General features: G+C 61.3%; 389 protein-coding genes, 3 pseudogenes and 2 riboswitches (1 of these 394 only partly in view). Of the genes and pseudogenes, 166 read left to right on the top strand and 226 right to left on the bottom strand.

Annotated features, from left to right (window positions below; all coding sequences use genetic code 11):
• From AC19YY_RS13575 to AC19YY_RS13490, 18 genes are all read left to right on the top strand, one after another.
• On the top strand, positions 1 to 74 hold the final stretch of the coding sequence (locus AC19YY_RS13575) for a bifunctional UDP-sugar hydrolase/5'-nucleotidase (RefSeq protein WP_432754252.1). The gene continues 1579 nt to the left of window position 1, outside the view; only the last 74 of its 1653 coding nucleotides appear in the window; its start codon lies off the left edge, out of view; the stop codon is at positions 72 to 74.
• Positions 47 to 490, top strand: a complete 444-nt coding sequence (locus AC19YY_RS13570) for a pilus assembly protein PilZ (protein ID WP_500604347.1) — start codon at positions 47 to 49, stop codon at positions 488 to 490. Before AC19YY_RS13575 ends, AC19YY_RS13570 begins: the two co-directional genes overlap by 28 nt.
• A 7-nt stretch (positions 491 to 497) precedes the next feature.
• Positions 498 to 2447 (top strand): type II secretion system secretin GspD, encoded by a 1950-nt coding sequence (gene gspD / locus AC19YY_RS13565; RefSeq protein ID WP_407073413.1) that lies wholly within the window; start codon positions 498 to 500, stop codon positions 2445 to 2447.
• A 5-nt stretch (positions 2448 to 2452) separates the two neighbouring features.
• Positions 2453 to 3901: a GspE/PulE family protein gene (locus AC19YY_RS13560; RefSeq protein WP_169953306.1), complete on the top strand. Its 1449-nt coding sequence runs from the start codon at positions 2453 to 2455 to the stop codon at positions 3899 to 3901.
• Positions 3901 to 5103, top strand: coding sequence for a type II secretion system inner membrane protein GspF (gene gspF, locus AC19YY_RS13555; RefSeq protein ID WP_170041235.1), 1203 nt, complete (start codon positions 3901 to 3903; stop codon positions 5101 to 5103). Before AC19YY_RS13560 ends, gspF begins: the two co-directional genes overlap by 1 nt.
• Positions 5104 to 5132: 29 nt before the next feature.
• Positions 5133 to 5591 carry a type II secretion system major pseudopilin GspG gene (gene gspG / locus AC19YY_RS13550; RefSeq protein ID WP_371128903.1) on the top strand — a complete coding sequence of 153 codons (459 nt, stop codon included), beginning with the start codon at positions 5133 to 5135 and terminating at the stop codon, positions 5589 to 5591.
• 2 nt (positions 5592 to 5593) lie between these two features.
• Positions 5594 to 6043 carry a type II secretion system minor pseudopilin GspH gene (gspH, locus tag AC19YY_RS13545; RefSeq protein ID WP_169952998.1) on the top strand — a complete coding sequence of 150 codons (450 nt, stop codon included), beginning with the start codon at positions 5594 to 5596 and terminating at the stop codon, positions 6041 to 6043.
• The gene (locus tag AC19YY_RS13540; protein WP_169953000.1) at positions 6040 to 6405 is read left to right on the top strand and encodes a type II secretion system protein; all 366 of its coding nucleotides are present in this window, start codon (positions 6040 to 6042) and stop codon (positions 6403 to 6405) included. Before gspH ends, AC19YY_RS13540 begins: the two co-directional genes overlap by 4 nt.
• The gene (locus AC19YY_RS13535) at positions 6402 to 6992 is read left to right on the top strand and encodes a prepilin-type N-terminal cleavage/methylation domain-containing protein (protein WP_169953002.1); all 591 of its coding nucleotides are present in this window, start codon (positions 6402 to 6404) and stop codon (positions 6990 to 6992) included. The genes AC19YY_RS13540 and AC19YY_RS13535 overlap by 4 nt, the downstream gene beginning before the upstream one ends.
• Before the next feature lie 14 nt (positions 6993 to 7006).
• Complete coding sequence (locus tag AC19YY_RS13530; protein ID WP_500604346.1) at positions 7007 to 8116, top strand: type II secretion system protein GspL; 1110 nt, start codon at positions 7007 to 7009, stop codon at positions 8114 to 8116.
• Complete coding sequence (gspM, locus tag AC19YY_RS13525) at positions 8113 to 8544, top strand: type II secretion system protein GspM (RefSeq protein WP_169953005.1); 432 nt, start codon at positions 8113 to 8115, stop codon at positions 8542 to 8544. Before AC19YY_RS13530 ends, gspM begins: the two co-directional genes overlap by 4 nt.
• Positions 8541 to 9212 carry a type II secretion system protein N gene (gene gspN, locus AC19YY_RS13520; RefSeq protein ID WP_500604345.1) on the top strand — a complete coding sequence of 224 codons (672 nt, stop codon included), beginning with the start codon at positions 8541 to 8543 and terminating at the stop codon, positions 9210 to 9212. The genes gspM and gspN overlap by 4 nt, the downstream gene beginning before the upstream one ends.
• Before the next feature lie 13 nt (positions 9213 to 9225).
• Positions 9226 to 9477 carry a hypothetical protein gene (locus AC19YY_RS13515; protein ID WP_500604344.1) on the top strand — a complete coding sequence of 84 codons (252 nt, stop codon included), beginning with the start codon at positions 9226 to 9228 and terminating at the stop codon, positions 9475 to 9477.
• Positions 9478 to 9481: 4 nt separating this feature from the next.
• Positions 9482 to 11383 carry an acyl-CoA synthetase gene (locus AC19YY_RS13510; RefSeq protein WP_500604343.1) on the top strand — a complete coding sequence of 634 codons (1902 nt, stop codon included), beginning with the start codon at positions 9482 to 9484 and terminating at the stop codon, positions 11381 to 11383.
• Positions 11384 to 11509: 126 nt separating this feature from the next.
• Positions 11510 to 14074, top strand: coding sequence for a bifunctional diguanylate cyclase/phosphodiesterase (locus tag AC19YY_RS13505; protein ID WP_500604342.1), 2565 nt, complete (start codon positions 11510 to 11512; stop codon positions 14072 to 14074).
• Positions 14075 to 14154: 80 nt separating this feature from the next.
• Positions 14155 to 15096: a transcriptional regulator FeaR gene (gene feaR, locus AC19YY_RS13500; RefSeq protein WP_169953010.1), complete on the top strand. Its 942-nt coding sequence runs from the start codon at positions 14155 to 14157 to the stop codon at positions 15094 to 15096.
• A gap of 113 nt (positions 15097 to 15209) precedes the next feature.
• Complete coding sequence (locus tag AC19YY_RS13495; protein WP_500604341.1) at positions 15210 to 17309, top strand: PQQ-dependent dehydrogenase, methanol/ethanol family; 2100 nt, start codon at positions 15210 to 15212, stop codon at positions 17307 to 17309.
• An 86-nt stretch (positions 17310 to 17395) separates the two neighbouring features.
• Positions 17396 to 18241 (top strand): transporter, encoded by an 846-nt coding sequence (locus tag AC19YY_RS13490; protein WP_169953013.1) that lies wholly within the window; start codon positions 17396 to 17398, stop codon positions 18239 to 18241.
• 10 nt (positions 18242 to 18251) lie between these two features.
• Here AC19YY_RS13490 and AC19YY_RS13485 read toward each other — a convergent pair whose 3' ends face one another.
• Complete coding sequence (locus tag AC19YY_RS13485; protein ID WP_169953015.1) at positions 18252 to 18587, bottom strand: ArsR/SmtB family transcription factor; 336 nt, start codon at positions 18585 to 18587, stop codon at positions 18252 to 18254.
• Positions 18588 to 18644: 57 nt separating this feature from the next.
• Here AC19YY_RS13485 and AC19YY_RS13480 point away from each other — a divergent pair, with 57 nt between their 5' ends.
• Positions 18645 to 19736 (top strand): NADH:flavin oxidoreductase/NADH oxidase, encoded by a 1092-nt coding sequence (locus AC19YY_RS13480; protein WP_170057198.1) that lies wholly within the window; start codon positions 18645 to 18647, stop codon positions 19734 to 19736.
• 105 nt (positions 19737 to 19841) lie between these two features.
• Here AC19YY_RS13480 and AC19YY_RS13475 read toward each other — a convergent pair whose 3' ends face one another.
• Positions 19842 to 20387 carry a hypothetical protein gene (locus tag AC19YY_RS13475; protein WP_500604340.1) on the bottom strand — a complete coding sequence of 182 codons (546 nt, stop codon included), beginning with the start codon at positions 20385 to 20387 and terminating at the stop codon, positions 19842 to 19844.
• Between the two features lie 281 nt (positions 20388 to 20668).
• Between AC19YY_RS13475 and AC19YY_RS13470 the strand changes: the two genes are divergently transcribed.
• Complete coding sequence (locus AC19YY_RS13470; protein ID WP_500604339.1) at positions 20669 to 21838, top strand: p-hydroxyphenylacetate 3-hydroxylase oxygenase component; 1170 nt, start codon at positions 20669 to 20671, stop codon at positions 21836 to 21838.
• Positions 21839 to 21901: 63 nt separating this feature from the next.
• Positions 21902 to 22843: a p-hydroxyphenylacetate 3-hydroxylase reductase component gene (locus tag AC19YY_RS13465; protein WP_492633356.1), complete on the top strand. Its 942-nt coding sequence runs from the start codon at positions 21902 to 21904 to the stop codon at positions 22841 to 22843.
• A 4-nt stretch (positions 22844 to 22847) separates the two neighbouring features.
• Here AC19YY_RS13465 and AC19YY_RS13460 read toward each other — a convergent pair whose 3' ends face one another.
• Positions 22848 to 23741: a LysR family transcriptional regulator gene (locus AC19YY_RS13460; protein ID WP_169953029.1), complete on the bottom strand. Its 894-nt coding sequence runs from the start codon at positions 23739 to 23741 to the stop codon at positions 22848 to 22850.
• 131 nt (positions 23742 to 23872) lie between these two features.
• Here AC19YY_RS13460 and AC19YY_RS13455 point away from each other — a divergent pair, with 131 nt between their 5' ends.
• Entirely contained in the window at positions 23873 to 24298 is a 426-nt protein-coding gene (locus AC19YY_RS13455; protein ID WP_169953031.1) for an ester cyclase, read from the top strand.
• Positions 24299 to 24351: 53 nt separating this feature from the next.
• Here AC19YY_RS13455 and nfsB read toward each other — a convergent pair whose 3' ends face one another.
• The 4 genes from nfsB to AC19YY_RS13435 all read right to left on the bottom strand — a co-directional run bounded on the left by nfsB (position 24352) and on the right by AC19YY_RS13435 (position 27635).
• On the bottom strand, positions 24352 to 25005 hold the full coding sequence (nfsB, locus tag AC19YY_RS13450; RefSeq protein ID WP_169953034.1) for an oxygen-insensitive NAD(P)H nitroreductase: 654 nt from the start codon (positions 25003 to 25005) through the stop codon (positions 24352 to 24354).
• Positions 25006 to 25091: 86 nt separating this feature from the next.
• Positions 25092 to 25403 carry a putative quinol monooxygenase gene (locus AC19YY_RS13445; RefSeq protein WP_169953036.1) on the bottom strand — a complete coding sequence of 104 codons (312 nt, stop codon included), beginning with the start codon at positions 25401 to 25403 and terminating at the stop codon, positions 25092 to 25094.
• 127 nt (positions 25404 to 25530) lie between these two features.
• Complete coding sequence (locus AC19YY_RS13440; protein ID WP_500604338.1) at positions 25531 to 26424, bottom strand: glycine betaine ABC transporter substrate-binding protein; 894 nt, start codon at positions 26422 to 26424, stop codon at positions 25531 to 25533.
• Positions 26425 to 26471: 47 nt separating this feature from the next.
• Positions 26472 to 27635: an L-dopachrome tautomerase-related protein gene (locus AC19YY_RS13435; RefSeq protein ID WP_500604337.1), complete on the bottom strand. Its 1164-nt coding sequence runs from the start codon at positions 27633 to 27635 to the stop codon at positions 26472 to 26474.
• A gap of 316 nt (positions 27636 to 27951) precedes the next feature.
• Between AC19YY_RS13435 and AC19YY_RS13430 the strand changes: the two genes are divergently transcribed.
• Entirely contained in the window at positions 27952 to 28911 is a 960-nt protein-coding gene (locus tag AC19YY_RS13430) for an AMP-binding protein (RefSeq protein WP_500604336.1), read from the top strand.
• Positions 28912 to 29003: 92 nt separating this feature from the next.
• A complete protein-coding gene (locus AC19YY_RS13425) occupies positions 29004 to 30437 on the top strand; it encodes an FAD/NAD(P)-binding protein (RefSeq protein WP_500604335.1) in 1434 nt (477 codons plus the stop codon).
• On the opposite strand, the gene AC19YY_RS13420 is transcribed toward AC19YY_RS13425, so the two are convergent.
• From AC19YY_RS13420 to AC19YY_RS13380, 9 genes are all read right to left on the bottom strand, one after another.
• Entirely contained in the window at positions 30411 to 31343 is a 933-nt protein-coding gene (locus tag AC19YY_RS13420) for an ornithine cyclodeaminase family protein (RefSeq protein WP_500604334.1), read from the bottom strand. The genes AC19YY_RS13425 and AC19YY_RS13420 overlap by 27 nt on opposite strands.
• Positions 31344 to 31350: 7 nt before the next feature.
• A complete protein-coding gene (locus AC19YY_RS13415; RefSeq protein ID WP_172311605.1) occupies positions 31351 to 31887 on the bottom strand; it encodes a MaoC family dehydratase in 537 nt (178 codons plus the stop codon).
• Positions 31884 to 32747 carry an HpcH/HpaI aldolase/citrate lyase family protein gene (locus AC19YY_RS13410; RefSeq protein ID WP_500604333.1) on the bottom strand — a complete coding sequence of 288 codons (864 nt, stop codon included), beginning with the start codon at positions 32745 to 32747 and terminating at the stop codon, positions 31884 to 31886. The genes AC19YY_RS13415 and AC19YY_RS13410 overlap by 4 nt, the downstream gene beginning before the upstream one ends.
• A 1-nt stretch (position 32748) precedes the next feature.
• A complete protein-coding gene (locus AC19YY_RS13405; protein ID WP_500604332.1) occupies positions 32749 to 33915 on the bottom strand; it encodes an MFS transporter in 1167 nt (388 codons plus the stop codon).
• A gap of 43 nt (positions 33916 to 33958) precedes the next feature.
• Positions 33959 to 35143 carry an aminotransferase class I/II-fold pyridoxal phosphate-dependent enzyme gene (locus AC19YY_RS13400; RefSeq protein WP_500604331.1) on the bottom strand — a complete coding sequence of 395 codons (1185 nt, stop codon included), beginning with the start codon at positions 35141 to 35143 and terminating at the stop codon, positions 33959 to 33961.
• Positions 35144 to 35286: 143 nt separating this feature from the next.
• Positions 35287 to 36546 carry an efflux RND transporter periplasmic adaptor subunit gene (locus AC19YY_RS13395; protein WP_500604330.1) on the bottom strand — a complete coding sequence of 420 codons (1260 nt, stop codon included), beginning with the start codon at positions 36544 to 36546 and terminating at the stop codon, positions 35287 to 35289.
• A complete protein-coding gene (locus AC19YY_RS13390; RefSeq protein WP_169953059.1) occupies positions 36536 to 38017 on the bottom strand; it encodes a TolC family protein in 1482 nt (493 codons plus the stop codon). The genes AC19YY_RS13395 and AC19YY_RS13390 overlap by 11 nt, the downstream gene beginning before the upstream one ends.
• Positions 38010 to 39209 carry an ABC transporter permease gene (locus AC19YY_RS13385; RefSeq protein WP_432755763.1) on the bottom strand — a complete coding sequence of 400 codons (1200 nt, stop codon included), beginning with the start codon at positions 39207 to 39209 and terminating at the stop codon, positions 38010 to 38012. Before AC19YY_RS13385 ends, AC19YY_RS13390 begins: the two co-directional genes overlap by 8 nt.
• Positions 39206 to 39913 (bottom strand): ABC transporter ATP-binding protein, encoded by a 708-nt coding sequence (locus tag AC19YY_RS13380; protein WP_500604329.1) that lies wholly within the window; start codon positions 39911 to 39913, stop codon positions 39206 to 39208. Before AC19YY_RS13380 ends, AC19YY_RS13385 begins: the two co-directional genes overlap by 4 nt.
• Positions 39914 to 40267: 354 nt before the next feature.
• Between AC19YY_RS13380 and AC19YY_RS13375 the strand changes: the two genes are divergently transcribed.
• Positions 40268 to 41023, top strand: a complete 756-nt coding sequence (locus AC19YY_RS13375; protein ID WP_057445041.1) for a TetR/AcrR family transcriptional regulator — start codon at positions 40268 to 40270, stop codon at positions 41021 to 41023.
• A 142-nt stretch (positions 41024 to 41165) separates the two neighbouring features.
• On the opposite strand, the gene AC19YY_RS13370 is transcribed toward AC19YY_RS13375, so the two are convergent.
• Together AC19YY_RS13370 and AC19YY_RS13365 are read right to left on the bottom strand one after the other, a co-directional pair.
• The gene (locus tag AC19YY_RS13370; RefSeq protein WP_492633346.1) at positions 41166 to 42230 is read right to left on the bottom strand and encodes an FUSC family protein; all 1065 of its coding nucleotides are present in this window, start codon (positions 42228 to 42230) and stop codon (positions 41166 to 41168) included.
• A gap of 139 nt (positions 42231 to 42369) precedes the next feature.
• On the bottom strand, positions 42370 to 43995 hold the full coding sequence (locus AC19YY_RS13365) for an NADP-dependent glyceraldehyde-3-phosphate dehydrogenase (protein WP_500604328.1): 1626 nt from the start codon (positions 43993 to 43995) through the stop codon (positions 42370 to 42372).
• A 140-nt stretch (positions 43996 to 44135) separates the two neighbouring features.
• Here AC19YY_RS13365 and AC19YY_RS13360 point away from each other — a divergent pair, with 140 nt between their 5' ends.
• A complete protein-coding gene (locus tag AC19YY_RS13360) occupies positions 44136 to 44999 on the top strand; it encodes a Dyp-type peroxidase (protein WP_500604327.1) in 864 nt (287 codons plus the stop codon).
• A gap of 28 nt (positions 45000 to 45027) precedes the next feature.
• On the opposite strand, the gene AC19YY_RS13355 is transcribed toward AC19YY_RS13360, so the two are convergent.
• Entirely contained in the window at positions 45028 to 45549 is a 522-nt protein-coding gene (locus AC19YY_RS13355) for a DUF3087 family protein (protein WP_170041256.1), read from the bottom strand.
• 150 nt (positions 45550 to 45699) lie between these two features.
• Between AC19YY_RS13355 and AC19YY_RS13350 the strand changes: the two genes are divergently transcribed.
• Positions 45700 to 45906 carry a DUF6021 family protein gene (locus AC19YY_RS13350; protein WP_346266872.1) on the top strand — a complete coding sequence of 69 codons (207 nt, stop codon included), beginning with the start codon at positions 45700 to 45702 and terminating at the stop codon, positions 45904 to 45906.
• A 74-nt stretch (positions 45907 to 45980) separates the two neighbouring features.
• Here the strand turns inward: AC19YY_RS13350 and AC19YY_RS13345 are convergent, their stop codons facing one another.
• Positions 45981 to 46223: a DUF6555 family protein gene (locus AC19YY_RS13345; protein ID WP_169953073.1), complete on the bottom strand. Its 243-nt coding sequence runs from the start codon at positions 46221 to 46223 to the stop codon at positions 45981 to 45983.
• Positions 46224 to 46383: 160 nt separating this feature from the next.
• On the opposite strand from AC19YY_RS13345, the gene AC19YY_RS13340 reads away from it, so the two are divergent.
• From AC19YY_RS13340 to AC19YY_RS13320, 5 genes are all read left to right on the top strand, one after another.
• The gene (locus tag AC19YY_RS13340) at positions 46384 to 47217 is read left to right on the top strand and encodes an arylamine N-acetyltransferase family protein (RefSeq protein ID WP_170041258.1); all 834 of its coding nucleotides are present in this window, start codon (positions 46384 to 46386) and stop codon (positions 47215 to 47217) included.
• A 147-nt stretch (positions 47218 to 47364) separates the two neighbouring features.
• Positions 47365 to 48117, top strand: a complete 753-nt coding sequence (locus tag AC19YY_RS13335) for an outer membrane beta-barrel protein (RefSeq protein ID WP_500604326.1) — start codon at positions 47365 to 47367, stop codon at positions 48115 to 48117.
• A 154-nt stretch (positions 48118 to 48271) separates the two neighbouring features.
• Complete coding sequence (locus tag AC19YY_RS13330) at positions 48272 to 48637, top strand: c-type cytochrome (protein WP_169953079.1); 366 nt, start codon at positions 48272 to 48274, stop codon at positions 48635 to 48637.
• Positions 48638 to 48711: 74 nt separating this feature from the next.
• A complete protein-coding gene (locus AC19YY_RS13325; protein ID WP_500604373.1) occupies positions 48712 to 50040 on the top strand; it encodes a D-arabinono-1,4-lactone oxidase in 1329 nt (442 codons plus the stop codon).
• 68 nt (positions 50041 to 50108) lie between these two features.
• Positions 50109 to 51320 carry a DSD1 family PLP-dependent enzyme gene (locus AC19YY_RS13320; protein ID WP_170057425.1) on the top strand — a complete coding sequence of 404 codons (1212 nt, stop codon included), beginning with the start codon at positions 50109 to 50111 and terminating at the stop codon, positions 51318 to 51320.
• A gap of 56 nt (positions 51321 to 51376) precedes the next feature.
• On the opposite strand, the gene AC19YY_RS13315 is transcribed toward AC19YY_RS13320, so the two are convergent.
• Positions 51377 to 52315, bottom strand: a complete 939-nt coding sequence (locus tag AC19YY_RS13315) for a SphA family protein (protein WP_500604325.1) — start codon at positions 52313 to 52315, stop codon at positions 51377 to 51379.
• A 217-nt stretch (positions 52316 to 52532) separates the two neighbouring features.
• On the opposite strand from AC19YY_RS13315, the gene AC19YY_RS13310 reads away from it, so the two are divergent.
• Both AC19YY_RS13310 and AC19YY_RS13305 read left to right on the top strand, forming a co-directional pair.
• Positions 52533 to 53570: an AraC family transcriptional regulator gene (locus AC19YY_RS13310; RefSeq protein ID WP_500604324.1), complete on the top strand. Its 1038-nt coding sequence runs from the start codon at positions 52533 to 52535 to the stop codon at positions 53568 to 53570.
• 57 nt (positions 53571 to 53627) lie between these two features.
• Positions 53628 to 54449: an aldo/keto reductase gene (locus AC19YY_RS13305; RefSeq protein ID WP_169953085.1), complete on the top strand. Its 822-nt coding sequence runs from the start codon at positions 53628 to 53630 to the stop codon at positions 54447 to 54449.
• Between the two features lie 37 nt (positions 54450 to 54486).
• Here the strand turns inward: AC19YY_RS13305 and AC19YY_RS13300 are convergent, their stop codons facing one another.
• A complete protein-coding gene (locus AC19YY_RS13300) occupies positions 54487 to 54825 on the bottom strand; it encodes a DUF6388 family protein (RefSeq protein ID WP_500604323.1) in 339 nt (112 codons plus the stop codon).
• A 32-nt stretch (positions 54826 to 54857) separates the two neighbouring features.
• Entirely contained in the window at positions 54858 to 55070 is a 213-nt protein-coding gene (locus AC19YY_RS13295; RefSeq protein ID WP_346266482.1) for a hypothetical protein, read from the bottom strand.
• Between the two features lie 432 nt (positions 55071 to 55502).
• On the opposite strand from AC19YY_RS13295, the gene AC19YY_RS13290 reads away from it, so the two are divergent.
• The 3 genes from AC19YY_RS13290 to AC19YY_RS13280 all read left to right on the top strand — a co-directional run bounded on the left by AC19YY_RS13290 (position 55503) and on the right by AC19YY_RS13280 (position 60134).
• A complete protein-coding gene (locus tag AC19YY_RS13290; RefSeq protein ID WP_500604322.1) occupies positions 55503 to 57605 on the top strand; it encodes an EAL domain-containing protein in 2103 nt (700 codons plus the stop codon).
• Between the two features lie 478 nt (positions 57606 to 58083).
• Positions 58084 to 58593 (top strand): alkane oxidation protein activator PraB, encoded by a 510-nt coding sequence (praB, locus tag AC19YY_RS13285; protein WP_169953093.1) that lies wholly within the window; start codon positions 58084 to 58086, stop codon positions 58591 to 58593.
• Positions 58594 to 58691: 98 nt separating this feature from the next.
• Positions 58692 to 60134: an outer membrane protein transport protein gene (locus tag AC19YY_RS13280; protein WP_500604321.1), complete on the top strand. Its 1443-nt coding sequence runs from the start codon at positions 58692 to 58694 to the stop codon at positions 60132 to 60134.
• Positions 60135 to 60293: 159 nt separating this feature from the next.
• Here the strand turns inward: AC19YY_RS13280 and AC19YY_RS13275 are convergent, their stop codons facing one another.
• The 11 genes from AC19YY_RS13275 to AC19YY_RS13225 form a co-directional block, all read right to left on the bottom strand.
• Positions 60294 to 61754 carry a cytochrome D1 domain-containing protein gene (locus AC19YY_RS13275; RefSeq protein WP_170057216.1) on the bottom strand — a complete coding sequence of 487 codons (1461 nt, stop codon included), beginning with the start codon at positions 61752 to 61754 and terminating at the stop codon, positions 60294 to 60296.
• Positions 61751 to 62584 (bottom strand): uroporphyrinogen-III C-methyltransferase, encoded by an 834-nt coding sequence (gene cobA, locus AC19YY_RS13270; protein WP_500604320.1) that lies wholly within the window; start codon positions 62582 to 62584, stop codon positions 61751 to 61753. Before cobA ends, AC19YY_RS13275 begins: the two co-directional genes overlap by 4 nt.
• Positions 62585 to 62651: 67 nt before the next feature.
• On the bottom strand, positions 62652 to 63830 hold the full coding sequence (gene nirJ, locus AC19YY_RS13265; protein WP_169953103.1) for a heme d1 biosynthesis radical SAM protein NirJ: 1179 nt from the start codon (positions 63828 to 63830) through the stop codon (positions 62652 to 62654).
• 14 nt (positions 63831 to 63844) lie between these two features.
• Positions 63845 to 64363: a siroheme decarboxylase subunit beta gene (ahbB, locus tag AC19YY_RS13260; protein WP_500604319.1), complete on the bottom strand. Its 519-nt coding sequence runs from the start codon at positions 64361 to 64363 to the stop codon at positions 63845 to 63847.
• Positions 64338 to 64781 carry an Lrp/AsnC family transcriptional regulator gene (locus AC19YY_RS13255; RefSeq protein WP_500604318.1) on the bottom strand — a complete coding sequence of 148 codons (444 nt, stop codon included), beginning with the start codon at positions 64779 to 64781 and terminating at the stop codon, positions 64338 to 64340. Before AC19YY_RS13255 ends, ahbB (AC19YY_RS13260) begins: the two co-directional genes overlap by 26 nt.
• Positions 64774 to 65289: a siroheme decarboxylase subunit beta gene (gene ahbB / locus AC19YY_RS13250; RefSeq protein WP_169953109.1), complete on the bottom strand. Its 516-nt coding sequence runs from the start codon at positions 65287 to 65289 to the stop codon at positions 64774 to 64776. Before ahbB (AC19YY_RS13250) ends, AC19YY_RS13255 begins: the two co-directional genes overlap by 8 nt.
• The gene (locus AC19YY_RS13245) at positions 65286 to 65744 is read right to left on the bottom strand and encodes an Lrp/AsnC family transcriptional regulator (protein ID WP_169864180.1); all 459 of its coding nucleotides are present in this window, start codon (positions 65742 to 65744) and stop codon (positions 65286 to 65288) included. Before AC19YY_RS13245 ends, ahbB (AC19YY_RS13250) begins: the two co-directional genes overlap by 4 nt.
• A gap of 1 nt (position 65745) precedes the next feature.
• Positions 65746 to 66918, bottom strand: a complete 1173-nt coding sequence (locus AC19YY_RS13240; RefSeq protein ID WP_500604317.1) for a cytochrome D1 domain-containing protein — start codon at positions 66916 to 66918, stop codon at positions 65746 to 65748.
• On the bottom strand, positions 66915 to 67241 hold the full coding sequence (locus AC19YY_RS13235; protein WP_500604316.1) for a c-type cytochrome: 327 nt from the start codon (positions 67239 to 67241) through the stop codon (positions 66915 to 66917). Before AC19YY_RS13235 ends, AC19YY_RS13240 begins: the two co-directional genes overlap by 4 nt.
• Positions 67242 to 67257: 16 nt before the next feature.
• The gene (locus AC19YY_RS13230) at positions 67258 to 67572 is read right to left on the bottom strand and encodes a c-type cytochrome (protein ID WP_170041267.1); all 315 of its coding nucleotides are present in this window, start codon (positions 67570 to 67572) and stop codon (positions 67258 to 67260) included.
• A 24-nt stretch (positions 67573 to 67596) separates the two neighbouring features.
• Positions 67597 to 69279 (bottom strand): cytochrome D1 domain-containing protein, encoded by a 1683-nt coding sequence (locus AC19YY_RS13225; RefSeq protein ID WP_169953118.1) that lies wholly within the window; start codon positions 69277 to 69279, stop codon positions 67597 to 67599.
• Positions 69280 to 69467: 188 nt separating this feature from the next.
• Between AC19YY_RS13225 and AC19YY_RS13220 the strand changes: the two genes are divergently transcribed.
• From AC19YY_RS13220 to AC19YY_RS13210, 3 genes are read left to right on the top strand one after another with little or no spacing between them, the layout of a single operon-like run.
• Positions 69468 to 70244, top strand: coding sequence for a CbbQ/NirQ/NorQ/GpvN family protein (locus AC19YY_RS13220; protein WP_169953120.1), 777 nt, complete (start codon positions 69468 to 69470; stop codon positions 70242 to 70244).
• Positions 70228 to 70794, top strand: coding sequence for a cytochrome c oxidase subunit 3 (locus AC19YY_RS13215; protein ID WP_500604315.1), 567 nt, complete (start codon positions 70228 to 70230; stop codon positions 70792 to 70794). Before AC19YY_RS13220 ends, AC19YY_RS13215 begins: the two co-directional genes overlap by 17 nt.
• Entirely contained in the window at positions 70791 to 71012 is a 222-nt protein-coding gene (locus AC19YY_RS13210; RefSeq protein WP_407073414.1) for a cytochrome C oxidase subunit IV family protein, read from the top strand. Before AC19YY_RS13215 ends, AC19YY_RS13210 begins: the two co-directional genes overlap by 4 nt.
• A 597-nt stretch (positions 71013 to 71609) precedes the next feature.
• Here the strand turns inward: AC19YY_RS13210 and AC19YY_RS13205 are convergent.
• The 3 genes from AC19YY_RS13205 to AC19YY_RS13195 all read right to left on the bottom strand — a co-directional run bounded on the left by AC19YY_RS13205 (position 71610) and on the right by AC19YY_RS13195 (position 76572).
• Positions 71610 to 73466, bottom strand: a complete 1857-nt coding sequence (locus AC19YY_RS13205) for an ABC transporter ATP-binding protein (RefSeq protein ID WP_500604314.1) — start codon at positions 73464 to 73466, stop codon at positions 71610 to 71612.
• A complete protein-coding gene (locus AC19YY_RS13200; protein ID WP_500604313.1) occupies positions 73459 to 75225 on the bottom strand; it encodes an ABC transporter ATP-binding protein in 1767 nt (588 codons plus the stop codon). Before AC19YY_RS13200 ends, AC19YY_RS13205 begins: the two co-directional genes overlap by 8 nt.
• A gap of 114 nt (positions 75226 to 75339) precedes the next feature.
• Complete coding sequence (locus tag AC19YY_RS13195; RefSeq protein ID WP_169953132.1) at positions 75340 to 76572, bottom strand: acyl-CoA dehydrogenase family protein; 1233 nt, start codon at positions 76570 to 76572, stop codon at positions 75340 to 75342.
• Between the two features lie 288 nt (positions 76573 to 76860).
• Here AC19YY_RS13195 and AC19YY_RS13190 point away from each other — a divergent pair, with 288 nt between their 5' ends.
• From AC19YY_RS13190 to AC19YY_RS13155, 8 genes are all read left to right on the top strand, one after another.
• Positions 76861 to 77904 carry an ABC transporter substrate-binding protein gene (locus AC19YY_RS13190; protein WP_169953135.1) on the top strand — a complete coding sequence of 348 codons (1044 nt, stop codon included), beginning with the start codon at positions 76861 to 76863 and terminating at the stop codon, positions 77902 to 77904.
• Between the two features lie 15 nt (positions 77905 to 77919).
• Positions 77920 to 78651, top strand: coding sequence for a class II aldolase/adducin family protein (locus AC19YY_RS13185; RefSeq protein ID WP_432754223.1), 732 nt, complete (start codon positions 77920 to 77922; stop codon positions 78649 to 78651).
• A 160-nt stretch (positions 78652 to 78811) separates the two neighbouring features.
• Positions 78812 to 79999 carry an LLM class flavin-dependent oxidoreductase gene (locus tag AC19YY_RS13180; RefSeq protein ID WP_500604312.1) on the top strand — a complete coding sequence of 396 codons (1188 nt, stop codon included), beginning with the start codon at positions 78812 to 78814 and terminating at the stop codon, positions 79997 to 79999.
• 2 nt (positions 80000 to 80001) lie between these two features.
• A complete protein-coding gene (locus AC19YY_RS13175; RefSeq protein WP_500604311.1) occupies positions 80002 to 81558 on the top strand; it encodes an ABC transporter substrate-binding protein in 1557 nt (518 codons plus the stop codon).
• Positions 81551 to 82621, top strand: coding sequence for an ABC transporter permease (locus tag AC19YY_RS13170; protein ID WP_500604310.1), 1071 nt, complete (start codon positions 81551 to 81553; stop codon positions 82619 to 82621). The genes AC19YY_RS13175 and AC19YY_RS13170 overlap by 8 nt, the downstream gene beginning before the upstream one ends.
• A complete protein-coding gene (locus AC19YY_RS13165; RefSeq protein ID WP_500604309.1) occupies positions 82618 to 83454 on the top strand; it encodes an ABC transporter permease in 837 nt (278 codons plus the stop codon). Before AC19YY_RS13170 ends, AC19YY_RS13165 begins: the two co-directional genes overlap by 4 nt.
• A complete protein-coding gene (locus AC19YY_RS13160) occupies positions 83451 to 85229 on the top strand; it encodes a dipeptide ABC transporter ATP-binding protein (RefSeq protein ID WP_170041273.1) in 1779 nt (592 codons plus the stop codon). The genes AC19YY_RS13165 and AC19YY_RS13160 overlap by 4 nt, the downstream gene beginning before the upstream one ends.
• Before the next feature lie 183 nt (positions 85230 to 85412).
• Positions 85413 to 85871 (top strand): REP-associated tyrosine transposase, encoded by a 459-nt coding sequence (locus AC19YY_RS13155; protein ID WP_500604308.1) that lies wholly within the window; start codon positions 85413 to 85415, stop codon positions 85869 to 85871.
• A 32-nt stretch (positions 85872 to 85903) separates the two neighbouring features.
• On the opposite strand, the gene AC19YY_RS13150 is transcribed toward AC19YY_RS13155, so the two are convergent.
• From AC19YY_RS13150 to AC19YY_RS13125, 6 genes are all read right to left on the bottom strand, one after another.
• Positions 85904 to 86992 carry an LLM class flavin-dependent oxidoreductase gene (locus AC19YY_RS13150; RefSeq protein WP_169953152.1) on the bottom strand — a complete coding sequence of 363 codons (1089 nt, stop codon included), beginning with the start codon at positions 86990 to 86992 and terminating at the stop codon, positions 85904 to 85906.
• 12 nt (positions 86993 to 87004) lie between these two features.
• Positions 87005 to 89566: a TonB-dependent receptor plug domain-containing protein gene (locus AC19YY_RS13145; RefSeq protein WP_170041275.1), complete on the bottom strand. Its 2562-nt coding sequence runs from the start codon at positions 89564 to 89566 to the stop codon at positions 87005 to 87007.
• A 129-nt stretch (positions 89567 to 89695) separates the two neighbouring features.
• On the bottom strand, positions 89696 to 91252 hold the full coding sequence (locus AC19YY_RS13140) for an ABC transporter substrate-binding protein (RefSeq protein WP_500604307.1): 1557 nt from the start codon (positions 91250 to 91252) through the stop codon (positions 89696 to 89698).
• A 4-nt stretch (positions 91253 to 91256) separates the two neighbouring features.
• Complete coding sequence (locus tag AC19YY_RS13135) at positions 91257 to 92459, bottom strand: LLM class flavin-dependent oxidoreductase (protein ID WP_169953158.1); 1203 nt, start codon at positions 92457 to 92459, stop codon at positions 91257 to 91259.
• A 13-nt stretch (positions 92460 to 92472) separates the two neighbouring features.
• Positions 92473 to 93696: an alpha/beta hydrolase gene (locus tag AC19YY_RS13130; RefSeq protein ID WP_500604306.1), complete on the bottom strand. Its 1224-nt coding sequence runs from the start codon at positions 93694 to 93696 to the stop codon at positions 92473 to 92475.
• Between the two features lie 14 nt (positions 93697 to 93710).
• On the bottom strand, positions 93711 to 94769 hold the full coding sequence (locus tag AC19YY_RS13125) for an ABC transporter substrate-binding protein (RefSeq protein WP_169953162.1): 1059 nt from the start codon (positions 94767 to 94769) through the stop codon (positions 93711 to 93713).
• A 403-nt stretch (positions 94770 to 95172) separates the two neighbouring features.
• Here AC19YY_RS13125 and AC19YY_RS13120 point away from each other — a divergent pair, with 403 nt between their 5' ends.
• On the top strand, positions 95173 to 96249 hold the full coding sequence (locus AC19YY_RS13120; RefSeq protein WP_169953164.1) for a sigma-54 interaction domain-containing protein: 1077 nt from the start codon (positions 95173 to 95175) through the stop codon (positions 96247 to 96249).
• A gap of 131 nt (positions 96250 to 96380) precedes the next feature.
• Here the strand turns inward: AC19YY_RS13120 and AC19YY_RS13115 are convergent, their stop codons facing one another.
• The 9 genes from AC19YY_RS13115 to AC19YY_RS13075 form a co-directional block, all read right to left on the bottom strand.
• Entirely contained in the window at positions 96381 to 97694 is a 1314-nt protein-coding gene (locus tag AC19YY_RS13115) for a carbohydrate porin (RefSeq protein ID WP_172311561.1), read from the bottom strand.
• Positions 97695 to 97886: 192 nt separating this feature from the next.
• A complete protein-coding gene (gene lra1 / locus AC19YY_RS13110; RefSeq protein WP_169953168.1) occupies positions 97887 to 98657 on the bottom strand; it encodes an L-rhamnose 1-dehydrogenase Lra1 in 771 nt (256 codons plus the stop codon).
• Positions 98658 to 98728: 71 nt separating this feature from the next.
• Complete coding sequence (gene rhaT / locus AC19YY_RS13105; protein ID WP_169953169.1) at positions 98729 to 99787, bottom strand: L-rhamnose/proton symporter RhaT; 1059 nt, start codon at positions 99785 to 99787, stop codon at positions 98729 to 98731.
• A gap of 42 nt (positions 99788 to 99829) precedes the next feature.
• Complete coding sequence (rhaM, locus tag AC19YY_RS13100; RefSeq protein ID WP_500604305.1) at positions 99830 to 100150, bottom strand: L-rhamnose mutarotase; 321 nt, start codon at positions 100148 to 100150, stop codon at positions 99830 to 99832.
• The gene (locus AC19YY_RS13095) at positions 100150 to 101034 is read right to left on the bottom strand and encodes an amidohydrolase family protein (protein WP_500604304.1); all 885 of its coding nucleotides are present in this window, start codon (positions 101032 to 101034) and stop codon (positions 100150 to 100152) included. The genes rhaM and AC19YY_RS13095 overlap by 1 nt, the downstream gene beginning before the upstream one ends.
• Positions 101035 to 101103: 69 nt before the next feature.
• Entirely contained in the window at positions 101104 to 102537 is a 1434-nt protein-coding gene (aldA, locus tag AC19YY_RS13090; protein WP_500604303.1) for an aldehyde dehydrogenase, read from the bottom strand.
• Positions 102538 to 102547: 10 nt separating this feature from the next.
• On the bottom strand, positions 102548 to 103348 hold the full coding sequence (locus tag AC19YY_RS13085; protein WP_500604302.1) for an HpcH/HpaI aldolase family protein: 801 nt from the start codon (positions 103346 to 103348) through the stop codon (positions 102548 to 102550).
• An 11-nt stretch (positions 103349 to 103359) separates the two neighbouring features.
• Positions 103360 to 104544: an L-rhamnonate dehydratase gene (gene rhmD, locus AC19YY_RS13080; RefSeq protein ID WP_169953174.1), complete on the bottom strand. Its 1185-nt coding sequence runs from the start codon at positions 104542 to 104544 to the stop codon at positions 103360 to 103362.
• 16 nt (positions 104545 to 104560) lie between these two features.
• The gene (locus AC19YY_RS13075; RefSeq protein WP_169953175.1) at positions 104561 to 105856 is read right to left on the bottom strand and encodes an MFS transporter; all 1296 of its coding nucleotides are present in this window, start codon (positions 105854 to 105856) and stop codon (positions 104561 to 104563) included.
• A 122-nt stretch (positions 105857 to 105978) separates the two neighbouring features.
• Between AC19YY_RS13075 and AC19YY_RS13070 the strand changes: the two genes are divergently transcribed.
• From AC19YY_RS13070 to AC19YY_RS13050, 5 genes are all read left to right on the top strand, one after another.
• Positions 105979 to 106923: a LysR family transcriptional regulator gene (locus tag AC19YY_RS13070; RefSeq protein WP_169953178.1), complete on the top strand. Its 945-nt coding sequence runs from the start codon at positions 105979 to 105981 to the stop codon at positions 106921 to 106923.
• Between the two features lie 107 nt (positions 106924 to 107030).
• Positions 107031 to 107549: a sigma-70 family RNA polymerase sigma factor gene (locus tag AC19YY_RS13065; RefSeq protein ID WP_169953181.1), complete on the top strand. Its 519-nt coding sequence runs from the start codon at positions 107031 to 107033 to the stop codon at positions 107547 to 107549.
• The gene (locus AC19YY_RS13060) at positions 107546 to 108481 is read left to right on the top strand and encodes a FecR domain-containing protein (protein WP_169953183.1); all 936 of its coding nucleotides are present in this window, start codon (positions 107546 to 107548) and stop codon (positions 108479 to 108481) included. Before AC19YY_RS13065 ends, AC19YY_RS13060 begins: the two co-directional genes overlap by 4 nt.
• A gap of 174 nt (positions 108482 to 108655) precedes the next feature.
• Positions 108656 to 111046, top strand: a complete 2391-nt coding sequence (locus AC19YY_RS13055) for a TonB-dependent siderophore receptor (protein WP_500604301.1) — start codon at positions 108656 to 108658, stop codon at positions 111044 to 111046.
• Positions 111047 to 111266: 220 nt separating this feature from the next.
• A complete protein-coding gene (locus AC19YY_RS13050; RefSeq protein ID WP_003173733.1) occupies positions 111267 to 111482 on the top strand; it encodes a TOBE domain-containing protein in 216 nt (71 codons plus the stop codon).
• A 56-nt stretch (positions 111483 to 111538) separates the two neighbouring features.
• Here the strand turns inward: AC19YY_RS13050 and AC19YY_RS13045 are convergent, their stop codons facing one another.
• The 5 genes and pseudogenes from AC19YY_RS13045 to AC19YY_RS13025 all read right to left on the bottom strand — a co-directional run bounded on the left by AC19YY_RS13045 (position 111539) and on the right by AC19YY_RS13025 (position 116616).
• On the bottom strand, positions 111539 to 112687 hold the full coding sequence (locus AC19YY_RS13045) for a MalY/PatB family protein (RefSeq protein ID WP_172311551.1): 1149 nt from the start codon (positions 112685 to 112687) through the stop codon (positions 111539 to 111541).
• 49 nt (positions 112688 to 112736) lie between these two features.
• Complete coding sequence (locus tag AC19YY_RS13040) at positions 112737 to 113417, bottom strand: Crp/Fnr family transcriptional regulator (RefSeq protein ID WP_169953191.1); 681 nt, start codon at positions 113415 to 113417, stop codon at positions 112737 to 112739.
• 47 nt (positions 113418 to 113464) lie between these two features.
• Positions 113465 to 113716, bottom strand: a pseudogene (locus AC19YY_RS13035) (LysR family transcriptional regulator); the annotation flags it as partial.
• Positions 113717 to 114151: 435 nt separating this feature from the next.
• Entirely contained in the window at positions 114152 to 114799 is a 648-nt protein-coding gene (narL, locus tag AC19YY_RS13030; RefSeq protein WP_169953316.1) for a two-component system response regulator NarL, read from the bottom strand.
• 11 nt (positions 114800 to 114810) lie between these two features.
• The gene (locus AC19YY_RS13025; protein ID WP_170041289.1) at positions 114811 to 116616 is read right to left on the bottom strand and encodes an ATP-binding protein; all 1806 of its coding nucleotides are present in this window, start codon (positions 116614 to 116616) and stop codon (positions 114811 to 114813) included.
• Between the two features lie 310 nt (positions 116617 to 116926).
• Here AC19YY_RS13025 and AC19YY_RS13020 point away from each other — a divergent pair, with 310 nt between their 5' ends.
• From AC19YY_RS13020 to AC19YY_RS12960, 13 genes are all read left to right on the top strand, one after another.
• The gene (locus tag AC19YY_RS13020; protein ID WP_169953196.1) at positions 116927 to 118192 is read left to right on the top strand and encodes an MFS transporter; all 1266 of its coding nucleotides are present in this window, start codon (positions 116927 to 116929) and stop codon (positions 118190 to 118192) included.
• Positions 118189 to 119586 carry a NarK family nitrate/nitrite MFS transporter gene (locus AC19YY_RS13015; RefSeq protein WP_169953198.1) on the top strand — a complete coding sequence of 466 codons (1398 nt, stop codon included), beginning with the start codon at positions 118189 to 118191 and terminating at the stop codon, positions 119584 to 119586. The genes AC19YY_RS13020 and AC19YY_RS13015 overlap by 4 nt, the downstream gene beginning before the upstream one ends.
• A gap of 70 nt (positions 119587 to 119656) precedes the next feature.
• A complete protein-coding gene (locus AC19YY_RS13010; RefSeq protein ID WP_169953201.1) occupies positions 119657 to 123430 on the top strand; it encodes a nitrate reductase subunit alpha in 3774 nt (1257 codons plus the stop codon).
• Position 123431: 1 nt separating this feature from the next.
• The gene (gene narH / locus AC19YY_RS13005) at positions 123432 to 124970 is read left to right on the top strand and encodes a nitrate reductase subunit beta (protein WP_029291316.1); all 1539 of its coding nucleotides are present in this window, start codon (positions 123432 to 123434) and stop codon (positions 124968 to 124970) included.
• Positions 124971 to 124973: 3 nt separating this feature from the next.
• A complete protein-coding gene (narJ, locus tag AC19YY_RS13000) occupies positions 124974 to 125729 on the top strand; it encodes a nitrate reductase molybdenum cofactor assembly chaperone (protein WP_170041292.1) in 756 nt (251 codons plus the stop codon).
• On the top strand, positions 125722 to 126399 hold the full coding sequence (gene narI, locus AC19YY_RS12995; RefSeq protein WP_169953205.1) for a respiratory nitrate reductase subunit gamma: 678 nt from the start codon (positions 125722 to 125724) through the stop codon (positions 126397 to 126399). Before narJ ends, narI begins: the two co-directional genes overlap by 8 nt.
• Positions 126400 to 126409: 10 nt before the next feature.
• Entirely contained in the window at positions 126410 to 127324 is a 915-nt protein-coding gene (locus AC19YY_RS12990; RefSeq protein WP_500604300.1) for a peptidylprolyl isomerase, read from the top strand.
• Position 127325: 1 nt separating this feature from the next.
• Positions 127326 to 128312, top strand: a complete 987-nt coding sequence (moaA, locus tag AC19YY_RS12985) for a GTP 3',8-cyclase MoaA (RefSeq protein WP_169901275.1) — start codon at positions 127326 to 127328, stop codon at positions 128310 to 128312.
• Between the two features lie 133 nt (positions 128313 to 128445).
• On the top strand, positions 128446 to 129498 hold the full coding sequence (locus tag AC19YY_RS12980) for a PDDEXK nuclease domain-containing protein (protein ID WP_172311547.1): 1053 nt from the start codon (positions 128446 to 128448) through the stop codon (positions 129496 to 129498).
• A gap of 96 nt (positions 129499 to 129594) precedes the next feature.
• Positions 129595 to 131595, top strand: a complete 2001-nt coding sequence (locus AC19YY_RS12975; protein WP_170041295.1) for a ribonucleoside triphosphate reductase — start codon at positions 129595 to 129597, stop codon at positions 131593 to 131595.
• A 46-nt stretch (positions 131596 to 131641) separates the two neighbouring features.
• On the top strand, positions 131642 to 131797 hold the full coding sequence (gene nrdD, locus AC19YY_RS12970; RefSeq protein ID WP_029291331.1) for an anaerobic ribonucleoside-triphosphate reductase: 156 nt from the start codon (positions 131642 to 131644) through the stop codon (positions 131795 to 131797).
• Entirely contained in the window at positions 131794 to 132489 is a 696-nt protein-coding gene (locus AC19YY_RS12965) for an anaerobic ribonucleoside-triphosphate reductase activating protein (RefSeq protein ID WP_262380983.1), read from the top strand. Before nrdD ends, AC19YY_RS12965 begins: the two co-directional genes overlap by 4 nt.
• Positions 132490 to 132588: 99 nt before the next feature.
• Positions 132589 to 134208 (top strand): methyl-accepting chemotaxis protein, encoded by a 1620-nt coding sequence (locus AC19YY_RS12960; RefSeq protein WP_500604299.1) that lies wholly within the window; start codon positions 132589 to 132591, stop codon positions 134206 to 134208.
• Between the two features lie 196 nt (positions 134209 to 134404).
• Here AC19YY_RS12960 and AC19YY_RS12955 read toward each other — a convergent pair whose 3' ends face one another.
• Genes AC19YY_RS12955 through AC19YY_RS12940 form a run of 4 tightly spaced genes read right to left on the bottom strand, consistent with a single transcriptional unit; the run spans position 134405 to position 137477 of the window.
• Entirely contained in the window at positions 134405 to 135730 is a 1326-nt protein-coding gene (locus AC19YY_RS12955) for a 4Fe-4S binding protein (protein WP_500604372.1), read from the bottom strand.
• A 32-nt stretch (positions 135731 to 135762) separates the two neighbouring features.
• Positions 135763 to 136605, bottom strand: coding sequence for an FTR1 family iron permease (locus tag AC19YY_RS12950; RefSeq protein WP_169953216.1), 843 nt, complete (start codon positions 136603 to 136605; stop codon positions 135763 to 135765).
• A 17-nt stretch (positions 136606 to 136622) separates the two neighbouring features.
• Complete coding sequence (locus AC19YY_RS12945) at positions 136623 to 136946, bottom strand: cupredoxin domain-containing protein (RefSeq protein WP_169953218.1); 324 nt, start codon at positions 136944 to 136946, stop codon at positions 136623 to 136625.
• The gene (locus AC19YY_RS12940; RefSeq protein WP_169953220.1) at positions 136947 to 137477 is read right to left on the bottom strand and encodes an iron transporter; all 531 of its coding nucleotides are present in this window, start codon (positions 137475 to 137477) and stop codon (positions 136947 to 136949) included.
• Positions 137478 to 137653: 176 nt separating this feature from the next.
• Between AC19YY_RS12940 and AC19YY_RS12935 the strand changes: the two genes are divergently transcribed.
• Complete coding sequence (locus AC19YY_RS12935) at positions 137654 to 137863, top strand: DUF3079 domain-containing protein (protein ID WP_170057243.1); 210 nt, start codon at positions 137654 to 137656, stop codon at positions 137861 to 137863.
• Positions 137864 to 138106: 243 nt separating this feature from the next.
• Here AC19YY_RS12935 and AC19YY_RS12930 read toward each other — a convergent pair whose 3' ends face one another.
• Both AC19YY_RS12930 and AC19YY_RS12925 read right to left on the bottom strand, forming a co-directional pair.
• On the bottom strand, positions 138107 to 138991 hold the full coding sequence (locus tag AC19YY_RS12930) for an alpha/beta hydrolase (RefSeq protein WP_169953225.1): 885 nt from the start codon (positions 138989 to 138991) through the stop codon (positions 138107 to 138109).
• Positions 138992 to 139065: 74 nt separating this feature from the next.
• On the bottom strand, positions 139066 to 140235 hold the full coding sequence (locus tag AC19YY_RS12925; protein WP_500604298.1) for a GGDEF domain-containing protein: 1170 nt from the start codon (positions 140233 to 140235) through the stop codon (positions 139066 to 139068).
• A 186-nt stretch (positions 140236 to 140421) separates the two neighbouring features.
• On the opposite strand from AC19YY_RS12925, the gene AC19YY_RS12920 reads away from it, so the two are divergent.
• Entirely contained in the window at positions 140422 to 141018 is a 597-nt protein-coding gene (locus AC19YY_RS12920; protein ID WP_169953230.1) for an NUDIX hydrolase, read from the top strand.
• 105 nt (positions 141019 to 141123) lie between these two features.
• Complete coding sequence (locus AC19YY_RS12915) at positions 141124 to 141711, top strand: LysE family translocator (RefSeq protein WP_170041299.1); 588 nt, start codon at positions 141124 to 141126, stop codon at positions 141709 to 141711.
• A 1-nt stretch (position 141712) separates the two neighbouring features.
• Here AC19YY_RS12915 and AC19YY_RS12910 read toward each other — a convergent pair whose 3' ends face one another.
• The 11 genes from AC19YY_RS12910 to gloB form a co-directional block, all read right to left on the bottom strand.
• Positions 141713 to 142534 carry an AraC family transcriptional regulator gene (locus AC19YY_RS12910; RefSeq protein ID WP_172311539.1) on the bottom strand — a complete coding sequence of 274 codons (822 nt, stop codon included), beginning with the start codon at positions 142532 to 142534 and terminating at the stop codon, positions 141713 to 141715.
• A 176-nt stretch (positions 142535 to 142710) separates the two neighbouring features.
• Positions 142711 to 145179, bottom strand: coding sequence for a TonB-dependent siderophore receptor (locus AC19YY_RS12905; protein WP_500604297.1), 2469 nt, complete (start codon positions 145177 to 145179; stop codon positions 142711 to 142713).
• Positions 145180 to 145312: 133 nt separating this feature from the next.
• Positions 145313 to 146281: a FecR domain-containing protein gene (locus AC19YY_RS12900; protein ID WP_500604296.1), complete on the bottom strand. Its 969-nt coding sequence runs from the start codon at positions 146279 to 146281 to the stop codon at positions 145313 to 145315.
• Positions 146278 to 146808 (bottom strand): sigma-70 family RNA polymerase sigma factor, encoded by a 531-nt coding sequence (locus AC19YY_RS12895; RefSeq protein WP_169953240.1) that lies wholly within the window; start codon positions 146806 to 146808, stop codon positions 146278 to 146280. Before AC19YY_RS12895 ends, AC19YY_RS12900 begins: the two co-directional genes overlap by 4 nt.
• A gap of 238 nt (positions 146809 to 147046) precedes the next feature.
• Positions 147047 to 148657 carry an ABC transporter ATP-binding protein gene (locus AC19YY_RS12890; protein WP_500604295.1) on the bottom strand — a complete coding sequence of 537 codons (1611 nt, stop codon included), beginning with the start codon at positions 148655 to 148657 and terminating at the stop codon, positions 147047 to 147049.
• 1 nt (position 148658) lies between these two features.
• The gene (locus AC19YY_RS12885; RefSeq protein ID WP_029291368.1) at positions 148659 to 149678 is read right to left on the bottom strand and encodes an ABC transporter permease; all 1020 of its coding nucleotides are present in this window, start codon (positions 149676 to 149678) and stop codon (positions 148659 to 148661) included.
• A 1-nt stretch (position 149679) separates the two neighbouring features.
• On the bottom strand, positions 149680 to 150753 hold the full coding sequence (locus AC19YY_RS12880; RefSeq protein WP_169953246.1) for a microcin C ABC transporter permease YejB: 1074 nt from the start codon (positions 150751 to 150753) through the stop codon (positions 149680 to 149682).
• Between the two features lies 1 nt (position 150754).
• On the bottom strand, positions 150755 to 152593 hold the full coding sequence (locus AC19YY_RS12875; protein WP_172311531.1) for an extracellular solute-binding protein: 1839 nt from the start codon (positions 152591 to 152593) through the stop codon (positions 150755 to 150757).
• Positions 152590 to 154419: an extracellular solute-binding protein gene (locus AC19YY_RS12870; RefSeq protein ID WP_500604294.1), complete on the bottom strand. Its 1830-nt coding sequence runs from the start codon at positions 154417 to 154419 to the stop codon at positions 152590 to 152592. Before AC19YY_RS12870 ends, AC19YY_RS12875 begins: the two co-directional genes overlap by 4 nt.
• 235 nt (positions 154420 to 154654) lie before the next feature.
• The gene (locus AC19YY_RS12865) at positions 154655 to 156067 is read right to left on the bottom strand and encodes a lytic transglycosylase domain-containing protein (RefSeq protein ID WP_169953252.1); all 1413 of its coding nucleotides are present in this window, start codon (positions 156065 to 156067) and stop codon (positions 154655 to 154657) included.
• Between the two features lie 98 nt (positions 156068 to 156165).
• Complete coding sequence (gloB, locus tag AC19YY_RS12860) at positions 156166 to 156933, bottom strand: hydroxyacylglutathione hydrolase (RefSeq protein WP_500604293.1); 768 nt, start codon at positions 156931 to 156933, stop codon at positions 156166 to 156168.
• A 65-nt stretch (positions 156934 to 156998) separates the two neighbouring features.
• Here gloB and AC19YY_RS12855 point away from each other — a divergent pair, with 65 nt between their 5' ends.
• Complete coding sequence (locus AC19YY_RS12855; protein ID WP_500604292.1) at positions 156999 to 157757, top strand: class I SAM-dependent methyltransferase; 759 nt, start codon at positions 156999 to 157001, stop codon at positions 157755 to 157757.
• Positions 157758 to 157842: 85 nt separating this feature from the next.
• Positions 157843 to 158295, top strand: a complete 453-nt coding sequence (gene rnhA / locus AC19YY_RS12850) for a ribonuclease HI (RefSeq protein ID WP_029291380.1) — start codon at positions 157843 to 157845, stop codon at positions 158293 to 158295.
• Between the two features lie 3 nt (positions 158296 to 158298).
• Here the strand turns inward: rnhA and AC19YY_RS12845 are convergent, their stop codons facing one another.
• Entirely contained in the window at positions 158299 to 159240 is a 942-nt protein-coding gene (locus AC19YY_RS12845; RefSeq protein WP_500604291.1) for a glycerophosphodiester phosphodiesterase family protein, read from the bottom strand.
• A 19-nt stretch (positions 159241 to 159259) separates the two neighbouring features.
• Positions 159260 to 159565 carry a DUF2388 domain-containing protein gene (locus tag AC19YY_RS12840; protein WP_500604290.1) on the bottom strand — a complete coding sequence of 102 codons (306 nt, stop codon included), beginning with the start codon at positions 159563 to 159565 and terminating at the stop codon, positions 159260 to 159262.
• A gap of 201 nt (positions 159566 to 159766) precedes the next feature.
• Between AC19YY_RS12840 and dnaQ the strand changes: the two genes are divergently transcribed.
• The 3 genes from dnaQ (at position 159767) to AC19YY_RS12825 (ending at position 163524) form a co-directional block, all read left to right on the top strand.
• Positions 159767 to 160507 carry a DNA polymerase III subunit epsilon gene (dnaQ, locus tag AC19YY_RS12835; RefSeq protein WP_170057428.1) on the top strand — a complete coding sequence of 247 codons (741 nt, stop codon included), beginning with the start codon at positions 159767 to 159769 and terminating at the stop codon, positions 160505 to 160507.
• Positions 160508 to 160696: 189 nt separating this feature from the next.
• Complete coding sequence (locus AC19YY_RS12830; RefSeq protein WP_170041308.1) at positions 160697 to 162952, top strand: Orn/Lys/Arg family decarboxylase; 2256 nt, start codon at positions 160697 to 160699, stop codon at positions 162950 to 162952.
• 20 nt (positions 162953 to 162972) lie between these two features.
• Positions 162973 to 163524 carry a GNAT family N-acetyltransferase gene (locus AC19YY_RS12825; protein WP_169953322.1) on the top strand — a complete coding sequence of 184 codons (552 nt, stop codon included), beginning with the start codon at positions 162973 to 162975 and terminating at the stop codon, positions 163522 to 163524.
• Positions 163525 to 163527: 3 nt separating this feature from the next.
• Here AC19YY_RS12825 and AC19YY_RS12820 read toward each other — a convergent pair whose 3' ends face one another.
• Complete coding sequence (locus AC19YY_RS12820; protein WP_169953263.1) at positions 163528 to 164418, bottom strand: LysR substrate-binding domain-containing protein; 891 nt, start codon at positions 164416 to 164418, stop codon at positions 163528 to 163530.
• Positions 164419 to 164510: 92 nt separating this feature from the next.
• The gene (locus AC19YY_RS12815) at positions 164511 to 164735 is read right to left on the bottom strand and encodes a hypothetical protein (RefSeq protein WP_170041309.1); all 225 of its coding nucleotides are present in this window, start codon (positions 164733 to 164735) and stop codon (positions 164511 to 164513) included.
• Between the two features lie 215 nt (positions 164736 to 164950).
• Here AC19YY_RS12815 and AC19YY_RS12810 point away from each other — a divergent pair, with 215 nt between their 5' ends.
• Positions 164951 to 165508 carry an NADPH-dependent FMN reductase gene (locus AC19YY_RS12810; protein WP_169953267.1) on the top strand — a complete coding sequence of 186 codons (558 nt, stop codon included), beginning with the start codon at positions 164951 to 164953 and terminating at the stop codon, positions 165506 to 165508.
• Positions 165509 to 165630: 122 nt separating this feature from the next.
• On the opposite strand, the gene AC19YY_RS12805 is transcribed toward AC19YY_RS12810, so the two are convergent.
• Both AC19YY_RS12805 and AC19YY_RS12800 read right to left on the bottom strand, forming a co-directional pair.
• Positions 165631 to 166125 carry a DUF934 domain-containing protein gene (locus AC19YY_RS12805; protein ID WP_169953269.1) on the bottom strand — a complete coding sequence of 165 codons (495 nt, stop codon included), beginning with the start codon at positions 166123 to 166125 and terminating at the stop codon, positions 165631 to 165633.
• On the bottom strand, positions 166109 to 167767 hold the full coding sequence (locus AC19YY_RS12800) for a nitrite/sulfite reductase (protein WP_169953271.1): 1659 nt from the start codon (positions 167765 to 167767) through the stop codon (positions 166109 to 166111). The genes AC19YY_RS12805 and AC19YY_RS12800 overlap by 17 nt, the downstream gene beginning before the upstream one ends.
• Before the next feature lie 452 nt (positions 167768 to 168219).
• Here AC19YY_RS12800 and AC19YY_RS12795 point away from each other — a divergent pair, with 452 nt between their 5' ends.
• Positions 168220 to 169299 carry an ABC transporter substrate-binding protein gene (locus AC19YY_RS12795; protein WP_500604289.1) on the top strand — a complete coding sequence of 360 codons (1080 nt, stop codon included), beginning with the start codon at positions 168220 to 168222 and terminating at the stop codon, positions 169297 to 169299.
• 6 nt (positions 169300 to 169305) lie between these two features.
• On the opposite strand, the gene AC19YY_RS12790 is transcribed toward AC19YY_RS12795, so the two are convergent.
• Entirely contained in the window at positions 169306 to 169521 is a 216-nt protein-coding gene (locus tag AC19YY_RS12790) for a DUF2970 domain-containing protein (RefSeq protein ID WP_169953275.1), read from the bottom strand.
• A 114-nt stretch (positions 169522 to 169635) separates the two neighbouring features.
• On the opposite strand from AC19YY_RS12790, the gene AC19YY_RS12785 reads away from it, so the two are divergent.
• On the top strand, positions 169636 to 176706 hold the full coding sequence (locus tag AC19YY_RS12785) for an NEL-type E3 ubiquitin ligase domain-containing protein (RefSeq protein ID WP_500604288.1): 7071 nt from the start codon (positions 169636 to 169638) through the stop codon (positions 176704 to 176706).
• A 98-nt stretch (positions 176707 to 176804) separates the two neighbouring features.
• Here the strand turns inward: AC19YY_RS12785 and metH are convergent, their stop codons facing one another.
• On the bottom strand, positions 176805 to 180515 hold the full coding sequence (gene metH / locus AC19YY_RS12780; RefSeq protein WP_500604287.1) for a methionine synthase: 3711 nt from the start codon (positions 180513 to 180515) through the stop codon (positions 176805 to 176807).
• Between the two features lie 165 nt (positions 180516 to 180680).
• On the opposite strand from metH, the gene AC19YY_RS12775 reads away from it, so the two are divergent.
• Together AC19YY_RS12775 and nfuA are read left to right on the top strand one after the other, a co-directional pair.
• On the top strand, positions 180681 to 182972 hold the full coding sequence (locus tag AC19YY_RS12775; protein WP_500604286.1) for a fatty acid cis/trans isomerase: 2292 nt from the start codon (positions 180681 to 180683) through the stop codon (positions 182970 to 182972).
• A gap of 86 nt (positions 182973 to 183058) precedes the next feature.
• Entirely contained in the window at positions 183059 to 183643 is a 585-nt protein-coding gene (gene nfuA, locus AC19YY_RS12770) for a Fe-S biogenesis protein NfuA (protein ID WP_003190728.1), read from the top strand.
• Positions 183644 to 183846: 203 nt separating this feature from the next.
• On the opposite strand, the gene cobM is transcribed toward nfuA, so the two are convergent.
• The 5 genes from cobM to AC19YY_RS12745 form a co-directional block, all read right to left on the bottom strand.
• Positions 183847 to 184593 carry a precorrin-4 C(11)-methyltransferase gene (gene cobM / locus AC19YY_RS12765; protein WP_500604285.1) on the bottom strand — a complete coding sequence of 249 codons (747 nt, stop codon included), beginning with the start codon at positions 184591 to 184593 and terminating at the stop codon, positions 183847 to 183849.
• Positions 184594 to 184674: 81 nt separating this feature from the next.
• Positions 184675 to 185088, bottom strand: coding sequence for a cobalamin biosynthesis protein (locus AC19YY_RS12760; RefSeq protein WP_169953285.1), 414 nt, complete (start codon positions 185086 to 185088; stop codon positions 184675 to 184677).
• Positions 185085 to 185786, bottom strand: coding sequence for a CbtA family protein (locus AC19YY_RS12755; RefSeq protein ID WP_170057262.1), 702 nt, complete (start codon positions 185784 to 185786; stop codon positions 185085 to 185087). The genes AC19YY_RS12760 and AC19YY_RS12755 overlap by 4 nt, the downstream gene beginning before the upstream one ends.
• An 11-nt stretch (positions 185787 to 185797) precedes the next feature.
• Entirely contained in the window at positions 185798 to 185986 is a 189-nt protein-coding gene (locus tag AC19YY_RS12750) for a CbtB domain-containing protein (RefSeq protein ID WP_131696627.1), read from the bottom strand.
• A gap of 96 nt (positions 185987 to 186082) precedes the next feature.
• Positions 186083 to 186289: riboswitch (cobalamin riboswitch) on the bottom strand.
• A gap of 51 nt (positions 186290 to 186340) precedes the next feature.
• Positions 186341 to 187015: a hypothetical protein gene (locus tag AC19YY_RS12745; RefSeq protein WP_432754193.1), complete on the bottom strand. Its 675-nt coding sequence runs from the start codon at positions 187013 to 187015 to the stop codon at positions 186341 to 186343.
• A 700-nt stretch (positions 187016 to 187715) separates the two neighbouring features.
• A riboswitch (cobalamin riboswitch) is annotated at positions 187716 to 187917 on the top strand.
• 91 nt (positions 187918 to 188008) lie between these two features.
• Here AC19YY_RS12745 and cobW point away from each other — a divergent pair.
• Genes cobW through AC19YY_RS12725 form a run of 4 tightly spaced genes read left to right on the top strand, consistent with a single transcriptional unit; the run spans position 188009 to position 194495 of the window.
• Entirely contained in the window at positions 188009 to 189076 is a 1068-nt protein-coding gene (gene cobW, locus AC19YY_RS12740; protein WP_170057263.1) for a cobalamin biosynthesis protein CobW, read from the top strand.
• Positions 189077 to 189079: 3 nt separating this feature from the next.
• Complete coding sequence (cobN, locus tag AC19YY_RS12735) at positions 189080 to 192841, top strand: cobaltochelatase subunit CobN (RefSeq protein ID WP_500604284.1); 3762 nt, start codon at positions 189080 to 189082, stop codon at positions 192839 to 192841.
• Complete coding sequence (locus tag AC19YY_RS12730; RefSeq protein WP_170057265.1) at positions 192841 to 193839, top strand: magnesium chelatase ATPase subunit I; 999 nt, start codon at positions 192841 to 192843, stop codon at positions 193837 to 193839. The genes cobN and AC19YY_RS12730 overlap by 1 nt, the downstream gene beginning before the upstream one ends.
• 53 nt (positions 193840 to 193892) lie before the next feature.
• Positions 193893 to 194495 (top strand): vWA domain-containing protein, encoded by a 603-nt coding sequence (locus tag AC19YY_RS12725; protein WP_172311857.1) that lies wholly within the window; start codon positions 193893 to 193895, stop codon positions 194493 to 194495.
• Between the two features lie 125 nt (positions 194496 to 194620).
• Here AC19YY_RS12725 and AC19YY_RS12720 read toward each other — a convergent pair whose 3' ends face one another.
• Entirely contained in the window at positions 194621 to 195568 is a 948-nt protein-coding gene (locus AC19YY_RS12720) for a DUF1853 family protein (protein WP_500604283.1), read from the bottom strand.
• Between the two features lie 154 nt (positions 195569 to 195722).
• Here AC19YY_RS12720 and AC19YY_RS12715 point away from each other — a divergent pair, with 154 nt between their 5' ends.
• The 8 genes from AC19YY_RS12715 to AC19YY_RS12680 all read left to right on the top strand — a co-directional run bounded on the left by AC19YY_RS12715 (position 195723) and on the right by AC19YY_RS12680 (position 203984).
• Positions 195723 to 196613: an NAD(+) kinase gene (locus AC19YY_RS12715; RefSeq protein WP_010210870.1), complete on the top strand. Its 891-nt coding sequence runs from the start codon at positions 195723 to 195725 to the stop codon at positions 196611 to 196613.
• The gene (locus AC19YY_RS12710; RefSeq protein WP_170041613.1) at positions 196610 to 197587 is read left to right on the top strand and encodes a metallophosphoesterase; all 978 of its coding nucleotides are present in this window, start codon (positions 196610 to 196612) and stop codon (positions 197585 to 197587) included. Before AC19YY_RS12715 ends, AC19YY_RS12710 begins: the two co-directional genes overlap by 4 nt.
• Complete coding sequence (locus AC19YY_RS12705) at positions 197580 to 198449, top strand: rhomboid family intramembrane serine protease (RefSeq protein WP_169951949.1); 870 nt, start codon at positions 197580 to 197582, stop codon at positions 198447 to 198449. Before AC19YY_RS12710 ends, AC19YY_RS12705 begins: the two co-directional genes overlap by 8 nt.
• A gap of 31 nt (positions 198450 to 198480) precedes the next feature.
• Positions 198481 to 198741: a YeaC family protein gene (locus AC19YY_RS12700; protein ID WP_029291449.1), complete on the top strand. Its 261-nt coding sequence runs from the start codon at positions 198481 to 198483 to the stop codon at positions 198739 to 198741.
• Complete coding sequence (locus AC19YY_RS12695; protein ID WP_178123663.1) at positions 198738 to 199568, top strand: DUF2797 domain-containing protein; 831 nt, start codon at positions 198738 to 198740, stop codon at positions 199566 to 199568. Before AC19YY_RS12700 ends, AC19YY_RS12695 begins: the two co-directional genes overlap by 4 nt.
• 13 nt (positions 199569 to 199581) lie before the next feature.
• Complete coding sequence (gene pepN / locus AC19YY_RS12690; protein ID WP_500604282.1) at positions 199582 to 202239, top strand: aminopeptidase N; 2658 nt, start codon at positions 199582 to 199584, stop codon at positions 202237 to 202239.
• A complete protein-coding gene (gene zapE / locus AC19YY_RS12685) occupies positions 202236 to 203342 on the top strand; it encodes a cell division protein ZapE (protein ID WP_500604281.1) in 1107 nt (368 codons plus the stop codon). Before pepN ends, zapE begins: the two co-directional genes overlap by 4 nt.
• 150 nt (positions 203343 to 203492) lie before the next feature.
• On the top strand, positions 203493 to 203984 hold the full coding sequence (locus tag AC19YY_RS12680; protein WP_169951944.1) for a GNAT family N-acetyltransferase: 492 nt from the start codon (positions 203493 to 203495) through the stop codon (positions 203982 to 203984).
• A gap of 43 nt (positions 203985 to 204027) precedes the next feature.
• On the opposite strand, the gene AC19YY_RS12675 is transcribed toward AC19YY_RS12680, so the two are convergent.
• The 3 genes from AC19YY_RS12675 to AC19YY_RS12665 all read right to left on the bottom strand — a co-directional run bounded on the left by AC19YY_RS12675 (position 204028) and on the right by AC19YY_RS12665 (position 206426).
• Positions 204028 to 204249 carry a hypothetical protein gene (locus AC19YY_RS12675; RefSeq protein WP_169951942.1) on the bottom strand — a complete coding sequence of 74 codons (222 nt, stop codon included), beginning with the start codon at positions 204247 to 204249 and terminating at the stop codon, positions 204028 to 204030.
• A gap of 134 nt (positions 204250 to 204383) precedes the next feature.
• Positions 204384 to 206129 (bottom strand): phosphoethanolamine transferase CptA, encoded by a 1746-nt coding sequence (locus AC19YY_RS12670; RefSeq protein ID WP_169951940.1) that lies wholly within the window; start codon positions 206127 to 206129, stop codon positions 204384 to 204386.
• Between the two features lie 147 nt (positions 206130 to 206276).
• Complete coding sequence (locus AC19YY_RS12665) at positions 206277 to 206426, bottom strand: DUF6026 family protein (RefSeq protein WP_222931746.1); 150 nt, start codon at positions 206424 to 206426, stop codon at positions 206277 to 206279.
• A 281-nt stretch (positions 206427 to 206707) separates the two neighbouring features.
• On the opposite strand from AC19YY_RS12665, the gene gnd reads away from it, so the two are divergent.
• The 3 genes from gnd to AC19YY_RS12650 are packed head-to-tail and all read left to right on the top strand — an operon-like array spanning position 206708 to position 210029.
• Entirely contained in the window at positions 206708 to 207688 is a 981-nt protein-coding gene (gnd, locus tag AC19YY_RS12660) for a phosphogluconate dehydrogenase (NAD(+)-dependent, decarboxylating) (protein WP_500604280.1), read from the top strand.
• Complete coding sequence (gene zwf, locus AC19YY_RS12655) at positions 207685 to 209208, top strand: glucose-6-phosphate dehydrogenase (protein ID WP_500604279.1); 1524 nt, start codon at positions 207685 to 207687, stop codon at positions 209206 to 209208. Before gnd ends, zwf begins: the two co-directional genes overlap by 4 nt.
• Positions 209205 to 210029, top strand: a complete 825-nt coding sequence (locus AC19YY_RS12650) for an HAD family hydrolase (RefSeq protein ID WP_500604278.1) — start codon at positions 209205 to 209207, stop codon at positions 210027 to 210029. The genes zwf and AC19YY_RS12650 overlap by 4 nt, the downstream gene beginning before the upstream one ends.
• Here the strand turns inward: AC19YY_RS12650 and nhaB are convergent.
• On the bottom strand, positions 210017 to 211519 hold the full coding sequence (nhaB, locus tag AC19YY_RS12645; protein ID WP_169951931.1) for a sodium/proton antiporter NhaB: 1503 nt from the start codon (positions 211517 to 211519) through the stop codon (positions 210017 to 210019). The genes AC19YY_RS12650 and nhaB overlap by 13 nt on opposite strands.
• A 216-nt stretch (positions 211520 to 211735) precedes the next feature.
• A complete protein-coding gene (locus AC19YY_RS12640; protein WP_169951918.1) occupies positions 211736 to 212002 on the bottom strand; it encodes a hypothetical protein in 267 nt (88 codons plus the stop codon).
• A gap of 341 nt (positions 212003 to 212343) precedes the next feature.
• On the opposite strand from AC19YY_RS12640, the gene AC19YY_RS12635 reads away from it, so the two are divergent.
• The gene (locus tag AC19YY_RS12635) at positions 212344 to 213669 is read left to right on the top strand and encodes a sigma-54 dependent transcriptional regulator (RefSeq protein WP_500604277.1); all 1326 of its coding nucleotides are present in this window, start codon (positions 212344 to 212346) and stop codon (positions 213667 to 213669) included.
• Positions 213670 to 213752: 83 nt separating this feature from the next.
• Here AC19YY_RS12635 and fapF read toward each other — a convergent pair whose 3' ends face one another.
• From fapF to AC19YY_RS12600, 7 genes are all read right to left on the bottom strand, one after another.
• Complete coding sequence (gene fapF / locus AC19YY_RS12630; RefSeq protein ID WP_169951912.1) at positions 213753 to 215054, bottom strand: fibril amyloid transporter FapF; 1302 nt, start codon at positions 215052 to 215054, stop codon at positions 213753 to 213755.
• A 49-nt stretch (positions 215055 to 215103) separates the two neighbouring features.
• Positions 215104 to 215850: a fibril amyloid subunit FapE gene (fapE, locus tag AC19YY_RS12625; RefSeq protein WP_500604276.1), complete on the bottom strand. Its 747-nt coding sequence runs from the start codon at positions 215848 to 215850 to the stop codon at positions 215104 to 215106.
• Between the two features lie 37 nt (positions 215851 to 215887).
• The gene (gene fapD / locus AC19YY_RS12620) at positions 215888 to 216568 is read right to left on the bottom strand and encodes a fibril amyloid maturation endopeptidase FapD (RefSeq protein WP_170041332.1); all 681 of its coding nucleotides are present in this window, start codon (positions 216566 to 216568) and stop codon (positions 215888 to 215890) included.
• 59 nt (positions 216569 to 216627) lie between these two features.
• Complete coding sequence (fapC, locus tag AC19YY_RS12615; protein WP_169951904.1) at positions 216628 to 217383, bottom strand: amyloid-like fimbrin subunit FapC; 756 nt, start codon at positions 217381 to 217383, stop codon at positions 216628 to 216630.
• Between the two features lie 68 nt (positions 217384 to 217451).
• A complete protein-coding gene (gene fapB, locus AC19YY_RS12610) occupies positions 217452 to 218000 on the bottom strand; it encodes a fibril amyloid subunit FapB (RefSeq protein WP_169951902.1) in 549 nt (182 codons plus the stop codon).
• Positions 217997 to 218455 carry a fibril amyloid chaperone protein FapA gene (fapA, locus tag AC19YY_RS12605; RefSeq protein WP_500604275.1) on the bottom strand — a complete coding sequence of 153 codons (459 nt, stop codon included), beginning with the start codon at positions 218453 to 218455 and terminating at the stop codon, positions 217997 to 217999. Before fapA ends, fapB begins: the two co-directional genes overlap by 4 nt.
• A 328-nt stretch (positions 218456 to 218783) precedes the next feature.
• On the bottom strand, positions 218784 to 219782 hold the full coding sequence (locus AC19YY_RS12600; protein WP_170041334.1) for a FecR family protein: 999 nt from the start codon (positions 219780 to 219782) through the stop codon (positions 218784 to 218786).
• 151 nt (positions 219783 to 219933) lie between these two features.
• Here AC19YY_RS12600 and AC19YY_RS12595 point away from each other — a divergent pair, with 151 nt between their 5' ends.
• Positions 219934 to 220203, top strand: a complete 270-nt coding sequence (locus AC19YY_RS12595) for a PepSY domain-containing protein (RefSeq protein ID WP_169951895.1) — start codon at positions 219934 to 219936, stop codon at positions 220201 to 220203.
• A gap of 11 nt (positions 220204 to 220214) precedes the next feature.
• Here AC19YY_RS12595 and AC19YY_RS12590 read toward each other — a convergent pair whose 3' ends face one another.
• Positions 220215 to 225362: a dermonecrotic toxin domain-containing protein gene (locus tag AC19YY_RS12590; RefSeq protein ID WP_500604274.1), complete on the bottom strand. Its 5148-nt coding sequence runs from the start codon at positions 225360 to 225362 to the stop codon at positions 220215 to 220217.
• Between the two features lie 129 nt (positions 225363 to 225491).
• Between AC19YY_RS12590 and AC19YY_RS12585 the strand changes: the two genes are divergently transcribed.
• Positions 225492 to 226523, top strand: a complete 1032-nt coding sequence (locus tag AC19YY_RS12585; protein WP_169951891.1) for an Ldh family oxidoreductase — start codon at positions 225492 to 225494, stop codon at positions 226521 to 226523.
• 39 nt (positions 226524 to 226562) lie between these two features.
• On the opposite strand, the gene AC19YY_RS12580 is transcribed toward AC19YY_RS12585, so the two are convergent.
• Positions 226563 to 226883, bottom strand: coding sequence for an ElaB/YgaM/YqjD family protein (locus tag AC19YY_RS12580; RefSeq protein WP_169951888.1), 321 nt, complete (start codon positions 226881 to 226883; stop codon positions 226563 to 226565).
• A 164-nt stretch (positions 226884 to 227047) separates the two neighbouring features.
• On the opposite strand from AC19YY_RS12580, the gene AC19YY_RS12575 reads away from it, so the two are divergent.
• Complete coding sequence (locus AC19YY_RS12575; RefSeq protein WP_038441493.1) at positions 227048 to 227299, top strand: hypothetical protein; 252 nt, start codon at positions 227048 to 227050, stop codon at positions 227297 to 227299.
• Between the two features lie 17 nt (positions 227300 to 227316).
• Here the strand turns inward: AC19YY_RS12575 and AC19YY_RS12570 are convergent, their stop codons facing one another.
• From AC19YY_RS12570 to AC19YY_RS12560, 3 genes are read right to left on the bottom strand one after another with little or no spacing between them, the layout of a single operon-like run.
• On the bottom strand, positions 227317 to 227865 hold the full coding sequence (locus AC19YY_RS12570; RefSeq protein ID WP_169951886.1) for a GNAT family N-acetyltransferase: 549 nt from the start codon (positions 227863 to 227865) through the stop codon (positions 227317 to 227319).
• 5 nt (positions 227866 to 227870) lie between these two features.
• Positions 227871 to 228338 (bottom strand): LEA/WHy family protein, encoded by a 468-nt coding sequence (locus tag AC19YY_RS12565; RefSeq protein WP_170041338.1) that lies wholly within the window; start codon positions 228336 to 228338, stop codon positions 227871 to 227873.
• A gap of 8 nt (positions 228339 to 228346) precedes the next feature.
• On the bottom strand, positions 228347 to 229774 hold the full coding sequence (locus AC19YY_RS12560) for a nucleobase:cation symporter-2 family protein (protein WP_169951882.1): 1428 nt from the start codon (positions 229772 to 229774) through the stop codon (positions 228347 to 228349).
• Between the two features lie 234 nt (positions 229775 to 230008).
• Between AC19YY_RS12560 and AC19YY_RS12555 the strand changes: the two genes are divergently transcribed.
• Complete coding sequence (locus AC19YY_RS12555) at positions 230009 to 231634, top strand: methyl-accepting chemotaxis protein (protein WP_170041340.1); 1626 nt, start codon at positions 230009 to 230011, stop codon at positions 231632 to 231634.
• Positions 231635 to 231794: 160 nt separating this feature from the next.
• Here the strand turns inward: AC19YY_RS12555 and AC19YY_RS12550 are convergent, their stop codons facing one another.
• The 5 genes from AC19YY_RS12550 to AC19YY_RS12530 all read right to left on the bottom strand — a co-directional run bounded on the left by AC19YY_RS12550 (position 231795) and on the right by AC19YY_RS12530 (position 236930).
• Complete coding sequence (locus AC19YY_RS12550; protein WP_169951878.1) at positions 231795 to 232772, bottom strand: 2-hydroxyacid dehydrogenase; 978 nt, start codon at positions 232770 to 232772, stop codon at positions 231795 to 231797.
• A complete protein-coding gene (locus tag AC19YY_RS12545) occupies positions 232772 to 234067 on the bottom strand; it encodes an MFS transporter (RefSeq protein ID WP_169951876.1) in 1296 nt (431 codons plus the stop codon). Before AC19YY_RS12545 ends, AC19YY_RS12550 begins: the two co-directional genes overlap by 1 nt.
• A gap of 59 nt (positions 234068 to 234126) precedes the next feature.
• A complete protein-coding gene (locus AC19YY_RS12540; protein ID WP_500604273.1) occupies positions 234127 to 235071 on the bottom strand; it encodes a sugar kinase in 945 nt (314 codons plus the stop codon).
• On the bottom strand, positions 235064 to 235846 hold the full coding sequence (locus AC19YY_RS12535) for a sugar phosphate isomerase/epimerase family protein (protein ID WP_170041343.1): 783 nt from the start codon (positions 235844 to 235846) through the stop codon (positions 235064 to 235066). Before AC19YY_RS12535 ends, AC19YY_RS12540 begins: the two co-directional genes overlap by 8 nt.
• Before the next feature lie 64 nt (positions 235847 to 235910).
• Complete coding sequence (locus AC19YY_RS12530) at positions 235911 to 236930, bottom strand: substrate-binding domain-containing protein (protein ID WP_172311494.1); 1020 nt, start codon at positions 236928 to 236930, stop codon at positions 235911 to 235913.
• A gap of 265 nt (positions 236931 to 237195) precedes the next feature.
• On the opposite strand from AC19YY_RS12530, the gene AC19YY_RS12525 reads away from it, so the two are divergent.
• The 3 genes from AC19YY_RS12525 (at position 237196) to AC19YY_RS12515 (ending at position 243166) form a co-directional block, all read left to right on the top strand.
• Positions 237196 to 238428, top strand: a complete 1233-nt coding sequence (locus AC19YY_RS12525) for a hypothetical protein (protein WP_500604272.1) — start codon at positions 237196 to 237198, stop codon at positions 238426 to 238428.
• 195 nt (positions 238429 to 238623) lie between these two features.
• Positions 238624 to 240642, top strand: coding sequence for a hypothetical protein (locus AC19YY_RS12520; protein WP_500604271.1), 2019 nt, complete (start codon positions 238624 to 238626; stop codon positions 240640 to 240642).
• Between the two features lie 259 nt (positions 240643 to 240901).
• Positions 240902 to 243166 (top strand): autotransporter outer membrane beta-barrel domain-containing protein, encoded by a 2265-nt coding sequence (locus AC19YY_RS12515; RefSeq protein ID WP_500604270.1) that lies wholly within the window; start codon positions 240902 to 240904, stop codon positions 243164 to 243166.
• A 64-nt stretch (positions 243167 to 243230) separates the two neighbouring features.
• On the opposite strand, the gene AC19YY_RS12510 is transcribed toward AC19YY_RS12515, so the two are convergent.
• The 4 genes from AC19YY_RS12510 to AC19YY_RS12495 form a co-directional block, all read right to left on the bottom strand.
• Positions 243231 to 243692 (bottom strand): hypothetical protein, encoded by a 462-nt coding sequence (locus AC19YY_RS12510; protein WP_500604269.1) that lies wholly within the window; start codon positions 243690 to 243692, stop codon positions 243231 to 243233.
• A 183-nt stretch (positions 243693 to 243875) separates the two neighbouring features.
• Positions 243876 to 244517, bottom strand: a complete 642-nt coding sequence (locus AC19YY_RS12505) for a DUF1345 domain-containing protein (RefSeq protein ID WP_492633296.1) — start codon at positions 244515 to 244517, stop codon at positions 243876 to 243878.
• Positions 244518 to 244598: 81 nt separating this feature from the next.
• Positions 244599 to 247691 (bottom strand): multidrug efflux RND transporter permease subunit, encoded by a 3093-nt coding sequence (locus tag AC19YY_RS12500; protein ID WP_169951857.1) that lies wholly within the window; start codon positions 247689 to 247691, stop codon positions 244599 to 244601.
• Between the two features lie 18 nt (positions 247692 to 247709).
• On the bottom strand, positions 247710 to 248867 hold the full coding sequence (locus AC19YY_RS12495; RefSeq protein WP_169951855.1) for an efflux RND transporter periplasmic adaptor subunit: 1158 nt from the start codon (positions 248865 to 248867) through the stop codon (positions 247710 to 247712).
• A gap of 198 nt (positions 248868 to 249065) precedes the next feature.
• Between AC19YY_RS12495 and AC19YY_RS12490 the strand changes: the two genes are divergently transcribed.
• From AC19YY_RS12490 to nudC, 4 genes are all read left to right on the top strand, one after another.
• Positions 249066 to 249767, top strand: coding sequence for a response regulator (locus tag AC19YY_RS12490; protein ID WP_170057286.1), 702 nt, complete (start codon positions 249066 to 249068; stop codon positions 249765 to 249767).
• Between the two features lie 4 nt (positions 249768 to 249771).
• Positions 249772 to 251067 carry an ATP-binding protein gene (locus tag AC19YY_RS12485; RefSeq protein ID WP_169951851.1) on the top strand — a complete coding sequence of 432 codons (1296 nt, stop codon included), beginning with the start codon at positions 249772 to 249774 and terminating at the stop codon, positions 251065 to 251067.
• A 255-nt stretch (positions 251068 to 251322) separates the two neighbouring features.
• On the top strand, positions 251323 to 252135 hold the full coding sequence (locus AC19YY_RS12480) for a crotonase/enoyl-CoA hydratase family protein (RefSeq protein WP_169951849.1): 813 nt from the start codon (positions 251323 to 251325) through the stop codon (positions 252133 to 252135).
• A gap of 6 nt (positions 252136 to 252141) precedes the next feature.
• Complete coding sequence (nudC, locus tag AC19YY_RS12475) at positions 252142 to 252975, top strand: NAD(+) diphosphatase (RefSeq protein WP_500604268.1); 834 nt, start codon at positions 252142 to 252144, stop codon at positions 252973 to 252975.
• Here the strand turns inward: nudC and AC19YY_RS12470 are convergent.
• The gene (locus tag AC19YY_RS12470; RefSeq protein ID WP_029291538.1) at positions 252943 to 253722 is read right to left on the bottom strand and encodes a TSUP family transporter; all 780 of its coding nucleotides are present in this window, start codon (positions 253720 to 253722) and stop codon (positions 252943 to 252945) included. The genes nudC and AC19YY_RS12470 overlap by 33 nt on opposite strands.
• 273 nt (positions 253723 to 253995) lie before the next feature.
• Between AC19YY_RS12470 and sfnG the strand changes: the two genes are divergently transcribed.
• Positions 253996 to 255108, top strand: coding sequence for a dimethylsulfone monooxygenase SfnG (gene sfnG, locus AC19YY_RS12465; RefSeq protein WP_500604267.1), 1113 nt, complete (start codon positions 253996 to 253998; stop codon positions 255106 to 255108).
• Here sfnG and AC19YY_RS12460 read toward each other — a convergent pair.
• Complete coding sequence (locus tag AC19YY_RS12460) at positions 255097 to 256188, bottom strand: GNAT family N-acetyltransferase/peptidase C39 family protein (protein WP_170041354.1); 1092 nt, start codon at positions 256186 to 256188, stop codon at positions 255097 to 255099. The genes sfnG and AC19YY_RS12460 overlap by 12 nt on opposite strands.
• Before the next feature lie 92 nt (positions 256189 to 256280).
• On the opposite strand from AC19YY_RS12460, the gene AC19YY_RS12455 reads away from it, so the two are divergent.
• Together AC19YY_RS12455 and AC19YY_RS12450 are read left to right on the top strand one after the other, a co-directional pair.
• Positions 256281 to 257867: a RimK family ATP-grasp domain-containing protein gene (locus AC19YY_RS12455; RefSeq protein WP_178123665.1), complete on the top strand. Its 1587-nt coding sequence runs from the start codon at positions 256281 to 256283 to the stop codon at positions 257865 to 257867.
• Entirely contained in the window at positions 257861 to 258802 is a 942-nt protein-coding gene (locus AC19YY_RS12450) for a magnesium transporter CorA family protein (RefSeq protein ID WP_500604371.1), read from the top strand. The genes AC19YY_RS12455 and AC19YY_RS12450 overlap by 7 nt, the downstream gene beginning before the upstream one ends.
• Positions 258803 to 258835: 33 nt before the next feature.
• On the opposite strand, the gene map is transcribed toward AC19YY_RS12450, so the two are convergent.
• Together map and AC19YY_RS12440 are read right to left on the bottom strand one after the other, a co-directional pair.
• The gene (map, locus tag AC19YY_RS12445) at positions 258836 to 259591 is read right to left on the bottom strand and encodes a type I methionyl aminopeptidase (protein ID WP_169951841.1); all 756 of its coding nucleotides are present in this window, start codon (positions 259589 to 259591) and stop codon (positions 258836 to 258838) included.
• Positions 259591 to 259791 (bottom strand): ParD-like family protein, encoded by a 201-nt coding sequence (locus tag AC19YY_RS12440; RefSeq protein WP_500604266.1) that lies wholly within the window; start codon positions 259789 to 259791, stop codon positions 259591 to 259593. Before AC19YY_RS12440 ends, map begins: the two co-directional genes overlap by 1 nt.
• A 250-nt stretch (positions 259792 to 260041) precedes the next feature.
• Between AC19YY_RS12440 and ilvA the strand changes: the two genes are divergently transcribed.
• A complete protein-coding gene (gene ilvA, locus AC19YY_RS12435; protein ID WP_169951836.1) occupies positions 260042 to 261088 on the top strand; it encodes a threonine ammonia-lyase, biosynthetic in 1047 nt (348 codons plus the stop codon).
• Between the two features lie 157 nt (positions 261089 to 261245).
• Here the strand turns inward: ilvA and eco are convergent, their stop codons facing one another.
• On the bottom strand, positions 261246 to 261728 hold the full coding sequence (gene eco / locus AC19YY_RS12430; RefSeq protein WP_172311472.1) for a serine protease inhibitor ecotin: 483 nt from the start codon (positions 261726 to 261728) through the stop codon (positions 261246 to 261248).
• Between the two features lie 247 nt (positions 261729 to 261975).
• Here eco and AC19YY_RS12425 point away from each other — a divergent pair, with 247 nt between their 5' ends.
• Entirely contained in the window at positions 261976 to 262233 is a 258-nt protein-coding gene (locus AC19YY_RS12425) for a DUF1652 domain-containing protein (protein ID WP_169951832.1), read from the top strand.
• On the opposite strand, the gene AC19YY_RS12420 is transcribed toward AC19YY_RS12425, so the two are convergent.
• On the bottom strand, positions 262234 to 262614 hold the full coding sequence (locus AC19YY_RS12420) for a hypothetical protein (protein WP_170041357.1): 381 nt from the start codon (positions 262612 to 262614) through the stop codon (positions 262234 to 262236).
• A 134-nt stretch (positions 262615 to 262748) separates the two neighbouring features.
• Between AC19YY_RS12420 and aqpZ the strand changes: the two genes are divergently transcribed.
• Positions 262749 to 263435 (top strand): aquaporin Z, encoded by a 687-nt coding sequence (aqpZ, locus tag AC19YY_RS12415; RefSeq protein ID WP_500604265.1) that lies wholly within the window; start codon positions 262749 to 262751, stop codon positions 263433 to 263435.
• A gap of 4 nt (positions 263436 to 263439) precedes the next feature.
• Here the strand turns inward: aqpZ and AC19YY_RS12410 are convergent, their stop codons facing one another.
• From AC19YY_RS12410 to AC19YY_RS12375, 8 genes are all read right to left on the bottom strand, one after another.
• Positions 263440 to 266094 carry an autotransporter family protein gene (locus tag AC19YY_RS12410; RefSeq protein ID WP_492633289.1) on the bottom strand — a complete coding sequence of 885 codons (2655 nt, stop codon included), beginning with the start codon at positions 266092 to 266094 and terminating at the stop codon, positions 263440 to 263442.
• A 140-nt stretch (positions 266095 to 266234) separates the two neighbouring features.
• The gene (locus AC19YY_RS12405; RefSeq protein WP_169951824.1) at positions 266235 to 267176 is read right to left on the bottom strand and encodes a carbohydrate kinase family protein; all 942 of its coding nucleotides are present in this window, start codon (positions 267174 to 267176) and stop codon (positions 266235 to 266237) included.
• Positions 267177 to 267188: 12 nt separating this feature from the next.
• The gene (xylB, locus tag AC19YY_RS12400) at positions 267189 to 268670 is read right to left on the bottom strand and encodes a xylulokinase (RefSeq protein WP_500604264.1); all 1482 of its coding nucleotides are present in this window, start codon (positions 268668 to 268670) and stop codon (positions 267189 to 267191) included.
• 51 nt (positions 268671 to 268721) lie between these two features.
• Positions 268722 to 270194 carry a mannitol dehydrogenase family protein gene (locus AC19YY_RS12395; RefSeq protein ID WP_170041360.1) on the bottom strand — a complete coding sequence of 491 codons (1473 nt, stop codon included), beginning with the start codon at positions 270192 to 270194 and terminating at the stop codon, positions 268722 to 268724.
• Between the two features lie 17 nt (positions 270195 to 270211).
• A complete protein-coding gene (locus AC19YY_RS12390; protein ID WP_500604263.1) occupies positions 270212 to 271315 on the bottom strand; it encodes an ABC transporter ATP-binding protein in 1104 nt (367 codons plus the stop codon).
• 27 nt (positions 271316 to 271342) lie between these two features.
• Positions 271343 to 272173: a carbohydrate ABC transporter permease gene (locus AC19YY_RS12385; protein WP_170041361.1), complete on the bottom strand. Its 831-nt coding sequence runs from the start codon at positions 272171 to 272173 to the stop codon at positions 271343 to 271345.
• 10 nt (positions 272174 to 272183) lie between these two features.
• Complete coding sequence (locus AC19YY_RS12380; RefSeq protein ID WP_051903031.1) at positions 272184 to 273071, bottom strand: carbohydrate ABC transporter permease; 888 nt, start codon at positions 273069 to 273071, stop codon at positions 272184 to 272186.
• Positions 273072 to 273233: 162 nt separating this feature from the next.
• A complete protein-coding gene (locus AC19YY_RS12375) occupies positions 273234 to 274544 on the bottom strand; it encodes an ABC transporter substrate-binding protein (protein ID WP_169951814.1) in 1311 nt (436 codons plus the stop codon).
• Positions 274545 to 274795: 251 nt separating this feature from the next.
• Here AC19YY_RS12375 and AC19YY_RS12370 point away from each other — a divergent pair, with 251 nt between their 5' ends.
• The gene (locus AC19YY_RS12370; RefSeq protein WP_500604262.1) at positions 274796 to 275068 is read left to right on the top strand and encodes a chitin-binding domain-containing protein; all 273 of its coding nucleotides are present in this window, start codon (positions 274796 to 274798) and stop codon (positions 275066 to 275068) included.
• Between the two features lie 71 nt (positions 275069 to 275139).
• Here the strand turns inward: AC19YY_RS12370 and AC19YY_RS12365 are convergent, their stop codons facing one another.
• From AC19YY_RS12365 to AC19YY_RS12355, 3 genes are all read right to left on the bottom strand, one after another.
• Positions 275140 to 278922 carry a hypothetical protein gene (locus AC19YY_RS12365; protein ID WP_500604261.1) on the bottom strand — a complete coding sequence of 1261 codons (3783 nt, stop codon included), beginning with the start codon at positions 278920 to 278922 and terminating at the stop codon, positions 275140 to 275142.
• A 100-nt stretch (positions 278923 to 279022) separates the two neighbouring features.
• On the bottom strand, positions 279023 to 279928 hold the full coding sequence (locus AC19YY_RS12360; RefSeq protein WP_169951808.1) for an AraC family transcriptional regulator: 906 nt from the start codon (positions 279926 to 279928) through the stop codon (positions 279023 to 279025).
• A 72-nt stretch (positions 279929 to 280000) separates the two neighbouring features.
• Positions 280001 to 281293 carry a glycosyltransferase gene (locus AC19YY_RS12355; RefSeq protein WP_500604260.1) on the bottom strand — a complete coding sequence of 431 codons (1293 nt, stop codon included), beginning with the start codon at positions 281291 to 281293 and terminating at the stop codon, positions 280001 to 280003.
• Positions 281294 to 281459: 166 nt separating this feature from the next.
• On the opposite strand from AC19YY_RS12355, the gene tpx reads away from it, so the two are divergent.
• The 7 genes from tpx to AC19YY_RS12320 all read left to right on the top strand — a co-directional run bounded on the left by tpx (position 281460) and on the right by AC19YY_RS12320 (position 294447).
• Positions 281460 to 281960: a thiol peroxidase gene (gene tpx / locus AC19YY_RS12350; protein ID WP_169951804.1), complete on the top strand. Its 501-nt coding sequence runs from the start codon at positions 281460 to 281462 to the stop codon at positions 281958 to 281960.
• Between the two features lie 233 nt (positions 281961 to 282193).
• Positions 282194 to 283498 carry an MdtA/MuxA family multidrug efflux RND transporter periplasmic adaptor subunit gene (locus tag AC19YY_RS12345; protein WP_500604259.1) on the top strand — a complete coding sequence of 435 codons (1305 nt, stop codon included), beginning with the start codon at positions 282194 to 282196 and terminating at the stop codon, positions 283496 to 283498.
• The gene (locus AC19YY_RS12340; protein ID WP_500604258.1) at positions 283495 to 286596 is read left to right on the top strand and encodes an MdtB/MuxB family multidrug efflux RND transporter permease subunit; all 3102 of its coding nucleotides are present in this window, start codon (positions 283495 to 283497) and stop codon (positions 286594 to 286596) included. Before AC19YY_RS12345 ends, AC19YY_RS12340 begins: the two co-directional genes overlap by 4 nt.
• The gene (locus tag AC19YY_RS12335) at positions 286593 to 289700 is read left to right on the top strand and encodes an efflux RND transporter permease subunit (protein ID WP_500604257.1); all 3108 of its coding nucleotides are present in this window, start codon (positions 286593 to 286595) and stop codon (positions 289698 to 289700) included. Before AC19YY_RS12340 ends, AC19YY_RS12335 begins: the two co-directional genes overlap by 4 nt.
• Positions 289697 to 291166 (top strand): efflux transporter outer membrane subunit, encoded by a 1470-nt coding sequence (locus tag AC19YY_RS12330; RefSeq protein ID WP_500604256.1) that lies wholly within the window; start codon positions 289697 to 289699, stop codon positions 291164 to 291166. Before AC19YY_RS12335 ends, AC19YY_RS12330 begins: the two co-directional genes overlap by 4 nt.
• Before the next feature lie 365 nt (positions 291167 to 291531).
• Positions 291532 to 293613 carry a putative bifunctional diguanylate cyclase/phosphodiesterase gene (locus AC19YY_RS12325; protein WP_500604255.1) on the top strand — a complete coding sequence of 694 codons (2082 nt, stop codon included), beginning with the start codon at positions 291532 to 291534 and terminating at the stop codon, positions 293611 to 293613.
• Between the two features lie 87 nt (positions 293614 to 293700).
• Positions 293701 to 294447, top strand: a complete 747-nt coding sequence (locus AC19YY_RS12320) for an SDR family oxidoreductase (protein ID WP_170041369.1) — start codon at positions 293701 to 293703, stop codon at positions 294445 to 294447.
• Positions 294448 to 294488: 41 nt separating this feature from the next.
• Here the strand turns inward: AC19YY_RS12320 and AC19YY_RS12315 are convergent, their stop codons facing one another.
• From AC19YY_RS12315 to AC19YY_RS12295, 5 genes are all read right to left on the bottom strand, one after another.
• Positions 294489 to 295634 (bottom strand): GGDEF domain-containing protein, encoded by a 1146-nt coding sequence (locus AC19YY_RS12315; RefSeq protein ID WP_492633281.1) that lies wholly within the window; start codon positions 295632 to 295634, stop codon positions 294489 to 294491.
• A gap of 125 nt (positions 295635 to 295759) precedes the next feature.
• A complete protein-coding gene (locus AC19YY_RS12310; RefSeq protein WP_262380990.1) occupies positions 295760 to 296221 on the bottom strand; it encodes a hypothetical protein in 462 nt (153 codons plus the stop codon).
• Between the two features lie 95 nt (positions 296222 to 296316).
• Positions 296317 to 297726, bottom strand: coding sequence for a GntR family transcriptional regulator MpaR (gene mapR, locus AC19YY_RS12305; RefSeq protein ID WP_169951788.1), 1410 nt, complete (start codon positions 297724 to 297726; stop codon positions 296317 to 296319).
• A gap of 133 nt (positions 297727 to 297859) precedes the next feature.
• Entirely contained in the window at positions 297860 to 299275 is a 1416-nt protein-coding gene (gene ccoG, locus AC19YY_RS12300; protein ID WP_432754157.1) for a cytochrome c oxidase accessory protein CcoG, read from the bottom strand.
• A gap of 195 nt (positions 299276 to 299470) precedes the next feature.
• Complete coding sequence (locus AC19YY_RS12295) at positions 299471 to 299710, bottom strand: DUF3203 family protein (protein WP_169951784.1); 240 nt, start codon at positions 299708 to 299710, stop codon at positions 299471 to 299473.
• A 121-nt stretch (positions 299711 to 299831) separates the two neighbouring features.
• Between AC19YY_RS12295 and AC19YY_RS12290 the strand changes: the two genes are divergently transcribed.
• From AC19YY_RS12290 to AC19YY_RS12270, 5 genes are all read left to right on the top strand, one after another.
• Positions 299832 to 300326 (top strand): MgtC/SapB family protein, encoded by a 495-nt coding sequence (locus AC19YY_RS12290; RefSeq protein WP_432754156.1) that lies wholly within the window; start codon positions 299832 to 299834, stop codon positions 300324 to 300326.
• 369 nt (positions 300327 to 300695) lie between these two features.
• Positions 300696 to 302669 (top strand): alpha-1,4-glucan--maltose-1-phosphate maltosyltransferase, encoded by a 1974-nt coding sequence (locus AC19YY_RS12285; RefSeq protein WP_432754155.1) that lies wholly within the window; start codon positions 300696 to 300698, stop codon positions 302667 to 302669.
• Between the two features lie 155 nt (positions 302670 to 302824).
• Positions 302825 to 306139 carry a maltose alpha-D-glucosyltransferase gene (treS, locus tag AC19YY_RS12280; protein WP_500604254.1) on the top strand — a complete coding sequence of 1105 codons (3315 nt, stop codon included), beginning with the start codon at positions 302825 to 302827 and terminating at the stop codon, positions 306137 to 306139.
• A 43-nt stretch (positions 306140 to 306182) separates the two neighbouring features.
• Positions 306183 to 308411: a 1,4-alpha-glucan branching protein GlgB gene (gene glgB, locus AC19YY_RS12275; protein ID WP_500604253.1), complete on the top strand. Its 2229-nt coding sequence runs from the start codon at positions 306183 to 306185 to the stop codon at positions 308409 to 308411.
• Positions 308412 to 308539: 128 nt separating this feature from the next.
• Entirely contained in the window at positions 308540 to 312706 is a 4167-nt protein-coding gene (locus AC19YY_RS12270; protein WP_500604252.1) for a hypothetical protein, read from the top strand.
• Positions 312707 to 312743: 37 nt separating this feature from the next.
• On the opposite strand, the gene AC19YY_RS12265 is transcribed toward AC19YY_RS12270, so the two are convergent.
• From AC19YY_RS12265 to arnC, 28 genes are all read right to left on the bottom strand, one after another.
• Positions 312744 to 313505, bottom strand: coding sequence for a PIG-L family deacetylase (locus AC19YY_RS12265; RefSeq protein ID WP_169951973.1), 762 nt, complete (start codon positions 313503 to 313505; stop codon positions 312744 to 312746).
• 174 nt (positions 313506 to 313679) lie between these two features.
• Positions 313680 to 314339 (bottom strand): glycosyltransferase family 2 protein, encoded by a 660-nt coding sequence (locus AC19YY_RS12260; RefSeq protein WP_169951772.1) that lies wholly within the window; start codon positions 314337 to 314339, stop codon positions 313680 to 313682.
• Positions 314336 to 314935 (bottom strand): SAM-dependent methyltransferase, encoded by a 600-nt coding sequence (locus AC19YY_RS12255; protein ID WP_170057309.1) that lies wholly within the window; start codon positions 314933 to 314935, stop codon positions 314336 to 314338. The genes AC19YY_RS12260 and AC19YY_RS12255 overlap by 4 nt, the downstream gene beginning before the upstream one ends.
• Positions 314932 to 315690, bottom strand: coding sequence for a PIG-L deacetylase family protein (locus AC19YY_RS12250; RefSeq protein WP_169951971.1), 759 nt, complete (start codon positions 315688 to 315690; stop codon positions 314932 to 314934). The genes AC19YY_RS12255 and AC19YY_RS12250 overlap by 4 nt, the downstream gene beginning before the upstream one ends.
• A complete protein-coding gene (locus tag AC19YY_RS12245) occupies positions 315687 to 316688 on the bottom strand; it encodes an acyl-CoA dehydrogenase family protein (protein ID WP_169951768.1) in 1002 nt (333 codons plus the stop codon). The genes AC19YY_RS12250 and AC19YY_RS12245 overlap by 4 nt, the downstream gene beginning before the upstream one ends.
• A 1-nt stretch (position 316689) precedes the next feature.
• Entirely contained in the window at positions 316690 to 318831 is a 2142-nt protein-coding gene (glgX, locus tag AC19YY_RS12240; RefSeq protein WP_169951766.1) for a glycogen debranching protein GlgX, read from the bottom strand.
• Between the two features lie 163 nt (positions 318832 to 318994).
• A complete protein-coding gene (locus AC19YY_RS12235; protein WP_169951764.1) occupies positions 318995 to 319225 on the bottom strand; it encodes a DUF2934 domain-containing protein in 231 nt (76 codons plus the stop codon).
• A gap of 23 nt (positions 319226 to 319248) precedes the next feature.
• Positions 319249 to 322002 (bottom strand): malto-oligosyltrehalose synthase, encoded by a 2754-nt coding sequence (locus AC19YY_RS12230; RefSeq protein WP_500604251.1) that lies wholly within the window; start codon positions 322000 to 322002, stop codon positions 319249 to 319251.
• On the bottom strand, positions 321999 to 324083 hold the full coding sequence (gene malQ / locus AC19YY_RS12225; protein WP_169951760.1) for a 4-alpha-glucanotransferase: 2085 nt from the start codon (positions 324081 to 324083) through the stop codon (positions 321999 to 322001). The genes AC19YY_RS12230 and malQ overlap by 4 nt, the downstream gene beginning before the upstream one ends.
• Positions 324080 to 325837: a malto-oligosyltrehalose trehalohydrolase gene (gene treZ / locus AC19YY_RS12220; protein ID WP_500604250.1), complete on the bottom strand. Its 1758-nt coding sequence runs from the start codon at positions 325835 to 325837 to the stop codon at positions 324080 to 324082. The genes malQ and treZ overlap by 4 nt, the downstream gene beginning before the upstream one ends.
• Positions 325838 to 325851: 14 nt before the next feature.
• Complete coding sequence (gene glgA, locus AC19YY_RS12215) at positions 325852 to 327411, bottom strand: glycogen synthase GlgA (protein WP_500604249.1); 1560 nt, start codon at positions 327409 to 327411, stop codon at positions 325852 to 325854.
• A gap of 553 nt (positions 327412 to 327964) precedes the next feature.
• Positions 327965 to 328918 carry a D-2-hydroxyacid dehydrogenase family protein gene (locus tag AC19YY_RS12210; protein WP_500604248.1) on the bottom strand — a complete coding sequence of 318 codons (954 nt, stop codon included), beginning with the start codon at positions 328916 to 328918 and terminating at the stop codon, positions 327965 to 327967.
• A gap of 24 nt (positions 328919 to 328942) precedes the next feature.
• Positions 328943 to 329956 carry an alpha/beta fold hydrolase gene (locus AC19YY_RS12205; protein WP_500604247.1) on the bottom strand — a complete coding sequence of 338 codons (1014 nt, stop codon included), beginning with the start codon at positions 329954 to 329956 and terminating at the stop codon, positions 328943 to 328945.
• Positions 329957 to 330053: 97 nt separating this feature from the next.
• Positions 330054 to 330485 (bottom strand): YqaA family protein, encoded by a 432-nt coding sequence (locus tag AC19YY_RS12200; RefSeq protein WP_169951748.1) that lies wholly within the window; start codon positions 330483 to 330485, stop codon positions 330054 to 330056.
• A gap of 3 nt (positions 330486 to 330488) precedes the next feature.
• Positions 330489 to 330935, bottom strand: coding sequence for a DUF411 domain-containing protein (locus tag AC19YY_RS12195; RefSeq protein ID WP_170041383.1), 447 nt, complete (start codon positions 330933 to 330935; stop codon positions 330489 to 330491).
• Positions 330936 to 331101: 166 nt separating this feature from the next.
• Positions 331102 to 331551, bottom strand: coding sequence for an SRPBCC family protein (locus AC19YY_RS12190; protein ID WP_169951744.1), 450 nt, complete (start codon positions 331549 to 331551; stop codon positions 331102 to 331104).
• Positions 331552 to 331648: 97 nt separating this feature from the next.
• Positions 331649 to 332800: an acyl-CoA dehydrogenase family protein gene (locus AC19YY_RS12185; RefSeq protein WP_172311432.1), complete on the bottom strand. Its 1152-nt coding sequence runs from the start codon at positions 332798 to 332800 to the stop codon at positions 331649 to 331651.
• Positions 332801 to 332803: 3 nt separating this feature from the next.
• Positions 332804 to 333910, bottom strand: coding sequence for an enoyl-CoA hydratase/isomerase family protein (locus AC19YY_RS12180; RefSeq protein ID WP_170057316.1), 1107 nt, complete (start codon positions 333908 to 333910; stop codon positions 332804 to 332806).
• A gap of 158 nt (positions 333911 to 334068) precedes the next feature.
• A complete protein-coding gene (locus AC19YY_RS12175; RefSeq protein WP_169951738.1) occupies positions 334069 to 334773 on the bottom strand; it encodes an HPP family protein in 705 nt (234 codons plus the stop codon).
• 161 nt (positions 334774 to 334934) lie between these two features.
• Positions 334935 to 335102 (bottom strand): type VI secretion system contractile sheath small subunit, encoded by a 168-nt coding sequence (locus AC19YY_RS12170; protein WP_262376917.1) that lies wholly within the window; start codon positions 335100 to 335102, stop codon positions 334935 to 334937.
• A 205-nt stretch (positions 335103 to 335307) separates the two neighbouring features.
• Complete coding sequence (locus AC19YY_RS12165; protein ID WP_500604246.1) at positions 335308 to 336915, bottom strand: glycosyltransferase family 39 protein; 1608 nt, start codon at positions 336913 to 336915, stop codon at positions 335308 to 335310.
• A gap of 3 nt (positions 336916 to 336918) precedes the next feature.
• A complete protein-coding gene (locus tag AC19YY_RS12160) occupies positions 336919 to 338292 on the bottom strand; it encodes a UDP-glucose dehydrogenase family protein (protein ID WP_169951734.1) in 1374 nt (457 codons plus the stop codon).
• On the bottom strand, positions 338289 to 338702 hold the full coding sequence (gene arnF / locus AC19YY_RS12155) for a 4-amino-4-deoxy-L-arabinose-phosphoundecaprenol flippase subunit ArnF (RefSeq protein ID WP_500604245.1): 414 nt from the start codon (positions 338700 to 338702) through the stop codon (positions 338289 to 338291). The genes AC19YY_RS12160 and arnF overlap by 4 nt, the downstream gene beginning before the upstream one ends.
• Positions 338699 to 339046, bottom strand: a complete 348-nt coding sequence (gene arnE, locus AC19YY_RS12150; protein ID WP_172311428.1) for a 4-amino-4-deoxy-L-arabinose-phosphoundecaprenol flippase subunit ArnE — start codon at positions 339044 to 339046, stop codon at positions 338699 to 338701. Before arnE ends, arnF begins: the two co-directional genes overlap by 4 nt.
• The gene (gene arnT, locus AC19YY_RS12145) at positions 339043 to 340698 is read right to left on the bottom strand and encodes a lipid IV(A) 4-amino-4-deoxy-L-arabinosyltransferase (protein WP_169951729.1); all 1656 of its coding nucleotides are present in this window, start codon (positions 340696 to 340698) and stop codon (positions 339043 to 339045) included. The genes arnE and arnT overlap by 4 nt, the downstream gene beginning before the upstream one ends.
• Positions 340695 to 341582, bottom strand: a complete 888-nt coding sequence (arnD, locus tag AC19YY_RS12140) for a 4-deoxy-4-formamido-L-arabinose-phosphoundecaprenol deformylase (protein WP_500604370.1) — start codon at positions 341580 to 341582, stop codon at positions 340695 to 340697. Before arnD ends, arnT begins: the two co-directional genes overlap by 4 nt.
• Positions 341579 to 343582, bottom strand: a complete 2004-nt coding sequence (arnA, locus tag AC19YY_RS12135) for a bifunctional UDP-4-amino-4-deoxy-L-arabinose formyltransferase/UDP-glucuronic acid oxidase ArnA (protein ID WP_500604244.1) — start codon at positions 343580 to 343582, stop codon at positions 341579 to 341581. Before arnA ends, arnD begins: the two co-directional genes overlap by 4 nt.
• Positions 343579 to 344613, bottom strand: coding sequence for an undecaprenyl-phosphate 4-deoxy-4-formamido-L-arabinose transferase (arnC, locus tag AC19YY_RS12130; protein ID WP_500604243.1), 1035 nt, complete (start codon positions 344611 to 344613; stop codon positions 343579 to 343581). The genes arnA and arnC overlap by 4 nt, the downstream gene beginning before the upstream one ends.
• Before the next feature lie 451 nt (positions 344614 to 345064).
• Here arnC and AC19YY_RS12125 point away from each other — a divergent pair, with 451 nt between their 5' ends.
• The 3 genes from AC19YY_RS12125 (at position 345065) to AC19YY_RS12115 (ending at position 347505) form a co-directional block, all read left to right on the top strand.
• Positions 345065 to 345865, top strand: coding sequence for a M949_RS01915 family surface polysaccharide biosynthesis protein (locus AC19YY_RS12125; RefSeq protein WP_500604242.1), 801 nt, complete (start codon positions 345065 to 345067; stop codon positions 345863 to 345865).
• Positions 345866 to 345973: 108 nt separating this feature from the next.
• Positions 345974 to 346888 carry a site-specific integrase gene (locus tag AC19YY_RS12120; protein ID WP_169951721.1) on the top strand — a complete coding sequence of 305 codons (915 nt, stop codon included), beginning with the start codon at positions 345974 to 345976 and terminating at the stop codon, positions 346886 to 346888.
• Positions 346889 to 346911: 23 nt separating this feature from the next.
• Positions 346912 to 347505, top strand: a complete 594-nt coding sequence (locus AC19YY_RS12115; protein WP_500604241.1) for a hypothetical protein — start codon at positions 346912 to 346914, stop codon at positions 347503 to 347505.
• 89 nt (positions 347506 to 347594) lie between these two features.
• Here the strand turns inward: AC19YY_RS12115 and AC19YY_RS12110 are convergent, their stop codons facing one another.
• The 14 genes from AC19YY_RS12110 to AC19YY_RS12045 all read right to left on the bottom strand — a co-directional run bounded on the left by AC19YY_RS12110 (position 347595) and on the right by AC19YY_RS12045 (position 366788).
• Entirely contained in the window at positions 347595 to 350129 is a 2535-nt protein-coding gene (locus AC19YY_RS12110; RefSeq protein ID WP_500604240.1) for a fimbria/pilus outer membrane usher protein, read from the bottom strand.
• Between the two features lie 79 nt (positions 350130 to 350208).
• Positions 350209 to 350955 (bottom strand): fimbrial biogenesis chaperone, encoded by a 747-nt coding sequence (locus tag AC19YY_RS12105; protein WP_170057324.1) that lies wholly within the window; start codon positions 350953 to 350955, stop codon positions 350209 to 350211.
• A 73-nt stretch (positions 350956 to 351028) separates the two neighbouring features.
• A complete protein-coding gene (locus AC19YY_RS12100; RefSeq protein WP_169951714.1) occupies positions 351029 to 351631 on the bottom strand; it encodes a fimbrial protein in 603 nt (200 codons plus the stop codon).
• A 147-nt stretch (positions 351632 to 351778) separates the two neighbouring features.
• Entirely contained in the window at positions 351779 to 352426 is a 648-nt protein-coding gene (locus tag AC19YY_RS12095; protein ID WP_172311420.1) for a response regulator, read from the bottom strand.
• 73 nt (positions 352427 to 352499) lie between these two features.
• The gene (locus AC19YY_RS12090) at positions 352500 to 355682 is read right to left on the bottom strand and encodes a hybrid sensor histidine kinase/response regulator (protein WP_500604239.1); all 3183 of its coding nucleotides are present in this window, start codon (positions 355680 to 355682) and stop codon (positions 352500 to 352502) included.
• An 82-nt stretch (positions 355683 to 355764) separates the two neighbouring features.
• Positions 355765 to 356958 carry a response regulator cyclic di-GMP phosphodiesterase PvrR gene (pvrR, locus tag AC19YY_RS12085; protein ID WP_169951708.1) on the bottom strand — a complete coding sequence of 398 codons (1194 nt, stop codon included), beginning with the start codon at positions 356956 to 356958 and terminating at the stop codon, positions 355765 to 355767.
• Positions 356945 to 359755, bottom strand: coding sequence for an ATP-binding protein (locus AC19YY_RS12080; protein ID WP_500604238.1), 2811 nt, complete (start codon positions 359753 to 359755; stop codon positions 356945 to 356947). Before AC19YY_RS12080 ends, pvrR begins: the two co-directional genes overlap by 14 nt.
• Positions 359756 to 359819: 64 nt before the next feature.
• Positions 359820 to 360806, bottom strand: coding sequence for a fimbrial protein (locus AC19YY_RS12075; RefSeq protein ID WP_500604237.1), 987 nt, complete (start codon positions 360804 to 360806; stop codon positions 359820 to 359822).
• Between the two features lie 23 nt (positions 360807 to 360829).
• On the bottom strand, positions 360830 to 361555 hold the full coding sequence (locus AC19YY_RS12070; RefSeq protein ID WP_500604236.1) for a fimbrial biogenesis chaperone: 726 nt from the start codon (positions 361553 to 361555) through the stop codon (positions 360830 to 360832).
• A 108-nt stretch (positions 361556 to 361663) separates the two neighbouring features.
• Positions 361664 to 362500, bottom strand: a complete 837-nt coding sequence (gene otnI / locus AC19YY_RS12065; protein WP_492634668.1) for a 2-oxo-tetronate isomerase — start codon at positions 362498 to 362500, stop codon at positions 361664 to 361666.
• Positions 362501 to 362539: 39 nt separating this feature from the next.
• On the bottom strand, positions 362540 to 363178 hold the full coding sequence (gene otnC / locus AC19YY_RS12060) for a 3-oxo-tetronate 4-phosphate decarboxylase (protein WP_170057331.1): 639 nt from the start codon (positions 363176 to 363178) through the stop codon (positions 362540 to 362542).
• The gene (gene otnK / locus AC19YY_RS12055; protein ID WP_500604235.1) at positions 363175 to 364467 is read right to left on the bottom strand and encodes a 3-oxo-tetronate kinase; all 1293 of its coding nucleotides are present in this window, start codon (positions 364465 to 364467) and stop codon (positions 363175 to 363177) included. The genes otnC and otnK overlap by 4 nt, the downstream gene beginning before the upstream one ends.
• Before the next feature lie 20 nt (positions 364468 to 364487).
• A complete protein-coding gene (gene denD / locus AC19YY_RS12050) occupies positions 364488 to 365462 on the bottom strand; it encodes a D-erythronate dehydrogenase (RefSeq protein WP_500604234.1) in 975 nt (324 codons plus the stop codon).
• Between the two features lie 15 nt (positions 365463 to 365477).
• Complete coding sequence (locus AC19YY_RS12045) at positions 365478 to 366788, bottom strand: MFS transporter (protein ID WP_169951690.1); 1311 nt, start codon at positions 366786 to 366788, stop codon at positions 365478 to 365480.
• Positions 366789 to 366953: 165 nt separating this feature from the next.
• Here AC19YY_RS12045 and AC19YY_RS12040 point away from each other — a divergent pair, with 165 nt between their 5' ends.
• Both AC19YY_RS12040 and AC19YY_RS12035 read left to right on the top strand, forming a co-directional pair.
• Positions 366954 to 367733 carry a FadR/GntR family transcriptional regulator gene (locus tag AC19YY_RS12040; protein WP_169951688.1) on the top strand — a complete coding sequence of 260 codons (780 nt, stop codon included), beginning with the start codon at positions 366954 to 366956 and terminating at the stop codon, positions 367731 to 367733.
• A 154-nt stretch (positions 367734 to 367887) separates the two neighbouring features.
• Positions 367888 to 368322 (top strand): hypothetical protein, encoded by a 435-nt coding sequence (locus AC19YY_RS12035; RefSeq protein ID WP_170041405.1) that lies wholly within the window; start codon positions 367888 to 367890, stop codon positions 368320 to 368322.
• 378 nt (positions 368323 to 368700) lie between these two features.
• On the opposite strand, the gene AC19YY_RS12030 is transcribed toward AC19YY_RS12035, so the two are convergent.
• Positions 368701 to 369882 (bottom strand): MFS transporter, encoded by a 1182-nt coding sequence (locus AC19YY_RS12030; RefSeq protein WP_170041416.1) that lies wholly within the window; start codon positions 369880 to 369882, stop codon positions 368701 to 368703.
• A 319-nt stretch (positions 369883 to 370201) separates the two neighbouring features.
• Here AC19YY_RS12030 and AC19YY_RS12025 point away from each other — a divergent pair, with 319 nt between their 5' ends.
• Positions 370202 to 371086: a LysR family transcriptional regulator gene (locus AC19YY_RS12025; RefSeq protein WP_169951618.1), complete on the top strand. Its 885-nt coding sequence runs from the start codon at positions 370202 to 370204 to the stop codon at positions 371084 to 371086.
• A 46-nt stretch (positions 371087 to 371132) separates the two neighbouring features.
• Here the strand turns inward: AC19YY_RS12025 and AC19YY_RS12020 are convergent, their stop codons facing one another.
• The 3 genes from AC19YY_RS12020 to AC19YY_RS12010 form a co-directional block, all read right to left on the bottom strand.
• Entirely contained in the window at positions 371133 to 372230 is a 1098-nt protein-coding gene (locus AC19YY_RS12020) for an alkene reductase (protein WP_432755756.1), read from the bottom strand.
• Positions 372231 to 372454: 224 nt separating this feature from the next.
• Complete coding sequence (locus AC19YY_RS12015) at positions 372455 to 373279, bottom strand: DoxX family protein (RefSeq protein WP_500604233.1); 825 nt, start codon at positions 373277 to 373279, stop codon at positions 372455 to 372457.
• A gap of 276 nt (positions 373280 to 373555) precedes the next feature.
• A complete protein-coding gene (locus tag AC19YY_RS12010) occupies positions 373556 to 374596 on the bottom strand; it encodes a polysaccharide deacetylase family protein (RefSeq protein WP_500604232.1) in 1041 nt (346 codons plus the stop codon).
• 228 nt (positions 374597 to 374824) lie between these two features.
• On the opposite strand from AC19YY_RS12010, the gene AC19YY_RS12005 reads away from it, so the two are divergent.
• The gene (locus AC19YY_RS12005) at positions 374825 to 375745 is read left to right on the top strand and encodes a LysR family transcriptional regulator (RefSeq protein WP_500604231.1); all 921 of its coding nucleotides are present in this window, start codon (positions 374825 to 374827) and stop codon (positions 375743 to 375745) included.
• A 189-nt stretch (positions 375746 to 375934) separates the two neighbouring features.
• Here the strand turns inward: AC19YY_RS12005 and AC19YY_RS12000 are convergent, their stop codons facing one another.
• Genes AC19YY_RS12000 through AC19YY_RS11985 form a run of 4 tightly spaced genes read right to left on the bottom strand, consistent with a single transcriptional unit; the run spans position 375935 to position 378963 of the window.
• The gene (locus AC19YY_RS12000) at positions 375935 to 376726 is read right to left on the bottom strand and encodes an ABC transporter ATP-binding protein (protein ID WP_500604230.1); all 792 of its coding nucleotides are present in this window, start codon (positions 376724 to 376726) and stop codon (positions 375935 to 375937) included.
• A 1-nt stretch (position 376727) separates the two neighbouring features.
• Positions 376728 to 377543: an ABC transporter permease gene (locus AC19YY_RS11995; RefSeq protein WP_500604229.1), complete on the bottom strand. Its 816-nt coding sequence runs from the start codon at positions 377541 to 377543 to the stop codon at positions 376728 to 376730.
• The gene (locus tag AC19YY_RS11990; RefSeq protein ID WP_500604228.1) at positions 377540 to 378526 is read right to left on the bottom strand and encodes an ABC transporter substrate-binding protein; all 987 of its coding nucleotides are present in this window, start codon (positions 378524 to 378526) and stop codon (positions 377540 to 377542) included. Before AC19YY_RS11990 ends, AC19YY_RS11995 begins: the two co-directional genes overlap by 4 nt.
• A 59-nt stretch (positions 378527 to 378585) precedes the next feature.
• Positions 378586 to 378963: a hypothetical protein gene (locus AC19YY_RS11985; RefSeq protein ID WP_500604227.1), complete on the bottom strand. Its 378-nt coding sequence runs from the start codon at positions 378961 to 378963 to the stop codon at positions 378586 to 378588.
• Positions 378964 to 379135: 172 nt separating this feature from the next.
• Between AC19YY_RS11985 and AC19YY_RS11980 the strand changes: the two genes are divergently transcribed.
• Positions 379136 to 380032 (top strand): LysR family transcriptional regulator, encoded by an 897-nt coding sequence (locus AC19YY_RS11980; RefSeq protein WP_500604226.1) that lies wholly within the window; start codon positions 379136 to 379138, stop codon positions 380030 to 380032.
• A gap of 169 nt (positions 380033 to 380201) precedes the next feature.
• On the opposite strand, the gene AC19YY_RS11975 is transcribed toward AC19YY_RS11980, so the two are convergent.
• Positions 380202 to 380834, bottom strand: coding sequence for a dTMP kinase (locus tag AC19YY_RS11975; protein ID WP_500604225.1), 633 nt, complete (start codon positions 380832 to 380834; stop codon positions 380202 to 380204).
• Positions 380831 to 381160 carry a lysozyme inhibitor LprI family protein gene (locus AC19YY_RS11970; RefSeq protein ID WP_169951610.1) on the bottom strand — a complete coding sequence of 110 codons (330 nt, stop codon included), beginning with the start codon at positions 381158 to 381160 and terminating at the stop codon, positions 380831 to 380833. The genes AC19YY_RS11975 and AC19YY_RS11970 overlap by 4 nt, the downstream gene beginning before the upstream one ends.
• Before the next feature lie 230 nt (positions 381161 to 381390).
• Here AC19YY_RS11970 and AC19YY_RS11965 point away from each other — a divergent pair, with 230 nt between their 5' ends.
• Complete coding sequence (locus AC19YY_RS11965) at positions 381391 to 381765, top strand: RidA family protein (RefSeq protein ID WP_169951607.1); 375 nt, start codon at positions 381391 to 381393, stop codon at positions 381763 to 381765.
• A 93-nt stretch (positions 381766 to 381858) separates the two neighbouring features.
• Entirely contained in the window at positions 381859 to 383862 is a 2004-nt protein-coding gene (locus AC19YY_RS11960; RefSeq protein ID WP_169951605.1) for a peptidase U32 family protein, read from the top strand.
• 71 nt (positions 383863 to 383933) lie between these two features.
• On the opposite strand, the gene AC19YY_RS11955 is transcribed toward AC19YY_RS11960, so the two are convergent.
• On the bottom strand, positions 383934 to 384842 hold the full coding sequence (locus AC19YY_RS11955; RefSeq protein ID WP_500604224.1) for a DMT family transporter: 909 nt from the start codon (positions 384840 to 384842) through the stop codon (positions 383934 to 383936).
• Between the two features lie 131 nt (positions 384843 to 384973).
• On the opposite strand from AC19YY_RS11955, the gene AC19YY_RS11950 reads away from it, so the two are divergent.
• Positions 384974 to 385417 carry an Lrp/AsnC family transcriptional regulator gene (locus AC19YY_RS11950; RefSeq protein ID WP_169951600.1) on the top strand — a complete coding sequence of 148 codons (444 nt, stop codon included), beginning with the start codon at positions 384974 to 384976 and terminating at the stop codon, positions 385415 to 385417.
• Positions 385418 to 385430: 13 nt separating this feature from the next.
• On the opposite strand, the gene AC19YY_RS11945 is transcribed toward AC19YY_RS11950, so the two are convergent.
• The 3 genes from AC19YY_RS11945 to AC19YY_RS11935 form a co-directional block, all read right to left on the bottom strand.
• Entirely contained in the window at positions 385431 to 385559 is a 129-nt protein-coding gene (locus tag AC19YY_RS11945) for a hypothetical protein (protein WP_262376885.1), read from the bottom strand.
• A 4-nt stretch (positions 385560 to 385563) separates the two neighbouring features.
• Positions 385564 to 385791 (bottom strand): hypothetical protein, encoded by a 228-nt coding sequence (locus AC19YY_RS11940; protein WP_500604223.1) that lies wholly within the window; start codon positions 385789 to 385791, stop codon positions 385564 to 385566.
• A gap of 85 nt (positions 385792 to 385876) precedes the next feature.
• Positions 385877 to 386422 (bottom strand): hypothetical protein, encoded by a 546-nt coding sequence (locus AC19YY_RS11935; protein WP_500604222.1) that lies wholly within the window; start codon positions 386420 to 386422, stop codon positions 385877 to 385879.
• Positions 386423 to 386797: 375 nt separating this feature from the next.
• Between AC19YY_RS11935 and AC19YY_RS11930 the strand changes: the two genes are divergently transcribed.
• The 3 genes from AC19YY_RS11930 to AC19YY_RS11920 all read left to right on the top strand — a co-directional run bounded on the left by AC19YY_RS11930 (position 386798) and on the right by AC19YY_RS11920 (position 389825).
• A complete protein-coding gene (locus tag AC19YY_RS11930; RefSeq protein ID WP_500604221.1) occupies positions 386798 to 388207 on the top strand; it encodes a circularly permuted type 2 ATP-grasp protein in 1410 nt (469 codons plus the stop codon).
• Between the two features lie 2 nt (positions 388208 to 388209).
• Positions 388210 to 389160, top strand: coding sequence for an alpha-E domain-containing protein (locus AC19YY_RS11925; protein ID WP_169951592.1), 951 nt, complete (start codon positions 388210 to 388212; stop codon positions 389158 to 389160).
• Between the two features lie 233 nt (positions 389161 to 389393).
• Entirely contained in the window at positions 389394 to 389825 is a 432-nt protein-coding gene (locus AC19YY_RS11920) for a nuclear transport factor 2 family protein (protein WP_170041424.1), read from the top strand.
• A 3-nt stretch (positions 389826 to 389828) separates the two neighbouring features.
• Here AC19YY_RS11920 and AC19YY_RS11915 read toward each other — a convergent pair whose 3' ends face one another.
• The 3 genes from AC19YY_RS11915 to AC19YY_RS11905 all read right to left on the bottom strand — a co-directional run bounded on the left by AC19YY_RS11915 (position 389829) and on the right by AC19YY_RS11905 (position 394742).
• A complete protein-coding gene (locus AC19YY_RS11915) occupies positions 389829 to 390764 on the bottom strand; it encodes an alpha/beta fold hydrolase (RefSeq protein WP_500604220.1) in 936 nt (311 codons plus the stop codon).
• 79 nt (positions 390765 to 390843) lie between these two features.
• Positions 390844 to 393096, bottom strand: a complete 2253-nt coding sequence (locus AC19YY_RS11910; RefSeq protein ID WP_500604219.1) for an ATP-dependent DNA helicase — start codon at positions 393094 to 393096, stop codon at positions 390844 to 390846.
• Positions 393093 to 394742, bottom strand: a complete 1650-nt coding sequence (locus tag AC19YY_RS11905; protein WP_500604218.1) for a VRR-NUC domain-containing protein — start codon at positions 394740 to 394742, stop codon at positions 393093 to 393095. The genes AC19YY_RS11910 and AC19YY_RS11905 overlap by 4 nt, the downstream gene beginning before the upstream one ends.
• A gap of 188 nt (positions 394743 to 394930) precedes the next feature.
• On the opposite strand from AC19YY_RS11905, the gene AC19YY_RS11900 reads away from it, so the two are divergent.
• Positions 394931 to 395155 (top strand): YgdI/YgdR family lipoprotein, encoded by a 225-nt coding sequence (locus AC19YY_RS11900; protein WP_076960938.1) that lies wholly within the window; start codon positions 394931 to 394933, stop codon positions 395153 to 395155.
• Between the two features lie 44 nt (positions 395156 to 395199).
• Here AC19YY_RS11900 and AC19YY_RS11895 read toward each other — a convergent pair whose 3' ends face one another.
• The 10 genes from AC19YY_RS11895 to AC19YY_RS11850 all read right to left on the bottom strand — a co-directional run bounded on the left by AC19YY_RS11895 (position 395200) and on the right by AC19YY_RS11850 (position 412746).
• A complete protein-coding gene (locus AC19YY_RS11895) occupies positions 395200 to 397047 on the bottom strand; it encodes a polyurethane esterase (RefSeq protein ID WP_500604217.1) in 1848 nt (615 codons plus the stop codon).
• Between the two features lie 101 nt (positions 397048 to 397148).
• The gene (locus AC19YY_RS11890; protein WP_500604216.1) at positions 397149 to 400280 is read right to left on the bottom strand and encodes an autotransporter outer membrane beta-barrel domain-containing protein; all 3132 of its coding nucleotides are present in this window, start codon (positions 400278 to 400280) and stop codon (positions 397149 to 397151) included.
• A 31-nt stretch (positions 400281 to 400311) separates the two neighbouring features.
• Positions 400312 to 403236: an autotransporter serine peptidase EprS gene (gene eprS / locus AC19YY_RS11885; RefSeq protein ID WP_500604369.1), complete on the bottom strand. Its 2925-nt coding sequence runs from the start codon at positions 403234 to 403236 to the stop codon at positions 400312 to 400314.
• 135 nt (positions 403237 to 403371) lie between these two features.
• Positions 403372 to 404709 carry a TolC family outer membrane protein gene (locus AC19YY_RS11880; RefSeq protein WP_169951577.1) on the bottom strand — a complete coding sequence of 446 codons (1338 nt, stop codon included), beginning with the start codon at positions 404707 to 404709 and terminating at the stop codon, positions 403372 to 403374.
• A 2-nt stretch (positions 404710 to 404711) separates the two neighbouring features.
• A complete protein-coding gene (locus AC19YY_RS11875) occupies positions 404712 to 406034 on the bottom strand; it encodes an HlyD family type I secretion periplasmic adaptor subunit (RefSeq protein ID WP_500604215.1) in 1323 nt (440 codons plus the stop codon).
• On the bottom strand, positions 406031 to 407782 hold the full coding sequence (locus AC19YY_RS11870; RefSeq protein WP_500604214.1) for a type I secretion system permease/ATPase: 1752 nt from the start codon (positions 407780 to 407782) through the stop codon (positions 406031 to 406033). The genes AC19YY_RS11875 and AC19YY_RS11870 overlap by 4 nt, the downstream gene beginning before the upstream one ends.
• Positions 407783 to 407959: 177 nt before the next feature.
• Complete coding sequence (locus AC19YY_RS11865; RefSeq protein ID WP_407073405.1) at positions 407960 to 408328, bottom strand: AprI/Inh family metalloprotease inhibitor; 369 nt, start codon at positions 408326 to 408328, stop codon at positions 407960 to 407962.
• 72 nt (positions 408329 to 408400) lie between these two features.
• On the bottom strand, positions 408401 to 409849 hold the full coding sequence (locus tag AC19YY_RS11860) for a serralysin family metalloprotease (RefSeq protein ID WP_169951568.1): 1449 nt from the start codon (positions 409847 to 409849) through the stop codon (positions 408401 to 408403).
• A 425-nt stretch (positions 409850 to 410274) separates the two neighbouring features.
• Positions 410275 to 411372 carry a DmpA family aminopeptidase gene (locus tag AC19YY_RS11855; protein WP_170041432.1) on the bottom strand — a complete coding sequence of 366 codons (1098 nt, stop codon included), beginning with the start codon at positions 411370 to 411372 and terminating at the stop codon, positions 410275 to 410277.
• Positions 411373 to 411381: 9 nt separating this feature from the next.
• A complete protein-coding gene (locus AC19YY_RS11850) occupies positions 411382 to 412746 on the bottom strand; it encodes an APC family permease (RefSeq protein ID WP_492634651.1) in 1365 nt (454 codons plus the stop codon).
• Between the two features lie 213 nt (positions 412747 to 412959).
• Here AC19YY_RS11850 and AC19YY_RS11845 point away from each other — a divergent pair, with 213 nt between their 5' ends.
• Positions 412960 to 413754 carry a helix-turn-helix transcriptional regulator gene (locus tag AC19YY_RS11845; RefSeq protein WP_169951562.1) on the top strand — a complete coding sequence of 265 codons (795 nt, stop codon included), beginning with the start codon at positions 412960 to 412962 and terminating at the stop codon, positions 413752 to 413754.
• Between the two features lie 286 nt (positions 413755 to 414040).
• On the opposite strand, the gene AC19YY_RS11840 is transcribed toward AC19YY_RS11845, so the two are convergent.
• The 4 genes from AC19YY_RS11840 to AC19YY_RS11825 are packed head-to-tail and all read right to left on the bottom strand — an operon-like array spanning position 414041 to position 417830.
• Positions 414041 to 415120 (bottom strand): polyamine ABC transporter substrate-binding protein, encoded by a 1080-nt coding sequence (locus AC19YY_RS11840; protein WP_169951560.1) that lies wholly within the window; start codon positions 415118 to 415120, stop codon positions 414041 to 414043.
• 60 nt (positions 415121 to 415180) lie between these two features.
• Positions 415181 to 415522, bottom strand: coding sequence for a cupin domain-containing protein (locus tag AC19YY_RS11835; RefSeq protein ID WP_169951558.1), 342 nt, complete (start codon positions 415520 to 415522; stop codon positions 415181 to 415183).
• A gap of 27 nt (positions 415523 to 415549) precedes the next feature.
• The gene (locus AC19YY_RS11830; RefSeq protein WP_170041434.1) at positions 415550 to 416956 is read right to left on the bottom strand and encodes an NAD(P)/FAD-dependent oxidoreductase; all 1407 of its coding nucleotides are present in this window, start codon (positions 416954 to 416956) and stop codon (positions 415550 to 415552) included.
• Between the two features lie 49 nt (positions 416957 to 417005).
• On the bottom strand, positions 417006 to 417830 hold the full coding sequence (locus AC19YY_RS11825) for a helix-turn-helix domain-containing protein (protein ID WP_169951553.1): 825 nt from the start codon (positions 417828 to 417830) through the stop codon (positions 417006 to 417008).
• A gap of 257 nt (positions 417831 to 418087) precedes the next feature.
• On the opposite strand from AC19YY_RS11825, the gene AC19YY_RS11820 reads away from it, so the two are divergent.
• The gene (locus AC19YY_RS11820; protein ID WP_169951551.1) at positions 418088 to 418360 is read left to right on the top strand and encodes a DUF1652 domain-containing protein; all 273 of its coding nucleotides are present in this window, start codon (positions 418088 to 418090) and stop codon (positions 418358 to 418360) included.
• Between the two features lie 46 nt (positions 418361 to 418406).
• Here AC19YY_RS11820 and AC19YY_RS11815 read toward each other — a convergent pair whose 3' ends face one another.
• A complete protein-coding gene (locus AC19YY_RS11815) occupies positions 418407 to 420860 on the bottom strand; it encodes a UvrD-helicase domain-containing protein (protein ID WP_500604213.1) in 2454 nt (817 codons plus the stop codon).
• A gap of 227 nt (positions 420861 to 421087) precedes the next feature.
• Between AC19YY_RS11815 and AC19YY_RS11810 the strand changes: the two genes are divergently transcribed.
• A complete protein-coding gene (locus AC19YY_RS11810) occupies positions 421088 to 421783 on the top strand; it encodes a pirin family protein (RefSeq protein ID WP_500604212.1) in 696 nt (231 codons plus the stop codon).
• Between the two features lie 130 nt (positions 421784 to 421913).
• On the opposite strand, the gene pgm is transcribed toward AC19YY_RS11810, so the two are convergent.
• The 4 genes from pgm to AC19YY_RS11790 form a co-directional block, all read right to left on the bottom strand.
• Entirely contained in the window at positions 421914 to 423560 is a 1647-nt protein-coding gene (gene pgm / locus AC19YY_RS11805) for a phosphoglucomutase (alpha-D-glucose-1,6-bisphosphate-dependent) (protein WP_500604211.1), read from the bottom strand.
• 114 nt (positions 423561 to 423674) lie between these two features.
• Positions 423675 to 425075, bottom strand: coding sequence for an aminotransferase-like domain-containing protein (locus AC19YY_RS11800; protein WP_170041439.1), 1401 nt, complete (start codon positions 425073 to 425075; stop codon positions 423675 to 423677).
• 28 nt (positions 425076 to 425103) lie between these two features.
• Positions 425104 to 426513, bottom strand: a complete 1410-nt coding sequence (locus tag AC19YY_RS11795; RefSeq protein WP_262381361.1) for a hypothetical protein — start codon at positions 426511 to 426513, stop codon at positions 425104 to 425106.
• Between the two features lie 689 nt (positions 426514 to 427202).
• On the bottom strand, positions 427203 to 428225 hold the full coding sequence (locus AC19YY_RS11790) for a zinc-dependent alcohol dehydrogenase family protein (RefSeq protein WP_169951539.1): 1023 nt from the start codon (positions 428223 to 428225) through the stop codon (positions 427203 to 427205).
• Between the two features lie 247 nt (positions 428226 to 428472).
• Between AC19YY_RS11790 and AC19YY_RS11785 the strand changes: the two genes are divergently transcribed.
• Both AC19YY_RS11785 and AC19YY_RS11780 read left to right on the top strand, forming a co-directional pair.
• Complete coding sequence (locus AC19YY_RS11785) at positions 428473 to 429387, top strand: LysR family transcriptional regulator (RefSeq protein WP_262376887.1); 915 nt, start codon at positions 428473 to 428475, stop codon at positions 429385 to 429387.
• Positions 429388 to 429540: 153 nt separating this feature from the next.
• Complete coding sequence (locus tag AC19YY_RS11780) at positions 429541 to 430809, top strand: tyrosine-type recombinase/integrase (protein WP_274129144.1); 1269 nt, start codon at positions 429541 to 429543, stop codon at positions 430807 to 430809.
• A gap of 193 nt (positions 430810 to 431002) precedes the next feature.
• On the opposite strand, the pseudogene AC19YY_RS11775 reads toward AC19YY_RS11780, so the two are convergent.
• The 4 genes and pseudogenes from AC19YY_RS11775 to AC19YY_RS11760 all read right to left on the bottom strand — a co-directional run.
• A pseudogene (locus AC19YY_RS11775) lies at positions 431003 to 431249 on the bottom strand (transposase); the annotation flags it as partial.
• Positions 431250 to 431315: 66 nt separating this feature from the next.
• Positions 431316 to 431609: pseudogene (locus AC19YY_RS11770) on the bottom strand (alcohol dehydrogenase catalytic domain-containing protein); the annotation flags it as partial.
• A gap of 191 nt (positions 431610 to 431800) precedes the next feature.
• Complete coding sequence (namA, locus tag AC19YY_RS11765; protein ID WP_274129142.1) at positions 431801 to 432868, bottom strand: NADPH dehydrogenase NamA; 1068 nt, start codon at positions 432866 to 432868, stop codon at positions 431801 to 431803.
• A 141-nt stretch (positions 432869 to 433009) separates the two neighbouring features.
• Positions 433010 to 433432 (bottom strand): winged helix-turn-helix transcriptional regulator, encoded by a 423-nt coding sequence (locus AC19YY_RS11760; protein WP_153325979.1) that lies wholly within the window; start codon positions 433430 to 433432, stop codon positions 433010 to 433012.
• 235 nt (positions 433433 to 433667) lie between these two features.
• Between AC19YY_RS11760 and AC19YY_RS11755 the strand changes: the two genes are divergently transcribed.
• From AC19YY_RS11755 to AC19YY_RS11705, 11 genes are all read left to right on the top strand, one after another.
• On the top strand, positions 433668 to 434531 hold the full coding sequence (locus tag AC19YY_RS11755) for an NmrA family NAD(P)-binding protein (protein ID WP_274129138.1): 864 nt from the start codon (positions 433668 to 433670) through the stop codon (positions 434529 to 434531).
• A 77-nt stretch (positions 434532 to 434608) separates the two neighbouring features.
• Positions 434609 to 435598 (top strand): zinc-dependent alcohol dehydrogenase family protein, encoded by a 990-nt coding sequence (locus AC19YY_RS11750; RefSeq protein ID WP_102879473.1) that lies wholly within the window; start codon positions 434609 to 434611, stop codon positions 435596 to 435598.
• A gap of 397 nt (positions 435599 to 435995) precedes the next feature.
• Positions 435996 to 437276: an ABC transporter substrate-binding protein gene (locus AC19YY_RS11745; RefSeq protein ID WP_274129135.1), complete on the top strand. Its 1281-nt coding sequence runs from the start codon at positions 435996 to 435998 to the stop codon at positions 437274 to 437276.
• On the top strand, positions 437273 to 438175 hold the full coding sequence (locus AC19YY_RS11740; protein ID WP_274129133.1) for a branched-chain amino acid ABC transporter permease: 903 nt from the start codon (positions 437273 to 437275) through the stop codon (positions 438173 to 438175). The genes AC19YY_RS11745 and AC19YY_RS11740 overlap by 4 nt, the downstream gene beginning before the upstream one ends.
• Positions 438175 to 439116, top strand: coding sequence for a branched-chain amino acid ABC transporter permease (locus AC19YY_RS11735; protein WP_274129131.1), 942 nt, complete (start codon positions 438175 to 438177; stop codon positions 439114 to 439116). The genes AC19YY_RS11740 and AC19YY_RS11735 overlap by 1 nt, the downstream gene beginning before the upstream one ends.
• Positions 439113 to 439853, top strand: a complete 741-nt coding sequence (locus AC19YY_RS11730) for an ABC transporter ATP-binding protein (RefSeq protein ID WP_308935881.1) — start codon at positions 439113 to 439115, stop codon at positions 439851 to 439853. Before AC19YY_RS11735 ends, AC19YY_RS11730 begins: the two co-directional genes overlap by 4 nt.
• A complete protein-coding gene (locus AC19YY_RS11725) occupies positions 439850 to 440584 on the top strand; it encodes an ABC transporter ATP-binding protein (protein ID WP_274129127.1) in 735 nt (244 codons plus the stop codon). The genes AC19YY_RS11730 and AC19YY_RS11725 overlap by 4 nt, the downstream gene beginning before the upstream one ends.
• Entirely contained in the window at positions 440581 to 442014 is a 1434-nt protein-coding gene (locus AC19YY_RS11720) for an aldehyde dehydrogenase family protein (RefSeq protein WP_274129125.1), read from the top strand. The genes AC19YY_RS11725 and AC19YY_RS11720 overlap by 4 nt, the downstream gene beginning before the upstream one ends.
• 44 nt (positions 442015 to 442058) lie before the next feature.
• Positions 442059 to 442811 (top strand): SDR family oxidoreductase, encoded by a 753-nt coding sequence (locus AC19YY_RS11715; RefSeq protein ID WP_102879478.1) that lies wholly within the window; start codon positions 442059 to 442061, stop codon positions 442809 to 442811.
• 267 nt (positions 442812 to 443078) lie between these two features.
• A complete protein-coding gene (locus AC19YY_RS11710; RefSeq protein ID WP_102879479.1) occupies positions 443079 to 444176 on the top strand; it encodes an NAD(P)-dependent alcohol dehydrogenase in 1098 nt (365 codons plus the stop codon).
• A 42-nt stretch (positions 444177 to 444218) separates the two neighbouring features.
• Entirely contained in the window at positions 444219 to 445676 is a 1458-nt protein-coding gene (locus tag AC19YY_RS11705) for an aldehyde dehydrogenase family protein (RefSeq protein ID WP_274129122.1), read from the top strand.
• A gap of 15 nt (positions 445677 to 445691) precedes the next feature.
• Here the strand turns inward: AC19YY_RS11705 and AC19YY_RS11700 are convergent, their stop codons facing one another.
• Positions 445692 to 446663, bottom strand: a complete 972-nt coding sequence (locus AC19YY_RS11700) for a LysR substrate-binding domain-containing protein (RefSeq protein ID WP_274129120.1) — start codon at positions 446661 to 446663, stop codon at positions 445692 to 445694.
• A 71-nt stretch (positions 446664 to 446734) separates the two neighbouring features.
• On the opposite strand from AC19YY_RS11700, the gene AC19YY_RS11695 reads away from it, so the two are divergent.
• The 6 genes from AC19YY_RS11695 (at position 446735) to AC19YY_RS11670 (ending at position 452090) form a co-directional block, all read left to right on the top strand.
• Positions 446735 to 447814, top strand: coding sequence for an alcohol dehydrogenase catalytic domain-containing protein (locus AC19YY_RS11695; RefSeq protein WP_274129118.1), 1080 nt, complete (start codon positions 446735 to 446737; stop codon positions 447812 to 447814).
• A 16-nt stretch (positions 447815 to 447830) separates the two neighbouring features.
• Positions 447831 to 448265 (top strand): tautomerase family protein, encoded by a 435-nt coding sequence (locus AC19YY_RS11690; protein WP_274129117.1) that lies wholly within the window; start codon positions 447831 to 447833, stop codon positions 448263 to 448265.
• A gap of 7 nt (positions 448266 to 448272) precedes the next feature.
• Positions 448273 to 448926 carry an SDR family oxidoreductase gene (locus tag AC19YY_RS11685; protein WP_274129115.1) on the top strand — a complete coding sequence of 218 codons (654 nt, stop codon included), beginning with the start codon at positions 448273 to 448275 and terminating at the stop codon, positions 448924 to 448926.
• Between the two features lie 57 nt (positions 448927 to 448983).
• Positions 448984 to 449658, top strand: a complete 675-nt coding sequence (locus AC19YY_RS11680) for an alcohol dehydrogenase catalytic domain-containing protein (RefSeq protein WP_337994584.1) — start codon at positions 448984 to 448986, stop codon at positions 449656 to 449658.
• A gap of 20 nt (positions 449659 to 449678) precedes the next feature.
• Positions 449679 to 450083, top strand: a complete 405-nt coding sequence (locus tag AC19YY_RS11675; protein WP_337994583.1) for a zinc-binding dehydrogenase — start codon at positions 449679 to 449681, stop codon at positions 450081 to 450083.
• A 75-nt stretch (positions 450084 to 450158) separates the two neighbouring features.
• The gene (locus AC19YY_RS11670; RefSeq protein WP_274129113.1) at positions 450159 to 452090 is read left to right on the top strand and encodes an FUSC family protein; all 1932 of its coding nucleotides are present in this window, start codon (positions 450159 to 450161) and stop codon (positions 452088 to 452090) included.
• A 55-nt stretch (positions 452091 to 452145) separates the two neighbouring features.
• Here AC19YY_RS11670 and AC19YY_RS11665 read toward each other — a convergent pair whose 3' ends face one another.
• From AC19YY_RS11665 to AC19YY_RS11650, 4 genes are all read right to left on the bottom strand, one after another.
• Entirely contained in the window at positions 452146 to 453474 is a 1329-nt protein-coding gene (locus tag AC19YY_RS11665; RefSeq protein ID WP_274129111.1) for an LLM class flavin-dependent oxidoreductase, read from the bottom strand.
• Positions 453471 to 454004, bottom strand: coding sequence for a type 2 periplasmic-binding domain-containing protein (locus tag AC19YY_RS11660; RefSeq protein ID WP_476453963.1), 534 nt, complete (start codon positions 454002 to 454004; stop codon positions 453471 to 453473). Before AC19YY_RS11660 ends, AC19YY_RS11665 begins: the two co-directional genes overlap by 4 nt.
• Before the next feature lie 48 nt (positions 454005 to 454052).
• The gene (locus AC19YY_RS11655; protein ID WP_476453962.1) at positions 454053 to 454442 is read right to left on the bottom strand and encodes an ABC transporter substrate-binding protein; all 390 of its coding nucleotides are present in this window, start codon (positions 454440 to 454442) and stop codon (positions 454053 to 454055) included.
• A gap of 185 nt (positions 454443 to 454627) precedes the next feature.
• On the bottom strand, positions 454628 to 455548 hold the full coding sequence (locus AC19YY_RS11650; RefSeq protein ID WP_169906563.1) for a LysR family transcriptional regulator: 921 nt from the start codon (positions 455546 to 455548) through the stop codon (positions 454628 to 454630).
• A gap of 124 nt (positions 455549 to 455672) precedes the next feature.
• On the opposite strand from AC19YY_RS11650, the gene AC19YY_RS11645 reads away from it, so the two are divergent.
• From AC19YY_RS11645 to AC19YY_RS11635, 3 genes are read left to right on the top strand one after another with little or no spacing between them, the layout of a single operon-like run.
• Positions 455673 to 455939, top strand: a complete 267-nt coding sequence (locus AC19YY_RS11645) for an HTD2 family dehydratase (protein WP_274129108.1) — start codon at positions 455673 to 455675, stop codon at positions 455937 to 455939.
• The gene (locus AC19YY_RS11640; RefSeq protein ID WP_274129106.1) at positions 455932 to 457137 is read left to right on the top strand and encodes a CaiB/BaiF CoA transferase family protein; all 1206 of its coding nucleotides are present in this window, start codon (positions 455932 to 455934) and stop codon (positions 457135 to 457137) included. Before AC19YY_RS11645 ends, AC19YY_RS11640 begins: the two co-directional genes overlap by 8 nt.
• Positions 457134 to 457955, top strand: a complete 822-nt coding sequence (locus tag AC19YY_RS11635; protein ID WP_274129104.1) for an HpcH/HpaI aldolase/citrate lyase family protein — start codon at positions 457134 to 457136, stop codon at positions 457953 to 457955. The genes AC19YY_RS11640 and AC19YY_RS11635 overlap by 4 nt, the downstream gene beginning before the upstream one ends.
• Positions 457956 to 459573: 1618 nt before the next feature.
• On the opposite strand, the gene AC19YY_RS11630 is transcribed toward AC19YY_RS11635, so the two are convergent.
• From AC19YY_RS11630 to AC19YY_RS11620, 3 genes are all read right to left on the bottom strand, one after another.
• Positions 459574 to 460317 carry a histidine phosphatase family protein gene (locus AC19YY_RS11630; protein ID WP_274129102.1) on the bottom strand — a complete coding sequence of 248 codons (744 nt, stop codon included), beginning with the start codon at positions 460315 to 460317 and terminating at the stop codon, positions 459574 to 459576.
• 432 nt (positions 460318 to 460749) lie between these two features.
• Complete coding sequence (locus tag AC19YY_RS11625; protein ID WP_169906573.1) at positions 460750 to 461061, bottom strand: EthD family reductase; 312 nt, start codon at positions 461059 to 461061, stop codon at positions 460750 to 460752.
• A 12-nt stretch (positions 461062 to 461073) separates the two neighbouring features.
• The coding region (locus AC19YY_RS11620; protein WP_500604210.1) for a hypothetical protein at positions 461074 to 461373 on the bottom strand (300 nt) is incomplete at its 5' end.

Raw genomic sequence — 461373 nt, 5'->3', positions numbered from 1 at the left:
CGCCGTTGCAACTGCCGGATGTGCGCTATGTGCAGGGGCATCCGGGATGGCATCCACGGAGCCTGGTCAGTTGAGCCGTGGGGGCAACCTGTTGCTGGCAACACTGCTGGCCTGGCTCGCAGCGCAATGTGTGTTGCAACTGTGGCACGGCATCGCCCAGCCGGTCGTGCCTTACGCGCCAGCGGCGCCGGTTGCCGACTTGTTGAGCAGCCACTGGGCACCGCGCCAGGCACCCAGCGACGACCTGCCGTTGACCACGCTCAAGGTCGATTACCTGGGCAGCCTCAAGGCCACGCCGTTGCGCGCTACGGTCCTGGTGCTGCGCTATCAGCAACAAGAACGCACGCTGACCCTGGGTCAGCGCCTGGCCCCGGGCATCGTCTTGCAGGACATCGATGAACGCGGGCTGATTTTCGACAATCAAGGGCAGCGCGAGCGCTTGCCATGGCCGACTGAGCGACCGGTGATCGGCCTCAAGCGCAAGGAATGAACCGACGATGCACATGATCAATAAATGCCTGGGCCTGAGCGCACTGTGCCTGGCCTTGAGCGTGACCCCGGCCCACGCCGAAGAAGCGCCGGCCTTGTATGAAGTGAACTTCATCGACACCGAACTCACCGACTTCATCGACAGCGTATCGCGCATCACCAACACCACCTTCATCATCGACCCACGGGTCAAGGGCAAGGTCACGGTGCGCAGCCTGGATATGCTCGGCAGCGAGGCCATCTACGACATCTTCCTCGCCCAGTTGCGCGCCCAGGGTTTTGCTGCGGTCAACCTGCCCAATGGCAGCGTGAAGATCGTGCCGGACCAGGCCGCGCGCCTGGAGCCGGTACCGGTGGAGTCTGCGCGCCAGGCCGTGCAAGCCAACGATGGCATGGCTACCCGGGTATTCAGCGTGCGCAACGCCGCCAGTGAACAGATGCTCAATATCCTCAAGCCGCTGATTGACCCTCGGGTGGGAGTGATCAGCCCGTACCCGTCGGCCAACTTGTTGGTGATCACCGACTGGCGCAGCAACCTTGACCGTATCGACGCCCTGTTGCAGCAACTCGACCAGGTCAGCCAGGAACCCCTGGAAGTGCTGCCCCTGGTCAACGCTAGCGCCAACGACACCGCGCAATTGATGACCCGCCTGCTGGCCCGCGAGCAGGGCGCCGATGGCGCGCAGGTGGTTGCCGACCCGCGTAGCAATGCGTTGCTGGTGCGCGGCAGTGCCGACAGCCGCCAACGGGTGCGTGCGCTGCTCAAGCAATTGGATCAGCCGCAGACTGCCTTGCGTCCATCGAACACCGTGGTGATGTACCTGCGTCATGCCAATGCCGCCGAAGTGGTCAAGGTGTTGCGTGGCTTGAGCCAGGACACCCCTGGCGCCGGAGGCGAGGGGGTGCCCACGGAAGGCGCGCCCAAGCAGATGGCGGTCAGCGCCTCGGGGATTCGCATGGAGTCTGAGGAGGGCACCAACGCCGTGGTGATGGTCGGCCCGGACAGCGAAATCGCCGCCTACCGCACCATCGTCGAACAACTGGATATCCGCCGCGCCCAAGTGGTGGTGGAAGCAATCATCGCCGAAGTCTCCGACACCCGCGCCCAGGAGCTGGGCGTGCAATGGCTGTTTTTGGGCGACTCCTTTGGCGGCGGCGCGGTGAACTTCACCAACGGCGGGACGAGCATCGCCGGCCTGGCGGGCGCCGCTGCCAGCGGCGACACCGCAGGCCTGGGCAAGCTGTTGGCCAATGTACCCGGCGCCACCGCAGGCTTTGGCAAGCTCAACGGCGGCGGACTGAACTTCCTCGCACTGCTCAATGCGCTGAAGAGCGAAAGTGGCTTCAACCTGCTCTCGACCCCGACCCTGCTGACTCTGGACAACGCCGAAGCATCGATCCTGGTCGGCCAGGAAGTACCGTTTGTGACGGGCTCGGTAACGCAGAACAACACCAACCCCTACCAGACCATCGAGCGCAAGGAAGTGGGGATCAAGCTGCGGATCAAGCCGCAGATCAATATCGACAACACCGTGCGCCTGGACATTGTGCAAGAGGTCTCGTCGATTGCCGACAGCACCGGTGCCAGCGATGTGATCACCAACAAGCGCGAGATCAAGACCAAGGTCATGGTCGAAGACAACGGCCTGGTGGTGCTCGGCGGGCTGATCGGCGACGAGGCCAAGAACAGTGACCAGCGTGTGCCGTGGCTCGGCGATATCCCTGGGGTCGGGCGGCTGTTTCGCTCCAACGCCAGCCAGCGCACCAAGCAGAACCTGATGGTGTTCATCCGCCCGCGGATCATGCGCGACGGCGAGACCCTGGCCCAATTGAGCAGCGAGAAATACCGCAACCTCAAGGCCAACTCGAACCTGGCATTGCCCGCGATCTCCGATAACAACGCCTTGCTGCGCCTGTTCCCGGCCAGCCGCGAGCGCCTCGACGAGGGCGTGTGGTGAGTACGTTGTTGCCGTATCGACTGGCACGCCAGGCGGGCCTGGCGCGGGCACCGGGTGCGCAGGGCTGGACCCTGTGCCTGCGCGAGGATGTCGACACCGACGCCTTGCAGGAAGTATTGCGCGTGCATGGCCTGCCGACGCTGGTCGAGCACCTCGACCCGGCGCAATACGAACTGCGCCTGGGGGCCTTGTACCAGGCCGGCGAGTCGGCCACGGCGGCGTTGATCGAGGGCATCGGCGAGCAGGTCGATCTCGATAGCCTGATCAACGAACTGCCACGTATTGAAGACCTGTTGGAGAGTGACAACGAAGCGCCGGTGATCCGCCTGATCAACGGCCTGTTCGCCGAAGGCCTGCGCTTGCGCGCCTCGGATATCCATATCGAGACCTTCGAGCAGAGCCTGGTGGTGCGCCTGCGGGTGGACGGCCATCTGCGCGAAATCCTGCGCCCGCCACGGGCCTTGTCGGCCATGTTGGTGTCTCGGATCAAGGTCATGGCGCGCCTGGATATCGCTGAGAAGCGCCAGCCCCAGGACGGGCGCATCACCTTGCGCTCCGGCGGGCGCGAGGTGGATATCCGGGTCTCGACCTTGCCTGGCATCCACGGCGAGCGCGTGGTAATGCGCGTACTGGACAAACAGGCCAACCTGCTGGACCTGAACAACCTGGGCATGCCCGCTGCCGTCGAGCAGGCCCTGCGCGCTTGCCTGTCGCGGCCCAACGGGATCTTGCTGAGCACCGGGCCCACCGGCTCGGGCAAGACCACCACGCTGTATGCCAGCCTCAATGCGCTGAACGACGGCTCGTGCAACATCCTCACCGTCGAAGACCCGGTGGAATACGCGATTACCGGCATCGGCCAGACCGCGATCAACCCGCGCGCCGGCATGACCTTCGCCAGCGGCCTGCGGGCGATCCTGCGCCAGGACCCGGACGTGATCATGCTCGGCGAAATCCGTGACCAGGAGACCGCACAGATCGCCGTGCAGGCCAGCCTTACCGGGCACCTGGTGCTGTCGACGCTGCACACCAACAGCGCGGTGGGCGCCGTCACGCGGTTGCGCGACATGGGCATCGAGCCCTTTTTGATCGCCTCCAGCCTCAAGGGCGTGATGGCCCAGCGTCTGGTGCGGCGGCTGTGCCATTGCGCAACGCCGGCGCCGTTGCAGGCCGCCGAGCGCCAGTTGTGGCCGGAGCTGGCGACGCTGGATCAGAGCTTTCACCCCCAGGGCTGCGACGACTGCCAGGGCAGTGGCTACCACGGGCGGATCGGCCTCTATGAATTCATCACCCTGGATGCCGGCTTGATCAGCCTGCTGTACGACGGTGCCAGCGAAGCGGCCATGCACGAATACCTCGCCGACAAGCGCCAGAGCCTGACCGCCATGGCCACCGAATGCCTGCGCCGTGGCGAAACCAGCCTGGAGCAGGTCCTGCGTGCGGTGCGCGACTGATGCCGACCTACCGCTACCAGGCGCTGGACCTGCGCGGCAATCGCCGCAAAGCCAGCATCCAGGCAGAAAGCGAGCGCCATGCCCGGCAACTGCTGCGTGAGCAGGGCCTGTTTGCCCGTGAGTTGCAGGTGCAGGGCGCAAGCCTGTCGAGCCCGCGCGGGCAACGCTTGAACCATGGACAGCTGTGCGAGTTGACCCGCCAGTTGGCCACGCTGTTGAGCGCTGGTATCCCCTTGGTGGATGCCTTGGCCACCCTGGAACGCCAGTTGGCGGAACCGGCGATTCGCAACCTGCTGGTGGCGGTGCGCGGCGCCCTGGGCGAAGGCTTGAGCCTGGCCCAGAGCCTGCGCCGCCAGGGTGGGCAGTTCAATACGCTGTATTGCGCACTGGTCGAGGCCGGCGAGCGCTCGGGCAAATTGGCGCCGGTGCTGGAGCGGTTGGCCGAGCACCTGGAGCAGGTGCAGAAACAACGGCACAAGGCGCGCACGGCGTTGATCTACCCGGCGGTGTTGATCCTGGTGTCGCTGGCGGTGGTGATCGGCCTGATGACTTTTGTGGTGCCCAAGCTCACCGAGCAGTTCAGCCACACCGGGCAAAGCCTGCCGCTGATTACCCGGGTGCTGATTGGCGCCAGCGAGGGCCTGGTGATGCTCGGCCCGTGGTTGCTGGGGCTGGGCTTGCTGCTGGCGCTGGGCGCGCGGGTGTTGCTGCGCCAGGCGGTATGGCGTTTGCGTCGCGACAGCCTGGCGTTGCGCTTGCCACGCATTGGCGTGCTGCTGTCGGTGCTGGAAAGCGCGCGGGTCTCGCGCAGCCTGGCGATTCTGCTCGGCAGTGGCGTGCCGTTGCTCGAGTCCCTGGAGGTGGCCACCGCTACGGTCGGCAACCGGCAGATCCACCAGTCCCTGGTAGCGGTGCGTGCACAGGTCGAAGGCGGTGTGACCCTGTACCGCGCCCTCAGTGCCAGTGGGCATTTCCCGCCGATGCTACTGAACATGGTCGCCAGCGGCGAGGCCAGCGGCACTTTGCCCGACATGCTGGAGCGCGTCGCCGACAACCAGGAGCGTGGGTTTGCGCGCCAGGTCGACCTGCTGCTGGCGTTATTCGAACCCCTGATGATTCTGCTGATGGGCGCGGTGGTGCTGTTCATCGTGCTGGCGGTGCTGTTGCCGATCATGCAGCTCAATCAGGGCCTGAGCCTTTGAACAGACAACCTGAAAACGGAGAACATGAAATGGAAAAGCACGCCATGCCTGGCAATCGTGCGGTCAAGCGTCGCGAACGCGGCTTCACCCTGATGGAAATCATGGTGGTGATTTTTATCATCGGCCTGCTGATCGCGGTGGTCGCCCCCAGCGTGCTTGGCAGCCAGGACAAAGCCATGCGCCAGAAGGCCCTCGCCGACCTGGCGACCCTGGAGCAGGCACTGGACATGTACCGCCTCGACAACCTGCGGTTCCCCACCTCCGAGCAGGGTTTGCAGGCGCTGGTCAGCAAGCCGAGCCTGGAACCCTTGCCGCGCAGTTGGCGTGCCGACGGCTACATCCGCCGCCTACCTGAGGACCCATGGGGCAATGCCTATGGCTACCGCACGCCTGGGCAGCATGGGCGGGTGGATCTGTTCTCTCTGGGAGCCGACGGCCAGCAAGGCGGCGAAGGCACCGATGCCGATATCGGTAACTGGGACCTCTAGGCATGCAGCGCAGTCGCGGGTTTTCGCTCCTGGAAATGCTGGTGGTGTTGTTGATCGTCGGCTTGTTCAGTGCCCTGGGGGTGGCCTATCTGGATGCCGGCCAGGCGCCGATGCGCCAGGCCCTGGCTCAACTGGCCAGCGAAGCGCGCAGCCAGGCCGCCCAGGCCCGGCATGCCGGGCAGTTACTGGGCTTGCGCTGGAACGGTCGCAGCCCGGAATTCGTGCGCTGGCAGGCCGGGCGCGCAGCGCCTGGGTGGCAGGTCCAAGCGTCGCGCGGCGCACCCTGGCCAGCCGGCTTGCAACCTGACTGGCCGGTGAGCCGCGAGCCCCAGGTGATGTTCACCCCATCGGGGCTGGCCCGCCCGGTATCACTGACCTGGCGCTGGGCCGAGGGCCGCGAGCGCTGGCAATGGCAAGCAGACAACACCTTGCATATCGCGACCCTGCCATGAAGCGCCAGCGTGGTTTTACCTTGCTTGAAGTCATGGTCGCCCTGGGGATTGCCGCGTTGATGGCGGTGATGGTCAGCCAGCTGTTGCGCCAGCGCATCGCTACCCACCAGGCCGTGGCGCAACATCGCCTCGGCAGTTTGTGCGCACGGGAGCTGGAAACGCGGTTTGGCGTGGAGCAGTACTGGCCGCAGATCAATGCAGTGAGCGGCGAGTTGCGCCAGGGGAATGCCACCTGTCATTGGCAACTGACCCTGGGCAATACCGGGGTCAATCGCTTGCGCCGGGGTGAGTTGAGCTTATTTGCCGATCCCCAGCAGCGTCAGCCCCTGGGTCAGTTCAGCCTGTTCCTGGTGCGTCCATGAAGGCGGCGCAGCGCGGCTTGACCCTCATCGAGCTATTGGTGGCGATGGCCCTCACGGCGGTGGTCGGGGTGTTGCTGGCGGCCTTGGTTAATGGCTGGGTCAAAGTGCGTGAGCGTCTGGAGGAGCCGGGCAGCGAACCTCAGGTATTGGAGTTCTGCATGGCCCTGGAGCGCCGCTTCGACGCCTTGGTGTTGCGCCAGTTGTACGAGCAGCGCTTGCCCCTGGACCTGGCCTGGCTGGAGTGGCAGCCGAGCCTTGGGCAACTGCAGTGGGTGGCCCTGGGCGCCTGGCCGCCGGCCGAGGGCGCGTCGCGCGTGCAACGCCAGCGCCTGCTGTTCGATGCGCGCCAGCAGCGCTTGAACCTGCTGGTCTCGGCCGACCTGTACGCCGCCGACAAGCCGCGCTGGGAACTCAAGGCGTCATTGGCGCCGGTCGAGCGCGCCACATTCAGTTTTTACCAGGGCACGCGCTGGCTGGCCTTTCCTTCTACTGTTGCCGCCCAGCCCAATCGCGGCGTGCGGATCGAGTTCGAGCACCATGGAGCCCCTTATGTCTGTACTTTCGCCTTGCCCGATACCCAGCCATGAGCCGGAGCGCAGGCATGTTTGAGCGTCTGCGGGCCAAGCCACGGGAATGGTTGCTGGTGCGCCCGCCGGCCACCGCCGAGGGCCGCTGGCAGTGGTTGCACTACAGCGCGCAACAGGCTTGCGCAAGCGGCACCTGGCCGCCACCGTCCGCGCTGCTGCAACTGCCGGGCGCCTTGATTATTCCAGCGCTCGATTGCAGCCATTTCTGCCTGCCGGCGCCGCCGGGGCTCAAGCGTCACGAATGGCCGCAATTGTTTGAAGAATATGCGCAGCAGCCCGCCGAAGCGTTGCTGGTCAGTTGCCTGTCCCGCGAGGCCGGGCAGTTGGAGTTGTTGGTGATGCATCGCGAGCAGGTCCAGCAATGGCTGGCCGAGTGTGCTGCGCTGGGGCTGCACATCACCCATGGCTGGGCGGATTTGCAGTTGTTGCCGCCAGCAGAGCCAGGGCAGGTAGTGGAGTGGCGGCGCGAATCGGTGCGCTACCTCAAGGCGCATTCCCGGCAATGGTTGGTGTGGCCGCCGGTATTGGGTGAGCGCCTGCCCCAGGCCTGGCGCGACCTGCCTGGCGAGACCCAAGAGGGCGACTGGCCGTCACGCCTGGCGCGCCTGGAGCAGTTGCCCAGTGTGCTGGAAGGGACGCGGGGGCCGCGCACACGGGTGACTCGAACGCCACTGATGAGCGGCGTACAGCGCCGCTTGCTGCTGGCTTGCGTGGCGCTGGCGGCGTGTTGGGGCGCGGTGTATCTGGTGCAGAGCCTGCGCCAGGTCGACGTTTGGAAAGCCCAGGTCCGGGCGCTGGCCGGGCCTGCCAACAACCCGCAACAGGCGCGCGTGGCGCTGGCGCGGGTGCAGGGCGAGGCGAGCGACTGGCAGGTGCGCCAGCAACAGATCGTCGCCCTGGAGCAGGCGCTCTCCGGCTGGCTGCAACAGCAGCCAGGCTGGTCGGTGTCGCGCATCGAGTTTGACGGCAGCCGTTGGCGCCTGGCCTTGCGCGGCACTGGCCCCCGGCCGCTGCCCGGCGAATGGCAGGCCATGGCCCAGGCTGCCGGCGCGCAATGGACTGACGAGGCGCAAAGTGTCGCCGGTCAATTGCACCTGAGTTTTGATCTGGGAGAACAACCATGAAAGCCCGGATGCAGGAGTACCTGGCCCACTTCAACCAACTGCCGCCCAAGCGCCGCTATGGCCTGTTGGCTGGCTGGTCGACCGTCGTGCTGTTGCTGCTGGTGCTGTTGACCCGGCCGCTGCTGGCGGCCTGGCAGGATGCACGCCAGTGGCAGGCGTTGGCGCAACAGGCCGGCGCACTGGTACCGCCGGCGGCGTTTTCCAACGAACAGTGGCAGGCCCTGGCGGTGTCGCGCCAATGGGTGCTGACCCGCGTTGAACAGCAAGGCGATCGCTGGCAATTGCAGGGCGAGCTGCCGGGGCCCCAGGCCCTGCAACTGCTGCTGCGGACGGTGCAGGAGCAGGGTGGGCGACCCGTGCAGTGGAGCCTGGAGCAGGGTGGCGGCCAGGGTTATGCCTTCAGCCTGGAAGTGGCGGCGCGGCCATGAGTCGCGCTGTGATCCTGTGGGCGATTGTGGTGTTCAGCCTGACCGTGCTGCTGGAGCTGCCGGCCGCCTTCGTTGCCCGCCAGCTGCCCTGGCCGGCCGGCTGGCAGCCCAGCGGCGTGGTGGGCAGCGTGTGGACTGGCCGCGCAGCGCGCGTCGGTGCCCTGGCGCCGGTGGACTGGAAGATCCGTCCGTGGGCGGCGCAGGTGAACCTGGGCTTTGCGCAACGCATCTGGGAGCTGTCGATCCATGGCTGGCCGTGGAACTGGCAGGCGCAACTGGCCCTGCGTGCGGTCAGCGCCTTGCCGGCACCGATGTTCGTGCTGGACGGGCGTTGGGACGGGCGATTGCAGGTCAATGGCGCAGGCATGAGTTGCCTTCAGACCGAAGGCGAATTGCTGGGGCACGACCTGGCGCTGTTGAGCCCGTGGCTGGTCAAGCTGGGCAATACCCGGATCGAGTTGCAGTGCAGGGATGGCCTGCGGTTGCTGGCGGACCTGCAACTGGCGGCCGAGCACCATTTCAAGATCCAAGTCGACTCCCAGCGCTTGCAGGTGGACGGGCAGATTGAACCGGGGGCCGCCGTGACCCCGTTGCTGGTGCAGGCGCGCTGGCTGCAACCGGCGGCGCAAAGCTTCAGCAAGGTGCTGGGTAAACCGTTAGTCCAGTAGGCGCCGTTTTGCCGTGACTCAAGCCGACCTTTGGCTACATCGCCACGTGGCCCAGGCGGTAGAGCGCCTGGTGCAGTTGGGCGTGCATGTCGAGGCCGACCCACTGGAGTTGTGCAAAACCGTGGTCTACGCTGGGGCCTTGGATTTGGCAGCGCAACTTTGCAGTGAGCAGAAGGGGTTGCTGGATCCGGGTCTGCTGCGTTTCACCGAGCAGTGCCAGCACACGACCCTGGCGCCCTTTGTAAAAAACACGGAAGAACATTAAACCCATGAACAGTCCTGTTTCCCTTGCCCGGTTGAGCGACATCCAAGCCTTCGAGCAACAATACCCGTTGGCCGAGCGCGACTTGCCTGGCAGTACCTATGAGTTGTTGCAGCGTGCCGCCGAACGCTTTGCCGATCTGCCAGCCTTGTGTTTTCTACCGACGGGCAGCATCGAGGATCAGCCCTGGCGCATCAGCTATGCCGAGCTTTTTGCCAAGGTCACACAAACCGCCAACGCCTTGCATCGTCTGGGCTTGCGCCCGGGCCAGGCGGTATCTTTCCTGCTGCCTAACCTGCCCCAGACGCACTTTGTGATTTGGGGTGCAGAGGCGGCGGGGATCGTCAATGCGATCAACCCGTTGCTTGAGCCTGAGCACATTGCAGAGCTGATCCGTGCTTCCAATACCTCGGTGCTGGTCACACTGGCACCGTTCCCCGGTACCGACCTATGGCAGAAAGTGGCGGCCCTGGCAGACTTTTTGCCACAGATGCCCACGATTGTGACGGTTGACCTCGCCAACCTGTTGCCGGAGCCGCAACGCAGCGCTGTAAGAGCCCAGCGGCCACCGATGCCCGCAGGCGTCCTGGACTTCGATGAACTGCTAGCCGCCGCCCCGGCCGATCACCTGGAAAGCGGGCGGGTTATCCAGCCGGACGACATCGCCTCCTACTTTCACACGGGCGGCACCACTGGCACCCCGAAACTGGCCCCCCACAGCCACTTCAACGAAGTGGCGATGGCCAAGATCATTGGCTTACATGGGCGCTATGTACCGGACGACGTGCTGCTATGCGGGTTACCGCTGTTTCACGTCAACGGGGTGATGGTCACCGGTCTCGCCGCATTCCATTACGGAGCCCAGGTGTTGCTGGCCGGGCCCCAGGGTTACCGTAACCCGGCCTTGATCAAGGACTTCTGGAAGCTGGTGGAGCGCTACCGGGTCAGCAGTTTCAGTGGGGTGCCCACCATTTATGCGGCACTGCTGCAGATCCCAAATGACGGTGTCGATGTTTCCAGCCTGCGCTTTGCGCTCTGCGGTGCAGCGCCAATGCCGGTGGAACTGATCCGCCAGTTCGAAGCCCGCACGGGGCTGCGCATCATCGAAGGTTATGGCTTGACCGAAGGCACCTGCGCCACGGCCTGCAACCCTTATGAGGGCGAGCGCCGGCCCGGTTCCATTGGCCTGCGCCTGCCGTATTGCCAGGTCAAGATCGTGGTGCTCGACAGCGCCGGCAACTATTGGCGTGACGCCGCGACCGATGAGCCGGGGACCCTGTGCCTGCGCGGCCCGACGGTGTTCAAGGGCTATCTGCAAGCGGACAAGAACGCAGGTATCTGGCTGGATGGTGACTGGTTCAATACCGGCGACCTGGGGCGCATCGATGCCGATGGCTATATCTGGCTGACCGGTCGCAGCAAGGATCTGATTATTCGCGGTGGCCATAATATCGACCCGCAGATGATCGAAGAGGCGCTGCATCGCCATCCGTGCGTAGCGCTGGCCGCCGCAGTCGGCAAGCCGGATATCAGGGCCGGGGAACTGCCGGTGGTGTATGTGCAGCTCAAGGCCGGCGAGCACGCTAGCGAGGCCCAGTTGCTGGAGCACGCCACACAGCACATTCATGAACGTGCGGCGGTGCCCAAGAACATCTGGTTGGTGGAGCAGATTCCGCTGACCGCCGTGGGCAAGACCTTCAAGCCCGCTTTGCGCCTGGATGCGATCCGGCGGGTGTTCGAAGATGAGGTGTGGCAGGTCGCGGCGGCAAGTCGGGTGGAAGCCCACAGTGACGAGCGCCACGGGCAGCGCGTGGATATTCATGTGCCAAACCTTAGCGCGATCCAGCGCGAGCAATTGGATCAGCGCCTGGGCGGGTTTGCCGTGCGTTATGTGGTGCATTGCGCATAGGGCGGTTTTCGGGCTGTTCGAAGCGCAAAAGTTGTCTATCGTCTATGGGCAGGCAGTCGCGCACCTGCGTGTGCGTCGTGTGGTTTTCGGTGCGGGTTGTTAGGGCGCCCTGGCGCCTGGAGCGCTATGGAAAAGCTCAACGTTGGCCCCAAGTCGTCGCTGGAAGGCAAGGTTTCCAATCTCTCTACCGCACGGGCTTATCTGCTCGCCTGTTCACTGCTGCTACTGGCCATGTTTTTGTTGGTCGGGGTGCTGCTGGTGTCCATTGCCGATCATCTGAATCAGGATGCCAGCGAGCACAGCCGGATCGATATCGAAAACGCCTTGCTGTCGGTTGAGCGCATCGCCGCCTCTACGGTCAAGGACTACGCGTTTTGGGGGGACGCCTACACACACCTGCATCAGCAGGTGGATGTGGATTGGGCGTTTGGGCGGCAAAACCTGGGTTCGACGCTGTTTGCCGACCTGGGTTTCGAGGGGGTGTTTGTTGTCGATCCCACGGGCCGCACGGTGTATTCGGTGGTTGACGGCCAGTTGCAGACCGTTGCCGTGCAGGATTGGCTGCACATACCCATCGAGCCCCTGCTGGCCCAGGCCCGGCAGGCTGCCGCCAACAGCCAGTCGGTGACCCGGCTGGTACAGGCCGACGGGACACCGGCGGTGTTGGCCGCCGCAGCGCTGACGCCTGGCACCGATCCGAGCGTGAAGGCCGATAGCGGCCCGGCCTCTGTGTTGATCTTCATTGCCAAGCTGGCGCCGCAACGCTTGGCCGCATTGGGCCAGGACTTTGGTGTGCAAGGTCTGCAGGTTGCCCCGGCTGGCAGGGTAGCGGCGGGCGCACCGAGCCTGAGCCTGCGGGACAATGCCGGCGTTGTGCAATGGACCTCGGACGACCCGGGGCACCAGTTGCTGGTGCTGGTCGTGCCGCTGGTCACGTTCGCCGGCCTGATCTTCGCCCTGATGGCCTGGGTTATCCAGCGCCGCAGCACCGCCGCCGCGCGGATCATGGACAGTAACTACGCCACCCTGCAAGCCAGTCGCGCGGCGCTGGTGGTCAGCGAGGAGCGCTTTCGCGATGTGGCCGAAGCGGCTTCCGACTGGATCTGGGAAGTGGATACCCACTTGCGGTTTACCTACCTGTCGGAGCGTTTCGACGTGATCACCGGCCTCAAAGGGGCCAACTGCCTGGGGACGGCGGCGGATGAGCTGCTGGCCTCGGATCAGGGCCTGTTGTCCAGCTGGTTCAAGGACCACGCCCATCGCCCGAATGCCATCGTGCAGTGCAACTACCTGTCGGGTGAAGGCGAGCCGCGTATCTGCCGGTTGTCGGTGCGCGAGATCCCCGGCCAGGGCTATCGGGGCACCGCCAGTGACATCACCGAAGAGGTCGAGGCCCGGCGGCGTATCGAGTACCTGTCGCAACACGATGCCTTGACGGGCCTGGCCAACCGTACGCGCATGCAGGAATTTCTCGAGGGCAAGCTCAAGGCGGTGCCGACCCTGGAAAGGCCGTTGGTGATGCTCAGTATCGACCTTGACCGCTTCAAGCCGGTCAATGACCTGCTGGGCCACGCCGCTGGCGATGAGGTGCTTAACCAGGTGTCCCGGCGCTTGCAGGGCTGCCTGCGCGGTGACGACCTGGTGGCGCGCATTGGGGGCGATGAATTTATGTTGGTGGTGGCGGGCATGAGCTCGCAGTTGGAGGTGGAAGGCCTCTGCCGGCGGCTGATCGACTGTATCGAGCTACCGTTTCATATCACCGAGCATGAAGTGTTTATCAGCGCCAGCATCGGCATTGCCATGGCGCCGGCGGATGCGACCCTGGCCGAAGAGCTGCTGCGCTACGCCGATATCGCGCTCTACGAAGCCAAGGAAAGCGGGCGCAATACCTGGCGTTTTTATGCGGGCGACATGAACGCACGCATTATCGAGCGGCGCCAGCTGGAAGCCGATCTGCGCCATGCGATCAAGAACGGCGAACTGCGCCTGGATTTCCAGCCGCGCTACCGTATCGAAGGCAAGCGCCTGGCCGGCGCCGAGGCCTTGGTGCGCTGGCAGCATCCGCGGCGCGGGCTGCTGGGCCCTGATGTGTTTATTCCTATCGCCGAAGAAACCGGGCTGATCCTGCCGTTGAGCAACTGGGTGCTGCACGCGGCCTGCCAGGCAGCCGCTGGCTGGCCTGACGATGTGATGATCTCGGTCAACCTGTCCTCCACCGAGTTCCAGCGCGGGCACTTGGTGGCGCGGGTCAAGGCGGTGCTGGTGGAGACGGGCTTGAACCCGGCGCGACTGGAGTTGGAGTTGACCGAAAGTGTGATGCTCAACGACGAAAAGGTCGCCTTGAGCACCATGCAAGGCCTCAAGGCCCTGGGTGTGCGCCTGCTGATGGACGACTTTGGCACCGGCTATTCGTCGTTGAGCTATCTGCGTTCATTCCCCTTCGACGGGCTGAAGATCGACCGCAGCTTTGTTGGTGGCCTGACCGCCAGCGGTGGCGATCAATCGATCATCCAGGCGATTGTCGGCCTGGGCCGCGCGCTCTCGCTGACGGTGACCGCCGAAGGCGTGGAAACCATCGACCAGCTCAAGGCACTGAAGGATGTGCAGTGCGATGAGGCGCAGGGTTTTTACCTCAGCGTGCCGGTGAATGCCCAGGCAATCAGTGCGTTGATCACCGGCCGCACTGACTAGCAGCCCCTTGCCCTGCTTGCACTGACCGCATATAGATAATATGTTAACAATATAACTATAAACGGTCTGTGGGAGGGGGTATGCCTGCCTTGTTGAACCCTTGCGTTGAGTTCGCCAACTGGAATCGTGACTTGCGTGCGGTATGCGGCAATTTCAGCACCGCACGTTCAGATCGACACAGTCTGTTCATTGGCAGCGTCCACGGCCAGGACGTGTGTGGCCTGGAGTTGGCACATATCCGCACCAATGCCGGGCTGATCAGCCGCCAGCACACCCACGGCGATGGGGACGATGACCGCCACTGTTTTCTGATCCTGCAGGGCAGCGGCCATCAGCGCATCCGCCAGCAGCACCGGGTCATCGATCTGGGGCCGGACGATATCGCCCTGGTGGACTCGGCCCAGGCCTTCGAGATCGAGCCCCAGGGGCTGGTGCAAAATACCTCGGTGCATCTGTCGCGCGCCGAGGTCGCCCGGCAATTCGGCCAGCAGCGGCTGTTTGGCAAGCTGGCGCGCAATAGCGTCGCCACCCATACGATTCGTGCACTGGTGCGCTCCCTGGAGGACGCGCAACTGAGTGAAGGTTATGGCGGCGAGAACGATGGCTCGGCCGTAGAGCAGGCCTTGATCGGCCTGGCGGCTGCCGGCCTGGACGAGCGCGCCGAGGGCCAGCCGGGCTTTGCCTGCGTGGGCCATAACGATATTTATGGCCTGGCCACGCGCCTGGTGGAAGCCTCCCTGCAAGAGACCGACCTTGGCCCCGAATACCTGGCGCGGCACCTGAATGTCTCGGTGCGCCAGCTTTACCGGTTGTTCGAGCAGCGCCATGAAAGTATTGCGCGCTACATCCAGCAACGCCGCCTGGAGCGGGTGGCACAGGACCTGCGCGCCCGCGATTTGCGGCATGAGTCGATCACCCAGATCGCCTTCAAGTGGGGCTTTGTCGACGCCGCGCATTTCAGTCGGGCGTTCAAGCGGCATTTCCAACATGCGCCCCGGGACTTTCGCCAGCAGCCGGCATAGGCAGCGCCTTGGCAGGGAATGCCAAGGGCTTTGGCAGCCTCAGTCAAGTGGGCGGGCGTGGCAGGCCCTCTAATAGAGTGGCCAGATCCGATTAATGTTGGAGAACAATAACAATGAAAATACGCAGCCTGCGCCTAGGCATGCCTTTGCTGGCGACCGCGTTCGCCACCCTGGCCCTGGCCGGCCCGGCCCAGGTCGATGGGCCGCGCATCATCGCCGCCGACCGTGAGCCTGGTAACTGGATGAGCCACGGCCGCACCTACGATGAGCAACGCTACAGCCCGCTGGACCGCGTGAATGCCGGTAATGTCGGGCAGTTGGGCATGGCCTGGACCACCAAGCTGGATATCGACAGCGGCACCGAGGCCACGCCGCTGGTGGTCGACGGGGTGATGTACACCACTGGGGCCTTCAGCATCGTTTATGCGATCAATGCCGCCACCGGCGAGTTGCTGTGGAAATACGATCCGAAAGTACCCGCCGAAAACCTCAGCCAAGGCTGCTGCGGCCCGGTCAATCGCGGCGTGGCAGTGTGGCAGGGCAAGGTCTATGTGGGCAGTTTCGATGGGCGCCTGATTGCGCTGGATGCGGGCACTGGCCAGCCGGTGTGGAGCGTCGACACCATCATCGATCGCAGCAAAAGCTACTCCATCACCGGCGCGCCGCGCATCGTCAAGGGCAAGGTGTTGATCGGCAACGGCGGCGCCGAATTCGGTGTGCGCGGCTACGTCACCGCCTACGACGCCGATACCGGCAAGCAAGTGTGGCGCTTCTACACTGTGCCGGGCGACCCCAAGCTGCCAGCAGAAAATGCGGCGATGGCCAAGGCCATGAGCACCTGGGATGGCGACGGTTGGGTCAAGTGGGGCGGTGGTGGCACAGTCTGGGACTCGATGGCCTATGACCCGCAACTGGACCTGCTCTACGTGGGGACTGGCAATGGCTCGCCGTGGAACTATCGGTTTCGCAGCAATGGCAAGGGCGACAACCTGTATGTGTCGTCGATCCTGGCGCTGCGCCCGGATACCGGCGAGTACGTCTGGCACTATCAGGTCACCCCGCAGGACCAGTGGGACTTTACCGCGACCCAGCACATGATCCTCGCCGATATCCAGATTGAGGGCAGCGTGCGCAAGGTGATCATGCAGGCGCCGAAAAACGGCTTCTTTTATGTCCTGGATCGCACCAACGGCAAACTGCTGTCGGCGAAGAACTTCGTGCCCGTGAATTGGGCCAGTGGCATCGACCTGCAAACCGGGCGGCCGATCCTTACCGGCGCAGCGGACTATTCCAAGGAGCCGAAGGTGGTGCAGCCGAGTTTCCTCGGCGGGCACAATTGGCACCCCATGTCCTACAGTCCGAAGACCGGCTACGTGTACATTCCGGCGCAGTACACCCTGGCCGAATTGAAGGCGGCCAAGGCCCCGCAGTTCTTGCCGAATAAATCGGTGGTCAACTTTGGCCTGGATGTGCCGGACCTGCCGGAAGACCCGAAAGCCCTCAACCAGATCCGTGATGCCTGGAGCGGTGAGCTGATCGCCTGGGATCCGGTCAAGCAAGAAGCTGCCTGGAAGCAACCCTACGTCAGCGCCGGCAACGGCGGCACCCTCGCCACGGCTGGCAACCTGGTGTTCCAGGGCACGGCCGATGGGCGGGTGGTGGCCTACCGAGCCGATACCGGCGAGCCACTGTGGGAGCACCGGGCCAACTCCGGCGTGATGGCGGGGCCGGTTACCTATACGGTCAACGGCGAGCAGTACGTGGCGTTTTCCGTGGGTTGGGGCGGGATCCTGCCGCTGCTGACCGGCCCGCTGACCAACAAGGGCAAGGTGCGGGCCGAGTCGCGGGTGATTGCCTTCAAACTGGGTGCCACAGGCCAGCTGCCACCGCCCAAGGCCGCGCCAGTACTGCCGACTACCCGCCAGGTACTCACGGCGACACCGGCGCAACTGGCCCAGGCCCGCGACATGTTCAACGGCCTGTGCGCCGGCTGCCATGGCCTGAACGCGATCAGCGGCGGGGTGGTGCCAGACCTGCGCTACCTGGATGACAACAAGCATGCGGCATTTCCAGCCTTTGTCAGCGGCGCGTTGATCAATAAAGGCATGCCGAACTTCTCCGACATTTTGCAGCGCGAAGACATGGAGTTGCTGCGCCAATACCTGGTCAAGCGTACCCAGGATCTGCAGGCCGATCTCAGCGCCGCTCACTGATCCCGTTTATCTCATGTGTGCCAGGCGACGCCTTTGGGCGGCGCCATGGCCGAGTGTTGCCTCCAATAACAATAACGGTACTTGCCATGAAAACACTTAGCATCCTGACCCTGCTCTTGAGCCTGGTTCCCTTGGCCCACGCCGACGTCAAGCCGGACCCCGGCGACTACACGGCCTTGCCCCAAGGCACCGATGTGGTGGTGCTGTACCAGCAGAACCCGCGGGGTGACAAGGTTTACTCCGGCGGCAAGAAAGTCGCCGACAACCTTGACCTGGACATGACCGTGGGCGTGTTGCGCCTGATCCACTTCACCGAGTTCTTCAACACCGGCCTGACCTGGGACCCGCAGATCGTGATTCCCTTCGGCTACCAGAAGATCGGCGCCAGCGACAGCAAGAACTCGGGGTTGGGCGACATCACGTTTGGCGGTACGGTGTGGACCATTGCGGACCTGGCCAATAACGAACACCTGGGTTGGTCGGCGTTTGTCACCGCGCCCACGGGCAGCGACAAGAACCAGGGATTTGCCCTGAGCAGCAACCGTTGGGCCCTGGATTTCCAGGTGGGCTACATCAAGGGGCTGACCGACAAAATCACCTGGGATGTGATTGCCGAGACCGAGTTCTACGGCGAGCAGCGCGCCACCGATGCCAAGAAGGACCCGCTGCTGCAACTGCACAACCACCTGCGCTACAACTTCACCCCCGAGACATATGCGGCTGTGTCCTATCGCCACAATTGGGGCGCACGCGAGACGCTGGACCATCAAACCCTGGCTACCAGCCGCAGCAATGGCACGCTGGGCTTTACCGTGGCCACGATGTTGGGCAAGCAAGTACAGGTATTAGGGCAATTGATGCATGACACATCGGTGCGCGAAGGGGTGAAGATCGATAATTCGCTGCAGTTTCGCCTGGCGTATTTCTACTGACACCGGGGCCTTATTGTTGGGAGAGGATGCTCTCAAGCAACCCTGGAAATCGCTCAGCCAACACATCGGCCCGCAACGAGTTCATATGGGTGGTGCCCACGCTGCGCGTATGCACCAGCCCGGCGTCACGCAAAACCCGGAAGTGGTGAGACATGCTGGACTTCGGCCGCCCGCCGTCCAGCTCGCCGCAACTGGCTTCTTCCACCCCGGCCAGGCAGCGCACGATGTCCAGGCGCACAGGGTCACTCAACGCGTAGAGCAGGCGTTCGAGGGTCAGGTCTTCGGGGGAGGGGTGTTTAAAGGCTCGCATGAAGCGAATGATAACAGGGCTGGCATTGATTACCATAGTTCGATTAAGATCGAACTATCGAATCAAACGTCACCCTCGTTTCAGGAGTTTTTCATGTCTGCATTATTCGAACCCTTCACGCTCAAAGACGTTACGTTGCGCAATCGCATCGCCATTCCGCCGATGTGCCAATACATGGCCGAAGACGGCCTGGTCAACGACTGGCATCACGTCCACCTTGCCGGTTTGGCCCGGGGCGGCGCTGGCCTGGTGGTGGTCGAGGCGACCGCCGTGGCCCCTGAAGGTCGGATCACTCCAGGTTGCGCGGGGATCTGGAGCGATGCCCATGCCCAAGCCTTTGTGCCCATGGTGCAAGCGATCAAGGCGGCAGGCTCGGTGCCCGGTATCCAGATCGCCCACGCCGGGCGCAAGGCCAGCGCCAATCGCCCATGGGAAGGTGACGACCATATCCCCGCAGACGACGCCCGTGGCTGGCAAACCCTGGCACCTTCGGCCATCGCGTTTGGTGCCAACTTGCCGAAAGTCCCCCAGGCCATGACCCTGGAAGACATCGCCCGGGTACAGCAAGACTTCGTCGATGCCGCACGCCGTGCCCGTGACGCTGGCTTTGAGTGGATCGAACTGCATTTCGCCCACGGTTACCTGGGCCAGAGCTTCTTTTCCGAGCACTCCAACCAGCGCACCGATGCCTACGGCGGCAGCCTCGACAACCGCAGCCGCTTCATGCTGGAAACCCTGGCGGCCGTGCGTGCAGTCTGGCCGGAAAACCTACCGTTGACCGCGCGTTTCGGGGTTATCGAATATGACGGGCGCGACGAACAGACCCTGGAAGAATCCATTCAATTGGCCCGTCGTTTCAAAGATGGCGGCCTGGATCTGTTGAGCGTCAGCGTTGGCTTCACCATCCCCGACACCAATATCCCCTGGGGCCCGGCGTTCATGGGCCCAATCGCCGAGCGCGTGCGCCGCGAAGCCGGTCTGCCGGTCACCTCGGCGTGGGGTTTTGGTACGCCGCAGTTGGCCGAAGGAGCGCTACAGGCTGGTCATCTGGACCTGGTCTCCGTGGGCCGTGCACACCTGGCCGACCCACACTGGGCGTACTTTGCCGCCAAGGAACTGGGGGTGGACAAGGCCTCCTGGACCCTGCCGGCGCCGTACGCGCATTGGCTTGAGCGCTATCGCTAAGCTGTAGGAGCTGGCTTGCCGGCGATGGTCGTCAACGATATCACTGGGCACCAGGATGAATGCGGTGCCTGGTTTTTTTCGCCGGCAAGCCAGCTCCTACAATAACTACGGTTTCAAATTTCGCATTGACGCGAAGGATGTCGCTAGCCGGCGGTAAATCAGATCATCGTCCAGATCGATATCTCCATCGCCGTCGGCATCTTTTCGACTTTTGGCGATAATGCTGCGGTAATTCCAATATTGATCTGGATTTGCCGCGGTCACCGTAAAGTCAGGCCGGGTAAGGTCTCGGTTGCCTTTATTAAAGTGCATGATGTTGACATCTTTTACATTGCTGCCATCAAAGGCAATCAAGATACGGTCAAACAGTCGCTTGCCCTCATGGAATGGGCTCAATGTGACCATCTGCGTTACAAAGTTGGCGGCATTTATGTAATAGCTTCTATCCTCGTCGTCATGTTTTCCGTCGCCATCTGCATCATTGGTCCCGCCAACCGCGTCGTACTTCCAGTTGTCATTACTCGAATAGATCACTACGCGGGCATTGGGGGCATCCAAGTTATAATTGCCTTCGTCATAGCGAGACATTACAACTTCAGGGTTGCCAGCGCCGTCCATATCTCTGAATTCATAAAGTTGTTTGTGGTTCATCTCAGCACCCAATCTTTTAAGTAACTGTCGATGCCAAGCTAAGGCTGGTGTGCCTTAAACGTCTACTGTCATATTTCACAGGTGTCTGCTTATCCAGTGACCTTTCATGACGGCCATGAAAAGTACAATCTTCCATCCGGAACGTGCATTTTGCGCTGCGACCAAGCGCCACATACTGGTCGCGTCGTTACGAACGTTCCCGGTTGTTTTAAGCCTCCTGTCCCGTGAGCGGGGTGCAGGCTGGCCAGGAATGGGGATATCCAATAATAAAGAGAGCACCCATGAAAAAGCCAAATCCTCTGCTGGAAGACCTCAAGTCGGTCTTGCCCACCATTGCTGCCAATGCCTTCGCCGCCGAGCATGATCGGAGCGTGCCTGCCGAGAACATCGCGTTGCTCAAGGGGATCGGCATGCATCGCGCGTTTTTGCCAAAAAAATACGGTGGCATGGAAATTTCACTGCCGCAGTTTGCCCAGTGCATCGCCCTGTTGGCCGGCGCTTGCGCGAGCACCGCGTGGGCGATGAGCCTGCTGTGTACTCACAGCCATCAGATGGCAATGTTTGCGGCAAAGTTGCAGGACGAGGTCTGGGGCACAGACCCCGACGCAACCGCCAGCAGCAGTATCGCGCCGTTCGGTCGTACCGAAGAAGTGCAAGGTGGCGTGACTTTCAGCGGCGAGATGGGCTGGAGTTCGGGGTGTGACCATGCCGAGTGGGCGATCATGGGCTTTCGTCGCAAAAATGCCCAAGGCACCCAGGATTATTGCTTCGCCGTGCTGCCGCGCAGTGACTACACGATTCGTGACGACTGGTTTGCCGTGGGCATGCGTGGCAGCGGCAGCAAGACCTTGATCGTCGACCAGGCCTTCGTCCCCGAGCACCGTATCCAGAAGGCCAGGGACATGATGGAAGGCCAGTCGGCCGGCTTTGGCCTGTACCCCGACAGCAGGATTTTCTTCGCCCCGTACCGTCCGTATTTTGCCAGCGGCTTCTCTACCGTCAGCCTGGGGATCGCCGAGCGCATGCTCGAGGTGTTCCGCGAAAAAACCAAAAACCGTGTGCGTGCCTACACGGGTGCGGCGGTCGGCGCAGCGACCCCTGCACTGATGCGCCTGGCCGAGTCTACCCACCAGGTGGCCGCTGCCCGGGCGTTGCTGGAAAAGAGCTGGGAGGAGATCGCCGAGCACAGCGAACGCCACGAGTACCCCAGTCGCGGCACCCTGGCGTTCTGGCGGACCAACCAGGGCTACGCCACCAAAATGTGCATCCAGGCGGTGGACCGGTTGATGGAGGCGGCAGGCGGTGGCGCCTGGTTTGAATCCAACGAGTTGCAACGGCTGTTCCGCGACGCTCATCTCACCGGGGCGCATGCCTATACCGACTACGACGTTTGCGCACAGATCCTGGGGCGTGAACTGATGGGCCTGGAGCCGGACCCGGCAATGGTCTGACCGACCACTCTTTACCTATAAGAACAATCAGGGCAGGGCCATCGGCCTGCCCGGGAGTCTTGCATGTCTATTGAAAATCCAAGCAGCGCATTCGATACCCGCGCGTTTCGCCGCGCCCTGGGCAATTTCGCCACCGGTGTCACGGTGGTTACGGCGGCTGATGCCAGCGGGCGCAAAGTCGGTGTGACCGCCAACAGCTTCAACTCGGTGTCCCTGGACCCGCCGCTGATCCTGTGGAGCATCGATAAACGCTCGACCAGCCACGAAGTGTTCGAGACGGCCAGCCACTTTGCGGTGAACGTGCTGGCCGCCGATCAGATCGACTTGTCCAACAACTTCGCCCGGCCCAAGGAGGATCGCTTTGCCGAAGTCGAGTACCAGGCCGGCGAGGGCGGCGCGCCGATTCTGGCTGACTGCTCGGCACGCTTTGAGTGTGAGAAGTTCCAGCAGGTAGACGGGGGTGACCACTGGATCATGATTGGCAAAGTGGTCGCGTTCGACGACTGTGGTCGCTCGCCCCTGCTGTATCACCAGGGCGCCTATTCCATGGTGCTGCCGCACACCCGCATGACCAAGCGCGAGGAAGGCCAGGCACCGAGCAGTCATTTCCAGGGCCGCCTGAGCCATAACCTTTACTACCTGATGACCCAGGCGCTGCGGGCCTATCAGGCCAGCTACCAACCGCGCCAACTGAGCACCGGCCTGCGCACCAGTGAGGCGCGGATGCTGATGGTGCTGGAGAACGACGCTGGCCTGAGCCTGGCCCAATTGCAGCGCGAAGTGGCAATGCCGGCACGCGAGATCGAAGAGGCGGTGAACAACCTCAAGCGCAAGGCGTTGGTACGCGACGATCAGGAACGGGTCAAACTCACCCCCAAGGGCATCGACGAAACCGAGTCGCTGTGGACCATCGCCCGCGAGCAGCAGGACCAGGTCTTCAGCCAATTCAGCGATGAGCAGTTGGAGACCTTCAAGACGGTGCTCAAGGCGGTGATCCAGCACTGATTGCTCAGTCCAGGTGCTGGAAATGCTTGACGATAAAGTCGATAAACACTCGGGTCTTGGCCGGCAGGTGGCGTCGTGAGGGATAGACCAGGTTGATTTCCAGGCGGGGCAGGTGCCAGTCGCACAAGACCGGCACCAAGCGCCCGGCGACGATATCGTCGTGTATCACGTAGGTAGGCTGCGCGAGGATGCCCAGGCCCTGCAGCGCCAAGGAGCGCAACAGATAACCGTCGTTGGACTCCAGCGCAGGAGTGACGGGTACGGTGATGGTCTGGTCGTTGCGTTGGAAAGTCAGCTCGTAGGGATCGCTGGCATAGGTGTAGAGCAACAGTGGGTGGTCAGCCAGGGCCTGTGGGTGTTCCGGGTGGCCGCAGCGCTCGAGGTAGTCTGGCGCTGCGGCCAGCAGGCGACGGGTGTCGGTCAGGCGGCGGATCACCAGGCTGGAGTCGGGCTCGCTGTCACGGGTGCGCAGGGCGACGTCGATGTTGTCGTCGATGATGTCGTGGTAGCGGTTCTCGGCCACGATATCCAGGCGCACATCCGGATATTGCGCCTTGAACCTGGGGACCAGCGGCAGGATGTGTTGCAGGCACAGGGACAAGGACGCGGTCACGCGCAACACCCCGGCCGGATGGTTTTTGCTTGCGCTGACCGCTTCGGTCGCACCTTGCATCGCCGTGAGGGCCGCCTTGGACTGGGTATAGAACGCCTGGCCGACTTCGGTGACGAACAGGCGCCGGGTACTGCGCTCTATCAGCCGCACGCCCAGGCGATTCTCCAAGGCCGCCAGGTGCCGGCTGGCGGCGGCACTGGACAGGTCCAGGGCGTCGGCGGCCTTGGTCACGCTGCCCAGTTCCACGACCTTTACAAACAACTCATATTCGGTCCAGCGATCCATCAGCATTGCTCCGCTGCGCGCAAGTGTGTTTTCCATCTACAGAGTTTTTCGGGTGTGTGGTGCCGGTTAACCTTTTTTTGCCCCAGGCAGTCTAGCCGTTGGGTGCAGGGAAAAACTTGATCGGAGTCGAAATGAGCAAGAATCTGGACACAGTGAAGAAGTACTTCAAGTATTGCGTCGATGGTAAGGATGTTGAGCGTGTCGCGCAGTTTTTTGCCGATGATGTGGTGGTTCATCGCCCCGATTGCCCGGCGCCTATCATCGGTGTCGAACCTTTCAAACAGGCCTTGCGCCTGAACGTCACCGAGCGCTACGACTCGATCGTGACCACCTTCCAGAAAGAGGTCGTGGCCGGCGATGTGGTGGTGGTAGCGCTGATGCATCACGCCAAGGGCTCGAACACCTGGCATGGCTTTGATGTGAGCGGCAAGGACTTGGCCTGGAGCGCGCTGACCTATTTTCGCTTCAATGCCCAAGGCAAGGTGGTCGAGGAAATCGTCGAGCGCAATGAGCTGTTCATGGCCAGGCAGCTCGGCATTTTTACCAACGGCGCCTAGCACTTTGCGCGGGGCTGCCGGGCCCCGCGCAAGCGCGCTGATTGTCACGGCGATCAGATAAAATCGAACAGAACCTGGGCAGGCAACCGGGACTTTGACAGGCGCGCGTTGAAGTCTTCGTTGCTGCGATAACCCAGGCTCACCACGACTGTGCTGGTAAACCCGCGTTCGCGCAGGCCCAGTTCGGTATCCAGCACCTTGCTGTCGAAACCTTCCATGGGTGTTGCATCAAGGTCCAGTGCCGCAGCCCCCAGTAACAGGGTGCCCAGGGCCAGATACGTTTGTTTTTCCATCCAGTGCTGGACGTCCTTGAGGTCGTAGCGATGCAGGTTGACAAAGTTGCGTCGTCCTCGGTCCTGGCCTGCCTTGGCTTGCGCGTCGTGAAAGCGTCCATCGCTGGCCTCTTGACTGAGCAAGGCCTGCAGGTACTCTTCGGACATCTGGGTACGGGTACACAGCACCAGCACATGGGAGGCGTCGAGGATTTTTGCCTGGTTGAAGCCAAAGGCACCTTCCACACTGTGGGCAATGCGCGCTTTAGCGTGCTCACTTTCGGCGATCACAAAGTGCCAGGGTTGCGAGTTGACCGACGAGGGACTGTTGCGCAGTTGTTCCAGCAAGGGCTCCAGGGTGGTTTTGGGAATCTTGCGTGAAGCATCGAAGAGTTTGGCGGTGTATCGGCGTTTGGAAAGCGTGAGCATGTCCATCATTAGATCCCCTCTGTTAGCTGAACGTTTTGAATTGAGTTGCTGTGGTGTCCACCCCCTTGAAGCGGGGGTGGACCGGGCTGCTTTCAGGCAATGGCCTGGTAGAAATTCACTTGTGCCTCATCCAGGTAGGCGAGGATCTTCGCCGGCAGGCGCTCGGTAGGCTTGGCCGGGCCGAAGGCCTTGTAGAGGGTTTCAAAATGCGCGTGCAGGTCCTCGACGCTTTGCCATTGTTCATTGAGGAAAAACTTGTTGGGGTTCTCTTCGTCCTGGTGCCACTGATAAACCACGGCCTTGTCATGCTGGTGCGTGAGCTTTTGCGAAACGGCGGCTACATCACGGAAAAACTCGGCCTGTTTACCGGCTTTGATGGTGCCGCTGAACACTAGATAGAGCATGGTGGAATCCTCATTGGTAGGGCATTGCAGAAAGCCTGCAACGCCAAGTTATTCCCCGTGGACAAAGGCTTGTAGCCCGCCCGTGGCGAATTCAGAATGCGTGAAGTGCATTGAAAGACGCGCCTGTTCAGGCCAGCGGCGCCAACCAGCCACGCAAGGTTTGAGGGTGCCTTGCCAGCCAGTCGCTCGCGGCTTCGTCAGCCGACTGTTCGCCACGATTGAAGGCATCGTCGAGCTCGGCAACGATGGCGTTCGACAGGCGAATATTGTCCAGCACCTGGATCTCGGCGGTCGTCAGCAGCGCCAGGCGATCCTCGCGCGCCAGCAGCACGGCCCGGTCGACGCTGCCGAGCAAACCCTTGGGGTCCTTGAGGTCGCGGATGTGATAGCGATGATGCAGGAACTGTGGATGCCACAGCGGGACGATGCCCCATCGCCGCTGGCGATACAGGGCCTCAAAGGCGTCAATGCAATCATCCTGGGTGCCTGTACGGAACAGGTACCCGGCGCGGCCCAAGCCGTACTCGTCCATGATTTTCAGCGAGAACCGGGTAATCCCGGCGCCTGGCCCGATGCCCTGGATCAGCGGGTTCATTCGGGCGCGGACTTGAGGTTTGAGCAGGTCCTCGATGGAGGCCACTTCGTGCTCGCTCACGTAGTCAGGCACCCCCCACAATGCATAGGGCTCGTAATGCAGGCCCAGTTCACGGGTAGGCGTCACCGCGTCGATCGTCTGCTTGTAGATCCCGTGGCTGAAAGGAATCCAGGCTGAGGCAATCATGTCGATCGTGCCTTCGCGCAGTCGCTTGAAGTTGTCTTCGTGCAGGGCATATTGGCGCTCCACGGTCAGGCCCATGTGCTGCATGACCTGCGCGACTACCGCTGCAGTAGCGCGGTGGAACGACAGGTCGGTGACGCCCAGCCGTATACGCCGTGAGCCGTTGGCGATGTTGGCCCGGGCGAAGTCTTGATGGGTCACGGGCAGTTTTTTACCCGGACGCCTTGGTGTGGTTTTACCCATGGTTGTGCCTTCACGATGATGAGCGGTGAGGGGGGCTGGTCCGTTGCCTAGTGCGTGGGTGCCGGCGCCGCGTCAATCTTCACCCGCAGCAGGCTGTAGGGTTTCTGGCGCAGATCCTTGCCTGCGTGAAAAATGCCCTGGCGATGCAACTGGTTGGCCATGAAATACAGATAGCCGTCGGGGCCAATCGACAGGGTGTCGGGCCAGAGCACACGCGGGTCGTGGACGATGGTCTGCCACTGCCCATTCGCCAGGCGTTTGCGCACGCTGTTGTGTTCATAGTCGCCGGCATAGAGGGCTCCGGAAGCGTCTGCCTCAAGCCCATCGGAGGCGCCTTTTTCGCCAAGGTCCTGGACTGCCATGTCGAGCCGCGTTTCGCTGACCGAAGGATCACGCAGGAGCGCGGTCGGTACCGAGTACAGATGGCGGCTGGACAGCGGGCAGAAGTACAAGGTCTGGCCGTCAGCCGACAGGGCGATGCCATCGGACGCTACTGCAAAGGGCCGGGTGCTGCCGTCGGCGTTGCGAACCTGCAAGACCTGGCCTTCGACCTTGGGTACGAAGGTCGGATCTACGGAGGTCGACGTGGCGCCACTGAGGCGGCGAATGGCGGTACCGCTGGCAATGTCCATGACGATGATCGCCCCGGGACCGCTGAGCGAGGAGTCGGTGATATAGATCACGCCTTCGTCCCCCACCCGAAAGTCAAAGCGCATGTCGTTGACGTAGGTGCTGGGCAGCATCACGTTTTTCGGGAAGACCAGGGTCTTGACCACTTTATTGCTGGCCAGGTCGACGGCCACCAGCTTGGCGCCGCCTGGTATTGGCGATGCGAAGCCGGGGGCGGCAGTATCCAGGATCCAGATACGCCCGCGACCATCGGCCACCACACTTTGCACGCTGATAAAACCCTTGGCCGGGTCGTTCGGGTTGGCCTGGTTCATCGCCAGGTCAGGATAGGGCACGACCTTGCCATTGCGCAGCTCCGCGACGGTAAACGGCACGGCATCGCCCCATCGTGGAAAATTGACAAAAATCCGCCCGTTTTCGGCAACGCTGACGCCAGTGGGCATGGCGTCGTGGAAAGCGAACACCTGCTCGATGACGCCAACGGTTTGTTCACTGGGCAACGACGAGCGCTGGGCCGCATGGCTGTCGAGGGCAATCGTCAGGGCCAGGGCCGACCAGATAAAGGGGTGCTTGAGGTGCATGAAGAGCTCCAGGATCAGCAGGTAAGGGCGCGTTGTGGCCCATGGTGTGCGTTCCCGGCATGTGGAAAAAGCCACTAATGGCGCTAACAGTTTCATCGCAATCGAGAAAGTGCAGGCGTTGTTCGCCAGCCAACAGTCAATCAACAGTTTGCTGGTTTACGGGGCAGTGGAGTGTTCACGGGGCCATTGCGATGCAGGGATTCAAGGGGTTTTCAATCTTGGCGTGACTCCTGCAACGGCGCTTGCCTGGCTGTTTAACGCAAGACCGCGGAGCACGGACCACCGCACGCGCCTTCCAACGATAGGAGCAGTCCCTATGAGCGTGCATAAACTACGACCAGCGCAGGCTGTGAAATGGCCCGCCGAGTGGGTAGCGGGCCTGCCCGAGGCCCTGGAGCAATTGCAGCGCTGGGCCCAGGTCCGCCCGTTGCACTGCGCGTTGCGCCACAAGCGGCATGGCCGGTGGTATGCCTGGCGCTGGATCGATGCCCTGCGTGATGTGGAGCGCCTGGCCGATGGGCTGCGCCAGCACGGGTTTGGCGAGTATTCGCGGTTGGTGGTGAGCGGGCCCTTCGAGCCCAATCTGTTGCTGCTGGCCTTGGCGGCCCAGGCCATTGGCGGGCAGGTGTTGACGCTGTCTGACACCCTGCAACCCAGTGCGCTACACGGGCAAATCTGGCGGGTGCGCCCCAGCCATGCCTATGTCCCGGACCGTCAGCAGTTGCAGCATTGGCTCATGGTCGTCGGTAGCAGCGCCGCCCCGCAGGTGTTGATCAGCGATCAGCAAGTGCCTGGCAGCGAGGTGGTTGGCTTCGCCCGGCTGCTCGGCCCGGTGGAGGCGCTGCAACGCCTGAATCGTTGGTGGCAGCCCAGCGGCGAAACCACGTTATGGAGCGAGGAGGGCACGCACTGGCAAGGTGGCCTTGCGGTGCTGTTCGAACAATGGCTCAACAGCGGCCAGGGCCTGGCTTTTGCGCAAAGTCCCGGCTCTGCCCGGCGTGACCGCAGCGAGGTGGCGCCCACCGGTTTGCTGTTGTCGCCGGCCAGGTTGCAGCACCTGGCTGACGAGATCCAAGGCAGCCTTGAGCCCCGCAGTACCTGGCGCCGGCGCTTGCACGACTGGGCCCTAGCCCACCCGCAGAGCGGCCTGCACCAGTTGATCAGAAACCAGCTGCGACGGCGCCTGGGTTTGCAGCGGTTGCAGTTTATCTGGCAGGCCTCCAGTGTGCGCCAAGGCCGTCAATGGCTGGATGAACTCAAACGCGATAGTGCATGATCGGGCAATGCGTCACACGGCGGCGTCCCAGGTGTTGGGCGCCAGGCAATTGGCATGATATTTATCCGGGCATACGGTAAGGGCGCATTTACATGAGTGAAACCGAACGCGGACAGGCGACAAAGGCCATCCGCAACGCCGATGTGCTGATCATCGGTGGGGGGCTGAGCGGCACGATGCTGGCCGTGCAGTTGCTGCGTTTGCCTGGCACCCGGCAGATTCTGGTGATCGAGCCGCGCCCGGAGCTTGGGCGCGGTGAAGCCTATAGCGCGGTGGAGCTGGGACACACCCTCAATGGCAACGCGGCGCGCATGAGCGTGGACCCGGACAACGCCGATGACTTGACCCAGTGGTTGACCGAGTACATCGCCGCCGGCGGCTGGCCAGAGTCGGACCAGCAACATGTGCCTGTGAGCGAGCTGTTCCCACCCCGGGGGATTTTTGGCCTGTACGCGCAGCAGCGCCTGGCGCAGGCCCGGGCGGGGTCGGCGTCGACGGTGGAGCATGTTCGCGCCGAGGTCGTCGACGTGCAGGTCGAGCCGGTGGGTGTGCGCCTGACCCTGGATGACGGCCAGCAATTGCGCGGCGCCCAGGCGGTACTGGCCACGGGGATGTTCCCCGCAGCGCGCACGCCACAAACCCAATCCAGCGGCTTGAATGCGGCGGCGGTTGACCCGTGGGATGTGCAGGCGATGACGCAACTGGACCCCCAGTCGACGGTGCTGATCATCGGCTCCGGCCTGACCATGGTCGATGCCGTGGTGTCCCTGGAGCAGGCCTGCCATCGCGGGCCGATCGAGATCTTTTCGCGCCATGGCCTGTTGCCCCATGTGCGCCGACAACCACCGGCCTGGGCGGATTTTCTCGCTGAAGATCACCGCCTGCGCAGCCCGCTGCAATTACTGCGGGCAGTGCGCCGTCAATGCCACAGCGCCCAGGCCCAGGGTATCGACTGGCAAGCGCCACTGGATACCGTGCGTGCCCATATCGGCCGTTTGTGGAGCCAGGCCAGCGAACGCCAGAAACGCCAGTTCGTGCGCCATGTGCGACCCTGGTGGGAGAGCCATCACCATCGCTCGCCACCCCTGAGTGCGGCGTTAGTGGCGCGGTTGCACGAGCAAGGGCGCCTGCGGATCCACGCTGCGTCGTTCCTGGGCCTGGAGCCCACAGTAAACGGCGTGGTGACCCTGCGCCTGCGCCGTCGGGGCGAACAGCACATCACCCACGTCAGTGGCGCGGCGTTGATCAACTCCAGCGGGATCGAATATGACTGGCGCCGCGTGGCCCGGCCTTTGCCCCGGCAACTGCTGGCACGCGGCTTGATCAAACCCGGGCCATTGGCGTTGGGGATTGCAGCGCATGCCTCGGGGGCGGTGCTGGACGCGCAGGGAGTGGCCAGTGAGCGACTCTTCGCCATGGGCCCACCGCTGCGTGGGATGTGGTGGGAGAGCACGGCGGTGACGGATGTGGCAATCCAGGCCAAGGCACTGGCATGTCGTTTAGGAGCCTCCGCTTACCACCTTTAGCTTCTTCAGGATTGCGATGCAGATGCACGCGTCCTGAAAAGCCGTCCCGACCGAAGAAAAAATCGTGGTCTCGCGTTGGTGAACGGCATACTGGCTGTTCAGCATTTGAGCAATGGATATTGAGTTTTGGTGATAATCCCCAGCCTCTTCAATCGCGGCTTTTCGATCCTCCACCATTAAGATCGCCCGGTGCAGAAGCTCCAACGGGAACTCACGCGACACCAGTGTGTGCTTGCCTATCGCGTTTATATGGGCGCCCTTTGCTACGTCGCAGGCAGAGAACAAGGGGGCTGCGCAAGTGGTCGCCGTGCAGATGATGTCGGCGCCTGAGACTGCCTGGCGCACGCTATGGTGGCTGATGTATTCAATCTCACGGACGAACCGGTTTTTTGCGTCAGCTATAAAACGCTCTGTACTTGTCTGGCTTGTAGAGCAGACGGCCACCTGCTTTACCTTTCTGACGCTCAACACAGCCTCAAATACCGCCATTGCCTGAGCACCTGCGCCGATGACGGCAACTTTTTTGGAGTGGGCCATTGCCAGCAAATCAGTCGCCAATCCTGCAGTGGCACCGGTGCGTAGAGCGGTTATGGCTGCTGCATCCATTTGGGCTTTTATCTGCCCTGTAGCGCCATCTTGTATAACAATCACTCCACCTATAGATGGTCGTCCATAGGCTTTGTTGAGCAAGTGATGAGATACAATCTTCACCATAAATAGATTGTGAGCGTGAGAGTAGTAGGGCATTACTCCAAACGTTGCATGTTTTTCCTGGACTCTCACGATAGTTCGCGCAGGGTTGTTGTCGCTTGAACTGCTGTATGACCGATAGTTTTCACGGAGTACGTCAATCGCCTCTTCCATACTGATGGTGTTTTTTATCAAAGACTCATCGAGGATTTTCATAGGCCACTCACCCCAAGGGTACTTGGTCGAGAGCAATCAGAAAGCTGCGCTCGTAGGATAAACATATTTGCCCGTTGGCCTTGAGCCCTTTTGTCCGGACCGTAACTATGCCTTGCCCGGGGCGACTGGCGGAGGGGCGTTTGTGGATGACTTCGCTTTCTGCATACAAGGTATCGCCAACAAAAACCGGGGCTATCAGACGGACATTATCCCAGCCCAAATTGGCAATTGCTTTTGCGCTCGTGCTCGCCAGGCTCATCCCGCCAACAATTGAAAAGGTCACCAGGCTCGATACCAGTATTTGTCCAAATTCGGTGTGCTTTGCATATTCTGCATTGATGTGGGCGGGGTGGTTATTCATACAGATTAACGACATCCAGACGTTATCCGCTTCTGTCACCGTGCGGCCTGGCCGGTGTTCAAATATGTCGCCAATGATAAAGTCTTCGAAGCCAAGCCCATGATCCTCACGATAGCGTCCGGGACCGACTTTGGTTAGTTTACTTAGTGCCTTGCTGCCGGGGAGCGATTGATTGATGTTCATGCTGGCTTCCTATTGGTTCTTGAGAGCGATTCGTTAATTGCCAAAAGCCTGCGGGCCATGATTTCGAAAGGGGGGCCGAGCATTTCCCCATCTAAGGTGGATATTGCTGTTGTTGGTTCGGCTGCTTCGAGGCATTTGATAATGGCTCGTGCTTTTTTCAGTTCGATTGCTGTCGGGGTAAATAATCTATTTATCAGTTCTACCTGAGTTGGGTGAATGGCAATTTTCCCCGAATAGCCAAATTCTTTGGCCAGTTCGATTTCTGCTCTCAGCGCTTTTTCGTTGTTCAGTTTGAAACAGGGCGAGTCAATGACCATTAGCCCCATGCTGAGGGCGGCGATGGCTATATCGCACTTGATTTGGGTAAGTGCGCGCTCTGCAATTTTGAAATTGATCTCTGATGAGAGGTCAGCACTACCTAAAATCAAGCCGCGCAGGCTTGTTCTTTCATTGATAATAGCGTCGATGCAGCGCAATCCTTTTAACGTTTCGATGATTGCAAAGGTTTTTACTCGTTGGCCAGTAGCGCATGTCAATTCATTAAGGACTTTCAGTTCGCCGGCTGACTCTACTTTGGGGATGATTAAATATTCGGGGGTGATGTTGTGGTCCAACAAGAAAACCAGGTCTCTGATGCCTTCGGATTTGGTGAGTGTGTTAACTCTTATCGCTAGATTGCGTCGGTTGCGGATAGAGTGGTCCAATGCCAGCAGTTGCTCGCGTGCAAATTGCTTTTTGCACATGGGGACTGAGTCTTCCAAGTCCAGCAATACGATGTCGGCTTTAGATTCAATGATTTTCCGTTCTATATGCTTTTGGCTCGCGGGCATGCATAGCCAACTTCTAGTCAATGTGTCCATATCAAGCCTCTCTTTTCAGAATGAGAAGTGCTGTGACTACACCAAGTCCACTGAGGCATGCCGTGAGCAGTGCCACAGTTTGAATACCGTAAGGGATAAAAAAAGTCGCAAGAGCGCCAAATGTTAATGCTACCAATTGTTGCAGGAAGCTAAATAGCATCATTGGATTGGCGCCGGGTAACCCGTTTACTGCCATGGCTGCTGTACATGGGTAGAGCGTCGCCTGGGCGTACCAAATAACCAAGTAGCCGCCAATAACCAAGTGGATTGACATATTTTGCCAGGCGGCCAAAAACAACACGCTGCTCGAGGCGACTAATAGGCAGGCGCCAAAAATTGATAATTGGCAAACACTGACAGCACTCAAGGCTCGCCTTACCGTGAATGCACCTAAGTAATAAGCCAGCCCCAGCCACAAGCCGAAGGTGCCATAGTCGGCGCTATTCCAGCGGAAGTTGGAATGAAATACGTACGCTCCGATACCTTGATAGACAATAAAAATCCCATAGCCGCAGCCTCCTAAAATGACAGGTAGATAGAAGCTGGGCTGGGTTGCAATGGCATAGTATTTCGGCGTTAATGCGGATTCTTTTGCTAGTGTGTCCAGTTTGTAAAGGTGGCTGCGTATGTTAAGCGCTAGTGCGCTGATAAGTATCACTGCGATGATCATTAGGCATGGCAGCGCAATCCAGTTAAGGCTAGACACCAGAAAGCCGCCCACTACTTGCCCGCCGATAAGTGCAAGAATAAATGAATAGGATAATACAGACAGGTTTTTCGCAAGGGCCGCCCCTGATGAGATGTCCGTTAACAGTGCCCTGCCGATCAGAGCACCTCCACCAGCACCTAAACCTTGCGTGAATCGGGAGAAAAAGAATGCCTCGGGGCCAAAACTGAATAAAGATAGTGCGCTACCTATGAGTAAGATTGCGCAGCAAACGAGAACTGCAGTGTAGCGCCCGAAACTGCTAATGAGGCGTGACATAAAAGCTATCGGTAGTACAGCGCCACCCAAATAAAATAGTAGGATTTTATAACCCTTTGCTTCTTCTATATTTAGTTGCGGGGCGAGTTGGGTTGTTGCAGGTATATACAGTGTTACACCAAGCTGGGCGATTATGGTCGTGCAACATGCGAGAAGGAGTACCCGCTGGGTGGATGATGACATGTAAATTCCCTTTATTACGACGTCCTAAGGTACGGGGTTGCATCTACAGCATTGAGTTTACCGCTGTGCAAAACTGTTTTAAGTCGTCTGGGGCCAGGTTTGCCCTGAGCATGACGCGCAGGCCTGGAGTTGATCTGGGAACGACAGGGTAAAATAACGGTGAGGTATAAAACCCAAGCTTCATGAGTTTTGTCGCAGTGGTGATTGCATGTTGCTCATCACTCATGGGAATCAACCTGATAGGTAATCCATCTCCTGCCAAGGTGGTCTTGATGTGGGTGTCGAACAGTTGGATATTGGTCGTCAATTTGTTTTGCAGGCGTTGCAGTTCTGTGGATTTATGTATTTTTGCGGACGCGATGATTGCACCCAAGCCAGCTGTGTTGATTCGTTGGGACCAAGAGAGAGGGCCGCCAAATCGCAATAAGGCTGATTTGCTAATCGACGCATCAAAGAAGATCGCCCCGCCAGATGCACCAAAGCCCTTGTTCAATGATGCAATTATCATGGTATTGCTGTTGAGTGCGCCCATTGTATTGAGAACTAATCCGCAGCCATTTACGCCCTGTGCCGACAGGCCATGAGCTTCGTCATACAGAACAAATAAGCCGTACTTGTCTTGCAGGGTCATTAGTTCCGATATATTGGCGCATCCTCCCGTGCTATAGACGCCATCCGCGATGTAAGCAACCCGTTGCTTTTGCTTGCAGCAGTCTTCCAGGAAGTTCAAGTCATTGTGCGGTGCTGTCATGACTTCGGATTCATCTGCACAAACGGCTTTCATCAAGCTCAAGCAGAAGTGTGCGGATTGGTCAAAGACCATTAGCGGCGGGATATTTTGTGTAAATACACCTGCAGCAAGTAAAGGAAGCATTGCTGCGGCGGCTGAAGCGCATGAAACCGTAGTCAGCACCTCGACGCAGAACAGATCTGACAGTGCAAGTTCTGCCTCTTCCAATAGAGGTAAACAAATTCGAACGCGGGAAGTGGAGGAGTTTAAGGTTTGCGACGAGTCTAATGCAGCTATTGCGCCCTTCAAGATTTCGATATTGGAGTCCAGGCCAAGGTAGGAGTAAGAGCACATGTTTATGAATTTGTGGTCATCGACTTGCATGAAACCGTCACTGAGGTTATCGGCGACAATTGCGCTCATTCGGGCTTCTTGTGTTCGACTCCAAAATAAATCACCGCCGGCCAGCATTTTTTTGATGTTTGAATAACGATTCATATTGCGCACCTGTCGCCCAAGGCAAAACGGATGACCATACTTTTCTAAGGAGTATTTTTTTACAATATGTTATGACGTGGTAGTTTTCCTGTATTTGCGTAGGCAAATTCCTCAAATGTTTTTCCGGCACCGTGCACATGGCTTCACAAGCCCGTTTTGATAAACCCAGGCTTGAGCCCGAACACTTCCACCCCTTGGGCTGTCGATTGTCCCGTGGTGATTTTCACCCGCTCTACCGGTTGGTTCATGGCAGCCCGATATTGCACCGAAAGTCCGTCGTCCCCCTGGCTGATCGCCTGGGCCGGCACGATGATCGCCTGGGCATTGTTGTAGGTCACGATGGTCAGGCGTGCGCTCATGCCCAGGCGGACCCTTTGCAGCTGTTTCTCGGTCAGTTTGGGTATGGACAAGGTCACCGGGAATTGCGCGCTGCCCTGGCTGTCATTGGCGATCGCCAGGCCGCTGACCACGCTGACTGAGCCGCTCAGGCGCTCGCCATCAAACCCGTCGCCCATGACTTCCACCGGCTGGCCCTGATGCAGCTGGTTGATATCCAGTTCCGAGACTTTGGCAACGATTTTCAGGCGTTCGATATTGGCCAACCCGAACAGCACCTGGCCCTGGCTCACCTTGCTCCCCGCCTGTACCGGCGCGTTGTTGCTGGCGCCGCCTTGGGGGGTGGAGCTGCCCGGTGGGGGCACGACGATCCCGGAAAACGGCGCCTTGAGCTCCTGGCCGTCGAGCAGTTTGCGCAGGGCTTCGTACTTGACCGTGGCATTGGTCAGCTCCATATCCGCAATCTGGCGGTACTCGCCCTTGCCCTGTTCGAGGGCCGTTTGCAGTTCACTGCGCGCGGCGATCAGATCCAACTGTTGCTGTTGGGCCTGTTGCTTGAGGTCGTCCAGTTCGTTGCGCGGGATGATGCCGCGCTTGAACAGGCTGTCGCTTTCAACCAGTTTGCGCTGGGTGTTGTCGGCACTCATTTGCGAGGTGCGCAGGCTGCGCCGGGCGCGGCTGACGGTGGGGCCGCTGTCCCAGTCCTGCATTTCCTGCACGGTACGCCGGGCCTTGAGCTGCGCGGAGAGCGCTTCGCGCAGTTGTACTTCCAGGGTGGCCGGGTCCATGCGCAACAGGACCTGGCCGGCTTCGACCCGTTGACCCTCTTGCACCAGGTTGGCTTGCACGTTGCCGTCAAAGGGCGCAGTCAGGATGACGGTGGCTTCCGGTTCGATCTTGCCGACCAGGCCGATCTGATGCACCAGGACGTCGCTCTTGACCTCCTGCCATTGCTCGGCCGTAGCGGTCTGGTTGGCGGCGGGCGTTGTGCGACTCAGCAGTACGAATCCGCCCGCGCCCAGCAGTATCAACAGTCCAGCGCCCAGCAGGGCTTTTCTAGTAGTCATTAAGGGCAATTTCCCAACTTTCCAAGGTCATGCCCAGCGTCAGGTCGAGCTGGGTCTGCGCATTGAGGTAAGCAATCAGGGCGTTGAGACGGGCGTTCTCGGCGTTGCGCAAGTCCGCTTCGAAGCTCAGCACCTGGAAGTTGGTGGAGCGCCCGGCGGCGAGTTTGTCGCGCTCGATCTCGATCTTGCGCCGGGACAGGTCCACGGCCCGCTGGGCAATTTCATACTGGCGCCAGCGGGTGCCAAGGTCGCGTACCACGTTATTGACGCTGCGCTCCAGTTCCTGGCGCGCGTCGGTGATCAGGATCGCCTGGTTTTCCACATCGACCCGTGCGCGGACTTCGGCCTGGCGGGTACTGATATCGCCGATGGGGATGCGCACCTGGACCCCGGCGTAACTGTCCCAGCGGCGGTTGCTGGTGCTGCCGGCGTCGTTGTCCGTGTTGGCCCGGATCTGATTGGCGCCGCCCACCAGGTCGACCTGCCAGCGCCCGGAATCCTTGGCCAGTACCAGGTTGAGGTCGGCCTGTTGGCTGCCCAGCAACGCCTGGAGATATTCGGGCTGCTGGTTTTGCGCGAGGTTGAAGGCCTCGCGCTTGTCGATGTCCATGCGTGTGGCTTCCAGGGCTTCGGTGGCACGGATCGGGGTCGCCAGGTCCAGGGCCAGCAGGCGCAGTAACGCCAGGCGGCTCATGTCCAGCTGGTTCTGGGCTTCCTCGACCCCCAGTTGCTGGGAGGCGATGTCGGCCTCGGTCTGCACGATTTCGAACTCGGCCATGCGCCCGGCATTGATCAGTGCCTTGTTTACGTCCAGCAGGGTGTTGGAGCGCTTGAGCGCTTCCTGGGTGATGCTCAGTTGCTCCTGGGCACGCAGCAAGTCGCGGTAGGTGGCGATGATCTGGCTGATGGTCTGTGCGACGTTGGCCTTGAGGTTCAGGCGGTTGGCCTGCTCGGACAGGCGTGACAGGCGCAGCGGGGCGGTGGTGGCGTCCCAGCCGGCGCCGCGCATCAGCGGCTGGATGATGGCCAGGTCCAGGCCATCGCTGCGGTAGCGCCCGGCGCGGTTGGCGTTGTTCAGTTGCTGGGTCCAGCCCATGCTCAGGCGGGTGCCGTACTCGCCGAGCAAGCTGGTGGTAGGTGACAGGTTGGCATTGCGGGCGCGGTCGTCGCTGCCTTGGGTGGTGCGGTAGGTACTGTTGAGCACCAGCTTGGGGTTGAAGGCATCTTCGGCCACCCGCAGGTCGAACTTCTGCGCCACCCGTTGCAGGTACGCGCTGCGAATCGCTGGGTTGTTGCGCAGGCCCAGGTACACCGCGTCGCCCAGGGTCAGGGTAGTGAGCTGGGCATTGAGCGAGACACTGCGCTCATAGCCGCTGCGCGTGGTGGTCGGCGCTGAAGGGCGGATCACGATATCGGCGGCCACGCAGGGCAGGCTCAGCAGGGCCATCAGCCACAACAAGGGCTTATTCATCGCGCAGGGCCTCCACCGGCTGCAAGCGTGACGCCGAAACGGCCGGGTAGATCCCAAAAAACAACCCCACCAGCAACGTACTGCCCACTCCCAGGGGCAGCGCCAACACGGCCAGGGAAAACTGCCAGCCCGACAGCCAGGCGTATAGATAGGCTGCCCCCATGCCCAGTACCGCGCCACACAGTGCGCCGACGGCGGTGAGGGTGACGGCTTCGAGCAGGAACAGGTTGCGGATGTCGCGCTGGCGAGCGCCAAGGGCCATGCGGATGCCGATTTCCCGGCGGCGTTCCGAGACATTCATCAGCATCACATTCATCACGCCGACCCCGCCGCCCACCAGGGAGATGGCGCCCAAGGCCAGCAGCAGATAGGCGAATGTGCGGCTTTGCCGGGTCATGCCGTCGATCATTTGCTGGGGGATCTGGATCTCGACGGTGTGCTCCGTGAGTTGCGCGCCCAAGGCCTTGGTGGCGCCTGCCGCGATGCGCTCCATGTCCTGGCCGGCTGCAGCGCGCAGGACCACGCTGCCGACCTGGGGTGAGGAATAGATGCGCAGCATGCCTGGGGCAGGGATGAACAGTGACTCGTTGGTTTGCACCGGGATCAGCATCGACCGTGGCTGGTTCTGCAGGATGCCGATGATGAGGAACAGATAGTCGTTGACCCGCACCCGGTCGCCCAGGCGCAACGGGTCACCGGGCGCGCTTAACGCCTGGGCGATCTGGTCGCCGATCACCGCGAAGGTTTCGCCGCTGTCGAATTCGGACAGGAAGCGCCCTTCACGCAGCACCAGGCGCATGGCGTCCTTGAGACCTGGGGTGCTACCAACCAAGCCGGCGTTGGTGGTGCGGCCATGAAAGACGACCGGCCCGCTGAACGAGGAAATCGCGCCGATGTGGGCGATGCCCGGCACCGCCTGGCGTACGGCTTGCAGATTGAGGCGGGTGGGCATATGCGCGGTGCTGTTGCCCTTGGGTGGGAACTGCGCCACCAGGGTGTCGGTGCCCATGTCCTTGAAAATCATCGCCGCATCTTCGGCGGCGTTATGCCCGATATTGATCAGCGCGACCACCGATGAACTGCCGATGACGATCCCCAGCAAAGCCAGGATCGAGCGCTTGCCCAGGGTTCGCAGGCTGACAAATGCTTCATGCAACAACTGGCTCAGGCTCTGTTCGACCCGCAGGCTCATACGCATTCAGCCTCATGGACCACGCCGTTGCGCACCAGGATCTGGCGCCTCAGGCGTGCGGCGATATGCGCGTCGTGGGTGACGATGATCAAGGTGACACCCTGCTCGCGGTTCAGGGCCAGCAGCAGGTCCATGATGTCCTGGGCGGTGTGGCTGTCGAGGTTGCCGGTGGGTTCGTCAGCCAGAATCACCGCCGGTGAGCCCACCAGCGCCCGGGCAATGGCCACCCGCTGGCGCTGGCCGCCGGACAGGTCGGCGGGGCGGTGGTGGGCCCGTTCGGCCAGGCCTACCTGCTCAAGCATATGCAGGGCCCGCGCCACCGATTCCTGGCGCGACACGCCGCGATAGGCCAGGGGCAGGGCGACGTTGTCCAGGGCGCTGAGGCGCGGCAGCAGGTTGAAGCTCTGGAACACAAAACCGATCTGTTGGTTGCGGATCGCGGCCAGTTGATCTGGCGTTGCGTGGAAAATGTCATGGTCGGCGAAGCGATAGGCGCCGCAGTCGGGCAGATCCAGCAGGCCGAGGATATTGAGCAGGGTGCTTTTGCCGGAGCCCGAAGCGCCGAGGATGCCGCAGCTGTCTCCACGGGCGATGGACAGGCTGACATCATTGAGAATGGCCAGGTGCTGTCCGGCCAATTGATAGCTTTTACCGATGCCTTGCAGGGAAATAAAGCCTGGGAGCGTTGGGGTATCTGTCATCATGACTACGCCTTGCGCTGCGGCAATCCGACCTGCTCCTGAAAATTTTTGTAACATCTTCAGGGCCTGCGTGGCAGCTGCCAACAGCTGGTTTTTATTCTTGTTTTAAAAATATTGTTTGAATAGTAACCGTGATCCAGCGGCTTCGCCAGCCACAGAGATAGAGCGGTTTTTCTGCTGCTAGAGCCGATACCGGTGGCTTGAAAACGCCCGGGCCAACCCTTGGCAAACCGTTGCGAGGGTAACCATCAGTGCGTTTGGATAGTATGGTGCAGTGTCACTACTTGCTTTCGAGCACCCGCCCCGGTATAAAAAATCAAATTTTTTTTTAAAACATATTTCCCCCGTGGAACTTATATGGTCGCGAAGAAACTCAGCGCTCCAAATGTAACCAAGACTCGACTGCTGGATGCGACAGAGGCTCTCTTCATCAAATACGGCTACGACGCCGTGTTATTGCGGCAAATCACTGAGAAGGCTCAGGTCAACCTCGCCGCTGTAAATTATCATTTCGGGGACAAGGACTCCCTGATGAAAACATTACTCATGCAACGCCTGGAGCCGCTCAACGAGCAGCGCCTGGAATTGCTTGCCCGCTGCGAGGCAGAGTCTGACGGCCCGCTCGATTGCGATACCTTGCTCGGCGTGCTGTTCGCCCCGGCCATGGGCCTGGAGCGCAGTGATCCGGCCAGCGGCGAAGGGCGCTCTTTCATCCGCTTCCTTGGCCGGGTCTATAGCGATACGTCGCCGTTTATCCAGGAATACCTCAAGGTCCACTACCAGCCGGTGTTCCAGCGCTTCTTTGAAGCCTTCGCCCTGGCACTGCCCGACCTGCCGCGCAATGAGCTGGGGGTGCGCCTGCAATTTGCCTTGAAGGCGATTTCCGGGGTGATGGCCGGCACCGAACTGCGCCTGCTGATGAACTCCATGAGCCTGGGGCGCCCGGCTACGGATGCGGAGGTGATGGCCAAGCTGATCACGCTGGTCTCGGCGGCCATTCGTGTACCGCAGCAAAGCCCGGAAGCCGAAACGGCGCTGGCGCGGGTGCTTGACACCCAGCGGGCGATTCGTGGCCAGTCCGCGCTGCCGGCAACGGGCAAAGTCGCGCGCTGATCAAATGGCGCGCAAAAAAAAGCCCGCTGGGGCGGCGGGCTTGATATGCAACGTTTGTAACGGATGAGGCTTCACAGTACGTCTGCGGATGTGAATAAAACGTGAAAAAAATGTGGATCCAATATTAATTCACAACGTTTTTTCAGATCTTCCACGCCTTGGCGCTTTTCGCCAACCGGGCGTGCATCGCGTCGACATTTGCCGCCAGTTGCGCGGTCAATAGCCGATAGCCATCCAACGCGCTGTGCACTGGAACCTCCAGGGGGGCTTGAGGATCAGGCGCAGCAAGGCTGGTTCGTTCCAAGCGTTGCGTGGCTCCCGATTGCAGGGCCCGCGCCATCCCGATCAACTGCACGCGAATCTGCCGATGCTCGGCCTTGAGTGCCAGCTGCAAGCGCGCCATCGCCTGTTCATCCCGTGGATCGGGGCGCGTATTGCCAAGGATTTCCAGGGTGCTGATGCACATCCGCAGGTGGCGTTGGATCGCATCCAGCTCGGTCATGGAAATCCGCACCTCCTTGGACACCGAGGGCATCAGCGAACGCAGTTGCAACATTGCCGCATTCAAACGATTGAGCAGCTTGAGATGCTCATCATCGGTAACCGATTGGCCACTGATGATCCGGCTGTAGATCGCGGCGCAATCGCGCAGGGCGCTGGCCAGGTTGTAGCGCCAGGAATACACCGCATACAGCGGCAGGGCGAAGGAAAACGCCAGGGCCAGGGCAATGCCGATCAAAATGTCGACCGTACGCCACAGGCCATCTGACAGCGGGTTATCCCCGTGGCCGGCGACGATAAATACCGTGATCCCCGATAGCAACGCGGTGTACCCACCCTTGCCGATGGCGTGATAGGAAAAGAAGCCACACACCACCGACATCAACAGGTACGTCAACAATGGCTGGCCGAAGTACGCCTGTTGCGCTACCAGCAACAGGCCCACACTGGCACCGATCAGCGTGCCGTAGGCCCGTTCCACGGCTTTCTTGCCGATATTGCCGTGGTGCTGCAAGCCGCCAATCACCACCAGCATGGTCACCGAGGCCCATTCACCATGGGGCAGGTTGATACCGGTGGTCAGCAGGATGGTCGCAAGCAGGCCGATGGAAACCCGTACGGCGTGGATCAGTTTGGCATGGCGATAGCGGCGATACGGGTCGAGCAGGGGCCGCAACAGGCGGCGGGCGAAGGGCGGCAGATTCATCGGGCTTAAGCAGGCCTCATCTTTAGATGTTATGCGGTCCAATGTGGGAGCTGGCTTGCCTGCGATAGCATCACCCCGGAGCAACTGATACACCGAGGCGCCTGCATCGCGGGCAAGCCCGCTCCGACATGGGAGCAGTTTAGAAAATATAGTCGGTGGTCAAGAAGCTCGACGCCCGGTCGCGAATGATATCGCTGATCAGTGCTTTGTTGTTGTCCTGGAACTTGGTTGCCACCAGGGTGCGAATCGAGAACACCCGCAGGGCGTCATGCACCGACAGCGTGCCCTCGGCCGAGTTCTTGCGGCCATTGAACGGGAACGTGTCGGGGCCGCGCTGGCATTGGGCGTTGATATTGATCCGGCCCACCTGGTTGGCGAAGGTGTCCACCAGGCGCCCGACGTGTGCCGGGTCGGTGCCGAAGATACTCAGCTGTTGGCCGAAATCCGATTCCAGGACGTAGTCGATCACCGTGTCCAGATCGCGGTAGGGCACGATCGGTACCACCGGGCCGAACTGCTCCTCGTGATACACGCGCATCTGCGGGTTCACCGGGTACAGCACCGCCGGGTAGAAGAACGAGCCACGGCTGGCACCGCCGTTGGCGTTCACCACCCTGGCCCCGTGTTGCACGGCATCGGCCACCAGGCCGTTGAGATAATCCACCTTGCCCACTTCCGGCAGCGGCGTCAGTGAGACGCCGTCCTCCCATGGCATGCCCGGCTTGAGGGTGGCGAGTTTCTGGTTGAATTTCTCGATGAAGCGCTCGACCACTGACTCATGCACAAACAGGATTTTCAACGCGGTGCAGCGCTGGCCGTTGAAAGACAGCGAACCGGTGAGCGCTTCGTTGACCGCGTTATCCAGGTCGACCTCTGGCAGCACGATGCCGGGGTTTTTCGCATCCAACCCCAGGGCTGCACGCAGGCGATGGGGGCGCGGGTGCAGCTTCTTCAAATCACTGGCCGCCTTGTTGGTGCCGATAAACGCAAAGATATCCACCTTGCCGCTGGCCATCAGCGCACTGACGGTTTCCCGCCCGCTGCCATAGATCACATTGATGACCCCGGCCGGGAAGCTGTCGCGGAACGCTTCCAGTAACGGGCGGATCAACAGCACGCCGAGCTTGGCCGGCTTGAACACCACGGTGTTGCCCATGATCAGCGCCGGGATCAGCGTGGTGAAGGTTTCATTGAGCGGGTAGTTGTAAGGGCCCATGCACAGCGCCACGCCCATGGGCACGCGGCGGATCTGCCCCAGGGTGTCCTGTTCCAGCTCGAAGCGGCTGGAGCGGCGGTCCAGCTCCTTGAGGGCGTTGATGGTGTCGGTGATGTAGTCACAGGTGCGGTCGAACTCTTTCTGCGAATCCTTGAGGTTCTTGCCGATTTCCCACATCAGCAGTTTCACCACGGCATCGCGCTGTTCGCGCATGCGCCGCAAAAACGCCTCGACATGCTGGATACGCTCGACCACCCGCATCGTAGGCCATTGACCCTGGCCACGATCATAGGCCCGCACTGCTGCGTCGAGGGCGAGCAGGGCGGTTTCGGCGTCCAGCAAGGGCGTGCTGCCGATAATCACTGGCGTGTCGCCTTCAGCGCCTGCCAACTGGACCGGGCTGCGCACCTGGGCCAAGGGACCGTTCCAGATGCGCAACTGGCCGTCGACCAGGTAGTCGCGCTGTTCGATGGGGGCGGCGAGGCGAAATTGCTCGGGAATGTCATTGGCGGTGGGAAACAGATTGGCAAGCAGGTGATTGGTGGTCATGTCGCTACCCCTGGAGTGGTTGCACAGCTTGAGTCAGAGATTCCTCCATCCGAGGGCTCTGTTGCAAGGCTTACACGTATTTCCCTACGCACAGTGGGGCTGTGCCGGGTAAACTACGCGGCTTTCTTGAAGGAGTTCATATGAGTCAGTACCAGCCGGGCATTCTTGCCGCACCGGTGCCGTTGCAGGCACGCCATCTGTTTTTTGCCATCGAGTCCATCGACGCGGTGCCGGCTGCGCTCGACGCGTTGGTACAGTTGGTCGACTCGGCAGTGGTGGTGGGGTTGGGTGAGCCGCTGGTCAATGCACTCGGCGCCCGCATCGAAGGGCTGCGCAGCTTCCCACACGTTTCGGCGCCCGGTGCCAACAACCCGTCCACCCAGCAGGCGCTGTGGTGCTGGCTGCATGGTGAAGACCGTGGTGAATTGCTGTTGCGCAGCCGGGCCTTTGAAAAGGCCCTGGCGCCGGCGTTTCGCCTGGTGCAGATGACTGAAGGTTTCCGCTACAAGACCGGTTTTGACCTGACCGACTACGAAGACGGCACCGAAAACCCCCACGACGACGCGGCAATCGAAGCCGCCGTCGCCGGCAGCGGCGCCAGCTTTGCCGCGATCCAGCAGTGGCAACATGACCTGGACGGGTTCGCCGCCTTACCGGCCGAGGAGCGTGACCACATCATCGGGCGTCGCCATGGCGATAACGAAGAGCTGGACGACGCCCCCGAGTCGGCCCACGTCAAGCGCACCGCCCAGGAGAGCTTCACCCCCGAAGCCTTTGTGGTGCGCCGCTCCATGCCCTGGGCCGAAAACGGCCAGGCGGGGTTGATGTTCCTCGCGTTCGGCCATTCCTTCGATGCCTTTGAAGCCCAGTTGCGCCGCATGAGCGGCCTGGAAGACGGGATTGTCGACGGCCTGTACCGCATCAGCACGCCGTTGACCGGTGGTTACTACTGGTGCCCGCCACTCAAGGACGGGCACCTGGACCTTAGCGCGATCTGCGCCTGACCCGCTTGCCGCCGAGAGCGGCTAGCGATCAGTTGTCTTTCAAGGCCTTCAACCACGCTGGATCCAGGCGTGTTTGCTCGGCCTTGATCCCCAGCGCCTTCATCTGCGCCTTATGTTTCTCGACCTCGGCGACCAGTTGTGCCTGGGCGCTGGTATTGGCATCCAGCTCGTGCATCTGCGTCAGCCCCAGGTGATAGAACCGCAGCAGCTTCATGGCCGTCGGATCGTTGGCCTGTACCCGCTCGGTCACCTTGTGCATCACATTGGTCACCCGCATCAGGCTGCGCTTGAGCTGCCAGCCATAGATCGCCGGCGCGAGCCAAGCCTGTGACCAGAGCGGGCCACGTACCAGGGCGATGGTCAGCACCACACCCGCCACCACACCGCCGACATTGAAGCGAAAGTTGTCGCCGCCAGGCTCGCCAAACAACATCACCGCCAGGCTCGACAACAGCATGGCCAGGGCGATGAAGATCACCGCGACGATCAACGTGCTGCGGCGGGTCTGCTGGCGATAGGTTTGCGGATCGACAGGTTTGATCTCAAACATGCGGGGGGCAGTCTCCATGAGCTAAGTAGGGGTATTGCGCGGCGCGGCATCTTCTCACGGTTTGTTGGCGGGCGTGAGAAAGTTGAACGATGGCGGTCGGGGTTTTCTCTAAGAAATGTGTGCATCGTGAGCAAAGCGAAGGAGATGGCTGTGACTGAACAATCGAAAAAGCCCGCTGGCCCGCATTCCTCGGAACACGCCAGTGACCAGCACGATCTGGGTTTTGATCCAGACTCCCCGGACGTGGCCGACCCGCAGGTTGACCCCGTCGGCCCGGCCATTGCCCCGCTGGACAAGCAGCACAAAGCCGGCAAGCAGCCGGCCTATGACCCCCTGGGCAACCTGAAACCCAAATAGCCCCCACAACTGTAGGCGCCGGCTTGTCGGCGATGAGGCCCTTTGGCTATTGCCCATCGCCGACAAACCATCCCCTACAAATGCTTGGGCGCGAGCCAGGTAACCTCGGTGATGCCGTATTTCTCCGCCCATGGCCGGGTAGTCTTCTTGGTGCGCTCATGGCCAGGACGGCCAATACGCCCGACATGGGCCACTCCCGCATCACAGCTGGCCCAATGCCATGCCTCGGCGTTGTTCATCACCTCCGCCCGCACCACAAAGGACTTGGGTTCGCCGTGCAGCCTGTAGTGGATGGTGTAGATCGTTGCCGTGCCCATATTGCCTCCCTGTTTTGATATGGAGTTGATGCAATTAGGTTCAGAAAGGTTCAGAAAGTTTGTGCCACATCCCTACGACCCATTGCCACAGATCAGTATTGGCAGCGGCAACGGTTACGGGTATTAGTGGAACCTTCGCCCCGCGCCCAAGGATCGCGCCATGTCCCAGGATTCACCGAGCCTGACCCACAGCCGCCTGTACCTGCAACGCCTGGGGTATGACACCCCGCCCGCGCCCACATTGGCGACTCTGGCGCAGTTGCAATTGCGCCATATCAGTACCTTCGCCTTCGAGAACCTCTCGGTCCTGTCACACCTGCCGGTGCCCCTTGACCTGGCCAGCATCGAGCAAAAAGTCCTGTTCGACGGGCGGGGGGGCTATTGCTATGAACTGAACCAGATGTTCCTGGCCTTGTTGCAAGAGCTGGGCTTCGAGGCGCGAGGAATCACCGGTCGGGTGGTGATCGGCGGGCCGCCTGATGCGCATACCGCGCGCACCCATCGCCTGAGCCTGGTGACCCTTGAGGGTGTGCGCTACATCAGCGATGTCGGGTTTGGTGGCATGGTGCCAAGCAGCCCCTTGCAACTGGACAACCTGGCGCCACAGGCCACCGCCCATGAGCCCTATCGCCTGACCTTGAATGCCGGCAGCTACACCCTGTGGGCCCAGGTAGGCGAGGAGTGGCGTGGGCTGTACGTGTTCGACCTGCAGTCGCAGTCGCACTACGACTATGAAGTGGGCAACTGGTATGTCTCCACTCACCCAGACTCGCCATTTCGCAGGCAGTTGAAAGTGGCGTTGATCGCACCGGGGCTGCGCCGCACCTTGAACAATGGCAACTACGCGGTTCATCACCTGGGCCGCGACAGCGAGAAACGCACGATCAGCGATGTCGACGAACTGTTGGCGCTGCTGCAGCAGGCGTTTGGTTTGCGCGTACCCGAACACCCGCAACTACGCCTGCGACTGGCGCAAATATTGGCCCAGACTTGATGCGGATTTGTATAGAGGCTTGATCTAGAGCCTTCGCTGAAGCGTTTTACCTCCGAATCCAAGGCAAATTAAATCGAACCTTTTGCAAAACAGGGGGTTCGAACCGATTCCTGAATAATTTGCCCACCTCAAAGGAGATGTAAAACGATGTCCAGACTATTCGGAAAAATCCTCAAGAATTCTTCGGTCCTGGCCCTGGTTGCCGCGCCGGCCGTGGTTTTTGCTGCACCGTCCACCGACCCGATTTCCACCTTCGGTATCCTGGGCAGCTACAACGACTTCAAGCTCGAAGGCGGTAGCGAAAGCGAAAAGGACCATATGCCGCAAGCCGGGCTGTTCTATAACTTCGGCAACAAGCTGACTGCCGAATCCGGCTTCATCTACCAGGCCGGTGTAGACGCCAAGTTCGGCAAGAAAAGTGACAACAAGCTCAAGGACGGCCAGGCCGATCTCGATCTGGGCTGGCGCGCCGCCCTGGATGCGCGCAACTTCGTCGATGTGCTGGTCGGTGGTGGCTACAGCTGGACCCGTTATGAGCCGGACTCTGGCGACTACGACATGAAACTCACCAGCAAGTCGCCGTTTGCCAAGGCGGCGGTGGGTTACAACCATCAGTTCGACAGCATGACCATGCGCGTCGAACTGGGTGCGCGCCACACCCTCGACGGCCGCGCCAAGCTCAAGGTCGACGGCATCGGCAGCGACACCGTGGACCTCAAGGACCGCACCAATCCCTACGCCGAAGTCAGCCTGCTGATGAACCAGAACGGCGACCTGCCAGTGATGGCAGGCCTGTATTACACCCGCACTGAGTACAAGCTCGATGAGGATTCCGAAGTAGCCGATAACACCAAGCTCAAGCGCGATGAGTACGGCTTCAAGGTCGGCCTGGCGTTCTAAGCCAGTTGTCGCGGGCGCCGGCGGTCTGTGATGGAGCGCCGGTCGCCCGACCCTGTCCGCCCAAGCCCCCCTTTGTGTCCCCCAATACCCTCAACACCGCGCCGCCACTGACTTAGTGTGAACCCTGCTGTTCACACAACAAGAGAGGGTGGCTATGTGGTCTACAACCCCCCGTCGCATGGGGTTGCTGCTGGCCTTGCTGGGCCTGCTGTCAGCCTGTAACGACAAACCGCAACATCCCCCGCCCGCCACGGCGAGCAACGCCGTGCCCACCGACCTGGCGCTGGCCCGGCTCTACGACACCAGTTGCAAACTCTGTCACGCCAACCCTGCATCCGGCGCGCCACTGACCGGCGACAGCCAGGCCTGGGCCCCACGTGTTGCCCAGGGCGCAGACACGCTGCTGGACCATACCCTCAACGGCTACCACGGCATGCCGCCGATGGGTCTGTGCATGCAGTGTTCCGAGGAGCAGTTCCTGGGGCTGATCAGCTTCATGGCCGGTGTTCACATTCAATAATAATGGGGTAGGTGATGGTGCTTTCACGCAGGCAACTGTTGCAGCGTTCGGCCGCAGTCGGCGCGTTCCTGGCAATCAGCAGCAACCCGGCGCTGGCCCAGTTGGCCCGGGCGCCGCGCTTGATCCCGTGGCGCAACTGGTCGGGTGCACAAGCCTGCCTGCCCCTGGAGCGCCTGGCGCCCAAGGACCTGGATGAGTTGGTGCTGGTCATCCGCCACGCCCCGGGCAAGGTCCGCCCGGTGGGTTCGGGCCATTCATTCAGCGCCTTGGTACCGACAGATGGCACGTTACTGTCGCTGAGTTTTTTCAATGGTTTGCTCGATCACGACCCCGGCAGCCTGCAAGCCACCTTTGCCGCCGGTACGCCCATGTCCCGTATGGGGCCTGCGCTCAAGGCGGTCGGCCAGGCGCTGCCGAACATGGCAGATATCGACTACCAGACCCTGGCCGGCGCCATTTCCACCTCGACCCATGGCACCGGGGTCGGTTTTACCTCGTATTCTGCCGGTGTCACCGGCCTGCAACTGGTGACGGCCCAGGGCGAGGTGCTGGAGTGCGACGCTGGGCGTGAGCACGAGGTGTTCAACGTCGCCCGTGTGTCCCTGGGCGCGCTTGGCGTGGCCACCCGCGTGCGCATGCAAAACCGCACGCCTTACCGCCTGCGGGAGCGCCAATGGATCGCCCGCACCGAGGAGCTGTTGGAGGACGTGGCAAACAACACCCGGGAGAACCAGCACTGGGAGATGCTGGTGGTGACCCATTCCGACTACGCGTTGTCCATCGCCCTCAACGAAACCAGCGAAGCCCCGACCCCGCCAATCGACCCGGCAGAGGCGGGCGGCAATGAGTTCGTGTCGATTATCGAAAACCTCGACAAATATGCCAGCGACTTCCCCGCAACCCGCCGCACACTGCTCAACAGCCTGCGCTATTTCGCCAGCTTCCAGGACCGGGTGGCCGAATCGTTCGAGGTCTACGCCAACGTGCGCAATGTGCGTTTCAACGAGATGGAGTATTCGGTGCCCGCCGAACATGGCCCGGCCTGCCTGCGGGAAATCCTCAAGTTGATCCGCGACAAGGACCTGCGTACCTGGTTTCCCATCGAGTACCGCTACGTCAAGGCCGACGATATTCCCCTGAGCATGTTTGAAGGCCGCGACAGTTGTTCGATCTCGGTGCACCAGCACTACACCATGGACCATCACAACTTCTTTGCCGCGGTCGAGCCGATCTTCTGGAAATACGCCGGCCGGCCGCACTGGGGCAAATTGCATAGCCTCAATGCCCGCACCTTGCAGGGCCTGTATCCGCGCTGGAATGAGTTCGCGCGGGTGCGCCAGGCCCTCGATCCCGGCGGCAAGTTCCTCAACGCGCACCTGTCATCCATCCTGGGAGTTGCCTGATGAACCGCAGAAACTTCATGGCCGGCACCCTCGGCGCCGGAGCCTTGCTGGTGGCGGGCGCGGCGCTGCTGCGTCCGGCTGATCGGGGCGCGCCGTACAGCGCGTATTTTCGCCAGTTGAACCACCAGCTCAAGGCCCATGGGCCGATGCGTCCGGTGTTGCTGATTGACCTGGATCGTCTGGATCACAACATCGACATCGTGATGCAATCAGTGCGGCGCGGCGGCAAGCACCTGCGGCTGGTGGAAAAATCCCTGCCTGCGCCGGGGCTGTTGGCCTACATTGCCCAGCGCGCCGGCACACAGCGCCTGATGTCGTTTCACCAACCCTTTCTGAACCATGATGCCCAGGTGTTCCCCGACGCCGATATCCTGCTGGGCAAGCCGTTGCCGGTGCGTTCTGCCGAGCTGTTTTATCAAGGGCACCAGGGGCCTTTCGACCCCGCCCGGCAATTGCAGTGGCTGCTGGATACGCCACAGCGCCTGCAGCAATACCTGGCGCTGGCCCAGGGCCTGGGCACACGGCTGCGGATCAATATCGAGCTGGATGTGGGCCTGCATCGCGGCGGTATCAGCGATAACGCAGTGTTGGGGCAGATGCTCGGACTGATCAGTGCGCATCCCCAGCATCTGGAGTTTGCAGGGTTCATGGGCTATGACCCGTTTGTCGGCATGGGCGTGCCGGGCATCCTGGGCTCGCCCCAGGCGTTGTTCGACAAGGTCATGCAGCGTTACCACGGTTTTGTCGACTTTACCCGCCAGCAGTTTGCCGCGTTGTGGCGTGATGGCCTGACGCTCAATACCGCTGGCAGCCCCAGCTATGGGATGCATGAGCAGGAGCAGTTGAGCAGCGAAGTCTCTGTGGGCACCGCCATGCTCAAACCCACGCATTATGATTTGCCCTCCCTCAGCGAGCACGTCCCGGCGGCCTACATCGCCACGCCGGTGCTCAAAAGCACCGGCGCGGTCAACATCCCGGCGCTGGATGACAAGTCCCGATTGCTGTCTTGGTGGGATCGCAACCAGCGCGCGACGTTCTTTATCTATGGCGGTAACTGGATGGCTGAGTTCGAGTCGCCCCTGGGGCTGCAAAGTAATGGCTTGTATGGCCGCAGCTCCAATCAGGAGATGGTCAATGGTTCGCCGGGGGTTGGCTTGAACATCGACGATCAGGTGTTCTTGCGCCCGACTCAGACTGAGTCGGTGCTGTTGCAGTTTGGCGATCTGCTGGCGGTGCGCGGCGGCAAAATTGTCGACAGCTGGCCGGTCTACACGGGTTGAAACTGCGCATGCCTGTGTAGGAACCGGCCTGTGGCAAAGGCCTTGTTGCAGGGCGGCTACAACGCAAACGGGATCGTTAGCTTGGCCCACAACATGTCGCCTTGCGGCCGGTTCTCTACATCAAATTCCTTGGCCCAGCGGATCTCCCCACTGGCGTACTTGAGAAAGGTGAAGTACACCGCCGGCCCCACCGCAAACACCTGGCCCCGCACCCCATCGTCGACGTCTTCGCCGTAGATAGTGGTGACAGTGCGCCCGTACTGCTTATCGTCAGTCGTCTGCTTGAGATAGTAGCCATTGATGCCCAGGCTGACGTTGTCGCTCACTTTGTAGCTGGCCGAGTAGTCGAAGTGGAAAATCTGCCCGGAGCGGTAGTCGGTGTCGTGGTTTTCCTGGTTGAAGCTGTAGGTGGTCTTGATCGACAGTTCAGTGCGCTCGTTGGGTAGCCATGTCACCGACACCAGCGGCTTGTAGGTGTAGAAGTTGTTGCTGGTGTTGGCCAGGCGCGAGGCATCGTATTCACCGGTAGGCACAGTGATTTCCACGGCGGTGCCCAGGGTCAGGTTTTTGCCCAGGTCCCACAGGATGATCGGCGCGATGGTGGTGTCGCCCATGCTTTCGCGTTGGTCCGACATGCCGAACAGCGCCACTTGTTGCTTGAGGTATGGCTGGGCAATGTAGCCGCCCAGCCGCCCGCCAAACACCCGCAGCGGGCTCAGGTAGTCCAGGCGCGGGATGATCGCGTCCGAGCGGATCTTTACCTGCGCTACTTTGCCCCCCAGGGAGCTGATGTCCAGTTTCGTCGCTTCATAGTGGTTGTAGTAAAGGTTGAAGGCGAACATGTGGTCCGGCAGGTGATCGACATCCAGGGGCAGGATGTAAAAGCCATCGGTACCGGGACCGATATTGTCCACGCCGCCCTCCGTGGCCAGGGTCGGCAGGCTGATAAGGGCCAGGGCAAGGGGCAGGGGGGCAAGCGCGCGGGTTGGGTTCATGGCTGGGCTCATTATTATTGTTGGAAGGTCGGCCCTCACCGGGGCCTAGCCCATACAAATAAGCCCTTGGCGTCCCAGTGGGCAGGGTATTGGCGGCCACATAAGGGGGCTTTGCCGGACACCGTTCATTCAGAGTGCGGCGAGCCTTGCAAGCACCTATGATTGTCAGGATGTTTCTAAAACAATAACCGGGCATAGAGTCGGGAATCGCAGATCCATGCACAGCAAAACCGTTGATCCACACTACGAATTGGCGCTGGTGTCGCCTTTTCTCCTGCAGACCCTGGGGCAGGTCGTGGCGCAGAAGGGCGCCAATGCCGAGCATCTGTGCCGTGGCCTGGGGTTTACCCTGGCCGACCTGGAAGACCCGGCGCTACGCATTTCCTATCGCCAGGCGGTGGCGATGATCCAGCGTGCCCTCAAGATCCTGCCCGGGCAGGGCCTGGGCCTGTGTGTCGGCAATCAGAACGTGCTGGGCACCCTGGGCCTGCTGGGGCATGTCATCTCGTTGTGCAAGACCTTGCGCGATGCCTTTGCCGTGGGCGAGCGCCACCAGCACACCTCCGGCGGTATCGCCACCTCACGCACCCATGAAGGCACGCAGGAGGTCATGGTGGATGTCGAATGCCTGTTGCCTTATGCCGAGGTCCAGGTGTTTGCCGCCGAGGAGTTCTTCGCCAGCCTCATGATCTACGGTCGCACCCTGGTGGGCAGCGAGTTCAAGCCATTGCGCATGGAATTCATGCATGCGCCGCCGGTGTATGCCGGCGAGTACCAGCGTTTGTTCGGTGACGATGTGCGCTTTGGCTGCCTGCATAACCGCATGGTCCTGGAGACCCGGTGGCTTGATGTGCCGTTGCCCAACCACCATGCCCTGGCATTGCGTCAGGCCCTTGGCTTGCTGGAACTGGAAAGTGCCGAACTGCACCGCAAAATGGACCTGATCCAGGCGGTGGAACGCGCCATTTCCCGCGACTTGCAGGGCAGCCAGCTAGAAAAAGTTGCCCGTGACCTGAACATGAGCGGGCGCACCCTGCGCCGGCGCCTGACCGACCATGGGCTGACGTTCGAAGCCTTGCTCGAACAGGTACGTCGCTCCCGCACCATGGGGCTGCTGGGCAACCCCGGGTTGTCCATCGAGCGTATTACCCAAGAGGTCGGCTACAGTGACGTACGCAGTTTTCGCCGGGCGTTCAAGCGCTGGACGGGGCTCAGCCCCAGTGCGTTTCGGGGCATGTCCACGGATTTGCATTGAACCCCGCAGCCCGCTCAGTGCCACATTAGGGCAACGCACACTTATCTGGAGGTTGGCATGCGCACCATCGATCTGGCGGGTACCCCGGTTCCGGTCATCGGCCAAGGCACTTGGCGTATGGGTGAAGACCCTGGACAGCGAACGGCACAAGTCGCTGCGCTGCAACTGGGCATCGACGAAGGCATGACCCTGATCGACACCGCCGAGATGTACGGCGAGGGCGGTGCTGAAGAAGTGGTCGGGCAGGCGATCCAGGGGCGCCGCGAGCAGGTGTTCCTGGTCAGCAAGGTCTACCCCCACAACGCCAGCAAAGCCGGGATTCCCCGCGCCTGCGAAGCCAGCCTCAAGCGCCTGGGTACCGACCACATCGACTTGTACCTCCTGCACTGGCGCGGGCAATACCCCCTTGCAGAAACGGTTGAAGCCTTTGAACGGCTGCGTGACGCCGGCAAAATCGGGCGCTGGGGTGTGTCCAACTTCGACGTCTCGGACCTTCAAGAGTTGGCATCACCTGCTTGCGCCACCAATCAGGTGCTCTACAACATCGAACAACGCGGCATCGAGTTCGACCTGTTGCCCTGGTGGCAACAACACAACCTGCCGTTGATGGCGTACTGCCCAATCGCCCAGGGTGGACAGCTGCTGGCCAGCCCCACCCTCAAGCAGATTGCCCGTCGCCATGGGGTGACACCGGCCCAGGTTGCCCTGGCGTGGGTATTGCGCCAGGACGGCGTTATCGCCATCCCCAAGGCCGTAACCCCCGAGCACGTGCGCCTCAACGCGGCGGCGGCCAGGCTGGTGCTCGACGAGCATGACCTGGACGCCATCGACCGGGTATTCGGTGCGCCGATACGCAAGCATCCGCTGGCAATGGTGTGATGTCGCGACGCGATGCCGTCTTCGCTGCCCGCAAAGGTTACCCGCTACGGTCAGCCAGGCCATGTAACTGACAGTACTCAGCCCACTCCAGGCCTGCCATCTGGGCCACTTCCTTATGCACTTCCAGGCGCTTGGTCTCGAACTCCAGCGGCGACTGGCTGATCAGCTGCAGCGTCAGCTCCCAGGCGAACAGGTTCTGCGCCTCGGCCTCGGCCTCAAAGGCTTCGTGCAGGCGTTCGGCACGGTATTGGGCCATGGTTTCGCGCTTGGCCTGGGCGGCCAAGGGGTTCAGCGTGTCCAGTTCGGCGCGCAGCTGGGGGCGCTGCTCCAGGAAAATATCCAGGGCAAGCCGAAGGTTTTCGCCAGGTTCAGACAAGGGGTTACTCCAGCAGTACAGGTTGCCCGACCTCAGGACGAGGCTTGTTCGTAGCGGCTCTTGCGGCGGGCGCGTTTACGCAGGCGATTGGCCGTCCACTGTTGCAGCGGATCGAGCATAAAGAAAAACAGGTACGCAGCGAGCACCAGGGTCAAGTCGACCCAGGTTTTGCTGATAGGCCCTTCGACGGCTTCGACCGCGGCCTTGATCAAAAACAGTACGGCGACCCCACACAACCAGAGCACTACAGTGAAAACCAGAGGTCGTGCGCGATTTGAAATCCTGCGTTGCATGTTCAATACATCTCCCTGAGATCCCTGGGGCAGTCGGCGTACCGACCCCTTGGGTGTAAAAGTGGTCCGTGGCTCGAGTCGTTCGATACCGGCCTGGGGGTCGACAGACCCACGAAGCTGATGACCTGTGCGGGCTGCAGTTGGTTCCGAAAACCTGCTCCAGACGCGTGGGCGCAAGGCCCGTAAGCGCACTATTGTTTCAAAAAGCGTAGGAAATTACACCCTTGTCTGCACGCCAACTGGCCCCGCAAGACGGCGCATCGCCGCCAGACGCGGCAAAGTCCTTTCATTTTCGCGGCCTGCACGTGTAGCGTTAAGCCATCGTTGAAGACTCTGGTCGAGGGGCTGGCCCCGCTGGGATGGCCCCAGGGCAAGGAGATAATCATGGCGCAAACGCTGTTCAAACTCTTCTTCACCCGGCGCCTGGCGGCTTTGGCGAGCACAGAGTCGCTGCGGGCCATCCGCGAAGGCTTGCTATGGATCTTGCCGTGCCTGCTGGTTTCGGCAGGGTTCCTGCTGTTGTCTGAATGTGCGCGTATCCTCGATTTTCCCCCGCCGCTGGTGGCCTTCCTGGCGGGCCTGCATGCCAAGATCAGTTCAGTGATGCCGCTGCTGGTGGCGGCTTCCATCGGCTATATGCTGGCGATCCAGCACCGCTTGCCACAGTTGCCGGTGGCCTTCCTGTGCCTGGCGCATGTGGTCATTGCGACCTTTGTCCTGCGCGATTATCCACGGGCGTCGGCAACCTTCGTTCTGTTTATTGCTATTGCTTCGCCACTGATCAATGTCCCGGCGATTGCCTGGCTGCATCGGTGGCGCTGGACCCGCCTGGTCAACGAAGACCTGGTGGGGCACAACCTCAAGGGCACCGTCAACATGGTGGTGCCAGGGGCAATCACCGCATTGCTGCTGGTGGTGATCTTGTCGTTGCTGTTGCAGGTACCCCATGTGGTGCAGTTCCAGGGCCCGGTAATGCTTGATGCGTTGCAGTCGCCTTATGGCAGCGGGATGTTTGTCACGGCGATCAACTCGCTGCTGTGGTTTTTTGGCATCCATGGTGTGTACGCGATGCAACCGCTGTTTGACGCACTGGACCAGGCCGTGGTGCTCAACAGCACGGCGCTGGCGGCGGGGGAACCGATCCGGTACCTGTTGAACGGCGGCCTACTGGGCTGCTTTGCCTTTATTGGCGGGGCTGGCGGTTCCCTGTGCCTGTTGCTGGCGATCCTGCTGTTTTCCAAGACCCAATCCATGCGCCTGCTGGCAGTGGCCAGCCTGCCGCTGTCACTGTTCAACGTCAGCGAAGTGTTGCTGTTCGGCTTGCCGATCATCCTCAACCCGCGCCTGTTCATACCCTTTTTAGCCGTGCCGGTGATCAACACGGTATTGGCGTTACTGGTGGTGCAGGCCGGCTGGGTTTCGCCTGCGGTGGCCAGCGTGCCATTTACCGCGCCGGTGCTGCTCAATGCCTACCTGAGCACCCAGGGCGACCTGGCTGCGGTGGCGTTGCAACTGGTGCTGCTGGGCTTGGGCACGCTCGTCTATGCGCCCTACGTGCGCGCGATCCATCGCCAGGCGCAAGAGGGCGGTACGGTTTACCTCAAGTCATTTGACATGACCTTTCACGGGCTCGAAGAAAAAGGCCGCCTACTGGAACTGGACCCGGTGCTGGCGTCGCACAAGGCGCTGGCACGCCAGGCCATTGAGTTGAGCAGGATCCAGCAGATCAGCGACTACGAGTTCTACCTGGAGTACCAACCCCAGGTGTCCTCCCTGACGGGCCTGTGCACTGGCTGCGAAGCACTGATGCGGGCCCGCGACGGTCAAGGCAAGGTGCACTCGCCCTGGGAGTTCCTCCAGTGGCTGGCCCAGGCCCGGTTGATGCCGGACGTAGACTTGTGGGTCGCCTCCCAGGCCGTACGCCAATACCTGAAGTGGCAGAAAATCGGCTTTGCGCTGCCGATCACCATCAATGTCTCCAGTGCCACCCTGACCGCCCCGGCGTATGGCCGGCAACTGGTGCAAATCCTGTCCCAGGCCAACGGCCAGGTGTCGGTGGAGATTACCGAGGATGCGCTGGTGGGCGACATTCAGATGACCCGGCAGATGATCGAAAAACTGCAGGGCATTGGGGCCAAGGTCTATATCGACGACTTTGGCACCGGGTTTTCCGCGCTGAGTTATCTGCACCAGTTCCCGGTGGACTACATCAAGATCGACCGCAGCTTTGTCGTGGCCCAGCAGGACCCCAAGGGCGCCCAGGTATTGATCGGCATGTTGCGCTTTTGCGAAGCGCTGAACCTGGGAGTGGTGGTTGAAGGGGTGGAAACGGCCGAGCAATTGGCCTTCGTGCAGTCGGGCAGGGGCCACGCCGGGGCAGAGCTGATTATCCAGGGCTGGTATTTCAGCAAAGCATTGCCCTGTGACGGGGTACAAGACTTTGTGCGCAAATGTGCGGCCAATGGTAATGCGCAGGCCGGCGTATAAGTCCTTCTACATATAACCCGCGTATTGAAGTGTCCGTTTTAATGGGTATTCCTACTGCATACACAGCTAATTCGTAGGACTAGTCGCAAATGGAAAATGCCCTCTGGTGTGCGGCGTTTTTTCAGGTAGATTATTTAATACGAATTTTGAAAAAGAATTTTAAATTGAAACTTACTTAATGGCTGTGTCCTTGCTCAGTGTCTATGCCTTGGCTTTTAGTGCGGCAGGCATGGCATTTGAGGCGCGCAAGGATTTTAAGTTACACCTGCGCAAAGTTTGGCTTTTAGTGATTTGCCGATTAATCATTACGGCGGACTCAATGCGACTTTGACTCGGGAAGTTGTTGCTTAAACAAGTGTAAGTATATCGTTAGTTGAATTTGAATTTGGCTGGAAAGAGCGTCTTGCGGTTTACCGTGGGCGCTTGATCATGGCCATTATCCCGGCGACTTAGTTCGCTATTTATGTGAGGAAAAATAATGAAAAGCTTGAAGACCCTCGTTTGTATAAGTTCCTTTGCTCTGCTGTTTGGCGCAGCTTCCATGGCCAGCGCTGTGTCGATCACCCCGGAAGGCCCGTTTACCACTGATCCAGGCACCATTGTTGTAACGTCGCCATCTTCCCTGGGAGCTCCCATTTCGTGCGGCATCGTGTTCGGCGGCAATGTCAGCGGTGGTGTCGCCACCGTGACGTCGGCCACATTGACCGGCGGTGGCCTGTGCAATCTGCCGAAGCTGAAAAACATTCCGTCTCCTGGCTGGGTGTTGACCGCCACCAGCTATAACGCGAGCACGGGCACCGGCACTGGCACCGTGTCAAACGTGGGCTGGACCGTGGCATTCCCGGCATCCAACTGCGGCGCGGGTACGTTGAATGGTGAATGGGACCAGGCGACCCGCACCCTGACCGGTAAAAACCAACCGCTGTCCGGCAACTGCGCCGTCCAATCCTTGAGCGTCAGGGTGCCGACGCTCAGCGTAGGGCCGTGAGCAACTCACTCTCTGGTGCAAAGGGCTGATCACCCGTGAAAGGCAGGCGCCTCGATAGAGGCGCCTGTTGTACGGCGGATAACAAAAAGGAGTCGAGCATGAGTGACAAGAAGCAGCAGGCCCGGGTATGCCTCGGCCTGGCAATGTGGGCTGGGCTGATGGCCGGGGGCAGTCAGGTCCAGGCGGGTGCATTCATGACGCCGACGGCCAGTACTGCCGGCTGGGGGCGGGCGTTCGGTGGAGGGGCGATGTTCCAGAACGATCCCTCGGCGGCCTACAACAACCCGGCGGCGATGGCATTCATTGACCAGAGCATCTCGCAGTTCACCCTCAACTACGCCGACATCGACATCAAATACAAAGGCTCGGCACATGACTACATGGGCAATCCGGCGTCCAGCACGGTGTTCGACCCGGACACTGGCCTCACGACGTCCACCCCCCGTACTGGCAACGGTGGCCAAGGCGGCTTCGACGCCTGGGTGCCGAGCGGCTTTGTGGTGATACCGCTCAACGAGCGCTTTGCCTTCGGCCTGAGCCAAGTGGTGCCCATGGGCGCACGCACGACGTGGGACGAAGACTGGAAAGGCCGCGACTTTGCGGTGGACACCAAGATCGAAACCGTGGGCCTGACCGGTTCGTTATCGTTCAAGGTCAATGAGCAGTTTGCCGTGGGCGGCGGTGCGATTGTGCAGCACACCAAAGGCTTCGTGAGCCAGAACGTCGACCTGTATGCCGCCGCCGCGCAGTCGCCGGACCTGGGCAACATTCCCTTTCCGGCGGGCCAGGGCAGCGCCTTGATGCGGGTCAAGGTCGAGAACACCTCCCTGGGCTGGTTTGCCGGCATGGCCTGGAAGCCGACGTTGCAAGACACCTTCGGCCTGAACTACCACGCCAAGATCAGTAACAAGCTGGAGGGTAAATACAATATCCACGCCGATGCACTTTCCAGGGACCTGATGACCACCCCGGTACTCGATGGCAAGACCCTGGTCGAACTGGCCTATCCGGGCCTGCATCTGTATCCCGGTGGTGCCAATGCCTCGGCACAGTTGGACATCCCGGCCAATGCGTCCCTGGACTGGGTCCACCGGTTTTCTGAGCGCTTGACCCTGGGCCTGAGTGCCACCTGGACCCAATGGTCATCGTTCAAGGCGCTGACCTTGAAGTCGGATGGCAGCACCCTGGTATCGATTCCGTACAACTACAAAAACACCTGGACGTACGCCATCGGTGGCGACTACGCCCTCACCGACGACTTCACCCTGCGCAGCGGCGTGGCATTTGACCAGACCCCAACCCCCAACTCCACCCGCGACCCACGGATCCCGGATGGTGATCGGGTATTTGCGTCCCTGGGTTTTGGCTACCACATCCGGGCGATTCCGGGCTTGAGCATCGACGGCGCTTATTCGCGGCAGTTTGTGCAAAGTGTCAAGCTCAAGACCAAGAACATTGACCGTCTTGGCGCCGCGTCGCTAGAAGGAAAAGCCGAGATCAAAGGCGAAGTGCTTAGCCTGGGCGCTACCTACGCCTTCTGAGCGAGATCCCCTGCAAGAACGGGCTAGCCAGCTCCTACAGTGGGTCGGTGGTGTGGCCAAGCAGATCCCCTGTGGGAGCGGGCTTGCCCGCGATAGCTGCAGCCCACTCACCATCCCTCTTGGCGGGTACACCGCTATCGCCAGTCATCCACCCCCACATCAATGTGAAGTCCCCTCAGCAAACTCGATCTTGTTCCCCACGTTGTACTTGCCCGAAGGCTTGTTCATGGGAATCCGCTTGACCTCCTGCAGCGTCTGGCTGTCATACACGATCAACGCACCCTCGCGATCCCAGATGCTCAACAGCAGGTAACGCCCATCCCGGGTGAACTCCACGTGCGCCGCCGTCTTGCCCGGCATGGGCCGCAAGGTGTGGGCGATTTCCAGGGTCTGCTTGTCGATCAAGTGGATCGAATCATTGCCGGGCGCAAAAAACACATCACTCCACACATAGCGCGAATTGCTGTGGCTGCGCATAAAGAACCCCGGCCCGAGCGTGGGGATCTGTTTGATCAGCTTCCAGGTCTTGAGGTCCAGCACCGAAATCTGCCCCTTGCTGATATTCGGCGTGGCAAACACCCACTGCCCGTTGCGCTGCCAGTAAGTCCCCGAGCCCAGGTGCGGCATGCCGGCCAGCGCAATGTCGGTGACCACCTGCCCGGAGTCGAGGTCGATCACTTGCCCGCCGCCGGCCTTGCGCGAGGTGGCGAGCAGTTGGCGATAGTCAGGTGAAAAGGAAAAATCATCGAGTACATCCTGGGCCTGGATGCGCCGGGGTTCGAAGCTCGGGCTGGGCGCCGCATAGGACAACTCCCAAACCTCATTCACATCCTTGAGGGCGACGATAAAGCTGTTGCGCGGAGGAGCGGTGTACACCGCGCTGACCCGCGAGTTTGTCGGTAAGGTCTTGACCAGCGACAGATCGCGCGCATCCAGCACCACCAGGTTGCCCGGCAGGTAATTGCCCACCAGCACCCAGCGCCCGTCCTTGCTCACCGCGAGGTTGCGGGTATTGAGCCCGGCGCGGACCTCGGCGATCAGCTTGAGGTTGTGCAGGTCATACAGGCTGATCCAGCCGTCGCGCGAAGCAAAGTACACAAAACGCCCGTCCGGAGAAAACTTTGGCCCGCCATGTACGGCAAAGTGCGAGGCAAAGCGGTCGAGCACTTCAAAGCGATCACCGTCGAGAATATCGATGTGATGGTCGCCGGACTCCACCACCACAAACAGGTTCAGCGGGTCGGCGTGGTGTTGCGGGGTGCTCGGCAGTTGGCTGAGGTCGGCCAATTGGCGATGGCTGCTACGGATATCCTGTTCGTTCCAGGTCGCGGGGGTGGCCGGCGGCTGTTGCAGAAAACTCACCAGGGCGTCGATCTGTTGCGCCGTCAGCAGCGGCGCGAATGCCGCCATCTGGCTGGCCGGGCGGCCGTGTTCGATCACCTGGCGCATCTCGGCCGGCTTGATTCGCCCCAGGCTCTCGGGCAACAACGCCGGGCCGCTGCTGCCGACCCGGTTGAGGCCATGGCAGCTTTGGCAATGCTGCTGGTAATCGGCGGCGGCATCCGGTGCGCCGTGGGCGGCGCTGGCCCAGAGCAGCGGCACCAGCCACAGGCGTTTCATACCGCCACCCTGGACGCCGCGAAGTGGCCGGGCACAAGGCTGGCGGGGTAGTGCAGGGCGGCGTCGGCAAACAGGTCGACCACCTGCCCGATCACCGTCAAGGTCGGCACGCCGGGCTCGCACATCAGCGCCAGGGCTGGCAGCAGGCGCAGGGTGCCGCGATGCACCTGCTGGTCGGCGCGGGCGCCGTTGCAGATCAGCGCCGCTGGCGTGTCGCCGGGCAGGCCGGCACCGATCAGGCGCTCGGCGATCATCGCCAGGTTCGACAGGCCCATGTAGAACACCAGGGTCTGGCTGCCGTCGGCGAGGCTGTCCCAGGGCAACTTCAATTCGCCGTCGCGCTGCAAATGCCCGGTGACGAAGCGGCACGAGTTGACCAGGTCACGATGGGTCAGCGGGATGCCCGCATAGGCGCTGCAACCGGATGCCGCCGTGATGCCGGGCACCACCTGGCACGACACACCTTGCGCCAGCAGGTACTCCAGCTCTTCGGCACCGCGGCCAAACACGAACGGGTCGCCGCCCTTGAGCCGCACCACCCGCTGCCCCTGCTGGGCCAGTTCGGCCAGCAGTTCGTTGATCTGCGCCTGGGGCAGGCTGTGATAACCGCTGGTCTTGCCCACGTAATGCCGGGCGCAGGTCAGTGGGATCAGGGTCAGCAGATCGGCACTGATCAGGCGATCGAACACCACCGCATCGGCCTGCATCAGCAGGCTCCAGGCGCGCAGGGTGAGCAGGCGCGGGTCACCGGGGCCGGCGCCGACCAGGGCGACTTCGCCGGGGTGGAAGGGGCTGTGCAGCACGGAGGGTAATGCGTGGGATGAGTGCATGAGACTTCCTTGGTTCATCATCAGGTTGGCAGCCCCCGGTTGTGTCACCAGGTGGCCGGCCGGTGGTTCAGCGTGCCGAGCAAGGAATCAAGGTGGGCGGTGTACGGGCGATCTCTGCATCGCTGAGGTAGCAACCGGGGTCCGGGCCCCAGAGGTCGCCGTCGGCCCAGGCGCGGGTGCGCGTGTTGCCGTTGCAAATCCCCAGCCAGCGGCACTCGGTACAACGGCCACCGATCTGGCGTGGGTATTGGCGCAGGCGCAGCAGCAACGGGTCGGGGCGCTCCAGCCAGATCTCGCGGAACGAGGTGTGGCGCACATTGCCCACCGAGTATTGCCACCAGTAAGTGTCCGGGTGCACTTCGCCGGTGTTGTCGATATTGGCAATGCCGCTGCCCGAGGCATTGCCGCCCCAGGCATGCAGCAGGTGTTCAAGTTGCGGGTAGTGTTCCGGCAGGTGCTGGTGCACCCATTGCAGCAGCAACACGGCGTCGGCGTCGTTGTTGCCGCTGACAAAATCACTGGCCACGCCATTCTGGATGTCGTCCCAGGCCTGCTGGAAAATCATCAGCATCGCCTCGCGGCTCATCTGCTGGTGCGCGTCCAGTTGCCGGCTGCGTTTGCCGCGCCCACTGTAGTTGAGGTGCGAGAGGTAAAACTTCTGCACATCGTATTCACGCATCAAGGCCAGCAATTGCGGGAGCTGCGCGTGGTTTTCCTGGGTCAGGGTCGTGCGCAGGCCAACGCGGATACCCGCCTGGCGGCACAGGTTGATGGCGTGCATCGAGCGCTCGAAACTACCTTCGCATTGGCGGAATGCATCGTGGGTGGCCTTCAAGCCATCGATGCTGATGCCCACATAGTCAAAGCGTGCGGCGGCGATCTGCTGGATGTTGCCTTCATCGATCAGCGTGCCATTGCTCGACAGCGCAACAAAAAAGCCCTTGGCACGGGCATAGGCGCTGAGTTGGAACAGGTCCTCGCGCAGCAGGGGTTCGCCGCCCGAGAGGATCAACACCTTGACCCCGGCCTCGTGCAGGTCATCGATCACCTTCAGTGCGGCCTCGGTGTCCAGTTCATCGCGGAACACGCTGTCGGCGCTGGTGGCATAGCAGTGCTTGCAGGTCAGGTTGCAACGGCGCAGCAGGTTCCAGATCACCACCGGCGCGCGCTGGCTGCCCGGTTTGGCGCTGCGCGGTGGTGGGCATTGGCCGGCCAGGGTGCGCAGGTAATGACTGATCCTAAGCATAAGATGTTCCTTCTTCAGCGCGCACGTGCAGGAGCGAGGGGAGAGCTCAGGCGCAAGCCGGTTTTTTTCAGGATGCGACTGCTCACCAGCATCTCGTCCGCCCGGCTGGCATCGCCCAGCAGGAAGCGCAGGTGTTCGCGGTAACTGTCGATTTCTTCACGGCTACGTCCATGCACCATGGCGAACAGGTTGTACGGCCAGTCCGCGCGCCGGGGGCGGCGGTAGCAATGGCTGACAAAGGGCTGGGCGCCGATCAGTTCGCCCAGGCGCGGCATCTGTTCGTCGCACACATCCCACACGGTCATGCCGTTGTGGCGGTAGCCCAGGCGATAGTGGTTCGGCACGGCGGCGATCCGGCGGATGGCGCCTTCCCCTTGCAGGCGCTTGAGCAGGTCCAGGGTCGATTCGACGCTGATGCCCAGTTGCTCGGCGAGCCAAGTCCAGGGGTCTTCCACCAGCGGCAGGCCGGCTTCGGTCAAATGGACCAGGCGCTGGGCCAGGTTCTCGTCAAACCGGGAAATACAGGCCGACATGGTAGGTTTGCTCCTTGGGCAGGTTAAGCACCTCAAGCCCGGTCAGGGTGTGGATATGCGCCAGGGTCTGGTCGAGGTCGTCGCAGGTTGCGCAGGCCAGCACAAACCACATGTTCCAGGGATGCTCGCGCCGGTAGTTGTGGGCCACTTGCGGCAGGTCGTTGAGTTGCGCCGCGACCTCTTCAAAACGTGATTCGGGCACCGCAAGGGCGGCCAGGGTGAACGCGCCCCCCAGGCGCTCGATGTCGAACATCGGCCCGAAGCGCGTCAGCACGCCGTCTTCGAGCAGCAGGTGCAGGCGGTCGAGCAACGCGTCGGGCGTGCTGCGTAGCTCATCAGCCACTGCCTGCCATGGATCACGCAACAGCGGCAGGCCCCGTTGCAGGCGATTGATCAGTTGCCGGTCGAGTTCATCCATGGGCCCATACCTGTGACGGCGGCGGCGCAAAACGCCCGCCGCATTGCTTGAACATGCGCGTGCTGAACAGCAGGTGGTGGGGCAGGTCGCTGAGCAGATGCTGTTGCAGCAGCGCCTCGATCTGCGCCTGTACCGCTGCGCGTTCACGCCCGTGCACCATGCAGAACAGGTTGTAGCGCCAGTGCGGCAAGCGCCGTGGCCGCTGGTAGCACAGGGTGATGCCCGGCGCGCGGCCCAGGCGCTGGCCGACTTCATCGATCAGTGCATCGGGCACATCCAGCACCAGCATCGCATTGGCCACATAGCCCAGGGCGCGGTGGTTGAGCACCAGGCCGACGCGGCGGAACAGACCCTGTTCCTGCCATTGCTGCATCTGCTTGAGCACTTGCAGGTGATGGGCTCCGATCTGCTCGGCGAGGTCTTCATAGGGCCGCGACACGCGCGGCAGCCCGCGCTCCAGGCACTGGCGCAGGTCAAGCAATTGTTCATGGTTCAGCGGCGCGATCACGGGTGGACTCCCAGGGCGAAACCCAGGTCGATGCGGTAGGAGGTAAGCATGGGCAGGTCCAGGGGGATCAGGCCGGTGTCCTTTTCCAGCTCTTCCAGGATCTGTTCCAGATGGCGGCGATTAGGCCCGGTCAGCACAAACCACAGGTTGTAGTGATGTTCGCGGGCGTAGTTGTGATTGACCTCGGGGTAGCGGCTGATGCGCGCCGCCACTTGCTCCAGGCGCTCGGCGGGCACCGCCAGGGCGGCGAGGGTACTGGCGCCGGCACGGCTGTGATCGAACACCGGCCCGACCCGCGACAGCGCGCCCGCCAGTTCCAGGCGTTGCAGGCAGGCCATCAGCTCGCGCTCGCTGCAACCCAGGGTTTGCGCCATTTCCAGGTAAGGCTCGGCACACAGCGGCATGCCGTGTTGATAGCGGTCGATCAGGCGTGCGGTCAGTTCATCCAGTTCCATCTCAGTACCCCATTTTTTGCGCGCGGCTGCTGAAGAAGATGCCGCTGGGGCTGTCGGCCGGCAGGGTCTTGAGCAAGGTCAAACGATAAGGATCCCAGACCTGCACCTGCTGGCCGTCGCGAACCGACAACCACAGCTGCTCACCGCGCCCGGTGAATTCCATGTGCAGCACACCGGGGCCGGGGCGCAGGTCCGCGACCACCTGGTGGGTTTCACTGTCGAGTACCTGCACCCGATCGTTGTCGGGGTAGGCGAAGTTGACCCACAACTGGCGCCCATCGGGCCGTGCGGTGACAAAAATCGGCTGGCCGGCCACGGCGATGGCGGCGGTCTGTTGCCAGGTGCGTGCGTCCATCACCAGCACCTGGTGCCGGCCCACGGCGGGCACGAACGCCTGGTTGTCGGCCACGGCCCAGCCTTCCAGATGCGGCATCTTGTACACCGGCAGTTTTTCCTGGCCGCGACCGTAATCGGCCAGCACGCGCTTGATCCCCAGTTCGGGGTGCCACAGGTCGAGCTGGGCCATGCCGTCCTCGCCAAACAAACCGGCCATGTAGTAACGGCCATCGGCAGTGATCAGCGCGTCATAGGGCTGGCGGCCAATACCGCTGAAGCGGGTGATGGCCGGGGTGTTGCCCTGGCTGAAATCGGCGCTCCAGATCTCGTCGGTATCAAACAGGCTGAACACAAAGCGCTGCCCTGGCGCATCCACCAGGCCCACCACCCGCGAGCGTTTGCCGTCGGCCACGGGCGTGGCCGGGATATCGGCCACCTGTTGCAGGGTCACCGCGTCGAACACCTTGACCCCGCCCGGTTGGTAGTTGGAGACCGCAATCAGGCGCCCATCCTGGCTGATCGCGCCACCGATGCTGTTGCCGCCCTGGATCAGGCGTTGGTCGATGCGCTGGGTCAGCAGGTCAACCTTGGTCAACCCGCCGTCCCGGCCAAAGAGGTAGGCGTAGCGCTGGTCCCGGGAGAACACCGCCGAGGCGTGGGACAAATCCCCCAGCCCCTCGACCCGGGCCAGGCGCGCCTGGTGGCTGCTGTCGATAATCAGCAGGCTGCCGCTGGCACGCTCTACCACCAGGCCCAGGTCGCCGGTGCCGCGTAGCGGTGGCTGGACACAGGCCGTGAGCAACAGGCCGGCAATGCACACAAACAGGGGACGGATCATGGCGCAGGGGTTCCTTGCAGGAGGCGATCCACCAGCCAGGCAATATCGCCGGCATCGAGCAACGGCGCCCAGCCAGGCATCGCCAGGGCAGGGCGGCCATAGGTCACGGTGGCAATCAGGGCATCGCGGGTCTGCCCGGCCAGGGCTTGGGGCGTCAGGGCCGGGCCCAGGCCACCGGTCAGATGCAGGCCGTGACAGGCCCCGCAGTCCTGGGTCAGCAGGTGTTCCAGCTGGACCTGGCGCGCAGGCGCCGGTGCTCCGTGCACCGGCGCGGGAATGAGGAAAAGCAACGCCATGGCCGAACCGATCATCGAGACTTGCATGGCGTGCTCCTTGTGCTTATTTCAGGCTCAACACCCATTGGGCGAGGGTCAGGGCTTCGGCATCGGTGACGGGGTTGGCCGGCATCGGAATCGGTCCCCAGTTACCCTGGGTACCGTTCTTGATGTGGCTGGCCAAGGTTTTGTCAGCGTCCTTGACGCCGGCATTTTTTGCCGCGACTTCCTTGAGCGCCGGCCCCACCATCTTGCTGTCGACGGTGTGGCAGGCAGCGCAGGGTTTGCTCTTGAACAGCGCCGCACCATCCTCGGCAACGGCCGTGGACAGGCTCAACGCCGCGCCCAGGGCCGCGAGTGCAAGCAGGATATTTTTCATTGGGTTGCCTCTTGTTGATGAAGCTCAATAAATGTCGAATTGGGTGTTGTAGACATTGAACTTGCCGGTCGGGGTAATCAGGCGCTTGTCCTTGATCACGTTCTTGAGCTTGAGGGTCTTGTCATCGACCACCACCAGCGCCGACTCCTCTTCCTGGCCGTTCCACACTGAGAACCACACTTCATCGCCCGCCTTGTTGTATTCCGGCTGCACCACGCGCAGGGCGCCTTGCTTGATGCCCGACCATTGGGCAATCGGCAGCACGGTGTAGCCGGCGTCGAGCTTGTCGATGTTGAACACGGCCACCGACTGGCTGAGCTTGGTGTCGGGGTTGAGGGTGGTGTCGACGTACAGGTGCCGCGAGTTGGGGTGGGTCTTGATAAACAGCGAGCCACCGCCCTGGCCATTGAGCGAGGTCACCTGCTTCCAGGCGTACTGCGGATGCTTGACCGGGTCGGTGCCGATCACCGAAACCCCACCGTCACCCAAGTGGCTGGTGGCCCATACCGGACCATATTGCGGGTGCACAAAGTTGGCGCCACGACCGGGGTGCGGGGTCTTGCCTACATCCACCAGGGCGGTGAGCTTGCGCTCCTTGGAGTCGATCACCGCGACCTTGTTGGAGTTGTTCGCGGCCGTCATGAAGTAGCGGTGGGTGCTGTCCCAACCGCCGTCATGCAAGAAAGGCGCGGCGTCGATGGTGGTGATGGTGAGGTTCTTGATGTCCTGGTAGTTGACCAGCATCACCTTGCCGGTTTCCTTGACGTTGACGATGAACTCCGGCCATTCGTGGGAGGCGATGATCGCCGCCACACGCGGTTCCGGGTGGTACTCCTGTTTGTCCACGGTCATGCCACGGGTCGAGACGATCTGCTTGGGCTCCAGGGTCTCGCCGTCCATGATGGTGAACTGCGGCGGCCAGTAGGAACCGGCAATCGCGTACTTGTCTTCATAGCCCTTGAACTTGGAGGTCTCCACCGAGCGGGCCTCGATGCCCACCTTGATCTCGGCGACCTTGGTCGGCTCGGCGGGCCACAGGTCGATCATGTCGATCTTGGCGTCACGGCCGATCACCAGCAGGTAGCGGCCCGAAGCGGAGATCCGCGAGATATGCACGGCGTAGCCGGTGTCGATGAGTTTGACGATTTTTTTGCTGTCGCCGTCGATCAGGGCGATTTTGCCGTCGTCACGCAGGGTGACGGAGAACAGGTTTTCCAGGTTCAGCGTGTTGAGCTGCTTCTTCGGGCGGTCTTGGGGCTTGACCAGTACCTTCCAGGTCTTGAGGGTTTCGGCCATGCCCCATTCCGGCGGCGTCGGCGCGGTGTGCTGGATGAAGGTTGCCATGCTGGTGATCTGCGCCTTGGTCAGCGCATTGGAGGTGCCCCAGTTCGGCATGCCGGCGGGGGAGCCGTAGGTGATCAAGGCTTCCAGATACGCCTGGCCCCGGGCCTGGGTGATGTCCGGGGTCAGCGGCTTGCCGGTGGCGCCCTTGCGCAACACACCGTGGCAGCCGGCGCAGCGCTCGAAGTAGATCTGCTTCGAAGCATCGAACTCGGCTTGGCTTAAGTCGGGTGCGCCGGGGCTCTTGACCATGGCCGTCGCCGGTGCAGGTGCAGCCGCGAAGGCCTGCGTTGAGAGGGCCAGGGCCAGCGCGCAGCTGAGCCTGGCCAGCGTCAGTACGAAGGGTGTTTTGTTGCGAGTCAGCATTCCATCTCTCCTCAGGCAAGACCTTTGCGATCCGGGTAGAACGCAGGTTCTTAGTGCCAGCAGAGACTATGTCGCGGCGGGTGAATGACCGCTTGACGGCGATCAAGTTTGCCTTGAGTACGGCTTGCCAGGTTGTCGCAGGGCCCCGTAGCGTGGCCGTCAAACCCGTTGCCCATGCAAGGTGCACCATGACCGAACCCTTCTACCAAGCCGTCAACAACGAGCATGAGTTGTTCGAACACGCCTGGCGCCACCGCATGCCAGTGTTGATCAAGGGCCCCACCGGCTGCGGCAAGACCCGCTTCGTCCAGCATATGGCCCATCGCCTGCAACTGCCGCTGTACACCGTGGCCTGCCACGACGACCTCAGCGCCGCCGACCTGATCGGCCGTCACCTGATCGGCGCCCAGGGCACCTGGTGGCAGGATGGCCCGCTGACCCGCGCGGTGCGTGAAGGGGGCATCTGCTACCTGGACGAAGTGGTCGAGGCGCGCCAGGACACCGCCGTGGTCCTGCACCCGGTGGCCGATGACCGTCGCGAGCTGTTCCTGGAACGCACGGGCGAAGTCCTCAAGGCGCCGCCGTCGTTCATGCTGGTGGTGTCTTACAACCCCGGTTACCAGAACCTGCTCAAGGGCATGAAACCCAGCACCCGCCAGCGCTTCGTCGCGATGCGTTTTGGCTATCCGTCGCCCCTGGAAGAAGAACGCATCGTCGCCCGCGAAGCCCAGGTAGACAGCGCCCTGGCGGCCCAGGTGGTACGCCTGGGGCAGGCCTTGCGCCGGCTGGACCAGCATGATCTGGAAGAGGTGGCGTCGACGCGCCTGCTGATCTTCACCGCGCGCCTGATCGCCGCGGGCATGCACCCGCGTGAAGCGTGCATGGCGTGCCTGGCTGAAGCGCTGAGCGATGATCCGCAAACCGTTGCGGCCCTGATGGACGTGGTTGATGTTCACTTCAGTTGAACGGCGCCTGCCGGGCGACCTGGCGATGTGGTTCTTCATCCTCGCCGAACTCTCGGTGTTTGCGCTGCTGATCCTCGCCTTTGCGGCGGCCCAGATGCTCCAGCCCCAAGCCTTTGCCGAAGGCCGCGCACAGCTGGATACCTCCACCGGCCTGGCTATGACCCTGAGCCTGCTGACAGCCGGCCTGCTGGCGGCGTTGGCGCAGCAACAACGGCTTGCCGGCCAGCCTCGGCGGGCAAGTGGGTTATTGCTGTTGGGGCTGTCGGTGGCGGTGGTGTATGTGTGGATCAAGCTCGGCGAGTACGGGCACCTGGCCGCTGCCGGACTGGGGCTGGAGCACAGCACGTTCTTTACCCTGTACTGGATTCTGACCGGGTTTCACTTCCTGCATGTCCTGTTGGGGATGGTGATCCTGGCATGGCTGGCGTGGCACTGCTGGCATGGGGCTTATGGACCGGGGCGCCAGTCGGGGTTCGAATCAGGGGTGCTCTATTGGCACATGGTGGATCTGGTATGGGTGGTGTTGTTTCCCCTGGTGTACGTGTTGTGAGGCTGCTGGCCTGCTGGGGCGCGTTGGTGCTGCTGAGCGTAGGCACGGTCATGTCGGGCGCTGCGGGGCTGTGGTGGATAGTGGTGTTGGCAGCAGTGGCCAAGGCCTGGATGATTACCGATGGGTTTATGGAACTGCGGCATGCGCCCCCGGGGTGGCGGGCCGCGATGTTGGCCTGGCCGGTGGTGTTGGTGATGGGGATTGTGGTGATGCATTAAGGGCGCTCATTTATCGAAACTGCCGCGCCGCTTACCTGTGGGCTTGCCCGCGATAGCAATACATCAGCCGAAGAACATACTGCCTGACCCACCGCCATCGCCGGCAAGCCAGCTCCCACATGTGATTTGCAGTGTGGCCAAATTCTCTGCCCAAGCCAGCGTCCCCTGTAGGAGCAGGCTTACCCGCGATAGCGGCACATCAGCCGAAGAACATACTGCCTGACTCACCGCCATCGCCGGCAAGCCAGCTCCCACATGTGATTTGCAGTGTGGCCAAATTCTCTACCCAAGCCAGCGTCCCCTGTAGGAGCGGGCTTGCCCGCGATAGCGGCACATCAGCCGAAGAACATACTGCCTGACCCACCGTCATCGCAGGCAAGCCAGCTCCCACATGTGATTTGCAGTGTGGCCAAATTCTCTGCCCAAGCCAGCGTCCCCTGTAGGAGCGGGCTTGCCCGCGATAGCAATACATCAGCCGAAGAACAGGCTGCCTGACCCACCGCCATCGCCGGCAAGCCAGCTCCCACATGTGATTTGCAGTGTGGCCAAATTCTCTGCCCAAGTGAGAGCCCCCTGTGGGAGCTGGCTTGCCCGCGCCTATATCACCGTTTCCGCCACGGGCACCACCCCTTGCGCGCCTCGCAGATACGACTGGTACAACGCCGCATACGCCCCCCCTTGTTCAATCAGCTGCCGATGCGGCCCAAGCTCCACCACCTGTCCATGCCGTACCACCGCAATGCGATCCGCATCTCGAATCGTCGCCAGGCGGTGGGCGATGATGATTGCCGTGCGCCCCTCGCACAACCGTCGCAAGGCCCGCTGGATGCGCCGCTCGGTATGGATATCCACCGCCGACGTCGCCTCGTCCAGCACCAGCACCGCAGGATCCGCCAGGTACGCGCGTACCAGGCACACCAGTTGCCGCTGGCCGTGACTCAGGTGTGCACCCAGTGGGCCGACTTCGGTGTGATATTGATGGGGCAGTCGCTCCAGCACTTCGTCGGCGCCCAGTTCGCGGGCTGCGGCGATCAGTCGGCTGTCATCGGCGTCCGGTGCCGCCAGGCGCAGGTTGTCGAGGATGCTGCCGCTGAACAACACGTTGTCCTGCAGCACCACCCCGACGTTGCGCCGCAGGGTGTGTTGCGCCAGTTCGCGCACATCGATGCCGTCAAGCAGCACCGCCCCCGTCTGTACCTCGTAGAAGCGCGTCAGCAGTTGCACCAAGGTACTTTTGCCATGCCCGGAAGGGCCGACAATCGCCAGCACTTGGCCGGCGGGGATGTGCAGGTCGAGATTGTTGATCACCGGTGCCTGCGCCCCCGGCGTATAGCTGAACCCCACCCCCTGGAAGTGCACTTCACCCCGCGCCCGCGCCAAGGTGGCAGGCGCGGCGCAGTCGGTGATCTGCGCCCGGGTATCGAGCAGCAGGAAAATCCGCTGGGCACTGGCCGACCCCGTGGCGTAGCGCTCGAACAGGTCGGACAGCTCCTGCAACGGCCCAAGGAACAAGAACACATAAAACAGGCTCTCCGCGACCTGGCCCACGGTCACATCACCCGCCGCCAGGCCATAGGCGCCCACCAGCAACAGCACGGCAATCCCCGCCGAGCTGAGCAGTGCGGTAAACGGCGCAAACCAGCTGGAGCGCAAGCTGCCGCGAATCAAGGCCTGGTTGAAGTCATCCAGCAGGCCACGATAGCGCCGCAGGTTCGGCCCTTGCTGGGCGCACTGTTGCAACAGGCGTGCGCCGCTGACGCTTTCCACCAGGTGTGCGGTAAAGCGGCTGCGGTTTTCCGCGACCCTGGCCCAGTTGCGCTGGGATATCCGCTTGAAGCTCCAGGTCGCCAACACCAGCAGCGGTACCGTCGCCACCAGGCTGAGGAAGAAGCGCGGGTCGATGCGCCACAGCATCACCGAGGCCAGCCCACACCGCAGCAGGGCCCCGAGCAGTTCCGGCGGGCCCTGGATCAGCAGCGGTTCGAGGGCATCCACATCGCGATCGACCCGGGAAATGATGCGCCCGGCCCGGGTCTGGTCGAAGTAGCTGACACTCAAGCCCTGGACATGGGCAAACACCCGCACGCGCAGGGCGTTGAGCACCCCAATCGCCGCGCCCCCGGCGATGAACTGCGACACCCCGGCCAACAGGAAACGCAGCAGCCAACTGGCGGCCAACCCGAGGCCCAGCCATAGCACCAGGCGCTCATCCAGCAACCAGTGCTCGGCTTGTTGTACCAGGCCGCGGTCCAGCAGTTCACGCACAAACCAGGGGCGCAGGAACACGGTGAACACCAGCAGCACTTCAATGCCGATCACTGCCAGGATCTGCCGGCGGATCGGCTGCAGCAACGGCAGCAGGCGCTTGAACATGCTGCGGTCCAGGGCCTTCTTGGCAAGCATTTCTTCGATTTCGATATCGCTCAAGGCTTTGCCGGCGATTGGATTAGCCATGGTCGATCCCTAGCAGGTCGCGGTAGTGCGCGTTGGTGTGTTGCAGCTGGGCATGGGGTCCCTCGGCGGCGATCTTGCCGCCTTCGAGCATCAGCACCCGGTCGGCCAGGAGGATGGTCGAGAGCTTGCTGGAGATCACCAGCACCGTGGTGCCGCGCAGTTGCCGCAGGTTGTGCAGCACCAGGCGCTCGCTGATTGCATCGAGGGCGCTGGTGGCGTCGTCCAGGCACAGAATGTCTGGCGCACCGAGCAGCGCCCGCGCCAGGCACAGGCGTTGACGCTGACCGCCCGACAAGCTGACGCCGCGATCGCCCAGGGGGGTTTCCAGGCCCTGGGGCAAGCGCTGCAAGACGTCATCGGCTGCTGCCATGCGCAGCGCTGCGTGCAGTTGTTCATCGGTGGCGCTGGGTGCGCTCAGGCGCAGGTTGGCCGCCAGGCTGCCGGCAAACAGGAAACTCTCCTGAGGCACCACATGCACGCGGCGACGCAACTGTGCGAGGTTCAGGCTGCGGATATCCTGCCAACCGTCCTGCGCCGAACCCAGCAGCACGCGCCCGGCACTGACGTCGGTCAGGCGCGGCAACAGGCTGGCCAGCAGGCTCTTGCCGGTACCGGTGGCGCCCACCAGGGCGACGATCTCCCCAGGCTGCAAGGTCAGCGAGCAATCCTGCAAAATGTCGCGGCCACCCCCCGGAGCGCTGACGCTGACGTGCTCCAGGCGCAAGCCCAGGGGGCTGGCGGGCAGGCTCGCGCTGCCGTCGCCAATCGCCAGCGGCGCGTCGAGCAACTGCCAGATGCGTTCGGCACTGGCCCGGGCGTCGGCGAAGGTCTGCATCACCCGGCCAATGCCCTCGATACGAAATACCAGGGTGGTGGCGATCAGCAGTGAGGTCACCAGTTCACCGATGTTCAACTGCCCGGCCGCCACCAGATGGGCGCCGTACACCAGGATCCACACATGGCCGAACGCGACCACCGCCTGGGGCAGGGGGATGCGCGAGCTGGAATAGGCCAGGGCCTGGCGTGCGAGGCTGGCAAACACCGCCACCTGGCTGGAGAAGCCGTTGATGCGCTGCTGCTCCAGGGCAAATGACTTGATCACCCGCACCCCACCGATGCCTTCGCTCAGGTCCTGGTTGACCCGGTCGTAGGCCGCGCCCACGGCGCGATCCAGGCTCACCAGGCGCTCGGTCTGGCGCACGAAAATCCACAGGCCGGTGACGGTCAACAGCAACGGCACCAGGCCCAGCAGCGGGTGATACCAGCTCAACAAGCCCACCGTGGCCAGCACCACCAGCGGTGTTTCTACCACCTGGCGCCAAAAGCTGATCAGCGCATCGCGCACCTTGTCGGCATCGCGGGTGGTACGGGTGATCATCTCGCCCATGCCGTGTTGCCAGTGATAGCCCAGGTGCAGGTTCTGCACCTGGTCGAGAATGCGCTCACGCAGGCGCGTCAGCAGCTCCTGGCTGAGCACCAGGGACAGCACGCTGGCCGCGTATTGCAACACCCCGCGCCCCAGCGCCACGGCCAGCATCAACCCCAGCCAGTACCAGCCAAGGCTGGCGTCGAGGCTGCCATCCGCCTGGCGTACCACCGCGTGCCCGGCGCTGACATCGTTGACCGCATGGCCGATCAGCCACTGCTGCCAGACCAGCCCGAGGTTGATCGCCACATACAGCGCGGCCACCAGGCAGAAGCGCCAGGGCATCTCCCGGTAGATCGCCAGGCTGCGTAAAAGAGGATGTTTTTCGCTCATGAAAAGCTCAATCAAAACCCTGTAGGAGCTGGCTTGCCAGCGATCGGGCCCGCAAGCCATGCGCCGGTTTCAAGGGCGCCATCGCCGGCAAGCCGGCTCCTGCCAGGGAGGGGGTTAGCGGGTGGTAGCGCCCTGGGTCTGCTTGGCATTGAGGATCGCGGTGTATTCGCCCGGGTCCACGCCGTTGAGGTAGTAGTTGCCCACGTGGTGCAAGCGCCAGCGGATCGGGTCATGGGTGGTGTGCACCCGGGCATTGCGCCAGAAGCGGTCCAGGTTCCATTTGCTCAGGGACGAGCTGGCGCCCAGCAGCGAGAAAATATCACTGGAGATCTTCAGCGAAGCAGCGTCCGAATGCGCCCGCGCAGTGGCCACCGACAGGATCAACTCGTCTTGCAGCTCTTTGTTTTCCGGGTCCAGTTCATGCTGGTCGAACACCCGCGCGGCGTCGCGCAACAGTGACTCGGCCGCGCGCAAGGCCACGGCGTACTCGCCGACCTGCTTGATGATGTGCGGTTCTTCATTGGCGTGGTCCACGCCGCTTTCCACCCATGGCCGGGCGTTGTGCTTGAGGTAATCGACGGCGGCGCCCAGCGCGCCGGCCGCAATCCCGGTGTCGATGGCGGCGTGGAGGATCTGCGGGAAGGTCAGCCCGGTGCGTTTCATCGGGCCCTTGCGTTGCGAGACGAAGGCTTCGTCCAGTTCGATAGCGTCAAAGCGCACGGTACCACTGACCGAGTTTTTCTGGCCGAAGGCCTCCCAGTCATCGAGCAGGGTCAGGCCCGGGGTATTGCGGTTGAGCAGCACGCTGGCGCCGCCATCGTCACTGGCTGCGGTCAGCGAGATCCACTCGGCGAGGTAGGAACCGGTGGAGTAGAACTTGCTGCCATTGAGCACCAGCTTGCCGTCGGCGCGGCGTTCGACGCGGGTCTTGAGGGCGAACTTGTTTTTCCCGCCCACTTCCGCCAGGGCGTTGCCGAAACGTTTGCCGGCCAGTACATCGGCAATCAGTCGATCGCGCACGGCGTCGCTGTAGCCGCTGAAAATCCCGCGCAGCATCACGTTATGGATTTGCAGCAACTGGCCGACGCCGCCATCGGCCACCGAGACCAGGCGTACGGTTTCGACGATGGTCTGCACCGAGGCACCCAGCCCGCCAAAGGCCTTGGGCACGCCGATGGCGGTCAGGCCGCTTTCGGACAACAGCTGGGCCTGGCGCCAAGGCAGTTGGCCGTTTTGCTGGGGGTCGGCGGCGATCCGGGCGATCTCCAGGGCGATCTCCCGGGCGACGGCGATGGCCTCAGCCTCGCTGTGCAGTTGGCGTGTGGGTGCCTGTTCGAACGTGGTCATTGCTACTCATCCTTATGCTAGATCCCGCTCCTACAGGGGAGTGCGGTGTTGAAGGGGCTTGAGCAAGTTCTGCGCCAACGCCTAAATGCGGGCTTGCGGCGGGCGGGGTGTTGCTGGAGCAGCAGCCGCGTCACGCCGGCTGCTGGGTCAGCAGCAGTGCTGTTGGCAGGCCAGCAGCCCTCTGCCTGACGTTTGCGCCAAGCCCTTGCGTAGCGGGGCTTTGGCCATTTGGCACGGCCTCTGCAATAGCTCCCGGCAACTGCCTTGCCCAATTCAATGGAGCTGCCTATGACCCTTTGCGCTGTCTTGCCCACGCCCACCCTGGAGCAGATCTGGTTCACCCGTTGCCCGGTGCCGACCGCTTCCGGGATCGCCTACAAGCTGGGTTGGTTGAGCGAGGAATTCGCCGCCGACGGCCTGCCGGTCGCCACATTGCAGGAGGCTCGTCAACTGGGCCGTCACCATTACGATCACGACCTGCCGGGGCTGTTTCGCGAAGGCGGCAACGTCCCGGCATTGGCCGCCCGCGCGGGTGGTGCACCAAGCCGGCTGATCGGCCTGACCTGGATTGAAGAGTGGCAAACCATCCTGGTCCGCCCGGACTCCGGCATCAGTCGTCCCGCAGACCTCAAAGGCAAGCGCCTGGCGCTGCCGGCCTGGGGCGACAACCGTCCCGGCAGCATCGCCCGGGCCATGAGCCTGCATGGCTACAAAGGCGCGCTGAGCCTGGCCGGCCTGGGCTTTGACGATGTACAGCTGGTGGAAGTGGCGTTGCAGGACCAACAACAGGCGCCTGACCCGCAGCAGGGTTTGCAGCGCCTGTGGTCCGGCCTGGATTACCTGGTGCGTGGCGAGGTGGATGCGGTGTACGTCAAGGGCGCATCGGCCGCCGATGCCGCGCGCCGCCTGGGGCTGGTGGTGGGCATTGACCTGGACCTGATCGCCGAGCCGCGCTACCGCATCAACAACGGCACGCCACGCCCGATCACGGTCCACCAGGACCTGCTGGACAACCATTTCGACCTGGTGGTGCGCTTCCTCGCGCAAACCCTTGGCGCCGCCGACTGGGCGGCGAATAACCGTGAGGCCCTGAACGCCATCCTCGAAGAAGAAACCCGCGCCGGCAGTGCCGGTGTGGCCGAGGCCTATCGCGGCGACTTCCACACCACATTGGCGCCGGATTTGTCGGCCCAGCGCCTGGAATTTCTCGGTGTCCAGAAAGATTTCCTCTACCTGCACGGCTTCCTGGAGCGCGATTTCGCCATCGCCGACTGGGTCGACCCGCGCCCCCTGCAAGCTGCCCATGAACTGTTGGCCAAGCGCCGCGCCTGAACCTGGAGAAACCCCATGACTGCGATTGTCCTCGCTCAACCCATCAGCCAGCCCCTGCAAGACTTCATCGACAAGGTGCTGCTGGAAGCCGAAGAGGCCTTCACCGTGTTCCGCGAAACCAACACCATCACCGCCAATGGCACGGTCGGCTTTGTCGAGCGCGTGCCCGGCGAAGAGCTGCTGGTGTCCGTCAACTACGGTGGGCCCTGGAACTACCGCAAGCCGCTACAGGCCACGGTCAGCGACTTTGCCGGCAACCTGATCTACGGCAATGGCAAGGGCGGGGCAGGGCGCTACACCAAGCTGTTCGAGCAGCACCCGGACGTGACCACCGTGTCCCACGTGCACTCGCCGTACCTCGGCGCCTGGGCCCAGACCCACCGCACCTTGCCGTTCCACTACGTGCCGGTGCAGCGTTACCAACTGGCCCGCGAGCTGCCGGTGTACATCGACCGACGCCAGCAGGAAGTGGACTTCATCCTCGACAAAATCGCCGAGAACCCTTTCAACCTGGCGATCCTCGAAGCCAACGGCGGCGCCACGGTGTGGGGCAAGCAGGGCCTGCGCGCCACCGCAGAATTCATTGTGTTGCTGGAGGAGGGTGCGCAACTGCAATTGCTCGCCGACGCCCTGGGCGGCTCCCGCGCCTACGGCCCTGGGGTGCTGACCCAGCAATGGAAAATGAGCGGCCTGTATGAGCAAGCCACGGCCCTGGGCCTGGTCCCGGCCATCGACCGCCGCCCCTGACCCTTGTGGGAGCTGGTTTACCGCTATCGCCGGCAAGCCGGCTCCTACAGTGGGCCGGCGTCGCATCACCTTTGTAGGAGCTGGCTTGCCAGCGATGAAGCCGGTATGCCGAACGCCGATTGCCTGGCGTTTTATAGAATGTTTTCAAGGACACTTTGCCATGGCTGTAAAAATCCTCTGGTACCTCACCACCCCCGATGGGCCATACCCTTGGGAGCCCGAAGGCCGCTGGAAAACCGACTTCGAACACCTCAAGCAGTTGGCCATCGCCAGTGACCGCCTGGGCTTCTACGGTTCGCTGCTCGGCTCCAGCCCCAACGAAAGCCTGGTGGTCGCCGCCTCGCTGATCGACGCGACCCAGCGCCTGCGTTTTCTGGTGGCGCAACACCCCGGCGAGCTGTCGCCGGCGGTCCTGGCCAAGTGGGCGTTGACCTTCGACCAGTTCTCCAACGGCCGCCTGCTGTTCAACGTGGTCAACGGCAACGACGCCGGCCTGGCCACCCTCGGCGTGCATTACCCCCACGACGAACGTTATGCCTTCAGCCTCGAATACTGGCGGGCGTTCCAGGGTTTCTACGCCGGCGATACCAGCGGTTTCGACGGCCAGTACGTCAAGCTCGCCCCCCGTGCCCCCGGCGCCGCCAATCATCCTTTGGGTGGCTGGCATCCGCCGCGCCAGAAACCCGGGATCCCTTTGTGGGGCGCCGGTACTTCCGGGCCCGGCGTGGCCCATTCGGTGCAGTTGCTCGACGTCTATCTGAGTTTTGCCAATACCCCGCCCAAGCTGGGCGACAAGTTTCGCAAGGTGGCCGTCGAAGCCGCAAAAATCGGCCGCGAACTGACCTTTGGCACGCGCCTGCAAATCATCGTGCGCGAGACCGAAGAAGAGGCGTGGGCCCACGCCGAGAAACTGCTGCAACGCACCTCGCTGCAAACCGCACGCAACGCCATCGAACGCCAGTTGCCGGCCGGCGTCAGCTTCGATGAGTTCCACAGCGACGATCCACAGACCCAGCGCAACCTCGAGACCATTCGTGCGGGCCGCCTGCCCACCGCCCGCGACCTGGAGATCTACCCCAATGTATGGCTCGGCCCAAGCCTGTTTGGCTTCAATATCCTCGGCCCTGCGGCGGGCACTTACCTGGTGGGCAGCGCCGAGCAGGTTGCCGAGCGTATCCGCGAGTACGAGGCCCAGGGTACCTCGGCCTTTATCCTTTCCGGTTTCCCGCTGATCGACGAAGCGCACCGCGTGGCGGACCTGTTGTTCCCGCTGCTGGAGCTGGACCACGGCTTTGACGTGCCGCGTCTGGGCGTCACCCACAAGCTCGTGCAGCTGGATGAGGCCTGAGTATGGGTGATGGATTTTCCCGCCGAGCCTTCCTCGGCAGCAGCCTGGCGCTGGGCGGCGGTTTGCTGCTCGGTGGCTGCGACGCAGGCCCGGCCAGCCAGGGCGCGGTGCTGCTGTCGAGCAAGCCGGTGAGTGGCGGACGCCTGCGTATCGGCATTATCGAGGGCGACCAGTCCGGCAACCTCGATGCCCACAAGCCGGTGGGCGGCGGGATCATCCGGGGCTGGGCGCTGTACAGCAAGTTCTGGGAATGGAACACCGACGTCAGCACCCGCCTGGCCCTGGCCGAATTCGCCGAGCCGAATGCCGATGCCAGCGCCTGGACCATCCGCATCAAGCCGGGCCTGGAGTTTCATCACGGCAAGACCATTGGCGCCGATGACATGCTGTTCTCGCTGCTGCGCCTGACCGATCCCAAGCTGGCGTCACCGTTTGCCGGGCTGGTGGGGGCGATTGACCGCAATGCCTTGCGCAAGCTCGATGAGCGCACCATCGAAATCCGCTTCAAGCAGGGGCAGAGCTTTTTCCCCCTGGATGAAACCCTGATCAGCTTTGGCGGCATTGTCCCCACCGACTACGACCCGGTGACCAACCCGGTCGGCGCCGGGCCCTACAAGCTCAAGCGTTTTGTTCCTGGCCAGCGCTCGCTCTACAGCCGCTTTGAAAACTACTACAAGCCCGGCCAGCCATACGCCGACGAGCTGGAAATCATTGAATTCAAGGATCAGGTGTCGCGCGTCGCAGCCCTGCGCGCCGGGCAAATTGACGTCGCCAGTGGGGTGCAGGCTGAACACAGCGCCTTGCTCAAGGCCGATGCGCGGTTGAGCCTGTGTGTCTCGCCAAGTACCTCGTTTACCGGTTTGAACCTCAACCTGGCCAAGCCACCGTTTGACGATGTGCGGGTGCGCCAGGCCTTCCGCTTGTTGGCCGATCGCCAGGAACTGGTGGACCGTGGCCTCAACGGCTTTGGGCGAATCGCCAACGACCTGTATTCGCCCCACGACCCGACCTACAACCACACGCTGGCCCAGCGCCCGTATGACCTGGAGCAAGCGCGTTCACTGCTGCGCCAGGCCGGGCAAAGCGATCTGCGCGTGGAACTGACCAGCACCCCGGGGCCCGGCGTCAATGCGGCACTGGTGTTCGCCCAGCAGGCAAAAAAGGCCGGGGTCGAGGTGCGCGTGACCCAGGTTGACGGCGCGGTATTCAACGGCCCGCAGCGGGAACAATGGCAAGTGTCGCCCGGCTCGACCCCGGCCCGGGGTTTCCTGGCGTCGGCGTTGCACAACGACGCGCCCCTGGCGATCTACAACCGCAGCAACTTTCATGACCCCCGTTTCGCCGACCTGTACCGTCAGGCCCTGGCCCAACCCGACCTGGCGCTGCGCAAAGGCCTGGTGCACGAGGCCCAGCAGATCCAGCACGAGCGCGGTGGCCTGCTGATCTGGGGCTTCAACGATGTGCTGGATGCCGCCTCGGTACGGGTTGGCGGGCTGGGCCCGGAACAGACTACCTTTGCCTCCTGGCGCTTTGATGAGTTGTGGTTGAACCATGTCTGAGTCGTCCTGCGTCACCCCACACCGCGCCCCACGTACACCGGCCTGGCTGTCCTGGTTTATCGGGCGCCTGGGCTACGGCCTGCTTACCGCCTGGGTCATCAGCCTGGTGGTGTTTATCGCCACTCAGGCACTGCCATCCGACCCGGCGCGGGTGATCCTCGGCCCGGATGCGCCGCTGGAAAGTATCCTTACCCTGCAACGCCAACTGGGCCTGGACCAGCCGATCCTCTGGCAATACGTGCGCTGGCTGGGCGCCGCCTTGAGCGGTGAACTGGGGGTGTCGCTGGACTCCAACGCGCCGGTGGCCAGCATCCTCTGGGGGCGGTTTGGCTACACCCTGGCGTTGCTTGCCGGGGTGATCGCGCTGGTGGTGCCGGCAGCCCTGGTGCTTGGCGTGTCCCTGGCTTTGCGCCGGGACAGCACCCTGGACCGCTGGAGCCTGTCGCTGTTGATTTTCCTCAAGGCCACGCCGGGGTTTCTCCTGGCCATCGGCCTGGTGCTGCTGTTTTCCATGCCCCATATGGGCTGGCTGCCGGCCGTGTCGATCCTCGATCCGGACCTGTCGCTATGGCGCCAACTTAAGTTCCTGATCCTGCCGGTGTTGGCCCTGAGCCTGTCGGCGCTGCCTTATCTGACGCGCATGGTGCGCGCGGCGCTGATTGACGCGCTGGAATCCGACTACGTGATCGCCGCGCGCCTGCGCGGTATTCCCAGGTGGCGCATTGTCTGGTGCCACACCTTGCCCAATGCCCTGGTGCCGGCGATCCAGGGTGTGGCCCTGACCCTGCGCACGCTGATCGGCGGCGCGGTGCTGGCCGAGGTGATCTTCAGCTACCCCGGCATCGGCACTGCCCTCAATGCGGCGATCCAGATGCGCGACCTGCCGATGATCCAGGCCATTGTGCTGGTGATCACCCTGGCGGTGGTGCTGATCAATCTGCTGGCCGACCTGTTGACGGTGCTGCTGACCCCCAAACTGCGCACGGCCCGCCGTGTGACCATGATCAAGCGCAACCGCCGGGGCATTACCCCGTGGTGGCGGCGCTCCCGAGGTGATGCATGACGACCCCTGGCACTTGGCGCTGGCTGGCTGAACCCCAGGCCCGCAAAGGTTTGGTGATTACCCTGCTGGTGGTGGCCGTGGCCCTGGTCGGCCCCCTGTTGCCACCGCACGGCCCGACGGACATGGTCGGCCCGGTGTACGGTGCGCCGGCCGTCGGGGCCTGGCTGGGCTACGACTTTCTTGGTCACGATGTGCTGTCGCGCTTGCTCAGTGGCGGCCTGTCGGTGTTGTGGATGTCAGTGGCCGCGGCGGTCATCGCCCTGGCCATCGGTACCACCCTGGGCTTGCTCGCGGGCCTGTCGCGGCGGCGCCTGGATCAGTTGATTACCTGGTCGGCAGACGTCTGCCTGGCGTTTCCCGACCTGATCCTGGTGCTGTTGATCGTGTCGATGCTCGGGCGTGCGCCGTGGCTGATTGTGCTCACGGTGTCGATCGCGTTCATCCCTGGGGTGATCCGCCTGGCGCGGGCCAGCGCGGTGGCCGTGGCGGGGCAGGAGTTTGTCGAGGCGGCGCAGATGATGGGCTATTCCCGACGGCGCATTCTGTTCCAGGAGATCCTGCCGAACATCCTCACGCCGTTGTTGGTGCACTTGGGCAACATGCTGACCTGGGGTGTAGGCATGCTCTCGGGCCTGAGCTTCCTCGGCTATGGCGTGGCCCCGCCGACGGCGGACTGGGGCCTGATGATCAACGAAAACCAGGCCGGGCTGCTGGTCCAGCCCTGGGCCGTGCTCGCGCCGGCGCTGCTGATCGGCGTATTTGCCTACGGCACCAATATCCTCGCCGAAGGCATCGGCCGCAGCAGTGCGCGGATGGGAGAAAAACAGCCATGAACGCCATTACCGAAATCGACACCCGGGTGTTGCAGGTCCAGGACTTGCGGGTGGAACTGCCGGGCCAGGTGGATGTGGTGTCCGGGGTGTCCTTCACCCTGCAGGCCGGTGAAATTCTGGGCCTGGTGGGGGAGTCCGGCTCGGGCAAGACCACCCTGGCCACGGCCTTGCTGGCCCATGCCCGGCGCGGCGCACGCATCGTTGGCGGGCAGGTGCAGGTGGCCGGCCAGGCCTTGTTGGAGCTGCACGGCGAAGCCTTGCGCCAGGCCCGTGGCAGCCTGATCGGCTACGTTGCCCAGGACCCTGCCACCGCGCTGAACCCGGCGTTGCGCATTGGCACGTTGTTGGCCGAAACCCTGGCCGCCCATCAACGCCCTCTCGATCGCGCCACACAACAGCAGCGCATTGCCCAGACCCTGGTCGACGTGGGCTTGCCCGGCGACCATGAGTTCCTGCGGCGCTTTCCCCATCAATTGTCCGGTGGTCAGCAACAGCGGGTGATGCTGGCGCTGGCCTTCGTCCTGCGCCCGCGCCTGATTGTGCTGGATGAGCCGACCACGGCCCTGGACGTCAGCACCCAGGCACACATCCTCGCCACGTTGCGCCGGCTGTGCAAAAGCCAGGGCGTGGCGGCGGTGTATGTGTCCCATGACTTGGCGGTGATCAAGGATCTGGTGGACCGGGTGATGGTCATGTATGCCGGGCGTATCGTCGAATCCGCCAGCCGCGCCGCACTGTTCAGCCTGCCGTCCCATCCGTATACCCGAGGCTTGTTGGCGGCGATCCCCGATGTGGCCGGGCGCCGCGAATTACAGGCCATCGCCGGCCACGCCCCAGCGCCTGGGCAACGCCCCCAGGGCTGTGGTTTCGGCCCGCGCTGCGCGCGTTTTGGCCCACGTTGCGCGCTGGCCGAGCCTGCGTTGCAGGCGTTTGCGCAGGGCCACACGGTGGCCTGTTTCGACCCCCATGACCAACCGCCGCAGGTCATTGCCCTGACACCGATTGCCGACAGTCATGGGCAAACCGCTGCGCCGTTGCTGGAGATATCCGGCCTGAACGTCGCCTATGACCGCCAGGTGTTGTTCGAGGTGTCGTTGCAACTGCGCCCGGGCGAATGCCTGGCGCTGGTGGGTGAGTCGGGCTCCGGCAAGACCAGCCTGGCCCGGGCCGTCGCCGGTCTTGGCGAGAACGCCGAGGGCGAGCTGCATTATGCCGGGCGCCCCTTGCCCCTCCAGGCGAGGCAACGGGACGCGGGGCTGCGCCACCAGATCCAATACATCTTCCAGAACCCGTACCGCGCCTTGAACCCCCGGCAAACCGTGTACCAGACCCTCAGCGCACCGCTGCAGCACTTTTTCGCGATCAACGGCCAAGCTGCCCGCGAACGAGTGCATGGCGTACTCAAGCGTGTCTCGCTGGCAGCCTCGGTGGCCGACCTGTATCCCCACAGCCTGTCGGGCGGCGAACGCCAGCGCGTGGCCATTGCCCGGGCCCTGCTGTGTGAGCCGACCCTGCTGATCTGCGATGAAATCACCTCGGCGCTGGATGTCTCGGTACAAGCCTCAATCCTCGACCTGCTGCGCCAACTACAGCGTGACGGCTTGACGTTGCTATTCGTGACCCACGACCTGGGCGTGGTACGGGCGATTGCCGACCGGGTGCTGGTGCTGAAAACGGGGCGGGTAGTGGAGCAGGGCGCGGTGGACCAGGTGCTGGACCAGCCCCAGGCGGCGTATACCCGCACGTTGCTTGAGCATTCGCCGACATTGGGCTGATGGGCACCGCTGCGCGGTGATCGCCGGCAAGCCGGCTCCTACAATGCAAATGCATACTCCTGTAGGAGCCGGCTTGCCGGCGATCGCGCCCTCACGGACACATCCTGCGTCAATGCCACACCTCACTCTTGCATTCCCCGCACTAGCCTTTCCCTTCTGTATTTCCAACAGGAGGACAAAGGATTGTCCACACTTCCTCACGCTAAAAATCTGCGCAATGGCGGCTATTCTCAATCTGGTCAGATCTACCTACTTACCGCCGTCACTCAACATCGCGCACCGGTCTTTGCCGACTGGTGTGTTGGCCGATTGGTTGTGCATGAATTTCGCCACGCACAGATCGAAGGCCTCGCCGACTCCCTGGCCTGGGTGGTGATGCCTGATCATTTTCATTGGCTGATCGAACTCAAGCAAAGCACTCTCCCTGCGCTGATGCTTGCCACCAAATCCCGCAGCGCTCGCGCGGTGAACGCGCGTATGGGCCGGTCAGGTCGGTTCTGGCAGAAGGGTTTCCATGATCGAGCGATTCGCCGTGAGGAGGACCTTGCGACAGTCGCCCGCTACATCGTCGCCAACCCGTTGAGGGCCGGGTTGGTAACGCGGGTGCATGATTATCCGTTGTGGGACGCGATATGGGTTTGAATCTACCGACGCAATCGCCGGCAAGCCGGCTCCTACAATGCATATGCGGCTTGCCGCCGCCGTACTTCTTCACGCACCGCCGGAATGATCCAGCGTCCGTAATCCACTGTGTCGTACAACGGGTCGTATCCCCGGTTGAGAAAGGTCGTCACTCCCAGGTCCACATAGTCGAGCAACGCCTGGGCCACGGTTTCCGGGGTGCCGACCAGGGCGGTGGTGTCGCCGTAGGCACCGACAGCGGTGGCGGTGGGCATCCATAGGGCGCGGTCGTGGCGGTCGCCCTGGGCGGCGGCGGCCAGCAGGCGTTCGGAGCCGGTGCCCTTGATCCGTTTCTGCCACGGGCTGCCTGCGGCAAACTGCGGGTTGGCCTTGATCTGCGCGAGGATCTGCTCGGCCCGTTGCCATGCCAGTTCCTCGGTCGCGCCCAGGATCAGGCGCACCGACAAACTCACCCGTGGCGCCTGCACCCCCGCCGCGCTGGCGGCGGCCTTGAGCTTGCCGATCTGTTCGGCGACGCCGCTCAACGGTTCGCCCCACAGCGCGTAGAGGTCCGCATGCTTGACCGCAATCTGATAGGCAATGTCCGACGAGCCGCCAAACGAGATTGGGATATGGGGCTGCTGCAAGGGCTTGACCGGCGAGAACGCGCCCTTGATGTTGAAGTACTCGCCCTCGAAGTCGAACGGCTCTTCGGCGGTCCAGGTGCGCCGCACAATCTCCAAGTACTCATCGGTGCGTTTGTAGCGCGCGGTCTTGTCCAGCAGGAAGTCACCTTCCTGGGGTTCGGCGGTGATCCCGGTAATCGCGTGCAGGCGGATTCGCCCGCCACCGGTGGTGTGATCCAGGGTGGCGAATGAGCGGGCGGCGACCGTCGGCGGGGTCAGGCCCGGCCGGTGGGCGATCATGAAACCCAGGCGCTCGGTGTGGGCCGCCGCATACGCGGCGATCTGCAAGCTGTCGGCGCTGCCGGGGCCGCTGGCGATCAGCACGCGGTCAAAGCCCGCATGCTCATGGGCGCGCGCATGGTGGCGGATAAAATCGAGGTCAAAGTCGGGGCTGCGAACGCCACGGGTCTCGGACCACTGGCGAGGGAAAATCATGCCGACAAATTCAATGGACATGGGGTGCTCCGGTCAGAACTGATAGTCGACCTGGGCCAGCAGAGTGCGGCCAGGCATGGGTTGCAAAAAGGTATTGGTGGAACCGGCCAGGCCGCTGACGAAGTTCAGCTCGTTGGTCAGGTTCAGCACGCGCAAGGTGGTGCTCCACTGCGGCTGGCGGTAGTACACGGCAAGGTCGAGGTTGTATTCGTTGGGGATCTTCACGGTCTTGCTCAGGTTCAAGTACCAACTGCTGGTCCACCAGCCGGACAGTTCGGCACCCAAGCCCGAGTCGAAGCGATAATCCACATAGCCACTGGCGGTGTATTCGGGGATCTGCACCGCATCAAAGCGCCCGGACGCGCGCTGGTTGAGGCTGTTGTTATCGCCAAACACGGTGCCGTTGTCGGGGATGAACCCGGCGGAGGCAAAGCCGGCCTGGGAGGTGAATTCGTTGTAGGCATTGAGCTTGGACAGGTTCAGGCCGCTGCGCAGATGCTCGTCGGGCTGGTAGCGCACGGTGGCCTCGACGCCTTTGATGATCAGCCTGGCAATGTTGTTATTGCTGTCGGGCGCCTGGTCCCGGGCCTGCTTGAAGGCGGCCAGGGTCATGAACAGCTCGTTGGGCACGGCCTCGACCTTGACCCCCACTTCGTGCAACACGCTCAGGCTCTGGAACGCCAGCGGGTTGAGCTGGTTGGCGCCAGTGCCGCTGCCCCAGCCCAGGCCGTTGGAAAAGAACCCGGTGTTGACGGCCAGCGAACGGTCGAAGGTGTAGTAGAGCGTGGTGTTGTCCGTGGGCTTGACGTAGGGGCTGAGCTGGAAGGCAAACAGGCGGTAGTTGTCGCTGTCCTGGCGCCGATTGCCACCGGCCAGCACGAACGGGTTCTCGATCTCGGCTTCGATCCAGCTGCGGCTGGCGCCGATATTCAAGCCCAGGTAATCGCCATATTTGAGGTTGTGCTGGCTGAACAGGGTTTTGGTGACCCAGGTGCTTTCGGCGGTGTAGGGCGCTACCGACTCGGCGTACAACCCATGCCCGGCCGGGAACATCGCCGGCAGGCTCAACCAGCCGTAGTAGTTGGAGTATTGCGCGACGCCCGGTTGGCCGATCCACGCCCCATTGCCGCCGGCCGGGTTGGCACCGGTCAGGCCCAGCAGGTCGCCGGGGTTCTTGCCGGACGGGTTTTGGGTCAGGTCATAGGCGTTGATGGTCGAGCCGAAGCTGTTGTTGGCGGCAATCGACTGGTTGGACTCACGGCGGTAAATCAGCCCGCTGTTGCTGTCATCGCGCAGGGTCCAGGGGCCGAGGCGGGTTTCATTGCGTGAGCGAAACTCAAAGCGGTTGTCGAAGATATTGTCCTTGGACTGCACCTGGAACGCGCCCACCGCGTCGGTGGTGTCCCGGGAGCGCTGGTAGAACGTGCTGTTGGCGACGGTGATGGTCGGCGACAGGTCGGCCTCGATGCGCAGTTGCGTGGTAAAGCGCCGGGAGCTGCTTTCGTCCTCCTTGCGTTGCCCGGTTTGCGACGATAACGAGCGTTCGCCATTGCCTGCCAGCGTGGGGTCATATACCCAGCCGCGCAGGCTGCCGGGGTTGGCCTGGGTGTTGGGCGAGGCATTCTGGAAGCTGCCATCGACCACGGCGTATTGGCCCTGGGCATTGCGCTGGCGCTGCACCCAGCCCAGGGTCGGGGCATCGGCGGCCCCCGAGGCCAGGACCGGCGACCACAGGGTGTTGCCGTTCTGGATAATCGGTGTGGCGCGGCCGGCGTAATACTTGCCGTGGTCCACCAGGTCCTGGGTTGCGCGGTTCCAGCCGTGGGTGATGTTGTAGTCGTAGTAATCGTCGTAGCTGGCGTTCCAGTCCACCCGCACATTGTCATTGCGCCAGGCCAGGGCACCGTAGAACGCGTCGAAATTGTTGTCGACGTTGTCGTAGAAATCCTCCTGGCGCTGCTTGGTGATACTCAGGCGATAGGCCAGGTTGTCGCTGAGCGGGCCGGTGTTATCGACACTGAACTTGCCGCTGCTGCGTGAGGTGCCATCGGGTATCCACGAGCCCACTTCGCCGCTGAGCCTGGTCTTGAACTGGTTGAAGTCGGGTTTCTTGCTCAGGTAGTTGACGTAGCCGCCACTGCCGGACACCGAGCCATAGGTCACCGACGAAGGCCCGGCGACGATATCGGCGCCTTCATAGGCGTTGAAATTGGCCGGATGGCGCACGCCATAAGCGCGTTGGCCATCCTGGAACACTTCCGAGCCCTGGGCGCGGAACTGCGGGGCAATCCCGGCGTTCTGCCCACCGCCGCGGGTGATGCCGGGGGCATATTTGACCAGGTCGTCGGCGCTGCGGATCGAGTCGTTGGCCAACTGCTCGGCATTGATCTGCACAACTGAGCGTGGCGTGTCGAGCACCTTGGTTTCGGTGCCGCCATAGACCGAGGTCGGTGGGCGGGTGGGCAGGGCGTCGTCCTCGGACGCGCTGGCACTGGCCTGCACGGTTACGGTTTGCAGTTGGGTATCGGCGGCAAAGGCCTGGATTGGCAGGCCTGCCGCCAGCAGCAGGGGTAAACGCAAGGCGATAGCGTGCATGGCAAAAATGCCTCATCAAAAAATAAAAGGATGGCCCCCTGTAGGAGCCGGCTTGCCGGCGATGAGGCCCTTGAGGTTTGCTGTGTTTTCAAGGACGCCATCGCCGGCAAGCCGGCTCCTACAGGGGCGTCAGGCGCTGTCTTTGAGCCAGAGTTTTTCAAAGCGCCAGGTGCTGAACAGCGACTCTTCGGCCTGTGCGCCGCCAACGCGGGTGGACACGCCGTCGAGCAGGTCGGCATAGCCCCAGATCAACATGCCACCGCGCTCGTACTGGATCTGCTGCACCTGATGCACCAGTGCCTTGCGTTTTTCCAGGTCGGGCTGGGCCATGGCGGCCAGGAACAGTTCGCTGAACTGCGGGTCGTGGAAGTGGGTTTTATTGGACACTGCAAACGGTGCATCGGTGTGAATCGCACTGGCGAGGAACGGCGCGCCGATGCTGCCGCCGGTGCTCAGCGCCCAGTCGTTTTTCTGCGGGCCCTGGAAGGTCGCCAGGTCCACCTGCTTGACCTTGAGGGTCACGCCAATGCGCTTGGCTTGTTCGGCCAGCACCAGGGCCGAACTCAAACCGGTGCCGGGCGTGGTGATCAGCTCCACTTCAAGGTTCTCCTGGCCCGCTGCCTTGAGCAGTTGTGCTGCCCGTTGCGGGTCGTAGGGGCGCGGGCCGAGGCTGTGGTTGAAGGTCGGGTCGCTGGGCGCATACAGGTCATTGGCCACCCGGCCCTGGCCGTTGAGGGCGCGGCGCACCAGTTCTTCGCGGTCGGCCATCAGGCGCAAGGCTTCGCGCACCCTGGGGTCGTTGAACGGCGGCTTGTCCAGGTTCATATCGAACGACAGCCAATTGCCGCTCACCGATTTGATCACCTGCAGGCGCGGGTCCTTGGCCAGGATCGGCAACTGCTCGGTGGGCAGCACGTTGGCCATGTCGATCTGCCCGGCGCGCAGGGCGGCCAGGCGTGACACCTGATCCTTGAAGTCGATGATTTCCAGCTCGTCGGCGTAGGGCTTGCCGTCCTTGTAGTAGTTCTCGAAACGGGTAAACAGCGAGCGCTGGCCGGGGGTGAAACTCTTGAGTTTGTAGGGCCCGGCACCCACCGGGTTGGTGACGGGGTGGTAATCCACCGGCACGATCCCGCCGAAGTTGACCCAGGTTTCCGCCAGCGGCAGGTAGCTGCGCCCGTCGCGAAAGCTCAGGCGCACGGTACGGTTGTCGAGCTTGACCAGGTTGTCGCGGTCCACCCAGTGCAACAGCGCGGCATAGGGCGAAGCCAGCTGCGGGTCGGTGAGGCGGCGGATCGAGAAGATCAGGTCATCGGCGTCGATGGTCTTGCCATTGTGAAACTCCAGGCCCGGGCGCAGGCGCAGGGTCCACGCGCTGGCGTCGGCATTCGGCTCTGCCAGCTCGGCCAGGGCCAGGCGCGGTTGCATCTGCTCGTCCCATTCCCACAGTTTGCTGTACAGCGCAAAGCCGCGCACGATGCCGCTGCCAATGGGCTTGTGGGCATCGAGGTTGCCGCTCTGGTTGCCGTCGAGGATCCCCAGGCGCAGGCGCCCACCGTAACGCGGCTGGTCATTGGCAAGGCCGGCTGCCGGTGTGTCGGCGGGACCGCAACCGGCCAGCAGCAGGCCGCCGCCGACGGTGGCGCTGTAGCCGAGAAAGTCCCGGCGGCTGAGCAGTAAGGTCATGGTGTCAGGCTCCGCCATTGGCCGAGTGCAGCGCGCGCACGGGTTCCGGGGCGCGGCTTAGTTCGGCGCGTTCATTGCGAAAGTGCGGCAGGATGTGCTCGCCCAGGCGATAGGCTTCTTCCAGGTGCGGGTAGCCGGCAAGGAAGAACAGGTCGATGCCAATGGCGTTGTACTCACGGATCCGCGCCACCACGTTCTCGTAGCTGCCCACCAGCGCACAGCCAGGCGGGATGCCGATGTAGCCGAAGCCAGTCCACACATTGGGATGGATAAAAAAGTCCTCGAAGCCCTGGGTTTCGTTTTTCTCGGCAAAGCCTTGCTCGTAGCTCAACTTGCGCGCGGTGCGCAGGCCCGCGTGGGCGGCCACGGCCTTGACCGCGCCACGGGCGATGCCCTCGTCGAAGAAACGCTTGGCTTCGGTGCGCGCCAGTTCCTCGGTTTCGCGGGTGATGACGTCAATCGATAGGCCAAAGCGGATATCCGTGCGCCCCCACCTCAAGGCGCGCTCGCGCAAGTCTGCGATCAATGCCGCGATTTCGTCGGGATGCTCGGCGCGCATCAGGTAGAAATCGGCATGCTTGGCGGCAAACTCGCGGGCGGCGATGGACGAGCCGGCGGTGCAGATCAGCGGCAGCTCGGCCTTCTTCAACGGCCCGCGCAGCCCGCCACCATCGGCCTTGTAGAACTTGCCGTCGTAGTGGAAGGTCTCGTTGTGCCAATAGCCCTTGACCACATCCATGAACTCGGTGGCGCGCTCATAGCGTTCGTCGTGGTCGCTGAAATCGCCGACCTGGCGCTGGATGGCGTCCGAACCGCCGTTGATGATGTTCCACACCAGGCGGTTGCCGGTGGCGCGCTGGTAGGTGGCAGCCTGTTGCACCGCGACCCACGGGGTGTAGTGGTAGGGCTGGAACGCCGTGACAAACTGCAGGGTGCGGGTTTCCCGGGCCAGCAGCGAGCACACCGTCCACGGTTCTTCGCCGGTGGGCGCGTTGACCATCAGCGCGCCGCCAAAGCCATTGATTTCGGCGGCCTTGGCGATTTGCCCGAGGTAGTCGATATAAGTGAAGTGATCGCCGACGCTGAAGCCGGACACCGCGCCGGTACTGGCGCCGCCCCGATGCCAGTCGCCACGGTTGCGCGGGTCGCCGGGCAAAAACTGGGTCTCGCCGTGCAGTGGCAGGCGGGTGAAGAATTCGATGCTCATGAAAACCTCCGGCTTATTGCACGCTGGGATTGCAGATCGGCGTGATCGGTTGGTCGTTGATGACCTTGTGGGCGAAAGGCACGGAGTCCTTCAGCGAGGCATTGACCGTCGGGCTATGGCCCAGACCCTTGTACAGGTGGCCCTCGACGATGGAGCCGGCTTTGCACGCGTCCTGCATCAGTGCCACTTGGGTGGACGCCGCCGGGGTCTTGTCCTCGGCGCCGGTGCCGATAAATACCGGCTGTGCGGTTTTCAGGGTGGGGTACGACACTTGCGCCAGCCACGGAGCGAGCTGCTTGCCCTGGTAGTCCTTCTTCGCGTTGGCCGGGGTCAGGCCGATGCCTTCGACGTCGCTGACCAGAGCCGCGAGGCAACTGGTGCGCGCCTGCTCGAACAGCGGCAGGGCCTTGTCGGTATAGAAGTCCCGGGGGTCGATGCTCGGGTCATATTGCTGGGCCGCGAGCAAGGTATAGAAGCCGTAGGCCAGGGACGCGTCGACCTTGTTGGGGTCCTGTTCACCCACGTTTTTCGCGCCGACGGTGTAGATCACCCCGGTGCCGATGCTGCCCTTGACCCCAAGGTCGGGCGCATAGGTGGCGGCATATGCGGCCGAGGCAAACGCGCCGGCGCCGCCCTGGGACTGGCCGACAATCAGCACCTTGTTCGCCAGCCCAGGCACGCCCGCCACCACGGCCTTGGCCGCATCGAGAATGCCGTAGGCGGCCATGCGATTGTTCAGCAACGGATGCCCGCCGGTGACGCCCAGGCCCTGATAATCGGTGGCGACCACGGCAAACCCTTCATCCAGCCAGCGGCTGAGGTACTGCACGTCACGGTACGAACGGCCCTGCCACGACGGCGCGCACACATCAGCGACCCCGACCGTGCCATGCCCCCAACTGGCCACCGGCCAGCCGCCGGCCGGAGCCTTGCCCTTGGGCAGGAACAGGGTGCCGGAGACCACCACCGGGGTTTTGTTATCGATGCCATCGGTGGAGGTATAGAGAATGCGCTGGGCACTGGCGGCATTGGGCAGGCTCAGGGTTTTTTCCAAGGGTTCGCTGCGCAGCAGTTTGCCGGGGGTGGCCGGGATGACTTTTTCCCAGGTGTAGAACGCCGAGACACGGCCATCGCCTTGCAGTGGGTCGGGCTTGGGCGGGTGCACGTCGGCGGCCAGGGCGCTCATGGACAGTGCCAGGATGCTGAGGCCGAAGGCGAAGGAGCGGGGCAGATTCATCGGTAATTTCCCTATCAAGGTTGGGTGCTGACCTGGCCACGCAGGGCAGGCCAGTAGTCGGTGAGTTGCAGGTCGATCAGGGCCTGGCGGGTAAAGCCGGTGGCCAGGGACGGGCTGATGTCGTAGTGGTCGCGGATCAGGTGGTTGGCCAGGGCGTAGGCCGTCAGCGCCTGGTAGTGGGCCTTGAGCTGCGCGTCGCTTTTCGGCGCCCAGCGTTCTTGCCAGGCCACCGGGTCGTCCTGGTCATCACGGCGCAGCACGCTTTCAGCGGTGCCGGCGCGCGAAGACAATTGGTAATAGGCGTCCTGGTTCTGCGTCTGGGAAATCCACCAGGCAGCCTTGACCCAGGCCGTGGCGAGCAATTGGGTGATATCCGGGTGCTGCTGCACAAAGGCGTCGGTGCCCCACAGGTCGGAGATCAGCCGCCAGTCGTTGCTGCCTTGCTTGGTCGACCAGATGATCTTGCCCACGCCCTTGTCTTCCAGGGCATAGGCCTCGCTCAACAGCACCGCTGCATCGACCTTGCCGGCCGACACCGCCGCCGCGCCGACTTGCGGGTTGAGGTTGGCGATCTTGAAGTCGTCGAGCTTGAGGCCCTTGCTCGCCAGGAAGTTACTGAAGGCAAACTCCCAGGGGCGGCCACGGTGCAGGGCCAGGCGCTTGCCCTTGAGGTCTTCGATGCTGTTGGCGCTGGAGCCGGCGGGCACCACCAGGTAGATGTTATTGCCGCTGCCGCCGGGCACGATCAACTTGCCCGGCACGCCACCGGCTCCGGCGATCACCGAGGGCAGGTCACCGCGCACGGCGAAGTCCAGGGTGTTGTTGCTGAAGCCTTCGTTGATCTGCGGGCCGGCGCCGGCGTGGGGCAGGGCGATCCATTGCAGCTTGACCCCGCGCTCGCGCAGTTGCGTTTCCAGCCAGCCATCCTCGATCACCCGCCCGGCGATCCCACCGAATACCGGCTTGCCGCCCTGGGTGTAGGCGACGATGGCGATTTTTACCGAGGCTGGCGGCTGCGCCAGCGCGAGCGTGCTGACCAGCACAGCGAACAATGCGGCGATCCATTTATTCATCGAGATTCCCCTGCCAATTTGAAGACCTGCCCTGGTAGAAGCCCGGCTTGCTGGCGATGAGGCCGTTGAGCCTTGCAGCGTTTAACCGCACGCCATCGCCGGCAAGCCGGCTCCTCCAGGGGAGGGTGTTGGGAGGGAGAGAGCAGATTGCATGCCAGCGTCGCTCGAATGCCCTCAGAGCCCCAACAACCGTGGCCTGTAGCGTTTACCGCGGGGCGCTGGCGCACGCCCGGTTGTTGATGGATAGACAGGCAACTGCTGGCCGGTTGCTGCTCCAGCAGCAGCCGTGGCGTGCAGTGTTGGTATATGCGATATGGGAATATATAAATACGAATTAATAATTAAATGGTCTAGAAAACTTCATGCACTATTGAGCACGCGCTTTTACTGCCAGGAATGCACCATGTCGTTGATCACTCATCCCAATGCCCGCGAATTGACCAAGTCGGTGCGTGCCACCGTGCTGGTGTTCAAGGACCCGCGCTCCCAGGAATTGCTGGCGCGGATCGAGCGCCTGGCGCCCAGCGAGGCCAATACCTTGATCATTGGCGAAACGGGCACCGGCAAGGAACTGGTGGCGCGGCACATCCATAACCTGAGCCGGCGCGGCCGCGAACCGTTTGTGGCGGTGAACTGCGGGGCCTTTGCCGAAACCCTGGTGGAGAGCGAGTTGTTCGGCCATGAAAAAGGTGCGTTCACCGGCGCCACCACCCATAAGGCCGGTTGGTTCGAAGCGGCCAACGGCGGCACGTTGTTCCTCGATGAAATTGGCGATTTGCCGTTGAACATGCAGGTCAAGTTACTGCGGGTGTTGCAGGAGCGCGAAGTGGTGCGCCTGGGCTCGCGCACGCCGATCCCGATCAATGTGCGCCTGGTGGCCGCCACCAACGTCAACCTGGCCGACGCGGTGGTCGCCGGGCATTTTCGCGAGGATCTGTTCTACCGCCTGCACGTCGCGACCATCCGCCTGCCGCCACTGCGCGAACGCCCCGGCGACATCCTGCCCCTGGCGGAGTTTTTCCTCGAAGAACATTGCCAGCGCCTGGGCTACAACCGCGCAAGCCTGAGCCCGGAAGCCGAGCGCAAAATGCTCGAGCACAGCTGGCCGGGCAACATTCGCGAACTGGAGAACGCCATCCACCACGCCTTGCTGGTGTGCCGCAACCAACGGGTGCAGCCTGCGGACCTGCACCTGGTGGACATGCGCTCGTCCGGCATCCGCCAGGACGAAGCCAACCACGCCCTGCCGGCCCCCAGCGGCCCGGTGGACCTGGAAGCGGCGCTCAATGCACTGTTCGAGCAGAACATCCCGGACCTTTACGAGCACATTGAAGAAACCGTGTTTCGTGCAGCGTATCGCTACTGCCATGGCAACCAATTGCAGACCGGGCGCTTGCTCAATATCAGCCGCAACATCGTGCGGGCGCGGCTGGAGAAGATAGGGGAGTTGGGCAAGCCGGCGTTGCTTGAGGGGCAGTGATGAGGTTGGGCCGCCTGGCAGCCGAACCTGTGGGAGCGGGCTTGCCCGCGATGGCGGTATTGGTTGACTGACCGCTATCGCTGGCAAGCCCACTCTTGCAAGGGGGATGCAATTTTGCATTCCCCCAACCCTCAGAAATCGGCAATAAACTGCACCCCACCCACCACCGCTCCACGGGTTTGCGTCACCCCACCCGGATATTTCACATATTGCAGGTTAGGCCGCACCATCAGCCACTGGGTGGCCTGCACGCCGTAGTTGACCTCGTAGCTGTATTCGCGCCGCTGCTCAGGCAGATCCCCTATGCCCGTCACACCCGTGCGTGCGTTGAGTGCCTGGGTGTTGTCGGTATAGCGGTCACTGACCTTAAGTTTCGACGCACCGACGCCAAAAGTGTCATGCGGCCGCGCGTCGAAGGGGCCTCGGTAGATCAGGCCGACCTGCACCAGGCTCTTGATCATGCTTTTGTCCGGGTCGTTCATGGCAAGGTTGGCAAACACGTTGAGCCCGCGTTTGTCGTTGCCATCGACAGTGGTCAGTTGCTGTTGGCCCGACAACCACCAGCCGGCATTGCTCGAATACATCCGGTAGGGTTTCTGGCTGCTGGCTGCATAGTTGCCGTCAGCGTCCTTGAGCATGTCCTGGGTGTCGGCATTGGCGTAGTAGTAGCCGGCGTGGTATTCCGAACTGAGGCCGCCGATGCGCCCCTTCCAGATGGCTTCGACAGGGAAGCTGGTGCCTTGGGAGCCGCTGATGAACGGCTTGAAGCCATTGCTCGCCTCGGCGTTGCCAGGGTTTTTGTCGTAGGCGCCAACCTGCACCGCGAACACGTCGGTGAACTGGTATTTGGCACGCACCGCCCATTGGCTGATGGGGAAACTGTTCCACACGCCATTCCAGTTGCCTTCCTGGGAACCGCACAGGGTCACGTTCTGGAACTCGCAGGGGAACTGGTCAAAGTCCTCGCCATGGCCGAAGCGCCCCAGTTTCACGGCCAGCTTGCGCGCGAAGAACTTCTGCTCGTACCAGAACTGTGACAGGCGCCAGGCATTGCCGCCGCCGAACACTTCCATGGTCGAGGTCAGGCCGGTGGCGTCGGGGTGATGTACGCGATCATTGGTAATGTCCTTGCCATGGCGCTCGCCGATGCCGATGCGCAAGGTTGCGTCCTGCCAGCCCCAGAGTTTTTGCAGGTCCATGGTTACGCCGAGGATCAGTTGATCGCTCCAGCGCGCAGTCATATGGGAGTCATAGCCGCCGCCGAGGTTGGAGCCCACTTCGCCGACGTATTTGAGGGTGAAGTCATAGCCCTGTTCGGCGAGCCGCGGGCGCAGGCCGTTCCAGTCGCCGAGCATGGCCGGGGAGGCAGGGTCCAGCAGGCCGGCGCTCAGGGCGCAGGTGGAAACCGTGCTGCATAGCAGGGCCAGGGGGAGGTTGATGCGCATGAGTGCTCCTTGGTTTTATTGTTGTTATCCGGGGTAAAACACAAATTCCAGGTACACACAGACCTCCAGTGTGGGAGAGGGCTGGCTCGCGATGGCGGTGGTTCAGTGATGAATCGGCTGACTGACACACTGCTATTGCGAGCAAGCCCGCTCCCACATTGGATCTTTGGTGTGTGGGGGCGGTGTCGGGGGTTACTGCAAGTTGACGAACAACCCGCCATCCACCAGCAACGAGGCGCCGGTTACGTAGCGCGCCATGTCCGAGGCCAGGAACACGATCGGCCCGGCGACGTCGTCCGGTTCGCCCAGGCGGCCCAGGGGTGTGCGGGAGGTCATGTAGGCGAGTTTTTCTGCGTCAGCCAGGTCTTGCTTGTTGATGTCGGTGGCGATGGTGCCCGGCAGTACCGAGTTGCAGCGAATGCCATAAGGCCCCAGGGCGATGGCGCAGGATTGCATCAACGAATGCAGGCCGGCCTTGGTCGGGGTGTAGTGGGTCTGCATGCCGCCACCTACCAGGGCGCTGATGGAACTGACGGCAATGATCGCGCCGCCACGGCCCTGGTTCTTCATCTGGTTGGCCGCCGCCTGCACGGCGAAGTAGGCGCCGTTGAGGTTGGTATTGACCGTCTTGAGGTAGACCTCGCGCGGCATGTCGAGGAACGAATGGAACGGGCAGATCCCGGCGTTGTTGACGAACACATCGACACTGCCGAAGGCCTCGACTGCCCCCGCCACCAGCTTGTCGCCGGTGTCCGGGTCGGCGGCATCACCGCCTACTTCAATGGCCTGGCCACCGAACGCGCGGATCTCCTCGATCAACGACAGCGCGGCCTGGGTGCCTTGCGTGCTGGCGCTATGGCCGATCACCACACGGGCGCCCTGGCGTGCACATTCGCGGGCGGCAGCGCGGCCGATGCCACGGGAGGCGCCGGTGATGATCACGGTTTTGTCTGCTAGCAACATGGGAAATCTCCTGGAAAAAATATAACGCTGTTGTAGGAGCAAGCTCGCCCCGACAAAAAGGCATTGCGGCCTCAGCCGAGGTAATTACCGTAGCCAACCATGGCAATGGCGCCGAGGATCACCGCGATCCCGGCCACCAGCACGCCCTTGTTGGCCGTGCTGGTGCCGTGCCATTCGCGAAAGTAGAGGCCCCAGCAATTGGACACAATGATGATGAAAGACATGTGCAACACCCACGAGCTGGCGTCGTTCTGCAGGCGGCTTTCGCCCATGCCGTAGAAAAAGAATTGCAAGAACCACAAGGTCCCGGCGCACGCCACCAGCAGGTAGTTGCGCAATAGCGGGGCGTTGCGGTCGGTGTAGTTGTGGAACGTGCGGTTGCGCCAGTTCAGCCACAGGCACCAGATGCCGTTGGTGGTCAGGCCACCCCACATGATCACCATGAACGTCACGTTGTTCTGGAACAGGCTGTTGGCGCCATGTTCCACGGCGGCGGCGGCCAGTGGGCGCCCGGCGGAAATACCGTAGCTGAAGCAGGCGCTCAACACCCCGGAAATCACCGCCACCAGCATGCCCTTGCCCAGGGCGAACTCGCTGACGCTGGCGAACTTTACCGCCTGGGACACTTCCCGTTCCTTGATCAGCCCGGCCTTGCCGCACACCGCGATGCCGATCAGCGACACGGCCACGCCCCACAGCACCCAATGCCCGCCTTGTGAGGCAAGCATCGAGGTCAGGGTGCCCTCTGTCTCGTGGGTGAACAGGTCGCGGTACAAGGCGGGCATCAGGGCGCCGAGGGCCGAGGTCAGGCCCATGATCAGCGACATGCCCAAAGACAGCCCCAGGTAGCGCATGGTCAGGCCGAACGTCAGCCCGCCGATGCCCCACAGCACACCGAACATATAGGTCCAGAGCAGGGTGCTGGTGTCGGCGTTGCGCAGGATTTCGACCCAGCCGGGCACGGTCAATTGCGCGGCAATCAGCGGCACGATCAGCCACGACACCAGGCCGCCGGTGATCCAGTAGCTTTCCCAGGCCCAGCCACCAACTTTTTTGTAGGGGATGTAGAAACTGCCGGAGGCAAAGCCACCGATCAAATGCAGAATCACACCGAGGAGAATGATTTCCACGTGTTCGAATCCTTTTTATTGTTGTGATGAGGAGCCAATGGCTCAGTCGGGCGTAAGGCTGAACATCGGTTCAAGATCCACGCTGACCGGTGCGTTATCCGCGTGGCTGGGCATGATGTCTTGCATGTATTGCCACCAGCGTTGCATCAGCTCGGTACCGGGCAGGGCGTCCAGGCCGTGCTCATCGGTATGGGTCAACACGGCGAACAGCGCGTTGGTGGACGCGTCGAGGAAGATCCGGTAGTCCAGCACGCCGGCATCGCGCAGGGCCTGGGCCAGTTCCGGCCAGATCTGCTCATGGCGCCGGCGGTACTCGGCAGCCATGCCGGGGTTGAGGTTCATGCGAAAGGCACGGGTCGGCATCAGAGGCCTCCAGGTGGCAGTGTCGGGCTGTAGATACGTACGGCGTTGTGCAGGAAGAATTTTTCCTGCACGGCCTGGGGCTGATCAGCCATGCAGCGTTTGACCAGGCCCAGGGTGGCGGCGAAATCGGCCAGGTGGTCGCTGTTGGGCCAGTCGCTGCCGAAGAAGCAGCGGTCTTCGCCAAACGCGTCCCACAGCACGGCCAGGCGGTCGTTGTAGAACGCGGTGTCGACGATCAAGCCGTTGGGCCCGTGCTGGGGGATTTCTGCCAGTTTGGCGAACACATTGGGCCGTTCGGCCAAGCGCAGCAGGTCGGCGTGGTAGGCCGCTTCCTGGCCCGCAGGGACCTGGGCATTGGGCAGGTGATCGACAATGATGCGCAGCTGCGGCAGGGCGTCGCTCAGGTGCAGCAGGCCCTTGATCAATCGTGGCTCAGGGTTGGCGCTGTCCAGGCACCGCCCGCAATCGGCGAGCTGGCGCAGGCCGTCGATGAACCCTGGACGGGTTTGGTCCACCAGCAAATCACGCTGCCACAGGTTGCCGTAGCGCAGGCCCAGGAACAGCGGCTCGTAGGCGAGCGCGGCAAGGTCGCCGGCAAATTGTGGGTGCAGTGGGTCGAGATTGCCGACAAAGCCAAGCATCCGAGGGTCACTGCGCAGGGTTTGCAGCAACCAATGGTTGTCGTCGCGCCACGGGCTGGCTTCCACGGCGATTGCGCCGATCACCTGGTGTTCGGCGGCCAATGCCCAGTAATCCTTGGGCAGATGCGCGGCGTACAAACGGTTGCCCGGCTCGGGCCACGGGATGCCCTGGGGGCGGCGTGGGTCGAACAGGTGCAGGTGGCTGTCGATGATCGGGCCGTTGTAGAGGTTGGCAATGCTCATTGCGTAATCCTTGTTGGAAGGGGTGGTTGTTGGGGCCGGCACTCCCGTGTCGGCGCCCGTAGCCCCACCTCAGCTCTGCAGGTACACCACATGGGTATGGGTGTATTCGTACAGGCCGTGCTTGCCATCGGCGCCGCCGATCCCGGATTTGCGCACGCCGGCATGGAAGCCCTGCATCGCCTCGAAGTTCTCGCGGTTGACGTAGGTTTCGCCAAAGGCCAACTCGCGCACCGCATGCATGGCCTTGCCCAGGTCACGGGTGTAGATCGAGGAGGTCAGGCCATAGTCGCAGTCGTTGGCCAGGGCGATGGCTTCGTCGAGGTCGTCGATGATTTGGACGGGCAGCACCGGACCGAAGATTTCTTCGCGCATGATATCCATGTCGGCGCGGCCACCGGCCAATACCGTGGGCTGGAAGTGAAAGCCTGCGCCGAGGTCGGCAATCTGTCCGCCCGTGACCAGGCTTGCGCCCTGGGCGAGGGCGGTGCGCACCTTGCGGTTGACGTTGTCCAGGCCCTGGCGGTTGATCAGCGGGCCCATCTCCACATCGGCCTGGGCCAGTGGGTCGCCGTAGCGGGTGGCGGCCATCGCCGCGCTGATGCGCTCGATAAACTGGTCGGCGACGCTGCGCTGCACGTACACCCGTTCGGCGCAGTTGCACACCTGGCCGCTGTTGATGATCCGCGAATCACGGATGGCCTTGACCGCCAGTTCCAGGTCGGCATCGGCCAGGACAATCGCCGGCGCCTTGCCACCCAGCTCCAGGTTGAGCTTGGTGATGTTAGGTGCTGCGGCGGTCATGATCCGCGAGCCGGTGGCGACGCTGCCGGTAAAGCTGATCATGTCCACGCCCTTGTGGGCGGTGAGGGCGCCGCCGACCTGGCCGTCGCCACACACCACGTTGAACACCCCCGCCGGCAGGTCCGTCTCGGCCACCAGCCGGGCGAATTCAAAGCAGTTGTTCGGCGTTTCTTCGCTGGGCTTGATCACGATGGTATTGCCGGTCAACAGCGCCGGGGCCATCTTGCGGGCGATGAGGAAGAACGGGAAGTTCCACGGCAGGATCCCCGCTACCACGCCCAGGGGCTTGCGGAACAGGAAGATGTTTTCGTTGGGCCGGTCGCTGGTGATGATCTCGCCTTCGATGCGGCGCGCCCATTCGGCCATGTAGTCGAGGTAGTCGGCGGTGAAGTTGACTTCAACCTCAGCCAGGCTGCTGATCTTGCCCTGTTCCAGAGTGATGGTGCGGGCCAGGTGGGCGACGTTTTCCCGCAGCTTGGCGGCGATGCGCCGCAAGTGCCCGGCGCGTTCGATGGCCGGTTTGCGCGCCCAGTGCTGTTGCGCGGCGCGGGCGGCGGCCAGGGCCTGGTCGACATCCTCGGCAGTGGCGGCCGGCACTTTGGACAGCAGCGCGCCGGTGGCGGGGTTGAGCACGTCGATGTGGGCGCTGCTTGGGGTAAAGCGGCCGTTGATGAAGTTCTGGTAGACCGGAACGGATGACATGGCAGGCTCCTCAGTAAGTGCGCGACGGCGCTTTCGCGTCGGCGGCAGGGCGGTAGCGGGCAAGGGTGCTCAGGGCGCTCTGGCGCAGCAGGCTGATATCGATCGCCACCGCAATGAAGCGACAGCCCCACGCCTGGTAGCGGCGCGCGTCTTCTTCATTGGGCGCGAGGATGCCGCAGGCCTTGCCCGCCGCCAGGGTGGCGTTGACCGCGTGCTGGATGCGTTCCTGCACTTGGGGGTGGCCAGGGTTGCCCGCATGGCCGAGGCCGATGGACAGGTCGGCGGGGCCGATAAAGACCGCATCCACCCCTTCGACCGCGGCAATCGCCTCGACGTTTTCCACGCCCAGGCGCGACTCCACCTGCACGATCAGGCACAGCTCCTGGTGGGCGGTGGTGAGGTAGTTCTCGACGCCATCCCAGCGCGTGGCGCGGGTCAGGCCGCCGCCCACGCCACGTATACCGTGGGGCGGATAACGCATGGCGCGCACCAGGGCCTGGGCCTGCTCGGCGGTTTCGACCATGGGGATCATCAGGGTCTGCGCGCCGATATCCAGCAGTTGCTTGATCAGGTTGGCATCGCCGCTGACCGCACGCACCACGGGCGCGGTGTTGTAGGGCGCCACCGCCTGCAATTGGCTGAGCACACTGGGTACGGTATTGGGCGCGTGCTCGCCGTCGATCAGCATCCAGTCGTACCCGGTACTGGCGAGGATTTCCGCGCCGTAGCCGCTGGCGAAACCGGCCCAGATCCCGTATTGGCTGGCGTCCTGGCGCAGGCCGGCCTTGAACGCGTTATGAGGCATGTGCATGGCGAGGCTCCTTAGCGGTTATATGGACGATGCAGTTGGCAATCAGGGTTCAGGTCTACGCCGAAGCCTGGCTTGTCGAGCACCGACAAACGCATGCGGCCATTGACCGGGACCGGTTCGCCGAGCAGTTGCGGGTGGAACATCGGCACCACTTCATCGGCCTTGGGCGCCATCATCAAAAATTCGGCAAACGGGCTGTTCTGGCGGGTGGCGACGAAGTGGTAGCTGTAGACCGAGGAACCGTGCGGCACCACCATGGCGTTGTGCGCATCGGCCAGGGCGGAGATTTTCACCAATTCGGTCAGGCCGCCGCACCAGCCCACATCCGGCTGGATAATGTCGCAGCAGCCCATTTCCAGGAGCATGCGAAAGCCCCAGCGGGTCGCTTCGTGTTCGCCGGTGGTGACCAGCATGCCCTTGGGCACGTTATTGCGCAGGGCCGCATAGCCCCAGTAATCGTCGGGGGACAGGGCCTCTTCAATCCATTTCAGGCCGTATTCGTGGGCGCCAATCGCCAGTTTGGTGGCGTAGTTCAGGTCCAGGCTCATCCAGCAGTCGAGCATCAGCCAGAAGTCCGGGCCGACCCGTTCACGCATGCTCGCCAGCTCTTCGAGGTTCTTGCGCAGGCCTTCCTCACCTTCGGCCGGGCCGTGGTGCAGGGGCATCTTGCCGCCGATAAAGCCCATCTTCTGCGCCAGGTCCGGGCGCGCGCCGGTGGCGTAGAACTGCAATTCATCGCGCACCGCGCCGCCGAGCAATTGATGCACCGGTTCCTGGCGGATCTTGCCGAGCAGGTCCCACAGCGCCAGGTCGACCCCGGAGATGGTGTTGATCACCAGGCCCTTGCGCCCGTAGTACAGGGTGGACTGGTACATCTGGTCCCAGATTTTCTCGATATCGGTCACCCGCGCGCCCTCAAGGAAGCGCGCCAGGTGTTTCTCGACGATATAGGCCGCAGGCTCGCCGCCGGTGGTCACGGCAAACCCGACAGTGCCGTCGCTGGCTTCTACTTCCACGACCAACGTGCCGAGCACGTTGATGCCGAAACTGCGGCGGCTCTGGCGGTACTCGGGGTATTTGCTCATGGGTGTGGCGATGTGGTCGTCGATCCAGTGGCCGTCGGCCTGGTCGTGGTAATCCGCGCCGCCGCCACGCAAGACAAAGGCGCGCACGTGTTTGATGGTGATGTTGCCCATGGTGTGACTCCTGGAGTTAAACAGTGGCCGGCGTGTTCGACGCTGTGTGGCCGGGGGAGTGGATACCCAGCACCAGCAATGCAGCCAGTACCGTGGTGGCAGACAGTAGGTACAGGCCGGCTGCCGGGGAGTGGAAGGCGGTTTCCGCCCAGTTTTTCAGGACCGGCGCGATAAACCCGCCCAGTGCGCCAAAGGAGTTGATCAGGGCAATGCCCGCCGCCGCCGCGCTACCGGCCAGGTAGCTGGAGGGGAAGGTCCAGAACACCGGCTGCACCGCGATGAATCCGCTGGCGGCAAAGCACAGGGCGAGCATGCCCAGCAACGGGTTGGCGAAGGTGACCGAGCAGGCGATGCCGGCGGCGGCCATCACCAGGGTCAGGGACGCGGTACGCCGGCGCTCGCCGCTGCGGTCCGAATAACCGGGGATCCACCACGCGGCGAACAGCGCGCAGACCCAGGGAATCGCCGAGACCAACCCGACCATCAGGCCGACCTTGGTGCCGAGCAGGCCACTGACCTGGGTTGGCAGGTAAAACACCACGCCGTAGACACTGGCCTGGATCAGCAGGTAGATCAGGCACAGGTACAGCACCGACGGCTGGCACAGCACGCCGAGCAGGCTGCGGCCATGGGAGCCTTTGTGCTGGTCTTCTGCATCCAGCAGGTCCTGGATCTGGCGGCGCTCTTCAAGGCTCAGCCACTTGGCGTCGGCGGGGCGATTGTCCAGGTACCAATAGGCCCAGATGCCCACCGCCGAAGCCATCAGGCCTTCCACGGCGAACAGCCACTGCCAGCCGTGCAGGCCGACGAAACCGTCCATTTCCAGGAGCAGGCCAGACAGCGGGCTGCCAAAAATAAAGGCCAGGGGCGCGCCAAAATAGAAGAAACCCATGGCCTTGCCACGCGCGGCCTGGGGAAACCAATAGGTGAGGTAGAGGATCACGCCGGGGAAAAAACCGGCTTCGGCCACGCCCAGCAGGAAGCGCAGGATGTAGAAGCTGGTTTCGTTATGGGCAAACACCATGGCCGCCGAGACCAGGCCCCAACTGACCATGATCCGGCACATCCACAGGCGGGCGCCGACGCGATGCAGGATCAGGTTGCTCGGTACTTCGAGCAACGCGTAGCCAACAAAAAACACCCCGGCGCCAAAGGCGAAGGCGGCGTCGCTCAGACCGGTGTCGGCCTGGAAGGCTTGTTTGGCGAACCCGACGTTGGCGCGGTCGAGGAAGGCCATGATGTACATCAGCAGCAAGAAGGGCAGGAGCCGCCAGGAAATCTTGGCGAGCAGGGACGCGGGCAGGGTGGTCATCTGGAAATCCTTTTGTAAGGCTTTGTTCTTATGGGCCGGACTGTACGGCGGCCGAGCAATGCGCTACAAATCGAATCTCGCTTACAAGCGATAACCTCAGGGTATCGATAACAAGGAAAAAAATGAGTAGTCCGCTGATTTCCCGCAGCCTGTTCAACCGCCTGCGCTACAAGCATCTGCATATGCTGGTGGCCTTGAGCTCCAGCCAGAACCTGCACCGTGCCTCCCAGGCCCTGAACATGTCGCAGCCGGCTGCCACCCGCATGCTGCGCGAGATCGAGGACATGTTTGCCTGTGACCTGTTCGAGCGCCTGCCCCGTGGCATGCGCCCGACGGCGCTGGGCAAGGAGTTGATCCGCTTTGCCGAATCGGCCCTCAGTGGCCTCGACCGCTGCGCCGAAGACCTGATGGCGCGCCAGCAGGGCGGTTATGGCTACCTGGCAATCGGCACCATCATGGGCGCCGCGCCGGACCTGGTGATGGACTCGATTGCGCAGATCAAATCCCTCAACCCGCAACTGCGCATCCGCATCATGGGCGACACCAGCGACCAGGTGATCCAGTTACTGGAACAGGGGCGCATCGACCTGGCCATCGCCCGGCGCAACGCCGCCACCGACAGCGAACACTACAGCTTCGAGCCGCTGGGCAACGAGCGCTTGCTGGTGGTGGTGCACGCCGGGCACCCGCTGGCGCAGCGTGCGAGCCTGCCGTTGGCCGAGTTGGTCAGCGACTGGCCGTGGATCCTGCAACCGGAAAGCAGCCCGGCACGCATCGGTTTTGACGAAGCGTTGCAGCACCTGGCCCTGCCGCTGCCGGCGGACATCATTGAATGCAGCTCGGTGTATTCCATGCAGCAACTGATCCAACTGACCGACGCGATCATGGTGCTTTCCGAAAGCGCACTGCGCGATTACCTGAAGATGGGCCTGGTGGTGCAGTTACCGGTGGAGCTGGAGGTGACGCTTGCGCCATTTGGCATCTTGCTGCGCAAGGGTGAACCGGTGAGCCGTGAGTTGGGGTTGTTTATAGATTTGCTGCGTTACAAGGCCAGGGCGCTTGATTAACCGCCTCCGCCCGTCTATCCGGGAAAAAGAACATGGTATGCGCCAGGGATATTAAATAGAATGAATCTCATTTGAGACTCACTCGCGCCGCCCAGGGTTCGCTTGCCATGAATGATGCTGTATCGCCAACGATCACCGCCGAACCCAGCCTGAGCACCTTGTACCGCGACCACCGCAGCTGGCTGGAAAGCTGGCTGCGCCGGCGCCTGGGCAATGCCTGGGATGCTGCCGACCTGAGTCAGGATACGTTCCTGAGGGTACTGGCCAGCGCCCAGCCGGTGGCGCAATTGCAGGAACCACGGGCCTATCTGGTGACAGTGGGCAAGCGCCTCCTGGTCAATTTTCATCAGCGCCGCAGCCTGGAGCAGGCGTACTTGAATGCCCTGGCGCGCTTGCCCGAAGACTGCGCTCCCTCGCCGGAGCAGCGTTGGTTGCTGCTGGAAACCCTGCACGCCCTGGACGAACTGCTCGACGGCCTGGCGGCCCCGGTGCGCCGGGCGTTCCTCTGGAGCCAGCTCGAAGGCCTGGGCTATCGGGAGATTGCCGAGCGTCTCAAGGTTTCGGAACGTACGGTCAAGCGTTATATGGCCCAGGCCTACGAACATTGCCTACTGGTGGAACTGTGAGCCGCACCGCACCGGATGTAGCGCGGGCAGCCGCGCAGTGGTTGGCGTTGCTGGAATCCGGCACGGCCGGCGAGCGTGACCATGACGGTTTGCAGCAATGGCGCGACAGTCACCCCCAGCACGAACAAGCCTGGCAAAAGGCGCAGTTGCTGCGCCAGCGGTTTGCCGAGTTGCCATCCTCCCTGGCCATGGCCAGCCTCGACCGCCCGCAACCTGGCCGGCGCGCGGTGCTCAAGCGCGCCCTGGGCGTGGCGGCACTGGTGCCGGCGGCCTGGTTGCTCAGTCGCCAGTTGCCCATCGACGTGTGGCGTGCCGACCTGCATACCGCCACCGGCGAGCGCAAACGCGTGCCGTTGGCCGATGGCAGCGCCCTGCAACTGAACACCGCCAGCGCGGTGGATGTGGACCTTCCTCGGCGACGCCTGACCCTGGTCGATGGCGAGATGGCGCTGAATGTGCCTGGCCCGTCGGCGCTGACCGTACACACCCGCTATGGCCAGGTCATCGCCAGCCAGGCCGAGGTTTGCGTGCGCCAACTGGCGGACGCGTGCCTGGTGTCGGTGCTCAAGGGCCAGGTGCAAGTGCAAGATGGATCGGGGCGTAGTACCTGGCTGCACAGCGCGCAACAAATACGCTTACAACCGTCGGGGTTGGGCGCGCCGCTGCCGTTCGACGTGCTGCAACTGGGCTGGCGCGATGGGGTGCTGACCGCGCAGAACCAAGGGCTGGGCGATTTCCTGCGCGAGCTGGATCGCTATCGCCCGGGCGTGCTGCGTTGGGACCCGCGCCTGGAAACCCTGCGCGTGACCGGCAGTTTCCGCCTGGACGACACCGACCGCATCCTCAGCCTGCTGGCCACCACCCACGGGCTACACGTGCAGTTTCGCACCCGTTATTGGGTCACGCTGGCATCGCGCAAAACCCCGGTTTGACCACCCCCCAATGTGGGAGCGGGCTTGCCCGCGATCGCGGTGCATCAGTCACCCCATGTATCGACTGACACTCAGCCATCGCGGGCAAGCCCGCTCCCACAGGGTAAGACCGTGTCCCTTTTTTTCGTCTCGCCTGTCATCCAAGGCAAGTGAACGAAAACAGAGAGCCTTTTAATGCCCGTCGTCCCGCCATCGTTGTTGCGCCTGAGTCTGGTGCTGAGCCTGAGTGCCAGCCCGTTGTTCATTCCTGTGAGCTGGGCCGAGGACGCGGCCCGGCGCAGTTACCAAGTGCCCGGCGGTAGCCTGGGCAGTGCCTTGACCCGATTTGCCGGGTTGGCCGGGGTCAATCTGTCGGTGGACCCGGCCCTGGTCAGTGGCCGCCAAAGCGCCGGGATCTCTGGTGAGTTTGCCGTCGAGGAAGGTTTTGCCCGGCTGCTGCAAGGCTCAGGCCTGCAATTGCAGGCAGTGGGGGAGCGTGCCTACACCCTGATCCCCGCCCCCCAGGGCGATGCCTATCAGTTGCCAGCCACCTCGATTCTTGGGCTGGCGAACACACCCGTCGCCCAAACCTACGCCGGTGACCAGGTCACGCGCAAAGGTGCGCAGGGCATGCTCGGCGACGGCGATTTTATGGATACGCCGTTCAACCTCACCTCCTATACCGCCAAGGCCGTGAAAAACCTGCAGGCGCGCACCCTCGGCGAGATGGTTGCCAGTGACCCTTCGGTGCGCATCACCAACCCGGCGGGTGGGCGTTTCGAGCAGTTCTCGGTGCGCGGTTTCAGCTTGTTCAACAGTGATGTGTCCTACGGCGGCCTGTACGGCGTGCTGCCGACCTACGCCATCGACATGGAAATGGTCGAACGCGTCGATATCCTCAAGGGCCCCGGTGCCTTGCTCGGTGGCATTGCGCCCCGGGGCAGTATCGGCGGCGGGATCAATATCGAGCCCAAGCGCGCCGCCGACACACCGCTCACCGAGTTCACCGGCAGTTATGCCTCGGCCGGGCAGTTCGGTGGCGCGGTGGATATCGGCCGGCGGTTTGGCGATGAGCAGCAGTTTGGCGTGCGCTTCAATGGCGTGAAGCAAGCCGGCGATACCGAGTGGGACCATCAGGAGGTCGACCGCGAAATGACGGTGATCGGCCTCGACTATCGCAAGGAGCGGGTGCGCCTGTCCCTCGACCTCGGGCGCCAGGAACGCACCGCCGACGCACCCCAGGAACGCGTGGAGATCGCCAAGGGTAGCGTGATGCCCAAGGCCCGCGATATCCGCGACAACTTCGCCCAGTCCTGGACTTATTCCCATACCAAGGACACTTTTGGCGCGGTGCGTGGCGAGTTCGATGTCAGTGATTCACTGATGGTCTACGCCGCTGCCGGCGCACGCAAAGGCAACTACGACTTCCTGCGCCATGGCGTGCAGGCGACCCAGAGCAATGGCGACTTCACCGTAGTGCCGCGCAGTTTCCGCCGCGACGAAGACGTCAAGACCGTCACTGTCGGTGCGCGCAGTTGGTTCGACACCGGCCCGGTGGGGCACACCCTCAATGTCAGCCTCAATCAGTTCAACATGGATTTCGACAATGCCGGCGAGCGCTACACCCCCGGCAAGAGCAATCTCTACCACCCGGTGGTCTTGCCCCACCCAGGCCAGGCTGTGCGCTGGGACACCAGCACCCACACCGAAAACCGCTTCACCAGCCTGGCCCTGGCCGACACCCTGGCGTTGTTCGATGAGCGCGTGCTGCTGACCCTCGGCGCGCGCCTGCAAAAGGTCCAGGTCACCTCCTGGAGCAACGGCATCAAGGATCAGCCGGAGTACGACGAACAGGCGACCTCGCCGGCCCTGGGCCTGGTGGTGAAAGTCACCGACCAGTTGTCCCTGTACACCAACTACATGGAGGGCTTGAGCCAGGGCGAGACCGCGCCTTCGAGTGGGGTGCGCAATGAAAACGCGATCTTCCCGCCGACCAAGAGCAAGCAGGTGGAAGTCGGCGCCAAGTACGACATGGGCAGCTTTGGCCTGACCGCCAGCGTGTTCCAGATCAAACAGCCGGCCTATGGCATCGACAGCCAGGGCTTCTTCAAACCCAACGGCGAGTTGCGCAACCAGGGTGTGGAATTGAACGTGTTTGGCGAGCCCCTGGCGGGCGTGCGCCTGCTCGGCGGGGTGATGCTGCTCGACAGCGAGCAGACCAAGACCGCCCAGGGCCTGACTGACGGCAAGCGCGGCACCGGTTCGCCGATTGCCAACGTCAACCTGGGGGCCGAATGGGACATCCCGCGCCTGCAAGGCCTGACCCTGACCGCCCGGGCGATTCACACCGGCGCGCAGTACCTGGATGCAGCCAACCAGCAGAAGATCGATGGCTGGGAACGCTATGACCTGGGGGCGCGCTATACCTTCAAGTTCAAGGAAAACCCGGTGACCCTGCGCGCTACCGTGGAGAACGTGCTGGACACCACCTATTGGGCCTCGGCTGCAACCTCCAGCGACAGCGCGCCTGGCCTGACCCTGTCTACGCCGCGCACATGGCTGGTGTCGGCAACAGTAGGTTTTTGACCAAACCCATGTAGGAGCCGGCTTGCCGGCGATGGCGCCCGTGAATCATGTGCTGAGTTCAAGGACGCCATCGCCGGCAAGCCGGCTCCTACAGGGTTTTGCATATGTTTATATGGAATAAATAAATAGTTATTTATTCCTTTTGTTGTTGGTGGGAATGGCGCATTTTGAGGGCCTGCGCATTCGTGCGGATTGACCCAACCGTAAAAGGAAAACCGACATGACCATCAAAGCGATCAACGTGCGCAACCAGTTCAAGGGCGTGATCAAGGAAATTCTGCTGGGCGAGGTGGTGTCCGAAATCGACGTGCAGACCGCGTCCGGGATTGTCACTTCGGTGATCACCACCCGTTCGGTGCGCGACCTAGAATTGAAGGTGGGCAGCGAAGTGATTGCCTTCGTCAAATCCACCGAAGTGTCCATCGCCAAGCTCTGAACCCAAACTTGCGCATACCTTTATAGGCGCCGGCAAGCCTGCGCCTACACGGGTGTTCAGCGGTTTTTCAGGCTGCGTTCCAGGCGTGAAATACCTTCTTCGAGCAACGCCCGCGGGCAGCCGAAGTTCAAGCGCACGAACTGCTGGCTGTCATCGCCAAATTCCACGCCTGCACTCAAGCCTACCTTGGCCTGCTCCAGGAAAAACCGCTGCGGGTCTTCCAGGCCCAGGGCGCTGCAATCGAGCCAGGCCAGGTAAGTGCCTTGCGGGGCATGCATGGTCACCCCCGGCAGGCGTTTTTGCACTGCATCCAGCAGGTAGTCGCGGTTGCCTTGCAAGTACGCCAGCAACGCCTTCAACCATTCACCGCATTGGCTGTACGCCGCCCAGGTGGCTTCCAGGCCCAGGGGGCTGACACTGTCGACCATGCCGCAGCGCGCCTTGTTGAAGCGCTCGCGGATGACTGGATCCTGGACTATCGCAAAGCAGGTCTTCAGGCCGGCGACGTTGTAGGCCTTGCTGGCCGACATCAGGGTAATGGTGCGCCGGGCGATCTCTGCGCTCAGCGATGCGGTGGGGATATGCCGGCGCCCGTCAAAGCACAGCTCGGCATGGATTTCGTCAGAGATAATCAGCGTGCCCTGTTCCAGGCAGGCAGTGGCCACCGCCAGCAATTCCTCGCGGGCGAACACCTTGCCCAGGGGGTTGTGGGGGTTGCTCAACAGCAAGGCACCGGCACCTTTCAAGGCCTGGCGCAAGGCGGGCAGGGGGGTGAGGTATTCGCCCTGGGCGCTCAGTTCAAACGGCACTTCGATCTTCGGCAGGTTCCAGTTGCCGGCCGCATGGCGCAGCGGCGCGTAGTTGGGAGTCTGCAAGACCACCGACTGGCCCGGTTGGACAAAGGCGTGCAGGGCCATGTTGAAACCCGGCTCGACGCCCGGCAGGAATAACAGTTCATCGGGCTGCACGCGCCAGGCGTACTTGTCCCACAAGTCGCTGATGATCGCTTCGCGCACTTCTGGCCGGGCAACGCTGTAGCCGAGCATTTGCTGGTCCAGGCGCGCGTGCAGGGCCGTGAGGATCGCCGGTGGGGCGGCGATGTCCATGTCGGCAATCCACATCGGCAAGACGTCTTCGGGGTAGCGGCTCCACTTGGTGCTGCCGGTGCCGAGGCGAGGGTGGATCGTGTCGAAATCAAAGCTCATGGGGGCGCTCGTGTCAGGAAGGCGGGCGAAGAATCGCGTCGATTCTAAGTCAGCCGGCCTGATAGGTCATCAACTGCTCCTCGCACAGGATGCGGATGGTGCGCCGTTGCACCTCGATCAGGCCGGCGTCTACCAAACGATGCAGAATCCGCGAAAACGTCTCTGGCTGAATCCCCAGTTTGGAGGCTACCAGGCGCTTGGGCACTTGCAGCACCACATCACCGCTGGCCAGATCGCGCTCCTGGACCAGGAAGTTGATGACCCGGCGACTGGCATTGGCCAGGCTCAGGGTGTCGATGTCCTTGAGGCGCTGATGCAGGTGGATGCTCATGGTGCCGAGGATCGCCAGGCAGATCTGCGGCTGGTCCTCCAGGGCTTTGCGGTAATGATGGCCCTCGATACTCACCAGCACGCTGTCCTTGAGCGCCGTAGCACTTACCGGGTAGGCCTTGGCCTGGCTGAACAGCAGGGCTTCGGCAAAGGTCTGGCCGGGGCGAATGACCTCCACCAGATGTTCCTGGCCTTCGCCGGTGACCCGGTGCAACTTGATCTGGCCGCTGACCAGCAGGAAAAACCGCTCGGCGGGGTCGCCCTGGTGCATCAAGGTGATGTGGGCGGGCAAGCGCTTGAGATTGGCCAGGGTGCAGATGTCCTGGAAAATCTTCTCCGGCAACGGGCTGAACAGATGATGCCGGCGTAGGGTTAAAACGATGGATGGGTGGGTCAGCATGGCGTACCTCCGCTCCCGTCCATGGTAGAGCGTGAGGCCTGTGGGGCCTATGCCTCGTTGGAGGTAGCCCCGTGGAGGCAGTGGCCCTGCAGCAGCGCCGAAAATGCATCGCGCGCCGGATGGCAACCTGCGTTGGCATGCCAGTAAAACCGGTTGTCGATGCGCGTCAGTTCCGCGAACTCATGGCCTTGCCAGTTGGCGCCCTGGCGATATTGCTCGTAGATCCCCCGAGGCACCAGCGCGGCGCCGCTGCCGGCACTGACACAGCCGATAATCGTGCCGTAGCTGGCGATGCTGATGGCGTGGGTGATATTGGCGCAGCGGCCTTCGGTGATGGTGATGGTGGGGACGGTGAGTGGGGGCGTTGACGGTGAAAGCGAGGCGGCCTTAGAGCCGATCTGATCTTCAAATCGTACGCGTGCTCCTGTGGGAGCGAGCTTGCTCGCGATGGTCGTTAACGATGAAAAATGAATGCCTGACACTCTGATGTTTTCTTGCGGGCGCCATCGCGGGCAAGCCCACTCCCACAGGGGAATGGCTTGCCCGCCGGGCCTGGGCCAGGCTCCGAGTGGTGGGGCAAGAGCGCTTTGCTTCCTTTGGCGCTCTTCCAAAGTGAGCCGCCGTAAGGGCGGAACCAATAGTAGCCGTGACCGCAGCAACGGATATGTACACAAACCTGAGAATCACTAAAGAGATGTGTAGATACCTATGCTGCGATGGCGGTGCATCAGTCCCTACCCAGCCTGACGCAAATGCTCCATCGCCCAAACCGCCGCTTCCACCCGCGAACGCAGCCCCAGTTTGTGCAGCAGATTCTTCACATGCACTTTCACCGTGCCCTCGGTAATCCCCAGTTTGTGCCCGATCACCTTGTTGCTATAGCCCCCGGCAATGGTCTTCAACACCTGCCGCTCGCGTTCGGTCAGTTCCACCGCCGCGTGGGGCTGGGGCGAGCGCAAGGCCTGGGCCAGCACCCGGGTCAGGCCGGGGCTGATCACCAGGGCGCCGTGCAGCGCATCGCGGATGTACTGGATCAGCAGTTCCGGCTCCATGTCCTTGAGCAGGTAGCCGTTGGCATCCAGGCGCAGGGCGTCGCGGATGTCGTCTTCGGCATCGGACACGGTAAACAGCAAGACCTTGCCGCCATAGGCCATGGCCCGCAGCTGGCGCAGGGTTTCCAGGCCGTTCATCTGCGGCATGTTGTTGTCCAGCAGCACCAGGTCCGGTTGCAGCGACTCGATCAGGCCCAGGGCTTCCTCGCCATTGCCGGCTTCGCCCACCACGTGCAGGTCGTCTTCCAGTTCGAGCATCTGGCGCATGCCGTGGCGCATCATCGGGTGGTCGTCGACGAGCAGGATGCGGTGGCGTACAGATGGGGTGATGAGCGCCGTGTTCATGACAAGCTACCTTCTGGTAAAGAGTGCCCGAGGAATTCCGGGCGAAACAGCAAGTGCACCCGGGTGCCCTGAGGCTCGCGGGAGGAAATGTCCAGTTGACCGTGCAGGCTGCGAGCCCGTTCGTCCATGATGGTCAGGCCGTGGTGTTCGCGCTGGTCCACCGGCTCGCTGAAGCCGCGGCCATCGTCTTCAATGCTCAGGCTCACGGTTTCGCCGTTCTGGCGCAGTTGCAGCCAGGCGTTTTCGGCGTGGGCATGGCGCAGGCAGTTGGACAGCGCTTCGCGGGTTACCTGCAACAGGTGGATCTGTTCACTGGCCGACAGTTGGAAGGCCAGGGCATCCACATGCAGGTGCACCTGGAACTCGCCACGCCGCGAGAACTCCTCGGCGGTGTCTTTGAGCTCCTGGACCAGCCCGGCATCGTGGATTTGCAGGCGAAAGGTGGTGAGCAACTCACGCAATTGCCGGTAGGCGTTGTTCAGGCCTTCGCGCAGTTCACCGGTGACGGTTTCCAGGGTGGCCTTGGGTTCGTCGCGGCGCAGCAGGGTCTGCATGCGGCTGACTTGCAGCTTCATATAGGACAGGGCCTGGGCCAGGGAATCATGCAGCTCGCGGGCGATGATGGTGCGTTCGTCCAGCAGCAATAAACGGTGGTCCTGCTCGCGCTGGCGCTTGAGGGACAGCGAGGTGCCAATCAGGTTGGCCAGGGCCTGGATCAGTTGTTGCTCCCAGGCTTGGGGGGCATGGCCGTCGACAAAATGCGCCTTGAGTTCGCCCAGTTCCGCGCCCTGGTTGCTGATGCTGAACACCTGGGGCGGGGCCACGTGGTGGCGCTCGCAGGTGGCGCAGTCACCGATGGCGCAGACGTTGCGGCTGTTGCCGCCATGCAGCGCGAGCATCTGCTGCGCCGGGGCGAGGAAGTGCCCTTGCAGGCACAGCGACAGGCGCAGGCCCGGCAGGCGTTTCTGGAAACGCCGGATCAATTCGTCGAGGCCTTCGGCGTTGGCCAGGCGCGTGGCCAGGCTGCGGCTGCTCTCGTAGAGCAGTTCCAGGGCGGCGTTGGCCTGTTGCAGGTTGAGGGTTTTGTGCTGCACCTGGCTTTCCAGGGTGCGATGGGATTGCTCGATGGTTTCGGCCAGGGTGTTGAAGCTCAGGGCCAGTTGCCCCAGTTCGTCCTGGGAGCGGTGATTGACCCGGGTCTGGTAATCACCCTCACGAAAGCGCCGGGTGGCGTCCACCAGTTCCTTCAAGGGCGTGACCACGCCGTACTGCAACTCATACAGCCCCAGCAGCAGGATGATCAGGGTGCTGAACAGCGCCAGGCCCTGGATCAGCTGTTGCCAGCCTTGTTTGTGCTCACTCTGTTGCTGCAACAGGCTGACGAACTGGTTCAGTTGCTCGACAAAGGCCGGTGCGCGCTCGCGAAAGAGCGCGCCGTCGCCGCGCTCGATGGCCGGGCGCAGTTCCTGGTTCCAGTGTTGCTGGATCTGCCGGTAGCTCTGTTGCAGGGCGCTGTGGGGGCCGTCTTCGAGCACCGCTTTCAAGGACTGGCTGTCCAGGCGCCGTTGCAGGCTCTGGGTGATGGCCAGGATCTCGTCGGCGGGGGCGTGGTCGGCGAGTTTCCAGCTCAGGTGGTAGGTCTCCATGCGCACCGAGCCTGCGGTGTTGATGGCCGCGCCGTCGCCCTGGCTGAACCAGGCGATCAGCCCGGCGCTCAGGGAACTGGCCAGGGCCAGGATCGCAATCAGGATCACCGCGACACCGGCGCGTGCGGGCAGGGAGCTGCGCAGCCAGTTAAACATCACGGCGTAATCGAAGGGGTAAGGACAACAGCATGGCGGCACCTGGCATAGGAAACAGTATTGGATTCTGCATTCCCTGGCGCACTACCTCTAAAGAGTTGCCGGCGAACCCTCCCACGGGAAAAAGCCGGCACAAGAGACCAATCCATTGATAAATAAAGACTTTCTCTTGTTATTCGGTCTACCTCTTAAGAGGTAGATGGGCCAAGCATAGGCCAATACCCCCCAGGTGGACGTTGATCTGGGTCAAGTTCCTGGAGGACGTCGCCCCTAACCTGCGCTCATGGAATTACTTCTGGGAGCGCAAACCGTGACTCAACCCCGTGTAAGACAGGGCCTGGTGCTGGGCATGAGTACACTGGCCTTCACCGTGTGCTTTATGGTCTGGATGATGTTCGCCGTGCTCGGCGTGCCGATCAAAGAGCTGCTGCAACTCAACGAAACCCAGTTCGGCCTGCTGGCCGCCACCCCGGTACTGACCGGCTCCCTGGTGCGCCTGCCCCTGGGCCTGCTGACTGACCGCTTCGGCGGGCGCATCGTGTTCTTTGTCTTGATGCTCGCCTGCGTGCTGCCGCTGTACCTGATCACCTACGCCACCGCCTTCTGGCAATTCCTCGTGCTGGGGCTGTTTGTCGGCCTGGCCGGCGGCTCGTTTTCGGTGGGCATCGCCTACGTCGCCAAGTGGTTCGACAAGGACAACCAGGGCTTTGCCATGGGCGTGTTCGGCGCTGGTAACGCGGGGGCGGCGGTGACCAAGTTTCTGGCGCCGGCGCTGATCGCCCTGGGTACCTGGCACCTGGTGCCAAAGGTGTTCAGCGCAATCTTGTTTATCACCGCGCTGCTGTTCTGGTTCCTCACCAGCGAGAACAAGGCCCACCGCAGTGCCGGTGGCGCCACCTTGCGCGAACAACTGCTGTGCCTCAAGGACCCGGCCGTGTGGCGCTACTGCCAGTACTACTCGATTGTGTTCGGTGGCTACGTGGCCCTGGCGCTGTGGGCGACCAAGTACTACGTGCAGGAATACGGCTTCAGCCTGCAAAGCGCTGCGCTGTTGGCCGCGTGTTTTTCCCTGCCCGGTGGCGTGCTGCGCGCTGTGGGCGGCTGGATGTCCGACCGCTGGGGCGCACAGAGCGTGACCTGGTGGGTGTTGTGGGTCAGTTGGATCTGCCTGTTCCTGCTCAGCTACCCGCAGACCCAATTGCAGGTGCAGACCGTCAACGGCCCGCTGGATTTTCATATCGGCCTCAATGCCACCCTGTTCACCGTGCTGCTGTTTGTGATGGGCATCGCCTTCGCCTTCGGCAAGGCCTCGGTGTTCAAGTACATCGCCAATGACTACCCGCAAAACATGGGCGCGGTGTCCGGCATCGTCGGCCTGGCGGGCGGCCTTGGCGGCTTTGTCCTGCCGATCATGTTCGGCGCCCTGGTGGACCTCACCGGAGTGCGCTCCTCCTGCTTCATGTTGATGTACGGCGTGGTCTGGGTATCCCTGACCTGGATGTACTTCAGCGAAATCCGCAAGCAACCGCTGCTTGGTAAAGCGGCGGCCCAGCCTCTCCAAGGAGAATCTGCATGACTATCGCGCAAAAGCCCGACTCGGGCCCGGTGATCCACGACTGGCGCCCTGAAGACCCGGCGTTCTGGGGCGCCAGCGGCAAGCAGACCGCGACCCGCAACCTGTGGATCTCGATCCCGGCGCTGCTGTTGGCCTTCGCTGTGTGGATGGTGTGGAGCACGGTGATCGTGCGCCTGAACGCCATCGGCTTCAGCTTCACTACCGACCAGTTGTTCTGGCTGGCGGCGTTGCCGGGTCTGTCTGGCGCCACGTTGCGCGTGTTCTATTCGTTCATGGTGCCGATCTTCGGTGGCCGCCGCTGGACGGCCCTGAGCACCGCGTCGCTGCTGATTCCATCACTGTGGATGGGCTTCGCGGTACAAGACCCGAGCACCTCCTACAGCGTGTTTGTGTTGATCGCGCTGTTGTGCGGCTTCGGTGGCGGCAACTTCGCCTCGAGCATGTCCAACATCAGCTTCTTCTACCCCAAGTCCCAGCAAGGCACGGCCCTGGGCCTGAACGCCGGCCTGGGTAACCTGGGCGTGTCGGTGATGCAGTTCTGCGTGCCGCTGGTGATTACCTTCGGCGTGTTCGGCCTGCTCGGCGGCCAGCCGCAAACCCTGGAAGACGGCAGCCAGTTGTGGCTACAGAACGCCGGGTTTATCTGGGTGCCGTTCATCATCACCGTGACCCTGTTTGCCTGGTTCGGCATGAATGACCTGTCCAGCGCCCGCGCTTCGTTCAGCGAGCAGGCGGTGATCTTCAAGCGCAAGCACAACTGGCTGATGTGCTGGTTGTACCTGGCGACCTTCGGTTCCTTCATTGGCTTTTCGGCCGCCTTCCCGATGCTGATCAAGACCTCGTTCCCAGACGTCAACGCCCTGAAATTCGCGTTCCTCGGCCCGCTGGTAGGTGCCCTGGTGCGCCCATTGGGCGGCTGGCTGGCCGACAAGCTGGGCGGTGCGCGGGTGACCTTGTGGAACTTCGTGCTGATGATCGTGATGGTGTTCGGCGTCCTGCACTTTTTGCCCCTGAACGGCGAGGGCGGCAGCTTCTACGGCTTCCTCGGCATGTTCATGCTGCTGTTCATCACCACCGGCATCGGCAACGGCTCCACCTTCCGCATGATCCCGGTGATCTTCCGCACCCAGCATGAAAAAGCCAGCGCCGGCAAACCCGCCGCCGTGCGTGAGCAAGCCCTCAAGGATGCCAGCAAGGAATCGGCCGCCGTGCTGGGCTTCAGCTCGGCCATGGGTGCCTTCGGTGCGTTCTTCATCCCCAAGACCTTTGGCTCGTCCATGGCCTACACCGGCAGCCCGGCCATGGCGTTCTACATGTTTGTCGGCTTCTACCTGACCTGCATCGTCGTGACCTGGTGGTGGTATGCGCGCAAAGGCGCCGAGACCCCCTGCTGAGTCGACCCCGAATTCAAACCTTGCGTGGGCGGGGCACAGAACCCCGCGGCAAGCCTGAGAGGAAAGCACCATGAGTCATTTACTCGATCAACTGCGGTTCTTCAATCGCAAGCAAGACGAATTCTCCGAAGGTCACGGCGAGACCCGCAAGGAGTCCCGCGACTGGGAGAACGTCTACCGTTCGCGCTGGCAGTACGACAAGATCGTGCGCTCCACCCACGGGGTGAACTGCACCGGCTCGTGCTCGTGGAAGATCTACGTGAAGAACGGCCTGATCACCTGGGAAACCCAGCAGACCGACTACCCGCGTACCCGCAACGACCTGCCTAACCACGAGCCGCGCGGCTGCCCCCGTGGCGCGAGCTACAGCTGGTACATCTACAGCGCCAACCGCCTGAAGTACCCGAAGATCCGCAAGCCATTGCTCAAGCTGTGGCGCGAGGCGCGCCTGACGCTGTCGCCGGTCGAGGCCTGGGCGAGCATTGTCGAGGACAAGGCCAAGGCCGACTCCTATAAAAGCAAGCGTGGCATGGGCGGCTTCATCCGCTCCAACTGGGATGAAGTCAACGAAATCATCGCCGCGTCCAACGTCTACACCATCAAGCAATACGGCCCGGACCGCATCGTCGGCTTCTCGCCGATCCCGGCCATGTCCATGGTCAGCTACGCCGCAGGTTCGCGTTACCTGTCGCTGATCGGCGGCGTGTGCCTGAGTTTCTATGACTGGTACTGCGACTTGCCGCCAGCCTCGCCGATGGTCTGGGGCGAGCAGACCGACGTGCCGGAATCGGCCGACTGGTACAACTCCAACTACATCATTGCCTGGGGCTCGAACGTCCCGCAGACCCGTACCCCGGACGCGCACTTCTTCACCGAGGTGCGCTACAAGGGCACCAAGACCGTGGCCATCACGCCTGACTATTCGGAAGTAGCCAAGCTCACCGACCTGTGGCTCAACCCCAAGCAGGGCACCGACGCGGCACTGGCCCAGGCCTTCAACCATGTGATCTTCAAGGAATTTCACCTGGATAAACCGAGCGCGTACTTCACCGAATACGCCAAGCGCTACACCGACTTGCCGGTGTTGGTAATGCTCAAGCCCATGACCGGCTTCGCCCCGGGCGCAGGCTTCCAGCCGGACCGCTTCCTGCGCGCCTCGGACCTGGTGGACAACCTCGGCCAGGACAACAACCCGGAATGGAAAACCATCGCCCTCGACGAAAGCGGCGAACTGGTCTCGCCACAAGGCGCCATCGGCTATCGCTGGGGCGAGAAGGGCAAGTGGAACATCCTGGCCAAAGAAGGCGGTGAAGGCCGCGAGATCGACCTCAAGCTGAGCCTGATCGGCGAGGACGTCGCCGAAGTGGCGTTCCCGTATTTTGCCGGTGAAGCCCACGACTACTTCCAGCACGTGGCCGGCGACGCCGTGCAGTTCCGTCGGGTGCCGGTGCACAGCGTGACCCTGGCCGATGGCACGGTGGCCAAAGTGGCGACGGTGTTCGACCTGTCGGCGGCCAACCTGGCCATCGACCGTGGCCTGGGCGGCAGCAACGTGGCCAAGGACTACAACGATGCCAGCGTACCGGGCACGCCAGCCTGGCAGGAAGCAATCACCGGGGTCAGCCGCGAGAAGGCGATCCAGATCGCCCGTGAGTTTGCCGACAACGCCGACAAGACCCGTGGGCGCTCGATGATCATCGTCGGCGCGGCAATGAACCACTGGTACCACATGGACATGAACTACCGCGGGCTGATCAATATGCTCATGCTCTGCGGTTGTGTCGGCCAGACCGGCGGCGGTTGGGCGCACTACGTGGGCCAGGAAAAACTGCGTCCGCAATGCGGCTGGCTGCCCCTGGCATTCGGCCTGGACTGGAACCGTCCGCCGCGCCAGATGAACGGCACCAGCTTCTTCTACGGCCACAGCTCGCAATGGCGCCACGAGAAGATGAGCATGCACGACATCCTCTCGCCGCTGGCCGACAAGTCGCAGTTCCCCGAGCACGCCCTGGACTACAACATCCGCGCCGAACGCGCCGGCTGGTTGCCCAGCGCGCCACAACTCAATACCAACCCGTTGCACATCTGCCGCGACGCGGCGGCAGCCGGTATGGACCCCAAAGACTACGTGGTCAAGTCCTGGCAGGACGGCAGCCTGCGCTTTGCCTGCGAGCAGCCGGACAGCCCGGTGAACTTCCCGCGCAACATGTTTATCTGGCGTTCCAACTTGCTCGGCTCGTCGGGCAAGGGCCACGAGTACATGCTCAAGTACCTGCTCGGCACCAAGAACGGGGTGATGAACGAAGACATCGGCCACAGCACCGAATGCAAGCCAACCGAGGCCGAATGGGTCGAAGACGGCGCCATCGGCAAGCTCGACCTGGTGACCACCCTGGACTTCCGCATGTCCTCGACCTGCGTGTATTCCGACATCGTGTTGCCGACTGCAACATGGTACGAAAAAGACGACATGAACACCTCGGACATGCACCCGTTCATTCACCCCCTGTCGGCGGCGATTGACCCGGCGTGGGAATCGCGTTCGGACTGGGAAATCTACAAAGGCATCGCCAAGGCGTTCTCGGCCATGTCGGTCGGCCACCTGGGCGTGGAGCAAGACCTGGTGACCGTGCCGTTGATGCATGACAGCGTTGGTGAACTGGCCCAGCCGTTTGGCGGCACTGACTGGAAAAGCGCCGGCGTGGCGCCGGTACCGGGCAAGAATGCGCCGAACATGGCGGTGGTGGAACGGGATTACCCGAACATCTACAAGCAGTTCTCATCGCTGGGCCCGATGTTGGAAAAACTCGGCAACGGTGGCAAGGGCATCAACTGGAATACCGACGAGGAAGTCGAGTTCCTTGGCGAACTCAACCACCACGAAGGCGACGCGGGCATCAGCCACGGCCGGCCAAAAATCGACACGGCAATTGATGCGGCCGAGGTGATTCTGTCCCTGGCTCCGGAAACCAACGGCAAGGTCGCCTTGAAGGCCTGGGCGGCGCTGTCGGAATTCACCGGCATCGACCACAGCCACCTGGCGATTTCCAAGGCCCACGAAGCGATCCGCTTCCGCGATATCCAGGCACAGCCGCGCAAGATCATCTCCAGCCCCACCTGGTCGGGCCTCGAAGACGAGCACGTGAGCTACAACGCCGGCTACACCAACGTCCATGAAAACATCCCATGGCGCACCATCACCGGTCGCCAGCAGTTCTACCAGGATCACCCGTGGATGCAGGCGTTCGGCGAGCAGTTGATGAGCTACCGGCCACCGGTCAACACCCGCACCATCGAAGGGGTGAAGGACAAGCGCAGCAATGGCGAGACCGAAATCGTCCTGAACTGGATCACGCCGCACCAGAAATGGGGGATCCACAGCACCTACAGCGACAACCTGCTGATGCTCACCTTGAGCCGTGGCGGCCCGATTGTGTGGCTCTCGGAAATCGACGCCAAGCGTGCCGGGATCGAGGACAACGACTGGATCGAGTGCTTCAACGTCAACGGCGCGCTGACCGCCCGTGCGGTGGTCAGCCAGCGGGTCAAGGAAGGCATGGTGATGATGTACCACGCCCAGGAACGCATCGTGAACGTACCGGGTTCGGAAACCACCAAGACCCGTGGCGGCCACCACAACTCGGTGACCCGCGTGGTGCTCAAGCCGACCCACATGATCGGTGGCTATGCCCAGCAGGCCTACGGTTTCAACTATTACGGCACAGTCGGCTGCAACCGCGATGAATTCGTGGTGGTGCGCAAGATGGTCAAGGTCGATTGGCTCGATGGTTCCAGCGGTGATGATCTGCCGCGTCCATTGCCGACCGATATCGAGGAGAACTGAGATGAAGATCCGCTCACAAATCGGCATGGTCCTGAACCTGGACAAGTGCATCGGCTGCCACACCTGCTCGATCACCTGCAAAAACGTGTGGACCAGCCGCGAAGGCATGGAATACGCGTGGTTCAACAACGTTGAGTCCAAGCCGGGCATTGGCTACCCCAAGGAGTGGGAAAACCAGGACAAGTGGAAGGGCGGCTGGATCCGCAACGCCAACGGCTCGATCAACCCGCGCATCGGCGGCAAGTTCCGCGTGCTGGCGAACATCTTTGCCAACCCGGACCTGCCGAGCCTGGACGACTACTACGAGCCGTTCGACTTCGACTACCAGCACCTGCACACCGCGCCTTTGGGCGAGCACCAACCGACCGCACGCCCGCGTTCGGTGGTGTCGGGCAAGCGCATGGAAAAAATCGAGTGGGGCCCCAACTGGGAAGAAATCCTCGGCACCGAGTTCGCCAAGCGCCGCAAGGACAAGAACTTCGACCAGATCCAGGCCGACATTTATGGCGAGTACGAAAACACCTTCATGATGTACCTGCCGCGCCTGTGCGAGCACTGCCTGAACCCTGCGTGCGCGGCGTCGTGCCCCAGCGGTGCGATCTACAAGCGTGAAGAAGACGGCATCGTGCTGATCGACCAGGAAAAATGCCGCGGCTGGCGCATGTGCATCAGCGGCTGCCCGTACAAGAAAATCTACTTCAACTGGAAGAGCGGCAAATCCGAGAAGTGCATCTTCTGCTACCCCCGGATCGAAGCCGGTATGCCTACCGTCTGCGCTGAAACCTGCGTCGGGCGCATCCGCTACCTCGGTGTGCTGCTGTATGACGCCGACCGCATCAGCGAAGTCGCCAGCACCGCCAACGAGCACGACCTGTACGAGAAGCAGCTGGAAATCTTCCTCGACCCGAATGACCCGGCGGTGATCCGCCAGGCCCTGGCCGATGGTGTACCGCAGTCGGTGATCGACTCGGCCCAGCGTTCGCCGGTGTACAAAATGGCCGTGGACTGGAAGCTCGCACTGCCGCTGCACCCGGAATACCGCACCTTGCCGATGGTCTGGTACGTGCCGCCGCTCTCGCCGATCCAGAACGCAGCTGCCGCCGGCACCGTGGGCATGAACGGGGTGATCCCGGATGTCGACAGCCTGCGCATCCCCCTGCGTTACCTGGCCAACATGCTCACCGCCGGTGACGAAAAGCCGGTAAAGCGTGCCCTGAAACGCCTGCTGGCCATGCGCGCCTTCAAGCGCTCGCAGCAAGTGGACGGCGTCGAGGACCTGCAAGTGCTGGCCGACGTGGACCTGAGCGTGGCCCAGGTGGAAGAGATGTACCGCTACCTGGCGATTGCCAACTACGAGGACCGGTTTGTGGTGCCCAGCGCGCACCGTGAAGACGCGATGAGCGATGCGTTTGCCGAGCGTTCCGGCTGTGGTTTCAGCTTCGGCAGCGGCTGCAGTGGCAGCTCCGACACCAACATGTTCGGCGCCAAGAAGGCCAACCGCCGCGACGTGCTGAAAACCGTCCAGATCTGGGAGGACTGAGCCATGCGCATTCTTAAAGTGATCTCGTTGCTGCTGGACTATCCGACCGAAACCCTGGTGAACGGCCGCGATGAACTGGAGCAGGCGATTATCGAATCGCGGGAAATCAGCCCCAAGCAACGTGGCGCGCTGTTCGAGCTGTTGGAGCTGATCTGCAGCAATGACCTGATGGATGGCCAGGAGCACTACGGCGCGCTGTTCGGCCGGGGCCGCTCGCTGTCGCTGCTGTTGTTCGAACACGTGCATGGCGAGTCGCGGGACCGTGGCCAGGCCATGGTCGACATGATGGCCCAGTACCAGGAAGCCGGGTTTGCCATTGGCGTCAAGGAGCTGCCGGACTACATCCCGTTGTACCTGGAGTTTTTGTCCACCCGCGAAGACATCGAGGCCCGCGAGGGACTGGCGGATGTGGCGCACCTGCTGGCCCTGCTGGCGGCGCGCCTGGATGAGCGTGAAAGCGCTTACGCCAGTTGTTTCCGTGCGCTGTTGCAGATCAGCGGCGCCGAGCCGCACCAGGCGATTGCCGAGTTGCGTGCCCAGGTTGCCGCCGAAGTACGCGACGACTCCCTCGAAGCCCTGGACAAGGTCTGGGAAGAGGAGGCCGTGGACTTTATGCAGGCCGAGCAGCAGGACCGTTGCAGCGCAATGCCCAGCGCACCGGGCAAGGCCCGCGAAGAAAGTGCGGTGCCCTTGCACTGGGTGGATTTTCAGCACGAGGGGCTGGCCGCCGTGCCAGCCAAGGAGGTGGGTAATGTCTAAGTGGAATTTGCTGGTATTTGGCGTGTATCCGTATGTCGCCCTGGCCATTTGCCTGTTGGGCAGTTGGGCGCGGTTTGACCTGTCCCAGTACACCTGGAAGGCCGGCTCCAGCCAGATGCTCAATAACCGTGGGATGCGCGTGGCGAGCAACTTCTTCCATATCGGCGTGCTGTTCGTGCTGGCCGGGCATTTTGTCGGCCTGCTGACCCCGGCGTCGATCTATCACCATGTGATCAGCACCGAGCACAAGCAACTGCTGGCGATGGTCTCCGGGGGCTTCTTCGGCCTGCTGTGCCTGGTGGGCCTGCTGATGCTGGTCAAGCGCCGCCTCACCGACCCAAGGGTTCGGGCTACGTCGAGCCCGTCGGACATCCTGATCCTGCTGGTGTTGCTGGCGCAGTTGGTGCTGGGCTTGCTGACCATCGTCGCCTCGACCGGGCATATGGACGGTTCGGTGATGGTGATGCTCGCGGACTGGGCGCAGAACGTGGTGCTGCTGCGGCCGGTGGAAGCGGCAGCTTCGATTGCCCCGGTCAGCCTGATCTACAAGTTGCACGTGGCGCTGGGCCTGACCCTGTTTGTGTTGTTCCCGTTTACCCGGCTGGTGCATATGGTCAGCGCGCCGATCTGGTACTTGGGTCGTCGTTATCAAATCGTGCGGCAGAAGTGAGGAGAACGTCATGACTACAGGATGCGGATGTGGTGGCGACGGTGCTGGCGGTGGCGGTTGCAGTTCTTCGGCCAAGGCTGTGGACGTGGTGGTGCCCGAGGTCGAGGTGGCGGTTGAGCCGCAACTGATCGCCAGCAGCGAGCAGGAATGGCCGATTGTCAGCGTCAACGGGGTGCTGATCACCCCGGAAAACATGGCCCAGGAGTTGCAATATCACCCGGCCGAAAGCCGCGAGGAGGCGGTGTTTCTCGCCGCCCGCGCGCTGGTGATCCGTGAGCTGTTGCAGCAGCGGATCCGCGAGCTGGGTGTGCAACTGCAAGTCGGCGCCGGCGAGAACGAGGAAGAGGCGGCGACCCGCCTGTTGCTGGAGCGCGAAGTGACGGTGCCGGACTGCGATGAGGCCACCTGTGTGCGCTACTTCGAGAGCAATCGCGGGCGCTTTCACAGCGCGCCGTTGCTGGCCGTGCGGCATATTTTGCTGGAGTGTGCGCCGGACGATGCCGAGGCGCGCCATCAGGCCCATGCCCAGGCCGAGGTGCTGTTGCTGAGCCTGGAAGAGTCGCCCGGTGCCTTTGGCGAACTGGCGCTGAAGTATTCGGCGTGCCCGTCCAAGGCCCAGGGCGGCTCGCTCGGGCAAGTCAGCAAGGGCCAGACCGTGCCGGAGTTGGAGCGTCAGTTGTTCACCCTGGCACCGGGGTTGGCCAGTAAGCCTCTGGAAAGTCGCTACGGCTGGCATGTGATCTGCGTCGATCAGCGCATCGAAGGCCAGCCGCTGCCGTACGAGGCGGTGGCCACGGCGATCCGCACCCAGTTGCAGCAAGGGGTGTGGCAGAAGGCTCTGGTGCAATACCTGCAAACCCTGATTGGCGCGGCCGATGTGCGTGGCATCGCGTTGCAGGGCGCCGACTCGCCGTTGGTGCAGTGACATGAGCCTGGTGGATGGTGTGGGCCGTTCCATTGACTACCTGCGGCTGTCGGTGACCGATCGTTGTGATTTTCGCTGTGTGTATTGCATGGCGAAAAACATGACCTTCCTGCCGCGCCAGCAGGTGCTGACCCTGGAGGAACTGCAACGGCTGGCGACGGTGTTCGTCAGCCAGGGTGTGCGCAAGATCCGCCTGACGGGGGGCGAACCGCTGATCCGTCCGGGCATTGTCGAGCTGTGCCGCCATATCGCTGCGTTGCCCGGCCTGCGTGAACTGGTGATGACCAGCAACGGCTCGCAACTGGGCCGCCTGGCGCGGCCGCTGGTGGAGGCCGGAGTCAAGCGCATGAACATCAGCCTCGACAGCCTCGATCCCGAACGCTTTCGCGCGATCACCCGCAACGGTGACCTGCGCCAGGTACTGGACGGCATCGAGGCGGCGCAGGATGCCGGGTTCGAGCGGGTCAAGCTCAACTGCGTGGTGATGAAGGGACGCAACTTCGATGAAGTCCCGGCGCTGGTGCAGTACGCCATCGACCAGGGCATCGATATCAGCTTTATCGAAGAGATGCCGCTGGGGGATGTGGGGCGCTCGCGGGGCGAATCCTTTTGCTCCAGCGAGCAGGTGCGGGCGGTGATCGCCGAGCATCATGGCTTACTCGACAGCACCGAAAACAGCGGCGGCCCGGCACGCTACGTGCGCCTGGCCCGGCATCCGCGCACGCGCATAGGCTTTATCTCGCCCAACTCCCATAACTTCTGTGCCAGCTGCAACCGGGTGCGGATGACAGTGGAGGGGCAGTTGCTGCTGTGCCTGGGGCAGGACAATGCGGTGGATTTTCGTGCGTTGTTGCGCCGCTACCCGCTGGACGACCGGCCGCTGGTGGAGGCACTGCACAAGGCGTTGCGGGGCAAGCCATTGCGCCATGATTTCACTGGGCAGGGCGAGGTGCAGGTGGTGCGGTTTATGAATATGAGTGGGGGGTGAGGAGGTGCTGGAACCCTGTTGCATAGTAGTTCCCGTCATTTTGTATCAAGGGCATTGTGCTGGCCCGCGTGGCTTTTTTCGGTCGTTACCATTGCCGGTTTCTACAACGTGCAATATCGACAAGGAACCCGGAATGAATCGATCAGATGATGGCCTCACCACACCACCTGAGGGATATGGCGACTGGTTGAAAGAACTGAAAAACCGCATCCACTCTGCCCAACTGCGTGCATCCCTGGCGGTAAACCGTGAGCTGGTGCTGCTGTACTGGCAGATTGGCCAGGACATATTGACCCGACAGGCGCAGCAGGGGTGGGGAGCCAAAGTCATTGAGCGTCTGGCGCGGGATTTGCGTTCGGCTTTTCCTGATATGAAAGGTTTTTCGCCGCGTAACCTCAAGTACATGCGTGCATTTGCCGAGGCTTGGCCTGATGTTCAATTTGTGCAACAGGCTGCTGCACAATTGCCGTGGGGTCATAATTTGGTCCTGCTGGATAAACTGCCAGGCCCCGAAACCCGCCGCTGGTATGCCGCCCAAGCCATTGAACACAACTGGTCACGCAACATTCTGGTCATGCAAATCGAGACCCGTTTGCTGGAGCGTAATGGCAATGCTGTCAGCAACTTCGAAACCCTGCTGCCCAAGCCCCAGTCGGACCTGGCCCGCGAGTCGCTGAAAGATCCCTATCGTTTCGACTTTTTGGGACTGACCCTGGACGCGCAGGAGCGCGAGATCGAAAGCGCACTGATCAGGCATGTCACCGACTTTCTACTGGAGTTGGGGGCAGGCTTTGCCTTTGTCGGCAAGCAGGTACTGCTGGATGTGGGCGGCGAGGAGTTCTTTATTGACCTGCTGTTTTATCACCTGAAACTGCGCTGTTACGTCGCTATCGAACTCAAGGCCGGCAAGTTCAAACCAGAGCATCTGGGGCAGTTGGGTTTTTACCTCGCGGCCGTGGATGCCCAACTCAAGCACCCACAAGACAGCCCCACCATTGGCCTGCTGCTGTGCAAAAGCAAAAACAAGATAGTGGCTGAATATGCCTTGCGTGACAGCGCTCGACCCATCGGGGTGGCGGAGTACCAGTTGGTCGACTCCCTCCCGGCAGAACTCCAAATCAGCTTGCCCAGCATTGAACAGATTGAACGTGAACTGGCCTGTGACGATACGTCTTCGCAAACTTGACCCTGATCAATTGCAAGTCCCCGTTCACTGCGTACCATCACTGCATATTGTGTTTATGCGAACTATTAAATCTATATGTAGTGTTTGGAGCCCCCAATGCAGATCACCTCAAGCCCGCTGGTCAGTACCCGCCTACACAAGCGCGATGGCACTCAGGTCGCCTTTGACGCCGAGAAAATCCGCCAGGCGATGATCGCCGCCGGTAACGCCACCGGCGAGTATCAGGATGCCGAGGTCGACCTGTTGTTGGGCGCGGTGCTCGCTCGGTTGCGTGGGATCACCCGGCTGGATGTGGAGCAGATCCAGGACAGTGTCGAGCGGGTCTTGATGGATGCCGGGTACTTTATGGCGATGCGCGCCTATATCGTCTACCGCGAGCAGCATGGGCGCCTGCGCCGGGATCGCAAGACCCTGGTGGAGGTCGCTACGTCGATGAACGAGTACCTCGACCGTGAAGACTGGCGGGTGCAGGCCAATGCCAACCAGGGCTATTCCCTGGGCGGGCTGGTGCTTAATGTGTCGGGCAAGGTCACCGCCAATTACTGGCTGGACGAGGTCTACAGCCAGGAGATCGGCCAGGCCCATCGCGAGGCGGACTTGCATATCCATGACCTGGACATGCTCGCTGGCTACTGCGCCGGCTGGTCCCTGCGCACCCTGCTGCACGAAGGCCTCAATGGCGTGCCCGGCCGCGTCGAAGCCGGGCCGCCCAAGCACCTGGGCAGTGCCCTGGGGCAGATGGTCAACTTCCTCGGCACCCTGCAGAACGAGTGGGCCGGCGCCCAGGCGTTCAGCTCGTTCGACACCTACCTGGCGCCCTTTGTGCGCAAGGACCAACTGACGTTCCCCGAGATCCGCCAGGCGGTGCAGGAGTTCATCTACAACCTCAACGTGCCGTCGCGCTGGGGCACGCAAACGCCGTTTACCAACCTGACGTTCGACTGGGTTTGCCCCGAGGATTTGCGCGAGCAGATCCCGATCATCGGTGGCGAAGAAATGCCGTTTGCCTACGGTGACCTGCAAGCGGAAATGGAGCTGATCAACCGCGCCTATATCGAAGTGATGCAGGCGGGTGACGCCAAGGGGCGGGTGTTCACTTTCCCGATCCCCACCTACAACATCACCCATGACTTCCCGTGGGACAGTGAAAACGCCGACCGCCTGTTCGAGATGACCGCGCGCTACGGCCTGCCGTACTTCCAGAACTTCCTCAACTCGGATATGCAGCCCAACCAGGTGCGCTCGATGTGCTGCCGCTTGCAGTTGGACGTGCGCGAGTTGCTCAAGCGTGGCGGCGGGTTGTTCGGCTCGGCGGAACAGACCGGTTCATTGGGCGTGGTGACGATCAACTGCGCGCGCCTGGGTTACCTGTTCAAGGGCGACACCAGTGGCCTGCTGCAGCGCCTGGACCACTTGATGGAACTGGCGATGGAGAGCCTGGAGGTCAAGCGCAAGGTGATCCAGCACCACATGGACGCCGGTCTGTATCCCTACACCAAGCGCTACCTGGGCACTTTGCGCAATCACTTCTCCACCATCGGCCTCAATGGCATGCACGAGATGCTGCGCAACTTCACCGGGGACGAGGAGGGCACGCATACCGCCCGTGGCCGCGAGTTTGCGTTGCAGGTGCTGGACCATGTGCGCGCCACGTTGCTGCGCTTCCAGGAAGACACCGGCCATCTGTACAACCTGGAAGCCACGCCGGCCGAAGGCACCACCTACCGGTTTGCCAAGGAAGACCTCAAGCGCTTCCCCGCGATCCTCCAGGCCGGCAGCCTCGACGCGCCGTATTACACCAACTCTTCGCAACTGCCGGTGGGCTACACCGAAGACCCCTTCGAAGCCCTGGAGCTGCAGGACGAGCTGCAGTGCAAATACACCGGCGGCACCGTGCTGCACCTGTACATGGCCGAACAGATTTCCTCGGCCCAGGCCTGCAAGCAACTGGTCCGCAAGGCCCTGGGGCGCTTCCGCCTGCCATACCTGACGGTGACGCCGACGTTCTCCATCTGCCCGGTACACGGCTACCTGGCAGGCGAACATGAATTCTGCCCCAAGTGCGACGAGGTTATAGCCCTCGACAAAACCCTGTAGGAGCCGGCCAAGGGCCCAACGTATTCCAACCCCAAGGAGATTCACCATGCAAACCACCCAGCCACAACGCCAACGCTGTGAAGTCTGGACCCGTGTCATGGGTTACCACCGACCGGTTTCGGCCTTTAACCCCGGCAAACAATCGGAGCACCGTGAGCGCGCGCACTTTACCGAAAGTGCCGCTGCGGCCGGGCGCCAATGAGTCGAGCGCTACGGGTCGGGGGCATGGTGCCCCTGACCACCCTCGACTACCCCGGCATGCTCGCCTGCGTGCTGTTTTGCCAGGGTTGTGCCTGGCGCTGTCGGTATTGCCATAACCCGGACCTGATCCCCCCTCGCGGCAGCGATGAGGTGGATTGGCGCCGGGTTTTGCTGTTTCTGCAACGCCGCCAGGACCTGCTGGACGCCGTGGTGTTCAGCGGTGGTGAACCGACCTTGCAGGAAGGCCTGCCGGCCGCCATGGACGAAGTGCGCGAGATGGGTTTTCGTATCGGCCTGCACAGTGCCGGGATCAAGCCCAGTGCATTCGGCCATGCCCTGGCCCATGCCGACTGGGTTGGCTTCGACGTCAAGGCCCTGGCCGAGGACTGCCAGTTGATCACCCAGGTCAAGGGCAGCGGCGCCGCCAATTGGCGCAGCCTCGACCTGCTGCTGCACAGCGGCGTGGACTATGAATGCCGCACCACCGTGCATTGGCACCTGATCGACCCGCAGCGCCTGTTGCAGCTGGCCCAGCGTTTGCAAGAACGGGGAGTCAAGCGCTTCGCCGTACAGTTGGTGCGCACCGCGCGCATGCTCGATGAGCAACTGCCGAGCGTTTCGGCACAGGCCTTGCTGCCTGAACTATGGGAGAAAATGCGGGCATTGTTCCCGGCATTTGTTTTACGGGGCTGATCCCTTCGCGGAGCCCTTTCAAGCGTGGCGATTGAACTCCCACCGGATTATCAAAGATGCTGCCCCTCGTGGGCAGGTATTCATCAGGGAGCTTATGACATGACTCGATTAACCACCGCCCGCCGCATCGCGATCGGCTTTGCCATCGCACCCTTGGCCCTGGCTGGCATGGCGTTCTATGCCCTGCACGACCTGGGCACCCTTAAGGAGCAATCGGAACTGATCGTGCAGCAGGACTGGCCGAAAATCGCCCCGATCATGGTGATTGCCACCGGTGTGCGCGACAACGGCCGCAACACCCGTGACTTGCTGATCGACCAGGACAACCAGGCCGCGCAACAGGCCATTGCCTCCACCCGGCAACGCATCACCGATGCCTTCACCCAGTTGGAGCCATTGTTCAACACGCCGACGGGCCAGGCGGCCTATGCCGATCTGAAACAGCGCCGCGAAGCCTATGTCGACGCCTTTACCCAGGTGCAGGCGCTGATCCGCCAGGGCGCCCATGCCGAGGGTGTGGCGCAGCTCAAGCAGAACGTACAACCTGCCGAGCAGGCCGTCTTCAAGAGCCTGGAGGCGATGATGGCCCTGCAGGGGCAGATCTTTACCGAGCGCGAACACGCGGCGCAGACCCTGTACAGCGAGGCACGGCGCAACATGCTCGGGCTGTTCCTGCTGTGCGTGGCCCTGGTGGTGGCGGCAGCGGTGATTGTCACCCGCAGCGTGACCCGGCCCCTGGGCGGTGAGCCCGACGAGGCCGCCCGTGTGTTGAGCCAGATTGCCCAGGGCGACCTGACCACCCCGGTACCAACGGCGGGCAGCGCTGACGGCAGCGTGATGAAAAACATGCAGCAGATGCAGCACAACCTCAACGAAATGGTGCGCCAGATCGCCGCGTCAGTGGATCGTGTGGCCAGCTCTTCCGAGGAGTTGAGCGCGGTCAGCAGCCAGACCAGCAGCAGCTTGCAGTTGCAAGGCATGGAGATCGAACAGGCCGCCACGGCGGTCAACGAGATGACGGCGGCGGTCGATGAAGTGGCGCGCAATGCAGTGAGCACCAGTGAAGCCTCGCGCTTGTCGGCGCAGACCGCCCAGTTGGGGCGCGATCAGGTGCAGGAAACGGTCGCCTCGATCAACACCCTGGCCGACGGCGTCAGTGGCACCTCGGTGCGGATCCAGCAACTGGCCGGGCGGGTGCAGGACATCAGTGGCGTGCTGGAAGTAATCCGCAGCATTGCCGACCAGACCAACCTGCTGGCGCTCAACGCGGCCATCGAAGCGGCACGGGCCGGGGACGCCGGGCGCGGGTTTGCGGTGGTGGCCGATGAGGTGCGGGCCCTGGCCCATCGCACCCAGGCCTCGACCCAGGAGATCGAGCAGATGATCGGCAATATCCGCCAAGACACCGAACAGGCTGTGACCGCGATGCAGGGCAGCAGTGACCTGGTACGGGCCACCTTGGGCGTGGCACAGCGTTCGGGCGAAGCCCTGGAAGCGATTACCCAGTCGATCTCGCAGATCAACGAACGCAACCTGATGATCGCCAGCGCCACTGAAGAGCAGGCATTGGTGGCGCGGGAGGTGGATCGCAACCTGGTGGGCATTCGCAACCTGTCCGAGCAGGTGTTGCTGGGGGCCCGGCATACCGATACGGCGGGGCATGAATTGGCACAGATGGCCAGCGAGTTGCACCTGACGGTTGCCAGGTTCCGCGTTTAGCGCGGGGCCTCCCTAATGTCGTTCAGTTAAGCGCAGATCCCCTGTGGGAGCGGGCTTACTCGCGAAAGCAGTGGGTCAGTCAACATCAATGGTTGCTGGGCCGACGCCTTCGCGGCGATGCGGCGATCCGACAAGCCCGCTCCCACATTTGATCTTCGCTGCTTTGAGCATTGCGTTCGCTTAACTGAACGGCGTCCTACAGGCTCCAGCCCCAGAACTGTAGCCACCAGCCATACGCCACCAGCCCATTAGCCAGTAGCAGGCAAGCCGAGGCCGCGCAGCGTCGCGCCAAGGGTGTGTCGGCCAACTGTTGCCACGCCAGCCACACACACCAAGCGACAGCCCCGGCCAGCAATGCGCCGCGCGCCGGTTGCACCCATTCCAGTAACAACCCTTCATAACGCAACAACTTCACCGTGGTTGCCGACAGCCCGAGGAACAGCCCCGCACCGCCAAGGGGCGTCAAGGTCAGCGCCAGGGCCCAATACCGTGCACGGTCCCCACTCAAGCCTGCGGCCAGGCGCACCAGCCCCATCAATGCGCCGCCGATCAACAGGCTGCTGGCGCCCAGGTACACGACGATGCAAAAGCCATCCAGCCAACTGAAGCTGTCGTTGGCCTGGGGATAATGAGTCAACAACCACCAGGGCGCGCTGTCCTGCAACGGCCATAGCCAATCGTGTTCCACCAGCCACTGTGCGACGAACTGTTTGAACGTGATGAACCAAGGGCTGACGGTCCACTGGAAGGCGCCCATCGCCAGGCCGATCACTCCAAATAGCAACAAGCGCGTATCCCAGGGCTGCGCGGGTTTGCGCGGGGCCTGGAGGATTTCGCTGTTGCACGAGCGGGCAATCAACTGCACCGCGCCGCGTTGCCCGCTACAGCGCCCGCACGCGTGGCAATCGCTGGCGCCTTGCAGGCGGCGGATGTCCAGCAGCGGCGCGCAGTTGGGCAAGGGCAGGCGCGGGCCGTCGTTGGCTTTCCAGCGTTGCTCGTCGACCTGGAAGTGCACCGGCGCCAGGCGCGCGAGCAGGGCGAAAACACCGCTGACCGGGCACAGGTAGCGGCACCACACCCGTTTGCCGCGCACAAACAGCAGGCCCACCAGCACTGCGGCCACCGTTGAGCCGCCGAGGATCAGCAAGGCGGCCTGGGCGTAGTCGTACACACTGATCAGTTGGCCGTAGAGGGTGGTCAGGCAGAAACCCACGGTAGGCCAGCCGCCCCAGCGGATCCAGTTGGGGATACCCAGGCCGCGTCCATGGTGGCTGGCCCATTCGCTCAAGGAGCCTTCGGGGCAGAGCACGCCGCACCACACACGGCCAAACAGCACGATGGACAGCACCACGAACGGCCACCACACGCCCCAGAACAGGAACTGTGCCAGTAGGGTCAGGTTGTCCAGCAGACGCGCCTGGCTGCTGGGCAGCGCGAGCAACGCGGGCACGACCAGCAGTCCCGCGTAGAACAGCACCACCGCCCATTGCACGCCGCGAATCAACCGCCCATGGCGGCGCATGCCATCCCCCAGGCGTTGCAGCCAGGGGGTGTTCACAACGGCGCTCGTCGGGCGCGATACAGCCCTTGGCCGACCAGCAGCCAATAGCCAGCCAGCACCAGCAGGGTGACTGCGCTGGGCGTCGCGCGGTACCCGGCAAAGCCGGCGAGCACTGCGCCCAGGCCGTGGCTGTCACTGAGCAGGGCAGTGCTGTCCCACCAGGCTTCGCCCACCAGGGTGTAGACCCAATCGGGCATGTCCATGGCCAACAGCTGCCCGCCAATACGTTCCACGGCGGCCACCAGCAGGGCCGCCGCCAACAGCAGCAACAGCACCTCGCTGAGAGCAAAAAACCGCGACCAGGAGATCAGCCGCCGCGTGCTGCGCAGCAGCATCACCGTCAGCCCGGCCAACACCAGGCCGAGCACGCCGCCAACGGCGAACAGGCCCAGTGCCGGGCCGTGTAGCTGGGCACCGGCACCGTACAGGAACACCACGCTTTCGCTGCCTTCGCGGCTGACCGCCAACAACGCGAGCAACAACAACCCCAGGCCGCCCTGGCGCGCCGCGCGCTGGTCGGCGTCGCGCAGCAGGGTATGGCGCAGGTTTGGCCCGTGGCGGTGCATCCAGAACACCATCTGGACCATCAACAGGCTTGCCAGCAAGGTCATGCCGGCCTGGAACCATTCGCCGCTGGGGCCGCTCATGGCTTCGCCGGCCCACAGCATCAAGCCGGCCAACCCGGCGGAACACAGCAGGCCCAGCGCCACGCCGGCCCACAGGAAGCGCCCCAGGCGCGAGCCCTCGGGCTGTTGGCTGATCCAGGCCTGGAGAATGCCGATCACCAGCAACGCCTCGACGCTTTCGCGCCAGACGATAAACATCGATTGATTCATCAAATGCTCCCGGGCCGTTATTCGGCGAGGATGCTGCCCTCGGGCAGCTGTGAGTTGAATTCGTCGAAAAACGGATAGGCGCCGGGCTTGAGCGGGTGGATCACGACAAAGGTGGTCACCCCCGGCGACAGCACTTTTTCCACGCGCAGCGGCGTGCTCTCGAACTCGGCCGGGCCCTGGCCGATATTCTTCAGCACGATCTTGAAGCGCTGGCCGGCCGCCACCTTGAGTTGCGCCGGGTTGAAGTGGCCGTCTTGCAGGGTTAATTCATAGGTGGGCAAGGGCGCCGCCAGGGCCGTGCCACAGGCCAGCAGCGCGCACAAGGCGAGGGGATTGCGCATTCAGTAACCGCCTTTCTTGCCGATCCCCGCATAGACGAATTCGTAATGCACTTCGCAGCGCTCGAACCAAGGGGCTACGCCCGTTTCCTTGTCGGTATGCCGCCCCAGTGAGCCATGACCGCTGGGCGGCATCACCGTGAAGGTCAGTTGGTATTTGCCAGGGCCGAGCAGTTTGACGTTGTCGCCGTAATGCGGCCCGTCGTTAGCCACCATGGCGTGGAATTCACCGATGATCGGGCTGGCACCGCCTTGTTTCTGCAGGCGGAACGTTACGTTCAGGTAGGGTACGAAACTGCCTTCCTGGAAGCCCTGCTGGTTGTCGGCGGTGGCGCGGATGTCGGCCTCCAGGTGCACATCCGAATCGGCAGTGGCGCGCATCATGCCCGGTGGCGCCATTTCGATGGGTTGCAGATAGACCGCGCCGACTTCCAGGCCGGGACACATTTGTGGCTCGCCGATCGGGTATTCCTTGGCGACGGCCGCGCCAGTCGACAGCAGCAGGGCCAGTGACAGCGTGAAGGGGATGCGCATGGGTGTTTCCTGACAGGGCAAATGAGAAGCCGAGTCTAGAAAGCTTTGCTGTAAATAATAATGATTCCCGTCAAGTTTTCAGGTCTGTGGCCACAACCATTCTTGACGTTGGTCAAGGCTGTGGGCAGGCGCTGGCCGTAGGATCAAATCACCGCCCACCGCTGTGGAGCCTGCTCATGGCCAAGCCGTTCCCGCTCAACCCCAAACACCCCGAGCGTATCTGCTGGGGCTGCGACCGTTATTGCGCGACCACTGCGCTGGCCTGCGGCAACGGCGCCGACCGCACCATGCATCCGGCCGAGATGATCGGTGAGGACTGGTACCTGCATGGCGACTGGGGGATTGAGTTGCCGATTGCCACGGATAAGGTGCCGCAGGCCAACTGACCGCGAAGGGGGCAATGTGCGGCGCCGTTGCCGGGTACGCAGGTGGTGGCGGATAAAAAACGGTTAAATGCAAAAAGAGTTGTCCACGAAAACCGTGGGTATCTCTGTGGATAACCTTGCGTGGCCCCGGCAGCACTGGCGATTCTAGCTGCGGTCAATATTTGATCAGGATCATTTACAAGCCTTTTGGCGCGCGGCTTACGCTTGACACGCATCGTTGAAATCGGTGCCGGATTCGCACTTTTACAGCAAACCCTGCAGTGCCTGGCGATAGCTGCGCCCCCCCAGGCTCAGGCTGTTGTTGTGGCTGGCTCCCGGCACCAGCAGCAAATGCTTGGGCTCTTGGGCGGCATCAAATAATTGCTGGCTGAAACGCGGCGGTACGTAGCGGTCATCGAGGCCGTGTACCACCAGCAAGGGCATGTGGATATCGGCGATTTTGTCGATGGAATCAAACTTCTGCGACAGCAACCAGCGCACCGGCAGCGAGGTGTTGGCCACCGCCGCCGCAACATCGGCCAGGGAGGTAAAGGTGGATTCGATCACCAGCCCACGTACCGGTGGCGGCAGCTGTTGCGCGGCTGCCTGCTGACCCAGTTCGGCCGCGAGGTCGATGGCTACGGCGCCGCCCAGGGAGTGGCCGTAGATCAGGCGCTTGCCCGGGTCCGGTTGCAGCACCTGGAAGCGCTCCCAGGCAATCCGTGCATCCTGGTAAACGCTGGTTTCTGATGGCAGGTCGCCCCGGCTCTGGCCAAAGCCCCGGTAGTCGATGGCCAGCACGGAGTAGCCCTGGGCGTGCAGTTGCTCGATGCGAAACAACTGGCCGGTGAGGTTCCAGCGCACCCCGTGCAGGTAGAGGATCGCCGGCGCGTCTTTTTTCGCCGCCGGCCACCACCAGCCATGCAGGCTCTGCCCGGACTTGAAGCTGGCCGGCTTGAGTTCGAACTCCTGCACATCGCTGGGCAGGCCGCGATACCAACTGGCAGTACCGGGCTCGATACGAAACACCAGTTCCCGCTCCTTGTGTTGCAGCACATTGCACCCCACCGGCAGGCCCAGGATCAGCAGTGCCATGCACAGCAGGGGCAGCCAGCGCAGACGCAGGCGTGAGAGAAAACGTGAGGACATGGCGGTTCCAGGACAGGCGCAAAGCAGGATTTTTACCAGATGCCTTGCCAGTGAAGGGATTATTCAGACAGCCGTCAGGGAGCGATTGCTTGCAAAGTGTTGCAGGCGGTCTGCACGCGGTTGCGTCCCTGGTCCTTGGCGCGGTACAGCGCCTGGTCTGCCTGGGACAACAGCCGCGACAGATCGTGGCAGCCCGCAGTGGTGGTCACCACCCCGATACTCACACTGAGGAACCCCGGCGCCAGCAGGTCCAGTTCGGCAAACCGCTGGCGAATGCGTTCGGCGACCTGCACGGCGCCTTGCTCATCGGTATCGGCCAGCAGGCAGGCAAACTCTTCGCCGCCGATGCGCGCGAACAGATCGTGCTTGCGCAGGATCGACGAGGTCAGTTGGCTGAAGGCAATCAGCGCCTGGTCGCCCATGGGGTGCCCGAAACTGTCGTTGAGGCGCTTGAAATAGTCGAGGTCGCATAACAGCAAAGTCACCGGCTTGCCGTGTTGCTGGCTGTCGGCCAGAAGTTTTTCGCCATGCAGCATGAAGGCCCGGCGATTGCCGATACCGGTCAGTACGTCGGTGAAGGCAGCGGCCTTGAAGTTGAGCTCGGCGCGCTCCTTGACCATCGCCAGGGTGACGTAGGCGATGCCGATCGCATACAGCATCGATTCGAACAACATGAACGAGAAGAACGGCACGCCTTCGCCCACCAGCGTGTTTTCATTCTTGATCGGCATGCCGGGGTCGATCACTGCGCGCACGCAGTAAAACGTCGTGTGAAACAGCATCAGCCCCACAGCCGGCAGATAGGCTACTTCCAGGTGTCGGCGATGGCGCCACAACTCCAGCGCCGACAGCACGCCATAGCTGGCGGCTACCAGGGAGTACAGGGTCACCCGGCTGGACATCGAGCCATAAAACGGCGGCACCAGGCACATCACCAGCCACAGCGCCGGGCCTGCGAGGATGCCCGGCAGATAGGGCTTGCCATGGACGAACAGGCGCATGGCGGTCCAGTTCATGGCGGCGCTGAGCAACAGCACCACATTGCCCAGGACCAGCGCGACAAAATCCACGCCCACGCCGCGCACCACGATCAAGGCGGTGCCGAGGGACGCCAGCATCAGCATCACCCCCAAATAGCCCAGGGTGGGCTCGCGCACACGGTGCCAGGCGTGGACAGTGAGCAGGCCCATCAGGCAAAAAACGAAGACCGCGACCATCAAGAGCGTCGGTATGTGCAGCATCATGTCCTTGACCCCGCAAGATGCACTGTCGAGATAACCCCCGGCAGACACACGCCAAAGCGGTCATCCGGTGCAGAAAGGGCGCAATTGTAGCCGGATAACGCGGATCAATGCTGGCCTAAGGACAGCTTGACGTTGAGCGCACGTCCCCGACATGCTGCGCCCCCCCTGCGACCAAAAGGACTTCCCATGGACAACAGCCCCGTACGCATCACCGGCGAAGAGCTGCTCTCGGACAACTGGTACCTGCTGAAAAAGTACAGCTTCGACCTGCGCCGCCGCGACGGCAGTTGGCAAGCCCAGACCCGCGAGGTGTACGACCGCGGCAATGGCGCGACCATCCTCCTGTACAACACCTTGCAGCGCACGGTGTTGCTGATTCGCCAGTTCCGCATGCCGACCTTCGTCAATGGCCACGACGGCTACCTGATCGAAACCGCCGCGGGCCTGCTGGACAACGCCAGCCCTGAAGAGCGTATCCGCCTGGAAGCCGAGGAAGAGACCGGCTACCGCATCGGCCATGTCGAGAAAATCTACTCGGCATTCATGAGCCCCGGTTCGGTGACCGAGCGCATTCATTTCTTTATCGGTGAGTACCAACCCGGCGACCGTGTGGGCGAGGGCGGCGGGCTTGAAGAGGAGGGCGAGGATATCGACGTGCTGGAGCTGGGGTTTGACGAGGCCATCGCCATGGTAACGCGCGGTGAGATTGTCGATGGCAAGACCATCATGCTCCTGCAATACCTGGAGCTGCGGCTGCTCAAGGCGACCCTGACGCTTGCGTAGACGCCGGCTTGCCGGCGCCTGCAGGGGCATTTTCTTCAATACGCACTGGCTACAGGAACGTAGCGTACAGGCCTTGTCCCCCTGTCATTACAAAAAGGAAGTGCAATGAGTGTGCTCATGTCCATGGCCGCCTTCGCCCTGGCGACCTCTATCACCCCCGGCCCCGTCAATATCGTCGCCCTTGGCTCGGGTGCGCGCTTTGGTTTTGTCGCCAGCCAGAAGCACGTGGCCGGCGCGGCGCTGGGGTTCACGGTGTTGTTAGTATTGATCGGCCTGGGCCTGCACGAACTGCTGGTGCGTTGGCCGATCTTGACCCAGGGCATCCAGTGGGGTGGGGTGGTATTCCTGCTGTACATGGCCTACAAGCTGGCGATTGATGACGGCCGGCTGGATGCCCAAGAGGCCGGCGTTGCGCCGTCGATGTTGTATGGCGCGGTCATGCAATGGCTCAACCCCAAGGCCTGGCTGGCGTGCGTGGCGGGCATGGGGCTGTTTGCGGCCGATGGCGAGGCCACGCGGGTCTGGCAACTGGCGGCGGTGTACCTGGTGATTTGCTACCTGTCGGTGGCGTGCTGGTCATATGTGGGCACGTTCTTGCGTCGTTACCTGAGCAATGCCCAGGGCATGCGCCTGTTCAACCGGGCCATGGCACTGTTGCTGGTGCTCAGTGTGGCGTACCTGTTGCTGGGCTGAGTCAGCCGCGATATTGCCCAGGCGTGGCGGCCAGGTGTTGCTTGAACGTGCGCTGGAAGTGCGCCTGGTCGGCAAAGCCTGCGGCCAGTGCCACATCGGCAATCAACTGGCCGTTGCGCAGTTGGTTGCGGGCAAACTGGATCCGCTGGTTGACCAGGAATGCATGGGGTGTCATCCCGTAAGACTGCTTGAACGCACGGATCAGGTACGACGGCGACAGCTGCGCGGCCTGGCAGATCTCGTCGAGTTTCAGCGCCTCGGTGCAATGTTCGCGGATGTACTCGGCGGCGCGTTCGAGCTTGTGATTGATCTCCCGTAGCCGCGTCGCAGCGGGGTTCAGGCGCAGCTGTACCTCCGTGAAAAAACTCACCACGGCACTGTGTTTGTGCAGCTGTTCGGCGTGCTCGTCGGTCAGCACGGCGTACAGCTCAAGCAGGCCGGCAAACAGCAGCGGGTCATCGGTATGGGTGGTGCTGAAGCGGCGAAAGTCCAAGTCGCAGGCAAACCCCAACTGGTGTTGCAGGTCGGTCAGCCAGGGTGTGTCGATATAAAGCATGTGATACGACCAGGGCTGGTCGTCGATGGGATTGCAGGCGTGCACGTCGCCGGGGTTCATCAGCACCACGGTGCCGGTGTGGATTTGGAACGTGTCCGGGCCATGGATATACAGGCTCTGCCCGGCGGTGATCGCACCAATCGAGAAATGATCGTGGGCATGCCGGGTGTAGCAGACCTTGCGCCCGTCATCGATAGTGCGCGCCTCGATAAACGGCAGGCTGGCATCACGCCAGAAGCGCGGGGCGGCCAGGTCGGGCAGCGACATGATGCAATCTCCGAAGATCTTGTAGGAGCCCGATGATTGCACATAAATACAGCGCCGACCTTATGTAGGATCCGGTTTGCCTGCGATGGCGGTGGTTCAGTCGGGGGATTTGGCGACTGCTCTACCGCCATCGCGGGCAAGCCAGCTCCTACATTTTTAGGGGGCGTATCCAGGGCTTAGAAGTCCCAGCGCGTCGCCAGTTGCAGGCTGCGCGGCTCGCCGTAGAAGCCGGTACCGAAGTTGCCCAGGCCGGTGTAGTACTTTTTATCCAGGGCATTTTTCACGTTCAAGGTGGCACTCAGGTGCTCGTTGAAGCGATAGCGCGCCATCAGGTCTACCAGGTAGTAGCTGTCCTGGGTGATGCGTGTGTATTGGCCGAAGTTGACCGTGTCATTCGGGTTGGGCTGGAACACATTGCCGAAGAATTCGCTCTGCCAGTTGACCCCGGCACCGAGGGTTACCTTGTCCAGCGCGCCAGGCAGGCGGTAGGTGTTGAACAGGCGCACCACTTGTTGCGGCGTGGTGGTTTGCAGCACCGAGCTGTAGACGTAATCGTCGTTGGCATCGCGGGTGTGCTGGTAGGTGTAGCCGGCCGAGACATTCCAGCCGTCCAGCACTTCGCCGGCCAGTTCCACTTCAAAGCCCTTGGTGGTGGCACCGGCAATCGGGCGATAGATCGAGTCGCTTTCAAATCCCGAGACGTATTGCGCGACATTGTCCTGTTCGATGCGGAACGCGGCGAAGCTGGCATTCAGGCGGCCATCGAAAAAGGCCGCCTTGAGCCCGGCTTCGTAGGTGTCGCCTTCGATTGCGTCGAGCAACTTGCGATCGGCGTCCTTGCTGTTCTGTGGCCGGTAGATCTTGGTGTAGCTGCTGTACACCGACCAGATATCGTTGAGGTCGTAGACCACCCCGGCGTAGGGCGTCACCACCCCGGTTTGCTTGTAGCTGCTGCGGGCGTCGGCGGTCGTTGCAGCGTAGAAGTCGGTGGTGTCGGTGTTGCTGAAATTGCTGACGCGGGTACCCAGGATCACCGACAGTTCATCGGTAGGTTTGAGGCGGGTCGCCAGGTAGGCGCCGGTCTGGCGTTGCACAATATCGTTCTGGCCGCTGCGCGGGATGTCCGGCTTGGCGTATTCGCCACGCCAGTCATAGATGCTGCCGCCCACTGGCGGGTAGATCGAGCCGTAGACCGGCACATCCTGTTTTGAACGGGTCGCCATAAAGCCCATGATCAACTCATGCTCGCGGCCAAACAGGCTGAACGGGCCGTTGAGGTTGACGTCGAGGGTGTTCTGCACCTGGTCGCCCTTGTACTTGCCCATGAACATGTACATGCCTTCGCCGGTAACCTGGTCCGGGTTGCCACCGCTGGCGGAGGCGAGCAGGGTGTCGTGCTGGCTGCGCTTGCGGTCCAGGCTGACTTTGAGCGACCAGTCGTTGGCCAGCTTTTGCTGGACCGAGGCGAAGATCGTCTGGTTCTGGAAGTCGCGGCGGCTCCAGTCGGCAGCCGGGTTGAACGAGCGCGAGAAATTCGTGCGATTGCCATTGCTGAAATACATCGGGAACCCGGTCCAGCTGGCGCCACGGGAGCGGGTGTCCTGCTGGTCGATGCCGAAGGTCAGCAGGGTGTCGGGGGTCAGATCGGCTTCGAGGATGCCGTAGGCAATGTCCTTGGTGTGCTGGTAGTGGTCCAGGTACGACGAGCGATCCTGGTAAACCCCGACAAAGCGCCCGCGCACATTGCCCGACTCGGTCAGCGGCCCGGAGATATCGCCTTCGGTGCGGTAGTTGTCCCAGGAACCCACAGTGCCGGTGACCGAGGCCTTGAAGTCCTTGGTGGGCTTTTTGCGGATCAGGTTGACCGTGGCCGAAGGGTCGCCCGAGCCGCTCATCAGGCCCGATGAGCCCTTGATGATTTCCAGGTGGTCGTACACCGCCATGTCGGTACTGGTGGTGCCGTAGTCATACACACCGTCATAGGTGGAGTTGACGCCGTCGTACTGGAAGTTGGTGATCGGCAGGCCGCGGCTGGAGAACTCCCAGCGCTCGCTGTCGTAGTTCTGCACGCTGACGCCAGGGGCGCGGCGCAGGGTGTCGGCGATGTTGTTGGAACCCTGGTCATCCATCTGCTGGCGGGTGATCACGGTGACCGACTGCGGTGTCTCGCGGATCGACAGCGGCAGGCCGGTGGCCGAGGCCATCGAGCCGGTGGTGTAGGAGTGGCTGTCTTCGGTGGTGGCACCCAGGGCCACGCCGGAGATGGTGGTGGCGCCCAGCTCCAGTTCGCCGGTATTGAGCGGCGCCAGTTCCAGCACATAGCCATTGTCGCCCTGGGGCTGGGCCTGCAAACCGCTGCCTTGCAATAACCGCTGCAACCCGGCGGCCGGGGTGTAGCTGCCACTGAGTCCAGGGCTGGTCTTCCCGGCTGCCAGGCTGTTGTGGCCGGCGATAAACACCCCGGACTGCTCGGCAAAGCGATTCAGCACGCTGACCAGCGACCCAGCGCCGATGTTGTAGCTGCGCGTGGTTTGCTGGGTAGACGGCGTTTCCACCGCCTGCACATTGAGCGGGCCCAGGCAGAGCAGGGTCGCGGTGATGGCCAGCGCCAGGGGGCGCAGCGTGAAAGCAGCGGGTTGCGGCATGGAAGGTTCCCTACGGATTCGGCGAATGTGAAAGCGTCTGCTGGGTTAACCGAACGAACGTCGAAAAGGGGAACTGCGGGAGTGAAAAAATGTTGCCCCGATCAATCTTTTGTAGGAAGCGGCAAGCCAGCTCCTACAGGGCGGTGTGTCTGGGGCCTACGTTGACCCACCACGGCAGCACTCTGTCTACCTGGATCGGCAACGCCGCCTCCAGCAGCCGCAACGCATGCTCGCTGTCCTTGAGCGGGAAGGAGCCCATCACTGGCAGGTGGGCCACGGCCGGATCACAACCCAGGTGGCCGGGCCGGTAGCGGTTCAGTTCGCCAATCAATTGGCCCAGGGGCAGGTTGTCGGCCAGCAGCACACCCCGGCTCCATGCCTCGCGGGTGGCGGATGCCGCGACCGTACTGCGGATCGTGCGCCGATCGAACACCGCCTGTTGCCCGGTCTCGATAATGCGCACCTGCTGGCTATCGGAGGTGCGCACTTCTACCCGGCCGTCGAAGACATTCAGGTGGGTGCCGTCCTCGCCTTGCAACACACTGAAGCGGGTGCCCAGGGCACGCAGGCGGCCGTGCTCGGTGTCGACCAGGAACGGGCGCTGGAGGTCCTTGGCGGTGTCGATCAGCACTTCGCCAAAACGCAGTTGCAGCAGGCGCTGCCGGGCGTCGAACCGCACGTCCATGGCGCTCAGGGCGTTGAGCCAGATATGGGTACCGTCGGTGAGCACGGCATCGCGGATCTCGCCGCTGGCCGTGGCGTAGTCGGCGCTCCAGCCGCCGACCACCCGGGGCAGGGCGGTGCTGCGCCAGGTGCCCCAGGTCAATGCTGAACCTGCGCCCAGCACCAGTAGCGTCTTGAGGGTTTGCCGCCGGCTGCTGCGCAGCGCGCGGCCAGCGCCGATGGGTTCGTCGGTCAGGGGCACGAAGCGTTGGCTGACGCGCTCGACGTAACGCCAGGCGGCCTGGTGCTCGGGGTTCTGCCCCAGCCATATTTGCCAATGCTGCTGCGCCTGGCTGTCGCCTTGCGGGTCTTGCAGGCGCACATACCATTGGGCTGCCTGCTGCAGGCTGGCGTGACTGAGTTTTGCGCTGGAGTTCATTCCACCAGCAACCCGTCGAGTTCGGCTTCCAGCACCGCGCAGTGCAACAGCGCCTGGGCCATGTATTTTTTAACCATGCGCTCACAGACCCCCAGTTGCACGGCGATTTGCTTGTAGGTCAGGCCATGCAGTTGCGCCAGCAGGAAGGCGTCGCTGACCTTGCGCGGCAGGCGCGCGAGCATGGCGTCTACTTCGTACAGGGTTTCGACGATGATCGCCCGCTGTTCCGGCGATGGCTGCACCGCTTGCGGGCGTTCGGCGAGGCTTTGCAGCCAGGCCTGTTCCAGTTGACGGCGGCGCCAATGGTCGATGCACAGGCCTCGGGCGATGGTTGCCAGGTAGGAGCGCTCACGCACGGCGTCGGCCTGGTCGGGCGGGCGCTTGAGGACGCGGATAAAGGTGTCTTGCGCCAGGTCGGCGGCATCCCAGCGATTGCTCAGGCGCCGGCGCAACAGGCCGAGCAGCCAGGAGTGGTGGCTGCCGTAGAGCTGACTGAATGGCGTGGGGGAAGTCGACACAATATCCAACCGGCGCTGATGCCATGACGTGAATAGGAATTGGTCGCGATTAAAGCAAAGGCCTGCGGCCAGCGCAAATGATATTGGTTTGCTTTTGCGAAAGAGATTGCCTGCAGATCTGCACAGATCAAATGTGGGAGCTGGCTTGCCTGCGAGAGCGGTGGCACAGGCGACATCACTGTCGGCTGACCCACCGCTCTCGCAGGCAAGCCAGCTCTCACAAGGAGTCTGCGGCATAAATTCAAGATCAGATACGCGAAGTCGGCACCAGGAACGCGGCCTCCAGCAGCTGCCGGGTATAGGCATGCTGCGGATCGGCGAAGATCGTCTTGGCATCCCCCTGTTCCACCACCTGGCCCTGCTTGACCACCATCAACTGATGGCTCAGGGCTTTGACCACCGCCAGGTCGTGGCTGATGAACAGGTAGGTCAGGTTGTACTTGGCTTGCAGGTTGCGCAGCAGTTCCACCACCTGGCGCTGTACCGTGCGGTCCAGGGCCGAGGTCGGTTCGTCCAGCAGGATCAGGCGCGGCTTGAGTACCAGGGCGCGGGCGATGGCGATGCGTTGGCGTTGGCCGCCGGAGAATTCGTGGGGGTAACGGTGGCGGGTCTGCGGGTCCAGCCCCACTTCCTTGAGCGCCGCGATAATCGCCGCTTCCTGTTCGCCAGCGGTGCCGATCTTATGGATGCGCAAGCCTTCGCCGACGATCTCGCTGACGCACATGCGTGGGCTCAGGCTGCCAAACGGGTCCTGGAACACCACCTGCATTTCCCGGCGCAATGGCCGTACCTGTTGTTGGGTCAGTTGGTCCAGTTGCTGGCCTTCAAAACGGATCCCGCCCTTGCTGCCGATCAGCCGCAGGATCGCCAGGCCGAGGGTGGATTTGCCCGAGCCGCTTTCACCGACAATGCCCAGGGTCTGGCCCTGGGGCAGGATGAAGTGGATACCGTCCACGGCCTTGACGTAGTCGACGGTGTTGCGCAAAAAGCCTTTCTTGATCGGGAACCAGACCTTGAGGTCGTCGACTTCCAGCAGCGGCGGGCCAATCGCATTGGTCGCCGGCCCGCCGCTGGGCTCGGCGGCCAGCAGTTCCTGGGTGTAAGGGTGCTGCGGGGAGCGGAACAGCGCCTCACAGGACGCCTGCTCGACAATGCAACCGCGCTGCATCACACACACGCGGTGGGCAATGCGCCGCACCAGGTTCAAGTCATGGCTGATCAGCAGCAGCGCCATGCCCAGGCGCGCCTGCAACTCTTTGAGCAGTTCGAGGATCTTCAACTGCACGGTCACGTCCAGGGCGGTGGTCGGCTCGTCGGCGATCAGCAGTTCCGGCTCGTTGGCCAGGGCCATGGCGATCATCACCCGCTGGCGCTGGCCGCCAGACAACTCATGGGGCAGGGCCTTGAGGCGCTTGTGCGGTTCGGGGATGCCCACCAGGTCGAGCAGCTCCAGGGTGCGCAGGGTTGCGGCCTTGCCGGTCAGGCCCTTGTGCAGGCCCAGTACTTCGTTGATCTGCTTTTCGATGGAGTGCAGCGGGTTCAGCGAGGTCATCGGCTCCTGGAAGATCATCGCAATGCGGTTGCCGCGAATCTGGCGCAAGGGCTTTTCTTTCAGGGTCAGCAGATCCTGCCCGGCATACTCGATGGTGCCGGATGGATGCCGCGCCAGGGGGTAGGGCAACAGGCGCAGGATCGAGTGGGCGGTCACCGATTTGCCGGAACCGCTTTCGCCGACCAGGGCCAGGGTTTCACCACGGCGAATATCGAAGCTGATGTTTTCCACCACGCGCTGATGCTGCTCGCCGGTGACGAACTCGACGCTGAGGTCGCGGACTTCGATCAGATTGTCCTGATTCATCTCATTTCCTCGGGTCGAAGGCATCGCGAGCGGACTCGCCGATAAACACCAGCAAACTCAGCATGATCGCCAGCACCGCAAAGGCGCTGATGCCCAGCCATGGCGCCTGCAGGTTGGATTTGCCCTGGGCCACCAACTCGCCCAGGGACGGCGAGCCGGCGGGCAGGCCGAAGCCCAGGAAGTCCAGGGCAGTCAGGGTGCCAATCGCGCCGGTGAGGATGAAAGGCATGAAGGTCATGGTCGAGACCATGGCGTTGGGCAGGATATGGCGGAACATGATCGCGCCGTTCTGCATGCCCAGGGCCCGGGCCGCGCGCACGTATTCCAGGTTGCGCCCGCGCAGGAACTCGGCGCGCACCACGTCCACCAGGCTCATCCAGGAAAACAGCAGCATGATCCCCAGCAACCACCAGAAGTTCGGCTGCACGAAGCTGGCAAGGATGATCAGCAGGTACAGCACCGGCAGCCCCGACCAGATTTCCAGGAAGCGCTGGCCGGCCAGGTCGACCCAGCCGCCATAGAACCCCTGCAAGGCCCCGGCCGCCACGCCGATGATCGAACTCAATACCGTGAGGGTCAGGGCGAACAGCACCGAGACCCGAAAGCCATAGATCACCCGTGCGAGCACGTCGCGGCCCTGGTCGTCGGTGCCCAGCAGGTTGTCGGCCGACGGCGGGGCCGGGGCCGGGACTTTCAGGTCGTAATTGATGCTCTGGTAGCTGTAGGGGATCGGCGCCCAGAGCGTCCAGGCATCCTTGGCCTTGAGCAGTTCGCGGATGTACGGGCTTTTGTAGTTGGCTTCCAGGGGGAATTCGCCGCCGAAGGTGGTTTCTGGGTAGCGCTTGAGCGCCGGGAAGTACCAGTCGCCGTCGTAATGCACGGCCAGCGGCTTGTCGTTGGCGATCAACTCGGCCCCCAGGCTCAGGCCAAACAGGATCAGGAACAGCCACAGCGACCACCAGCCGCGTTTGTTGGCCTTGAAGCGTTCGAAGCGGCGGCGATTGAGGGGGGATAGATTCATCTCAATGCTCCCGGCTTTCGAAGTCGATGCGTGGGTCGACCAGGGTGTAGGTCAAATCGCCAATCAGTTTCACCACCAGGCCTAGCAGGGTGAAGATAAACAGGGTGCCGAACACCACCGGGTAATCGCGATTGATCGCCGCTTCAAAACTCATCAGGCCCAGGCCGTCGAGGGAGAAAATCACCTCCACCAGCAGCGAGCCGGTAAAGAAGATGCCGATAAAGGCCGAAGGGAACCCGGCGATCACCAGCAGCATGGCGTTGCGGAACACGTGGCCGTAGAGCACGCGGTGATTGGTCAGGCCCTTGGCCTTGGCGGTGATTACGTACTGTTTGTTGATTTCGTCGAGAAAGCTGTTCTTGGTCAGCAGGGTCATGGTGGCGAAGTTACCGATCACCAGAGCCGTGACCGGTAGCGCCAGGTGCCAGAAGTAGTCGAGGATCTTGGCGCCCCAGCTCAGCTCCTCGAAGTTGTTGGACGTCAGCCCGCGTAGCGGAAACCAGTCGAAATAGCTGCCACCGGCAAACACCACGATCAACAGGATGGCAAACAGGAACGCCGGGATCGCATAGCCGACGATGATTGCCGAACTGGTCCATACGTCAAAATGGCTGCCATGACGGGTGGCCTTGGCGATCCCCAGGGGGATCGACACCAGGTACATGATCAGGGTGCTCCACAGCCCGAGGGAGATGGACACCGGCATCTTCTCCTTGATCAGGTCGATGACCTTGGCATCGCGAAAGAAGCTGTCGCCAAAATCCAGCTGGGCGTAGTTCTTGACCATGATCCACAAGCGTTCCGGCGCCGACTTGTCGAAGCCGTACATCTTTTCGATTTCCTTGATCAGCGTCGGGTCCAGGCCCTGGGCCCCCCGGTAGCTGGAGCCGGCCACCGACACTTCGGCACCGCCACCGGCGATGCGGCTGGTGGCGCCTTCAAAGCCTTCGAGCTTGGCGATCATTTGCTCCACCGGGCCGCCGGGCGCGGCCTGGATGATGACAAAGTTGATCAGCAAAATGCCGAACAGCGTCGGGATGATCAGCAGCAACCTGCGAAAAATATAAGCCAGCATGTCAGTCGCCTCCGCTCGCCGGGTCGGCGCTGGTGTCGGTGGGTGGCGTTGTGGCCGGCGGTGTGTCGGGTTTGATCCACCAGGTGTTGATGCCTACGTCGTAGCGCGGCGGGACCTTGGGGTGGCCGAGGTGATTCCAATAGGCCACACGGTAGGTTTTGATATGCCAGTTGGGGATCACGTAGTAGCCAAACTGCAGTACCCGATCCAGAGCCTTGGCGTGGGCCACCAGGCTGTTGCGTGAGTCGGCGTTGATCAACTGTTCCACCAATTCGTCGATGGCCGGGTCCTTGAGGCCGATGTAGTTGCGGCTACCGGGGTTGTCGGCACTGCCCGATTGCCAGAATTCACGCTGCTCGTTACCCGGTGACGAGGACTGTGGGAAGCTGCCGACCATCATGTCGAAATCCCGCGAGCGCACGCGGTTGACGTACTGCGAGACATCGACCCGGCGGATCACCAGCTCGATGCCCAGGTCTGCCAGGTTACGCTTGAAGGGCAGCAGGACGCGCTCGAAGTCGGTCTGGAACAGCATGAACTCGATGCTCACCGGCTTGCCGGTGGTGTCGACCATCTTGTCGTCAACGATGCGCCAGCCGGCTTCCTGCAACAGTTGGTAGGCTTCGCGCTGCTGGGTGCGGATCATGCCGCTGGCATCGGTTTTCGGTGGAGCGAAGGCCTGGGTGAAGGCTTGCGGCGGGACTCTGCCGCGCAGCGGTTCGAGAATCGCCAGCTCGGCCGGGCCCGGCAGGCCGGTGGCGGCCATGTCCGAGTTTTCAAAATAGCTGCGGGTGCGGGTGTAGGCGCCGTTGAACAGTTGCTTGTTGGTCCATTCAAAGTCCATCAACAGGCTGATGGCCTTGCGCACCCGCACGTCCTGGAACATTGGCTTGCGGATATTGAACACAAAACCCTGCATCCCGGTGGGATTGCCGTTGGGCAGTTCTTCCTTGATCAGCCGGCCCTCGGCCACGGCCGGGACGTTGTAGGCATTGGCCCAGTTTTTGGCCGTCATTTCCTGCCAGTAATCGAACTGCCCAGCCTTGAGCGCCTCCAGGGCCACGGTGTTATCGCGGTAGTAATCGCTGATGCGGTAATCGAAGTTGTACAGGCCCTTGTTGATCGGCAGGTCCTTGCCCCAGTAGTCCTTGACCCGCTCGTAGCGGATCGAGCGCCCCGGCTTGACCTCGGCCACTTTGTACGGCCCGCTGCCCAGCGGGACCTCCAGGCTGCTCTTGGCAAAATCACGGCCGGCCCACCAGTGCTTGGGCAGCACCGGCAACTGGCCAAGGATCAACGGCAGCTCACGGTTGCTGGTGTGCTTGAACTTGAACAACACCCGCAGCGGGTCTTCGGCCACCACTTCGGCGACGTCGGCGTAGTAGGTGCGGTAGATCGGCGTGCCTTGCTTGATCAGGGTTTCAAAGGTGAACACCACATCTTCGGCACGTACTGGATGGCCATCGTGGAAGCGCGCTTCGGGCCGCAGGTAAAAACGCACCCAGCTGTTATCCGGAGCTTTTTCGATCTTGCCGGCGATCAGGCCATATTCGGTGATGGGTTCGTCCAGGCCCTGCTGGGCCAGGGTGTCGTAGACCAGGGTGATGTTATCGGCCGGCACGCCCTTGCTGATAAACGGGTTGAGGCTGTCGAAGCTGCCCATGGCCGACTCACGGAAGGTGCCGCCCTTGGGTGCGTCCGGGTTGACGTAGTCGACGTGCTTGAAGTTGGCCGGGTACTTGGGCGGCTCGTCATACAGGGTCAAGGCATGTTGAGGGGCAGCAACAGCCTGGGTGCACAGCAGCAGGCCACTGATAATCGCAGTACGCAAAGCCATCATTGGGGTTTCTCCGATGCTTTCAGCCACCACGCGCTCAGGCCCAGGCTGTAGGGCGGCGTGGTCACGAAGGCGAACCGGTTACGGTACGCCAGGCGATGATAGTTGAGATACCAATTGGGAATACTGTAGTGCTGCCACAATAGGACCCGATCCAGGGCCCGGCCGGCGGCGACTTGCTGGTCGCGGGTTTGGGCGGCGAGCAACTGCTCGAGCAGGTGATCGACCACCGGGTTGGCGATGCCCGCGTAGTTCTTGCTGCCCTTGATCCCGGCCTGGCTGGAGTGGAAGTACTGCCACTGCTCAAGGCCGGGGCTGAGGGTCTGGTTGAGGGTCATCAGGATCATGTCGAAGTCGAACTGGTCGAGGCGCTGCTTGTACTGCGCACGGTCCACGGTGCGCAAGCGCGCATCGACGCCAATACTGCGCAGGTTTTCCACATACGGTTGCAGGATGCGCTCCAGGTTCGGGTTGACCAGCAGGATTTCAAACCGCAGCGGCTGCCCATCGCTGTTGAGCAGGCGTTGCCCGGAAAGTTTCCAGCCACCTTCGGCCAGTAGGCCGAGGGCCCGGCGCAAGGTTTCCCGGGGGATGCCGCGCCCCTCGGTCTGCGGCAGGCTGAACGCCTGGGTAAACAGATTGGCCGGCAGTTGCTCGCGGTAGGGCGAGAGCATCAGCCATTCATGGCCTACCGGCAGGCCGCTGGCGGAGAATTCGCTGTTGGGGTAGTAGCTCAGGGTGCGTTTATAGGCGCCGCTGAACAGGGTGCGGTTGGTCCACTCGAAATCGAACATCAGCCCCAGCGCTTCGCGCACCTTGGCCTGGCTGAAAGTGGCGCGCCGGCTGTTCATGAACAGGCCCTGGCTCTGGGTCGGGATCTGGTGGGCAATCTGCGCCTTGATCACTTCACCGCGATTGACTGCCGGGAAGTTGTAGCCATTGGCCCAGTTCTTGGCCTGGTGTTCGATGTAAATGTCGAACTCGCCGGCTTTGAATGCTTCGAAGGCCACGTCGCTGTCGCGGTAGAACTCGACTTCGACCTTGTCGTAGTTGTAGAAACCGCGATTGACCGGCAGGTCCTTGCCCCAATAGTCCTTGACCCGTTCGAACACCAATTGCCGGCCCGGTTGGACCTGGCTGATCCGGTAGGGCCCGCTGCCTAGCGGCGGTTCGAAGGTGGTGGCCTTGAAGTCGCGGTTTTTCCAGTAATGCTGGGGCAGCACCGGCAACTCGCCCAGGCGCAGGATCAGCAACGGGTTGCCGGCGCGCTTGAACACGAAGCGAATGCGGTGGGGGTTGAGTACATCCACCCGGGCCACTTCCTGCAGGTTGGTGCGGTATTGCGGATGGCCTTCGGTCAGCAACGTGCGGTAGGAAAACGCCACGTCTTCGGCGGTAATGGGCTTGCCGTCATGGAAACGCGCTTGCGGGCGCAGGTTGAACACCACCCAACTGCGGTCTTCGCTGTATTCCACCGATCGGGCAATCAGGCCGTAGCTGGACGTGGGCTCGTCGCCGGACGGCGCGTACTGGCCTGTGCCAACCATCAGCGGCTCGTTGAGCTCATTGACCCCGTATTGCAGGAAATTGGCGGTGGAGACCGGGCTTGAGCCCTTGAAAGTATAGGGATTGAGGGTGTCAAACGTGCCAAAGGCCATGACCCGCAAGGTGCCGCCCTTGGGCGCTGCGGGGTTTACCCAATCGAAGTGGGTGAATTTGGCCGGGTACTTGAGCGTACCGAACTGCGCATAACCGTGGTTTTCGGTAATGGTCGCATTCGCGCAAAAGCTCAAGGCCAGACTTATTAGTAGAAGGAGGGGACGCTTCAAGTCAGAGATCCGATCCGGGCGGCTTGGGCTTTATAATCGGTACAGTAACAGCTTGTTCCACTTGGAAAAAGACTGTTGAAAAGGCCATTTTCAGGCGCGGCGGGATCTTGAGCGGTGCATAGATCAAATGTGGGAGCTGGCTTGCCTGCGATGCACGCACTGCGGTGAATCAGTTACACCGCGTCGATGCAATTGCAGGCCAGCCAGCTCCCACACAAGCCTGCTTGCGCTTGGTTTATCTTGGTCCGGAGACCACCAGCATCTGCCCCGGCTTCAACGCCTGGCCAGTGCGAGGGTTCCAACGCTTGAGATGTTGCATCTCGACGTTGAAGCGCTTGGCAACCATGTACAGCGAGTCACCTTTCTTGACCTTGTACTGCACCGGCTTCTTGCCGCCAGCCTTGGCCACCAGCTTGCGGGTGTCCTGCATCACCAGGGTCTGGCCGACTTTCAAGGCCTGGCCATTGAGCTTGTTCCAACGCTGCAGGTCATGCACGTCGACCTTGTTGGCCTTGGCAATCAGCGTCAGGTTGTCGCCGCTCTTGACCTTGTAGCTGCGCGAACGGCCGGCCACGGCCTTGTGCTCGACTTCGTCAAACACTGGCTTTTTCGGGCGCAGGCTCAACAATTCCTCGGGGTTCATCGAGGACAGGCTACTGGCCAGCAATTGCGCCTTGGAAGTGGGCACCAGCAAATGCTGGGGGCCATCCAGGGTGGTGCGTTGCTTGAAGGCCGGGTTGAGCTGGAACAGTTCGTCTTCGTCGATCTCGGCCAGCGCGGCGACCCGGGACAGGTCCATGCTTTGCTTGACTTCAACCATCTCGAAGTACGGCGTGTTGGCAATCGGGTTCAGGTTGACGCCGTAGGCCTCAGGGGCCAGCACCACTTGGGACAGCGCCAGGAACTTGGGCACGTAGTCCTTGGTTTCCTGGGGCAGCGGCAGGTTCCAGTAGTCGGTGGGCAGGCCGAGTTTCTCGTTGCGCTCGATGGCCCGGCTGACCGTGCCTTCACCGGCGTTATAGGCCGCCAGGGCCAGCAGCCAGTCGCCATTGAACATGTCATGCAGACGCGTCAGATAGTCCAGGGCGGCGGTGGTGGAGGCGGTGATATCGCGGCGGCCATCATAGGCGCGGGTCTGGCGCAGGTTGAAGTAGCGCCCGGTGGAGGGGATGAACTGCCACAGGCCGACCGCATCGCTGCGCGAATAGGCCATTGGGTTGTAGGCACTTTCAATCACTGGCAGCAGCGCCAGCTCCAGGGGCATGTTGCGTTCTTCAAGGCGTTCGACGATGTAGTGAATATAGAGGCTGCCGCGTTCGCCGGCGTTCTCCAGGAACGATGGGTTGCTGGCGAACCACAGGCGCTGTTGCTCGATACGCGGGTTGACGCCGACACCGTCCTGCAATTGAAACCCCTGGCGCATGCGCTCCCAGACATCCTGGGGCACCTGCGGGCTTGGCTTCTCTGAGAGCCACAGGGGTTTTTGCTTGATCTTGGCAGTAAAAACGGGTTTGGGTTGCACGGTGGATTGTGCAGCGAAATGAGTGGTTTGGCAGCCCGCCAGAGTTGCGGAAACGGCCACCGCAATGGCTTGAGCCAGGCGGGTCAATGCGTCTGAATGGTTGGATTTACGAATAGATGACGACATTGGCTGGAAGTTAGTTCCGGGCAAAAATGTCGGGCGATTCTAGAAAGCGCTTTGGTTCCGGTCAACCATTCAGAAATTTCGTATCAGAACCTGTCTGCTTAGAACGTATCTTTCCAAGCCCGCAAGCTAGCAAACACCTCGCTCCCAGGGCGGTTGTCGCGGCCATTCCGCTCGTCCGCTTTTTGTTTAACGGATGTTTCCGCGGTACGTAAAAAAGGGTTAGTCAATTTTTCCAGGGCCAGGGTCGACGGTAAGGTCATCTTGCCGGCTGCCCGCAGTTCGCCGACTTTTGCTACACGTTCGGCGATATCTGCGTTATCCGGTTCCACGGCCTGGGCAAAGCGCAGGTTACTTTGTGTGTATTCGTGGGTGCAGTACACCAGCGTATCAACTGGCAGGGCGGCCAGGCGTTCCAGGGAGTTGTACATCTGTTCTGGCGTGCCCTCGAACAAACGCCCGCAGCCGGCGGCGAAGAGGGTGTCGCCGCAGAACAGCAAGCCGTGATGATAAAAGGCTATATGTCCCAAGGTATGTCCGGGCACGGCGAACGCATCGAGGTCCCAGCCCAGCACCTGGATACGGTCGTTATCGTTGAGCGCGACGTCACGGGCCGGGATCTTTTCGTTGGCCGGGCCATACACCGTGGCGCCCGAGACTTGCTTGAGCTGCTCCACACCGCCGACATGGTCGTGGTGATGGTGGGTCACCAGGATGTCACTGAGGGTCCAGTCTGGATACTGTTTGAGCCACGCCACCACTGGCGCGGCGTCACCGGGATCGACCACCGCGCAGCGATGGCTGCCATGGTCTTGTAACAACCAGATGTAGTTATCGGTGAAGGCGGGCAGGGCACTGATCTGTATCATTCTTCTATTCGCCAAGCTGAACACATTGGTGCATCTTAGAACGTCTTGGCGAGTTGGAGAATGCAATGACTGATAAAGCGTTCGCCCAGGCCGATCCCGAGTGGCTGGCCTTGATCAGCGCAGCCCGTGAGTGGCTGTCCGGGCCGATCGGGCAATTTCTGCTGGAACAAGAGCGTCTTATGCTCGAAGAAGAGCTGGAGCGCTTCTTTGGCGGCTACCTGGTGCACTACGGCCCTTCGGCCCAGAATCCGCCGCCTGCGCCCCAGGTGCAGCGCAATGTACGCCTGGGCGCGCCGTTGCCGGGGGTGGAGATTGTCTGCGAGGAACAGGCCTGGCCCTTGAGCGAGCATGCCGCCGATGTAGTGGTGATGCAGCATGGCCTGGATTTTTGCCTGTCGCCCCATGGCTTGCTGCGTGAAGCGGCGAGCGCCGTGCGCCCGGGCGGCCATTTGTTGATCGTTGGTATCAACCCCTGGAGTTCATGGGGCCTGCGGCACCTCTTCGCCCATGATGCGCTGCGCCAGGCCCGCTGCATCTCGCCCTCGCGGGTCAGTGACTGGTTGAACCTGCTGGGCTTCGCGCTGGAGAAACGCCGCTTCGGGTGCTATCGTCCGCCGCTTGCCTCGCCCAAGTGGCAGGGCCGTTTGGCTGGCTGGGAGCGCCGGGCTGGGGCCTGGCAGTTGTCCGGCGGCGGTTTCTACCTGCTGGTGGCCCGCAAGATCGTGGTCGGGCTGCGGCCGGTGAGCCAGGTACGGCGCGAGCCCATGGGCAAGTTGGTGCCGATGCCCCTGGCCAAGGTCAACCGTCGCTCCAGCGAGCCATAAATCACTTTTCTGGAATTCAGGTCGCAGTGTTCGACCTCGGGAGCTGCCGGTCGATTACCGGCAACCCGCTTTGATGGATAGCGTAATGACCGATAGCGTAGAACTCTTTACCGACGGCGCCTGCAAGGGCAATCCTGGTCCTGGCGGCTGGGGCGCCTTGCTGGTGTGCAAGGGCGTGGAGAAGGAGTTGTGGGGCGGCGAAGCCAACACCACCAATAACCGCATGGAACTGATGGGCGCCATTCGCGGCCTGGAAGAGCTCAAGCGCCGTTGCGATGTATTGCTGGTGACGGACTCGCAATACGTGATGAAAGGCATCAACGAGTGGATGGTCAACTGGAAAAAGCGCGGCTGGAAAACTGCAGCCAAAGAGCCGGTAAAAAACGCCGACCTGTGGCAGTTGCTGGATGAGCAGTGCAACCGTCACAACATCACCTGGAAGTGGGTACGCGGACATATCGGTCACCCAGGCAACGAGCGGGCCGACCAGTTGGCCAATCGCGGCGTGGATGAAGTGCGCGGTTACAAGCAGAGCTGACCGTCAGTCACACCGCAGCGGCCATTCGAGCTGCTGCTTCACGCCTCGCATCGCGCGGGGCGAATCCACCAGCACCGCATCGATTTTACGGCACGCCGCCGCTCGATAATCATCTTGGGTGTTAATGCCAATCGCCAGGATATGTACCTTGCCCCTGGACTGGAAACAGTCGATGGCAGGCCTTGTCCATAGCTTGGCATTCACCGGTGAGCGTGCTTCCCCAAGGGTGAAGGTTTCCACCAGCTCGACCTTGCGCTGATACTCAAACGCCACCCAACTTCCCGCTTCGGGGGCTGGCTGGCAGTTGTGGGCCAGGGCGACGTTGGCCAAGCGGTCGCGTGTTCGGTCCCTGGATTCGAACAGGCGGGCCTGGGGGTACTGGGCAAACGCGTGTTGGTAGCGGGCGTCCGTGGAGTAGATCAACACCCGGCCCCACGCATGGTTTTGCTCCAGTACCCGGGCCACGGCCCTGGCCTGGGTGTCGGCGGGCAGGGCTTTCATATCGAGGATGATGGGCGTGGTAGCCGGGATTACGGTCAACGCTTGCTGCAATGAAGGCAGCGGCACGGGACGGGTACGGTAGGGGTAGGTCACCTGGCCATTGGCCCCGTCCTGCTTGAATTGCCAGCCGGCATTGAGCTGTTGCAACTGGGCCAGGGTTTTTCCGGCCACGGCGCCGGTGCCGTCGGTATTGGCGCTCAGGTCTGTCGGTCGATACAACACCGGTACTTGGTCCAGGCTCAACTGCACCGTGAGCCATAGCACATCCACGTTATTGGCCAAGGCCTGGTCGATAGCCAGCAAGGTATTTTCCGGGAAGTCCGCCGTGCCCCCGCGATGGGCGACGATCTGCGGCAGTTGACCAGTGGCGGAGGGCGGGGATGCGCAACCTGCCAAAAGAAGGCTGGTGACCAGCAGTACAACGGGATATCGGGTATCAATCATGGGTGTTTGCGTTCATCTATCACAGAATCAGGATCGCACCGGCGAGTTGCTCGTCAGTATCGCGTAAATCCGGCAGGGTGCGGCGAATATGCTGCAATGCCGATTCCAACTGAACGCCGCGTACCTTGCCCTGGCTGGCGACAAACGCTGCCGCATCGTCCTTTGCCGCTAGTACAATCTTGTCATCCTTGAAGCTGCTGCTGGTGCCTTTGGTGGCACTCATCGAGAGGCTGACCAAGGCGTCGGTGGTCATCACAAAGCTGGTGGCCTGGGCAGTGGCGGCGCCGATCAGGCACAGGGCGAGCAGGTGTTTTGGCTTGAGCATGGGCTGGTTTTTACGCATAGAAAGGAGCGGCGCAGGCTAACAAGGGCGGTGCAGGCAAACTGCGCAAGCTTTGCTAAACCTTGTAAAAAACTGTTGGACCAGGGTGCAAGGTGTCTGTCCATGGGGCGCTTGGGTTATAGAGCGTGCTAATATCCCGGCCCTTGAAATACACACACCGTTGAGAGCTGAACCCTGATGGCCATCCGATCCGTTGTACTCGATACCGAAACCACCGGCATGCCGGTGACCGATGGCCACCGGATCATTGAAATCGGCTGTGTCGAACTGATGGGCCGCCGACTCACCGGTCGGCATTTCCACGTGTACCTGCAGCCGGACCGGGAAAGTGATGAAGGCGCCATTGGCGTCCACGGCATCACCAACGAATTCCTGGTGGGCAAGCCGCGCTTTGCGGAAGTCGCCGATGAGTTTTTCGAGTTCATCAATGGCGCGCAGTTGATCATCCATAACGCGGCGTTCGACGTTGGTTTCATCAACAACGAATTCGCCCTGATGGGCCAGACGGATCGGGCCGACATCACCCGTCATTGCTCGATCCTCGACACCTTGATGATGGCCCGTGAGCGCCACCCGGGCCAGCGCAACAGCCTCGATGCCTTGTGCAAACGCTATGGCGTCGACAACTCTGGCCGTGAACTGCACGGCGCCTTGCTCGACTCCGAGATCCTCGCGGACGTCTACCTGACCATGACCGGCGGGCAGACCAGCCTGTCCCTGGCTGGCAACGCCTCCGACGGTAACGGTTCGGCCGAGGGTTCGGGCAACCGGCCTTCGGAAATCCGCCGTCTGCCGGCAGATCGAAAGCCCACCACCATCATCCGTGCCAGCGAGCAGGACATGGCCGAGCACGCGTCACGCCTGGAAGCCATCGCCAAATCGGCGGGTGCGCCAGCCTTGTGGACCCAGTTGACCCAACACTGAGTCGGGCTCATCACGGCCTGAAAGTGTGGGAGCGGGCTTGCCCGCGATGGCGGTGGATCAGTAACGAATGCGCTGACTGTCACACCGCAATCGCGGGCAAGCCCGCTCCCACAAAAACTTTATCTCCATTCGCCACATTCGCTCCCAGCTTCTACCCTGAGTACATCGCCCTCAGGACGCCAAGCCCTCATGTACAAAGACCTGAAGTTCCCGATCCTGATCGTGCACCGCGACATCAAGGCCGACACCGTCGCCGGTGATCGGGTCCGGGGTATCGCCCGGGAGTTGGAGCAAGAGGGTTTCAGCATCTTTTCCGCTGTGGACTATGCCGAAGGCCGGCTGGTGGCGTCGACCCATCATGGCCTGGCGTGCATGCTGATCGCCGCTGAAGGCGCCGGGGAAAATACCCATCTGCTGCAAAATATGGTGGAGCTGATCCGACTGGCACGCCTGCGCGCGCCCAACCTGCCGATCTTTGCCCTGGGCGAGCAAGTCACCCTGGAAAATGCCCCGGCCGATGCCATGAGCGAGCTCAACCAACTGCGCGGCATTCTCTACCTGTTCGAGGACACGGTGCCGTTCCTTGCCCGGCAGGTGGCCCGGGCGGCGCGCACTTACCTCGATGGCCTGTTGCCGCCATTCTTCAAGGCCCTGGTGCAACACACAGCCGACTCCAATTACTCCTGGCATACCCCCGGCCACGGTGGCGGCGTGGCCTATCGCAAAAGCCCGGTGGGGCAGGCGTTTCATCAGTTCTTTGGGGAAAATACCCTGCGTTCGGACCTGTCGGTGTCAGTGCCGGAACTGGGCTCCCTGCTGGATCACACCGGGCCCCTGGCCGAAGCCGAAGCCCGCGCGGCGCGCAACTTTGGCGCCGACCACACATTCTTTGTGATCAACGGCACCTCCACCGCCAACAAGATCGTCTGGCACTCCATGGTCGGGCGCGATGACCTGGTGCTGGTGGACCGCAATTGCCATAAGTCGGTGCTGCATTCGATCATCATGACCGGCGCGATCCCCCTGTACTTGTGCCCGGAGCGCAATGAACTGGGGATTATCGGTCCAATCCCGCTGACCGAGTTCAGCCGCGAATCGATTCGCGCAAAGATCGAGGCCAGCCCCTTGACCCGCGGTCGCGAGCCCAAGGTCAAGCTGGCGGTGGTGACCAACTCGACCTACGACGGCCTGTGTTACAACGCCGAGTTGATCAAGCAGCAATTGGGCAACAGCGTCGAAGTCCTGCACTTTGACGAGGCCTGGTACGCCTACGCGGCCTTCCACGAGTTTTTCGCCGGGCGCTATGGCATGGGTACCTCGCGCACGCCGGATAGCCCGCTGGTGTTCACCACGCACTCGACTCACAAGTTGCTGGCGGCGTTCAGCCAGGCGTCGATGATCCATGTGCAGGACGGCGGGGCGCGGCAATTGGATCGTGATCGTTTCAATGAGGCGTTCATGATGCATATCTCTACCTCGCCGCAGTACAGCATCATCGCCTCGCTGGATGTGGCGTCGGCCATGATGGAAGGGCCGGCGGGGCGTTCGCTGCTTCAGGAAATGTTCGATGAGGCCCTGAGCTTTCGCCGGGCCCTGGCCAATTTGCGCCAGCACATCGCCGCCGATGATTGGTGGTTTTCCATCTGGCAACCGCCCTCGGTGGCCGGTATCGACCGGGTTGCGACCGCTGACTGGTTGTTGCAGCCGGAGGCCGACTGGCATGGCTTTGGGGATATCGCCGAAGACTATGTGTTGCTCGACCCGATCAAGGTCACCCTGGTCATGCCCGGCTTGACGGCGGGTGGCGCCTTGAGTGACTGCGGCATTCCGGCAGCGGTAGTCAGTAAATTCCTCTGGGAGCGTGGCCTGGTGGTGGAAAAAACCGGGTTGTATTCGTTCCTGGTGTTGTTCTCCATGGGCATTACCAAAGGCAAGTGGAGTACCCTGCTCACCGAGTTGCTGGAGTTCAAGCGCAGCTACGACGCCAATATCAGCCTGGCCAGTTGCCTGCCATCGGTGTTCCAGCAAGGCCCGGCACGCTATCAGGGCATGGGCTTGCAGGATTTGTGCGACCAATTGCACGGCTGCTATCGCAGCAACGCCACGGCCAAGCACCTCAAGCGCATGTACACGGTGTTACCGGAAATCGCCATGAAGCCGGCCGATGCCTATGACCAGTTGGTGCGCGGTGAAGTCGAGGCCGTGTCCATCGATGCCTTGCCAGGGCGTATCGCAGCCGTGATGCTGGTGCCTTATCCGCCAGGCATTCCGCTGATCATGCCGGGGGAGCGCTTTACCGAGTCGACGCGATCGATCATTGACTACCTGGCCTTTGCCCGGGAGTTCGATAGCAGTTTCCCAGGGTTTGTCGCCGATGTGCATGGCTTACAACACGAAGACGACGGCAACGGTCGTTGTTACACCGTCGATTGCATCAAGTGTTAAGGATGGTTATGCAAGCTGTAATGAATCCGAAGTACCCGGGGCTCAGTGTACGAGTCGCCGACGAGGGATTTGACGCCTACGTATGGGGCAATGATTTCAGCTTCGAGGTGTGCGTGTATGGCACGCCCGAACTGGGCAAGCCTGTCGATCAGTGGGCGGTGGAGCAGATTTTGCCGTACCGCAAATGCTACGGCATCGACCCCGAGGAGTTCGCCAGCTACCGCAATGCCAGCGACAGCGCGGTATTCATGGCGTACCTGGATGATCGACCGGTGGGCCATATCGTCGTCAGTACCAATTGGAACGGTTATGCCCATGTCGATGAGTTGGCGGTGGTGCTCCCAGCCCGCCGGCATGGCGTGGCCAAGGCCCTGCTTGATGTGGCGCAGTTCTGGAGCCGCAAGAAAAACCTGCCAGGGATGATGCTGGAGACCCAGAACAATAACCTGGGAGCGTGCCGATTGTATGAACGCAGCGGCTACGTCATGGGCGGTATCGACCACCTGCGTTATCGCGGGATTGATCCACAGACGCGGGAAGTGGCGATTTTCTGGTATCGCTTGTTCAGCTGACACTCAAGACAGCAGGTCTTGGGCCTTCTGCGTGACAATCTCCAGCAATGCATTCAGCGCCGGGCTCGGGCTGCTGTCCCTGACCGTCAACCCATACAGGCTCACCAGGATCGGCGGTGACAGCGGGCAGGTATCCAGCCCCGCCTCCCGCGCGCCGCTGGCAGTGAACGGATCGACCACCGCCAGCCCTTCGCCGGCCTCGACCATGCTGCGCATCATCTGGTAGGTCTGCACCCGTGTCTGGATCACTGGCAACGGCCGCAGCGCTTGCAACTTACTGTCCAGCAACTGGCTCAGCGGGTCCTGGCCCTCCAGGCCGATCATCGACTGGCCGGCCAATTCTTGCAGGGCGATGTATTTCTGCCGTGGCTTGAGCCAGCCATGGGGCGCCAGCAGTTGCAGCTTGCCCTGGGCCAGCACGGTGCTGGTGATTTGCGGGTGTTCGGGGTCATGCAGGCTCAGGCCCAGGTCGGCCTCATGCAGCAACAGGCTCTTGACGATGTCACGGGTCGGTTGGCTGGAAAGGTTGCAGGGCGTGTCCTGGAAACGGCGGCGCAACAACGCGATGCTTTGCGGCAGCAGTTGGTTGGCCAAGGGCGGCGTACACAGTGTGCGCAGCGGCGGGGCGTGATGGTGCTTGAGGCTGCTGGCCAGGCGCTGTATCGGTTCCAGGGCCTCGTAGAGGTGGGCGATCTGTGCCTGCATGGCCAGGGTTTCACGGGTGGCCTGCAACCGTCCGCGGACGCTGGCGAACAGCATGAAGCCCAGTTGCTGTTCAGCGTCCTTGAGGGTGGCGTCCACATCGGACACAGCCAATTGCAACCATTCGGCGGCGGTGCCGAGGTGTCCGGTCTGCAAAATGGCTTGAATCACTTCGATATGACGTAAACGCATGCATGAAGTCCATGTTCAGCAGGTAAGGGATTCACCGGGTGAATCCTAACCCAACTCCGTTCATATGACTTCTGCCTGGAGGCACAGCCTTATCAAACAGGCGTGTTTTCGGGTTCGCGGGTCAGGGAGATCTGCGACTGAACCAGGACGAAGGTGTTGTCATCAACTTTGTTGACCCGGTCACCAATCGCCAGTTTGTAGGAGATTACAGGTTCTGAACCACCGTCCGACGGAGTGGAGTCCTGGAATTCATGCACGGAATAAACGCGGCCTTCCGCGTCACGAGCATGGAATTGTCCGACAAGTACTGCTGCCATCTGTTTAGAACCTCTGGAGAAAACACCGATTTGCGGTTCTGTAGACCGTCTTTAACGCGGGTAGTTTACCTACATAGAAAAAATACTATTCGTTGATATTCCGCTTATTTTTCCTACAAACAAAAACATCCGCCGATTGGCTACTACCTGCTGGTGATCGCCCGGCGAAGGCTCTATAACTACAAATTCCCTTAGTCAGATGTCAGGAAGGCCCCATGAGCAAGGTCTACACGATTGCCGTACTGGTCGGCAGCTTGAGAAAAGAGTCGATCAACCGCAAGGTCGCCCAGGCATTGGCGCAGTTGGCGCCGGCCAACCTCAAGCTCAGCATCGTCGAACTTGGCGAATTGCCGCTCTACAACGAAGACCTTGATAGCGCAACGCCGCCTGCGGCCTACACCACGTTCCGCCAGCAGGTGGCGGCGGCCGATGGGGTGCTGTTCGTCACTCCTGAATACAACCGTTCGGTGCCGGCGGCCTTGAAAAATGCCATTGATGTAGGCTCGCGCCCATACGGCAAGAGCGTCTGGAGCGGCAAGCCAGGTGCGGTCATCAGCGTTTCGCCGGGGGCGATTGGTGGCTTTGGTGCCAACCATCATTTGCGCCAGTCCCTGGTGTTTCTGGATGTGCCGTGCATGCAGCAGCCGGAAGCCTACCTGGGTGGCGCGGGCAGTGCGTTTGATGAGTCGGGCAAGCTGTCGGAGAAAACCCAGCCGTTCCTGCAGGCGTTCATCGATGCCTACGGTCGCTGGGTCGCCAAGCAGAAGGGCTGAGCAGATCTGCCCGTTGCCTGCTAGGCCGGTTTCGCCCTCGCGCCCATGGCCCTTGCGCCGCGCATAAAAAAGCCCCGAAACCTGCGAGCCAGGTTTCGGGGCTTTTTGTTTCGCATCAGGGTCTAGCGACGACGGAATAGCGGCAACGGTTCATCCGTAGCCGCCTGGTACGTCACCGAGAAGTCCTTGAGGCTTTCCAGCGCTTCATACGGGTCTTTGTCGGCGCGCAAGGCGTAGGCGTCAAACCCGCAGCGGTGCAGGTAGAACAGCTGGTCGCGCAGCACATCGCCAATCGCCCGCAGTTCGCCCTTGTAGCCATAACGGTCACGCAGCAGGCGCGCGTTGGAGTAGTTGCGCCCGTCGGTGAAGGCCGGGAAGTTCAGGGCGATGACCTGGAAGTGTTCCACGTCGGCGCCAATCTCTTCGGCTTCTTCATCGGCGTCCAGCCACACGCCCAGGCCACCATCACGGGCCTTGAGGGCATGTCCGTGCTCACGCCACAAGGCCAGCGGCACGATCAGGTCGTCACAGTTGGAGATGCCATCGAACGACGCATCCTTGGGCAGCAGGTGCCAGGTTTCGTCGACGACTTGGTTGTTCTTAATGATTCGCTGCATAGACGCGCTCCTTGAACAGGTCAATGCCGATGCGCTGGTAGGTGTCGATGAAGCGCTCATCTTCGGTGCGCTGCTCGACGTAGACGTCGATCAGCTTGCCGATCACCTCGGGCATGGCTTCCTGGGCGAAGGATGGGCCGAGGATCTTGCCCAGGCTCGCATCGCGGCTGGCGCTGCCACCCAGGGACACTTGGTAGAATTCTTCGCCTTTCTTGTCCACCCCGAGGATGCCGATGTGGCCGACGTGGTGGTGGCCACAGGCGTTCATGCAGCCGGAGATGTTCAAGTCCAGCTCGCCAATGTCGAACAGGTAGTCCAGGTCGTCGAAACGGCGCTGGATCGATTCGGCAATGGGAATTGACTTGGCGTTGGCCAGGGAGCAGAAGTCGCCACCCGGGCAGCAGATGATATCGGTCAGCAGGCCGATGTTCGGCGTGGCGAAACCACCTTCGCGCAGCTCGCCCCACAGGGTGAACAATTGGCTCTGTTCAACGTCCGCAAGGATGATGTTCTGCTCGTGGGAGGTGCGCAGTTGGCCAAAGCTGTAGCGGTCGGCCAGGTCGGCAACGGCGTCCAGTTGCTTGTCGGTGATATCGCCAGGCGCTACCCCGGTCGGTTTGAGCGACAGGGTCACTGCGACATACCCCGGCTGCTTGTGCGCCAGGGTGTTGCGCGTGCGCCAGCGGGCAAAGCCTGGGTGCTGCTGGTCGAGCGCCGCCAGTTCGGCAGCCTGGTTGCCCAGGGCCTTGTAGTGCGGATCGACGAAGTGCTTGGCCACCCGATGCACTTCGGCGTCGGTCAGAGTGGTCTGGCCGCCGCGCAGGTGCTCCATCTCGGCGTCGACCTTCTGGGCAAACACCTCGGGGGTGAGGGCCTTGACCAGGATCTTGATGCGCGCCTTGTACTTGTTGTCACGGCGGCCATAGCGGTTGTACACACGCAGGATGGCGTCGAGGTAGCTCAACAGGTCTTGCCAAGGCAAAAATTCATTGATGAACGCGCCGACCACCGGAGTACGCCCCAGGCCGCCGCCCACCAGGACGCGGAAGCCCAGTTCGCCTGCGGCGTTGTACACCGGCTCCAGGCCGATGTCGTGGACTTCGATCGCGGCGCGGTCAGACGTCGAACCATTGATGGCGATCTTGAATTTACGCGGCAGGTAGGCAAATTCCGGGTGGAACGTGGTCCACTGACGAACAATCTCGCACCAGGGGCGCGGGTCGATCACTTCATCGGCGGCCACGCCAGCGAACTGGTCGGTGGTCACGTTGCGCAGGCAGTTACCGCTGGTCTGAATGGCGTGCATCTGCACGGTGGCCAGTTCAGCCAGGATGTCCGGCACGTCTTCCAGGGCCGGCCAGTTGAACTGCACGTTCTGGCGGGTGCTGATGTGGGCGTAGCCCTTGTCGAAGTCACGGGCGATCTTGGCCATCATGCGCGTCTGGCGCGAAGTCAGTTGGCCGTAAGGCACGGCCACCCGCAGCATCGGCGCAAAGCGCTGAACGTAAAGGCCATTTTGCAGGCGCAGAGGGCGGAACTCTTCTTCGCTCAGTTCACCTGCCAGATAGCGTCGGGTCTGATCACGGAACTGCTTGACGCGGTCCTCGATGATGCGCTGATCGTATTCGTCGTATACGTACATATAGGTCCTGTTCTCGGCAAATCTGCGCGCACGGCCGCGCACTCCCAACGGAGCCGGCGCACGATACCAGCTTGCGTTTATGCGCAAAAGTGATGTTTTAGTATATGCAAAGAACCAAATCGACTAATGAGAACGGTTATCGCGATACCCACATTTGTCATGCGGGCAATCATCGACTTTACTGTGGACGAGTCTTAATGCAATCAGCCATAAAACCGACAAGAGGCGATGCGATGAGCAATCCAACCAAAGCCCGTAAACCCGACAGTACCGTGGACGCCTGGGCGATTCTGTTCCTGATTATCCTGGTGGTTTCCACCGCCGTGTTCTGGGTCAGCCATCAGTAAAGGGAACTGATCGCCACCAAACTGTCCGATCTGCCGTTAAATAGCCAAGATCAAAAGGCTTATTGCCACTATTATGATCTGTCAATTTCCGGGGTTCGGGCAGTAATGTTGAAGGTTCTCTGCGGGTGCTTGTGGTGGGTGGGGATGGCGTTCGGGACGATGGCCCATGCAACGTCGGTGGTGTTTCTCAACCCAGGTCTGTCTACTGAAACCTTCTGGATCTGCTATGCGCAATTCATGCAGGCCGCGGCCAAGGACCTCGGCCTGGATTTACGCGTGCGTTATTCCGAGCGTGATCCGCAAAACACCTTGCTGCAGGCCCGCGAAGCATTGCAGGGCCCGCAGCGCCCGGATTACCTGGTGCTGGTCAACGAGCAGTACATCGCCCCGCAGATCCTGCGCATGGCCCAGGGTAGCCAGGTCAAGCTACTGTTGGTCAATAACGCCCTGACCCCGAGCCAGATGCAACTGCTGGACGCCGGGAAGTACCCGAACTGGATGGGCAGCCTCACGACCAACGACGAGGAGGGCGGGTACCTGATGCTCAAGGAGCTGCTGCGTCAACATGGCCCTGTGCCGTCCGGTGGCACCCTTGAGTTGCTGGCGTTTTCCGGCGCCAAGTACACACCGACCTCTCAGGCGCGCGAGCAGGGCTTGCAGCGGGCCTTGCGCGAACACCCCGAAGTGCATCTGCGCCAGTTGGTGTATGGCGAATGGAGCCGCCAGCGCGCATTCGAGCAGGCGACCCAGATGTTCAAGCGCTACCCCCGGGCTACCCTGGTCTGGTCGGCCAATGATGAAATGGCCCTCGGCGCCATGCAGGCCTTGAATGGCAGTGGCCGCGCACCCGGCAAGGACGTGTTGTTCAGCGCGATCAACAGCTCTCCCGATGTCCTCCAGGCGCGGCTGCAAGGGCGGATCAGTGCGCTGGTGGCCGGGCACTTTACGGTCGGTGGCTGGGCCATGGTGCTGCTGCACGACGATGCCGTGGGCGTGGACATCCAAAGCCATGGCGGGCGTGAGCGCCAGGTGAAACTGTTCCAGTTGATTGACGGGCCACAGGCCCAGCGCTTGCTGGACCTGCGTAACCACGAGGGCGACGGTGTGGATTTTCGCGCACTGTCGGCCCAGGGCAAGCCTGCGGCCTACCAATACCCCTTCAGCATGCAGTTGCTGTTGAAGTGACCGGGCCTAGACCCCGGCCAGATGCAGCACCAGCTTGACGATGGCAAAGAGCGCCAGGGCAAATACGGCGGTAAACAAAATGCCCAGCACGACAAAATGGCTGGGCTTGCCATGGGTAAAATCCCGCGCGCGGTTCTTCCCGCTCTGCACGCCAAATGCAGCAGCCATCACGCTATGAAGCATCTGCCAGAAGGTCGGCGGTTTGTTGTTCGGGTCGTCCATGAGTCCTCCTGCGAGGTCTGGGGGGAGTTGCTGCTCCCAACAGGATAGACGTAGTTACCGCGATTGGCCGTGACCCCCATGGTGTGCTGGGCCTCCTTTTCCCGGAGCCGCATCATGACCGACTTGCCCCCATTGCCGGCAACGCCCAGCATCCATCGCCCGTTATTGATCAGCGCCACGCCGCAATGGTTGATCGATAGCACAACCTCACGCCGCATGGCCCTCAAGCACAACCACAGCCCGCTGCCGCCAGCCTATTGGCATGCGACACCCGAGCAGCGCGAGCTATTGCACGACTGTTTTATCGCAAGTTTTACCGCCCAGACGGCTCTGGACCAAAGCCTGTCTGCCTTGCAGGACATCGACACGTTTGCCAGGCCGCTGCTGCTCCAGGCGCTCAAGGAGCAGTACGACGTTACCTTGGCCCCCCACGTCGCCACTTGGCTGAGCTTGCGAAAGGCCCTGCACATCACCGATCTGAACCTTGAAGCGCGAACCTACGACTTTTTGCAGCTGGAGCTGCTGCAGGCAGCGCTGCACAACTTCGAAGAGTCCGAGTCCGCAGAGGGGGCCTTTCACTCATCGTCGGGTTTTCGCTGGCAGGTGTCATCGCCTGGCGCCGCCGTCGCCCCGTTGCTGCCGGTCCGATTGGGGAGCCTCACGGTCTATCAGTTCATAGGGCTGTGCCGCCGCCTGGATCTGGGCGGGCAGTACCAGGCCTATCTCGCGGACTTTTTTTCCACCCACGAAACCACCCTGCGCCAACAATTCATTGCCAGCCAAAAGGCCGCGATGCGGGCGGCGGCCGAGTTGGCCCTGTTGCACGAGGACATTACCCAAGACGATTACCGCATGGTGCTATCGGTGATCGCCGGCGAACGCGCGCCGCAGATGGGGGGGCAACCGGTATGGCTCTGCGACCTGGGCTTGATGAAGTTGCGCATGACCGGTTGCGTGCTGTTTCTGGCCTTCGATGATGAGCATGTCGATTCGCCAATCCTGTATATCCCCCAGGACCCATACCAGCCTCTTAAGCGCTATACCAATCATGCGCAACTGCTGGCGACCTTGAAGCAACGCTTCAGTACGCCGGGCTCAGCCTCGACCCGTGTGGAGCGCCCCACGGCCTATCAGGCTTTTTTCAGTCAGTTCGTCGATTATGCCGAGCGCCCGCATTACTTCAGTCAGTTCACCGAGGATGCGCCAGACGCCACCCTGCGCGAGAAAATCGGCACGAACTTCCCCGGCATCGGCCAGTTCTATGAACTGCTCAGCCAGGTAACCCCGTTCAAACTGAAGAATTTTCCGCCCTTGCCCCTGGCCCCGCAGGTGCCCAACCCGGACCCCTATTTGGCGCCCGTGGCGCTGGCTTTCAAAAACCAGGTATTTGGTAGCGACAAAGTCGACCTGTGGACCTACCTGTATGAGCGGCACCAGGACAAGTGCCTCGCCGATGCCGCCGGCCATGCCGTGCCCACCGCAGATGTCGACGCCGGGGTGCGAACGCGCAAACTGGCCATGCTGCTCAACATCGGGATGTTCGGCTTGAGTGCGCTGGTGGGGTTTGTGCCAGTGCTAGGGGAGCTGATGATGGCCGTGATGGCTGAGCAGTTGTTGAAAGAGGTGTTCGAGGCTTCGCAGCAGTGGGCCGAGGGCGATCGCAGGGCGGCCAGGGCGCACTTGATCGACCTGGCGCAAAACCTTGCGTTGCTTGGCGTGACTGCGGTGGGCGGCAAGGCCCTGAGCGCGTTGAGGCATGAGCCGGTTATCGAAGGCCTGGTCCCGGTGAAGCTACCGGATGGCCGGGTCCGCTTATGGAAGCCCGACCTGGGCGCGTACCCAAGTGAAGCCGCCCTGGCGCCCGGCAGTCAGGCCAATGCCCTGGGGCAGTACGAGGTCGATGGCAAACTCCATGTGCAGATCGATAACGTGCTCTACGAAAAGACCTTTGACCCGCAGCTCAAGCAATGGCGGATAAAACACCCGCGCGATCCGCTGGCGTACCAGCCGCTCCTCGAACACAACGGGGCCGGGGCGTGGCGGCATAGCCATGAGCGCCCCCTGACCTGGGACCGCCTGACCCTGCTGCGGCGATTGGGGCCGATTACCGAGGGTTTCTCGGATGAAACCTTGAGGGTGGTTGGCAACGTCAGCGGTGTGCACGACGATCTGCTGCGCAAAGTGCATCTGGACGGTTTGCCGGTGCCCGCCGTGCTGGCCGATACCCTGGAGCGGTTCAGGGCCGACCAGGACGTTGGCGAATTGATCGAGCGCCTGCGCCGCGGCACCGGCCTGCAGGACCGCCATGAGTATGCCTTGCCCCTCACCGTGGAAATGCCCGGCTGGCCTCCCGGGCGGGTGCTGGAGGTATTTGAGGCAGTCGCCATCGTTGAGCGCAGCCAGCCGGTATCGACCAGGCTGGGCGAGGAGCAGGCCTGGCGCCTGTTGGGCACGCCACAGCGTGGTGACCCACTTGGGGTGCCCGTGACTGATGAGTGGGAAGGCGCGCGCCTGGAGCCGACAGGGCGCTCGGTTTGCTATGGCAGCCCGTTGTCGTTGGACGATAGTCGTCCGACCCTGAAAATCAGCCGCGCCGATGTGCAGCAAGGCAGGCTCGCCCAGATGGTTCTGAGCGGCCTTGACGAGCAGGAAATCACCGCTTTGCTGGGCAGCGGCAAGCCCAGGGAACAAGCCTTCAATGAGCGCCTGGCGGACTATGCCCTGCAACGGCAGACGGCGCTGTTCGACGCCCGGCTACAGGGGAGTGGCGCGCCCATGAGCGACAGCAGGCCACTGCAGCGACGGTTTCCCGCGCTGTCCAGGCGTGCTCTCGACGAGCTGCTCAACCGCGCCAGCCCACAGGAACTCAGGCGCCTGCAAGACAGTGGGCATGTCAGCGCGCGGCTCGACCACCAGGCCCGTATCAGTTTGCAGCAGGCGCGCTTGAGCCGGGCGCTCAGCGGCCTGCACCGTGACCGGCTGGCCAATGCCGACAGCGACCGACTCGCCTTGCAGGGCCTCGCGCGCCTGCCCGGATGGCCCCTAGGTGTGCGCCTTGAGATGCGTTTGGAGGGCATTCACGGCCCTTTGCTGGACAGCATTGGCCCGGAGCACGCTGTTGTGCGCCGATACCTGGTCAGCAGCGGCGAGGGCTTCCAGGCCTTTGATGCAGGCGGCCGCGCACTCAATAGCGCGCCTGCCCATGGACGCAATCTTTTCCAGTCGATCATCGACGCGTTGCCCGATGAGGCGTGCAGGTCGTTGGGGCTGACCGGCCAGGCCGCAGATTTGCAGCAGGTGCTGGCGACCTATGCCAGTGGGCAGCGCGAGCTCATCGCCCGGGACATCCTCAAGCTGCGCACGCCGCGCTCTAGGCCTGCCTGGCGCCTGTCGAGCGGGCGCCTGGGGTATGAGCTGTCGGGAAGGGGCGGGCTGTTCGCCATGGACGACGCGTTGATCGCCCATGCCCGTAGCGTGTATCCGAATATCAGCGAGTCCCAGGCTCAGGCGCTGATAGCTGCGCGCCGACGCGACGGCGAGAGCAATGCGCAAATCTGGCGGTTGTTTGCCAACCGCCAGCGCGAATTGACGGCCTTGCGCGCGACCCTTGAGCAGTGGGCGGGGGCGTATGAGAGTCGCCAGCGCACGGTTGACGACCTCATCGATTGCTGGCGCCAGGGCTTTGATCGGGACAGTCCGGCCGATAGCACCCTAAGTCTACGAGGGGAGCAGGCGCTGCCCGAGTGGCACGCCGACTTTTCCCATGTCCGCACCCTGAACCTCACCGGGAGCAGATTTCTTGCCCAGGAATCCAGCCGCTTACTGCGGCCGTTTCCCAACGTGCGGCATTTGCAACTGGATGTGCGTCCCGAGCACCTCGACGCGCTGACAGAGCATTTGGCGAGTGCTCCCAGCATCACCCAACTGTCGCTTAGCGGCCCGTCGCTCACTTATTCAGCACAAGTGCTACGCCCGCTTGAACGCATGCCCGAACTGCGCCAGTTATCCCTGGCCGGCAACCTGCAAACCCTGGATGTCCGCGGGTTGAGCGCGTTGCGCCGTTTAACCGTGTCCGGGCTCTTGGAAACCTGGCCGCAAGGCTGTCTGGAACTTGAGCACCTGGAGTTTCTGGATGTGGCCCAGACTCCGTTGCGCTCCTTGCCTGCGCCACTGTTTACCGGGCATCAACGCTTGTGGCGCGGCCTGCATATGAACTGGTCGGCCTTTGAGCCTGAGGAGTTCATGCGGGTATATGCGTACCTGCATGACAACCCGGCCCATCTGGTCGAAGAGCTGCGGCTGGTCCAGGCCTATTGCGAAGGCGCCCTGGGCAGCCTGCAGTCCGGTGGCCCGGGTTTTGTCGAGCGTGTCTTGGCCAGTTTCAAAACGCGCGGGCTGACTTCCCGCCAGCGTCTGGAGAGCGTCAACAGTGTGCGCGAAGAACACCGCCAGTTGGTCGATGACCTTGAGCAATGGTCTGATCGCGATTCAAACATTGGCAGGGTTGAGGTCGAGCGGCAGGTGGCGTCGCAAAAACTCCTTGATTGCTGGCTCGAAGGCCTGGAGCCGCGCATTGTTGGCGAGGGCCAGCCACCTGCTGGTGCCGCGATGCTGGACCTGTCAGGCGCCAACCTGATTGATTTGCCTAAGTTGCCCGCCGTGGGGTTTACCCATGTGCGCAGCTTGAACCTGAGTGACATAGGCGTGTCGCTGGAAGGCATCAATACCTGGCTTGGCCACTTCCTCCAACTCGACAGCCTCGGCCTGGCCCGCAACAATCTGACCGATCTGCCCTCGGCGCTGGGCCAATGCCCTTCATTGCGCCATCTGGACCTGTCCCATAACTGGCTGGTCATTACGGCCCCGATCCAGGCGGGGTTGAACCGGTTGACCGGCCTGGTATCGCTGCGACTGCCCTACAACCCCATCAGCCGCCTGGACGTGAGTGCGCTGCGCGAACTGCGCACCCTCGACCTGAGCCATAGCGCGCTCAGCGAGTGGCCCGAGGGTGTGCTTGCACTGCCGTTGCGCAGCCTGGACTTGAGCCACAGCGCTGTGACCTCGATCCCCGAGGCGGCGCTGCAAGGGCATGACTTCCTGCTGTCCAATACCGACTTGCGTGGCTGTCGCTTGAGTGCGACGGCCCGCGCAGAAGCCCGGGTGTTTGCGCGACGCTACGCCCGCGAGAATCCGGCCGTCCCGCTGGAAAGCCCCCTGGGCATCCCCCGCGAACTGCTGGCCCAGGGTATGACGGGGGGCGAGCCGGAATATTTTTCCGAGGATGCGTTGCGCCGCCCCGATTTGCTGGCTGCGCTGCCGCCCACAACCGCCGAGCTGCTGCCCGCGGCGCGCCTGCAACGCCTGGACCCGGCACTGGACGCCACGCAAGCAGCGGCTTATATCGAAGAGTTACACGCCGACGGCTTGGAAACGGTGCAGATCCACGAGCGCCTGGCGCAATGGGAAGCGCAGTATGCGCAATGGGTGCCGCTGCTCAATGAGTGGATAGATGTGCATGGGTACCTGGACGGCGGCTGGATCAGCGCGTTGGACCGGCGGCGTGCAGCGGATCGGCTGCTGGAGAGCTGGCGCTACAGCCTGCGCGCCGGGTCTGTGGGGCCGGGAGTGAATGGGGTGGGGCGCCTGGATCTTTCCGGGCTGGCTATCGGCGATTTGCCGACGTTGCCTCAATATTTCGCCCACGTCAGCGAGCTGAGCCTGAACCGCGTGCGACTCACGGCCGAGGGCTCCAACGGCTTCCTGCGCGCCTTCAGCCATGTGCGCAGCTTGACGCTCAGCAACAATGGCTTGCGCGCGTTGCCCGAGGCACTCAGTGAGTTCCGCGCTCTGCGTCGGCTGGACCTGGGCCGCAATGAACTGCAGAACGCGGCGCAGTTGCAGGCCAATCTGGCGCAGATGCCCGAGCTCGAATGGCTGGACCTGGGTGACAATATTCTCAGTGAGCTGGACGTAAGCGGCCTGCTGCGGCTCGACAGCCTGTACCTGCAACGCAACTTGCTGGACGACTGGCCGATGACAGTGCTCGAGTTGCCACGCCTGCGCACCCTGGACCTGAGTGACAACTGGATCGAGACCCTGCCGGATGAGGCGTTCGAGCCGCAACGTAATCTGTTGATGGCGGGGACCAACCTCTTGGGCAACCGCCTGGACCAGCCAAGCTGTGAACGCTTGCAGGAGTATCTGGCCCAGACCGGCAACGGCCTGGGGTTTTCCACCGAGCAGCTTGAAGTCATGCTTCTGGAGTATTGGGAGCGCGACGAACAAGGGGCTTTTGACTCACCTGACTACTCGCTGAACCACCCGGATATCGAAACGGCCCCGGTGCAAAAGGCCCAATGGTTTACTGACGTGCCAGCGCACTCGTCAAAACACCGGATCTGGGACGAACTCAGGGCCCAGGAAGGCAGCGTCGATTTTTTCTTCACCCTCTCGCAACTGCGCAATACCGAGGACTTCCTGGAGGCGCGTGCCGAACTGACACAGCGCGTGTGGAAGGTACTGGAAGCCATCAGCCAAAACCCGGCCATGCGCCGCGACCTGTTTGCCCGGGCGACGGCGATGATGCCGGACGTCACCTGCGGCGATGGGCGGATCCTGATGTTCAATGCCCTGGAAACCCGGGTCCTGGAGTTTGATGCGCTAAAAATCGCCGAGCGTGGGCAGGACGGTGCCACGCTGCTGAAATTCGCCCGTAGCATGCTCCGCCTGGAGGCCGTGGAAGGCATCGCCAAGGCTACTGTCGAGAGCCGTCCGGATATCGACCCGGCAGAGGTCCGCCTGGCGTTGCGCATTGGGCTGGCGGCGCGCCTGGAACTGCCCCGGCAACCCGCCGGCATGCTGTACAGCGAATTGTCGCAGGTGACGCCGGCCGACCTGGATCGTGCCTATGGGACGATTGTGCAAGGCGAAAGCGCAGTGGGCTATGAAGAAAGGCTGGTGGGCCTTGAGTATTGGCGCAACTATCTGAAGAAAAAATACGCCACGAACTTCGCAGCCCTGGCCCGCGAGCTGGAGCACAAGACCGACGCGCTGGATGCGCGCTACCCTGACAATGGTGCGGATTACTTGCGCGACTATGCCGTGCTGGGCACCTGGATCAAGGAGCAGCGCGCGGCGCTGGCGATCCGCCTTACCCAGCAGGAGCGCGCAGCACTCAACCTATAAGCACAGCCGCATGCCGCTCTACTGTAGGCGCGAGCTTGCTCGTGAAAAACCCAAGGGCGCCGCGTCGCCCTTGTCAGCTCGCGTCTACAAAAAGCCGGTCAGTTGTCGTAACCCAGGTTCGGTGCGAGCCAGCGCTCGGTCACGGCCAGGTCCTGGTCTTTACGGGCGGTGTAGCTCGTCACCTGGTCCTTGTCGATCTTGCCCACGGCAAAGTACTGCGCCTGCGGGTGGGCGAAGTACCAGCCGCTGACCGCCGCCGCCGGGAACATCGCGTAGTGCTCGGTGAGGAACACGCCGCTGCGGCCCGCGTGCATCTCGCGAGCCTGGGGGTCGAGCAGTTGGAACAGCTGGGCCTTCTCGGTGTGATCCGGGCACGCCGGGTAGCCGGGGGCAGGGCGGATACCGCTGTACTGCTCCTTGATCAGCGCCTCGTTGTCCAGCTCTTCATCCTTGGCATAGCCCCAGTAGTCTTTACGCACTTGCTGGTGCAGCCATTCGGCGCAGGCCTCGGCCAGGCGGTCGGCCAGGGCCTTGACCATGATCGAGTTGTAGTCGTCGCCCGCATCCTGGTAGGCCTTGGCCACTTCCTCGGCGCCGATGCCGGCGGTGGTGATAAAGCCACCGATGTAGTCGGTCACGCCGCTGTCCTTGGGCGCCACAAAGTCGGCCAGGGAGAAGTTCGGCTTGCCGTCAGTCTTGATGATCTGCTGGCGCAGGTGATGCAGCTTGGCAATCGGCTGGCCATCGTCGCCGTACAGCTCCAGGTCATCCTCCTGCACCTGGTTGGTCGGCCAGAAGCCGAACACCGCGCGGGCGCTGATGAGTTGTTCGTCGATCAGCTTCTTGAGCATTTCCTGGGCGTCGGCGTACAGCGCGGTGGCGGCTTCACCCACCACGTCATCGGTGAGGATGCGCGGGAACTTGCCGGCCAGGTCCCAGGAAATAAAGAACGGCGTCCAGTCGATGTATTCGGCCAGTACCTTGAGGTCGATATTGTCCAGCACCTTGGCCCCGGTAAACTTAGGCTTGACCGGGGTGTAGGTGCTCCAGTCGAACTGTGGCTTCTTGGCGATGGACGCCGCGTAGCTCAGGCGTTCGGTGCGGGCGCTGCGGTTGGAGGTGCGCTCGCGCACGTCGATGTATTCCAGGCGGGTCTTCTCGACAAACCCGGCCTTCAGCTCCTTGGACAGCAACTGCGTGGCCACGCCCACCGCACGCGAGGCGTCGGTCACGTAGATCACCGCGTCATTGCTGTACTTGGGCTCGATTTTCACCGCCGTGTGGGCCTTGGAGGTGGTAGCGCCACCGATCATCAGCGGCAGGTGGAAGTCCTGGCGCTGCATCTCGCGGGCCACGTGCACCATTTCATCCAGGGACGGGGTAATCAGCCCGGACAGGCCGATAATGTCGCACTTCTGCTCCTTGGCCACCTGCAGGATCTTCTCGGCGGGCACCATCACGCCCAGGTCGACGATGTCGTAGCCGTTGCATCCGAGCACCACGCCGACAATGTTCTTGCCGATATCGTGTACGTCGCCCTTGACCGTCGCCATGAGGATCTTGCCCTTGGCTTCCGGCTTGTCGCCTTTTTCCAGTTCGATAAACGGGATCAAGTGCGCCACGGCCTGCTTCATCACCCGTGCTGACTTCACCACCTGGGGCAGGAACATTTTACCGGCGCCAAACAGGTCGCCGACGATGTTCATGCCGGACATCAGCGGGCCTTCGATCACCTCGATCGGGCGCGCGAACGATTGCCGGGATTCTTCGGTGTCTTCGACGATATGGGTGGTAATGCCCTTGACCAGCGCATGTTCCAGGCGCTTGTTGACTTCCCAGCCACGCCACTCCTCGGTCTCGGCTTCCTTGACGCTGCCGTCGCCCTTGTACTTGTCGGCGATGGCGAGGAGGGCGTCGGTGCCGTCCGGCGTGCGGTTGAGCACCACGTCTTCCACGGCGTCACGCAGCTCGGCCGGGATCTGGTCGTAGATCTCCAGTTGGCCGGCGTTGACGATGCCCATGGTCAGGCCGTTGCGGATCGCATACAGCAGGAACACCGAGTGGATCGCCTCGCGCACCGGGTTGTTGCCCCGGAACGAGAACGACACGTTGGACACACCACCGGAGGTCAGCGCATACGGCAGCTCGTCGCGGATGTAGGCACAGGCGTTGATAAAGTCGACGGCGTAGTTGTTGTGCTCTTCGATGCCGGTGGCCACGGCGAAGATGTTCGGGTCGAAGATGATGTCTTCGGGGGGGAAGCCCACTTCATTGACCAGAATGTCGTAGGAGCGCTTGCAGATCTCTTTCTTGCGCGCCTCGGTGTCGGCCTGGCCGGCTTCGTCGAACGCCATTACCACCACCGCCGCGCCGTAGCGCTTGCACAGCTTGGCGTGGTGGATGAACTGCTCGACGCCTTCCTTCATGCTGATGGAGTTGACGATGCCCTTGCCCTGGATGCACTTGAGGCCGGCTTCGATCACTTCCCACTTGGAGGAGTCGATCATGATCGGCACGCGGGAGATATCCGGCTCGCCGGCAATCAGATTGAGGAAGGTCACCATGGCCTTCTTCGAATCGAGCATGCCCTCGTCCATGTTGATGTCGATCACCTGGGCGCCGGCTTCCACTTGCTGCAGGGCGACTTCCAGGGCTTCGGTGTAGTTGTCCTCGCGGATCAGCCGGGCGAACTTGGCGGAACCGGTGATGTTCGTGCGTTCGCCGACGTTGACGAACAACGACTGGCGATCGATGGTGAACGGCTCCAGGCCCGACAGGCGGCAGGCCTTGGGAATGTCCGGGATCTGGCGCGGCGCGTAGCCGGCCACGGCCTTGGCGATGGCCTCGATATGCCCCGGCGTGGTGCCGCAGCAGCCGCCGACGATATTGAGGAAGCCGCTTTGGGCGAACTCTTCGATGACCTTGGCGGTTTGCGCTGGCAACTCGTCGTACTCGCCGAACTCGTTGGGCAGGCCGGCGTTGGGGTGCGCGGAAACGTAGGTGTTGGCCTTGTTCGACAGTTCTTCCAGGTATGGCCGCAACTCACTGGCACCCAGGGCACAGTTCAAACCCACGGAAATCGGCTTGGCGTGGCTGATGGAGTTCCAGAACGCTTCGGTGGTCTGGCCTGACAGGGTGCGCCCGGAGGCATCGGTGATGGTCCCGGAAATCATGATCGGCAACTCGACGCCGAGTTCTTCGTACACGCCCTGCACGGCGAAGATCGCGGCCTTGGCGTTGAGGGTGTCGAAGATGGTTTCGATGAGGATCATGTCCGCACCGCCTTCGATCAGGCCTTTGGTGGCTTCGGTGTAGTTCTCCACCAGTTCATCGAAGGTGACGTTGCGGTAGCCGGGGTTGTTCACGTCGGGCGACAGCGAGCAGGTGCGGCTGGTCGGGCCGAGTACGCCGGCGACGAAGCGCGGCTTGTCGGGGGTCTCGAGGGTCTTGGCGTCGGCGACCCGGCGGGCCAGGCGTGCGCCTTCCAGGTTCAACTCGTAGGCCAGGGCCTCCATGCCGTAGTCGGCCTGGGACACCTGGGTGGCGTTGAAGGTGTTGGTCTCGAGGATATCGGCACCGGCATCCAGGTACGCTTTCTCGATCCCGCCGATCACGTCCGGGCGGCTCAGGATCAGCAGGTCATTGTTGCCCTTGACGTCGCTGGGCCAGTCGGCGAAGCGTTTGCCACGGTAATCCTCTTCCTCCAGCTTGTAGCTCTGGATCATCGTGCCCATACCGCCATCGAGGATCAGGATGCGTTCCTTGAGGGCTTGGTGGAGGGCTTGCAGGCGAGTGCTACGATCGGACATGGGACTACTCTAATCAGGCATTACGGAGGGCGTGGATCATAGCAAACCTGTGCGCTTTTAGAGCCTGCCTGGGTTTTGCATGAATATCGCTCATGTTGATAGCGGGCCGACATCGGTAGAATCGCGGCAATTTTTCAGCGCACGCATTGAATCGGGACCGGATACATGTCATTTCGCCTCATCACCAGCGCCGTCCTGGCACTGGTCGCCTGCCTAGCACAGGCCAACGGACCCGCCCCGGCGCTTTCCTATACCCGCGACATCCAACCGATTTTCACCGAGAAGTGCGTGGCCTGCCACGCCTGCTACGACTCCGCCTGCCAGCTCAACCTGGGCAGTGGCGAAGGCGCGGCACGCGGCGCGAGCAAAGTGCCGGTGTACGACGGCGAGCGCAGTCAGGCTGCGCAGCCGACCCGGCTGTTTTATGACGCCTTTGGCAAGGCCGCCTGGCAGCGCCAGGGGTTTGCCTCGGTACTGGATGCCCAGGGCAGCCAGGCGGCGCTGATGGCGCGCATGCTGGAACTGGGCCATAACACCCCATTGGCGCCCAATGCCAAGCTGCCCGATGAGATTGTGCTGGGCCTCAACCGCCAAAACATGTGCCCGCTGCCGGGGGAGTTCGACGCCTACGCCGGCGCGCACCCCAAGGAAGGCATGCCCCTGGCCGTCACCGGCCTGACCGACCAGCAATACCAGACCCTGCAACGCTGGCTGGCGTCCGGTGCGCCCATTGATGAGCAGGGCCTGGCGCCCAGCGCCCAGGAAGCCTTGCAGGTACAGCAATGGGAAAACCTGCTGAACCAGCCCGGCGCCCGGGAAAGCCTGGTGGCGCGTTGGTTATTCGAACACCTGTTCCTCGCCCATATCTATTTCGAGGGCGGTGAGCCGGGGAATTTTTTCCAGTGGGTACGCTCGCGTACGCCCAGCGGCCAGCCCATCGACCTGATCAACACCCGTCGCCCGAATGACGACCCCGGCACCCAGGTGTACTACCGCCTGTGGCCGGTGCAAGGGGTGATCGTGCACAAGACCCACATCACGTACCCGTTCAGTGCGGCGAAGATGGCGCGGATCAAGGCGCTGTTCTACAGCGGCGACTGGCAGGTAGTGGCGCTGCCCGGCTACGGCCCTGGCCGTCGGGCCAATCCGTTTGAAACGTTCGAGGCGATCCCGGCCAAGGCGCGCTACCAGTTCATGCTGGATAACGCCGAATACTTCGTGCGCACCTTCATTCGCGGGCCGGTGTGCCGTGGGCAGATTGCCACGGACGTGATCCGCGACAACTTCTGGACCCTGTTCCAGGACCCGGAACACGACCTGTACATCACCGATGCGCGTTATCGCGGCCAGGCCACGCCGTTGCTGGCGATGCCGGGGCAGAACGATGACGTGGGCAGTGTGTTGGGCCTATGGCTGGCCTATCGCGACAAACGCAATGAATATGAGGCCCTGCGTCGCGACAACTACGCCGACCTGCCGGCGCCAGGCTGGTCGAGCCTATGGGAGGGCAATAACAACGCGTTGCTGAGCATCTTCCGCCATTTCGACAGCGCTTCTGTGACCAAAGGCCTGATTGGCGAAGTGCCACAGACGCTGTGGTTGTTCGATTATCCGTTGCTGGAACGCACCTATTACCAGTTGGCGGTCAATTTCGACGTGTTTGGCAACGTCTCGCACCAGGCCCAGACCCGCCTGTATTTCGACCTGATCCGTAATGGCGCCGAACAGAACTTCCTGCGCCTGATGCCGGCGGACTCGCGCGATGGGTACCTCGATGACTGGTACCAGAACAGCGGCAAGGTCAAGCTGTGGCTGGACTATGAGGCCATCGACAACGACAAGCCCACCGGCCTGAAACTGGACCCGCAGGACCCCAAGCGCGACTTTGCCAACCAGTTGCTTGCCCGTTATGGCGATTTGAATGCCAGCCCGGATCCGATCAACCGTTGCATCAGCGCCTATTGCTCGCGTCCTGGTATCGACCCGCAACTGCGCGATGCCGAACAAACCCTCAGCCGCCTGACCTCCAGGCCGGCGGCCGGGCTCAAGGTGATCGAACAATTGCCGGAAGCCACTATGCTGCGCATCCAGACCCGCAGCGGCAAACGCGAGGTCTACAGCCTGCTGCGCAACCGTGCCCACAGTAACGTGGCGTTTATGCTGGGCGAGGCTTATCGCTATCAGCCGGGCCTGGATACCCTGACGATCTACCCGGGCGTGCTCAGCAGCTACCCCAACTTCATCTTCAACGTGCCGGCCGAGGATGTGCCTGAGTTCGTCGAGGACATGGAGCGGGCCAGGGACGCCAAGCGTTTTGAACGGATTGTCGAGCGCTGGGGCATTCGCCGCAGCCACCCGCAGTTCTGGGAGTATTTCCACGATTTATCGCAGTACGTCCGTGAAACCACGCCGGTGGAAGAGGGTGTGCTGGATATGAATCGCTACGAGAACCTGTAAATATGGATTTGCCTGACAAAAATACTAGGACTTTGTACCGCCGAGGCGATTGGCGTAAACTGCCAGCAAGCCTGTGAGGAGTTCCCATGACTGCCATAACCATTACCGACGCCGCCCACGATTACCTAGCTGACCTGCTGTCCAAGCAGAACACCCCGGGTATCGGCATCCGCGTCTTCATTACCCAGCCTGGCACCCAGTACGCAGAGACGTGCATTGCCTACTGCAAGCCGGGCGAAGAAAAGCCTGAAGACACCGCCCTGGGGCTCAAGAGCTTCACTGCGTACATCGACGCCTTCAGCGAAGCGTTCTTGGATGATGCGGTGGTCGACTACGCCACCGATCGCATGGGCGGCCAACTGACCATCAAGGCGCCTAACGCCAAGGTGCCGAACGTCAACGCTGACAGCCCGGTCAACGAGCGCATCAACTACTACCTGCAAACCGAGATCAACCCTGGCCTGGCGAGCCATGGCGGCCAGGTCAGTCTGATCGACGTGGTGGATGACGGCATCGCCGTGCTCAAGTTCGGTGGCGGCTGCCAGGGCTGCGGCCAGGCCGACGTGACCTTGCGTGAAGGCATCGAGCGTACGTTGCTGGAGCGGATTCCCGAGCTCAAGGGCGTACGTGACGTGACTGACCATACGCAGAAAGAAAACGCCTACTACTAAGGCGTTCGCTGCAAACAAAAAACGGCGCCCGTGAGCGCCGTTTTTTATTGATTTAAATTAATGAGTTACGCAAGCTTTCTAACGAAGAGAATCAACTGTGGGCGCTGGCTTGCCCGCGATGACGGTGTGCCAGGCGACTTATCTATCGACTGTTTCACCGCTACCGCAGGCAAGCCCGCTCCCACAGGTTGTCTTGCGTGGTGTCAGGGCCGGTAGAGGTGGGCATGGCCTGCGCGATACAGCGAGGATTCGCTAAAGCCGTCACTGGCCAACACCCGGCCCACCACAATCAGCGCGGTGCGCCGGAACCCCTTCGCCGCGACCTTTTCGACAATGTCCGCCAAGGTGCCAATGGCCCAGTCCTGATCCGGCCACGTTGCCCGGTGCACCACGGCAATCGGGCAATCCGCACCATAATGTGGCAGCAGTTCGGCGACGATTTTCTCCAGGTGATTGACCCCCAAGTGCACCGCCATGGTGGTGCCATGGCTGGCCAGGCTGTCGAAGGATTCCCCCGCAGGCATCGTGGTTTTGTCGGCATAGCGGGTCAGGATCACGCTTTGGGCGATATCCGGCAAAGTCAGCTCCGCCTCCAGCAGCGCGGCACACGCGGCCACCGCAGTCACCCCTGGAATGATCTGGAAGGCAATCCCCAACTGGCGCAAATCACGGATTTGCTCGCCAATCGCGCCATACAGGCTTGGATCGCCGGAGTGCACGCGCGCTACGTCCTGGCCTTTTTCGTGGGCGTCCTTGATCAAGTCAATGATCTGCTCCAGGTGCAGTTCGGCACTGTTGACCACCAACTGGGCCTGATGGCCTTCAAGCACTGCGGCAGGCACCAAGGAGCCGGCATAGATAATCACCGGGCAACTGCGGATCAGCCGCTGGCCTTTGACGGTAATCAGTTCCGGGTCGCCGGGGCCTGCGCCGATGAAGTAGACGGTCATGGGGACATTCCTGTGAAAAAGCGGGCAAGGCGGGCTGTAGATGAAGACCGCTCATGATCAAGGACGGGGATTATCGGGAATTCAGCCGGCGCACGCCAATGCAAAGGTGGCTTGCGGGCTTTTCTGGCGGTTGATCAACAGGCGGGCAGGGCGCTGGGCCAGCTGCGTGGCCAGGGCCAGGGCCGCGCTTTCAGCGATGCCATGGCAGCCGGTATGGGCAAAGGCGACGGCAGAGCGGTGGCTCAGTTGCGCTTCATGGCTCGCCAGTTGCTGGGCACTGAAAAACTTCAGCGGCAACCCCAGGCTGGCGGCCAGGGCCAGTAAACCCGGCTCATCCTGCTTGCGGTCGATACTCGCCAGTGCGCTGATGTGCCGAGGGTCGATCCCTGCGCCAGCCAAGGCTTCATTGAACAGCGCCAATAACGCCTCGACGCTGCAACCACTCTGGCAACCCAGGCCGACCACCAGGGCCGGCCGGGTGTTGGCCGTTGTCATGCCGAGTACTGATCGTCGCGGTTACGCCGGAACAACCAGGCACTGATCAGGCCCAGGGCCAGCCAGAACGCAACGTTGGTCAGCTGCGAAGCGATCTTGAACTGTGCTTCCAGAGCTTCTGGGGCGAGCATCGAGTGCACTTCGGGCTGTGGCGCGCCAACCACATGGGGCACCGCCAGGATGGCCACGCCGAGGATCTTCAGCAGCCAGTTGCGACCAAACACAATCAGCGCAATGCCGGCGGCAGTGGAGGCTGCCGTGCCGATCCACCAGATCTGCCGTTGCGCCAGGTCCGCCGCAGCGGTGCCGGGCAGCTCCGGTGGCAGGCCGAGGGTCGGCGCCAACACAAAGGTGGCGTAGCCGGCCAGGCCCCAGAGCAGGCCCTGGGCGGTGCGGGTCGGGGCACGCAGGGTGTAGAGGCCGGCAAGCATCAGCGCAAAACCTACGGCGACCACCAGGTTGCCGCCAGTGGTGGAGAGCACGCGCTGCCAGCCATTTTCCGGCTCCCAGGCTTCGGCGTCGTGGCTGTGGGCCGCAACGCCAGGGGCATGCTCATGTACCTCGGTCGCGGCCGGGGCGTTTTCGAAGGTTTCTGCCTGCAGGATTAGCGGGGCCACCCAGAAGCTTTGCAGCAGGGTCAGCAACAGGGCGGCCAGCAGGCCGGTGAAACCTGCGGTTTGCGCAATTCGCTTGATCATGGCGGCAGGTCTCAGTGGCACGGGAAGGCGGCGCTGTGGCGCGTATCGTGGGCAGCGTTGTGCACGGCCTCGATGTGCGAGAACCCGGCGAAATACACCAGGCATGCACCGAGGATCGCCGCGCCGATGGCGGCGGTCAGGCGTTGGCTCAAGGTGGCGGAGCTGCTGGCGGTGTGTGAGGTGCTGCTGATGATCGACATGGCACGTCCCTTTCGAGTGGCAGGGTGACACGAGCGCATGAAAACCCCGCGAGCCGGGCACGCAGGGTTCTGAACAGCGCCCGCCCACCGCGGGTTTGTTATTTGATTTTTCGGGCCGGTCTCCGGGCTTGCGAGGGGGCTCTCCTGAGTCCTGAAAGCATCGCCTTCCCATGCCAAAAGCACAGTGGCTGTGACGCTTCGCTCGCTTACCGTTGCGGGGGCAGCACCGGATTGGTCATGCATGCATGATTGACCGGTTTCCCGTTTCACCCTGTAAAGGGCACCCGAAACAAGATGTGTAGGAGAGCATGGCCAGAGGGCGGGCGTCAAATAGACGAATTGACGCCTGCCTGATCAGCCAGGGCGACGCGGCGACGTGGAAACCCAATCTTCTGAGTAAAAAATACTGCCCAACCCAAATCTGTTGTCTGGTTTGCTTGGACGTGAGAGCGAGACAGGCTTTGTATCCAAATCCCAAAGCAGGTCAGGCCGCTTAAGAAGTTCTTGGGCAACTTTGGTTGCATTGTACGAAAAGTGGCGGGTGCTTCTTGTTTGGCGTGCGGCCTCTCGCAGTTCGTTAAAGTTTACATAATGATCTTTGGGACCTTTGGCAAATTCGCGAAAGTAAATTCTCGCTTGGTCCAGCAGGGCTGCATCGCTGAGACTTTTGAAGTCTCCAGCGATAAGAGCGACTTGGTCCCAGGTCACATTGCCGGAGTGCGAACCAAAGAGTGACTTGACTAGTTCTGGGCGGTTGATGACCTGCTTTGCAAGCTCTACTTGCTCTTGTGTGGCATCTCGTCCGTCGTGTAGTTTGCCTCTCGCCATACTTTTAAGCTCATCCAAGCGAAAGCTGTTGGATGTTTTAGCGCTTGGGACTTCCAAATCTATGAAATGGGCCAGTAGTTTTTCTGCCAGCATTGAGTGGGTGTAGCTCTCAAAATATGGAATGTCCGATGAGATGCTTTGTGTCGGTGCTAAGGTGGGAGAAGTGTCTTTGGGGAGTGTAGTGCGAGGTGCGTTAAGCATAGGCGCACTGGGTTGAATGCTTGCTGAAGACTTCATCGTGTTTGTATCCCCATTGAATAGGTGGGCTTGGGGTTGGATTGTTTGGAAAGCTGCCTTGAGAGTGAGTGATGTTTTTCAAGGCTGCTGTTCCTCGTGCTAACTGCGAAATGGATTTCATTAAATTACAGCACCTCTTTAACTCGTGTGGGCTGGATAGCCAGGCTGGATTCAAGGCGGGCTTTTACATAAGGTGCTTTTACGGTCTGCACTACGTACAGGTCTTTGTAGTGCTGGCTAGTAACGCTCCTGAAAAGGCGATTAGGGGGCAGGCATGAGCAAACGTATAGTCAAAATTGTCCATGTCATAACGTTGAGCTGGTCTCCTGCCAGGTCAGGGTCTATCAGAAATACTATCGGCTGATGTCTACGACAAAGTACGGTGGGAAACATCATTGTTCAGTGTCTGCAAAGATGGGAGGTTATTGGTTTTAGGCGTTATAGCGAGTGATATTGGTTGAATTGCGTTTTCTGTTGGATTGATTGTCATCGTTCCAGCTAATGTGGATGCATATTCAGTGTATGCGGTGGGTTGGTGAGAGGTGCGATAGTTAAGTAGTGTTCGAGGCGTGACGGTTTCACTTTGGGTCCCCAGAGGTGAGGTGCACCCTTGAGTAACTAGATGCGTTTAGCTGCGCGACGTTGACCAGCTGCCGGGCACTGCGTAGCCTTGCACGTTCGAGGTTCTTCGGCTGCGGCCGAAGCTAAGAAGGGAACGCGGTTCAAGCCGCGGCTGCCCCCGCAACTGTAAAGGGTTTATCTGACTGCCACGCCACTGCCTGTACCAGGCGGGAAGGCGCAGCCAGCGCCAGCTGCAAGGCCGGCAAGCCCCAAGCCAGGAGACCTGCCTCGCAACCGATTTTCCATTTCAACCGGGCGGGGTGATCCGGTGACGAATCCAGCACCTGCGCCGCCGCAGGGCCAGTCGTCCCGTATGCCCGCCCCAAAGGGCATCCGATGAAAACACTGGCCAAACTCCCCGTCACTATCGTCACCGGCTTTCTCGGCTCGGGCAAAACCACCTTGCTGCGCCACATGCTGGACAACGCTCAGGGCCGACGCATTGCGGTGATCGTCAACGAATTCGGCGAGCTGGGCATCGACGGCGAGATCCTCAAGCAGTGTTCCATCGGTTGCACCGAAGAAGAAGCCAACGGCCGTGTCTACGAACTGGCCAACGGCTGCCTGTGCTGCACCGTGCAGGAAGAGTTCTTCCCGGTGATGCGTGAACTGGTGGCGCGCCGTGGCGACCTCGACCATATCCTCATCGAAACCTCCGGCCTGGCCCTGCCCAAGCCGTTGGTCCAGGCCTTCCAGTGGCCGGAAATCCGCAGTGCCTGCACGGTTGACGCGGTGATCACCGTGGTCGACAGCCCGGCCGTGGCCGCCGGCACCTTCGCCGCATTCCCCGACCAGGTCGACGCCATGCGCAAACTCGACCCCAACCTGGACCACGAATCGCCACTGCACGAGCTGTTCGCCGACCAACTGGCCAGCGCCGACCTGGTGATCCTCAACAAAACCGACCTGATCAGCCCCGAAGACCTGGCCCGTGTACGCCTGGAAGTCGCCGAAGAACTGCCGCCAGCGGTGAAAATCGTCGAGGCCAGCAGCGGCCGCCTGCCCCTGGACGTGTTAATTGGCCTGGGCGCCGGCTCCGAGGAGCATATCGACGGGCGCCATAGCCATCACGATCATCACCACGAAGGTGAAGACGATCACGATCACGATCACGATGCGTTCGATTCCATCTCCATCGACTTGCCCCAGGCTGATGAAGCGCTGCTGCTCGACGCCCTGAGCCAATTGGTGGTGCAGCACGGCATCCTGCGGGTCAAAGGCTTCGCCGCGATCCCCAACAAGCCGATGCGCCTGTTGATCCAGGGCGTGGGTACGCGCTTTGACAAGCACTTCGACCGCGCCTGGGGGGCTGACGAAGCACGCATCACGCGTCTGGTGCTGATCGGCCAGGATCTGGACGCAGCAGGCCTGGAAGCGCAATTGCGCGCTGCCCTCAGCGTTTAACCCATGCATCTGCTCAGGACCCAGCCCGGTGGCTTCGTCTCCGATGACAACATCGCCGACCTTGGACAAACCCCCGCCGAGCTGGTGATCCTGTGCAGCGGTGATTCCAGCCTGGCGCTGTTGGCCGAAGCCGCCCAGCAACTGCCCGACGACTACCCGAGCCTGCGCCTGGCCAACCCGATGCAGGTGCAGAATCACGCGTCGGTGGACCTGTATGTGGACGAGGTGTTGCGCCACGCCAAGGTCATCCTGATATCCCTGCATGGCGGCATCGGCTACTGGCGCTACGGTATCCAGCGCCTGGTGGAGTTGGCCGAGCAGGGCGTGCAGTTGATCCTGGTGCCGGGGGATGACCGTCCCGATCCCGAACTTAGCGGCCTGAGCACCGTGGATGCGCAGGCGCGTGACCGCCTGTGGCATTTTCTGCGCCAGGGCGGGCTGGCGAATGCGCTGGATTTCTATCGCTGCCTGGCCAGTAGCTACCTGGGCCGCGATTACCCCTGGGCCGAACCGCAAACCCTGCCGCGCACGGCGATTTATCACCCCCGCATCGCCAATGCGCGCCTCAGTGACTGGCAGGCGGACTGGAGCACCGATTGGCCGGTGGCAGCGGTGCTGTTCTACCGCTCGCACTTGCAGGCGGCCAATACCGCTTTTATCGACGTGTTCTGCCAGCGCTTGCAGGCGGCGGGCCTGAATCCGCTGCCAATGGCGGTGGCCAGTTTGAAGGAGCCCGGCTGCCTGACGGTGGTCGAGGATCTGCTGGATGAGGTGCAGGCGGCGGTGATACTGAACACCACCGGCTTTGCCCAATCCAGCCCGGAAACGCCCCATTTGCGGCCGTTTCGCCGCAATATCCCGGTGATCCAGGCCATCTGCGCCCAGGACAACCAACCCGGTTGGGAAGCCAGCGAACAAGGCCTTGGCCCGCGCGACCTGGCGATGCACATTGCCTTGCCGGAACTGGACGGGCGCATCATCAGCCGCCCGATCAGCTTCAAGGACCTGGCCTGGCGCAGCGAGCGCAGCCAGTCGGACGTGGTGTGCTACCGCGCAGCCCCCGAACGCATGGACTTTGTGGCCGAACTAGCGCGGCGCTGGGTCGAACTTGCCCGGGTGCCGAATGCAGAAAAACGCATCGCCCTGATCCTGGCCAACTACCCGACGCGCGACGGGCGCATCGGTAACGGCGTGGGCCTGGATACGCCGGCTGCGGCCTTGAATATCCTGCTTGCCCTACAAGCCAAGGGTTATCCGCTGCCGCCCACTTTGCCGGACAGCGGCACCGCCTTGATCCACGAGCTGCTTGGCGGTGTGACCAACGACCTCGACAGCCTCGACCTGCGCCCCTGCCATCAAAGCCTGGGGCTGGACGATTACCAGGCGATGTTCAATCGCCTGCCCGAGGCCAACCGCCAGGCTGTGCTGGAACGCTGGGGCACGCCCCATAACGATCCGATGTGCCGCGACGGGCGTATGATGATCGCCGGCCTGCGCCTGGGCCTGACCTTTGTCGGCATCCAGCCGGCGCGGGGTTACCAGGTGGATGCCAGCGCGGTGTACCACGACCCGGACCTGGTGCCGCCCCACGCTTACCTGGCGTTTTATTTCTGGCTGCGCCACACCTACGGCGCCCACGGCGTGATCCACGTGGGCAAGCATGGCAACCTGGAATGGCTGCCGGGCAAAGGCGTCGGGCTGTCGGAGAACTGCTGGCCGGATGCGTTGCTGGGGCCGCTGCCCAATATCTACCCGTTTATCGTCAACGACCCGGGCGAGGGGGCCCAGGCCAAGCGCCGCACCCAGGCGGTGATCATCGATCACTTGATGCCGCCGCTGACCCGCGCCGAGACTTACGGCCCGCTGCGTAACCTGGAACTGTTGGCGGATGAGTATTACGAAGCGCAGTTGCTCGACCCGCGCCGCGCCCTGGAACTGCAAAAGGACATCCTCAAGCTGGTGCGCGAAACCCGCATCGATCAGGAGCTTGCGCTGGATAACGAGGCCGACGCAGCCGTGTGGCTGCCGCGCCTGGACACCTACCTGTGTGACCTGAAGGAATCGCAGATCCGCGACGGCCTGCATATCTTTGGCGAATCGCCCGAGGGGCGCCTGCGTATCGATACCTTGTTGGCCCTGCTGCGCATCCCGCGTGGCGACGGGCGCGGCCCGCAATCAAGCCTGCTGCGCGTGTTGGCCAAGGCCTTCGAGCTGGGCTTTGACCCGCTCGATTGCGCCCTGGCCGAACCCTGGACCGGGCGCCGCCCCGACGTGTTGCAGAAGATCGACGGGCAGTTGTGGCGCACCGCCGGCGATACCCGCGAGCGTCTGGAGCTGTACGCGGCGCGGTTGATCGAACAGGCACTGGAAGGGCCCCTCGAACAGCTTGAGGAGCCCGGCTGGGAAGATGTGAAATCCGTGGTCGAAAGCCTGCGCATCGTCGTCGCACCGCGCCTGGATGCCTGCGGCCCGGCGGAAATGCGTGGCTTGCTGGATGCCTTGGACGGTCGTTTCGTACCGGCGGGGCCTAGCGGCGCACCGAGCCGTGGGCGCCTCGATGTGCTGCCGACCGGGCGTAACTTCTTCACCGTCGATGTGCGTAACCTGCCCACCACCACTGCCTGGCGTATCGGCTTCCAGTCCGCCAACCTGATGCTTGAGCGGCACCTGCAGGACCATGGTGACCATTTGCGCCAGCTCGGGCTTTCGGTGTGGGGCACCGCGACCATGCGCACCGGCGGTGACGACATCGCCCAGGCCATGGCGTTGATGGGCGTGCGGCCGGTATGGGCCACGGGCAGCCAGCGTGTCGATGACTTTGAAATCCTGCCCATCAGCTTGCTCGACCGCCCGCGAGTTGACGTTACGTTGCGGGTGTCCGGGTTCTTCCGCGATGCCTTCGCCAACCTGATCCGCTTGTTCGATGCTGCGGTGCAGGCGGTCGCGGCGCTGGATGAACCGGACGACCTAAACCCCCTGGCGGCTAAGGTGCGCAGCGAGCGTGAGGCGCTGTGCAAGTCTGGCCTGGATGAAGAGGCTGCGGCCAGGCAGGCCGGCTGGCGCATTTTCGGGGCTAAGCCCGGTGCCTATGGCGCGGGCGTGCAGGGCGCCATTGACGCTCGCCTGTGGCAAAGCCGCGCAGACCTGGCCGAGGTCTACCTCAATTGGGGTGGCTACGCCTATGGTGGCTCTGATGAAGGCACTGCGGCCCGTGAACAGTTCGCCCAGCGCCTGAGCCAGGTGCAGGCCGTGTTGCAGAACCAGGACAACCGCGAGCACGACTTGCTCGACTCCAATGACTACTACCAATTCCAGGGCGGCATGCTCGCGGCCGTGGAAACCCTCAGTGGCAGCAAGGCTGCCAGCTATCATGGCGATCACAGCCAGCCGGACCTGCCGAAGATCCGCACGCTGAAGGAAGAGCTGAACCGGGTGATCCGCTCCCGCGCGGCCAATCCCAAGTGGATCGAAGGGGTCAAGCGCCACGGCTACAAAGGCGCGTTCGAGATGGCGGCAACGGTGGACAATCTGTTTGCCTTTGACGCCACTACTGCGCTGATCGACGATCACCAATATGCAATGCTGGCCGATGCCTACCTGCTCGACCCCGACACCCGGGCGTTTGTGCAACAGCACAACCCCGACGCCCTGCGCGACATGACCGAACGCATGCTGGAAGCCCAGCAGCGTGGCATGTGGCAGGAACCGGGGGCCTACCGCGAGGCATTGGAAAACCTGTTGCTGGACATAGAAGAAGACAGTTGATGACTGACATCCCCCATTTCCCACTGTCGGCAGTGGTCGGCGCCGACGACCTGAAGCTTGCCCTGTGCCTGACCGCCATCGACCCGAAGATCGGTGGCGTGCTGATCGAAGGCCCGCGCGGCATGGCCAAGTCCACCCTGGCCCGTGGCTTGGCGGACCTGTTGGCCAGCGGGCAGTTCGTCACCTTGCCGTTGGGCGCCACCGAAGAGCGTTTGGTCGGCACCCTGGACTTGGATGCGGCGCTGAGCGAAGGCCGTGCGCAGTTTTCCCCGGGCGTGCTGGCCAAGGCTGACGGCGGCGTGTTGTACGTGGATGAAGTCAACCTGCTGCCCGATCACCTGGTGGACTTGTTGCTCGACGTCGCCGCCAGTGGCACCAATCTGATCGAGCGCGATGGCATCTCCCACCGGCACTCGGCGCGTTTTGTGCTGATCGGCACGATGAACCCGGAAGAGGGCGAGTTGCGCCCGCAGTTGCTGGATCGGTTTGGTTTCAACGTGGCATTGAGCGGGCAGACTTTGCCGACCGAGCGCGGGCAGATCATTCGCCGGCGCCTGGATTTCGATAGCGACCCTGGGGCGTTCTGCGCGCAGTGGGCTGACCAGCAAGCGGCGCTGCGTGCGCGTTGCACCGAGGCCCGTGCACGCCTGGAAAGCATCGCCCTGGATGACCAGGCCCTGGCGCAGATTACCGAGCGCTGCTTTGCCGCCGGTGTCGACGGCCTGCGTGCCGATCTGGTGTGGTTGCGCGGCGCGCGGGCCCATGCGGCGTGGCGCGGGGCTGCGGCCATCGCCGAAGAGGATATAGAGGCCGTTGCCGAATTTGCCCTGCGCCATCGTCGCCAGGAGCAAGCACCGCCTGCAGGCAGGTCCGATCAGGGCCAGGCGCCCCAGCCTTCAGATAGCGCGTCCGGCCAGGGCCAATGGGGCAACATGCCCGCACCCGCATTGCCCACGGGTGCTCGCCGAGAAGTGCCTAGCTGGCCAAAAAAGCCCTAGGCATCCGCCCCCGACCTGATACGGGGGCGGATGCCCGTCCCAAAGCAGGGCGACTGGACAGGGGCCGCCAGGGCAAGGCGCGCAGCGCGCAGCAGGGCTCGGTCAACTGGCCGGGTACCTTGCTGGGAGGGCGGCCGCAATCCCGTGAAGACTTGCGCTACCACCTGCGCAGCCGCTCGGCCCATGAACTGTGGCTGGTAATTGTCGATGCGTCAGCGTCCACTCGGCGGCACCAGGCCTTGAGCGATGCCAAGGGCTTGCTCGCGCAGGTGTTCGACGACGCCTATCGGCAGCGGGCGCGCATGGCGCTGCTGACGGCCAGCGGGCAGGTGCCGAACTGGCAGGTCCAAGGCTTGAAAGCGGCGAAAGGCCTGGGGCGTTGGTTGGATGGGCTGGGCGCGGGCGGTGGTACGCCGCTGCTGGCGGCGTTGACCGAGGCTGGGCATTGGCTGGCGGCGCGGCGCAAGCGGTATCCGGCTGAGCAGCAGCGGTTGCTGGTGATTACCGATGGCCGGCTCAAAGATATCGGTCACTTGCCGGTGCTGGATTGCCTGGGGCTGTTGGTGGATATCGAACGTGGGCCGATCCGGCTGGGGCGGGCGCGGGAGCTGGCCGCCGGGTTGCAGGTGGATTATCGGCATATTGATAGCCTGTAGCGCTGCTGCTACCGCTATCGCGAGCAAGCCAGCTCCCACAGTTGACCGAGTACGTCCTTTGGAATGCGCCTGAATGTGGGAGCTGGCTTGCCTGCGATAAGGCCCTCAAACCCACCGCAAAACTATCAGCTAGCCCCCGGTACATTCGGCCAAAGATCCGCCACCAGAAACAGCCGCTCCGCTTCCTGCCAATCCCCGCCGTTGTGCATCATGCGCACCAACAATTGCGCCGGCGCCATCGGATCAAGGTCGGCCAGCCAGCGCTGCATCTGCTCCTCACTCCAGATTTTCCCTGCCGGGTAATGCGCCGGCGCGAGCCAGGCATGGCGGGGCAGGGGTTGCCAGCGGCCCGGCGGGCTGGCATTGATAAAAGCCAGCCAATCGCGCTGATGCAACCAGCTCCCACGCAAATGCTGTGGATGGGCACCGAGGGGCGGTTCGGCCTCGCCGGGCCAGGGGTACAGCAGGTAGCCGCCGAGCCACAGATGGGCGGTGAAATCCCTAATATCCAGGGCCGCCAGCATCTGCCGGCTTTGCGCGCTCCCCGAGATGGGCAGTTGATGGTCGGCCAGATGGGCCAGCTTGCGGTCCAGGCGATCGTGACAACCGGGGCCCAGCCATTGCGCGGTATCACGGCCGTCGCCCTCTTGCGGGCCCAGGTAGAGCTTGATCGCCAGTTCCAGATGATGCACCCCGTCACGGTCGCGCAGCAGCATGTCCAGTTCCCCCAGGGTATGGCCGGCCTGGCGGATAGGCAGGTTTGCCGCGAGCAATTCCACGCCGGGCGCGTGTTGCACGGCAAATTGCCACAGGCGTTCGTAATACAGGCCCAGGCGCCGGGTACGTGCCAGGCTCAGCCAGTGCAGCAGGGGGCTGCTGTCCTGGTCCAGTTGCCGCAGCCATTGTTCCAGTGCCGCGGGTTGCTGCACCCAATCGCTGCCGGCCAGGGGATGGCGTTGCGGCCAGGGTGTTTGTTCCAGCATCGGCGGGGCGAGGATCACCCACGCCAGGTCCCGCACTTCGGGATGACGCAATTGACGGGGCAGGTACTGCAGGTCGGGAAACGGATTCATGGTCCGAGCATAGCTGTTTCCTACTCGCTGCGGGACCGTGGCGGGTGTTGAGAACCGTTGTCGTCTGGGCCCCGTGGCGACAAAGGATTTTGTCTAATGCGGCCTTTCGCCCATAATCGTTCTTTTTGCCAGACCCAAACCCTGCAGGAGCCCCATGGAGCAATTTCGCAATATCGGCATCATCGGTCGCCTGGGCAGTACCCAGGTTCTGGACACGGTCCGCCGGCTGAAAAAGTTTCTGCTTGAGCGCCACCTGCATGTGATCCTCGAAGACACCATCGCCGAGATTCTGCCGGGCCACGGCCTGCAGACCTCATCGCGCAAAATGCTCGGTGAAGTCTGCGACATGGTGATCGTGGTCGGCGGCGACGGCAGCCTGCTGGGCGCCGCCCGGGCCCTGGCGCGGCATAACGTGCCGGTGCTGGGGATCAACCGGGGCAGCCTGGGGTTCCTCACCGATATCCGCCCTGACGACCTGGAAGTCGAAGTGGCCAAGGTGCTGGACGGCCATTACCTGGTAGAAAACCGCTTCCTGCTGCAAGCCGAAGTGCGCCGCCATGGCGAAGCCATCGGCCAGGGCGATGCCCTCAACGATGTGGTGCTGCACCCCGGCAAGTCGACGCGGATGATCGAGTTCGAGCTGTACATCGACGGCCAGTTCGTTTGCAGCCAGAAGGCCGACGGCCTGATCGTCGCCACGCCCACAGGTTCCACGGCCTATGCGCTGTCAGCCGGCGGGCCGATCATGCATCCCAAGCTCGATGCCATTGTGATCGTGCCGATGTACCCCCATATGTTGTCGAGCCGGCCGATTGTGGTCGATGGCAACAGTGAGCTGAAAATCGTGGTCTCCAAAGACATGCAGATCTACCCGCAAGTCTCCTGTGACGGGCAGAACCACTTTACCTGCGCCCCCGGTGACACCATCACCGTGAGCAAAAAAGCGCAGAAGCTGCGGTTGATCCACCCGCTGGATCACAACTACTACGAAGTGTGCCGCACCAAGCTGGGCTGGGGCAGCCGCTTGGGGGGTGGAGGCGACTGATGCTCGATCCCGCGCGTAGCTACGACCTGATTGGTGACGTGCACGGTTGCGCTCATACCCTTGAGCACCTGCTCGACCAGATGGGTTACCACAAGCAGGGCGGCACCTGGCGCCATCCCTCCCGCATGGCGGTGTTCCTGGGCGATATCATCGACCGTGGCCCGCGCATCCGCGAGGCACTGCATATCGTCCACGACATGGCCGAAGCCGGCCAGGCGCTGTGCATCATGGGCAACCATGAGTTCAACGCCCTGGGCTGGAGCACCCTGGCGCCGCCCGGCAGTGGCAAGCAGTACGTGCGTGAACATTCGCCACGCCACGCGCGGCTGATCCACGAGACCCTGACCCAGTTTGAACACCACCCCGGCGACTGGCATGACTTCCTCGGCTGGTTCTACGACATGCCGTTGTTTGTCGATGCCGGGCGTTTTCGCGTGGTGCACGCCTGCTGGGATGCGGGGCTGATCGAACCGCTGCGCGGGCAGTTCCCCGACGGCTGTATCGACGAGCATTTCCTGCAGGCGGCGGCGGTGCCGGGCAGCTTTGCCTGCAATGCCTTCGATCGCCTGCTGCGCGGCACCGATATGCGCCTGCCGGACGGCCTGACGCTGACCGGTGGCGATGGCCTGACCCGTTCGTTCTTTCGCACCAAGTTCTGGGAAGACGACCCGAAGACCTACGGCGATATTGTGTTCCAGCCCGATGCCTTGCCCGACCCGGTGGCCCGTACGCCGTTGTCCTCGACCGAGAAAAACTCCCTGCTGCGCTATGGGGTGGATGAGCCGCTGCTGTTTGTCGGCCACTACTGGCGCAGTGGCAAACCGGCGCCGATCCGCCCGAACCTGGCCTGCCTGGACTACAGCGCAGTGCTCTATGGCAAGCTGGTGGCGTATCGCCTGGATCAGGAAACCTGCCTGGACCCCAACAAGTTCGTATGGGTCGATGTCGAGCGCCCTGAGGTGATTCATGAGTAACGTGGCCGTTTTACGCTTGCCGCTGACGGTTGACCTGGCTGGATTCGTCAAACTGTTGCAGCGCATGCAGGTGCCCCATCGCGTCAGCGAAGAGGCCGGCGAGCAGGTGCTCTGGGTGCCGGACGCGATCAGCGAAGACGTGCGCAGCCTGTATCAACGTTTCCCTGCCGGCGATCCGCACCAGCAGCTGGATATTCCCCAGGAACCGGTAGCCAAGCGCGCCGGTTTTCTCCAGCAGTTGCGCCACAGCCCACTGACCGCGGGTGTGTTGCTGCTGAGCCTGATCGTCGGTGCGGTCACGATGCTTGGCGACAACCTGCAAGCCATGAGCTGGCTGACGTTCCTGAATTTCCACGTGGCCGGTGAATACCTGTACTTCACGCCCCTGGCCGACAGCCTGGCGGCGGGGCAGTGGTGGCGGTTGGTGACGCCGATGCTGATCCATTTCGGCATCCTCCACCTGGCGATGAATGGCATGTGGTACTGGGAACTGGGGCGGCGGATCGAGGCGCGCCAAGGCAGTATCAACCTGCTGGGCCTGACGTTGCTGTTCAGCCTGGCCTCCAACTACGCGCAATACACCTTTGGCGGCCCGGGCCTGTTCGGCGGCTTGTCTGGCGTGTTGTACGGCTTGCTCGGCCATTGCTGGATCTACCAGATGCTCGCGCCCAACCCGGCGTATCGCCTGCCGCGTGGCGTGCTGGTGATGATGCTGGTGTGGCTGGTGCTGTGCCTGTCGGGCCTGGTCTCGATGATCGGCTTCGGCGAAATCGCCAATGCGGCCCATGTCGGCGGCCTGGTGGCGGGTTGCATCACCGGTTTGCTCGGCGGGTTGTACAGCCGCCATAAACGTAACGCTTGAATCTCTGCCCATTATTTAAAGGAAGAGTCTTATGTCCTCTTTTGCTGAAATGATCGAAAACATCACCCCGGATATCTACCAGAGCCTCAAGCTCGCCGTGGAAATCGGCAAATGGTCCGATGGCCGCAAGCTCACCGCCGAACAGCGTGAGCTGTCGTTGCAGGCGATGATCGCCTGGGAGCTGCAAAACCTGCCGGAAGACCAGCGCACCGGCTACATGGGCCCGCAGGAATGCCAATCGAAGTCGACCCCGGTGGAAAACATACTGTTCAAGTCGGATGCCATCCATTGATTGAGATTGGCCGTGGTGCAGTCAGCAAGATGTCGGCGCAACTGGGTTCGCCGACCGTTCAATACGCTTTTCGTCTGGGCGACACCGAGGTGCCGGTCAATCCGTTGATTGGCACTCATGTGCGCCTGGAATACCTCGGTGCGATCCACTGCACCCACTGCGGGCGCAAGACCAAGACCAGCTTCAGCCAGGGCTATTGCTACCCGTGCATGACCAAGCTGGCCCAGTGCGACCTGTGCATCATGAGCCCCGAGCGCTGCCATTTCGATGCCGGCACCTGCCGCGATCCGGCCTGGGGCGAAAAATTCTGCATGACCGACCATGTGGTGTACCTGGCGAACTCGTCGGGGATCAAGGTCGGCATTACCCGCGCCACCCAACTGCCCACGCGTTGGCTGGACCAGGGCGCGAGCCAGGCATTGCCGATCATGCGCGTGGCCACGCGCCAGCAATCGGGCTTTGTCGAAGATGTGCTGCGCAGCCAGGTCGCCGACAAGACCAACTGGCGCGCCTTGCTCAAGGGTGACGCGGCAGCGGTAGACCTTGCGCAGGTACGCGACGAGCTGTTCGTCTCCTGCGCCGACGGCCTGCTGCAATTGCAGGAACGCTTCGGCCTGCAGGCCATCCAACCGGTAACCGATATCGAGCCCCTCGAAATCCGCTACCCGGTGGAGCAATATCCAACCAAGATCGTCAGCTTCAACCTGGATAAGAACCCGATTGCCGAAGGCACGCTGTTGGGGATCAAGGGCCAATACCTGATCTTCGATACCGGCGTTATCAATATTCGTAAATACACGGCTTACCAGCTCGCCGTGCATCAGTAGAAGGATTTCACGCATGCGCACCGAACAACCGAAGATGATTTACCTGAAGGACTATCAGGCGCCCGAGTACCTGATCGACGAGACCCACCTGACCTTCGAGTTGTTCGAGGACCATAGCCTGGTCCACGCGCAGCTGGTGATGCGCCGCAATCCCGAGCGCGGCACCGGCCTGCCGCCGCTGGTACTCGATGGCCAGCAGTTGGAACTGCTGAGCGTGGCCCTGGGTGACCAGGAACTGAGCGCCGCCGACTACCAGTTGAGCGACAGCCATCTGACGTTGCAACCGACCAGCGAGCGCTTCACGGTCGACACCAGCGTGCGCATCCACCCGCAAACCAACACCGCCCTGGAAGGCTTGTACAAGTCCGGCGGCATGTTCTGCACCCAGTGCGAGGCCGAAGGTTTTCGCAAGATCACCTACTACCTGGACCGCCCGGACGTGATGAGCACGTTCACCACCACCGTGATCGCCGAGCAACACAGCTATCCGGTGTTGCTGTCCAATGGCAACCCGATTGCCAGCGGCCCCGGCGAAGACGGCCGGCACTGGGCGACCTGGGAAGACCCGTTCAAGAAACCGGCCTACCTGTTCGCCCTGGTGGCCGGCGACCTGTGGTGCGTCGAAGACACCTTCACCACCATGAGCCAGCGCACCGTCGCACTGCGCATCTATGTCGAGCCGGAAAACATCGACAAGTGCCAGCACGCCATGAACAGCCTGAAGAAGTCCATGCGCTGGGATGAAGAGGTCTACGGTCGCGAATACGACCTGGATATCTTCATGATCGTCGCGGTCAACGATTTCAACATGGGCGCCATGGAAAACAAGGGCCTGAACATCTTCAACTCCAGCGCCGTGCTGGCCCGCGCCGAAACCGCGACCGACGCCGCGCACCAGCGGGTAGAAGCCATCGTCGCCCACGAATACTTCCACAACTGGTCGGGCAACCGCGTGACCTGCCGCGACTGGTTCCAGCTGTCGCTCAAGGAAGGTTTCACGGTGTTCCGCGATTCGCACTTCTCTGCGGATATGAACTCGGCCACCGTCAAGCGTATCCAGGATGTGGCCTACCTGCGCACTCACCAATTCGCTGAAGATGCAGGGCCGATGGCCCACGCCGTGCGCCCGGACAGCTTTATCGAGATTTCCAACTTCTACACCCTGACCGTGTACGAAAAGGGTTCGGAAGTAGTCGGCATGATCCACACCTTGCTCGGTGCCGAGGGTTTCCGCAAAGGCAGCGACCTGTACTTTGAGCGCCACGACGGCCAGGCCGTGACCTGCGACGACTTCATCAAGGCCATGGAAGATGCCAACGGCGCCGACCTGACCCAGTTCAAGCGCTGGTACAGCCAGGCCGGCACCCCACGCCTGGTGGTGAGCGAGTCCTACGACGCTGGCGCCAAAACCTACAGCCTGACCTTGCGCCAAAGCTGCCCGCAAACCCCGGACAACGTGGAAAAACTGCCGTTCGTGATTCCCGTGGCCCTGGGCCTGCTGGATGCCAAGGGCGTCGACCTACCGTTGCGTCTGGCCGGTGAAGCCGCTGCGCAGGGCACCTCGCGGGTATTGTCGGTGACTGAAGCCGAGCAGACGTTCACCTTCGTCGATATCGCCGAACAGCCGTTGCCGTCACTGTTGCGCGGCTTCTCGGCGCCGGTGAAGCTGAGCTTCCCCTACAGCCGTGACCAGTTGATGTTCCTGATGCAGCACGACAGTGACGGTTTCAATCGCTGGGAGGCGGGCCAGCAACTGGCGGTGCAGGTGTTGCAGGACCTGATCGGCCAACACCAGCAGGGCCGGGCCCTGGTGCTCGATCAACGGTTGGTCAACGCACTGCGTAGCGTGTTGAGCGATGAAAGCCTGGACCAGGCCATGGTCGCGGAAATGTTGTCGTTGCCGGGCGAGGCCTACCTGACCGAAATCAGCGAAGTGGCTGACGTCGACGCGATCCACGCCGCCCGCGAGTTTGCGCGCCAGCAGTTGGCCGACCAGCTGTTCGAAGGCTTGTGGCTGCGCTACGAGGCCAACCGCGACCTGTCGCGCAACACGCCTTACGTGGCCTCGGCAGAGCACTTCGCGCGCCGCGCCCTGCAGAACATCGCGCTGTCGTACTTGATGCTCAGCGGCAAGCCAGAAGTGCTGGCCGCAACCCTGGAGCAGTTCGACGCGTGTGACAACATGACCGAACGCCTGACGGCACTGGCGGTGCTGGTCAACTCGCCGTTCGACGCCGAGAAGGCCAAGGCCCTGCAAGTGTTTGCCGAGAACTTCAAGGACAACCCGCTGGTCATGGACCAATGGTTCAGCGTCCAGGCCGGCAGCGTGTTGCCGGGCGGGCTCGCGCGGGTCAAGGCGCTGATGCAGCACCCGGCGTTCAATATCAAGAACCCGAACAAGGTGCGCGCGCTGGTCGGCGCCTTCGCCGGGCAGAACCTGATCAACTTCCACGCGGCCGATGGCTCGGGCTATCGCTTCCTGGCGGACCTGGTCATCGAGCTGAATGCCTTCAACCCGCAGATTGCCTCGCGGCAGTTGGCGCCGTTGACCCGCTGGCGCAAATACGACAGCGCCCGCCAGGCGCTGATGAGGGCGGAACTGGAGCGCATCCGCGGTTCGGGCGAGCTGTCCAGCGATGTGTTCGAGGTGGTCAGTAAAAGCCTCGCATGACGCCTGACTCACCGCTGGCTGCCTACCAACAGGCCCTGGCCGATGGTTTTGTGGTTGACGACGCGCAACGCCGAGCGGTTGAGGCGTTGCAGGCCTGCCATGCGGCGTTGCACCAAGCCGCCGACGCACCGGTCACCGGGGTTTATCTGTGGGGGCCGGTGGGGCGGGGCAAGACCTGGCTGATGGATCAGTTCCACCAGAGCCTGCGGGTGCCTGCGCGACGCCAGCACTTTCATCACTTCATGGGCTGGGTCCATCAACGCCTGTTCCAATTGACCGGCACCCCGGACCCGTTGCAGGCGCTGGCCCGCGAGTTGAGTCGCGAGGTGCGGGTACTGTGTTTCGACGAACTGTTCGTCAATGACATTGGCGACGCAATCATCCTCGGGCGCCTGTTCCAGGTAATGTTCGACGAAGGGGTGGTGATGGTCTGCACGTCCAACCAGCCGCCAGGGCAGTTGTACGCCGATGGGTTCAACCGCGAGCGCTTCGTGCCGGCTATCGAGGCGATCCAGGCGCATATGCAGGTGGTGGCGGTTGATGGCAGTGAAGATCACCGTTTGCATCCGGGCACGGCCGTGCAGCGCTATTGGGTGGATCAACCCGAGGCGTTGGCCAGGGTCTTTGAGGATTTGAGCAAAGGCCAGGCCTTAAGCAGTGCACCAGTGAACGTGGGCTCGCGTGTGATTGCCACGGTGCGGTCCAGCGAAAACATCCTGTGGTGCCGCTACGCTGACCTGTGCGAGCAACCGTTGGCAGCCATGGATTTCATGCTGTTGTGTGATCGCTATCGTGCCATTTTACTGGGCGAAGTCCCCGGCTTGAGCGCCTCGACACGCCCTGGACGGATTGCCCGTGGTACCGAGGATGGCGCCCAGCGCGTGGAGGCGGGCGACCGTGAGTTGCCGGCGCTGTCGGTGCACGACGACAGCGTGCGGCGGTTTATCGCCCTGGTCGATGAGTGCTACGACCGCAAGGTGGCGCTGTACATCGAAGCCAAGGTGCCCTTGGCTGAGCTATACACCGAGGGTTACCTGGAATTTGCATTCCGCCGCACCCTCAGTCGTTTGCAAGAGATGCAGTTGCAACGTTTTGGTCGGTGATGGCTATTTGCCCATGCTCACTGGCGTTTACTTGTTGGCTTTTTCCCGCGCCAACTTGTAGTTAATCTCCTTCATCTAACGCCTACACCGCGCTTACAATCGAGCTTTTGCGGGGAGCTCATCCCTGCCGGGCAGTTATCGAGGAAGGAAATGGAAGCCGCAGAAATACTGGTACTGCAAGCCAGCTACAGCAACCCCGTGCACGCCGAGGCCCTTGGCCTGTTGCTCAACCACTATGCACAAGACCCCATGGGCGGCGGCCACGCCTTGTCCGCCGACCTGCTGCAACAGTTGCCGGCGGAACTGGCCAAGCGCCCCCATGCGTTCAGCGTGCTGGCCTTTGTCGGCGGGGAGCCGGCCGGGTTGGTGAACTGTTTCGAGGGGTTCTCGACCTTTGCCTGCCGGCCGCTGGTCAACGTGCATGACGTGGTCGTCAAGGAAGCATTCCGGGGGCTGGGCCTGAGCCAGAAAATGTTGCAAAAGGTCGAGGAAATCGCCCGCCAGCGTGGTTGCTGCAAGATCACCCTGGAAGTGTTGGAAGGTAATGCCGTGGCACAGGCGTCGTACCGCAAGTTTGGGTTCGACGACTCAATCTTCGACCCGGCCCATGGCCGCATGCTGTTCTGGAGCAAGGTCCTCTAACGGATCATTCCCACGCTCTGCGTGGGAATGATCGGGGGTGGGGTTAGCTCTTGGGTTGCTCGGCGTCCCGCGCCTGTTCGGCCGATCCGGATTCAGTGCCCTTGGCATCGGCAGCCGCGGTCTGTTCGGCATCGCCGTGGATTTGCTTCTGGACGAAGCTGAAGTTGTTGAAGTGCTCCTTCACGCGTTCCCCGCCGCCTTCAGCGAAGGCCGCAGCCGAGGTCAGGCCCAACAGGCCGGTGAGCATCAAGATGGAAAGTTTCATCGCATGTATTCCCATTAAAAGTGACCGGTATCTGCACCGTCCCTGATCAGATTTATGGGAATAGTTTGTAGGACGCTTATTAAGTGCGGGTTAACGTCACGCCCCTCCAGAGTTAACGTGAGGGGCGGGGTCGTTTACTTCAGCACCACATTCTGGGTGCCGGTATTGGCCTTGGGCTTGATCAGACTGAAGTCGATCAAGGCCTTCTGCGGACGCTGGTAGGGATCGCCAATCAGCAACGGCCGTGGCTTGAAGCTATCACTGACCAGGCTGCGGCTGCGGTCCAGTTCGTCGAAGCTCAAGCCGGCCAGGTCAGCCCAGGTGTGAATCAACTGCGAACTGCTGTACGGCCGTTGCACATCACCCTGCATATTCCAGTCGTGGGTGGCGCGCCACTTCGGCGAGGCCCAGGTCATGAAGGGGATGGTGTACATCGGCGCCGTCGGCTTGCCCTCGTTGCGGCCCAGGGTGTCGTGGCCTGCCGAGTCGAACACATCCTCGCCGTGGTCGGACAGGTACAGCAGGAACCCATTGGGGTCGGTCTTGGCGTAATCCTTGATCAGGCTCGACACCACGAAGTCGTTGTAGCGCACCGCATTGTCATAGCTGTTGTAGGTCGGCAACTGGTCGTCACGCACGCCGTCCGGCACGCCCTGGCGGTCGGTAAAAGTGTCGAAGCTTGGCGGGTAGCGGTACTGGTAGCTCATGTGGGTGCCCAGCAGGTGAACCACGATCAGCTTGCGCTCGGCCTTGTCGGCGAGGGCCTTGGAGAACGGCTCCAGCACGTCGCCATCGTACTGGCGGGCGTTCTGGTTGCGGTTGTTGTTGAGGTACACCTGCTCGTCGGCCTGCTCGGAGAACGTCGTGAGCATGGTGTTGCGCTTGGTCATGGTCTGCTGGTTGGTGATCCAGAAAGTCTTGTAGCCGGCCTGTTTCATCATGCTGACGATGGATGGGGTCTTGAGGTACAGGTCTGGATGCTCTTCGTCGGCAAAGGTCAGCACCTGTTGCAGCGCCTCGATGGTATAGGGGCGCGGGGTGATGACGTTGTCGAACACGTCCAGTTGGTCACGCAGCTTGTCCAGCTCCGGCGTGGTCTTGCGGGGATAGCCGTAGAGGCTCATGCGCTGGCGGTTGGTGGACTCGCCGATCACCAACACAAGCGTCGACGGTTGACCGGCCATGCTGTCCTTGAAGTTGCTCAGGGGCGGGATCTTGCTGACGTTGTCGAGCATGCCCTGCATGTTGTTCAACTGCTGGGTGTAGCGACGATAGGCGACGATCATCTGCCATGGCACTGCAGGTTCGACACGGGTTTCGAAACCATCGATGGCCCGCTCCAGGGTGTCGTTGGTAGCGATCTGCTTGGCCAGCGGATAACCGACGATCGCCAGCACTATGGCGGTGGCTGCGACCATCGCCCGGCCCCGGGGCAGGTAGACCGGGCGTATGCGGGTCCAGAGGAAGATGGCCAGGGCGGTGTGCGCAATGAAGGCCAGTACGATCCACCAGGCAAAATACTGGGTGGCGTACTCGCCGGCTTCAGAGATGTTCGACTCGAACATGATGAAGATGACGCTCTGGGAAAATTCCTGCTGGTAAATAAAGAAATAGCCCAGGCTGGCCATGGAACAGGCCCACAACACAACACCGATCAAGCCGGCCAGCAGCCGGGCGCGACGTGGGAATAGCAGCATGGGTGCCAACCACAGCGCGCTCATGAAGAACGCCTGGCGGAAGCCACTGAAACCGGAGGTGCCGGTCAGTTGGATCAGCAGTTGGGTAATGCCTGAGAAATACCAGAAAAACAGGAACATCCAGCCAAAACCTGCCCAATCAAACCCTTTTGCAGACTTCGTGCTGCGTTTGAACATCGCCATGCAGCGCTCCAACCCAATAATTACCACCGCCCATGCGTGAGGCGGCGTTCTGGCGGAGGATTATCGGGAAGGGCTGGTGAAAACTTCGTGAGTTGGATCTGAGGGAACGATCCTTTAAGGCGCCGGCAGGCCAGCGCCTACAAGGGCTCAGCAACTGATGGCTTGATTCGCGAGCTGGGCCTGCAACTGCGCGCGCAGACGGATGACTTCCTGTTGCAACTGTTCACGCTCGTCTTTCAACTGGCGCAACTCGTCGCGGCGGACGGTGACGTAGAGGGTCTGTGGCGGGCGTGTCATCTGTGCAGTGCGCATTGCTTACCTCGCAAATAGCCGGTGTGTCGCGGTGCCAGAGCGCTTGAGTCGAGGCCCTCGGCAGGAGTCAGGGGGCGATTCTGATTTCTTTTTCAGCTCAATGGAACTTTTTTATTTTTCAGGGTCGTTGTGACTTTTCAGGCGGTGATGGTGAAACGATGGCCTCTTTTTCTGATGAAACTAGTGCGATTGGCGCCGGACTAATTCGTCATTGCGCTATAAACTGTGTCACACATTTTTTTATTTGTAGTTGGGAGCATCAATACATGCAACTGGGGATTATTGGACTAGGCCGCATGGGCGGGAATATTGCGCGCCGCTTGATGCTCAATGGGCATACCACCGTGGTCTACGACCGCAATGAAGCATTCGTCAAAGGCTTGAGTGAAGAGGGCGCGACCGGCGTTGCCGATCTGGCCGCCCTGGTGGCCGGCCTGCAAAAGCCGCGGGCCGTCTGGGTCATGTTGCCGGCGGGCGAACCCACTGAAACCACGATCAACGACCTGAGCCAATTGATGGAGCCCGGCGATGTCATCATCGACGGCGGCAACACCTTCTACAAGGATGACGTGCGTCGCGGCAAGGCCCTGGCGCAAAAGGGCCTGCACTACATCGACGTCGGCACTTCCGGTGGCGTGTGGGGCCTGGAGCGTGGCTACTGCATGATGATTGGTGGCGACGCCGAGACCGTCAAGCACCTGGATCCGATCTTCGCCACCCTGGCCCCGGGCCTGGGCGACATCCCGCGCACCAAGGACCGTACCGCCACCGACGACCGTGCCGAGCGTGGCTATATCCACGCCGGCCTAGCCGGTTCCGGGCACTTCGTGAAGATGATCCACAACGGCATCGAGTACGGAATGATGCAGGCGTTTGCCGAAGGTTTTGACATTCTCAAGACCAAGAACTCGGAAAACCTGCCGCCAGAACAGCGTTTTGACCTGAACGTGGCCGATATCGCCGAAGTCTGGCGCCGTGGCAGCGTCGTATCCTCCTGGTTGCTGGACCTGACGGCCGATGCCCTGGCGACCGACCCCAAGCTCGACGGTTACTCCGGTTCCGTGGCCGACAGCGGCGAAGGGCGCTGGACCATCGAAGCGGCCATGGAGCAATCGGTACCGGTACCGGTGCTGTCCAACTCGTTGTTCGCCCGGTTCCGTTCGCGCCAGCAAAGCACCTACGGTGACAAGCTGCTGTCGGCCATGCGCTTTGGCTTCGGCGGCCATGTGGAGACTTCCAAAAAATGACGGCCAACGGCAAGAAACCCAAGGCCGAACCCGCTCCACCCACTACCTTGTTCCTGTTCGGCGCCCATGGCGACCTGGTCAAGCGCCTGCTGATGCCGGCGCTGTACAACCTCAGTCGCGATGGCCTGCTGGGCGAGGGCCTGCGGATTGTCGGGGTGGATCACAACGCTATCAGCGATGCCGACTTCGCCAAGAAACTCGAAGACTTCATCCGCACCGAAGCCGCGAGCAAGGTCAAGGGCAATGCCGAACATGCACTGGACCCACAATTGTGGGCCCAGTTGGCCAAGGGCATCAGCTACGTGCAGGGCGATTTCCTGGACGACGGCACCTATGCCGACATCGCCAGCAAAATCGCCGGCAGCGGCACTGGCAACGCGGTGTTCTACCTGGCCACCGCGCCGCGCTTCTTCAGTGAAGTGGTGCAGCGCCTGGGCCGGGCCAACCTGCTGGAGGAAAGCCCCGAGGCTTTCCGCCGCGTGGTGATCGAAAAGCCGTTCGGCTCCGACCTGGCCACCGCCGAGGCGCTGAACGCCTGCCTGCTCAAGGTCATGAGCGAAAAGCAGATCTATCGCATTGACCATTACCTGGGCAAGGAAACGGTACAGAACATCCTGATCAGCCGTTTTTCCAACGTGCTGTTCGAAGCGTTCTGGAACAACCACTACATTGACCACGTGCAGATCACCGCTGCCGAAACGGTCGGCGTGGAAACCCGGGGCAGTTTCTTCGAGAACACGGGCACCCTGCGCGATATGGTGCCCAACCACCTGTTTCAGCTGTTGGCAATGATTGCCATGGAGCCACCGGCCGCCTTTGGCGCCGACGCGGTACGCGGCGAGAAGGCCAAGGTGATTGGCGCGGTGCGCCCCTGGTCCCTGGAGGATGCACGGGCCAACTCGGTACGCGGCCAGTACACGGCGGGCGAGATCGGCGGCAAGGCGCTGCCTGGCTATCGGCAAGAGGCCAATGTGGCGCCGGACAGTAGCACCGAGACCTTCGTGGCCCTCAAGGTGATGATCGATAACTGGCGTTGGGTCGGCGTGCCGTTCTACCTGCGCACCGGCAAGCGCATGAGCGTGCGCGACACCGAAATCGTCATCTGCTTCAAGCCGGCGCCCTATGCGCAGTTTCGCGACACCGACGTCGACGAACTCAAGCCGACCTACTTGAAGATCCAGATCCAGCCCAATGAAGGCATGTGGTTCGACCTGCTGGCGAAAAAGCCCGGGCCGACCCTGGACATGGCCAACATCCAACTGGGCTTTGCCTACAAGGATTTCTTCGAGATGCAGCCGTCCACCGGCTACGAAACCCTGATCTACGACTGCCTGACCGGTGACCAGACGCTGTTCCAGCGCGCGGACAACATCGAAAACGGCTGGCGTGCGGTGCAGCCGTTTCTCGATGCATGGCAGGAAGACGACGGGATCCAGGCCTACAAGGCCGGCGAAGATGGCCCGGCGGCGGCAGATGAGTTACTGGCTCGCGATGGCCGCGCCTGGCATAGCCTCGGATGAGTGAGGCCGCGATTCAACCCATCCGTTTTTTGTTGAGTGATATGGACGGCACCTTGTTGTTGCCCGATCACAGCCTCAGCCAGCGCACCATCGACGCCGTGCGCGCGCTGCGCGAGGCCGGGGTGTTTTTCAGCCTGGCCACCGGGCGGCCGCCCAGGGCGATGTTGCAGCAGATCGAAGCATTGGGCGTCGACGTGCCCACGGCCGGGTTCAATGGCGGCACCCTGGTCAACCCCGATGGCAGCATCCTGGTCGCGCACCATCTGCCAGAAGAAGCCGCGTTGATCACGTTGGCGCTGTTAGGCGATCAACCCGAAGTAGAAATCTGGGTGTTTGCCGATGGCGACTGGCTGCTGCGTGATCCTGCGGGTCCCATGGTGCCTCGGGAACAGCATGGCTTGGGCTATGCGCCGGTGGTGGTGGAGAGTTTCGGGCCGGTCCTGGGGCGGATCGACAAGATCGTCGCCGCCAGCGCCAATGCCCAGTTTTTGATTGAACTGGAGGCGCAGTTGCAGCCCAAGGTCGCAGGCCTGGCCCAGGTCTCGCGTTCGCAGCCGGTGTATCTCGATATCACCGCGATGCAGGCCAACAAGGGCGATGCCCTGAAAACCCTGGCCGCTCATCTTGGCGTGGCGCTGGAGCACACAGCGGCCATCGGCGATGGCGGCAATGACCCGGCGATGTTCCAGGTGGCCGGGTTATCGATTGCCATGGGCCAGGCCGAAGAGGCGGTCAAGCGTCAGGCCGATGTGGTCACCGGCAGCAATATCGAGGACGGCGCCGCCCAGGCAATTGAGCGGTTTATCCTTCACAGCCAGTAACTGACCGCATACCAGCCCAGCACGCCCATCACCACGGTGTACGGCAGCGCCATCCACACCATGCGCCCGTAGGACAGGCGGATCAGCGGCGCAATCGCCGACGTCAGCAAAAACAGGAATGCCGCCTGGCCATTGGGTGTCGCCACGCTGGGCAGGTTGGTCCCGGTGTTGATCGCAATGGCCAGGGTCTCGAAATGCTCGCGGCTCATATGGCCGGACACAAACGCCTGCTTGACCTCGGTGATATAGATCGTCGCCACGAACACGTTGTCGCTGATGGCGGATAACAGGCCATTGGCAATAAACAGCATGCCCGGCTGTTGTTCGGCGGGCAGTGCCAGTACCCATTGGATCAATGGGGTAAATAGCTGCTGATCATGAATCACCGCGACCACCGCGAAAAACACCACCAGCAACGCGGTAAAGGGCAGGGCGTCCTTGAAGGCATTGCCGATGCGATGTTCTTCGGTAATCCCGGTAAAGGCGGTGATCAGCACGATCACCAGCAGGCCGATCAAGCCAACCTCGGCGACATGAAAGGCCAGGCCGGCGATCAGGATCAGTGCAGCCAGGCCCTGGACAATCAGCGCTGCCCGCTGGCGTGGGGTGCGTTCGGCGTTGTCTTCACGGGCGTAATCGGCCAGCACCTGGCGCACGTTGTCCGGCAGTAGCGTGCCATAGCCAAACCAGCGCAGCTTTTCCAGCAGCACGCAGGTGACCAGGCCCGCTACCAGCACCGGCAGCGATACCGGGGCAATGCGCTGGAAGAACTGGCTGAAATTCCAGCCCATCTCATGGCCGATCAACAGGTTCTGTGGCTCGCCCACCAAGGTACACACACCGCCGAGGGCGGTACCGACGGCGCCGTGCATCAACAGGCTGCGCAGGAAGGCGCGAAATTGCTCAAGGTCGGCGTGGTGCAAGCTGGGCAGATGGCGATCGTCGCTGTACTGGCTGTCCTGGCGCGGATCATTGCCCGATGCCACGCGGTGATACACCGAATAGAAGCCCACCGCGGCACTGATAATCACCGCAGTCACCGTCAAGGCATCGAGAAAGGCGGACAGGAAGGCCGACAAAAAGCAGAACATCAGCCCCAGCAGCGCCTTGGAGCGTACGCCCAGCAGCAGGCGCGAAAACAGGAACAGCAGCAGGTCCTTCATAAAGTAAATACCGGCCACCATGAACATCAGCAGCAGGATCACCGGGAAGTTATGCAGCAACTCGTCGTACAGCGCCTGGGGCGTGGTCATGCGCAGCAACAGCGCCTCGACCATCAACAGCCCGCCGGGCATCAACGGGTAGCAGTGCAGCGCCATGGCCAGGGTGAAAATGAACTGGGCCACTAGGAGCCAGCCGGCGGTCACCGGGCCGAATACCCAGAGCACCAAGGGGTTGAGGATCAGGAACGCGAGAATGCAGGCCTTGTACCAACGAGGCGAGTGCCCAAGGAAGTTATGGGCGAAGGCCTGGGCCATTGATCCGGACATGGGGTGCTCCTGGGGGCGAGAAGTGCGCAAGGTGCCCGAGGCTCACTGGAAGATCAAGTGATCATGGCATGGCTGCTATATAAAGAAGGGCGATACGAAAGTTTCAGGCACACAAAACCCGTGGCGAGGGTTGAACTCACTCGCCACGGGTTTAATAGTCTTAACAAGTTGCAGCCGATATAAGAAGCGACGGTATGTCGCAGTAGCTGCGTTAACTTACTTGGGCATTGCCCAGGATTGAAGTTGATAACCTTCGCCATTCAATTCGGCGCGGGCTTGCAGCAGCAGGGCTTCCAGTTGCTCTGGATCGGAGTAGGTGCTGCTGGAAATCAGTGTGCGCCCGATGCGGGTTTCGGTGCGGTCGATCACGGCCAGGCTAAGTGCGCCAGTACCGTCTTGTAGTGCCCAGGCTACGCATTGAAAGGGTTCAAAGGCATGGCCGGCGATCAGCAGTGCTTCGTTGAAACGGAGCGGGGCGTTCATGGGGTCTTCTCTCTAAGTGCCCAATCAAAAGATGTGCCGTCGGTTGGGCTTACCGTTCGGCTAGTACCTGTACTGATGCACGATGACAGGGTACGGGTCACATGTTAGAGCAAGAAAATTCAACTTTTCGTGATTAACGTCATGTAAGGCGTGATTTTGAAAGGTGAATGAAAGATTGCAGTAGTGTTCGTCGCGGGGCTTGATCGCTAAACGCTGTATCGGTGAGGGTTTTATCGCGAAACGATACAAGGGTAGTGTCAAGATCTTGCTAGGGTTATGAGCAGCTCGCCCAAACTGTTGTTTCTAAATAACTTTAATGATTTTGACGCCAAGGAATAGTCATGGTCGTTACACCAGCCCTGCGTCGCTTGCTTGTGGTCGATCCCTGTGACGACTGCCACCAGTTATTGCCTGGTTTGCGGGCGGCTGGCTGGGATGTCGACAGCTGTGCCCTGGAGGCGCTGGGCGAGCGAACCTGTGATGTAGGGCTGTTGCGCCTGCAGCCTTTTCACTTGCAGCGGCCCGAAGCGGTCAAGGAACTGATCAGTCGCAGCGGCACCGAATGGATTGCCGTGCTCAGCCCCGAGATGCTGCGCCTGCAAAATGTTGGCGACTTTGTGTGCGAATGGTTTTTTGACTTCCATACCTTGCCGTTCGATGTGTCGCGCGTCCAGGTCACCCTGGGCCGCGCCTTTGGCATGGCGAGGCTAAGGGGCAAAGGCGTGACCCATGTGGACGAGCCGGAGCATGATCTGTTGGGTGATAGCCGGCCGATTCGCGAGTTGCGCAAGCTGCTGGCGAAACTGGCGCCCACCGAGTCGCCGATTTTGATCCGTGGCGACAGCGGCACCGGCAAGGAACTGGTGGCCAAGACCCTGCACCGCCAATCCCAGCGCCACGCCAAGCCCTTTGTGGCGATCAATTGCGGGGCGATCCCCGAGCATTTGATCCAGTCCGAGCTGTTTGGCCATGAAAAGGGCGCATTCACCGGCGCCCATCAACGCAAGATCGGCCGCATCGAAGCGGCCAATGGCGGCACGCTGTTCCTCGATGAGATCGGTGACCTGCCGATGGAGTTGCAAGCCAACCTGTTGCGCTTTCTCCAGGAAAAGCATATCGAGCGGGTGGGTGGCAGCCAGCCGATCCCGGTGGATGTCAGGGTGCTGGCGGCGACTCACGTCGACCTGGAAGCGGCTATCGAGAAGGGCACCTTCCGTGAAGATTTGTACTACCGGCTCAATGTCCTGCAAGTGGTCACCGCACCGTTGCGCGAGCGGCATGGCGATGTGGGGATGCTGGCCAATCATTTTTCCAGGTTCTACAGCCAGGAGACCGGGCGCCGGCCGCGCAGTTTCAGCGAGGACGCGTTGGTCGCCATGGGCAAGCATGGTTGGCCGGGCAATGTACGCGAGCTGGCGAACCGGGTGCGGCGTGGCCTGGTGCTGGCCGAAGGGCGGCAAATCGAAGCGGCCGACCTGGGTTTGCAAAGCCAGCAGGCAATCGTGCTGCCCATGGCGACACTGGAAGACTACAAGCACCGCGCCGAACGCCAGGCGTTGTGCGATGTGCTGAACCGCCATAGCGACAACCTGAGCGTTGCCGCACGGGTGCTGGGGGTTTCCCGGCCGACTTTCTACCGGTTGCTGCACAAACACCAGATCCGCTAGGGCGGGTAAAAAAAGCCCCGTCGCGACCCTTATCGCGGCGGGGCTTTTCCTTTTCTCAAACTCACCACTCCCTGTAGGAGCGTTTAGAAGTAGTACGGGAATTTCAGGCTGAAGGTGAAGTCTGGTGCGTCATCGGTCATGCCGATAGCCAGGTTGGGCACAATGGTCAGGTTTTCGCTGGCGGCAATGGTCATGCCGACGTTGAAATACCCGGCATTGGCGTCACTGGACACAATCGACTGCCAATCACCGCCATCAGGCTTGAGCTTGCTCTTGCGCTGGATCAGGTCCGACACCGAGAACGACATACTCATGCGCTCGTTGAGGGCAAACGCCACCCCCACGCCCAACTGGAAGCTGTCGCCCAGGCGCACTTTGCCACCGATGTTCTGGTTGACGTCACTGCTAATGTCGTCAAACGAGCCCTCGAAATTGTGGGTGTAGGAAATCGAACCGAACAGCACGGCCGGGTCGAAGGTCTTGACCAGGGAGAGCCCCGGGGTGATCGACCATACGCCGTTGCCGGTGGGCAGGTTCTCCGGCACGTACAGGTTGTCGTTGGCCGTCGAGCGCACCAGCTTGATCCCGAAAGGCTCCTTGCCGGTGGGGGCTTTGACGCGGACCGACACCACGGCATCGGGCATCGTCGGCGATTCGTCGAGGAACTTGTAGGCAATCCCGAAGTTGACGTCGCCGATGGTCGGATCCCGGCTCACGCTCTCTTCGGAAGTGGCCTGCGGGTCACCGCCACTGGCGCCCCCGGACTGGTAGGTCGACTCGCGGTACACCACTGGCACGTTGACGTCGAACTGCCAGCGGTTGTCGAGGTTGTAGCGCCCGGTCAAGTCCAGGGTCCAGTTATCCGCCTTGATGCGGTCCAGGTTGATATTGCCGAGGAAGATCGAATCCAGCGCCAGGAAGCCGTTGAGGGTCAACTGTCGGGCGTCGTAGCGGGCGTAGGTGATGCCGGTTTCAAAACTGAACTTGCCGTTGCCGAAGAAACCGCTGGCTTCGTTATACAAGTTGCTCACGCTTTGTGCTGGCTCTGAATCATCCTTGAGCGATTGCCCATAGGAACTGCCGCCGGCTGCAGCGCCCTTGCTGTCCTTGGCGCCGCTGGCCGCCACGGTGCTGCCGCTCTGCTTGAAGTCTGCCGGCGACTTGGCCAGGCGTTTGGGGGCTGGCGTCGCGGGCTGGTCTTCTACCTGGCGTACCCGTTGCTCGAGGACCGCCAGGGCCTTTTGTTGTACTTCGTAGCGCTGCTTGAGCTCCAGCAGTTCTTGTTTGAGGGTTTCGATATCCGCGTCTGGCGCTGCGTACAACAGACTCGCCGGCAAGAGCGTACTTAAACAGACAACGGCACGTAGTGATAACGATCGATGCATGAAATAAGCCGTCCTTTTCTAATGCGTAAGTGTCGAGGGTCAGCGTAGTTCAATAACCGAGTGTGCGTAGGCCCTTGAGTTGATCCAGATTGCAGTTCAATGCCCCGGCGCTCAGGCCATTGCTGCCAAGCGCGACATTGAGCTGGGTCATGTTATTGACGAAGTTGCTGTTGCCTTGCAAAACCGTGCCTTGCAGCACGTTGCCGCCGCCGATCTGCTGCAACGCATTACCCTGGTTGTTATGGGCTGCGATGGCCATTTGCACGCCGCCATTGTTGGCGGACACACTGACCCGGCCCGCCGCGCTGTCTGTGGTGAACGAGCCGCCCGCCATCAACGCATGCCCTGATTGCGCGACGTTGGCCGGCGACAGGCCGTTTTCACTGACATTGATCCCGACGTTGTTGTACGCCGTGTTGCCATCGCCTGCGGCGCGTACGGTCTGGGTCACGCCCTGGCCGCTGCCCAGCCCGGCGCCACCGACCACGGTGCCGGTGCCCGGGTCGCGGTTGGTGCCGTTACCCACCGAACCGGTGGATTGCACATAGAATTGCGGGGTGATCGTGGACGAGTCGATATGCATGTTGGCGCTCACCGTACTGGTGTCGCCCGCCGCATTGGTCCAGGTGGTGCTCATGACAATGCCGAAACTGACAATCCGCCCCGGCATCACGAAGCGGCCGCGCAGTTCAGCCAGTTCCGCGTCGTTCATTTCAATGGGCTTGAACGCCGAAGAGGCATAAGCAGGCATCGAGGCTGCCAGGCACAGGGCCGTGAGCCAACGGGAAGTGTTCATCATCTGCTCCTGGGGCATCCTGCCCCTTATGGCGCTTCTAGAAGAAGTCGCTCTGGATGAAACCGAAGTCCATCAGCTCGGCGTCGCCCACGGGCCGGAACTCGTTCATTTTGGTCTTGGCGGTCAACGGCGTGGGGGGATCGAGCAGGGCGTTGGTCTTGTCATAGCCTTCACCGAGTACGGCGAAGACGATGCCATTCCAGCCTGCGAGGAAGTCATCCCGCGAAAGGCGCTTGTTGCCCAGTACCGGATCGCCGATGTAGACCCAGTCTTTTTCAGCCCGCTGCATCACCACAAAGTGCTTGTAGCCACGGATCTCCACCAGCACCACCACCGGGATCTTCACCGTCAGCAGGGTGTCGGGTCCGATCTTGTAGCCCCGGGCGCGCATGCCGATGCTCTCCAGATAACGCTTCATGTCCAGCATGGAAAAGCCCTGGGTGCGTACCAGGTCCTGGTCAGCGTTGATCAGCATGCCCTTGATGATGTGTTCTTCATCCACGTCCAGCCAATAGGCCTGGCGCAGGATGGTAGCGAGTGCCGCAGCACCACAGCTGAAATCGGTTTTCTGTTCCACCAGGTTGGCGAACCGGCGTTCGCGGATGCTCTCGACCTTCTTGAAAATCACTGCACCGCCGGGCATGGCGGAAATCGCCATTTGCCCTGCCCACGAGGGGCCGGCGAGCAATAACAGAAGGCAAAGCGTCGCGAGGCGCATGATCATGACCTGATGGACACTGGAAATAAAAAGGGCCTTGTTGCCAAGGCCCCGTTGCATCAGAACGCCAGTTTGCTGCCAGTGCCCGCTGCGCAGACGGTGCAGCCGCTGCCCAGGGTGAGGGTGTTGCTTTGTTGGTTGCCCGAACCCGCTGCCACGTTCACGCCGATGTTGCCCGAGGCGTTGTTGGCGGAGTTGAGCAGGCCAGCGTTGTTGACCACATACTGAGGCTTGTAGCTGTGTTTGGAGGCCGCTTCGTTGAGGAAGTGGTTATCCAGGGACACTTGTTCGGTGTTCGAGGCAGCCGCGACGTTTTTGCCGTCAGCCGTCACGATTGCCAGGTTGTTTTTCTGTTGGTTGCCTTGACCGGCCGCCACGTTGACACCGACGTTGCCGGAGCTGTTGTTGGCCGAGTTGACCAGCGAAGCATTGTTTTGCGTGCCTTTGTTGGTGAACTTGTTGTCTTTGCTTTCTTGATAGATATCGGCCAAAGCGAAGGTACTTTTAATATCATCATCAGCGCTGCTGGTGATTGCCGCAGCGTTATCTTGCTGGTTGCCCGAACCCGCCGCGATGTTGGCGCCCAGGTTGCCTTTGCTGCTGCTCAGCGAACCGTTGGCCCCGGCGTTGTTGAGGGTCTTGGTGTCGTCGAACTTGTTGTCCTTGCTCACTTGGGTGTCGGTCACGGCAGCGGCCACGGTGCCGGTTGGCGCTGGGGTTGGTTTCCATTTTTCGGCAGGACCTGCCTGTGCAGCAACAGCCATGAGCGCAGCCAGAGCGAAAACCAGTGGTTTGAGAGCCATTGTAGGTTTCATGGTGTATCTCCTTGCTTCTAATTAGTTGGTTAAGTGTTGGTACGGTCTAACAAACACCTATCAAGGGGTTACTTGATAGTCACACCGAGGGTGTTAGCCATTCGGTTCCCCACCCCTGCACTCTGATTCACCTGTACCACTCCACGGCTGCCGGTGAAGGCCTGGTCGCTGGTAACGACCTGGCGGCTGCCAGTGGTAGAGGGGGATCGTGAGTCTGGTAACAACGTCATGTTCTGTTGCGACAGGACGCTGTCATCGATGCTTTGCGGACCTGTGCTGATCCGCACCGCATTGATCATCTGGTTATTGGCGCCGGCCGCCTGGTTGACGCCCAGGATGCCGTTGCCATTGCTAAATGAGCTGCCCTGGATCGCCGCGCTGGCGTTCAGGGCGGGATCAACCTTGCCGTCGAGTTTCTGGATCAGCGCCTCGCTGGCCTGGCCACCGAGGCTGATCGCCCGACTGTTGATCTGCTGTTGTTGATTGCCGGCGGCCTGGTTGACCGACAGCACACCGGTGTACTGCTTGCCGGTATTGTCGATCGAGGCCTGGTTGCTGCTGTCGGCCATGGCCGCCGAACAGCCGAGTACGCTGAGTAACAGCCACGCGCGATTCATGGCTGGACCCCCATCATCGAGCCAATGTTGTTGAGCGGTGCCAGGCCGCGCTCGATCGAGCCGCTGATCTGCCCGCCCAGGGTATTGCCGCTGGCATGCCCGGCCGCGGCACCGGCGCCCAGGCCAGTCGAGCTGTTGCCCAGGGTATTGCTCAAGCCGGGGAGGTCGCCGTTAGGCAGGATGGCGCGGGTGATGGTCGAGCCGCTGCTGACACCGGCGAAATCGTTATCGCTGAGTTCGCTGCCGGTAGCGCGCAGGATCTGTTGGCTGGGGTTGGCGTTGGCGGTGGAAGGGTACGGGTCCTTCCCAAAGGAGGGCCGACCGACCATAAAGCCTTGCACATTGCGACCTGTAACGATGATGCCGTCCTGCGCAGAGGCGGGCAGGCTCACACTGGCGCTGAGTACACAGCTGATCAGTAGTAGGCCTATGGAGCCTTGATTGAGAGTTGCCACGGCATCATTCCTTGTTCTATGACGCTGACCCTAAACAGCGCTGTAGGGAATAGAGCAGGAGCTGTGCCGTTTTTTATATTTGCAGCTTTTTCAAAGGCTTGGGATGTATGGCAGGGCAGGCAGGTGCAAAGGTGTATCAGCTATGAAACAGGACGCCAGCGGATGACCGGCACCTGGCATGGGCAGGCAGGGCGAAAGGGGTGTTTCAGCAGCGCAACACTATTGATGACCAATCGATGAATCCGCAGCCGCAGGGCGCTTGCGCGGCGGTGGGTGTTTCAAAAGTGGACATCATGGCGCGAGCAATCCCTTGGGGAGCGATTGCTGTTCAGCGTTTGGGAGTTTTGCGTGGGATCGAATTGAGCACGGTGTTGCCATCCTGGTTCTGGGTCAGGTAGACCGGCAGCACCTTGGGCAGGGAGGACACCAGATGGGTAACTTCATGGATATCGTAGATCCCGCCAATACGGATATTGCCGGTGCCGGTATCGGCCAGCATCACCGGTTTGCCCAGGTAGCGGTTGATCAGGGGCAAGGCATCTACCAGTGCCAGGTTGTCGAGGATCAACTTGCCCGTGCGCCAGGCCAGTGCCGGGTCGTGGGGAGAGAATGCCTGTAGCTGCGGTTGCGCATCACCACGGTTGTAGCTGGCCTGCATCCCGGGCGTGAGGTTCAGCCCGCTGTGGCTGGCATCGCTGGTGATCTTCACCGAGCCCTCCAGCAGCATGACCCGCACCTGCTCGTCATACTTCCAGACGTTGAACTGGGTGCCTGTCACACGGATCTGCCCGCTGCCGGCGCGCACCACAAACGGATGCTCGCGGTCGTGGCTGACGCTGAAGAACGCCTCGCCTTTTTTCAGGGTCGCCCGGCGCTCGTTTTTATAGTTGCTGTAGACCAGCTCGGTGCCCAGGTTCAGTTCCACGACGCTGCCGTCGGCCAGTGTCACTTGGCGCAGGCCGTTTTCGGCGGCGTAATGCTCATAGGAACTGGGCAGCCAACCGGCTTCCCAGCCAGTGAAGGCGGCCAGGGGCAACGCCACCAGAGAGATGGCGGCAGCCACGGCATACTTGCGCCAGCGGCTGGGCGGCGGAACCAGCGCCAGGGGCGGGGAGGGTTCTTTGCTGCGGGGCAAATGGTCGGCTACATCCCAGATTTCCAGCATGGCCGCATATTCGAACGCATGCAGGGGATGTGCGTCGTGCCATTGCTCGAACGCCTGGCGCTCGGCCTCTGTGCAATCAAAAGCGTGCAGGCGCATGCACCAATGCGCGGCGGCATCGGTGATTGCGTCGTAGTCAGCTTCTGAAAGGGGTTGCTCGGTCATTGGTGCTTCCTGATTTCCTACATTCTAACCTTCCCGGCAGGGTGCCGAGAACAGCCATCATGGCGAATGAGCATCAATGTGGAACTAATTCGGGGTCCAAACACCCTAAAAATCTGGATCTGTAAGTCATTCTCTCTAACGGAGTAAGAAAATGCTGAAGAAAACCCTCACCGCGATGCTTGCCACTGCCACCTTGCTCGGCGCTGGCGCCGCCCTGGCCGACAAACCCGGGGCAGGTTGGATCACCATCGAGAAAGCCATTGAAACCGCCAAGACCAAGGCCGGTTACATCGAGGTCTACCAGGCCGAAGCTGATAACGACGGTTACTGGGAAGTAAAAGGTCGCAAGGCTGACGGTATCGTTTATGAAGCACGCATCGACGGCGCCTCGGGCAATGTACTGCGCGATCAAAAGGACTGATCCCCGCGGGATCAGTCCAGCGATGCCCTTCGACTGGAGGGCACTGGGTCTAACTGACGTCCCAGGTTACTGATCATGAACGCCACCGAGTCGGCATTATCCAGCATGGTGTCGACTCGCCTTGCCAGGTTGCTCATGAAAATCCCCCTTGCGTTGCCCAAATTCGCGCCCCCGGTGGTGCGAAGTATCTGATCCCTAATGTACTCGGTGTCTGAGGCTTGTCCGAAGTCGCTCCATAGCGTGCCGCTCACGTCCGCAAACTTGAATAGCTGGCCCACGGGTGTCCTGCGCGAGTAGCTTTGGGATTGCTGTTTTTTCAGGGCGCCAGACAGAGTGCGCCCGGCCTCTGTCAACGTCTCGATCAGGTCGGAAAACGGCGCCACGGAGTCCAGGTACGCTGCATCGGCTGTCTCAGCAACCACATGGCTCAACTCATGAATCAGCAGCGTCGCCCGCGCATGGGCCGCCCAGTCGAAATGGTCGGGCAGGCAGTTGTCATAAATGCTCAAAGGCGGTGCAAAAAAATGCTCGGACAAGTAAATCCGCCGATCAGGATCTTTATCGATGGTGAACCCCCAATTGCTGTGTGGGTCCGTTCGATGAGAACCGGCCACGAAACGCTTGGAATCAAGCGCGCTGAGCTTGGGGTCCAATAGCGCTGCCAGGATCAGATCGACGATACGATGCAGCTTTTGCACCAGGAGTGGATCAACCACTTGCGGGCCCTGATCGGTGTCGATATCAATGCCAAAGAACTCATTGACGAAGCGATGGATACGCGTGACCGGCGCTACCCCAGGCTCCAGCAAGGCCAGGTTCAACTTGCAGTTCTGCACATAAAAAGTTGCCAGGTCGATCGCCTCGACAATCATCCTGGCCCGATCAGGGCACAGTTGGCGAATGGCCCTCATCCCGACAGCCTCGATATTCATTGTCCTGCGCGCTGATGCCCGGATTTCCCTGCGATCCAGCAGGCGACCAAAAGCCTGGCCATAGCGTGCGATATTGCCGCGGGTGTCGATCGCCCATTGCCCGGCGCTGTTGCGATGGATGAAGGGGCCGTTTTGATCGGGTGTGCGAATGCGCCAGTCGTTCCCCAGAGACAGCGCCTTGTACACCTTGCCAGCCAACGGAATATAGGCGGCCCCTTGATGCTGGTAAGTACCGTTGAGCTCATTCTTGTTCATGTTCACCAGGGCCACATCACTCACTTCGCTGGGTGCAAGCTGGGTGCGTTGTGGGGCGGTGATGTCCAGTCCCGGCCACTTCACAAAGGTCTGCGGCGCAGCCTGGGGCGTTTGCTGCTCGGGATCGAAGAGCAATGACTGCGCGTCGTGCAATTGCTGAGCCAGTGACGCCATTTGCGCAATGCCTTCGATAAACGTCTGTAAGGCCCGGCGCCAATGATGGTCTTGCAATGCTTCGGCGGAGTCCATGAACAACGAAATGCTGCGCCAGATATTCCACGGCAGCGCCAGCTTGCCAGGCAGCAAACTCAGCACACTCTCGGCAGAACCGCTGAGCACCTGCTTGACGGTTTCCCATTCGGCCTGCGCCCCCTCGACCCATTGGACGCCGAGCCACTTGAGGAGCAGTTGCCGATTGTCGTCGAACAGCTGGCTGAACAGGTTGCCCTGGATTGGATTGAAGTCCAGGGTGATTTCCGAATCTCTCCCCAGCGTGCTGGCCAGCAGATTGCGATAGGTCGCGTCCTGAGGCGCGGCCAAGCGATTGAGGACGCAGTCTTGCAAGGCACCCGGCAGGTTCAGGGCTTCAAGAAACTGCGCTTCGCTTTCAAACTCGGTAAAGCTCAGTGTCGGGTGATAGGGTGCATACAACACCTGGATCCCCTCGCGTCCTGCGCTAATAAGGTAGAGGCCGAGCACGGGCGCGCGCGTGGCACCGGCCGTGGCTAGCAGCTCAAGCGGCCTGATGATGGCGCTCGCGCCTGCGACCGACGCGCGGGCAATCGCGTCTGGCATGTCGACAACCTGTTGGATCAGGTCCAAGCCTCGTTCTGACAGGCGCTCCTGTAATTTCAGGGCATGGGCATGCTGCAGCAGCTGCCACGGCAGTTGCTGGCTGAAGTCCCTGCGCCGCTGCTCGATTCCGGGCGCACCGCCAGCCAGGTGTTGCGCCAGGTAGGTGTGGTAGTCATCGTGGACTTTCAACTGGGTCAGCATCTGGCGCACCACGGTTTCCGTAAGGTCGGCAGACGTGCAGATCACATCGAACCTGGCACTTTGCAGGCGGGCGGGGTTCATGGCGAAATCCAGCAGGCTCTGGCGTAGCCCTGCCAGGGCCAGCTTGGGAACGATCTGCACCCCATCGGCAAACAGCGAGTAATCGACGAGCATTTCGTTAAGGCGAAGGCGATCCGACACATGCTGGCGCAATGACCGGAGCTCATAAAGATAGTCCCGGCCATGCAACGTACTGACGCGATATTGCTCGAGAATCTCCGCGTGGCGTCTTTGTTCCCTGGCCGGCGCGGCCCCAAGCCTGTCGGGCAGCGAATGCCTGAGTTCAGCCCAGCGGGCGATATCGATAGCGCGCTGCAGATTATTGGCCGGCTGTTGGCGCTGCACTTCGCCGAGCGCCTGGACCAATGACTGGGCATCGGTCTTGAACGCCAGAGTGTGTTGGCGCTGGGCGATGTGCTGATCGATCCACGATCGCTGGCACCTATGCAGCACCGGTTCTCTGATTGACTGAAGCGGTCCCAGCTCATAGCGTTGATGGGGGAGCCGCTTAAGCGCGTCCAGGTTTTCCAGCAGGCTCAGGCGTAGGGCCGAGTCGTTCAGCCGGTGCGCCAATGCGTCGCGCAGGTAACGGATCGTAGTAAAGGCTTCCACGCCGCTGGCGGGCGTCCACAACAACGCATGTCCGGAGTGATGCTGATCAAGCCCGCCGCGCTCGGTCAGCACAAAACAGTTGGCCAATTGACGCAAGGTGGTTTGGCCTTTCGCCAGCAGCGACAGGGTGAAGGCTTCGGGTGTGAAGCCGTTCAAGGTCAGAGGCTGGCGTGTGCTGGTGGTGTCCGGATTGAGGACGGCCCGCAGGATGCCGACATCACGTTCGTCCAGGGTTTTATCGAGCAGTCTGAGACTAGCCTCTTCAAGAATCCCCACTGCCATGCTGTGTGCCAGCGTGGGGATCAATGCCTCCAGGCCCGCGCGGGGAGTCTGGGCGACGGCCTGGAGGTTTAGCACGAGCAACCACTGGGTGAGCATGCTATTGAGTCGAGCAATGCTCAGTTCCGGCCGTTTTGCTGCCACGCCGTGGTTCCGTGGCCCGTACACGCCGTACTGCGCAGAGTCAGGGATGGCCTGTGCCTCTCCCTTCAGCCGGGCGATGCAATGGGCGAGGATGCTCTGGCTGGCTTGGGGCGTCCGGCGTTCCTGAGCGTCGGCATGGGTGGCATAGCGGCTGATGTAGAGGTTTGCCGGATCCAGGGCGATCCCGGCAGAAAGGTTGAAGGTGCGGCGCAGTTGGTCGGTAATCAGCGTCTCAAGATTGGGAATCCGCGCTATCAGATCGCCCTGTGCGTTGACCAGGCTGTGCAGTTTGCGGATTGTCAGTCGCGCCCTTTCAGCGGGTACCGAAGGTGGCGATGGGTGAGTGCTCCACCGACCCTTGGCATCCAGTCCCAGTAGACGATGGTCAAGCATGGCACGGATATCCAGGCCGTGATCAAGCAGGGCATAGGCATTGACCGTCCCCAGGTTACGCCGGTAGATATCCAGGCAATACTCGAGGTTCTGCCGCTGCTTGTTGATGATGCCTTCAAACAAGGTGTTGAATACCGGCCCATTGATAGAGGCCGAACTGATCTGTGGATGTTTAAAACCTATGAACCGCGCCCGTTCCTCCAATCCCAGGAAGCCGAAAAAATCATCTTCATGCCCCCTCGCCTGGGCCATTGCCTTGAGCGTTGCCTGCAAGTCGTCATAGCTTGCAAGTACTTGCAAGCCCTTGGATTGGGTGTAGAGACAGTTAAGGCTATCGGTAATCACCAGCGTACTGGCCAACTCGACAAAATGGGGTGGGTACTCCCATAGCCGGACTTTCTCGATAGGGATTGTTCCCCGGCGGTTGCCCTCCAGGTAAAGCGCTTGCAATTCTTGCCACTGTTGCGCCGAAATCACATCCTCCTGGCGCTTGAACAGCAGATCGACCCTGGATTTATCGCTCATCGCCTGGGCGAAGTACTCGCGCCTCGACTGCCCGGGATGGATGTCAGCGTTCCAGTAGGTCTCTATTGAGTTGAGGAGGAACAGATGTAGCTGGCGCGAGGCTTGTTTCAGCCCCTCTTCCCACAGTGTGTTGGTGCCCTGGGTCGCTGCCACCTCAGGGTTCACGAACTCCCGGCGCAGGCCTACGGGCCAGGACTGCTGGCGATAAAACAACAGCAGGGCATCGCGCAGGCGCAGCGCGTCGACCCAGCGGTCCTGCTCCGTAGGGGAGGCCGCCAGGGCATACAAAAAGACATGGGTCTTGTGGTGATCAGCGTTGGGAAAGGCTTTGCGCAACGTGCTGTTCAGCAGTTGGTCCAGCAACGTCTCCAATAACGGCAACTGGCCCAATTGATCGAGCATTGCCTGCACATTCAGTTGTTGGTAACGCTCGATGCAGGCTTTTTGTTCGTCGAATACGTTGCCCTCGATCAGTTGCCGAGTGAGCGTAGAACCGGCCGCAAAGCTCAAATCTGCGCGTTGGCCAATGGACAGGAAATGCAATAGCTCGCCACGTTTGTGCTCATCGCCCAGCCTGGTTTTCAGTGCTTGCGACAATTGCCCGTAATCACTGAATTTCTCCAGTCCGGTCTGCGGGCCATAGAAAAAAACCGCGTTGTAGTCGCCCTCGGAACCCATCGCGAATGCCCCGGCCAGTTCAATCGGTTCCTTGCCTGGGCAGTTGAGCAGCAAGCGCTCGGCGATCATCGGCGGGGATTGCGCTTTACGCCCGGTGGCGCTGGCAAAAAACAGATTGCGCAGGAACTGGCGATCCTGGTCGTCGATATCGCGCTGGCGTTCGCGCTCACTCAGGCGCTTGGCCAGGCGCATGGCCTCGGGGAAAAAGTAGGGGAGTTGCAGGTCGTCCATCGCAAAGGCTCGGTGCAGGTTATAGAAGGCATCGAGCCTAGACGTGGCGAGCATCCGCAGGGCCCTAAATAAATAGGCTTGAAACCGCAGCGGTGGTTGACAGCTCACTTGTCACGCGTTGTTAATCAAGCAGCTGAATCCAGCAGGCTGTTGCCCCTTCCAATAACAATTCTGGAGCTTCAGATGTCAGCCACTCCCATTACCGCAGTGAATACTTCAATCGGCTTCACTGAACTTGTGACTCTACTCAAGGCTATTTTTACCCGTCATGGGGCCTCGCATGAGGTTGCCAGCGTACTGGCCGACAACTGCGCCCGCGCCGAGCAGGATGGGGCTCATAGCCATGGGGTGTTTCGCATACCGGGCTATGTCTCGACCCTGGACAGCGGCTGGGTCAATGGCCAGGCGGTGCCGCTGGTCGAGGATGTTGCCTCGGGCTTCGTGCGGGTAGACGCCGCCAATGGGTTTGCCCAACCGGCCTTGGCTGCCGCCCGCCCATTATTGGTGGCAAAAGCCCGCAGCGCCGGGATCGCCGTACTCGCGATTCGTAATTCTCATCACTTTGCCGCCCTGTGGCCGGATGTCGAACCGTTTGCCGAAGAAGGCCTGGTCGCCCTGAGTGTGGTCAATAGCATGACCTGCGTGGTGCCCCACGGGGCGGATCGGCCCTTGTTCGGTACCAATCCCATCGCGTTTGCCGCCCCACGCGCAGATGGGCCGCCGATTGTGTTTGACCTGGCCACCAGCGCCATCGCCCATGGCGATGTGCAGATCGCCGCGGGCAAGGGCGAACGGGTGCCGCCGGGCACCGGTGTCGACAGCCTGGGCCAGCCGACCCAGGACCCCAGGGCGATCCTCGAAGGCGGTGCGTTGTTGCCGTTTGGCGGGCACAAGGGCTCGGCGTTGTCGATGATGGTCGAGCTGCTGGCGGGGGCCTTGACCGGGGGGAATTTTTCGTTTGAATTCGACTGGTCCAACCACCCCGGCGCCAAGACGCCCTGGACCGGCCAGTTGTTGATCGTGATCGACCCGAGCAAAACCGCCGGGCAAGACTTCGCCCAACGCAGCCAGGAACTAGTGCGGCAGATGCATGCGGCGGGGTTGCGGCGTCTGCCGGGCGATCGGCGTCATCGCGCACGGGACAAGGCCGCGCTGGAAGGGATTATGTTGGATGGGGATGAGCTGGCGCGGTTGCGCGCGTTGGCGCAAGGCTAATGGCGGGCGCGGGCTGAGCCGCGCCAGCCGTGTTGTCGATCAGTTGCGACGGCCCAGCAGCAGGCCCACTACTAGGCCGAAGCCTGCGGAAATCGCCACGGTCTGCCAAGGGTGGCCACCGATATAGGTTTCGGTGGCATCCACCACCGGCTTGCTGCGCTCGCGCACGCTGGATACCGAGTCCAGGGCCTGCTTGAGCTTTATCGCGACCTGTTCGCGCAGGGTTTCACCTTCTTCTCCCACCAGCGACGCGCTGCTCTTGAGCAGTTTGTCGGATTCTTCGATCAGGGCCTGGAGTTCGCTGAACGCCTGGTCCTTGATTTGCTCTTCGACAGCTTGGGCGGCGGTTTTACGGGCCATTGAGTAGCTCCTTGCGGGGTAAGTGGGCAGTGAACAATGGAGTCTTGCAGCACGGCAAAAGTTGCAGTTTTTTTCGTGGGTTACTGAGTCTATGCAAAATCCGAATTCGGACCTTTCCACCTACAGTGTAAGATGTCACCTATTTGTGCAGCAGGTAATTCCACATGAGCTTCAATCTGGCCAACAAGCCCTTAGCCGAGCGTGCGGCGCTTGAAGACGAAAAGTCCCGTCTGTATGACTTGTGGCAAAGCAACCTGGGCAAGGCCAAGGGCGAGGGCGCGCGGCTGTTTGGCGAGCGCGCCAAGCGCAAGGGCAAATGGGCCGAATGGGTGCGTTCGGAACTGGACGGTATGTCGCCACCGGAATTTGCCAACATGGTACGCAGCGAAGTCAACCGCCTGATGGCCGCCAAGTAGGCCTGGCTGGCCGGTGCCTACAGCTGTTGTTTGAGCCACTCTTCGCGGGTGATTTCCCAGATGTCCTTGGGGAACGCCCCCTCCACGAACTGTCCTTCTTGCGTGCGGATCAAGCGCATCCCGGTTTTTTCGCTAAGCCTGCGTGAGCCCAGGTTCGGCGCCGCCTTGGGCACCCGCAGCACGGGTCGCCCAAGCACCTTGAACCAATACGCGGTCACTGCCGCGCTGGCTTCGCTCATCAACCCCTGGCCCTGCCATTGCGGCCCGAGCCAGAAGCCACGGTTGTTGTCTTGCTCATCCATCAGGCTCACGTTGCCGATCAACCGTTCGGGCGTCTCGCGCAGGCGGATCGACCAATGCCACTCGCGCCCCTGGGCCATGGCAGGCAAAGCCACCTGTTCCAGGTAGCTGCGCGCACCGTCGGCCGGGTAGGGCCAGGGCACCAGGGCATTGAGGTAGCGCACCACTTCCCAGTGGGGAAACTGCTGCTGTATGCCCTCGGCATCGTCCAGGGTCAGCGGCTGCAGGATCAGGCGTTCGGTGTACAGGGTAGGCAAGGTGTCCATGCTATTTACCAAGTCACGGTGTTGGGCAGGTCCAGGGTACCGCGATCGACAAAGCGCATCGTGCCAAACAACCCGCCTGCCAGCTTGCCGCGCAGTACATAGGGCAGGTTGTTCAAACTCTGGGTCTGGCTCAGGCCCAGGGTCTGGCGCAATACCGAAAACGCTGAAACGCTGACCGGGACGGTCAGAACCGTCTCGGAGAAGCGCGGGATGGACCCCTGTTGATCAGCGACCCCAGCCGCCAGCGGCCGGCCATTGACCTCCAGGTCCAGGGCCACGCCGTTGTAGTCGATGGCCGTGTCGTTGGGGTTCTGCACCCGCAGCTTGATTGCAAAGCGCACTTCCAGGTCCTGGCTTTGCAGCGGCTCGATGCCCACCACATTAATATGCAGCGGGTCACGGTTGGGGAACAAGGCGCAGGCGCTCAGGCTGAGCAATATCAAAGACAGGGTCAGGCCGATCAATCTGCGCATAAGGGTTCCTATTTGGTCGGTTCCGGGTCCTGCATCACTTTGAGGGTAGAGGCTTCCGGGTCAAATTCATCTTCTTCCAGCTCTATGAACTCTTCAGGCAGGAAAATGTTCAGCAGGATCGCACAGAACGCACCCACGGTAATCGGCGACTCGAAGATGTTATGCAAGGCCTTGGGCAGTTCGCGCAGCACTTCCGGCACCGCCGCCACGCCCAGGCCCATGCCCAGGGAAATCGCCACGATCAGCACATTGCGCCGATGCAGCCCGGCCTCGGCAAGGATCTTGATCCCGGCCACCGCCACCGTACCGAACATGATCAGGGTCGCGCCGCCAAGCACCGGCTTGGGCATCAGTTGCAGCACCGCGCCAATCATCGGGAACAGGCCCAGCAACACCAGCAGGCCGGCAATGAAATACGCCACATAGCGGCTGGCCACGCCGGTCAACTGGATCACCCCGTTGTTCTGCGCGAAGGTCACCATCGGCAGGCTGTTGAAGGTGGCGGCCATCACCGAGTTCAGGCCGTCCGCCAGCAGGCCGGACTTGATGCGTTTGATGTACAGCGGGCCCTTGACAGGCTGCTGGGAAATCATCGAGTTGGCGGTCAGGTCACCGGCCGCTTCCAGGGGCGAAATCAGGAAGATCACCGCCACCGGGATAAACGCCACCCAGTCGAACGAGAACCCGTACTTGAACGGCACCGGAACGCTGATCAGCGGCACTTGGGGCAATGCCGCCAAGTCAACGCGCCCCAGCCACCAGGCCACCACAAACCCCAATGTCAGGCCGATGACAATCGAGCCCAGGCGCAGGAACGGGTTATTGAAGCGGTTGAGCACCACGATGGTCAGCAGCACCAGGGCTGCGAGCCCCATATTGCCCGCTGCGCCCAGGTCCGCGGCACCGTAGCCGCCTGCCATGTCGGTCACGGCGACCTTGATCAGCGACAGGCCCATCAAGGTGATGATGGTGCCGGTCACCACCGGGGTGATCAGCTTGCGCAATTTGCCGATGAACTGGCTGAGCACCACTTCGATAAATGCGGCGAAGAAGCAGATGCCGAAGATCGTCGAGAGAATCTCCTCGGTGCCGCCGCCCCGGGCCTTGACCATGAAGCCGGCACTGAGGATCACGCTGATAAAGGAAAAGCTGGTGCCTTGCAGGCACAGCAAGCCCGAACCCACCGGGCCGAAGCGTCGCGCCTGGACAAAGGTGCCCAGGCCGGAGACGAACAGCGCCATGCTGACCAGGTAGGGCACTTCGCTTTCCAGGCCCAGTACGCCGCCGACGATCAGGGTCGGGGTAATGATCCCGACGAAGCTGGCGAGCACATGCTGCAGGGCGGCAAAAATCGCTGCCGTGAAGTGCGGACGGTCTTCCAGACCATAGATCAGGTCCGATTTATAACGGGGGCGGGGGGCTTGAGCGTCAGACAAGATACGTGCTCGGGTCAGAAAATGGAGGCGCAGGATGCCAGAAAGCGCCCACTGTCAAAAGTGTGAAAATATATTTCTCCGATTCGTGCAAAAAGCCTCAAGCCGGCCGATACCTCTTATAGGCCCACACAACCCTTATAACAGTGGCGCCGAACAGTCATCTCGGTGCGTTGACGCTAAGTGACCGTGTCGCGGCAAGGACGCTCGCAGCCATCCCTCTTTGAGAGCTTTCCTATGTCCCTCCGTAATTTGAATATCGCACCTCGGGCGTTTCTCGGTTTTGCGTTTATTGCGTTGCTTGTGATTGTTCTGGGGGTGTTTGCCGTCAACCGCATGACCCTGATTCGCCAGGCCGCGCTGGACATGGGCGCCAACCAGCTGCCGAGTGTCGGCTACCTGGCCAATATGACCGAGAGCGTATTACGCCTGCGCATTCTGTCGTTCCGGGTGCTGGTCAACCGCGAGCCTGGCGCCCTGCAAGATGCCCAGGCGCGCATTGATGTCCTGGTCGACAAGGCCCGCCAAGCCCAGGCGGGTTACGCCGCGATGCCGGCCGGCGCCGAAGAAGCGGCGCTTTACAAGACTTTTGCGGTGACGTTGGACAACTACCTTAAAGCCCAGGCTGAAATGCTGACGTTGTCCCAGCAGAACAAGGTCGAGGAGATGCGGGCCCTGATCAACAGTCGGATCAAGGACGGCACCGATCAGATGGGTGAACAGCTCAACAAGTTGATTGCGATCAACGCTGCCGATGCCAAGCAGGCCGGGGACGACGCCGGGCGCAGCTACAGCGATGCGATCAGCGGGATTATCGTGGTGTCGGTGGTCGCGGCGCTGATGACCGTATTGCTCGCCTGGCTGCTGACCCGCAGCATTGTCACGCCCTTGCGCAAGGCGGTGGCAGCCGCCGAGACCATCTCCAGCGGCGACCTGAGCAAGGTTATTGAGGATGATGGCCAGGATGAGCCTGCGCGGCTGATCAGTGCCCTGGCGACCATGCAGGGCAACCTGCGCCAGACCATCCAGCATATCGCCGGCTCGGCGACGCAATTGGCGTCCGCCGCCGAAGAGCTGAGCGCGGTGACTGAGGAAGCCTCCAAGGGCTTGCAGCAGCAGAACAATGAAATCGACCAGGCCGCCACCGCCGTCAATGAAATGACCGCTGCCGTGGAAGAAGTGGCGCGTAATGCGGTGTCCACCTCCGAGGCCTCGACCCAGTCGAACCAGGCCGCACGGGAAGGGCGCGACCGCGTGGTGGAAACCGTGGGCGCGATCCAGACCATGACCCAGGACGTGCAGAACACCTCGGTGTTGATCGAAGGCCTGGCCACCCAGGGCCGCGATATCGGCAAGGTGCTGGATGTTATTCGGGCGATTGCCGAACAAACCAACCTGCTGGCCCTCAACGCCGCCATCGAAGCCGCACGCGCCGGTGAAGCCGGGCGCGGGTTTGCCGTGGTGGCCGATGAAGTGCGCGCCCTGGCCCACCGCACCCAGCAGTCGACCCAGGAGATCGAAAAAATGGTCGCCGGCATCCAGAACGGCACGGGTGAGGCGGTGCAGTCCATGCAGCAGAGCAACCAGCGCACCCAAAGCACCCTGGAAATGGCCCGCGCGGCGGGTGTGGCACTGGAGCAGATCACCCAGTCCATCAGCCTGATCAACGAGCGCAACCTGGTGATCGCCAGCGCATCCGAAGAGCAGGCCCAAGTGTCCCGCGAAGTGGATCGCAACCTGGTGAACATCCGCGACCTGGCCACCCAATCGGCGGCCGGCGCCCACCAGACCAGCGCCGCCAGTCACGAACTGTCGCGCCTGGCAGTGGATTTGAATGCGATGGTGGCGCGGTTTGTTATCTAAGCAGGGAAGGCTTGGGTGCCTGGCATACCGCTATCGCAGGCAAGCCAGCTCCTACATTTGATTGGTGGTGTGGCCCAGACTTCTGTCCCGATGAAGATCCCCTGTAGGAGCGGGCTTGCCCGCGATGGCGGTGGCTGGCACACGCCATTTGGTCGAGCTGTCAGGCTTTCCATACGCCGGGATTGACCAGGTTTTTCGGTCGTTCTCCCGCCAGTGCCGCCAGCAGATTATCCACGGCACACCGCGCCATCGCTTCCCGCGTTTCGTGGGTGGCAGAGCCGATGTGCGGCGTCGCCACCACATTGTTCAAGCGCAGTAGCGGCGAGTCATGGTTCAACGGTTCACGCTCGAACACATCCAGCCCCGCCGCGCGGATCGTACGCTGTTGCAGGGCTTCTACCAGCGCCGCCTCGTCCACCACCTTGCCCCGGGAGATGTTGATAAAGATTGTCTCCGGGCCCATAAGCGCGAATTCCCTGGCGCCAATCAACCCCTGGGTCTCGGCGGTCAACGGCAAGGTCAGGCATACAAAGTCGGCTTGCTGCAACAGGTCGGGCAAGCTGCGGTATTGCGCGCCGAAGCGCTGTTCCACCGCAGGCTTGGGGGAGTGGCTGTGATAGATCACCGGCATGCCAAAGCCAAAATGCCCGCGCTGTGCCAGGGCTTCACCAATGCGCCCCATGCCAATGATGCCCAGGGTCTTGCCGTGTACATCGCTGCCAAAGTGCAACGGGCCGATGTTCTGGTTCCAGTTGCCGGCGCGCACCATGTTAGCCAGCTCCACCACGCGTCGGGCGGCGGCGAGGATCAGGGCAAAGCCGGTGTCGGCGGTGGTTTCGGTGAGCACATCCGGGGTGTTGCTGAGCAAAATGCCGCGTTGGGTCAGGTAGTCGATGTCGTAGTTATCGACGCCCACTGAAACACTGGCCACTGCCTCCAGGCGCGGCGCCAGGTCCAGCAGTTGCGCATCCAGGCGCAGGCTGGCGCCCAGCAGGCCGTGGGCGGTGGGCAATGCCTCACGCAGTTGCGCCAGGCCCGTGGCGTCGAGGCTTTCGATCAGGGTCACGGTGGCCGCCTCGTGCAGGCGGGCCATCAGCGGCGCGGAGAGTTTTTTGTACAGCACGACATGTTTTTTCATCAGGTTCTTACCTTCAAATCCAGGGAGTGCAACGGTGCTGCCGGGGACGGCTCACGGGCACCGGTCTTGAGAAAAATCGTCAGTACCACCGACAGCAGCAACGCGCCGCTCATCAGCAGGTAGGACGCACCGGGCGAGCCGGTACTGCTGTTGAGATAGCCCACCAGGTACGAACCGCCAAACGAACCCAGCGCGCCCATGCTGTTGATCAGCGCCATGGCGCCCCCGGCAACGTTGGCCGGGAGGATTTCCGGGACGATCGCAAAAAACGGCCCGTAGGGCGCATACATGCAGGCGCCAGCAATCACCAGCAGGGTGTAGGACCACCAGAAATGCTCGGCCCCCAGCAGGTAGGAGCCATAAAACGCCACGGAAGCGATCAGCAGCGGTGGCCACACGAAACGTTTACGCTTTTGCAGCTTGTCCGAGCCCCAGGACACCACGAGCATGCCAATCACCGCCGCCAGGTACGGCAACGCCGAAAGCCAGCCGGCTTCGACCATGTCCATCTGCAGGCCGGCCTTGAGGATCGACGGCAGCCACAGCACAAAGCCGTACACGCCGATGCTCCAGCAAAAGAACTGCAGCGCGAGGATGATCACCTGTGGCGAGCGGAACGCTTCGGCGTAGTTTTTCACCGCCTTGAGCCCAACCTGCTCGGCGGCCAGGGCGGTTTCCAGGTCGTGCTTCTCGCCGGCGTTCAGCCACTTGGCATCGGCTGGGCGCTCATCGGCCAGGCGCCACCAGATAAAGGCCCAGAACACCGCCGGCAGTCCTTCGATGATAAACATCCAGCGCCAGCTGTAATGCTGCACCAGGTAGCCGGACACCACCGACATCCACAGCATGGTCACCGGGTTGCCGAGGATCAGGAAGGTATTGGCCCGCGAGCGTTCGGCACGGGTGAACCAATGGCACAGGTACACCAGCATCGCCGGCATCACGGCGGCCTCGACCACCCCGAGCAGGAAGCGGATGGCAATCAGCATGTAGGCGTTGGACACGATGCCGGTCAGCGTGGCCAGGCCGCCCCAGAGGATCAGGCTGACAAAAATCAGCTTCTTGACGCTGCGCCGTTGGGCATAGATCGCCCCCGGCACCTGGAAGAAGAAGTAGCCGAGGAAGAACAGCGCGCCGAGCAGCGAGGACATGCCCGGGGTGATCATCAGGTCTTCGGCCATCCCGGAGGCGGCGGCGAAGCCATAGTTGGCGCGGTCCAGGTACGCCAGGCTGTAGGTGATGAACACGATGGGCATGATGTACCACCAGCGGCGGGTGGCGAGTTTGGTCGTCATGGGTTTGCTCCTGAGCTTGTTGTAGTTGTGGCAACAGGTAACGGGTTTAGCGCCGGGGGTCAGCCGGCCTTTTGCAGGGCTGGCAGGTCGGCGCGCATGGGCAGGCCTTCCATATCGCCGCGACTCTGTACGGCGCGGCTGCCGATCCAGTTGGCGCGCTGCACCGCCTGGGCAAAGCTGAGGTTTTCGAGGAGGGCGCTGATCATGCCCACGGCAAAACCATCACCGGCGCCCACTGTGTCCACCACCTTGGCCACCGGCACCGCGGCGACAAACCCTTGGTCCAGATGGCTACGGTAGTAGGCGCCGTGGGGCCCGAGCTTGATCGCCACCGCTTCCACACCCTGGTCGAGGTAGAAGGCGGCAATATCCGACGGGTCTTCGAAACCGGTCAGCAGGCGACCTTCGCTCAGCCCCGGCAACACCCAGTGGGCCAGGCAGGCCAGGGCGTTGATTTCGCGGATCATTTTCTGCTCGCTGGGCCAAAGTGACGGGCGCAGGTTAGGGTCGAACGACACACTGCGGCCTGCCGCGCGCATCTGGTTCATCAACTCGCGCGACAGCTCGGCGGTAGCGTCCGACAATGCTGGCGGAATCCCGGTGGCGTGCAGGTGCCGTGCTTTTAGCAACTGTGGAGTGATCACGGCGCTGGACAGGTGACTGGCCGCCGAGCCACGACGGAAATACTCGACCTTGGGATCGTCGCCGCGCTCTTCCCGCGACTTGAGCTGAAAGCCGGTGGGGTGTGCCGGATCGACCGCTACATGCCGGCAATCCAGGCCTTCGCGTTCTAGGGTATCGACCACAAAGCGGCCCAATGAATCATCCCCCACACGGCTCAGCCAAGCCACATTGAAGCCCAGGCGCGACAAGCCGATCGCCACATTGCTGTCGGCGCCGGCAATGCGTTTTTCAAAGTGACCGACCTGGGCCAGGTCACCGGTTTGTTCGGCGACGAACATCGCCATGGTCTCGCCGAACGAGAGGATATCGATCTCAGACATGGGCATTCTCCACACGCGGTTGGCCAAGGTGGGTGAGGGCGGCGACTTGCACGGTGGTGACCGCCACCAGGTCTGCGCCTTGCAGCGGGAATTCCACCGCGCGGCTGATACCTTGGGGCATCAGTTGCAGCAATTGTTCCCACAGATGCAGGTCGGCGGTGCCCGGCGGCAACGCCACCAGCTTGCCGTCGGCGCGACGCTCTACGGCCTTGCAGTGCAGGTAGTCGACATGGCGGCCCAGCAGGCGCGCAGCGGTGCGCGCCGATTGGTCCTGCCAGTGCCAGTTGCCGATATCGAAGGTCATTTTCACCGGTACCGCCAGGCGCTCAGCTTCATCGAAGAAACGTTGCAGCGGCTCGATGCGCCCGCCGTGCAGGGTCTGGTCGTTTTCCACCAGCAAGCGCACCGGGTGGCGATTGAGCAAGGCGCTGAGGCTGTGCAGGTCGTTGGTGTCGGTGAAGTAACCGAGGGACACCTTCAACCAGCGCGCACCGAACGCCTGGGCGCGGTCGAGGGTGGCGGCCAGCTCGGCGTTGGCTTGCGCCCGCCCGGCAACCCACAGTTCCAGGGGCGAGGAAAATACACACTCCAGGCCTTGCGCTGCGGCGGCTTGCGCCAGTTCAGCGGGCTGTTCGGTGGTCAGCAGTTCTTCACGCCATTCAATGCGCGTGGCGCCGGCGGCGGCCAGCAGGTCGACAAAACTCAGTTGGCCGCGCTGGCGGACCAGGTCGGCGCCGTAGCTGGAAAGGCTGATGGAAACGGGGTATCTGTGCATTGTTATTGATCTCTGAAACCGGTTTCATTTGAAGATAAAAAAATGCTCGTGCAGGCGGTTATGCCTACACGGGTTGGGTTGAGCCTCGGACGATCAGTTGCGGGGCAAAATCCACCGAACGGGTCGGCGCGGTATCGCCGCGCAAGCGCTTGAGCAAGCACTCAAAAGCACTGGCGCCAATGGCTTCGGTCGGCTGGGCCAGGGCGGTGATGCCGCTGCCCACCAGCGGGTACCATTCCAGATCATCCAGGGCGAGCAAGCCCACGTCCTCGAACAATCGGCAACCCAGTTCGCGCAGGGCTTTGGTACAGGCCAGCGCGGCAATGCCGTTGGCACAGAACAACGCTTTGGGCCCGGCTTGGCCTGCGCCAAGAAACGTCTGCAAGCGGTGGGGCAGGTCGCGGTCTATTTCCAATACGGCGCCGCGCATTTTTTTGCGACGGCGGATCTGGGCCCGGAAACTCTCCATACGCTCAACCCGCGAACTGGTGCCATCGGCCGCCTCGCTGACCAGCAAGATATCCCGGTAGCCCTGGTGTTCCAGGTGGTCCAGCGCCATGCCCACGGCCAGTGGGTTGTCCAGGCCTACCAGGTCGCTGTACAGGGCGTCGACCTTGCGGTCCACCAGCACCAGGGGCATTTCCCGTTGCAGTTCCAGCAGTTGTTCGAGGTGATGGCCCAGGGTGTTCACGATCAAGCCTTCGATGTTATAGGCGCGCAGGGCTGCCAGGTGCTGGCGCTCCTGCTCGTCATCGCGGTCGGTGTTGCACACCACCAGGCTGTAGCCGTGCTGGCGGCAGGCGGTTTCCACGCCATGCATCACGGCAATCGAATAGGGGTTGCGGATATCGGCCACCAGCATGCCGATCAGGCGCGTGCGCCCACGTTTCAGGCCTCGGGCCATCTGGTTGGGGCGGTAGCCCAAGTCATCAATAGCCTGCTCGATGCGCAGGGCGATGGCGTCGGAGAGCAGGGCGCGGTCATCGCCGATAAAACGCGACACGCTGGCCTTGGAGACGCCGGCGCGTTCGGCTACATCAAGCATGGTCACGCGGCTGCGTTGGGCGGCGGAGAATGAAGTCACGGCGGGGCCTTTCTTATTAGTGTGAGGTGGCAGTGCGCTGGGCATTGAAACCGGTTTCAGAAAACACCAGCCAGCCCCTTTCGTCAAGAAAATCTTTGCTGGAACACTGCCAAAACCGGCGGCGTGAAACCGACGAGCGGCGAGCCGACCTGTTAGTTCTGACAGTATCCGCAGCGCTGCTGGACGTGTTCAATTATCCCAACTGAGCCGCAAGCGCCGTGATCCATCGACGCCTTGGCGCGTGTCTAGGTGATGGGAGGTTTTGATGAGCACCCACAATGCTGGCCAATCCAATGGCCCAGGCGGCATCCTGGTGATTGAGGCGCCTATCGTCGTCGACGCGCTGCCTGACGGGTTGCTGCCGGCACAGTTTTATTTCGCTGATCTGCAGCTTGAGATTCCGACGCCCTGGGCGTTTTTACCCGGTCCGGGCAGAGATCAGTATCTGGTGTTCGAGTGGAACGTTCGCGGTGCCCGGCCCTTGGATACGCCGCCGATTTTGCTGCCTAACCCGATGACGCCTGCCGACTTTCCCTACGCCCTGCAGATACCTCAGGCATTCCTGCTCAACAGTGCAATTGTTGATCTGCGGTTTCGCATCCATAACCGCACGCCGAACAGCCCCAGCGTTGATGCCTCCGAGGTTGTGACCATCAGGATCGACCGCGATGCGCCCGGTGGGGGGGCGTTGCTGCCACCGCCCATTTTTCCCATCGATCCGATCACCGAGGCCTACCTGGTTGCCAACCCCCTGGTGCCCATGGAAATCCCCAAGGACTATCTGGATCGTGAGGTGGGTGATCAGGTGCTGATGTATTTTTCAGATATGAACACCTTGCCAACCGGCGCGCCTACCCTGGTTTCAGCGCCGCTGACCAGCGCCACCGGCCGTATATTCGTGAATGTGCCCAGCGCCGTGTTCCGCAGTTTCCCGGGCGCGCGCTGGATCTTCTGCTTCTATCGTCTGAAGGACCGCGCAGGCAACGTCAATCCGCTGTTTTCACAGGTGGAGCAAGCGGAGCTGCAAACCGGCCTGCCGCCATCCAGGTACCCTCGGCCCAGTTTCCCGCAGGCGGAGTCGCATCCAAACCGTTTCCTGACCTGCAGCACCCAACCTGCGATCTGGTTGAGAGTCGAGGTGCATGTCGCGCCTCACGCCGACATACACGCTGGCGACCTGATCACGCTGCGGTTCCAGGGGTATGGCAAGTACCCGGATGTCGATCCGGACCCCAATATCGTGGAAACCCTCACGCATTATTGGGATGGGGTCGCCGATGCGGCGGGCTATACCTTCTGGATTCTGGATGTCGAGCGCGTGATTCGGCCCCTGAAAAAAAACGCCGGCGGCGAGGCCAGTTACACGGTGTCCCGGGGCGGCGCGGTGATCGGCCGTTCTTCTTCGCGCTATGTGGAGTTCGACCGCGTGGTGCCCACCTCACCGCCACCGCCCACGCCTATTTATTGCTGGATTGACGGCAATGGCCCCGAGGACTGAACACCCTACACGTTTGCTTTAACAACAGATGGGTAATTCGAAAGGTGGTTTGTTTGGCCGCGTGTTTTACGCGCTGGAGAGAGTGTTGCTGCGATTTCAGTCACCAGGCAATCACTCAAGTATCGGGCGATGGCGGCTTGGCCACCTAATGAGTGTTTGTGCGACGCCTACATTAAGTACTAAGGAGAGACTGATATGAGCAGCAACCCTGACGTCACCATTACACCAGTGCCTTTGGTTATTGATGCCCCCACGATTGCAGAAGCATTGGATGATGCATCCGGGCTCATCCCGGTAGCCGTTGCACGGGCGGGTATAACCCTTCAACTGCGAACCGGGCTGATTTCATTGCGCACCGACTGGCTGAGTGTCGAAATTCGCAGAACCACAGATACGGTGCCCAGTTGGACCACCTTCGTGCCCCCCTTCCAGATCAACTTGAACCCCGTGCCGGCAATAATCGATAGATTTGTTCCTGCTCCGGCTCCCGAGTTTGAATTCGCCCATGGCTTTTATGAACTCAAAGTCACGCAATACCGTAATGCCGGTGGTGTACCGGGTCCTGCGATGGATGAGTCCAACCCCGCCGCATTCCGGGTTGACCTCATTGCGCCCTACGCCGTAGCGGCGTCCCGTGAGCAGCCGACCGCTCCAGTGTTAGTCAATGCCCCGCCGGGTACGGTTATCAACAATGCTTTCCTGATCAACCAGGGCGGCGTGGAGGTGCGTATCCTGGCAAACAGTTTCGGGCCGCAGCCCGGACGGTTTGAAGCGGGGGACGAAATTGACGTGTACTACAGCCCGGTCATGGACCCTCGGCCCGAGTATTTGGTCAGTGGTCCAGGTGTGCCTATGCTGCCGCCACCTGCGTCGAGCACTTTTTTCCTGCCAGCCAGCCTGATCACCTTGAGTGGTCTCTATTACTTTTTCTACACCATCAGGGACCGTGCAGGGAACGTCAGTCGCCCGTCGTTCAATGAGTTTCGTACGGTTTCGTTGTTGGCCGATCCCGTGCCATTGGCGCCGTTCCTGCCACTTGCGCCTGCCCCTCGTAACGGCAGCACTGATGACCTGCTCAGCATTGCGGACTATGTGCAAGGGATCGATCTGCATATTGAGCAGTATGTTAATTTCGTGACAGGGCTGGACAAGTTCGAGACGCAATGGGAAGCCGAGCCTTTTGGCCCGCAAACTACCGAGCTCACTGGTTTCCCGGTGGTGTTCAATAATATGAATGACGCAATCAAGGCCGCCTATACCGCGACGCTGGGCCCGCAGACGGTAAATGTGCGTTACCGGATCGAGCGCAACGGTGTGTTCTTCACCTCGCCAGATAAAACCCTGCAGCTCGATTTGTCGGTCGAAGGGCCGGTCCTGCCGGGCACACTGGAGCCAGGCGATGTGAACCCTGGGCTGAACCCGCCGCAAGTGTTTGGTGCCAACTCCAACGAGTTGAACACCCTGCGCATTGGGGATGCGAACCTGCCTGTCACTATTGTGATTCCCCTTTGGATCATTGCGGCGCTGCCTCATGCAGCTAATGAGTTTTACCTGTATTGGGGCACCTCCAGAGAGCGTGTCGGGCCGTTCCCTTTAAGCACTACAGTTCCCGGCGCCGACGCGACGTTTACCATTCCCTGGGACGTAGTGGCGCGCCACGGCAACAATATGCAACCGGTCAGCTACTCTGTGATTGGCCCCGGCACCACCAATGAAAACCCATCGCCCGTGACCATGGTCAATGTGATCGATGCCGTGACGGTGGAGCTGGCACCTGCAAGGTATGAGCGCCTCGTGTTTGATGAATGGAACTGTCAGTCGCTGGTACAAATCCAGCCTGGCTCGCCACCGGTACTGGCTGCCACTGTGTTGATCCCGGGCGATGCAAGACTGGTAGTGGGCAATACCGTGGATGTTACGATCACCATTACCAGCGAACGCCCAGGGCATCCGTCAGGGCCATTTACACTGACTATTACAACCCCGCCCTTGACCGCTGCCGAGGTGGCCAACGGTATTGAGGTAAATATCATCTACCGTCCGTTCCTGGCTCAAGTGGCGTTTGGGCCGTGCGAGGTCACCTACACCACGGGCGTGGCAGGTGGGGGACTCGGTCGCGGCGAGCTGGCCGAGGTATACACGGTATTCTCCAACCCTGACTCATTCTGTGATGGCGTACCGGCTAGCCTGGGAACCACTCTGATAAGTCAATAAACCGCTGCAAGCACAAAAGGGAAGCCTGGCTTCCCTTTTGTGCGTCTGCAAGCCTTGGATTGGCGCGTTTAGACGGTTCCGTCTGCCGGGGGCGCCACTTTCCATGCATCTGCGCTGCCGATTAACACTGCTCGTTCAGATTAGTCCTACAGTCGTCGGTATGTTCACTACGTAACCTCTGCGCTGTACAGGTGAGGCCTCATTCCGCGGGGAACGAGCCAAGCCGTTTTTAGTGGCTCTACCCCAGAGAGTGAACCCGATGTCAGCACCCATTAACTTCGAGCTCAAACCCTTGAGCAAGATGATGAAAGTCCCAGCCATGACTGTCCTGCTGTTTGCGGCAGTGCAAACCAATGTGCAAGCCGGCCATCTGATTGGCGAGTCCAAGGTCATTGGCGCCGATGAACCGACAAATCACTGGCAACTCGATCAAAAGTCCGAGCTGACCATGAACGGCGCCCGTGCGGGCCATATCCTGGCCAACGATTCGACGCTGAATGTCAATCCCGGCAGCCTGATCGAGGATATCCGCGCGACACAGGGCTCCTCCGTCAGTATTAACGGTGCCACGGTCAATTCCAACAACTCGACATGGGGCGCGGTGCGCCTGGATGACAGCACAGCCATCATTCGTGACAGCTCCATCAACAGCAACACCGTTGTCGGCCTGCAAGCGTTCCAGAGCTTCAACTCGCAAACGGGCGGCATTGCCCAGGTGTTCAACAGCATCATCCGCGGTGTAAAGGGTGGCGCAATAGCCAACGGCAACGCCGAGTTGCATTTCAACCAGAACACCGTGGTCGAAGGCACTGGCGCCGACAGCTATGGCGTGTTGCTTGATGGTGCAACGGCGACTGCCAGCCAGAGCAGCATCATCGGCGGCAAGAATGGCGTGCTGTTCACCAACAACCTTGGCAGCACCACTGCCGGCAAGCTGGTGCTGGACAATTCCAGCGTCGAAGGCCGCAGCGGCTCGGCCATTGTTGTCGAAGGTGAGCCTGGCGAGCCGATGGACGTTGAAATCGACGTGCGCAATGGTTCGACCCTGATCGGCGGCAATGGCACGTTGCTGGAAGTCAACGGCGGCGCCCAGGCGAGCATGAACGTCGACAACAGCCGCTTGAACGGCAATATCATTGTCGAGGACGGCAGCACCGCGCACCTGAACCTCGACAACAACGCCGGGCTGACGGGCCAGTTGCACAATGTCAGCAGCCTGAACATCGGCGACCAGTCCTACTGGGAGTTGACCGGCGACAGCCAGGTGGGTGCCTTGAACCTGGCCGGCGGTACGGTGAAGTTCGGCGACAGCGACGCGTTCTATCAGTTGGACCTGGACAGCCTCGACGGTAAAGGCACCTTTGTCATGGGCACCGATTTTGCCCGGGGTATCACCGACTTCCTGAATATCAATGGCCAAGCCAACGGCAACCACAGCCTGCTGCTTGAGGCCACTGGCGTGGAGCCGCTCAACCCTGAAGCGATTCGTATCGTGCACACCGAAGGCGGGGACGCGCAGTTCTCCCTGGCCAATGATTTCGTCGACGTGGGCGCCTACTCCTACGGCCTGAAAAAGGACGGCACCGACTGGTTCCTCGACCCGGAAAACCGTGTGATCAGCCCGTCCACCCGCTCGGTGATGGCGCTGTTCAACACCGCACCGACCGTGTGGTACGGCGAGGCGACCTCATTGCGTACGCGCATGGGCGAGCTGCGTTTCGAGCCTGGTCAGGCGGGTGTGTGGATGCGCGGTTACGGCAACAAGTACAAGGTGGCCGAGAGCACCGGTGTGGGCTATGACCAGAACCAGCAAGGCTTCACCCTGGGTGCCGACATGCCGTTGGCCGACAGCCAGTGGCTGGTAGGTGTGATGGCTGGCCACAGTACCTCGGACCTGAACCTCAAGCGCGGTACGTCCGGCACCGTGAAAAGCTACTACGTGGGTGCCTATGCCACCTGGCTGGATGAGGAAAGTGGCCTGTACTTTGACGCTGTGGCCAAGCTCAACCGCTTCAACAACGAGTCCAAGGTCGGCATGAGCGACGGGACCAAGTCCAAGGGCAAGTACGCCAACACCGGTGGCGGCCTGTCGGCAGAGTTCGGGCGCAACATCAAGCTCGATGACGGCTACTTCGTCGAACCGTATGCACAATTGTCCACCGTGGTCATCCAGGGTGCCAATTACAACCTGGACAATGGCCTGCACGCCGATGGCGAGCGCACCCGTTCGATCATGGCCAAGGCCGGCGCGACGATTGGGCGTGATATCCAGCTCGACAGTGGCAGTGTCGTCCAGCCGTACCTGCGGGCAGCGATGGTGCATGAGTTTGCCAACAACAATAAGGTCAAGGTGAACAACAATGTGTTCAACAACGACCTGTCAGGTTCACGCACTGAGTTCGGCGCAGGGGTTGCGGTGAAGTTGTCCCAGAACCTGCAACTGCACGCAGACCTTGAGCACAGCAGTGGTGGCCGGGTCGAACAGCCTTGGGGCGCCAACGTAGGTATGCGCTACAGCTGGTAAAAACAGGACGCTTATTAACGCCCGTATCGAAGGATACGGGCGTTTTTTTCTCTTGCATAAGCGATCAACTGGTTAGATCAAAGTCGACTTGTATTGTATGCCTGTTGCCGTTTTCATCCGGATCGGTGGTACCGTTCAATTCACCGCCGAACTTGACAGTGCCTGCTTGCAAGCGATTAACGATCAAAGTTCCTGTGGAACACCGCATGGAGTTAGGATTCGGACGGCCCTCAATGGAATACCAGACACTGACTTTATTGATCTGCCACTTATCCAGCTCTAACACCTGCCCCTGACGAACGGTGTCGGGCAGCCCAATCGTGATTTTTTTCACTGTGATTGAGTTATCAGCATGTCGCGCGTCAAGGCGGTAGATGGCCGCTTCATGGTCATGCACCAGTCTCAAGGTCTGAAAGTGGAGCGGTATATTATCGATACGTGCATCGAATGTGCCAGTTGCAAGAAGGAACCTGGGGTAAAGCAATTTTTTTTGCTCGGGGGTCAACTGTTGCGCTTGTTCGGTCATGATCGCTTCTCCATCGCTGATGATTGTGCGAGTAACAGAGATGTTGACGGCTCTGTCTGGTCATGAAATAGCACCGCACCTGCGCTGTAAACTGTCAGAACTAACAGTATACGAAGACAACGACTTATGAATGATCCAATGACAATCTAAGCACGCCGCTGTTAATACTCTTTGGCACTTAGACTAACCGAACAACCCCGCCGCGATGTTGATCGAAAAACCCAAGATCGCCGTATTGAACAAAAAACCGATCAACGATTGCCCCAACACCACTTTGCGCATGGCCCGGGTAGCCACCCCCACATCCGAAGTCTGCACGGCAACGCCGATGGTGAAGGAGAAGTACAGGAAGTCCCAGTAGTTGGGGGTCAGTAGCCCTTCGGCAAAGCGCAGCGCCGGTTCCTTGCCCTCCCAGGTGTAATAGAGGCGGGCGTAGTGCACGCTGAAAATCACCCCGATCAGCAACCACGAACCAATCACCGTCACCCCGGTAAAACCGTAATGCAGCAGGCGCTCGGTCGTGTCCAGGCCCTTGCTGCCGGCCAGGCCAACCGCAATGGTGGCCAGGCTCGCAATCGCCGCAATGCACACCATAAATAACACCAGGCCGGCGTTTTCATCCTCGACCTCGGCGATGCGCTTGACGTCTTCGGCCTTGGCACGGATGGTCAGGCGCAGCATTAGAATCAGGTAGGTCCAGACCCCTACGTTCCAGCCGATCAGGATTTTGCTGAGGATTGAGTCGACGGGCGCCAGGATGCCGATTGCCAGGCCCAGGACGGCAGCGGCGGAAAGGCGAGGGTGGGTACGGGCGAGAAAAGGCATGATGGCTCACAAACACAGGACATGTGAGCACCATAGCCTATTCCCGTAGGAGCCGGCTTGCCGGCCCCTACAGGGGGGGTATCAATCTTTGCGTTTGCGCACCAGTTTCATGACGACCACAAAGAACACCGGCACAAACACCACCGCCAGCGTCGCAGTGATCATCCCGCCGATCACCCCAGTACCAATCGCCTGCTGGCTCGCCGAACTGGCGCCGGTGGCAATCGCCAACGGCACCACGCCCAGGATAAACGCCAGCGAAGTCATGATGATCGGTCGCAGACGCAAGCGAGCAGCCTTCAATGTCGCCTCGACCAAGTCTTCGCCCTGGTCATACAAGTCCTTGGCAAACTCGATGATCAGGATCGCGTTTTTCGCTGACAGTCCGATGATCGTGATCAGGCCGACCTTGAAGAACACATCGTTGGGCATGCCGCGCAGTGACACCGCCATGACCGCGCCCAATACCCCCAGTGGCACCACCAGCAGCACCGAAGTGGGGATCGACCAGCTTTCATACAGCGCTGCCAGGCACAGGAACACCACCAGCAGCGACAGCATCAGCAGCAGCGGCGCCTGGGAACCCGACAAGCGCTCCTGCAACGACAACCCGGTCCATTCCTGGCCCAGGCCCGCTGGCAATTGGCTGACCAGACGCTGGATTTCTTCCATTGCCTCGCCGGTGCTATGACCCGGTGAAGCTTCACCCGAAATAGCGATGGCCGGGTAACCGTTGTAACGGGTCAACTGCGCCGGGCCCTGGACCCAGCGCGCTTGGACAAACGCCGACAGCGGCACCATCTTCCCGGCGTTGTTGCGCACATGGATCTTCATCAGGTCTTCGACCTGGCTGCGCTGGTCGCCTTCGGCCTGCACCACCACGCGCTGCATGCGGCCCTGGTTGGGGAAGTCGTTGATGTAGGCCGAGCCAACGGCCGAAGACAGGATATTGCCCACATCGGCAAACGACACGCCCAGGGCGTTGGCCCGCTTGCGGTCCACCTCCAACTGCACTTGCGGCGCCTCGGCCAGGGCGCTTTCGCGCACATTGGCCAGGATCGGGCTTTTTTCCGCCGCCGCCAGCAGCTCGGTACGCGCCGCCATCAATGCGGCATGGCCCACGCCGCCACGGTCCTGCAAACGGAACTCAAAGCCGCTGGAGGTGCCCAGGCCATCCACCGGTGGCGGCAGCACGGCATAGGCCATCGCATCCTTGAGTTCGGTAAAGGCCATGTTGGCGCGATCGGCAATCGAGGCCGCCGAATCGTCGCTGCTGCGCTCGGACCAATCCTTAAGCGTGGTAAACGCCAGCGCCGCGTTCTGCCCGGAGCCGGAGAAGCTGAAGCCCATGATCATCGTCGTATCACCGACGCCCGGCTCGGTGGCGTTGTGCGCCTCGATCTGCTCGGCCACCAGCACCGTACGGTTCTTGCTCGCGCCTGGCGGCAACTGAATATCGGTGATGGTGTAGCCCTGATCTTCCACTGGCAGGAACGAGGCGGGCAGGCGGCTGAACAGGAAGCCCAGGCCTACCAGCAGGACCAGGTAGATCAGCAGGTAGCGGCCGCTGCGCTTGAGGGCATAGGCGACCCAGCCTTCGTAGCGGTCGGTCAGTTGTTCAAAGCGCCGGTTGAACCAACCAAAGAACCCGCCCTTGGCATGGTGCTCGCCCTTGGCAATTGGCTTGAGCAACGTGGCGCACAGGGCCGGGGTCAAGGACAGGGCAAGAAACGCCGAGAACAGGATCGAGGTGGCCATCGACAGCGAGAACTGCTGGTAGATCACCCCCACCGAGCCTGGCATGAACGCCATCGGCAGGAACACCGCCACCAGCACCAGGGTAATGCCGATGATCGCCCCGGTAATCTGGCCCATGGCCTTGCGTGTGGCTTCCTTGGGCGACAGGCCCTCCGTGACCATGATCCGCTCGACGTTCTCCACCACCACAATCGCATCGTCCACCAGGATGCCGATGGCCAGCACCATGCCGAACATGGTCAGCACGTTGATCGAGAAACCCAGCAACAGCATGGTGGCGAAGGTGCCCATCAGTGCAATCGGCACCACCAGCGTCGGGATCAGGGTGTAGCGGATGTTCTGCAGGAACAGGAACATCACCGCAAACACCAGCGCCATCGCCTCCAGCAGGGTGTAGATCACCTTGGTGATCGAGACCTTGACGAACGGCGAGGTGTCGTACGGGATCTTGTACTCGACGTTGGCCGGGAAGTAGCGCGACAGCTCATCCATCTTCGCCCGCACCAGGGTCGCGGTGCTCAAGGCATTGGCGCCGGGCGACAGCTGCACGCTGACGGCGGTGGAAGGCTTGCCGTTCAACCGCGTGGAGAACTGGTACTCCTGGCTACCGACCTCGACCCGCGCCACATCACCAATGCGCACGGTGGAACCGTCCGGGTTGGCCTTGAGCACAATGTCGGCAAATTCGGCCGGAGTGGAGAGCTGGCCCTTGACCAGAATCGACGCGGTGATTTCCTGGGTATTGGTGCCTGGCAAATCACCGATGCTGCCGGCCGAAACCTGGGCGTTCTGCGCGGTAATCGCGGCGTTGACGTCGGCCGGGGTCAGGTTGAAACCAATGAGTTTCTGTGGATCGATCCAGATCCGCATCGCCCGCTCGGCACCATACAGTTGCGCCTTGCCCACACCGTCCAGGCGCTTGAGCTCGTTCATCACGTTGCGCGCCAGGTAGTCGCTGAGCGCCACGTCGTCGAGCTTGCCGTCGCTGGAGGTCAGGGTCACCAGCAGCAGGAAGCCGGCGGACACTTTCTCCACCTGCAGGCCTTGCTGGGTCACCGCTTGCGGCAGGCGCGGCTCTACGGCCTTGAGGCGGTTCTGCACATCGACCTGGGCCATTTCCGGGTTGGTTCCCGGCTGGAAGGTCGCGGTGATGGTGGCCGAGCCGAGGCTGCTCTGGGATTCGAAATACAACAGGTGGTCGGCCCCGTTGAGCTCCTGCTCGATCAGGCTGACCACGCTTTCGTCCAGGGTCTGCGCCGACGCACCAGGGTACGTCGCATAGATTTCCACTTTCGGTGGCGCGACGTTGGGGTACTGCGCCACGGGCAACTGCGGGATGGCGAGGGCGCCGGCCAGCAGGATAAACAGGGCGACCACCCAGGCGAAGATCGGGCGGTCAATAAAGAACTGCGGCATTGTCTCTGATCCCTATGATTACTGGCCGGCGGCCTGGGCGACAGGCGCGGTGCTGGCATCCACTTCGACTTTTTCACCGGGGCGCGCATGTTGCAGGCCTTCGACGATGATGCGGTCCCCGGCCTTCAAGCCGCTGTTGACCACCCAACGATCATTGACCGCTGCGCCCAATTCCACCGGTTGCTGGCTGACGTTCTGCTCGGCATCCACCAGCAACACCATGGGGATACCGGCGCTGTCGCGGGTGATTGCGCGCTGCGGCACGCTCAGGCCTTGCTGGTCGACGGCCTGCTCCAGGCGTACACGGATAAAGCTGCCGGGCAACAGGTCGAGGTCCGGGTTGGGGAATTCGCTGCGCAGGATGATCTGCCCGGTGCCGGGGTCTACGGAAATTTCCGCGAACAGCAACTTGCCCGGCAGCGGGTAGAGGCTGCCGTCATCCTGAATCAGCGTGGCCTTGGCCTGGTTTTGGCCCACTTGCTTCAAATGCCCGGCGCGGAAGGCGCGGCGCAGGTCATTGAGCTCGCGGGTGGACTGGGTGAGGTCGGCGTGGATCGGGTCCAACTGCTGGATCACGGCCATGGGCGTGGCTTCGTTCTGGCCCACCAGCGCGCCTTCGGTCACCAGCGCACGGCCGATACGCCCGGAGATCGGTGCGGTGACGGTGGCATAGCCGAGGTTGAGCTTGGCACGCTGCACCGCTGCCTGGTTGGCCGCGACCTCAGCGGCCGTTTGCCGGGCGGCGGCGCGGGCGTTGTCGTAGTCCTGGGCGCTGATGGCATTGCCTTCGACTAGTTGGCTATAGCGCTGCTCTTGCAGACGCGCCTGGAAGGCATTGGCCTCGGCCTTGCGCAGGCTGGCCTGGGCACTGTCGAGGTCGGCCTTGAACGGCGCCGGGTCAATACGGAACAGCACGTCGCCCTGTTTGACGTCATGGCCTTCGTTGAACACCCGTTGCAATACCACGCCTGCGACCCGTGCGCGCACTTCGGCAATGCGTGGCGCGGCAATCCGTCCGCTCAGCTCGCTGCTGATGGACAGGGGTTTGGCTTCGAGGGTTTCGATCCGTACCTTGGCCAGGGGCATTTGCGGGGCGTCGTCCGCAGAGTTGCCACAGGCACCCAGGGCCAACGTCAGTGCCAGCAGGCAAAACGGCGCAAACAGATTCTTTGACATGCTCTTATCCCAATATTGACTGGCGCATCCTACGGACGCCCCCGGCTCGGTGCTGTGAAGCTGTGTAGGTGGTGTGTGAAGAAATGTAAGGTACGGCGCACGCCGAGGCGCCTGCGTATATCCTTCACGGCCGTGGATCCTAACAAGCTCTTCTGATCAATGACGATCTAATGTGAAACTGTATTATTTGGAAGCACCATGCCCAACATCCTCCTGGTCGAAGACGACGCCGCGCTGTCCGAGCTGATTGCCAGTTACCTTGAACGCAATGGCTATCACGTCAATGTGCTCAGCCGTGGCGACCACGTACGCGAGCGGGCCAGGCTCAACCCGCCGGACCTGGTGATCCTTGACCTGATGCTGCCGGGCCTGGATGGCCTGCAAGTCTGCCGCCTGCTGCGCGCCGACTCGGCCGGCCTGCCGATCCTGATGCTCACCGCCCGCGATGACAGCCATGACCAGGTGCTGGGCCTGGAGATGGGCGCCGATGACTACGTGACCAAGCCCTGCGAGCCACGGGTGCTGTTGGCCCGGGTGCGCACTCTGTTGCGCCGCAGCAGCCTCAGCGAGCCACAGGCGGCCAATGACCAGATTATCATGGGCAATCTGTGCATCGACCTGTCGGAGCGCGCCGTGACCTGGCGCGACCAGGCGGTGGAGCTGTCCAGCGGTGAATACAACCTGTTGGTGGTGCTGGCCCGGCATGCCGGTGAAGTGCTCAGCCGCGACCAGATCCTGCAGCGCCTGCGGGGCATCGAGTTCAACGGCACCGACCGCTCAGTGGATGTGGCCATTTCCAAGCTGCGGCGCAAGTTCGACGACCATGCCGGCGAGGCGCGCAAGATCAAGACGGTGTGGGGCAAGGGTTACCTGTTCAGCCGTTCCGAGTGGGAATGTTGACAGCATGTTCCGGCTCCTGATCCGTCTCTACCTGCTGACCATCGTGACCTACAGCGCGGCGATCTACCTGATTCCCATGGGCATCATCGAGGTCTTCCATCATCGCTACATGAACTACAACCTCGAGCAATCCCGGGGCTTGCAGAGCCTGATCGTGCGTCAGTACCACAGCCGGCCGGTGGAGCGCTGGTCCGAGGTCACCGACCAGTTGGCCCGGGACTTTGCGCCCTTGAAGGTGCAATTGCTGCATCGCCAGGATGCCCGCTATACGCCGGCCGAGGAGCGGTTGCTGGAGCAGGGCAAACCGGTCATCCGCCTGGGGGAGTGGGGCTGGATGGAAGAAATCAGCTCGCCGCTCAATGACCAATTGGCGGTCAAGCTGACCATCCCGCCCGACCCGCTGGACATGAACCTGCTGTACTGGACCATGAACGTACTGATCGGCGCGGCGCTGCTGGGGGGCCTGTTGCTGTGGCTGCGCCCGCACTGGCGCGACCTGGAACGCCTCAAGGCCACAGCCGCGCAACTGGGCCGTGGTCATCTGGAAGAACGCACACACATTCCGCCCAGCTCCAACATCGGCAGCCTGGCGGCGGTGTTCGACACCATGGCCAATGACATCGAACACCTGCTCAACCAGCAGCGTGACTTGCTCAACGCCGTGTCCCACGAACTGCGTACCCCGCTGACCCGCCTGGACTTCGGCCTGGCCCTGGCGCTGTCCGAAGACCAACCGGCCGCCAGCCGCGAACGCCTGCAAGGCCTGGTGGCGCACATCCGCGAGCTGGATGAGTTGGTGCTGGAACTGCTGTCCTACAGCCGCCTGCAAAACCCGGCACAACTGCCCGAGCGGGTGGAAGTGGTGCTGGATGAGTTTATCGACAGCATCCTGGGCAGCATCGACGACGAACTGGAGAACCCCGAGATTGTGATTGATGTGGTGCTGGACTGCGCGGTGGAGCGTTTTACCCTCGACCCACGCCTCACCGCCCGCGCCCTGCAAAACCTGCTGCGCAATGCCATGCGCTATTGCGAGCGGCGCATCCAGATTGGCGTCAAGGTCTGCGCCAAGGGCTGCGAAATCTGGGTGGATGACGACGGCATCGGCATCCCCGAAGAGCAACGTGCGCGGATTTTCGAACCGTTCTACCGCCTGGACCGCAGCCGCGACCGCGCCACCGGTGGCTTCGGCCTGGGCCTGGCGATCAGCCGCCGGGCCGTCGAGGCACAGGGCGGCACACTCACCGCCCAGGCCTCGCCACTGGGCGGCGCACGCCTGCGCCTGTGGCTGCCTACCTGACTGTCTGTCTAGAGCGGGCTTGTGTGGGAGCGGGCTTGTCGGATCGCCGCATCGCCGCGAAGACGTCGGCCCAGCGAACATTGATGTTGACTGACCCACTGCTTTCGCGAGCAAGCCCGCTCCCACACAAGCCCGCTGCCACATTGATGGGTGTTTTTCTGCAGTCCTGCTTTTGGCATATGCGCAGCCTTACCGCCCCTGACGCACCCTTGCTATAGTTCGGCCCTTATCAGCCGCCAGCCAAGGATCACTGCCATGTCCGAATACCAAGCCTTTGTCGTCGAACTCCACGGCAACGTCGCCCATGTGCAGATCAATCGCCCAGAAAAAATCAACGCCATGAACGCGGCGTTCTGGAGCGAAATCATCGAGATTTTCCAATGGATCGACGATACCGACGCGGTGCGCGCGGTGGTGTTGAGCGGCGCCGGCAAGCATTTTTCCTCGGGCATCGACCTGATGATGCTGGCCTCGGTGGCCAATGAGTTTGGCAAGGACGTGGGGCGCAATGCGCGCCTGCTGCGGCGCAAGATCCTGCAACTGCAAGCCTCGTTCAACGCCGTGGATAACTGCCGCAAGCCGGTGCTGGCGGCGATCCAGGGCTACTGCATCGGCGGCGCCATCGACCTGATCAGCGCCTGCGACATGCGTTACGCCGCTGACGATGCGCAATTCTCGATCAAGGAAATCGACATCGGCATGGCCGCCGACGTCGGCACCCTGCAACGCCTGCCACGCATCATCGGCGACGGCATGCTGCGCGAACTGGCCTACACCGGGCGCACCTTTGGCGCCGAAGAAGCGCGCAGCATCGGCCTGGTCAACCGGACCTTTGCCGACCACGCAAGCCTGCTGGCCGGGGTGATGGACCTTGCCGCGCAAATCGCCGCCAAATCGCCGATTGCCGTGACCGGCACCAAGGCCATGATCAGCTACATGCGTGACCACAGCATCAACGACGGCCTGGAATACGTTGCCACCTGGAACGCTGCTATGTTGCAATCCAACGACCTGCGCGTGGCCATTGCGGCCCATATGAGTAAGCAGAAACCCGAATTCGTGGATTGACTGAACATGACCCCAGGCTGGATTACCACAACGCTGCTGGACAACGACGCCCCCGGTGGCTGGGCTGTGGCCCGCAGCCGCGAAGGCTTTTTGGTGGATGACAACGGGCCGCTGTTTCCCAGGGAATGGCTCAAGCGCCAGGACCTGCCAGTATTGACCGAGCATGGCATTGGCCATCTGGACGGCGAGCCTGTGTATCTGCTGGAGCTGAACAGCCCCGGCGACGTGCCAGGTTGCCGCTGGCAAGGCTTGCGGGCCTTTATGCTGCAAGGCGATCACCGCCTGTACAAAGTCCTGGGCTATGCCGCGCAAATCGGCACCTGGGCCCGCGAGCACCGCTTTTGCGGCAGTTGCGGGCAGGCGATGGTGCAGGTGCCCCGCGAGCGCGCGATGTTCTGCAAGGCGTGCGACCTGCGCAGTTACCCGCGTATTTCACCGAGCATGATTGTGCTGATCACCCGTGGCGATGAGATTCTGCTGGCCCGTTCGCCGCGTTTCGTCACTGGGGTCTACAGCACCCTGGCCGGGTTTGCCGAGCCCGGGGAGTCTGCCGAAGACTGTCTGATCCGTGAAGTGCGCGAGGAAGTGCAGGTTGAAGTGCAGAACATCCAGTACGTGGGCAGCCAGTGCTGGCCGTTCCCCCATTCTATGATGCTGGGCTTTCACGCCGAGTACGCCGGGGGCGAGATCGTGCCCCAGGCCGATGAGATTGAAGATGCGCAGTGGTTCAACATCTACCAGTTGCCGCCGCTGCCGGCCTCGCGCTCGATTGCCCGCTACCTCATCGACCTGTATGTGGCGCGCCGTCTAGGCCACGCTGAACCAGTGCTGCCAGGCTAGGCGCACGGTCAGGCCGAGGACCACGGTGATAAACACCGGGCGAATGAATTTGGCGCCGCCGCTGATGGCACTGCGAGCGCCAAAGAACGCGCCCACCATCACCGACAGGCCCATGCTCAGGCCGACAATCCAGTCCACCGAACCGTTGAAGATAAACACCGATAACGCCGCCGCGTTGCTGACGAAGTTCATGCTGCGCGCCACGCCGCTGGCCTTGACCAGGTCCACCGGGTACATCAGCAGCGTGCTGACGGTCCAGAACGCCCCAGTGCCGGGCCCCGCCACACCATCATAGAAACCCAGGCCGAAGCCTTGGGTCGACTGCCATTTCTTCTTGATCGGCGCATCGGCGTCCAGCGGCGCCTTGGGCGTGCCACCAAACAACAGGTAGATGCCGCAGGCAAAGACGATCACCGGCAGCATCTTGTTCAGCCACTCGGCGGGCAAGTAATGGGCGACGACGGCCCCGACCAGCGCGCCGACCAGCGTGCCGACGATGGCATGCACCCATTGGCGCGGATGGAACAGCTTGCGCCGGTAGAAGGTAAAGCTGGCGGTGGCCGAGCCGAAGGTCGAACTCAGTTTGTTGGTGCCCAGCACCAGGTGGGGCGGCATGCCGGCGGTGAGCAGGGCCGGGGTGGTGAGCAAGCCGCCACCGCCGGCAATGGCGTCGATAAAACCGGCAATAAAGGCAACCACGGCGAGGATGGCCAGGGTGGTGAGGTCAACGCTGAGTTCAAAAGGCATGGAGGCGACTTATTTTCGGCGAGGCGCAGAAAGGGGCTGCGCGAAAGTCCGATAGCTTACCTATAACCGATTGTCAGGGCGACTGTTGCGACACACCCGCGCAGGTGCGGTAGGTGTTGTGCCAGCAACAGTGATCCAACAAACCATCCACCAAGGCAACATTGCCCGGCCCAGGCTCGCAGGGGCCAAACGCCCGTGCCACGTGGCTTGGCCCACACTGGCACGCTTGCTGCTCCACCACTTGCACAATCTTTGTGTGCGAGGTACCGAGCCATGACTCCGCAAGCCGTGAAATTTGCCTATTGGGTGCCCAATGTCAGTGGTGGCCTGGTGGTCAGCAAGGTCGAACAACGTACCGACTGGGGCATCGACTACAACCGCAAGCTGGCCCAACTGGCCGAGGAGGCAGGGTTTGAGTACGCCTTGACGCAAATCCGCTTCACCGCCGGCTACGGTGCCGAATACCAGCATGAATCCGTGGCCTTCAGCCACGCGCTGCTGGCCGCCACCCGCACACTGAAGGTGATCGCGGCGATCCTGCCGGGCCCCTGGCAGCCGGCGTTGGCGGCCAAGCAGCTGGCCACCATCGATCAACTGACCGATGGCCGGGTGGCGGTGAACATCGTCAGCGGCTGGTTCAAGGGCGAGTTCCAGGCCATTGGCGAGCACTGGCTGGAGCATGACGAACGCTATCGGCGCTCCGAAGAGTTCATCCGTGCCCTGAAGGGTATCTGGACCCAGGATGACTTTACCTTCAAGGGTGATTTCTACCGTTTCAACAATTACACCCTCAAGCCCAAGCCCCTGGGGCAACCGCACCCGGAGATTTTCCAGGGTGGCAGCTCCCGTGCGGCACGGGATATGGCGGCGCGGGTGTCGGACTGGTATTTCACCAACGGCAATACGCCGCAGGGGATCAAGGCCCAGGTCGATGACATCCGGGCCAAGGCCGCCGCCAATAACCATTCGGTCAAGATCGGGGTCAACGCATTTGTGATCGCCCGTGACACCGAAGAAGAGGCCCAGGCGGTGTTGGCCGAAATCATCGACAAGGCCGACCCGGACGCGGTCAACGCCTTTGGTGATGCAGCCAGGCAAGCAGGCAAGGCGTCGCCCGAAGGTGAGGGCAACTGGGCCAAGTCCAGCTTCGCTGACCTGGTGCAGTACAACGACGGTTTCAAGACCAACCTGATCGGCACGCCCCGGCAGATCGCCGAGCGCATCGTCGCGCTCAAGGCGGTGGGGGTGGACCTGGTGCTGGCGGGCTTCCTGCATTTTCAGGAGGAGGTGGCGTATTTTGGCCAGCGCGTGCTGCCCCTGGTGCGCGAGCTGGAAGCCAAGGCCGCGGCGGCCGGCAGCGCCAGGGCGGCGGCGTTACCGGTATAGCACCACCGCCGCGCGCAGTTGGTTGTTGCCAAAGCGGCACATCCGCTCGAACTCCCCATGGCTGACCGGCAGGTGCTGGCAGTCCATGGGCTGGCGGTGCTGGCTATGGTCCACGTCGGGATCATGCAGGTAGACAAACTCTTGATCGCAGTCGGTCACGATCACCCAATGCGGTGACTTGGAGCGCGTCAGCCGGTAACTGCTGATCAGCACCAGCGGCTGGCCGCCGTCGTCCAGGACCTGCGGCAGGTCCAGCGCACCGCCAAATACCTGCTGCACATTGCTGCGGGCCAACTCATCCGCGAATCCCTCATGCACCAGGCGCATCACCTCTTTTTTATGCAGGTTGCGCACGCCATCGAGAAACAGCGGCCCACGCACGTTGACCTGCATGCGTACAGCAAACCCCCGGCGCCACGCGGCCAGGGCCAGGCCCTGGGGGCTGCAACCGCCGTGGCCGGCGGTCATGAACACGGTGGTTGCTTCGCGCCAGATCTGCAGTTCTTCGCGGCGCAGCGACTCACGTCCAGGTAACAGGGCCCCCATGGCCATCAGCAAACAGGCAGCGCCGCAGGTAAAGTCAGTGGTCTGCTGGTAGTAGGGGACACTCAAGGCGCGGGCGTGCGCGGGCTGGAGGATACGTTTTTCCAGGCGCAGGGCGTCGGTATGGTCGGCGTAATAGTCGTTGATCAGGGCAAAACGCCGGTAGCCAGCGCGCTCATACAACGCGATGGCGCCTGGGTTATCGGTGCGCACCTCAAGGCGCAGGTACGCACAGTCGTGGGCCACGGCGCAGGCTTCGATGCGCGCCAGCAACTGCCGGCCCAGGCCCATGCCCCGGGCCGGCGCGGCAATGGCCAGGGAGTACAGGCGCGCCAACGAGGTGCCGCGATGGAACAGCACCAGGGCATAACCGACCAATTGCCCGGCATTTTCGGCCACCAGCAACTGCGCGTGGGCACGGCTGATCATCCACTGGAAACTGCGGGCAGACAGCCGGTCAGTGGTGAAACAGTGCTGCTCCAACGTTACCAATGCTGGCAAGTCTTCGAGGGTTGCAACGCGAAAGGAAAGAGTCATATAACCGCCGTAAAAGTTGCGTAACTAAACGAGACTTCTGTGAAAGATCGTGCTTAATAGAAAAGGTCAAGTTCTCTAGCGGATCAATCAATATGTCAGCGGTACAAAGTCATTGGCGAGAAGTATCCGAGCAAACCGTCGCGGCGACAATAACTTCCAGCGGATATTTTTCTACCCCGCCCAAGAGCCCAAGCCAAGTCGTGATTATTGTTGAACGCAAGGAAGACTGGGCCTCGTACTTCCCTAGCGAAGATATAGTCACCGCCCAGGAATACCTCGAACACTCCCGGGAAAACGAGGCGGGCAAACGGGTCCAGGTGATCAACCTGTGCCGCAGCTACAAGTACCTGGGGCATGGCTACTACTGCTCGCTGCTGGCCGAGGCGCGGGGGCACAAGGTGATCCCGTCGGTGCGCACCATCAGCGAGCTGACAAAGAAATCCTTGTATGGCCTGGCCCTGGATGACCTGGATAAAACCCTCGATAAAGCATTGAGTCATCACCTTTACAGCAATACCGAAGGTTTTACCCTGACACTTTATTTTGGCCGGACCAATATTGAACCGTTGCAGGATTTGGCCCGGCAGTTATTTGAGGCTTTCCCGTGCCCGATCCTGTTAGTTGAGTTTCGTAAACATAACGGCTGGCATATCGAAGGTATCAAGTCTGGAGTCTTACATAAGTTGCGCGATGATCAGGAAGATCAATTCGCCCATGCCCTGGACAACTTCAGTCGCCGGATCTGGCGCCAACCCCGTTCGCGGCGCCTGGCCCGTTATGACCTGGCGATCCTGCATGATCCCCAGGAGCAATTGCCGCCGTCCAATGCCAAGGCCCTGGAAAATTTCGTGCGGGTGGGCAAGGGCCTGGGGATCGATGTGGAGTTGATCGAACGCAAGGACTACGCGCGGCTGGCCGAATACGACGCCTTGTTGATTCGCGAGACGACCAGTGTCGACAACCATACCTACCGCTTCGCCAAGAAAGCCGAGAGTGAAGGGCTGGTGGTAATGGATGACCCGGCGTCGATCCTGCGCTGTACCAATAAGGTCTACCTCACGGATATGCTCAAGAGCCATCAATTGGGCATGCCCGCCACCGAGATTCTGTACAAGGAGCGACCGCAAGATTTCGAACGGGTCGGCGAGCGCCTGGGCTTCCCCCTGGTGCTGAAAATCCCCGACGGTTGTTTCTCCCGGGGGGTGATCAAAGTGGAAAGCCAGGAGGCGTTGCTGGCCGCCACGGCCGAGCTGTTCGAACACTCGGTGCTGCTACTGGCCCAGGAGTTTTTCTATACCGAGTACGACTGGCGCATTGGCGTACTCAACCGCAAGCCGATCTTTGCTTGCCAATATTTCATGTCCAAGGGCCACTGGCAGATCTACAACCACAAGGCCATCGGCCAGGATATCAACGGCGAATGCCGGACCCTGGCGGTGCACGAGGCCCCCAAGGCCGTCGTGGAACTGGCAGTCAAGACCGCCAACCTGATCGGCGATGGCTTGTACGGCGTGGACTTGAAGCAGTCCGGCGACAAAGTGGTGGTGATCGAGGTCAACGACAACCCGAACATGGACGCCGGGATCGAAGACGCCTACTTGCAGGACGACCTGTACTCCCTGGTGCTGGAAGAGTTCGTGCGCCGCCTGGAGCTCAAACGCCAGGGCCAGGTCTGGTGATCTGCTTTGAGCTCAACGAGGGCGCGCTGCGCCGCACCGAGCGCGACAATGCCGAGATCCTGCTGTTCAACAATCCCGACAGCGATGAGCGTGAATTGCTGCGCGAGCGCTATAAAGTCGATGAGCACGCGCTGGCGTCGGCACTGGACCCGGACGAGGTGTCGCGCATCGAATTCCACCCAGACAACCTGTTTCTGATCTGGAAGCGCCCGCAAAACTACTCCGGGGGCAGCAACCTGGTGTTTGAAGTGTCGTCCTGTGGCTTGCTGTTTTCCCCCGACCGCCTGCTGGTGATTGCTACCGACGACAGCCAGTTGTCGGGCCTCGGCGCGCGCCGACCGCTGCATACACCGCTGGACGTGTTGCTGGACCTGCTGCTGAACAACATCCACCACTACCTGGGCCACCTCAAGGTGATCAAGCTGGTCGCCCGCGAGTTGCAGCAGCAGTTCAACGCCTCCATGAGCAACCGCCACCTGATGCAGATGTTCAGCCTCAGCGAGAGCCTGATCTATTACATCAACGCGCTGCACAGCAATGGCGCGGTCTTGACGCGCTTGCGCAACCACGGCGAAAAAGAACACTTCAGCCCGCAGACCCTGGGCCTGATCGACGACCTGATCATCGAGAACAACCAGTGCTACAAGCAGGCGGAGATCTACTCCAACGTGTTCTCCGGGCTGATCGATGCCCGGGGCAACCTGATGAACAACAGCATGAACAACCTGCTGCGCAAGCTGACGCTGATCAACGTGGTGTTCCTGCCGCTGAACCTGATCGCCAGCATTGGCGGCATGTCCGAGTTCAGCATGATGACGGCGGGGACGCCGTGGTGGGTGGCGTACCCGTTGTTTTTGCTGGCGATGGCGTTGGGCGCGGCGGGGATGGTGCTGGGGCTGCGGCGGATTGCCAAGGGCGGCGGCAAAGCGGGGTGACCGGGCCCCGCATTCGCGCCGGTGCAGGCGGGCTTAGGCGCCGGCCTGCAGGGTCAATACTTCAAAGCCCTCTGCGGTGACAGCCACCGTATGTTCCCACTGGGCCGACAGGCTGTTGTCACGGGTCACCACGGTCCAGCCATCCTTGAGGCTGCGCACCTTGGCGCTGCCCTGGTTGAGCATCGGCTCGATGGTGAACACCATGCCTTCGCGCAGGGTCAGGCCGGTGCCTGGGCGGCCGAAGTGCAGGATTTGCGGCTCTTCATGCATTTCCCGGCCAATCCCATGCCCGCAATACTCGCGCACCACACTGTAGCCATTGGCCTGGGCGTGGCTCTGGATCGCATGGCCGATATCCCCCAGGCGGGCGCCGGGCTTGACCTGGCGGATACCGGCCCACATCGCCTCGAAGGTCTGCTCCACCAGGCGCCGGGCCTTGGGCGCGACGGCACCGATCATGTACATCTTGCTGGAGTCGGCGATAAAGCCGCCTTTTTCCAGGGTGATGTCGATATTGACGATATCGCCATCCTTCAACACGTCCTTGGCACTTGGCATGCCATGGCACACCACCTCGTTGATGGAGGTGTTGATGCTGAAGGGGTAGTCGTACTGCCCCAGGCTGGCGGGGCGGGCTTGCAGGTCCTGGCGGATAAATGCCTCGACGGCTGCATCCAGTTCCAGGGTGGTCTGGCCGGCCGCGACCCGGTTGTCGAGCAGGGTGAACACCTGGCCCAGCAGGCGCCCGGCTTCGCGCATCACGGCAATCTGTGCAGGGGTCTTGATCATCAGCTGCGCCCCCGGATCAGGTCGGGCTTGTCGAGCAACAGTCTGTTGATCAGGTCGTTGTAGGCCAGGTGCGGATTGAGTTCGGCCAGCAGGCCGATCTTGATCCAGAACTCTGCCTGGGCGTTGATGGAGCGGTCCATCGTGGCGCTGGCCAGTCGGATTTGTTCATGCAGTTGGTCGGTGATCTTGACGATGCCCATGGGGTTCACTGTGTAGAGTTTATATACAAAGCGTATACGTTTCGTATATTGCTCGTAAACCCCGGTGTTGACTTGCCCTGGACCGGCGGTTAGTTTTGTTGCATGACATTACAAACCTATCGTTCCCAGCCAAGCATTATTACCGCCATTCCTCATTTGGCGGGATAGCGTTCGGCTGTACCCAAACCCGCCCTAGAGGCGGGTTTTGTTTTTCCGTCTCCAGGGCTCTGTCAAACGCCAGGAGACACCCATGAGTAGCCCGCTGCCGCAGTCCACCGCCGACGATGGATTGCTTGAGCATTACGTGAAGAAAATCCTCGCCGCGCCGGTCTACGACCTGGCGGTACGCACGCCGTTGCAGGCCGCCCCGGCGCTGTCGGCGTTGCTTGGCAATCAGATCCTGCTCAAGCGCGAAGACCTGCAGCCGACGTTTTCCTTCAAGATTCGCGGCGCCTACAACAAGCTGGTGCAGCTTGGCGAGGCGCAAAAAGCCTGCGGGGTGATCACCGCCTCGGCAGGCAACCATGCCCAGGGCGTGGCATTGGCGGCGCGCGAGTTGGGGATCAAGGCGACGATTGTGATGCCCAGCACCACACCCGAATTGAAAGTACTTGGCGTGCGTTCGCGGGGCGCCGACGCGGTGTTGCACGGCGCCAGTTTCCCGTTCGCCCTGGCCCACGCGTTGCAGTTGGCCGAACAGTCGGGCGCGACCTTTGTGTCGCCGTTCGATGATCCCGACGTGATCGCGGGGCAGGGCACCGTTGCCATGGAAATCCTGCGCCAGCAACAAGGTGCACTGGACGCGATCTTCGTGCCCGTGGGCGGTGGTGGCTTGATCGCCGGCATCGCGGCCTACATCAAGTATTTGCGCCCGCAAGTGCGGGTCATAGGCGTGGAGCCTGAAGGCTCCAGTTGCCTGCTGGCGGCCTTGCGTGCGGGCGAGCGGGTGATATTGCCCAGCGTCGACAGCTTTGCCGATGGCACCGCAGTGGCGCAGATCGGCGCCTACGGCTTTGAAATCTGCCGCGAGCATGTCGATGAAGTGATCACCGTCAGCAACGATGAACTGTGCAGCGCGATCAAGCTGATCTACGACGACACCCGCTCCATCACCGAGCCCTCCGGTGCCCTGGCGGTTGCCGGGATCCGCCGCTATGTGACACGCACCGGGGCCCGGGGGCAGACGCTGGTGGCGATCAACTCCGGGGCCAACATCAACTTCGATAGCCTGCGCCACGTGGCTGAGCGAGTGGCGGCGCAACAGCACAGCCTGAATGTAGGCGTTGTCGAGCGTTAGCGAGGCTACGATGGCGCCAGCAACTACACCTCGTCCATTGTGGGAGCGGGCTTGTCGGATCGCCGCATCGCCGCGAAGGCGTCGGCCCAGCAAACATTGATGTTGACTGACCCACTGCTTTCGCGAGCAAGCCCGCTCCTACATCTGATGTGAGGCGCTACTGCACGCTGGCCTTCTCGACGGTGCTCGATGCCGACCAGATGCGGTAACGCACTTCGACATCTTTTGGAACATATATAACGATGGGTAACTTGCTGTTGTAGCGCAGCACAAAACCGTCGCCGACCACCGGTACAAAGTCCTCGCGGGTCTTGCCGCCGGGGCAGGCCATCATGGTGCTCATGGGGCCGCTGACATTCTCCAGGCGGTAGAACGGATAACCCCAACCCTCGAGGTTTTTCTCTTCCAGTACACCACCCAGTCGCTGCTGGTTGCAGTCCACAGGCAAGGTTTTACCGGCGAGGATTTCGACCTTGAAGTCCTGCTCCTGGGGCTTTGCGGGCAAGTGGATGACCTGGCGAACCTGCCCGGCATCGGCCTTGGGGTAGGGCGCGATATCTTCAAGCTTGGCGGCATGGGCCTGGGCGGCCAACATGCTCATGGCCAGTACGCAAAGGATGTTGAGTGCAGAAGAAGTCATGGGACGTCCTTATCTTGGGGGGCGCTGAAACGGTCACTGCCACGCTGCACGCCAACGTCCGGCCGTGCAAACCAGCAGCAACTTATATAAGGGTTGCTGGTGCTTATGAGGAAAGGATCCTACGCCAAAAAACACAAGGAGTAGGCTTTGCAATGGAACGTGCCTGCCAGGGTTGGCAAGGCAGCGGTCAGACTATTGATAGCTATAAAAATTCATTGGCGGTCTCAAAAAAAGGAGAGGTTCAGCCATGCTTTCGGAATTGGAACTACGCGGCCTTATTGAAGGAAGCTTCCTGCCCAGGCGTTGTGAATGCATCAAGGCCCAGGATGCGTCGTTGACCATCAGAATCTACGACGACGATGGCACCAACATGACTGTCACCGGCATCCAGGCCGATAAACTCGACAGCAGTCGTGCCATCTGTAACTTGATCACGACGCTGCGTGGAGACCTCCACCACGCCCACGCACCCGCCCCGCGCAGGGCCGGCGCCAGGCTCTACTGATCAGCCCACGTTGGGCTTGCGGGCCTGGATAAACCCCAGGCCCAGCACCAGCTCCGTGCCCACGGCCAACAGAATCCCCGGGCCAGCATGCCCATTGAGCCATTCGCCCATCCCCAGTGCGGCCAACCCCAGGCAACCGACAATAAAGCCGGACACCAGCGCGCTGCGCGTGGGTGACGGGGCGGTATGACGCAGGCGATAAAACATGATGCCGATTGCCAGGAACAGCATGGCATTGCGGCGCGCCACCAGGCCGCTGGCATCGGTGTATTGCACCCCCCAGAGCCACAGCAACAGGTCGGGCCGCACACCCCAGGCAATCGCCAGGGCCAGGCATAGCACCGCAGTGAAGGTGGCGAGTGAGTGGAAGCTGAGGCGCATGGCGAGTCCTTTCGGCCGTTTCAGAAGGGCCCAAGAATAAGCTGTGCGGCAAGCCTCAGACAAATCCGATACGGCACGTTCCCATCTCGCTGCTAGTGTTTCGCCAAATCTGTCGGCAGTGGCTGAGGTAGTGCGTGCAACAAAAAATCGCAGCAGAGTTTCTCGGCACCTTCTGGTTGACGTTCGGCGGCTGTGGCAGCGCCATCCTGTCGGCCGCGTTTCCCGGCCTGGGCATCGGGTTTGCGGGGGTAGCGCTGGCGTTTGGCCTGAGTGTGCTGACCATGTCCTACGCGGTAGGCAGTATCAGTGGTGCGCATTTCAACCCGGCGATCACAGTTGGCTTGTGGGTCGCAGGGCGTCTACCGGCAATAGATGTGTTGCCCTACATCATTGCCCAGGTCGCCGGGGCGACGGTTGCGGCGGCGATCCTCGCGCTGGTCGCCAGTGGCCGGCCGGGGTTTGAAATCGGCGAGTTCGCCGCCAATGGCTATGGCGCCTTGAGCCCGGGGCAGTACAGCCTGCTGGCCGCGGTGGTGGTGGAAAGCGTGGGCACCTTCTTCCTGGTGTTTATCGTCATGCGGGTGACAGCGCCCGGGGCCGCGCCCGGGTTTGCGCCGATAGCCATCGGCTTGACGCTGACCCTGATTCACCTGGTGTCGATCCCCGTGACCAACACCTCGGTCAACCCGGCCCGCAGCACCGGCCCGGCACTGTTTGCCGGCGCCGATTACCTGAAGCAACTCTGGCTGTTCTGGCTGGTGCCCCTGGCCGGGGGCATCCTTGGGGCCATGGTGGCCAGGGCCGTGCGGGAGCGGCCGTGAGCCGCTACCAGCTCATGCGGATGCCGGCGTTGCCGCTCACGCCCTCCAGGGTGTTGGTGTCCAGTTGGGTGCTGTAGTCGGCGGCCACGTACACGCTGACGCTGGCGGACAGTTTGGCGACCACGCCGACGCCCAGATCGGCATAGGCTGACTTGTGGTCAGTCTTGATCCGATCAATGTCATCGTAAGTCACCGTATCGCTGCCACCGAACGTGCGCCAGGCGTTGACCCGCAGGTAGGGTTCAACGGGGGTGTCTTGCAGCAGGTAGCGACCTTTCAAGCGGGCCCCCACGCGCCCGGTCCAGTAATCCTGGGAGTCGAAGGACACACTGGAGATCCCGTCATTCTGGCGGTCGAGGTCAATCTGTTGGTGGATCACCTGGGCCTGTGGCTCCACCACCCAGTTCGCGGAAACGGCGAACGGGTAGCCCGCCTCCGCAGACAGGGCCAGCGCATGGCCTTTGGTATCCATCTTTATCCCGCGCTCGGATTTGTTGTCACCGTCCAGGCGCGTGCCCATGGCCACCAGGTCCACGTACCAGCCCTTGGGATCGGTCAACGTCCAGTAAGCACCGACGTTGTCGCCGGTGAGTTTGACTTGCCCGGAACGCTGGTCTTCAAAACCCAGGGCAAAGCCTTTGACGTCACCCTGCAGGCGGCTCTGCCCGATAAACAGCCCCAGGCGCTGGAGTTGCCCGCCATCGGTGGCCCAGGCATAGAGATCATGGCCCACCTGATAACCCTTGACGGAACCGTCGAAACTCGGCGACACCGTGCCGGACCAACTCTGCTTGAAGTCACTGCCATAGGCCCGGCCCCAGCCAGCCGGGGCGGTGCCGGTCTCGCCCAACAGGCTTTGCTCGCCCTGGCGGTCATGGAACGTGCCAAGCGCCTGCAAGGTCATGCGCTGGGCCGCCGGAACCACCACCGAGTACACCGGCACCTCGACGCGATACAGCGGGATCGGCTCGGCGCCGGCCACGGCGGTGGGCAGGGGCGGTGTGGAGTCGGCAGGGGTTGGCGAGACCTCGGCCGGGACCTGGGTCGGTGGTGGCGGCGCAGGCTCGACGGGAGCCACGGGCTGCGCGGTAGGGGGTTCGACCAAAGGCTCGTCGGGGCCGACCACCGGAGGCACGGCCGGGATAGGGGGTTCTGGCACGATCACCGGTGGCACCACCGGCGGCGTGGGCACGGCGGGTGGCTGCACGGCCACCACGGAAGAGCGTAGATACCAACTGTTCTCCGAACCGGCCGTCACGCCACCCTTGAACAGGAAGTACTCATAGGCCCCGGCCGACACCGCGCCTTTGAGGGCAAACGCGTCGCTGCTGCTGGTCGCGCCATTGAGCGCCTGCACCACTTCAATCCCATTGTTGCGGGTCAGCCCACCCAGGCCACCCAGGTTGCTCACGGCCAACTGGGTGTTACCGCTGATCGTGCCCTGGGACACCAGCAGCTTGTCGGTGGCCGAGGTCTCGTCGCCCAACACCGTTTGCAGCCACAACTGGCCGTTGTTACCGACATAGTTGCCGTGCACCGTCAACGAATCCGTGGCGCTGTTGCTGGCGCTGGCCATGTCGATGGTCCCGGCATTGTTCAGGGTGGCCAACTGGCCTGCGGTGTAGGGCCGGATACTGCCTTGGGTCACCGCCAGCACACTGCTGTTATCGATGGACAACACCCCGGTGCCGCTGGTGTTGTCCCCCAGGAACAGATCCTGCGTCAGGTCCAGGCGCGAGCCATTGTTGAGGTCGAAGGTTTCCCAGCCGATATAGCGGCCAGCATTGCCTGAGGTGGTGTTGTCGAAGGTCAAGCGATCATTGCCCAGGCCACCGTCAATCGAGGGGGTGCTGCCAAGCAGGGTTTCGTTGAGGTTGGCCAGCAATGCCGTGTCGTCACCGTCGCCCATCAGCACCGCAGACTTGATCACGCCGCCCGAACGCCACTCGAAGGTGTCGTTGCCGAGGCTGGCGCGGATCTCGCCGTTGATCACGCCGCCGCTGACGAGAAGGGTGTCGTTGCCGCCACTGACACTGATGTTGCCGCCAATGGTGCCGCCGGACACGCTGATCCGGTCGGTGCCAAAGCCAGTCACCAGGTTGCCGAGGATTGCGCCACCGGACAGGTCATAAATGTTGTTGTCCAGCTTCATGTCCACTCGGCCGATGGTCCCGGCGCTCTGGCTGGCCACATCGCCGTCTTCAAAGGCGCCGACGATGGTGCCGCCGGTCATGGTGAAGGTGTCGCGCCCATCGCCCTGGGCCAGGGACTGGATCTGCCCGCCGCCCATCACAAAGTCATCGATGCCGTTGCCCTGGGAGACTGCCCCGGTGACGGTCCCGGCGTTGATCTGGAAGCGATCGGCGCCGTCGCCCTGGGTCACCGAGCCGACGATGCTGCCGGAGTTCATCTGGACCCCATCGACGCCCGGCCCGAACAGCACATTGCCATTGACGGTGCCGGAGCCCCCCGTGGGCAGCGTCAGGCTGTTGTTGCCGGATACGTCGGTCAGGCCGCCTGCCGAGGTGCCGCTGTCGCAGGTATAGCTGTCGTCGCCACTGCCTGGGGTGAGGACGCATGCGGCCTGGGCAGGAGTCTGGAGTGAAAGAATGCCGACTACAAAAACGGCTGGCTTGAAAAAAGTCCGTTCATTGCTCATCGATCATCCCTGCCCATGTAGGAAAAATATACGTAACTAGGGTCTAGTACAGCCTGGGATGAATCGCAATGTTTAAGGCAAGGCTGAAAGCCACGAAATCCGTGGCCTGCAGTGATGGCACTGTGCAGTTATGCCTGTATCTAAGCGTTTAATTGCTGGCGATAGGGCAGGTCTGGCCCGGTCTTGCCACAGGTCAGCGCGGCGGCGCGAATGGCGAACTTGAGCATGCTGTCGATCTGTTCCCGGGCCAGCCCCTGCACCCCCTCAACCGAATCCAACTGCTGCTCGGTAAGCCAGGCGATCAAGGCCGCCTGGAAGGTATCGCCAGCGCCCACGGTATCGACCATCACCACTTTGACGGCCGGTGCCGACCAACTGCCATGCTGGCGGCTGAACACGCTCGCGCCATCGCCGCCACGGGTCAGGAACACCAGTTGGCAGCGCTGCTGCAACCAGCCTTGCAGCACGCTTTCGGGGGCCTGGCCTGGGTAGAGCAGGTGCAGGTCTTCATCGCTGACCTTGATCAGGTCGGCATGCTGCACCCACTCGGCCACGCGCTGGCGCCATACCTCGATATCCGGCTCGGGATTCAGGCGTACATTCGGGTCGAGACTGATCAGGCGCTTGCCGCTTTCCCGGCGGGCCAGGGCCAGCAGGCTATCGGCGACCGGCTGCACCACCAACGAAAACGAACCAAAATGCAGGCCGCGTACCTGCGCATCGAGGGCGGGCAAATGCTCGATCTGCAACTGCCGGTCGGCACAGCCTTCGCCGCGAAAGCTGTACTGCGGCGAGCCGTTGGCACCCACGGCGACCATCGCCAGGGTGGTCGGCGCGGCAAACTCCAACAGGTACTCGTCGTGTACCCCTTCATCCTCGAGCACCTGGCGCAGGCGCTGGCCCAGGTAGTCGCTGGACAACCCGGCGAACAGCCCGGCCTCGATCCCCAAACGGCGCAGCCCCACCGCCACGTTGAACGGCGAACCGCCGGCAAGCGCCTTGAAATTGACTTTGGAGGCCTGCCCGCTGGGATCCTCCTGGCTGAAAAAATCAAACAGCGCTTCGCCACACACCAGATACATAATTATTCGCTCTTAAAGGGTTGCCACATGCTGTTGATAGCGTTCATAGGCCTGCTGGTACGCCCTGACGCTGGCGGCGACGGGCTGGGTGCGACTGGCCGGGTCGACACTCACGCACCGCGCGCACAGCCCCTCCAGGCTTTCGCCGGACTGGCACCACGCGGCCTGGATCGCCGCGCCCAGGGCTGCCGCTTCGCTTTGTTCGGTACAGATCACTTCGGTGTCCATGATATCGGCGACCATCTGCCGCCACACCGGGCTTTTCGAGCCGCCGCCGATCAGGCGGATACTGTGGCTTTGCAGGCCGGTCTGGCGCAACAGGTCCAGGCCTTGGCGCAAGCCAAAGGTGGTGCCTTCGACCACCGCGCGGCACAGGTTGCCACGGGTCAGGTTGGTCATGGTCAGGCCGTGCAGGCTGCCGGTGGCGTGGGGCAGGGCGGGTACGCGCTCGCCATTGAAAAACGGCAGCATGCAGACGCCCTCGGCGCCAATCGGCGCCTGGGCCACCAGGGCGTTGAACGCCACCAGGTCCAGCTCGAACAGCTCACGGATGACCCCGGTGGCATTGGTCAGGTTCATGGTGCAGATCAGCGGCAGCCAGCCGCCGCTGGAGGAACAGAATGTCGCCACCGCGGCCTGGGCGCTGACAGTCGGCTGATCGGCAAACGCATACAGGGTGCCCGACGAACCGAGGCTCATGGTAAACACCCCAGGCTTGATGTTGCCGGTGCCGATCGCCCCCATCATATTGTCGCCGCCGCCACTGGACACAATGGCCCCGGGGTTGATCCCCAGGCGCTTGGCGATGGCCGGCAGCACAGTGCCCAGCGCCTGATTGGCTTCTATCAGGGTTGGCAACGCCGCTTCCAGGCGCCCGCTGGGGTCGATATGCCGCAGCAATGGCAGGTCCCATTGCCGGGTGCGGACATTGAAATAGCCGGTGCCCGAGGCGTCGCCATACTCAGCGCAGGCTCGGCCGGTGAGCCAATAATTGAGGTAGTCGTGGGGCAACAGGATATGGGCGACGCGTGCGAATACGTCCGGGTGCTGCTCCAGGGTCCATAACAGCTTGGACACGGTGTAGCCCGGCGCAATCGCCACCCCGAGGCGCTCCAGGGAGCCGCTTTCACCGCCCAGGTGTTGCAGCAGCCGGGCGTTTTCCGCGCTGGTCTCGGTGTCGCACCACAGCTTGGCCGGGCGCAGCACCTGGCCCTGCTCATCGAGCAGCACCAGGCCATGTTGCTGGCCGGACACGCCAATGCCGAGGATGTCGTGGCCGTCCACGCCGGCTTGCTGCAAGGCGCGGTGGGTGGCTTGGGTAAAGGCGTCCAGCCATTGCGTGGTGTCTTGCTCGCGCCGGCCATTGGCGCCGCTGATCAGGCTGTGCGTCGCGGCGCCCAGGCCCAGCACCCGGCCGCTGGCGGCGTCGAGGACGATGGCCTTGGTGCCTTGGGTGCCGCAGTCGATACCAAGAAACAGAGATTGGCGGGGCATGGTGGTTACTCAGCAGAAAACAGGGTGAAAACCCGAGCAATGTGGGGTTCTTCAGTCGGTAAGTCGTTTCAAGGTCTTTGTGACACCGTTATCGCGCAAACTGACAAAACACCGCTCGAACGCTGCCACAAACTCAGGCGAATTGGGAATCGCCGTGCCAAAAATCTCTTCCACACCCAACAAGCGCTGGCTGATCGAGGCGTCATCCGCCACCAGCGCCCGGCAGAAGTCGGCGCGGGGGTCGGGGATGCGGTAGCGCACGCCGTTCTCGTCGACGCCTTGCAGGTACAAGGCCCAGGCTGCCACCACCAGTGCCGCCCGCTCGGTGTCGCGGCCCTCGGCAATCAGGCGGTTGATGGTTGGCACGGTGAACTTGGGAAACTTCGAGGAGCCATCGGAACACACCCGCTCCAACTGGTCGGCAATCGCCTGGTTGGAGAAGCGGTCCACCAGGGTCTGCTTGTACTCGCCCAGGTCAATGCCCGGCACCGGCGCCAGGTTGGGGGTCACGTCCAGGTCCATATAGGCGCGCATATACGCGACAAACAGCGGGTCGTTCATGGTCTCGTGGACAAACCGGTAGCCCTTGAGAAACCCCAGGTAAGTCAGGGCCAGGTGGCTGCCGTTGAGCAGGCCGATCTTCATTTCTTCATACGGCGTGACGTCGTCGGTGAATTGCACACCCACCTGTTCCCAGGCCGGGCGGCCGTTGACGAACTTGTCTTCCAGCACCCATTGCACAAAGGGTTCGCACACCACCGGCCAGGCATCGTCGATGCCGTGTTCATCATGCAGTTGCAAACGGTGCGCGGTGCTGGTCATCGGTGTGATGCGGTCGACCATGGCGTTGGGGAAACTCACATGGTCCTTGATCCAGTCATGCAGTTCGGCATCGCGCAATGCGGCGAACGCCAGCAGCGCCTTGCGAGTCACGGCGCCGTTGTGCGGCAGGTTATCGCAGGACATCACGGTAAAGGCAGGCACGCCCGCCGCCCGGCGCTGGGTCAGGGCTGCGCAGATAAAACCGAACACGGTTTGGGGGGCGTCGGGGTGGGCCAGGTCATGCTGGATCTGCGGCAGGTGGGCCATGAACTCACCGTTGCTATCGTCGATGCAGTAGCCGCCCTCGGTGATGGTCAGCGAGACGATGCGGATTGCAGGGCTGGCCAGCTTGTCGATCAAGGCCTGGGCGCCGTCCTGTGCCAGCAGCATGTCGCTGATGGCACCGATCACTCGTACTTCGGTGTCGTCGGTATCGCCCAGTTCGTACAGGGTAAACAGATAATCCTGGCCCGCCAGGTCATCGCGCGCCTTGCGGTCTTCGGCCCGCAGGCCGATGCCGCAGATGCTCCAGTCCAGGCCGTCGCCGGTGTTCATCAGGGCATCGGTGTAATACGCCTGGTGCGCACGGTGGAAACCGCCGACGCCGATATGGGCGATGCCCTGGCGCGTATCGGCGATGGTGTAGGCGGGCAGGCGCACTTCGGGCGACAGCTGCGTGAGGTTTTGCTTATTGAGTTTCATCAGAAAATCTCGCGAAATCAGGCGGCAGCGCGCAGTGGGCGGGCCACGGCCACACCGTCGGTGTCAAACAGATGGCAGTGCGCCGGGTCCAGGTGCAGTTGCAGGGTCTCGCCATACTGGCTGGCCATGTCGCCACGGATCCGCATGGTCAGCGGCTCGCCGCTGGTGGTGAGCACATGGCAGAACGTGTCGCTGCCCAGGCGTTCGCCCACGTCGGCGGTGACGGTCAGGGTGGTATCGCCCGGCACGGCCAGTTCCAGGTGCTCGGGGCGGATGCCCAGGGTCACCGCACTGCCCACGCGCAAGCTGGCGCTGCTCAAGGGCAGGCTGATCAGGGTGCCGGCGTCCAGTTGCACGTCGCAGCCCTGGCCCTCGATCCGGGTGACCTGGCCCTTGAGAAAGCCCATTTTCGGCGTACCCAAAAAGCCTGCGACAAACAGGTTGGCCGGCTGGTGATACAGCTCCAGCGGCGAGCCGACCTGTTCGATGCGCCCGCTGTTGAGTACCACCACCTTGTCGGCCAGGGTCATGGCTTCGACCTGGTCGTGGGTCACGTAAATCATGGTGGCTTGCAGTTCTTTATGCAGGCGCGCCAGCTCCAGGCGCATTTGCACGCGCAGGGCGGCGTCGAGGTTGGACAGCGGCTCGTCGAACAGGAAGATTTTCGGGTTACGCACAATCGCCCGGCCAATGGCCACGCGCTGACGCTGGCCGCCAGACAGCTGCTTGGGTTTGCGCTCCAATAGTGGGCCCAGCTCCAGGATGCGTGCCGCTTCACTGACTTTACTGTCGACGATTGTTTTGTCGACGCCGGCCAGGTCCAGGGCAAACGACATGTTCTTGCGCACGCTCATATGCGGGTACAGGGCGTAGGTCTGGAACACCATGGCCAGGTCGCGCTTGGCCGGGGTCACTTCGGTGATATCGCGGCCATCCAGTTCGATGGTGCCCTCAGTCACTTCCTCAAGGCCGGCAATCAGGCGCAGCAGGGTCGACTTGCCACAGCCCGACGGCCCGACGAATACCACGAACTCCTTGTCGTTCACTTGCAGGTCGATGCCCTTGATGATGGAGAAACCTTCGAAGCCTTTTTGCAGATTGGTGATTTTCAGGTTGGCCATGATGGGCCTCCTTTTTATAAGGGGTCGTTATTTCACTGCGCCAAAGGACAAGCCGCGCACCAGTTGCTTCTGGCTGATCCAGCCGAAGATCAGGATCGGCGCGCAGGCCAGGGTCGAGACGGCAGATAATTTGGCCCAGAACAAACCTTCGGGGCTGGAGTAGGAGGCGATCAGCGCGGTCAACGGTGCGGCATTCGAGGAGGTCAGGTTCAGCGACCAGAACGCCTCGTTCCAGCACAGGATCAGCGACAGCAACACGGTGGACGCCAGGCCGCCCTTGGCGATGGGCAGCAGCACCCGCAGCATTTCCTGCAACAAGGTGGCGCCATCCAGGCGCGCGGCTTCGAGGATGTCCTTGGGGATGTCCTTGAAGTAGGTGTAAACCATCCACACCACAATCGGCAGGTTGATCAGGGTGTAGATGATGATCAGCGCGATGCGCGTATCCAAAAGGCCCATGCTCTTGGCCAGCAGGTAAATGGGCATCAGCACGCCCACCGGTGGCAGCATCTTGGTCGACAGCATCCACAGCAACGTGCCCTTGGTGCGCTGGGTTTCGTAGAACGCCATGGAGTAGGCCGCCGGCACTGCAATCAGCAGGCACAAGGCGGTGGCGCTGAAGGAAATCACCACGGAGTTCCAGGCGAAGCTTAGGTAATTGCTGCGCTCATTGATGTGCAGGTAGTTCTCCAGGGTGGGCGTGAAAATGAACTGCGGCGGTGTGGCAAACGCGTCGATTTCGGTCTTGAAACTGGTGAGCACCATCCAGAAGATCGGGAAGAAAATCACGATCGCGATGGCCCAGGCCAGGGTGCCGAGCAACAGGCTTTGCAGGCGGCGGGATTGTTGAAGCGTCATGGCGCGGCCCTCAAGGCTTGTCAGTCAGGTTTTTGCCGAGCATCCGCACCAGGATGATCGCCGCGATATTGGCAATGACCACGGCAATCAAGCCGCCGGCCGAGGCCATGCCCACGTCGAACTGCACCAGCGCCTGGTTGTAGATCAGGTAGGCGAGGTTGGTCGAGGCGTAGCCGGGGCCGCCGTTGGTGGTGGTGAAGATTTCAGCGAATACCGAGAGCAGGAAGATGGTCTCGATCATCACCACCACGGCAATGGGCCGGGCCAGGTGCGGTAGGGTCAGGTGCCAGAAGATCGCAATCGGGCCGGCACCGTCCAGGCGCGCGGCTTCTTTCTGTTCCTGGTCCAGGGACTGCATGGCGGTCATCAGGATCAGGATCGCGAAGGGCAGCCATTGCCAGGACACAATGATGATGATCGACAGCAGCGGGTAGTGCGCCAGCCAGTCCACCGGCTGCGCGCCAAACAACTTCCACACCGCCGCCAGTACGCCGGACACCGGGTGGAAAATCAGGTTCTTCCAGATCAGCGCACCGACCGTGGGCATGATGAAGAACGGCGAGATCAACAACACCCGCACCAGCCCCCGGCCGAAAAACTCGCTGGCCTCCAGCAAGGCACTGATCAACACCCCCAGCACCACACTGATCAGCAGCACGCTGCCGACCAGCAACAGGGTGTTGGTGGCACCGGGCAAAAAGCCGGAATCGGTGACGAAGTAGGTGAAGTTCTCCAGGCCCACGAATTGGTTTTCGCCGGGGTAGAGCAGGTTGTAACGGATCAGCGAAAAATACAGGGTCATGCCCAGCGGCACGATCATCCACAGCAGCAACAGGGCCACCGAGGGGCTGACGAGGAACCAGCCGGGGTTGAGCAGGCGGCTTTTAGACGTATTCATGACAATCAGAACCCATTGGAGGCAAACAGAATCAGCCTTGGAGTGCGGTCAATGTAGGAGCTGGCTTGCCTGCGATGGCGGCCTGTCAGTGGATAAATCAGTTAACTGATCGACCGCTATCGCAGGCAAGCCAGCTCCTACATTGACGAGGGTGAGCCTGGGCTATTTGGGGTAGCCGGCACGCTTCATTTCCCGCTCGGTGGTGGTTTGCGCGGCAGCCAGGGCCTGGTCGACTGTCTGCTGGCCGGTCAGGGCGCCGGCGAAGAACTTGCCCACCTGGGTGCCAATGGCCTGGAACTCGGGAATGGTCACCAACTGGATACCGACATAGGGCACGGGCTTGAGGGTCGGTTTGGTCGGGTCCGCGACTTTCAACGACTCCAGCGTCACCTTGGCAAAGGGCGCGGCCTGCATGTATTGCTCGCTGTATGTCGAGGCGCGGGTGCCTGGCGGTACGTTGGCGATGCCATCGGTCTTGGCCACCAGCGCGCCGTACTCCTTGGACGTCGCCCAGGCACTGAAGACCTTGGCCGCGTCCTTGGCCTTGGAACTGGTGGGGATCGCCAGCGACCAGGAATACAGCCACGAAGTGCCCTTGTCGGTGACCTGTTGCGGGGCAAAGGTGAAGCCGACATGCTCGGCGACCTTGCTCTGGGTCTTGTCGGTGACAAACGAACCGGCGACGCTGGCGTCCACCCAGATCGCGCACTTGCCGCTGTTGAACAGCGCCAGGTTTTCATTAAAACCATTGCTGGAAGCGCCCGGTGGGCCGGACTTCTTCATGTTGTCGACGTAGAAATTCAGCGCGTCCTTCCACTCAGGGCCATTGAATTCGGGTTGCCATTTTTCATCGAACCAGCGCGCGCCATAGCCATTGGCCAGGGTGCTGATCAGCGCCATGTTCTCACCCCAACCGGCCTTGCCGCGCAGGCACAGGCCGTATTGCTCCTTGCTCTTGTCGGTGAGTTTTTCGGCAAACTGGCCAATCTGCACCCAGGTCGGATGCTCCGGCATGCTCAGCCCGGCGGCCTTGAACAGGTCGCTGCGGTAGTAGGTAATGGAGCTTTCGGCATAGAACGGCAGGGCGTACAGCGTGCCCTTGACGGACAGGCCGTCGCGCACTGAAGGGAACACATCGTCCAGGTCGTAGGACGCCGGCAGGTCCTTCATCGGCTCCAGCCAGCCCTTGGCGCCCCAGAGTGCAGCTTCGTACATGCCGATGGTCAGCACATCGAACTGCCCGCCCTGGGTGGCGATGTCGGTGGTCAGGCGTTGGCGCAGCACGTTTTCTTCGAGCACCACCCAGTTCAACTTGATGTCCGGATGCTCGGCCTCGAAGGTTTTCGAGAGCTTTTGCATGCGGATCATGTCGCTGTTGTTGACGGTGGCAATGGTCAGGGTTTGTGCACCAAGGCTGACGGCGCTGAGGGTCATGCAGGTACAGGCAAGCAGGGCTTTTGCTGGGAACTTCATCGCGCACTCCGTATCTGCGCCCAGAGGGCTGCAGAAGGACAGTTATTGTTGTTGTGTCTTCCAGGGCAGCAGGAAGAGTGTGCGTTGATTACAGCCTTGTGCAGGCCCGGTGACAAATCCTTGGACACACTTGCACTGATACTTTTTTGCACTGCTTGGTGGGTGCCATGGGTGACCTGTTACTTTTGACAGTAGACGATCTAAAGGAATCAAGGGTTAATTGTTGTGCACAACCAACCGAGGATATGTTCATGAACTGTTCCACCGTAAGACCCGACATTAACTGGCTCTACAAATTTGCTCTTGGCATGGTCGTCGCACTGTTTGTCAGTGCATGCACAGGGCAGTCACCTTCTTCCGGTAATTTTGATGAATGCGTGCGTGAGGGTTATTTCAAAAGTGTCGAAATCGCCGGTGGGTATTACCGCTGTGTGTATAATTCAAGCACTAAGAAATATACGCTTTATCGCTACACTTGCCCGGCAGGCAAAGAGTTCAACGAAGCGACCAGACAATGTGAGTGAGCCCGTGTAAACCCACAAGGCCCCCAGTGTTTTCACTGGGGGCCTTGTGTTTTCAGGGGGTGAGTAGTAGATCAGTCGACCCCGTCTTCCTGCTCCAGGGTTATTTGACTTGGATAAGGCCGCTGCTGGATGATGATGTCGTCAAAATCGTAGATACCCTCGGTTGACGGATTAGTTATGGCAATTGACGCCTCAAATGGCTGGCCTGGCAAATATCCCATATACACATCGGCATACAACCACGTATTGATGCTGGGTATCGCCACGTTCTTGGTCAAGTTGCCTATATGAATAAACACACTGGTCGGCCCGCCGATATCCGCGAACTTGCTGATCCTGAAGCGCAAACTTACCCGATAGTAGCCCACTGCGGCGGGGGTGAAGGTTTTGTAAATCCTCACACCACTGCCGGGGTAGGGGGCGGCTTGCAGGTAGTAATTGCCGTTTGCCTCGCGGCGGATCCCGGTATTGGGCCACTGGCTGAGCCAACCATTGAGGAAGGAGCCGGTAAAGGTCGTCTCGTCGGTGATCATCCGGCTGCGGATGGTGTAAATGACCGGCGGGAACTCAATTGCCCGCGACTCTTCGGTGCTGTTGTTGAACGCCACCTTAAATTGCAGGGTCAGTTGGCTGTTGTTGCCCAGGTCCGACAGGTAGCTATTGAGGATGGTTTGCTGGTGATACCCAAGGCTCAACCAGCCAGAGGTCACCCGCTCGCCGTAGGAACCGTCCAACAGGGTCAGGTTGTGGGCCGCACCGTTGGGCCGGTTGCCGAGCAAGCGCAGCCAGACGGGCTGGTCCCTGGCAATAAGTGGCCAGGTACCTACGGTTGCCGTGGCGTTGCCGGCCAGTTCGCCCACATCCAGTACACCGCTGACGGCCTCGTCGATCCGCAGCACGGTTTTTTTCAGCTCAGTCACCGGAATGGCTTTGAGGGTCACGCTCAACACCGTTGACGAACGGCGCACGCCGTTGCGCAAGACGGAATACTGCACGGTGAACACGCTGTCGCGATTGTCCAGATTGGCGGCAATCAACGCGGCCGGCAGGCTGAAAGTCACCGTGCCATCGGCTTCGCCATTTTTCGGCCCCAGTTGCACCGACCCTGGCCCGCTGGCACCCAGTACCTCCAGGGTGAGGCTGTCGGTGGTGTACATCGGGCTGTAGGCCACCTCTACCGTCGCCCCGTTTTGCGCATTGAGCGGTGTCAGGGTTACCGCGGCTCCCGAACCCGTGGCCTCGAGCACTCGGGGCACTGGAAATTCGGCGGGAATGGCCTGCACGGTGTAACGGCGTTCCGGGAACCACAGTGCATTGGCCTGTTCGGTCGATTGGTCAAACGTCACCCCAAAGCGCATCACAAGTTGTGAGCCGTCCTTGAGCTGGCGCAATTGCGCCACCGGCGCCTGGGGGCGGATCCCGATCTGTTCGCCGTTGTAGGTCACCAGGTCACCGTCGTAGAGCACGGCAACAAAGGGCGTGTCATTGGCAGAGGTGCCGCGCAGTTCAAACCACATGCGTTGATTGCGGTTGATAAAGTTCCAGCGATCAACCATGGCGCGCTCGGAGCCGACCAGGTTGCTGAGATTCAGCACGCTGCTGGTATGGCCTTCGATATAGGGCAGGGGCAGTACCGGCGCCAACAGATTCAGGCTCAATACCGGCGAAGGTTTTTGGTGGGCACCCAGCAATACAAAGTACTGCACCTGAATGTAACGCCCGTATTCGCTGAGGTTGGCCCCGATGACCTCTGCCGGCACCTCGAAATGCAGGGTCCTGGAGGTGTTGCCATCCTTGGTTTCGCAATAGGTGCCCAATTGCGGGATACCGCTCCAGCAGGCCTGGATACGGTGGCTAGGCAGCATTTGCGGGTAGGTGACAGTGATGGTGGCACCGTTCAGCGCCGCCTCCGGCAACAGTTGGTCGGGGTAGCGCTGGGCTTGCAATACCTCTGGGCGCAACAGGTCCAGGGCCGCACCCACCGTGACCACTAACACGTCCGAGTAGAGCGTGGCGCCACCGCTTGCAGGCACCAGCGAATAGCTCAGGCGCAGCTCGCCATTTTCGCTGGCACGGATCAACGCCTCTTCCAGGGTGAATACCACCGGCTTGCCCGCTGTTGCATTGTTGAGGCGTATCTCATCGCCGGCAGTGCCGTTGCTGGTCGCGCCCAACAATGTCCAGCGCAGAATGTCGCCATTGGCGGTGCGCGTGTAGGGTAGGGTTACCTGCAACTGACCACCTTTGATGCGCGCCGGGTCCAGGTTGTTGAACTCATCGACATATTGCATCAGGGGCGATGGCAGATCGGCATAGCGGGGGCCAAAGGTGACTTCCAGCACCTCTGACATGCGCACTGTCTGAATGCTGGGGTTCAGGATGCCCAGGGTGCCGGTGTCGACCAGGTAGTACACCCGTACGGTGCCCAGCCCGACGAAGCGATCGAAATTTTCCTTGAGCACAATGCGAAAACGCTCCGGAGGCGGCTCGGCGCCGGCCAACAGGGTTTCTTCGTAGACCACCAGGCCGCCGCCTGGGCGCACGGCTTCCATGCGCAGGGTCACGCTGTAGTTGCGGTCGTATGGGGTGTAACGCGGGAAAATCGCCTTGATAAAAGGATGGTCCGGGACAATGTTGCCGCCCTCGTTTTGCTCGATGATCATCGGCGGCATCGAGCTCCTGGTGCCGAACACCGTGATATTCAGGCGTCGGGAGGAGGCGAGGAACACGCCCGTGGCCGTGGTCAGCTTGTACTCGATTTGCAGGTGGCCGTTGAGCACCGCCTGCAGGTATTGGGGGGCCACGGCGACGGACGACGACAGGCCGATGCGTGCTGGAAACGCGGGCAGGGTCCTTTCGAACGGCAGGCCATCGGCATCGGCGCCTCGCAACGTCACTACGATCAACGCGCCTGCAGGGGTGGAGGTGCCATTGGGCAGGCGCCGCGGTACCACCATTTCGATATTGAAGTCGTTGTGGATGTCGAGGTTGACGTCGATAACGGAGTCCCCGTCCACTACAAAATGCGGAGCGTCAAGCAGGTAAGGGTCCAGGTCGCTGACGACCGTGACCGCCTTCGACCATTGCTGGGTTTCCCCGGAAAAGTTGAACACCTTGTCGTAGGCCCGGAAGCGAATAGTCACCACCCCACTGCCGCCCAGCAGGATGATTGATTCCGGGACCAATACGGTGATCGGCTTGATGCCGGCGACATGCTCGGCATCAAGCCTCAAGGAAATGGGGTAACCGTTCCAATACACCTCGACGGTGTCGCCTTCGGTCAGGTTAGGGTAAGGGTCGATCGTCATTTCCACCCCTTCGGCGGCGCGATGGGGGTCTATCACGCCGCCTTCCAGGTCGGGTGGCAGGTGTATCACCAGTTCCGTGTGATACGCCAGCCCGGGATCTTTACTGACCCCGCCGGGGCGAGTGCGCTTGACATACCAGGTTTCGTAGGGCGAGCTGCTGGTGGTGCCGCTGCCCCTGCGGATGACCTCGTAAAAACACGGGTAGGTATAACCCAGTGGCACCAATGGCGGGAGAATCACCAACGCCACCGACGTCTTGTCCAGATCCTCATCGCGGATTTCCGTCGACACAAGGGCAAAGCGGTTGCTGCCCATGAAGAAGTTCAACCTATCGCCGACAGTCAATTGGGTCCAGCGCGGGAAATGCACGGTCAGCCACGGCTCGGTGTGGCGTATCCCCAGGCCGCGCACCGCGTCTGGCAGCGTGCGCACCGCATCGCTGACGTCAGGCGGGTCCAGGTCGTCGATAACGCTTGGGTCCACAGGTCTTGGATGGGGGAGGCAGGGCAAAGTGCTCGGGTTGGATGACTCGGTGTTCTTCATCATGGGTGCTCCGTGTGCAGAGGTAACTGGCCACGGACATCACACACCCAAGGTGCTGCTGCATATAACTGTCAAAATTGACAGTGGCGACGAGTGGTCGCTGTCAGGCCAGGTTCTGTTCCGTCAGGCGCTGCACTGCCAAGCGCCGGTAGTGTGAGGGCGTCATTCCCTTGAGCTGCTGGAAGCGCCGGTTGAAATTGGAGATGTTGTTGAACCCTGACTCAAAGCACACATCGGTCACGGCCTTGTCGCCCACGGCCAGCAACTCGCAGGATTTGCTGATGCGCAGGCGGTTGACGAACTCGACGAAGGTGCGTCCGGTGGCCTGCTTGAACACCCGGGAGAAGTAGGTGGGTTTCATCCCCAGGTACTGCGCGACTTCTTCCAGGGACAGTTCGCGGGCGTAGTGGGCAAAGATGTAGTCCACCGCGCGGTTGGTCCGGTCGATGCTGTGTTCATCGGCCAACTGCGCTGTAGTCCCTCCTGACAGCACCAGGTAGTCCTCACAGGCACAAAGTGCCTCCAGCAACACAAAGAAGTGCCCCAGCCGCGCCATGCCCTGGGCATCCTCGATGCGTTGCATCAGGGTCATGGCCTGGGCGATGGTGTTCTTGCAGCGAAATTCGATGCCGTACTGCGCGCGCTCCAGCAAGGGCGCCAGGCTCTTGAACTCGGTGAAGACCTGGCTGCCGTCCTCCAGCAACTGATCGGTGAAATTCACCAGCATGTCGCGCTTGGTGATCACTTCGCCTTCCTCCACCTGGCTGATCCAGTTGTGGGGCAGGTTGGGACCGGTGAGGAACAGGCTTTGCGGGTAGAAGTTGCCGATATAGTCGCCGATAAACACCTTGCCGGAACTGGCGACAATCAAGTGCAGCTCATACTCCTTATGAAAGTGCCAGCGCACCAGGGGGCAGGGGAAACCATGCTGGCGATAGATGATGGACAGGCCGTTGTGGTCGTCCATCAACTCGTAGGAGGGGTCGGTGATGCGCGTTGCTCGGCTCATGCTGGCGTCGCTTTTATTGTGGTTGCGCAGCCGATAATGCCCCGTTGCACGTCACCTCGCCAGCGCCGCTGTTTAAACGGGGCGGTTTTTTGCCTCGATCCACTGCGCCATGTATTGGGTACTTTTGTGCAGATGGTGGCGCAGCATGCTGCCGGTAAAGTTGTCGCGCCGATGTTGCGCCAGCTCGCCCAGGCAGTGTTGCAGGCGCTCGACCAAGGCCGGGCCGTGGTTGTGCGGGGCATAGCGACGGGCCAGCAGTTGCTCGCCATGTGCCTGGGCCTCGGTCCAGGCTTGCCGATCTGCGTACAGGGCCACGGCAGCAGCGGCCAAGGCCGTGGCGCTCTGGGCGATCATCCCCGGCCAGGGTTGCCCGTCGCCCATGCCTTCGGCGCCGATGGGAGTGGTGATACTGGGGGTGCCGCAGAGCATGGCATCGGCCAGTTTGCCCTTGATCCCGGCACCGAAGCGCAGCGGGGCCAGGCAGATGCGCGCCGCCGACATCACTTGCAGCGCGTCCTCGGCCCAGTTCATCACATGGAAGCCTTGCGCCGGGTTATGCAGCGCAGTGGCCTTGGGCGGCGTGTAGGCCCCATAGATATGCAGTTGGGCGCCGGGGAGCTGCTGGCGAATCAACGGCCAGAGGCTGTTTTTCATCCAGAGCACCGCATCCCAGTTGGGTGCGTGGCGGAAGTTGCCGATACTCAGGAAGTGCGCGCGGTCTTCATAAGGAGTAAACGCCTGGCTGGGCGCCTCGATCATCAACGGGCACCAGTGGAGCAGGGCGGCCGGCACCTTGAAGTGCTCGGTGAGCAGTTGGATCTCGACATCGGAAATCATCAGGCTGATATCACAGCGGTAGATCGCGGCGATCTCGCGCTTGGCCAGGTCGGTGTCGGCCATCCTCTGGAACTCTTGGTCCAGAACCTGGGCGAATAACGGGCTGAAATCGTCAGCATCCGGCTGATGCTTGAGGTAGTCCTTGAGGCGCTGCTGGCGGGCATCGCGCAGGCTCTGCAAATCCGAAGTCTCCAGCACGCGCAAGGCCTGCGGGCAATGCTTCTCTACGCGCCAACCGAACTGCTCCTCCATCATGAAACGATCGAACAGCACGATATCCGGGGCCAGTTCACGGATAAAGTCGTCGAAACTGCGGTTATTGAGCTCGATAGCGCATTCGCGAATACCCAGTGCCGCAAGGTCGGCCTTGTGTTCACCGATAGCGGCTGGGCTGCTGAAGGTTACTTCCCAGCCTTGCGAAAGAAAGCTCTGCAAAATCTGCATCATATGTCCGCCAGCTGCCGAGGAGCGGGGCTCCGGCCAGACGTAACCGATGACCAGGACTTGGGTGGCAGGCTGATTCTTCAACGACGAACTCCTTCAAGGGCAGGGCAAAAGCGGCGCAATTAAACCACAGCCGTCGGCCCAGGCGCTGTCATGACAATTTGTGACGGCCATAGGTGTAAATCGAACTTTGTGGTTAACTTCTGCCTCTCGAATTCGTTTCATCCAACCCAGCATAAGGATTCCGTTCATGGCTCAAGTCACCCTCAAAGGCAACCCAGTCCAGGTTGAAGGCGAGTTGCCGCAAATCGGTACCCAGGCCCTCGACTTTTCCCTGACCGCAGGCGATCTGTCGGACGTCACCCTGGCGACTTTCGCCGGCAAGCGCAAAGTACTGAACATCTTCCCAAGCGTTGACACCCCGACCTGCGCCACGTCGGTGCGCAAGTTCAACGCCCAGGCCAACGAGCTGAACAACACCGTTGTACTGTGCATCTCCACCGACCTGCCATTCGCCCAGGCCCGTTTTTGCGGTGCCGAAGGCCTGGAAAACGTGAAGAACCTGTCGGACTTTCGCAGCGCCGATTTTGCCGTTGACTACGGTGTTTCCATTGCCGACGGCGCCCTCAAGGGCCTGACCGCCCGCGCCGTGGTGGTACTGGACGAAAACGACAAGGTGCTGCACAGCGAGCTGGTTGGCGAAATCGCCCACGAGCCAAACTACGAAGCGGCGCTGGCTGTACTGAAGTAATTGCGGCTGCGCGTTACTGTCGCTTTGCAGTAACACGTATGATGCATGCTTGCGGCCTGGCCTAGTCCAGGCCGTTTTTATTTGTGCTTCAGCGGTTTAGCCCAAATTGCTGACATTTCACTTCGAAAAGTAAATGTTTGTAAGCGCGAAGGTAAATAGCCGGTAAAGGCGCTTTTCTAAACGCGCCCCAGTGCTTATCTTTCAGCCTCCCACAGTAGAAGCCCTCGCATCCAATGGTTGATCAATCCATGCAATCGTCCCCCCGTAGTTCCCGCCGCTGGCTGTTTGGCTTGCTCGTCCTGTTGGTTGTTGCCGTGCTGTGCTGGAAGTTCTGGCCGACCGGCGCCGCCCAGAAAGAGGCCCCGGCAGCCCGGACCAGCAAGACGGGGATGATGCGTCCCGGCTTCGGCGGCTCAGGTGCTGCGGTACCCGTGCGTGTCGCGCCCGCGATCACTGGGGATTTCCCGGTGTACTACAAGGCGCTGGGCACTGTGACGGCGCTGAACACCATCAATGTGCGCAGCCGGGTGGGGGGAGAGCTGGTCAAGATCGCCTTTGAAGAGGGGCAGATGGTCAAGGCCGGCGACCTGCTGGCAGAAATCGACCCGCGCAGCTACCAGAACGCCTTGCTCCAGGCCCAGGGCACGCTGCTGCAAAACCAGGCCCAATTGAAGAACGCCCAGGTCGACCTCGAGCGTTATCGCGGCCTGTATGAACAGGACAGTATCGCCAAGCAGACTTTGGACACCGCCGCTGCGCTGGTCCTGCAATACCAGGGCACGGTCAAGACCAACCAGGGCGCGGTGGATGACGCCAAGCTCAACCTGGAATTCACCAAGATCCGCGCACCGATTTCCGGGCGTGTCGGCCTGCGCCAGCTGGACGTCGGCAACCTGGTGGCGGCCAATGACACCACCGCCCTGGCGATCATCACCCAGACCCAGCCGATCAGCGTGGCATTCACCTTGCCGGAGAACAGCCTGCAAACCGTCCTGGCCCGCTACCGCAGCGGCAACAAGCTACCGGTGCAGGCCTGGGACCGTGGCGACCTGCAACTGCAAGCCACCGGCGTATTGCAGAGCCTGGACAACCAGATCGATGTCGCCACCGGCACCCTGAAATTCAAGGCCCGCTTCGATAACCAGGACCAGGTGCTGTTCCCCAACCAATTCGTCAATGTGCGCGTGTTGGCCGACACCCTGAAAAACGTGGTGCTGGTTCCCTCGGCGGCGATCCAGTTCGGCACCAACGGCACCTTTGTCTATGCCCTGGACGGTGACAAGAAGGTCAAGATCCGCACCCTGGTGATTGGGGAGACCGATGGCCAGAACACCGTGGTCAAGGAAGGCCTGGCCGCAGGCGATCGCGTGGTGCTCGAAGGCACCGACCGCCTGAAGGACGGCACCGACATCGAAGTGGTCAACGACAGCAACCTGGTCCCGACCACCCCAACCGAACATTTGCAGGGCAAACCCGCGGCGAAAGGCGAAGGCAGCCCGGCGGCTGACGCCGGCAAGGCGCAAAAGGCCGGCGCATGAACCTGTCACGGCTGTTCATCCTCAGGCCCGTCGCCACCACCCTGAGCATGCTGGCCATTGTCCTGGCCGGCCTGATTGCCTACCGCCTGATGCCGGTGTCGGCCTTGCCCCAGGTGGATTACCCGACCATCCGCGTCATGACCTTGTACCCCGGCGCCAGCCCGGACGTGATGACCAGCGCGGTCACCGCGCCCCTGGAGCGCCAGTTCGGGCAAATGCCCGGCCTCACGCAGATGGCGTCCACCAGTTCCGGCGGGGCCTCGGTGCTGACCCTGCGCTTTAACCTCGACGTCAATATGGACGTGGCCGAGCAACAGGTGCAGGCGGCGATCAACGCGGCCAGTAACCTGCTGCCCTCGGACCTGCCGGCGCCACCGGTGTACAACAAGGTCAACCCGGCCGATACCCCGGTCCTGACCCTGGCCATCACCTCCAAGACCATGCTGTTGCCCAAGCTCAACGACCTGGTCGATACGCGCATGGCGCAAAAAATCGCGCAGATCAGCGGCGTGGGCATGGTCAGCATCGCCGGCGGCCAGCGCCAGGCGGTGCGGATCAAGGTCAACCCCGAGGCCCTGGCCGCCAATGGCTTGAACCTGGCGGACGTGCGCAGCCTGATCGCCGCCTCCAACGTCAACCAGCCCAAGGGTAACTTCGACGGCCCGACCCGGGTGTCGATGCTCGATGCCAACGACCAGTTGGTATCGCCCGAGCAGTATGCCGAACTGATCCTGACCTACAGCAATGGCGCACCGCTGCGCCTTAAAGACGTCGCGCAAATCGTCGATGGCGCAGAAAACGAACGCCTCGCCGCCTGGGCCAATGAAAACCAGGCGGTGCTGCTGAACATCCAGCGCCAGCCGGGGGCCAACGTGATTGAGGTGGTGGACCGGATCAAGGCGCTGCTGCCAAGCATCACCGACAACCTGCCGGCCGGCCTTGACGTGACGGTACTCACCGACCGCACCCAGACCATCCGCGCCTCGGTCACCGATGTGCAGCATGAATTGCTGATCGCCATTGCCCTGGTGGTGATGGTCACGTTCCTGTTCCTGCGCCGTTTCAGCGCCACCATCATCCCCTCGATTGCCGTGCCGTTGTCGCTGATCGGCACCTTTGGCGTGATGTACCTGGCCGGCTTCTCCATCAATAACCTGACCCTGATGGCCCTGACCATCGCCACCGGGTTTGTGGTGGACGATGCCATCGTGATGCTGGAAAACATCTCCCGCTATATCGAGGAAGGCGAGACGCCGCTGGCCGCCGCGCTCAAGGGCGCCAAGCAGATCGGCTTCACCCTGGTTTCCCTGACGCTGTCGCTGATTGCGGTATTGATCCCGTTGCTGTTCATGGCCGATGTGGTCGGGCGCTTGTTCCGCGAATTTGCCATCACCCTGGCCGTGGCGATCCTGATTTCCCTGGTGGTGTCCCTGACCCTGACGCCAATGATGTGCGCGCGCCTGCTCAAGCGCGAACCCAAGGAAGAAGAACAGGGGCGCTTCTACAAGGCCAGCGGCGCCTGGATCGACTGGCTGGTCGCCGCCTACGGACGCAAGCTGCAGTGGGTGCTCAAGCACCAGCCGCTGACCCTGCTGGTGGCCATCGCCACCCTGGGCCTGACGGTGGTGCTGTACCTGGTAGTGCCCAAGGGTTTCTTCCCGGTGCAGGACACCGGGGTGATCCAGGGCATTTCCGAGGCGCCGCAGTCGATTTCCTTCGCGGCCATGAGCCAGCGCCAGCAGGAACTGGCGAAGATCATCCTCGAAGATCCTGCGGTGGAAAGCCTGTCTTCCTACATTGGCGTCGATGGCGATAACGCCACCCTCAACAGTGGCCGCCTGCTGATCAACCTCAAGCCCCATAAAGAGCGGGACTTGAGCGCTGTCGAGGTGATTGCACGCCTGCAACCGACGCTGGACAAACTGGTAGGCATCCGCCTGTTCATGCAGCCGGTGCAGGACCTGACCATCGAAGACCGTGTCAGCCGCACCCAATACCAGTTCAGCATGTCCTCCCCGGATGCCGAGCTACTGGCCCTGTGGAGCGGCAAGCTGGTGCAGGCCCTGAGCCAGTACCCGGAACTCACCGATGTGGCCAGCGACCTGCAGGACAAAGGCTTGCAGGTGTACATGGTGATCGACCGCGATGCGGCCTCGCGCCTGGGGGTGTCGGTGGCCAATATCACCGACGCGCTGTATGACGCCTTCGGCCAGCGGCAGATTTCCACGATCTACACCCAGGCCAGCCAGTACCGCGTGGTGTTGCAGGCCCAATCCGGCGAAAGCCTGGGGCCGGACGCGCTGAACCAGATCCACGTGAAGACCACCGATGGCGGCCAGGTGCGCCTGTCGAGCCTGGCCCGCATCGAGCAGCGCCAGGCGCAGTTGGCGATTACCCATATCGGCCAGTTCCCGGCGGTGATGATGTCGTTCAACCTGGCACCCGGCGTGGCCCTGGGCAAGGGCGTGGAGCTGATCAACCAGGTACAGAAGGACATCGGCATGCCGGTCGGCGTGCAGACCCAGTTCCAGGGGGCTGCCCAGGCGTTCGAAGCGTCGCTGTCGAGCACCTTGCTGCTGATCCTCGCGGCGGTGGTGACCATGTACATCGTGCTTGGCGTGCTGTACGAGAGCTACATCCACCCGATCACCATCCTCTCGACCTTGCCGTCGGCAGCGGTGGGGGCCTTGCTGGCGTTGCTGCTTACGGGCAATGACCTGGGGATGATTGCGATCATCGGCATCATCCTGCTGATCGGCATCGTGAAAAAGAACGCGATCATGATGATCGACTTCGCCCTCGACGCCGAACGCAACCAGGGCCTGGACCCGCAGACCGCGATCTACCAGGCGGCGCTGCTGCGCTTCAGGCCGATCCTGATGACCACCCTGGCGGCATTGTTCGGTGCGGTGCCTTTGATGCTGGCCACCGGCTCCGGCGCCGAGTTGCGCCAGCCCCTGGGCCTGGTGATGGTCGGCGGCTTGCTGCTGAGCCAGATCCTCACGCTGTTTACCACGCCGGTGATCTATCTGTACTTCGACCGCCTTGGCCGTCGCTGGCGCAAGACCCTGGACGCACTGGAGCCGGTTGAGCCATGAACCTGTCCGGACCTTTTATTCGCCGGCCGGTAGCCACCATGTTGCTGAGCCTGGCGATCATGTTGCTGGGCGGTGTCAGTTTCAGCCTGCTGCCGGTGTCGCCATTGCCGCAGATCGACTTCCCGGTGATTGTGGTCTCTGCCAGCCTGCCTGGCGCCAGCCCGGAAGTGATGGCGTCTACCGTGGCCACGCCGCTGGAGCGCTCATTCGGTGCGATTGCCGGGGTCACCACCCTGAGCAGTTCGTCCAGCCAGGGCTCGACCCGGGTGATCCTGGCATTCGACTCCGACCGCGATATCAACGGCGCGGCGCGCGAAGTGCAGGCCGCGATCAATGCCTCGCGCAACCTGTTGCCCAGCGGCATGCGCAGCATGCCCTCCTACCGCAAGATCAACCCGTCCCAGGCACCGATCATGGTGCTGTCGCTGACCTCGGACGTATTGCCCAAGGGCCAGCTCTACGACTTGGCGTCCACCATCCTCTCGCAAAGCCTGTCCCAGGTGCCGGGTGTGGGCGAAGTGCAGATCGGCGGCAGCTCCCTGCCGGCGGTGCGTATCGAACTGGAGCCCAAGGCCCTCGACCAGTACGGCGTGTCCCTGGACGAGGTGCGCGACACCATCGCCAACGCCAACGTACGCAGGCCCAAGGGCTCGGTGGAAGATGGCGAGCGCAACTGGCAGATCCAGGCCAATGACCAGTTGGAAAAAGCCAAGGACTATGAGCCGCTGTTGATCCGCTACCAGGACGGCGCGGCGTTGCGCCTCAGTGACGTGGCCAAGATCAGCGACGGCGTCGAAGACCGCTACAACAGTGGCTTCTTCAACAACGACTCGGCGGTATTGCTGGTGATCAACCGCCAGTCCGGCGCTAACATCATCGAGACCGTCAAGCAGATCAAGGCCCAGTTGCCGGCGTTGCAGGCGGTATTGCCGTCCAGCGTCAAGCTCAACCTGGCCATGGACCGCTCGCCGGTGATCACCGCCACCCTGCATGAAGCGGAAATGACCCTGCTGATTGCCGTGGCCCTGGTGATCCTGGTGGTGTACCTGTTCCTCGGTAACTTCCGTGCCTCACTGATCCCGACCCTGGCGGTGCCGGTGTCGCTGGTGGGCACCTTTGCGATCATGTACCTGTATGGGTTTTCCCTGAACAACCTGTCGCTGATGGCCCTGATCCTCGCCACCGGCCTGGTGGTGGACGATGCCATCGTGGTGCTGGAGAACATCTCGCGGCATATCGACGACGGCATCGCGCCGATGAAAGCGGCGTACCTGGGAGCCAAGGAGGTCGGCTTCACCCTGTTGTCGATGAACGTGTCGCTGGTGGCGGTGTTCCTGTCGATCCTGTTTATGGGCGGGATTGTCACCAGCCTGTTCCGTGAGTTTTCCATCACCCTGGCGGCGGCGATCATCGTGTCGCTGGTGGTCTCGCTGACCCTGACCCCGATGCTCTGCGCGCGCTGGCTCAAGCCCCATGTCAAAGGCCAGCAGACCGGCTTGCAGCGCTGGAGCCAGAAGGTCAACGACCATATGGTTTCGGGTTATGCCAAAAGCCTCGACTGGGTGCTGCGGCACAAGCGCCTGACCCTGCTCAGCCTGTTCGTCACCATCGGGGTGAATATCGCGCTGTATGTGGTGGTGCCCAAAACCTTCATGCCGCAACAGGACACCGGGCAACTGATCGGTTTTGTGCGCGGCGATGATGGCCTGTCATTCAGTGTCATGCAGCCGAAGATGGAGATCTTCCGCAAAGCCGTGTTGCAAGACCCGGCGGTGGAAAGCGTGGCCGGCTTCATCGGTGGCAGCAACGGTACCAACAACGCGGTGATGCTGGTGCGCCTCAAGCCGATCAAGGAACGCAAGTTGTCGGCCCAGGCGGTGATCGAGCGCCTGCGCAAAACCGTGCCGCTGGTACCCGGCGGCCGCTTGATGCTGATGGCCGACCAGGACCTGCAATTTGGCGGCGGCCGCGACCAGACGTCCTCGCAATATTCCTACATCCTGCAAAGTGGCGACCTGGCCGCCTTGCGCCTGTGGTACCCGAAAGTGGTCGCCGCGCTGCGCGAGCTGCCGGAACTGACCGCCATCGACGCTCGTGAAGGGCGCGGGGCGCAGCAGGTGACGCTGATTGTCGATCGCGACCAGGCCAAGCGCCTGGGCGTGGACATGAACATGGTCACCTCGGTGCTGAACAACGCCTACAGCCAGCGGCAGATTTCCACCATCTATGACAGCCTCAACCAGTATCGGGTGGTGATGGAGGTCAATCCGAAATATGCCCAGGACCCGATCACCCTTAACCAGGTGCAGGTGATTACCGCTGATGGCGCGCGAATTCCACTGTCGACCATCGCCCACTACGAAAACAGCCTGGCCGACGACCGCGTCAGCCACGAGGGGCAATTTGCCTCCGAAGACATCGCCTTCGACATGGCTCCCGGGGTCACGGTTGAGCAGGGTACGGCTGCAATCGAGCGGGCGATCGCCAAGGTGGGCTTACCGGAAGACGTGATCGCCAAGATGGCCGGCACCGCCGACGCCTTTGCCGCCACCCAGAAAAGCCAGCCGTTCATGATCCTCGGCGCGTTGGTGGCGGTGTACCTGGTGCTGGGGATTCTGTATGAGAGCTACATCCACCCACTGACCATTCTCTCGACCCTGCCGTCGGCCGGGGTCGGCGCGCTGTTGTCGATCTACGTGCTAGGCGGCGAGTTCAGCCTGATCTCGCTGCTGGGCCTGTTCTTGCTGATCGGTGTGGTGAAGAAAAACGCGATCCTGATGATCGACCTGGCGCTGCAACTGGAGCGCAAGGAAGGCATGCAGCCCCTGGAATCGATTCGCAGCGCTTGCTTGCTGCGCTTGCGGCCAATCCTGATGACCACCCTGGCGGCGATCCTCGGGGCCCTGCCCTTGTTGCTGAGCACCGCCGAAGGCGCGGAAATGCGCCAGCCCCTGGGCCTGACCATTATCGGCGGCCTGGTCTTCAGCCAGATCCTGACCCTTTACACCACCCCGGTGGTTTACCTCTATCTCGACCGCCTGCGCCACCGTTTCAACGGCTGGCGCGGGGTGCGTACCGATGCTGCCCTGGACACTCCGTTATGACCAACCCAACCTTTTGTAGCGGCCTGCGGTTTTTCGCGAGCAAGCTTGCGCCTACAGTTGTGTGCGCCATGCTCCTCAGCGCCTGTGCCATCGGCCCCGACTACCAACGCCCGCCAGTCGCCGAGCCGGCGCAGTACAAAGAAGCCCAGGGCTGGCGCCAGGCCGCGCCCAGCGATGCCCTGGCCCGTGGCGCCTGGTGGGAGTTGTATGGCGACCCACAACTCAACAGCCTGGTGGACAAGCTCAACGACGCCAACCAGACCGTGGCCCAGGCCGAAGCCCGCTACCGCCAGGCCCAGGCCACCGCCCGCAGTTCCCGTGGCGCATTCTTCCCCACCGTCGACCTGAGCGCCGGGAAAACCCGCGCCAGCCAGGGCACCGGCAGCAGCAATGCGAGCTTGAGCAGCTCCAGCAGCGGTATCCGCGACACCCTCAACACCCAGTTGGGCGTGAGCTGGGAAGCCGATATCTGGGGCAAACTGCGCCGCGGCCTGGAGGCCAGCAACGCCAGCGAGCAAGCCAGCGCCGCCGACCTGGCCGCCATGCGCCTGAGCCAGCAGTCGGAGTTGGTACAGAACTACCTGCAACTGCGGGTCATGGACGAACAGACGCGCTTGCTGCAATCCACCGTCGAGACCTACCAGCGCTCGCTGCAAATGACCCAGAACCAGTACCGCGCCGGCGTCTCCGGCAAGGACGCGGTGGCCCAGGCCCAGACCCAGCTCAAAAGCACCCAGGCCAGCCTGATCGACCTGATCTGGCAGCGTGCGCAGCTGGAAAACGCCATTGCAGTGTTGATCGGCGAAGCGCCGGCCACCTTCAATTTGGCGGTAAGCAAGGACATTCCCGCCTTGCCGCAGATCCCTGCCAACCTGCCATCGCAACTGCTGGAGCGCCGCCCGGACATCGCCTCGGCCGAACGCGCGGTGATCGCCGCCAACGCCAATATCGGCGTGGCGAAAACCGCCTACTACCCGGACCTGACCCTGAGCCTGGCCGGTGGTTATTCCAGCAGCACTTACGCCGACTGGATCAGCCTGCCGAACCGTTTCTGGTCGGTGGGGCCGAAACTGGCGATGACCCTGTTCGACGGCGGGCAGCGCTCGGCCGAAGTCGACCGCGCCGAAGCGTCCTACGACGAAACCGTGGCCAAGTACCGCCAGACCGTGCTCGACGGTTTCCGCGAGGTGGAAAACTACATGGTCCAGCTCAAGGTCCTGGAAGATGAGGCGGGCGTGACCAACGAAGCACTGGAGTCGGCACGCGAATCCCTGCGCCTGACCCAGAACCAGTACAAGGCGGGCCTGATTGCCTACCTGGATGTGGTAAACGTCCAGGCCACGGCATTGAGCAACGAACGCACCGTGCTGACCTTGCTGCAGACCCGCCTGGTGGCCAGTGTGCAGCTGATCGCAGCGCTGGGCGGCGGCTGGGATGGCCAGTTGGAGCCGCAAGAGAAACCCTGACCCTGTAGGCGATGGTCGTCAACGATAACGGATGAACAGCTGATAAACCCTCAGGTGTTATTACTGACGCCATCGCGGGCAAGCCCTAGTGCCAGTCAGTTAGGCGCAGATCCCCTGTGGGAGCGGGCTTGCTCGCGAAAGCAGTGGGTCAGTCAACATCAATGTTTGCTGGGCCGACGTCTTCGCGGCGATACGGCGATCCGACAAGCCCGCTCCCACAGGGCGTAGTTTTGCCCCCCCCAGGCCATACATTTTCAGTAATGGCCTTGTGACAATATTCCACCTGTACAAGAATTATTCTCGCTACAATCTGCGACTTTTCCACGGCATGGACGCCGTTCGTATCGTCAGCCACGAGAAGTCCCATGCTTACCGGCAGTTATTCCCCCGCACTGGTCCTGATCTCCCTGTTAGTGGCGATCCTCGCTTCCTATACTGCCCTGGACCTGAGCGGCCGTATCGCCACGGCCAAAGGTCGGACCGTGTACCTGTGGATGACCGGCGGCGCCCTGGCCATGGGGATTGGCGTGTGGTCGATGCACTTTATCGGAATGCTGGCGTTTCGCCTGCCCATTACCCTGGGCTACGACATCGGCATAACGGCGCTGTCGCTGTTGATCGCCGTCCTGTCCAGTGGCTTCGCCCTGTGGCTGGTCAACCAACCGCGCCTGCCGGCCTGGCAACTGGGCTTTGGCGCCCTGATCATGGGCGCGGGTATCAGCACCATGCACTACACCGGCATGGCTGCCTTGCGCATGATGCCGGGGATCGACTACGACCCAACCCTGTTCGGCGCCTCGCTGCTGATCGCCGTCGGCGCTTCGGCAGCCGCCTTGTGGATTGCCTTCAACCTGCGGCGCAACACCCCCTATGTGCGCCTGGCACGGGGCGGGGCGGCGGTGGTGATGGGCGTGGCCATCGTCGGCATGCATTACACCGGCATGGCGGCGGCACGTTTTGCCGATGGCAGTTTCTGCGGGGCGGCGGTGGACGGCCTGAGCGGTAGCGGCCTGGATAATCTGGTGCTGGTGACCACCCTGGCAGTGCTGGCCATCGCCCTGTTGACCTCGTTGCTTGACGCCCGCCTGGAGGCGCGCACCGCGATATTGGCCGACTCCCTGACCCTGGCCAACCAGGAACTCACCCACCTGGCTCTGCACGACACACTCACCGGCCTGCCCAACCGCACGCTGCTGGCCGATCGCATTCAGCAGGCCACGCAACTGGTGGCGGAGCAGGGCGGCTGTTTTGCCCTGATGTTTATCGACCTGGACGGTTTCAAGCCAGTCAACGATGCCTTTGGCCACCATCTGGGCGACCAGTTGTTGCGCGAGGTGGGCCTGCGCCTGCGGGAAGACCTGCGCAGCCAGGACACCCTGGCGCGGATCGGCGGCGATGAGTTCGTGCTGCTGGTGCAATTGAGCCAACCCGACGATGCGCTGCGCCTGGCCGAGCGCCAGGTGGGGCTGATCAACCAATCGTTCCGGGTGGCCGAGCATGACTTGAACATCTCCGCCAGCGTCGGCATTGCCCTGTTTCCTGGAAACGGCGCAACCCCCCAGGAACTGTTGATGAATGCCGATGCGGCGATGTATCACGCCAAGAGCATGGGCAAGAACGGCTACAGCTTTTTCGATATGTCGATGAACACCAACGCACGCCGCCAACTGCAACTGTTGCAGGATCTGCGCAATGCGGTGGAAAAACAGCAACTGCGCCTGTTTTACCAACCCAAGTTCGACGCGCTCAGCGGCCGCGCCATCGGGGCCGAGGCCCTGTTGCGCTGGGAACACCCGCAACATGGGCTGTTGCTGCCGGACAAGTTCATCGAACTTGCGGAAAAGACCGGGGTGATCATCGCCATCGGCGACTGGGTGCTCAACGAAGCGTGCCGGCAAATGCAGGTGTGGTTTGCCCAGGGTTATCGTGACTGGCGCATCGCGGTCAACCTGTCCGCCCTGCAGTTCTGCCACGCGGGGCTGGTCGCCAGTGTGGCCAGCGCCCTGCAACGCCACCAGTTGCCGGCCAATAGCCTGACCCTGGAAATCACCGAAACCACGGCCATGAGCGATGCCGATGCCAGCATGACGGTGTTGCAGCAGCTCTCGGAGATGGGCGTGGACCTGTCCATCGACGACTTTGGTACCGGCTACTCGAGCCTGATGTACCTCAAGCGCCTGCCGGCCAACGAGCTGAAAATCGACCGCGGTTTTGTGCGGGACCTGGAGCATGACAGTGACGATGCCGCCATCGTCTCGGCCATTGTCGCCCTGGGCCAGGCCCTCGGCCTGCGCATCGTTGCCGAAGGGGTGGAGACCGATGTGCAGCAGACCTTCCTCACGCGCCTGGGCTGCGACTCGTTGCAAGGCTACCACCTGGGCCACCCGCTGCCGCCGGATACCTTCATGAGCGCTATCGAGGCCAAGGAACGGCTCACCCGACCCTGAGATCAATTGACCCCGGTCCATGCAAAACCTGGCAGGCACAGGTATTCTTGGATCCAACAGCTCACGTTGAATGGGGAGTCAGCACACATGGACAAAGTCGTCATCATTACCGGCGGCAGTCGTGGGATCGGGGCCGCCACGGCCTTGTTGGCGGCCCGGCAGGGCTATCGCATCTGCATCAACTTCCAATCCGATGAACAAGCCGCGCTGGGCGTGCTGGAGCAGGTGCGCGCCTTGGGCGCCCAGGCCATTGCGGTGCGCGCCGACGTGAGCATCGAAGACGAAGTGATCAGCCTGTTCAATCGCGTCGACGCCGAACTGGGTCGTGTTACCGCGCTGGTCAACAACGCCGGCACGGTGGGGCATAAGTCGCGGGTCGAGGAGATGTCCGAGTTCCGCATCCTGAAAACCCTCAGGACCAATGTGCTGGGGCCGATCCTGTGTGCCAAGCATGCGCTGCTGCGCATGTCGCCCAAGCATGGCGGGCAGGGCGGTAGCATCGTCAATGTCTCGTCGGTAGCCTCGCGCATTGGTGCCCCCGGCGAGTATGTCGACTACGCAGCGTCCAAGGGTGCGCTGGACAGCTTCACCATTGGCCTGTCCAAGGAAGTGGCGGGCGAGGGAATTCGGGTCAATGCGGTACGCCCTGGCTACATCTTCACCGACTTCCATGCCTTGAGCGGCGATCCGGATCGGGTCAGCAAGCTTGAATCGGGAATTCCCATGGCCCGTGGAGGGCGCCCGGATGAAGTGGCGGAAGCGATTGTCTGGCTGCTATCGGACAAGGCGTCCTATGCCACCGGGACCTTTGTTGACCTTGGCGGCGGCCGCTAACCGACGCCGTTGTTGGCAGGACGCCTCTGGCAAGCGGGGCGTCAATGCACCAGCCGCAACATATTGCGCCCCAGGCCCTTGGCCTCGTACAGCGCGGCATCGGCCCTGGCAAGCAGGCTGGCGGTGGTATCAGCGTGCTCTGGCACTACACAACAAACCCCGATACTGATGCGCAGTTCAATGCTTGCCCCCCCAAAATGCGCCGGCGCCTCGGCCAGGGAGGCGCGCAGTTGATCGAGGACACTTGTGGCTCCTTCGGGGCTGGTGCCTGGCAGCAATAGCAAAAACTCCTCGCCGCCATACCGACCAATACTGTCGGAATGCCGAAGGCGCTGGGTCAGATGGCAGACACAGTGGCGAATCATCTCATCACCGGCCAGATGCCCATATACATCGTTGATCTGTTTGAAGTGATCTATGTCGACCATCGCCACCGCCAGGTAGGCATTGCCCAGGCGTGCACGTTCCAGTTCGGTGGAAAACTGCTCAAGGATGGCGCGACGATTGAGAATACCTGTCAGCACATCGCGCTGGGCCAGATGCTGAAGCAGTGACTCGCTGCGTTCTTTGGCCAGTAGCACCAACCCCAGAGAAATCATCATTGCGGTGAACGTGCCGATGCTGACCGAGATGGTTTGCTTGAGGTTGCTGACGTCATAACGCATCTGGGCAGCACCTCCGCCGAGCACAGCCACCACGCGCATGCCCAAGCCAATCAGGCTGATGCTCGAACCAATGATCAGCAACATCCTTGCACGGCCATGGGCCGGGATGTAGCGGCGCGTCCAGTGGATGATCAACGCGCACTGCACCATCAAAACCAGCGTGGCAGCGAGCATGCGCGGTTCCAGGGTTTCGATCAGGCTTGCCATCAGCACCAGCATCAACCCAGCGGGGGCGAATACCCGCCACCAGGGCACTGGCAGCTCAACGATGCGAAATAAACTCGCCCCATAAAAAGCCAGCGCCACCGCCAACAATGTATTGGCGGCACCGTAGGTAAACCACAATGGGGCATGCCCGTAGGAGCTGTAGCCAATGTAGGCCAAGGCATGGGCCAACAAACCGACGCCAATGGTGAGCAAGCCATCACGCTGGTTGAACTGGCCGACCAGAATCAGACAAAACGCCATGATCGTCGCCACTAACGCGACACAGGCAAAAAGCGTGGGGGTATGAGCGACCATGGAATCTCACACAGCGTTTCTAGAAGTGACTCTGTGCGCAAGTCTAGCTGAGCTGGCCGGCTGCCACTATGCGTTTGTCTCTGAAGTGCGCAAGTCCCGGCCAGCGCTTCAATAGCGGGCCACCCTTAGAAGGAGTGCAACACCGGGTAGCCTTTGCGGGCAAACTGGTCCAGGCGGTCAGCCTCTGAGTTGGGCAGGATGACCACACCCAAGTCGGAAAAACCGTCGATCTTGCCGTTGCGCTCCTCGCTGCCTTTGAGCTTGCACTCGTCCAGGTTGTCGATAAAGCGCAGCACCTTGTCCAGATCATAGGCTGCATTGGCGCGCGCATCCGGGTCGGGATTGGCGTGCGTCCAGTCACCCACGTGCCGTTTGAGGTCAAGCTCCAGTTGCCAGCGGTCATTCCCCTCGAGGTAGCACCTGAGCACCGAACTCTGTTCAATAATCCTCTCTGCCGAGCGGTGATCCCCGGCAGGGCGTCCCATTGGCGCAGTCAATTGGCGAACTTCGCGCTGCTCTGCGACACGCATGTAATGGGGCGGGATGGGCAATGGAAAAGAAAAAAATGGCAGTAGGGTATTTTTCATGGCGCCTCTGTTCTTCAGGAAAAAGAGGCTGATCCTAAACTGCCGGAGGGTGCCTTCCTACGGCAGCGGCTCGCTGATCTATTTCAAGGTGTCTTTCAAAACGAACGGACAATCCGCCCTAGCGTCTCCATGGCCTTTTCCGCCGACTCGTCCCAAGGGCTGCCGTAATTCAGACGGATGCAGTTACGAAAACGCTGGGTCGGTGAAAAAATCGGCCCCGGCGCAATGCTGATGCCCTGGGCCAGGGCCATCTGGAACAGCTTCAACGAGTCGGTCTGCTCCGGCAATTCCAGCCACAGGAAGTAGCCGCCGGCGGGTTGGCTGACCCGGGTCTGCGCCGGGAAGTACCGGCCGATGGCGGCGAGCATCGCGCTTTGCTGCTCTTCCAGGGCATAGCGCAGTTTGCGCAGGTGCCGGTCGTAGCCGCCGTGTTGCAAGTAGTCGGCAATCGCCGCCTGGGCCGGCATCGAGGCACACAGCGAGGTCATCAATTTCAAGCGTTCGATCTTCTGCGCATAGCGGCCCGCGGCCACCCATCCGACGCGGTAGCCGGGGGCCAGGCTCTTGGCGAAGGAGCCGCAGTGCATCACCAGGCCTTCTGTGTCGAAGGCCTTGGCGGGTTTGGGCGCCTGTTGGCCGTAGTACAACTCGGCGTACACATCGTCTTCGATCAGCGGCACCTGATGCCCACGCAGTAACTCGACCAACTCCTGCTTCTTGGCCTCTGGCATGGTGGCGCCCATGGGGTTCTGGAAGCTGGTCATGCACCAGCAAGCCTTGATCGGGTAGCGTTCCAGGGTCTGGGCCAGCACCTTGAGGTCAATGCCATCGCGCGGATGCACGGGGATTTCCACCGCCTTGAGCTTCAGGCGTTCCAGCACTTGCAGGCAGGCATAAAACGCCGGGGCCTCGATGGCTACCAGGTCGCCCGGTTCGGTAACTGCTTGCAGGCACAGGTTCAGCGCTTCGAGGGCGCCGTTGGTGATCAGCAGTTCTTCCATGGGCAGCATCAGGCCACCGACCATGTAGCGCAGGGCGATTTGCCGGCGCAGTTGCGGGTTGCCCGGCGACATATCGGTGACCACCATGCGCGGGTCCATCTCGCGGCTGGCGCTGGCCAGGGAGCGGGCCAGGCGTTGCAGGGGGAACAGCGTCGGGCTGGGGAAGGCCGAGCCAAAGGGCACGGTTTGCGGATCCTTGATCGAATCGAGCACCGAAAACACCAGCTCACTGACGTCCACCTCGGTGGATTCATGGACATGGGCGCTGACCGCCGGCTCCGAGAACGGGCTGGGCGCATGGGTATTGACGAAATACCCTGAACGCGGCCGCGCCCGGATCAGGCCACGGCGCTCCAGCAGGTAATAGGCCTGGAACACCGTGGACGGGCTGACGCCGTAAGTCTGGCTGGCATAGCGCACCGACGGCACGCGCTGGCCCGGTCCGAGGACGCCGGAGCGGATCAGTTCAGCGATGTCGTCGGCAAATTTCTCGTAGCGTTTCATCGTGATCCTAGGTTCTACACAGGTCAAAACGTGGGAGCGGGCTTGCCCGCGATGGCGGTGTGTCGGTAGCCGATAGTTTGACTGACACAGCGTAATCGCGGGCAAGCCCGCTCCCACAGGGGGGCTTGCGGGCTCAGCGGTTCAGCGGCGCCACAAAACGGCTGTCGGCGACACTATAAACACTTGGTTCATCCCTATCCGTCACCTTGAAGCGGATGGTTTGCGAGCTGCTGGTCGGTTTGTCACTGGTCAGTGCCACCGACACCGGCACATCGGTGATTTCCCCGGGCGCCAGGCTGACTTCGGTCTTGCCTTGCAGCTCAAAGCCCTCGCCATCCACCAGTTCCAGGCGGTAGTCCTGGCGCTGTTGGGTCTTGTTGATGATCTTCAGGCTGTAGATGTTCTCGATCAGCCCCTGGCTGTTCTCGCGGAACATCCCGCGGTCCTTGGTCACGTCCAGCGACACCATCGGCCGCTGCACCAATGCCATCACCAGGGCCGCAATCATCACCAGCAGCACCGCACTGTAGCCGATCAAGCGTGGCCGCAGCAGGTGGGTCTTGCCGCCTTGCAACTGATGCTCGGAGGTATAGCCCACCAAGCCTCGCGCATAGCCCATCTTGTCCATGATCGAATCACAGGCATCGATACACGCCGCGCAGCCGATGCATTCCATTTGCAGGCCGTCGCGGATATCGATGCCGGTAGGGCAGACCTGCACGCACAACTGGCAGTCGATGCAGTCGCCCAGGCCAACGTCCGCCGGGTTCACCTCGCGCTTGCGCGGGCCACGGCTTTCGCCACGGGCAGCGTCGTAGGAAATGGTCAGGGTGTCCTTGTCGAACATCACGCTCTGAAACCGCGCATAGGGGCACATGTGCATGCACACCGCCTCGCGCAGCCAGCCGGCATTGATGTAAGTGGCGCCGGTAAAAAACAGCACCCAGAACAGGCTGACACCGCCCATCTGCCAGGTCAGCAGCTCTTGGGCCAAGGGCCTGATCGGCGTGAAGTAGCCGACAAAGGTCAGGCCGGTCAGCACACTGATCGCCAGCCACAGCGTGTGCTTGGCGGCCCGGCGCGCCAGTTTGTTCACGCCCCAGGGCGCGGCCTGCAGCTTGATCCTTTGGTTTCGCTCGCCTTCGGTGACCTTCTCGCACCACATGAACAGCCAGGTAAACGAACTTTGCGGGCAGGTGTAGCCACACCAGACGCGGCCGGCAAACACGGTGATCGCAAACAGGCCAAAGGCACAGATGATCAACAGCGCCGACAACAGGATGAAGTCCTGGGGCCAGAAGGTCGCGCCAAAAATATGGAACTTGCTTTCAGCCAAGTCCCACAGCACGGCCTGGCGTGAGTCCCAGTTCAGCCATACAGTGCCAAAAAACGCGAGGAACAGAAAGCCTGCACCGCTTATGCGCAAGGTGCGGAACAGGCCGGTGAAACTGCGGGTATGGATCTGGTTGTCGCTGGATTTGGCCTTCATCTTCTTTGGATGTGCAGGCTCGAAATGTTCTACTAATCGGACGGGGATTCTATCGCTCATGGTCTTTCGCTCATCAGCCTCCATCAGGCAGATGAACTATGCGACGCGATCTGTTTGCATAACAGACTCAGGTAAATCGATAAAAAGCGGATCAGATGGGTTTTTGCGCCGGCGCTGCGACAATGTGCAGCACCCCGCAAGCCGTGGGGCCGGTGCCTGGATCAACAGTGCACGCGGCATGCTGATCCAGATCAATCAAATCACCGAATCACCCGCGCTGGCCTTGAGGTGCTTGCGCCCGTCAATGGCGCCGGCGACTGTCAGGGCGTCGGCTTGTGCCTCGGTGATGTAGATGCGCTGGCCGTCGATTTCGACTGCCGACATCGATTTTTCGCTGTCGGTAATCACCGTCACCTCCAGCACGCTTAGGCGTTGCTCTTCACCGCTGTCGTCGATCTTGAAGTAGCAGGTCTGGTTTTCGATACGTACGGGCATGGTCTTCTCCTGGTTGATCGGTGCTGTTCGTTAGGTGACGCACACGGGCCAATGGTTCGGCGCAACTGACTGGCGGTCGTTGCTGTCCATCCTTTATCCCCCCTACGAAAAGGACAGGACCATGGACGCCTGGTGGCAAGAAGTCTGGCAAACCCTGCAAAGCGAATTCGCCGATATCGGCGATGCGCGGCAACTCACGCAAATCACCGTGCGCCTGCTGATTGCCGCGATTCTGGGGGGCATCCTGGGGTTTGAGCGCGAACAAAAAGGCAAGGCCGCCGGCGTGCGCACCCATATGTTGGTGGCGATGGGTGCGGCCTTGTTTGTGCTGGTGCCGCAGATGGGCGGTTCCCAGGCCGACGCCATGAGCCGGGTGGTACAGGGGGTGATCGCCGGCATCGGCTTCCTGGGCGCAGGGACGATCCTCAAGGGCAAGGAGGAAGAGGCCGGCCAGCACGTCAAGGGCCTGACCACCGCAGCCGGCTTGTGGATGACCGCCGCCATCGGGGTGGCGGCGGGGCTGGGCAAGGAGTCCACCGCGGTACTGAGCACCGTGCTGACGCTAGCGGTGTTCAGCGTGATGCCAAGGATTGTGAAGCTGCTGGACAAGCCCTAGTTGCGGGCGCCTACACGATAACCGGCGGTATCGTTGTCGGCGGTTCTTCCTTTGCCGGAGGCACGCTTGGCGGCGGCTCTTGTTGAGGAATCGGCTCTGGCTCGGTCGGCGGCAAGGTAGGCTTATCAATGTTCGGGTCAGGGGTTTGGGCAGGAATCGGGATATTCATCGCGGTGGCCTCGTTTGTGCTTTGCTCAATCGGTGGACAACCGCCATGGCCGATTGATTCCCGCCCGGTGGCGGCACATCCATCTGAACTTTCCGTCGGCCACCGGGCTCGGACCTTATACGGCCCGCCCGGGAAGAGCCCGCCTGCTGCACAGACAATCAAGCACAAGAGCGTCCATGGGGCGTAAGGGGAGATGCTCGATGACGGCTGAAATACCCGTATTACCGCTGTCCCAGGCACTGTTGCTGCCCAGGATCGCCATTGAAGACACCATGCCGGTGATTGATGCCGGTGCATTCGCGGTCAAGGCCGTGCAAGGGCAAGCCATCCACGTTACCAGCAAGGTATTCGCTGACGGGCATGACCAGTTGGCCGTGTTGATTCGCTGGCGGTCGTTGAGTGAAGACAACTGGCACAGCGCGGTCATGGCAGACAAGGGCAACAACACCTGGGAAGGCACCTTTGGTGTAAGCCAGCAGGGCCCGCACCACTATTGCATCGAGGCCTGGATCGATCATTTCGCCAGTTTCTGCTACGAACTGGGTAAAAAACACACCGCCGGGGTTCCCGTCAGCCTGGAGCTGCAGGAAGGCCGCCAGCAGGTCTTGAAAGCCGCTGAACGCAGTGAAGGTGAGCTGCAGGAGCACTTGCAGCAACTGCATCACCAACTGTCCGGGCTGTTGGAAACCGAGCAGGTCGCGCTGTTTTTGCACGAACACAGTGCACAGCTGATGGCCCAGGCCGATTTGCGCCCCTACTTGAGTATCAGCCCGGTGTATCCACTGGATGTGGAGCGCCCCCAGGCGCTGTTTGCCAGTTGGTACGAGCTGTTCCCGCGCTCGATCACCGATGACCCGACGCGCCACGGCACGTTCAATGACGTGCATTCGCGCCTGGCGATGATCCACGACATGGGCTTTGACGTGCTGTACTTCCCGCCGATCCACCCCATCGGCCGCAGCCACCGCAAGGGCAAGAACAACTCCCTGAGCGCCGGCCCCGAGGATCCCGGCAGTCCCTATGCGATTGGCAGCGAGGAGGGCGGCCACGACGCGATCCATTCGCAACTGGGCACCCGCGAAGATTTCCGCCGCCTGGTAGCCGCCGCCGCCGAGCATGGCCTGGAGATCGCCCTGGACTTTGCCATCCAGTGCTCCCAGGACCACCCGTGGCTCAAGCAACACCCAGGTTGGTTCAACTGGCGCCCGGACGGCACGATCAAATACGCGGAAAACCCGCCGAAAAAATACCAGGACATCGTCAACGTTGACTTCTATGCCGCCGATGCGATCCCCAGCCTGTGGTTGGAGTTGCGCGATATCGTGCTGGGCTGGGTCGAGGAGGGGGTCAAGACCTTCCGCGTCGACAACCCCCACACCAAGCCGCTGCCGTTTTGGCAATGGCTGATCAGCGACGTACGGGCCCAGCACCCCGAGGTGATCTTCCTTGCCGAGGCCTTTACCACCCCGGCGATGATGGCGCGCTTGGGCAAGGTCGGTTACTCCCAGAGCTACACCTACTTCACCTGGCGCAACACCAAGGCCGAACTCAGCGAGTACTTCACCCAACTCAACCAGTCGCCCTGGCGTGAGTGCTACCGGCCGAACTTTTTCGTCAATACACCGGACATCAACCCAGGCTTTCTGCATGAATCCGGGCGCCCGGGCTTTTTGATCCGCGCTGCACTGGCCACCATGGGCTCGGGCCTGTGGGGGATGTACTCGGGCTTTGAACTGTGTGAAAGCGCGCCAGTGCCGGGCAAGGAAGAATACCTGGACTCGGAAAAGTACGAGATCCGCCCCCGGGACTTCAGCGCCCCCGGCAACATCATCGCCGAGATCGCCCAGCTCAACCGCATCCGCCGGCAAAACCCGGCGCTGCAGACACACCTGGGCCTGACGCTCTACAACGCCTTCAACGACAACATCCTGTACTTCGGCAAGCGCAGCGAGGATGGCAGCAACTTCATCCTGATCGCCGTCAGCCTCGACCCCTTCAACCCCCAGGAGGCGCATTTTGAGTTGCCGCTGTGGGAGATGGGCCTGCCGGACGACGCCCAGGTGCAGGGCGAAGACCTGATGAACGGCCATCGCTGGACCTGGTACGGCAAGACCCAATGGATGCGCATCGAGCCCCATATGCCGTTTGGCATCTGGCGCGTCACCCAGTCTTGATGCTGGCGGCGATCGAGTGTGGGAGCGGGCTTGCCCGCGATAGCAGTGTGTCAGTCACGTATCCATCAACTGATCCAGCGCTATCGCGGGCAAGCCCGCTCCCACATTGACCACGTCCTGTCTGTCAATTTTTTTGAATTTTCCAGGAGTTTCCAATGGCGAAGAAACCCAAGGCTGCCACCTTTATCAAAGACCCGCTCTGGTACAAGGACGCGGTGATTTACCAGGTTCACGTCAAATCCTATTTCGACTCCAACAACGACGGCATCGGTGACTTCCCCGGGCTGATCGCCAAACTCGACTACATCGCCGACCTGGGCGTGAACACCATCTGGCTGCTGCCGTTCTATCCCTCGCCACGCCGTGACGATGGCTATGACATCGCCGAATACCGTGGCGTGCACAGCGACTACGGGACCATGGCCGACGCCAAGCGCTTTATCGCCGAGGCGCACAAGCGCGGCCTGCGGGTGATCACGGAACTGGTGATCAACCACACCTCCGACCAGCACCCGTGGTTCCAGCGCGCGCGCAAGGCCAAGCCTGGCTCCAGCGCGCGGGATTTCTACGTGTGGTCTGACGACGAGCAGAAATACGACGGCACCCGCATCATTTTCCTCGACACCGAAAAGTCCAACTGGACCTGGGACCCGGTCGCCGGCCAGTACTTCTGGCACCGCTTCTATTCCCACCAGCCGGACCTCAACTTCGACAACCCGCAAGTCATGAAGGCCGTGCTGTCGGTGATGCGCTACTGGCTGGACATGGGCATCGACGGCCTGCGCCTGGACGCGATTCCTTACCTGATCGAGCGCGACGGCACCAACAACGAAAACCTCCCTGAAACCCACGATGTGCTCAAGCAGATCCGTGCCGAGATCGACGCCAACTACCCCGACCGCATGCTGCTGGCCGAAGCCAACCAATGGCCGGAAGATACCCAGCTGTACTTTGGCGACCAGAAGGGCGACGACGGCGATGAATGCCACATGGCCTTCCACTTCCCGCTGATGCCGCGCATGTACATGGCGCTGGCCCAGGAAGATCGCTTCCCGATCACCGATATCCTGCGCCAGACCCCGGAAATCCCTGCCAACTGCCAATGGGCGATTTTCCTGCGCAACCATGATGAGCTGACCCTGGAAATGGTCACCGACAAGGAGCGCGACTACCTGTGGAACTACTACGCCGCCGACCGCCGCGCGCGCATCAACCTGGGGATTCGCCGGCGCCTGGCGCCACTGATGGAACGCGACCGGCGCCGCATCGAGCTGCTCAACAGCCTGCTGCTGTCGATGCCCGGCACACCGACCCTGTATTACGGTGATGAAATCGGCATGGGCGACAACATCTACCTCGGCGACCGCGACGGCGTGCGTACGCCGATGCAATGGTCCATCGACCGCAACGGCGGGTTTTCCCGTGCCGACCCGGCCAGCCTGGTGCTGCCACCGATCATGGACCCGCTCTACGGCTACCAGTCGGTCAACGTCGAAACCCAGGCCCAGGACCCCCATTCGCTGCTGAACTGGACCCGGCGCATGCTGGCGATCCGCAAGCAGTCCAAGGCCTTCGGGCGCGGCAGCCTGAAAATGCTCTCGCCGAGCAACCGCCGGATCCTGGCCTACACCCGCGAATACACCGGCGTCGATGGCAAGCACGAAATCATCCTGTGCGTGGCCAACGTGTCGCGCACGGCCCAGGCGGCGGAGCTGGACCTGTCAGCCTTTGCCGGCATGGTTCCGGTGGAAATGCTCGGGGGCAACGCCTTCCCGCCCATTGGCCAGCTGAATTTTCTCCTGACCCTGCCTCCTTATGGCTTCTACTGGTTCGTGCTGGCTACCGAAAACCAGATGCCCAGCTGGCATGTGGAACCGGCCCAGAGCCTGCCGGACTTCACAACCCTGGTCCTGAAAAAACGCCTCGAAGAGTTGCTCGAAACGCCGTGCCGCACCACCCTGGAGCAGACCTCGTTGCCCAGCTGGCTGCCCAACCGGCGCTGGTTTGCCAATAAAGACTCGGCCATCGACCGTGTGCATATCGCCTATGGCGTGCGCTTTGGCGATGCCCAGCATCCGGTATTGCTCAGCGAGATTGAAGTGACCAGCGGCGGGCAGACCAGCCGTTACCAACTGCCATTCGGCTTGCTCGGCGAAGACCAGTTCACCAGTGCCTTGCCGCAACAACTGGCCCTGGCCCGGGTGCGCCGGGTGCGCCAGGTGGGCCTGATCACCGATGCCTTCAGCCTCGACAGCTATATCCGTGCCGTCATCGACGGCCTGCGCGCCCAAACGGTGCTCAGCAGTAGCGACGGCGAGATTCGTTTCGAACCCACCCCGCACTTGGCCGACTTGCCGGTAGGCGATGAGTTGCAAGTGCGTTACCTGGCGGCCGAGCAGTCCAACAGTTCGGTGGTGGTCGGCGAAAGCCTGGTGCTCAAGTTGATCCGCAAAGTCAGCGCCGGGGTTCACCCGGAACTGGAAATGGGCGCCTACCTGACCGCCGCCGGCTACAGGCATATCTCGCCATTGCTGGGCTCGGTGATCCGGCGCGATGCCGCGGGTGAGGACAATCTGTTGATGATTGCCCAGGGCTATCTCAGTAACCAGGGCGACGCCTGGGCCTGGACCCAGAACAACCTCGAGCGGGCGATCCGCGACGAGCTGGCCGAAGCGATCTCCGAGCAGGAGCAGCACTACAACGCCCTGGGTGAACTGGCAGATTTCGCCGGGTTGCTCGGCCAGCGGCTTGGGGAAATGCACCAGGTGCTGGCCGCGCCAACGGCCAACCCGGACTTCAAGCCTGAAGTCACCTCGGTCAAGGACAGCCAGGGCTGGGCCAAACAAGTGGGGGCGCAGATTGAACGCGCCTTGCAGTTGCTCAAACAGCATCAAACCCAATTGAACCCCGCCGACCAGGCGTTGGTCACTCAACTGCTGGGGCAAAAAAAGGCGATTGCCAACCATGTGCAGGACCTGGCGAAAGCCACGGTGGGTGGCTTACGCATCCGGGTCCATGGTGATTTGCATCTGGGCCAGGTGCTGGTAGTCAAGGACGATGCCTACCTGATCGACTTCGAAGGCGAACCTGCACGGCCGCTACACGAGCGCCGGGGCAAGCACAGCCCGTACAAGGACGTCAGCGGCGTACTGCGCTCGTTCGACTATGCCGGCGCCATGGCCCTGAATGTGCAAGGGCAGGGGCTGGATCACTCGGCCGACGCCGATGCGGCACGCCAGCGTGTCGCCGATCGTTACCTGAGTGAAGCGCGCCAGGCATTTACCCAGGCGTATCAACAGGCTACGTCTACACTGGCGCATGGCTGGCAGGATGCCAAAGGGGCGGATGCGGCACTGGCACTGTTCAGCCTGGAGAAGGCTGCGTATGAAGTGGCCTACGAGGCAGAGAACCGCCCGACCTGGTTGGCGGTGCCCTTACGCGGATTGCACGGGTTATTGCAAGGTTATTAATGACGTTCAGTCCAAGCGCGCGAACGTCAAGGTGGGAGAAACCATGAGCTTTACACATAAAGAACCGCTGCAATCGAAGTTCGCTGTCATGCCTGCGCCCAAGGATATCGAAGCCCTGGTGCGTGCCGAACATCCGGATCCTTTTGCGATCCTCGGCCCCCATGACGATGAGCAGGGCGGCCAGGTTATCCGTGCATTCCTGCCGGAAGCCTTGAGCGTCCTGGTGCTGGCCCGCGACAGCGGCGATGTGCTCGGCAGCCTCGACGCGACCCCAGTCCCTGGCTTGTTTATCGGGCATTTCTCCACGCGCCAGGGCTACCTGCTGAAGATCCAATGGGCCGGCGGCGAGCAGATCACCGAAGACCCCTACAGCTTCGGCCAGTTGCTTGGCGAGATGGACCTGTACCTGTTTGCCGAGGGCAATCACCGCGACCTGAGCAGTTGCCTGGGCGCCCAGGTGATGAGTGTCGAGGGTATCCAGGGCGTGCGTTTTGCCGTGTGGGCACCCAATGCCCGCAGGGTTTCGGTGGTCGGAGACTTCAATATCTGGGACGGGCGCCGCCACCCGATGCGCCTGCGGCATCCCGCCGGGGTCTGGGAGATCTTTATCCCGCGCCTGCATCCGGGCGCCGCCTACAAATACGAAATCCTCGGCGCCAGCGGCATCCTGCCGCTCAAGGCCGACCCCATGGCCCTGGCCACGCAGTTGCCGCCCGACACGGCGTCGAAAGTCGCCGCACCGTTGCAAGTGGACTGGGCAGATGAAGCCTGGATGCAAGCCCGTGGCGAACTCCAGGCGCCCAGTGCGCCGTTGTCGATCTATGAACTGCACGTGGGTTCCTGGCAGTGCGAGCTCGACGAGTTGGGCGAAGTGTCACGCCAATACGGCTGGCGCGAGCTGGGCGAGCGGCTGATCCCCTATGTGCAGCAACTGGGGTTTACCCATATCGAACTGATGCCGATCATGGAGCATCCCTTCGGTGGTTCGTGGGGCTACCAGCCGCTGTCGCAATTTGCGCCCAGCGCGCGCTTCGGCTCACCGGATGAGTTTGGCGCCTTCGTCAACGCCTGCCACCAGGCAGGCATCGGCATCATTCTCGACTGGGTGCCGGCGCATTTTCCCACCGATACCCACGGCCTGGCCCAGTTCGACGGCACTGCGCTGTACGAGTACGGCAACCCGCTGGAAGGTTTCCACCAGGATTGGGACACGCTGATCTACAACCTGGGGCGCACCGAAGTCCACGGTTTTATGCTGGCCTCGGCGCTGCACTGGCTCAAGTATTTCCATATCGATGGGCTGCGGGTGGATGCGGTGGCGTCGATGCTGTATCGCGACTATTCACGCAAGGCCGGCGAGTGGGTGCCCAACCGCCACGGTGGGCGCGAGAACCTCGAAGCCATCGACTTCCTGCGGCATTTGAATGACGTGGTGGCCCTGGAAGCCCCCGGCGCCCTGGTGATCGCCGAGGAGTCCACGGCCTGGCCGGGCGTCAGCCAGCCGACCCAGCAGGGCGGCCTGGGCTTCAACTACAAATGGAATATGGGCTGGATGCACGACTCGCTGCATTACATCCAGCAAGACCCGGTGTACCGCGCCCATCACCACAATGAGCTGAGTTTCGGCCTGGTGTACGCCTGGTCCGAACGTTTTGTGCTGCCCATTTCCCACGATGAAGTGGTGCACGGCAAACACTCGTTGATCGACAAGATGCCCGGCGACCGCTGGCAGAAATTCGCCAACCTGCGGGCCTACCTGAGCTTCATGTGGATGCACCCCGGCAAAAAGCTATTGTTCATGGGCTGTGAATTCGGCCAGTGGCGCGAGTGGAACCACGACCAGCAACTGGACTGGTACCTGCTGCAATACCCGGAGCACCGCGGCGTGCAAAAACTGGTGGGCGATCTCAACCGCCTGTACCGCGAAGAGCCGGCGCTGCACGAGCAGGACGCCGCGCCCCAGGGCTTCCAGTGGCTGATTGGCGACGACGCGATCAACAGCGTCTATGCCTGGCTGCGCTGGAGCAAGGACGGCAAGGCGGTGCTGGTGGTGGCCAACTTCACCCCGGTGCCCCGCGAGGCGTACACGGTGGGCGTGCCCTTTGCCGGCACTTGGAAAGAGCTGATCAACAGTGATGCCGACACCTATTCCGGCTCCAACTACGGCAATGGCGGTGAAGTCTTTACCCAGGACGAGCCGCGCCATGGGCAGCCGGTGTCACTGGCGTTGAATCTACCGCCACTGGGGGTGCTGATCCTGGGCCAGGAATGAAACCCCAGGGGCCGGCCAGCCGGCTCCTTGGGATGATCTGACGAACGTTGTTACCAATCCTCTGGAGCATCTTCTTACAGGCGCTCCACACAAGGGTGTCTGTGTATCCTTGCCAGAGGCGAAAGGCCATGACGTCTGTCCACCTGAATGCCCCACCTCCCGCTGTCGCTCTTTCTCACGTGCAGCCGGCCAACGCCCAGGCCAGTTCCGGCCTGGCGCTAGTGCAGCCGACCACGCAAGCAGCCGATTCTTACCAGGCGCAACTGCGCGGAAAACTGGCGGATCTGGACGAAATATCTCGGGTGCTACACCAACTCAAAACATCGGACGGCCCCGGCGGCGATCTGAATAAAAGCCTGTTCCTCAACAAAGATTCACCGTTGATCCCGCCCAACGGCTCCACCCAGCCAGGCACCAATCGGCTGGACAACATGCTCAGGTTCTATGGGGTTGTGCCGGCCGATCCGAGGACGCCTGCGCAAGTGCAGGCGGCGCTTGATGCCACGCAAGATGCCCGCAGCGAAATGGCCCTGGGCCTGGATGATGGGGCCACTGATGTGGACGGTTTACTGCAACCGAGCACTGAGCCCACTATCGCGGCATGGGTCGCCGAGCAGGAGGCCACGACTAAAAAGCCCCTGCTCAGTCTGTTGACCGAGGGCCTCTCGCCACAGGCCCTGGCCAAAGCCCAGGGCACGCCGGCCGCCGTGCTCGAGCTAATACTCAAATCCCCCCAGGCCAAGGCGCTGCTTGAACAGTTGTTGAGGCACCTGGGCGGTGCGCCGTTTCCCCTCGATGGGGTGATTGCTCCCCAGGTAAAGGTCAAGTTGCTGGTGAAGGCCCTGACCTTGAGCCTGGACCCATTGCACGGGCGCAAACCTGGGCATATTGCCGGTTTTGATCTGGCGTCACGTGACCTGGCGAACCAAAGCTATCCGGCGATCAAGACGCAATTTCGCCAGCACCTGGTCGACTCCAGGCAGTTGTCCGCCGACCAGGCGCATCTGGCGGCCTACGTTCTGCGCGCCCGGTTCCCGGCCGATTTTTCCGTACGTGATGTGCCCGCCGACCTTGCGTATCAGGGATCGGCAGTGTGGGTGAATTTCCAGCACGGCGTCAGTTTGGCGGAGGCGATCCGGCCCGGTTCGTCGCGCAGCATGGGCTTCCAGGAGCTGGTTGACCTGCCCGGCAAGTTCAGCGAACAAGCCACCACCGACGCCCAGTGGGCGCTTATCACATCGACCCGTATCCCGGCGACCCTGGATTGGGCGGTGGTGCAGGGGGTAATCGCGCACAAAGACAACTATTTGCAGGAGGACATCAACAAGGCGGTCACGGCGTTTGATGCCCATCTTGATCGGGTGGTCGCGGCAACCCAGCAAATGGCAGCCGATGTGCCGATGCGCAAGGATTATTTCGAGCGCATGGAGAAGGGCACCTCGCGTACCGAACTGCTGAGCATGATCAGCCCGATTTTTGCCCTGTACCGGCACATGAGCGGTGAGAAAATCACCCCCTCGGACATCCGCTATCAATACCCTGTGTATGACGAAGATCAGTTCCAGGGCAAGTTTGACCAATACCTGGCCGACACCAAGGTTGCCTATTCACAACTTATCCGCAGCCAACTGACCCAGTTGCCCATAAAGGATCGCACAGCGCTTGAGCAGGGTGACGTCACCGTGTTTGCCCTGCGCACAAAGCCCGGCCCCGGCCATGAGACGGATGAAGAGAAACGGGCCGCCGTGACACGCCCGGCGTTTATTCTCAAGGCCGTGCATGACGGCCAGACAAACTACTACGAAATCAATCCGCTCAAGGGCATCGCCCGGCGCCGCGACGACTTGCAGCCGATCCTGGAGGCCTACAATCCTGCGGACAAAAGCTATGGCAAGGACTTCATCTCTGTTGAGCACGCCGCAGACGGCGTGCCTAGCGAAGAGTTGGTGGTGCGCAATACCCGCCCCGACAGCCGGGCCGAGTTCAAGAAGCAGTGGGCCGCCTACACGGCAGGCAAGGGGCCTAGACCCAAGAGTTTTTCGATCGTGGTGCCGCAACAGCTTGCGCACTTCGCCGCGACGGGAAACCCATCCAAAAGTTTGGTGCCGCGCACCTTTGACTCCGAGCGTTCGGTCGCCATTGCCAAGGCCATTACCACGGATCTGTTTTATGTCGATGAGGACACGCTCAAGCAATGGGCCGCGTCGGACCCCGCCCGGGAAAGCGCAGCGCATAAAAACGATGAAGCATTCTGGGAGCGGGTCAAAGGCGTCGGCCAAATGGTTATTCCGTTCTGGAGTGGTATTGAGAACCTGGTCAACGGCAACACCAAGCAGGGCATCATGGAGCTGGTGGTCGATGGGCTACTGACCTTCGCCAGCCCGGCGGGCAAGCTGGCAGCAGGCTCGGTGCGCCTGCTGTCCCAGGCCGGCAAGATCGGCGTGCGCGCACTGCTGCCAAAATTTGCGCCACTGGTGAAGAAGTTCGCGGTTTCCGTGGCGCGCAATCTCAACCCCCTGGACCCGGTGATGCCCGCGCTGAATAGCGTCGGGAACCGTCTGATGAAGCACGGGAGCCTCCAACTCAAGGAGGTCCAGGCCGGCATTGCGAAATTCAGACAATCTGCCGCCCTTGAACTGCCTGGCAGAGGCCGTTACGACATCACCCAGCAAATCCCCCTGACCGCCAGGCCCCTGGCGCCAGGCCAGACTGTACGGGTGGCCGAAGGCATCACCAGTGACCAGGCCCGCGTCCTGCATCGGCGCACGCACAGCGATGTGGTGGTCGGTGATGACGTCTATCGCTATCGCCCGAAAAACCCCGAGAGCCTGATCAAACTGGGCGGACCCAGCGATACCGAGCCATTTGAAGGCTTTGTGTTGACCTGTGGTGTCGGGGGCCGGCGTTTCAAGCGCGATCTGGGTGACCTGTGCTACACCAAGCAAATCGAACCTGGCGGCACTCCGATATTTCAGGACGCCCAGGCCCTGGAGCATCGCCGCCTGATTCCTGGCGCGGGCCCGGTGAAAGGGCCACGCACGGTGATTCACGAACACCGTCGCTACCGCGTCAACGAAGCAGGCAACCAGGAACTGCTGCCGATGGCCAGCACCCAGCCTGTCACCTACAAAAACCGTACCTCTGGCACCGTGGTCAATGAGCCGGACTTTGGTTACGACGACTTCGGCGTGCCCCGGGCGCTCAATCAGGAAACGCTGGTGATCAAAATGGATGCCATCAGCGATTTGAGCAACGATCAGCGCGTCGTCAGAGGGCTCAAGATCGACCATGCTGGCCAGCAATACGTGATGGTCGAGGGCGATACCGGGGTGTATTTCTTCGCGCCGCTGGACGGCACCGGCAAGCTGGACTTTCATCGCCTGACCCGCAGTGGCCCACTGGACCTGGAGTTCATCCGCCGGTACGACCACTACAAGGATGTCTACAGCTTTGTGGCGCAGGGACTGCCGGATAACCCGCTAGTGGTACTGCCCAGCCTTGAGACCCTGATCAAGAAAATTGTCGCGGATGAGCCCATGTCGCCTGCGGAAATCGACCACTTGGTCAAGGTCCTGCGCGCACTTCCCCCCGAAAAGCAGCGTGAAGTCTTGATGGGGGTGTATGCCGCCGGAAGCAACCCTGGACATGTGGTAGTTGCGGCAAAACCGGTGCGGCTCTCGCCGATCAACAAACCGGCGGACTTCGCCCTGTTGCCGACCGAACAGCAGAACCATTTATATGCACAGGGCGGCAGCAAAGCGGTTGAAGAGCAGTTCCAGGCCACGGGCATAAGGTCGGCCAATCAACAGGTTCCCGGCCTTCCCGCAGAGGTCGTTCGCAGCCAGACAGCCACGGAGATGGTGGGCTGGCTCTACACCCGCACTGGGGCGCCCAACTATTCGCAAATGGTCCTCAAGACCGGTGCCGGCAATTGCGACCAGATGGCCAAGGTGGCGGTGGATACGATCAACGCCAGTGGCGGCAATGCGCGGATCGCCCAGGTCAAGGGGCATACATTCGCCGTGGTCGGCGGGCCGCCCGGCCAGCCGCGCAGCAAAGGCTTCACGGGGCCGGAATGGGACGAGGCATGGGTGGTCGACCCGTGGGCCGGCATCTCCTGCAAGGCCGCGGACTATCCGGCCCAATTCAAGGCGCGGATGCAGGAGTGGAGCCAGTCGGGCCGGCGCATCCTGATCAGCGACGGGGGCACGCCGCCGCGCTCGGTGTGGAGCGACCCCATGGAGCCACGCTGGATCCGCGCCACCGTCGATGGCGAGGCGCAGGTGTTTCAATAGGACTGCGTAACGCCGTGTGGCGTGGTGCTCCAAGGCATTACAGAAACACAATCTCGTAGGGTACGCGCATGCGCTCCAGCAGCACCGGGGGCAGCATCGGCGCCAGGCCGATCAAAGGGTCGCCGAGCAACTGGCTGGCGTAGGCATGGGCCGCGTGGCGTTTGCGCGCCACGCTCCAGGTGTCGAGGCGTATCTTGCGCGCGCACTGCCAGGGCATGCGCCCGGCTTCGCGGGCGGGCCAGTGCCAGGCCCAGATCGGCAGCTCCAGCAGGCGCGCGCCGGTCAGCGCGCAGGCGATGGCGGTGGCACGGCCGACGGCATCGTGGTCGTCATTGCCATCATTGCGCCAGGTGGTGAATACGACGTCACCGGGTTGCAGGTAGCGGGCGATAAATTGGCTCAAGAGCTGTTCGCGGCCCGCCAGGGCGTTGTCGCAAAAGCCCCCGCGAATCCACTTCAAGCTATGCATGGGCAAGCCGAGGCGGCGCAGGGCCTCGACACTCTCCTGGGGCCGGAACACGCTCAAGCGCTGCGCCGACCACTGGTTGGAGCCCGGATGGCTGGCGCTGCCGTCGGTGATCGAGATCAGTTTCAAGGGATAGTCGAGGGCGCTGAGCAGTTGCAGCAAACCGCCACAGGCCAGCACTTCGTCACCCGGATGCGGCGCCACCACCACCACTCGCGAGCCAGGAGGCACCAGTAGGGAAGGGCTGATGGTGGGGATTTGCGCCAATTGCGGCGCGCTGTTCCAGATTTGCGCCGGCGTGCGGCGAACGTCGTTCAAAGTGGCGGGATTGATCAATGTTACGTCCTTGTCCTGGTAATGCAGGTCGTGCCCCGTGGCCGGGTCGACTCTCCTTTTTGTCGCGCCGGCCTCATGGCCGGTGCGGCACGCTGGCATTCCGAATCCTAAGATTGCCGTGCTTGAGTATTGTTCATCACCCGGATTTCGCCGGGCAAAGTTGTAAGTTTTTCAAGATGGCAACATCAAGCCTTTCAAATAGTCGCCAAAGCCACCCTGTGCGCGGCAGTCCAAGCGGGCGCTGGTGATGACTTGTGGAGCATGGCTCCAGGCTATGGTTGCGCCGCAACGCTCCAGTTGGCGCACCAGTTGCACGTCCTCATGGCAGGCCAGGGGTTCAAACCCGCCAGCGCGCACGTAGGCGCCGGCGCTGACGCCGAGGTTGGCCCCATGAATGTGCCGGTGCCCGTCACTGGCCTGATAGGCCTGGTGGTAGCGGATCTGCGCCGCCTCGTCGAAACCGTCGCTCCAGGCATCGACTGTGACGGTGCCACAGACTGCATCCACCCCCAGGGCCAGTTGCGCCACCAGCCAATCGCCCGCCACGCGGCTGTCGGCATCGGTGCAGGAAATCCAGCGCGCGCCCTGGTTCAACAGATGCCGCGCACCGATTCCACGCACCTGGCCGACATTGCGTGCCGCAACGCTCAGGCTGTGTACCCCGAACGCCTCGGCAATGGCGGCGCTGCCATCGGTACAACTGTCGAGCACCACCAGTATCTGTACCTGCTCACCGAGCAGTCCCGGATGGCTGGCGGCGATCATCGCGGCTTTCAGGCACTCGGCCAGCAGCGCCTCTTCGTTATGCACCGGAATCAGAATGCCGATCATCGCAGCCCCTCAAGATGGGCGACCGAGGCGCTTTCGCGGGACCACAGGTCGAGTAGGAAATCACTGTCAGCCACCTGCGCCACGCGCGACATGCCCAGGCGTTGGTGCAGCAGTTGGTGGACCTGTTCGGCGGTTTGCGGGCAACCGTCGATGGGCGCTCGCCAGTGGCAGGCCAGGACCTGGCCATCCGGGCTGAGTGCGCCCAGGGCCTGATCGATCAGCACGCACAAATCGTCATGATCAAGGTAGTAGCACCATTCGCTGAGGACGATCAGTTCGAACGAGCCTTGCGGCCACTGTGCAGGCAAGCGCAGCCGCTCGACCTGGGCGTGGCCAAACTCCTGCAGGCGCGCTTGCGCGAGGGCTACCGCCGCCGTAGCGGTATCGCAGCACAGCAGGCGCTCACAGCGCGTTGCCAGTTCGGCGCTCAATTCGCCATTGGCGCAGCCGGGTTCGAAAATCGAGGCGTAGCGCGGCCGAGTCAGCAGCGCCAGGGTCAAGGCGCGCTTGCGCTGCTCGTACCAGCGCTGGCGGAAGGCCCAGGGGTCGTCGTTGTCGACAAACAGTTGGTCGAAGTAAGCCGTGGCCACACTCATAGAAACACCACTTCAAAAGGTTGCAACAGCCGCTCCAGCACATGGGGCGGCAAGACGGGCGGCAGGTCGACCTGCGGGTCGCCTTCCAGTTGGCTGGTGAACGCGTGCAGGGCGTGGCGTTTGCGGGCCACGGCCGCGGGTGCCAGGGCAATCTTGTGCGCGCGGTGCCAGGGTACCCGTGGGTCCTCGGGGGTTGCCCAGTGCCAGGTCCACACCGGTAGCTCGATCAGGCGCGCGCCGACTGCCCGGGCCGCCTGGGCGCTGGCGCGGCCAACCGCTTCGTGGTCGCAATGGCCGTCTTCGCGCCAGGTGGTGAACACCACGTCTTCGGGTTGCAGGTGCTGCTGGATAAACGCCGTCAGCGCAGGTTCGCGCGCCTGCACCTGGCTGTCGGAAAAACCGCCGCGCAACCAGCTCAGGCGTTGCTGCGGCCAACCCAGGCGCTGCAGGGCCTCGGCCGACTCACGGGGACGAACCTCGCGCAGGCGTTGCCTTGGCCAACGGGTTGAGCCCGGATGGCTGGCGCAACCGTCCGTGACTGAAACCAGCAGCAACTCGCGGCCCAACGCCGCCAAGCCTTGTAACAAACCGCCGCAGCCCAGTACTTCATCATCCGGATGGGGCGCGATGATCACCGCGCGGCAACCTTCAGGCACCAGTTGCGCCACGCTGATCAGAGGCAGGCCGGCGACACGGGCAGAGCCTTGCCAGGCGCGCAGGGGCGTGCCTTGGCCGACAATCGGGTTGGCTTTCATAGTTGCCATGTCCCGCCAGCTGCGCTCGACAGTTGCTCGCCGAGCGCTGCCAGGTCCCGCTCGGCATGGCTTTGGCGCAAGTACACCGGCAGGTCTGCGATCAATTGCGCGAAGTGCCGGTCCTGGCAATAGGGCCCGGCTCCCATGGCCCTGCCGACGTGATGGATGACTTCGTTGGCCGCCGCTTCAATCACTGCCCGCGTCCGGCGCGCCAGCAACTGGGCGTTGGCCTGGGGTTGCTCGTCGATCTGCCGCGCAGCGCTGCGCAGCACCGTGGCGGCGGCGAACAAGGCCATGTCCACCGCACCCAGATGGGCCAGGGCATGGGGTTCTGCACGACGGTCACAGTGTTCGCGCAGGGCCTCGGCCAAGCGCTGCGCCGCGCCGTACCAGCAGGCGGCGATGCCAACCCCGCCTTGCCAGAACCCTGGGCGTTGCAGGTAATCCCCTGGCTCGCCCACGGCCAGCGCCACGGCATTCTCGAACCGCACTTCGACACTGGCGCACGCGCCCATGCCCACGGCTTGCCAGCCTTCACCGGTGACCTGGACACCCGGCTGGTCCATCGACACTGCAACCAACTGCTGGCGCGCCTGTTCATCCCAGGCAGTCAACAACCCGTGGCTGACCACCGCCGCCCCGGAGCACCAGGCCTTGCGCCCATGCAGCAGCCACTGCGAGCCCTCACGCCGAACCTGCACCCGTGCCGTCGGCGGCTCGGCGGCCCACATGCCCCAGGTGCTACCGGCAGGTGGGGCCGGGCTGTCGAGCTCGGCCATGATCGCCAGTGCATCGGTGTGCCCTTCAAACAGCTTGCACAGGCTCAGGTCGTGGCCGGCCACCTGGGCCAGTTCGCTGAAGCGCAGCAGCGTCTGCCCGCTACCGGGGCGCGGCAATTGGTCAAGGCCCGCATCCACCAGGGCCCTCAGGGTCTGGCCAAGGCCTTGGGTGTCGGCCAGTCCCTGGGGATTGCGTTGCAAAAACCCGTGTAGAGCCATTTCACACCTCTTGCTCATGTTGCAGTTCAAATAGCAGCAACGAGCGTCCGGTCACCGCATATTCGTGGTCAAAATCGAAACGTTCCTGGCCACGCACGGCCGGTTGGTTGGTGTCGACCATGCAGGTCCAGAAGCCGCCATCCGGTACCTGGGGCAAGCGGAAATTCACCAGGTCGTGGTGCGCATTCACCACCAGCAACAAGGTGGCGTCGGACCCGGGCCGGCGGATCCCGGTTTCCTGGGCGCGCCCATCCATCAACATGCCCAGGCAGCGGCCCTGGCTGTCTTCCCACTGTTCGATGGTCATTTCGTTGCCGTCGGGAGCCAGCCAGGTCACGTCCTTGACCCCGATGTCTTCGTTGTAGTCACCCACCAGGAAGCGCCCGCGCCGCAGGATAGGGTAGGCCAGGCGCAGCTTGATCAGGCGCTTGACGAACTTGAGCAGGGATTTGCCATCTTCATCCAGCTCCCAGTTGACCCAGCCGATTTCGCTGTCCTGGCAGTAGGCATTGTTGTTGCCGTGCTGGGTGCGGGCGAACTCATCCCCGGCCACCAGCATTGGCGTGCCCTGGGCCAGCAACAGGGTGGCGAAGAAGTTGCGCATCTGGCGCAGGCGCAGCGCGTTGATCTCGGGGTCTTCGGTCGGGCCTTCGACGCCGTGGTTCCACGACAGGTTGTTATTGCTGCCGTCCTGATTGTTCTCGTCGTTGGCCTCGTTGTGCTTGTCGTTGTAGGACACCAGGTCGTGCAGGGTGAAACCGTCATGGGCGGTGATGAAATTCACCGAGCTGTAGGGCCGGCGCCCGCGCTGGTTGAACATCTCGCCGGAAGCGGTCATGCGCCCGGCAAAGTCGGCCAACTGGCCGTCATCGCCTTTCCAGAAGGCGCGCACGGTGTCGCGGAAACGGTCATTCCATTCCACCCAGCCAGGCGGGAAGTTGCCCACCTGATAACCGCCTGGGCCCACATCCCAAGGCTCGGCGATCATTTTTACCTGGCGCAGCACCGGGTCCTGGCGGCAGGCGACAAGGAAGCTGTGACGCTCATCAAAACCATCGTGATAACGCCCCAGAATGGTCGCCAGGTCAAAGCGGAAACCATCTACATGCATCTCCGTGGCCCAGTAGCGCAAGGAGTCGGTGACCATTTGCAGTACGCAAGGGTGGCTCAGGTCCAGGGTATTGCCGGTGCCGGAATCGTTGATATAGAAGCGTTTGTCATCGGGCATCAACCGGTAGTAGGAGGCATTGTCGATGCCGCGCATCGACAGGGTCGGGCCTTGCTCGTTGCCTTCGGCGGTGTGGTTGTAGACCACATCGAGGATCACCTCCAGCTTGGCTTCGTGCAGGTGCGCGACCATTTCCTTGAACTCGGCGATCTTGCCGCTGGCCAGGTAGCGCGGGTCGGGGGCAAAGAAGGCGATGCTGTTGTAGCCCCAGTAGTTGGTCATGCCTTTTTGCAGCAGGTGCTGGTCATTGACGAAGGCGTGGATCGGCAGCAGTTCCACCGATGACACACCCAGTTGGCGGATGTGCTTGAGCACATCGTCGACCATCAACCCGGCGCAGGTGCCGCGCACCGCCTCGGGGACGGACGGATGGCGCATGCTGATACCGCGCAGATGGGTTTCGTAGATGATCGTGCGGTCCCACGGCGTGCGTACCGGCTGGTCGTTGCCCCAGGTATGGGCCGGGTCGATGACTTTGCATTTGGGCACGAAGGGTGCGCTGTCGCGCTCATCGAAACTGAGGTCGGCATCCGGGTGGCCGATGGTGTAGCCAAACAGCGCTTCGGACCACTTGAGTTCGCCCACCAACTGCTTGGCATAGGGGTCGATCAGCAATTTATGGTGGTTGAAGCGATGGCCATTGGCCGGGTCGTAGGCACCGTATACGCGGTAGCCATAAATCAGCCCCGGGTGGGCGTCGGGCAAGTAGCCGTGGAATGTCTCGTCGGTGTACTCCGGCAGTTCGATACGCTCCAGCTCGACTTCACCGGTATCGTCGAACAGACACAGCTCGACCTTGGTGGCGTTGGCCGAGAACAGTGCGAAATTGACCCCCAGACCGTCCCAGGTCGCGCCAAGGGGGAAGGGCAGCCCTTCACGAATCCGCGATGGCTCGGTATCGGGTGTCTTGCTCATGGTGTTGCTCCTGCAAAGTTTTTCCGGGCCGAACGGGGCCGTGCTGACATCAGGTCAGATCAATAATCGAGCGTTTTTTGTAGCAGCCGGGTGGCCGGGGATAGCGTCTCGGGTGGTGCTTGATGGAGACCTATCGCCGGCAAGCCGGCTCCTACAGGTGGGGTCAGCCGGCGGGTTTGCGTGGGGCTCGAGGCTTTTTCGCGGCGGCGGGTTTTTCCGCTGGCGGCTTGGCCTTGGCCTTGGCGCCGGCCTTGGGTTTACTAGGCGTCAGAGCCTCGGCTTCAGCCAACTTGCGGGCCATTTCCCAATGGCGGGCTTCCTGGCCTTCGGGCTTACCTTCGGACTCCCAGATCTGATACGCGAATTCACGAACGCGCTTGTCTTCGGTGCTCATCGCAATGCTCCTCACAGAAAATTTCAGCTTTCTTGATCGTCAGAATGGATAAAGACATTCACCGGGAGATCCCCCAGGGCAGCGCTGATCAGTAGCTCCTTGTTGGGTGTGACTGCGCCTGTTTGCAAAAGTCCCTTCCAATTTCGCAGCGTGGCGTCGAACGGTAATGTGATCCGGGTATCGCCCCAAACCTGCGCATCCACCCAGGGCTGGGCGCTGTTTTCAAGCAGGGCGTGGGTCCAGCGCGGTACCACCACCAACAGCCATTGCCCCTGGTACTCACGGCTGAAGGCGACAACCCGTTGGGCATGCCGGCCCAGCACTTGCAGCGGTACATAGCGCCCCCTGGCAAACAGCAGCGGGTGGGCCTTGCGCAGGTTCAAGACCTGGGCAATCAACGCCTGCTTGAGGTGGCCGTCACGCCAGTGCTCAAGCAAGGCATCGGGCGTTGCCGCCAGTGCCTGTTGCCGGGCACTGAAATCCACCGCCCGGCGGTTGTCCGGGTCCACCAGGCTCAAGTCCCAGAATTCGTCGCCCTGGTACAGGTCTGGCACGCCTGGCACGGTGTTGCGCAGCAAGGATTGCGCCAGCCCGTTCAACGCGCCGGCAGGGGCGATGGCCTCGGCTGCCGCGTGGATCGCCGTGCGCAAGGTCAGACCGGCGGGGTCGAGCAGCAAGCGGCTGAGGAAGGCTTCGACACCTTGCTCATAAACATCGTTGGGGGCGCTCCAACTGCTGTGCAGCTTGGCTTCGCGCAGGGCCTTTTGTTGCCACTGCCAGAGGCGCTGCTGATAGTTGCCGGTGTTCTCAATGCCCAGGTCCAGGGGCCAACTGCCCAGCAGCACCTGATACAGGATCAGCTCATCACCGGCCGAGGGGATGGCCGGATCGTCGCGCAGGGGCGCCGCCAGCCGGCGCCACTGCTGCACCTGCTCGGCATACCACGGTGCGCACTCGCTGAGCACCGCCAGGCGCGCGCGGCTGTCTTCGCCGCGCTTGTGATCGTGGGTGGCGGTGGCCAGCAGGTTATCGGGGAAGGTGTGCAGGCGCTGCTGGTTGGCGGCATGGAAGTCGGCCAGGGGCGCGCTGAACTGTTCGGTACTGAAGCCCACGTCATTGCGCGAGAGCAACACTGCCGAGCGGTAGAAGGCCGTGTCTTCCACCGCCTTGGCGGCTGCCGGCGAGGTCAGTTGCTGGAAGCGCACGCAGGCGTGCTTGAGGATCTTGCGCGGTTGCCCCACCGGGCGCTCGCGCCAGGGTTGCCCGCCGAGCCACTGTTGCAGGTAGTCGAGCACCGGCCAGTCAGCTTCGCTCAAGGTCCCACGGGCGCCGGCCAGGGCCTGTTGGAACACGCGCTCGTCTGCGGCGCTACGGCCACCTGCGCTGATATAGGTACGGTACACCGGGAAATGTACGACCAGTTCCTGCAAGGCGCGGCGGATTGCGCCCAGGGTCAGGTCGCGACTCATCACATCCGCGCGGGCCACTTGCAGCAGGGCCTGGGCCACGCTTTCAAAATCCCCGGCGAGGGAGCCGTTGAGGATTTGTTGCCGGGCCAGCCAGGCTTCCTCGATAAACGCCGAAGGCCGCTCGGTAGCCTCGCTCCAGAGCTGGGCCAAGGCCTCGAAACCCTGGGGATCATGCTGCATCAGCGACACCTGGTTCATGAACTCATAGCCGGTGGTGCCATCGACCCGCCAGTCTTCGCGCAGGGTTTCGCCGGCGCCGAGGATCTTCTCGACAAAAATCGGCAAGTGCCGGGTCGGCGACAACCCATCCACGCGCCGCCGCAACTTGCGGCAGTAGCCCCGTGGATCGGCCAGGCCGTCGATATGGTCGATGCGCAGGCCATCCACCAGGCCTTCGCTGATCAGCTGGAAAATCTTGCTGTGGGTGGCCTCGAATACGGTGGTCCGTTCCACCCGCAGGCCACCGAGCTCGTTGACGTCGAAAAAGCGCCGCCAGTTGATGTCATCCGCCGCCGTGCGCCAACTGGCCAGGCGATAGGCTTGCTGTTCCAGCAGTTGATGCAGGCGCAAAAAACCTTCGCGCTGGCGCCCGTCAAACCATTGCAGGGCGTGCTCGATGGCTGCCAGGGTCAGTGGGTCGCGGGCCTGTTGTGCCAGTTGCTGTTTAAGCTCGCCCGCCAGGGGCCAGGCATCGGCCTGATAGGCCAGGGCGCTGAAGCGGTCGGCCAGCGCTTTGAGCGGGGCATGGGCGCGCAGGATATCGCCGTAATCACTGGGGCAGATCGGGAAGCGGTGTTCGTAGTGCTCGACAAAAAAGCTGCCCTGGGCCGGGTCAAACCGCAGGGGCAGGTTGCCACTTTGCAAGGCTTCGCCGTAGTCGCTGCCAAGGAAGGGCATCAGCAGTTGGCCCTTGAGCAGCGGGTCCGGTGAATGCCACTGGATGTCGAAGAATTCGCTGTAGGGGCTCAGGCGCCCCCATTCCAGCAAGTCCAGCCACCAGGGGTTGTCGCTGCCGCCGACGGCCATATGGTTGGACACGATGTCCAGAATCAGGCCCATGCCGTGCGCGCGCAGGGCCGCTACCAGGCGACGCAAGGCGGGTTCGCCGCCCAGTTCCGGGTTGACGGTGGTCGGGTCGACCACATCGTAGCCATGCATCGAGCCGGCGCGGGCCTTGAGCAGGGGCGAAGCGTACAGGTGGCTGATGCCCAGGCTGGCGAAATACGGCACCAGCGGCACCGCATCATCCAGGGTAAAACCCTTGTGAAATTGCAGGCGTTGGGTGGCCCGGAGCAAGACGGCGCTCATCGGTCACGCTCCAGGGCCTGATTGCGCGCCACCGCCAGCAACTCCAGGCGGCGCGCGGCGTTTTCATCGTCGAGCAGCTGCGCGGCGTCCCCCGGCAGGCGTCGGCGCCAGTTGGGGTGGGTGTCAATGGTGCCGGGCAGGTTGGCCTGTTCCTCGACGCCCAGGGCATCCTCCAGAGGCAGCAGTACCAGGGGCGCACGGGTGTGACCGAGGTAGCGCACGCTGGCATCGAGTATGTGGTCAGTTTCGTTGCGCAGCTCATCGCGAAAGTTCTGCGGGTCTTGCACCAAGGCCTGGCGCAATGATTCGCGCTCGCGCTGGCGGTGCTCGCTCCATTGCTCCACCGTGGGCACGTCGATCAGCCCCAGTTGCACATTCCAGTCGATATCGCGGCTGTGCCACCAACCATTGAGTGTCGGCAGGTCGTGAGTGCTGGTGGTAGCCAGGGCGTTGTCCGGCCAGTCGAGGATCGGCGTGAAGCGCCCGCCATGGTCCTGCTCGAACAACAGCACGCGCATGCCGAGCATGGCACGGGCGCTGAGTTTTTCCCGCAGGCCCTCGGGCACCGTGCCCAGGTCTTCGCCCAGCACAATCGCCTGGTGGCGGCTGGACTCCAGGGCCAGCAGGCGCAGCAGGTCGTCTACCGGGTAATACAGGTACGCGCCTTGTTTGGGTGAAGCATCCCGGGGGATGACCCACAGCCGTTGCAGGCCCATCACATGGTCGATCCGCAGGCCGCCGGCATGGGCGAAGTTGGCCCGCAGCATTTCGATAAATGCGCGAAAGCCGTTGCGCTTCAGGCCTTCAGGAGAAAACGCGGAGATGCCCCAGCCCTGGCCGGCACGGTTGAGGATATCCGGTGGCGCGCCCACGGTCAGGTCGGCCAGCAGCTCATCCTGACGGCTCCAGGCCTGGCTGCCGGCGCCATCGGCACCCACGGCCAGGTCGGCAATCAGGCCGATGCCCATGCCACTGCCGCGGGCGGCCTGTTGGGCGCGCGCCAGGCAGCGGGCGATCAGCCATTGGTTGAAGGCATAGAAACCGATCGCTTCGCCCTGTTCGGCGGCGAATTGCGCCAGCGCAGCGCTGGCGGGGTCGCGCCAGTCCTCGGGCCATTGGCGCCAGTCGAGGCTTTCACCGTTGGCGGCGCGCGCGGCCTGCAAGGCTTCGAAGCGGCAGTGGTTTTCCAGGGCCTCGCCACCGGCCTCGCGAAAACTGAGAAAGTCCGCCTGCTGCGGGTGCTCGCCCTGGCGAAAATCCTCGTACAGGGCGCGCAGCAGGCGTTGCTTGGCCTTGGCGGCGGCGGGCCAGTCGATCAGGCTTTGTTGTTCCAGTTCGTGCAGCTCGTCGGCCAGTCCCGTGGCCTCGATGGCGCTGTGCACGGCGCGTTCGCCGAGGATGCAACCGGGGGACGCATACAGGCTATTGAGAAACAGGCGGCTGGACGGCGAATAAGGGCTATAGCGCTCGGTATCGGCACTGAACATGGCATGCAGCGGGCTGATCGCCAGGGCGTCGACACCCCGCTCAGCGGCAGCGCGAGCCAGTTGTTCCAGGGCCTGGGTGTCGCCAAACCCACCGTCGCCGCTGCGGCGCAGGGCATACAACTGGGCACTCAGGCCCCAGGCGCGGGCAGGCTGGCTGTCCACCGCCTCGGCGACAGTGAAACAACGTTCAGGGGCCACGGCCAGGGTGAAGGATTGATCGGCGATCTGCACCCGGTGATAGCCCACGGGCAACACGCCAGGCAGCGTGGCCTGGGCATCCAGCGCAAGGTCCCGGGTACTGCCGTCCTCCAGATGAGCCTGGCACGGCGTACCCGGGGCGAAGTAGGCGGCCAGGTCCAGGCCTGCGCCCACGTCCACGGTCAACAGCGGCGCCAGGTGCCGATCCTGCTGCACGCGCTCCAGCTCTTGCAGGCTGGCGGCGATGGCGGCGTCGGTGTCGGCGGGGTGGCCAAGGCCATGGAGCACGGCACGCAGCGCGTCGGCGCTGACATGTTGCGGCCGGCCGTTGGCGTCGATCCAGTCCACCGCCAGGCCCGCACGGCTGGCGAGTATTTCCAATTGCGCTTCGCTCAAGAGTGCTCTCCAACAGATGATGAGGTGTCACCCGGCGCCAAGCTGACGCGGGCAGAGAAGGGCGTGAGTAACGCGGGGTCATTGCTGGTACTGAACAGTTGGCCGATAGCGGCCGGGGGCTGCAGGGTGGCCGGCCCCAGGTTGAGGTCGATCTGCAATACGCTGCCATTGCCCAGGCGCCAGCGTGCAGATACCGCGCCCTGACCCAGGACTTGGGCGCCGAGGGCGGTGCTGCCGGGCAGGTGCGGCACGATATGCTGCTGGCGCAGGCCCAGCAGTTGCCGGTATAGCGCAGCAGGTGCCTGGGTAAACCGGGGTATGCAGCGTTCGAAAGTCTGTAGCGCGTTGGGGTCGGGAATCTGCGCGCGGCGCTGGGGATCACTGAAGGCGGCAAAATCAGCAAATTCGTTGCGCCGGCCTTCGCGCACCGCCTCGGCCAGCTCGCCGTGATGGTCGGTAAAGAACAGGAAGGGCTGCTCGGCGTTGACTTCATCCCCCATGAACAACAGCGGGATCATCGGCGACATCAATAGCAGCACGGTCGCTGCCTGCAACGCCTGGGGCGAACACAACTGGTGCAGGCGCTCGCCGAGCGCACGGTTGCCGATCTGGTCGTGATTCTGCAAAAACAGCACAAAGGCACTGGGTGGCAAATGCCCGCTGGGCTCGCCGCGCCGGGTACCGTGGCGCGTGGTCTGGCCTTGGTAGATAAACCCTTCGCCCAGACAGCGGGCCAGCTTGGCGGTGGGGTCGTCGGCAAAATCGGCGTAGTAGGCGTCGGTCTCGCCGGTCAACAGCACATGCAAGGCGTTATGCCCGTCATCGTTCCATTGCGCATCGAAGCCTTGCTGCAACAGGCTGGCCTGATTGAATTCGTTTTCCAGGACCAGCCACACATGGCGCGCCGGGTCGACCTGCTCACGCACCCGTTGGGCCAGCTCCTTTAGGAACGAGGGGTCGTTGATGGCATGCACCGCATCCAGGCGCAGGCCATCGAAGCGGTATTCGAGGAGCCACATCAGGGCGTTGTCGATAAAGAAGTCGCGCACTTCGCGGCGGCCAAAGTCGATCCCGGCGCCCCAGGGGGTGTGGGTGTCTTCGTGGAAAAAGCCCTTGGCGTACTGGCCCAGGTAATTGCCGTCGGGGCCGAAGTGGTTGTAGACCACATCGAGGATCACCGCCAGGCCTTGCTCGTGGGCACTGTCGATCAGCTGTTTCAACTGCTCCGGCGTGCCCAGGGACGCTTGCGGTGCGTAGGGCAGGACCCCGTCGTAACCCCAATTGCGCTCGCCGGGATACTGCGCCAAGGGCATCAGTTCGATGGCGGTGACGCCCAGTTTCGCCAGGCGCGGCAAGTGCTGCTCCACTGCGGCGTAGCCCCCGAGTATCCCCACATGCAGCTCGTAGATCACCGCTTCATGCCAGGGCCGGCCTTGCCAGGTGCCGTGGCGCCAGGGGTAGGCCAGGGGATCGACCACCACGCTGTCACCCTGCACACCTGCGTATTGGAGGCGCGAGGCCGGGTCCGGCACATCCAGCTCGCCATCGATGTTGTAGTGGTAGCGGGTGCCCGCCCCACAGCGCACGTAGGCGACAAACCAGCCCTCTGCCTGGGGCTGCATGGGCAGCGACTGTCCATCATGCAGCTCAACGCTGACATAGAACGCGTCAGGTGCCCACAGGGCGAAGCGGGTGTGTTGCGCATCCTGCATGATCGCGCCGTGGGGCCATGTTTCCAGAGTCCGTAACGGCATCTATCCTGACCTCTTTATACTTTCCCTGATTTTCCCAGCGCTTTCGCTACCAGTTGCTCGTAAAGTTCGGCATAGGGTTCCACCGCCTGGCACCAGTTGAACGGCGCGGCCATGGCCCGGCAACGCATGGCGTTGAGCAGGCCTGGGAAGGCAAACACCTTGAAGGCACGGGCGAGGGCGGCTTCGTAGCTTTGTACGGTGGATTCGTCGAACAGAAAGCCGGTCACGCCGTCTTCAATAGTGTCTGCCAGGCCACCGGTATTGCGCGCCACCGGCAGCGAGCCGAAACGCTGGGCGTACATCTGGCTCAAGCCGCAGGGCTCGTAGCGCGAGGGCATCAACAAGAAGTCGCTGCCGGCAAACATGCGGCGCGCGTCGGTTTCGTTGAAGCCGATGCGTACACCGATGCGGCCGGGGAATCGCAGGGCCAGGGCGCGCATGGCCTGTTCTTCTTCCGGCTCGCCACGGCCGATAATGGCAATTTGCCCGCCGTTTTCCACGATAAACCCGGCGACGGCTTCGGTCAGGTCCAGGCCTTTCTGGTACACCAGGCGTGAGACCACGGCAAACAGGGGGCCGGTGGACTCGTCCAGGCCAAACAGCTTGCGCACATGGCTGGCGTTGACCGCCTTGCCTTGCCAGTCGCCGATATTGAATGGGTGATCCAGGTGCGGGTCGGTGGACGATTCCCAGCTTTCATCGATGCCGTTGGGGATACCACTGAGCAGGCCTTGCTGGGTCTTGCTGGCGAGAAAGCCATCCAGGCCGCAGCCGAACTCGGGCGTGGTGATTTCCCGGGCATAGGTGGCGCTGACCGTGGTGATGTGACTGGAATACGCCATGCCGGCCTTGAGAAACGACATCTTGCCGTAGAATTCCATGCCTTCTTGTTGCAAGGCATGTTCGGGAATCCCCAGTTCCGGGCACGAGGCCAGGCTGACCACACCCTGGTAGGCCAGGTTATGGATGGTAAACAGCGTAGGGGTGCGTGACCCACGCCAGTGCATGTACGCCGGGGCCAGGCCGGCTGGCCAGTCATGGGCGTGCACCAGGTCCGGGCACCAATGGATGTGCGCAAGGTTGGCGGCAATATCGGCGGCGGCCAGGCCCAGGCGGGCGAAGCGGATGTGGTTGTCGGGCCAGTCGCGACCATTGTTGGCGCCATAGGGCGTGCCTTCACGCTCGTACAGTTCGGGGCAGATCAGTACATAGATGACCAGGCCGTCCTTGAGGTCCATGCGCCCGATCTTGCACGGCGGCAGCGCGGCATGCCCGCCCAACTCGCCGATGATGTGGATCGGGTTGTCGCTGTCCAGCACCTGGCGGTAGCCCGGAATCAGCACCCGCACATCGTGCAGGTGGGCCATGGCACGGGGCAGGGCAGCGGATACATCGCCCAGGCCACCGGTTTTCACCAGGTCGGCCAGCTCCGAGGTCACAAACAGCACTTTCTTGCGATTGGGGTTTTGAGACGAGACCGGCCGCACTGCGCCGGGCAGGTCAACCAAGGCGGTTGGCCCATCGACCGGCTGACTGAAACGCTGTCCCTGAATTCCCGAAGCGGCACTGATCATTGTTCTCTCCCATGTGTTGGTCAGCCGAGAGCCTGGCGCCCTCAGCGAAAGTCAACCGCGTCCTGCGGTCACGCGCACTAGCACTGCACAGACTGGCAAGGCTTATGCCAATTGCACCGAACTGATAAATAGATTGGATGGGCGGACGTCCGGCTGGCGCCGGTAGCGTGCGTCCTACCTTAAACCTGACCTACGGCAGAGTTGGAAAGTTTCGATTTATTGCGGGGGCTTTTATTCTGATCGTGACCCATCGGTCATCAGTCTAGGACACAGCCCAGAGCCTGCAAGGCTTGTAGGATAATTTTGTAGGACAATATTATTTTTCAGGCAGACGCCTCCCAGGAACCGGCTTGCCGGTGATGGCGACCTTGGAGAGTGCGTCGCTGCTGAGGGCTTCATCGCCGGCAAGCCGGCTCCTACGGGGGGATCGCCTCTTGATGGGGCATCGGGGTTGGGCTGCTCGATAGTGGTGCAGGATGCTACTTAAAGTGATTTGTTAAGAGTTAATATCCATATAAATCAATATCTTGATGGATATATGTGAAGCTATTTATCATGTCAGGCTGCGCAAGACCCGCCCACTGGCCCACGCCTGGATATCCTTGATCATCTGCCCATAGAACTGCCGGTAGTTGTGCGCGCTGACATAACCCACATGGGGGGTGGCCAACACGTTCGGCAGATGGCGAAACGGGTGGTCGACTGGCAAGGGCTCACGCTCGAACACATCCAGTGCCGCGCCCGCCAGTCGCCCATCGCGCAGCGCCTCGATCAGGGCCGCCTCATCGACGATCGGCCCGCGCGCCGTGTTCACCAGGCGCGCGCCGGGTTTCATCCAGCCCAGGGCCTGGGCATCCACCATGCCGCGGCTGCGCTCGCTGAGTACCAGGTGAATCGACAGCACGTCGGCCTGTTCGAACAGTTCGCGCTTGCTGACCCAGGTCACGCCTACAGCGGCGGCGCGTTGCGCAGTGAGGTTTTCACTCCAGGCGATCACGCGCATGCCAAACACCTGGCCAAACTGCGCGACACGCTGGCCGATACTGCCCAGCCCGAGGATACCCAGGGTCTGGCCATGCAGATCGCCGCCCAGCCCTTGCTGCCACTGGCCGGCACGCAAGGAGCTCGCTTCGGCCAGCAGATTGCGGGTGGAGGCCATGATCAGGGCCCAGGTCAGCTCCGGTGCCGCGTGTTTGTAGCTGTCGGTGCCACACACCTGGATACCCAGGGCCTTGGCGGCGCCAAGGTCGATGGCGGCATTGCGCATGCCGCCGGTGACCAGCAACTTGAGCCCCGGCAGCCCTTGCAGCAGCGCCTGGTCAAACACTGTGCGCTCGCGCATCACGCAAATCACCGCAAAACCCTGCAAGCGTGCGATCAAGGTGGCGGTGTCGGCAGGGTAATCGTGAAGGAAATGCACTTGGCCGATCGCCTCCAGGGCGGACCAGTCCACCACGTCGCGGGCCACATCTTGCCAATCATCAATGACTGCGATCTGAACTGACATGCACGGTGCCTCGCTTAGTGGGAATTAGAGCGCCTTGAGCCCTTGCAGCAGCGCCTGGTGGAAGCGCGCGGGTTCTTCCATTTGTGGTGCGTGGCCCAGGCCCGGGAACTCCACCAGGGTCGAGTGGGGAATGAGCTTGGCCACTTGCTTGCCCAGTTCGTTGTACCGGCCGATCTTGGCCTTGACCTCGGGCGGCGCGCTATCACTGCCGATGGCGGTGATATCGGACGTACCGATCAGTAGCAGGGTCGGGACCTGCAGGTCCTTGAACTCGTAGTACACCGGCTGGGTGAAGATCATGTCGTAAATCAACGCCGAATTCCACGCCACCCGCTTATGGCCCGGGCCCTGGTTCAGGCCGACGAGCATGTCCACCCAACGCTCGTATTCAGGCTTCCAGCGCCCGTCGTAGTAGGTCTTGCGCTCGTACTCGCGCACGCCGTCGGCGCTCAGTTTCAGTTCGCGCTCATACCATTGGTCGACGCTGCGATAGGGCACGCCCAGGGCTTTCCAGTCTTCCAGGCCGATCGGGTTGACCAGCGCCAGTTGCTCGGTTTGTGTGGGGTAAAGCAGGGCATAGCGGGTAGCCAGCATGCCACCGGTGGAATGGCCGACCAGGGTCGCCTTGGGAATGCCGAGTTTTTGCAGGAGTTGATGGGTGTTGATTGCCAACTGCTGGAAGCTGTACTGGTAGTGCTCAGGCTTGGTGGAGGTGCAGAAGCCGATCTGGTCCGGTGCGATCACCCGGTAGCCGGCCTCGCTCAGGGCCTTGATCGACGCCTCCCAGGTCGCGCCGCAGAAGTTCTTGCCATGCATCAACACCACGCTGCGGCCATTGGCGGGGCCTTTGGCCGGCACGTCCATATAGCCCATTTGCACTGCTTGGCCCTGGGACTGGAAATCGAAATGTTCGACCGGGCAGGGGTATTGGAAACCTTGCAACTGCGGGCCGTAGCTTGGGTTTTGCGTGGCTGCCAAGGCAGGGAGGGCGCAGGTGGCCAGCAGGCCGGCAAGGAGAAACGAACGTGTCAGCGGCATGGGAAAGCTCCAGGGACGATGCTCCCGGATGCTGTGGCGGGGGGATTAAGCGGGGATTAACCCGTCGCCGCAGGCCCAGTGCAGCAACGCACATTGCTTACATCCAATGCAACGTAAGCATTGCCACCACCGCATACCGGGCCGCCTTGGCCAGGCTGACGATCAGCACAAAACGCCACAGCGGCTCCTTCATCACCCCGGCCACCAGGGTCAGCGGGTCGCCGATGATCGGCACCCAACTGAGCAGCAGTGACCAATGCCCCCAGCGGCGATAATGGCCGCGGGACTTTTCCAACTGCGCGGCACTTAGTGGGAACCAGCGTCGATCCTTGAACAGCTCGACCGAGCGGCCCAGCAGCCAGTTGACCAGCGAACCCAGGACGTTGCCCAGGGTCGCGATCCCGAGCAGCAACCACACCGCGTAGTTGCCGTTGAGCAGCAGCGCGACCAGTACCGCTTCCGATTGCAGTGGTAACAGCGTAGCCGCGCCAAAGGCGCTGAAAAACAGCCCGGCATACCCAGCGAGCATTGATCAGTGGGCCGGGTATTGGGCTACCACTACATCTTTGCCTTCGCGGGTCAGGCCGATGACTTGATAGGCGTCGCTCATACCATCCATTTCCATGCCCGGCGAGCCCATTGGCATGCCCGGGGCGGCGATGCCCAACAAGTCGTCACGTTTGCGCAGGGCCAGCACCTGATCAGCAGGCACGTGGCCTTCGACGAATTTGCCGTCGATCACGGCGGTATGGCAGGACGCCAGGCGAGGCGCCACGCCCAGGCGCTGCTTGACCGAACTCATGTCCGCTTCCACATGGTCGTTGACCTTGAATCCGTTGCTTTCAAGGTGGCTGATCCATTTCTTGCAGCAACCGCAGTTGGCATCGCGGTGCACGTCAATCGGGATCAGTTCGGCGGCCTGGGCCAGGGTGGTCATGAACAGGGCGGACAGCAAAGTCAGGCGCAGGGTGGTTTTCATAGACAGGTCCCATCGGTTACGGAGTGCGCAAAGAGGGCGCATTGTCCGCGCTTTTGCGAATCAGGTGAGGTGGTTATGTTTCGAAATTATACGGACACGCGACAACCCCGCAGCTTAAGGGGCGCAGCTGTCAGCCAACTGAGGCAAAGATGACAATTTTGTCAGTTCAGGACGATTCCAGGCGCTGCTTGAGCTGGTCCATGGCCTGCTCCGACAGCTCTACCATGCGCGTTTGCAAGGTGCGCAGCTGCAGTTCGGTCTCATAGCTCAGCACCCGGGTGAACAAAGTGCCGCTACCTTGAGGCTGGAGTAAGTAATGAATGCTGCCATCGACCGCAAGGGAGGTGAACACGGTCTTGAATTCCCGGGGCGGCACGGCGATTTGCACCCGGTAGCTCATGGGTACACGTACCCCCAGCAGGTCGATCGTCTCGGTGAAGCGCTGACCGGCAGGCAGTGAACCGCTGGTGCCGGTGTCCGCGCCCAGGGACGTGGGATGCCATTCATGCCAGCGATCCGGCTGGGTCACGTAGTCGTAGACGGCTTCGATAGGGGCTTGGATGTAGCGTTCCTGGCTGATTCGCTCGACGCGGAGCGGGTGCTCGACTGCATTCATGACACACCTCCTGTGTGGCTAGGAACTGTCAGAATAGTCGCACTCCCGTACAACGCACGGGAGTCTTCAGGCTTTTTCGAAGGGTTCGCAGCAAGGCCTATAGCTGATAGTTCTTCAGCTCCCGAGCAATCACCAGGCGCTGGATCTCGCTGGTGCCCTCATAAATCTGCGTAATCCGCGCATCCCGGTAGTAACGCTCCACCGGGTAGTCTTCCAGGTAGCCATAGCCGCCATGGATCTGCATCGCAGATGAGCAGACCTTCTCGGCCATTTCCGACGCGAATAGCTTGGCCTGGGAGGCTTCGGACAGGCACGGCTTGCCGGCACTGCGCAAACGCGCGGCATGCAGGATCAGCAGCCGTGCGGCATTGAGGCGGGTCTGCATGTCAGCCAGCAGGTTGGCCACGCTCTGGTGCTCGATGATGGCCTTGTCGAACTGCACCCGGTCACGGGCGTAGGCCAATGCGGCTTCAAAGGCTGCACGGGCGATGCCCAAGGCCTGGGCGGCGATGCCGATGCGCCCACCTTCGAGGTTGGACAGGGCAATGGCCAGGCCCTTGCCGCGCTCGCCGAGCAGGTTGGCCTCGGGCACGCTGCACTGGCTAAGGGTTACCGCGCAGGTGTCCGAGGCACGGATGCCCATCTTGTGTTCGGTACGGTCCACGGTGAAGCCTGGGGTAGCGGTGGGCACCAGGAACGCCGAAATACCTTTCTTGCCCAGCTCCGGGTCGGTCACGGCAAACACAATCGCCAGCTTGGCGCGTTTGCCGTTGCTAACGAACTGTTTGGCGCCGTTGATCACCCACTGGCCATCGCGCAGTTCGGCGCGAGTGCGCAGGTTGTGGGCTTCGGAGCCGGCCTGGGGTTCGGTCAGGCAGAAACAACCGATGGCCTGGCCGCTGGCCAGCTCGGCCAACCAAGTCTCTTTTTGCGCAGGTGTGCCGTAGTTGAGGATTGGGCCGCAACCCACTGAATTATGGATACTCATCAGTGCGCCTACTGCACCGTCACCCGCAGAAATCTCCTCGACGGCCAGGGCATAGGCCACGTAGTCCACATAAGTGCCGCCCCATTCTTCCGGCACCACCATGCCCAACAGTCCCAGTTCGCCCATCTTGGCTACCAGGCCGTCGTCGATCCAGCCGGCTTTTTCCCAGGCCTGGGCATGGGGGGCGATTTCGCCACGGGCAAAGTCGCGCGCCATGTCGCGGATCATGACTTGTTCTTCTGTAAATTCAATATCTTGCATGAGTTAGTTCCCGTTCTTCGCGAAGTCTTGGAAGAAGCTGTCGACATGGCGCTGGTCCAGTGCCGCTAACGTTGGCGGGTTCCAGCGCGGGGCTTTGTCCTTGTCGATCAACAATGCGCGTACGCCTTCGATCAGGTCGCCACGGGCGAACCACTGGCGGTCGAGGTGCAGTTCCAGGGCAAAGCAATCTTCCAGCGCCAGGTGCCGTCCACGCCGCAGCATCTGCAGGGTCACCGCCATGGCCAATGGCGAGCGGGTGTGCATCAGTTGCGCTGTGCTCACGGCCCATTCATGGCTGTCGGCGACGGTGACTTGTTGCAGCTGTTCGACAATGCTCGGTACGTCGGGCTGGGCAAAGAAGTGGTCGATGGCCGGGCGCAGGGCCGCCAGCGGCGCATCCGGCAATTGTTGCACGGCGAGCTTGGCCAGCAGGCCTTGCAGGTCCTTGAGTGGCGAGTCGTGCCATTGCAGGTGGTCGAGTTTGTGGTCCAGCTCCGCCAGCCTGGCGCTGTCCAGGTACCAATCAGCCAGCCCGCAATACAAAGCGTCGGCGGCGCGGATCTGCACCCCGGTCACGCCCAGGTAAATCCCCAGTTCGCCGGGAATGCGCGGCAGGAAGTAGCTGCCGCCCACATCCGGGAAATAACCGATGGCCACTTCCGGCATGGCCAGGCGGCTGCGCTCGGTGACTACCCGCAGGTCGGCACCCTGGACCAGGCCCATGCCGCCGCCCAGGACAAAGCCGTCCATCAGGGCGAGGATCGGCTTGCGGTAGTGATGGATGGCCAGGTCGAGGGCATATTCCTCGACGAAGAAGTCTTCGTGCAGGGTGTCGCCGCTCTTGAAGCTGTCGTACAGCGAGCGGATATCGCCACCGGCGCAGAAGGCCTTTTCACCGGCGCCGCGCAACACCACGGCGTGCACCTCGGGCGCATCGGCCCAGACGCGCAAATGCGCCGAGAGGCTGCGGACCATGTCCAGGGTGATGGCGTTGAGGCCGGCGGGGCGGTTGAGGGTCAGGTGGCCGATGTGGTTGCGTACTTCGGCCAGGACGCTGTCCTGGGAGGACTCGGTGCTGCGTGTCGCCTGGGACTGAGCCTGAGCAGTCATCTGTAACTCCCTGCTTTTATTGTTCTTTATCAAAGTGTTCGCGGGCGAACCATCTCCGGATCGTACCAGTGCAAATTTGCCCAGTACAAGCCGGAATCCTGCAGGTCATCTTTGCATTTATGCAGCGAGGCATTCGATAAAAAACTGGGCAGGCTTGGCTAGACCCGGCTGGCCAGCACCTGGCTGATACTGCGGCGGCGGGCATGGTCTTCGGCGATATGGATCAGTTCCTCCAGTTCGCTGGGGGTAACGTCAAAAAACTGCTCCATTTGCGCCAACGCTTGTTCCAGGTCTGCGGCGGTGATTTTTGCATCCACCTCTGGGGACGGCGTCGGCACCACCACTGGGGTTTCAGCCGGGCCCTTGGGGTAACGGGTGCGGGTCAGGTTGTTGTAGGCCAGGGCCGACAGCAGCAAGGTGCCAGCGCCGAGCATGACCGGGCCGACTTCCTGCCAGCCCAGGGCGATGGTGGCCGGGTCGGCCAGCACCAGGGTCATGGCCAATCCACCGGAAGGCGGGTGCAGGCAACGCAGCCAGCACATCAGGATCAACGCCATGCCCGCCGCGAGGCAGGCGCTGCCCAGGGTCCGGCCCAAGACGCGGGCCACCAGCAAGGCCACCACACTGGCGCATAGATAGCTGCCAATAATCGACCATGGCTGGGCGAGGGCCCCCGATGACACCGCAAACAACAGCACGGCGGAGGCGCCCAGCGGGCCCAGCAGGTGCATGGCCACTTCCAGGCCATACACCTGGGCACAGAGCCATACGGTAAACAGGGTGCCCAGGGCCATGCCGATGGCGGCACGACTCCATTCGGCGGGACGGGTATTGATGGCAGCGGGGAACCAGCGAGCGAGCATTGCGGGGCAGTCCGATCTTGAAAGGCAAAAAAAGGGCTTTGCGGTTTCCCGTAAAGCCCTTCGAAAGTTCCAACATTTGGGGGAGGAACCGGCGCAGTGTGCCGATCAATCAACACTGGCGCCAATGCATATTAATGCAGGTTAAGTGCAGTAATTTTGCATCAAGCCCACCGGGGCCCTGAGCAGACCTTGCCCAGGACACGCTCGTGGTTCTCGGCATTGATCAGCGATTTGTGCACGCTTTCCCGCAACTGTGGGTCGCTGGCCAACGGCCCCTTGAGTGCGACCAGGGCGTCGCGCAGTTCCATCAGGCGGTCGAGGGTGGGCAGCGGGATATAGCCGACGTGTACAGGCTCGGCAGCAACAGGCAATTGCTCGTCAGGCACGGCAGCGGTCCTCTGAGGGCAGTAACGATATGGCGCGAATGGTGGCGCAAATGTAAAACGAGTTTACCGGTGGGGTCAGAGAGCCGGTAGGGGAACCGCTACCGGCATTTACGGATACAAACGTAGGAGCTTTCTTGATGACTCACACTCAAGGCGCAAGCGGCTCCAGATGCAGCAGCACATAGGGGTTTTTATCGAACTGCCCGACAAGCACCGGCGTTAATCCGCGCCAGCGCGGCTCCTCCAGGCCATCGAATTGCGCCTTGTCCATCACCAGCCACGCCGGCGCCGGCAGCGCTGCGAGGTCGGCAGGTGCCTGGGTGAACAGCGGCACCCGGTCACACTCCACATTGACCATGAATTTGATGGCCTTGGCGTCTTTGCCCAGGCCATGCAACACCAGCGGCGCGGGGTCCTGGCGAATCAGCGCCTGCGCCTCGCGGGCAAAGGTGCGAGTGTCATACAGGCGGCGTTCCAGGGGTTCGACCACCAGGATGTACACGCTCCACACCGCCAGCACCGCGCAAAACGCCGGCCCCACAGGGCGCCAGCGCCACTTCACAAGCATCGCGACGGCAACGACCTGCAAGCCGATCAACAGGCCCAGCGCGCCCTGGAAATGCTCCACCTGCGCGCCAAAACGATGCCGGGCCACCAGCAGCGCGCCGACCAGCAAACCCGGAGCCAGTGCCCATAACCCCAGCATCAAGCCCCGTAGCCCCTTGAACAGGCGCCCATCCGTCCGATGAAACGGATACGCGGCGATGATCGCCACCATGGGCATCATCGGTAACACATAGCGGGCTTTCTTCGCCTCGGGGATCGACAGGCCCAGCATCACGATCAACCCCGCTGCGATGCATCCCAGCAGCAGTTGCCAGCCGCTATCGGACGCGCGCCGGCCTCTTTGCAGCACCGCCAGCAGCGCCAACAGGGCCAACGGGTACGCCGGGGCGTAGTTGCCCAGGGAACTGCTGAAGTAATACAGCACGCTGCTGGAGCCTTCGCGGCCGTCCATGCGCCCAAGGAACTGCATGCGGATCACGTCCTGCATAAAAGCCTCGCCGCCACTGAGCTTGGCCAGCAACAGCAGCAAGCCCACGCACGCCACCAGCAACGCCAGGGCCAGCAGGCCGAAGCTGAACAACGGCCGCCATTGGCGGTTGAGCAGGTAATAGGCGCACAACACCCCAGTGGGGATCACCAGGCCGATGGGCCCGCGAATGGCAAACCCCAGCAGCAACAGGAGTAACAGCCACGGCAGGCGCCGGGGGCTGGCGAAATGATCATGGGCATAGCCCAGGTAAAACACCGCCAGGGTCACCGCCGCCAGCATCTGGTCCAGGGAAACCGAGCGGGTTTCGCTGATAAACGTGCTGCTGAGCAACAGCAACGCGATGCTCAGCAGCGCCCAACGCCGGGAGTAGGGCGCCGTCAGGCGGTAGACCAGGGCAACGATGACCGCCGCAGCGATGGCCGTCGGCAGCCACGCACTAAGGCTGGTGACGCGCCCCAGGGGCAGCGACAACAGCCAGGTCAGCAGGGTCGAGGTCGAGAGGTAATCGGCATATGGCTGGCCATAGGTGGTGGGGAAAAACCCCGGCCCGTGGCGCAGCATTTCCTGGGCGAACAGCACGAAGCGCGAGTCGAAACCGATAATTGCCTGGTCCCAGTTACCGGCGACAAACAGCAACAGGGCCAGCAGCCCGATGCCCCAGGACTGGCGACGCAAGGCAGGCGCGAGCAGCGTGTCCACGCCTCAGGCCTCCAGCAACCGTGGCACCCACTGTTGCTGGGGGATCGGCAACTCGCAAGACTGCCCACGGCCCATGGGGAAGTAGTCAAAGCCCTTGCGCGCCAGACGCTCGGCGTCATACAGGTTGCGCCCGTCAAAGATTACCGGCGCCTTGAGGCGCGCGTGCAGCAGGTCGAAATCCGGTGCCTTGAACTGCTGCCACTCGGTGCAGACGATCAAGGCATCGGCGCCGCCCAGGGTCGATTCCGGGGTGCCCATCAGCATCAGGCGCGGGTCATCGCCGTAGAGCTTCTGGGTTTCCTGCATGGCCTCGGGGTCGAAGGCCCGTACGTTGGCCCCGGCGGCCCAGAGCGACTCCATCAGTACCCGGCTCGGCGCGTCGCGCATGTCGTCGGTGTTGGGCTTGAACGCCAGGCCCCACAAGGCAAACGTCTTGCCGCGTAACTCGCCCTTGTAGAACGCCCGGATACGCTCGAACAGTTTGCTTTTCTGGCGCTGGTTGATGGCTTCCACCGCTTCGAGCAGGTCGCTGGAGCAGTTGGCCTGGCGGGCACTGTGGATCAGCGCGCGCATGTCCTTGGGAAAGCACGAGCCGCCGTAGCCGCAACCAGGGTAGATAAAGTGGTAGCCGATCCGCGAATCGGCACCGATGCCCAGGCGCACCGACTCGATATCGGCCCCCAGGTGCTCGGCCAGTTCGGCGATCTGGTTGATAAAGCTGATCTTGGTGGCCAGCATGCAGTTGGCGGCGTACTTGGTCAGCTCGGCGCTGCGCACGTCCATGAAGATGATGCGGTCGTGGTTGCGGTTGAACGGCGCGTACAGGTCACGCATCACCTCGCGCACTTCTTCGCGCTCGCAGCCGATGATGATCCGGTCGGGGCGCCGGCAGTCAGCCACGGCAGAGCCTTCCTTGAGGAATTCCGGGTTGGAGACGATATCGAACACCAGGCTGCGCCCAGCCAGGGCCTTGTCGATATGGGCCCGCAGGGTGTCGCCGGTGCCCACCGGGACCGTGGATTTCTCCACCAGGATCACCGGTTCGACACGATGCCGGGCCACCGCATCACCCACCGACAGTACGTACTTCAAGTCTGCCGAGCCGTCCTCGTCCGAGGGCGTACCGACCGCGATAAACAACACTTCACCATGCTCGACCGCGAGTTTTTCCTGGCTGGTAAAGGTCAATCGGCCGTTTTCCAGGTTTTCCCGGACCAGGCTGGCAAGCCCCGGCTCGAAAATGCTCACATGGCCCTGTTGCAGCAGACGCACCTTGTTTTCGTCAACGTCCATGCAGATCACATCGTGACCGACCTCGGCCAATACGGTGGCCTGTACCAGGCCAACGTAACCACTACCAAATACGCTGATTTTCATGGGGCATTCCTGGGGCTTGTATTGCCGATACGACGGGAGTTGATGGTCAAAACGCCGAGGATGACCAGTGCCACCCCCAAGGTCCGTGACAGGGAAAAGGGTTCGTTGAAGCCGGGCAGGCTGGCGGCCAGCAGGTACACCAGGACGTAGCTGATACTCAGCAACGAATAGGCGCGGCCCAGGGGCAGGTGCTGTAGCGCACCGAGCCAGCAGAGCATCGACAGGGCGTAGGCCACGATGGCCAGGGCCACCACGCCCAGCGCCCATGGGTCCACCGTGGCGTTGCCGAGTGCCGTGAGCCATTCCGCGGGCAATGGCAGGCGTGTCATGCTCCAGCGCATGCCCAGTTGGGCCGCGCTGACCAGCACCACGCTGGACAACGCCAGGGGGAAACCGCGCAACCGGCTCATACCTGGCCTCCCAGCAGCAGCACTCCGCCCATCACCAGGGCCACGCCGACCCAGTGGCGGCGGTCTACCGGCTCATGGAACACAAAGCGCGCCACCAGGGTGATCAGTACAAAATTCAGGCTGAGCATCGGGTAGGCAATTCCCACTTCCAGGCGTTGCAGCACCAGCAGCCACACCAGCAGGCCCAGGCCCAGGCACAGCAGCGCCAGCCACAGCCAGGGCGAGTGCAGTTTCACGCCCCAGCCCGCAGGCTGGTCCCGCCAGCCTTCCACGGCATACTTTTGCGCGATCTGGCCCATGCAGGTCAGCAGGCACGCGGCCAGGAGCAGCAGCAGGCTGATCAAGGCGCCACCTGCGGGAACACCAGGATCACCATGTTGCCTTGCTCGTAGCGCTGGCCATCGCTGGGCAGTAACTCGACTTCACGCACTTCACTCTCGCCCTTGACGCGCATCACCACGCCCACCGAGCCCTGTTTGCGGGCCTCGGTCATCCATTGCTGGACTTGTGTGGTGTCGACCCGGCGCGCAGCGCTGTCAGGGTAGGCCAGGCCGTATTTGACTTCGCCCAGGGTGTCGTAAAGCGTCACATCCGGGCGCTTGAGCCGCCACGCCAGGGCGGCCGCTGCGCCCAGGTCGTTGCTCAGCAAACGATTGGTACCTGCCAGTTCCTGGGCGTGATCAATAATGAACTGGTCCGGGGTCTTGTTATTCACCACCGAGTGCGGCAACGCCGCAGGCACCAGGGCCACCAGCAACCAACTGCCCAGGGCCGGCGCCGCCCACAGGCGCAGCGGGCGCGCCGCCTGTAGCAGATTGACGATAATCCAGCCCAGCAACACGATAAACACCAGCACCAGGCTCGACAGTTCCTGCTGGTGGGCATAGATCGGCTTTTTCAGCTGGAAATACACAATTGCCAGCAGGCCCAGCACCCCGAGGATCAGGTTGAGCCAGCCATTGACTTGCAACACCCGGCCACGGGCCTGGGCCAGTTTGTCGGCCAGGGTATGGCCCATCAGCAATGCCAAAGGCAGCAGGCACGGCAGGATGTAAGCCGGCAGCTTGCCCTTGCTCAGGCTGAAAAACGCCAGGGGCATCAGCAACCACAACAACAGGAAGCCAGTGGTGTGCGCACGTTTTTCCTGCCACGCCTGTTTCAGGGTGGAGGGCAACAGGGCCAGCCATGGCAGGCTGAATGCGGCCAGCAACGGCAGGTAGTACCACCAGGCTTCTTCGTGCTGGGCATCTTCACCGGCAAAGCGCTGAATGTGTTCGTGCCAGAAAAAGAAGTTCCAGTAATCGGGCTCCTGGGCATGCACCATCAGCGCCCAGGGCAGGCTGACCACAATCGCCACAGCCACCGCCACCAGGCCGTAGGCCAGCAGCTCACGCAAGCGCTTTTGCCAGATCATGTAGGGCAGGGCGATCAATACCGGCAGCAGCCAGGCCAAAAAGCCCTTGGTCATGAAGCCCATGGCGCAGGCAAACCCCAACAGGGCCCAGGCGCCTAGGCGCGCCCGCCGGCTGTGGCTGTCGATGCACAGCCACAAGGCCACGCCGCTGAGGTTGACCCAGAAGCTGAACTGCGGGTCGAGGTTGGCGTAGCCCCCCGACATCGCCACGCTGACAAAACTCATGTACAGCACGCTGCTGACCAGGCTCTTGCGTGGATCGTTCCACAGGCGCCGGGCCATGAAGTACACCAAAAGGATGCTCAAGCCCGTGGCCAGCGCAGAGGCCACGCGTACGCCGAACAGGTTTTGCCCGAACAGGGCCTGGCCGAGGGCGATCATCCAGTAACCGGCCGCCGGTTTTTCGAAATAGCGGATGCCCATGAAGTGCGGCGACGCCCATTTGCCGGTCAGCAGCATTTCCTGGCTGATTTGCGCGTAGCGGGTTTCGTCCGGGATCCATAGGCCATGGGTGACCATCGGCAGCAGGTAACACAGGCCGAAGGCCAGTAGGAGCAGGGGCAGGGCCCAACGTCGGATCATGCCTGTTGCACTCCCAGCCAGCCTTCGCGGCCACTGAGTACGCCGCGTGTCAGATGCGCCAGGGGCAAGCTCGCCGGATCGGCCGGCAACAGGTTACCCAAGGGCTGGAATTGGATGCCGCGCTGCCCTGCCTGGGCAAGCAACTGGCGAAATTCATTAGCCATAAGAATCCCTTCGACTTCTGCGTGGATCGTATAGACGTTGAGTGTCGATTCGGTGAACCGATCAAGAATGAAGCCGTTGAAGTCCTTGGCCGCGACCTGGGGCCCGACCACTTCGTCGAAGGTCGGCAGGTCTACTGGGATCTGCGGCGTGCCGGCGCGGCCATCGGCGAGGATCGGACGGAACAGGCCGGTGCCGCGACAATCGCTGTTGTAACGCAAGCCAAAGCCTTGCTTGGCCTGCACCACCCGCTCATCGGCACGCCAGCCGGCGGCGGCGGAACACTGCACCGGGGCGCCGAGAATATCGCCCAACGTGTCGAGCCCACGGCGTACCTGCTCCACCAACTGCGCATCGCTCCAGCGCCCGGCATTGGCCTGCCAGCCATGGTGATCCCAGGCATGCAGGCCTACTTCGTGCCCGGCGGCCTTGGCCTGGCGCATCAGGTGCCCCAGGTTGCGGCCAATCGGCTTGCCCGGCCAGGCAGTGCCGGCCAGCAGGATGTCCCAGCCGTACAACCCGGCCGCGTTGGAGCGCAGCATCTTCCACAGGAACTGCGGGCGGATCAGGCGCCACAAATGCCGCCCCATATTGTCCGGACCGACACTGAAGAAAAACGTCGCCTTGATCCCGGCCTCATCCAGCAACTCCAGCAACCGTGGCACGCCATCACGGGTGCCGCGGTAGGTGTCGACGTCGATGCGCAGACCTGCCTTCATTATTTGCCTGCTTCGCTGGACTGGGCGATTTCCAGCATCGCTTCACGCAGGAAGAAGTCCAGGGTGTTGCCGATGGTCTCGCTCATCTGCACGCTCGGCTCCCAGTCCAGCAGGCGCTTGGCGTTGGCAATGCTCGGCTTGCGGTGCGCCACGTCCTGATAGCCAGTGCCATAGAACGCCTTGCTTTCGACATCACGGAACCCGGCGAATGGCGGGAAGTTACCGCGCAACGGGTGGGCCTCGAACTGACGCAGCAGTTCTTCGCCCAACTGGCGGATGCTCGCTTCGTTGTCCGGGTTGCCGATGTTGATGATCTGGCCGTTGCACGCGTCGTTATCGTTGTCGATGATCCGCGCCAGGGCCTCGATGCCGTCGGCAATGTCGGTGAAGCAGCGTTTCTGCTCGCCACCGTCAAACAGGCGGATTGGCGTGCCCTCCACCAGGTTGAGGATCAATTGGGTGATCGCCCGGGAGCTGCCGATACGCGCCGAGTCCAGGCGATCCAGGCGTGGGCCCATCCAGTTGAAGGGGCGAAACAGGGTGAAATTCAGGCCTTTGGCGCCATAGGCCCAGATCACCCGGTCCAGCAGTTGCTTGGAGACCGAGTAGATCCAGCGCTGCTTGTTGATCGGCCCCACCACCAGGTTGGAGGTGTCTTCGTCGAAATTCTGGTCCTGGCACATGCCATAGACTTCAGAGGTCGACGGGAAAATCACGCGTTTGTTGTACTTGACGCAGTAGCGCACCAGCTTGAGGTTTTCTTCAAAGTCCAGCTCGAACACACGCAACGGGTTGCGGGTGTATTCGATTGGCGTGGCGATGGCCACCAGCGGCAGGACCACGTCGCATTTCTTGATGTGGTACTCGATCCACTCGGAGTGAATGCTGATATCGCCTTCCACATAGTGGAAGTTGGGGTGGCTGCGCAAGCGTTCGATGGCGTCGGAGCCGATGTCCAGGCCGTAGACCTCGTAGCGATCATCGCGCAGCAGGCGCTCGGACAGGTGGTTGCCGATAAAGCCGTTGACCCCCAGGATCAGCACGCGGGTGCGCCGTGGTTTACCGCCCGACTCGGCGCCGCGCAGGATCGAGCCGTCCACCAGGCCCAGTTCATCGGCCAGGGCCGGGCCGGTCAGGTACAGGCCGTGGTCATTGCGCTGGCCAAAGTTGATGACCAGGGAGTCTTCACCGCAGGCAATGCGCAGCGGGTTGACGCTGATCACGCGCCCCGGCGCCTGGCCTTCATTGCCCTTGAGCACTTCGGCTTGCCACACGATCAGCTTGTGCTCGCCCACCGCACAGAACGCGCCGGGGTACGGTTGGGTCACGGCACGCACCAGGTTGAACAATTCTTCTGCGGGCTTGCTCCATACGAGCTTGCCGTCTGCCGGGGTGCGGCGGCCAAAGCAGGTGGCCTGGCTTTCGTCCTGGGCGGTTTCGCTCAACTTGCCCTGGGCCAGTTGCGGCAGCGCGTCACGCAGCAACTGGGTGGCGGCCTCGCGCAGCTTGGCGTGGAGTGTCAGGCCGGTGTCGCTGCGTTCGATCATGACTTTTTGCTGGGCGAGAATCGCGCCGGCATCGGCACGCTTGACCATGCGGTGCAGGGTCACGCCGGTTTCGGTTTCGCCATTGACCAGCACCCAGTTGGCCGGCGCGCGGCCACGGTACTTGGGCAGCAGCGAACCGTGCAGGTTGAATGCGCCCTGGCGCGCGGTGGCCAACAGCGCTTCGCCCAGCAGGTTGCGGTAGTAGAACGAGAAAATGAAGTTCGGGTTGAGCTTGGCCACACGCTCGACCCACAGCGGGTGGTTGGCGTCTTCCGGCGCGTGCACCGGGATGCCGTGGCGCGCGCACAGCTGGGCGACCGAGCCGTAGAAGGTGTTTTCCTTGGGATCATCGGCATGGGTGAACACGGCAGCAATCTGGTAGCCCGTGGCGAGCAGGGCTTCGATGCCTGCACAGCCAATGTCGTGGTACGCGAAGACAACAGCTTTTGAACTCATGACGAAACCTGACTGGAAGAGGAAGTGGACGATTGGGAAGAGGGCAGGCCATCAACGATGACCGCTGGCGCAGGGGCTGTCGGCTCGTTGCGCAGCACCTTTTCAATAAAGAAGCGGGGGCGGGCGCGCACATCGCTGTACATGCGTCCCAGGTATTCACCCAGCAGGCCCATGCCGATGAACTGCCCGCCAGTAAACACAAACAGCACGGCGAACAGCACGAACAGGCCATCGCCGGCCCAATCGGCACCAAAGGCCAGGCGCATGACGATCAGGGCAAAGGCAAACAACATACCCAGGGCCGCCAGGCTGAAACCGACGATGGACAGCAGGCGCAGGGGCGTGGTGGTCATGCACGTCAGCAGGTCGAACATCAGGCTGATCAGGCGCATGGCGCTGTATTTGGATTCGCCGTGCTCGCGCTCGGCGTGGTGCACCAGGATTTCCGTGGTATGGCGCGCAAAGCCGTTGGCCAGGATCGGGATAAAGGTGCTGCGTTCACGGCAGGCGAGCATGGCGTCGACGATGGTGCGCCGGTAGGCACGCAGCATGCAGCCGTAGTCGGTCATGGCCACGCCGGTCGAGCGCTGCACGGCCAGGTTGATCAGGCGCGAAGGCCAGCGGCGAAAGGCCGAGTCCTGGCGATTGTTGCGCACGGTCGCGACCACGTCGTAACCCAGGGCGGCTTGCTCGACCAGGCGTGGAATCTCTTCGGGCGGGTTTTGCAGGTCGGCATCGAGGGTAATCACCACCTCGCCCCGACATTGTTCAAACCCGGCCATGATCGCGGCGTGCTGGCCGTAGTTGCGATTGAGGATCACCGCTACCACATGGCTGCCGGGCTCGCTTGCCGCGTCTTCCAGCAGTTGGGCGGAACTGTCGCGGCTGCCGTCGTCCACCAGGATGATTTCGTACGCATAGGCCAACTGCCCGCATGCCGCACGGGTACGGCGCAGCAGTTCGGGCAGGCTCTGTTCTTCGTTGTAGACCGGGATAACGATCGACACGCAATGAATAGGGTAGGGTTTCAAAGATTCATGACCTCGGGTTAGAGCAACTTTGAGCGTAGAGATGACAACAAACAGCGGATGAAAGTGCAGGCAGTTCAATAAAAAAGAGCCGCGTGCAGAGCCACCCTGAGTAAAGCCCATAACGGCCAAAGGTAAAGCATTATCAAGGAGTTAGTCAGCAAAACCCGGCTTGCCCCAAGTATTGCGGCCAAGATTAAGCGCAAATTTGTCCAGCGAATATGAAAGGCAGATGAAAAACTCGTTTATTTGGTGGGCAGACAGCTAGTGTTCAGCTAGACAATAAAGAACGCAGACAAACGATAACTGTTTACACGTAGTCCTAATCCGTAAGTGCTTTAGTGCGTATTCGCGCTGATTTAACCGGGTTGGCAATCCATGGCGATTGAACAATCTTCTCAGCAACACCCTGCAAGTGCCGGTAAAGTAGGCGGTCTCTTGCCAGGGTAGTCGGATGAATAGCGTGCAGTTTTTACGGGGCCAGTTAAGGCCGGTGTTGATAGTGATGTGGATGACCCTGGGGGCTGCCCATAGTGCTGGCGCTGCCGAGCAAGTGAGCCTGACGCCGCTGGCCCAGGTTCCGCCCGGGGTCGAGGTGCAGGGCAAGCAAGTGGCAGCGTATAGCTGGGATGACCGCCAGGGTCATAACCTGCTGGTACTGGCCGAGCAGGAAGCAGGCGAGCGCGATGACGACGGCACGCAATCGGCGTCGATCTATGCCGCGCAGTACCTGTTGGAGGGGGATCGCCCCAAGCGCCTGTGGATGCTGCATGACGATGTGCAGCGCTGCGAGTTCGACGCCGGCCTGCACTTCGATAACGCCGCGACCCGCGTCACCGACCTGCTGGGTGACGGTCTGAGCCAGGTGACCGTGGGCTATTCACGCACCTGCACCAGTGATGTCAGCCCCCGTGAGTTCAAGCTGATCATGCACATCGGCAAGGCGCACAAGTACGGGCTGCGTGGGGTCGACCGCTATGGCGCCAGTTGGTGGGACGAGGAGGCCGGCGCGCTGCGCGGTATGCCGCTGCCCACCGATTGCACAGTTGCCGCGCAGCAGGCCCTGGTCAGTCAATACCAGGAGCAGGGCACCGACCTGCCATTGCCAGGCTGCTACAACGACGAGCAAGACTTCGCCAAGGCGCCCGCCAAGCTGCTGGTTTTCATGCGCCAGCAGTGGTTTGCGCTGATGCAAAAACAGGACGCCGACTGGAGCCAGCAGCAGAGCCCGGCACCGGCCGAGGATGAGCCCTAGTTTGGTATGCGGCGCCGACCTGCGTTAGACTCGGCGCTCGCCAAACCAATAAATACCGAGATTAAACATAGGCTTAGTCTCGATATTTAATCTCAAGGCTGATCTATTTTGACTGAGATTTCCCGCAACCCCCTGACCCTTTATCTCGCGCGCCTGGCGCCCTCCAGCCAATTGACCATGCGCTACGTGCTGCAAGACGCCGCCGACCGCCTGGGTTTCGAAGAGATCAACCTGGAAGATATCGACTGGCATCTGTTGCAACCCGAACACGTGATGGCCCTGGTCGCCGTGTTACGTGAAGACGGGTACGCGCCCAACACCTCATCGCTGTATGTCAACGCCGTGCGCGGGGTGATGAACGAAGCCTGGCGCATCAGCCTGATCAGCCAGGAACACCTGCTGAAGATGCGCTCGGTCAAAGCCACCGCCGGCACGCGCTTGAGCCAGGGACGCAACCTGCGCCGCACCTTGATCCGCGAACTGATGGACGTCTGCGCTGCCGATCCAAGGCCCCAGGGCCTGCGGGATGCGGCAGTGATCGCAATCCTCTATGGCTCGGGGATGCGCAAGTCAGAGTCGGTCAACCTCGACCTGGCCCAGGTGAACTTTGCAGAGCGCAGCCTGCGGGTGATCGGCAAGGGCAACAAGGAACTGGTCAAGTACGCGCCAGCCTGGGCGTTTGCCAAGTTGCAGGCCTGGCTGGAATTTCGCCGCGAGCATCTAAAGGACGGGGAACAGGACGATAGCTTCCTGTTCAACCGCATCCGCCGTGGCAGCCACATCACCCGCGAACGCATTACCAAACATGCGATTTACTACATCGCCCGCCAACGCGGCGAGCAGGTGGGCGTGAAGATCATGCCCCATGATTTCCGGCGATCATTCATTACCCGGGTGATCGAGGAGCATGACTTGTCGATTGCGCAGAAACTGGCGCACCACACCAATATCCAGACCACCGCCAGCTACGACGTGCGCGACGACAACGAGCGGCGGCGGGCGATTGATCGATTTGATCTTTGATTTTTCAGACTCAGGAAGTAAGCATGACTACAAGCATTAATGATTTTTGGTGGGCGACCCTGCTTGCACTGAGCGGTTGGGGTGCGATCGCCTTTTTGATCGGGTGGCGGGTACGTTCCGGCAAGGTCTTTAAGGGCATCACGGCGGCGAAACAGAATATCTACCTGGGGTTGATTCTGGTGGTTGTTTCTATGGTCCCGCCTGGTGTTTCGTGGTTCAAGTACATGGATTTCAAAGAGCAGCGGCAAGCTGAGTCCCAAGAAATAGCGCAAATGAACCAGCGCCTGCAAGCCGATACCGACGAAAAAAGATGCGCTGCGCTCAAGGCTCAGAACCAGGAATGCGCGCCAAAAAAAGACCAGCAGAGGCAAGAGGATGATGGCGAAACGCTATACACCATCATGGCTAAAATTGTCGATATGATCGGCTTGTTTGTGGGCTTTCTCGGGGGTGCGCTGGGGGTCAATATCTTGTCTGAAGGCCTGTTCAGGAGAGACAAGACACTGCCTGAGCCCCTGGAGCCTTCGCCGATGTATGTGAAGCGAACCATCACCTACGAATGCGGCAAAATACACCATGAGACCATCATGGAATATCGCCCATCCAAACCAGAGTAGGGGATAGGCACAACCCGCAGATCAAGTGCAGGCGCTGTCGAGCCGCTATCGCAGATTTGAGCGGTGTCGCCCTCGACAAGGGCTACGGCTTATTGGCATATCAATGCCTGGCGCTCGTAGTTCAACGCCCTGTTTTGCGCGGGCAGGGCGTACGGCGCCGTACATTGCTGGTCACCCCACTTGATCGTCAGGCTGCCCTGGTCTTCTTCAACCAGCACCAAGGCATTGCCGCTGGGGTCGGCGATGGCCAATTGCTTACCGCTGGCGTCTTCCAGGGAGGCGCCAAACGTCATGCGCTGGTGCTGTGCATCAAACAGTTCAAACAGCACGCGCCGCCCGCTTTTGCCGCTGTAGCGGGCCAATACTACCGCCCCACGGCGTGGCACCAGTTGCTGCGTGGCCTGGGTGATTTCGATGTCGCCGCCCAGGTCGCGGGTGTCGAGGCTGATCCAGTTCACTCGATAAGGTTGTGTCGAGGGGATAACTGCATAGCCGTTGCGCCCGGTTTCAACCCCGCTGTAGCTGCTGATCTTTGCCCCGCTGATGCCCGGCACCTGGGCCAGGGCGAAGGTCTCGCTGACAGTCTGCCCAAGGTTGATACCACCGGCGTGGGCCACCACCGAACCGGCAACGTTAAGGTTTTGCGAGTCATAACCACGCCCCTGGCTGTACCCCAGGCTGATATCGGCCATGGAGGTGCGGCTGTTGATGTTGGCTGATCCCGATTGGCCGCCCGTACTGCTATGGCCGGCCTGCACCGAATAGAACACATCGCTGGTATCGGCCACATAACCGTTGATACCGGCCTGGGTGCTGGTATCGCCTCGCTGGGTGCTGCTGGTGACGAACGCGCGCGGCGCCCGGGGCTGGCTGCCCAAGGGGAACGAAACAGACAGGTTGAACTGCGTGTCGGAGTCGGGTGCGCCCCAACTGGCGATCTGTTTGGTGCGGGTCACGCCCAGGTTGTAGCTCAGGTCGCCCCAGTTGTTGTTGTAGCCAGCTGAAAAGCTCTGGGAGCCGCCACGGTTCCAATAGCGTTGGTCAGTGGCGTTCACGTAGAGGCTGCCGAACTCACGGTTGCGCCCCAGACTCTGGTTGATGGTCAGGTCGGTACGGGTTTTCGAGTTGCCGGTGCGCTTGACGGCCTCTTCGCTGGTGTCCTCGACGTGGTCGGTCAGGGTGCGGTAACCCTCGGTCGAGTAACGATACGCAGCGAGGGTGAAATTGGTGTCGGTGCCGGCAAAGGTCTTGGCATATAACGCACGCACACTGTTGCCCTGGGTCGTTTGCCCTTGGGCGGCGCTCGACGAGTGAGTGACGTCCATGGACACGGCGCCCAGCGATGTGTTGCGGCCCACTCCCAGGGAGAACGCCTTGTAGTCTTCACTGGCTTGCAGGCCGACAATCGCGCTCAGGTTGCTGGTGAGGCCGTAGGCGAGGGTGCTGCTGACAAATTGCGGGCTCGCCAAGCCGTCAGCATTGCTGCTGAATTTACCGGCCGACACGCTGTATTTGACCTGGCCTTCACGCACCATGATCGGCAGGCTGGAGAACGCCTGGGTGCTCACGTGACGACGGCCGTCGGCCTCGATGATGGTGATTTCCAGGTCGCCGTTCGAGCCGCTGGGGTAGATGTCGTTGATCTCGAAGGGGCCGGGCGCGACGTTGGCGGTGTACAGGATGTAGTCGTTCTGGCGGATTTCTACGGTGGCGTTGGTTTGCGCTACACCACGGATCACCGGCGCATAACCGCGCTCGCTGTCGGCGCGCATGCCTTCGTCGGACGCCAGCTTCAGGCCACAGTAGCGCACGCTGTCGAACAGGTCGGTATCGGAAAAAATCTCGCCGGCACTGAACTGCCCCTTGAGCACAGTCACGTCATGCTGCACATAGCTGCGGTTGCTGGTGAAATTGCTCGGGCGCCCGGTACCGCTGCTCAGGTTCGACTCGTTACGCAGCCGCCAGCCCCCCAGGTTGATGCCATTGCGCAGCCCCAGGTTGTTGTTGATGCGCGTTTCATAGTCGCCGCCTGTGCGGCTGCTGTTGAGTTGATAGTTGATAAACGCCGCCGGCACGCCGTCGTCCCAAAGCTCTGGGTCGACATAACCGCGCATGCCCCGTTGCATCGCGACCTGCGGAATGCTCGCCGCCAGGCGCAGGCGACTGGCGTCATAGCGCAAGGTCGCCTGGTCGATCAGCGTCGGCAGGTCGTAGCAGTCCTGGGGCTGGTTGGGGTCGAGCTTGCCCTGGGCCTGCAAGAGGGGCATGTCGATGCCCAGTTGCTTGAGCAGATCCAGGGTCAGGCAGGGGTCGACCCGGCCGGTCTGCGGGTTGCGTTTGAAGTCGATGTCACGCCGGCCCACCAACACCTCATTGCTGTACAGGTCGACCCGGTAGTTGCCAGGCAGCACGCTGTTGGCCGAGAGCAGTTGCTGCAGGTCGACCGACGATTGTGCACCTTGCAAAAAAGTGGTGTTGAACACTTCCAGGGACGGTTCATCGGCAACGGCCCAAGCGGGCGAACCGGCAAGAATGGCCAGTGACAGCGTGCAAGTTGTCGACGCGCGTAAAGTGCGCTCGCTTGATATGTAATGATTGGGCCTGCTGCCTAAAAGAAAAAACATGCAATCATCCCTGCTTATCGGACAGGCGAGGCACGCGAGTACGCACTCGAATCGAACCTGAAGGGTTTAAGGGAAATGCTTATTGCCGGGTGCGCGCCTCAATGGCCTTGGCTGTCAGGCGCGTGGAAAGTTGTGCGGTGTATTTATCTTGTGCGCCATAGTCGTTAATACTGGAAAAAGACAACTGCACAGCATCGTGACTATTGAGTTGTTTAACGCTGAACTGTTTTTCGGCACCCGGCGCAATCATTGTCGAGTCGGCAGCCAGTTCTGTTTGTTTACCGGCCTGCAGTTGTATGTCGGCCATGGACACGTGATACAGCGTGGGGTTCTTGACCGTCAGCAGCGAGTCAGCGCTGCGCTTTTGCAATTGCCACTGCAGTTGCGCGGGCGCCGACAGCGCGCTACCTGGCAACCCCGCTGGGCGGAAAAATACCTTGATGCGCTGGCGTACCGCCAACTGCAACGTGTTGTCGGAGGCGGCGGCCTGGGGAATCTCTTGCACATTGAGCCAGACCACGGACTCACGATCCGTTGGCATCCCGGCACCCTGGTAGAGGATTCGCAGCAACTGCTGCTCCTTGGCAAATATGCGTGCCAGTGGCGGGGTTACCGCGAAGGGTGCAGCACTGGCTTGCGCATCGTTGGTGTCGACCCAGGATTGAATCAATACGTCCTGGTTACCGTTGCGCACGGTGATATTGGCCTCCTTGTGATCGCCATCGAAGACGATACGGGTGGCACTCAGTGAAATGCTCGCGGCAGCCTGGGTCGCCATAAGCAGGGTCAGCAGCCCGAGGCCTGCTGCAATGGAACGAGGCAACATGATGTCTACCGTTTGGTGGTCGAATAAATGGCGAGGCCCGAAGGCCTCGCGCGTGACAGGCGCAGCGTGTCGTTTATTCGTATTGCAGGATGAACGGCAGGGTGGCGTCACCACGACCCGCGGTGGATGCACCGGCTGCACCGGTGGTGACGTAGGCCGCAGCAAAGCTCAAGGTTGCGTCGCCGCCTACGGCACCTTGGCCGTGCATGGCGCTTTCGATACGAGCGGTGGCCGGGGAGCTGAGGTCGATCAGCGCGCCAGTGCTGTCGAGCAGTGCGATACCGACGTTGCTTGCGCTGCCGTTACCAGGGGTCAGGGCGAGGACTTTTTTACCAGTCACCAGGCCTGAACCACCACTTTTGGCGTCAAAGATCATCGCCACTTTAGTGCCCAGGTTGCAGTTAACGCTGAGGTTGAAGTCCTTGGCGGTCACACGGCCCGAGGCCGGGTTTTCAGCGGTGCCCATGTCTTTGATGGAGACGGTGCCCATGTCGACGGAGATCACGCGATCAGCGTTGGCACCGTCAACCGAGCAAGCGTCGTTGTTGATCAAACCGGTGAAGGTGATTTTGCCGCCGCCGCCCGGGGTACCCGTACCCGGGGTAGTTTCGGCAAACGCACTGCCGCTGGCGGCAATAACTGACACAGCGATAAGGGCCAGGGAAAACTTCTTCATGATGATGTCCGTTAGTGTTGGTTGTAGAGACGGGTTGAAACTGCCAACGAACAATAGTGAATTTGTGCCTTAGATAGAATAAGACGATTCTTATAAAGCACTACAGCGCGAGTTAGTTAAAAATGGCACTACTTGATAAAGTGCGAACTAGTTGAAGATATTCTGCTCCAGGCAATAAGTTAATAAATCCTGATCACTGCTGACTTCAAGTTTGCGCATGGCCGAAATTTTTTGCGCACTGATAGTCTTTGAGCTTCTATTCTGGCTGCGCGCGATATCACTGACACTTTTGCCCGAAATGAATAAACGCAATATCTCGTACTCCTTCGGCGATAGCGTCGAGAAGCGTGCATCAATGGCAGTCATTGACTCGATCACCGAGGTCTTGGCCGGCTCCAGGCTGCGATACAGCGCCTGTTGCGCAATGGACTTGAGGGCGACCTGGATTTCGGTGTGCAATTGGCTTTTCTGGATCACCCCCACCACCCCCAACTCTTGCAGGCGGGTCAGGATCAGATGGTTGGAAATCATGGTCAGGATCAGAATCTGCACCTCGGGGAAGTGTCGCTTGAGGTACTCCACCAGTTTCAAGCCATCACCGTAGGGCGAATCGCCGGGCATGTTGTAATCGGTAATCACGATGTCGACGGGCTGCTGCTCAAGCAGGCCGATGAGGCCCGCCGAACAGATCGCTTCACCGACGACTTCAAAGCGCTCGTCTCGCTCGACGAGTTCTCGCACCCCCAGGAGCACGATGGGGTGATCGTCTGCAATAACCACAGTGAATGTTTTCATAAGGCGGGCCCGTAATGCTGGTTCAGTAAGTGAGGTGGTCCCACGCGCTTGCGCGCCAGGCGGTGCAATGCGCTCATAGCTGTGCCCCGAGCAAGGCTGACAGCCGAGTCATGACCTGTTTTGTCTCAAGCTCCAGCGTGGTACTGAGCCGGCCGCCGGCCAACTGGCTTTCCAGTTCGATACACGCCTGGGCCAGGTCGAGTGCCTGCACCGCCCCCAAGGCGCCGGCCACCGAATGCAAGGTTTCGGCCAGGCCCCGGCAATCACGTTGCTCGAGTGCGGCGCTGATGCGCTGCAGATCGTGCTGCACACTGCTGATAAACAGCGGGCGCATTTTGTCTGACATCTGCACCGTGTCAATTACCGCCGGCTCGGCGCGTACCGTGGGTTTGCACAGTTTGATCAACTGTGCACGCAGGGTTTGCAGGCTCAAGGGCTTGACCAGCCAGGCATTCATCCCGACCGCCAGGCAACGCTGGCCTTCCTCGCGCATGGCATTGGCGGTGACACCGATGATCGGCAGTTGCGGATCGTGCTCCCTGAGGGTGCGGGCCAGTTCATAGCCATTCATCAACGGCATATTGACGTCCGTCAGCACCAGGTCGAAGGCTTGGGGTTGCCATAGGTGCATGGCCTGCTCGCCATTGTCCGCCAGGGTTACCGTGCAGCCCAACGCTTGCAGCTGCTCCTGGATGATGGCCTGGTTCACCGGGTTGTCCTCAGCCACCAGGATGCGCAGCTGCAACTGCCCGGCACTCTGTTGTTCGGCGTGCAGCACGGCCTCCTGTTTACCCCGTTGCGCCAGTGATACCACCGCCGCAATGGCGCGCACGTCATGCATATCCACTTCCCAGCCTTGGGCGGTGTGCAGCGGCGGGCTGTGTGCACCCGGCACACACAACACCCGTGGCCCGGCCCAGGGCCGCGGCGGGCCTGCGGGCAGCATCTCGACCAGCACCGCTCGCTCGCTTTGTTGGGCCAGGGGCAGCGCTGCCACCGAGGCCTGGATGCCCAGGCGGCTGAGCCAGTCGCACAGCGACTCGGCCAACTCGCGCACGGGCGCCAGCACCTGCACCGGTGTGGTGCTTGGTTCAATGGGCGGCAGCCCCGGCAGCTCGCCACGGCCTATCGGCAAGCTCATCTTCAGGGTGAAGCTGCTGCCCAGGCCAGGTTCGCTGACCACCTTGATCTGGCCATCCATCATCTCGGCCAGCCAGCGGCAAATCGGCAGGCCAAGCCCGGCGCCGCCTTGGCCGGCGGTGTCCGGGGCCTGGTAGAACAAGTCGAACAGCTTGGCCTGCTGCGCCTGGCTGATGCCCACGCCGGAGTCGGTCACTTGCCACTCCAGGTCGACGCGATCGTTGCCCCGGCGCAGCGCCCTGGCACGAATCACCACGCGGCCTATGTCGGTAAACTTGATGGCGTTGCTCACCAGATTGTTGAGGATCTGGCGGATACGCATCGGGTCGCCGACCACACAATCGGGCAACTGCGCATCGATGCAGCCGTACAGTTGCAGGCCCTTGCGCTGGGCGAAGGCTGCGTAGGTGTGCAGGGTGTCTTCGAGCATGTCCAGTGGGCAAAACTCGATGGATTCGATTGCCATCTGCCCGGATTCGATTTTCGACACATCGAGCACATCACTGATCAGTTGGAACAGCGTGGCAGACGAGCGCTGAATGGTGTGCAGGTAGGTTTTCTGGCGCGGGTCCAGGGGCGTCAACCCGAGCAGTTCCAGGGTGCCGAGCACCCCGTACAAAGGCGTGCGGATTTCATGGCTCATGGTGGCCAGGAACAGCGTCTTGGCTTCATTGGCCGCATCGGCGGCGCGCCGGGCGTCTTCCAGGGCCAGGGCGTCCTCGATGTGCCGGGTGACGTCGTTGAATGCATACAGGCGCACATCCTGGCCCTGGTAACGGGTGGAGACGAAGCCCACCTGCAAGTGCCGGCCCTCGATTTCCAGGTGGGTTTCGCCACTGTCGGCGCTGTCGTGGGAACGGCTGAGGGCCGCCACCAGCCTGGCGGTGCCGGGCCATTGCTGGGCGCGCTGGTTCTCGATCAATACCTGGCCATCCGCGCGGCCCACCACACACAGGCCGGTGGGCGCGGTGTCAATGATCACCCGGCTGAACGCCACGCTTTCGGCAATGCGCTCATGGGCTTGGCGCGCCGGGCGAATCACGTGCTTGCGGTACCAGCGGTTGCCCGCCCAGGCAATCGCCAGTACCGCACACACAAATAGCGCAAGGCTCGTCAGTGGCCACAGGGCATAGCGGAAAAAATGCTTGTAGCTGATCCCGTAGATCGCCGTCCACTGCGACTCAGTATTGTGGGTGATCTTGAACTCCAGGCCTTCAGCGCGAAAATTCAGCCCTTCGCCCAGGGACGACGCCATGGCCTGGGGGCCAGTCAACGTCTGGCCGGCCGGGGAGATCAGGGTGAACCGGTCATAGATGGACGACTCCATGGTGCGTTCCACATCGTTGACGTGCGCCATGTCCAGCAGGGTGGCAACCATCACCGGGTTATCGCCTTGACCGGCGCGCAATAGCTGAGGGTTGAGGGTCACCGCCACATACGCCAATAACTGAGGGGCCGCAGGGGGCGTGCCGGATGGGGTGTAGGCCTCCCAGTAAAGGCGCTCGTCCACTCGGTGCAACTGGCCGAGCCTTTGCCGCACGGCCTCGGCCTGCTCGGGGGACGGGCCGTTGAATGGGGTTTTGCCGCCTCGCTGGTAGCCGACCGCCGGCACTGCCATGTCGTAGTTGACCAGGCGGTTGAAGATAAAGACATGGGGCGAAGCGTAGGGCGACGATGACCAGAACGCACTGTAGTAGCTGGCCAGGTGCACGCCGAGGGCAAAGATCTTCTGCTGCTCGACGGGCGTGACCCGTTGTGCCTCGAACCGCGCGCTGAAGGGCACCGAAAACGCGAACTCGCGGCCTTCATAACGGGTGGTGTGGGCGTCCAGGCGTTGGCTCTGGAGGCTGGCCTGGACGTTCTTGTCGCTGGTCAACTCGCGTTGGATAGCCGGCTGCGCCAGGGTCCGGAGGAAGACTTCCTGTTCCTGGATGTTTTCCATCAGCCGCGCAAAATGAAAACCCACGGCAGCGTACTGTGCATCGATGATCCGCTGCAGTGCCCAGTAACTGGTGCCTGCCAGCAGCAACGCGACGCCGAGCACCACCATTAGCCCTTTGTTCAAGCGCAGTGAGCTGCGGGTGAATGCTTCGAGGATCGCGTTGTTGTGCTTCATGGAAGGTTTTCGCAGGCGGATGAAGAATCGGCGCTGGATGGAGTTTACTCCTTATACAGGTTAGACAAATCCAGGCCGCGGGCTAATGAGATGTCGCAGGGCCATCATTGTTCAACAGTTGCTGAAATTGTTCTGACGACACCGCGTGAGAGATCAGGAAGCCCTGGACCTGGGTGCAGTCGATTTTGCGCAGCAGCGCCAGTTGCTGGGGTGTTTCGACTCCTTCGGCGACGACGGTCAGCCCCAGTTTGCGGCCCAGTGCGATGATGCTGGCCAGGGCCGAAGCCATGCCCTCGTTATCATGGCAACCCTGCACCAGCGCCTGGTCGATCTTCAGTTCGGTAAACGGGGTCGAGACCAGGTTCAGGTAAGAGCTGTAGCCTTTGCCGAAATCGTCCTGGGACAGGCCAAATCCCTTGATCCGCAGGCGGCAGGCACCGGCGTAGAAGTTGCTGATGTCCTGGGGCACCGAGCATTCCATCAGCTCGAAGCAGATCATCCCCGGGATGCCCTGGTGCTCCAGGACAAACGCCAGCAGGCGGTCTGCCAAGTCATGGCTGTTGAGCAGGTGCGTCGGCAAGTTGATCGATACCGGAATCTCATACCCGCGCTGGCGCCAGCGCTCCTGGGCATGGATCGCTTGCTTGAGCACCAGCCACAACAGGCGCTCCTCCAGGTCGAAGGCCTTGATCGCCGGCAAAAACGCCGCGGGCAACAGTACCCCTTGTGCGGGGTGCATCCAGCGCACCAGCGCTTCGGCAGCGACGATCCGGCCGTTGGCCAGGGATTTTTTCGGTTGGAACCAGGCCTGGACTTGCCCGTTGCCCATGGCCTGGATGAGCGTATGCCGGTCAATCGCCGGGGCCGTCGCGGCCGGTGGGGAAGGGCTGCGGTCCTTGTGGTTGAGCTGGCTGACCAGGCTGCGCAGCGCATCAGCGGCGACCGGCTTGGAAATCAGCCCGATGACTTTCACATCGAGATTTTTCGCCACCAGGCTGGCCGCCATCAACATCCGCCGGGACGCGGCACTCATGATAGCCAGGGCGGGCTTGCAACGCAGGGTCGCCAGGCTCTGGATAAACTGCACACCGTCCATGCCCGGCATCAGCAGATCCGTCAGTACCAGGTCGAAATCACGCTGGCGCAGGCGCTCCAGCGCCTCGTTCCCATCCTGGGCAGCCTCCAGCAGGAAGTCACCCAATTCATTGAGCAGGTTCTGCAGGTACAGGTGCTGCAGGGGATGGTCCTCGACGATCAAAATACTATAGGGCTTCATGGGGGATCCGTGCGTAAGGCTCCAGGTAGTTGAAGAGGGCCCGCAACGCAAAGGGTTTGACCAGGCAATGGTTCATTCCGGCGGCCAGGCACAGGTCGGCCTCGCCGCGCATGGCGTTGGCAGTCGCGCCGATGATGGGCAGCGCGCAACCTTGGCTGCGCAACTGCCTGGCTAATTCGTAACCGTTGACTCTGGGCATATTCACATCCGTCAGTACCACATCGAAGTGTGAGGCCTTGCACAGCTGCAGCGCTTCATGACCATCGCAGGCCAATTCCACGGTGCACCCAAGTTCCTCAAGCTGATCGCGCAAAATCAATTGATTGATAACGTTGTCCTCGGCCACCAGCACATGCAGGTTGAGCTTGCGCAGTTCACGCTTTTGCGCCTGCTCATCGACCCGGGCGACCCACAATCCCTGGGCCTGGCTGACCGCCTGGTGAATCGCACTCAATTGGTTGAGGTTGGCGTGCCACGTACCGGTCTCGGGTTGCTGGCCATTGCCGCTGTTGCTACTGACCAGGATCACCGGCCCCGGCCAATCGGGCACCAGGGGCTGTTCGATGGCGCCGGGGTGCAGCTCCAGCAGCAGTTGGCCATCGGGGTGGGTTGGCTGGCCGGTCTGGGCCCGGGCGCCCCAGCGGCGCAGCCAGCCGCTGATCGATTGAGCGAGTTCGGGAATCGGCGAGACCACATAGACAGTCTCGGCAAGCAAGCTGCTCATGGGCGCACAGTGCGCCACTTCCAGCGGCAGGGTCAGGCTGAAACTGCTGCCCAGGCCCAGCTCGCTGACCATGCGGATATGCCCGTTCATCAATTGCGTCAGGCGCTGGCATATCGGCAGGCCAAGCCCGGTGCCGGCCACCACGTTGGTATTGCCTTCGCTTTGATAGAACGGCTCGAAAATCATCGCCTGGTCTTCCTGGGCAATGCCTTTGCCGGTGTCGGACACTTGCCACAGCACGCTGGAGCGCTCGTCGTCGCGGTCAAGCAACTTGACCCGCAGAACCACGCGCCCGTAGTCGGTGAATTTCACCGCGTTGTTCAACAGGTTGTTGAGGATCTGCCGCAGGCGTGTGACATCGCCCATCAGCCGCTCGGGCAGCTTGGGATCAAAGCAGGCGTAGAGCTGCAAACCCTTGCCCCTGGCGGCCGCGGCATAGCCCTGGATGATTTCATTGACCAGGTCCAGGGGCGAGAACTCGCTCAGCTCCAACGCCAACTGCCCGGCCTCGATCTTCGACACATCCAGCACATCACAGATCAGTTGCAGCAACGTGGCCGAAGAACCCTCTATGGCATGCAGGTAGTCTTTTTGCTGGGCATCGAGCTGAGTGCGGGCCAGCAGTTCCAGGGTGCCCAGCACGCCGTACAGCGGTGTGCGGATCTCGTGGCTCATGGTCGCCAGGAACAGGGTTTTCGCGGCATTCGCCGCATCCGCTGATTGCCGCGCGTCTTCCAGGGCCGCTTCCACTTGTTTGCGCGCACTGATGTCGCTGAATGCACAAAACAGCACGTCCTCACCTCTATAGCGGGTGGGCGCGCTGCTGAGGTAAAGGTGGCGGCCGTCGACGGTCTCGAAGTAATCCGAATGCCCGCAGGAGGTGCCATCGAAGGCCTGACGGATCCAGCCGGCGCACAGCGCTTCACGCTCCAGGCCGGTGCCCAGCCACTGCTGGGCCAGGGTGTTTTCCAGCACCACCTGGCCGTCGGTGCGACGCAGCACGCACAACGCCACCGGCGCGGTCTGGATCACGTCGCGCCCGAAGGCCTCGCTTTCGATCAGCGCCTGGATGCCATTGATCGACGGGATGATGAAGCGTTGATTGACCCGGCGCATCACCAGCCAGATCAGGGTCACGCTGAACAGGCAAAACACCAGCGAGCCAAGCAGTTCGCGCCACAATCCGCGCACTACATCGCGCAAGTTGATCGAATACATCAGTTGCCAGTCCGACGACTTCAGTTGCTTGCGAATCACCAGGTGATCCGGCACCAGGCCACCGCCGACAAAACCGAAAAAATTCTCGCCCTTGGGCTTGAGCAGGGACTGGTCCAGCCGTGGGTCGTGGCTATTGGTAAACACCAGCATGCCCTGGGAGTTGAGCATCATGAATTCGCCCGCACTCTGGTCATTGAGGGTCGTGGACACTTCATGGCTTTCCATCTCCAGGCCCAGCCAGCCGGAGTCGGGGTCGCGCTCATCCAGCAGAATGAACAGGTAGAGGTGGGAATGGCCTTCGGTCTGGTCGCTGAGCCAGAGTTCGCCGGGGTCCAACGGGTTGTGCTTCTTCAGCGCCCGCAGGCGATTGAGCATGCACTGGGAAAACGGCAGTACCTGAGGCGTGGAGTCGTAGAGCCGGGTCAGTTGCGGATCGGGGCCGGCGGTCACGTAGAGCAGGTTGACCTGCTTGGACTTCAGGTAACTGCGCATGCGCGAGGTCAGCCAGATGCTCCACTGATGGCTTGGCGTGTTGCCCAGCAGCAGGCGCTGCTCTTCGCCCACTGCCGGGTAGACCTGGGCCTTGGCTTGCGCGGATTTGCGCACCGCCGACAGGCTCAGGCTTTCAAGCAGCGCTTCACGGGTGGTGAAGAAGGTATGCGCCTCGGCAATGGCGCTGCTCATATAGCCGCGCCGCTGGGAGATGTCATTGTTGAAGGTGGAGAGCAGAAACGTATAGACACCGCTCAAGATGCCAACCAGCAACACGGTGGCGAAAAGACGAAGCAGCCTTCTGGCTGCTTCGGGTCGGGACAGGACGGGATTGATCTGCAACAGATAACTTTTAAATCGCATCGGCGGATTTTAATCGGCCGCCCAGCGCCTGGGCATAAGACGATCCTTAAAAGCGCCGGTGCCGTTACTTGTAGAACATATCGACCACGACCGCCGCATCGAACGCGCCGGGAATGGGCAGGCTGCGCCACTTCAAGTCCGCCCTGAAGTCTTGGCGGAAGGTCTGGTTAGCACCATTCATTCGGGCCAGGGGGAACCATTCATTAAAGGGCAGATGCTGATTGGTATAGTCCCAGGCCAACGAAATGCCCACGGAACTGTTATTGGCCGGCACCAACAGGCCATTGATCACGTTCCCGCCGCCCGGGGTGGTGGCGAAGCGCGCGCTCACCGTATACGGGGTGTCGCAGGCTTTGCGCAGGCTCAAGCTGAAGGTGGCGGTGCTTGCCACCTCGCCGATCTGCGCCTTGCGCGAGGGCTTGGGAAAGTTCACCACGTAGGGCGTGATCGTCAGGTCTGGCGTGCAGGGCACGAAGCGGATGTCGTTGACGCCGGTGACGATGTAATTGAGGTTGCTGTTGGGGCGGTTGTTGAGCCCCGTAATACCGTCCAGTTGAAAGACCCGGTATTGCGACAGGGTACTGGCCTGGCCGTTTTGCGGCGTGGTACCAAATTTCTCGATAAACACGCTGAAGTTGAGGGTGAACCGGGCCTTGTCCCAACCGACGCAGTTTGACAAGTTGCAACCGCGGTCGGAGTAGAACCCAGTACCGTACTTGCCACTGCTTTGCGTGATCGGCACCGAGTTATAGCGAATCCCGGCACGAATGCCCTGACCGATACTGACGCTTGCCGGGTTCAGGTAAAAAAACACTTCTTCGCGGCCATGCTCAAAGTCATCCTTGCAAATCACGTTCACCGAGCGTGGGCCCGACTCCCAGATAATCGTGCCATCCGGCGCATCGGCCGCTACTGCCAATGCCGTGCCCAGGGGCGCGGTGTCAGCGACAGAACCGCTACCGTCCACCCGACAGGCCAGCGCATAGCTGGTAGCGGGGAGGGCGGCGCAGGCAAGCAAGGTGGCCAGGAGCAGGTATTTAAGGTGTGACATAGGTCGGTGTTCCCCACGAACCATCACTTGAGGGCCGCACGATGGCGGGCCTGCAAGCCGATATCGGTGATTTCGGTAAAGTTGATTTGGCTCCCGGCGCTGATGGGGGCCTTGGCACTGAAGACTTTGCGTTCCCCGGGCTTGAGCAATGCGTAGTCATCCAGCGCCTGAACCTGGCCGCCGGCGTCGATTTGCACATCGATCAGGGACAGGTGAAACGCACTCGGATTGGTGACCGCTATGGACTGCCCATCGGTGCGCTCCCACATCAAGCGGGGCACCGCCTCTGACGAGCTGCCGACAAGCCCAGGCGGGCGATAGAACAGCTTGAGACGCTGGCGCACGGCAAATTGCACGCTGTCGGTGGCGTGCGGCTTCAGCGGGATTTCCATGACGTTGAGCAAGAACATCGATTCCACGTCGTCGGGCAAGCCTTCGCCGGCATACAGAATACGCAGCAGGTGATGCTGTTGAGCATCCAGGCGAACCAGCGGCTGAACCACGGCAAAGGGCACCGGCGAAGTTGCATCATCGTCCTCGCGGGTGACCCAGCTTTGCACCACCAGTTCGCCGGGGGACTGATTGACGATGTTGATGCTGGCTTCTTTATATTGGCCAAAGTAGATCAGGCGCGTGCCTTCAATCTTGACCGTCGCCTGCGCGCAGGGCGCCAGGGCCAGCAGCGCTGCAAGCAGCGCACTGATCCAGAGCAGGGACCGGCAGAATGGCAAATGCTTGAGTGGTGACATGAGGGCCCGCAGCTTCCCTGGATAGGTTTGGAATGGCTTCGGGGCTCATGTTAGGAGGTGGGCGCTGGGGATTCTCTCAGGCGATTCTTAAAAGCCACATTTGCAGGCTCAGGGCTGGGGCGCGTTCTGCTTGTCTGCGCCGAAAGTGACGCTCTTGTTTGGGCGTGCCTGCCAATCGCGCAGCCATTGCAGGCCCTTGGATGTGTTGCCGCGCGGCCGGTATTCGCAACCCACCCAGCCGGTATAGCCCAGTTGGTCGATCAGTTCGAACAGATAGGGATAGTTCAGCTCGTTATGCAGGTCCGGCTCGTGGCGATCCGGCACGCCCGCGATCTGGATGTGGCCGATACCGGCGAAGTCCTGGCGCAGCTTCGTCGCCACGTCGCCCTCGACAATCTGGCAATGGTAGATGTCGAACTGGACTTTCAGGTTGGCATGGCCGACGGCTTTGCAGATGGCGTGCGCCTGATGCTGGTGATTGAGGAAAAACCCCGGTATGTCCCGGGTGTTGATCGGCTCCAGCAACACGGTGACGCCGCTCTTGGCGGCTTGTGTGGCCGCATAGTCGAGGTTGTCCAGGTAGGTTTGCTGGTGCCTGGCGCGATCCGCTTCGTTTGCCAGCAGCCCGGCCATAACGTGAATGCGGTCGTTGCCCAGGACGGCGGCATATTCCAGGGCCTGGTCGAAACCTGAGCGAAACTCCGATTCACGACCAGGCAGGGACACGGTGCCTTTCTCGCCCGCCGCAACATCGCCGGGCGGCGCGTTGAACAGGGCCTGGACCAGGCCATTGTCGTCGAGCCGTTGTTTCAACTGTTGCGCGGGGTAGGCGTAGGGGAACATGTATTCCACGGCCTGGAAACCATCGGCAGCGGCGGCGGCAAAACGGTCGAGAAAATCATGTTCGGGGTAAAGCATGCTGAGGTTGGCAGCGAAACGAGGCATGAAGACTCCAGGGGTGAACAATCAATCGTATGGCCGGTGTTACCACTGAACACCAAAGGCCGCGTGCAACTCATCCAGTGCCGACTGGGGCAGGGGAGCGGGGCGCGGATCGGTCATCAGCCACAGGCGTGCGGTTTCTTCCAATTCTTCCAGGGCATAGCTGGCTTTGGACACCGAGCTTTCCCAGATCACCGGCCCGAGGCGCTCAAGCATCACCCCGCGCACACGGTTGGCCAGCTGCGCCACCCGCTCGGCCACCTTGGGAGAGCCGGGGCGCTCATAGGCGATCTGCGGGATGCGCCCGACTTTCATCACTTGGTAAGGGGTCAACGGCGGCAGGATTGTATCCTCCTGCCAGACCCCGGCCAGCGTCAACGCCACCAGATGGGTCGAGTGGGTGTGGACCACGCCGCCCACCCCAGGGTTGCGATCGTAGACCTGACGGTGCAGGGCCAGGGTCTTGGACGGTTTGTCGCCGCTGACCCATTCCCCGGCCAGGTTGACCTTGGCAATCGCCGCCGGGTCGAGACGCCCCAGGCATGCGTCCGTGGGCGTGATCAACCAGCCGTCCTCCAGGCGCGCGCTGATATTGCCGGCGCTGCCCACCGTGTAGCCACGGGTGTACAACGAAGCGCCGACGTCACAGATCTCTTCACGCAGGGTATTTTCGTTGCTCATGTCCGAACTCCTGCCAGTTGCTTGAGGGCCTTGTCGAAGAAATCCACACCGCCGAAGTTACCCGACTTGAGCGCCAGTGCCAGGGGTTCCCCGGGCGTGCTGACGCAGGCGGGCACCCCTGGGTCGATTTGCGCGCCGATCTGCAATAGCTGGATATTCAGCGCCTGGACCACGGCGCCCGAGGTTTCCCCGCCGGCGACCACAAAGCGCCGCACACCGGCCTCGCGCAGCCCGCTGGCGATCCGCCCCATGGCTTGCTCCACCAGGTGCCCCGCACGCTCGGCGCCTAATTCGCGCTGGACCGCCTTGACCTCATCGGCCGTGTTGGTGGCGTAGATCAGCACAGTTTGCGCATGGTCGGCGGCGAAGGCCAGCGCCTCCTCGACCACCGGTTTTCCCGCCGCCAATGCCAGCGGGTCAATACGCAAGGCCGGGCGACCTGCCTGCAACCAATTCGCGACCTGCCCCCTGGTGGCCTGGGAAGCGCTGCCCGCAAGCACCACCTCAGCGCCTTTGACGGCGGGCACTTGTGTAGCGTCCAGCGCGCGCAATTTGCCGGCACGCCGAAAGTTGCCCGGCAAGCCCAGGGCCAACCCGGAACCGCCAGTGAGCAGCGGCAACTGAGCACAAGCCTCGCCCAGCAGATAGAGATCGGTATCGCACAGGGCATCGGCGACAGCCATGCTGACCCCGTCGGCGCGCAACTGAGCGATGCGCGCGCGGATGCTCTCGACGCCGCCGGCCACGCTGTCATAGCGCAACAGGCCGACCTTGCCTTGGGTCTGCGCCTGTAACACGCGAACCAGGTTGGCGTCAGTCATTGGCGTCAGCGGGTGATGCTGCATGCCCGACTCGCTGAGCAATTGGTCTTGCACGAACAAATGCCCGCGAAACACCGTGCGCCCGTTTTCCGGGAACGCCGGGCAGGCGAGGGTGAAATCGCTACCCAGCGCGTCCAGCAAGGCGTCGCTGACCTGGCCGATATTGCCGGCCGCCGTGGAGTCGAATGTCGAGCAGTATTTGAAAAATATCTGCTCGCAGCCGCGCTCGCGCAGCCAGTGCAGCGCTTCGAGGGACTGCGCGACGGCATCGGCGGCCGGCACCGTGCGTGACTTGAGGGCAATGACGATTGCATCGGCGTCGAGCTGGCTGGCGACATCGGCAGCGGGTATGCCGATGCTCTGCACAGTACGCATGCCGCCGCGCACCAGCATATTGGCCAGGTCCGTGGCTCCGGTGAAATCGTCGGCAATGCAGCCCAGCAGCGGCCGGGCAGGGGCGTTCAACATGGTGCGCTCCTCAATCGGGTTTAGCCGGGCTGGTATTCATGGATGAATTGCTCGATCACATCAGTGAAATGCTCGTCTGCGGTAAAGCCCAGGTCCCGGGAGTAGGTGGCGCAAAAGGCGCCGGGCCAGGAGCCGACAATGCGCTCGATCGCCTGGTTGGGCTCCATGCGAATCCGTTCGGCCACTTGCGCACCGGCGGTCTGGCGCAGGGCATCGATCATGCGCTCAACGGTGATCGACAGGCCCGGCATGTTGATCACCCGGCCCTGGACCAGTTGCTCGCCACCCAGTTCATGGCCATGCATCAGGTTGCCAATGGCCTGTGCCGGCGACATCAGCCACAGGCGGGTGTCGAGGGGTACCGGACACACGCTGGGTTGGCCGTTGAGCGGCTCGCGGATAATCCCGCTGGCGAAGCTGGAGGCCGCCAGGTTGGGTTTGCCTGGGCGCACCACGATGGTCGGCATGCGCAGGCTGCGACCATCGACGAAGGCGCGCCGGCTGTAGTCGGCGAGCAGCAAGTCGTTCATGGCTTTTTGCGTGCCGTAGGAGCTTTGCGGCGCCCAGACCTGATTATCCGGCACCTGTTCCGGCAACTGTCCGCCGAACACCGCGACAGAGCTGGTCATCACCCATTTGGGGCACGTACCGAGCTGGCGCACGCGCTCCAGCATGTTCTGGGTTGCGCTGAAGTTGATGCGCATGCCCAATTCAAAGTCGCCTTCGGCCTGGCTGGAAACCACCGCAGCCAGATGGAAGATGCTGTCTGTGTTGGCATCGATCAGGCTTTCCAGCACTTGCGCGTTGGCGATATCGCCACACACCACTTTGACCCGGGGATCAGCGATCCCTGTGAGTTCGACCATGTCGAAGGCGACGATCTGCCCGATGGGCCGCGACTGGCCAGTGCGGTCGGTGAGCGAACCACGCAGCAGCAGCGCTTCGATCAGGCGCCGGCCGAGGAAGCCGGCTGCACCGGTCACGAGAATATTCATGAGTTACTCCAAACGTCAGCGGTTGACGAGTTTTCCGGGAATTCTGAAGACCAGCAGGGCGCCGAGGAACAGGGCGCTCGCCATCACGTACATGCCGATTGTGGTGCTGTGGGTCAGGTCCTTGAGGAAGCCCATCAGGTACGGCGAGACAAAGCCCGCCAGGTTGCCCCAGGAGTTGATCAGCGCAATACCAGCAGCGGCAGCCGTGCCGCCGAGGAAGGCTGTCGGCAGGCTCCAGAACAAGGGCAGGGTGCTCATGGCCCCCATCGAGCCCAGGGTCAGGCCGATCATCGACACGGTAAAGTTGTCGCTCCAGGTGGCGGAGATGAACAGGCCGATACCCCCGAGCACGGCGGTCAGCGCCAGGTGCCAGCGCCGTTCGCGCAGCCGGTCGGCACTGCGTGAAACCACGATCATGGTGACTGCCGCGGCGGCGTACGGGATGGCGGTGAGCATGCCCACCTCAAACACATCGCTGACGCCGGCCTGGCGGATAAGGGTCGGCAACCAGAAACCGACGGTGTAGAACCCGGCGATCATGCAGAAGTAGATGGCCGTCAACAGCCAGATACGCGGTTGCAGGAACACCTCTTTAAGGCTGTGCTTCTGGTGGCCGACGGCTTCGGCGTCAATGCGTGCCTGCAGCAGGGTTTTTTCTTCGCGGGTGAGCCAGCCGGCGCTGGAGATCCGGTCGCTGAGGCAGAACACCACGAGGAAACCGACGGCAATCGAGGGCAGCCCTTCAAGGAAGAACAGCCATTGCCAGCCGGCATATCCATGCATACCGTTGAACGCGCTCATGATCCAGCCGGACAGCGGCGCGCCAATCAGCCCGGACAGCGGCACAGCGGTGGCAAACAGGGCGTACATCTTGCCGCGGCGGTGGGTCGGGAACCAATAGGACAGATACAGGATGACACCCGGATAGAACCCGGCCTCGGCAATCCCCAGCAGGAAACGCATGATGTAGAAGGATGTCGGCGTGGTCACCAGGGCCATGGCCGAGGAGATGATGCCCCAGGTGATCATGATGCGGGCGATCCACAAGCGCGCGCCGACGCGATGCAGGATCAGGTTGCTGGGCACCTCGACGAGGAAGTAGGCAATGAAGAAGATCCCTGCACCAAGGCCGTAGACGGCTTCGGAAAACTGCAAATCGTCAGACATCTGCAACTTGGCGAAACCGACGTTCACCCGGTCCAGGTAGGCGACCAGATAGCACAGCAGCAACAGCGGCATGATCCGCCACGCCACTTTGCGATACGCCAGGTTCTCGAAGCGATCTGCGGGTACGGCAGTACTGGTTTGAATCACTGACTCAGTCATGTGTTTCCCCCATCCTTATTTTTATAGTGGGTGGCGTTGTGTGTGTCGGATTACATGATGGGGCGTTTTTTATCATAATACGTCATACGAATTCAACGACTAAATCCCCAGGGGACGCCGGGTCTAAAATGCAGTACCTTTCACAGATTTGAGCCAGAGCTTTCTATGCCCACTGCTGACAAGTCTTCCTGTAGTGCCGATGCGCTGGGCGTCCTCAAGGACTCCGCCAAGGGCACACTGTCCGACCAGGTGACGGCGGCCCTCAAGGCCTACATCGCCAACGGCGAAGCACTGCCGGGCGATCGCCTGCCCACCGAGCCCGTACTCGCCGAGCGCTTCGGCGTGAGCCGGACGGTTATCCGTGAGGCCATTTCACGCCTCAAGTCAGCCGGCCTGGTGGAGGTGCGCCAGGGCAGCGGCACGGTGGTCAGCGAAGGTGCGCACATCAAGGCGTTCACCATTGACCTGGATGTGGGCGGGTCGATCGAGGCGGTGTTGCGCGTCACCGAACTACGCCGTGGCATCGAAGGCGAAGCGGCGGCACTGGCGGCGCAACGGCACTCTCCGGCGCAACTGGAAGCGATCCACCAGGCGCTGAAGGCCATTGATACGGCCGAGCAGGGGAGTCGCGACGGGGTTGAGGAGGACTTGGCGTTCCATCACTCCATTTCCAAGGCGACCGGCAATCCGCTGTATCCGTCATTGCACGAATTCATCGCGCAGTTCATCAAAGAAGCGATCCGCATCACCCGCTCCAACGAAGAGCGCCGCCGCGACCTGGCCAAGACCGTCCGGGCCGAGCACTTTGCGGTGTACGCCGCCATTGCCGCACGCGACCCGCAAGCCGCGCGCCAGGCGGCGCTGGAGCATATCAATAATGCGGTTGAGCGGCTCAAGAGTGCTGATCCTGCGTTTTGGCAGAGTCCGGGGGCGAGGAAGGGTTAGCATTTTAGCTTAGGAGTGTGAGTGGATTATTATAACTAAACTAAACAGTCATTTAGTTTAGTTATAGTCAAGAGCATAGCTAAACGTTTGGCATCATATAGGGACGATCTATATGCGGGGAAGGCTTACGTCAGGTCTGTGGGTGGCATGTTTCGTGATCAGTGCTACAGCGCTGGCAGATGAACTACCGCGTAGCGAGCAGTTAAAAGCATTCCGCGCTGCTGGATTTAACCAAGAGACGTCGGAGTGCGAAATCGAGACAACAGGTAGCTACACGCCGGTAACCATGGAATTGGTTGAGGACCTGAACGGTGACGGCCGGCCGGATGCGTTGATTACCGAAGGCAGCACTTACTGTTATGGGCAAGCGGGTACTGGATTTTATCTAGTCAGTCAGCAGTCTGACGGCCACTGGAAACTCATGCTCAAAGAAAGCGGCGCCGCTGAGTTTCTCGCTAGCAAAGGCAGTAATGGTTGGCCTGATGTCAAGGTCGGCGGCCCGGGCTCTTGTTTCCCAGTACTGCGTTACGACGGGCAACGATATCGATTTCATCACAGTGTTGGTGAACGGTGTGCTGACTCGCCGTAAACGTCAGATGGCCCAAGGCTCAAACGAAGGCAGGTCAGCGCCGGCGACGGAGGCTGCTTTTGAATCTGGCACGCAGAGGTTCTAGGTCGCTTAGTGAAAAGCAGCCTCCCAGAGCCCCTCAGCTCCGCATAGGATAGTTCGCATAATGTATATTATGTTAAATCAAGTGGCTGTCGATGAAACTGATTCAATGCAGGTTCTCTTCAGGTCAACGACTACCGCTGCTTGTACAAGCCTAGAGCGGCGCTTTGAGAGCCATATCATCAATGCTCGTTCCGACCGCACTCGTTACCGCAGCCTGACAGATACGCAACTCCAGATCGTTCGCACGCTGAACGTTGCGCACCGAAGGTGAACTGAACGGGACGCCCTTGTTGATCACTTAAACAACGAAACCGCTGCAGTTGGGCCCTTGCGCTCTTGGGTCAGGATAAACAACACACCGACGATAGGAATAATCGCCGCCGCAAATGGAATCGCTTGTGCACCGAAATGGCTGTCAATGACTGCGCCACCAATCATTCCACCCAGGGCGTTGGCAACATTGAACGCCGAGATATTCGCCGTGGCTGCCAACTCCGGCGCTTTACCGCCGTAGTTCATCACCCGCATCTGCAGCGCCGGGACATTGGCAAATGAGGTTACACCAAAGGCAAAAACAGCCAACAGAAACGCGTATGGGTTGCTCGACACTAGGTACGCCACGACCAGCGACGCGATCATCGCCAAAGGCCAGCCAATCAGCGACAGACGCAGGTTGGCATCGGCGGTCCTGCCACCCAGGCTATTGCCGATGACCAGGCCAATCCCAACGATCATCAACACCCACGTGACGTTACCGCGATCGATGCTTGCAACTTGCTCGGCAAAGGGCGCCACGTAACCGTAGAACGTCATGAAGCCAACCCAACTGAGAACGGTAATCAGCAGGCTCGCCAACAAGTTACGGTCACGTAGCCCAGCCAGTTGCCCCATCACGGAGACGGCCTTTTCCTGTCCTTGTCGCTCGATGTTAGTGGCAATCGCCACGGCTGCCACTGCCCCCAATGCCGCGACCACAAAAAACGCTGCGTGCCACCCCAGCGCATTGCCAATCCACGCCCCTGCCGGCACACCCAGTACATTGGCCAGGGTCAGGCCAGCAAACATTTGGCCCACGGCACGCCCCGCCATCTGCGGCGCGACCAAACGCGTGGCAACTACCGCGCCGATCCCATAAAACGGGCCTTGGGTCAGGCCGGCCAGGACACGGCTGATCAGCAGCACGGTGTAATCCTGGCTGAGCGCGGTGATCAGGTTGGCGACGATAAACAGCACCATCAACCCCAGTAACACATTGCGTTTCTCAAAGCGCGATAGCCACAGGGTCAGCAAAGGCCCCCCCACGACAATGGATAGGGCATAGGCAGTGATCAACGATCCTGTCTGGCCTTCGCTGATCGCCAGGCTTTCAGCCACTTGCGGCAGGATACCGGCGATCACAAACTCCGCCGTACCAATGGCGAACGCCGCCAGCGTGAGGATCCATACTTGAAAAGGCATTTTGGTTGAGTCAGTCATCGGTGTTTCTCCACGGGTGCGGTTGGGGGGCTACCAGCTGTTTTCAGAAGAGGGGCCAGGGAAAACGGTCTCTAGCAACTGCCCGCCCGGGGTGCGCAAAAAAATCCGCTGCCACGGATTTCGTGGGGGCGAGTGCCCTCCTCCAGGTCAAAGACTTGAATCAGGAAGTCGCGGATAGCGCGAAGGTCGCGGGTTCGTAGGGTGACGTGATCGATATGCACGATGTCGTTCCTCAAGAGTGAATGCAGAAACGATATCCTTGAAGCCCAAGGCGTAGAATCCATTCAAAAGCACAATCATATTCAGGGAAATCCGGATAATGCTCTTCGAGAACCTCGCGCTGTTTTTATTGATTGTCGAGAAAGGCGGATTGTCGGCGGCAGGCCGCGAGGTCGGACTTTCGCCCACGTCTGTGTCGGAACGGCTCGGGGCTCTGGAAAGGCACTACGGCGCAACCCTGCTGACCCGTACGACACGTTCGATCAGCCTGACGGACGAAGGACGGATGCTGATGGAGGGCGCCCGGCGCCTGCTCGCCGAAGCTGAAGACATCGAGAGCAATATCAAACTGGGCACCGAAAGGATCTCGGGCCTGATACGCCTGAGCGTCCCCGTCGACCTGGGCCGCAACCGCATCGTGCCGATCCTTGATGACTTTCTGCAGGCGCATCCCAACGTCAGCCTCGACCTGAACCTGACCGATGGCTACCTGGATCTCGCGGGGCAAGGGATTGATTTCGCCATTCGATATGGCGCCCTGTCCGACAGCACCCTGCGCGTCAGAAAACTCAGCGAGGGCCGTAGGGTCGTGTGTGCATCCCCCGCTTATCTCACGGCCCACGGCACGCCCCAACACCCATCGGACCTGGCGCAACAGCAGTGCATCCTGATGCGCTTTGGCAGCAGCATCCACCGTGAATGGCAGTTCCGCGCCGATGGTCGTACATTCAAGGTTCTGGTGTCGGGCAGGCGTATTGCCAATGACGGTGATCAGGTGCGCCAGTGGTGCCTGGCCGGTCACGGCATCTGTATCAAGTCCTACATCGATGTGCGTGATGACTTGGACGCAGGCCGACTGGTCGAGGTGCTGGAGAGCTACTCTCTGCCGGGCGTGGACTTGCAGATTGTCTACCCTTCCGGCCACGTAGTGCCGCGCCGGGTCAAACTGCTGATGGACGAAATCTCCTTGAAGCTGGCAACTTGAGCGCGCTCCAAGGAGATGTTTCAGAGCTGACCTGAGAGCTTGCGCCCTACTGAGCCCAGGCGGAAAAATCCGAGTAGCCACGTTCGGTACCGCCAAATAGCTCGGCACCTTCGAGACCCGCTAACGGGTACCCCTTCTCCAGCCGCAGAGGCAGATCCGGATTGGCGACAAACTTGCGTCCGAAGGCGACATAATCTGCGTAGCCTTTTTCCAGGACCCATTCTGCGAGTTCCAGGTCGTACTTACCGGCCACCACAATCGCATTGCGAAAGCGCTCGCGCACGGCTTGGCGGAAGTCCTCGGGAAACTTGGGGGCATCATCCCAGTCCGCTTCGACCAGGTGCAGGTAGGCAATGCCCTTGCCTTGCAAATAGCTGGTTGCTTCCAACAAGGTGGGCAGAATGTCCGGGCACGCCATGCCACGTGCCGTAAGAAACGGCGCAACGCGGATCGCCGTACGGGCGGCTCCCACTTCATCAATCACTGCATCCATGACTTCCTTGAGAAAGCGCAGGCGGTTCTCGCGCGATCCGCCGTACTCATCTGTACGAACATTAGACGTGGTACGTAGGAACTGGTCGATCAGGTAGCCGTTGGCCCCATGCACTTCGACACCGTCGAAACCCGCGGTCATGGCATTACGCGCAGCCTTACGATAATCGTCGACGATGGCGTGGATTTCGTTACGCTCCAGCGCCCGTGGTGTCGGGCACGGGGCCATGCTGCCGACAGCCGATTCGGCGTCCACTTTCCAGATGCTGCCGTCAAACGCAATTGCAGACGGCGCGACCGGCAATTGGCCATTGTGGAAATCAGGGTGCGACATACGCCCTACATGCCACAACTGCAGGAAAATTCGCCCGCCAGCGGCATGCACCGCATCGGTCACCAGGCGCCAGCCGGCGACCTGTTCGTCACTGTAAATACCTGGGGTGAATGAATAGCCCTTGCCCTGGGGCGAGATCTGCGTGGCTTCAGTAACAATGAACGCGGCCGACGCCCGTTGTGCGTAATACACCGCGTTCATGGCGTTCGGCACATCGCCAGGCTGGGTGCTGCGCGAGCGAGTCATGGGCGCCATGACTACACGGTTGGGGGTGTGCAGTTGGCCAACAACGCCAGGGGTAAAAAGTGTGGACATCAGTGTCTCCTCGTAGATAGTCGGTGGTGCCAATGACCACAGAATATCTATGAGGGGATTTCTTGATAATCGACTCAGTTCGGGAAATATATTCCGGCTAATCCGGATAATGCGCACGGCTATTGGCCTGCTGCGTAGGCAGACGCAATTGGCGCAGGCAATCGCAGCCCCTTAATAAAGCCAGCAGAGATCAAAAGTGGGAGTTGTAGAGCCCTAACGGTCATATGTCAGTAGCGCGAAGTTCGCAGGTAATTATCAACAGAAACAGGACCGGCTCCCGTGTATGCAAAAACCCCTACAACAAAGGCCCAGAGAGCAGGAAACTCCCAGCCACCAGTAGGCAAAACCCATATATAACCCACGCCGTAATGCCCGCCCATTCCAACGGACACCAACAGGTAAACGGCGCCGCCGAAGGCTGCCAAACGCGTTAAAAAGCCAAACGCCAGCCCAAACGCTACAGCCAACTCTATTAACCCGGCCAGCACCACAAAATACCCTGGATACGGTAAACCTATACTTCCAAAGTAATCACGAAACACTCCAAACGCCTGTGGTCCAGCGAACAAATGCCCAGCGAAATGAGCAATGAACATCAAACCGACATAAACCCTGATAGCAGTCATCCCCCATTGTTCTGAACTTGTTCCAGCGACACTACGATCGTGCTGAATAATGCTCCAGAGCTTTAGCAGCAACAAGACGAATAACCCTACGCACGTCCAGGTTAACCAAGGTAATCCAGGACCCGTTTCTGCCAGAAGTAGCGGATCAAGCGCTGAGCCCGTCTCACTCACGGCACTGAGGCGCATAGTGGAAAATAAACGACCAACTACAAGCAAGGAAAACATCGTAGCAAGCCATGCAAAAAACGAGTACGGACGTTGCCATAGCGAAAAAAACGACAATACCAACACCACAATCAACCCCACTAACGATATTAGCGTCCAGCTTGAAATGGAGTAGATAAAAAACGAATAAACCGACAATGCAACCACCATTACAGTGGCCAACAATGACAGCCAATTAACAACTCTCAAACTCAAGGACATACAGCGCCTCACACGCAAAGTTATTGGGAAGTCGGTAAAATCACAGCACACATGAAGGCCATGTAAAACCATCCCTTTCAAGGTTTTTGAAAATCACCCGGCACTCATCAGCTTTTGCTTTCTGTAGGAGCGAGCTTGCTCGCAAAAAAACTCAAGGCCACCAAGTTCATCCAGAAAACAAGCGTTATCGTCAAATACCGTCGACTTTCATAAACCTTGACAGGGATAAAGCTAAAAGCTTTCAAAAGCCATATAGTGGTCAAAGCCTAACCAAGCCTATATAGTTTCTGATTCTCTATACGAGAGGGGGCTTTCCAGGGTGTATCGAGCGATTTCATCCTTACGCATAAACTTCACGCCCGCATGACTATTAGCATATTTTAGAAACTCACCCCATACACGAACCATTTGAGGGGAACCACTGATGCGATCATGGGCGCTGACAGACATCATCCGCCGGCGAGTACTACTCTCTTCATACAACTGATCAAAGTCTAACTTTATCTGTTCCAAAAACTGACTTGGCGAATAATTACGACCTTCAATCAATAGGATGTCGTTATTACGCAAGGTATACGGGACCACCACAAAGTCTTTATTATTGACCTTCTCAATAAATGGCTCATCACGACTAAGATCATCAATATGATAGAGATAACCCAACTCTTGCAGCAGTGATAACGTATTTGGGCCACGCCGTAACCAATTACAGTTGTAACCCGCCGGACTCTGCCCTGTCACTTCTGCGACCATGTCGCGCGCTTGTTGTAAAAACTTGCGCTCTTCATCTCGACCCATCGCATATTGAGAGCTCCAACGCGGGCCGTGACCAGACGCTTCGTGCCCGCGCCTCACTATTTCCCTGGCCAACTCCGGGTGACGCTGAGCGGCTTCACCGATCATGTGACAAGTGACTTTTACTCCGTAGCGGTCCCACAGATCGAGCATTCGCGGTATACCTTCCCGGTAGCCGTAGGCAAACCAGGTATTCGCGGCAGCGTCCGATGGGACACTGTCGGGAAAATCCACACGAGGGAACGGGCTGTCCGTGCCTTTCGCAGGCTGCCCACCTGCCTCGAACTGCATCGAAACTGAAACCACCAGGCGCGTATCACCGGGCCAAAATTTCCCTTGCTTGCCAGTGACCTTGCCTTTGTTGCCGTCCTCAAGAGCGGGAACCGACGCTGCTGAAGCCTGATTGACTAAAGTCGTGGCCGCGAGGGCGGCTACACCTACCCCGGCCTGCTGGATAAAGGTGCGTCGCTGTGGGTTATCGGGCGTCTGGATAGAAGCTTGGTCTCGATCATTGGCTTTCATAGGTATCTCTCAGATTTGGCTTTCAGTTTGAGTCGTTGATCACAACGGCCAAACGTCAAGCGGCATGCAGGGCAGTGAGCAATCGGATTAGGGTGTTGAACGCCTGGAACCCTGTGGATGTAGGCTGATCATCCACGAACAAAATCATTTGAAAAACAGCCTATCCCGAGAAGGGATATTCAAATAATATTTGAAAACACCCCCCCTCCCCGAGCGCACCGCGTACCGATGAAAGCCCTACAGGATCTTGAGATTTTTGTACGTACCGTGGACACCGGAAGCCTGTCTGCGACCGCTCGCAATCTAGACCTGACGCCGGCCGCGGCAAGCGCTGCGCTTAAACGCCTGGAAGCGGAACTGGGCGTGCAACTGTTCGTGCGCTCAACTCGCAGCTTGCGTCTGACAGAACACGGCGAACGTTTCCTGGAAGATTGCCGTCCGGCCTTACAAACACTGCAGAAAGCCGCGCAGCAAATCGCAGTGGCAGACCCGATTCTGCATGGCGTGCTCAAGCTCGCTGCATCGTCCGACTTCGGCCGTAACCTGCTGCTGCCATGGCTCAACGATTTCCAAAATCTGCACCCCCAGGTTGAAATTCGCCTGCAACTGTCGGATCGCATGGCCAATGTCTACAGCGAGCCTGTCGACGCGGCATTTCGCTATGGTCACCCCCCCGACTCCAGCCTTGTGGCTCTCCCGCTGGCACCGACACACCGTCGAGTGCTTTGCGCCTCACCCGCTTATCTGGCCAGGCATGGCACGCCATCAAGCCCCCACGAACTGAGCGACCACGCCTGCCTGTGCTTTATGCTCGGTGACAACGTGCGGGACAGATGGCACTTCTCTTTGGGGGATGAGCCGCAGATCACCGTGCGCGTCAGGAGCATGAATGTGTCCAACGACGGCGATGCCGTGCGGCTTTGGGCGCTGCTGGGTAAAGGTATCGCCTACAAGGCGCGTTTAGATGTCGCCAAGGATCTCGCGCAAGGCCATCTTCAGGCCTTGTGTACCCATTGGACGACCGAACCGGCGCCACTCTTCATGGTGCTGCCGAGCCGACGCCAGATCACCCCGTTGATACGTACTTTGCGCGACTATATTATTTCTCGCATTGCGCAATTGGATAGCCAGGTACTAGAGGACTGGTAGTTCAGCGTTATCGAAATGTTGGACCGGGATTTTTCCTTCAATCGCCAGATAGACAGCAACAAGACACGAGAGGCCAATACACTAAAAGATAATCGTCACACCTTGCCATAGCACGGTGTGACGATTGGGTGTTGAAACTAAATGAATGGGGTTCAGATTTTGCTTCTGAACAATATTCTCGGTCTTTTATCAGTCGCCCGTGGCAAGTTTCATTTCATCGTTGGAATGGCGCTGCTGCTCCTCCATGACCAACAGGCCAAGTTCGCGTTTCAGGTTGTTGAACTCTGGCGAAGCCGGATCACGCGGGCGGGGTATCTCGACAATGTGATCGCGCTTGACCGTACCTGGGCGGTAAGTCATCACAACAATACGGTCAGCGAGATAGATCGACTCCTCTATCGAGTGGGTGACGAAGAGAATCGTCTTGCCTAGCTTCTCCCAGATGCGCAGCAATTCATCCTGCAAATTCCGCCGGGTCAGCGCATCGAGAGCACCGAAGGGTTCATCCATCAGCATGATTGGCGAATCGAGCGCCAACACACGGGCAATGGCTACACGCTGGCGCATGCCACCGGACAAATCTTTCGGAAAACGGTCGCGGAAATCAGTGAGGTGCAACAACGCCAGCAACTGATTGACCGTCGAATCGATCTCCGACTTCGACTTCTTCTGCACTTCAAGGCCAAACGCAATATTCTGAGAAATGCTCATCCACGGGAATAGTGCGTACTCCTGAAACACCATGCCACGGTCCGGGCCGGGCCCGATGATGTTCTTGCCCTCAACGGTAATCTCCCCACCCGAAGGCAGCGCAAAGCCAGCCACGGCATTGAGTAGCGTTGACTTGCCACAGCCCGAAGGGCCGAGCAAACAAACGAACTCCCCCTGCTTGATCTCCAGATTGATATCCTTCAACGCAATGACATCCTTGCCCGGCGTCTTAAAGACCTTCTGTACGTTGTTGATGATGATTTGGGCCATGCTATTGCTCCAGGCCGCGATGCCAGCGCAGCAAATGGTTATTTAGTCGACTGACAGCGGTATCGATAAGGAGTCCGAGCATGCCGATGGTGATCATGCCTGCGATGATTTTGTCCGACCACATGAACTCCCGAGCCTCAAGAATCCTGAAGCCCAGGCCGTCGTTGACCGCAATCATTTCGGAAACGATCACGACGATAAACGCGGTGCCGATACCGATGCGCACACCCGCCAGGATGTAGGGCGTCGCGGCTGGCAGGATGATGCGGCTAAACATCGTCCACTGATTAACCCCGAGATTACGTGCCGCGCGCAGGTAGATTCCATCGACCTGACGGACACCGGCAATGGTATTTATCAATACAGGGAAGAAAGCACCAATGGCAATCAGGAAGAAGGACGGTGGATTGCCCAGCCCGAACCAGAGGATAGCCAGCGGAATATAAGCAATGGGTGGAATCGGCCGCAGTATCTGCATCAATGGGTTGAGCAGCTGGTAGATGCCGTTGCTGGCCCCCATTAGAAGGCCGACGGGCAACGCCAGTGCGGCACCGATGATGAAACCGACGATCACGCGGTAGAGGCTGGAGTAAGCGTCATGCAGTAGTTCGCCGGACACTAGCCAGGCGAGATAGCTCTGGTGGGGCTCCTGCGATTGCAGCGGCATCAGATAGGCCCACCACTTGATTGCGACTGCAGTGGGAGAAGGCAGAACAACCGCCGAGAACAACCCGAAACGCGAACCAGCTTCCCAGAGAATCAATATCACGACCGGGACCAGCAACCCCTCGGCTAAGCTCTTGAGTTTGTGCATCATTGCGTCACCTTCAGATCGGCCTTAGCCTTTTGCAGCAAGTCAAGCTTGACCCACTCGGCCGCCTTCGGTGGCTTGCTCATCTTGCCCGCACCATACTTGGCCATGTAACTGGTGGTGATGTCGATATGCTCGAGGGTAACGTCGTACGTGTATTGCGCGTTTTCCATGGCGTCCTTGAAGTCCTGTGGACTGAGTTGTCCCTTGAACATCTGCTCGCGCACGTATTTGTCGGCCAACGCCATATCTTTGTTGAATAGTACGGTCGACTCTACAAAACAGGTGACAACACGCTGCGCGACGTCGGGGGCTTCCTTGTACATTTTTTCGGTCATGACGAGCAGGCGAGAAGGGCTACCCATGGCGGTGTTATAGGGCTTGGTGATTTCGATTCCGATGTTCTTGCTAAGTGCTTGTGTTGCCTGCGGCTCGGCTTGATTCATCGCGTCTATTTGCTTGGTGACCAAGGCATTGTTGAGATCGGCAAAAGCGAGGAAAACTACCTGCACATCCTTGCCCGGTTTGTCAGACCAGGTCAGGCCCGCAAGCTCAAGCTCTCCATAGAGCATTAGCTCCAGCGCAGTACCGCGAGTTACGGCGACACGCTTGCCCTTAAGGTCTTTCATACTTTTGATGCCACTGTCGGCTCCGGCGATGATGCGCGCCCCCCCGGTCGAGAAACCAGCTAGAGCAAAGATTGGCACACCGTTAGAGCGCCCGGAAATGGCTGCCTCCGAGCCAAAAGCGGCGATGTCGAGGTCACCTGAGATGATCGCCGGAAGCATGTCAGTACCTTTAGAAAAAACCCGCTCTTCAACCTTCAAACCGTATTTGCTGCAATGGTCCTTCATGTACGAAACGGCCCCGAAATGTGCCAGTTTGAGATTGCCAAGACGGACGACATCCTGGGCTTGAGTGGGTGAAGCCGCCAATAAAAGAGGGCTGCCTGCGAGCAAAAGTGCAATGCGGAAAATAGAGTTTTTCATTTTGTCTGCTTCTTGTTGTAAGGAAAATGTGACGCAAAAATCGTTGTGGTATTGCTCGGTTACGGTGAGCTCGGAGGGTTCCACTGCTGCTTGATGTAATCGTGTTTGGGAACCGGCTGCAGAAAGACGCAGCATTGAACCCACTGATTCGGGTGGGTGGCATCAATGGCTTGTCCAAGGTGCTTCAGAACCATCTGGATCATCGCTCGCTGCATTTCGGCAGGCCTTGGATTAGTCAGAACCAACGTCGCGATGACTTGTTGGGCGCTCGGATCATCAGCTGAAACAGCCGCGGTACAGGGGTGGATGCGGGATTTAAGATCTGACAGCCTGGCCCAGCCTTCATTGGCCAGCCCGGTGTGCAACTTGTTCAAGATATTTGCCCAGTCGATGACATCGATAATCCCAGCGCTTGCTTCAATTTTGATATGTGGCATGGCAGACCCGTTTGGCCAGGAGAGAGAAAAGGTCGCGGTGTAAAGGCTGGCTACCACCACATTTGACGGTCACCAGTATCTCCAATAGGATTTGCCAAGGTAAATTCACTTTTTTCTTTAAAAGTCATCGGAAAAACCTATTAAAAATCGCGACCCTCTTGAAGTCATTTCGTTGCGCCAATTGCGCTATTTCAGCGCAGCGATGGAATGCAGCAGCTTTAACGAAGCCGCGAAATCATGTTCGATTTCGCAACCTGCCTTGTCTGAACAAATTGCCGCTCTGGAGATGACGCTCGGACTTAGGCTATTTGATCGCAGTGGGGGGCGCGCCAGACCGACACAACCGGCCAATCAACTTCATCTGCAGATTTCAGCTTGCCTTGGCGATCTCCAGGCGGCATTGCGCAGCATCAGCGATCGCTCGCAAGAGGTTGGCGGGTTGGTACGCGTAGGGCTCGTACAATCCTATGGCGAATGTTGGGTTTTACCGATTGTCCGCCGGGCTCAGGAGCAATGGCCGGCTTTGTCGGTATCTCTACGCCGGCGTAGCGCGCAGGCATTGACCGATGGTGTCCTGCGCGGAGATTTTGAACTGGCGGTGACATTTGATCCTGAACCTTCTGCGGACCTGGAGATTACGAAGTGCTTCCAGGAGCAGTTTGTGGCGATTAGCAACGCGCCGCACAACGGAGAAAGCATCGATTTGGTAACGCTTGCCCAGGGTAAATTGGCTTTGCTGCCCAGCGAGTACATGATGCGACGGCAATTAGATGCAGCCTTTGCCAAGGCCCGGCTTAAGCCGTGCATTTATCTTGAGTCAGATATTTTGTCTGACTTGGCAGAGGCTACGCGCTACAACAATGTGACGGCTGTCATGAACACCATGGCGGCGCTCAGCTTGAACATGCTTGACGGGGCTCGACCGATTTCTGCACCCGGTTTGCATCGCTCTGCATACCTGATTCGTTCCCGAAAGCGTTATCACACCAGCGCCTCTTTGCATTTGTGGGAAGCATTGCGCGAAGGAGTTCCACCATTGCCAGCGGCATTTGCTCTTCGCGACGTGTGAGGTGGTGATGATTAATTGACTTGGGGTCTACGAAAAAGTACAGACGAAAGCGACCCTGCAGGTAGAACTACATCGAGATGTTCTACAACGCAAAACGCCGGTAGTGTTTCAACAATCATCTGTCACCGATAGAGTTTGAGAAGCTTTACGCAATGAGCTTGCAAGGTGTCTAGAGAATCCGGGGCGATTGGCCAACAAGCACCCTATAGATCTCAGCAACCACCTGCCTTGTTGCGTCTTCGATCGATCCTTCATTCCGACATAAAACCCAACCGTGATTCGCAACCGCTCGCTCGAACGCCTCGGTACACGCCACATGTTCTTCCAACCTATGGATCACCGTGCTGCTCAGCCCACGCCGTCGCGCCGCAGCCCTCGCCCATGAAACCCCAGGTGCGGTGACAATCCCCACATGCAAGTCCGGTACTTGCACGTTTCGGTCAATGTTCAATTGCAGAACCTCTGCAAACGGCACTATGCGGCGAAACGCTGCATCGGATGGGTACCAGCGATCAATCAACACAATGCTACCGGGTAGCTGTTTAGCCAGGACGTGTTGAGAAATCCAGGCACGGCTGTCCGCGAGGCGTTCACAAATCTCCCACTCCAGGTCCCGCGAGGGATTTCTGACCAGCGTGTTAACGAGGGCCATTGTTTCCCGTCTAAAGGGATCGCTTTTTTTCTCGCACAGTCGGATGACCTTTTTGTTGTCCGCCCTTAGTGCTTTGGTAACGGCTTCCAACAGTGTGGTTTTGCCGGTGCCCTTGGGCCCATCCAGAGAAACAAACAGCAGACGATTCATTGCTGCAGTTCAACCAACCGCTGCTTGTAACTGTCGCGCACGCAGGCCTGTTTGTCGTCAGCCTTCCAGCAGTCGTTGCGGCCCTTGATCCAGCCACGTTGTTCGGCCTTGAGCATCTTGGCCTGGCTACCGGCCTTTTTCAGCGCGGCGCTGTAGGTGCTCGCCATTTGGCGATCAAGGGCGCTAAGCGCTTCGCTGGCGCAGATCAGCGTCTCTATTGAGCTGCTCAAGTTCGCGCTGCACTTGAACGAAGGCCCCGTCTGGGCGTGTGCGTCGAGGACAAAAATGGCCACTGGCAACAGCGCCGCTCGGATAAATAAATGCATGAGGGGGTTCCTAACGGTATTTGGTTCGCCTACCAGGATAAGCCTTGATGGATAATGTTTAACCTTCATGCCTTTAAAGCTCCAATGTCCAGGCCAGCAAAGTACTTGTGCGCAATAGTGGCATTTTAGCCAGCCGCTTTCGACATCATCTAACTCTCAAATCAGCTGTGGCACACGTTGCCCCCAGGTAAACTGCCGGCCTGATCCACTTCTTGAATAAAAGAGCCCCCATGAGCCACCTAGACTACACCCCCGACCTCGACCCCGATTCCATCTCATCCGACGTGATCGGCTTCAACGGCATCCTGGTTTCCACCCAAATCCCCGTGCGTGCCGATGGCAGCCTGGAACTGGGCGATATCACCGTGCAAAGTGAATGCACCTTGCAAGCCCTCAAGGTCGCCCTTGAACGTGCAGGTAGTTCCATGGACCGGGTCATGCACTTGACCATCTACCTTACTGACATGGCCGACCGCGCCGCATTCAACGAGGTGTACAAGCGCTTCTTCGGCAAACCCTGGCCGGTACGCGCGGCTGTTGGCGTGGCCGCATTGGCGGTCGAAGGCATGCGCGTGGAAGTCACGGCGATGGCCGCCAAGGGCTGAGCCCGGCAGGTTATTGGGCATCCAGCGGGTGCCGGTCAGGCGATTCACGGCTACAATGCGCACCTCAACCGTGACAAGCCTGACTAAAAAACTATGTCCTTGCCCAAGCATCATCTGGAATTGCTCAGCCCTGCCCGCGATGTCGCCATCGCGCGCGAGGCTATCTTGCACGGCGCCGACGCTGTGTATATCGGCGGCCCGAGCTTCGGTGCGCGCCACAACGCCTGCAACGACGTGAGCGAGATCGCCCAACTGGTGGAGTTCGCCCGTCGTTACCACGCCCGCGTGTTCACCACCATCAACACCATCCTGCATGACGACGAACTGGAGCCAGCGCGCAAGCTGATCCACCAGTTGTACGATGCCGGGGTTGATGCGTTGATCGTCCAGGACCTGGGCGTGATGGAACTGGATATCCCGCCCATCGAGCTGCATGCCAGCACCCAGACCGACATCCGCACCCTGAACCGGGCCAAGTTCCTCGACCAGGCCGGGTTCTCCCAACTGGTGCTGGCCCGCGAGCTGAACCTTCAGGAAATCCGTGCGATTGCCGATGAAACCGATGCCGCCATCGAGTTCTTCATCCACGGCGCGTTGTGCGTGGCGTTCTCCGGGCAGTGCAATATTTCCCACGCGCAAAACGGCCGTAGCGCCAACCGTGGCGACTGCTCCCAGGCCTGCCGCCTGCCCTACACCCTCAAGGATGACCAGGGCCGCGTCGTCGCCTTTGAAAAGCACCTGTTGTCGATGAAAGACAACAACCAGAGCGCCAACCTGCGCGCACTGGTGGACGCCGGCGTGCGCTCGTTCAAGATCGAGGGTCGCTACAAAGACATGGGTTATGTGAAGAACATCACCGCCTATTACCGCCAGCGCCTGGACGAAATCCTCGAAGACCGCCCGGACCTGGCCCGCGCCTCCAGCGGCCGCACTGCGCATTTCTTCCTGCCAGACCCGGAAAAGACCTTCCACCGCGGCAGCACCGACTACTTCGTCAGCGACCGCAAGATCGATATCGGCGCCTTCGACACCCCGACCTTTACCGGCTTGCCGGTAGGTGTGGTGGAAAAAGCCGGCAAACGCGACTTGCAGGTAATCACCCACGAGCCGCTGTCCAACGGTGACGGCCTGAACGTGCTGATCAAGCGCGAAGTCGTAGGTTTTCGCGCCAATATCGCCGAGCCTAAAGGCGAGTTCGAAGAAGACGGCGAAAAGCGCTACCGCTACCGTGTCGAGCCCAACGAAATGCCGGCGGGCCTGCATCAACTACGACCGAATCACCCGCTCAACCGCAACCTCGACCATAACTGGCAGCAAGCGTTGCTCAAGACCTCGGCCGAGCGCCGGATTGGCGTGTCCTGGCAGGCGTGCCTGCGCGAAGACCAACTGCAACTGACCGCCACCAGTGAAGAAGGCGTGAGCGCCAGCACCACCCTGCCCGGCCCGTTCGGCGTGGCCAACAAGCCGGAACAGGCACTGGACACCCTGCGCGACCTGCTTGGCCAACTGGGCACCACCCAGTATCACGCCACGGCGATCGAGCTGGATGCGCCGCAGGCGTACTTCATTCCCAACTCGCAACTCAAGGCCTTGCGCCGCGATGTGATCGAAGCGCTGACGGTGGCCCGTGTCGAGGCCCACCCCCGTGGTGGCCGCAAAGCCGAAACCACGCCGCCGCCGGTGTACCCGGAATCGCACCTGTCGTTCCTGGCCAACGTCTACAACCAGAAGGCCCGCGATTTCTATCACCGCCACGGCGTGAAGTTGATCGACGCAGCCTACGAGGCCCACGAAGAAACCGGTGAAGTGCCGGTGATGATCACCAAGCACTGCCTGCGTTTCTCCTTCAACCTGTGCCCCAAGCAGGCCAAGGGCGTGACCGGCGTGCGGACCAAGGTCGCGCCGATGCAGCTGATTCATGGCGACGAAGTACTGACCCTGAAATTCGACTGCAAACCTTGTGAAATGCACGTGGTGGGCAAGATCAAGGGCCATATCCTCGACCTGCCGTTGCCGGGCAGCGGTGTGCAGCAGCAGGTCGTGGGGCATATCAGCCCGGCGGACCTGCTCAAGACCATCCCCCGCGCGCCACACTGACCCACGCCCTTGTAGGAGCCGGCTTGCCGGCGATGGCGATCTGGAAGGCGCTATCGCCGGCAAGCCGGCTCCTACAAGGGGCGCCTGGATGGCGGCAGATCGGGTTCAGCACGCCACCACCAGCCTCGCTGCAATCCTGCCGCCGCTAGCAATATTGCCGCAACGCCCAGCCACTGTGCCCAGCCCAGACGATGCCCGTAGGCCATCCAGTCAACCAGGATCGCCGCAATCGGGTAGATGAACGACAGCGCCCCGGTCAATGCCGTCGGCAGCTTTTGAATCGCACCATACAGCAGCACGTACATCAGGCCGGTGTGCACCACCCCCAGTGTCAACAGCGCCGCCCAGGCATCAACCGGCGCCCAAAGGCTGTGCCACGAAACCAGCGGCACCAACAGCACTGCACCGGTACTCACTTGAATCAGCGCCAGCAGATGGGGCGGCACAGCCTTCAGGCGCTTGATGATCAGTGCAGCGATGGCATACAAAAGGGCCGCGCCCAGCGCCTGGGCCACGCCCCACAGGTATTGATCACCGCTGCCCTGCTGCTCGCCATGGGCGGTGACGATAGCCAACATGCCCATGAATGACACGCTCAGCCACGCCAGCTTCTGTACGGTGATTTTCTCGCCAAGCAACAGCGCCGCGAGGATCACCAGCATAAATGGCTGAACGTTATAGACCGCCGTGCTGATGGCAATCGACGCCTTGGCATAGGACGCAAACAGCAACAGCCAGTTACCCACGATGGCCACGCCGCTCAACATGGCCCAGCCGAGTGTTGAATAACTCAGCCATGTACTGCGTAAATACCCCAGGCGCCAGCACACCAGCAACAGGGTCAAGGCGCCAATGACGCAACGCCAGAACACCACCTCAATGACCGGCACGCCAGACATCAGCACGAACCAGCCGATCGTGCCGGAGATCAGCATGGCACCGACCATTTCCCATGAGCCGCGACGTATGGATGTGTCCATGATTAAGCTCCTCGAATGAGGCTAAATTATGGCAATCTGCGTCGATCAGGCTCCAGCGCCTGAAGAAGGTCAAAGGTAGTCAGCGCCTATTCTTATTAGGTGAAATAGCAGGTTTGGTTAAGGAGCCCAGGATGATTGATGTTATTGACCAACAACTGATTGCCGCCCTGATGGACGACTCACGCTGCACGCTCAAGACCCTGGCGGGGATTACCGGCCTGTCCTCGCCCAGCGTTGGCGAGCGATTGCGACGTCTGGAGGAACGCGGTGTTCTGAAGGGCTATACGGTGGATATCGACCCCAAACACTTCGGTTATTTGCTGCAAGCCATCGTGCGCATCCGCCCCCTGCCCGGCCAATTACAGGAAGTGGAGCGGCAGATCCAGGCAATACCGCAGTTTACCGAGTGCGACAAAGTCACCGGCGACGACTGTTTTATCGCACGGCTGCATGTACGCACCATGGACCAGTTGGATACCTTGCTTGACCGGCTCAACGGCTATGCCGAGACCAACACCGCCATCGTCAAGAAAACCCCGGTCAAGCGTCGGTTGCCGCCCTTGGATGGCGCGTAGAAGGCGGTACAGATCAATCGGAGCTGACCTCTTCTGGGGCGTCGTCCCCATCAATCAGCGGCACCTGCGCATCATCCATCAACGATCCGGGGTCTTCATTGCCCGGGTCATTGATCGGCTCCTCTTCGGTTGGGGTATGCATGGCCCTAGCCGCCCTGGGTATCAATGTCAGCGTCGGTCTTGGGCTTGGGTTCGCGTTCGGGCTTGAAGTCCGGACTGTACTCGTTGTCCCTGGCCACCTTGTCGGTGGCGGGTTGCGGGTCCTTGGGAGCCGTGGCCCCGTTGCTTGGAGTGGGCACTTTGCGGGCATCGTCAGCGATGGCTGGATCGTTCCTGCCGCGGGTTTGCAGGTCTTGGCTGTCATTGGTGCTCATGGGAACCTCTTTATTCGTTGGTGTAAGGTTAAGGTGCCGCGCGGCGGGATGAAGTTCATTGCGCAAGCCCCATGCTGATCAATGGTCACCCCCCCGGGTTGTCTACCTGGATATAGAACGCAAACGCTGCCAGCAGCATCCAGAACACGGTGAACAACCACGGCGTGCGCACGGAAAACAGCAATGACTTGCGATAGCCCTTGTGCGACGACTCGGTCTCGCAGAACAGCGGCGACTCATCGTAGGCCAGGCCCATCACCGGCTCGCTGCGCAACAGTTCGCTCTGCTTGAAGTGCCAGTGGTCAATGATGTCGTAGGCCGCCCGGATGCCCGGCCAGGCATTGAGCGAGCTGAACACGCCAAGCATCGACAACATCAGCGGCACCACCAGGGTAAACAGCTTGCCCCACTCCGGGTTGAGGTTGCCCATGCAGGACACAAAGGCAATCACCAAAAACGACTGCGCCGTCAGGTAGGCATCGGTACGGTTGGCGAGGATGGAGGTTTCGTACTGGATTTCCCGACGATAGAAATCCAACCGGTCCTTGGGCGAGCCGAAGATCTTCGCGTTGTGTTCGGTGTGGTCGGCCAGCGCCGATTCCGGGCTGTGCGGGGAGATGATCCTGGGCACAATCGATATTCCTCAGAGGGCGTAATCCACTTAGAAGAACCGGCGGTGCGCGAAGTTCAGGTCAATCGCCTGCACCGTTATGAAGCAAATGCTGCGCCTATCACGCACCACGCTTGCCCAGGCCGCTCCAGTAACGGGCTGATACACCGTGTAATCCCAATAAACACGCTTGCGGCACAGCCATTGCTTTACTCCTGCTACTCCCTACTTGCCAGGGTGAACACAGGAGCAACTGTTACCCCCCGACTCAGAGCCGACTCCACAAGAAAGTAAGGACAAGGTCCGTTGGCGCCAAAAGCCACGGGCTCATAACAATGCGTTTTCTAAAGCGGCAGTGCCTGCAGCGTTTTACCCGGCACTGACAAGGTAATTGGAATGGCTCGATCTTTCTTCGATGAAATGAATGACGCAAATGGCGTGTGCCGTGCGCACTACCAGGATTTTTCCCGCTGGCTGGCCAACACGCCGCCGGAACTGCTGGCCCAGCGCCGCCGCGAGGCCGACCTATTGTTCCACCGCGCCGGGATCACTTTCACCCTGTACGGTGACGAGCAAGACACCGAGCGCCTGATTCCCTTCGACATCATCCCGCGCAGCATTCCCGCCAGTGAGTGGAGGGTGATCGACCGCGGCTGTATCCAGCGGGTCAATGCGCTGAACATGTTCCTCGCCGATATCTATCACGACCAGCGCATTATCAAGGCCGGGATCATTCCCGCCGAGCAGGTGCTGGGCAATGAAGGCTATCAAAAGGCCATGATCGGCCTCGACCTGCACCGTGATATCTATTCGCACATCTCCGGTGTCGACCTGGTGCGCGATGGCGACGGTACGTATTACGTCCTCGAAGACAACCTGCGCACCCCCAGCGGCGTGAGCTACATGCTCGAAGACCGCAAGATGATGATGCGCCTGTTCCCGGAAGTATTTGCCAAGCAGCGCATCGCGCCGGTGGACCACTATCCCAACCTGCTGCTCAAGACCCTGAAAAGCGCCAGCCGCCTGGACAGCCCCAATGTGGTGGTGCTGACCCCCGGGCGCTTTAACAGCGCGTTTTTCGAACACGCGTTCCTCGCCCGGGAGATGGGCGTCGAGTTGGTCGAAGGTGCCGACCTGTTCGTGCACGACCTCAAGGTGTTCATGCGCACCACCGACGGCCCGAAACCCGTGGATGTGATCTACCGGCGCATCGACGATGCCTTCCTCGATCCCCAGGCCTTCAACCCCGAATCCATGCTCGGCGTGCCCGGCCTGGTGGCCGCCTACTGCGCCGGCAATGTGGTGCTGGCCAATGCCATCGGCACCGGGGTGGCCGACGACAAATCCATCTACCCCTATGTGCCAGAGATGATTCGCTTCTATCTGGATGAGGAACCGGTGTTGCAAAACGTACCCACCTTCCAGTGCCGCAAACCCGATGAACTGTCCCACGTACTGGCGCACTTGCCCGATCTGGTGGTCAAGGAAACCCAGGGTTCCGGCGGCTACGGCATGCTGGTGGGCCCAGCCGCCTCGGCGGCCGAGATCGAGGACTTCCGCCAACGCATCAAGGCCCGGCCCCATGCCTATATCGCCCAACCGACCCTGAGCCTGTCCACCTGCCCGACCTTTGTCGAAAACGGCATCGCGCCACGGCATATCGACCTGCGCCCGTTCGTGCTGTCGGGCAAGGAGACCCGACTGGTGCCAGGCGGCCTGACCCGCGTGGCATTGCGTGAAGGCTCATTGATCGTCAATTCGTCGCAAGGCGGCGGAACCAAGGACACCTGGGTGGTGGAGGGCTGAGTATGCTGAGTAGAACCGCCGCAGATCTGTATTGGATGTCGCGCTACCTGGAACGCGCAGAGAACCTGGCGCGCATGCTGGAGGTCAGTTATTCGCTGTCGCTGATGCCCCAGGCCGGGCGCAGTGATGGCCTGGATGAACTGGCGATGTCGCTGCTCAGCAGTGGCACCCTGGACAACTACCTGGAGCGCCATCAACAACTGGACGCCGAGCGCATGCTGCACTTTTTCGCCCTCGACGAAGAAAACCCAGCCAGTATCTACAACTGCCTGCGCGCCGCCCGGGGCAATGCCCATGCGGTACGTGGACGGATCACCGCCGACATGTGGGAAAACCTCAACGCCACCTGGCTGGAAATGCGCAGCATCGCCGCCGGCGGCCTGGCCCGCCATGGCATCAGCCACTTCTGTGACTGGGTCAAGCAGCGTTCGCACCTGTTCCGGGGGGCCACGTCCGGCACCATCATGCGCAACGATGCCTATCGTTTTATCCGCCTGGGCACCTTTGTCGAGCGCGCCGACAACACCTTGCGCCTGCTGGATGCGCGTTACGAGATGTTCGGCGAGGAGTCCGAAGAAGTCAGCGACCTGTCCGCCCGCGGCTACTACCAGTGGAGCGCCCTGCTGCGTGCCTTGTCGTCGTTCGAGGCCTACACCGAGCTGTACCCCAATGCGCTGAATGCGCGTTCGGTGTCGGAGTTGCTGCTGCTGCGCAGCGATGTGCCGCGCTCATTGCATGCGTGTATCGAGGAGTTGAGCCATATCCTCGCCGACCTGCCGGGCAGCTACGGCCGCACGGCCCAGCGCCTGGCGGCGGAGTTTGAAGCGCGGCTGCGCTACACCGGTATCGATGAGATTCTCGAAGAAGGCCTGCACAGCCGGCTGACCGAGTTTATCGACACCGTGCGCGAACTGGCGCGGGCGATCCACAGCTCCTACCTGGAGGTGGTGTAACCCCCAATCCCCCCAGCCTGACAGCCGTGCGCGTTCTCCTGTGGGAGCTGGCTTGCCGGCGATGGCGGCAGGTCAGCCAATAGATTTATCGACTGATACACCGCCATCGCGGGCAAGCCAGCTCCCACAGGCGCGATGTTTGTTCCAGGCATATAACTGTCAGTTTGGATCATTGATCCCATCTCGCGGCTGCTCTTATGGTTGCCAGACACTCATAAGAACAGGTACAGACCATGTCCGAAGCTCTGCAATTATCCAGCCCGGCCGCCCATACCCTAAAGCGCTGGCACACCATGCTGGCCACTGCCGACCTCAAAGCCCTGCCCGAACTGCTGGCGCCGGATGCCGTGTTTCGCTCGCCCATGGCGCATACCCCCTACCCCGGCGCACCCGTGGTGTCGATGATTCTCAACACCGTGTTTACCGTGTTTGAAGACTTCCAGTACCACCGCGAACTGGCCAGCGCCGACGGCCACAACGTGGTGCTGGAGTTCAGCGCGCGGGTGGGCGACAAGCAGCTCAAGGGCATCGACCTGATCCGCTTCAACGAACAGGGGCAAATCATCGAGTTTGAAGTGATGGTCCGCCCCTTGAGCGGGCTACAGGCCCTGGGTGAAGAAATGGGCCGGCGCCTGGCGCCGTTCCTGGCCAAGGCCAAGGGCTGACCTTCAGCGCCCGAGGAACTCCAGCAGCCGGGCGTTGACCTGCGCGCCCTGCTCCACCTGGATCCAGTGCCCGCAGTTGGCCAGTACCTGCTGCTGCAACTGCGGCACCACCTGGGGCATGCGCTTGAGCGTATGGGCCTCAAACACCCCCACAGGATCACGGTCGCCGATCAGGAACAACGTCGGTTGCAGCACCTGCCGGCCCGCCAGGAACTCGGTGCGCTGCCAGTTGCGCTCAAAGTTGCGGTACCAGTTCAACGGCCCGCGAAAGCCCTTGGCGAAGGTTTGTACATAAATATCCAGGTCGTGCTGGCTGCACCAGGCCGGCAAGGCGCCAGGCAATGCAACACCTTCCAGCAAGGTGGCCGTGGCCGGTTTCTGCTGCAGGAATACATCCTGGTCCTGCATAAACAGGCGCAAGCTGCGCTCGATATCCGCCTCCAGCTCCTGTTCGGCCACGCCGGGCTCCTGGAAATACAGGATGTAGTTGAACCGCTCGGCATACAGCTCGCGCATGATCTCGATCACCGGCCTGCGGGAACGACCGGCGAAGGGCACCGACATCGTGACCAGGGCGCTGATGCGCTGCGGCTCCAACAAGGCCAGGTGCCAGGCCACCACCGCGCCCCAGTCATGGCCGACCATCACCACCCGACGATGCCCGAACAGGTCCATGGCACCCTGGATATCCGCGCACAGGGTCAGCAGGTCGTAGTCGGCAATGGCTGCGGGGGCGCTGCTGTGCCCGTAGCCGCGCATCTGCGGCACGAACACGCGATAGCCAGCGGCAGTCAGCGCCGGTATCTGCTGGCGCCAGGAGTGCCAGCACTCGGGAAAGCCGTGGAGCAGCCACACCGGCGGGCCGCTCTCGGGGCCGGCGATGTGCAGGCACAATTGAATACCGTTGACCTGGATCGTCTGTTGTTCGATAGCACTCATCGCACCGCTCCATCAGGGGACTGCTGCAGACTGCCCCAGCGATACAGCCTGCGCCAGCATCATTGATGGGGCAAATACCTCAGGTCACCGACCACCAGCGCGGCAGTAGCGGCCGCACCTTGGGTTCGGCAAAACGGTCATCGATCAGCATCACTACCCCTTGGTCCTGCTGGGTGCGAATCACCCGGCCGGCCGCCTGTACCACCTTCTGGATCCCGGGATACAGGTAGGTGTAGTCGTACCCCGCACCGAAGATCGCACCCATGCGCAGCTTCATTTGCTCGTTGACCGGATTGAGTTGCGCCAGGCCCAGGGTGGCGATAAAAGCCCCGATCAGGCGCGCGCCCGGCAAGTCGATACCCTCGCCGAACGCCCCGCCCAGCACGGCGAACCCCACGCCCTGGCTGTGCTGGGTGAACTGGTCAAGGAACGCCTGGCGTTCGGCCTCGGCCATGCCCCGCGATTGATGCCAGGTTGGGATCGACGGATGCCGCTCGGCCAGTAATTGCGCCACTTGCTGCTGGTAATCGAAGCTACTGAAAAACGCCAGGTAGTTGCCCGGCGTGCGTTCAAACTGCTCGGCGATCACTGCGACGATGGGCGCCAGGGACGCCTGGCGATGCACAAAACGCGTGGAGATGCGGTCGATGATGCGCACCTGCAACTGTGCGGCATCGAAGGGCGATTCCACGTCGACCCACGCGGTATCCGCCGGCAGGCCCAGCAGGTCGGCGTAGTAATGCCGGGGGCTGAGGGTCGCGGAAAACAGCACGCTGCTGCGGGCGGCCGTCAAGCGTGGGCGGATAAACTCGGCCGGCACCACATTACGCAGGCTCAAGCGCGAGAAGCGACGCTTGGCCAGTGGGTCGCGCTGGCTGATATCAAAAATAAACTGCTCGTTGAACAGCTCCGCCACCTTGGCGAACTGCAAGGCCTCGAAGTAAAAGCCTTGCAGTTCGCCCGTGAGCGCCTGCGGGTGATCGTTGAAATACTCGCCCATGGCGCTGGTGCACAGGGCCAAGGCCTGCAACAGCTTCTCCGGTTTGCTCGGATAGGCCTGATACACCGTGACCTGCTCTTTGTGCAGCGCGTTCCATTCACGGTTGAGCCGCTGCAACGGTTTGCGCAACGGCTCGGGGGCGCTGTCGCGCACGGTCTTCAGGGAAAATTGATCGAGGTCGGCGCTGTACATCGCGCGGCCCCGCTCCACCAGGTTATGGGCTTCGTCCACCAGCACCGCGACCCGCCATTGGTTGAGCTGGGCCAGGCCAAACAGCATCGCGCCAAAATCGAAGTAATAGTTGTAGTCGGCGACCACCATGTCGCACCAGCGCGCCATTTCCTGGCTCAGGTAATACGGGCACACCTCATGGGCCAGCGCCACCTCGCGCAGAGTGCGTTGATCCAGTAGGCGCACCCTGGCCGCCGCTTCGCGCGCGGCTGGAAGGCGATCATAAAAGCCCTTGGCCAGCGGGCAGGAATCGCCATGACAGGCCTTGTCCAGGTGCTCGCAGGCCTTGTCCCGCGCCACCAGCTCCAGCACGTGCAGCGGCAGGTCGGCACTTGCGTGCAGTATCTGCACCGCGTCCAGCGCCAGTTTGCGGCCAGGGGTCTTGGCCGTGAGAAAGAACAGCTTGTCCAACTGCTGCGGCGCCATGGCCTTGAGCACCGGGAACACCGTGCCAATGGTTTTACCGATCCCCGTGGGCGCCTGCGCCATCAGGCAGCGTCCGGTGCTGACGGCCTTGTACACCGACTCGGCGAGGGTCCGCTGGCCCAGGCGAAAGCCCGCGTGGGGAAAGGCCAGGGCCTTGGTCGCGGTATCGCGGGCCAGGCGCCGCTGTGCCTGTTGCTCGGCCCAGTCGAGGAACAACCCACACTGGCGATTGAAGAACGTCTCCAGCTCATCAACCGCACACACCTGGCGGATCACGGTTTCGCGCTCGCTGACGATATCGAAATACACCAGCGCCAGCTCGATCTCAGGTATCCCCAGCTTGCAGCACATCAGCCAGCCATAGACCTTGGCCTGGGCCCAGTGCAGTTGCCGGTGGTTGGCCGGTTGCGCATCCAGGTCGCCACGGTAGGTCTTGACCTCTTCCAGCACATTGCGATCCGGATCATAGCCATCAGCGCGGCCGCGCACGGTCAACTGTTGGTAGAGACCTTCCAGGGCCACTTCACTCTGGTAGTGCGCACTGCGTCGGGAGGCCACGGTGCGATGGCCGAGCATGCCTTCCTGGGCACTGGGCGAGGGGGTAAACCGCAGATCGAGGTCACCCACCTTGGCCGTGAACTCGCACAGTGCCCGTACGGCAACGGTGTAGCTCAAGCGCCCTGCTCCGCCCAGCGTACGTAACACACGGTGACCGGCATCTGGTGTTCGCTACAGAACTCCAGCCAGCGCAATTGGTTGTCCTGCAGGCGGTCGCCCGGGCCTTTGACTTCGATCATGCGATAGGTTTTTTGCGCCGGCCAGAACTGGATCAGGTCCGGCATCCCGGCGCGATTGGCGCGGATATCCAACAACAACCGGTCGAACCAGTGCCGCAGGTGCGCGGCGGGCAGGCAATCGAGCGCCTGCTCGAGCAGCTCTTCGCTCAACACATTCCAAAATACAAAGGGCGACTGGATCCCCCACTTTTCGACGTAGCGCTGGCGGATCGTGGTTTTGTAGCGCTCGTCGTGCAGTTGGTCCAGGCACGCGGCAAATAGCTCGGCGCGGCGCTGCTGGAAGTCCTCACTGTGCAAATCCACCGGCCCGCGCTGGAACGGGTGAAAGAACGAGCCGGGCAACGGCGCGAAGATCGCCGGCCAGCACAGCAGCCCGAACAGCGAGTTGACCAGGGTGTTCTCCACGTAGTGCACCGGCCCCTCTTCATCTCCCAGATGCGCCTGCACGCAGAACTCCACGGCCGCCAACGGTTGCGGGAACGGCAGTTCCAGGTCCAGGCGCTGGATCACCTGGGGTTTGGGCTTGGGCAACGCCGGCTCGCCCAGCTTGCGCCGCAACCGCGGCAAAACCCGCAACAGGTGCTGCTGCTCGGCCGCGCTTTGTGGCGCGGCCTGGGCCTCCAGCGCCAGGGCCATGGCCTGGGCGAAATCCTCCTGGCGCTCCAGTACGCGGATCAGCCGTGCACGAGCGCCGGGGTAGACACAATCGCGGTAGATCACCTCGGCCAGGGCCAGTTCGGCGAGCCGCTCGCAATGCTGGCCAACCTGGAACAACAGCTTGGCCCGACGTTTTTCCAGCCAGGGGTTATCGGTGGCCAAGGTGGCTATTTGCGCCAGCACAGCCTCCAACGGTTCGCCCGCCTCGAACGCCTGCTGGCATTGGTGCAGGAACAGCAGGCCAGATACATCGTCGCGATGGCGCAGCCCGCGGGATTCGGCGCAGAACTCGACCTTTTCGTAGGTGTAGATCCCCAGGTCCGCCAAGACAAACTCCGACCAGTCCTGGTACAGGTTGCCGAAGAACATCAGGCGCAGGCGCTCACATAAATCCATCACCGTGAGACTGTACAGGCGCTCGTCCAGCTGCGGGGACCACTGCGCAAACGTACGCGGCTCGGTGAACTGGCTGGACAGGCCGGGCAGCCAATCGGACTTCTTGCCCCTGGGCTGCTCGATCCATGGCTTGAACGCTTGCAGTACCTCGCCTTTTTGCAACTGCCCCCACAGCTCATCAAGCGACAGCAGGCCTTGCTCGCTGACCCAACCGTGGGCCAGCAACGGCTGCACGGCCACATCAACCGGGCCGATCTCGACGTAATTGAGCTTGCTCGCCCGAAAATGCACGCCCTTGCGCATCACCATGCGCACCAGCAACGCCTGGGCCGGTTGCGGCAACTGGGCGAACTGCGCCATGAAGCGCTGCTCCTGTTCGTCCAGCACATCGGCATAGCGCTGGCCCAGCCAGTCGAGCACTTGCCGGAAGTTATGCAGGTAGTAGAACGGGTCTTCGAGGGGATTGGACATGACGGGCACTTGGACAAACACTGGTTATGCATACAGAGTGCCGTCCCAAGGCTTGCGTTGCAATGGCTAATAGATCAGTGGCGCACGCAACTTTTTGCATAAAAGTGATCAGATGGGGGTGGATCCGCGTAACATTTGTTGCCCGCAGCCGTTGAGCACGGGGTTTTCGAAGGATGAGAGTAAGGGTTATGAACATGAAGAACTGGGGCCTGCCGCTGGCCGTACTGACGTTTCTGGCATTGGCCGGTTGCTCGACGCCGACCGTCGTGACCTTGCAGAACGGTACTCAGTACCTGACCACAGACACGCCGAATGCCAAGACACCCGATGGTTTCTACGAATTCACCGATATCGCCGGCAAGCGCGTACGGGTCAAGGCGGCGGATGTCGCAACCGTGCGCAAGGAAGACTGACCGCATAACCGTAGGAGCCGGCTAGCCGGCTCCTACGGGTTGTTTCAGGTGATGACGAACGCCTCTGCCGACAGGCTGCCAAGTCCGACCCCCACCAACGTCACCGAGTTATCGCCAAACGTCAGCAGCGTATCGCTGCCCACTGCTTTGGCATGGTCGAGGTAGTTGTACTGCCCTTCCACCCCCGCCACCCCCATGAACACCAACTTGTCTGTCGACTGGTAGCCCAGGATCCGGTCCTGGCCAAAGTCGCCGTCGAACAGGAAGGTATTACGCCCGCCGCCCGCTTCCAGCAGGTCATTGCCAGCCCCGCCGACCAGCACATCGTTGCCTTTGCCGCCGATCAGATGGTCATTGCCGTCCAGGCCAAACAACCACTGCCCGCCATCGCCGGCCTTGAGCACATTGGCACCGGCATCGCCCTTGAGCGACGCCGCGTAGGCCGTCAGGTCGCGGCCCGCCAGCAGGCCGTTGTCGGTCACGCTGTGGGTCACCTCCTTGCTGAACAGCAACAGATAGCTTTCCTTGCTCACTATCGCGCCCATGTCACGGGTCATGCTGATGCCGCCTTGGCCGTCGCGGACATAGAGGGTGCCTGCACCGTCGTTGGCCACCTCGACGTTTTTCAGTGACTGCTGCAGGTCCAGGGTGTTGAACCCCTTGCCGCCCAACATGATGTTGTAGCCACCGCCATCACGGAAAGTATCGTTGCCTTCGCGGCCTTCCAGGTAGTCGTTGCCCCGGCCGCCCTGGATCAGGTCATTGCCGTCGCTGCCGATGATGAACGTGCTGCCCTTGTGCGCTTCGGCATTGCGGTTGAGGTCTTGCACCCAGGTAGTGGCGCGCGCCGGGTCCGACAGGTTGGCGACGATGATTGTCGAATCACGGCTGGTCAGGTCATAGAACTTGGATTCAAGGATGCGGCTCATGCCGTCGCCATAACCGGTGGGTAAATGGGAGATCCATGTCGGCAGGTTGAGGATGGAAAACGGCAGGATGTTCCACAGTGTCGAGGCGTAGTGGTCGTTGAAGCTGACGATGTTATCGGCGCTGGATTCGTGGGGTTTATCGTGGGCCCAAAGCGAGGACCCCGTGAACGAGGAGCCGTCGAGGGCCCGATAGACCGGGTCGTTTTCGTAGCCGATGTTCAGCACCTTGTCGCCGCTGCTCTGGGTCGGCGAGGCATAGGCCACGTAGTTGGCGTCCTGGTAGAACCCCGCCCAGTTGTCGTTGCTCAAATCCGCCATGCTGTTGACTGCCAGGCCCCCGAGGCTATGGCCGCTGACCACCACATCCTGGCCGCTGAGCCCCTGTGCGCTGGCATACGCGGCGACTTTGCCAAGCAAGGTGCCAAACGCTTGGCCCGCGTAGTTTTTCGCATAATCAGCAGGACCGAACGCTGCCAGCAAGTCACTGATCACATCGCCGATGGAATCAAGGATCAGGTTTTCCCTGGGGCCCGAAGTCCCACGGAAGCCGATGCCGATTTCCAGCAGTTTGCCGGCGTCATCGTACTTGCCCAGGACCTCGACCTGGGCGCTGGTATAACCGGCTTTTTCGCCAAAGAACGTGCCCCGGGCGTCGACCTTGCCGCCATACTCAAGGGTGCTGGCGCTGATGGGCGTCCAGCCGGCCTTTTGCACGGCGTCGAGGGCGGCCTTTTCCGAGTCGGGGTTCCACGGGATCCCGGGAATCACGCCTTGGGAATGGGTGCTGCCAATCAAGGCCTGCACCAGGGTGGCCGGCAAACCCAGGCCCAAGCCGTGTTGCTGGTACCCCACGGCAAAACCGTTATCCAGGTTGTGGTAGGAATACAAGGTGATCGCCATGGCATCGGCGAACAGTGCTTTGGAGTCCTCGGTAGTAAGGTTTTTGTAGTCATAGACACCCATGGTATTGCCTCTCTTTTGTTGGAATTGTCGAGAAAGCCAAAACAGTTGGAATGCTGTAACGGTGGGAGCAAACCTGCTCCCACCGTTTGGAGCGGCGGTGTTTAGAAGGCCCAGTCGAGGCTCAAGCCCACGCCGTGGATTTTCTCCTTGCTGGCCAGCAGGCCGTTGTAGTCGAAGTTCACCCGCGCATCCTTGGTCAGCGCCAGGCTGGCGCGCGCGCCGACCAAGGCCGCGTCGCGCACCATCGGCGAGCTTTCCACGGCAAACGCGGTACTGCCTGAAGCAAACGCCAGGTGGCGCTCGGAATCGGTGGTGCTGAGGTTGTGCTGCCAGCCCAGGGTGCCGGAAACGTCCAACGCCTGATGGTCGCTGAGGTTGAAGGTCTTCAACGCCCGCACGCCGAGGGTGCTGAGCACCAGGTCGCGGGTGTCATCGCCGCCCTTGAGCGCTGCTGCATCGCCTTTCTCGCTGAAGCCGTCGCTGTCCAGATGCACATAGGCCAGGTTGGCGAACGGCTCCAGCGCCAGCGGTTGCAGGTTCAGGCGATAAGCCGCTTCGGTGAAGAGCTGGGTGCTACGGGCATCGACCTTGGCTTTCTGCTTGCCGGCGACTTCGCCGTATTGCAGCTCACGTTTCACATCAGCGCGGTGCCAGCTGTAGGTCGCCCCGCCGCTCAGGCGCCAGGCGCCGATGTCGTGACCGGCATAGGCGCCAAAGTGGTAGCTGTCCACCGATGCCCGCGAATGGGTGCCATCACCCATGTTCAGCGAGGTATCGCTGTAACCGGCGACCAGGCCCAGGCGTGTGTCTTCGTCCAGCGCACCGTCCACACCCGCCAGCAGGCCGCCGATGGAGGTGGTGTAGCCCGCCGTATCGCTGGCGCTGTCGGTTTTACCCCAGGCGCCAAGGGCCTTGACCCAGACGTTGCCGCGCGTGTCGATGGTTTGTGGCGAGGTGCCCATTTCACCCTGTTGCAGGCGCTCGCCCACCGCTTCACGCAGGTAGCGGTTGTCATTGACCAGCGCGGTTTCCAGGGCCGGGTAGATTTCCCCCGACAACTGTTGGAACGCCCCTTGCGCCGAGGCCGCACTCGGTGCCAGCAGCAGGCTTTCATACACCCCGTTACCCGCGCCCAGTTGCTCGGCCGCCACCGCCACCGCGCGCTGGTTATCGGTCGCCGCGACGCTGGCGAAGCTGTTGGCCGTGCGCGCAACATCCAACTGCACGCCGTTGGCGCCGTAGTTCAGGTTGCCGCCGACAAACAGGTAGTTGGGCAGTACCGAGGCAAAGCTGCCGGTAATTCCCCCGGCCGCCTGCAGGATGTTGTACTGGCGACCGATCAGGCTTTGCGCCTCGGGCTGGCTGAGCAAGGTCGGGCTGTTTTCCAGGGCCAGGGTCACGGTGCCGCCGTTGAGGGTGGCCTTGCCACCGGCGACGATGCGGTCGCTGCTGGTAGTGGACAGCTCCACCGCATAGGTAGAACCCGCGTCGAAGTTGACATCCCCAGCCACGTTCAAGGTGCCGATGGAGTTACCTGGCGCGACCGTACCGCCGCTTTTCGCGTGCAGCGCGCCGATGCTGCCGGAGCCGCCCAACACCCCGCTGTTACTCACCGTGACCTGCGATGCCAGCGAGCCATTGACCGCCAACAGGCCTTGATTGACCAGGGTTGGCCCGCTGTAGGTGTTGTTGCCGGTCAGCACCAGCGTCCCAATGCCCTGCTTGGTCAAGCCGCCGTGACCGGCAATGTCATTGCTCCACACATCCCGCCCGCAGTGCACATCGTCACACACGCGCTGGGTGGGCTTGCCGGCGTCAACTACCGCCCCAACCCCCGGCAAGTCCGCAACAAACTGGCCGCTGCCATAGCCACCGTCGATACGGAACTGGGCCGGGATATCCTCGGCGGTGATAAACATTCCCGGTCCGCTGACCGCCTTGCCCAGGTTGATCATGCCCCAGCCGTACAGTGCGTCGATGCCCGGTGCGCCAAGGTCGGTGGCGGTGGTCTTGAGCAGCGTGGAAATCTGCTCGCCGCTCATGTACGGGAAACGCTCCATCAACACGGCGGCCGCGCCTGCCACATGGGGCGCAGCCATGGAGGTGCCGTTTTTGTTGTTCCAGCCCAGGGTCATGTTATCGACCGTGGTGCCCACCATCACCGAGCTGTAGATCGCCGTGCCCGGCGCCGACACGCAGAAGCTGGCGGCATAGCCACAGCGCGACGAGAAGGTGCTGATCACATAGGGGTTGGGGCTGTTGGCATCCGGGTTGCGTTGCAATGCGGCCACCGACAGCCAATTGGGCGCGATCTCGGGCACAAAATACGCCAGGCCGGAGATCGCATCGGGGTTGTTCAGGTTGTAGTCGTTGCCGGCTGCGAAGATCGTCAGCACCCCGCTGCGCGCCGCGTTGATCGCACCGGTATAAGCCCCGCCTGGTGCGGTGCCCAACAGCGGCTTGATCTGGTCGAACTGCGCCTGCGCATCGCTGAGAGCAAAATGGGGGAACGCCGGGTCCTTGCCGCCCTTGGCAAACTGATCGCCAATGCCAATGCCCCAGCTGTTATTGATGATGCGTGCGCCGTTGGCCACCAGGCTGTCCCAACCGGCCTGGTACACCGCACCGTCGTTACCCAGGATGATCCCGTCTTCGGGGCCGGGGTCGCCGTTCTCGGCGCTGAGGATCTGTGCGTTGTAGGCCACGCCGTGCATCGGCCCGCCGTTACGGTCGCCGGCGGCAATGCCCCCGACATGGGTGCCGTGGTCGCCCAGCTTGCCGTTGGAACCCAGGGACGGTGTGCCGTCGTAGCGGAACGGGTCACCGGCCTTCACCGGGATATACGGGTCGGTGTACTGGCGGATCCCTTCAGTGACCAGGGTCTGTACCTTGCCCGGGCTGGAGAACTCAGGATGCAGGGCGTATACCGGCTGGTCGAAAATCCCCAGCTTCACGCCCTTGCCGCTGTAACCGGCGGCATATGCCACATCGGCATTGACTGCGCCCAGGCCCCAATCGGCCTTGAACTCATTGCTGCGCCAACTGGCGACATCCCCCAGCTTGCCGGTTTCGACGTAGGGTGCGGCCTGGGCGGTACCCAGGCTGGCCAGGCAACACAGCAACGCGCCGTATGGCACGCGACTCAAGGCCTTGAGCGGGTAGCCCGGGCCTGTTGGGATGGCGGAGTGAAACCCTCGTTGTTTTGCGTTCACGGTGACCTTCCTTAGTTTCATTGCGTTTGTTGTTCTTTTTGTTGGCGCCGCTTCAGAACTGCCAGTCCAGGCTCAGGCCCACGCCCTGGTTGTTCTCCTTCGACCCCAGTTGGCCGTTGTAGTCGAGGTTGACCCGTGTGGTGTCACTCAGTGCCAGGCTGGCCTTCAAGCCCACCAGCGCGGCATCGCGCTGAAGCGGTGTGCTGCGCACGGCAAACGAGGGGCCGCCTGCGACGAACGCCAGGTGTTCCTCGGATTCAACCGGCGTGAGGCTGTGCTGCCAGCCGAGCGAGCCGGAGAGTTCCAACTGCTGGCGGTCATTCAGAGGCAGGGTCTTGAGGGCGCGCAGGCCCAGGGTGCCGAGGGTCGCGTCGCGGCGATCACTGCCCCGTTGCAGGGCGGCGCCATCGCCTTTCTCATGGAAACTTTCGCTGTCCAGGTGCACATAGGCCAGGTTGGCAAACGGTTCCAGGGCCAGCGCTTGCAGGTCCAAGCGGTAGGCCGCCTCGGTGAACACCTGCAGGCTGCGCGCATCCAGCTTGGCTTTTTGCTTGGCGCTGACGTCAGCGTATTGCAGGTCGCGCTGCACATCGCCGCGATGCCAGCTGTAGGCGCCGCCCACACTCACACGCCAGTTGCCCAGCTCACGCCCGGCATAGGTGCCCAGGTGATAGCTGTCGACATCGGCCGACGCATGCGTGCCATCGCCCATGTTCAGCGAGCTGTCGCTGTAGCCCGCCATCACACCGACGCGGGTCTGTTCGTCCCATTGGCCATCGACCCCCAGCAGCATGCCGCCGATAGAGCGGGTGTAACCAGCATATTCACTGCTGCTGTCGGCCTTGCCCCAGGCGCCGAGGGCCTTGATCCACAGGTTGCTTTCGCCGGTCGCCGGCACATGGCGCAGGCGCTCACCGACGGCATCGCGCACCTGGCGGCTGTCATTGATCAACATCGCGCCGACCGCCGGGTAGATCTCGCCGGACAACTGCTGGAAGGCCTGGCGGGCCACCACACTGGAGTCGGCACTCAGCACGCTTTCATACACCGGGTTGCCGGCCCCCAACTGCTCGGCCGCAGCGGCCACGGCGCGCTGGTTGCGGGTCGCCGCGACGCTGGCAAAGCTTGCGTCATTGCGCGCGATAGCCAGTTGCACGCCATTGGCGCTGTAGTCGAGGTTGCCACCGAGGAACAGGTAGTTGGGCAATACCGCACCGAAACTGCCGGTGACCCCACCCGCCGCCTGCAAGATGTTGTACTGGCGACCGACCAGGCTTTGTGCCTGGGGCTGGCTGAGCAAGGTCGGGCTGTTTTCCAGGGCCAGGGTCACGGTGCCGCCGTTGAGGGTGGCCTTGCCGCCCGCAACAATGCGATCACTGCTGGCATTCGACAGCTCCACCGCATAGGTGGACCCGGCGTCGAAGCGCACATCCCCAGTCACATTCAAGGTGCCGATGGAATTGCCCGGCGCAATCACGCTGCCGCTATTGGCCTGCAACGCGCCGATACGTCCGGAGCCGCCCAAGGTCCCGCCATGGTTGACCGTGACCGCCGAGGTCAGCGCACCCTCGACCTTCAACACACCGCCATTGACCGTGGTCGGGCCGCGATAGGTGCTGTCGCCGCTGAGCACCAGGCTACCGGCGCCGGACTTGATCAAACTGCCTTGGTAAATGCGCTGGGCCGCCGCCGCATCCCGGGCCATGCCCACTGCGTAGTCGGTCTGTTCCTGCTGGCTGGCGCCGACCCCCGGACCATTTCCCCAGCCCTTGTCCTGCACGGTCTGTTGCCATGCCAGGCGCTCGGCACTGTCTTCGGCCTGGCGTTGCAGCAGCGCCTTGTCGGAGATGCCATTGCTCCACACATCGCCCTGCCCGGCCGCCAGATTGACGTCCATGGCACCCAGCAACTGCCCCGGCCCATGCATCGCCCGGCCAAGGTCCGGCACGCCCCAGCCGACCCTGGCGGTCGGCGCGTCGGTCATTGAACCATCCAGTTGCGTGGCCGTCGTCAGCAACACCTGCAAGGCCTGCTCGTTGTTCAGGTACGGGTAGCGTTCCATCACCAGCGCCAACGCACCAGTGGCGTGGGGTGCCGACATCGAGGTGCCGGACTTGATCCCATAGCCGCCGCCAGGAACGGTGCTGTCGATCAGCGCACCCGGGGTGGCAATACACCAGTACTTGGCGATGCCGCACTGGTTGTATTTCTGGTTATTGGCCTTGTCCAGGCCGGACACCGCCAGCCAGTGGCCTTCCAACGCCGGTTCAAAGTAAGGCAAGGCCGAGCGCACGCTGGCGTTGGCATAGCCGCTGTTGCCGGCGCTAAACACATTGATCACCCCGGCGCGGGCCACATCGGCGGCGGCGTCCAGCCAGGTGCCCTGGTTGAAGTGCTGGGCGTAGGCCGCGTGCAGGTCGCCCAGGGTCTGGTAGCTGACATCCTTGGGCTGGCTGCCCCAGCTGTTGTTGATCGCGCGCACTCCGGAATCGACCATGGCGCTGTACACCGCCTTGAAGTACTGGGGGTCGGGCGTCGGGCCAAACAGGAAGCTGTCGTTGGCATTGGTGTTGCCCACATAGATCTGCGCGTTGTAGGCCACGCCATGCATGCCGCTGCCGTCCCGCGCCGCCCCCATGGTGCCGGTGACGTGGGTGCCGTGGGAGTCGTTGTTGGGGTTCAGGGCGCCGGTGGTGGAAAACGGGCTGCCATCCACATAAGTGCCGCTGGCGGTCACCGGGTGGAAGCGCTCCGGGGAGGCTTGCGGGTGGCTGGCATCAAAGCCCGAGTCCAGCGCGCCGATCTTCACCCCGGCACCGCTGATCCCCGCGGCGTAAGCCTGATCGGCCTGCATGCGCCCCAGGCCCCAGTCCCGCTGGTATTCCGTCGAGCGCCAACTGGCGGGGTCGCCCAGCTTGCCGGTCTCCACATAGGGCGCGGCCTGGGCGGTACCCAGGCTGGCCAGGCCACACAGCATGACGCAGTGATAGCTTCGTTGTTTTGCGTTCACCCAGACTTCCTCTTTTTATTGTGTTTATCAGCCTATAGGAGCGGGCGTGCCGGCGATGGCGGGCTCAACGGCCTTATCGCCGGCAAGCCGGCTCCTACAGGGTCAGCGTTGGGCCGGGCCGAAGGCTTCGTCGACCTTGGCCAGGTCGGTGTCGCGCAGGTTGCCCGCGTAGTAGTGCAATTTGGTCCAGGCCATCAAATAGTCGTAACGGGCCTGGGCCAGGTCGCGACGGGTGCTGTACAGCTGCTGTTCGGCGTTGAGGGCATCGAGGTTGACCCGCTCGCCACCCAGAATGCTTTGCTTGGTCGACACCACCAGCGCTTCGGCAGAAGCCAGGGCCTTTTGATAGGCGCGCAGTTTGCTCACCCCCGACAGGCAGGCGCTGAACTGGCGCCGCAGCTCGATCAGGGTCTCGCGGGTCTTGCCCTCCAGCTCATATTCGGCCTGCTCCATGGAGCGGCTGGCCTGGCGGGTGGACGCCGCGACGCCGCCACCGGCATACAACGGCACGCTGACTTCAATGCCGATGGTGTTGGTGTCGTAGCGCTGGTTGTAGGTGTTGCCGCTGTCGGACTCCTGCTGGCGCGAACTGGCGTACGCGGTGATGCGCGGCAGGTGCCCGGCGCGGTTGCGTTCCACCTCATAGCGCGCCACCTCCACGGCCTGGCGCTGGGAGGCCAGGGTCGGGTTGTTGGTCAGCGCCAGTTCGTGCCAGCTGTCGTAGTTGGCCGGGGCCAGGGTGAACGCGGCAAAGTCGTGGTTCAGTGGCGCCAGGTCGGCAATATCGACGCTCTGTACGCCGAGCAACGCCCCCAGTTCGCGCAGTGACGCATCCTGCTCGTCGAGCGCCTGGATTTCTTCGGCGGTGGCCAGTTCGTAACGGGACTCGGCCTCCAGAATATCGGTACGCGTGCCCTCGCCTTGCTGGAACAGGTGCTGGTTCTGCTGGAACTGTTGCTCGTAGGCCTTCTTTTTGGCCCGGGCGATGTCGATCTGGTCCTGGGCGAACAGTGCCTGGGTGTAATAGGTCAGCACCCGCACCAACAGCGCCTGGCTCTTGTCGCGAAAACTCTCGTCGGCAAACAGCGCCTGGGCCACGCCCTTGCGGTAGTTGGCATAGGCTTCGTAGTCGAACAGCGGCTGTTGCAGGGTGAAGGTCGAGCCGAAACTGTTGTAGTTGCGGTCGTCGTGATAGTGGCCACCACGGCCATCGGGCAGGTTGGCCTGGGAGTTGTTGCGGCCCTTGTTGTAGTTGTACGACAGCCTTGGCAACAGGCCAGCGCGGCCGATGGTGCGGTTTTCCAGGCCGGCGTCACGCTCCTTGATTGCACCGAGGAACACCGGATCATTGCGCAGCGCCTGTTCATACACATCGAACGGGCCCATGGCGGCCTGGGCGCTGCTGCACGCCATTAGCAAGGCGATGAACACTGGTTTCATGCTCATTCCTCGGTCAACGCCGAGCCGGCACGGTCGAGCAGCGGCTTGAACAGGTAGTTGAGCAGCGAGCGCTCGCCGGTGCGCACAAACATCTCGGCGGGCATGCCGGGCTTGATCACCAAACCCTGGAGTTTTTCCAGGGCGACATCGCTGACCGTGGTGCGCAGCACGTAATACGGCGCACCGGTTTTTTCGTCGAGCAACTGGTCGGCGGAGATCAGGCTCACCTCCCCTGGCACCCGGGGTGTACGGCTCTGGTTGAAGGCGGTGAACAGGATATCGACCGGCAGATGGCTGCCGACCTTGTCCACCAGGTTCACCGGCAGGCGCCCTTCCACTTCCAGGCGCGTGTCCTGGGGCACGATTTCCAGCAGGGTCTCCCCGGCCCGCACCACCGCACCGATGGTATGCACGCCGAGGTTGACCGCAATGCCATCGGCCGGCGCGTTGATTTCACTGTGTTGCAGGTCAAAGCCAGCAGAGGTCAGTTGCTGCTCCAGGGTCAGGCTGCGCAGTTGCGCGTCGGCCAACTGGCTGCGGACCTCCTTCTGGTACTCCTCGCTGTGCTGTTGCAACTTGAGGCGCGATTCGAGGATGCCCTGCTCCAGGCGCCCGCTTTCGCCGCTGTTCTGCGCCAGGTCCTGCTGCACCTGGGACAGTTGGCGCTGGTACTCCAGCAGGCGGTTGCGCGGGATATAGCCGTTGTCGGCCAGGGGTTGCAGGTTGGCCAGTTGATCACGCAGAGATTGCGCCTGGGCGCCGAGGTCGGTGCGGGCGCGGCGCATGCCGTTGAGCTGGGCGCTGGCGCCTTCGATACTGGCGCGGATCCCGGATTGCTCGCGGGCAAAGGCGTCGCGCCGGCTGCTGAACAGCTGGCGCTGGCCTTCGAGCACCAACGCCAGCGCAGGATCGGGGGCGCTACTCAGTTCAGCCGGAAAGGCCACCGCCGGCAAGCTGTCGCGCTCGCTCTGCCAACGGGCGACGCTGGCCCAGGCCATGCGGTATTGGGCTTGCAGGGAATGTACGTCGGCCTGGCTTTGGGTCGGGTCGAGGCGAAACAACGGCTGGCCCTGTTTGACCACCTCGCCTTCGCGCACCAGGATCCGGCTGACGACGCCGGGGCTCAGGGTTTGCACGGCCTTGCGCTTGCCGGACACCACCACCGTGCCCTGCACCGGGATCCCCTGGTCCAGCGGCGCGAGGCTGGCCCAGAGGAAGAATCCGCCGGCGCCAACCACCGTCATCACCCAGCCCAGGCGGGAGAAAAAGCGCGCATCGCGCTCGGGAAAGGTCTGCTCGAGTGGCAGGCTGTTATCGGTATTCATTGGCCTGGATTCCTTGCCGCAGGATATTGACGGTTCAAGCTGACGCCGGCCTTTTCACGGGGTGGCTCCGCTTGCCCGGACAGCGCCCGCAGCACCTCCTGGCTGGGGCCAAACGCTTGCAGGCGGCCTTCGTTGAGTACCAACAGCTTGTCGGCCTGGGCCAGGGCCGAGGAGCGGTGGGTCACCAGGATCACGCTGCTGCCCTGGGCTTTCATCTGCATGATGGCGCTGGCCAGGGCGGCCTCGCCCACGGTGTCGAGGTTGGAGTTGGGTTCGTCGAGCACGATCAGGCGCGGCCCGCCATACAGTGCGCGGGCCAGGGCCACCCGTTGTTTCTGCCCACCGGACAGGCCGCTGCCGTCGTCGCCCAACACCGTGTCGTAGCCCTGGGGCAAACGCAGGATCAGGTCATGCACCCCGGCTTGCTGCGCGGCTTGCACCACCCACTCGGGGTCAGCCTGGCGAAAGCGCGCGATGTTGTCGGCGATGCTGCCGCTGAACAGCTCGATGTCCTGGGGCAGGTAGCCGACATAGGGCCCGAGGTCGTCGCGGTCCCAGCGATGGATATCGGCGCCGTCCAGGCGCACCGTGCCCGCCAGGGTCGGCCACACGCCCACCAGCACTCGCGCCAACGTCGACTTGCCGGACCCGGAGGCCCCCAACACCCCCAGTACTTCACCGGCCGCAAGGTTGAAGCTGACCTGATGCAAAGTCGCCACCCGCCGCCCTGGCGGCCCGGCACTGACCTGTTCGAAACTCACCTGGCCCTTGGGCGCCGGCAACGCCATGGCCTGCGCCCCGGGCGGGAACTCCTGCAACAGCTCATCGAGGCGTTGATAGGCCAGCTTGGCCGAACTCCATTGCTTCCACACCGCAATCAACTGGTCGATCGGGCTCAACACCCGGCCCATCAGGATAGTGCCGGCAATCATCATCCCGGCGGTCATCTGGCCCTTGATCACCAGCAACGCACCCAGCCCCAACACCAACGACTGCAGGAGCAGGCGCAGGGATTTGCTCAGGGAGCTGATCACCGAACCGGTGTCGCTGGCCCGGTTTTGCAGGCCGAGGAATTGCGAATGCACCTGGAACCAGCGACTGCGCAGCGCCCCCAGCATGCCCATGGCCTGGATGGTCTCGGCGTTGTGCAAGTGGCTGGTGGCCAATTGGGTGGACTGCTGCGAGTAGCCGCTGGCTTCGCGCAAGGGTTTTTTGGTCAGGTATTCGTTCAGGCATGCCAGGGCGATCAACAGCACGGCGCCGGCCGTGGCCAACACCCCCAGCCACACGTTGAACAAAAAGATCACCAGCAAATAGATCGGGAACCACGGCGCATCGAAGAACGCAAACAACGCCGGCCCGGTGAGGAACTGGCGGATATGGGTCAAATCCCCGAGCGATTGCCCAGCATGGCCTTCGCCCCGTTGCAGGTTGCGCTCGAAGGCGGCCTTGTATACCTGCAAGTTGAAGCGGCGCTCCAATTGGCTGCCGATGCGGATCACGATAAAGCTGCGCACCACTTCCAGGGTGCCGATAAAAGCAAAGAAACCTACGACCATCAGGGTCAACATCACCAAGGTGGTTTCGTTCTGCGATGACAGGACCCGGTCATACACTTGCAGCATGTAAATGGACGGCACCAGCATCAACAGATTGATCAGCGCGGTGAAGCAACCGACGCTGATCAGGATACTTTTATAATCGCCGAGGGCTTTAAACAGTGGTGCAGTGGGAGTGGTCTTCGCCATGTTGCCTGATCTTCCCTGGGCTGAAATACGCGCGATAGTCTGCCGGGCGCCCCAATGGATGGGGCGGGCAACTATTTCAATAGTGTTTAATGCGCTGGAAGTGACAGGTGGATATAGGTCACGACCAACAAACAGCTCTATACCTGGTAGTTATAAGCATATAACCGTAATAGTTAATTATTGTGTGCGCTGCAGTAACAGCTCTAATCCAGAAGCAGAACGCGCGGTATATTCGCCTTCTTTCTGCCGATTCAAATGAGTAATACCGGTGCCCTCGGCATTCATTAGCCAGATGCCATCCGGGGTGGGCAGCCACGTCAGGGGTTTTTGCCCCAGCCACTGTTGCGCACACTCAATATCACCCGCCAGGCTATTGGGCTGGGCGATCAGATCCAGCTCGCACACCTGCTCCTGCTGGTGTAGTTGCCAGTGCCCAGCCAGTTGCGCGGTGCTGGGTAAAACAAGACTGCTTGCCATTGCGTTGGCTCCTGCCGACACGAGCAATGCCGGGATCACCCAGGCGATTGCATTGCGAAAAATAGTCATCACCATTACCCGTTTACGGGGCTGTTGCAAGGAAAGAGCGGCGCCGGGGCACCGCCCTTCGTTACGCCTTGATCAAGCCACGATGTCGCTATAGGCCGCCTGGCCCACGGTGGTGACGAGGAAATCCGCCACGCCGTGCCCGGAGAAGTCCACCGCCAACGTGCCCAGGTTGGTACCCGAGGCGTAGGTCAGCACGGCATCGCCGGCAGCGCCGGTAAAGGCGTTGACGAAATGCAGGCCGCTGCCCTTGGTGATGCCGGTCAGGTCGATCTTGTCCGAACCTGAGGTGAAGTCGAGGATCTGGTCCGCCGCACCTGGCCGGGAGTCAGAGCTGGCACCGAACACAAAGGTGTCCGAACCCGCGCCGCCCCACAGTTTGTCGGCACCGCCACCGCCGTAGATCAGGTCATTGCCGGCACCACCCTTGAGGGTGTTGGCCACTGCGTTGCCGATCAGCAGGTCGTTGCCCGAGCCACCGAAGGCGTTTTCCACGGTCACGCCCTGGGCGATCGACACGTTACCCACCAGGCCGCCCACGTCGGAGAACGAAGTCTCGTTGAGGTTGATTTTCTGGTTCTGGGTAAAGCCGGAGAAGTCCAGGGTGTCGTTGCCACCGCCGTCCCACACCGAGAACACCAGCTTGTCGGCATTGGACGTGGCGCTGAGGTGATCGCGCCCGGTGTTGGAGTTGAAGCCGTAGGTGGTGTCACCGGCACGGGTGTTGAAGTTGGCGCCGTAGAGCTTCTGGATCGCCGCGATATCGTCGATCAGTGGGCCGGACGCATAAGCCTCGACCCCGCCTTTGGTGAAGTTCTGGTTGGTGTTGTTTTCACCCCAGTAGCTCATGACGCTGTAGCCACGGGTGTCCTGGCCGTAGTCCGCGTCCTTGTAGGACGGGTTGCCGGTCCCGGCGTTGTAGTCGCCAGGGTGATCCAGGCCCAGGGTATGGCCGATCTCGTGGGTCAGGGTCTGGCGCCCGTAGTTGTTCAGGCCAGGGTTGATGTTGGCGGTGTAGCTGTTGTTGATCAGGTACCACGAGGTGCCATCCGTGCCGCTCGTGTGGTACTTCTCATTGGTGCCGGGCAGGTAGGCAAAGGCCGCGGCGCCGTCCTGGCCTGCGCTGTAGTTGCCGAAGGTCATGTGGAAGTCGCCGCCCGAGGCTTTCTCGGTGAAGGTGACATTGGCCACATCGGCCCAGGATTGCATGGCCAGTACGGCCTGGCCTTTTTGCAGGTTGCTGAACTGGCTGAACCCGGAGATACCATGCTTGTTCATGGTCGCCGAGGAAGCCTGGGTCAGGAAGGTGTAGGTCAGATCGATCCTGCCGTTGCCGTCAACGTCCCGGTATGCCGCGTTTTCGCGCAGCAAATGGTCGGCTGCCTGGTCGACAGAGAACGAAGGTTTGCCATTGACCGTGAGGTTGCCGCCACGGTCATACAAATGGCTAAAGCTATCGATTTGTGAATAGGCACTACTTGCTTGAGCTGCCGAGACAATAGCTTTGTCTTTTACTTTCGACATAAACGTACTTCCTTGTTTGCAAGTGGAACAGTTTTTGTCCGATATGACGCTCTCGGGCGAGATCGTCCTATCACTCGCCTCTTATGAAGGCGAAAGAAAACTGACACAATTCGAAATCACACGTCCAGTGATTTTTTTGTTGGAAAAGTTCATGGACGGAATAACGGCTGCAAACATTGGGAATTAAGTGTTTATATTCTTTGTTTTGGGGCGAGTGACGGAGAATCGGCTATTTAAATATTAAATAGTGCTAAATAATTAAATGCCAGACGGGTCACACTTATTGCGTAATGGATCCAATATATTGATTGGGCGGCACTTTAAAAGTGCCACCGTGTCATTCGCAAATATTAAATAGCCACTGTTTTATTATTGACAGCCAGCGCCGGCAAGCCGGCACCTACAAGGTGATAGCGGCCTCAGGCTTACCCACGCCAGCCCGTCTGGCGCAGCGCCTCCAGCAGCGTCTGCCCATCCAGCCCCGGCACCAGCACGCCATCGGCGGTGGTCATGTCTTCCCCGGCGAGGATCGCGTTGATGATCGCCTCTTCCACCGCCTCGGCCGCGGCGCTGAACAAGGGCGAAATATGATCGTTATTGACCATGCTCAAGGTTGTGCTCAGGGGCAAGTCCTTGCGCCCGTAATCTGCCGGCGGCAGGTGGTGATTGCCGGTGGCAAACGCCAGGAACAGATCGCCACTGGAGTCCTCGGTGCCGCCGCCGGTGCGGGCAATGCCGATGGATGCGCGTTGCGCCAGGCGCTGGCACTGGTGCGGCAGCAACGGTGCATCGGTGGCGATAATTACCACGATCGAGCCCATGCCCGGGGTGCCCCGGTCGGCAAACGGCGAGGCAATGTCCATCAGGTGGCGCCCCACCGGATAGCCATCCACCCGCAGCTCCTGGCGCTTGCCGTGGTTGGCCTGCACCAGCACGCCAACGGTCCAGCCGCCCTGCTCCACCGCCAGCTTGCGCGAGGCGCTGCCGATGCCGCCCTTGAACTCATGGCAGATCATCCCGGTGCCGCCGCCCACGGCGCCCTCTTGCACCGGGCCGGACTCCGCGCTCGCCATGGCTTGCAGCACATGTTCGGGGCCGATGTGCTGGCCCCAGATATCGTTGAGCAGGCCGTCGTAGGTTTCCATCACCACTGGCATGCACCAGTACACCGCCGGGTCCGCCAGGCTGTCGCGCTCCAGGGCAATCAGGGTGTCGCGCACAATGCCGATACTGTGGGTGTTGGTGATCGCCAGGGGCGTCGTCAGCAGCCCGGCTTCGCCGATCCACTCAAGGCCCGTGGCGTCGCCGTTGCCATTGAGCACGTGGTACCCGGCAAAACACGGTTGTAGCCGCGCCGCACCGGCCCGCGGCTGGATCAATGTGACCCCGGTGCGCACCTGCTTGCCGTCGATCTGCTCCTTGAGCGTGCTGTGGCCGACCCGAACCCCGGGGACGTCGGTAATCGCATTCAATTCGCCGGGCGTGCCCAACCCCAACGTAATGCCCAATTGACGTGCGCGCATAACCACTCCTTACAGTTTCTGAAACGCCGGACTCGACCGGCCGCTGATGCAATAGAGGATCACTGACATTGCCAGCAGGCCAATGATAATCATGATGTCGCGCATGGAGGCCGCGATAAACAAGGTAAACAACAGATAACCCGCGCCCGCCACGGCCAGCAACGCCGGCACCGGCCACAGGGGCATGCGGTACGGGTGCTCGCGGTCGCGCAACAGCACCCGGCTCATCAGCGCGCTCAGGGCCACGATCAGGTACACCAGCATGATCAACAACACACTGAAGGACGTCAGGTCTGCCAGGTTGGAGCTGAAGCTGAGCAGTGCCGAAGGTATCGCCAGGAACAGCGTGGCCAGCCATGGCGAATCCCAGCGCGGGTGGATGCGGGTGAACAATTTGTTGATGGTCGGCGTCCACAGCGCATCGCGGCCACTGCTGAACACCACCCGGCCGATCTGGATCACGATGGCGACGATGGCGTTGAACACCGAGAGGAAGATCCCGGCGCTGACCAGGCGTGACAGGGTTTCATTGCCATGACTGGTCAGCAGGTAGCCGATCGGGTCCGGGCTGCTGATCATCTCGCTCAGGGAGGGCGCGCCGATCAACAGCGCGGTGATCGGCACCAACTCGATCACCACCACCAGGCCCAGGGACCACAGGACCGCCTTGTGCACGCCCTTGCCGCCGCATTTCATGTCTTCGGCCAGCAGCACCGCCGGGCCGTAGCCGTTGAACGAGAACAGGCCGATGCCCACCGCGCCGATCACCAGCGCCCAGGGCGCCAGGTGCAGCACGCCGTTTTCGACGATCTGCGGTTGGAACAGCACACTGGCCGGCTGCACCGGGTTGCCGAAGCCAATAAATACGATCACCAGCAACGCCGCCACTTCCAGCAGCAGGCAGGTGCCGGTGATCCAGGCGTTGAGCTTGATATTGAGAATGCCCAGGGCGTAACTGCACACCACAATCACCAGGGCCACGGTTTGTGAATCGAATTTCGTGCCCAGGGCGTTGTTGAGGTAGGTCGCCGCGCCGGTGGCCAGCACCGGCGGGATAAACAACAGCATCACCAGCACTGTCAGGAAGGTCGCGTAGCCGGCCATGCCGCCGAACACGCGCTTGGCATACACATACTCGCCACCGGCACTGTTATGGGCGCGCCCAAGCTCCGCGTAGCAAAAGGCGAACATCAGCGCCAGCAGCCCAGCCATCACAAACGCCAGGAATACCCCGCTGCCGGCTTGCTGGATCGCAAACGGTGCAATCACAAATACGGAACTGGCCGGAGTTACCGCCGAAACGGTAATGGCCACCACATCGAACACACTCAAGGTAGGTTTCAGCACGCCATCGGGTGCGGGGGTTGCGCTCATGTCGTTATCCTCATGGTTATTCTTTTTATTGGAAAGCTGGTTGAGGCAGAAACGAAAAAGGGAAAGCGGGTGCGGGATATGTTTCCCGCTGAATGCCAGGGAATCTAGGCGCTGTGCCGGCGCCCGCCAATTCCCCTATTGGAGTACTCCCCTTGACGGGCTCGTGCAAAAGCCGAACCCTTGGCCGATCTTTCAGCCATCGGAACCCATCACATGAGCCTGTTCAGGGAAATCGGCATGCATGCGGGCCTGGGTCGCACCGTGTCGCAAATTGGCACCGAGCGTTTCTGGAAGCAACTGGTGTTGCTGCTGCACCAGAACCTGGCCTTCGATAACGCCCTGGCGATCTTCTACCCGATGGATGGGCCGCCCCAGGCGCTGGAGGAATACGACGCGCAGCCCACCAGCAAGCCGGCGTCGATGCTGGTGTACCTCAATGGCTTGTACTTGCTCGACCCGTTCTTCCAGGCCTGCCGCGAAGGTTACGCCAGTGGCGTGTATCGCCTCGAAGAGGTGGCACCGGACCATTTCCGCCAGAGTGAGTACTTCCTCAATTACTTTCACGACAACGTGCTGGAGGATGAGGTGCAATTCATCCTGCAACTGCCCGGGGTGGGCACCTTGTCGTTGTCGTTGGGGATGCAGCGCGTGTTTACCGCCACGGAAACCGGGCTACTGACGCTGCTGGCGGCGTGGGTGCTGCCCTTGATGCAGCAACATTGGCAGCAGAGCACCCAGCGCGCACCGGCCGGCGCGGCCATGGCCAGCCAGATCCGCGATGCGTTGAGCCATTTTGGCAGTGGGGTGTTGTCCGAGCGCGAACTGGAAATCGCCCGCCTGGTATTGCGCGGGTTCTCGTCCAAGGCCATGGCCGAACGCCTGAGCATCTCGCCGGACACGGTCAAGGTGCATCGCCGCCACCTCTACGCCAAGCTGGATATCTCGTCGCAGCCGGAGCTGTTTTCGTTGTTTATCCAGTCGTTGGGGCATGACCTGGATAACCCATAGGGAGGCCATGTATCGACTGGTCCACCGCTATCGCAGCGATGCGGCGACCCGACAAGCCAGCTCCTACAGTTGGATGTGCAAAGTCCTGTGCCCAACCGAGATCTCGTGTAGGAGCGGGCTTGCCCGCGATGGCGGTGGGTCATGTAAGGATGTGTTGAATGGCCTACAGCTATCGCTGGCAAGCCAGCTCCTACAGTTGGTGTGTGGTGTGCAAAGTCCTGTGCCCAACCGAGATCTCGTGTAGGAGCGGGCTTGCCCGCGATAGCGGTAGATCAGTCACAGGTATCTAACGCCCGGTACGGATGGTGTTCCAGATCCGCGTACGAATGCGGTCGATCTTCATCGGCATGGCTTCAAGGGCGAATAGCTTGCCCATCATTTCTTCGCTCGGGTACACCTTGGTGTCGCTCTTGATCACCGGGTCTACCAGGCTGTCGGCGGCGCTGTTGCCGTTGGCGTAGTGCACGAAGTTGGTGATGTCGGCCATCACGTCCGGGCGCAGCAGGTAGTTCATGAAGGCATAGCCGGCCTTTTCATCCGGGGCGTCGGCGGGCATGGCGACCATGTCGAACCAGATCGCAGCGCCTTCCTTGGGAATGTTGTAGCCAATCTTCACGCCATTCTTGGCTTCCTTGGCGCGGCTTTCGGCCTGCAGCACGTCACCCGAGAAGCCAACCGCCACGCAGATGTCGCCGTTGGCCAGGTCGCCGGTGTATTTCGAGGAGTGGAAGTAGGCAATGTACGGCCGCACCTTGATCAGCAGCGCCTCGGCTTTTTTATAGTCCTCGGGGTTCTTGCTGTGATGGGGCAAGCCCAGGTAGTTCAGGGCGATCGGCAGCAGTTCCGGGCCGTTGTCGAGGATCGCCACCCCGCATTTGCTGAGTTTTTCCATGTATTGGGGCTTGAAGATCAAGTCCCAGGAGTCGACCGGCGCATCCTCGCCCAACACTGCCTTGACCTTGTCGATGTTGTAGCCGATGCCGGTGCTGCCCCACAGGTACGGGAAGCCATGCTCATTGCCCGGGTCGTTGGTTTGCAGGGCCTTGAGCAGCACCGGGTTGAGGTTTTTCCAGTTCGGCAACTGGCTCTTGTCGAGCTTTTTCAGGGCCCCGCCCTGGATCTGCCGGGCCATGAAGTGGTTGGACGGGAACACCACGTCATAGCCCGAGTTGCCGGTCATCAACTTGCCGTCCAGGGTCTCGTTGCTGTCGTACACGTCGTAGCTGAAACCGATCCCGGTTTCCTTCTGGAAGTTCTTGGTGGTGTCCGGCGCGATGTAGCTCGACCAGTTGTAGATTTTCACCGTTTCGGCGGCCTGGGTCAGGGAGGCCACTAACATCAAGGGCAACAGGGCAATGGGTCTCATGGTTCGATTTCCTGGCGGTTATAGGGCTGTTTTTATGGCAGGCGATCAAGGATCAAAAGATTAGAGGATCAATACATAGGTCTTGCGCACGGTCTCCTGGATATCCCAGATCCCCGTGCTGTTGGCCGGCAACATCAGTGCATCGCCGGCTTCGATATGCAGGGTTTCGCCGTCATCGGGGGTGAACGTGCAGCGGCCCTGGATAAAGTGGCAGAACTCCTGCGCCACGATCTGGCGCCGCCAGCGGCCCGGGGTGCATTCCCAGATGCCGGTTTCGACGCCATCATTGCGTTCCACACTGAGGGTGGAGGCCACGGCGACCGGGGTGCCCAGGGGCACGGCGACCGGACTTGAGTCCGGCAGGTGGCGGTTTAGTGTGTCTTTGAACTGGGTAATGCTCATGGTCATACCTGTGGTGAATGAAGCGACTTAGTGCATGAAACCTTCCATGAAGCCGGCCATCCCGCTGGCCAGCTTGCGCCGCCAGGGTGCGGTGTTCGGGTCGGCGAGGGTCTGGTCCTCATGGACAAAGCTGCGGATGATGGCGTTGTAGCCCAGCCAGCGGCATGGCTCCGGCTCCCAGCCCTTGAGCGCCGTCAGGCCGCCATCACGCAGCACCCACGGCTGCCGGACCAGCGGCGTGTCACGCCCCAGGATCAGGTCGGCCAGGGTCCGCCCGCCCAGGTTGCTGGCGCCCACGCCCTCCCCGCCATACCCGCCGGACAAGGCGATGCCGCTCTGCTGGTCGCACAGCATGTGCGGCCGAAAGCGCCGCGACATACCGAGGTTGCCGCCCCAGGAGTGGGTCACGCGCACGTGCTTGAGTTGCGGAAACAGCTCGCAGAACAGGTAGCGACGCAGTTCCACTTCGCTGTCGGTGAGGTCGAAGTTGTGGCGCAGCTTGCCGGCAAACTGATAGCCGCCGCGGGCACCGAATACCAAGCGGTTATCGGCGGTGCGCTGGCCGTAAGTGACCTGGCGGCTGCTTTCACCAAAGGCCTGGCCCTGGTTCAGGCCGATTTCTTCCCAGGTACTGGCCGGCAGCGGTTCGGTCGCCACGATCAGGCTCTGCACCGGCAGTTGATAGCGCCCCAGGGGCTTGAGCGTCGGCGCATAGCCTTCTACCGCCGGCACCACCCACGAGGCCCGGACCTGGGCTTTGTCGGTGCGCAGGCTGCCGGACTGCCAATGGGTGACCGGGCTGTTTTCGTAGATCGCCACGCCCATGGCCTCGACCACCCGCGCCAACCCGCGCACCAGCTTGGCTGGGTGGATCGTCGCCACATGGGGCGTGTAGACCGCGCCATAGGCCGAGGCAATGCGGATCTGCCCGGCCAGTTGCTCGGGGCTGAGCCAGCGGTAGTCATCGTCGGTCAGGCCTTGGCCGTGGAGCTTGGCCAGGTATTCGCGCAGGCTGGCTTCCTGCTCGGGGTAACGGGCGGCGCAGTGCAGGGCCCCGCCCTTGCGGTAGTCGCAGTCGATGCCTTCGCGCTGCAACACCTGCCCGACTTCATCGGGGATGCCGTGCAGCAGATCAAACGAGGCCCGGCGCTGCTCGGCAGGCAACCCCGCCAGCAAGCGGTCTTCGCCCAGGAGGTTGCCCATCAGCCAACCGCCGTTGCGCCCGGAGGCTCCGAAGCCCGCGGTCTGTGCCTCGACGATCACCACCTTGAGCTGCGGTGCATGGCGCTTGAGGTAATAAGCGGTCCACAACCCGGTGTAGCCGGCGCCAATAATGGCCACATCGACATCCAGGTCCTGCCCGAGGGACGCACGCGCCTCCAGCGGCTCTTGCAGCTGGTCCATCCATAAACTGATCTTGCGCCATGCCGGCATGCTGAAACTCCACCACCAAACGTCGATGGCGTGATCCTAGTGCCTGGCTTCAGTCGTCGTCTTGCGCGCGTGCACGCAGGGAAATTTGTTTGACGTAGGCCTTGGGCGACAGGCCCGTGTGCTGGCGGAAACAGCTGTAGAACGCCGACAACGAGTTGAAACCGGCGGCAAATGCCAGTTCATCGATGCGGATCGGCGGCGTGGCGCCATCCAGCGCCGCCAGTAAATGTTGCAGGCGGGCCTGGTTGACGTAGCGGTAGAAGCTCTGCCCCAGCACCTGGTTGAGCAGGTAGGAAATCTGGTTGCGGCTGTAGCCACATTCCTTGGCCACCCGTTGCAGGTCCAGTTCGGGGTCGAGATAGGGTTGCTGGCGCTGGAAGTACTGCTGCAAATCGTTGGCCAGGTAGCTCAGTTGCTGGGGCGACAGGCCCAGGCGGCTGACGGTCGGCCGTGTGGCCTGGGACTGGGAACGGCTGGTGGCGGGCTCGTGCACCAGGGACGCGTATTCGTTGACGCGCCAGATCAGCCCGTCGCGCACGGTAATCGCCTCACTGGTGCGAAACGACACCAGGCCCTGGCCACCGCGCAAGGTCACGCGATACTGGATAAATGCGGTATCGCCGTCGGTGCGGATGCGATCGGTGTGCTCAATCGCCTCGTCGGGGTCGCGCGGCATGCTGGCTTGCAGGTACTCACGCAACTGGTCGAAGCACACTACGCGGTTCTGGAAGAAGTCGTGGTACTGGATATCCGGGTGATAGTGCGCCATTACCCCGTCCAGGTCGCGGTGCTTCCAGCACAAGTGATGGCGCAATACCACGTCGGCAGTCGCTTGGGTCTGTTGCGGGCAATCGGCCGGGACGGTCTGTGGCATACAACACTCGAAAACGGCTAAAGCCTGGAGCTTGCACAACTTTACCGGGTGCTTCAATGGCCAAGTGACAGTTTTAAGTAATGGCCTTTTGCCTAAGCATTTGTAAGACATGACCCACGTCAAACTTCTCGCAAGGAAGCGCCGAACGGACAGAAAAAACCCCGGTACTTATTGCCAGTGAGTGCTATTTTTTAAGCTTCACCGTCAGGACTATTGATGGACCTGACGCCCTTGCCGCGAGCTAAAGGAAGTGCTCAATGAACAAGGTTGGCAACATGAACAAAGTGACGTTCCCCAATGCATGCCAGTTGATGCGCTGGCACTTTCACCCGGTTGGCTTTGAAGGCAGCATGGACGCGCCTGGCAGCATGATCGCGCGATTGTTTGACCGAGAGAGTGGCGAAACCCTGATTGCCATCGCCGGCATTCCTTGCGCCACGGTGATGAACGCCACGGATGTGGAGCGGATTATCGAGGCAATCGAGGCTGAGCTGGACTCGTTTGTGCGCCCGCAACTGCGGCAGGCCTGAACTGCGTAGGGGCTGTTTCGCTTCGCGAGGCAGCTCCTACAGGGATCTAACGGCGGCGGTCATCGAAGAACGCCTTGCTCCCCACCACCCGATCCGACGCCTTCGGCGCATTCGTGCCCTGGCCATCCTGCCCTTCGACATACCAATAGCAATGGCTCACCGCCCGGGTAATCCCGACATAGGCCAGGCGCAGCACCTCGTCTTTTTGCGCATTGTCATAGGGCTCGGCATCACCGTCCTTGCCCAGGCCGGCCATACGGTACACCTGGTTCTTGTACGGCGAGCGGGTCAGGTGCTGGCAATCGCCGAGCAGAAACACCGCATCCGCCTGTAGGCCCTTGGCGCTGTGGTAGGTCAGTTGCTTGAGGCGGCGCATGGCGGGAGGCAAGCTAGAATCAAGATTAACTACAGATTGAATATGCTCTTGAATCAATAGTTTATCGCTACTTTTTCGATACAACATCAATACCGATTCGCCACGCTGATAGTGCGCCAGCAACTGCTGGGCCAAGGCTGCCTCGTCGCGATCAAGCACCTGTACCGGCACCAATGCCCGATCTACGCCGCTGGCCTTGGCCTTTTTGCCGCTGATCGCCGGTGCGGCTTTAACGATGTGTTCGGCCGCATCGATGATGTGCTGGTGACTACGAAAGTTCTCCCCGAGCATCACCCTAGTGGTGGCCGGTGACGGGAACTCCTTGTTGAACTCCATGAAGTATTTGGGCGAGCTGCCGCGCCAGCCATAGATCGACTGCCAGTCATCACCCACGCAGAGCAGCGAGGAATGCTGGGCACCGCGCCCCACATGCATCGCCGGCCCACGAGTGCGGATTTCGCGCAGGCTGGCGCGGATCCACGAGACGATCTGCGGCGAGACATCCTGGAATTCGTCGATCATCAAGTGCGACAGCGGGCGCAACAGCCCATCGTTGAGCAACTTGAGGTTTTCCGGGGTGTTCTCGCCAAACAGCGAAAACATGCGGTTATAGGTCATGATCGGCGGCGACTGGTCCAGCAGGTGATCTTCCAGGGCCTTCCAGAAAATACCCAGGGCCTCGAAGAAGCCGCGATCCGGGTCATCCTTGGCAAAGCTCATCTGGCCCACAGCCGTGGGCACGTCCAGGCCGAGGTTCTCGATAAACCCGGCGGCGGTGACGAAACAATCCAGCAGCGGCGCCGAAGCCAGTTCACCCTTGACCTTGTAATCAAACCCCGGCCCCGAGGTGGTATCTGCGGCCAGGCTACTCAACAGGCGCCTGGATGACTCGTAGCTATCTATCCATATCAATGGCTTACGACAGAAAGCTTGAAACAAGGTGCGCTTGACTGCCCATTCCGCGCGTACCGACAGCTTGGCCCCGGGGCGGGCAATCTGCGGGTTTTCCCGGGAGTCGAAACCCAGCATCACCCAGGCATCCAGTTCGGCGCAGTAGCCATGGCAATGGAACGACGCACCATTGATTTCAACGCTCTGGCGGTTTGGCTCGATGCCCTGGATCGGCCATGCGCCGGCGCGCAACCACAGGTCTTCGATCACATCGCACAGCTCTTCGTCGCGCTTGGCAGCCAACTCGGTGACCGCCACGCGTTTTTGCACATCCGGGTGGTCGCGCTCCAGCTCCTTGAGCTGCAGGGCGTGGCGGGCCATGGGCGTCATCAACTCGCGAAAGCGCGCATGCCGGCCATGGAGCCCGTGATAACAGGCGTTGAGTTGCTGGCGTTGGGCATCGTTGATGCGCAGGTCGAAGGGGTTGCTATCGGCCTCCTCGTCGTAAGTGCCGTGGTGCAGGTTCTCGAACGCCTGCAACCGCTCTAAGCCCGGCAGGCTGCGGACCATGGGCAGGATGCGCGAGTGAAAGGTGCGCACCACAGCCTGGGCTTCTTTCAAACCAAGGGGTTGGCCCCACAGCTGGAGAATCTGCATGAGCTTGTTTATGAAGTCCTTGCGCGATTCACGGGTGAAGGTCACCACGGTCATGGAGCTCAGCTCAAAGCCCAGGTAATGCGTCAGCAGCAGGATCCGCAGGACCAGCGACGTGGACTTGCCGGCACCGGCACCGGCAATCACCGAAGTGGATGGGGTGTCGCTGAAGATCATCTTCCACTGCGCTGCGCTGGGCTGCGCATGGGCCGGTAGCAGGCGCGCCACATCGGCCTTGATACGTTTTTTTAGCTCCGCGGTCAGTGGCAGGCGCCAATCGTCGAACAGGCTGTCGTCGACACCCGGGACGCGATGCTCATCGCTGCGATAGTCACGGATCAACAGGACCTGGCGCCCTTCCTCGATGCCATCGCGCCTGCCCTCCTGGTAGCCATACTCCACGCCCGCCTCATGCCCGCTGCGAAAACCGTCGGCCTGGCCATGCAGCCACGAAAAACGATGCTGGGCCCGCAGGCGCGTTAAACCATGGCCAAACAGCCGGGCAGCCAGGCGCTTGAATAGCGGCATTTGCGCCAGCGGGCGCAGTTCGGGGGGCAGATCGGGGGTGTGTTGCGGCACGCGGACTCCTGCGGGGGCTTGAGCGGACAGAGACGCTATGGTCGCCGGAAACCTCCGACAGTTCCAGCCAATTGCTTTGGCTTCATGTGGTTAGGCGATGAAGTGAAGATCGGGTCGAGTTTTCGCGACCACAAACCAATCGAATAATTTGATTGAAATAAGGCATTTTTTACGCTTTTTATCGATGATGACCTGATAGAAGATAGGCCCATCAACAGGAGACGATCATGCTTGAACTTCGACCTTTTACCTCCCTGGGCGGTGCCAATCACGGTTGGCTGGATGCCCATCACCACTTTTCATTCGCTGAGTACCATGACCCTAAGCGTATGCACTGGGGCAACCTGCGGGTGTGGAACGACGACATCATCGCGCCCGGTACCGGTTTCCCCCAGCATCCGCACCGGGATATGGAAATCATCACCTATGTACGTGAAGGTGCCATCAGCCACGCGGACAACCTGGGCAACAAAGGCCGCACCGAGGCTGGCGACGTACAGGTAATGAGCGCTGGCACCGGGATAGCCCACAGTGAATACAACCTGGAAGCCACGGCAACCAAGATTTTCCAGATCTGGATCATTCCCAATGAAGCGGGTTTGCCCCCTTCCTGGGGTGCCAAGCCGTTTCCCAAGGGCGAGCGCGAAGGCTTCGTGACCTTGGCCAGTGGCAAGCACGGCGACAATGAAAGCCTGCGGATCCGTGCCGACGCGCGCCTGGTGGCGGCCAACCTGAAGGCCGGGGAAAGTGCCGAGTATCACCTGGATGCAGGACGCCGGGCGTATCTGGTGCCGGCCACTGGGGTGATCGATGTGAATGGCTTGCGAGCGCAGGCGCGTGACGGCGTTGCGGTAGAGGATGAACGCGTGCTGCGAGTGACCGCGCTCGAAGACAGCGAAGTGGTGCTGGTGGACCTGGCCTGATCCCAAGCCAGGCACTAAACAAATTGTGGGAGCGGGCTTGCCCGCGATGGCGTTGGGTCAGTCACCGATACATTGACTGATCCACCGCCATCGCGGGCACGCCCGCTCCCACATTTTTTACAACTGTGTGTCAGTTCGGGGTGATGGCGCCGTCCACCAACACCTGCGCCTCTTCCACCAGGCGCTTGAGGTGATCTTCGCCAATGAAACTCTCGGCATAGATCTTGTAGATATCCTCGGTGCCCGATGGCCGTGCGGCAAACCAGCCGTTTTCGGTCATGACTTTCAACCCGCCAATCGCCTGGTCGTTACCCGGCGCATGGCTGAGGATCTGCTGGATGCTTTCCCCGGCCAACTGCGTGGACGTGACCTGCGCCGGCGCCAGCTTGCCCAGTAGCGCCTTCTGCGCCGGCGTGGCCTTGGCATCCACACGAATGGCGAAGGGTTCGCCCAGGGCGTCGGTCAGGCCACGGTAGATCTGGCTTGGGTCCTGGCCTTTGCGCGAGGTCATTTCCGCGGCCAGCAAGGCCGGGATCAAGCCATCCTTGTCCGTGCTCCAGACAGTGCCATCCTTACGCAAAAACGAAGCCCCCGCGCTTTCTTCGCCGCCAAAGCCCAGCGAGCCTTCGAACAGGCCATCGGCAAACCACTTGAAGCCCACCGGCACTTCGTACAGGCGCCGGCCAATGCGCGCGGCCACGCGGTCGATCAAGCCACTGCTGACCACGGTCTTGCCAACGGCAGCATCAGCACGCCACTGGGGTCGGTTCTGGAACAGGTAGTCGATGGACACGGCCAGGTAGTTGTTCGGCGCCAACAGCCCGCCCGACGGGGTAACGATGCCGTGACGGTCGTGGTCCGGGTCGCAGGCAAATGCCACGTCGAAGCGGTCCTTGAGGCCGATCAGGCCTTGCATCGCATAGCTGGAGGATGGGTCCATGCGAATCTGGCCGTCCCAATCCACGCTCATGAAGCGGAAAGTCGGGTCGACTTCGGTGTTCACCACTTCCAGGTTCAAACGGTAGTGCTCGGCGATGGCCGACCAGTAGCGCACCCCGGCTCCGCCCAGCGGATCCACGCCCAGGCGCAGATCGGTACTGCGGATGGCGTCCATGTCGATCACATTGATCAGGTCGGCCACGTAGGTGTTGAGGTAGTCATGGCGGTGGGTGGTGTCGGCTTTCAACGCCTGCGCGTGGGTAATGCGCTTGACCCCGGCCAGTTTGGCCGCCAGCAGCTCGTTGGCCTTGGCCTCGATCCACTTGGTGACATGGGTATCGGCCGGGCCACCGTTGGGCGGGTTGTACTTATAGCCGCCGCTCTGGGGCGGGTTGTGGGACGGGGTGATGACAATGCCATCCGCCAGCCCGCTGGTGCGGCCACGGTTGTAGCAGATGATGGCGTGGGAAATCGCCGGGGTGGGTGTGTATTCATCGCCCTCGGCGAGCATTACATGCACGCCGTTGGCCGCCAGTACTTCCAGCGCACTGGCGCCCGCCGGGGTGGACAGCGCATGGGTATCGAGGCCGACAAACAGCGGGCCATTGATACCTTGCGCCTCGCGGTACAGGCAAATGGCCTGACTGATGGCGAGCACGTGCCATTCGTTGAAGCTCAAGTCAAAAGAGCTGCCACGGTGCCCGGAGGTACCAAATGCCACGCGCTGAGTGGAGATTGCTGCATCGGGCTGGCCGGTGTAATAGGCCGTTACCAGTCGCGGGATGTCCACCAGCAATTGAGCCGGTGCCGGTTTGCCCGCAAAAGGACTGAGAGTCATGCAAAAACCTCTGAAAAGAAGGATTCGGAAAAGGAATGCAGTTTACTGGGAGTTCGACCGCCATGCGACGGTATCTATCCCACAATAATTAGGGATATTTCCCGCAACACCAAATCATCCATTCTGCCCCTGCTTGAGTGCCCGCGCCAACTCTTCAAGGACCAGGTCCAGGCTATGGTGGGAGCTGAACACGTGACTCAAACGAAAGTGCTGCTGGTACAGGCCACTGACACTGAACAACTCACCAGGGGCGATCACCACCTGGCGCGCCAGCATGTTCTGGAATACCCGACGCATATCCACAGCCTCGGTCGAGCGCAACCAATAGGTGGCGCCTGCCTGGGGCTGGCGGTATGTCACGCGCTCGCCCAGATGCTGCTCCAGACGCTTGTGCATCGCTGCCGCGTGTTCCTTGAGCAGTGCGCGCAGCTCCAGCAAGTGCTGGTCCAGGCGGCCATTGTGGTCCAGCCGGGCAATCGCCCGCTGGCGAATGGACGACAAACGAAACGCGCGCAACAGGAACTGGCGCTGCAATTGCGTGCTCATGTGCCGCGACAGCAGGTAACCATAGGGCGCTTCCGGGCCCATGAGTTTCTCGAAGGTAGAAAACACCATCAGCCGCTCAGGATTCACCAGGTCCCGCAAGTAGCCGGCGCACGCCTCGAACTCCAAGCCGCCATGGATGTCGTTCTCCAGCAGCCAGCAGCCATGTTGCTCCAGCAACCCTGCCAGTTGCGCCTGCTCGGCCAGGGTCAAGGCTTTGCCGGTGGCCAGGCCGGGGGTCGAGGATAACAATGCCAGTTGCACGCCCTCGCTACGCAACTGCTGCTCCAGATACGCAAGGTCCAGCCGTCCCTGCTCGTTGCACGGCCACTCGATCACCCGCACCTCGGCGTCTTGCAGCAGCCGCAGCACGAGCCAGTCACACGGCGACTCCACCAGCACCGCCGCCCCTTTGAGGGCCAGGACTTCGATCAGGATGGCCAGCACGCCCCGCAGGTCAGCGCCGATATAGACGTCATCCGCTTGCCAGCATCGTGTAGGCGAACGGGTGTAGCGCGCCGCCAAAGCCGCACGCAGCTCCCAGATACCACAGGGCTGGGAATAGGGCTGCAACTGGCGCGGGTACTGGCGCACCAGCTCACGCTCCAATTGCAGCAATGGGCCGTCCAAGGACAGCAGTTGCGCCGGCTCATCGGCACTGAGCACCAACATCCCCGGCCTGCGCGCCCCGGCATACAGGCGCTCGAGCAAATCACCGGCGGTGCAGCACGGGGTAGTGCTGGCAATGGGCAAGGCGTAGTAACCGGACTTGGCCACCGAGTACACCCTGCCCTCCTTTTCCAGCAGTGAATAAGCGTATTGAATGGTGGAAATCGACACGCTCAAACGCTCGGCCAGGTGTCGCAACGACGGCAGCTTGACCCTCGCCTCACCGCCCACTTCATTGATCAGGTTGATCATGTAGCGATACACGGCCTGATAGGCGAAGTCTGCCTGTTTGTCCTCACTCATGACGTTTTCTGCCGTCGCACACCCACCTTCAGCGTCCTGGCACGCCGTGCGGCCCTGTGACCGGCTCCTCGCTGTTGATACAGGCGGCATTGGCCGCCACATCGTTGCGGTACAAATGCTGCAACAACGCCAGCGGCAAACCGCTGGTATCGACAATCCAATGCTGGATCAATTCGGCCGACGCCTTGCCCTCCAGGGCTTTGTGCAGTTCGGGCAGCGCCACCAGCATGCCGGGGTGGCAGCGGCGCAAGAACGCTTCCAGCCGCTGGCCTTGTTGGATAAACGGTGAAAACAACAGGCAGACCAATTGGCTTTCTTCCAGGCCAAAAAACTCACGCGCATAGGTCGTCGCCAGCATGCGCCCGTCCGGAGTACCGGCTTGGGCAATCAGCAGTTCGGGGATTCTTTTGCGACGCATAAAACCGATGGCCTGTTCGATAAACCCCCTGACGCCCTGCTGATAGTCAATGCCCAGCAACACTTCGGCGTGCAGGCCATGCATGTGCGCCATCATCAATGGGTTGGCGTAGGCCGGGGTGCTGAACTGAAAGGCAAACTCATCTTGCTTGTAACCCATGAAATCGTTGAGCAATGCGGTGCAGTCCAGCTCCCCGGTGCATAACAGGTCGGCGACGCCGATGTAGGCCAGGTGGCGATGCACTTCCTTGGAAGATGCATCCTGTGCTGCATAGTGTTCGCCATACACATCGCGGTAATAGCCAACGCTGCAATCGTCCATGCGAGTAAACAGGGCGGTGAGCGCCAGGGGCCGGCCAGAGTGACCTTTCATGCCCGCCGCGCGGGTAGTCTTGACCAGCCACGCCAGGTATTGGTTTTGCTTGCGCGGCGAATCACTGCTGACCAGGGCGTGTACCCCACCGTCCCAGGCGGTAATGCGCCGATAGAAATCCCCCAGGGACAAGTAGCCGTCGTTACACAGGCTGGTGCGAATATCCCCGCAACTCCTATGCCCGACCATCAACATATTGCGCCGGCCGATATCCTGCCCAGTTGTCGAAGCCGGACGCAGGTGGTTGAAGGGCAAGACCTCCTGGTTTTCCACCATCATCAGCTCGACCCGGGGGTCGTCGTGGAAAAACAATGCGCTGTAGCCACGATGAATGCTGTCCAGCGCAGCTTGCGTCATTCCCGTATGCCGCAGGGTTGCGACGCGCAACTGGAAACTCCTCGGCGCCCGGCCGGCGATGGTCAATTGGGCGGCACGCAGGAAGGCCAATGCATAACTGCTGCCTCTGCCGCCCCCATGGGCGACCAATACTTTGTAGTCACCGATCTGTTCGATGCCGCCTGCCGCCACAATCAACCGCTGAATCAATAATTGAAGTGCAGTTCGCTCCGCTCGCGAGAAGTAGCCCTGTAAGCGTTGCAATACTTGCTGGTAAACATAATTCATGGCTTGTTCGTGAATAGCGCTCATAGCTTTACTACCTGAAGTTAACTGTCAGTTCCGGGCAAGCAGTTAGGCGTGCCTGTCCGTCCTGCGGTTTGCTTGGAGTTGACGCCTGTTGCGACTAAGGCTGATAGCTAAATGTTAGCACCGCACAACAAAGCGCCAGTCGGAACATCCCTGCGAAGATGCCATCAGCTGTTGAAGAAAGCCCCTACACCGGCCTGTTGGCCAGCCTAGGAACGGTCTTACAGCTTCCTAGTGGAATTTAACTCAGACAATCAAGAATGGTCTGACATATACAGCGCAGGGAAACTACCGGATTTAGTTCGCACTCTATCTACCGACCAACATCCTTTGCCCGGCATACAAGGCGACTTACTAGTTACAGCGAACCGCTGTTGTGATTTGTTTTCTGCAATCATTGCTCAGTCCTTGAGATGAAAGTGACCGGGCAATTATCAGCGCTTGCTTGATGATTAAAAGATACAGACTCAGCGTAAAAACCAGTGCAGATCAACAGCTTGGCACTTGTTGCGGGGCCCACGCAAAATGCCGCGGCTCTGGGATTCAGGGCGGCGGCGGCTTAAAAGGCAGGTTTTACAGGGGGGAAACGGTGACAGTCCTGGTGCCAAGGGCGTAGGTACTGTCCTTTCAAATGGCGTATTTGCCCCATGGGCAGCGTAGGCGGAATGTCCGATTACGAACATTCCCACAGATCAAACGGCTTCAACCTGCAACGCCACCCGCTCGCGACATGGGCATTCGTCCATATAGCGGTGTGCATCGACAAATTCGCTGAAGGCAAATACCCGGGTCTTGAGAGGTATCAGCAGCCCGTCGGCAGTCAATTGGTTGATCTCACGTAGCGCCCGTTGCAGCGCAGCCTGGTCCTGGGCGATGCCCAGCTCCGGCTTGCCAGTGAAGTTGCCGATGCAGTGCACAAAGAACTGGATGTTCTTCTGGAACGCGGCGCAGGCCGGGAATGGCGTCTGGTTGCCGCCTTGCAGGCCATACAACACCAGGCTGCCACGTGGCGCGAGCACATCGCCCAGCAGCGACATCTGCGGGCCACCCAGGCCGTCGAACACCACATCCACGCCGCGCCCATCGGTGAACTTGTTGATTTGCATCAGCAAGTCCTGCTCTTCGGTGACGATGACCTTTTCGGCGCCCAGGGACAGCAGGTACTCGCGCTCGTCCGGTGATTTGGTGGCCGCGATCACCCGCACCCCCAGGGCCTTGCCCAATTGCACGAACGAAGGCCCGGCACAATGGCTGGCATCGGTGACCAGGGCGAACTGCCCAGGCTTGGCCCGCGCCAGGTCGATATAGGCAAAGTAGGCAATCAACAGTGGCGTGTAATGCACGCTGGCCTGCACCGGGCTCAACACGTCCGGGTAACGGGTCAGGGCCGAACGGGGCAGCACAATCAACTCGCCATATACCGGGTAATCATTGGGGCTTTCGGCCGGGAAGCTAGCGACCTTGTCGCCCACCGCCAGGTCCTCGACGCCCTCGCCCAGCGCCACGACCACGCCGGCCATTTCATGGCCAAGACCGGAAGGCAGCCGGGCGTGGGACGACGCCAGGTTCTGGCGCCAGAGAATGTCGTACCAACTGATGCCAATCGCCTCGACACGCACCTGCACTTCGCCCGGTGCGGGCAACGTGGCTTCATGCTCTTCGCACTTGAGCACCTCGGCCGGACCAAACTTGTGAAAACGGATCGTGCGGGACATCGCAAACCTCGCCAAAGTAACCTCTAATGCCATGAACTTTATCTGGGCTTTCGGGGCAAGGCCACCGGTCGCCATTAATAGTCGTCATGTCTGTCATTGATTCCACCGCCTAGGAAAAAACACCAGGCAGCGTAGGAAATCTGAATTAGCCGGTGCAGAGTACCAGCCTTTCCCCGTAAGATTCACGCCGGCCATTGTTATCATGTGGCCGTTCACGTCAAGTTCGCTGAATCTGCCAGGACACAAGATGAACCGTAACGACCTGCGTCGTGTCGACCTGAACCTGTTGATCGTATTCGAAACCTTGATGCATGAGCGCAGTGTGACCCGCGCGGCCGAGAAATTGTTCCTCGGCCAGCCGGCCATCAGCGCTGCCTTGTCGCGCTTGCGCGGGCTGTTCGATGACCCGCTGTTTGTGCGGACCGGGCGCAGCATGGAGCCCACGGCCCGAGCAGTGGAGATTTTCGCCCTGCTGTCGCCGGCCCTGGATTCGATTTCCACCGCCGTCAGCCGCGCCGCCGAGTTCGACCCGGCCACCAGCACCGCAGTGTTTCGCATCGGCCTGTCGGACGACGTCGAGTTCGCCCTGCTGCCGCCACTGCTCAAGCGCCTGCGCGCCGAAGCGCCAGGCATCGTGCTGGTAATCCGTCGCGTCAACTACATCCTGATGCCGGGCCTGCTGGCGTCCGGGGAGATCTCCATTGGCGTCAGCTACACCGCCGACCTGCCGGCCAACGCCAAGCGCAAACTGCTGCGCCGCAGCCTGCCCAAACTGCTGCGCGCCGACAGCGTACCCGGCGCCCTGAGCCTGGACGACTTCTGCGCCCGCCCCCACGCCCTGGTCTCGTTTGCCGGCGATCTCAGCGGGTTTATTGATGAAGAGCTGGAGAAACTTGACCGCAAACGCCATGTGGTGCTCGCGGTCCCGCAATTCAACGGCCTGGGCACCCTACTGGCCGGCACCGACATCCTGGCGACCGTCCCCGACTACACCGCCGAAGCCCTGACCGCCGCCGGCGGCCTGCGCGCCGAAGACCCGCCGTTGCCGGTGCGCAGCTTTGAACTGCACATGGCGTGGCGCGGCTCCCAGGATAATGATCCGGGGGAGCGGTGGTTGCGGTCGCGGATTCAGATGTTCTTCGGGGACCCCGATAGCTTGTAATGGAGTTCCACTGTATTCCATAAAATCCTTAAATAACAACTACTTGAAGGAAAAATCAATCCACCGCCGCCTGTCTAAATCCAGTGGATTCCAGAGCTCATGGGGGCATAATTGGGGGCAAATTTCGGTTCCTTAAAAAGGATGCCCCCACCGATGCCGCCAGATATTGCTACTGCTTTCAAACGAAAACTCAGCGATGCCTTCATCCGCTCGCTGACTGAGCCCGGCAAGCACGCCGACGGCGAAGTCCCTGGCCTCTACTTGGAGGTAAGGGCGTCGAGCAGGGCCGGTAAATCCCCGTCCAAATTCTGGCGCTTGAAGTATCGGCTGCATGGTAAGGAAAACCGCTTCTCCATTGGCGCTTACCCTGACATCAGTCTGAAGGAGGCACGCGACATTGCCCGCGGCGCACGCCGCGACGTAGCCAACCACATTGCTCCCCTCAAAGCCAAGACCGCGAAGATCGAGGCACAGCTGCTCAACGAAGAGCGCACCTTCGCGTATGTGGCCAAACAATGGTTAGCATTTAAGTCTGCGGAACTGGTGCCCAAATCCATCTCGGGGTTTAGTGGCGCGCTGAATAACCACATCTTGCCCGCTATCGGCAATAAACCGGTCAGCGAGATCAAGCTGGAGCACATCACCACAATCATCACAGAGCTGCGCCGTCAGCGCATCATGGCCATGGCCCGGCGCGTACGCACCATCATCCGTTCCATTCTGGGCTTTGCCGAAGGTCGAGGCTGGGTGGAGCGCAACGTGGCGCTCAGTAACATCGAGGAGCTAAAGATTCGCCATGTCGTGACCAGCAACCCGGCGATCGAAAGGCCCGCCGACCTGGGCAGGTTTCTTCTACGTCTGGATGACTGCAACGATGGCAGCGTTGCGACCGCGATGCGCCTGCTGGTCATGTTGCCGGTCCGTCCTGGCGAGCTAGTAAAGATGCGCTGGGAAGACGTTGACCTGGTCGGCGCCGATTGGCGTTACGTGGTCAGTAAGACCAAGCACTTGGACAAGAGCAAGCACGTCGTGCCGTTACCAGAGCAAGCTCTAGTCCTGTTACGCGAGCTAAGTAAAACCCGCGTGGTGGACGAAGAAGGCAAAGGATGGGTGTTCGCCTCGCCGATTTATCCAGGTCGTCCCATTAATCCAACCTCCATGCTCAAGTCTTTTCAGCGTATCTGGCCAGATTACGACATCACTGCCCACGGCTTTCGCGCTACCTACCGGACTATTGCTCACGAGCACTTGGGTATTGACCCCATCGTGCTCGAACTGTCGTTATCCCACCGTATGCCAGGTGCGCTTGGAGCTGTGTATGCGCGCGCGCAACTGCTGGTACAGCGCCGGGAGGCGGCTCAACAATGGGCTGACTATTTAGACCATCTGCGGCACAGCGCAGCTCAAGAGAGGAAAGACTGACGAAACCGCGAAAACTATCAGAGATTTGAGCTGGAAACGACTCTCGCATCTTACGTCAGCCCCATTGAAATCTAAGGGGTTTTCCTTCTTGCCGAAGCAGGAAACGACTCAACTCTGGATTTGTTTTTGGCGTGTACCAAAGACCAAGAAGGAGAGATTCCATCGCTACGCCATTGAGTGCTGCCGACAGACGTTGGCAAAGTACGCGGCGGCCCTTTTTAATATGTCTCGCTCTTCAGTGACGCGCTTGAGTTCCGTGCGTGCAGATCATCATCCTGCTGCCGTTCTTCTTGAGGTTTGCTGTAGCGCTTTATCCAGGCATAGAGGCTATGCGTCGACACGCCAAGACGGGCCGTTACCTCAGCGACAGGCAGCTTCTTTTCGGTCACTTGATTGACTGCTTGGATTTTGAATTCTTCGGGGTGACGCGCGTTGCTCATGGCACCTCCTAATTGGCCTCAGTTTAAGGCTTGGAGGTGTCTACGAAACTAGGGGCGATTCACTGCATTGATGGTTTTAGGCTTATGACCAACGATACGCTCATCCACGCAGTGAAATTCACTGTAGCTACCAGGACGCACAGTAGAGCCTGCGTAGAAGACCTCGTCGCCGACTTTGAACAGCGTTACATCAGCGCCGATCTCACGGACTACTCCCACTGCGTCCCAACCCAGCACCTTGGGTTCAGTGGTCGCGGAGCCTGCCCTGATCTTGGTGTCGACAGGATTGACTGAGATGGCCTGCACCTCCACCAATAGATCACGCGAGCCTGGGGTTGGCCTTGGCAGATCCATGTCCATCAGCGAATTGGGGTCTTCGATTGGCAGACCATGTTGAGTGAATGCAATGCTTTCATGTTATTCCTTCAAGTCGGTAAGGAGCCGCTTCAACAAAGAAAACGACCTGGATAAGTTCGGATGGAGAAAACCCCTGAACGCTGCGTGGCGCATCAGGGGTAAATTGGATCAAACTTGTTTTACTTGTGGGCAGATCAGCTTTCGGTCATTGGTGCTGATGGCACCGGCGGTTGGCTGCGCTGCCATACCGAGCCATAACGGGTGTATTGCGGAGGAACCGGGATAGCCGTTCGCAATTCGTCTGCGGCGGTGCGGGCCCAGAAGGGGTCTCGCAGCATGTCACGGCCAACCAGAACAATGTCTGCCCGACCGTTCTGTACGATTTCTTCAGCCTGGCGGCCGCTTTCGATCAGACCGACGGCGCCTGTCATGATCCCAAGCTCACGACGCAGCAATTCAGCCGCTGGAACTTGGTAGGCAGGGAAAGCCTTTACCTTCACCATAGCGATACCGCCTGACGAACAGTCGATGAGATCTACGCCCTGCTCCTTCATCCATTTGCCGTAGATGAGGAAGTCTTCAGGTGTGTTACCGCCTTCGGTGTAGTCGGTGGACGAGATCCGGACGAACAATGGGCCTTTCCACTCGGAGCGAACGGCATCGATCACTTCACGGACGATGCGATAGCGGTTCTCATGGCTGCCACCGTATTCGTCGGTGCGATGGTTCGCGAGTGGCGAGAGAAACTCATTGAGCAGATATCCGTGGGCAGTGTGCACTTCCACTACGTCGAAGCCCGCCTCATGAGCACGGCGTGCGCCTTGTCGGAAAGCCTCTACCACCTGTTTGATTCCTGCCAGATCGAGTGCCTGCGGCACAGGTGAATCGGCAGTGAACGGGATGGCCGAAGGTGCGATGGATGGGCCTGGGACACCCAACTGACGGCCTGCATGCCCCAACTGGCAGCCTGCTTTCGCCCCAAACCGCTGAATAGTTTTGACCAGCTCGGCTAACCCTGGAACTTGGGCGTCGTCCCAGATCCCAATATCGCCAGGGCCAATCATTCCATTACTCATAATGGCAGTGGTTTCCAGAAATACGAGACCTGCGCCACCAAGGGCTCGAGCACCGTAGTGCACGGTATGGAAATCCGTGACGCATCCATCATCATCGGCTGAGTGCATGCACATTGGTGACATCGCAATCCGGTTGCGAAGTGTCAGGCCACCAATGGTTACTGGTTCAAAAAGTTTTGCGGACAAAATCAATCCTCCGAGGGTTGTTCAGGGCTAGGCTGGAGTTCTCGACCCAGTCAAATGCCCCGTTTGCAAACAAGCCTATCGGAGTGGGCAGAAACGTAAATACTGCGAAAATTTGCACATAGTACGCTTAAGTGTACTGCCCTACCCTTGCTCTTCAGCTAAGAACGGTGCATCTGATTTCAGCCCTGCAGCTTCCTCGTCCGCTCTCATCTGCGCAGCTGTGGTCATACCCCGACGTTTCAACCAGGCATCTCCCCAACCGCATAATCCCAAGATGAAAGGCTCAAGGCTCCGACCTTCGTCGCTGAGCGAGTATTCAACTTTAGGTGGTACCACTGGGTAGACCTTGCGCACCACAAGTCCATCCTCCTCCATATCCCGAAGCTGCTTGATCAACAACCTCGGCGGTACGCCGGTAAGGCGCCGTTGTAGCTCATTGAATCGATGCGTGCCATCGAGCAGCAGGTGGTAAAGGATGACCCCCTTCCACTTGCCGCCCATTATGTGAAGCGCGGCTTCGATGGAACACCCCGGTGCGCCGTCGTAGTTCCTAAGCTTGGTCATACATCATCCTCAGTTGGGTAGTACGCTTATTGGCACTACGTGCAAATAAATGCCATATACGCGGCGATGATCATGACTTTAACATGCGCATGTCGAGTGAGCGCAATGGCCCGCCTCGCTTCGCAAACGACCAAAAATGATGGGCGAATACACGCTGCAGGTCGGCGGCAGTGAGCGGCCGACCAAGGTTTTTTCTCGTTGGTATTCATGTTGGTATTCATGATTGGGGGTGCAAATGTTTGCAGTTATGGGTGTAACTGGCCAAGTTGGCAGAGCTGTTGCCAACGCATTGCTGGATGCCGGGGAGCAGGTCAGAGTGATCGTCCGGGATTCTGCCAAAGGTGCGGTATGGGCTGATCGCGGGTGTGAAGTCGCCGTCACGGATAATCGCAATATACCGGCCATGACACGGGCGCTGACTGGTGTGGACGGAGCATTCATCCTGATGCCACCCAACTATGACCCCTCACCTGGTTTCACGGATACCGTCGAGGCAAACCGCTCGGTGCGTGAAGCCCTGGATAAGGCAAAACCGGCGAAAGTCGTCGTGTTGTCTACGGTAGGCGCCCACGTCGAGCGCGAGAACCTGCTCAACAATTTGAAGATGTCCGAAGAGAGCTTTCGGACCTTGAACCTGCCAATCACCTTTGTGCGTGCGGCATGGTTTATGGAGAACTCATCCTGGGACTTGAGCGACGCCCGCGTCGGCAACATCAACAGTTTTCTCCAGCCTGCCGACCACCCCATTCCCATGATTGCTATCCGCGACATTGGCACCACGGTTTCGCAACTGCTGCATGAGGAGTGGGACGGGGCAAGGTTTGTGGAACTGGAGGGCCCATCACGTTATTCCGCTAAGGACATCGAAAACGCCCTCTCACTCGCATTCGGTCATCGAGTAACAACCAACGTTATACCTCGCTCCGAATGGGAGCCACTTTTCCGATCCCAAGGGGCTACCAATCCCCTTCCCCGCATTCAAATGATCAATGGTTTCAATGAAGGGTGGATTGATTTCGAAGGCGGCGGTATCGAGATGCGCAAAGGTTCGACAACGTTGAACGAAGCCATCTCGCAATTGGTTGCAGAGCGGGCGTAATAGCCGGCGCAACCCTTCAGGCCGGCGCATACGTCCAGAGCGAGTATGTGTCCGCCCTTTATCTTGAGGAATTCATTATGTCCAAAGTCGTCCGCTTCCACCGTATCGGCGGCCCAGAAGTGCTTCAGATTGATGACGTTGATGTGCGTAGCCCAAACGCCGGAGAGGTTCGTATCAAGGTTAAGGCTCTTGGCCTCAATCGAGCAGAAGCGATGTATCGGCTCGGCCAGTACACCTTTACCCCTGAGATGCCCGCCACTCTCGGTTACGAAGCAGCCGGTACAATCGAGAGCGTTGGGCCTGGTGTCACCGAGTATGCTGTGGGCGATGAGGTGAATGTAATCCCCGCTTTCTCGTTCGCAGACTACGGCATGTACGGCGAACTCGCTGTTGCCCCGGTGCACGCTTTAGTTCGTCAGCCAGCAGGAATGACATCCGTAGAAGCCGCCGGTACTTGGATGCAGTTCGTTACCGCATACGGTGCTCTGGTTGATATCGGGAATCTGCAGAAGGGTGACACCGTTCTGATTCGCGCAGCGTCGAGCAGCGTAGGGTTGGCGGCCATCCAGATTGCAAACATTCTGGGGGCAGTTCCGGTCGCGCTAACCCGCACCAGTGAAAAGCGCCAAGCCTTGTTGGACGCGGGAGCCGCCCACGTTATTGCGACACAGGAACAGGATCTCGTCTCCGAAGTGAACCGGATCACCGCGGGCGCAGGTGCCCGCATGGCGTTTGACCCAGTGGGCGGACCAGAGGTAGCCAATGTCCTGCGAGCACTCTCCTACCTCGGAATTTTCTTCCAGTACGGAGCGCTCGATACAGCAGACATGAGCATCCCTGTGATGGAAGTGCTTGGCAAAGATCTGACCATTCGTGGATACCAGTTGTTTGAAATCACTCAAGACCCCGAACGTCTGGACGGCGCTAAAGCATTCATCACCAAGGGCCTGCAATCCGGCTCGCTGCGTCCATTGATAGCAAAGGTCTTCCCGCTTGCTCAAATCGTCGACGCCCACCGGTTCATGGAGTCGAACGCACAAATTGGCAAGATAGCTATCGAGATCTAAGATCTATTCTTCCGCGTCTGGTGGCTTCGTCGCCAGCGCAGTTTGAATGGTGAATAGCACCATATCGGTGTCACTAAAGCCGGACGGGGACTTTAAGCCGGCATTAATTGCTCATGAATGCCTTAGCCCTCACATGTGTTTAACCTGACTTTCTAAGCAAGATCCCATCCTATCCCAAAGCCGTCAAACTATCCTGAGACCCCAATAGGCGCTGGGAGCCGCATGTGCGCTATGCCGCGACGCGTTTTGTTTTGCTAAACACCCTCTTACCAAATTGCAAATTCCGTAAACGGCCTCCCCGGCGCATCCTCGGCACACAGCTTCATAAAAACAACAAAAGCCGATCGAGATACCTCCTATGTCCCCATCCAGACTCAAGTTGATGTGCGTGCGGATCATGACCAGTGCGGTTGTGGGTCTTTCTACGCTACCTGCGTACGCCGAAGGCGATAAGCCTGACTCCGTCAAAATCGGCATCACGACATTTATGTCCGGCTCCGCCTCAGTCTTTGGCATGCCGGCTAAGGCTGCAGCCGAGCTATATATAGAAGAACTCAACGCAGCCGGCGGTATTGATGGCGTCAAGGTAGATCCTGTCTACGTTGACGAGGGCGTAGGGGGTGATCGGCTTTTATCTGAATACCGCCGGGTCGTGCAGGAACAGGGTGCGAAGGTGATGATCGCCTCGATCTCCAGCGGTAACTGCAACACACTCGCCCCCGTTGCTGAAGACCTTAAAATCGTGAACATTCTTTGGGACTGTGGGACAGAGAAAGCACTCGAAGGCCACTCTTACAAATATGTCTTCCGCACCCAAGCAAACGCAGTCACCGAAATGGTTGCCAGCGTCCTTTACTTGCTCAAGGTCAATCCTGATTTCAAAACCATCGCAGTCGTAAACCAGGATTACGCATGGGGCCGAGACTCATGGGAAATCTTCAGTGCTGTACTGAAGCAACTCAAACCAGACGTAAAGGTCGTTGCTGAGCTGTTCCCCAAATTCGGAGCTTCTGACTTTTCTGCCGAGGTCAGCCGGCTGCAGGTCTTGCGCCCAGACGTCGTGCTCACCACCTCGTGGGGGGGCGACCTGGATACCTTCGTGCGCCAGGCTAGCCAGCGAGGGCTGCTGAAGACCTCTAAGTTTTTCCTGGCCTTGGGCGAAACGTCACTTGAGCGCCTCGGCAATACGCTGCCTGATGGCGTGCTGATTGGTGCGCGCGGCGACCATTACTTCTTGAATCCCCAATACGCCAAGGATGCCCGGCATCAGGCATTCGTCGCCAAATACCACGAGCGTACGGGCACCTACCCGATCTACTCGGTGTACCACATGGTGCAGGCGCTCGATGGCATGAAGGCGGCCTACCTGAAAGCGATCCAGGCCAACGGCGGCAAATGGCCCAATGAGGAGCAGTTGGCCGACGCATTCAAGGGGCTCGAATTTCGAGGCCTGACCAGTCAGATCCGCATACGCCCAGAAGACGGTCAAGGCCTGGAATCCCAGCTCTTTGGCATCACCACCTCAAGCCCCGACTACAAATTCAAAGTGTTGAAGGACATCGTGATCGTCCCTGCCGACAAGATCACGACGCCGCCGGGTGAAAAGTCCCCTGAGTGGGTCAAGACCGTGACGCCAGCGTTGCTTGATCAGGTTCAACCTGTGAGCGCCTTGCAATGAGCCGGGACATTTTCATCCTGGCCATGCTGGACGGCATGTCTTACGCCGGATTGCTGTTTCTGGTTGCACTGGGGTTGACCTTCATCTTTGGCGTAGTGCGCATCCTTAATGTGGCACACGGAAGCCTCTACGCGTTCGGTGGCTACGGTGCAGCGTCTTTGGGGCTATGGCTTGGGCAGGGGTCGGAATCTGCGGTGGCATCCGTACTGCTGCTGGTCACAGGCGCTATCGCGGTGGGGATCGTACTGGGTACGGTGCTGATGCTTTTGCTCAGGCAGTTCCAGGATCGCGACCCGATTCTCCAGCTCCTGGTGACCTTTGGCGCCTTCATGATCTTTGAAGATCTGCAGAGGATGATCTGGGGGACGCAGCCTTACTTCGTAGCTGACGTGGTCAACCAGATGGGCACATCTGAACTGCTGGGCGTGGTGTACATGAACTACCAGTTGCTCTTCGTCCCAGGCGCGGCGCTGGCGGTCTACTTCCTTCTCAAGTGGTTCCTGAACAGCACCCTGATGGGACGGCAGATCATTGCCGTCACCCATGACCGAGAAGTGGCGACAGCCCTTGGCATCAATGCTCGGCGCATCGCCTATCTGACCTTTGTCGTCGGCGCAGTGCTGGGGGCCTTGGGCGGAGCACTGGCTTCACCCACCACGTCACTGGTGCCAGGCATCGGCGCGGACATGATCGTACTGTCGTTCGCAGTCGTCGCAAGTGCCGGTCTGGGTCAAATAACGGGGGCACTGATCACCGCCCTGCTGATTGGGTTATCACGTTCTTTCTGCGTGTACCTTGCCCCCGAATTTGAAGTCGTCATGCCCTACCTGATCATGGTTCTGGTGTTGCTCGCGAGGCCTCAAGGCCTGTTCACGGTCGTTCAGGCGAGGAAAATTTGATGCGCTCTCTCCTACTCAATACTGCAGCGGTCGTTGTAATCATTGGCCTGGCAATGGCATTCCCTTGGCTCAAGCTTCCCCTGATTTTGTCGCTGTGCTACGGCTTGGCCGCGTTGGGCATTGTCGTTCTGCTCAAAGCCGGTCAGATATCGTTCGGTCACGCCATGTACGCCTGCATCTCTGGATACGTGGTGGCCTTTGTCGGGCATCGCTTCCCAGGCATGGACGGGGTCTTGCTAATCGCGCTTGGCACCTTGGCGAGTGTGGTCGCGGGGATGCTCATTGGTGCGTTTGTTGTTCGCTACCGGGAGATCTTCTTCGGCATGCTTAACCTTGCCATCTCAATGGTGCTGTTCACCGTCCTTGGCAAGTTCTACGCGGTCACAGGCGGCACTGATGGATTGCGGATCAACCGCCCGACACTGCTGGGGTTTGAACTGACCCGTGACCCATTCGAGATTGCCTTGTTGGTACTGGTCGTTGCGATCTCACTTGCGGCTATCTGGGGGGTACAGCGCTACTTTTTGTCCAGCAGTGGACAAGCCCTAGCCGCCATCAAGACCAATGAAACCCGCCTGGAATACCTCGGGGTTTCGGCCAAGAAGGTGCTTTGGAAAGGGTACGTTCTGTCGGCCTCGCTGTGTGGCCTGTCCGGGTCGTTGTTTGGCCTCTCTCAAGGTCTGGTCACACCCGAGATGGGCTACTGGCTTCGGTCTGGTGAGTTCGTCTTCATCGCCATCCTGGGAGGTGCCGGTCACGCAGTCGGCGCATTCGTCGGGGCGATCCTTTACGAGTTTTTGAAGATGTATGCAGCCGCGTTGGTCAGTGGTTCCTGGCAGCTCGTGTTGGGCGCCATCCTGATCGTGATTATCTACTTCCTGCCCAAAGGCATTACCGGTCTGATGAATCGTCGTAAACGCCTCATTGGAGGTGCAGCATGACAGCGCTTTTGCAGACTCACGACTTGACGCTGGCCTTTGGCGGACTGGTGGTGGCAAACGGCATCAACTTCAGCCTGGAACAGGGCGAGCGCCTGGCAGTGATCGGCCAGAACGGTGCGGGCAAAACGACATTCATCAACATCTGCAGTGGGCTGCTCAAGCCTCGCAAAGGTCGGGTCATCTTCGCCGGCCGTGACATTACCGCCCAGTCACCGCGAAAAATCGTCAGACAGGGCATGGCAAGGTCTTTCCAGCTTCCCCAGTTGTTCCTTGAACATACCGTGCGCGAATGCCTGCAACTGTCCGCAGTCGCGCGTGCTGAGAGTTTGTCTTCTTGGAGTTCGCTGGCAGGCGGCAGCAATGCAGTAGAAATCGATCGGATGCTTGATCTGATCAGCCTGCGCGATCGGCAGCATGAGCTGTGCATCAACCTTCCTGAAGGCCAGCGCAAGCTGCTGGATGTGGGCATGTCGCTCTTGCTTCAGCCCAAATTGCTGATCCTCGATGAGCCCACCAGTGGCGTGTCGACAGAAGAGAAGCATGGCGTGATGGAGATTCTCATGCGTGCACTGGACGACCAGAAGGTCACCGCAATCTTCGTCGAACACGACGTCGATATCGTTAAGCGTTACGCGACCCGCGTGGCCGCCTGGATCAGTGGAGCGATCGCTGCTGACGGTAGTCCTGCCAGTGTCCTGAGCAATCCGCTCATCCAGCGTGAGGTGCTTGGCGAATGAAAAACGACATCTTGATCCACCTTGCCAACGTCAGCGCCGACATCGTCCGAGTACCTATTCTCAGAGGCGTAAACGCTGATCTGAATAAAGGAAACATCATCGCGGTGGTAGGCCGAAATGGCGCGGGCAAAACGACCCTGCTGCGTACGATCATGGGCCTCATCAGGCCCAAGGAAGGGCAAATCCTGTTCGAAGGCGCTGACCTTGCGCGTGTGCCAGCTCATGGCCGCGCACGCCTGGGTATTGGTTACGCGCCCCAGGAGCGCGTGATGTTCCCGACCCTTTCAATTGAAGAAAACCTTCGCCTGCCTTGCCAGGTCGCGGGCATGAACAAACGTGAGGTTGATGAACGACTGGCGATGACGCTTGAGGTCGTGGCTCAGCTCAAACCCATGCTGAACCGCTCTGGCGCAGCCTTATCGGGTGGCCAAGGCAAAATGGCCGCCCTTGGACGAGCGCTTATGATCGGTAGCAAGCTGATCTTGCTGGATGAGCCATTTCAAGGTCTGGCACCTGCCTTGGCGACTGAGTACAGCAACGCCCTCAAACAGCTCCAGCAGCGCGTTCCAGACCTCTGCATCGTCGTGACCGAATCCAATGGCAGCCTGCTAAAGGATGTTCCTGACCACGTGTTGCACATCGAGCGGGGGGAACTGTCATCTGTCCTCAATACCAGCCGCGAAACTGGTTCCGACTCAATTAACCATTTGCCAATGGAGGCACAATCATGAGCACGCTTTACATCGACGGCCGCAAAGTCCCTGCTACTGGCGGGCAGAGCATTCCTGTCTACTCACCTGTCACTGGCGAGGTGTATGCCGAAATCGCCCGGGGCATGCCTGAAGACATCGACTTGGCAGTAAAGGCCGCGCGCAGTGCAGTCAATGGCGACTGGGGTCGGATGAGCGCTACCGAGCGAGGCCGCATATTGGTTCGTATCGGCAACGGCGTGCTGGCGAACATTGAGGAACTGGCAGAGATCGAAGCCAAGGACACGGGCAAACCTATTGCCCTGGCCCGCAAGGATATCGAGGCGCTTGCACGCTACTTTGAGTTCTACGGTGGTGCAGCCGATAAAGTCCATGGCGAGGTAATTCCGTACCTGTCTGGCTACACGGTCAGCGTGGTCAGAGAAGCCTGTGGTGTGGTGGGTCACATCATCCCCTGGAACTACCCGGCTCAGATGCTCGGGCGTACGATTGCGCCTGCGTTGGCCATGGGCAACGCATCGATCGTCAAGCCAGCAGAAGATGCATGCATGACGTCGCTTCGCTTCGCCGAGATTGCCGCAGAGGCCGGTCTGCCTGCTGGTGCGCTGAATATCGTGACCGGCTATGGTCGCGAAGCGGGCGCCGCGCTGGCGGGTCACCCAGGCATCAACCTGATCACCTTCACCGGCTCTCCTGATGTCGGAGTCGCCATTCAAACCGCTGCTGCCGTCAACCACGTCAAATGCGTGCTGGAGCTGGGTGGTAAATGCCCTCAGGTGGTGTTTGCAGATGCCGACCTCGACAAGGCAGTGCCTGTGATCGTGGGAGCGATCATCCAGAACGCAGGCCAGACCTGCTCTGCTGGTAGCCGTGTCCTCATTCAAAAAGAGGTCTACGAGGACGTCATCACACGCGTAGCTGCCAAGTTCCGTGAAGTACGTGTCGGACTGCCTGAGACCTCGCCAGACTGCGGCCCAATCATCACCAAAGCTCAATTTGGCCGGGTCAACCAATTCATCCAGGAGTGCAAGGACTCCGATCTGCCAGTGATCGCAGAAGGTGCCATGGACAACGATCTGCCCAAAGGCGGCTACTACGTGCGTCCGACTCTGTTCGGCCCTGTTCCACGCGACCACAAACTGGCGCGTGAAGAAGTGTTCGGCCCTGTGCTCGCGGCGTTGTCATTTGATGACGAAGACGATGCTGTGGCCCTGGCCAACGGCACTGACTATGGCCTGGTTGCATCGATCTGGAGCGAAAACGGTGCACGTCAGCAGCGCATGGCCAAACGCCTGGAAGGCGGGCAAGTGTTTATCAATTGCTATGGAGCAGGCGGCGGTGTCGAGCTGCCATTCGGCGGTATCCGCAAAAGCGGGCACGGGCGTGAAAAAGGCCTCCTCGCCCTGGATGAATTCAGCATCACCAAGACCGTGGTCAGTCACCACGGCTAAGCCTGTATCGAACAATCAGATTCTTAATGGTAACGGAGAGAAAAATGGCACAGCTCAATAATAAAGTCGCCATCGTAACCGGCGCGGCAAGCGGCTTCGGCGCTTGCATCGCACGTCGCTACATCGAGGAAGGCGCCAAGGTCGTCCTCGCGGATATCAACTTCGAAGCTGCCAGCAAACTGGCCGATGAACTCGGCGCCAACGCGATCGCCGCTGCCTGCGACGTCACTCAAGCAGACCAGGTTCAAGCAGCAGTGGATCTTTGCGTCAAGACCTTCGGCGTTCCCGATGTTGTGGTTAATAACGCAGGGACAACGCATCGCAATCAGCCACTGATGGACGTTGACGAAAAAACCTTTGATCGAGTCTTCGCTGTCAACGTGAAATCGATTTTCCACATGACCAAGGCCGTCGTGCCACTGATGCGCGAGCGCAAGAACGGCTCGATCATCAACGTCGGTTCGGTTGCCGGTATTCGCCCGCGCCCTGGTCTGACCTGGTACAACGGCTCGAAAGGCGCTGTGAATCTGCTGTCCAAGTCCCTGGCTGTAGAGCTGGGCCCAGACGGCATTCGGGTCAACAACATCTGCCCGGTCATGGGCGAGACAGCCCTGCTTGAAGACTTCATGGGTATGCCGGACACGCCTGCGAACCGCCAGAAGTTTCTTTCCACCATCCCGTTAGGCCGCTTGGCCAAGCCTGATGATATCGCGGCTGTCGCAGTGTTCCTGGCAACAGACGGCGCCGCCTTCCTGAACGGCGTTGAACTTCCGGTCGACGGTGGCCGAGTGGTGTAAATGCATTGAATCCCGGGGCGCCCGCCCACGACTGCGTGCCTCGGGATTATTCAATGACTCATCTGGACTCTTCATGCACTCAAAGCGCAATGCTTGGAATTTAGCTCGCTCAACGCGGCCAGTTAGCGTTCGCCCTAGTTTAACACCCCCTTTTCAGAATGCAGATTCAACTTACGCCAATTCTGATGCATGGTGGCGACAGCCGCGCCCTTGTCATTTTTCAAAACCACCAACAAGTTGGCCTGGGGCGCACGGAGAATAATAAATATGCAAATCAGAGCGGCAGTCGTTCGTCAAAAATCAGCTCCTTTCGTGGTCGAAACCCTCACGCTTGAGGCTCCACGTAAGGACGAAGTGCTCGTAAAAATCGTCGGTGTTGGTGTGTGCCACACCGATATGGTGGTCAGAGATCAGGGCTACCCGGTCCCACTTCCTCTCGTGTTAGGGCATGAAGGATCCGGGGTTGTGGAAGCGGTAGGTTCTGAGGTGAAAACCCTCAAACCCGGCGACCATGTGGTTCTGAGCTACGCCAGCTGCGGCCACTGTGGGAACTGCTTGAAGGGCTTGCCCGGGTATTGCTCTCAGTTCTACGAACAGAATTTCGGCGGCTATCGGCCCGATGGAACCAGCCCTTATAAAGGCGGGGATGGCGGTACTGTCTGTGGATGTTTCTTCAATCAGTCCTCATTCGGCACGCATGCGCTGGTATCAGAGCGCAATGCGATCAAGATCGCCCAGGATGTCCCTCTGGAGCTGATGGGCCCGCTGGGTTGTGGCATCCAGACGGGTGCTGGAGCTGTGATGAATGCGCTCAAACCGGGCGTTGGTAGCAGCATTGCCGTGTTCGGAGCGGGTTCGGTAGGACTTGCAGCCGTTATGGCGGCCAAAGCCGTCGGCTGCACTACCATCATCGCCATTGACATGAATGATAGCCGCCTGGAGCTGGCACTTGAACTGGGTGCTACCCACATCATCAATGCAGGCACTACCAACGCGCTTGATCGCATCCGCGAGATCACTGATGGCGGCGTTCAATACAGCCTCGAATGCACCTCAAGCCCCAAAGTGCTTCGCCAAGCGGTCGACTGCCTGTCGATTCCGGGCGTGTGCGGGCTTGTGGGAGCTGCTCCACTGGGCGCCGAGGTATCGCTGGACATGAACACTCTGCTTTTCGGTCGAAGCGTGCGGGGCATCATTGAGGGCGATAGCGTTCCTCACGTGTTCATCCCGCAGCTGATTGAGCTATGGCGCGCCGGCCGTTTCCCATTTGATCAATTAGTGAAGTACTACGATCTTGAAGACATCAATCAGGCCGTAGCCGACTCCGAAAGCGGTGTCGTGCTCAAGCCCATCCTGAAGCCTTGAGGATGTGTCTACTCATTCGAAGATAATAAGAAGGATTGCACCATGAATACTGCTCATTCGTTGGATTTGCTACAGGCGGCTGGGCTGCCGTCGGTTTTCCACCTATCTATTAATGGGAAGCTGGTCGACGCCGACCGCTCATTCGACGTCTTGAACCCTGCCACCAATGAGGTCATCGCTAAGGCGCCCCAGGCTTCAGCTCAGCAGCTTGAAGACGCTATCCAAGCTGCGGCTCAGGCGTTCAAAAGCTGGTCTGCCCTGTCTTGGCAGACCCGATCGGATTACATCCTGCAATATGCCGACGCGCTCGAAGCTCGCCAGGATGAGCTGATTACCTTGCTGACACTGGAGCAGGGTAAGCCCAAGCACAGCCAGGCGAAATCGGAGGTGGAAGCTGCGATCTATTGGGTTCGGGAAGTAGCCAAGCGCGAAATACCAGTCCAGGTGATTGAGGATACAGCGGAGCACGTCGTCGAAGTTCACCACACGCCTTTGGGCGTGGTGGGTGCGATCACTCCTTGGAACTTTCCGGTGCTTCTTGGCTTGTGGAAAGTGGCGCCCTGCCTGATCACCGGCAACACCATGGTGATGAAGCCGTCGCCCTACACGCCTCTCACTTCGCTGTTCTTTGGTGAGATCGCCCAGTCTGTGTTGCCGCCAGGCGTGCTCAGTGTGCTGTCCGGGGGCAATGAACTCGGCCAGATCATCACAGAACACCCCGCTATCGCCAAGATCAGCTTTACCGGCAGTACCGCGACAGGCAAGAAAGTAATGGCCAGCGGCGCCTCCAATCTTAAGCGCATCACATTGGAGCTGGGCGGCAACGATGCAGCTGTGGTACTGGCTGATGCTGACTGGCCATCGATCGTCAAACCCTTGTTCTGGGCAGCGTTCGGCAACTCTGGGCAGTGGTGCATTGCCGTGAAGCGTCTTTACGTGCACTCCAGCATTCATGCGGCTTTTACAGCAGCCTTTGTGGAGTACGCGAAGACCGTCAAGGTCGGTGACGGGATGGATCAAGCAACTGAACTGGGGCCGATTCAGAACCGTATGCAGTACGAAAAGCTGATTGACCTGTTCGAGGATACCCGCAAGCAGGGCTACAAGGTTCCGCTAGGCGGTGTGATTGACCGGAGCCTGGCCGGCAATTTTGTTCCGGTTACCGTTGTGGACAATCCGCCCGAGAATAGCCGCATTGTGCAGGAGGAACCGTTTGGCCCCATCCTGCCCGTCATTGCGTTTGACGATGTGGAAGATGTGATTGCTCGGGTCAACGCTAGCCCTTACGGCCTTGCAGGTTCTGTATGGGGCGGCGATCGCGCCGCTGCGATCGCGGTCGCCAAGCGAATGGAAACCGGGACAGTGTGGGTCAACGAGATCCACATCCACGGCATTGATATTCCGTTTGGTGGACACAAGCTATCCGGGATGGGCGTTGAGAACGGCCAGGAAGGTCTGGCTGGGTTTACCAACACTAAGAGCTACATGTTCAAGAAATAGGCCCCTGACGCGGCCTCAGCGTGTCTGCGCTGGGGCCTGATTGGCTTGTGATTGTTCCCTTAGCTCCATCATCAGCTCGCTCACCAGTGATGTGAACCATCGAGTGAACGGGTCCTGATTCAACACATGCTGCCACGCTATCCCGATATTGAATCGAGAGGAGTTGAACGGCAGAGCGCTTATGGCCAGTCCGAAATGGTCTGCCAGGAAGTGTGCGGTGGTGGAAGGAACGTTGCACAGGATCGGCGTCTCTTTGAGCACCAGCGGCAGCGTTGAAAACCTCGCCAGTGTGGCAATGACATTTCGGGTGCGTCCTAGCGCCTGAAGTTGGGGCTCAAGCATTCCGCTGATCTCACCACGCGGCGACATCAGCAGTTGCGGGGTCGCCAAGTACTCATCCAGCCCTATGGGAGCAGCCAATACTATTTGTCTGGGATCAAAGAGCGCCACAAAGCCTTCTTCATAGAGAATTTGACAAGGCTCTCGCAACTGCAGCTCTGGCAGCAATGCCGCTAGCACCACTTCCGCATCGCCCGACTGCAGCATTTTGTCGATGCAGTGGTAGTCGGCATCTCTGACGACCAGTCGAACCCCTGGTGCCTGCTCCTGAAGCGCACGAATGAGGCGCGGAAGCAGTGCCGCTTCCAGGTCATCGGCTATCGCAAATCGCACGACACGTGAGACGGTGGCTGGGTCGAAATGGCCTTGTTCCAGGAGTGCCAATCGAAGGTCTTGGAGAAATGGATCGATCAGCGTCACCAGCTCCAACGCCTTGGGGGTAGGCGCCATCCCCCTCCCCGTTCGCACCAGGAGCTGATCATTCATCAACTCTCGAAGTCGGTTCAGCGACATGCTGATCGCGGGAGATCCCACATGCAAAAGTGCCGCTGTTTGCCGGACGCTGCGTTCACGTACCAGGACGCTCAACACTACCAACAGGTTGAGATCCATTCTCCTAAGTTCATTCAAAGTGAATTCTCTCTTCATAATGTTCACTCTAGTCGAATCCATGTGAGCTCGCTATGCTTTTTTCACCAGCATTACAGATGGAGAAAATCATGAGCACCATGCGTACTGTTCGAGTAGAAGCCCTACGAGAACCGCTTAAGATCTGCCGAGTGAACATCCCAGAAATCGGTGATGACGAGGCCCTCGTACGGGTTACCGCATCGGGGATTTGCCGTACCGATTGGCACCTGTGGAATGGCGACTGGGCCTGGCTTGGTCTGAAGCTGCCAATGCCAACAACCCTGGGTCACGAAATTGGCGGTGTGGTCGAGAAAGTCGGCTCCCGCGTCAAAGGACTTACCGCAGGTACCCGTGTCAGCGTCCCGTTCAACTTCGCGTGCGGATGCTGCCCACAGTGCCGCAAGGGCTCTCAAAATATCTGCGACGACGCCTCATGGCCTTTCATGTTGGAAGGGTCAGGCGGTTGGTCTGAGTACGTTCGAGTGCCTAACGCCTCGCTCAACTGCGTTCCACTTCCTGAGAGTGTTACGGAGCTCGACGCTGCAGCGCTGGGCTGCCGATACATGACGGCCTACCGAGCGGTGGCCAGTCGCGCCACTGTCAAAGGTGGCGAAAAGGTAGCGATTGTTGGCTTGGGTGGTGTTGGTCTCGCAGCAGTTGAGATCGCGGTTGCGCTCGGAGCCCAGGTGATCGGTATCGATACCCGTGAAGCTCAGCTCAAGGCCGCTGCCAAGCTTGGCGCCGTCGCGACCCTCAACAGTTCGGGCCTGACCCCAGAACAGGCCGGTGAGAAAGTGCGTGCACTGAACAACGGCACTGGCGTTAGCGCATCGATCGACGCGGTCGGGGTCAGCAACGCCACACTGACAGCCCTTGAAAGCCTGATGAAGGGTGGCCGTATGGCGACCGTGGGCTTGTCCAGCGAAGAAGACAAAGGCCTGTTGACCATCCCGATCGACAAGCTTGTGTTCAGCGAATGGTCGATCGCCGGCAGCTTGGGCAATCCGCAGCCTGAATACGCCAAGCTGCTTTCAATGATCGACGCAGGCCGACTCAATCCGAGCCAGCACGTGACCGAGCAAGTCAGTCTGGAAGACGTCCAGTCCGTGATGGACAGGATGCCCAAATTCGATACCAACGGTTACGTCATCATCACCAAGTTCGACTGAATCAGGAATTTTCTCAATGCCTCTTATCTACGTAAACAGCCCCGAAGGCACCTTCAGTGATTCGACACGCGACGCCTTGGCCGAAGAGCTGACTGTCGCGGCCCTTGAGTCGGAAGGCCTGCCCACCACACCGTTTGTCAAAAGCACCACCTGGATCTACTTCCGGGATCACCCAGCTTCACATGTCTACCACGGTGGTAAGCCAGGCGGCACTAAGATCATTTCTCTCGAAGTCAACGCCTTTCAGGGCGGCCTGGATGCTGTGGCCAAAGAGAGCCTCATCACCCGGTTCACGGCAGCCATTAGAAAGCACGCGGGCATCGCGGAAAAAGATCTGGCACCGGTCTACATCGTGCTCCGTGACGTATCCACGATCGACTGGGGTGTCTTTGGAGACACCATCACCCTGAACGACCTGCGCAACCCACCGGCTGATGCCAAACCAGTCTGAGGTTGTTATGGCCAAAGTATTTGTAGTGGGTGCGACCGGTGAAACGGGGCTGCGGCTGTGTCGGCAATTGGTCGAAGCAGGCCATAGCGCTATAGGCCTGCACCGCCGTCCCGAGCAAGCCGAGGTGCTGCGAGGTATCGGGGCAATTCCTGTCCTAGGTGATCTCGTCACCTCGTCCACGAAAGAACTGAGCGAGCTGATGTTGGAGGCCGACGCCGTAGTTTTCACGGCGGGGGCCAATGGCGGTGGCAACGAGATGACCGATGCCGTGGATGGCGCCGGCGTGACCAAGGCAAGCGATGCTGCTGCATATGCAGGCGTGTGGCGCTTTCTTCTCGTCTCGGCGTTTCCTGATGCATGGCGCGAAAAACGAATGCCTGAAGATTTCGAGCATTACATGTTCGTGAAGCGCCAGGCGGACGTCTATCTGTCCCACACCGAACTCGACTGGGTCATTCTCAGGCCAGGAACTCTGCTCAATGAGCCTGGAACCGGCCTGATCAGAACGGGGCTTGCCATCCCGTACGGCGAAGTATCGCGCGATGACGTCGCGGCCACGCTTGTGCAGTTGATTGAAACGCCCTCGGTGAATCGCCTGATTATCGAGTTGACTGCCGGAGACACCCCCGTGTCCGAGGCGGTCGCAAAAATGGCGCAATAGGTCTGTCTTGATACGTTGATTATTGTCAGTAACGCCCATTGAAGGCGAGGAGATCCCATGGTTGAGGTGAAAGCCGCAGTAGTTAGAGAAAAAGGCGGCCGCTTTCTGATCGAACAGTTGCAGTTGGATGAACCGCGCCATAACGAGCTTTTGATAAAGATCGTGGCGACCGGGGTTTGCCATACGGATATGGTGGTACGAGACCAGAACTATCCGGTACCTCTTCCCATGGTTCTTGGCCATGAAGGCGCTGGCATCGTAGAGCGGGTCGGCGAGGATGTGACGGCCTTTGAAGTCGGCGATCATGTCGTGCTGAGCTACGGTTCCTGTGGCCTGTGTCGTAATTGCGAGCAGGGCCGCCCAAGCTACTGTGTCGAGTTCTACGATCGAAACTTCAAGGGTGCTCGACTTGATGGAAGCCACTGCCATCACACCCACGCGGGTGAGAGAGTAGGCGGCAGCTTCTTTTCACAAAGCTCGTTCGGCAGTTACGCATTGGTTACCGAGCGTAATGCTGTAAAGATCCGCAAAGATGTTCCGTTGGACATCATGGGCCCGCTGGGATGTGGCATCCAGACCGGGGCAGGGGCGGTGATCAACGTACTCAGACCTGAGCCCGCATCATCATTGGTAATCTTCGGGGCTGGCGCTGTGGGCCTCGCGGCGGCACTGGCTGCAATGGCCGTTGGCGTGACCAATATCATCATGGTCGATGTGAACGAAGTCGGCTGACGTTTGCGAAAAAGCTCGGTGTGACACATGTCATCAACAGCCGGGAAACAGACCCTGTAGAAGCAGTAAAGAAGCTGACTGGTGGAGGATCGGACTATAGCCTTGAATGCACCGGCCGTCCTCAGGTTCTGCGACAAGCCGTCGACGTGCTGCGGGTGCCGGGGCTGTGCGGATTGCTCGGGGCTGCCCCAATGGGAGCAGAGACGACACTGGATGTGAACACTCTGCTTTTTGGTCGTACCGTGCGCGGCATCATTGAGGGCGATAGCGTACCGACCGTCTTCATCCCCCAATTGATCGAACTGTGGCGAGCCGGCCGGTTCCCATTCGTCAAGTTGATCGAGTTCTTCACGCTGGACGACATCAACGAAGCGCTCGAAGCGTCAGAAAACGCCAGAGTTTTCAAACCTGTTGTTCGACTCTAATCGGGGTAGATCCCCCCGGACATCCGCTGGCAAATGCCAGCGGATTTTTTGCGTTATGACGGCCTATAAATACTCATGAACACTTTGCATTTTTCCAGGTTTGTTGGCCTTGATCGAAGCCGCGTTCGTTTTGCGCTGTTCGCTGCTGTGGCTGCGTGGCTGGCTATCGCAGTGGCGACAGTGCTTGATTTGCCAAACGCTCATTGGGCGGGCATCACAGTGTTCACCGTTTCGCAGCCAAGCCGTGGCCTGCTCATCGAACGATGCACATGGCGCTTGGTGGGCACAGCGTTAGGAGCGGTAGTAGGCGGGCTATTGCTGATCCTGTTTGGCAATGAACCGGCTTTGCTAGTGCTATTTCTCTCCTGCTGGTTAGCGATCTGCGCCGCCGCGTCAGCCCTGGTTCGGCACTTCAGAAGCTACGGTGCAGTGTTAGCCGGCTATACCGGAGCAATCGTCGCGCTTATCGATGTAAGTCATCCCGGCAATGTGGAGGCCCTTGCCTACGGGCGTATCGCCTGTACGGTGATCGGCGTTTGCGTTGCAACATTGATCTCGGGTTTTTTCATGCCCGCATCCGGTACTCAGCGGTTACTGGATAACGCGCGCAGGCTGTCCACTCAGACGCTTCAATGGGTCGCTGATGGGGTGAATGGACTGGCGTCAGCCCAAGAGCATCTGAGGCTTGAGCGATTGATCCTGGACATATCCAACATTGAAGCCGAGGCTGATGAAGTGCTCGATGGCAGCACCGGCGCCAGATGGCGCAAACGGCGCCTGCGTAACATGCTGGCCTCCCTATTAGCTGTCATTGATGCAGCCAACAGCCTGCGTAATCAAATGAATCGTCACGACGCACATCAGCAAGAAATAGAGCAGACAAGGGTCGTTCTGCGCCAGTGGCTGAGCAAGGCATCTGCGCAAACCACAGCGGGTGAACACGACCCCACCAGCTGGGGTGAGATTGCACCCCACAGCCGCATTCTCCCAATAGAGGTAGCCGCACTACGCCAAGCGCTGGCGAGCCTCACAGATGACATCCAAGCCTTGGAGCGCAAAGCCAGTACCGGGCCGGTGCCCCTTCGGCTGGTGTCAGAGTCAGACTGGCTCGCAGCCTTGCGAGCAGCGTTGCGAACAGGCCTCTGCGTGCTGATTGTTGGCTTTGTCTGGGACGCGACTCAATGGAGCGCCGGCTCATTCATGCTGTTGGGTGCCTGCGTCTACATCACTGTGTTTGCCACCAATGAACATGGGAAGCGCAATGCTCGCAGGGTCATTCCCGGCGTAGCCCTGGGCATTTGTGCTGGCTATGTATTCAGAGTCTGGTTGCACCCCTCACCTGCAAACATTGAAGAGCTGGTATTGGGTCTGCTGCCATTTTTGCTGGTGAGTATGCTGGGACTTACGATGAGGATCACGGCAATCAGTGCGGTTGAGTACAGCAACTTCTTCTTGATGCTCGTACAACCCTCCCACCTCACTCCCATCGGCTTGCCGATTGAAAGCCAAGGGTTGGCCCTGATGATAGGTACCTGCCTCTCGGTGATCGCATTGCATTTTCTGTTGCCGCTTGACCCGTTTCATCGTCAACGACTGCAGTCAAAAGCGATCGTCCGCCACCTGGAAAGCCTGGCGCGCCAAGAAGCTGTACCCAGTGTGGATTACTGGAAGGCTCGGATGTATCTGCGTTTGCTGCGCTGGATCGCAAGACCAGGAATGGGTGAATCAGCCCACCGTGTCCCGGGCGTATTGCTGGCCCTCGACCTGGGTGCACTGATATTGACTTTGCGATCTTACGCCGCAGAGAGCCTGGAGCTGCGTGCTGAGGTGAGTAACGTCCTGCACATTCTGGGCAATTTACATATTCCTCCCACAGATCTCAGTGAAGCCCTTCGAGCCAGTTCGAAGCATTTTGACGCTGATGAAAAAGCGAGAAGTATCCGATCGGCGCTGCAATCCTGCGCTGATGATATTGCCAAAGAGTCGCTGCTCTTCGGCAACGCCTGAACGCACAGGCCTGCGGGGCCTTCTGAACCCCTCGCAGGCCTGTGACCGCTTCTGACTAGATTGCTGAGTTGTATCGGTTTGCAGGCGGTTGCAGCCCCAGGTTCTCGCGCAGGGACGACCCTGAATACTCTTGTCTGAAGACACCTGCGGCCTGCAGACACGGCACCACGCCTTCCAGGAAGAGATCTTTCTCAGCTTCAAGATAGGGCGGAAGGATAACGAAACCATCACAGGCGCCTTCGCGGTACCAAGTCTCCAACTGCTCGGCAACGTCTTGGGGTGATCCCACGGGAGAGAAGAACGAAAGGCTTTCGGCGTACCATTTGCCCACCTCTGCAACCGTCATCGCATTCTCAACAGCATGTTTGATCACAAACTGAAATCTGCCCTTGCTGCCAGTGATCTGTTCGCTGATGTCTGGAAACAGCGAATCCTGGGGGAACTGCGATAAATCGAAGTTCATGCTCGCCGACATAAAGCTCAGGCCCGCTTCAGGAAGGATAAGCGACTTGAGCAGCTTGTCTTTGGCCAATGCCGCCTCTTGGGTCTCGGCGACAATCGGTACGATCCCTGGCAGGATCTTGATGGACGCCGGATCACGGCCATACGATTGAGCTTTGTCTTTGAGAACCTTGTAGAACTGCTTGGCGCGCTCAAGCGTAGGCTGCACGACAAAGATGACCTCTGCATTCTTGGCAGCCAGATCGATGAATGATTCCGAAACGCCCGCCTGAATCAGCACCGGATGCCCCTGCGGCGGGCGTGGAATGTTTATAGGGCCTTTCACGTCAAAGTGAGTACCTTTGTGATCGATGTAAGTGAACGCCGCTGGATCGGCGTAAACACCCTCATCACTATTGAGCACCAAGGCATCATCGCCCCAGCTGTCCCAAAGTTTCTGCACGACATCGATAAATTCGGCCGCTCGGTCGTAGCGCTCCGCATGGGAAAAATGGCTGGGACGTCCGAAGTTTCTGGCCTCGCCATCGCTTACTGACGTCACAAGATTCCAGGCCGCGCGACCGGCGCTGATGTGATCGATGTTGGCAAGCATCCGAGCGGCGGTATACGGAACTGCGTAAGACGATGAAATCGTCCCGCCTATGCCGATATTGTCGGTAATCGCCGCCAGCGCGGATAGCAAGGTGATGGGTTCAGGCCGCACTACGGCTCGGTATTTCACCGTCTCAGAAAAGTGTCCGCCGAAATTGTCATCAATAGAAAGCTTATCGGCCACGAACAGCATATCCAGCTTGGCGGCCTCGGCCCGACGGGCGATCTTCTTGTACAGCGGCCAATCTACGGTTCCGCTTGAGGATGAGTCAGGATGGCGCCACCCACCTTGATGCGTTCCTGCTTCCAGATACAGCGCAAGATGCATCATTGCGAAACACCCCCTGCGCTAGCCGTGACCTGCTTCGACCCAAAGCTGCTATCCAACACGGAATTGGCGCTGAATACTTTTGGGATAAGGCCTGCCTCGCTGTAGAGCTTGATCGTCTGCTCCTGCATGGTTTGGATACGCGCTGAATCTTCGACGCGTGCATTGCCCTCACGCTGTACTTTTCCCAAAGCAACCTCCTCAGGCACTCGCAACAGTTTGCTGATGGCCGCTGCATAGGGCTTGGGATTGTCGACGCCCCACTGACGTGCCTTGGCCAGACGGGCCCGGAAGTCAGTCAGCTCGGCACGTTTATGCTCGATGGCATCGTTGGACGCCACCAGGTAGTTCAGGGAAGGATGATCCTTGCCGTCGGCCACGACGGTCGCGGTGTGCTGAGTCGTGGCGAAGGAAACGAAGGGCTCCCAGGTGGAGACGGCATCTGTGCTGCCATTGTCGAGCAGAAGAATTGCCTCTGCCGGGGTGGTGAAGATGAGCTTAACCGCGTCAGGTGAAACGCCAGCCTGCTGCAATGATTGGAGCAGAAATGCGTGGCCCGCAGCCCCCTTGACTGTCGCGACCTATTTGCCCTTCAGGTCCTGGACTGACTGAATGGCGGAGCCTGGCTTTACGATGATGGCATTGCCATTGTACTCCGAAGCAAAGATCGCTTTGACGCCGACACCGGCAGCCGCTGCGAAGGTCAGCGGGGCATCACCCACCAATCCTGCGTCAAGATGGCCCGAATTAAGGGATTCAAGTACTGGAGCCGCATTCGCAAACTCATGCCACTCAACAGTGTATGGAAGACCGCTCAGCACCCCTGCTGCCTCCATGACTGCCCTGGCATTCCCACGCTGATCACCCACTTCAAGGGTTGAAGCGGCAAAAGCTACTTCATGAAAAATGGTCAGTGCAACGATCAGAAGATGGTTTCTAAATTTCACGTCCGTCCCCAAGAAAGGTGGCATCCGACAGCCCTCCTAGATTGGGCGAGAGGTGTTTCGGATAACCTGAAAAAGCCTGGGGGATCCTAAGGGCTGAAAGAGTTATTACTTAATATTATTTTGGCCTATCGTTATCATTCTAAGCATTAATAAACCTAGGACTAACCCTGCATTTGGTTGTGGTTAATGCTGCACACCCTATCCCTGTTTTACCCACCACTGCTGGGCATGGAATGGATGTCGATGGCTTCCGGGCGCAAGATGGAAATCAGCGCCCTTATGCAGCCTGGCAGTGCCTCCAATTGCCTGACGAGGATGCTTCGCTCCCTGACGGCCCAGAGTTCATCCAATTGAACAATCGACAGCGCCATTGTGCGGCTGTGCCGGGTCGCCGCTGATTCGGGGATCACGCCGATACCAACACCCGCCTCAACCATACGGCAGATGGATTCGAAGCTGGTGACCTGTATCCGCCAGGTGAGGTGCTCACCCAGTTTTTCAGCTTGTTCGCGCATGAACTCTTGCAGCGTGCTGCCCTCCTGCAGGCCCACATGGTGGAAAGCCAAGGCGTCCCTGAGCTTCAGAGGCTCACCGGTATCCAGCACATGGCCCTTCGGCACGACCAGTACGAGCCGGTCAGTGCTGAAGTGCAAGACCTGCAGATCCTTGGCAGCCACAGGGCCAGCAATGATCCCTATGTCGGTAGCCCCTTCCTGAACACCCCGTACGATGTCGCGCGACAGACGCTCCTGAAGGTCTACCGTAACGCCCGGATTCTTGGCCAGAAATCCAGCCAGGACTTCAGGCAAAAACTCTGTGACGGCTGTCGTGTTTGCAAATATCCGTATGTGACCTGAGGAGTCTGTCCCGTACTCCGCAAACTCGGTTTTCAGATAACCAATCTGTCGCATGATCAGCCGAGCATGCTTGAGCAATCGCTGGCCTGCGTCGGTCAGTTCAACCCCTTTGCTTCCCCTATAAAGTAGGTGGCAGTTGAGCTGGGCCTCGAGCGCCTTGATTCGAACACTAGCGGCTGCAGGAGAAATGAATGCGCGTTTAGCGCCTTGCGTGAGGCTGGGGGCCTCCGCAATGTGGATAAAAAGGCGCAGGTCAGTTAGGTCGAGATGCATAGAGGATGTGGCCTTAGCTATGTGTTAACCATTTCAAAACGCAGGGTTTAAGAAACGCTACTTCTCAGAACGCTATGAGGCTCTCATGATCTGCTCATAACAACAACTGTTGAGTGCCAATTTAATGGCTCATTTCACCGATTGGTTGGGACGTACAGAACGGTCATCAGACCCTCTAAGCGACAATCTCCTCAAGCGTATAGCTGCCACGTTCAATCTGGACACCCTGAGCGTCAATGCCCCCCTTCAGCCCTTGTGGCACTGGTGCTTTTTTCAGGAGCCAGTGGGCGAGCCGGCACTCGGCATCGATGGGCACCCGCAGCGCGGCGGCTTTCTCCCTGAGGCCGACGACAATGATCTAGCCAAGCTGACGGAGCTTAAAGATGACTGAAACTACTCCCCCCCCTCGCCCACTGGATGGCATTACTGTTGTCAGCCTCGAACATGCGATTGCTGCGCCTTTCTGCACGCGCCAGCTCGCTGACCTGGGTGCACGTGTGATCAAGATCGAGCGGCCGGCCGTCGGCGATTTCGCTCGGGCCTATGACACCCGTACAAAGGGACTCGCCTCACACTTCGTCTGGACGAACCGATCAAAAGAAAGCCTGACCCTGGATGTGAAAAAGCCGGGGGCAGACTCTATCTTGGAAGGGCTGCTGGCCAAGGCAGACGTACTTGTGCAGAACTTGGCACCCGGTGCCGCTGCACGCATGGGATTGTCCTTTGACGCTCTTCATGAGCGTTTTCCCAAACTGATCGTCTGCGATATTTCGGGTTACGGTGAGGGTGGCCCCTATGAGCAGAAGAAAGCCTACGACCTTCTGATCCAGAGCGAGGGCGGATTTCTCTCCGTAACAGGCGGTGCCGGAGCTGATGAGCTGGCAAAGGCAGGTTGCTCCATTGCTGACATAGCAGCGGGCATGTACGCCTACACGGGAATTCTCTCGGCACTCTTGCTACGAGGTCGCACGGGAGTGGGTAGCCGTGTCGATGTCAGCATGCTCGAAAGCCTGGTCGAGTGGATGGGCTATCCGATGTACTACGCATTCGATGGTGCCGAGCCGCCGCCAAGGGCTGGGGCTTCCCACTCCACCATCTACCCCTACGGCCCATTCCCGGTAGGCGAAAACGACACAGTCATGCTCGGCCTGCAGAATGAACGTGAATGGGCGCTCTTTTGCGAGCGTGTCCTTCGCCAGCCTGAATTACAAGCCGATGAGCGTTTCAACTCCAATGCCAACCGGTCAACTCACCGCAGCGAGCTGCGCGCTATCATTGTGGACACCTTTGCAACCCTCGGCATTGAGGAGGTGGTGAAGCGATTGGATGAAGCTCCTATCGCCAATGCCAAGGTCAACGATATGCACGCCGTATGGTCGCACCCCCAGCTGAAGTCGCGTAATCGCTGGGTCGATGTGGGGAGCCCTCAAGGCACTCTGCCTGCGCTGCTGCCACCAGGTGCCAATAGTGCATTCACACCGCGTATGGATGCGATACCGGCCTTGGGCGAGCACAGCGAATCAATCCTCGCTGAGCTGGGCTACTCCGTACGTGATATCGAGCAACTGAAGGTGGCAGGTGCGATATGAGCATGCATCTGGAACCCTCAATCAGAACTGCGCTGTTCGTCCCTGGTAGCCGACCGGAAAGATTCGATAAGGCGATCGCCACCGGTGCCGACACGATAATTGTTGATTTCGAAGACGCTGTCGAAGAATCGATGAAGCGTCAGGCGCGAGAACATCTGGGCATCTACCTTACCGCCAACCCAGGGCTTCGCATGGTGGTTCGCGTTAACGCCAGCGAACATCATGAGCATGAATCCGACCTGGATTTCTGCGGCCGCTTTCCCGAAGTCTCTGTCATCTTGCTGCCCAAGGCAGAGTCTGCTGACCAGGTGGCTCGTGCTGCGGCCACAGGCAAACGGATCTGGCCGTTGATCGAAAGCGCCAAGGGATTGGAATTTCTCCCCGCCATTGCCTCAGTATCAGGCGTCGAGCGCTTGACGTTTGGCGCGTTGGATCTGGGGCTGGATCTTGGGATGCGTGCTCAGAGCGCCGCTGCAGGTCGGATATTTGATCAAGTCCGATATGAAATACTCATCGCAACTGCGAGGTCTAAGCTCGCTAGGCCTCTCGATACGGTGTTCCCAGATTTTTCTAATCTTGAAGGCCTTGCCAGGTTCGCCCAGGACGCTTCGGATAGGGGGTTCGGCGGCATGCTCTGCATCCACCCGAGCCAGGTGATGGTTGTGAACACCGTTTTCGAACCCACAGTGCAAGAAATAGACTGGGCTCGCAGGGTTGTGGATGGCGCTGAGGGAGGTGTTGGAGCATTTCGTTTAGACGGCAAGATGATCGACGCGCCAGTCATCGCAGCAGCTCGCCGACTGTTACAGAGTCTTTAGCATCGACGAGCGTCCGCGTCGGGCAGTTGCGATCTCTGCCTGAAGGTGGCCCGAATGTCCATAGAGCAAGGCAAGGTCAACTCAAGACTGAAATGCAGGTGTTATGACTCACTCGACTTTGCAGGTTTGACAGGACGCTAGATTCTCTTATTCACCCAGCCTTAGCTCCAACTACTCCTCGACCTCTAGCTCGGCGAAGTAGATGAGGCTACTGCCCCCCTCCCCTTATAGAATCCAGATGGTACCCAGAAACTCCAATCGCTCTGGGGCCATCTTGGACACACTGTAACGAATCCCCGAGCATCACAATGTGGTCGCTTGAAGTGTCCATACCCTAGGCCTTTCTGACGTCCAACCGAAGGCAGATCTCGCGCTAGATATCTAGGTGGGACTTCATTACTCCGATGTTGAAGCCTACCGCAAATGCGTCGACATCTTGGAACAGATACCGATAAACATCCCTTAAAATCTGAGCAGAGGTTGGGCGTTAAAGGCGTCCGGGTAGATCGTGATCGATGCAAACCTCTCATCGAAGTAATGCTGCAACGATTCCATTCCTTTGGGCTTACATTGATACCAAAACGCTCGGCAGCTACCTCCAGTGATAGGCTGGACGTCATAGGGATATGAAGATCGGCAACGGCTGGCCAACGTCCGTTCAAGCCCTTGTACGCCAACGTAGCGGCATCACATCTGTCGAGGCAGCGGGTATTTGGGATGCCGTTTTTAACGGCCTAGGGAGCACTGATGGTGAACGTGTCCGAATGGCATTTGATCCAGTCGGCGGTGTAGCAGTCAGGTACGTTGCGCCCGCTGATGGCTAAAGTTTTGCCGTTCGACCAGATCGCTGACCTCGCATAGATACATAGAGTCTAACGCCCAGATCGGGAAGTTCGTGGCCGAGATCTGAGTCACCGTGCAGCGCCCACCTGTACCGATAACGTGGCTGTCACGGGCAGACCCAGCAAAGGCCCAATGCCGAAATGACAGCCAAGCCCCACTGTCGACATTCAGATAATGGGCTGATAAGAAAATGCTGATCGTTTCGAGCGTTCTAAACATCTAGCGTACGCGATGAGCGTAGTCAATAACCGCTGCCGCCGCTGCAGCAATGGGACGATCACGCTTTCGCGCGATCTGCCCATGCGTCCAATTACATGCCAGATTACAATCACACATAATGGTTTCGAGCTCTTCGTTTTTAAGCGGACGGTGTCGGAGGCGTTACTTTGCTCCATATCGACTCCAAGAGTATGAATGGCTCGGCGTGTTCAGTATCAGAACTATTCTGACTGAGATAACGCCAAAATAGCGAAATTTTTTCTTTTCCGCGTCGGCCTTCGCCTCGGTTTCAGCCACGAGTATGCTGAGGATGTTGGTGTTATGTGCGAACACCTCCTGTGGGCCTTGGAGGGTTTTCTTCACATAATAGCGCGCCCGAATAACGCCCAGCGAATTTCTTCTTTGCTAAGTGCTTGACACACCATTCGATTCTCTTGAACAAATTACTCCAGTTCAGTGGAATCACTACTGTAACGCTAGAAACTGAACAGTAACCCTCGATGGTTTACACCTCGTAGAATAGCTTTATACCCGACAGACTCACCCATGGGACAACTTATTGCTTTTCTGCGTTTGAGTAATATAGCTCATGAACCCTCTCCCCTGTACGTTGGTCGAAGACTTTGCAGGGATCGTAGGGAGTGATATTCACCCCTCTCACCAGGCATTTAACTACCTGCTGGCCGATAAGATCCAAGTCAATAATGTTCAGGCAGGCATAGTCCTGCTCAAGCCCCTTTACGCAGTGGCGATCTCCGCCCATTGCCCAGGCCAGCAATATTCGATTTACTGCGTCGTGGCTGACAATAAGAAGCGAACGCCATGACGACTCGCTGACAATAAGATGAAATTGTTCAAGAACACGAGCCTCAAAACTATCCCAGTCTTCCCCGCCCAAAAACGTTCCACCCACCTCGTCAATAGTTTCGTAGGCAACACCGATTAGATCGTGCCGCTCGTGCCGCGGAATGTTGCCCTGGCAGCCAGCCTTTATTTCCCTGAACGCCTCGGCTCGCTCCAACATACCTTCCTGTTCATCTAGCAGAATTCTGGCGGTTTGATAGGCATGGGGATAATCCGAGCAAACCGCCCGGTCGAAGGTAACATCCTGCAGCATGACGGCAAGCTCGCGAACCTGACGAATACCCTTATCGGATAGTTTGAAATTGCAAGATTCCAAGGCGTTAGTGTCTTTCTGGAAAGACTCTATATCTCCGTGACGAACCAGATAGCAACGCCTCCGAAAACGGCTTATGGAGTCACTTGGAACTACGGCGCAGGCGAACGCATCAACTTTCATCTCATCACCCTGGAATAAGATTTACGCGAACCTGAGAAAGCATTGTGCGTAGCACCTCAGCCAAATTTTAAAGATTGGAATAATCGAAGCCAAAAAAAACACATCACAAATAGTTGAAACTTAAAATTAGCTGACAACTCAAAAGCAGGTTTTTTTTGGTGATTAATTTTGAATGCTAAAACCAAGAAGCATAGCGACACCACGAATAAAGAAATCAAACACAATACAACTATAAAACCACTCACCATCTCCACAGTTTTTTTTCACAGTTTTCCACCAAACAACATCAACGGGATGTATGTGAACACCCTCAAAAGTCTAACATCGTCAGCCAGTACGCGCCGTACAAAAAATTACCACAGCTGCTCATTTAAGGAATCGCGCCGAGAAACAGTTAATCTCAACGCGACCCCTTGTCCACCGCTGTTTTACTTACAGCTCATCTTTAATTTCCATTACCAACGCTGTCATGCCACCAGTTGCAAAATTTGCAGCGTCCATTGATGCCTTCATACCCTCTGAAGACATCTGAGATTCCTCAAGCGACTCCAGATCAGCATAACCAAGCAAGGCGATACGATAGTATGGGCCTCCGCCACCAACGATGGTTATAGGACCCTTACTCACAGAAAAGCTTTTCAGATGAGGGATCGCCTTAACAAGTGGCGTGTGGACCTCTTCATAGTATTGATCGAAGGCTGCAGGGTCCGTTGGAACTCCGTAAAGAACTATCACTTGATACATTGGTTTTCCTCGCTATGTTTGATGGTACATCTGAATGCAGAATATTGCTTTTCGCATACTATCGAATGTATACGTATGGCCATTTGAATACGCATCAGCTTTCAGGGCAACGGCCAAATTCCCAGCCCTCACTATCAGACTATTTTTTGGCCATCCCTGAACATTGCAGCATGGAGCCGTTCCTGGGCGGCGGCAAAAACTGAGTGCAACACCTGACCTTTCCGGTACGGTGCTGCCCCTATGTCTTATACCGAACTCAGCGTTGAAGAGCGCGCCACCATTCAAATCAGTCATGCCCAAGGCTTCAGCCTG

The sequence above is a fragment of the Pseudomonas sp. MF09156 genome (assembly GCF_059862305.1).
The sequence above is the reverse complement of the archived record's forward strand: the minus strand, read 5'-3'. Positions and strand labels throughout refer to the sequence as shown.

Coding starts and splice junctions, on each gene's coding strand:
- AC19YY_RS13570 (WP_500604347.1), top strand. CDS start 47: ATGGCATCCACGGAGCCTGGTCAGTTGAGCCGTGGGGGCAACCTGTTG.
- gspD (WP_407073413.1), top strand. CDS start 498: ATGCACATGATCAATAAATGCCTGGGCCTGAGCGCACTGTGCCTGGCC.
- gspF (WP_170041235.1), top strand. CDS start 3,901: ATGCCGACCTACCGCTACCAGGCGCTGGACCTGCGCGGCAATCGCCGC.
- gspG (WP_371128903.1), top strand. CDS start 5,133: ATGGAAAAGCACGCCATGCCTGGCAATCGTGCGGTCAAGCGTCGCGAA.
- gspH (WP_169952998.1), top strand. CDS start 5,594: ATGCAGCGCAGTCGCGGGTTTTCGCTCCTGGAAATGCTGGTGGTGTTG.
- AC19YY_RS13540 (WP_169953000.1), top strand. CDS start 6,040: ATGAAGCGCCAGCGTGGTTTTACCTTGCTTGAAGTCATGGTCGCCCTG.
- AC19YY_RS13535 (WP_169953002.1), top strand. CDS start 6,402: ATGAAGGCGGCGCAGCGCGGCTTGACCCTCATCGAGCTATTGGTGGCG.
- AC19YY_RS13530 (WP_500604346.1), top strand. CDS start 7,007: ATGTTTGAGCGTCTGCGGGCCAAGCCACGGGAATGGTTGCTGGTGCGC.
- gspM (WP_169953005.1), top strand. CDS start 8,113: ATGAAAGCCCGGATGCAGGAGTACCTGGCCCACTTCAACCAACTGCCG.
- gspN (WP_500604345.1), top strand. CDS start 8,541: ATGAGTCGCGCTGTGATCCTGTGGGCGATTGTGGTGTTCAGCCTGACC.
- AC19YY_RS13510 (WP_500604343.1), top strand. CDS start 9,482: ATGAACAGTCCTGTTTCCCTTGCCCGGTTGAGCGACATCCAAGCCTTC.
- AC19YY_RS13505 (WP_500604342.1), top strand. CDS start 11,510: ATGGAAAAGCTCAACGTTGGCCCCAAGTCGTCGCTGGAAGGCAAGGTT.
- feaR (WP_169953010.1), top strand. CDS start 14,155: ATGCCTGCCTTGTTGAACCCTTGCGTTGAGTTCGCCAACTGGAATCGT.
- AC19YY_RS13495 (WP_500604341.1), top strand. CDS start 15,210: ATGAAAATACGCAGCCTGCGCCTAGGCATGCCTTTGCTGGCGACCGCG.
- AC19YY_RS13490 (WP_169953013.1), top strand. CDS start 17,396: ATGAAAACACTTAGCATCCTGACCCTGCTCTTGAGCCTGGTTCCCTTG.
- AC19YY_RS13485 (WP_169953015.1), bottom strand. CDS start 18,587: ATGGTAATCAATGCCAGCCCTGTTATCATTCGCTTCATGCGAGCCTTT.
- AC19YY_RS13480 (WP_170057198.1), top strand. CDS start 18,645: ATGTCTGCATTATTCGAACCCTTCACGCTCAAAGACGTTACGTTGCGC.
- AC19YY_RS13475 (WP_500604340.1), bottom strand. CDS start 20,387: ATGAACCACAAACAACTTTATGAATTCAGAGATATGGACGGCGCTGGC.
- AC19YY_RS13470 (WP_500604339.1), top strand. CDS start 20,669: ATGAAAAAGCCAAATCCTCTGCTGGAAGACCTCAAGTCGGTCTTGCCC.
- AC19YY_RS13465 (WP_492633356.1), top strand. CDS start 21,902: ATGTCTATTGAAAATCCAAGCAGCGCATTCGATACCCGCGCGTTTCGC.
- AC19YY_RS13460 (WP_169953029.1), bottom strand. CDS start 23,741: ATGGATCGCTGGACCGAATATGAGTTGTTTGTAAAGGTCGTGGAACTG.
- AC19YY_RS13455 (WP_169953031.1), top strand. CDS start 23,873: ATGAGCAAGAATCTGGACACAGTGAAGAAGTACTTCAAGTATTGCGTC.
- nfsB (WP_169953034.1), bottom strand. CDS start 25,005: ATGGACATGCTCACGCTTTCCAAACGCCGATACACCGCCAAACTCTTC.
- AC19YY_RS13445 (WP_169953036.1), bottom strand. CDS start 25,403: ATGCTCTATCTAGTGTTCAGCGGCACCATCAAAGCCGGTAAACAGGCC.
- AC19YY_RS13440 (WP_500604338.1), bottom strand. CDS start 26,424: ATGGGTAAAACCACACCAAGGCGTCCGGGTAAAAAACTGCCCGTGACC.
- AC19YY_RS13435 (WP_500604337.1), bottom strand. CDS start 27,635: ATGCACCTCAAGCACCCCTTTATCTGGTCGGCCCTGGCCCTGACGATT.
- AC19YY_RS13430 (WP_500604336.1), top strand. CDS start 27,952: ATGAGCGTGCATAAACTACGACCAGCGCAGGCTGTGAAATGGCCCGCC.
- AC19YY_RS13425 (WP_500604335.1), top strand. CDS start 29,004: ATGAGTGAAACCGAACGCGGACAGGCGACAAAGGCCATCCGCAACGCC.
- AC19YY_RS13420 (WP_500604334.1), bottom strand. CDS start 31,343: ATGAAAATCCTCGATGAGTCTTTGATAAAAAACACCATCAGTATGGAA.
- AC19YY_RS13415 (WP_172311605.1), bottom strand. CDS start 31,887: ATGAACATCAATCAATCGCTCCCCGGCAGCAAGGCACTAAGTAAACTA.
- AC19YY_RS13410 (WP_500604333.1), bottom strand. CDS start 32,747: ATGGACACATTGACTAGAAGTTGGCTATGCATGCCCGCGAGCCAAAAG.
- AC19YY_RS13405 (WP_500604332.1), bottom strand. CDS start 33,915: ATGTCATCATCCACCCAGCGGGTACTCCTTCTCGCATGTTGCACGACC.
- AC19YY_RS13400 (WP_500604331.1), bottom strand. CDS start 35,143: ATGAATCGTTATTCAAACATCAAAAAAATGCTGGCCGGCGGTGATTTA.
- AC19YY_RS13395 (WP_500604330.1), bottom strand. CDS start 36,546: ATGACTACTAGAAAAGCCCTGCTGGGCGCTGGACTGTTGATACTGCTG.
- AC19YY_RS13390 (WP_169953059.1), bottom strand. CDS start 38,017: ATGAATAAGCCCTTGTTGTGGCTGATGGCCCTGCTGAGCCTGCCCTGC.
- AC19YY_RS13385 (WP_432755763.1), bottom strand. CDS start 39,209: ATGAGCCTGCGGGTCGAACAGAGCCTGAGCCAGTTGTTGCATGAAGCA.
- AC19YY_RS13380 (WP_500604329.1), bottom strand. CDS start 39,913: ATGATGACAGATACCCCAACGCTCCCAGGCTTTATTTCCCTGCAAGGC.
- AC19YY_RS13375 (WP_057445041.1), top strand. CDS start 40,268: ATGGTCGCGAAGAAACTCAGCGCTCCAAATGTAACCAAGACTCGACTG.
- AC19YY_RS13370 (WP_492633346.1), bottom strand. CDS start 42,230: ATGAATCTGCCGCCCTTCGCCCGCCGCCTGTTGCGGCCCCTGCTCGAC.
- AC19YY_RS13365 (WP_500604328.1), bottom strand. CDS start 43,995: ATGACCACCAATCACCTGCTTGCCAATCTGTTTCCCACCGCCAATGAC.
- AC19YY_RS13360 (WP_500604327.1), top strand. CDS start 44,136: ATGAGTCAGTACCAGCCGGGCATTCTTGCCGCACCGGTGCCGTTGCAG.
- AC19YY_RS13355 (WP_170041256.1), bottom strand. CDS start 45,549: ATGTTTGAGATCAAACCTGTCGATCCGCAAACCTATCGCCAGCAGACC.
- AC19YY_RS13345 (WP_169953073.1), bottom strand. CDS start 46,223: ATGGGCACGGCAACGATCTACACCATCCACTACAGGCTGCACGGCGAA.
- AC19YY_RS13340 (WP_170041258.1), top strand. CDS start 46,384: ATGTCCCAGGATTCACCGAGCCTGACCCACAGCCGCCTGTACCTGCAA.
- AC19YY_RS13335 (WP_500604326.1), top strand. CDS start 47,365: ATGTCCAGACTATTCGGAAAAATCCTCAAGAATTCTTCGGTCCTGGCC.
- AC19YY_RS13330 (WP_169953079.1), top strand. CDS start 48,272: ATGTGGTCTACAACCCCCCGTCGCATGGGGTTGCTGCTGGCCTTGCTG.
- AC19YY_RS13315 (WP_500604325.1), bottom strand. CDS start 52,315: ATGAACCCAACCCGCGCGCTTGCCCCCCTGCCCCTTGCCCTGGCCCTT.
- AC19YY_RS13310 (WP_500604324.1), top strand. CDS start 52,533: ATGCACAGCAAAACCGTTGATCCACACTACGAATTGGCGCTGGTGTCG.
- AC19YY_RS13305 (WP_169953085.1), top strand. CDS start 53,628: ATGCGCACCATCGATCTGGCGGGTACCCCGGTTCCGGTCATCGGCCAA.
- AC19YY_RS13290 (WP_500604322.1), top strand. CDS start 55,503: ATGGCGCAAACGCTGTTCAAACTCTTCTTCACCCGGCGCCTGGCGGCT.
- praB (WP_169953093.1), top strand. CDS start 58,084: ATGAAAAGCTTGAAGACCCTCGTTTGTATAAGTTCCTTTGCTCTGCTG.
- AC19YY_RS13280 (WP_500604321.1), top strand. CDS start 58,692: ATGAGTGACAAGAAGCAGCAGGCCCGGGTATGCCTCGGCCTGGCAATG.
- AC19YY_RS13275 (WP_170057216.1), bottom strand. CDS start 61,754: ATGAAACGCCTGTGGCTGGTGCCGCTGCTCTGGGCCAGCGCCGCCCAC.
- cobA (WP_500604320.1), bottom strand. CDS start 62,584: ATGCACTCATCCCACGCATTACCCTCCGTGCTGCACAGCCCCTTCCAC.
- nirJ (WP_169953103.1), bottom strand. CDS start 63,830: ATGCTTAGGATCAGTCATTACCTGCGCACCCTGGCCGGCCAATGCCCA.
- ahbB (WP_500604319.1), bottom strand. CDS start 64,363: ATGTCGGCCTGTATTTCCCGGTTTGACGAGAACCTGGCCCAGCGCCTG.
- AC19YY_RS13255 (WP_500604318.1), bottom strand. CDS start 64,781: ATGGATGAACTCGACCGGCAACTGATCAATCGCCTGCAACGGGGCCTG.
- AC19YY_RS13245 (WP_169864180.1), bottom strand. CDS start 65,744: ATGGAACTGGATGAACTGACCGCACGCCTGATCGACCGCTATCAACAC.
- AC19YY_RS13240 (WP_500604317.1), bottom strand. CDS start 66,918: ATGATCCGTCCCCTGTTTGTGTGCATTGCCGGCCTGTTGCTCACGGCC.
- AC19YY_RS13235 (WP_500604316.1), bottom strand. CDS start 67,241: ATGCAAGTCTCGATGATCGGTTCGGCCATGGCGTTGCTTTTCCTCATT.
- AC19YY_RS13230 (WP_170041267.1), bottom strand. CDS start 67,572: ATGAAAAATATCCTGCTTGCACTCGCGGCCCTGGGCGCGGCGTTGAGC.
- AC19YY_RS13225 (WP_169953118.1), bottom strand. CDS start 69,279: ATGCTGACTCGCAACAAAACACCCTTCGTACTGACGCTGGCCAGGCTC.
- AC19YY_RS13220 (WP_169953120.1), top strand. CDS start 69,468: ATGACCGAACCCTTCTACCAAGCCGTCAACAACGAGCATGAGTTGTTC.
- AC19YY_RS13215 (WP_500604315.1), top strand. CDS start 70,228: ATGTTCACTTCAGTTGAACGGCGCCTGCCGGGCGACCTGGCGATGTGG.
- AC19YY_RS13205 (WP_500604314.1), bottom strand. CDS start 73,466: ATGGCTAATCCAATCGCCGGCAAAGCCTTGAGCGATATCGAAATCGAA.
- AC19YY_RS13200 (WP_500604313.1), bottom strand. CDS start 75,225: ATGAGCGAAAAACATCCTCTTTTACGCAGCCTGGCGATCTACCGGGAG.
- AC19YY_RS13195 (WP_169953132.1), bottom strand. CDS start 76,572: ATGACCACGTTCGAACAGGCACCCACACGCCAACTGCACAGCGAGGCT.
- AC19YY_RS13190 (WP_169953135.1), top strand. CDS start 76,861: ATGACCCTTTGCGCTGTCTTGCCCACGCCCACCCTGGAGCAGATCTGG.
- AC19YY_RS13185 (WP_432754223.1), top strand. CDS start 77,920: ATGACTGCGATTGTCCTCGCTCAACCCATCAGCCAGCCCCTGCAAGAC.
- AC19YY_RS13180 (WP_500604312.1), top strand. CDS start 78,812: ATGGCTGTAAAAATCCTCTGGTACCTCACCACCCCCGATGGGCCATAC.
- AC19YY_RS13175 (WP_500604311.1), top strand. CDS start 80,002: ATGGGTGATGGATTTTCCCGCCGAGCCTTCCTCGGCAGCAGCCTGGCG.
- AC19YY_RS13170 (WP_500604310.1), top strand. CDS start 81,551: ATGTCTGAGTCGTCCTGCGTCACCCCACACCGCGCCCCACGTACACCG.
- AC19YY_RS13165 (WP_500604309.1), top strand. CDS start 82,618: ATGACGACCCCTGGCACTTGGCGCTGGCTGGCTGAACCCCAGGCCCGC.
- AC19YY_RS13160 (WP_170041273.1), top strand. CDS start 83,451: ATGAACGCCATTACCGAAATCGACACCCGGGTGTTGCAGGTCCAGGAC.
- AC19YY_RS13150 (WP_169953152.1), bottom strand. CDS start 86,992: ATGTCCATTGAATTTGTCGGCATGATTTTCCCTCGCCAGTGGTCCGAG.
- AC19YY_RS13145 (WP_170041275.1), bottom strand. CDS start 89,566: ATGCACGCTATCGCCTTGCGTTTACCCCTGCTGCTGGCGGCAGGCCTG.
- AC19YY_RS13140 (WP_500604307.1), bottom strand. CDS start 91,252: ATGACCTTACTGCTCAGCCGCCGGGACTTTCTCGGCTACAGCGCCACC.
- AC19YY_RS13135 (WP_169953158.1), bottom strand. CDS start 92,459: ATGAGCATCGAATTCTTCACCCGCCTGCCACTGCACGGCGAGACCCAG.
- AC19YY_RS13130 (WP_500604306.1), bottom strand. CDS start 93,696: ATGAATCTGCCCCGCTCCTTCGCCTTCGGCCTCAGCATCCTGGCACTG.
- AC19YY_RS13125 (WP_169953162.1), bottom strand. CDS start 94,769: ATGAATAAATGGATCGCCGCATTGTTCGCTGTGCTGGTCAGCACGCTC.
- AC19YY_RS13120 (WP_169953164.1), top strand. CDS start 95,173: ATGTCGTTGATCACTCATCCCAATGCCCGCGAATTGACCAAGTCGGTG.
- AC19YY_RS13115 (WP_172311561.1), bottom strand. CDS start 97,694: ATGCGCATCAACCTCCCCCTGGCCCTGCTATGCAGCACGGTTTCCACC.
- lra1 (WP_169953168.1), bottom strand. CDS start 98,657: ATGTTGCTAGCAGACAAAACCGTGATCATCACCGGCGCCTCCCGTGGC.
- rhaM (WP_500604305.1), bottom strand. CDS start 100,150: ATGCCGACCCGTGCCTTTCGCATGAACCTCAACCCCGGCATGGCTGCC.
- AC19YY_RS13095 (WP_500604304.1), bottom strand. CDS start 101,034: ATGAGCATTGCCAACCTCTACAACGGCCCGATCATCGACAGCCACCTG.
- aldA (WP_500604303.1), bottom strand. CDS start 102,537: ATGTCATCCGTTCCGGTCTACCAGAACTTCATCAACGGCCGCTTTACC.
- AC19YY_RS13085 (WP_500604302.1), bottom strand. CDS start 103,348: ATGCACATGCCTCATAACGCGTTCAAGGCCGGCCTGCGCCAGGACGCC.
- rhmD (WP_169953174.1), bottom strand. CDS start 104,544: ATGGGCAACATCACCATCAAACACGTGCGCGCCTTTGTCTTGCGTGGC.
- AC19YY_RS13075 (WP_169953175.1), bottom strand. CDS start 105,856: ATGACCACCCTGCCCGCGTCCCTGCTCGCCAAGATTTCCTGGCGGCTC.
- AC19YY_RS13070 (WP_169953178.1), top strand. CDS start 105,979: ATGAGTAGTCCGCTGATTTCCCGCAGCCTGTTCAACCGCCTGCGCTAC.
- AC19YY_RS13065 (WP_169953181.1), top strand. CDS start 107,031: ATGAATGATGCTGTATCGCCAACGATCACCGCCGAACCCAGCCTGAGC.
- AC19YY_RS13055 (WP_500604301.1), top strand. CDS start 108,656: ATGCCCGTCGTCCCGCCATCGTTGTTGCGCCTGAGTCTGGTGCTGAGC.
- AC19YY_RS13050 (WP_003173733.1), top strand. CDS start 111,267: ATGACCATCAAAGCGATCAACGTGCGCAACCAGTTCAAGGGCGTGATC.
- AC19YY_RS13045 (WP_172311551.1), bottom strand. CDS start 112,687: ATGAGCTTTGATTTCGACACGATCCACCCTCGCCTCGGCACCGGCAGC.
- AC19YY_RS13040 (WP_169953191.1), bottom strand. CDS start 113,417: ATGCTGACCCACCCATCCATCGTTTTAACCCTACGCCGGCATCATCTG.
- AC19YY_RS13025 (WP_170041289.1), bottom strand. CDS start 116,616: ATGTTTAACTGGCTGCGCAGCTCCCTGCCCGCACGCGCCGGTGTCGCG.
- AC19YY_RS13015 (WP_169953198.1), top strand. CDS start 118,189: ATGACTATCGCGCAAAAGCCCGACTCGGGCCCGGTGATCCACGACTGG.
- AC19YY_RS13010 (WP_169953201.1), top strand. CDS start 119,657: ATGAGTCATTTACTCGATCAACTGCGGTTCTTCAATCGCAAGCAAGAC.
- narH (WP_029291316.1), top strand. CDS start 123,432: ATGAAGATCCGCTCACAAATCGGCATGGTCCTGAACCTGGACAAGTGC.
- narJ (WP_170041292.1), top strand. CDS start 124,974: ATGCGCATTCTTAAAGTGATCTCGTTGCTGCTGGACTATCCGACCGAA.
- narI (WP_169953205.1), top strand. CDS start 125,722: ATGTCTAAGTGGAATTTGCTGGTATTTGGCGTGTATCCGTATGTCGCC.
- AC19YY_RS12990 (WP_500604300.1), top strand. CDS start 126,410: ATGACTACAGGATGCGGATGTGGTGGCGACGGTGCTGGCGGTGGCGGT.
- moaA (WP_169901275.1), top strand. CDS start 127,326: ATGAGCCTGGTGGATGGTGTGGGCCGTTCCATTGACTACCTGCGGCTG.
- AC19YY_RS12980 (WP_172311547.1), top strand. CDS start 128,446: ATGAATCGATCAGATGATGGCCTCACCACACCACCTGAGGGATATGGC.
- AC19YY_RS12975 (WP_170041295.1), top strand. CDS start 129,595: ATGCAGATCACCTCAAGCCCGCTGGTCAGTACCCGCCTACACAAGCGC.
- nrdD (WP_029291331.1), top strand. CDS start 131,642: ATGCAAACCACCCAGCCACAACGCCAACGCTGTGAAGTCTGGACCCGT.
- AC19YY_RS12965 (WP_262380983.1), top strand. CDS start 131,794: ATGAGTCGAGCGCTACGGGTCGGGGGCATGGTGCCCCTGACCACCCTC.
- AC19YY_RS12960 (WP_500604299.1), top strand. CDS start 132,589: ATGACTCGATTAACCACCGCCCGCCGCATCGCGATCGGCTTTGCCATC.
- AC19YY_RS12955 (WP_500604372.1), bottom strand. CDS start 135,730: ATGCGCCGCCATGGGCGGTTGATTCGCGGCGTGCAATGGGCGGTGGTG.
- AC19YY_RS12950 (WP_169953216.1), bottom strand. CDS start 136,605: ATGAATCAATCGATGTTTATCGTCTGGCGCGAAAGCGTCGAGGCGTTG.
- AC19YY_RS12945 (WP_169953218.1), bottom strand. CDS start 136,946: ATGCGCAATCCCCTCGCCTTGTGCGCGCTGCTGGCCTGTGGCACGGCC.
- AC19YY_RS12940 (WP_169953220.1), bottom strand. CDS start 137,477: ATGCGCATCCCCTTCACGCTGTCACTGGCCCTGCTGCTGTCGACTGGC.
- AC19YY_RS12935 (WP_170057243.1), top strand. CDS start 137,654: ATGGCCAAGCCGTTCCCGCTCAACCCCAAACACCCCGAGCGTATCTGC.
- AC19YY_RS12930 (WP_169953225.1), bottom strand. CDS start 138,991: ATGTCCTCACGTTTTCTCTCACGCCTGCGTCTGCGCTGGCTGCCCCTG.
- AC19YY_RS12925 (WP_500604298.1), bottom strand. CDS start 140,235: ATGATGCTGCACATACCGACGCTCTTGATGGTCGCGGTCTTCGTTTTT.
- AC19YY_RS12920 (WP_169953230.1), top strand. CDS start 140,422: ATGGACAACAGCCCCGTACGCATCACCGGCGAAGAGCTGCTCTCGGAC.
- AC19YY_RS12915 (WP_170041299.1), top strand. CDS start 141,124: ATGAGTGTGCTCATGTCCATGGCCGCCTTCGCCCTGGCGACCTCTATC.
- AC19YY_RS12910 (WP_172311539.1), bottom strand. CDS start 142,534: ATGTCGCTGCCCGACCTGGCCGCCCCGCGCTTCTGGCGTGATGCCAGC.
- AC19YY_RS12905 (WP_500604297.1), bottom strand. CDS start 145,179: ATGCCGCAACCCGCTGCTTTCACGCTGCGCCCCCTGGCGCTGGCCATC.
- AC19YY_RS12900 (WP_500604296.1), bottom strand. CDS start 146,281: ATGAACTCCAGCGCAAAACTCAGTCACGCCAGCCTGCAGCAGGCAGCC.
- AC19YY_RS12890 (WP_500604295.1), bottom strand. CDS start 148,657: ATGAATCAGGACAATCTGATCGAAGTCCGCGACCTCAGCGTCGAGTTC.
- AC19YY_RS12885 (WP_029291368.1), bottom strand. CDS start 149,678: ATGAATCTATCCCCCCTCAATCGCCGCCGCTTCGAACGCTTCAAGGCC.
- AC19YY_RS12880 (WP_169953246.1), bottom strand. CDS start 150,753: ATGCTGGCTTATATTTTTCGCAGGTTGCTGCTGATCATCCCGACGCTG.
- AC19YY_RS12875 (WP_172311531.1), bottom strand. CDS start 152,593: ATGATGGCTTTGCGTACTGCGATTATCAGTGGCCTGCTGCTGTGCACC.
- AC19YY_RS12865 (WP_169953252.1), bottom strand. CDS start 156,067: ATGTCGTCATCTATTCGTAAATCCAACCATTCAGACGCATTGACCCGC.
- gloB (WP_500604293.1), bottom strand. CDS start 156,933: ATGATACAGATCAGTGCCCTGCCCGCCTTCACCGATAACTACATCTGG.
- AC19YY_RS12855 (WP_500604292.1), top strand. CDS start 156,999: ATGACTGATAAAGCGTTCGCCCAGGCCGATCCCGAGTGGCTGGCCTTG.
- rnhA (WP_029291380.1), top strand. CDS start 157,843: ATGACCGATAGCGTAGAACTCTTTACCGACGGCGCCTGCAAGGGCAAT.
- AC19YY_RS12845 (WP_500604291.1), bottom strand. CDS start 159,240: ATGATTGATACCCGATATCCCGTTGTACTGCTGGTCACCAGCCTTCTT.
- AC19YY_RS12840 (WP_500604290.1), bottom strand. CDS start 159,565: ATGCTCAAGCCAAAACACCTGCTCGCCCTGTGCCTGATCGGCGCCGCC.
- AC19YY_RS12830 (WP_170041308.1), top strand. CDS start 160,697: ATGTACAAAGACCTGAAGTTCCCGATCCTGATCGTGCACCGCGACATC.
- AC19YY_RS12825 (WP_169953322.1), top strand. CDS start 162,973: ATGAATCCGAAGTACCCGGGGCTCAGTGTACGAGTCGCCGACGAGGGA.
- AC19YY_RS12820 (WP_169953263.1), bottom strand. CDS start 164,418: ATGCGTTTACGTCATATCGAAGTGATTCAAGCCATTTTGCAGACCGGA.
- AC19YY_RS12815 (WP_170041309.1), bottom strand. CDS start 164,735: ATGGCAGCAGTACTTGTCGGACAATTCCATGCTCGTGACGCGGAAGGC.
- AC19YY_RS12810 (WP_169953267.1), top strand. CDS start 164,951: ATGAGCAAGGTCTACACGATTGCCGTACTGGTCGGCAGCTTGAGAAAA.
- AC19YY_RS12805 (WP_169953269.1), bottom strand. CDS start 166,125: ATGCAGCGAATCATTAAGAACAACCAAGTCGTCGACGAAACCTGGCAC.
- AC19YY_RS12800 (WP_169953271.1), bottom strand. CDS start 167,767: ATGTACGTATACGACGAATACGATCAGCGCATCATCGAGGACCGCGTC.
- AC19YY_RS12795 (WP_500604289.1), top strand. CDS start 168,220: ATGTTGAAGGTTCTCTGCGGGTGCTTGTGGTGGGTGGGGATGGCGTTC.
- AC19YY_RS12790 (WP_169953275.1), bottom strand. CDS start 169,521: ATGGACGACCCGAACAACAAACCGCCGACCTTCTGGCAGATGCTTCAT.
- AC19YY_RS12785 (WP_500604288.1), top strand. CDS start 169,636: ATGACCGACTTGCCCCCATTGCCGGCAACGCCCAGCATCCATCGCCCG.
- metH (WP_500604287.1), bottom strand. CDS start 180,515: ATGTCCGATCGTAGCACTCGCCTGCAAGCCCTCCACCAAGCCCTCAAG.
- AC19YY_RS12775 (WP_500604286.1), top strand. CDS start 180,681: ATGTCATTTCGCCTCATCACCAGCGCCGTCCTGGCACTGGTCGCCTGC.
- nfuA (WP_003190728.1), top strand. CDS start 183,059: ATGACTGCCATAACCATTACCGACGCCGCCCACGATTACCTAGCTGAC.
- cobM (WP_500604285.1), bottom strand. CDS start 184,593: ATGACCGTCTACTTCATCGGCGCAGGCCCCGGCGACCCGGAACTGATT.
- AC19YY_RS12760 (WP_169953285.1), bottom strand. CDS start 185,088: ATGACAACGGCCAACACCCGGCCGGCCCTGGTGGTCGGCCTGGGTTGC.
- AC19YY_RS12755 (WP_170057262.1), bottom strand. CDS start 185,786: ATGATCAAGCGAATTGCGCAAACCGCAGGTTTCACCGGCCTGCTGGCC.
- AC19YY_RS12750 (WP_131696627.1), bottom strand. CDS start 185,986: ATGTCGATCATCAGCAGCACCTCACACACCGCCAGCAGCTCCGCCACC.
- AC19YY_RS12745 (WP_432754193.1), bottom strand. CDS start 187,015: ATGCTTAACGCACCTCGCACTACACTCCCCAAAGACACTTCTCCCACC.
- cobW (WP_170057263.1), top strand. CDS start 188,009: ATGAAAACACTGGCCAAACTCCCCGTCACTATCGTCACCGGCTTTCTC.
- cobN (WP_500604284.1), top strand. CDS start 189,080: ATGCATCTGCTCAGGACCCAGCCCGGTGGCTTCGTCTCCGATGACAAC.
- AC19YY_RS12730 (WP_170057265.1), top strand. CDS start 192,841: ATGACTGACATCCCCCATTTCCCACTGTCGGCAGTGGTCGGCGCCGAC.
- AC19YY_RS12720 (WP_500604283.1), bottom strand. CDS start 195,568: ATGAATCCGTTTCCCGACCTGCAGTACCTGCCCCGTCAATTGCGTCAT.
- AC19YY_RS12715 (WP_010210870.1), top strand. CDS start 195,723: ATGGAGCAATTTCGCAATATCGGCATCATCGGTCGCCTGGGCAGTACC.
- AC19YY_RS12705 (WP_169951949.1), top strand. CDS start 197,580: ATGAGTAACGTGGCCGTTTTACGCTTGCCGCTGACGGTTGACCTGGCT.
- AC19YY_RS12700 (WP_029291449.1), top strand. CDS start 198,481: ATGTCCTCTTTTGCTGAAATGATCGAAAACATCACCCCGGATATCTAC.
- pepN (WP_500604282.1), top strand. CDS start 199,582: ATGCGCACCGAACAACCGAAGATGATTTACCTGAAGGACTATCAGGCG.
- zapE (WP_500604281.1), top strand. CDS start 202,236: ATGACGCCTGACTCACCGCTGGCTGCCTACCAACAGGCCCTGGCCGAT.
- AC19YY_RS12680 (WP_169951944.1), top strand. CDS start 203,493: ATGGAAGCCGCAGAAATACTGGTACTGCAAGCCAGCTACAGCAACCCC.
- AC19YY_RS12675 (WP_169951942.1), bottom strand. CDS start 204,249: ATGAAACTTTCCATCTTGATGCTCACCGGCCTGTTGGGCCTGACCTCG.
- AC19YY_RS12670 (WP_169951940.1), bottom strand. CDS start 206,129: ATGGCGATGTTCAAACGCAGCACGAAGTCTGCAAAAGGGTTTGATTGG.
- AC19YY_RS12665 (WP_222931746.1), bottom strand. CDS start 206,426: ATGACACGCCCGCCACAGACCCTCTACGTCACCGTCCGCCGCGACGAG.
- gnd (WP_500604280.1), top strand. CDS start 206,708: ATGCAACTGGGGATTATTGGACTAGGCCGCATGGGCGGGAATATTGCG.
- zwf (WP_500604279.1), top strand. CDS start 207,685: ATGACGGCCAACGGCAAGAAACCCAAGGCCGAACCCGCTCCACCCACT.
- AC19YY_RS12650 (WP_500604278.1), top strand. CDS start 209,205: ATGAGTGAGGCCGCGATTCAACCCATCCGTTTTTTGTTGAGTGATATG.
- nhaB (WP_169951931.1), bottom strand. CDS start 211,519: ATGTCCGGATCAATGGCCCAGGCCTTCGCCCATAACTTCCTTGGGCAC.
- AC19YY_RS12640 (WP_169951918.1), bottom strand. CDS start 212,002: ATGAACGCCCCGCTCCGTTTCAACGAAGCACTGCTGATCGCCGGCCAT.
- AC19YY_RS12635 (WP_500604277.1), top strand. CDS start 212,344: ATGGTCGTTACACCAGCCCTGCGTCGCTTGCTTGTGGTCGATCCCTGT.
- fapF (WP_169951912.1), bottom strand. CDS start 215,054: ATGCATCGATCGTTATCACTACGTGCCGTTGTCTGTTTAAGTACGCTC.
- fapE (WP_500604276.1), bottom strand. CDS start 215,850: ATGAACACTTCCCGTTGGCTCACGGCCCTGTGCCTGGCAGCCTCGATG.
- fapD (WP_170041332.1), bottom strand. CDS start 216,568: ATGCGCCTCGCGACGCTTTGCCTTCTGTTATTGCTCGCCGGCCCCTCG.
- fapC (WP_169951904.1), bottom strand. CDS start 217,383: ATGAAACCTACAATGGCTCTCAAACCACTGGTTTTCGCTCTGGCTGCG.
- fapB (WP_169951902.1), bottom strand. CDS start 218,000: ATGAATCGCGCGTGGCTGTTACTCAGCGTACTCGGCTGTTCGGCGGCC.
- AC19YY_RS12600 (WP_170041334.1), bottom strand. CDS start 219,782: ATGACCGAGCAACCCCTTTCAGAAGCTGACTACGACGCAATCACCGAT.
- AC19YY_RS12595 (WP_169951895.1), top strand. CDS start 219,934: ATGCTGAAGAAAACCCTCACCGCGATGCTTGCCACTGCCACCTTGCTC.
- AC19YY_RS12590 (WP_500604274.1), bottom strand. CDS start 225,362: ATGCTCGCCACGTCTAGGCTCGATGCCTTCTATAACCTGCACCGAGCC.
- AC19YY_RS12585 (WP_169951891.1), top strand. CDS start 225,492: ATGTCAGCCACTCCCATTACCGCAGTGAATACTTCAATCGGCTTCACT.
- AC19YY_RS12580 (WP_169951888.1), bottom strand. CDS start 226,883: ATGGCCCGTAAAACCGCCGCCCAAGCTGTCGAAGAGCAAATCAAGGAC.
- AC19YY_RS12575 (WP_038441493.1), top strand. CDS start 227,048: ATGAGCTTCAATCTGGCCAACAAGCCCTTAGCCGAGCGTGCGGCGCTT.
- AC19YY_RS12570 (WP_169951886.1), bottom strand. CDS start 227,865: ATGGACACCTTGCCTACCCTGTACACCGAACGCCTGATCCTGCAGCCG.
- AC19YY_RS12565 (WP_170041338.1), bottom strand. CDS start 228,338: ATGCGCAGATTGATCGGCCTGACCCTGTCTTTGATATTGCTCAGCCTG.
- AC19YY_RS12555 (WP_170041340.1), top strand. CDS start 230,009: ATGTCCCTCCGTAATTTGAATATCGCACCTCGGGCGTTTCTCGGTTTT.
- AC19YY_RS12550 (WP_169951878.1), bottom strand. CDS start 232,772: ATGAAAAAACATGTCGTGCTGTACAAAAAACTCTCCGCGCCGCTGATG.
- AC19YY_RS12545 (WP_169951876.1), bottom strand. CDS start 234,067: ATGACGACCAAACTCGCCACCCGCCGCTGGTGGTACATCATGCCCATC.
- AC19YY_RS12540 (WP_500604273.1), bottom strand. CDS start 235,071: ATGTCTGAGATCGATATCCTCTCGTTCGGCGAGACCATGGCGATGTTC.
- AC19YY_RS12535 (WP_170041343.1), bottom strand. CDS start 235,846: ATGCACAGATACCCCGTTTCCATCAGCCTTTCCAGCTACGGCGCCGAC.
- AC19YY_RS12525 (WP_500604272.1), top strand. CDS start 237,196: ATGAGCACCCACAATGCTGGCCAATCCAATGGCCCAGGCGGCATCCTG.
- AC19YY_RS12520 (WP_500604271.1), top strand. CDS start 238,624: ATGAGCAGCAACCCTGACGTCACCATTACACCAGTGCCTTTGGTTATT.
- AC19YY_RS12515 (WP_500604270.1), top strand. CDS start 240,902: ATGTCAGCACCCATTAACTTCGAGCTCAAACCCTTGAGCAAGATGATG.
- AC19YY_RS12510 (WP_500604269.1), bottom strand. CDS start 243,692: ATGACCGAACAAGCGCAACAGTTGACCCCCGAGCAAAAAAAATTGCTT.
- AC19YY_RS12505 (WP_492633296.1), bottom strand. CDS start 244,517: ATGCCTTTTCTCGCCCGTACCCACCCTCGCCTTTCCGCCGCTGCCGTC.
- AC19YY_RS12500 (WP_169951857.1), bottom strand. CDS start 247,691: ATGCCGCAGTTCTTTATTGACCGCCCGATCTTCGCCTGGGTGGTCGCC.
- AC19YY_RS12495 (WP_169951855.1), bottom strand. CDS start 248,867: ATGTCAAAGAATCTGTTTGCGCCGTTTTGCCTGCTGGCACTGACGTTG.
- AC19YY_RS12490 (WP_170057286.1), top strand. CDS start 249,066: ATGCCCAACATCCTCCTGGTCGAAGACGACGCCGCGCTGTCCGAGCTG.
- AC19YY_RS12485 (WP_169951851.1), top strand. CDS start 249,772: ATGTTCCGGCTCCTGATCCGTCTCTACCTGCTGACCATCGTGACCTAC.
- AC19YY_RS12480 (WP_169951849.1), top strand. CDS start 251,323: ATGTCCGAATACCAAGCCTTTGTCGTCGAACTCCACGGCAACGTCGCC.
- nudC (WP_500604268.1), top strand. CDS start 252,142: ATGACCCCAGGCTGGATTACCACAACGCTGCTGGACAACGACGCCCCC.
- AC19YY_RS12470 (WP_029291538.1), bottom strand. CDS start 253,722: ATGCCTTTTGAACTCAGCGTTGACCTCACCACCCTGGCCATCCTCGCC.
- sfnG (WP_500604267.1), top strand. CDS start 253,996: ATGACTCCGCAAGCCGTGAAATTTGCCTATTGGGTGCCCAATGTCAGT.
- AC19YY_RS12460 (WP_170041354.1), bottom strand. CDS start 256,188: ATGACTCTTTCCTTTCGCGTTGCAACCCTCGAAGACTTGCCAGCATTG.
- AC19YY_RS12455 (WP_178123665.1), top strand. CDS start 256,281: ATGTCAGCGGTACAAAGTCATTGGCGAGAAGTATCCGAGCAAACCGTC.
- map (WP_169951841.1), bottom strand. CDS start 259,591: ATGATCAAGACCCCTGCACAGATTGCCGTGATGCGCGAAGCCGGGCGC.
- AC19YY_RS12440 (WP_500604266.1), bottom strand. CDS start 259,791: ATGGGCATCGTCAAGATCACCGACCAACTGCATGAACAAATCCGACTG.
- ilvA (WP_169951836.1), top strand. CDS start 260,042: ATGAGTAGCCCGCTGCCGCAGTCCACCGCCGACGATGGATTGCTTGAG.
- eco (WP_172311472.1), bottom strand. CDS start 261,728: ATGACTTCTTCTGCACTCAACATCCTTTGCGTACTGGCCATGAGCATG.
- AC19YY_RS12425 (WP_169951832.1), top strand. CDS start 261,976: ATGCTTTCGGAATTGGAACTACGCGGCCTTATTGAAGGAAGCTTCCTG.
- AC19YY_RS12420 (WP_170041357.1), bottom strand. CDS start 262,614: ATGCGCCTCAGCTTCCACTCACTCGCCACCTTCACTGCGGTGCTATGC.
- AC19YY_RS12410 (WP_492633289.1), bottom strand. CDS start 266,094: ATGAGCAATGAACGGACTTTTTTCAAGCCAGCCGTTTTTGTAGTCGGC.
- AC19YY_RS12405 (WP_169951824.1), bottom strand. CDS start 267,176: ATGTATCTGGTGTGTGGCGAAGCGCTGTTTGATTTTTTCAGCCAGGAG.
- xylB (WP_500604264.1), bottom strand. CDS start 268,670: ATGCCCCGCCAATCTCTGTTTCTTGGTATCGACTGCGGCACCCAAGGC.
- AC19YY_RS12395 (WP_170041360.1), bottom strand. CDS start 270,194: ATGAAACTCAATAAGCAAAACCTCACGCAGCTGTCGCCCGAAGTGCGC.
- AC19YY_RS12390 (WP_500604263.1), bottom strand. CDS start 271,315: ATGGCCAACCTGAAAATCACCAATCTGCAAAAAGGCTTCGAAGGTTTC.
- AC19YY_RS12385 (WP_170041361.1), bottom strand. CDS start 272,173: ATGACGCTTCAACAATCCCGCCGCCTGCAAAGCCTGTTGCTCGGCACC.
- AC19YY_RS12380 (WP_051903031.1), bottom strand. CDS start 273,071: ATGAATACGTCTAAAAGCCGCCTGCTCAACCCCGGCTGGTTCCTCGTC.
- AC19YY_RS12375 (WP_169951814.1), bottom strand. CDS start 274,544: ATGAAGTTCCCAGCAAAAGCCCTGCTTGCCTGTACCTGCATGACCCTC.
- AC19YY_RS12370 (WP_500604262.1), top strand. CDS start 274,796: ATGAACTGTTCCACCGTAAGACCCGACATTAACTGGCTCTACAAATTT.
- AC19YY_RS12365 (WP_500604261.1), bottom strand. CDS start 278,922: ATGATGAAGAACACCGAGTCATCCAACCCGAGCACTTTGCCCTGCCTC.
- AC19YY_RS12360 (WP_169951808.1), bottom strand. CDS start 279,928: ATGAGCCGAGCAACGCGCATCACCGACCCCTCCTACGAGTTGATGGAC.
- tpx (WP_169951804.1), top strand. CDS start 281,460: ATGGCTCAAGTCACCCTCAAAGGCAACCCAGTCCAGGTTGAAGGCGAG.
- AC19YY_RS12345 (WP_500604259.1), top strand. CDS start 282,194: ATGGTTGATCAATCCATGCAATCGTCCCCCCGTAGTTCCCGCCGCTGG.
- AC19YY_RS12340 (WP_500604258.1), top strand. CDS start 283,495: ATGAACCTGTCACGGCTGTTCATCCTCAGGCCCGTCGCCACCACCCTG.
- AC19YY_RS12335 (WP_500604257.1), top strand. CDS start 286,593: ATGAACCTGTCCGGACCTTTTATTCGCCGGCCGGTAGCCACCATGTTG.
- AC19YY_RS12330 (WP_500604256.1), top strand. CDS start 289,697: ATGACCAACCCAACCTTTTGTAGCGGCCTGCGGTTTTTCGCGAGCAAG.
- AC19YY_RS12325 (WP_500604255.1), top strand. CDS start 291,532: ATGCTTACCGGCAGTTATTCCCCCGCACTGGTCCTGATCTCCCTGTTA.
- AC19YY_RS12320 (WP_170041369.1), top strand. CDS start 293,701: ATGGACAAAGTCGTCATCATTACCGGCGGCAGTCGTGGGATCGGGGCC.
- AC19YY_RS12315 (WP_492633281.1), bottom strand. CDS start 295,634: ATGGTCGCTCATACCCCCACGCTTTTTGCCTGTGTCGCGTTAGTGGCG.
- AC19YY_RS12310 (WP_262380990.1), bottom strand. CDS start 296,221: ATGAAAAATACCCTACTGCCATTTTTTTCTTTTCCATTGCCCATCCCG.
- mapR (WP_169951788.1), bottom strand. CDS start 297,726: ATGAAACGCTACGAGAAATTTGCCGACGACATCGCTGAACTGATCCGC.
- ccoG (WP_432754157.1), bottom strand. CDS start 299,275: ATGAGCGATAGAATCCCCGTCCGATTAGTAGAACATTTCGAGCCTGCA.
- AC19YY_RS12295 (WP_169951784.1), bottom strand. CDS start 299,710: ATGCCCGTACGTATCGAAAACCAGACCTGCTACTTCAAGATCGACGAC.
- AC19YY_RS12290 (WP_432754156.1), top strand. CDS start 299,832: ATGGACGCCTGGTGGCAAGAAGTCTGGCAAACCCTGCAAAGCGAATTC.
- AC19YY_RS12285 (WP_432754155.1), top strand. CDS start 300,696: ATGACGGCTGAAATACCCGTATTACCGCTGTCCCAGGCACTGTTGCTG.
- treS (WP_500604254.1), top strand. CDS start 302,825: ATGGCGAAGAAACCCAAGGCTGCCACCTTTATCAAAGACCCGCTCTGG.
- glgB (WP_500604253.1), top strand. CDS start 306,183: ATGAGCTTTACACATAAAGAACCGCTGCAATCGAAGTTCGCTGTCATG.
- AC19YY_RS12270 (WP_500604252.1), top strand. CDS start 308,540: ATGACGTCTGTCCACCTGAATGCCCCACCTCCCGCTGTCGCTCTTTCT.
- AC19YY_RS12260 (WP_169951772.1), bottom strand. CDS start 314,339: ATGATCGGCATTCTGATTCCGGTGCATAACGAAGAGGCGCTGCTGGCC.
- AC19YY_RS12255 (WP_170057309.1), bottom strand. CDS start 314,935: ATGAGTGTGGCCACGGCTTACTTCGACCAACTGTTTGTCGACAACGAC.
- AC19YY_RS12250 (WP_169951971.1), bottom strand. CDS start 315,690: ATGAAAGCCAACCCGATTGTCGGCCAAGGCACGCCCCTGCGCGCCTGG.
- AC19YY_RS12245 (WP_169951768.1), bottom strand. CDS start 316,688: ATGGCTCTACACGGGTTTTTGCAACGCAATCCCCAGGGACTGGCCGAC.
- glgX (WP_169951766.1), bottom strand. CDS start 318,831: ATGAGCAAGACACCCGATACCGAGCCATCGCGGATTCGTGAAGGGCTG.
- AC19YY_RS12235 (WP_169951764.1), bottom strand. CDS start 319,225: ATGAGCACCGAAGACAAGCGCGTTCGTGAATTCGCGTATCAGATCTGG.
- AC19YY_RS12230 (WP_500604251.1), bottom strand. CDS start 322,002: ATGAGCGCCGTCTTGCTCCGGGCCACCCAACGCCTGCAATTTCACAAG.
- treZ (WP_500604250.1), bottom strand. CDS start 325,837: ATGCCGTTACGGACTCTGGAAACATGGCCCCACGGCGCGATCATGCAG.
- glgA (WP_500604249.1), bottom strand. CDS start 327,411: ATGATCAGTGCCGCTTCGGGAATTCAGGGACAGCGTTTCAGTCAGCCG.
- AC19YY_RS12210 (WP_500604248.1), bottom strand. CDS start 328,918: ATGTCAGTTCAGATCGCAGTCATTGATGATTGGCAAGATGTGGCCCGC.
- AC19YY_RS12205 (WP_500604247.1), bottom strand. CDS start 329,956: ATGCCGCTGACACGTTCGTTTCTCCTTGCCGGCCTGCTGGCCACCTGC.
- AC19YY_RS12200 (WP_169951748.1), bottom strand. CDS start 330,485: ATGCTCGCTGGGTATGCCGGGCTGTTTTTCAGCGCCTTTGGCGCGGCT.
- AC19YY_RS12195 (WP_170041383.1), bottom strand. CDS start 330,935: ATGAAAACCACCCTGCGCCTGACTTTGCTGTCCGCCCTGTTCATGACC.
- AC19YY_RS12190 (WP_169951744.1), bottom strand. CDS start 331,551: ATGAATGCAGTCGAGCACCCGCTCCGCGTCGAGCGAATCAGCCAGGAA.
- AC19YY_RS12185 (WP_172311432.1), bottom strand. CDS start 332,800: ATGCAAGATATTGAATTTACAGAAGAACAAGTCATGATCCGCGACATG.
- AC19YY_RS12180 (WP_170057316.1), bottom strand. CDS start 333,910: ATGACTGCTCAGGCTCAGTCCCAGGCGACACGCAGCACCGAGTCCTCC.
- AC19YY_RS12175 (WP_169951738.1), bottom strand. CDS start 334,773: ATGCTCGCTCGCTGGTTCCCCGCTGCCATCAATACCCGTCCCGCCGAA.
- AC19YY_RS12160 (WP_169951734.1), bottom strand. CDS start 338,292: ATGAAAATCAGCGTATTTGGTAGTGGTTACGTTGGCCTGGTACAGGCC.
- arnF (WP_500604245.1), bottom strand. CDS start 338,702: ATGAGCCGGTTGCGCGGTTTCCCCCTGGCGTTGTCCAGCGTGGTGCTG.
- arnT (WP_169951729.1), bottom strand. CDS start 340,698: ATGATCCGACGTTGGGCCCTGCCCCTGCTCCTACTGGCCTTCGGCCTG.
- arnA (WP_500604244.1), bottom strand. CDS start 343,582: ATGAGTTCAAAAGCTGTTGTCTTCGCGTACCACGACATTGGCTGTGCA.
- AC19YY_RS12125 (WP_500604242.1), top strand. CDS start 345,065: ATGAATAGCGTGCAGTTTTTACGGGGCCAGTTAAGGCCGGTGTTGATA.
- AC19YY_RS12115 (WP_500604241.1), top strand. CDS start 346,912: ATGACTACAAGCATTAATGATTTTTGGTGGGCGACCCTGCTTGCACTG.
- AC19YY_RS12110 (WP_500604240.1), bottom strand. CDS start 350,129: ATGTTTTTTCTTTTAGGCAGCAGGCCCAATCATTACATATCAAGCGAG.
- AC19YY_RS12105 (WP_170057324.1), bottom strand. CDS start 350,955: ATGTTGCCTCGTTCCATTGCAGCAGGCCTCGGGCTGCTGACCCTGCTT.
- AC19YY_RS12100 (WP_169951714.1), bottom strand. CDS start 351,631: ATGAAGAAGTTTTCCCTGGCCCTTATCGCTGTGTCAGTTATTGCCGCC.
- AC19YY_RS12095 (WP_172311420.1), bottom strand. CDS start 352,426: ATGAAAACATTCACTGTGGTTATTGCAGACGATCACCCCATCGTGCTC.
- AC19YY_RS12090 (WP_500604239.1), bottom strand. CDS start 355,682: ATGAAGCACAACAACGCGATCCTCGAAGCATTCACCCGCAGCTCACTG.
- pvrR (WP_169951708.1), bottom strand. CDS start 356,958: ATGAAGCCCTATAGTATTTTGATCGTCGAGGACCATCCCCTGCAGCAC.
- AC19YY_RS12080 (WP_500604238.1), bottom strand. CDS start 359,755: ATGCGATTTAAAAGTTATCTGTTGCAGATCAATCCCGTCCTGTCCCGA.
- AC19YY_RS12075 (WP_500604237.1), bottom strand. CDS start 360,806: ATGTCACACCTTAAATACCTGCTCCTGGCCACCTTGCTTGCCTGCGCC.
- AC19YY_RS12070 (WP_500604236.1), bottom strand. CDS start 361,555: ATGTCACCACTCAAGCATTTGCCATTCTGCCGGTCCCTGCTCTGGATC.
- otnI (WP_492634668.1), bottom strand. CDS start 362,500: ATGCCTCGTTTCGCTGCCAACCTCAGCATGCTTTACCCCGAACATGAT.
- otnC (WP_170057331.1), bottom strand. CDS start 363,178: ATGAGCAACGAAAATACCCTGCGTGAAGAGATCTGTGACGTCGGCGCT.
- otnK (WP_500604235.1), bottom strand. CDS start 364,467: ATGTTGAACGCCCCTGCCCGGCCGCTGCTGGGCTGCATTGCCGACGAT.
- denD (WP_500604234.1), bottom strand. CDS start 365,462: ATGAATATTCTCGTGACCGGTGCAGCCGGCTTCCTCGGCCGGCGCCTG.
- AC19YY_RS12045 (WP_169951690.1), bottom strand. CDS start 366,788: ATGACTGAGTCAGTGATTCAAACCAGTACTGCCGTACCCGCAGATCGC.
- AC19YY_RS12040 (WP_169951688.1), top strand. CDS start 366,954: ATGCCCACTGCTGACAAGTCTTCCTGTAGTGCCGATGCGCTGGGCGTC.
- AC19YY_RS12030 (WP_170041416.1), bottom strand. CDS start 369,882: ATGACTGACTCAACCAAAATGCCTTTTCAAGTATGGATCCTCACGCTG.
- AC19YY_RS12025 (WP_169951618.1), top strand. CDS start 370,202: ATGCTCTTCGAGAACCTCGCGCTGTTTTTATTGATTGTCGAGAAAGGC.
- AC19YY_RS12015 (WP_500604233.1), bottom strand. CDS start 373,279: ATGTCCTTGAGTTTGAGAGTTGTTAATTGGCTGTCATTGTTGGCCACT.
- AC19YY_RS12010 (WP_500604232.1), bottom strand. CDS start 374,596: ATGAAAGCCAATGATCGAGACCAAGCTTCTATCCAGACGCCCGATAAC.
- AC19YY_RS12005 (WP_500604231.1), top strand. CDS start 374,825: ATGAAAGCCCTACAGGATCTTGAGATTTTTGTACGTACCGTGGACACC.
- AC19YY_RS12000 (WP_500604230.1), bottom strand. CDS start 376,726: ATGGCCCAAATCATCATCAACAACGTACAGAAGGTCTTTAAGACGCCG.
- AC19YY_RS11995 (WP_500604229.1), bottom strand. CDS start 377,543: ATGATGCACAAACTCAAGAGCTTAGCCGAGGGGTTGCTGGTCCCGGTC.
- AC19YY_RS11990 (WP_500604228.1), bottom strand. CDS start 378,526: ATGAAAAACTCTATTTTCCGCATTGCACTTTTGCTCGCAGGCAGCCCT.
- AC19YY_RS11985 (WP_500604227.1), bottom strand. CDS start 378,963: ATGCCACATATCAAAATTGAAGCAAGCGCTGGGATTATCGATGTCATC.
- AC19YY_RS11975 (WP_500604225.1), bottom strand. CDS start 380,834: ATGAATCGTCTGCTGTTTGTTTCTCTGGATGGGCCCAAGGGCACCGGC.
- AC19YY_RS11970 (WP_169951610.1), bottom strand. CDS start 381,160: ATGCATTTATTTATCCGAGCGGCGCTGTTGCCAGTGGCCATTTTTGTC.
- AC19YY_RS11965 (WP_169951607.1), top strand. CDS start 381,391: ATGAGCCACCTAGACTACACCCCCGACCTCGACCCCGATTCCATCTCA.
- AC19YY_RS11960 (WP_169951605.1), top strand. CDS start 381,859: ATGTCCTTGCCCAAGCATCATCTGGAATTGCTCAGCCCTGCCCGCGAT.
- AC19YY_RS11955 (WP_500604224.1), bottom strand. CDS start 384,842: ATGGACACATCCATACGTCGCGGCTCATGGGAAATGGTCGGTGCCATG.
- AC19YY_RS11950 (WP_169951600.1), top strand. CDS start 384,974: ATGATTGATGTTATTGACCAACAACTGATTGCCGCCCTGATGGACGAC.
- AC19YY_RS11945 (WP_262376885.1), bottom strand. CDS start 385,559: ATGCATACCCCAACCGAAGAGGAGCCGATCAATGACCCGGGCAATGAA.
- AC19YY_RS11940 (WP_500604223.1), bottom strand. CDS start 385,791: ATGAGCACCAATGACAGCCAAGACCTGCAAACCCGCGGCAGGAACGAT.
- AC19YY_RS11930 (WP_500604221.1), top strand. CDS start 386,798: ATGGCTCGATCTTTCTTCGATGAAATGAATGACGCAAATGGCGTGTGC.
- AC19YY_RS11925 (WP_169951592.1), top strand. CDS start 388,210: ATGCTGAGTAGAACCGCCGCAGATCTGTATTGGATGTCGCGCTACCTG.
- AC19YY_RS11920 (WP_170041424.1), top strand. CDS start 389,394: ATGTCCGAAGCTCTGCAATTATCCAGCCCGGCCGCCCATACCCTAAAG.
- AC19YY_RS11915 (WP_500604220.1), bottom strand. CDS start 390,764: ATGAGTGCTATCGAACAACAGACGATCCAGGTCAACGGTATTCAATTG.
- AC19YY_RS11905 (WP_500604218.1), bottom strand. CDS start 394,742: ATGTCCAATCCCCTCGAAGACCCGTTCTACTACCTGCATAACTTCCGG.
- AC19YY_RS11900 (WP_076960938.1), top strand. CDS start 394,931: ATGAACATGAAGAACTGGGGCCTGCCGCTGGCCGTACTGACGTTTCTG.
- AC19YY_RS11895 (WP_500604217.1), bottom strand. CDS start 397,047: ATGGGTGTCTATGACTACAAAAACCTTACTACCGAGGACTCCAAAGCA.
- AC19YY_RS11890 (WP_500604216.1), bottom strand. CDS start 400,280: ATGAAACTAAGGAAGGTCACCGTGAACGCAAAACAACGAGGGTTTCAC.
- eprS (WP_500604369.1), bottom strand. CDS start 403,236: ATGCTGTGTGGCCTGGCCAGCCTGGGTACCGCCCAGGCCGCGCCCTAT.
- AC19YY_RS11880 (WP_169951577.1), bottom strand. CDS start 404,709: ATGAAACCAGTGTTCATCGCCTTGCTAATGGCGTGCAGCAGCGCCCAG.
- AC19YY_RS11875 (WP_500604215.1), bottom strand. CDS start 406,034: ATGAATACCGATAACAGCCTGCCACTCGAGCAGACCTTTCCCGAGCGC.
- AC19YY_RS11870 (WP_500604214.1), bottom strand. CDS start 407,782: ATGGCGAAGACCACTCCCACTGCACCACTGTTTAAAGCCCTCGGCGAT.
- AC19YY_RS11865 (WP_407073405.1), bottom strand. CDS start 408,328: ATGACTATTTTTCGCAATGCAATCGCCTGGGTGATCCCGGCATTGCTC.
- AC19YY_RS11860 (WP_169951568.1), bottom strand. CDS start 409,849: ATGTCGAAAGTAAAAGACAAAGCTATTGTCTCGGCAGCTCAAGCAAGT.
- AC19YY_RS11855 (WP_170041432.1), bottom strand. CDS start 411,372: ATGCGCGCACGTCAATTGGGCATTACGTTGGGGTTGGGCACGCCCGGC.
- AC19YY_RS11850 (WP_492634651.1), bottom strand. CDS start 412,746: ATGAGCGCAACCCCCGCACCCGATGGCGTGCTGAAACCTACCTTGAGT.
- AC19YY_RS11845 (WP_169951562.1), top strand. CDS start 412,960: ATGAGCCTGTTCAGGGAAATCGGCATGCATGCGGGCCTGGGTCGCACC.
- AC19YY_RS11840 (WP_169951560.1), bottom strand. CDS start 415,120: ATGAGACCCATTGCCCTGTTGCCCTTGATGTTAGTGGCCTCCCTGACC.
- AC19YY_RS11835 (WP_169951558.1), bottom strand. CDS start 415,522: ATGAGCATTACCCAGTTCAAAGACACACTAAACCGCCACCTGCCGGAC.
- AC19YY_RS11830 (WP_170041434.1), bottom strand. CDS start 416,956: ATGCCGGCATGGCGCAAGATCAGTTTATGGATGGACCAGCTGCAAGAG.
- AC19YY_RS11825 (WP_169951553.1), bottom strand. CDS start 417,830: ATGCCACAGACCGTCCCGGCCGATTGCCCGCAACAGACCCAAGCGACT.
- AC19YY_RS11820 (WP_169951551.1), top strand. CDS start 418,088: ATGAACAAGGTTGGCAACATGAACAAAGTGACGTTCCCCAATGCATGC.
- AC19YY_RS11810 (WP_500604212.1), top strand. CDS start 421,088: ATGCTTGAACTTCGACCTTTTACCTCCCTGGGCGGTGCCAATCACGGT.
- pgm (WP_500604211.1), bottom strand. CDS start 423,560: ATGACTCTCAGTCCTTTTGCGGGCAAACCGGCACCGGCTCAATTGCTG.
- AC19YY_RS11800 (WP_170041439.1), bottom strand. CDS start 425,075: ATGAGTGAGGACAAACAGGCAGACTTCGCCTATCAGGCCGTGTATCGC.
- AC19YY_RS11795 (WP_262381361.1), bottom strand. CDS start 426,513: ATGAGCGCTATTCACGAACAAGCCATGAATTATGTTTACCAGCAAGTA.
- AC19YY_RS11790 (WP_169951539.1), bottom strand. CDS start 428,225: ATGTCCCGCACGATCCGTTTTCACAAGTTTGGTCCGGCCGAGGTGCTC.
- AC19YY_RS11785 (WP_262376887.1), top strand. CDS start 428,473: ATGAACCGTAACGACCTGCGTCGTGTCGACCTGAACCTGTTGATCGTA.
- AC19YY_RS11780 (WP_274129144.1), top strand. CDS start 429,541: ATGCCGCCAGATATTGCTACTGCTTTCAAACGAAAACTCAGCGATGCC.
- AC19YY_RS11760 (WP_153325979.1), bottom strand. CDS start 433,432: ATGACCAAGCTTAGGAACTACGACGGCGCACCGGGGTGTTCCATCGAA.
- AC19YY_RS11755 (WP_274129138.1), top strand. CDS start 433,668: ATGTTTGCAGTTATGGGTGTAACTGGCCAAGTTGGCAGAGCTGTTGCC.
- AC19YY_RS11750 (WP_102879473.1), top strand. CDS start 434,609: ATGTCCAAAGTCGTCCGCTTCCACCGTATCGGCGGCCCAGAAGTGCTT.
- AC19YY_RS11745 (WP_274129135.1), top strand. CDS start 435,996: ATGACCAGTGCGGTTGTGGGTCTTTCTACGCTACCTGCGTACGCCGAA.
- AC19YY_RS11740 (WP_274129133.1), top strand. CDS start 437,273: ATGAGCCGGGACATTTTCATCCTGGCCATGCTGGACGGCATGTCTTAC.
- AC19YY_RS11735 (WP_274129131.1), top strand. CDS start 438,175: ATGCGCTCTCTCCTACTCAATACTGCAGCGGTCGTTGTAATCATTGGC.
- AC19YY_RS11730 (WP_308935881.1), top strand. CDS start 439,113: ATGACAGCGCTTTTGCAGACTCACGACTTGACGCTGGCCTTTGGCGGA.
- AC19YY_RS11725 (WP_274129127.1), top strand. CDS start 439,850: ATGAAAAACGACATCTTGATCCACCTTGCCAACGTCAGCGCCGACATC.
- AC19YY_RS11720 (WP_274129125.1), top strand. CDS start 440,581: ATGAGCACGCTTTACATCGACGGCCGCAAAGTCCCTGCTACTGGCGGG.
- AC19YY_RS11715 (WP_102879478.1), top strand. CDS start 442,059: ATGGCACAGCTCAATAATAAAGTCGCCATCGTAACCGGCGCGGCAAGC.
- AC19YY_RS11710 (WP_102879479.1), top strand. CDS start 443,079: ATGCAAATCAGAGCGGCAGTCGTTCGTCAAAAATCAGCTCCTTTCGTG.
- AC19YY_RS11705 (WP_274129122.1), top strand. CDS start 444,219: ATGAATACTGCTCATTCGTTGGATTTGCTACAGGCGGCTGGGCTGCCG.
- AC19YY_RS11700 (WP_274129120.1), bottom strand. CDS start 446,663: ATGAAGAGAGAATTCACTTTGAATGAACTTAGGAGAATGGATCTCAAC.
- AC19YY_RS11695 (WP_274129118.1), top strand. CDS start 446,735: ATGAGCACCATGCGTACTGTTCGAGTAGAAGCCCTACGAGAACCGCTT.
- AC19YY_RS11690 (WP_274129117.1), top strand. CDS start 447,831: ATGCCTCTTATCTACGTAAACAGCCCCGAAGGCACCTTCAGTGATTCG.
- AC19YY_RS11685 (WP_274129115.1), top strand. CDS start 448,273: ATGGCCAAAGTATTTGTAGTGGGTGCGACCGGTGAAACGGGGCTGCGG.
- AC19YY_RS11680 (WP_337994584.1), top strand. CDS start 448,984: ATGGTTGAGGTGAAAGCCGCAGTAGTTAGAGAAAAAGGCGGCCGCTTT.
- AC19YY_RS11670 (WP_274129113.1), top strand. CDS start 450,159: ATGAACACTTTGCATTTTTCCAGGTTTGTTGGCCTTGATCGAAGCCGC.
- AC19YY_RS11665 (WP_274129111.1), bottom strand. CDS start 453,474: ATGATGCATCTTGCGCTGTATCTGGAAGCAGGAACGCATCAAGGTGGG.
- AC19YY_RS11655 (WP_476453962.1), bottom strand. CDS start 454,442: ATGCCACCTTTCTTGGGGACGGACGTGAAATTTAGAAACCATCTTCTG.
- AC19YY_RS11650 (WP_169906563.1), bottom strand. CDS start 455,548: ATGCATCTCGACCTAACTGACCTGCGCCTTTTTATCCACATTGCGGAG.
- AC19YY_RS11645 (WP_274129108.1), top strand. CDS start 455,673: ATGGCTCATTTCACCGATTGGTTGGGACGTACAGAACGGTCATCAGAC.
- AC19YY_RS11640 (WP_274129106.1), top strand. CDS start 455,932: ATGACTGAAACTACTCCCCCCCCTCGCCCACTGGATGGCATTACTGTT.
- AC19YY_RS11635 (WP_274129104.1), top strand. CDS start 457,134: ATGAGCATGCATCTGGAACCCTCAATCAGAACTGCGCTGTTCGTCCCT.
- AC19YY_RS11630 (WP_274129102.1), bottom strand. CDS start 460,317: ATGAAAGTTGATGCGTTCGCCTGCGCCGTAGTTCCAAGTGACTCCATA.
- AC19YY_RS11625 (WP_169906573.1), bottom strand. CDS start 461,061: ATGTATCAAGTGATAGTTCTTTACGGAGTTCCAACGGACCCTGCAGCC.